Annotated in this window: 310 protein-coding genes, 3 tRNA genes, 1 other RNA gene and 1 riboswitch (1 of these 315 only partly in view); of the genes, 172 read left to right on the forward strand and 142 right to left on the reverse strand. The window is 49.2% G+C overall.

What is annotated here, in order from left to right; genetic code table 11:
- Positions 1-1,813, forward strand: partial view of a S9 family peptidase gene (locus tag LZP69_RS02635; RefSeq protein WP_234198626.1) — the 3' portion only. 995 nt of this gene lie to the left of the window's left edge; only the last 1,813 of its 2,808 coding nucleotides appear in the window; its start codon lies beyond the left edge, outside the window; the stop codon is at positions 1,811-1,813.
- A 242-nt stretch (positions 1,814-2,055) separates the two neighbouring features.
- Complete coding sequence (locus LZP69_RS02640) at positions 2,056-2,532, forward strand: methyltransferase family protein (RefSeq protein WP_234198627.1); 477 nt, start codon at positions 2,056-2,058, stop codon at positions 2,530-2,532.
- A 22-nt stretch (positions 2,533-2,554) separates the two neighbouring features.
- Here the strand turns inward: LZP69_RS02640 and LZP69_RS02645 are convergent, their stop codons facing one another.
- The 6 genes from LZP69_RS02645 to LZP69_RS02670 form a co-directional block, all read right to left on the reverse strand.
- On the reverse strand, positions 2,555-3,034 hold the full coding sequence (locus LZP69_RS02645; protein WP_234198628.1) for a GNAT family N-acetyltransferase: 480 nt from the start codon (positions 3,032-3,034) through the stop codon (positions 2,555-2,557).
- A 125-nt stretch (positions 3,035-3,159) separates the two neighbouring features.
- Complete coding sequence (locus tag LZP69_RS02650) at positions 3,160-3,546, reverse strand: DUF3192 domain-containing protein (protein ID WP_234198629.1); 387 nt, start codon at positions 3,544-3,546, stop codon at positions 3,160-3,162.
- A 316-nt stretch (positions 3,547-3,862) separates the two neighbouring features.
- Positions 3,863-4,630 carry a flap endonuclease Xni gene (gene xni, locus LZP69_RS02655; RefSeq protein ID WP_234198630.1) on the reverse strand — a complete coding sequence of 256 codons (768 nt, stop codon included), beginning with the start codon at positions 4,628-4,630 and terminating at the stop codon, positions 3,863-3,865.
- Between the two features lie 33 nt (positions 4,631-4,663).
- On the reverse strand, positions 4,664-6,016 hold the full coding sequence (ppnN, locus tag LZP69_RS02660; RefSeq protein WP_234198631.1) for a nucleotide 5'-monophosphate nucleosidase PpnN: 1,353 nt from the start codon (positions 6,014-6,016) through the stop codon (positions 4,664-4,666).
- A 79-nt stretch (positions 6,017-6,095) separates the two neighbouring features.
- On the reverse strand, positions 6,096-7,652 hold the full coding sequence (locus LZP69_RS02665) for a GGDEF domain-containing protein (protein WP_234198632.1): 1,557 nt from the start codon (positions 7,650-7,652) through the stop codon (positions 6,096-6,098).
- 156 nt (positions 7,653-7,808) lie between these two features.
- Entirely contained in the window at positions 7,809-10,019 is a 2,211-nt protein-coding gene (locus LZP69_RS02670; protein WP_234198633.1) for a tetratricopeptide repeat protein, read from the reverse strand.
- Positions 10,020-10,144: 125 nt separating this feature from the next.
- On the opposite strand from LZP69_RS02670, the gene LZP69_RS02675 reads away from it, so the two are divergent.
- Positions 10,145-11,950, forward strand: a complete 1,806-nt coding sequence (locus LZP69_RS02675) for a M61 family metallopeptidase (RefSeq protein ID WP_234198634.1) — start codon at positions 10,145-10,147, stop codon at positions 11,948-11,950.
- Positions 11,951-12,067: 117 nt separating this feature from the next.
- Here the strand turns inward: LZP69_RS02675 and rdgC are convergent, their stop codons facing one another.
- The gene (rdgC, locus tag LZP69_RS02680; RefSeq protein WP_234198635.1) at positions 12,068-12,979 is read right to left on the reverse strand and encodes a recombination-associated protein RdgC; all 912 of its coding nucleotides are present in this window, start codon (positions 12,977-12,979) and stop codon (positions 12,068-12,070) included.
- Between the two features lie 301 nt (positions 12,980-13,280).
- Between rdgC and LZP69_RS02685 the strand changes: the two genes are divergently transcribed.
- The 4 genes from LZP69_RS02685 to LZP69_RS02700 all read left to right on the forward strand — a co-directional run bounded on the left by LZP69_RS02685 (position 13,281) and on the right by LZP69_RS02700 (position 17,781).
- Positions 13,281-14,243 (forward strand): porin, encoded by a 963-nt coding sequence (locus LZP69_RS02685; protein WP_234198636.1) that lies wholly within the window; start codon positions 13,281-13,283, stop codon positions 14,241-14,243.
- A 201-nt stretch (positions 14,244-14,444) separates the two neighbouring features.
- The gene (gene phoB / locus LZP69_RS02690) at positions 14,445-15,134 is read left to right on the forward strand and encodes a phosphate regulon transcriptional regulator PhoB (RefSeq protein WP_234198637.1); all 690 of its coding nucleotides are present in this window, start codon (positions 14,445-14,447) and stop codon (positions 15,132-15,134) included.
- A 101-nt stretch (positions 15,135-15,235) separates the two neighbouring features.
- A complete protein-coding gene (gene phoR / locus LZP69_RS02695) occupies positions 15,236-16,531 on the forward strand; it encodes a phosphate regulon sensor histidine kinase PhoR (RefSeq protein WP_234198638.1) in 1,296 nt (431 codons plus the stop codon).
- 278 nt (positions 16,532-16,809) lie between these two features.
- Positions 16,810-17,781 carry a PstS family phosphate ABC transporter substrate-binding protein gene (locus LZP69_RS02700; protein WP_234198639.1) on the forward strand — a complete coding sequence of 324 codons (972 nt, stop codon included), beginning with the start codon at positions 16,810-16,812 and terminating at the stop codon, positions 17,779-17,781.
- Between the two features lie 94 nt (positions 17,782-17,875).
- On the opposite strand, the gene sugE is transcribed toward LZP69_RS02700, so the two are convergent.
- On the reverse strand, positions 17,876-18,193 hold the full coding sequence (gene sugE / locus LZP69_RS02705; RefSeq protein WP_234198640.1) for a quaternary ammonium compound efflux SMR transporter SugE: 318 nt from the start codon (positions 18,191-18,193) through the stop codon (positions 17,876-17,878).
- Between the two features lie 637 nt (positions 18,194-18,830).
- On the opposite strand from sugE, the gene LZP69_RS02710 reads away from it, so the two are divergent.
- Positions 18,831-20,615 (forward strand): M1 family metallopeptidase, encoded by a 1,785-nt coding sequence (locus tag LZP69_RS02710; RefSeq protein WP_234198641.1) that lies wholly within the window; start codon positions 18,831-18,833, stop codon positions 20,613-20,615.
- Between the two features lie 484 nt (positions 20,616-21,099).
- Here LZP69_RS02710 and LZP69_RS02715 read toward each other — a convergent pair whose 3' ends face one another.
- Positions 21,100-21,579, reverse strand: coding sequence for a glutathione peroxidase (locus LZP69_RS02715; protein ID WP_234198642.1), 480 nt, complete (start codon positions 21,577-21,579; stop codon positions 21,100-21,102).
- A 183-nt stretch (positions 21,580-21,762) separates the two neighbouring features.
- Positions 21,763-23,187: an RsmB/NOP family class I SAM-dependent RNA methyltransferase gene (locus LZP69_RS02720; protein ID WP_234198643.1), complete on the reverse strand. Its 1,425-nt coding sequence runs from the start codon at positions 23,185-23,187 to the stop codon at positions 21,763-21,765.
- 279 nt (positions 23,188-23,466) lie between these two features.
- On the opposite strand from LZP69_RS02720, the gene LZP69_RS02725 reads away from it, so the two are divergent.
- Both LZP69_RS02725 and LZP69_RS02730 read left to right on the forward strand, forming a co-directional pair.
- Positions 23,467-23,943 (forward strand): MarR family winged helix-turn-helix transcriptional regulator, encoded by a 477-nt coding sequence (locus LZP69_RS02725; protein WP_234198644.1) that lies wholly within the window; start codon positions 23,467-23,469, stop codon positions 23,941-23,943.
- A gap of 127 nt (positions 23,944-24,070) precedes the next feature.
- Positions 24,071-24,934 (forward strand): patatin-like phospholipase family protein, encoded by an 864-nt coding sequence (locus tag LZP69_RS02730; protein ID WP_234198939.1) that lies wholly within the window; start codon positions 24,071-24,073, stop codon positions 24,932-24,934.
- A 19-nt stretch (positions 24,935-24,953) separates the two neighbouring features.
- Here the strand turns inward: LZP69_RS02730 and LZP69_RS02735 are convergent, their stop codons facing one another.
- Together LZP69_RS02735 and LZP69_RS02740 are read right to left on the reverse strand one after the other, a co-directional pair.
- A complete protein-coding gene (locus LZP69_RS02735; RefSeq protein WP_234198645.1) occupies positions 24,954-25,577 on the reverse strand; it encodes a glutathione S-transferase family protein in 624 nt (207 codons plus the stop codon).
- Between the two features lie 21 nt (positions 25,578-25,598).
- Positions 25,599-26,357, reverse strand: coding sequence for a DUF2461 domain-containing protein (locus LZP69_RS02740; RefSeq protein WP_234198646.1), 759 nt, complete (start codon positions 26,355-26,357; stop codon positions 25,599-25,601).
- A gap of 153 nt (positions 26,358-26,510) precedes the next feature.
- Here LZP69_RS02740 and LZP69_RS02745 point away from each other — a divergent pair, with 153 nt between their 5' ends.
- Entirely contained in the window at positions 26,511-26,969 is a 459-nt protein-coding gene (locus tag LZP69_RS02745; protein ID WP_234198647.1) for a YaiI/YqxD family protein, read from the forward strand.
- A 165-nt stretch (positions 26,970-27,134) separates the two neighbouring features.
- Here the strand turns inward: LZP69_RS02745 and LZP69_RS02750 are convergent, their stop codons facing one another.
- Entirely contained in the window at positions 27,135-27,407 is a 273-nt protein-coding gene (locus LZP69_RS02750; RefSeq protein ID WP_234198648.1) for a hypothetical protein, read from the reverse strand.
- 344 nt (positions 27,408-27,751) lie between these two features.
- Between LZP69_RS02750 and LZP69_RS02755 the strand changes: the two genes are divergently transcribed.
- Both LZP69_RS02755 and rsmS read left to right on the forward strand, forming a co-directional pair.
- Positions 27,752-29,578, forward strand: a complete 1,827-nt coding sequence (locus LZP69_RS02755) for a S8 family serine peptidase (protein WP_234198649.1) — start codon at positions 27,752-27,754, stop codon at positions 29,576-29,578.
- A 252-nt stretch (positions 29,579-29,830) separates the two neighbouring features.
- Positions 29,831-30,010, forward strand: a complete 180-nt coding sequence (gene rsmS / locus LZP69_RS02760; protein WP_234198650.1) for a pleiotropic regulatory protein RsmS — start codon at positions 29,831-29,833, stop codon at positions 30,008-30,010.
- A gap of 179 nt (positions 30,011-30,189) precedes the next feature.
- Here rsmS and LZP69_RS02765 read toward each other — a convergent pair whose 3' ends face one another.
- Both LZP69_RS02765 and LZP69_RS02770 read right to left on the reverse strand, forming a co-directional pair.
- The gene (locus LZP69_RS02765) at positions 30,190-30,585 is read right to left on the reverse strand and encodes a hypothetical protein (RefSeq protein WP_234198651.1); all 396 of its coding nucleotides are present in this window, start codon (positions 30,583-30,585) and stop codon (positions 30,190-30,192) included.
- 2 nt (positions 30,586-30,587) lie between these two features.
- Entirely contained in the window at positions 30,588-32,153 is a 1,566-nt protein-coding gene (locus LZP69_RS02770; protein WP_234198652.1) for a S41 family peptidase, read from the reverse strand.
- Positions 32,154-32,423: 270 nt separating this feature from the next.
- Between LZP69_RS02770 and LZP69_RS02775 the strand changes: the two genes are divergently transcribed.
- From LZP69_RS02775 to LZP69_RS02815, 9 genes are all read left to right on the forward strand, one after another.
- Positions 32,424-33,158 (forward strand): DUF599 domain-containing protein, encoded by a 735-nt coding sequence (locus tag LZP69_RS02775; protein ID WP_234198653.1) that lies wholly within the window; start codon positions 32,424-32,426, stop codon positions 33,156-33,158.
- 676 nt (positions 33,159-33,834) lie between these two features.
- Positions 33,835-35,193: a Na(+)-translocating NADH-quinone reductase subunit A gene (locus LZP69_RS02780; protein WP_234198654.1), complete on the forward strand. Its 1,359-nt coding sequence runs from the start codon at positions 33,835-33,837 to the stop codon at positions 35,191-35,193.
- Complete coding sequence (locus LZP69_RS02785; RefSeq protein ID WP_234198655.1) at positions 35,193-36,404, forward strand: NADH:ubiquinone reductase (Na(+)-transporting) subunit B; 1,212 nt, start codon at positions 35,193-35,195, stop codon at positions 36,402-36,404. Before LZP69_RS02780 ends, LZP69_RS02785 begins: the two co-directional genes overlap by 1 nt.
- A gap of 110 nt (positions 36,405-36,514) precedes the next feature.
- On the forward strand, positions 36,515-37,282 hold the full coding sequence (locus LZP69_RS02790; RefSeq protein WP_234198656.1) for a Na(+)-translocating NADH-quinone reductase subunit C: 768 nt from the start codon (positions 36,515-36,517) through the stop codon (positions 37,280-37,282).
- A gap of 1 nt (position 37,283) precedes the next feature.
- Positions 37,284-37,907 (forward strand): NADH:ubiquinone reductase (Na(+)-transporting) subunit D, encoded by a 624-nt coding sequence (locus LZP69_RS02795; protein ID WP_234198657.1) that lies wholly within the window; start codon positions 37,284-37,286, stop codon positions 37,905-37,907.
- A 9-nt stretch (positions 37,908-37,916) separates the two neighbouring features.
- The gene (gene nqrE / locus LZP69_RS02800) at positions 37,917-38,525 is read left to right on the forward strand and encodes an NADH:ubiquinone reductase (Na(+)-transporting) subunit E (RefSeq protein WP_234198658.1); all 609 of its coding nucleotides are present in this window, start codon (positions 37,917-37,919) and stop codon (positions 38,523-38,525) included.
- Positions 38,526-38,576: 51 nt separating this feature from the next.
- Positions 38,577-39,794 (forward strand): NADH:ubiquinone reductase (Na(+)-transporting) subunit F, encoded by a 1,218-nt coding sequence (gene nqrF / locus LZP69_RS02805; protein ID WP_234198659.1) that lies wholly within the window; start codon positions 38,577-38,579, stop codon positions 39,792-39,794.
- Between the two features lie 194 nt (positions 39,795-39,988).
- On the forward strand, positions 39,989-40,561 hold the full coding sequence (locus LZP69_RS02810; protein WP_234198660.1) for a Crp/Fnr family transcriptional regulator: 573 nt from the start codon (positions 39,989-39,991) through the stop codon (positions 40,559-40,561).
- A gap of 102 nt (positions 40,562-40,663) precedes the next feature.
- A complete protein-coding gene (locus LZP69_RS02815; RefSeq protein ID WP_234198661.1) occupies positions 40,664-41,179 on the forward strand; it encodes a YgjV family protein in 516 nt (171 codons plus the stop codon).
- A gap of 112 nt (positions 41,180-41,291) precedes the next feature.
- Here the strand turns inward: LZP69_RS02815 and LZP69_RS02820 are convergent, their stop codons facing one another.
- The 4 genes from LZP69_RS02820 to LZP69_RS02835 form a co-directional block, all read right to left on the reverse strand.
- On the reverse strand, positions 41,292-42,647 hold the full coding sequence (locus tag LZP69_RS02820) for a DUF3300 domain-containing protein (RefSeq protein WP_234198662.1): 1,356 nt from the start codon (positions 42,645-42,647) through the stop codon (positions 41,292-41,294).
- Positions 42,648-42,736: 89 nt separating this feature from the next.
- Complete coding sequence (locus tag LZP69_RS02825; protein ID WP_234198663.1) at positions 42,737-44,134, reverse strand: ATP-binding protein; 1,398 nt, start codon at positions 44,132-44,134, stop codon at positions 42,737-42,739.
- Positions 44,135-44,142: 8 nt separating this feature from the next.
- A complete protein-coding gene (locus LZP69_RS02830) occupies positions 44,143-44,820 on the reverse strand; it encodes a response regulator transcription factor (protein ID WP_234198664.1) in 678 nt (225 codons plus the stop codon).
- A 32-nt stretch (positions 44,821-44,852) separates the two neighbouring features.
- Positions 44,853-45,170, reverse strand: coding sequence for a PepSY domain-containing protein (locus LZP69_RS02835; protein ID WP_234198665.1), 318 nt, complete (start codon positions 45,168-45,170; stop codon positions 44,853-44,855).
- 352 nt (positions 45,171-45,522) lie between these two features.
- On the opposite strand from LZP69_RS02835, the gene LZP69_RS02840 reads away from it, so the two are divergent.
- Both LZP69_RS02840 and LZP69_RS02845 read left to right on the forward strand, forming a co-directional pair.
- Positions 45,523-46,470 (forward strand): choice-of-anchor H family protein, encoded by a 948-nt coding sequence (locus tag LZP69_RS02840; RefSeq protein WP_234198666.1) that lies wholly within the window; start codon positions 45,523-45,525, stop codon positions 46,468-46,470.
- 122 nt (positions 46,471-46,592) lie between these two features.
- The gene (locus LZP69_RS02845; protein WP_234198667.1) at positions 46,593-47,117 is read left to right on the forward strand and encodes an outer membrane beta-barrel protein; all 525 of its coding nucleotides are present in this window, start codon (positions 46,593-46,595) and stop codon (positions 47,115-47,117) included.
- A 175-nt stretch (positions 47,118-47,292) separates the two neighbouring features.
- On the opposite strand, the gene LZP69_RS02850 is transcribed toward LZP69_RS02845, so the two are convergent.
- From LZP69_RS02850 to LZP69_RS02875, 6 genes are all read right to left on the reverse strand, one after another.
- Positions 47,293-47,484 carry a hypothetical protein gene (locus LZP69_RS02850; protein ID WP_234198668.1) on the reverse strand — a complete coding sequence of 64 codons (192 nt, stop codon included), beginning with the start codon at positions 47,482-47,484 and terminating at the stop codon, positions 47,293-47,295.
- 140 nt (positions 47,485-47,624) lie between these two features.
- Positions 47,625-49,247, reverse strand: a complete 1,623-nt coding sequence (pfaD, locus tag LZP69_RS02855; RefSeq protein ID WP_234198669.1) for an eicosapentaenoate synthase subunit PfaD — start codon at positions 49,245-49,247, stop codon at positions 47,625-47,627.
- Between the two features lie 36 nt (positions 49,248-49,283).
- Positions 49,284-55,106: a hotdog fold thioesterase gene (locus LZP69_RS02860; protein WP_234198670.1), complete on the reverse strand. Its 5,823-nt coding sequence runs from the start codon at positions 55,104-55,106 to the stop codon at positions 49,284-49,286.
- Positions 55,106-57,319 carry a PfaB family protein gene (locus tag LZP69_RS02865; protein ID WP_234198671.1) on the reverse strand — a complete coding sequence of 738 codons (2,214 nt, stop codon included), beginning with the start codon at positions 57,317-57,319 and terminating at the stop codon, positions 55,106-55,108. Before LZP69_RS02865 ends, LZP69_RS02860 begins: the two co-directional genes overlap by 1 nt.
- Positions 57,319-64,833 (reverse strand): type I polyketide synthase, encoded by a 7,515-nt coding sequence (locus tag LZP69_RS02870; protein ID WP_234198672.1) that lies wholly within the window; start codon positions 64,831-64,833, stop codon positions 57,319-57,321. Before LZP69_RS02870 ends, LZP69_RS02865 begins: the two co-directional genes overlap by 1 nt.
- A complete protein-coding gene (locus LZP69_RS02875; protein ID WP_234198940.1) occupies positions 64,830-65,663 on the reverse strand; it encodes a phage terminase small subunit-related protein in 834 nt (277 codons plus the stop codon). The genes LZP69_RS02870 and LZP69_RS02875 overlap by 4 nt, the downstream gene beginning before the upstream one ends.
- Before the next feature lie 380 nt (positions 65,664-66,043).
- Between LZP69_RS02875 and LZP69_RS02880 the strand changes: the two genes are divergently transcribed.
- Both LZP69_RS02880 and LZP69_RS02885 read left to right on the forward strand, forming a co-directional pair.
- Positions 66,044-66,397, forward strand: a complete 354-nt coding sequence (locus LZP69_RS02880; RefSeq protein ID WP_234198673.1) for a RidA family protein — start codon at positions 66,044-66,046, stop codon at positions 66,395-66,397.
- Positions 66,398-66,424: 27 nt separating this feature from the next.
- Positions 66,425-67,297, forward strand: a complete 873-nt coding sequence (locus LZP69_RS02885) for a 4'-phosphopantetheinyl transferase family protein (RefSeq protein WP_442800659.1) — start codon at positions 66,425-66,427, stop codon at positions 67,295-67,297.
- Positions 67,298-67,460: 163 nt separating this feature from the next.
- Here the strand turns inward: LZP69_RS02885 and queF are convergent, their stop codons facing one another.
- The gene (queF, locus tag LZP69_RS02890; protein WP_234198675.1) at positions 67,461-68,318 is read right to left on the reverse strand and encodes an NADPH-dependent 7-cyano-7-deazaguanine reductase QueF; all 858 of its coding nucleotides are present in this window, start codon (positions 68,316-68,318) and stop codon (positions 67,461-67,463) included.
- Between the two features lie 61 nt (positions 68,319-68,379).
- Between queF and syd the strand changes: the two genes are divergently transcribed.
- Complete coding sequence (gene syd, locus LZP69_RS02895; protein ID WP_234198676.1) at positions 68,380-69,039, forward strand: SecY-interacting protein; 660 nt, start codon at positions 68,380-68,382, stop codon at positions 69,037-69,039.
- 28 nt (positions 69,040-69,067) lie between these two features.
- On the opposite strand, the gene LZP69_RS02900 is transcribed toward syd, so the two are convergent.
- Both LZP69_RS02900 and LZP69_RS02905 read right to left on the reverse strand, forming a co-directional pair.
- A complete protein-coding gene (locus tag LZP69_RS02900; protein WP_234198677.1) occupies positions 69,068-69,841 on the reverse strand; it encodes a Zn-ribbon-containing protein in 774 nt (257 codons plus the stop codon).
- Between the two features lie 4 nt (positions 69,842-69,845).
- Positions 69,846-70,181, reverse strand: coding sequence for a hypothetical protein (locus tag LZP69_RS02905; protein ID WP_234198678.1), 336 nt, complete (start codon positions 70,179-70,181; stop codon positions 69,846-69,848).
- 147 nt (positions 70,182-70,328) lie between these two features.
- Between LZP69_RS02905 and LZP69_RS02910 the strand changes: the two genes are divergently transcribed.
- Positions 70,329-70,700, forward strand: a complete 372-nt coding sequence (locus LZP69_RS02910; protein WP_234198679.1) for a DUF3192 domain-containing protein — start codon at positions 70,329-70,331, stop codon at positions 70,698-70,700.
- 124 nt (positions 70,701-70,824) lie between these two features.
- On the opposite strand, the gene LZP69_RS02915 is transcribed toward LZP69_RS02910, so the two are convergent.
- A complete protein-coding gene (locus tag LZP69_RS02915; RefSeq protein WP_234198680.1) occupies positions 70,825-71,055 on the reverse strand; it encodes a DUF2789 domain-containing protein in 231 nt (76 codons plus the stop codon).
- A gap of 135 nt (positions 71,056-71,190) precedes the next feature.
- Between LZP69_RS02915 and LZP69_RS02920 the strand changes: the two genes are divergently transcribed.
- Together LZP69_RS02920 and LZP69_RS02925 are read left to right on the forward strand one after the other, a co-directional pair.
- The gene (locus tag LZP69_RS02920) at positions 71,191-71,850 is read left to right on the forward strand and encodes a GNAT family N-acetyltransferase (RefSeq protein WP_234198681.1); all 660 of its coding nucleotides are present in this window, start codon (positions 71,191-71,193) and stop codon (positions 71,848-71,850) included.
- Positions 71,847-72,185: a DUF962 domain-containing protein gene (locus LZP69_RS02925; RefSeq protein WP_234198682.1), complete on the forward strand. Its 339-nt coding sequence runs from the start codon at positions 71,847-71,849 to the stop codon at positions 72,183-72,185. The genes LZP69_RS02920 and LZP69_RS02925 overlap by 4 nt, the downstream gene beginning before the upstream one ends.
- 1,380 nt (positions 72,186-73,565) lie before the next feature.
- Here the strand turns inward: LZP69_RS02925 and LZP69_RS02930 are convergent.
- Together LZP69_RS02930 and LZP69_RS02935 are read right to left on the reverse strand one after the other, a co-directional pair.
- A complete protein-coding gene (locus LZP69_RS02930; protein WP_234198683.1) occupies positions 73,566-73,961 on the reverse strand; it encodes a DUF3301 domain-containing protein in 396 nt (131 codons plus the stop codon).
- Complete coding sequence (locus tag LZP69_RS02935; RefSeq protein ID WP_234198684.1) at positions 73,958-74,971, reverse strand: DUF3549 family protein; 1,014 nt, start codon at positions 74,969-74,971, stop codon at positions 73,958-73,960. Before LZP69_RS02935 ends, LZP69_RS02930 begins: the two co-directional genes overlap by 4 nt.
- 138 nt (positions 74,972-75,109) lie before the next feature.
- On the opposite strand from LZP69_RS02935, the gene LZP69_RS02940 reads away from it, so the two are divergent.
- Positions 75,110-75,427: a YqcC family protein gene (locus LZP69_RS02940; RefSeq protein WP_234198685.1), complete on the forward strand. Its 318-nt coding sequence runs from the start codon at positions 75,110-75,112 to the stop codon at positions 75,425-75,427.
- Complete coding sequence (gene truC, locus LZP69_RS02945) at positions 75,414-76,262, forward strand: tRNA pseudouridine(65) synthase TruC (RefSeq protein WP_442800655.1); 849 nt, start codon at positions 75,414-75,416, stop codon at positions 76,260-76,262. Before LZP69_RS02940 ends, truC begins: the two co-directional genes overlap by 14 nt.
- Positions 76,263-76,371: 109 nt before the next feature.
- On the opposite strand, the gene LZP69_RS02950 is transcribed toward truC, so the two are convergent.
- On the reverse strand, positions 76,372-76,590 hold the full coding sequence (locus LZP69_RS02950; protein WP_234198686.1) for a hypothetical protein: 219 nt from the start codon (positions 76,588-76,590) through the stop codon (positions 76,372-76,374).
- Positions 76,591-76,683: 93 nt separating this feature from the next.
- Between LZP69_RS02950 and LZP69_RS02955 the strand changes: the two genes are divergently transcribed.
- From LZP69_RS02955 to purU, 3 genes are read left to right on the forward strand one after another with little or no spacing between them, the layout of a single operon-like run.
- Positions 76,684-77,130, forward strand: coding sequence for a flavodoxin (locus LZP69_RS02955; protein ID WP_234198687.1), 447 nt, complete (start codon positions 76,684-76,686; stop codon positions 77,128-77,130).
- An 11-nt stretch (positions 77,131-77,141) separates the two neighbouring features.
- Positions 77,142-78,560: a PTS transporter subunit EIIC gene (locus LZP69_RS02960; RefSeq protein ID WP_234198688.1), complete on the forward strand. Its 1,419-nt coding sequence runs from the start codon at positions 77,142-77,144 to the stop codon at positions 78,558-78,560.
- Between the two features lie 19 nt (positions 78,561-78,579).
- A complete protein-coding gene (purU, locus tag LZP69_RS02965) occupies positions 78,580-79,413 on the forward strand; it encodes a formyltetrahydrofolate deformylase (protein ID WP_234198689.1) in 834 nt (277 codons plus the stop codon).
- A gap of 124 nt (positions 79,414-79,537) precedes the next feature.
- Here the strand turns inward: purU and LZP69_RS02970 are convergent, their stop codons facing one another.
- The 4 genes from LZP69_RS02970 to map all read right to left on the reverse strand — a co-directional run bounded on the left by LZP69_RS02970 (position 79,538) and on the right by map (position 84,511).
- Positions 79,538-79,876 carry a DUF3718 domain-containing protein gene (locus LZP69_RS02970; protein ID WP_234198690.1) on the reverse strand — a complete coding sequence of 113 codons (339 nt, stop codon included), beginning with the start codon at positions 79,874-79,876 and terminating at the stop codon, positions 79,538-79,540.
- A 280-nt stretch (positions 79,877-80,156) separates the two neighbouring features.
- On the reverse strand, positions 80,157-80,981 hold the full coding sequence (gene dapD / locus LZP69_RS02975; protein ID WP_234198691.1) for a 2,3,4,5-tetrahydropyridine-2,6-dicarboxylate N-succinyltransferase: 825 nt from the start codon (positions 80,979-80,981) through the stop codon (positions 80,157-80,159).
- Between the two features lie 34 nt (positions 80,982-81,015).
- On the reverse strand, positions 81,016-83,592 hold the full coding sequence (gene glnD, locus LZP69_RS02980; RefSeq protein ID WP_234198692.1) for a bifunctional uridylyltransferase/uridylyl-removing protein GlnD: 2,577 nt from the start codon (positions 83,590-83,592) through the stop codon (positions 81,016-81,018).
- Positions 83,593-83,713: 121 nt separating this feature from the next.
- A complete protein-coding gene (map, locus tag LZP69_RS02985) occupies positions 83,714-84,511 on the reverse strand; it encodes a type I methionyl aminopeptidase (RefSeq protein WP_234198693.1) in 798 nt (265 codons plus the stop codon).
- Between the two features lie 291 nt (positions 84,512-84,802).
- Here map and rpsB point away from each other — a divergent pair, with 291 nt between their 5' ends.
- The 17 genes from rpsB (at position 84,803) to tilS (ending at position 104,706) form a co-directional block, all read left to right on the forward strand.
- Positions 84,803-85,531 carry a 30S ribosomal protein S2 gene (gene rpsB / locus LZP69_RS02990; RefSeq protein ID WP_234198694.1) on the forward strand — a complete coding sequence of 243 codons (729 nt, stop codon included), beginning with the start codon at positions 84,803-84,805 and terminating at the stop codon, positions 85,529-85,531.
- A gap of 111 nt (positions 85,532-85,642) precedes the next feature.
- On the forward strand, positions 85,643-86,491 hold the full coding sequence (tsf, locus tag LZP69_RS02995; RefSeq protein ID WP_234198695.1) for a translation elongation factor Ts: 849 nt from the start codon (positions 85,643-85,645) through the stop codon (positions 86,489-86,491).
- Positions 86,492-86,624: 133 nt separating this feature from the next.
- Positions 86,625-87,371 carry a UMP kinase gene (gene pyrH, locus LZP69_RS03000; RefSeq protein ID WP_234198696.1) on the forward strand — a complete coding sequence of 249 codons (747 nt, stop codon included), beginning with the start codon at positions 86,625-86,627 and terminating at the stop codon, positions 87,369-87,371.
- Between the two features lie 89 nt (positions 87,372-87,460).
- Positions 87,461-88,018, forward strand: a complete 558-nt coding sequence (frr, locus tag LZP69_RS03005) for a ribosome recycling factor (RefSeq protein ID WP_234198697.1) — start codon at positions 87,461-87,463, stop codon at positions 88,016-88,018.
- An 81-nt stretch (positions 88,019-88,099) separates the two neighbouring features.
- On the forward strand, positions 88,100-88,894 hold the full coding sequence (locus LZP69_RS03010) for an isoprenyl transferase (RefSeq protein WP_234198698.1): 795 nt from the start codon (positions 88,100-88,102) through the stop codon (positions 88,892-88,894).
- Between the two features lie 18 nt (positions 88,895-88,912).
- Positions 88,913-89,770, forward strand: a complete 858-nt coding sequence (locus LZP69_RS03015; RefSeq protein ID WP_234198699.1) for a phosphatidate cytidylyltransferase — start codon at positions 88,913-88,915, stop codon at positions 89,768-89,770.
- 3 nt (positions 89,771-89,773) lie between these two features.
- Positions 89,774-90,961, forward strand: a complete 1,188-nt coding sequence (gene ispC / locus LZP69_RS03020) for a 1-deoxy-D-xylulose-5-phosphate reductoisomerase (RefSeq protein WP_234198700.1) — start codon at positions 89,774-89,776, stop codon at positions 90,959-90,961.
- Positions 90,962-91,009: 48 nt separating this feature from the next.
- A complete protein-coding gene (rseP, locus tag LZP69_RS03025; protein WP_234198701.1) occupies positions 91,010-92,371 on the forward strand; it encodes a sigma E protease regulator RseP in 1,362 nt (453 codons plus the stop codon).
- A 31-nt stretch (positions 92,372-92,402) separates the two neighbouring features.
- Complete coding sequence (bamA, locus tag LZP69_RS03030) at positions 92,403-94,886, forward strand: outer membrane protein assembly factor BamA (protein WP_234198702.1); 2,484 nt, start codon at positions 92,403-92,405, stop codon at positions 94,884-94,886.
- 67 nt (positions 94,887-94,953) lie between these two features.
- Entirely contained in the window at positions 94,954-95,445 is a 492-nt protein-coding gene (locus LZP69_RS03035) for an OmpH family outer membrane protein (RefSeq protein WP_234198942.1), read from the forward strand.
- 12 nt (positions 95,446-95,457) lie between these two features.
- Entirely contained in the window at positions 95,458-96,483 is a 1,026-nt protein-coding gene (gene lpxD, locus LZP69_RS03040; protein ID WP_234198703.1) for a UDP-3-O-(3-hydroxymyristoyl)glucosamine N-acyltransferase, read from the forward strand.
- Between the two features lie 28 nt (positions 96,484-96,511).
- Positions 96,512-96,973: a 3-hydroxyacyl-ACP dehydratase FabZ gene (gene fabZ, locus LZP69_RS03045; RefSeq protein ID WP_234198704.1), complete on the forward strand. Its 462-nt coding sequence runs from the start codon at positions 96,512-96,514 to the stop codon at positions 96,971-96,973.
- A complete protein-coding gene (gene lpxA, locus LZP69_RS03050) occupies positions 96,970-97,737 on the forward strand; it encodes an acyl-ACP--UDP-N-acetylglucosamine O-acyltransferase (protein ID WP_234198705.1) in 768 nt (255 codons plus the stop codon). The genes fabZ and lpxA overlap by 4 nt, the downstream gene beginning before the upstream one ends.
- 92 nt (positions 97,738-97,829) lie before the next feature.
- Complete coding sequence (gene lpxB / locus LZP69_RS03055; protein WP_234198706.1) at positions 97,830-98,978, forward strand: lipid-A-disaccharide synthase; 1,149 nt, start codon at positions 97,830-97,832, stop codon at positions 98,976-98,978.
- A complete protein-coding gene (gene rnhB, locus LZP69_RS03060) occupies positions 98,979-99,596 on the forward strand; it encodes a ribonuclease HII (protein ID WP_234198707.1) in 618 nt (205 codons plus the stop codon).
- A 163-nt stretch (positions 99,597-99,759) separates the two neighbouring features.
- Positions 99,760-103,239: a DNA polymerase III subunit alpha gene (gene dnaE, locus LZP69_RS03065; RefSeq protein WP_234198708.1), complete on the forward strand. Its 3,480-nt coding sequence runs from the start codon at positions 99,760-99,762 to the stop codon at positions 103,237-103,239.
- A gap of 60 nt (positions 103,240-103,299) precedes the next feature.
- On the forward strand, positions 103,300-104,706 hold the full coding sequence (tilS, locus tag LZP69_RS03070) for a tRNA lysidine(34) synthetase TilS (protein ID WP_234198709.1): 1,407 nt from the start codon (positions 103,300-103,302) through the stop codon (positions 104,704-104,706).
- Between the two features lie 134 nt (positions 104,707-104,840).
- Here tilS and dgcS read toward each other — a convergent pair whose 3' ends face one another.
- The gene (dgcS, locus tag LZP69_RS03075) at positions 104,841-105,722 is read right to left on the reverse strand and encodes a diguanylate cyclase DgcS (protein WP_234198710.1); all 882 of its coding nucleotides are present in this window, start codon (positions 105,720-105,722) and stop codon (positions 104,841-104,843) included.
- Positions 105,723-105,962: 240 nt separating this feature from the next.
- Here dgcS and LZP69_RS03080 point away from each other — a divergent pair, with 240 nt between their 5' ends.
- The gene (locus LZP69_RS03080; RefSeq protein WP_234198711.1) at positions 105,963-107,912 is read left to right on the forward strand and encodes a monovalent cation:proton antiporter-2 (CPA2) family protein; all 1,950 of its coding nucleotides are present in this window, start codon (positions 105,963-105,965) and stop codon (positions 107,910-107,912) included.
- A gap of 40 nt (positions 107,913-107,952) precedes the next feature.
- Here LZP69_RS03080 and LZP69_RS03085 read toward each other — a convergent pair whose 3' ends face one another.
- From LZP69_RS03085 to LZP69_RS03095, 3 genes are all read right to left on the reverse strand, one after another.
- Positions 107,953-109,077: a patatin-like phospholipase family protein gene (locus LZP69_RS03085; protein ID WP_234198712.1), complete on the reverse strand. Its 1,125-nt coding sequence runs from the start codon at positions 109,075-109,077 to the stop codon at positions 107,953-107,955.
- A 180-nt stretch (positions 109,078-109,257) separates the two neighbouring features.
- The gene (locus LZP69_RS03090) at positions 109,258-110,967 is read right to left on the reverse strand and encodes a proline--tRNA ligase (protein WP_234198713.1); all 1,710 of its coding nucleotides are present in this window, start codon (positions 110,965-110,967) and stop codon (positions 109,258-109,260) included.
- Between the two features lie 269 nt (positions 110,968-111,236).
- The gene (locus LZP69_RS03095) at positions 111,237-112,961 is read right to left on the reverse strand and encodes an AMP-binding protein (protein ID WP_234198714.1); all 1,725 of its coding nucleotides are present in this window, start codon (positions 112,959-112,961) and stop codon (positions 111,237-111,239) included.
- Positions 112,962-113,123: 162 nt separating this feature from the next.
- Between LZP69_RS03095 and LZP69_RS03100 the strand changes: the two genes are divergently transcribed.
- Positions 113,124-113,345 carry a hypothetical protein gene (locus tag LZP69_RS03100; protein ID WP_234198715.1) on the forward strand — a complete coding sequence of 74 codons (222 nt, stop codon included), beginning with the start codon at positions 113,124-113,126 and terminating at the stop codon, positions 113,343-113,345.
- 53 nt (positions 113,346-113,398) lie between these two features.
- Here the strand turns inward: LZP69_RS03100 and LZP69_RS03105 are convergent, their stop codons facing one another.
- The 6 genes from LZP69_RS03105 to LZP69_RS03130 form a co-directional block, all read right to left on the reverse strand.
- Positions 113,399-114,040 (reverse strand): acyltransferase, encoded by a 642-nt coding sequence (locus tag LZP69_RS03105; protein WP_234198716.1) that lies wholly within the window; start codon positions 114,038-114,040, stop codon positions 113,399-113,401.
- A 2-nt stretch (positions 114,041-114,042) separates the two neighbouring features.
- Positions 114,043-114,780: a tRNA (N6-threonylcarbamoyladenosine(37)-N6)-methyltransferase TrmO gene (tsaA, locus tag LZP69_RS03110; RefSeq protein WP_234198717.1), complete on the reverse strand. Its 738-nt coding sequence runs from the start codon at positions 114,778-114,780 to the stop codon at positions 114,043-114,045.
- 46 nt (positions 114,781-114,826) lie between these two features.
- Complete coding sequence (gene rcsF / locus LZP69_RS03115; protein WP_234198718.1) at positions 114,827-115,213, reverse strand: Rcs stress response system protein RcsF; 387 nt, start codon at positions 115,211-115,213, stop codon at positions 114,827-114,829.
- Positions 115,214-115,310: 97 nt separating this feature from the next.
- Entirely contained in the window at positions 115,311-116,597 is a 1,287-nt protein-coding gene (locus LZP69_RS03120; RefSeq protein ID WP_442800656.1) for an amidohydrolase family protein, read from the reverse strand.
- The gene (locus LZP69_RS03125) at positions 116,597-119,659 is read right to left on the reverse strand and encodes an amidohydrolase family protein (RefSeq protein ID WP_234198719.1); all 3,063 of its coding nucleotides are present in this window, start codon (positions 119,657-119,659) and stop codon (positions 116,597-116,599) included. The genes LZP69_RS03120 and LZP69_RS03125 overlap by 1 nt, the downstream gene beginning before the upstream one ends.
- A gap of 339 nt (positions 119,660-119,998) precedes the next feature.
- Entirely contained in the window at positions 119,999-120,391 is a 393-nt protein-coding gene (locus tag LZP69_RS03130; RefSeq protein ID WP_234198720.1) for an H-NS histone family protein, read from the reverse strand.
- 543 nt (positions 120,392-120,934) lie between these two features.
- Between LZP69_RS03130 and LZP69_RS03135 the strand changes: the two genes are divergently transcribed.
- From LZP69_RS03135 to LZP69_RS03145, 3 genes are all read left to right on the forward strand, one after another.
- Entirely contained in the window at positions 120,935-121,684 is a 750-nt protein-coding gene (locus LZP69_RS03135; protein WP_234198721.1) for an electron transfer flavoprotein subunit beta/FixA family protein, read from the forward strand.
- Positions 121,684-122,607 (forward strand): electron transfer flavoprotein subunit alpha/FixB family protein, encoded by a 924-nt coding sequence (locus LZP69_RS03140; RefSeq protein ID WP_234198722.1) that lies wholly within the window; start codon positions 121,684-121,686, stop codon positions 122,605-122,607. The genes LZP69_RS03135 and LZP69_RS03140 overlap by 1 nt, the downstream gene beginning before the upstream one ends.
- A 130-nt stretch (positions 122,608-122,737) precedes the next feature.
- Positions 122,738-122,992, forward strand: a riboswitch (Lysine riboswitch).
- 84 nt (positions 122,993-123,076) lie between these two features.
- Positions 123,077-124,642, forward strand: a complete 1,566-nt coding sequence (locus LZP69_RS03145; RefSeq protein WP_234198723.1) for a Na+/H+ antiporter NhaC family protein — start codon at positions 123,077-123,079, stop codon at positions 124,640-124,642.
- A 108-nt stretch (positions 124,643-124,750) separates the two neighbouring features.
- Here the strand turns inward: LZP69_RS03145 and LZP69_RS03150 are convergent, their stop codons facing one another.
- Positions 124,751-126,904 carry a M3 family metallopeptidase gene (locus LZP69_RS03150; RefSeq protein ID WP_234198944.1) on the reverse strand — a complete coding sequence of 718 codons (2,154 nt, stop codon included), beginning with the start codon at positions 126,902-126,904 and terminating at the stop codon, positions 124,751-124,753.
- Between the two features lie 279 nt (positions 126,905-127,183).
- Positions 127,184-129,331: a multiheme c-type cytochrome gene (locus LZP69_RS03155; RefSeq protein ID WP_234198724.1), complete on the reverse strand. Its 2,148-nt coding sequence runs from the start codon at positions 129,329-129,331 to the stop codon at positions 127,184-127,186.
- A 582-nt stretch (positions 129,332-129,913) separates the two neighbouring features.
- Here LZP69_RS03155 and LZP69_RS03160 point away from each other — a divergent pair.
- Positions 129,914-130,492: a thymidine kinase gene (locus LZP69_RS03160; protein WP_234198725.1), complete on the forward strand. Its 579-nt coding sequence runs from the start codon at positions 129,914-129,916 to the stop codon at positions 130,490-130,492.
- A gap of 17 nt (positions 130,493-130,509) precedes the next feature.
- Here the strand turns inward: LZP69_RS03160 and LZP69_RS03165 are convergent, their stop codons facing one another.
- The 9 genes from LZP69_RS03165 to LZP69_RS03205 all read right to left on the reverse strand — a co-directional run bounded on the left by LZP69_RS03165 (position 130,510) and on the right by LZP69_RS03205 (position 140,406).
- Positions 130,510-131,301, reverse strand: coding sequence for a transporter substrate-binding domain-containing protein (locus LZP69_RS03165; protein WP_234198726.1), 792 nt, complete (start codon positions 131,299-131,301; stop codon positions 130,510-130,512).
- A 257-nt stretch (positions 131,302-131,558) separates the two neighbouring features.
- Positions 131,559-132,215, reverse strand: coding sequence for a 3-oxoacid CoA-transferase subunit B (locus LZP69_RS03170; RefSeq protein ID WP_234198727.1), 657 nt, complete (start codon positions 132,213-132,215; stop codon positions 131,559-131,561).
- A gap of 11 nt (positions 132,216-132,226) precedes the next feature.
- On the reverse strand, positions 132,227-132,931 hold the full coding sequence (locus LZP69_RS03175; protein ID WP_234198728.1) for a CoA transferase subunit A: 705 nt from the start codon (positions 132,929-132,931) through the stop codon (positions 132,227-132,229).
- Between the two features lie 197 nt (positions 132,932-133,128).
- Positions 133,129-134,019, reverse strand: coding sequence for a hydroxymethylglutaryl-CoA lyase (locus LZP69_RS03180; RefSeq protein ID WP_234198729.1), 891 nt, complete (start codon positions 134,017-134,019; stop codon positions 133,129-133,131).
- Positions 134,019-136,052: an acetyl/propionyl/methylcrotonyl-CoA carboxylase subunit alpha gene (locus LZP69_RS03185; RefSeq protein ID WP_234198730.1), complete on the reverse strand. Its 2,034-nt coding sequence runs from the start codon at positions 136,050-136,052 to the stop codon at positions 134,019-134,021. Before LZP69_RS03185 ends, LZP69_RS03180 begins: the two co-directional genes overlap by 1 nt.
- Positions 136,053-136,097: 45 nt before the next feature.
- Positions 136,098-136,898, reverse strand: coding sequence for an enoyl-CoA hydratase-related protein (locus LZP69_RS03190; protein WP_234198731.1), 801 nt, complete (start codon positions 136,896-136,898; stop codon positions 136,098-136,100).
- Positions 136,899-136,912: 14 nt separating this feature from the next.
- Entirely contained in the window at positions 136,913-138,520 is a 1,608-nt protein-coding gene (locus tag LZP69_RS03195; protein ID WP_234198732.1) for a carboxyl transferase domain-containing protein, read from the reverse strand.
- 166 nt (positions 138,521-138,686) lie between these two features.
- Positions 138,687-139,856: an isovaleryl-CoA dehydrogenase gene (locus LZP69_RS03200; RefSeq protein WP_234198733.1), complete on the reverse strand. Its 1,170-nt coding sequence runs from the start codon at positions 139,854-139,856 to the stop codon at positions 138,687-138,689.
- Between the two features lie 136 nt (positions 139,857-139,992).
- Positions 139,993-140,406 carry a MerR family transcriptional regulator gene (locus LZP69_RS03205; protein ID WP_234198734.1) on the reverse strand — a complete coding sequence of 138 codons (414 nt, stop codon included), beginning with the start codon at positions 140,404-140,406 and terminating at the stop codon, positions 139,993-139,995.
- Positions 140,407-140,769: 363 nt separating this feature from the next.
- On the opposite strand from LZP69_RS03205, the gene LZP69_RS03210 reads away from it, so the two are divergent.
- Entirely contained in the window at positions 140,770-142,674 is a 1,905-nt protein-coding gene (locus LZP69_RS03210) for a propionyl-CoA synthetase (protein ID WP_234198735.1), read from the forward strand.
- Between the two features lie 379 nt (positions 142,675-143,053).
- Positions 143,054-144,640: an NADP-dependent phosphogluconate dehydrogenase gene (gene gndA / locus LZP69_RS03215; protein ID WP_234198736.1), complete on the forward strand. Its 1,587-nt coding sequence runs from the start codon at positions 143,054-143,056 to the stop codon at positions 144,638-144,640.
- Here the strand turns inward: gndA and LZP69_RS03220 are convergent.
- A complete protein-coding gene (locus LZP69_RS03220; RefSeq protein ID WP_234198737.1) occupies positions 144,637-146,169 on the reverse strand; it encodes a DUF3612 domain-containing protein in 1,533 nt (510 codons plus the stop codon). The two genes, gndA and LZP69_RS03220, sit on opposite strands and share 4 nt — an antisense overlap.
- Positions 146,170-146,373: 204 nt before the next feature.
- Here LZP69_RS03220 and LZP69_RS03225 point away from each other — a divergent pair, with 204 nt between their 5' ends.
- Positions 146,374-146,934 carry a malate synthase gene (locus tag LZP69_RS03225; protein ID WP_234198738.1) on the forward strand — a complete coding sequence of 187 codons (561 nt, stop codon included), beginning with the start codon at positions 146,374-146,376 and terminating at the stop codon, positions 146,932-146,934.
- Positions 146,935-147,043: 109 nt separating this feature from the next.
- Here the strand turns inward: LZP69_RS03225 and LZP69_RS03230 are convergent, their stop codons facing one another.
- On the reverse strand, positions 147,044-147,919 hold the full coding sequence (locus LZP69_RS03230; RefSeq protein WP_234198739.1) for a 1,4-dihydroxy-2-naphthoate polyprenyltransferase: 876 nt from the start codon (positions 147,917-147,919) through the stop codon (positions 147,044-147,046).
- A 559-nt stretch (positions 147,920-148,478) separates the two neighbouring features.
- Here LZP69_RS03230 and LZP69_RS03235 point away from each other — a divergent pair.
- The 3 genes from LZP69_RS03235 (at position 148,479) to LZP69_RS03245 (ending at position 150,798) form a co-directional block, all read left to right on the forward strand.
- The gene (locus LZP69_RS03235) at positions 148,479-149,399 is read left to right on the forward strand and encodes an SDR family NAD(P)-dependent oxidoreductase (protein WP_234198740.1); all 921 of its coding nucleotides are present in this window, start codon (positions 148,479-148,481) and stop codon (positions 149,397-149,399) included.
- Positions 149,400-149,500: 101 nt separating this feature from the next.
- Positions 149,501-150,376, forward strand: coding sequence for an acyl-CoA thioesterase II (gene tesB, locus LZP69_RS03240; protein ID WP_234198741.1), 876 nt, complete (start codon positions 149,501-149,503; stop codon positions 150,374-150,376).
- Positions 150,377-150,399: 23 nt separating this feature from the next.
- Positions 150,400-150,798: a YbaY family lipoprotein gene (locus tag LZP69_RS03245; RefSeq protein WP_234198742.1), complete on the forward strand. Its 399-nt coding sequence runs from the start codon at positions 150,400-150,402 to the stop codon at positions 150,796-150,798.
- 93 nt (positions 150,799-150,891) lie between these two features.
- On the opposite strand, the gene LZP69_RS03250 is transcribed toward LZP69_RS03245, so the two are convergent.
- A complete protein-coding gene (locus tag LZP69_RS03250) occupies positions 150,892-151,668 on the reverse strand; it encodes an SDR family NAD(P)-dependent oxidoreductase (protein ID WP_234198743.1) in 777 nt (258 codons plus the stop codon).
- Between the two features lie 244 nt (positions 151,669-151,912).
- On the opposite strand from LZP69_RS03250, the gene metA reads away from it, so the two are divergent.
- Positions 151,913-152,866 (forward strand): homoserine O-acetyltransferase MetA, encoded by a 954-nt coding sequence (metA, locus tag LZP69_RS03255; protein WP_234198744.1) that lies wholly within the window; start codon positions 151,913-151,915, stop codon positions 152,864-152,866.
- Between the two features lie 68 nt (positions 152,867-152,934).
- On the opposite strand, the gene LZP69_RS03260 is transcribed toward metA, so the two are convergent.
- Positions 152,935-153,783 (reverse strand): RluA family pseudouridine synthase, encoded by an 849-nt coding sequence (locus LZP69_RS03260; RefSeq protein WP_234198745.1) that lies wholly within the window; start codon positions 153,781-153,783, stop codon positions 152,935-152,937.
- Positions 153,784-154,113: 330 nt separating this feature from the next.
- Between LZP69_RS03260 and LZP69_RS03265 the strand changes: the two genes are divergently transcribed.
- Together LZP69_RS03265 and LZP69_RS03270 are read left to right on the forward strand one after the other, a co-directional pair.
- On the forward strand, positions 154,114-155,037 hold the full coding sequence (locus LZP69_RS03265; protein WP_234198746.1) for a GGDEF domain-containing protein: 924 nt from the start codon (positions 154,114-154,116) through the stop codon (positions 155,035-155,037).
- A gap of 128 nt (positions 155,038-155,165) precedes the next feature.
- Positions 155,166-156,917 carry a phospho-sugar mutase gene (locus LZP69_RS03270; RefSeq protein ID WP_234198747.1) on the forward strand — a complete coding sequence of 584 codons (1,752 nt, stop codon included), beginning with the start codon at positions 155,166-155,168 and terminating at the stop codon, positions 156,915-156,917.
- Between the two features lie 59 nt (positions 156,918-156,976).
- Here the strand turns inward: LZP69_RS03270 and panP are convergent, their stop codons facing one another.
- The 3 genes from panP to LZP69_RS03285 form a co-directional block, all read right to left on the reverse strand.
- Positions 156,977-158,620: a pyridoxal-dependent aspartate 1-decarboxylase PanP gene (gene panP / locus LZP69_RS03275; protein ID WP_234198748.1), complete on the reverse strand. Its 1,644-nt coding sequence runs from the start codon at positions 158,618-158,620 to the stop codon at positions 156,977-156,979.
- Between the two features lie 187 nt (positions 158,621-158,807).
- A complete protein-coding gene (locus tag LZP69_RS03280; RefSeq protein ID WP_234198749.1) occupies positions 158,808-159,968 on the reverse strand; it encodes a glycerate kinase in 1,161 nt (386 codons plus the stop codon).
- Positions 159,969-160,113: 145 nt separating this feature from the next.
- A complete protein-coding gene (locus LZP69_RS03285) occupies positions 160,114-161,472 on the reverse strand; it encodes a GntP family permease (protein ID WP_234198750.1) in 1,359 nt (452 codons plus the stop codon).
- A 481-nt stretch (positions 161,473-161,953) separates the two neighbouring features.
- Here LZP69_RS03285 and LZP69_RS03290 point away from each other — a divergent pair, with 481 nt between their 5' ends.
- A complete protein-coding gene (locus LZP69_RS03290; RefSeq protein ID WP_234198751.1) occupies positions 161,954-163,741 on the forward strand; it encodes an RluA family pseudouridine synthase in 1,788 nt (595 codons plus the stop codon).
- 31 nt (positions 163,742-163,772) lie between these two features.
- On the opposite strand, the gene LZP69_RS03295 is transcribed toward LZP69_RS03290, so the two are convergent.
- The 10 genes from LZP69_RS03295 to LZP69_RS03340 all read right to left on the reverse strand — a co-directional run bounded on the left by LZP69_RS03295 (position 163,773) and on the right by LZP69_RS03340 (position 183,983).
- The gene (locus LZP69_RS03295; RefSeq protein ID WP_234198752.1) at positions 163,773-164,933 is read right to left on the reverse strand and encodes a sugar diacid recognition domain-containing protein; all 1,161 of its coding nucleotides are present in this window, start codon (positions 164,931-164,933) and stop codon (positions 163,773-163,775) included.
- Between the two features lie 120 nt (positions 164,934-165,053).
- Positions 165,054-167,144, reverse strand: a complete 2,091-nt coding sequence (locus LZP69_RS03300; RefSeq protein ID WP_234198753.1) for an MtrB/PioB family decaheme-associated outer membrane protein — start codon at positions 167,142-167,144, stop codon at positions 165,054-165,056.
- Between the two features lie 12 nt (positions 167,145-167,156).
- Positions 167,157-168,146 (reverse strand): DmsE family decaheme c-type cytochrome, encoded by a 990-nt coding sequence (locus LZP69_RS03305; RefSeq protein WP_234198754.1) that lies wholly within the window; start codon positions 168,144-168,146, stop codon positions 167,157-167,159.
- Positions 168,147-168,218: 72 nt separating this feature from the next.
- Complete coding sequence (locus tag LZP69_RS03310) at positions 168,219-170,183, reverse strand: OmcA/MtrC family decaheme c-type cytochrome (RefSeq protein WP_326490246.1); 1,965 nt, start codon at positions 170,181-170,183, stop codon at positions 168,219-168,221.
- A 339-nt stretch (positions 170,184-170,522) separates the two neighbouring features.
- Positions 170,523-172,991: an OmcA/MtrC family decaheme c-type cytochrome gene (locus LZP69_RS03315; protein WP_234198756.1), complete on the reverse strand. Its 2,469-nt coding sequence runs from the start codon at positions 172,989-172,991 to the stop codon at positions 170,523-170,525.
- 350 nt (positions 172,992-173,341) lie between these two features.
- On the reverse strand, positions 173,342-175,705 hold the full coding sequence (locus LZP69_RS03320) for a multiheme c-type cytochrome (RefSeq protein ID WP_234198757.1): 2,364 nt from the start codon (positions 175,703-175,705) through the stop codon (positions 173,342-173,344).
- 655 nt (positions 175,706-176,360) lie between these two features.
- Entirely contained in the window at positions 176,361-178,856 is a 2,496-nt protein-coding gene (locus LZP69_RS03325) for an OmcA/MtrC family decaheme c-type cytochrome (protein WP_234198758.1), read from the reverse strand.
- Between the two features lie 65 nt (positions 178,857-178,921).
- Entirely contained in the window at positions 178,922-180,868 is a 1,947-nt protein-coding gene (locus tag LZP69_RS03330) for an OmcA/MtrC family decaheme c-type cytochrome (protein ID WP_442800657.1), read from the reverse strand.
- Between the two features lie 32 nt (positions 180,869-180,900).
- A complete protein-coding gene (locus tag LZP69_RS03335) occupies positions 180,901-183,012 on the reverse strand; it encodes an MtrB/PioB family decaheme-associated outer membrane protein (protein ID WP_234198759.1) in 2,112 nt (703 codons plus the stop codon).
- A gap of 14 nt (positions 183,013-183,026) precedes the next feature.
- A complete protein-coding gene (locus LZP69_RS03340) occupies positions 183,027-183,983 on the reverse strand; it encodes a DmsE family decaheme c-type cytochrome (protein ID WP_234198946.1) in 957 nt (318 codons plus the stop codon).
- 509 nt (positions 183,984-184,492) lie between these two features.
- Here LZP69_RS03340 and LZP69_RS03345 point away from each other — a divergent pair.
- The 3 genes from LZP69_RS03345 (at position 184,493) to glnS (ending at position 188,875) form a co-directional block, all read left to right on the forward strand.
- Positions 184,493-184,732, forward strand: coding sequence for a FeoA family protein (locus tag LZP69_RS03345; protein ID WP_234198760.1), 240 nt, complete (start codon positions 184,493-184,495; stop codon positions 184,730-184,732).
- A complete protein-coding gene (gene feoB / locus LZP69_RS03350; RefSeq protein ID WP_234198761.1) occupies positions 184,725-187,019 on the forward strand; it encodes a Fe(2+) transporter permease subunit FeoB in 2,295 nt (764 codons plus the stop codon). Before LZP69_RS03345 ends, feoB begins: the two co-directional genes overlap by 8 nt.
- 188 nt (positions 187,020-187,207) lie before the next feature.
- Positions 187,208-188,875: a glutamine--tRNA ligase gene (gene glnS / locus LZP69_RS03355; protein ID WP_234198762.1), complete on the forward strand. Its 1,668-nt coding sequence runs from the start codon at positions 187,208-187,210 to the stop codon at positions 188,873-188,875.
- A gap of 85 nt (positions 188,876-188,960) precedes the next feature.
- On the opposite strand, the gene LZP69_RS03360 is transcribed toward glnS, so the two are convergent.
- Positions 188,961-189,557: a Yip1 family protein gene (locus LZP69_RS03360; protein ID WP_234198763.1), complete on the reverse strand. Its 597-nt coding sequence runs from the start codon at positions 189,555-189,557 to the stop codon at positions 188,961-188,963.
- Positions 189,558-189,815: 258 nt separating this feature from the next.
- Here LZP69_RS03360 and miaE point away from each other — a divergent pair, with 258 nt between their 5' ends.
- Positions 189,816-190,580 carry a tRNA isopentenyl-2-thiomethyl-A-37 hydroxylase MiaE gene (miaE, locus tag LZP69_RS03365; protein WP_234198764.1) on the forward strand — a complete coding sequence of 255 codons (765 nt, stop codon included), beginning with the start codon at positions 189,816-189,818 and terminating at the stop codon, positions 190,578-190,580.
- Between the two features lie 70 nt (positions 190,581-190,650).
- Here miaE and LZP69_RS03370 read toward each other — a convergent pair whose 3' ends face one another.
- Entirely contained in the window at positions 190,651-191,373 is a 723-nt protein-coding gene (locus tag LZP69_RS03370) for a UDP-2,3-diacylglucosamine diphosphatase (protein WP_234198765.1), read from the reverse strand.
- An 18-nt stretch (positions 191,374-191,391) separates the two neighbouring features.
- Positions 191,392-191,883, reverse strand: coding sequence for a peptidylprolyl isomerase (locus LZP69_RS03375; RefSeq protein ID WP_234198947.1), 492 nt, complete (start codon positions 191,881-191,883; stop codon positions 191,392-191,394).
- Between the two features lie 251 nt (positions 191,884-192,134).
- Here LZP69_RS03375 and cysS point away from each other — a divergent pair, with 251 nt between their 5' ends.
- Positions 192,135-193,514 (forward strand): cysteine--tRNA ligase, encoded by a 1,380-nt coding sequence (cysS, locus tag LZP69_RS03380; RefSeq protein WP_234198766.1) that lies wholly within the window; start codon positions 192,135-192,137, stop codon positions 193,512-193,514.
- Between the two features lie 97 nt (positions 193,515-193,611).
- On the opposite strand, the gene folD is transcribed toward cysS, so the two are convergent.
- Positions 193,612-194,466: a bifunctional methylenetetrahydrofolate dehydrogenase/methenyltetrahydrofolate cyclohydrolase FolD gene (gene folD / locus LZP69_RS03385; protein WP_234198767.1), complete on the reverse strand. Its 855-nt coding sequence runs from the start codon at positions 194,464-194,466 to the stop codon at positions 193,612-193,614.
- A 453-nt stretch (positions 194,467-194,919) separates the two neighbouring features.
- Here folD and LZP69_RS03390 point away from each other — a divergent pair.
- The 9 genes from LZP69_RS03390 (at position 194,920) to LZP69_RS03430 (ending at position 204,014) form a co-directional block, all read left to right on the forward strand.
- Positions 194,920-194,996 (forward strand) — tRNA-Pro (locus LZP69_RS03390).
- Positions 194,997-195,132: 136 nt separating this feature from the next.
- A tRNA-Arg gene (locus LZP69_RS03395) sits at positions 195,133-195,209 on the forward strand.
- Between the two features lie 7 nt (positions 195,210-195,216).
- A tRNA-His gene (locus tag LZP69_RS03400) sits at positions 195,217-195,292 on the forward strand.
- Positions 195,293-195,545: 253 nt separating this feature from the next.
- A complete protein-coding gene (tig, locus tag LZP69_RS03405) occupies positions 195,546-196,850 on the forward strand; it encodes a trigger factor (protein WP_234198768.1) in 1,305 nt (434 codons plus the stop codon).
- A gap of 89 nt (positions 196,851-196,939) precedes the next feature.
- Positions 196,940-197,551, forward strand: a complete 612-nt coding sequence (clpP, locus tag LZP69_RS03410) for an ATP-dependent Clp endopeptidase proteolytic subunit ClpP (RefSeq protein ID WP_234198769.1) — start codon at positions 196,940-196,942, stop codon at positions 197,549-197,551.
- 84 nt (positions 197,552-197,635) lie between these two features.
- Complete coding sequence (clpX, locus tag LZP69_RS03415; RefSeq protein ID WP_234198770.1) at positions 197,636-198,916, forward strand: ATP-dependent protease ATP-binding subunit ClpX; 1,281 nt, start codon at positions 197,636-197,638, stop codon at positions 198,914-198,916.
- Positions 198,917-199,042: 126 nt separating this feature from the next.
- Positions 199,043-201,400, forward strand: a complete 2,358-nt coding sequence (gene lon / locus LZP69_RS03420; RefSeq protein WP_234198771.1) for an endopeptidase La — start codon at positions 199,043-199,045, stop codon at positions 201,398-201,400.
- A gap of 255 nt (positions 201,401-201,655) precedes the next feature.
- Entirely contained in the window at positions 201,656-201,928 is a 273-nt protein-coding gene (locus LZP69_RS03425) for an HU family DNA-binding protein (protein ID WP_011866302.1), read from the forward strand.
- Between the two features lie 220 nt (positions 201,929-202,148).
- On the forward strand, positions 202,149-204,014 hold the full coding sequence (locus LZP69_RS03430; protein ID WP_234198772.1) for a SurA N-terminal domain-containing protein: 1,866 nt from the start codon (positions 202,149-202,151) through the stop codon (positions 204,012-204,014).
- Between the two features lie 284 nt (positions 204,015-204,298).
- Here LZP69_RS03430 and fabV read toward each other — a convergent pair whose 3' ends face one another.
- The 7 genes from fabV to pspF form a co-directional block, all read right to left on the reverse strand.
- A complete protein-coding gene (gene fabV, locus LZP69_RS03435) occupies positions 204,299-205,501 on the reverse strand; it encodes an enoyl-ACP reductase FabV (protein ID WP_234198773.1) in 1,203 nt (400 codons plus the stop codon).
- Between the two features lie 104 nt (positions 205,502-205,605).
- Positions 205,606-206,391 carry a peptide ABC transporter ATP-binding protein gene (locus tag LZP69_RS03440; RefSeq protein WP_234198774.1) on the reverse strand — a complete coding sequence of 262 codons (786 nt, stop codon included), beginning with the start codon at positions 206,389-206,391 and terminating at the stop codon, positions 205,606-205,608.
- The gene (locus LZP69_RS03445) at positions 206,366-207,379 is read right to left on the reverse strand and encodes a peptide ABC transporter ATP-binding protein (RefSeq protein ID WP_234198775.1); all 1,014 of its coding nucleotides are present in this window, start codon (positions 207,377-207,379) and stop codon (positions 206,366-206,368) included. Before LZP69_RS03445 ends, LZP69_RS03440 begins: the two co-directional genes overlap by 26 nt.
- A gap of 12 nt (positions 207,380-207,391) precedes the next feature.
- On the reverse strand, positions 207,392-208,282 hold the full coding sequence (locus LZP69_RS03450; protein WP_234198776.1) for an ABC transporter permease subunit: 891 nt from the start codon (positions 208,280-208,282) through the stop codon (positions 207,392-207,394).
- The gene (locus LZP69_RS03455) at positions 208,269-209,300 is read right to left on the reverse strand and encodes an ABC transporter permease (protein ID WP_234198777.1); all 1,032 of its coding nucleotides are present in this window, start codon (positions 209,298-209,300) and stop codon (positions 208,269-208,271) included. The genes LZP69_RS03450 and LZP69_RS03455 overlap by 14 nt, the downstream gene beginning before the upstream one ends.
- A complete protein-coding gene (locus LZP69_RS03460) occupies positions 209,300-210,940 on the reverse strand; it encodes an ABC transporter substrate-binding protein (RefSeq protein WP_234198778.1) in 1,641 nt (546 codons plus the stop codon). The genes LZP69_RS03455 and LZP69_RS03460 overlap by 1 nt, the downstream gene beginning before the upstream one ends.
- An 86-nt stretch (positions 210,941-211,026) precedes the next feature.
- Complete coding sequence (gene pspF, locus LZP69_RS03465) at positions 211,027-212,109, reverse strand: phage shock protein operon transcriptional activator (protein WP_234198779.1); 1,083 nt, start codon at positions 212,107-212,109, stop codon at positions 211,027-211,029.
- A gap of 180 nt (positions 212,110-212,289) precedes the next feature.
- Between pspF and pspA the strand changes: the two genes are divergently transcribed.
- The 5 genes from pspA to LZP69_RS03490 all read left to right on the forward strand — a co-directional run bounded on the left by pspA (position 212,290) and on the right by LZP69_RS03490 (position 216,184).
- On the forward strand, positions 212,290-212,973 hold the full coding sequence (pspA, locus tag LZP69_RS03470; protein WP_234198780.1) for a phage shock protein PspA: 684 nt from the start codon (positions 212,290-212,292) through the stop codon (positions 212,971-212,973).
- A gap of 20 nt (positions 212,974-212,993) precedes the next feature.
- Complete coding sequence (pspB, locus tag LZP69_RS03475; RefSeq protein ID WP_234198781.1) at positions 212,994-213,233, forward strand: envelope stress response membrane protein PspB; 240 nt, start codon at positions 212,994-212,996, stop codon at positions 213,231-213,233.
- Positions 213,220-213,615, forward strand: a complete 396-nt coding sequence (gene pspC, locus LZP69_RS03480; RefSeq protein WP_234198782.1) for an envelope stress response membrane protein PspC — start codon at positions 213,220-213,222, stop codon at positions 213,613-213,615. The genes pspB and pspC overlap by 14 nt, the downstream gene beginning before the upstream one ends.
- A 65-nt stretch (positions 213,616-213,680) precedes the next feature.
- Positions 213,681-215,114: a YcjX family protein gene (locus tag LZP69_RS03485; protein ID WP_234198783.1), complete on the forward strand. Its 1,434-nt coding sequence runs from the start codon at positions 213,681-213,683 to the stop codon at positions 215,112-215,114.
- Positions 215,115-215,143: 29 nt separating this feature from the next.
- Complete coding sequence (locus LZP69_RS03490) at positions 215,144-216,184, forward strand: YcjF family protein (RefSeq protein ID WP_234198784.1); 1,041 nt, start codon at positions 215,144-215,146, stop codon at positions 216,182-216,184.
- Positions 216,185-216,565: 381 nt separating this feature from the next.
- Here LZP69_RS03490 and LZP69_RS03495 read toward each other — a convergent pair whose 3' ends face one another.
- Positions 216,566-217,969 carry an SLC13 family permease gene (locus LZP69_RS03495; protein ID WP_234198785.1) on the reverse strand — a complete coding sequence of 468 codons (1,404 nt, stop codon included), beginning with the start codon at positions 217,967-217,969 and terminating at the stop codon, positions 216,566-216,568.
- 381 nt (positions 217,970-218,350) lie between these two features.
- Between LZP69_RS03495 and LZP69_RS03500 the strand changes: the two genes are divergently transcribed.
- Both LZP69_RS03500 and ffs read left to right on the forward strand, forming a co-directional pair.
- Complete coding sequence (locus LZP69_RS03500) at positions 218,351-218,641, forward strand: ComEA family DNA-binding protein (protein ID WP_234198786.1); 291 nt, start codon at positions 218,351-218,353, stop codon at positions 218,639-218,641.
- Positions 218,642-218,823: 182 nt separating this feature from the next.
- Positions 218,824-218,921, forward strand: an RNA gene (ffs, locus tag LZP69_RS03505) — signal recognition particle sRNA small type.
- Positions 218,922-219,145: 224 nt separating this feature from the next.
- Here the strand turns inward: ffs and LZP69_RS03510 are convergent.
- Genes LZP69_RS03510 through dinG form a run of 6 tightly spaced genes read right to left on the reverse strand, consistent with a single transcriptional unit; the run spans position 219,146 to position 224,588 of the window.
- Positions 219,146-219,406 carry a late competence development ComFB family protein gene (locus LZP69_RS03510; RefSeq protein ID WP_234198787.1) on the reverse strand — a complete coding sequence of 87 codons (261 nt, stop codon included), beginning with the start codon at positions 219,404-219,406 and terminating at the stop codon, positions 219,146-219,148.
- Between the two features lie 45 nt (positions 219,407-219,451).
- A complete protein-coding gene (locus tag LZP69_RS03515) occupies positions 219,452-220,357 on the reverse strand; it encodes a histone deacetylase family protein (RefSeq protein ID WP_234198788.1) in 906 nt (301 codons plus the stop codon).
- Positions 220,358-220,372: 15 nt separating this feature from the next.
- On the reverse strand, positions 220,373-221,065 hold the full coding sequence (locus LZP69_RS03520; protein ID WP_234198789.1) for a DUF2057 domain-containing protein: 693 nt from the start codon (positions 221,063-221,065) through the stop codon (positions 220,373-220,375).
- Positions 221,066-221,074: 9 nt separating this feature from the next.
- A complete protein-coding gene (locus LZP69_RS03525) occupies positions 221,075-221,737 on the reverse strand; it encodes a primosomal replication protein (RefSeq protein WP_234198790.1) in 663 nt (220 codons plus the stop codon).
- Positions 221,734-222,507, reverse strand: a complete 774-nt coding sequence (locus tag LZP69_RS03530) for a sulfite exporter TauE/SafE family protein (RefSeq protein WP_234198791.1) — start codon at positions 222,505-222,507, stop codon at positions 221,734-221,736. The genes LZP69_RS03525 and LZP69_RS03530 overlap by 4 nt, the downstream gene beginning before the upstream one ends.
- An 8-nt stretch (positions 222,508-222,515) precedes the next feature.
- Entirely contained in the window at positions 222,516-224,588 is a 2,073-nt protein-coding gene (gene dinG, locus LZP69_RS03535) for an ATP-dependent DNA helicase DinG (RefSeq protein WP_234198792.1), read from the reverse strand.
- 138 nt (positions 224,589-224,726) lie between these two features.
- Here dinG and LZP69_RS03540 point away from each other — a divergent pair, with 138 nt between their 5' ends.
- The 10 genes from LZP69_RS03540 to LZP69_RS03585 all read left to right on the forward strand — a co-directional run bounded on the left by LZP69_RS03540 (position 224,727) and on the right by LZP69_RS03585 (position 239,117).
- Positions 224,727-227,117, forward strand: coding sequence for a DNA polymerase II (locus LZP69_RS03540; RefSeq protein WP_234198793.1), 2,391 nt, complete (start codon positions 224,727-224,729; stop codon positions 227,115-227,117).
- Positions 227,118-227,348: 231 nt separating this feature from the next.
- The gene (locus LZP69_RS03545) at positions 227,349-228,575 is read left to right on the forward strand and encodes a porin (RefSeq protein WP_234198794.1); all 1,227 of its coding nucleotides are present in this window, start codon (positions 227,349-227,351) and stop codon (positions 228,573-228,575) included.
- A gap of 716 nt (positions 228,576-229,291) precedes the next feature.
- A complete protein-coding gene (locus LZP69_RS03550) occupies positions 229,292-231,937 on the forward strand; it encodes a TonB-dependent receptor plug domain-containing protein (protein WP_234198795.1) in 2,646 nt (881 codons plus the stop codon).
- A 63-nt stretch (positions 231,938-232,000) separates the two neighbouring features.
- A complete protein-coding gene (locus LZP69_RS03555; RefSeq protein WP_234198796.1) occupies positions 232,001-232,960 on the forward strand; it encodes a class I SAM-dependent methyltransferase in 960 nt (319 codons plus the stop codon).
- 1,204 nt (positions 232,961-234,164) lie between these two features.
- The gene (locus tag LZP69_RS03560) at positions 234,165-234,947 is read left to right on the forward strand and encodes a DUF3450 domain-containing protein (RefSeq protein ID WP_234198797.1); all 783 of its coding nucleotides are present in this window, start codon (positions 234,165-234,167) and stop codon (positions 234,945-234,947) included.
- The gene (locus tag LZP69_RS03565) at positions 234,947-236,302 is read left to right on the forward strand and encodes a MotA/TolQ/ExbB proton channel family protein (protein ID WP_234198798.1); all 1,356 of its coding nucleotides are present in this window, start codon (positions 234,947-234,949) and stop codon (positions 236,300-236,302) included. The genes LZP69_RS03560 and LZP69_RS03565 overlap by 1 nt, the downstream gene beginning before the upstream one ends.
- Positions 236,302-236,829 carry a MotA/TolQ/ExbB proton channel family protein gene (locus LZP69_RS03570; RefSeq protein ID WP_234198799.1) on the forward strand — a complete coding sequence of 176 codons (528 nt, stop codon included), beginning with the start codon at positions 236,302-236,304 and terminating at the stop codon, positions 236,827-236,829. The genes LZP69_RS03565 and LZP69_RS03570 overlap by 1 nt, the downstream gene beginning before the upstream one ends.
- Positions 236,830-236,843: 14 nt before the next feature.
- On the forward strand, positions 236,844-237,248 hold the full coding sequence (locus LZP69_RS03575; protein ID WP_234198800.1) for an ExbD/TolR family protein: 405 nt from the start codon (positions 236,844-236,846) through the stop codon (positions 237,246-237,248).
- 1 nt (position 237,249) lies between these two features.
- The gene (locus LZP69_RS03580; protein WP_234198801.1) at positions 237,250-237,867 is read left to right on the forward strand and encodes an energy transducer TonB; all 618 of its coding nucleotides are present in this window, start codon (positions 237,250-237,252) and stop codon (positions 237,865-237,867) included.
- Between the two features lie 2 nt (positions 237,868-237,869).
- Positions 237,870-239,117 carry a tetratricopeptide repeat protein gene (locus LZP69_RS03585; RefSeq protein WP_234198802.1) on the forward strand — a complete coding sequence of 416 codons (1,248 nt, stop codon included), beginning with the start codon at positions 237,870-237,872 and terminating at the stop codon, positions 239,115-239,117.
- Positions 239,118-239,203: 86 nt separating this feature from the next.
- Here the strand turns inward: LZP69_RS03585 and LZP69_RS03590 are convergent, their stop codons facing one another.
- Positions 239,204-239,719: a diguanylate cyclase domain-containing protein gene (locus tag LZP69_RS03590; protein ID WP_234198803.1), complete on the reverse strand. Its 516-nt coding sequence runs from the start codon at positions 239,717-239,719 to the stop codon at positions 239,204-239,206.
- Positions 239,720-239,797: 78 nt separating this feature from the next.
- Between LZP69_RS03590 and LZP69_RS03595 the strand changes: the two genes are divergently transcribed.
- From LZP69_RS03595 to LZP69_RS03640, 10 genes are all read left to right on the forward strand, one after another.
- Positions 239,798-241,618: a DUF885 domain-containing protein gene (locus tag LZP69_RS03595; RefSeq protein WP_234198804.1), complete on the forward strand. Its 1,821-nt coding sequence runs from the start codon at positions 239,798-239,800 to the stop codon at positions 241,616-241,618.
- 86 nt (positions 241,619-241,704) lie between these two features.
- Positions 241,705-241,983: a peptidylprolyl isomerase gene (locus tag LZP69_RS03600; protein ID WP_234198805.1), complete on the forward strand. Its 279-nt coding sequence runs from the start codon at positions 241,705-241,707 to the stop codon at positions 241,981-241,983.
- Positions 241,984-241,993: 10 nt separating this feature from the next.
- A complete protein-coding gene (locus LZP69_RS03605) occupies positions 241,994-242,545 on the forward strand; it encodes a GNAT family N-acetyltransferase (RefSeq protein ID WP_234198806.1) in 552 nt (183 codons plus the stop codon).
- A 37-nt stretch (positions 242,546-242,582) separates the two neighbouring features.
- Positions 242,583-242,816, forward strand: coding sequence for an RNA-binding S4 domain-containing protein (locus tag LZP69_RS03610; RefSeq protein ID WP_234198807.1), 234 nt, complete (start codon positions 242,583-242,585; stop codon positions 242,814-242,816).
- A gap of 18 nt (positions 242,817-242,834) precedes the next feature.
- Complete coding sequence (locus tag LZP69_RS03615) at positions 242,835-243,221, forward strand: ribonuclease E inhibitor RraB (RefSeq protein ID WP_234198808.1); 387 nt, start codon at positions 242,835-242,837, stop codon at positions 243,219-243,221.
- 143 nt (positions 243,222-243,364) lie between these two features.
- Positions 243,365-244,153 carry a YqhA family protein gene (locus LZP69_RS03620; protein WP_234198809.1) on the forward strand — a complete coding sequence of 263 codons (789 nt, stop codon included), beginning with the start codon at positions 243,365-243,367 and terminating at the stop codon, positions 244,151-244,153.
- Between the two features lie 28 nt (positions 244,154-244,181).
- Entirely contained in the window at positions 244,182-244,529 is a 348-nt protein-coding gene (locus tag LZP69_RS03625) for a hypothetical protein (protein WP_234198810.1), read from the forward strand.
- Positions 244,530-244,754: 225 nt separating this feature from the next.
- Entirely contained in the window at positions 244,755-245,885 is a 1,131-nt protein-coding gene (locus LZP69_RS03630; protein ID WP_234198811.1) for an exonuclease SbcCD subunit D, read from the forward strand.
- A complete protein-coding gene (locus LZP69_RS03635; RefSeq protein WP_234198812.1) occupies positions 245,882-248,938 on the forward strand; it encodes an AAA family ATPase in 3,057 nt (1,018 codons plus the stop codon). Before LZP69_RS03630 ends, LZP69_RS03635 begins: the two co-directional genes overlap by 4 nt.
- Before the next feature lie 250 nt (positions 248,939-249,188).
- Complete coding sequence (locus LZP69_RS03640) at positions 249,189-250,445, forward strand: peptidoglycan DD-metalloendopeptidase family protein (RefSeq protein ID WP_234198813.1); 1,257 nt, start codon at positions 249,189-249,191, stop codon at positions 250,443-250,445.
- Between the two features lie 118 nt (positions 250,446-250,563).
- On the opposite strand, the gene LZP69_RS03645 is transcribed toward LZP69_RS03640, so the two are convergent.
- The 3 genes from LZP69_RS03645 to LZP69_RS03655 all read right to left on the reverse strand — a co-directional run bounded on the left by LZP69_RS03645 (position 250,564) and on the right by LZP69_RS03655 (position 252,956).
- Complete coding sequence (locus LZP69_RS03645; RefSeq protein WP_234198814.1) at positions 250,564-251,067, reverse strand: M48 metallopeptidase family protein; 504 nt, start codon at positions 251,065-251,067, stop codon at positions 250,564-250,566.
- 43 nt (positions 251,068-251,110) lie between these two features.
- Entirely contained in the window at positions 251,111-251,551 is a 441-nt protein-coding gene (locus tag LZP69_RS03650; RefSeq protein WP_234198815.1) for a DUF3010 family protein, read from the reverse strand.
- A gap of 61 nt (positions 251,552-251,612) precedes the next feature.
- The gene (locus LZP69_RS03655) at positions 251,613-252,956 is read right to left on the reverse strand and encodes a DEAD/DEAH box helicase (RefSeq protein WP_234198816.1); all 1,344 of its coding nucleotides are present in this window, start codon (positions 252,954-252,956) and stop codon (positions 251,613-251,615) included.
- Positions 252,957-253,213: 257 nt separating this feature from the next.
- Between LZP69_RS03655 and rssA the strand changes: the two genes are divergently transcribed.
- The 5 genes from rssA (at position 253,214) to ribA (ending at position 258,459) form a co-directional block, all read left to right on the forward strand.
- Positions 253,214-254,161, forward strand: a complete 948-nt coding sequence (rssA, locus tag LZP69_RS03660; RefSeq protein ID WP_234198817.1) for a patatin-like phospholipase RssA — start codon at positions 253,214-253,216, stop codon at positions 254,159-254,161.
- A 322-nt stretch (positions 254,162-254,483) separates the two neighbouring features.
- Positions 254,484-256,601 carry an anaerobic ribonucleoside-triphosphate reductase gene (nrdD, locus tag LZP69_RS03665; RefSeq protein ID WP_234198818.1) on the forward strand — a complete coding sequence of 706 codons (2,118 nt, stop codon included), beginning with the start codon at positions 254,484-254,486 and terminating at the stop codon, positions 256,599-256,601.
- Between the two features lie 91 nt (positions 256,602-256,692).
- A complete protein-coding gene (gene nrdG / locus LZP69_RS03670; RefSeq protein WP_234198819.1) occupies positions 256,693-257,160 on the forward strand; it encodes an anaerobic ribonucleoside-triphosphate reductase-activating protein in 468 nt (155 codons plus the stop codon).
- A gap of 83 nt (positions 257,161-257,243) precedes the next feature.
- Positions 257,244-257,600 (forward strand): YibL family ribosome-associated protein, encoded by a 357-nt coding sequence (locus tag LZP69_RS03675; protein WP_234198820.1) that lies wholly within the window; start codon positions 257,244-257,246, stop codon positions 257,598-257,600.
- A 232-nt stretch (positions 257,601-257,832) separates the two neighbouring features.
- Entirely contained in the window at positions 257,833-258,459 is a 627-nt protein-coding gene (ribA, locus tag LZP69_RS03680) for a GTP cyclohydrolase II (RefSeq protein ID WP_234198821.1), read from the forward strand.
- Positions 258,460-258,590: 131 nt separating this feature from the next.
- Here the strand turns inward: ribA and LZP69_RS03685 are convergent, their stop codons facing one another.
- The 7 genes from LZP69_RS03685 to acs form a co-directional block, all read right to left on the reverse strand.
- Positions 258,591-258,872, reverse strand: coding sequence for a hypothetical protein (locus LZP69_RS03685; protein WP_234198822.1), 282 nt, complete (start codon positions 258,870-258,872; stop codon positions 258,591-258,593).
- Between the two features lie 55 nt (positions 258,873-258,927).
- Positions 258,928-259,251, reverse strand: coding sequence for a VF530 family DNA-binding protein (locus LZP69_RS03690; protein ID WP_234198823.1), 324 nt, complete (start codon positions 259,249-259,251; stop codon positions 258,928-258,930).
- A 172-nt stretch (positions 259,252-259,423) separates the two neighbouring features.
- Positions 259,424-259,798 (reverse strand): rhodanese-like domain-containing protein, encoded by a 375-nt coding sequence (locus LZP69_RS03695; RefSeq protein WP_234198824.1) that lies wholly within the window; start codon positions 259,796-259,798, stop codon positions 259,424-259,426.
- Between the two features lie 22 nt (positions 259,799-259,820).
- Positions 259,821-260,033, reverse strand: coding sequence for a YgaP family membrane protein (locus LZP69_RS03700; RefSeq protein ID WP_234198825.1), 213 nt, complete (start codon positions 260,031-260,033; stop codon positions 259,821-259,823).
- A 46-nt stretch (positions 260,034-260,079) separates the two neighbouring features.
- Positions 260,080-263,346, reverse strand: coding sequence for an efflux RND transporter permease subunit (locus LZP69_RS03705; protein ID WP_234198826.1), 3,267 nt, complete (start codon positions 263,344-263,346; stop codon positions 260,080-260,082).
- A 33-nt stretch (positions 263,347-263,379) separates the two neighbouring features.
- The gene (locus LZP69_RS03710) at positions 263,380-264,405 is read right to left on the reverse strand and encodes an efflux RND transporter periplasmic adaptor subunit (RefSeq protein WP_234198827.1); all 1,026 of its coding nucleotides are present in this window, start codon (positions 264,403-264,405) and stop codon (positions 263,380-263,382) included.
- 325 nt (positions 264,406-264,730) lie between these two features.
- The gene (gene acs / locus LZP69_RS03715; protein WP_234198828.1) at positions 264,731-266,683 is read right to left on the reverse strand and encodes an acetate--CoA ligase; all 1,953 of its coding nucleotides are present in this window, start codon (positions 266,681-266,683) and stop codon (positions 264,731-264,733) included.
- A 178-nt stretch (positions 266,684-266,861) separates the two neighbouring features.
- On the opposite strand from acs, the gene LZP69_RS03720 reads away from it, so the two are divergent.
- The 3 genes from LZP69_RS03720 to LZP69_RS03730 all read left to right on the forward strand — a co-directional run bounded on the left by LZP69_RS03720 (position 266,862) and on the right by LZP69_RS03730 (position 273,985).
- Positions 266,862-270,287 (forward strand): hybrid sensor histidine kinase/response regulator, encoded by a 3,426-nt coding sequence (locus tag LZP69_RS03720; RefSeq protein WP_234198829.1) that lies wholly within the window; start codon positions 266,862-266,864, stop codon positions 270,285-270,287.
- A gap of 50 nt (positions 270,288-270,337) precedes the next feature.
- Positions 270,338-270,994: a fumarylacetoacetate hydrolase family protein gene (locus LZP69_RS03725; RefSeq protein ID WP_234198830.1), complete on the forward strand. Its 657-nt coding sequence runs from the start codon at positions 270,338-270,340 to the stop codon at positions 270,992-270,994.
- A gap of 1,701 nt (positions 270,995-272,695) precedes the next feature.
- Positions 272,696-273,985: an NAD(P)/FAD-dependent oxidoreductase gene (locus LZP69_RS03730; RefSeq protein WP_234198831.1), complete on the forward strand. Its 1,290-nt coding sequence runs from the start codon at positions 272,696-272,698 to the stop codon at positions 273,983-273,985.
- Between the two features lie 131 nt (positions 273,986-274,116).
- Here the strand turns inward: LZP69_RS03730 and LZP69_RS03735 are convergent, their stop codons facing one another.
- Both LZP69_RS03735 and LZP69_RS03740 read right to left on the reverse strand, forming a co-directional pair.
- The gene (locus LZP69_RS03735) at positions 274,117-274,305 is read right to left on the reverse strand and encodes a DUF3185 family protein (protein ID WP_234198832.1); all 189 of its coding nucleotides are present in this window, start codon (positions 274,303-274,305) and stop codon (positions 274,117-274,119) included.
- Between the two features lie 120 nt (positions 274,306-274,425).
- Positions 274,426-275,295, reverse strand: coding sequence for a LysR substrate-binding domain-containing protein (locus LZP69_RS03740; RefSeq protein ID WP_234198833.1), 870 nt, complete (start codon positions 275,293-275,295; stop codon positions 274,426-274,428).
- 183 nt (positions 275,296-275,478) lie between these two features.
- Here LZP69_RS03740 and LZP69_RS03745 point away from each other — a divergent pair, with 183 nt between their 5' ends.
- On the forward strand, positions 275,479-276,609 hold the full coding sequence (locus tag LZP69_RS03745; protein WP_234198834.1) for an S-(hydroxymethyl)glutathione dehydrogenase/class III alcohol dehydrogenase: 1,131 nt from the start codon (positions 275,479-275,481) through the stop codon (positions 276,607-276,609).
- 64 nt (positions 276,610-276,673) lie between these two features.
- On the forward strand, positions 276,674-277,516 hold the full coding sequence (fghA, locus tag LZP69_RS03750; RefSeq protein WP_234198835.1) for an S-formylglutathione hydrolase: 843 nt from the start codon (positions 276,674-276,676) through the stop codon (positions 277,514-277,516).
- A 75-nt stretch (positions 277,517-277,591) separates the two neighbouring features.
- On the opposite strand, the gene LZP69_RS03755 is transcribed toward fghA, so the two are convergent.
- The 4 genes from LZP69_RS03755 to ppsR form a co-directional block, all read right to left on the reverse strand.
- Positions 277,592-278,251: a response regulator transcription factor gene (locus LZP69_RS03755; protein ID WP_234198836.1), complete on the reverse strand. Its 660-nt coding sequence runs from the start codon at positions 278,249-278,251 to the stop codon at positions 277,592-277,594.
- Positions 278,252-278,566: 315 nt separating this feature from the next.
- Entirely contained in the window at positions 278,567-279,031 is a 465-nt protein-coding gene (locus LZP69_RS03760; protein ID WP_234198837.1) for an acyl-CoA thioesterase, read from the reverse strand.
- Between the two features lie 121 nt (positions 279,032-279,152).
- The gene (locus LZP69_RS03765; protein ID WP_234198838.1) at positions 279,153-280,214 is read right to left on the reverse strand and encodes a 3-deoxy-7-phosphoheptulonate synthase; all 1,062 of its coding nucleotides are present in this window, start codon (positions 280,212-280,214) and stop codon (positions 279,153-279,155) included.
- A gap of 196 nt (positions 280,215-280,410) precedes the next feature.
- Positions 280,411-281,223 (reverse strand): posphoenolpyruvate synthetase regulatory kinase/phosphorylase PpsR, encoded by an 813-nt coding sequence (gene ppsR / locus LZP69_RS03770; protein WP_234198839.1) that lies wholly within the window; start codon positions 281,221-281,223, stop codon positions 280,411-280,413.
- Between the two features lie 126 nt (positions 281,224-281,349).
- Here ppsR and ppsA point away from each other — a divergent pair, with 126 nt between their 5' ends.
- From ppsA to LZP69_RS03790, 4 genes are all read left to right on the forward strand, one after another.
- Positions 281,350-283,719 carry a phosphoenolpyruvate synthase gene (gene ppsA, locus LZP69_RS03775; protein WP_234198840.1) on the forward strand — a complete coding sequence of 790 codons (2,370 nt, stop codon included), beginning with the start codon at positions 281,350-281,352 and terminating at the stop codon, positions 283,717-283,719.
- A 103-nt stretch (positions 283,720-283,822) separates the two neighbouring features.
- Positions 283,823-286,939 (forward strand): D-2-hydroxyglutarate dehydrogenase YdiJ, encoded by a 3,117-nt coding sequence (gene ydiJ, locus LZP69_RS03780; protein WP_234198841.1) that lies wholly within the window; start codon positions 283,823-283,825, stop codon positions 286,937-286,939.
- Positions 286,940-286,941: 2 nt separating this feature from the next.
- Complete coding sequence (locus tag LZP69_RS16670) at positions 286,942-287,298, forward strand: DUF1285 domain-containing protein (protein ID WP_234198842.1); 357 nt, start codon at positions 286,942-286,944, stop codon at positions 287,296-287,298.
- Positions 287,299-287,537: 239 nt separating this feature from the next.
- Positions 287,538-287,954 (forward strand): MarR family winged helix-turn-helix transcriptional regulator, encoded by a 417-nt coding sequence (locus LZP69_RS03790; RefSeq protein WP_234198843.1) that lies wholly within the window; start codon positions 287,538-287,540, stop codon positions 287,952-287,954.
- Positions 287,955-288,021: 67 nt separating this feature from the next.
- On the opposite strand, the gene LZP69_RS03795 is transcribed toward LZP69_RS03790, so the two are convergent.
- Together LZP69_RS03795 and LZP69_RS03800 are read right to left on the reverse strand one after the other, a co-directional pair.
- The gene (locus LZP69_RS03795; RefSeq protein WP_234198844.1) at positions 288,022-288,363 is read right to left on the reverse strand and encodes a hypothetical protein; all 342 of its coding nucleotides are present in this window, start codon (positions 288,361-288,363) and stop codon (positions 288,022-288,024) included.
- 305 nt (positions 288,364-288,668) lie between these two features.
- Entirely contained in the window at positions 288,669-289,706 is a 1,038-nt protein-coding gene (locus tag LZP69_RS03800; protein ID WP_234198845.1) for a Glu/Leu/Phe/Val dehydrogenase dimerization domain-containing protein, read from the reverse strand.
- Positions 289,707-289,968: 262 nt separating this feature from the next.
- On the opposite strand from LZP69_RS03800, the gene LZP69_RS03805 reads away from it, so the two are divergent.
- A complete protein-coding gene (locus LZP69_RS03805) occupies positions 289,969-290,415 on the forward strand; it encodes a DUF4826 family protein (protein WP_234198846.1) in 447 nt (148 codons plus the stop codon).
- A 114-nt stretch (positions 290,416-290,529) separates the two neighbouring features.
- On the opposite strand, the gene LZP69_RS03810 is transcribed toward LZP69_RS03805, so the two are convergent.
- The 6 genes from LZP69_RS03810 to LZP69_RS03835 form a co-directional block, all read right to left on the reverse strand.
- Entirely contained in the window at positions 290,530-291,660 is a 1,131-nt protein-coding gene (locus tag LZP69_RS03810; RefSeq protein ID WP_234198847.1) for a ribosomal protein uL16 3-hydroxylase, read from the reverse strand.
- Positions 291,661-291,788: 128 nt separating this feature from the next.
- Positions 291,789-293,159 (reverse strand): adenylosuccinate lyase, encoded by a 1,371-nt coding sequence (purB, locus tag LZP69_RS03815; protein WP_234198848.1) that lies wholly within the window; start codon positions 293,157-293,159, stop codon positions 291,789-291,791.
- A gap of 33 nt (positions 293,160-293,192) precedes the next feature.
- Complete coding sequence (hflD, locus tag LZP69_RS03820; protein ID WP_234198849.1) at positions 293,193-293,810, reverse strand: high frequency lysogenization protein HflD; 618 nt, start codon at positions 293,808-293,810, stop codon at positions 293,193-293,195.
- A gap of 46 nt (positions 293,811-293,856) precedes the next feature.
- The gene (gene mnmA, locus LZP69_RS03825; RefSeq protein ID WP_234198850.1) at positions 293,857-294,969 is read right to left on the reverse strand and encodes a tRNA 2-thiouridine(34) synthase MnmA; all 1,113 of its coding nucleotides are present in this window, start codon (positions 294,967-294,969) and stop codon (positions 293,857-293,859) included.
- A 288-nt stretch (positions 294,970-295,257) separates the two neighbouring features.
- Positions 295,258-295,752: an NUDIX hydrolase gene (locus LZP69_RS03830; protein ID WP_234198851.1), complete on the reverse strand. Its 495-nt coding sequence runs from the start codon at positions 295,750-295,752 to the stop codon at positions 295,258-295,260.
- Between the two features lie 6 nt (positions 295,753-295,758).
- The gene (locus tag LZP69_RS03835) at positions 295,759-296,463 is read right to left on the reverse strand and encodes a pseudouridine synthase (RefSeq protein WP_234198852.1); all 705 of its coding nucleotides are present in this window, start codon (positions 296,461-296,463) and stop codon (positions 295,759-295,761) included.
- Between the two features lie 349 nt (positions 296,464-296,812).
- On the opposite strand from LZP69_RS03835, the gene LZP69_RS03840 reads away from it, so the two are divergent.
- The gene (locus LZP69_RS03840) at positions 296,813-299,032 is read left to right on the forward strand and encodes an NADP-dependent isocitrate dehydrogenase (RefSeq protein ID WP_234198853.1); all 2,220 of its coding nucleotides are present in this window, start codon (positions 296,813-296,815) and stop codon (positions 299,030-299,032) included.
- A gap of 214 nt (positions 299,033-299,246) precedes the next feature.
- Here the strand turns inward: LZP69_RS03840 and cspD are convergent, their stop codons facing one another.
- On the reverse strand, positions 299,247-299,453 hold the full coding sequence (gene cspD / locus LZP69_RS03845; protein WP_011865363.1) for a cold shock domain-containing protein CspD: 207 nt from the start codon (positions 299,451-299,453) through the stop codon (positions 299,247-299,249).
- A gap of 248 nt (positions 299,454-299,701) precedes the next feature.
- Between cspD and clpS the strand changes: the two genes are divergently transcribed.
- Positions 299,702-300,010, forward strand: coding sequence for an ATP-dependent Clp protease adapter ClpS (gene clpS, locus LZP69_RS03850; protein WP_234198854.1), 309 nt, complete (start codon positions 299,702-299,704; stop codon positions 300,008-300,010).
- 31 nt (positions 300,011-300,041) lie between these two features.
- On the forward strand, positions 300,042-302,297 hold the full coding sequence (gene clpA, locus LZP69_RS03855) for an ATP-dependent Clp protease ATP-binding subunit ClpA (RefSeq protein WP_234198855.1): 2,256 nt from the start codon (positions 300,042-300,044) through the stop codon (positions 302,295-302,297).
- A gap of 139 nt (positions 302,298-302,436) precedes the next feature.
- Here clpA and infA read toward each other — a convergent pair whose 3' ends face one another.
- From infA to aat, 3 genes are all read right to left on the reverse strand, one after another.
- Positions 302,437-302,655: a translation initiation factor IF-1 gene (gene infA, locus LZP69_RS03860; RefSeq protein WP_011865366.1), complete on the reverse strand. Its 219-nt coding sequence runs from the start codon at positions 302,653-302,655 to the stop codon at positions 302,437-302,439.
- Positions 302,656-302,770: 115 nt separating this feature from the next.
- Entirely contained in the window at positions 302,771-303,481 is a 711-nt protein-coding gene (locus LZP69_RS03865; RefSeq protein WP_442800660.1) for an arginyltransferase, read from the reverse strand.
- The gene (gene aat / locus LZP69_RS03870) at positions 303,468-304,178 is read right to left on the reverse strand and encodes a leucyl/phenylalanyl-tRNA--protein transferase (protein ID WP_234198857.1); all 711 of its coding nucleotides are present in this window, start codon (positions 304,176-304,178) and stop codon (positions 303,468-303,470) included. The genes LZP69_RS03865 and aat overlap by 14 nt, the downstream gene beginning before the upstream one ends.
- A 52-nt stretch (positions 304,179-304,230) precedes the next feature.
- Here aat and LZP69_RS03875 point away from each other — a divergent pair, with 52 nt between their 5' ends.
- Positions 304,231-304,722 carry a glycine zipper 2TM domain-containing protein gene (locus LZP69_RS03875; RefSeq protein WP_234198858.1) on the forward strand — a complete coding sequence of 164 codons (492 nt, stop codon included), beginning with the start codon at positions 304,231-304,233 and terminating at the stop codon, positions 304,720-304,722.
- Between the two features lie 244 nt (positions 304,723-304,966).
- The gene (locus LZP69_RS03880) at positions 304,967-305,455 is read left to right on the forward strand and encodes a hypothetical protein (RefSeq protein WP_234198859.1); all 489 of its coding nucleotides are present in this window, start codon (positions 304,967-304,969) and stop codon (positions 305,453-305,455) included.
- Positions 305,456-305,546: 91 nt separating this feature from the next.
- On the opposite strand, the gene LZP69_RS03885 is transcribed toward LZP69_RS03880, so the two are convergent.
- The gene (locus LZP69_RS03885) at positions 305,547-305,930 is read right to left on the reverse strand and encodes a hypothetical protein (RefSeq protein WP_234198860.1); all 384 of its coding nucleotides are present in this window, start codon (positions 305,928-305,930) and stop codon (positions 305,547-305,549) included.
- Between the two features lie 196 nt (positions 305,931-306,126).
- Between LZP69_RS03885 and LZP69_RS03890 the strand changes: the two genes are divergently transcribed.
- The gene (locus LZP69_RS03890; RefSeq protein ID WP_234198861.1) at positions 306,127-306,879 is read left to right on the forward strand and encodes a Nif3-like dinuclear metal center hexameric protein; all 753 of its coding nucleotides are present in this window, start codon (positions 306,127-306,129) and stop codon (positions 306,877-306,879) included.
- A 105-nt stretch (positions 306,880-306,984) separates the two neighbouring features.
- Here the strand turns inward: LZP69_RS03890 and metG are convergent, their stop codons facing one another.
- Complete coding sequence (metG, locus tag LZP69_RS03895) at positions 306,985-309,015, reverse strand: methionine--tRNA ligase (RefSeq protein WP_234198862.1); 2,031 nt, start codon at positions 309,013-309,015, stop codon at positions 306,985-306,987.
- 160 nt (positions 309,016-309,175) lie between these two features.
- Between metG and apbC the strand changes: the two genes are divergently transcribed.
- Genes apbC through LZP69_RS03940 form a run of 9 tightly spaced genes read left to right on the forward strand, consistent with a single transcriptional unit; the run spans position 309,176 to position 316,150 of the window.
- Entirely contained in the window at positions 309,176-310,288 is a 1,113-nt protein-coding gene (gene apbC, locus LZP69_RS03900; protein ID WP_234198863.1) for an iron-sulfur cluster carrier protein ApbC, read from the forward strand.
- Positions 310,289-310,297: 9 nt separating this feature from the next.
- A complete protein-coding gene (gene udk / locus LZP69_RS03905; protein ID WP_234198864.1) occupies positions 310,298-310,930 on the forward strand; it encodes a uridine kinase in 633 nt (210 codons plus the stop codon).
- Between the two features lie 54 nt (positions 310,931-310,984).
- Positions 310,985-311,569: a dCTP deaminase gene (gene dcd / locus LZP69_RS03910; protein ID WP_234198865.1), complete on the forward strand. Its 585-nt coding sequence runs from the start codon at positions 310,985-310,987 to the stop codon at positions 311,567-311,569.
- Positions 311,569-312,411, forward strand: coding sequence for an aminodeoxychorismate lyase (gene pabC, locus LZP69_RS03915; protein ID WP_234198866.1), 843 nt, complete (start codon positions 311,569-311,571; stop codon positions 312,409-312,411). Before dcd ends, pabC begins: the two co-directional genes overlap by 1 nt.
- Positions 312,408-313,415 carry an endolytic transglycosylase MltG gene (gene mltG, locus LZP69_RS03920; protein WP_234198867.1) on the forward strand — a complete coding sequence of 336 codons (1,008 nt, stop codon included), beginning with the start codon at positions 312,408-312,410 and terminating at the stop codon, positions 313,413-313,415. Before pabC ends, mltG begins: the two co-directional genes overlap by 4 nt.
- A complete protein-coding gene (gene tmk / locus LZP69_RS03925) occupies positions 313,412-314,041 on the forward strand; it encodes a dTMP kinase (protein ID WP_234198868.1) in 630 nt (209 codons plus the stop codon). The genes mltG and tmk overlap by 4 nt, the downstream gene beginning before the upstream one ends.
- A gap of 2 nt (positions 314,042-314,043) precedes the next feature.
- Positions 314,044-314,973, forward strand: a complete 930-nt coding sequence (gene holB / locus LZP69_RS03930; RefSeq protein ID WP_234198869.1) for a DNA polymerase III subunit delta' — start codon at positions 314,044-314,046, stop codon at positions 314,971-314,973.
- 18 nt (positions 314,974-314,991) lie between these two features.
- Positions 314,992-315,318 (forward strand): PilZ domain-containing protein, encoded by a 327-nt coding sequence (locus LZP69_RS03935; protein ID WP_234198870.1) that lies wholly within the window; start codon positions 314,992-314,994, stop codon positions 315,316-315,318.
- 43 nt (positions 315,319-315,361) lie between these two features.
- Positions 315,362-316,150: a TatD family hydrolase gene (locus LZP69_RS03940; RefSeq protein ID WP_234198871.1), complete on the forward strand. Its 789-nt coding sequence runs from the start codon at positions 315,362-315,364 to the stop codon at positions 316,148-316,150.
- A gap of 246 nt (positions 316,151-316,396) precedes the next feature.
- Here LZP69_RS03940 and rsmF read toward each other — a convergent pair whose 3' ends face one another.
- A complete protein-coding gene (gene rsmF, locus LZP69_RS03945) occupies positions 316,397-317,836 on the reverse strand; it encodes a 16S rRNA (cytosine(1407)-C(5))-methyltransferase RsmF (protein WP_234198872.1) in 1,440 nt (479 codons plus the stop codon).
- Positions 317,837-317,926: 90 nt separating this feature from the next.
- On the opposite strand from rsmF, the gene LZP69_RS03950 reads away from it, so the two are divergent.
- Entirely contained in the window at positions 317,927-319,153 is a 1,227-nt protein-coding gene (locus tag LZP69_RS03950) for a nucleoside recognition domain-containing protein (RefSeq protein ID WP_234198873.1), read from the forward strand.
- Between the two features lie 92 nt (positions 319,154-319,245).
- Here the strand turns inward: LZP69_RS03950 and LZP69_RS03955 are convergent, their stop codons facing one another.
- A complete protein-coding gene (locus LZP69_RS03955; protein WP_234198874.1) occupies positions 319,246-319,617 on the reverse strand; it encodes a diacylglycerol kinase in 372 nt (123 codons plus the stop codon).
- 155 nt (positions 319,618-319,772) lie between these two features.
- Here LZP69_RS03955 and LZP69_RS03960 point away from each other — a divergent pair, with 155 nt between their 5' ends.
- The 3 genes from LZP69_RS03960 to LZP69_RS03965 all read left to right on the forward strand — a co-directional run bounded on the left by LZP69_RS03960 (position 319,773) and on the right by LZP69_RS03965 (position 321,757).
- Positions 319,773-320,627 carry a DNA ligase gene (locus LZP69_RS03960; RefSeq protein WP_234198875.1) on the forward strand — a complete coding sequence of 285 codons (855 nt, stop codon included), beginning with the start codon at positions 319,773-319,775 and terminating at the stop codon, positions 320,625-320,627.
- Positions 320,628-320,725: 98 nt separating this feature from the next.
- The gene (locus LZP69_RS16605; RefSeq protein WP_267961960.1) at positions 320,726-320,851 is read left to right on the forward strand and encodes a hypothetical protein; all 126 of its coding nucleotides are present in this window, start codon (positions 320,726-320,728) and stop codon (positions 320,849-320,851) included.
- Between the two features lie 426 nt (positions 320,852-321,277).
- Entirely contained in the window at positions 321,278-321,757 is a 480-nt protein-coding gene (locus LZP69_RS03965) for a low molecular weight protein-tyrosine-phosphatase (protein ID WP_234198876.1), read from the forward strand.
- Positions 321,758-321,905: 148 nt separating this feature from the next.
- On the opposite strand, the gene ylqF is transcribed toward LZP69_RS03965, so the two are convergent.
- Both ylqF and LZP69_RS03975 read right to left on the reverse strand, forming a co-directional pair.
- Positions 321,906-322,847: a ribosome biogenesis GTPase YlqF gene (ylqF, locus tag LZP69_RS03970; RefSeq protein WP_234198877.1), complete on the reverse strand. Its 942-nt coding sequence runs from the start codon at positions 322,845-322,847 to the stop codon at positions 321,906-321,908.
- A gap of 104 nt (positions 322,848-322,951) precedes the next feature.
- Positions 322,952-323,821, reverse strand: coding sequence for an isopenicillin N synthase family dioxygenase (locus LZP69_RS03975; protein ID WP_234198878.1), 870 nt, complete (start codon positions 323,819-323,821; stop codon positions 322,952-322,954).
- 293 nt (positions 323,822-324,114) lie between these two features.
- On the opposite strand from LZP69_RS03975, the gene LZP69_RS03980 reads away from it, so the two are divergent.
- On the forward strand, positions 324,115-325,044 hold the full coding sequence (locus LZP69_RS03980; RefSeq protein WP_234198879.1) for a bifunctional methionine sulfoxide reductase B/A protein: 930 nt from the start codon (positions 324,115-324,117) through the stop codon (positions 325,042-325,044).
- A 97-nt stretch (positions 325,045-325,141) separates the two neighbouring features.
- Here LZP69_RS03980 and LZP69_RS03985 read toward each other — a convergent pair whose 3' ends face one another.
- On the reverse strand, positions 325,142-326,698 hold the full coding sequence (locus LZP69_RS03985; protein ID WP_234198880.1) for a SulP family inorganic anion transporter: 1,557 nt from the start codon (positions 326,696-326,698) through the stop codon (positions 325,142-325,144).
- A 143-nt stretch (positions 326,699-326,841) separates the two neighbouring features.
- A complete protein-coding gene (gene rne, locus LZP69_RS03990) occupies positions 326,842-330,303 on the reverse strand; it encodes a ribonuclease E (protein ID WP_234198881.1) in 3,462 nt (1,153 codons plus the stop codon).
- Positions 330,304-330,900: 597 nt separating this feature from the next.
- Between rne and rluC the strand changes: the two genes are divergently transcribed.
- Positions 330,901-331,860 carry a 23S rRNA pseudouridine(955/2504/2580) synthase RluC gene (gene rluC / locus LZP69_RS03995; RefSeq protein ID WP_234198882.1) on the forward strand — a complete coding sequence of 320 codons (960 nt, stop codon included), beginning with the start codon at positions 330,901-330,903 and terminating at the stop codon, positions 331,858-331,860.
- Positions 331,857-332,513 carry an HAD-IA family hydrolase gene (locus LZP69_RS04000; RefSeq protein ID WP_234198883.1) on the forward strand — a complete coding sequence of 219 codons (657 nt, stop codon included), beginning with the start codon at positions 331,857-331,859 and terminating at the stop codon, positions 332,511-332,513. The genes rluC and LZP69_RS04000 overlap by 4 nt, the downstream gene beginning before the upstream one ends.
- 116 nt (positions 332,514-332,629) lie before the next feature.
- Here LZP69_RS04000 and LZP69_RS04005 read toward each other — a convergent pair whose 3' ends face one another.
- Complete coding sequence (locus LZP69_RS04005; RefSeq protein ID WP_234198884.1) at positions 332,630-333,217, reverse strand: Maf family protein; 588 nt, start codon at positions 333,215-333,217, stop codon at positions 332,630-332,632.
- Positions 333,218-333,481: 264 nt separating this feature from the next.
- Here LZP69_RS04005 and yceD point away from each other — a divergent pair, with 264 nt between their 5' ends.
- The 10 genes from yceD (at position 333,482) to LZP69_RS04055 (ending at position 341,348) form a co-directional block, all read left to right on the forward strand.
- Complete coding sequence (gene yceD, locus LZP69_RS04010) at positions 333,482-334,006, forward strand: 23S rRNA accumulation protein YceD (protein WP_234198885.1); 525 nt, start codon at positions 333,482-333,484, stop codon at positions 334,004-334,006.
- A 17-nt stretch (positions 334,007-334,023) separates the two neighbouring features.
- Entirely contained in the window at positions 334,024-334,194 is a 171-nt protein-coding gene (gene rpmF / locus LZP69_RS04015) for a 50S ribosomal protein L32 (RefSeq protein WP_234198886.1), read from the forward strand.
- A 15-nt stretch (positions 334,195-334,209) separates the two neighbouring features.
- Positions 334,210-335,238, forward strand: coding sequence for a phosphate acyltransferase PlsX (plsX, locus tag LZP69_RS04020; protein WP_234198887.1), 1,029 nt, complete (start codon positions 334,210-334,212; stop codon positions 335,236-335,238).
- Positions 335,239-335,247: 9 nt separating this feature from the next.
- On the forward strand, positions 335,248-336,207 hold the full coding sequence (locus LZP69_RS04025; protein ID WP_234198888.1) for a beta-ketoacyl-ACP synthase III: 960 nt from the start codon (positions 335,248-335,250) through the stop codon (positions 336,205-336,207).
- Between the two features lie 35 nt (positions 336,208-336,242).
- Positions 336,243-337,169 carry an ACP S-malonyltransferase gene (gene fabD / locus LZP69_RS04030; RefSeq protein WP_234198889.1) on the forward strand — a complete coding sequence of 309 codons (927 nt, stop codon included), beginning with the start codon at positions 336,243-336,245 and terminating at the stop codon, positions 337,167-337,169.
- A gap of 10 nt (positions 337,170-337,179) precedes the next feature.
- Positions 337,180-337,926 (forward strand): 3-oxoacyl-ACP reductase FabG, encoded by a 747-nt coding sequence (gene fabG, locus LZP69_RS04035; RefSeq protein WP_234198890.1) that lies wholly within the window; start codon positions 337,180-337,182, stop codon positions 337,924-337,926.
- A gap of 161 nt (positions 337,927-338,087) precedes the next feature.
- Complete coding sequence (gene acpP / locus LZP69_RS04040; RefSeq protein WP_011865403.1) at positions 338,088-338,321, forward strand: acyl carrier protein; 234 nt, start codon at positions 338,088-338,090, stop codon at positions 338,319-338,321.
- Between the two features lie 187 nt (positions 338,322-338,508).
- Entirely contained in the window at positions 338,509-339,750 is a 1,242-nt protein-coding gene (gene fabF / locus LZP69_RS04045; RefSeq protein WP_234198891.1) for a beta-ketoacyl-ACP synthase II, read from the forward strand.
- Positions 339,751-339,925: 175 nt separating this feature from the next.
- Positions 339,926-340,414, forward strand: coding sequence for an acyl-CoA thioesterase (locus tag LZP69_RS04050; protein WP_234198892.1), 489 nt, complete (start codon positions 339,926-339,928; stop codon positions 340,412-340,414).
- A gap of 58 nt (positions 340,415-340,472) precedes the next feature.
- A complete protein-coding gene (locus LZP69_RS04055; protein WP_234198893.1) occupies positions 340,473-341,348 on the forward strand; it encodes an NAD(P)-dependent oxidoreductase in 876 nt (291 codons plus the stop codon).
- 91 nt (positions 341,349-341,439) lie between these two features.
- Here the strand turns inward: LZP69_RS04055 and cdd are convergent, their stop codons facing one another.
- Entirely contained in the window at positions 341,440-342,330 is an 891-nt protein-coding gene (gene cdd, locus LZP69_RS04060; RefSeq protein ID WP_234198894.1) for a cytidine deaminase, read from the reverse strand.
- Between the two features lie 86 nt (positions 342,331-342,416).
- Positions 342,417-343,829, reverse strand: a complete 1,413-nt coding sequence (gene sbcB / locus LZP69_RS04065) for an exodeoxyribonuclease I (protein ID WP_234198895.1) — start codon at positions 343,827-343,829, stop codon at positions 342,417-342,419.
- Between the two features lie 274 nt (positions 343,830-344,103).
- On the opposite strand from sbcB, the gene rlmA reads away from it, so the two are divergent.
- Together rlmA and LZP69_RS04075 are read left to right on the forward strand one after the other, a co-directional pair.
- Positions 344,104-344,916, forward strand: a complete 813-nt coding sequence (gene rlmA / locus LZP69_RS04070) for a 23S rRNA (guanine(745)-N(1))-methyltransferase (RefSeq protein ID WP_234198896.1) — start codon at positions 344,104-344,106, stop codon at positions 344,914-344,916.
- Positions 344,917-345,219: 303 nt separating this feature from the next.
- Positions 345,220-345,426, forward strand: a complete 207-nt coding sequence (locus LZP69_RS04075; RefSeq protein ID WP_011865413.1) for a cold-shock protein — start codon at positions 345,220-345,222, stop codon at positions 345,424-345,426.
- Between the two features lie 265 nt (positions 345,427-345,691).
- On the opposite strand, the gene LZP69_RS04080 is transcribed toward LZP69_RS04075, so the two are convergent.
- The 3 genes from LZP69_RS04080 to LZP69_RS04090 form a co-directional block, all read right to left on the reverse strand.
- Positions 345,692-346,597: an ABC transporter ATP-binding protein gene (locus LZP69_RS04080; RefSeq protein ID WP_234198897.1), complete on the reverse strand. Its 906-nt coding sequence runs from the start codon at positions 346,595-346,597 to the stop codon at positions 345,692-345,694.
- Complete coding sequence (locus LZP69_RS04085) at positions 346,594-347,391, reverse strand: ABC transporter permease subunit (RefSeq protein WP_234198948.1); 798 nt, start codon at positions 347,389-347,391, stop codon at positions 346,594-346,596. The genes LZP69_RS04080 and LZP69_RS04085 overlap by 4 nt, the downstream gene beginning before the upstream one ends.
- Positions 347,392-347,638: 247 nt before the next feature.
- Positions 347,639-348,472, reverse strand: coding sequence for a CvfB family protein (locus LZP69_RS04090; protein ID WP_234198898.1), 834 nt, complete (start codon positions 348,470-348,472; stop codon positions 347,639-347,641).
- 418 nt (positions 348,473-348,890) lie between these two features.
- Here LZP69_RS04090 and speA point away from each other — a divergent pair, with 418 nt between their 5' ends.
- The 3 genes from speA to pdxH all read left to right on the forward strand — a co-directional run bounded on the left by speA (position 348,891) and on the right by pdxH (position 352,839).
- Positions 348,891-350,804 (forward strand): biosynthetic arginine decarboxylase, encoded by a 1,914-nt coding sequence (gene speA / locus LZP69_RS04095; RefSeq protein ID WP_234198899.1) that lies wholly within the window; start codon positions 348,891-348,893, stop codon positions 350,802-350,804.
- A 135-nt stretch (positions 350,805-350,939) separates the two neighbouring features.
- Positions 350,940-351,950 carry an S-adenosylmethionine decarboxylase proenzyme gene (locus LZP69_RS04100; protein ID WP_234198900.1) on the forward strand — a complete coding sequence of 337 codons (1,011 nt, stop codon included), beginning with the start codon at positions 350,940-350,942 and terminating at the stop codon, positions 351,948-351,950.
- 235 nt (positions 351,951-352,185) lie between these two features.
- Complete coding sequence (gene pdxH / locus LZP69_RS04105; RefSeq protein ID WP_234198901.1) at positions 352,186-352,839, forward strand: pyridoxamine 5'-phosphate oxidase; 654 nt, start codon at positions 352,186-352,188, stop codon at positions 352,837-352,839.
- Positions 352,840-352,958: 119 nt separating this feature from the next.
- Here the strand turns inward: pdxH and LZP69_RS04110 are convergent, their stop codons facing one another.
- On the reverse strand, positions 352,959-353,735 hold the full coding sequence (locus LZP69_RS04110; protein ID WP_234198902.1) for a hypothetical protein: 777 nt from the start codon (positions 353,733-353,735) through the stop codon (positions 352,959-352,961).
- Positions 353,736-353,960: 225 nt separating this feature from the next.
- Between LZP69_RS04110 and cysB the strand changes: the two genes are divergently transcribed.
- Positions 353,961-354,935, forward strand: coding sequence for an HTH-type transcriptional regulator CysB (cysB, locus tag LZP69_RS04115; RefSeq protein WP_234198903.1), 975 nt, complete (start codon positions 353,961-353,963; stop codon positions 354,933-354,935).
- Positions 354,936-355,052: 117 nt separating this feature from the next.
- On the opposite strand, the gene LZP69_RS04120 is transcribed toward cysB, so the two are convergent.
- Entirely contained in the window at positions 355,053-356,429 is a 1,377-nt protein-coding gene (locus tag LZP69_RS04120; protein WP_234198904.1) for an L-serine ammonia-lyase, read from the reverse strand.
- A gap of 353 nt (positions 356,430-356,782) precedes the next feature.
- Between LZP69_RS04120 and nagZ the strand changes: the two genes are divergently transcribed.
- From nagZ to LZP69_RS04135, 3 genes are all read left to right on the forward strand, one after another.
- Positions 356,783-357,793: a beta-N-acetylhexosaminidase gene (gene nagZ, locus LZP69_RS04125; protein WP_234198905.1), complete on the forward strand. Its 1,011-nt coding sequence runs from the start codon at positions 356,783-356,785 to the stop codon at positions 357,791-357,793.
- A 78-nt stretch (positions 357,794-357,871) separates the two neighbouring features.
- On the forward strand, positions 357,872-358,411 hold the full coding sequence (gene ycfP / locus LZP69_RS04130; RefSeq protein WP_234198906.1) for an alpha/beta hydrolase YcfP: 540 nt from the start codon (positions 357,872-357,874) through the stop codon (positions 358,409-358,411).
- Between the two features lie 222 nt (positions 358,412-358,633).
- Positions 358,634-358,903, forward strand: a complete 270-nt coding sequence (locus tag LZP69_RS04135) for an acylphosphatase (protein ID WP_234198907.1) — start codon at positions 358,634-358,636, stop codon at positions 358,901-358,903.
- 65 nt (positions 358,904-358,968) lie between these two features.
- Here the strand turns inward: LZP69_RS04135 and LZP69_RS04140 are convergent, their stop codons facing one another.
- The 3 genes from LZP69_RS04140 to LZP69_RS04150 form a co-directional block, all read right to left on the reverse strand.
- Positions 358,969-359,988 (reverse strand): peptidoglycan binding protein CsiV, encoded by a 1,020-nt coding sequence (locus tag LZP69_RS04140; RefSeq protein ID WP_234198908.1) that lies wholly within the window; start codon positions 359,986-359,988, stop codon positions 358,969-358,971.
- Positions 359,981-363,478: a transcription-repair coupling factor gene (mfd, locus tag LZP69_RS04145; RefSeq protein WP_234198909.1), complete on the reverse strand. Its 3,498-nt coding sequence runs from the start codon at positions 363,476-363,478 to the stop codon at positions 359,981-359,983. Before mfd ends, LZP69_RS04140 begins: the two co-directional genes overlap by 8 nt.
- A 96-nt stretch (positions 363,479-363,574) precedes the next feature.
- The gene (locus LZP69_RS04150) at positions 363,575-364,159 is read right to left on the reverse strand and encodes a hypothetical protein (RefSeq protein WP_234198910.1); all 585 of its coding nucleotides are present in this window, start codon (positions 364,157-364,159) and stop codon (positions 363,575-363,577) included.
- 95 nt (positions 364,160-364,254) lie between these two features.
- Here LZP69_RS04150 and LZP69_RS04155 point away from each other — a divergent pair, with 95 nt between their 5' ends.
- Genes LZP69_RS04155 through lolE form a run of 3 tightly spaced genes read left to right on the forward strand, consistent with a single transcriptional unit; the run spans position 364,255 to position 367,462 of the window.
- On the forward strand, positions 364,255-365,487 hold the full coding sequence (locus tag LZP69_RS04155) for a lipoprotein-releasing ABC transporter permease subunit (protein ID WP_234198911.1): 1,233 nt from the start codon (positions 364,255-364,257) through the stop codon (positions 365,485-365,487).
- Between the two features lie 2 nt (positions 365,488-365,489).
- Positions 365,490-366,209, forward strand: coding sequence for a lipoprotein-releasing ABC transporter ATP-binding protein LolD (gene lolD, locus LZP69_RS04160; RefSeq protein WP_234198912.1), 720 nt, complete (start codon positions 365,490-365,492; stop codon positions 366,207-366,209).
- Complete coding sequence (lolE, locus tag LZP69_RS04165) at positions 366,206-367,462, forward strand: lipoprotein-releasing ABC transporter permease subunit LolE (RefSeq protein WP_234198913.1); 1,257 nt, start codon at positions 366,206-366,208, stop codon at positions 367,460-367,462. The genes lolD and lolE overlap by 4 nt, the downstream gene beginning before the upstream one ends.
- Here lolE and LZP69_RS04170 read toward each other — a convergent pair.
- A complete protein-coding gene (locus LZP69_RS04170; protein WP_234198914.1) occupies positions 367,451-368,836 on the reverse strand; it encodes a diguanylate cyclase domain-containing protein in 1,386 nt (461 codons plus the stop codon). The genes lolE and LZP69_RS04170 overlap by 12 nt on opposite strands.
- A gap of 258 nt (positions 368,837-369,094) precedes the next feature.
- The gene (locus LZP69_RS04175) at positions 369,095-369,604 is read right to left on the reverse strand and encodes a DUF2062 domain-containing protein (RefSeq protein WP_234198915.1); all 510 of its coding nucleotides are present in this window, start codon (positions 369,602-369,604) and stop codon (positions 369,095-369,097) included.
- Positions 369,605-369,635: 31 nt separating this feature from the next.
- On the opposite strand from LZP69_RS04175, the gene LZP69_RS04180 reads away from it, so the two are divergent.
- From LZP69_RS04180 to LZP69_RS04195, 4 genes are read left to right on the forward strand one after another with little or no spacing between them, the layout of a single operon-like run.
- Positions 369,636-372,023 carry a DNA internalization-related competence protein ComEC/Rec2 gene (locus LZP69_RS04180; RefSeq protein ID WP_234198916.1) on the forward strand — a complete coding sequence of 796 codons (2,388 nt, stop codon included), beginning with the start codon at positions 369,636-369,638 and terminating at the stop codon, positions 372,021-372,023.
- A 34-nt stretch (positions 372,024-372,057) separates the two neighbouring features.
- Positions 372,058-373,872, forward strand: coding sequence for a lipid A export permease/ATP-binding protein MsbA (gene msbA, locus LZP69_RS04185; RefSeq protein ID WP_234198917.1), 1,815 nt, complete (start codon positions 372,058-372,060; stop codon positions 373,870-373,872).
- A 3-nt stretch (positions 373,873-373,875) separates the two neighbouring features.
- Entirely contained in the window at positions 373,876-374,871 is a 996-nt protein-coding gene (gene lpxK, locus LZP69_RS04190) for a tetraacyldisaccharide 4'-kinase (protein WP_234198918.1), read from the forward strand.
- 13 nt (positions 374,872-374,884) lie between these two features.
- Positions 374,885-375,064 carry a Trm112 family protein gene (locus tag LZP69_RS04195; protein ID WP_234198919.1) on the forward strand — a complete coding sequence of 60 codons (180 nt, stop codon included), beginning with the start codon at positions 374,885-374,887 and terminating at the stop codon, positions 375,062-375,064.
- The last annotated feature ends 549 nt before the right edge of the window (positions 375,065-375,613 follow it).

Raw genomic sequence — 375,613 nt, forward strand, 5'->3', positions numbered from 1 at the left:
GGTGAGCAGCGATGCAGACCTGTTCGATGCCGATATTATTACCGGTCAGCGTGGCCTGCGGGTATGGCACGGTGACGATCCACGCATTAAACCCAATGAGATAAAAGGCTATGATAAGGCGTTAAAGCGCACTTATCTGGCCGTGTTGCATCTTGGCAGTAACCATCTGGTGCAGCTGGGTGATAAAGCGGTGCCGGATGTTGAAGTTCAGCAGCAGAAGCGTTTCGTGCTGGCCAGCAGTGATGTGCCTTATCTGAAGATGATCACCTGGGCCGGTTTCTATCGTGATTACTATATTATCGATCTCAATACGGGTCGCCGGGCACAGTTTTTAACCCAGCAACCTTCTGGGGAAACGCCTAGCCTGTCGCCTAACGAGCGCTTTGTGGCTTACTATCAGCGCGGCGATTTCTACCTGTATCAAATTGGTCAGGACAATCGGGTCAAGCTGACGAAAGACTTCAAGACGCCTTTTGCCGATGAGGATCATGATTATCCCTCTATCGCTCCCAGTTATGGTTTAGGCCCCTGGCTTGAGGATAGCTCGGCATTTTTAGCCTACGACAAATATGATATCTGGCAGTTTGATGCTCAGTCCCATGCTGCCTTTAGGATCACAGCATCGCAGGGGCGTAAGCAGCAGATCCAGTACCGTATCGCAGCTTTAGTTAATAAAGAGAATGAGCCAGATACGCTAAAACGGGATCAGACATTGCTGCTCCATGGTTATAACGAACGCACTAAAGCCGACGGTTTCTATCAGGCAAGGGTCGGGGTGTCAGGTGTGACACAGCTTATGCAGGGCGAGTACAAACTGACCCCGCTTGATCGAGCAGAAAACAGCGATACTTTCCTATTTAGCAAGCAGCGTTACGATCTCTTCCCCGATCTCTACAGCGCTAAAGTGAATGCGCCTCAGGATGCGCAGCGACAAACTGATCTCGACAGTCAGAGAAGGGCGCTGGACTGGGGGCAAGCCGAATTAGTGCACTGGACCAGTGGCGATGGTCAGCCGCTTGATGGGGTGTTGATTAAACCCAGTAATTATCAGGAAGGGCAGCGTTATCCTGTGCTGGTCTATTTCTATCGCTTTATGAGTGATCGCCTGCATGCCTTCCCGCAGATGCAGCTTAACCACAGACCTAACTTTGCTTGGTACGCCGATAATGGCTATGCCATCTTCCTGCCCGATATTCGTTTCGAGGTGGGGTATCCTGGCGCAACGTCAGTGCAGGCCCTCAATTCAGGCGTGCAGCACCTTATCGATATGGGGATTGCCGATAGGGATAGAGTGGGGATTCAGGGGCACTCCTGGGGGGGCTACCAGACAGCGTTTGCCGTGACTCAGACCCATATCTTTAAGGCGGCAGTGACAGGCGCGCCTGTGTCTAACATGACCAGTGCCTATAGCGGCATTCGTCATGGCACCGGTCTTGCGCGTCAGTTCCAGTATGAAACCGGTCAGAGCCGTATCGGTGAAAGTCTGTTTAAGGCGCCGCAAAAATATATCGAAAACTCTCCTGTGTTCTATGTGGAGCGTATTAAGACGCCCATGATGATCATGTTTGGTGATAAAGATGATGCCGTGCCCTGGGAGCAGGGGGTTGAGCTCTATCTAGCGATGCGTCGTGCGGGCAAGGATGTGGTGTTCCTGCAGTATGAAGATGAGCCTCATCACCTGAAAAAATATCCCAATAAGGTGGATTACAGCCTGCGTATGATGCAGTACTTCGATCACTATCTGAAAGGCAAGCCGGCCCCTGAGTGGTTAACTCAGGGGGAGGCTTATACTGAATACAAGAAGGCGGAATAACTGTCTATTCAGATTGGTAAGTTTTTGAGATGTAATTATCAGTCTTGATTTAAAGCTTAAGAGTCGGGCCATTTGCTGTGCAATGGCCCGACTTTTTTATGCCTGTAAGCCTGTGCTATGTTACTCATAAAAATGGGTTACTCATAAAAATAGGTTACTTAGCAAAATGAGTTATTCAGATAAATGGCTTATTTTGAACCATGATGGCAAAGGGCGTTTAGGCCAGCTTATGGAGCGAAAAGATGGAGCGAAAAAGTGAAGTTAGCAGAGGGGCCAATGTGCGCGTGCCGCCTCCCGTTCTGTTTCTCTTGTGTATGCTGCTGGGCTACGGTTTAGAAAACTGGCTGCCATCGCCATTCATTATACCCGATGGGATAAGGTATATTGCGCTGGCCTTGATGCTGCTTGGCACGGCTATGTTGGTGCATCTCTTGCTGCTTTTTCGTCGTTACAACACCTCGGTGGAACCCTGGAAGCCAAGCTCGCATCTGATCAAGGTGAGTTATTACCGTTATTCGCGCAATCCTATCTATTTGCTTTTCTGCCTCTATCCTATAGGCCTTGGTTGTATGTTTTCATCCTCATGGCTGATCTTGAGCGTGATCCCTGCCATTACCCTGGTTTATCTATTTGCGGTTAAGCGGGAGGAGCGTTATTTGAGCCAGCAGTTTCCCCTTGAATATTCACAATATTGCCGCCAGGTGAGGCGCTGGTTCTGAATCTGACTTTTATCTCAGGCTTCTATTTCAATTGCTTATGCATTGGAATGCAGTCCAGGCTTATGCCTGTTGGAGAGTGGTAGGTAGAGAGTGAGTTGCCGATAAAACCACAGCGGCGATAGAAGGGCGCGGCATTGAGGGTGGAGTCGAGACTCAGCTGATTTATGCCGTTATCAAGCGCTAGCCGCTCCAAATGCTGGAGCATAGATCTTGCTACGCCCTGGCCGAAAAAATCCGGGTCAACAAAAATAGCATCGATTACACCTGTCTCCAGGCTGAGTTTACCACTGGCGATCACTTTGCTGTTCAGTCGGTCTGTCAGCTGGGCGACATAGAAGTTATCGGCCACATCTTTGGCAAATTCAGGCGAATAGTCACCCTGAGTCCATAAGGCTAACTGCTTGTCACTGTAGAAGCCTGAACACTTATCAAGAATGGCGCGACGTCTAATGGTAAAAACTGCCGTTACGTCGGCCCGCACTGCCTTTCTGATTGAAACCATAAACCCCTCGGTAGCTAGACGATATTGCTATTTCATCTCATCTGTGAGGCTGAGTAATTTATCAGGAGTGGCGTTACTAGGCTACGGGGTTATGCTGCTGACAATGAAGATTCTTAAGCCATCTGTTAGCCATCGATACCGCTATCAAGGTATTGCTGGTAAGTGTCTTCTCCCCAGGCGATCAGTTTATTCTCTTTAAACAGCAGTGGCGTGCATTCATCGCGGGTGGTTTCGCCATCGGCTTTGCTGTGGCGAGTGCGATAGAAGAGGACTAACAAACTCTGATTTTGGGTGTTTTTGGCTTCGGAAAAGTCAGGTTTCCCCATCAGGCTTCTCACCTGTTGAAGGGGCATACCTAAGGTGATTTCGGTCAGTTTTTCATTGTTATAAGCCTGCCTGTCTTCCCAGTCCATCTCATCGGGTGTCGGTTCATAGGTAAGTACCACGACAGCGACAAAGGCCACATAGGCCGCAAAGAGGGAGCCAATAATGACGGGAACTTTAGATTTCATCTGTTCAATAATCCTTTAATCTTTTTTGAGTCCAGTTGTGCTGATTAATCTATGGGGCAAGGCTAGCCCGACTAAGCTGGCGATAAGTTTACTCCTATCGGCGGGCATTTGTAACCGTTTGGTTACAGATAAGGCAAGCAGTCAAGGTCCTTTAAGCTACTGGCGGTTCTTTACCCTATAGCTGGCGAGGTGGGTGTCCAGCGGCACAGGTTTATCTGCAGCTAGCTTATCAGTTATGGCTGCTGGCGGTTCTTTACCCTATAGCTGGCGAGGTGGGTGTCCAGCGGCACAGGTTTATCTGCAGCTAGCTTATCAGTTATGGCTGCTGGCGGTTCTTTACCCTATAGCTGGCGAGGTGAGTGTCCAGCGGCATGTCTGTCTGCAGCTGCACCAGTTTATAACTCAGCCTGGCCATCTGGCGCCCCTCTTCGAGTTTTTTCGCCTGACGTGCGCCGATCTTATCTAATGAGTTATAGATATTGGCCAGGGTGCGGAAGGTTTTAAGTAGCTCGACGGCAGATTTGGGGCCTATCCCTGGCACGCCAGGCACCTTATTGCCAGTATCGCCAGCCAGAGCCAAATAATCGATAAATTGGCTGCGATCCACGCCCAGTTTTCGCTCCTGTTCGGCCAGAGTCAGAGCCTGTTGATTAAAATAGTCCCAGAGGTGGATATTGGGGTGTTGTAACTGAGTAAACCCCTTGTCGGTAGAGACGATTATAGCTTTGTGATTTTGCGCCATCTTAGTGGCTAGGGTCGCTATCACATCATCGGCTTCCGAGTCTGCGTTAATGGAGTTAATGCCTAAGCTCATCAAGTGGTTTTTCAGCTCGCTTAGGTGTTTGGCAAGCGCTTCTGGCATAGGTTTACGCCCCTTTTTATACTCCTCATAGAGGCGTTTACGCCAGGAGATTGCATCACCATCCCAGACCAGAGTCACGTGGGTAGGCTGATGCAAATTGATTAGCTTTAAACAGGCATTGCCTACCCGCTGCGCTAACCCAGTGACGTCATCTTCATTGGGCTGAGCGGCGTGTAGACGGCGAACCAGATTGAGTCCATCAATGATTAGCAGGGTGTTCATCTGATAAATGCCTTTCCTCGTTAAATGACAATCTTATGTGGCTATTTTATAGCAGGGTGAATATTCATGGCCCGGCAGCTTCATGCGCTGATCTTTTATGAAGGCTTTAAGCAGAGTATCCATCAGGCTCATCAGCCTTTTCTCACCATTTAGCTCAAAAGGCCCCTTAAGCTCTATGGCTCTGACGGTATCCATTTTGACATTGCCTGCGACTATACCAGAAAAAGCGCGTCTGAGGTTGGCCGCTAATTCCGCCTTATTAATTTGAGAAAAGAGGTTGAGGCTACTCATCATCTCGTGGCTTGGCATAAAGGGCAACTGAAACTCTGGCTCAATTTTCAGTGACCAGTTGTATTGGTAGGAGTCGCCCATCTCCTTACGCTGCGCCTTAATCGCATCCATATTGCTGCTCATGATGCGGGCGGCTTTTACGGGGTCGTCTATCACTATCTCATACTTGCCCTGAGCCTCTTTGCCCAAGGTCGCGCCGATAAACTCATCTATCTGCCTGAAATAGTTTTCGCTCGATTTTGGCCCTGTTAGCACTAGGGGGAAGATAAGGGATTCATTTTCCTGATTGAGTAAGATGCCGAGCAGATAGAGTAGCTCTTCGGCTGTGCCGACTCCGCCGGGGAAGATGATCACCCCATGCCCGAGCCGCACAAAGGCTTCGAGTCGTTTCTCTATGTCGGGAAGGATTATTAACTCATTGACTATCTGATTAGGCGGCTCGGCGGCGATAATACTTGGCTCTGTTAGGCCAATATATCGGGCATCACGCACCCTCTGTTTGGCATGTCCAATGGCGGCACCTTTCATAGGGCCTTCCATGGCGCCGGGGCCGCAACCTGTGCAGATATCCAAACTGCGAAGCCCAAGCTCATAGCCCACTTCTCTGGTGTATTGGTACTCTTCATGTTTGATACTGTGTCCGCCCCAGCAAACCACTATCTTAGGTTCGTTACGGGGAATGGCGTTGGCGTTGCGCAGGATGTCGAAGACCACATTGGTGATATGGTTGGAGTTGGTCAGGTTGATATGTTTCAGGTTTTCATACCTGTCGCTAAGGTAGACTATATCCCTTAAGACGGAAAACAGGTGTTCCTGGATACCGGCGATGATCTGGCCATCGACGAATGCCGCCTCTGGCGGGTTGACCAGTTCTATTTTTACGCCCCGTTCACGGCGAAGCACATTGATATTAAAATTTTGATACTGCTCGAATAGTTCTTTGGCATTATCTGTCTTTGCGCCCGAGGCTAGGACAGCGAGTGAGCAATTGCGGTATAACTGATAAAGTTCGCTGCTGGCATTCTGTTTGAGGCGATCCACTTCTAGTTGTGAAAGTTGATCCAGACTGCCCCTGGGACTGATGTTCACTATCATGGCAACTCCTTAAGTGAGTGACGCATGATGTTGGCTTAGGTGTGCTAACTTCCAATTCCCTAAGCCTTATAGTCAAATCTTATGCGTCAATGATCACTTTATCGCGGTTTTCATTTTTTGCCCTGTAGAGTGCGGCATCGGCACGCTCGAACGTCTCATGTATCCGCTCATTATCAAGAATTTGTGCCGCACCTATAGATAATGTAACTGTAATTCTCTGATCTTTAAATTTAAATGGAATATTTTTTATTTTTTCTCTGACCCGGTTCAGCAGTAGGCTGATATCATCGCTATTCACATCCGGAATGATGAGCACAAACTCCTCGCCGCCATATCGTGCGACAAATTCACTGTCTCTCAGGGCGTTTTTAATCGCCATAGCGATCACCTGAAGCGTCTTATCCCCTGTGGTGTGGCCAAAATTATCATTAATCGATTTGAAGTGGTCGATATCGGCCACGGCTATCCATACCTTATGTTTATCACGCAAGTAATTACGGTATTCCAGCTCCATGCGATCTTCTAATGCCGCGCGATTGGGAAGCTGGGTCAGGGTATCGAGCAGATTCAGCTTCTGTTGTTCGAATAGACGATCTTTATAGATTTTTGCTTGGTTATCTAAGGTCTTAAGCTCATCTCGCATGGTTTCCATTGCTTTGCGTAAGATAGATTGCTCACGCTGCTCCAACGCTTCTTTGCGGCCTAAGGCGGTGCGCAGGGAGGCAAGCTGCTCGGTAACTAGGGTCTTGAGCTGATCGATATCATGGATGTCGGTAATGACATTACTGACATTATCGACACTGGCGTGGATATCTTTGTTGAGTTGCTGTTTTAGCTGATGGCTGCGTTGGTTAGTATTGTAGGATTCGCCCACGACTTCCCTTACGGCCGAGATGGCATCGTTGAGAGCATAGAGAAACTCCTGCGAAGCGTTTTTTTCCTGAGCAATATTTTCCAGCAGAAGTGATAGAATCGTCTGATAGGCATCGATTAAGCTATCTAGGTCTATTTCATTGGCTAAGCTATTTTTTATTTCTGCAATCTTATCATTTTGAGTCTTGCTAAATTCGATCTCAGAGAGCATTTGTAGCAGCTCGCTGGCCAGCAATTTGTATTTAGGCAAGATCTCCAGTTTTTCGCCATGCACTATATGTTGCAGCAGTATCTCTTTATAAAAAGCGATCAACTTCTCTACCTTAGGAAAATAATCGCTAAAGGTATGGAAAGGTTTAGTCAGATCTTGTGTAAAGTAAGCCAGTTCTTTCTTCAGTTTGTCCGGGAGAATCTCGATCCGCTTTAGTGGCTCTATTCCTTTAGATAAACTTGAGCGACCTGTTTCCAACTGGGACATGATGTGACGATATTGATGCTTGAGGGAGTGCTCTACATCATGCAGTTCGGGCAGAAATTGTTCTATATTTTCCAAATTAGCCAGGTTATGACGCAGCTTTGCCAGCTTGTTGTCCAGTTCGAGATTCTGTCCTTTACAGGCAAGACTGAGATGGCCAATAAATTGAATTAAAGCGTGTTGGTTATGGGCATTTTGCTCACGCATTTCAGTTATTGCAGTCTTGGCTTGAGTCAGCTTTTGTTGGAGTAGGGAGACCTGGGAAACATTTTCTAAAGTGTCTGTCATTCTAGACCTTGCTATCTAGTTTTTTGAAAACTGCTTGACTACGAAATTGACCCCCGTCCTCTTCATAGAAGAAGTCCTTGAGTCTAACTTGTATGACTATATTAATTAGCCGCATCTTAGCCTATTTGTATTGGCAAGGAAATACAGGTGTATAGCCTATGTTATGCAATTGGGATCTTGGTCGATCATCAGCTTTACCTGCTGCTTGTCGATGGGTTCGAGTTGCCATTTGGGCCAACGGATCAGCGCTTTATTCTCGTTGCTCGACACTTTGACTAACCCCCGATTTATCGCTTTCCCTAAATGCAGGTAAAGTGGCGTTGAAAAAATGCTTCTCGGGGCAAAGTTCAACGGGGTGATAGAAACAAAATAATCTTTATCATGGCCTAAGCTCATGGCAGCTGCGGTGAGCATCTGCAGTGTGTTAAAACAGACTTTAGGTGTCAAATTTATCACCTCTCTCCCCATCAGAGGCAAGTCTACTATTCCCAGGTGTAGTGACGTTGGCTTGAGTAACCCATGTTTATTTACAGCCAGTCTCAGTTGATCTAATAGTCGCTCATGATCTTGCTCTGCTGGCAGGCATAAGGCGAATACGCCGGGACGAATCAAAAAGACCTCTGTGGTTATTGCATGGTGCTCTTCATTAATATGAGCAAGTGCGCTCAGCAGGTTCTGACTCGCCTTGATGTAGGTTTCCTGGTCTAAGGTCATATCGACATTGTGTTTATCAAAGAGTGACAGCAGGGCGATTGAACCTTGTTTATGGGTGTGAAGTCGCTCGATAAAGCCCATATAACCAGGGAGTTCGCTGACGGGTTCCTGATGTAATTTTTGACCTAAATGAGTCAGCAACTTGGCTGAACTTCTTTGGCGGCGCCAATGATAGAAGCAGAATAAACTCGCGACAAAGGCGCAAAACAGGGAGGCCGTGAGGGCAAATTGCAGTCGGTGACTCTTAGCTTGTGACTGCGTCTCCTGGCTCTGGAGTTGATTGAGCTCTAGCTTTAATTTTTGCTCAGCTAAAGAACTGGGCTGCGCATTTTGCTTCTCGATTTTGGCCTTAATTGTCTCTTCACTGTATTCCAGTAACTGGGTGATACTGGCGAGGGATTCATCCACTTTTCCCATCTCTTTTAATGCTCTGGCTTTAAATTGCAGCGCATCGATAAAGGCTTCATCCAGCTTTTGTGCCTGAGCTAAGGTGACGGCAGCGCTGGCAAATTTGTCCATCATCTGCCATTCCTTTAAGCTGCCTGCGACCTCGGCAATAAGCAACTCATTATAAACTAGGTAGTTTTTTCTCTTTCTTTGGGTAAAGGTTTTATTGGCTTTAAGTAAGGAATTTAATGCTTCCCGCCCTTGACCTTTCTTGAAATAGGCTTCACCAAGATTATGGTAGGTGAGTGCCTGGCCGGTAACATTGCCTCGCTCTGTATCTATCTTCAGGGCATTGAGATAATAGTCGATAGCCTGGTTCCATAAGTTTTGTTGACCATACACCATGGCGATCACTGTCATAGAGTGAGAGAGTTGTCCCCATCTTTCGAGTGACTCGAATCCATCGGCCGCTTTATGGGCGTATTGTAACGCGAGATCCCAGGATTCGAGATCGCGATAGACGCGAGCCAAACGCAGGGATAGCACTGAGCTTAAGTTGGGCATATTGATATCATCGGACAAGCGAATCGCTTCAATATAGTGCTCAAGGGCTTTAGTGTATTGCTGATTTTTATTATAGAAGTTACCTAAGGTCGCTTCCGCGACTGCGATAAGGTAACTGTCCCTTAATTGATAGGCCAGATCCCGATATTGGTCTAGGTGTTTTAGTGACTGGCGGGGTTGTAGCGTGGTGCGATAGATATCTCCCAGCAGATAGTGAATATTATGCAGTAACAGTGTGTTGCGGGTGCTGTTATCGTCTAATGGGTATATCAGCGCTTGTTTGGCAAACTCAATCGCCTTGGCGAAGTCCTGAAATTCTCTGCCTGCATGCCTTGCTTTTAGCATGGCAAGAAAGGCCTTGTCGTAGGGAGAATCGGCAATCGGCTGAAGTTTCTCTATGAGCGCCTTTGCTTCCCCAATAGTGCTGGTATCACTGACGTTAGGCTCCAGGGCAACTCTGGCAAACCACCGTAGTTTGTTTTCCAAATCAGCAGGTGAAATTCCCTGACGTTTAGCCAGTTTTTCGAAGGTGTCTTGGTCATCAAAGTCCAGTGAAAAAGCTAATTCTTTTTTCAGAGATTGATAAAAAGGCGCGGCTGATTCTAGGAGCTTTACCTCATTAGAAATCATCTCTTCGGTCGATGCGGCCGCATGTGGCGGAATATAGAAAAAAAACAACAGGAAAATGGGTAGAAATCGCATGGTAACTATCGCCAACCCTTATTATGGGCTTGTTATGTTTATTTAGTTTTTGTCCGTAAATTGTAATTTTTTAGGGTATAATCGCAGACTTTACATTAAAACCATGATAACAGAAGGAAGCAGGTGTGAAACTAGCTCTCCCCTTGATTTTTATTATAAATCTTCTTTTTATTGCACCAAGTCATGCACAGGTTAATTACCGGATAGATCTCACATCACCCGAGCACCATTTAGCTCAAGTTGAGGTTGTCTTCCCTAAAAGTGAGGGAGGGGAACTGGTCGTGAACCTGCCCGTCTGGCGTACTGGACGGTACCAAGTTTTACCCCTGGCCGATAGTATACGAAAGTTTAATGCCCGTGATCCCCAAGGCAATATTTTACCCTGGCACCTGAGCGCCAGTGGCGAATGGGTGATAGCAACGGGTAAACCCACAGAGGTGACTGTCAGCTATCAGCTTTATGCCAACCGCCTTGGGGATAGGGTCAGCCATATCGACCGCTCACATGCCTTTCTCGATGCCAGCGGGGTATTTGTTTACAGCCCAGAGTTTCGCGATCAAGCTGTGAGCGTCTCTTTAAAAGTGCCGCGAGACTGGCGCAGCTATTCGGGCATGGATTCGGGTAATCAAGCCCATCAGTTTGTGGCGGCTAATTATGATGTATTAGTGGACTCGCCTATCGAAACTGGCATCAGTACCCATAGACAATTCAGCGCCGATGGCCGTGATTACGAGTTAGTGATCTGGGGCGAGGGGAACTATGATGTGGAGCAGATGGTGAGTGATCTTACCAAGCTGAGCGGGCAGGCCAAGGCTATCTGGCAGGGTTATCCTTTCAAGCGTTATGTTTATATGGTGCATGCCACCAGTGGTGCTCGCGGCGCAACGGAACATCTAAACTCCACGGTTATTCAGTATCCCCGATTCAACTATCGCAGTCGTAAAGATTACCTTAGCTTTATCAAGACAGCTTCCCATGAGTTCATTCATACCTGGAACGTCAAGGCATATCGCCCTCAGGGATTAGTGCCTTATGACTATCAGGATGAAGGGATCACTCAGCTGCTCTGGATTGCTGAAGGCTCTACCAGCTATTTTCAGAGTCAGCTTCTGCTGCGAGCCAGCGTGATGACACCAAAAGAGTTTTTGGAGGATCTGGCGAAGCGGGTCGAGGCGAATCAGCAGACCCCAGGACGGGAAGTGCAGTCTGTCTCCCAGGCCAGTGCCAGCAAGTGGGTCAGCACAGGTGGTGACTATGCTAAAAACCACAGCGCCAATATCTATTCCGAAGGGTATCTGGCCTCACTGGCGCTGGATTTCTCCCTGCTGCAGACGACAGGGCTAAAACACTCTTACCGTGATGTACATCAGCGTTTGTATCGGGATTATAAGGTGCCCGCCGGTTATCGGGTCGAAGATGTACAAGCTATCTTACAGCAGCTGACGGGTCAGGATTATCGTCCCTGGTGGCAACAGCATGTGGACATGCCGCTGGTGCTGGATTTTGACTCCTTGCTTGCCAAAGCTGGATTGAAAATGGGTTATGGCAGCGACAGCAAGGCGATTGCTTTCTCAGGTATAGTGCTGGCGGGTGACTCTCTAACGCTTGCTCATGTGCAGCGCAATGGCCCAGCTTGGCTGGCAGGGCTTACGGCGGGGGATGAGCTGGTGGCCATCAATCAGCTGAAAGTAACGGCAAAGGGCTTTAGTGAGCGGATTAAAGACTTCAAGCCTGGTGAAACCATTAAGGTGACAGTGTTTAAGGATCAGCGTCTGCAAGAGGTGGCACTCACCCTGAGCGAAACCCAGAGTGGCAAGTTGCAACTTAAGAGCGTTGTTAACCCATCGGATGAGCAAAAAGCCTTCTTTAAGGCCTGGCTGGGTATCGACTGGCCTTTCGATGATGAAGGCAAGTTGGTCAAGGCGGCGTAAAAGCTTGCCTAGAGCCTCGCTGAAACTTGTTTAGCTTGATGTGAGAAAATGTGAGAAAAGAAAAAACCACCCAGCTATTCGTTGGGTGGTTTTTTATTGATTTAACACTATGGGTCTTTACAGGCTATCGTCCAGTCCACCAAGGGCTTCGACTAGGGCGTTCATCAGGGCGACCAGCTCGCTGCCCATTAGAGCAAAGTCGGCGTCGATTCTGGCGAGAGGATCTTCCGTGCCTACTTCATCGTTGCTGGCGCGGAACTCTTCTGAGAACTTAAGGCGCTTAATGCCCGCATCTGACTGTAGAAGTAAGGCGATGGACTGGGCAAAATGCAGCGCCAGCTTGTGCACCTGCTTACCCACTTCGATATGGGCCAGTACCTCGGTTTCACTGAGATCCTGCTGCTTAAAGCGCACTATGCCGCCTTCGTCAGATTCAGATTTGAGCTCGGCTTCATCCTGCATCTCAAACGGGGCGGGGGCTGCATTGACTTTTAGCCATTCGGTCAACTGAGCCTCGATTGGGGTTTTAAAGCTCAGAGGAATCACCGGCAGTGTGCCTAAGGCTTTACGCAGCAAGGCTAATAACTCTTCGGCTTTGGTGGCACTGGAGCTGTCCACCAAGATCATTTCGATTTCGGGCAATATCAGGGCGCGAATTTGACTGCGGCGAGAGAAAGCGCGGGGCAGTAGGGTCGTTGTGATCTCATCTTTGAGGGCGTCTTTCTCTTTCTTGGCCAGTTTACGGTTTTCCTGATCTTCAATCAGCAGCACTTTCTCTTCCAGCGCCTCTTTGATCACTTGAGCCGGCAGGATCTTCTCCTCTTTGGTGGCGCAGATAAGGTGACGATTATCGGCACTGTGAACTAAAGATTGGCCGAGTTTACCCAGTGCGTTAGAGAAACCAAATTTGCTGATATCCTGGCTGGAACAGGGAGAGAAGGTGAAGTCGGCCAGTGCTTTTTCCAGCGCGTCGGTTTCTACAGAGAAGGGTTTATTGAAACGATAAACAGTAAGATTTTTAAACCACATGGTAGCTGCTCAATCAAAAATAAAGCCGCAGTGTAAGCCATTGTCGCCGTCGGTGTAAACCGCAATTCCTGAGACCTGCATGCAGGGATATTTCGCCTTTATGTCATAATTCATCAAATTGTAATATTAAATAAATCTGCCTCGCAGGGCGCGTATTCTCTGGCTTTGTTGAATTTACCCCTTCATTTTTCTGTCATATCTATGACATGGAAACCAAGATGAAATAAAAGTGCAACATTAAAGTTGCACACTTTCGGCCGTCCAAACCAATAACCAAGACGACGAACGTCGAAAGGATGAAATGATGAACGTTTTTTCTAAATCTCTACTTGCTTCAGCGCTAGCTTCTACCACCTTAATTTCTGTCACAACAGTTTCTGCACAGGCTGCAGAGCCTTTGACGGTTTACGGTAAATTAAATGTTACTGCACAATCGAATGATGTCGATGATGAGGCGACGACCACAATTCAGAGCAATGCATCACGCTTTGGTGTGAAGGGCGACTTTGAGTTGAGCAGCGACCTGCAAGCTTTCTACACTGTCGAGTACGAGGTGAACACAGGCGATGAAGCCAAGGAGAACTTCTTAGCCCGTAATCAGTTTGTTGGTTTGAAAGGCGGCTTCGGAGCCTTCTCTGTGGGCCGCAACGACACTATGCTGAAAGTGTCTCAAGGCAAGGTGGATCAGTTTAACGATCTTTCTGGTGACCTGAAAAACCTGTTTAAGGGTGAAAACCGTATCGAACAGACGGCCACCTATATCACCCCTTCATTTGGTGACTTCAAAGTGGGTGTCACCTATGCCGCCGAGGGTGCGGCTTCCCAATATGCTCAGGATGGTTTCAGCGTGGCGGCCATGTATGGTGATGCCAAGCTGAAAAATACCCCAATTTATGCTTCTGTAGCCTATGACTCTGATGTTAAAGGTTATGAAGTGCTGCGCGCCACAGTGCAGGGGAAAATCGCTGACTTAGTGATTGGCGGTATGTACCAGCAAGAGGAAGAGACCTTTGATAAAAACGGTGACCCTGTGACGGGCGACAGCAAGTCAGGTTACCTGTTCAGCGCGGCTTATACTATCAGTGCCGTGGTGCTTAAGGCTCAGTTCCAGGATATGGAAGATAAAGGCGACAGCTGGTCAGTGGGCGCTGACTACAAACTGGGTAAGCCAACCAAGCTGCTTGCTTTCTACACTAATACCTCGTTCGAAAGTAAGACCACAGATGACAGCTTCTTCGGCGTAGGCTTGGAACATAAGTTCTAAATTGAGTCACCAAAGGCGTTAACCTTTAAGACGCCAAGCAGAGATAAGGGGATGCACAGGCATCCCCTTATTGTTTCTGTAAAGGGGAACTTTTATGACAAAAAGCACCGCTTTATGACAGAATGAGCGGGTAGATTCATAAATTTGTAATATAAAAGCCTAATAATGGCATTGTGGGAATTCACTAATAGAAGATCGCATATGACTGCTAGGATTTTGATAGTTGAAGATGAACTGGCCATCCGTGAGATGGTAGCTTTTGTTTTAGAACAACATGGATTTACGACAACTACAGCAGAGGATTTTGACTCGGCACTGGACATGTTGTCTGAGCCTTATCCCGATTTAGTGCTGCTCGACTGGATGTTCCCAGGCGGCAGCGGCATTCAGCTGGCAAAGAAATTACGCCAAGATGAATACACTCGCCACATTCCTGTGATCATGCTGACGGCCAGAGGCGAAGAGGAAGATAAAGTCAAAGGGCTGGAAGTGGGCGCCGATGACTATATCACTAAGCCTTTCTCTCCTAAGGAGCTGGTGGCCAGGATCAAGGCTGTGATGCGCCGCAGTGCCCCAACCGCCTTAGAGGAACCCATAGATGTGCAGGGCTTAGTGCTGGATCCTGTCAGCCATAGGGTCACTGTGGGTGAGCAGGTACTGGATATGGGGCCGACCGAGTTTAGGTTGCTGCATTTCTTTATGACCCACCCGGAACGAGTCTATAGCCGTGAGCAGTTGCTGGACAATGTCTGGGGCACCAATGTGTATGTGGAAGATCGCACCGTCGATGTTCACATCCGTCGCCTGCGTAAGGCGATAGAACCCTCCAATCACGATCGCTTAATTCAAACGGTTCGCGGCGCCGGTTACCGCTTCTCTACCCGACTTTAGCTATTGAGATCATTGACCTGCATTTAAGGTTAACCAGTAAAAGATAGGCACAAGTAGCGATATACGTTATCTTGTGCCCAGTTGCTCATTATGGTTGCGCTATGTTTGATTCATATTCAGGGTACCGTCTACTCAGCCGCTTAGTGCTTTTTTTGCTGCTCTGCTATGTTGTCGGCTTGCTTGTCGGTCAGGTACTGTGGGTGATGCTGATTGGGTGTGTGGGCCTGCTTTTCTGGCATTACAAACAGCTCTCGCGGCTTAACTACTGGCTGTGGCGCGATAAGCGTTTGACGCCGCCTAATGGCAGTGGCAGCTGGGAAGGCATTTTTAACGGTATCTACCGTTTGCAGGGTAAAAACCGCCGCCGGGTGAATCAACTGGCCTATCTGCTCACCCGTTTTCGCCAGGGTGCAGAGGCGCTTCCCGATGCAGCCGTGGTGCTCGACTCACAAAACAATATCCTCTGGTGTAACAAGTTGGCTCAGTTGCTACTCGGCCTGGTTTGGCCCCAGGATAATGGTCAGCGGCTCGATAATTTGATCCGCCACCCTGACTTTTCCCGCTACCTGAAACAGGCAAATTTCGACGAGCCTTTCGAATACCACGATACCCAAAATGAGGGACGGGTATTGGAGATCCGCATAATGGGGTATGGGTCGGGTCAGCGACTGCTTATTGCCCGTGATGTGACCCGCATACGCCAGCTTGAAGGGATGCGTAAAGAGTTTGTCGCCAACGTTTCCCATGAACTGAAAACCCCGCTCACTGTGCTGCAAGGTTACCTGGAGATGCTGCAGGAGCTGGCCGAGCCTGGCTCCCCCAGTATTAAGGCGATGGATCAAATGCAGCAGCAGACCAACCGTATGCGCTCCATGGTGGAGCAGCTGCTGGTGCTCTCCCGCATTGAAGATGCCTCTGCGGTGGCGCTGGAAACCAAGGTTAATATGCCTGTGCTGCTCGACCCCCTAAGAGAGGAGGCTCATGCCTTGGCCATGGGCGAATATGAGCTGAGTTTTGATTTCGAACCTAAGCTCAATATCTATGGTAACGAGATGCTGCTGCGTAGTGCCTGCTCTAACCTTATCTCCAACGCCATTCGTTATACCGAACCGGGGGGCAAGATTGAGATCAGTTGGAAACGGGTGGCCCTGGGCGCTCAGTTCAGTGTCACAGACACGGGTGAGGGGATAGCACCTCAGCATCTGACCCGCCTAACCGAGCGCTTTTATCGGGTCGACAGTGCCCGCTCGCGCCAAAGTGGTGGCTCAGGCTTGGGCTTGGCCATCACTAAACATGCCCTTAGTCATCATCAGAGCGATCTGAATATTGTCAGCCGTTTGGGCCGGGGGAGCTGCTTTAGCTTTATCATTCCTAAACACCTTATTGATCAGGGCTAGCCACGAGTAAAAACGGCTGCGCTCGCCCCATATTTCAGCAAATCGCCGTCTAATGACGGCGTTTTTCATCCCCCTTAAGCTTTGGCACTAAACTGTAAAGAGAAGGCTTATCTGCCCGTTTATGACAACCGGGGGGGAAAATTGCAAAAAGTTTGCAGAAAGATGTTTTTGTCATCTAAGTGTCACATCTCGGTCATAGACTTGTCATCGTGGCGTTTGATACTGGCTGCAACTTAAATGGAACGAGTAAGCAAGTTCGCTTAATACTGGAGCATAGAATGAAACTAAAACAGCTTGTTGGTGCGGTCAGTTTAACTGCCGCGAGTGTATTCTCTGTCGCCGCCATGGCTTCAATTGATCCCGCTTTGCCAACGTACGAAAAAAGTAGTGGTGTATCGGGTAACCTCTCTTCTGTCGGCTCTGATACGCTGGCGAACATGATGACACTGTGGGCGGAAGAGTACAAAGAGATGTACCCTAACGTAAACATTCAAATTCAGGCGGCGGGTTCTTCTACTGCGCCACCGGCATTGACCGAAGGCACCTCACAATTCGGCCCAATGAGCCGTAAGATGAAGCCTAACGAAATTGAGGCATTCGAGAAACATTATGGCTATCAGCCAACCGAGATCCGTGTAGCCATAGATGCTTTGGCGGTATTCGTGCACAAAGATAACCCAATTAAAGGGTTAAGTATCGAGCAGATCGATGGGATCTTCTCTGCTACTCATAAGTGCGGCGGTAGTGATGTTCAGCGCTGGAGCGATGTCGGCTTGAGCGGCGACTGGGCGGCTAAAGATGTGCAGCTTTATGGTCGTAACTCAGTTTCCGGTACTTATGGTTACTTCAAGAAGAAAGCTCTGTGTAAAGGTGATTTCAAGGCTAACGTTAACGAGCAGCCAGGTTCAGCCTCTGTGGTACAGTCTGTTTCTCAGTCTCTGAACGCCATCGGTTACTCAGGTATCGGTTATAAGACGGCTGGCGTCAAAGCGGTTGCCATCTCTAAGAAAGGCGACAATTATGTGCCTGCAACCCCAGAGCATGCGGCCGATGGTAGCTACCCACTATCACGTTACTTGTACGTGTATGTGAACAAGCACCCTAACAAAGAGTTAGCGCCGCTTGAACGTGAATTCCTGCGCTTTATCTTGTCTAAGCAGGGGCAGCAAATCGTTGAGAAAGACGGTTACGTACCACTGCCACGCAGCGTAACCGCAAAAGATTTAGAGAAAGCGGGTATCCGCCTCTAAACTAAATCAGTATCAGCATTGTTAAGTAAAGCAAAAGGCCTCATTCGAGGCCTTTTTTGTGTTTTCCTGTTTAGTTTGTGCTTTTCTGCTTAGTTTAGTGGGAGGTCAGTTTAAGACCGACTATGCCGACTAAGATGCAGCAGAGGCTGAGCAGTTTGATAGTCTCTGCAGACTCGTCAAACAGCAGTATGCCTAATATCGCCGTGCCAAGGGCGCCAATCCCAACCCAGATGGCATAGGCTGTGCCAACCGGCAGGGTTTTTAGTGCCAATCCCAGCAATAAAAAACTCGCCGTCAGCGACAGTAAAGTGCCGACAGTGGGCCAGAATCGAGTAAAACCTTCTGTATATTTAAGACCTATAGCCCAACCAATTTCCAGCAGTCCGGCGATAATGAGAATAAACCAGTTCATGAGTACCTCTGTGTGAGGTCGTCCTCAGAAAATGGTTGAGCGGTGAGGTCGTCCTCACTTCAATATGATTTGGTGTTTTTGCTTAGTCTCATACCGAATGGCACGAGGCAAAGGGACTATACACAAGCTTGCATACTAATGCCAGCGTAAGTACAGAGATAGAAAAGCAATAAAAAAAGCGACCTAAATTAGGTCGCCTAAGGTTCCAAATTGGAATCACGTTGATAGCGCGCTAGAAGCTATCGAAAGGGGAAATGATGATGAACAAGGTAACATGACCAGTTAATTGAATCTTTGCAGGGAAATCGACTAACTAATGTAAATTCTGTTCATATTGTCAGAGTCTCAAGGAGATAAATAGTTCCGGCATTTTTGAAATTTTTAGCAACTTTTTGCAAATTGTATCTTAGCTGTAGGTCTGTAATTGGTGTAACATTTTGATTATAAATGTTTATTTTGGTTAGTGGCTGTTTGGTATTCCCTTGTCTCAACAGCTAGCAAGATAAATCTTATTCAGTGTGTGTCATTCGGTGATTTGTCTTGCGTTAGCGTTTTAGTGGCACGTTTTACCGGCAATGACAATCGATCTGCTTAGATCTAAAATGAGCCCTTGCTATCCCAATTATAAGGAAAACCCATGTCAGTAATATGGGACAATCATCAGGATTATCATTCGTTTGCCAATGTAGAGCAGATCCGGACGTCACACCTTAGCCTGAGTTTGGCTGTCGATTTTGAGCATCAAGAGTTATCCGGCTATGCAAAATTACACTTGGACTACCTAGATAAGCAGTGCTTTAGTCTGGTGCTCGACAGTCGCGATCTTGCTATCGATTCTGTGGTGGACGATCGAGGTGCAACACTTGAGTTTACGCTAGATGAGTCAAATGCCATCTTAGGGGAGCGACTGACTATTACCTTGCAATCGGCAACGACTTTTGTGCTTATTCATTATCGTACCAGTCCGCAAGCGCAAGGATTACAGTGGCTGACACCCATGCAAACCAGTGGTAAGACTTTACCGTTTCTGTTCAGCCAGTCCCAGCCTATTAATGCTCGCAGCTGGATCCCACTGCAGGATAGCCCAAAAGCCAGAATCACCTTCGATGCTCAGATAACTGCGCCTGTTGGTATGCGGGTGGTGATGAGCGCCATGAACAGGGCGGATGCGCCTCTCGATGGCCATTTTAGCTTTGAGATGGAAAAGCCTATGCCCACACATCTGCTGGCCATTGCCGTTGGAGAGTTGCAGTTTGGTGAATTAGGGCCACGAACGGGCGTCTATTGTGAGCCTCAGGTATTGGCCTCGGCAGTGAAAGAGTTTGAGGACACAGAGGCTATGGTGGAAATAGCCGAATCTTTGCTCGGACCTTATCAATGGGATCGCTACGACATGCTGGTGCTACCCCCCAGTTTTCCTTTTGGCGGCATGGAAAACCCAAGACTTGCCTTTATGACACCGACCCTGATCGCCGGTGATAAAAGCCTGGTCTCTACCGTGGCTCACGAGCTGGCCCACTCCTGGACGGGGAACCTGGTCAGTAACGCCACCTGGCGAGATCTCTGGCTCAATGAAGGCTTTACCACTTATTTCACCAACCGCATAGTCGAGGCCGTTTATGGTAAAGAGCAGGCTCAATTGGAGGTGGTATTAGAATATGGACGCCTGAAACTTGAGCTAAACAGTTTGCCATTGGCGGCGCAGACCTTGCCGGCCAATGTACAGCAGGAGGATCCTAACGATGCCTTTAACCGCTTTACCTATGATAAGGCATCGCTGTTTGTACACGATCTGGAGAGGCGACTCGGACGCAAGGCATTTGATAAGTTTCTGCTTGATTATGTTAACCATTTCTCCTTTAGAGCGATCACCACAGAAACCTTTGTCGATTACGCTAAGCAGACATTGCTAAAGGATCACAGCGACAAGATCTCTCAATCAGAGCTGCTGGAATGGATTTACGGTACAGGCATGCCATCCTGGTTTGTGCCGCCCTATTCAGACAGTTTAACTCAGGTCGATACCATACTGGCCTCTTGGCTAGCTAGCGTCGAGCTGGATAAGCAGGCGAGCGAATCCTGGCTGGTACATCACTGGCAATACTTTTTGGCGAGTTTACCTGAGGTGCTGACCCATCAGCAGTTGGAGCAGCTCGATGCTCTGTTCGATTTTAGTCACTCCACGAATGCAGAAATTGCCTGTGATTGGTATAAGGTGGCTATCCGAAATCACTATACGCAGGTATTGCCCTTGGTTGAAGACTACATCACTCGCATCGGACGGGCCAAGTTGGTGCGGCCACTCTATGCTGCACTGCAGCAGGCGGGCTTTTTACAGCAACTTAAGGTTATCTACAGCAAGGCGCGCGCAGGATATCATCCTTCTTTGTCTGTGCAACTGGATAAGCTTTTGGGCTGGTAAGTTAAGCCAAGTTTGAGCAAGAGTTTGAGCAAAAAAAATGGCAACCTAAGGTTGCCATAAACAAAATATGTCGAGATATCGTGCCAAGTGCGCTAGCGTTGGGCGAATCTCTTGGGACCGACAGGGTCACCAAAGGGAGATGATGAACAAAAATGATGAAAAATCTGTTACATACTATCAGAGTCACCAAGAGCGAATTAGTTCACTTTTGTTGAAAAAATAATGACATTTTCGGCAATTATTTTCGATTCAAATTTTATTTTGTTGATAAATAAGCATTTTATTTGAAATAAAAAAAGGCAACCAAGTTGGTTGCCGGTTGATCTATGAAGATCAAGGGGACTGCGCTAGAAGTCCCAGGGAGAATGATGAACATGAAAAAAGGAACATTCGCGTTCATAAAATTGGAGTCGATAATTCCATTTTAGTTCAAAAAATAATCATGGTTGTCGAGTTTTTTTCCAATTCTCCCTATCTATTTGGATTAATTGAGTAAAGATTTTATTTTTTCTTCAAGCGACTCGGGTGTTGTCGTGGGCGCAAAACGTTCGACGACTCTGCCTTCGCCATCCACTAAGAATTTGGTGAAATTCCACTTAATAGACTCGCTGCCTAGCACTCCTTTGGCTTGCTGTTTCAGATAGCGAAACAGAGGGTGAGCGTTATCGCCGTTAACCTCAATTTTGGCAAACATGGGAAAGTTCACACCGAAATTGAGTTCGCAAAACTCACTGATCTCGGTTTCGTCGCCTTGCTCCTGTTTACCAAACTGGTTACAGGGGAATCCTAATACGGCAAATTTGTCACTGCCATAGGTGTCGTACAGGGCTTGCAGCGCTTTGTACTGTGGGGTAAAGCCACACTTACTGGCGGTATTGACAATTAACAGCACCTTGCCCTTGAAGTCGGTCATCGAGCCTTGGCTGCCATCTATGCGGGTGATCTCAAAATTGTAAATAGACATAAAACTCTCCGTAAGCTGTGATCATCGGGTCTAGTAAGTATGCAGTGTAGTGTGAAATTAAATTGTGTGCAATTTAAATTGTTGCGATGCTCAATATGAAAACGCCCCATAAACAGGGGCGTATATTTGACGTTGTGCTAACTCTTTCTCATAGCAAAGTCTTTCGCAGCTAAGCCTTCTTAGCTATGGTTTTCTCACTAATTTGGCGACAAACATGCCGTCGCTGTCAGCTTGATAGGGCTGCACCGTTAGCATAGTGCAAGGCTTAGCCGTAAAGGGATGGGTAATGGTTTCTAGTGTGAACTCGGGAGCGGCCGCTAAGAAGGCATTAACCACCTCTTCGTTTTCTGCCGGGCAGATGGAGCAGGTGGCATAGACCAGTTTGCCACCGGGTTTAACTGCTTTGGCGGCGCGGCTTAAGATATCCAGCTGTAGCTGAGGCTTGTCAGTGACAGCCGTTTCCTCATCGAGCCAGCGCATATCGGGATTGCGTCGCCAGGTGCCGGTGCAGCTGCAGGGAGCATCGACCAGCACACCATCGAACCCATCAGCTTGAACCGGCAAGGCTTCGGACTGCCAAGGAGCCAGGCTTATCTGAGTAAAGCCAGCACGCTGGGCGCGTTTATTCAACTCTTCCAGTGGCTTGCGGCGAATATCCGATGCTGTGATAGCGCCTTTGGCCTTGGGATCTTGCTGTAGCATCAAGGAGCGCAGCTGCAGGCTCTTGCCGCCTGCACCACTGCAGCAATCCCACCACAGCTCGTCAGGCTTGGGGGCGCAGATATGACCTATTACCTGTGAGCCAAGATCCTGGATCTCCAGCTTACCTTGGCTATAGAGCTTGATGGCATTTAAGTTGATACTCTTGTGACCCAGGTGGATGGCGTCGTTAAAATAACGGCTGGCAGTGGCGCTAACATCGTCAGTTTTTAGCTGTGCTATGGCCTGTTCGACAGAGATCCCTTGTACTCGCCCCCAAATAGGGGGGCGTGAGCACAAGGAGCTGACCAGAGTGAGCTGCGCTTGTTCAGTCATTGCCTCTTGCTGCTGCCAAAACCAGGCGGGTAGCAGATCCCTAATGGCAAAATTCAAGGAGGGGAAATGTCGTTGCAGCAGCCTCTGTCTGGCTAGAAGCGTGGACTCGAGGTCGGCAGTGTCATCTGATATTGCTTGCGCTTGTTCTATCTCTATCCCGGCCAGTTCTGGCAGATTGGCAAACGCCTGCCAGGCTTGGATGAACTCTTGCCAGCCATGTTGTTCCAGAGTGGCTGTGAGCGTTAATGAGGCAAACCAGGCTTGGGTTTCACTATACTCCTGTGACAGTGTTTTTAACCAACCGTGCCAGCGAAACAGCCCAAACAGGGTTTCGCGGATCACCCGTCTGTCTTTCGAGCCATGCTTCTTATGGCTGCGAAAATAGTCGGCCAGAATACGATCGGCGGGCAGTTTGCTTTGCATCACCTGATTAAAGAGTTGGCAGATGGTGACGCTGTAACTTAAGGCGCGCTTCTGGGCTGGCGTTTGCGCATCTATCTCTTGGTGGAGTCTGGCACTGATAGATGCAAGTTGAGATAACGCGTCGTTGTTGTTTGGAACTGTATCGCCCATGGAGAAGTTGCCTGGCTGCTTGTACTGATAATGGCGGCAAGTTTAACAGAAGCACGCCCTGGGTGTTTATTTTTAAGATGCAATTTATCTATTCATTGATAGATTAGCATCTTGAATTGGCTATTGAGCACATGTTTCTTCAGCTTACAGGGGGAGGGCAGAGTGCCCAAGCCCAGCGCAGAAGTTACGCATCTGGTGGTGCATTTTGGGTATTTTGCTATTTGATACATGAGTCTAGTGATGATTTCTGTTATGGTGCAGCTCAAATGAGAGGAGTTTATGGAAAAGTACGAACAACTATTAATTTCACTTAGACGTGTGATCCGAGCCATCGACATTCATTCGCGGCAGCTCAACAAGCAATCAGGCTTAACAGGGCCTCAGTTGATGGTAATGCAAACCATCTCACAGCTGGATCAGCCGCTGGCGAAAGATATCGCCAAAGAGGTGGCCTTGAGCCCTGCGACTGTTGCGACCATTATCGATCGTCTTGAAGCGCGGCAGTTAATTGTGCGAACCCGCAGTCAGTCGGATAAGCGTAAGTGGCACCTGTCTTTAAGCGATTCTGGCGTTGCTATTCTCAGCGCCGCACCTCGTCCGTTGCAGGAACACTTTATTAAGCGTTATCAGAATCTTGAAGAGTGGGAACAGAGCCAGCTCTTGTCTGCGGTCGAGCGGATTGCCTCCATGATGGATGCTCAAGAGCTGGATGCGGCGCCTGTTCTTTTGGTTGGACATATTCAACCGGAAGAGTAAGGGTCTCTACTCATCTAAAGTGTGCAAAGACGCAGCTGAAACAGGTAAAAGGATCAGATTGCAACACCTATGTCAGTAGAACATCTATGTCAGTAGAACAGATATGCCATTAGATCAGAGTCAACTCATTAGCCATACCGCTCTGGTGCTTGAAGGTGGCGGGCTACGTGCCATCTACACGGCCGGAGTATTGGATGCCCTGCTTGAGGCCGATATTCATTTTCGCTATCTGGTGGGGGTGTCTGCAGGGGCGATTTATCCTGCTTCTTATCTTTCCCGCCAGCATGGCCGTAATCTGCAGATCCAAAAGGGATTTTTAAACGATAAACGCTATATGGGTCTCAAGCATCTGCTGCGTGATGGCAATTATGTGAATACTGAGTTCAGTTTCCGCCGTATGGCCTATGAGCTGCTGCCCTATGATTTTGAGACCTTCACCACTAGTGGTTGTGAGTTTAAAGTCGGCGCCTTTAACTGCGAAACCGGCCAGACTGATTTCTTTGGGATGGCAGATTTTGGGGATCAGGATAAATTTTTAGAGGTGCTTATCGCCTCTAGCAGCCTACCCTTTATCTCTACCCCGACTCAACTCAAGGGGACAGCCTATCTCGATGGCGGCATCGCTGCGCCCATTCCGCTGGCACAAGCAAGAAAAGATGGCTTTAAGCGTCAGGTGGTTATCCTCACCCAAGAGAGTGAATACCGAAAGTCCGCCTTTAAATTTAAATGGTTAGCTAAGCGTGTCTATCGCCGCTACCCTAAGGTGGCCCAGGCCTTGCTACAGCGACATGCGGTGTACAATCAAGCTTTGAATGAGCTGGCCGCGGCGAAGGCGGCGGGGACAACCTTGGTATTGCAGCCACAAACCCCGCTCGGCTTATCGCGTTTAGAGCGGGATGTGGTCAAGGTCGAGGCGGTTTATCATCGCGGCCTAGCCGAGGGCAGGGCCTTTATTCCTCAGTTGCAGGGGTTTCTAGCCCAAGCCAGTTAAGACAATTTTTTTACTGCCTTTAGACCGGGTTTATCGCTTGGATAGAGGGTCGCTGCTCCATCTTTTTCAGCCAGGCGTACAGATTTGGCAACTTGTCATCCTCAGCTATCTCTAATCTTGGCAACATGGTCATAAAGGCATAGCCGGTAATGTCGGCGATGGAGAATTTATTGCCCGCCATAAAGGGGTGTTGACTCAGCTGTTTTTCCAATGTGGGCAGAAACTCAATTACCCGCAGGCGTGACTCCACGCCCCAGGCCTCGACGCAGCGCTCCCTGTCTTGATAGAGCTGAGTGATGTTACGAAACGCCTGGGTGGCGACGTTGAGTCCTTGCAGTTCACAGATACGTTGCCACATCTCAATTTGCGCTTTTTCCAGCGGCGTGCGGCCAAACAGTGAGTTTTCGCCGGGATGCAGTTCATCGAGGTAGCGACAGATGGCGACTGACTCACACAGGGTCTGGCCATCGTCGAGTTCCAGCAGGGGAATACGACCATTAACACTCTTGGCTTTAAATTCGGCGGTGAGGTTTTCACCGGCGCGCACATTGACTGTGACTTTTTCTATCTCTATGCCCATTTCGTTTAGGAAAATATCGACACGCTTGGCATTGGGGGTGATCGCAAGTTCGTAGAGTTTCATCGGTTTACCTTAATCCTTTGATTAATAATCGAGATCCAGCGCGAAGCAGAGATACCCCATCAGCTTGCTGACCTGCTCAAACTGCTGGGCGCACCAGTTCTCGGCGCCGGGTTTAAACAGGCTTTGTGGATCGATTGCTTTTATGGCGATAAAGTCTTTTCGTTTGAGCTCATCAATTAAGGGGTGATCTTTATCAAAGCCTTTGGGTGGCCGTATCAGGCTGTCGCCCTCTAGGGCAAATCCCGCCTGCTCAAGTTGTTTGAGCGCGGCTTGATAGGCATTGGGGTTGTTGTCTATGCAGCTGCGGATCCGATTGAGTGCGACATTGTCTGGATGCCAGATCCCGGCACCCAAAAAACAGCCATCGTTAGCGATATGCAGATAGAAGCCGGGAGCGTGAACATCTTTGCCCTGAAAATGGCGAAACTGGATCCCGACATTGACCTTGTAAGGCGTCTTGTCTTTACTAAAGCGCGAATCCCGCTGGGGGCGCATCAGGCTGCCGCCCACTTTCTTGGCCACGGCGGTAAAACGCGGCGAGAGATTATGAATATGGGGCGCCATGGCCTCGATAAATTTAAGTGCCGGTGTTCGCACACAGGCCTCATATTCATGCTGATGCTCCTTGAACCAGTCTCTGTGGTTATTCTCCTTCAGCTTGGCTAAGAAGGTCAGGCAGTCCTCAGAAAAAAACGCGGGGGATAAGGTTTTATCTGATTGGGCATGAGTCTGAGAGTGAACCTGAGAGCTAACCTGAGAGCTAACCTGAGAGCTAACCATAGTATCGACACTAAATTGATGATGGTAGGGTTAAAATTACCATACCGGCGAATAAAGTGTTAATGCAAAATTGCTGCGCTAGGCTGGGGGAATTGGGTTAGAATCCCTGCTGTTGTCGGGTGAGTATCTTTAGAAGCGTGAAGGAAGTGAGTTATGAAAATTTGGGTCGATGCCGATGCGTGTCCCGCTGTGATCAAAGAGATTTTATTTCGCGCCGCCGATCGTGCGCAGATAGAGACGACACTGGTAGCCAATCATACCATGCGTATTCCTCCGTCACCGTTTATCAAGTTAGTAACTGTCTCTTCTGGATTCGATGTGGCCGACGATGAGATAGTCAAGCGCCTCGAAGCGGGGGATTTAGTGATAACTGCAGATATTCCGCTGGCCTCGGAGGTGATTGATAAGCAAGGATTAGCGCTGAATCCAAGGGGAGAGCTTTATACTCAGCACAATATTAAATCGATTCTGAATATGCGGGACTTCATGGATACCCTGCGCGCCAGCGGCGTACAAACCGGTGGGCCGGCCGCGTTGGGGCAGAGTGAGAAGCAAGCCTTTGCTAATCAGCTGGATAGACTGATCACTAAGCATCATCGCTCTCTTAAATAGCCACTCAGCGATTTACATCATGATTATCTAAGCCTGTATTACCTAAAGCTCTTATTAACTAAAGCTCAGATTAACTAACGCTGCGCACTCGCTTAATCAATCGAAGGGTAGCCGTATTTTAGCCTATGGCCAGACTCATGAGGACTGGCCGATTTACGCCAGTCTCTAGAGTACAGCTTCCATCTCCAGCTCTATGTCTGTACAGCCTTTCTTGCAAAAGACGCCATATTTCCCTTCAGTGTCACTCTCAACCGGCACCACAAGCTGAAGCGGCTGCCTACAGACGTCACACAGCACGGTATTGCCTTTAAACAGGCGCTTTATCAGGTTTTTCTGTTCGTTAAAAGATTTTGCTGTGGTCTTGTTGATGCCCGAAAAGTCCAGTTTTTGTGTCAGCTTTTCTGTTTTAGCTTGCTTATCTGTTGCATTTTCACTCATAGGGGTCTCATTGATTAGCCTTTCATTTAGCCCAGTATATCAATCTTATCGGGAGGCAACAGGGCTTGTGTACAGATAGAGAGACAAGTTTTTGTTTATCTCTTTATGGCGAATACAGCGTTTAATCCAATTTAGGCTATATCTTAAATCGCACCGTTACACTTGTTAGTGATTTGTCATCACCTTGTTGTCATCTTGTTGTTGTAAGTTTGTTGTGATAGCTTGAGTTTTCTATGTGGTCGTAATCACTAAAAATTGGCAGTTTTTCAGGTGTTAATCTTGTTTTGCTCCGATTTAAGCCGTGTTTGCATAGATGCATTAATAATTATAATGGAGAGACCTAAATGAAATTTTCGAAGTTAACTTCTACGTTAATGGCCATAGGATTTGGCATCTCAGCCCAGGCGTTTGCCGACGATAGCCGTTACCTTATCCAGGTGGATAATGGGGGTAAAGGCGTAGTCAAAGCTCTGGTAAAACAATTAGGTGCCCAGATCCAAGTGGATGGTGACGGGTTTATTGCAGCGACTTTTACAGGTAAAAATTTATCCGAGGTCAAAGGCTTATTAAATAACCCTCATGTGAAGTTAGTGGAAGTCGATCATCGCCGCTACTTGATGGGGTTTAGCGATGACGCCGGCGATCCTATGACGCAGCAGGTGACGCCCTATGCTGTGTATCAGTCTCAAGCTAATCAGGTGACATTCAATGCCTCTGCCGGCATGAAAGTCTGTGTCATCGACTCTGGTTTGGATGCCTCTAACCCAGACTTTGTCTGGAATAATATTACCGGTGACAATGATAGTGGCACAGGTAGCTGGAACGTGAACGGTGGACCTCACGGTACCCATGTGGCCGGCACAATCGGCGCTGATGATAACAATATCGGTGTCGTTGGTATGGCACCTGGCGTCGATATGCACATCATCAAAGTGTTTAACGCAGATGGTTGGGGTTACTCTTCGGATCTGGCCCATGCGGCCAATTTATGTAGCGCAGCCGGCTCCAATATCATTAGCATGAGTCTGGGTGGCGGTGGTGCCAGCTCGATTGAGTCTAATGCATTCCAATCTTTTGTTGATGCCGGTGGTTTAGTGGTTGCGGCCGCGGGTAACGATGGTAATAGCGTTCGCTCTTACCCTGCCGGTTATCCATCAGTGATGATGGTGGGGGCCAACGATGCCAACAACAATATTGCTAATTTTTCTCAGTTCCCCTCTTGTACTTCGGGGCGCGGTAAAAATGCCACTACAGATGAGACCATCTGTGTCGAAGTGACTGCGGGCGGCGTCGATACTTTGTCGACCTATCCTGCAGGAATGTCCACGGCTGCTTCCTTAGCGGTTGATGGCGCACCGGTTGCCAGCAGTGCCATGGAAAATTCAGGTTACGCCTCGGGTAATACCTACTTTATGGGGATTGGCGATTCCACTGATTCAGGTGCCAATGGCAATATCTGTGTTATCGACCGAGGATCTATCTCTTTCCACGATAAGGTGGCGAACTGTGAAGCCTCAGGTGGTATTGGTGCCATTGTGATTAACAATGAACCTGGCATGTTATACGGAACCTTGGGTGAAACCAACAGCACCTCGATCCCAGCCGTTGGAACGGCTCTAGAAGACAGAAGCAGCATTCTGGCAGCCGCGAGCGCGACAGTGAATGTCGGCAGCTCCGATTATGGCTTTATGAGTGGCACCTCAATGGCAACGCCTGCGGTATCGGGTGTTGCGGCACTGGTTTGGTCAAATCACAACGAGTGTACTGGTAGCGAGATCCGTCAGGCCCTTAAGGCTACGGCGCTTGATGGCGGTGCAGCGGGTCATGATGTCTATTTCGGTTACGGGATAGTACAAGCCGCAGCGGCCGATGCCTACCTGACAGCCAATGGTTGTGCCGGCGGTGATAATGGCGGTAATAACGGCGGTGGTGACTTTACCCTTTCGGCGAATGGCTATAAGGATAAAGGGGTGAATAAAGTCGATCTGACCTTTAATGGTGCCGCTGGGGCGAGTGTCGATGTTTATCGTAATGGCAGTTTAATTGCGACCACATCGGCCAGCACCACCTACACGGATACAATCAATACTAAAGGTGGCGGAAGCTATACCTATAAGGCGTGTGATGCAGGAACATCCACCTGCACCGCAGATGTGACAGTGGTTTTTTAATTTTGTCCTGATCTTATAGCCAAAACGCAGCCAGTCTGGCTGCGTTTTTTTATGTTGAGGCTTGCTTGTTGGCTAATGGGTTCTGTGGTCAAATGTCTTGATACTAATGCCGAGAGCAGTAGGGCGAGCCTAGAGCAGTAGGGCTGGCCGAGCGCAGTAGAGCGCAGTAGAGCGCTGCTCAATTATCGAGAACCGCTCAATATAGCGAGTGAGTCTGATCTGGGTTTGATTATCTAATCGCTAAGGTGTGTGATGTCATCTAATAAACATGAGACGGGGCTTAACCCTGGGCTGGAGCAGGCCAGTGATGAAGTTAAGTTGGCGGTGGATCTTATTTATCTGCTGGAGACCCATGAGATTGCGCCAGAGGTGGCCTTGGCGGCGCTGGAGATAGTGTCTAAAGATCTTCAGGCTAAAATTGCCAAGGGTTAATTCACTCCGCTTTGTTAAAGTCCATTGTTAAAGTCCATTGTAAAAGTCCATTGGCGAGCGGCCATAAGTCAGGGCCTATAACTGAAGCCATAAAAGAAAACCCGCCTATTAAGCTTGGCTTGAAAGGCGGGTTTTATCATTTAGTTACTTAAATAAACTGTTATCGCTACAGCTATTGTTTATGGCATTTGTTTATGGCATTGAGTCAGGGTCAGTGGCTCACTGACTTGGCCATTTTGATCTCGAATAACGCAACTATCTTTTATCAGCACCAACTCTAGCTGTATGGGGGACTCAGTGGTTCGTCCCATGATCATATTACCGCTGGCGTCCAGGTGTTGTGCTCGCTCAAGGGTTAACACACTCTCTTGAGTAAACGCCGAGCTTGCCAGGGTGATTTTTTTCATACCCAGAAGCTTGGCGATGACCTGTTGTAGTTCATTCAGAGCGGCTTGAGTCGGCTGATGGATCAGCGCAGGAACGGCTTTTTCCTCCTCATTGGCCTGCAGGGAGCAGCCGCAAAGGAGTAGCGTGATGGCCGTTAAACTCAGTGTAAATAAACGTGAATAAGTCATTATCACTTGGCTCCTGGCTCAGTCAGAATACGGTTGTTAAACAGCTGGCTTTGCATCCGAAGATCTTCAAGCATAAAGCCCTTGTCGATAAATTGTGGCTTACTCGGCATTTTGGCAACCGATGTGGTTACTGCCGGGCAGGCATTATTGTCACGATAGTAGAGGGCCGCTGATAATAAGCGCTCATTAGGGTCGCCTAAAGCGTGGCTATAATCGTCTGCAAGCTGGCAGCCTTGAAGTTCGCTCTCTAGTGTTGGGCTGAGACTTGGGACAAAACCATCTGAGTAATCACCAAAGCCTTTGTCATTCTCGCCTCTAAACTGCACGCTAAAGTAGGTTTCGCCGCAGTTTGGGGTTGGATAGAAGCCATAGGGTTTACCACAGGTTGTTGAGCCAAGCTGGATCACCTCGATATCGATCCCTTTTAAGCCGTTGATCAATGCCTCACTGGCTGAGCAGGTTGCGTCTGTAGTCAGCACGAAGAGGCGGCTTAACGCTAATGTCGGCAGGGTCTGTCCTGCGTCCAAAAGAGAGCTGTTAAAACCTAAGGTTTCATCATAGAAAGGCGTAGGACGCAGGGTTTCGCCGGTGACAGGATTGGTATTGGGGTATTTATCATTAAAACTGCTGCGCTCAAAGGTGCGGTTATCGGTCGCTAGCGGTCCGGCAATCATGTAACCCAGTTGACCTGCCATGGCCAGAAGCCCACCGCCGTTGTAGCGCAGATCTAACACCAAATCGTTTATATTTTGATTTTTCAGTGCAGTGATCGCATCGAACAGGCCGCGTTCGGCCGTGGCGATATGGGAGTTAAACAGCAGATAACCGACATTGCCCGAGGCGGTGTTCAGAACTTGACTGTTTGCTACCGGTGTGGAGACAATCGATTGGGCAGTGAGTGTGACATCCCTTGGGGTGCTTGCCCCAAAATCCAGCAGGGTGAATTGGGTCTGCTGCCCCAGGGTTGACGGAAACAGGCCGTTATTTAGGATAGCAATAGAGGCGCTGTCGTTGGCATCTTTAACACTGACGCCGTCAATGGTGGTGATAACCGCACCGCGACCAATATTGGCGGTGTCGGCCGGTGAGTTGGGTTCAGTGAAAGTGATAGTGACTTTACGCTCGACATTGGCGCCTTGCTGAATATGGATCTTAAATCCATAACCGACTGAGACACCCGATTGATTGAGTGCCTCCCACTCGCTGGTGGGCATAGAGAAATGGAATCTGTCTTTGGGGTTACCCGATGGCGACAGCTCCTCTGTTTTGAGCTGAGCAAAATATTCCAGCACACTGAAAGGGGCGGGATCGACATCGTCAATTTCGTCATACCATAAATAAGTATCGTTACTCCAGGAACGTAACCAGAGCTTCTCATTGAGTGCGTAGCTGGGGTTGCTCGCCATACACTGATTAGCAAGTTGCTTATAAGGTGTAAATTCACCCTGTACCCAGGCCACTTGATCGGCCCCTGAACCATTGTCTGAGTCTCCGCCGCCACTACAGGCGGTTAAGCTCGACAGGGCCAAAAGCATACCGGATAACAAAGAGGTGCGAAGTAACGTCATAAAAAATCCTTATTTTGGAAAGCCGTTCACGCTTTCTTATTTGTAATAGTTTGATAAGAACAAATAGCGCACAATGAAGCTTGTTAAATCACAAAAACAATTCTATAACAAAAGTTTACATCATGTCATCGCCTCGATTGACTCAGTTTGATTTTACTCTGTTTCTGCTATGGCTTATCACTGACAGATTGTGTCATTATGTGGGGCAAATAGCTCTTTTTTCACAATTACTTACCTATTACTTAATTACTTAAGGATGTGCGAGTATTTATGGCCTATTCATTTTTGGATCTGATTTCGGTCAGCTGTTTTTTCGTCTGCTGGATCGGTTATGCAAAATTTGCCCGCAATAAGGCAAAAACCACTAACTGTATCGCTAAGTGTTTACATCAGCACAGAATCCATTGGATGTACCAGTTGCTCAGTCGGGATGTGAGGGTATCGGAAGCGGCGCTGCTGGCGAATCTGGAGCGAAACATTAACTTCTTTGCCTCCACAACCATGCTGGTACTCGCCGGTGTGTTAACCCTGTTTGCGCAAGTTGAGCGCCTCGAAGAGGTGATAGCCTCGATTCCATTAACCGCGCCGCCAGTGCATCTGCTGATCCAATTAAAACTGGGTCTGCTGACTTTTATTTTTGTGATGGCCTTTTTCCACTTTACCTGGTCGATGCGCCAATATGGTTTTTTGAATGTGATGATAGGCGCAACGCCCATAGATAAAAGCAACCAGAACAAGGCACTGCAAGAATATGCTGCTCAAATGGCGATAGTGCAGGATCAGGCCGCCCACTCCTATAACTATGGCCTGCGTTCTTACTATTTCTCTATGGCGGTACTCTGCTGGTTTTTTCATCCTCTGCTGTTTATTGTTGCCAGCATTGTGGTGGTCTATACGCTTTATCGTCGGGAGTTTAAGTCCAAAGCTGTGATGGCCATTACTGCTGGAATGCAGATCCTAGATGAACAGAGACAGTTGCTTGAGCAAGGACAAGTGCATGAGTAAAAATAGTTACATGAGCAATAGCGAACAAGAATAGGTGCATGAAAAAAGTCAGGCGCAATCTCACGCTTAATTTCAACTGAATTCTAAGCAGAGTCGTAGTCGTGACAAGGGCATCACGCAACATTTGAGCTATCTCCTTGAAATCAGTGGAAGGTGTCGAGTCAAGGGAAGTTGTCTGGTAAAGGGAAGCTTGGCAAATTCATTGATTAAGTCAAGCAGGGGCTCGAAGTAAAAAGCTGATGTTTGCTTCCTACAAAAAACATTGAAAACAATGTTTTTTTGTTGTCAGTGAATGCCAGGATTAGCCTAGGACTACTCATTTGTATTTTTTTTAACCACAGCTTCTAGGGAAAGCGGTATAGCAAATAGATGAAAATCACAAAATAACTTTTTATGCGCGATGATTAACTTTTTCGGCAATTATTTTCAGCTTCATTTCATAATTCGCTTTAGTTCAGCTTTTGCTGAATTATTTGTACCATTTTCAAGCTATTATCGTTATAAAACTACAATGTTAGCAAAATATTACATTTTCAGGTGACATCCATCACGTGGAAAGCGACTAAAACGTCATTTAGTTACACTTTTGTGTCAGAATGTGATTTCAATACAAGTATTTTTATCGATCCTCAACTAAAATTGAACCTCCCTCACTTACGAATGGTTGATGTTTGCGATGGCAGGTTTTTCAGACAAGATTAAAATAATCAAGAAGGGCTTAGATGTGCCTATTGCCGGTAAACCAAAGCAGGAGATAGGGGATGCCCCTCAGCCTGCGAGAGTGGCCTTACTCGGCGAAGAGTATGTGGGTTTAAAGCCGACACTGTTAGTTGAAGTAGGTGACCGAGTTAAGAAAGGTCAACCTTTGTTTGAAGATAAGAAAACCCCTGGCGTACTCTTTACCGCCCCAGCAAGTGGTGTGGTGGTAGAGATAAATCGCGGTGAACGCCGGGTATTGCAATCTGTGGTGATTGAAATCGACGGTGAGGAGCAACTCAGCTTCGCGCGTTTCGATGATCTATCCCAGTTGAGCCGAGAGCTGGTTCAGCAAAATTTGGTGGACAGTGGTTTGTGGACCGCACTTCGAACGCGTCCTTTCTCTCGAGTTCCCGCCCTCGATAGCCAAGCATCGGCCATCTTCGTGAATGCCATGGACACTAACCCGCTGGCAGCCGACCCCCGTATTATTATTGCCGAGCAGCCTGAAGCCTTCGCTGCCGGTTTGCAAATTCTTAGTTACCTAACATCGCAAGTGCATCTGTGTCACGACGACGGTGAGGCCTTGCCCGGTAGTGAGCTTGCTCATGTGAAGAGTCACCGTTTTGCCGGTGTGCATCCTGCAGGGCTTGTCGGTACCCATATTCACTTTATTCACTGCGCCAGTGTTGAGCGCCCCGTTTGGCATCTTGGCTATCAGGATGTGATCGCCTTTGGCAAGCTGTTTCAAAGCGGTGAACTCTATACAGGCAGAGTGGTTTCCCTTGCGGGCCCGACCGTATTGAATCCTCGCCTGCTGCGTACCCAACTCGGTGCTCAGTTAAGCGACCTGGTTAAAGGTGAGCTGCAAGCTGTGGATAATCGTGTGGTTTCCGGCTCTATTTTGTCCGGTCACACAGCCGAAGGGGCCCATGATTTCTTAGGCCGCTTCCATCAGCAGATCTCTGTGCTTCAAGAAGATTCCCATCATGAGCTTCTGCCTTGGGTTCGCGGTGGCGGCGATAAGTTCTCTATCACCCGCGCGGTAACGTCAGCTTTTGGTTCGACTAAACGTCTATTTAACTTCACCACCCATACGGGTGGGGCTCATCGCGCCATGATGGCCTTTGGTCAATTAGATAGAGTCATGCCACTGGATATCCTACCGACCCTGTTGGTGCGTGATTTAGTGGTGCGCGACACAGACGAAGCGCAGCTGCTTGGTGCCTTGGAGTTAGATGAAGAAGATTTGGCTTTGTGCACCTTCGTTTGTCCCGGCAAATATGACTTCGGACAAGAGCTGCGGATCTGCCTAGATATTATTGAGAGGGAAGGTTAATGAGTAAGCCAAGCAAAAAGCCTGATGTTCAACATGACTACTATGCCCATGGTGAGTCGATGCGCGGCTATTTCCGCTCTCTCCTTTATGCCTTTGGCCGCAGCACTAAGGGTAAAGTGCATGTACGTGATGCCATCGATGTAAAACGTACTATGACCCTCGTGGGTTTATGTTTGCTGCCCGCCATTCTATTTGGCGTGTACAACATAGGCCTGCAGGCACAGATTGCGGTTGCAGCGGGTTTAACCACCCCAGATACCTGGCAGCTGGCACTGTTTAATGCCTTAGCGGGTGGCCTCAATGAGCAGAGCGGCTTTATCGGTCTGTTCGGTTATGGCCTGAGCTTCTTCCTGCCCGTCTACCTGACAGCACTGCTGGTATGTCTGTTCTGGGAAGTGGTCTTTGCCCGCGTTCGAGGACAGGAGCTACATGAAGGTTTCTTCGTAACCGCGCTTCTATTCAGTCTTATCTTGCCGATATCGACGCCCCTGTGGGTGGTTGCCTTAGGTATTACCTTCGGCGTGATCATGGCAAAAGAGGTGTTTGGCGGCATGGGTTATAACTTCCTTAACCCCGCGCTGGCTGGTTACGCCTTTATCTATTTCGCCTATCCAACCAAGGTGGCTGAGATCTCACAGTTTGTCGCTGTCGATGGTTTCTCTGGTGCGACGACCTTGATGCAAACGGCGGCCGGTAAGCTGAGCTTCGCCGACCAGAGCTGGTATCAGGTCTTTGGCGATCCAAACTGGTGGAACAGCTTTTACGGCTTTACGGTTGGCTCGATTGCCGAGACCAGCACATTAGCGATTCTTATCGGTGGTCTGCTTCTGCTGGTGACTCGTCTGGCGGACTGGCGCATCGTTGCCGGTGTGATGCTGGGGATGGTGTTGACTGCTGTACTCTTTAACTACCTGGGCGGGTCGAAAAACAACATGGCAGGCATGCCTTGGACCTGGCATCTGGTTACCGGTGGTTTTGCCCTAGGTATGATGTTTATGGCCACAGATCCTGTGACCACTTCCTACACACGTCAGGGTAAGTTTATCTATGGTCTGCTAATTGGTTTCATGACTGTTCTCATCCGGGTACTGAACCTGAAGATGCCAGAGGGGATCATGCTGGCCATCTTGTTCGCTAACTTATGGGCGCCACTATTTGACTATATTGTTGCCCGAACCAACATCAAGCGGAGGTTAAAGCGCAATGCGTAATATCACTAAGCCGATGTTGCAGTTTCATACTGTGAAGGTGTCGATGATGCAGCCTTGTTATTTCGACGTTCCAGCCGTATTGAGTGCGTTGACAGGGGAGAGAAAAGCGAATGGCATTTAAGAAAGACAGCATAGTGGGAACCATGATTTTCACTATTATTCTCTGCTTATCCTGCTCCTTTATGATCACGGGTACCGCCGAGATCTTAAAAGAGCGTAAGTTGGCGAAAAAGCGCGATGAATTAAAGCGTAATGTATTAATAGCGGCCGATGTTGAGCTTGCTGGCCAAGATTTCCGCCAGGTGTTCGACGCCTCTGTGACTCCCATCTTAGTGGAGCTGGACACAGGTAAAGTCGATACCAGTACCAATGCCTTGGATTTTGACGACCGCATGGCGGCAATTAATCCAGAAACTTCGATGAAACCGAAAAAAGATACTGCGAAAATCAAAACTCGCGCCAATGTGGCTCGTGTCTTTAAGGTGTTCGATGAGCAAGGCCAGTTGCATGCCGTTGTGATGCCTATCTATGGTAAGGGCCTATGGTCGATGATCTACGGTTTTGTGGCACTTAAACCCGATTACAACACAATAGAAAATGTCGTCTTCTACGAGCATGGCGAAACCCCGGGTATCGGTGATTTTATCGAAGATCCTGAGTGGACCAATAAGCTCAAGGGTAAGCAGCTGTTCGATGAAAACGGTCATGTGAAGTTTAAGATTGTGAAAGGTGGCGCTAAGCCCGGCGATCTACATGGTGTGGACGCGGTGAGCGGCGCAACCATGACAGGCCGAGGTGTACAGCGTGCCATTGAATTCTGGTTCGGCAACGAAGGCTTCGAAACCTTCCTGCAAAAGCTAAAAGCATCGGAGGTGTAAGATGAGTAAAAGTATGACTTCAACTCGGGATATTTTAACTACACCTATCTTTGCCAATAACCCAGTGGCGATGCAGGTATTGGGTGTCTGTTCTGCCCTGGCAGTAAGTAATTCGATGCAAACGGCCCTGGTGATGACCCTAGCCGTGACCTTTGTGTTGCTGTTCTCGAACCTGTTTATCTCGCTGATCCGTAACTTTATCCCTAACAGCGTGCGAATTATTGCCCAGATGACGGTTATCGCATCCTTGGTAATAGTGGTGGACATGATACTGCAGGATGTGGCCTATGAACTGTCGCGTCAGCTGTCGGTATTCGTTGGGCTTATCATCACCAACTGTATCATCATGGGCCGCGCCGAAGCTTATGCGATGAAGATGCCGCCGCATCTGGCCGTGGTCGATGCCCTGGGTAATGCCATGGGATACGGTTTTGTGCTGTTGAGTGTGGCCTTTGTGCGTGAACTGTTTGGCAGTGGCTCACTGTTCGGACACAGCCTTCTCACAACAGTGGAAAATGGCGGTTGGTACCTTGGCAATGAGATGTTCAAACTGGCTCCCAGTGCCTTTTTCTTGATTGGTTTGTTGATCTGGGCCATGAACGTGATCCAGCGTAAGCGGGGGTAAGCAGGGAATATGGAACACTATCTTAATCTTTTAATTCAGGCTGTCTTCATCGACAACATGGCGCTCTCTTTCTTCCTTGGCATGTGTACTTTCCTTGCCGTCTCGAAGAAGGTGTCGACCTCCTTTGGTTTAGGTATCGCCGTTATCGTGGTGATGACACTTGCGGTGCCTGTGAACCAGTTAATCTACTCCAATGTATTGGCGCCTGGCGCGTTGGCCTGGGCGGGTTATCCTGAACTGGATCTTAGCTACCTGCAGCTGATCACCTTTATCGGTGTGATTGCAGCTTTGGTGCAGATCTTAGAGATGTTTTTGGATAAATATATCCCCAGTCTCTACCAGACCTTAGGGATCTTCCTGCCGCTCTTGACGGTAAACTGCGCCATCTTCGCCGGGGTGATCTTCATGGCTAACCGTGATTACAACCTGACTGAGTCTGTGGTATTTGCTGCCGGTTCCGGTCTGGGTTGGGCTATGGCTATCGTTCTGCTGGCGGGTCTGCGTGAGCGGATGAAGTTCCATGCCATCCCAGAAGGGTTACAGGGGATAGGCATCACCTTTATCACTACGGGCCTGATGGCATTAGGCTTTATGTCTTTCTCTGGAATTTCGTTTTAAGTGGTGAGTTTGCCCACTTAAATCAAATGCATTAACGAAAAGGGTTATTAGATGGAAATGGCAATAGGCATAGGCATGTTCACTCTGGTAGTGTGCTTGCTGGTAATGGTGATTCTGTTTGCGAAAAGCAAGCTGGTCATCAATGGCGACGTCAGTATTCGCATCAATGATGATGACGAAAAGAGTATTACCACAGCGGCAGGGGATAAGCTGTTAGGCGCGCTTGCGGGTAAAAACATCTTTGTACCATCGGCCTGTGGCGGCGGCGGTACCTGCGGTCAGTGCCGGGTGAAAGTGCTCTCCGGCGGCGGCGATATTCTGCCCACAGAGCGTGACCATATCAATAAGAAAGAGGCCAAAGAAGGTTGTCGTCTGGCCTGTCAGGTGGCGGTGAAAACCGACATGGAACTTGAGCTTGAAGAGGAGATCTTCGGGGTTAAGAAGTGGCAGTGTGAGGTGATCTCAAACAATAACCAGGCCACCTTTATCAAAGAGTTTTTGTTGAAACTGCCAGAGGGCGAGGACGTTAAGTTTAAGGCCGGCGGTTATATTCAGATTGAAGCACCGGCCCATGAGGTCAAATACAGTGATTTCGATATTCCAACAGAATACCGAGATGACTGGGAAAAATTTGGCTTGTTCGACTTAGTTTCGACCGTGAAGGAAGATGTGCTGCGCGCCTATTCGATGGCGAACTATCCCGATGAGAAGGGGCGCATCATGCTGAACGTGCGTATCGCGACGCCGCCAGCCGCTGGGCTGCCACCGGGTAAGATGTCCTCTTATATCTTCAGCCTGAAAGCCGGCGATAAGGTTACCATCTCGGGTCCCTTTGGTGAGTTCTTCGTTAAAGATACCGATGCTGAGATGGTATTCATCGGTGGTGGTGCGGGCATGGCGCCGATGCGCTCGCACATCTTTAACCAGCTTAAATCGGAAAAAACCAAGCGTAAAATGACCTTCTGGTATGGTGCCCGTTCACGCCGTGAGATCTTCTATCAGGATGATTTCGACACCTTGGCCCAAGAGAATGAGAACTTCGAGTGGCATGTGGCGCTGTCGGATCCACTGCCTGATGATAACTGGGATGGTTATACCGGCTTTATCCATAACGTGCTTTATGAGAACTACTTGAAAAACCATAAAGCGCCAGAGGATTGCGAGTTCTACATGTGTGGCCCACCAGTGATGAACTCATCTGTGATCGATATGCTCAAGAGCCTAGGGGTCGAAGATGAGAATATCCTGCTCGATGACTTTGGCGGTTAATGTCAGCCTTTGTTAAAGGCGATAGACAACAGTGAGTCCTGAGGATAAAACGCAGCCAATTGGCTGCGTTTTTTATGGAGCAAGAGATATTATTTTTCCGGCTTTAGCTGAGATTACTATTCTTGCGGCAAACTGTTACAGTTTATCCTTTCTGCTTATCCCTGCTAATCGGGTGTTTTCTGTTGAGTATTCGAGTGAATCAATCAAGACCATTTCACCAATTTCTTACCGAACTTGGCTTAAGCGACCAGGCTATCTTGGATACGCAGGCATTGGCGAAAGCGATTTTTGGCAGTGAAGGGGAGATCTTGCTGCATCAGGGCGACAGGCAAAACTATGCTTATTTTATCGAATCGGGTGTACTCAAGGCATGCCATTACAATGATAAGGGTGGCAGCTTAGTTAAAGAGTATTACTTTGAGCAGGAGCTGTGTTTTCTCTATCAAAGCTGGCTGACTGAGTCGCCGAGCCGATATCAGCTGGAGGTGGTACAAAAGGCGAAATTGATCCGCGTGCCCCTGAGTTTACTTGAGACCCCCTCCTGGGAGCAGGCGAAATGGGCTTTGATCCGCCAGCAATTAATCTATAAGGAAGAGAAAGAGGCGTTTTTCCTGCTTAATTCTCCCGAGCAGCGTTATCGCTATCTGCTGCAACATAGACCCCTGTGGGTCGCTATGCTCACGAGTCAGCAGCTGGCCAGTTATATCGGCATCAATCCTGTCAGCCTTTCCCGTTTAAAAGCGCGCATTCATCGTCAGTCTGAATAAGAGTGATTTTGTGGTGCAATTATCAATCAAGGCTTAACTTAAGTTAATGCGCTTAAAGAGGAGAGGCGACATCATAGCCAAACTTTCATTTTGAGGTGTGCTATGTCCGCATTTTTACTGTCTCAACTGCTGATCGCCATTGCGATTGTACTGGATCTTATCTCGTTTCAATTCAAGCAGAAGCGTTTTATCGTCACCTGTTTAGCCCTCTCGTGCATGTTAAGCGGCGCCCATTTTGCCCTGCTTGAGCAGTGGACTGCGGCGGCCTTGATGTGGTTGGCCTGTGTGCGCTATTTTGTGACGATTTTCAGCCATGCCAGATCTCTGCTGGCGCTGTTTCTCACCCTAAATTGTGTGATGACCTACTTTACCTTTGCCGGCATCTTGAGTCTGGTTAGCTTCGCCGGTAGCAGTATGCAGACCATAGCCACTTTCTCTAAGTCAGATAGGCACCTTAGACTCCTGATGATAGTGGGCACTAGCATCTGGTTGCTCAATAATCTGCTGGTGGGCTCGCCTATGGCTGCCTTGATGGAGTTTGCTTTCCTGTGTAGTAACATCATTGGTTACTACCGCTATTACGGTATTCGCCTAAGGTTAGCCAAAGAGGAGGCGTAAGTGCAGGTGTAACTGCGGCAAGTCACGGCAAATTGCAGGGTGATTGTCTGTTAGTTAATGATATAAAAAACCTCCCATGGGGAGGTTTTATCTAGATAAAGCTAATCACAACTTAATGTTCCCGCTGCTTGATGCGGTAGTTCGATGCCTGTCTTGCTCTTTGATGGGACTTTGGCGCCGAGGCTCTGGTAGCACTTCGAGTCTGAGCCTGCAGGTTTGGATGACGCTGATTGCTCTGAGGTTTATTGGCCTGTCTTTTTGCATTAGAAAGATCTGTGGCGCGATGTTTGCCCTGGCTATTATTTTGGACATATTGACGGTCATCATTGCGCTTAAGTGTGGCGCTCTTGGCGTTCTGGGCATGCTGAGTCCGCTGTTGCGCCTTGGGTTCCTTTCTCTGTTTGGCCGTGGCATTCAGGCGGCTGGTCAGCGCCTTGCTCTGGGCCCCGTTGTGACTGTATTTAGGCTTGATATATTGCCCCTTTAACACCTTATCTTGATGGGAACTTCCTCGGTTTTGACCTTGCTGCAGTTGAGTCCGACTCAGCTGCCTTTGCTGCTTTAATTGGCTCTGTGTGGGGCGATAGCTGTTATAACGCTGTTTTACCTTGTGAGTTGAGTAGGCCACACCGTGCCTGTGTTGTGGCTTGTGCGCCCAACGTTTGGCGCCATGGCTGGCGACGATTTTCCGGTAGGGACGATAGTGGCTCGTGTGCCTGTGGTGAGTCACTATGATGTGACGCTCATGCCAGCGAAATGCACTGAAGTAATAGTTAAAGCCGATATGGATCCCGGCGTGCCAGAAGAAGAGGCGGGCTCCTGGGCCGTAGTAGCTGACACTCATGCCGACAGGATAGGTCCAGTAAACGGGCGGATACTGGTGCCAACGCCAGGAGCCGTAGACCAGACGTGAGTCATAGACGGGGACATAGACTATCTGCTGTTGTATGGGTTCGATGATGATGCTGTTGTTGACCCGACTGACCCTCATATTATCCATCTTAGACAGGCTGTCGGCGGCATCGGCCTCAGCCCTTAGTGTCTGTATACTGGCGAGCACAGATGCCTCATCCTGCAGGAAGGCATCGCCCAGTTTTTGTGTCCAGGTAAGATCCTCGCTGAGTTTTGCCAGCACAGTCTCAAAGCCCACCAGGGCGATGACGCTGGGGTCCCAGTCCTGATCTGCTGCAAGGTTCACCGCTTGAGCTGCCGATAAGCTGGCGTGCTGCTTGCGCCATCTGTCGGCCTGTACCACCTCGAGGGGATAAGTAGAGGCGATCAGGATATGGCTTAGCAGGCTATCCGGGTAGAGGGCGATAGGTGCCAGTAGCTGAGCAAGCTCGGCCTGGCTTAACTGTACTTCCTGAGCCGTGCTAGCCTGATCCTCAGTGGCTGAGCTTGGCAGGCTGTAGAGCGATGGCGACAGGGCCAGTGTTAGTATGGCGATCCACGATTTGAGCTGTTTCATATCGTCTCCCAATCTCTGTTTCCTTAGGTTCACTGTTAATTTAGCTGACCCAAGATGAACATAAGCTGAAAGGGATAAAAGGGTTAGGCCTAGCCTTGCAGTTTACCCCCTTGCTGTTTAAACCTTAGTGTAAAACAGGCGCCCTTGAGACGGGGAGAGGGGGTGATGCAGAGTTCGCCCTGATAACTGTCAACGAGATCGCGCACTATCGCCAGTCCCACGCCATGACCTTTTTCATAGGTATCGGCGCGTTTGCCGCGCTCGAGTATGGTTTGATGCAGTTCGCTCGAGATCCCCTGACCATCGTCTTCAACCTGAAGGATAAGGGCATCGTTTTGAAGACCTATGCTGAGCAATACTTGAGCATTGGCGGCCTTACAGGCGTTGTCCAGCAGGTTGCCTAATAACTCGGTGAGATCCTGCTGATCGCCAAAAAATAGCGCGTTTTCATCTAATGATTCACTGTAGTCCAGTGACATATTGGGGTGAATTTTATGTAGTGTACGCAGCAGCTTATCGGCGACACTCTTTACTTTGATGCCAAGATGCCAGGCATTACTGGCGGCGCTCTGCGCCCGTTTAAGCTGATGACTGATGGTGCGATTGATCTGCTCTACTTGCTCGAGCGAGCAGGGATTTAGATCTTTCTGACTCTGGATCACCGCCAGCGGAGTTTTGAGGCTATGGGCAAGATCTGACAGGGCGTTGCGGTAGCGTCTACGCTGACTTTGCTCTGTGCTCAGCAGGGTGTTGAGCTGGGTGGCGACGGTTTGTAGTTCGGTGGGATAATCTTTGCTCAGCTGTTGAGACTGACCACTTTGAATCGATTTTAGCTCTTGCTCGAACTTAGCCAGCGGCTTGAGCGTCCACCTTAGCCAAGTAAATTGAATCACCAGCAGTACCAGCATTAAGATCATTAGCCAGAGCCACAGGTGCTGACCAAAAGCCTGCTGTTGCTGCGCTAGAGTGTCGAGATCTTTGATGATATGCAGGCTGATGGGCGCCGCGGCCTTAGCTGTGTCATTGTCTGCTCGGCCACTGTCGAAACGTACGCTGAAGCTGTATATCAGGTGAGGGCGCTTGTCTAACAACAGCTCACCGAACTGGCCTTGGCCGACTTTAGGCTTGGCGAGATTGGTCGGCGTTTTTTGCCCTAAAAAGGAGTTGGATGCCCAGAGCAGCTGCTGTTTACCCTGTTGATCTTGCTGCGTGATCAGGGCATAGAGGCCTGAATTGATCACGTTAAACTGATTATCCAGCAAGCGCTCTGGCATCAAGAGCTCACCCTCTTCCATCTCGGTGACTGCCAGTACACCATAGAGGTAGGCGCTGAGCTGATCTTGGGTGTTGAGCAGCACTTGCTGCTTGAATGCCTTGTTCAGGGCTATGCCTATGGTAGGCAGCAAGATCACGATCAGCAGCAGGGCGCTTAAGATTAAGCGGCTAGTGAGGGAGTTGAGTAGCGGACGCTTGCCTGAAAGACTCATAAGCGCACTTAATCCTGCAGCCGGCGCATGCGATAGCCCTGGCCTCGCAGTGTCTCGATCAGGCCAAGCTGGTTATCGGGATCGAGTTTTTTGCGCAGGCGGCGGATAAAAACCTCGATGACGTTAGAGTCCAGATCGAAGTCCTGATCATAGATATGCTCGATAAGCACAGTCTTGGATTTCACTTCCCCAAGGTGCAACATCAGGTATTCAAACAGTTTGTATTCAGAGCCGCTCAGATTGATCTGCATCTCATTGACGCTGATCTCATGGCTGCTGGTGTTGAGCCTGATAGGACCGTTTTGGATCACCGGGCTGGATTTACCTGCACTGCGACGGATTAAGGCATTGAGTCTGGCGGTTAGCTCCTCGGGGTGAAAAGGTTTTGTCAGATAATCGTCTGCACCGGCATCGAGTCCCTCAACCTTATCCTGCCAGTTGTCGCGGGCGGTTAAGATCAGGATAGGGTAATCCCGTCCCTGGGCGCGCAGCCGGGTGATCAGCGTGATGCCATCGAGCTTGGGTAATCCCAGGTCGATAATGGCGGCATCATAGTTGTATTCTTCCCCTTGAAACAGCCCCTCTTCGCCATCGCTTGCTACATCTAAAGTGTAATTGGCATCGAGCAGATGCTGTTTCAGATTTTGCTGCAGAGGAATGTCATCTTCAACCAGTAGTAATCGCATCTTTGGCTCCTTTGCTTGCAGCTTAGGCCTGTTTAATCCCGTTGCACCCGCCCTGATGCGGCGTCTATGGTGACATAAAAAATCACGCCATCATCGCTGAGTATTTTTGCCCGGTAGCCGGGATTGCCATTTATCCTGGTCGATTGCACGCTCAGAACTTTGCCCGGATAGCGGTCTTTGACGGTTTGCGTTGCCTGCTGGCGGTTCTTTATCTTAAGTCTGGATTTTTGGGGGGCCGAATCCGTCATCGATACGCTCGCCATCATCATAGTCGTGCTGCCGCTTGTTGCATTGCCATAAGCGGAAAAAAATAAGCAGCTTGATGCTATCAATAGGAGTGCCAGTCTCATCGAATCTACCTGTGTTGTGATTATCTGCCCAGTGTAAAAGATCCGCTCACAATAAGAAACATCGAGCCACGGCTCAGTTACCCATATCGATAGTACAAGCCATTGCTTTCGCTGCTATTGGTTCAACCTTTGAGCCAGTATTGTCCACCTCAGATGAACGATAACTGAATAGTTTGAACATGGACCCTTTGTCGCTCTGATAATTATCTGACTGAATAGATAGATTTTTGTTATTCAGCTTATATTCATTTTCACTCCTTTCTAATGAGCCTATGTTTCTCATTGAACGTTTTAAGTGAACCTTTCCAAGCACAGTGTTTCAGAGAGCGTTCCTAAGTAGCAGGTGAACAGAATGATGATGACTAAGTTGAAAAGCCTTGAGGTCAGTACAGCTGTTTGTGCCATTAAGGCGCGAATGGCAAGGGTGAGAGTAACAGCTTTAATATTAAGCTCACTGTCATTGGTGGGCGGTATTCAGGTAAGCAATGCCCAAAGCATAAATATAGATGCCCAGAGCATGATTACAGATGCCGAGTCTAGGGTAAGTTCTGTGTCTATCAAGGTGAAACAGGATGAGCAGACTCGCTCACAGGTGTTTAGTCGCGCTGCGCAGCAGATGACAGCGAACCAGCAGGCGGGCGCCGAGCAGTTAACACAGCTTGCTCCTAGTCAGACTGTGCGCAAGACCCGTGAGCAGGTGATAGCCGAGCGGCAGAGCACAGGCTATAGCAGCGAAAGTGTTGAAGGTGAAAAGAATGCGCCATTAAAGTCCGCTGCCCAGCGTCTTAACAGCGGCATCTATCGTCAGTTTGCCATCTATGAGGCCAGCAGCCGCCTGTTTACCGACTATGACTACGATGGTTTTTATCAAACCTTCAGCGTGACCTTTGATGCCGATGTCTACGGCTATTACAGTGGTGAGTATGCTCAGGTATTTGCCGATCTCTATTTGAGTCGTAACGGCGGTCCATGGGAGCTTTATCACACCACGGATGTTTTCACTATTGTGGACAATGCCAGTGATGATGATTTTGAGGTGTTGACTACCCTATACAGCGGCTATCCCAGTGATCATTATGATCTGCTTATCGATCTGTATGAGGTGGGATACTGGGATATTGTGGCGACCATCAGCAGTGATGATGTAGAGGATCTCTATGCTCTGCCTCTGGAGAGCAGCGACAGAGATGAATACTATATCGATGGGGTGACGACTGAGGTGGTGATCCGCGGTGGTAGCGTCTCATTCTTTGGCCTTGGTTTACTCTTAGCTGTTATCGGGTTTCGTCGTATAAGTTAGCTGTTTAGTAGAATCTCTATAATCAGCCAGCGGATTTGCAGCTAAATCTGCTGGCTGGTTAGTTTTTTTCTTCATATAGTCTAATATGTTACCTAATTGTTACAATCCCGCGCGGGGGAATAATGAAAACATCACTCTTATTGGTATTGAGTCTAGTCAGCCTGTTTTTTTCCACTTCGGCTGCGGCCATTGCCGATATTAAAGGGTATTACCTCGGGGGATTAGGAGGGTACAGCCAATATACAGAGGCATCTTCCGACGAGTCCAGTTTCAGCTATGGCGCCTATGGGGGTTATTACACCAGCAAAGATTTCGCCTTAGAGACTACCTATTTTCGGACGGGAAATTTGGCCGACAATCTAGATGCAAATTACGTCTCCCTGTCCGCCAAGTTCCACCACTATTTCAGCAACACTTACTCCATGTTCATTAAAGTCGGCGTAGCTTCTGTCGATGTGAATGGTATCTACAGCTATGACGGTATTGGGTGGTTATGGGGGGCAGGATTTAATATGGCCTTGAGTAAAAACATCAACATAAGGCTGGGCTATGAGCGGGTGATGACAGAGCTGGAAGCGCCGGGTCTTGTTGATACTGTCGATACCGATCTCGGCTCTGCCTATCTTGGGGTTCATTATCAGTTTTAACAGGCTTGCGCTGTTTTAGCTATTTACTGAAACTGGGAAACTTATCTTCACCCACAAGAACGCAGCCAGAGTGCTGCGTTTTTTGCTTTGGCATAGGGGCAATCGGTTATGGCTAAGGGGCAATCGGTTATGGCTAAGGGCGATCTGTTATGGCTAAGGGCTTAGGAGGCTTGTATCAGCTTAAGTAGATTAAACTGCCGATGGCCCTTGCCACGCCAAAGGCCATTAGACCGAGCAGAAACAGCAGGGTTAAGATCAATAGTGGTTTGATTATCTCTGGCACATGGCTCCAGATCTTGATCAGGGTATTCATAGGCTGAGTGAAATGATAAAAGCAGTGGGACTCGCGAGCCTTCAGGTTATCCAATATTATCCAACTATAGCAGTATTGGCCTGCTGCTGATGGTAAAAAACCACCGCTGCCGACGGTGGTTTTTCTAGGATATTGATATTCCACAGTATTGAAATTTACGGGCGTTGAAATTCAATTTGGCTCAAAGCAAACCATTAGATCATAGACTGCACGGGTCGCCAGCGCAGCAGTTCGGTGGGCAGTTTTATCCCCTGGGCGCTGATGCTGTTGATGCGGTTGAGGTAGGCGGCGCCGTAGAGCAGGTGCTTGGCCAGATCCACTGCGTGACGCTTGCTGTAGTCATCCAGATAACTGCCTTTGGCCCACTGGTTAAAGGCGCCGAGGGCTGGGCCGGCCCAGATCTGATAATCCATCTCCCGGCCCTTTTCTCCCGAGTTTGACCAGCGGCTGGACAAGCCCAGATACCAGCGGAAGATCAGCGCCATTTTACGCTTTGGATTATCCAGTGCGCGTTCTATCTGCTTAGGATCCCGTTCGTTGAAGTGGGCTACAGTGCCGGCCCAGATCTCATCGAAACTGGCGCGAAACACCTGCTGCTCCAGTTTTTCCCTTTCATCTTGGGGGATAGCCTCGATACTGTCGTAGCGGCTGTAGATCTCATAGAGCTTATTGGCGCGCATCGGGAACAGGGTGCCGCGTTTGACCACCTGCAGTTTGACCCCCATCTCGAACATGTCGGCCGCCGGAGCCATAGTCACATCGGCCATCTCTGTGGTGGCCAGCAGCTTGCGTGTGTGCTCGCTCGCGCCGGCTTCGACACAGGCCTGATTGATAGAGCCTGTGACTATATAGGCCGCGCCCATATTGAAGGCGGCTAGGGCCGCATCCGGCGTGCCTATGCCGCCGCCACAGCCGACACGCAGCGGCGTCTGATACTGGTACTTAGCCTGTATCTCATCCCTTAAGGCCAGGATAGTCGGCAGCAGTGTGACTAAGGGGCGGTTGTCTGTGTGCCCACCCGAGTCGGCTTCGGCGGTAATATCATCGGCCATGGGAACTTGCTGGGCCATCTGCAGCTGATCCTGGCTGATAAGCCCCTCATCTAACAGTTTCTGCAGCAGTTTTAGCGGCGCAGGCATCATAAACTTCTCGGCCACTTCGGTGCGACTGACCTTGGCGATCACCTTGTTACCTATGACAATATTGCCCTTGTTGTCGCGGCTTAGCCCGGCGGCGCGGTAATAGACGATTTGCGGGGTTAAGCCTAAGAAGGCCGAGGCCTCGACCGTGCGCACCTTATGTTTTAAAAACAGCTCGACACTGCCACGCTCCAGCGCAGGCTCGCTGGGGCTGTGGATCAGGTTAAACATATAGGGGCCGTTTGGCAGCGCCGCTTGAATACGTTCGATAGCTGCTTCGACCCGGCTGGGAATTAACCCAGCGGCGCCGAAGGAGCAGAGTATGCCCGCCTTTCCAAGGGCAATGACCAACTCTTCCGAGGAGATGCCATTGGCCATGGCACCGGCGTAATAGGCGTATTTAACCCCATGAACTCGGCGAAAGTTACTGTCCCCCAGGCTCTGGGTGCCTAAGGCCGGCGCGAAGGCACTGACGGGGTGACCTGAGGGCTGATTATCTTGCAGAAGGCTCGCATCTGAGGCGATACCCACCCCTTTTTCACTATCGTTGATCACATAACAGCTGCGGCTAAAATCCTGCAGCAGGCTCGCCATCTCAGGTATGTCGAAGCTCACTTTATTGTCGGCCACTTGCCAGGGCCAGGGGGTTAACTGCTCGTTGGTTGTCGTGGAACTCATCTAAATCTTACCTTCATTATTCTGTGCTAAATGCGCTTATTGATTTGCTTCTTCGATGCAGATTGCGATATCTGTGACCTCATAGATGCGCAGCCCATCCTTACTCAGGCTGGCATTGCCCGTGATAATCCTCTTTCCTGCCTCATCCCTGACTGAGGTAATGGAGACATCCAGCGACATCTGTCTGTTGAGCGGGTTGATCTGGCCACGGTATTTCCATTTGATATTCGACAGGATCTGGCCAAATTTAGGATTGCTGAAACCGGCGCCGAGATCTTTGCTGATGGCATAAGTCTGCAGGGTTTCGATAATGGCTTCAACGCCTAAAGAGCCTGGCATCACAGGATCCTGATGGAAGTGGAACTGGAAGAACCAGTCGCTGGCATCGATAGTGCGCTCGGCGTACAAGTAGCCCAGGCCATGGCTGCCGCCATTATCGACTATTTCCACCGAATCGATAAAGTTAAGTTGGCCGCCGGCCAGGCGGTAATGGGGTTTACCCTCGGGGGCGTTGAAATGACGCGAGTCCTTATCCAGCAGGTTGACCCGAGTATCGGCGCCTATCCCCTTGGCTCTGTGCCAGGGCTGAGTCACCCTGCCGTTATCCAGTCCCAGTTGATCTTTAAGTGCCTCGGCCTTGAAATAACCAAATACCGCTGTGCCGCGATAGAAGGGCTCGCCCTCGGTACTGAGCTCGAAACTGAAACTCTGAATGATATTGCTGCCGGCGATCACTGTGGAGAGCAGGCGTGAATCGTTGACTATGGTTTTACCGCGCAGATCCACCTGGCGCAGCAGTTCGCCGCTGCCATCTAAGTTACGGAAGAAGAGCTCCAGCCCGGGGAAACCCAGCGTGGTGCCCATGTAACCAGAAATAAACCCATTGGGCTGCAGCGCTATCTCCATCAGGATAGAGTAGGGCATCTGCGCGCCATGGCTGTTGCCTTGGAAATACCAGGCATCTTTGGGCACCTCATATTCGGCGATACAGCTGGCTGGTTGCTTAAATTCGCCCCGCTTGCCCTTCACCTCAATCACCCTAGTAGTCAGCTGCAGATCGCCGCAGGGGGTGCGCGGCGGAATAAGGCCGCGGTAGATAGCGAACTCAGGCCCGAAGCAGTTTTCGATATTGCCTGTGGCAAACTCAAACAGGTGATAGGGGGTAAAAGGCACAGTGTCCGGGGTGCGATTGGGATAATCTGGGATCGACGGCGCCTCGACATGAGTGAGCGGGATCACCCCTTTATTGGGCGCTGCGCTAAGGTCGGGCACTTTTGCCATCAAAGGCGCGTTAACAGACGCTGCCTGATTTGAAAGCATTTTTGTTGGCTTAATTGCTGGCTTAACTTCTGACTGGGCGGGCTGTGCGGTTGCGCCGTATCTGTCACACTCGGCTTCCTCTTTGATCATCACCCCAAGGTTTTGGAAATCCACCACCACTTTGCCATCGAGCAGGATATCGATATTGGCCTTGGCATAGGGGCGGGGCGAGAAACCTATCTCGGTCACCTCCATGCGATAGGTGAGACGCGCCGATTGCGGCAATACCTGGCCGCGACAGCGCACCTTCTGCGAGGCGTTCTCCAAGGGTTGGAAACGGCCGTTTTGTGTCTGTGTGTGCATACCAAGGTGCAACATATAGAACTGCAGCAGCTGGCCACAACCTTCGGCCATCAGGGAGCCCGCCATCACCTGATCGTCCTTGAAGTGACAGGGGAAATACCAGTGATTGGCCTCAAGTTGTTTATGGCCTTCGATAAGGCCTAAGCCCCAGGCGCCGCCGTGTCTGTCGAGATGACTCACCTCCTCGATCATGAGGAATTTTTCCGAGGCAAAACACAGTGACGACTGATGATGTCCTGCGTGTGATGGCCCGAAACAGCCTTGAATATCGGCCGATAAGAGTTTGTGAATCGCGCCGTAATCGAACCGGGTGCGCGGGCAATCTAGCAAGGGCGTCAGTATCTGTTTGCTGGCCGCTTGACGCGCCTTTATCTCCTCTTCTGTGCGGATCACTCCCTTGCCATCGGCCAGCTCCCTGTCGGTAAAGAAACCGGCGCAGCCGTTATCCATCTTGAGGATCAACTTATCGCCAACGAAGCACTCGTAGGAGAAGAAGAACAGCAGGGTATCGCCATTGCGGGCAAAGTTGTTGATCTTAATGTCGTAACGCAGAGTATCACCGCCTCTTGGCAGATCCCCAAGGAAGGTGAGGGTGCAGTCGAGCAGGCGATAGACCCGCTCGCCCTTGTTCTCAAAGTCTATGCCTAAGTAGCTGATCAGCATGAGATCGCACTGACCCGATTCGACAGCGACCGCCCAAGGGATCTGGCCATCTACCAGATAGGGGGCATCGACGGGGATATCGTACTCGGTTGTCATGCTGCTGGGTTTAAATTCGTGCAGTTTGGCATCCAGTTTTGTGACCCGAGAGACCAGCAGATAGTCAGTGGTCGGCAGGCGTACCCGGCGCGAATAGCCATCAATAGGGGCATACTCAGGACCAAAGACTCTGGCGATATCGCCCTCGGCATATTCCACCAAGTCGTGATAATCCCAGATACAGGGCTTATGTTCGGGCACGGGCGCACGATAGGGCTCTATTTTGTCATGCTGAGGCTCTAGCTTGTCATGCTGGGGCTTAAGCGGCTCTGGCATAAGATCAGCGTTTGGCTGAGTCGATTCAATGCCTGTCTGTGCCTGTGCTGGTCTGAGGGCGGTCAGTTGCTGTCTCAGCAGCGTATCGGCCAATTTCAGACCGCTCTGGCGTGCCTGCAGGAAACGCAGGTGAGTCTGTTTGAGCCGTGCCTGGTTGCGCGCAAAGGTGGTGTCATGAGCCGAAATAGTTACATCATCGACCTTAGTTGTCGATGGGGTATGAGTTGTCGATGGGGTATGAGTCGTCGATGGAGTATGAGTTGTCATTGTCTCTGGGATCCCTAAAACGACAGAGTCAGTCGGGTAATTGGTTGCTAATGCTTGTGTGTCTGGCGTGTGTTTGACCTGAGTTTCCACAGGAGACTTGGCTTGAGCCGCCAGCTTGGCGCGAATGGCATCGAGCTGTGGCAGCTGGGTTTGCATGATATGCTCGAAAATATCCCGGCCACCTAAGCTGACCCGTTTGATCAGCTTGGGCCCATCCAAGGCGGCCAGCCCCTGTTGCAGCCTCGCCGTCAGGGCTTGGCGCTGGGCAGATGTCTGACTCAGGAGCGTGAGGGCGCAGCGATTTTCGCTTAAGTTTGCGATGATGGCCTGCTGGCGCTTTGTGGATACGGCTTGATCCCAGCCTAGCTGCTGCAGGCGCAGCAAGGTGTAGATAAGGCTGGTCATGCCGGCGCTGGCGACACTGTGTCCCATCGACTGCTGACTGAGCTCGATTTTTCCTGTAAGGCCGCTTGCTATCAGCCTCTGCTGCGCCTGGACTGAACTTATCTCACTATTGGGCGCGGTATTGAGCTCGATTAAATCCAGCTCTGCTGGTACGAGTTGACCTGCGCTTTGCAGCTTATCGAGCGCCTGGTTAAGCTTTGATGCCGCGGCAAAACTCAGGCTGTCGAGTTGACCATAACTCGCCTTATCAGTATTTGGTGTGAGCACTAGGGCGCCGGCGGCCTCGGCCAGTCGCCAGTCACTGTTTTGCGCGCTGGCGTTTTGCAGCAGCAACTGCTCCAGGCTGCCGGCAAGATCCACTGAGGCGATGACCACAGCATCGACTGAGCCCTGGGCCAGCAAATTCTCCGCCACATCCAGGGCGCGGCTGACCGAGAGTTCACCGGCCGAGACGGTAAAGGCGGGGCCGTTAAAGTCCCACAGGGCGGCGATGCGCGAGGCCATGATATTGCCAATAAAGCTGGTGTACTGATTGAGCTTGGCGGCATCGAGCACGCTGTCCATGGCCAGGGCCTCGAGCGCCTGATATTCATCCTCGCTCAGGTTAAGGCCCATATTGTCCAGGCTCTGTTGCAGCTGGGTATGCAAATTGACCCGGCCGCGGAACTGATGCAGTTCAAGCTCTGTCTCCATGGCCACTAAGACGGCGACATTCTGCCCCGGCTGCAGCCTGGCATCGCGTATCGCCTCGTCTGTCACTTTCATCAGCAGCAGCTGCTGAGGGATCAGGCGATCATCCTCGTTAGGCGGCAGTTTAAAGCGCAGAAAGTCCAGCTCGAAGCTGTCGATATAAGCCCCCTCTGGAACCTGTTCGACTCCCGCCTTTGCCAGCAGTTCGCTATGTTTATCCAGCCCCTTCCAGCGCTGTTTCGGCAGTGGAATAAAGGCATTTTTTCCTTGCTCTAGGCAGCTGTCTATCGCCTCGATACTGGTAAGGGGGCCTAGATGAGCGGCGATCCCTGTGATAGCCAGAGAAGGCCTGTCACCTTTAATGTCACCGCTAGTCTCAAGCTTACGCCTTGTTGATGTAGCAGATTGGGTTGATGGAGCCGATTTTGCCGAATAGGACTCCAGCAATAGATGGGCGTTACAGCCACCAAAACCAAAGACAGACACGCCCGCCAGTCTATTGGCGTTGGCGGCTTTCACTGGCCAGGGTGTCACCTCAGTCGGCATGGTATGGGCGCCAAACACCCCATTGGGCGAGCAGATGGCGTCACTGATATTGATGCTAGGTGGCAGCACGCCTTCACGCATGGCCAGCAGCATCTTAACGATTCCAGGCATTCCTGCTGCTGTGAGCAGGTGACCCAAGTTGGATTTGGCCGAGCCAATTAGGGGCGCGGTCGTGCCCTGAAGATGAGGGGCGAAAAATTGCTCCATGGAGCTAAGCTCGACCTTATCACCCAGAGGCGTGCCTGTGGCGTGGCACTCGATCACTTCAATATTTTCGGGTTTGATACCGCTCTGCTGATAGGCGCACTCGAAGGCTTTTACCTGTCCCTTGCTGTTGGGGCTGAGGACAAACTGCCCCTTGCCGTCGTTAGACAGGCCGATGCCGCTCACCACGCCATAGATCTTATCGCCATCACGCTCGGCATCTTCTAAGCGTTTGAGCGCCAGCACGCCGGCGCCTTCACCGGCGAACAGGCCCTTACTGTTTTTGTCGAAGGGCGCCGAGAAGCCATGATCTGGATAGGCGTGAAAAATCGAGAAGCCCATATTGATAAAGAAGGGATCGGCACCGGAAACTGCGCCGGCGAGCATCATGTCTGCCTTGCCTGTCGTTAAATAGTCGCAGGCGAGTTTCAGGGCATAGACAGAGCTGGCACAGGCCGCATCCAGACTCAGCTGTACCTGGCCTAAGCCCAGGGCATCGGCGACAATTTTCGAGGCCTGATGGGCGATGGCGCCATTGGCATAGTTAGGCTCTGTCTCCCGGTCCTGATTAAAGGGGCTGAGCCTGAACCCTTCAGTGCCCAGTTTCTGCTGCAGCGCTTTCTCCACAAGAGTATGGTAGAGAGGCAGAAACAGGGCATTGGATTTCGCCGTGGGAAAGGAGAGGGTGCCCATGACTATCCCAGTGCGCGCCAGCAGGGGGGAGCCTAAGTGAATCCCGGCATCGAGCAGCGCCTTGCGACTGGTATCCAGCGCCCAGAGCAGACTCTCATCCAGCCCGGCAAGCTGTGCCTGTGGCAGGCGAAAACCTGCGGCATCAAACTCAAAGCCCTTTATATAGCCGCCCTTGTCACAGTAGAAACGGTCGGCCTCGCCCTGTTTGCCCTTAAATGCTGCGCATGGGGCGCCGAGTTTCTCATCGCTCAGCGCAGAGCGGGAATCGCGTTTATCCAGCAGGTTTTGCCAAAACTCATCTGGGGTCTTGGCGTCGGGATACAGGGTCGCCAGACCCACTATGGCTATTTTACCTGAGGCTGTCTTTGCTGGAGAAGGCACTTCATTTGAAGGCATTAGGCTTCCTCTTTAAATCGGTTGTCTGTCTCGCTAGGGGCGAGAGGCTGACGAAAATGGGGTTGCGCGATATGCCGCTCGAGTCCTTGTTGCAGCACCTTGAGATTGACCGGCACCCCATGACTTAACAGCTGGGCTAAGGCTTTGAGTAACATGCTGCTGTCGCTGGCGCCCTTAGCGTTGAGGGGCACGGCACTGTGGCAAACGGCACTATGGCACACGGAACTGGGGACGTTATCTTGTAAGATTTTGTCTATTAGCGTGCAGTTTTGTCTGTCGGCGCCCACTTCCACAAACAGCCTAGCGCCTTGCTTCACGGCGCTCTTTATCAGGGCGGTAAAATCGAGTGGATAACAGAAGGTATCGGCAAGGGCGCAAGCTATCAGCGCTGAACTGAGCGGCCGCTCTTGATTTAGCGCATTATCTTGATTAAGCGCAGCATCTATCCCCTTGCGGCTGTTGGCCGCGCTGATAAAGCGAATCTTATGGGCCATGCTCTGACCGTGAATGGCCTGACTGTTAATAGCCTGACTGTGAATAGCCTGGCGGTAAAATGCCTCGACCTCAGAGTGCTGACTCAGGGCAGGCAAGGTGTGCATGGCGGTGACCCGATTGGCGGCAATGCCGCGTTTGCCCAGTTGCTGCAACAGCTTTTGACAGCTGGCCTCGCAGCCTGCAATTACGCAGCTGTCCCCCTGAATGATGGCTAAATAGACTCTGGGATACTCGCTCAGCAGAGCCTCAATCTCATTAGGGGCGGCGCGCACCACGAAGCTGTTCCATGTTAACTCTTGCTCATCATCTAGCCCCCAGGCGCGGCGCACTGCGGTCAACTTGCCTGAGATGGCTGAGGTAAACAGCTCATGGGTTTGGGTCTGCTCTATCAGCTGATGGGGCCGCTGCCACACATCCAGACTGGCCCACATCGCCGCCTCGCCCATGGAGTAACCCAGGGCAAATTGCGGCTGCACCTCAAATACCTGAGTCATGAGTTTGCTCAGCAGGTAGCTGGCGCCCACACCGGCGATGGCGAGGGCGCTCAGGGGCATATTGGCAGTTATTGCTTTGTCGCCCTGGTAGATACTGTCGGCCTGCAACATGGCGCGCAGATCGCCCTGTTTCTCGAGCCAATCAAACAGGGCGGGAAAATAGCGGTGCAGCTCGCATAGCATATCCGGGTAGACAGTGCCGACACCGGGATAGAGGAAGGCAAGCGACTCCTTGCCTAACGGGGCTGCGCTAAAATAGCTGCCCGCCGGGGTCTTATAGGGATTTAGTGTGGTAAACACCTTCTCCAGCGCCGAAGAGATGGCCGCGAGTTCAGATTTAAGCTGCGTCAAGTTAGCCGCCTGCAAGGCGAGCCTGTATCTGGTTTGCCCAGCCTGGGTTTGTGTCTGGACCCGGTCGAACTCGGTGAGATTAACCAACATCAGCTCAAGCAGGGTTACATCGAGTCGAGCTTTTGAGTGAATCTTGTCGAGGCCATCTAACTGCTTATCGAGTTCGTCTAGTGCCTGCCGGATTTCATCCTGGCTATTTGCTGTGAGCAGAAACAGCAGGCGATTTTCATTAAGCAGCGATTCGCCCTCTAGGCGCCCAGTGCCCTGACTGAGCTGCAGGGCTAGGTGCTGCTTCTCTGAGGGGGCTTGGGGAAAATGCAGCAACAAATTGCTGATGCGCGCCTGATGGGGCGCACTGAACCAGTAATGCTGTCTGTTATTGCCGTGGCAGACACTGCGTTTTGCCAGCAGCTCAACGGCTCGGTAGAGCGCATCGAAGGCGGCTTCTTCTTTCTCTATTGTGAGCGAGGTATTGCGTTGTGAGAGCGATCCGCGTTTAGCCTGTTGCTGCACTAAGTGCGCGGCTCTCTCGGCGTTTTCTGCCAACTGCATCGCCCCAAGATGCCCATGGGGATGCAGCTTAAGCCTAGCCGCCATCAAGGCTGGCATCAGCAGTAGCTCCCGGCTTGAACTTGTGATGATGACCGCCTGATCTTGAGCTATATGGGATAAGGCCAGGTTTAACGTAGTGGCAAAGGCTTGAAAATTAAGGCGCACAGGCGCGAGCTGTTTGAGCGTCAGCGAACTAAAACCCGCAGCGTCAGGCAGCAAAATGGCGACCCGTAAAGGCGCCAAATTGTCTGCTGTTTTCAGTCCGGACTGCAGCTCTTTTTGCAGCTCTGGTTGCACTTTAGTGCCAGGTGTTTGCATCATTAAACTCGGCTCACCTCGAACTTAGATGCAGGCATAAAGGCGTCGTTGAGATTTTTGCTTATGGTCACCTTGGCCTCGCGCATAATGGCGCTTGGCTCACCGTTTTCACGGTAGAGGGTGATATCGGCGACAAGGGCGCGATGGCTACTCTTGATCACCTTAAGCTCAATCATGCCCCTCTCTCCCGCTTGCAGGGGATGGAGACTGACAAACTCGCCTATGCTGGATGGCAGGCTGGCGGCGCCATATTTGAGCCTCGCCCAGACCAGCATGGCCTGCAGCAGCAGATCCTCGGCGAAGGGCTGAGTGCCGCCATATTGCACACTCGGGGTAAACTCACCGCAATCGCTTTGCAGCTGGTTTTGCTGCTGATTATGTGGCTGATTTTGCGGCATAGTGGGCAGCTCACAACTGACCATCAGACCAAGATCGTCGAAACTGTGCACCTTATCCAGTCCCTGTAGACGCGGGCCGTGGAACAGGGTGCCGTCACGATAGAGGGCATTTTTGTCTGTGATCGGCGTCTGCTTAACCACAGCTTGAATGTCAGCCAGCTCGGCGGCACCTGACACACAGGTTTGCGGGACTAGCTTAGCTTGATATTGCGGCCTGCCATCACAGCTAATTAACGCCTCAATGACGACAAAGCCGCTCTCCTGATATGCAGGCGTCAGTGTCAGCACTAAGGTTTGTTCAGCCTCGCTATCGAAGATGATCCCCTTCAATAGCTTGTAATTCTGCACGGCGAACAGGTCACCATACTGCTCGCTCGCCGCCTGTCGCATCCACTGCAGGGCGCACACTGTGGGCAGCACAGGATTGCCACCGATGCAGTGATCCTCGACAAAAGGCAGCTTGCTCAGGCTGACAGTTCGCTCAAAGGTCACAGGCGTGAATTGGCCAGCACTTCGCGGACGAGCAGCTGTCTGCTCCCCATCCGCATCAGGCTTTTTTACGCTGTCACGTTTGTCAGTCTGTTTGCTATTGCCTTGCATATCGCTGCCGATCAATAGCTGTACGCCGCTGTCAGTTAACAGCTGGGTGGCAAACAGCTCGGCGCCCGCCTCAAGGGGGATCACATAGACGCCGCGTTCGGTAAACATCTTCTTCAGCGCAGGATTCACCATGCCGCCATCCCAGGGACCCCAGTTAAAGCTCATCACCTTAGCGTGGGGATTGAGACCGGCCAGTTGCAGCGCCGTCTTGTTGAGGATCTCATTGGACATGGCGTAGTCACTCTGACCACTGTTGCCATAGAAACCCGCCGCCGAAGAGAAGAGGGCGACTAATTTGAGCTTATCGATTTCAAGTTGAGACAGCAGGGCTTTGAGTCCGCCCACTTTAGTGCCATAGACTCGGTTAAGTTCACTTAAGCTTTTGTCCTGAATGTGTTTATCTGCAAGTACGCCTGCGCCGTGGATCAGGCCGCTTATCTGCCCAAGTTTGCCTAAGCTGAGTTTTACCTCATCACTCGATGAGACATCTAGGCTGACATATTCGGCGCTGGCGCCGACAGCTTTAAAGGCCTGCAGGGCTGCATCTATCTCCAGACTGCTGGCAATGGGCCAGATCAGTGCATCGAGCTGCTTAGGTGTCGGCTTCTCGCCGTTAGCCATCAGATGCTTGATAGCGGCGGCTTTAAGCTCGCTTGGTGCTAAACTTTGCGCCCACAGGGGCAACTGCTCGGCGCTCAAATGTGCGCTGCGTCCCGCCAGAATAAAGTGGGACTGGCAGCGTTTCGCCAGGGCGAGGGCACACTGGAAGGTCACCCCTTTTGCCCCCCCGGTCACCAGTATTTTATCCGTGCGATTGAGCCTGGTTTTTGCTGTTTTTAGCGCCGCATCGGCGCTTATTAAGGCAGTTCGCTCAATCTCTCCCTCTGGCGTTAGGCTCAATCCGACCTCAGTCGGCTGGCCATTTTCGGCGAAAAGTTCGGCAATAATGGCCTGGCTCAGTTGGGTAGCACTCATCTGCGGTGCGATATCCAGGGCGCGGCACACCACATTTGGCCACTCATGGCTGAGGGTCTTGGTCAGTCCGGCCAGGGCCGCCTGATTCAGTTCGCTGCCACTGTGCGGCTTAAGGTAGCCTAGGCCACCATCGATACGGCTAACAGTGATAAAACTGCGGCGAGTATCGGCACTTTGAGTCAGTGAAGGATAGAGGTGTTTGGCCCATAAAAATGCCGCTGACACTTGGTCAAAAGCACTTTCACCAAAATGCAGGCTATCGCCGGCATCCTGGGCCATAGTCTGTGGCTGCAGATGGATAAAGCCATGGATGGCACCATGCTCGCTACTGATTTGCGCGATAACCGCCTGAATATCGGCGTCTTGTCTGCCATTTAGCTGCACCCAGACGATATCGCTGCTCAGGGGCGATTGGGGCGCGCCTGCTAATTGGCGCACCACGATAACCTTGAGTCCTCGCTTTTGCAGTTTCTCGGCCAGTACCCCAGCGTTGTGGCCATCATCATTGATAACCAGGGTGGCATCGGCGGCGAAACAGCGTTCAGCTTGCTTCGCCGCTTCAAGCTTTTTTAGCGCCACCTCACTGTGGGGCGGCAGCTCAACGAGAGGAGCTGGGGTCGCTGCCAGGGTTTGTACCTCGCTCTTGGTACAGCTAACCTCCTCTGTGCCTGTCGCTAGCTTGCTGTTCATATAGCCGATTATCTCACCTAGGGTGCGACACTCGGCTAAGTCTTCCGGATTAAGTTCAGGCAAGCTTGGCAGTTCATCTTGCACTGTACCTAAAATCTCTACGCGCTTGATGGAGTCGATTCCGAGATCGGCCTCCATATCCATGGCCAAATCCAGCATCTCGGTAGGATAACCTGTCTTGTCGGCCACCACGCTGAGCATGGTCTGCTGCACTTGTGTTTGTGAAATTTGCGCTTGTGAAACTTGCTCTTGAGTAACAATTGGGCTTGAAACCGCACTGGCTTGCGCCTCGCTGCCGAGCTTGCTGTTCATATAGTTGACGATTTCGCCTAAGGTGCGACACTCTGCTAAATCTTCGGGATTAAGCTCAGGCAAGTTTGGCAGTTCATCCTGAACTGTACCTAAGATCTCTACGCGCTTGATGGAATCGATACCGAGATCCGCTTCCATATCCATGGCCAAATCCAGCATCTCGATTGGATAACCTGTCTTATCGGCCACCACAGCGAGCATGGTTTGTTGTACCTGGTCGTGAGATAAAGAATCTTGAGATAAACAGGTCTGAGACACAGTCATAGCAGGCTCTGCCTCAGGGCTTTGTGTCTCAGTGCTTTGTATATTAGCGCCTAGCTTGCTGTTCATATAGTTGACGATTTCGCCTAAGGTGCGACACTCGGCTAAATCTTCGGGATTAAGCTCAGGCAAGTTTGGCAGTTCATCTTGCACTGTACCTAAGATCTCTACGCGCTTGATGGAGTCGATACCAAGGTCGGCTTCCATATCCATGGCCAAATCCAGCATCTCTATAGGATAACCTGTCTTGTCGGCCACCACGCTGAGCATAGTCTGCTGCACTTTTTGCTGCATTTGGTCGCTTCCGAGCGCCGATGGGGCAGGCGCCGCCGTTACTTGTGTTACAACAGGCGATGCTGCAACAGGCGCAGGTGCAACTTGTGCGACAGCCTGGTTATCTGCACCCAGTTTGCTGTTCATATAGCTGACGATTTCGCCTAAGGTGCGGCACTCGGCTAAATCTTCCGGGCTAAGCTCAGGCAAGCTTGGTAGCTCATCCTGCACTGTCCCTAAAATTTCCACGCGCTTGATGGAATCGATACCGAGATCTGCTTCCATATCCATGGCCAAATCCAGCATCTCGATTGGATAACCTGTCTTGTCGGCCACCACGGCGAGCATGGTTTGATGCACTTTATCACTTCCGAGAGCCGATGGGGCTGGTACGGCTACTTGCACGGGAACAGGCGCAGACGCTTGAACTGTCTGCACCAATGGCTGAGTCGGTTCGACTGCAGGCCTGGTCATCTGTCCTGGCAATGTTTGCACTGGTGCTGCCTGTGTTGCTACAGGCGCTGGTTGGATTGGCGCAGTCTGTGATGCACTCTGCGAGCTAGCTACCGGCTGCTGAGCACTTTGGTCTTGCTGCTGAACACTTTGGCCCTGCAGCAGGGCGATGGCGCTGGCATTACTCTGCGCCTGCAGTTCCAGGAACTGGCTGTGGCTCTGCAACGTCTGCGCCTGATGCTGGTGGAACTGTGCCATGGAGCGCAGCAGACTCTCGGGGATAGCCAGGCCTGCGGCGGCCATCTGAGTCTGGGCCGTGATCAGGGCGTTAAAGGTTTCACCATACTGCTGGGGAATGGTCAAAAATTGTTGGTGCAGCTCAGCGGTTTGCTGCTGAGCGGCGAAGAACTGACTGATGGCATCGCTGCTTGCCTGTGTGGCAGGAGTGGCGGCATCATGCATTGCTGTCTGCTGAGTTTGATTTTTTTCCACGATCTTCTCGACTTCTGTTATCTGGGGGATGTCGCTGGTCGCGACTGGCATGGCAGCGGCGGGCACCGGCTTGTCAACTTGGACGATTCTCTCCTCTATCTGGATTTGAGGCGTGATCTGGCCCGAAGCCAATGCGGACTCCATCTTGTTTAAGGTGGCTGGGCTGATGTAGTTAGTGGCGCTCAGTTTGATATTCATTGGCGATGGCGCGGCTATCTCGGGCGCAGCGGCGCAGTAGGGATCCAGGTTTTCCAGGGCAACACCCACCACGGCAAGCTGCACAGCCGCCTGTCTGAGCTGAAGGTCACAGTCCCCTTTGGGATTAGGATTCAGGCTGATACAGCAGATTTCATCGCTTTTATCCTTAAGGGTCGTTTCTGCCAGTTTTTGCAGGATATTTTTCGGACCAAACTCCACGAAGATGCGCGCGCCATCATCATACATGGCCTGCAGCTGCTCACTAAAGCGCACTGATTGCAGCATATGTTGCTTAAACTCACGCTTGATTGTCGCTGCGCTGGCATCCAGACGCTGACCCGTGGCGTTGGCATAGAGGGGGCGTTTTGCCTTGGTAAATTTCACCTTGTCGATGGCATCGCTAAAGGGCTGCTGGGCATGAGCCACGAGCGGGGTATGAAAGGCGCCGGAAACTGGCAGTTTGATCGCCTTTAGGCCTGCCTCGCTCAGAGCCTGTGCGGCTTGGTTACAGGCCTCTGTGGGGCCGGCGATCACCAGCTGGGTTGGCGAGTTATAGTTGGCAACCTTTACGCCATCAAACTCGCTCAGTTTGGCCTCAAGCTGAGTCAACGCATCGGCCTTGTCGATAATAATGGCGTGCATCACGCCAGAGTCGATTTCATCATCCAGTTTGGCAGCCATGGCATCGCCGCGCTCGAAGGTCAGTCGATAGTAATCTTCCAGGCCGATGACATTGGCCGCGCACAGGGCACTTAGCTCACCGAAGCTGTGGCCCGCCACCATGTCGGCACTGAAACCGGCGGCGCAAAACAGCTGATACTGACCCATGGAGATGGCGCCGATGGCGCTCTGGGCAAAGGCGGTATTGGTCAGCTGCGCTTCCTGTGCTTTTAGGTCATCTGGGTTAAATACCGGCTTAGGATAAACCACCTGCGAAAGCGCAGGCTTGTTATTGGCGGCAAACACTTGGTCGGCGAGCATAAACTGCTGACGCATCTCGGGGAAATGGCAGCTGAGCTCGCGCCCCATATTGAGATACTGGGCGCCTTGTCCGGCAAACAGCGCAGCGATTTTGGCATCGGCTAAGGCGTGCCGGCGGTAGTGTACGCCACCGGGCAGCGACCAGCTTGCTGCTGCATCCGATTCGAGCCTAGCTTCTGATCCGAACTTAGCCAGGGCCTGGCTCAGCAGGGTTATCAGCTCATCACAGTCTTTAGCCACTAGGCCGAGGCGCGGCGCTGCGGCAGCAAGGGGCCGAATGGCATGCTCTTTGGCCAGTACATTGAGTGATGCGCCAGAGTGAGCAGCATCAATCACCTGCTTGATGCTGGCAATTAATTCGCCCTTATCGGCACCGCTAAATAACAGGCTCTGGGGCACAGCGCGCTGACGGTACTGGGTCAGCTTGCCTTGCTCTCTTTGATGATCTTGGTTGTACTCCTCGAGCACAAAGTGGAAGTTAGTGCCGCCAAAACCAAAGGAGCTTATTCCCGCGCGGCGTGGCGTGCCGTCGGGGCGTGGAAGCCAGGGACGGGTCTGAGTGTTGAGATAAAAGGGCGAATTCTCGATTGCCAATTTAGGGTTTGGTTTGTCCACATTGATGGTCGGCGGCAGCACTTTATGGTGCAGCGCCAACGCGGCTTTTATCAGGCCAGCCGTGCCTGCGGTGGACTTAGTATGGCCAATCTGGGATTTTACCGAGCCAAGGGCGATATGCTGCTTGTTGTCACACCCGTCGCTGAAAACTGAGCTCAGGCCGTTGAATTCGGCAACATCGCCGGCCGCCGTGCCTGTGCCGTGGGCTTCGATAAGCCCGACACTGTGCGGGGCAAACCCTGCGTCATCATAGGCGCGTTTCAGGGCTTTGGCCTGACCTTCTGGACGAGGCGCGTAGATGGATTTGAACTTGCCGTCCGATGAGGCGCCGACGCCTTTGATCACCGAATAGATGCGATCGCCATCGCGCTCGGCATCTTCCAGGCGCTTAAGCGCCACCATGCCAATCCCTTCTCCTATCATCATCCCCTTGGAGTCGATGTCGAAGGGCTGGATAGTCTCATTGGTGGTAAAGGCCGGGGTTTTCGAGAAACTCATGTACATGTATGGCGAGTTGTCTGTGCAGACGCCGCCTGTGATCATCATCTCGGAGCGGCCTTCGACCAGTTCGCTCAGTGCCATACGCATGGCGGCTAGGGAACCGGCGCAGGCGGCATCGACCACGCAGTTCATGCCACCAAAATCGAAGCGGTTGGCGATACGGCCGGCGATCACATTGCCTAAGGAGCCGGGGAAGGAGTTCTCCTCCCAGTGAATATATTGATCTTGGAATTTCTTGATCAGCATCTCGCTGTCATCATCGCTGATGCCACTGCTTTTAAACACTTTTTTAAGCACAGGATATTGCAGGCGAGCATTCAGGCTCTGGCTGATCTTCTGGCCGCCGCCTATGCCTAAGGTGATGCCTATCTTGTCTCTGTCGTAATCGGCAGGCAGATTCGCGTCCTGTAAAACCTCTTTGGCTACCACAAGGGAGAGCAATTGGGCGCTGTCGGTCAGCTCCAGAATATTAGGCGGCAGACCAAATTCCATGGGGTTGAAGTCCACCTCTGGGATAAAGCCGCCGCGTTTGCAGTAGCTTTTGTCCGCCTTGCTCTTGTCGGCATCAAAATAGTCGTCGATATTCCAGCGGCTCTTGGGCACCTGGGTGATGGCATCTATCTTGTCGCAGATCAGATCCCAGAACTGATTTAAGTAACGGGCATTGGCAAACAGGCTGGCCATACCGACTATGGCGATAGGGGTATCTTTTAATCGCTTATTGAGGCGCGCATCTTGCGATGACTGTGAGGTGTTACTCTGGCTCATAGTGAGTCTCCAGTGGCTGCCTGAGCGACAGCCGGCTTGATGTCGAGTTCAGCGTCACTGTTCCCTTGGGGCATCTCGGCTCCGGGAAAACGCTGCAGAAAAATATGGTAGTTACTGACCATTAATTTACGAAGATGAAAGGGGCCGTGACGCAGCACATGGGCAAAGTAGCGCCTTGTGGCTTGGGTATTGGCATCCTGATAAATATCTAAATAGATCCAGTCGCTGTGGGGATCGATCCCTAAGAGCACGCTGCTGGGTGTTGAATCGGTTAACTGCGCCGGAATACTTAATGACGCCACTTGCACCACAGTATCGCCGTCTGTCTCTGGCAGAGCCAGAGTCTTGGCCAGGGTGTGTGAGTTGAGTGTGTAGGTGGCTATCTGAGACCCCTGCACTATGGGCAGCTGATTAAAGTAGTCATCCGGGACGGTTTGGTTTTCGATATCACTGATCCGTGAAACGCCGTAACGCTTGAGGCAGCGCGCTAATCCTGAGCGGGACACATTGGGGTTGATGAACTCCTGCGTCACCTTAAGCAGTTTGTCCAGCGGCATCTTAAGTTGTGAGCGCAGTCCGACCACCACATACTCCTGCAGCGGCGTGAGCGTGGTATTGAGATGATGCGGCGTATTGGGGGTGTTATCCACCGAATCGCGCTTGCGCCATTTACGTACCGTGGCTTCACTGATGTTTAGCACCTTAGCGAGCTGGCTGACAGGCAACTCAGACTCCTGGATAAACAGGCGCATCTCGGGCGTGGTTGTCGAGTTTTTATGCCTGAATTTGCTCGGTTTTTGGGCGCAGTTATCCGAACTTTCGTTATCCATCAGGTCATTTTTCTTATTGAGCTGCTCAACCATAGGCGAGGTTTTATTCCATTATAATCAGCTGGGACAAGCAGGAGGGTGACTGCCATGCTCCGGTTTTATGCCCAGCAAAAGAAGCGCCTTAGCGCATTTTATCGCAATTGGTTTTGCAGACTACATGAGCTTTAGGGGCAATACAATCACCTGGGACTTAAATTGGGTATTTCGGATGAAATTTAGCGTACAAGTGTGCACTTATTTGTCGATAGTCGGTTGGTTTAGGGCTTAGGTGACCGCTGAGCAAGGGGAAAGTAATGATGCCAGGCAGGCAGAAAGGCAGAAAGGCAGACAAAAAGAAAGAGAGTGCGATAAGATACCGTCAGGCTTTATGAGGAAAGATAATGACAATTACAAGAATAAACCCGACCCCGCGCTGGTCCGATGCCACAGTGTTTAACGGTATTGGCCATTTTGTTGAGATAGCCGACAATACCTGTGCCGACTTGGAAGGACAGATAAAGCAGGTGCTGCAGCAGGCCGAGAAGACACTGGCGAAGATAAATAGCTCCCACTCCAGGTTGTTATCGGCCACCATCTATCTGACCGATTTCTCCCATCTGTCGCTCTTTAATGAGTATTGGGATGCCTGGTTACCCCAAGGCTGTGCACCGAGCCGCGCCTGTGTAAAGGCCGAATTGGCCGATCCCGATTATCTGGTGGAGATCGCCTTCGTCGCCGCGGTGAAGCAGGATTGAGCTTTGAGCCAGTTAAATCTCCTCCATGTGCACTTTTTTTTCTGTCCGCTCACAGAGGCGAATTTAACGTCTGATGAAATAAAGAGGCTGCGAGGCTGTTTGCCTGAAGATGAACAGGCAAAAGTGGATCGCTATTTACAGCCTGATGCCCGGCGAAAAGGTTTACTGGTGCGGGGGTATCTTCGCGGTGTGTTATCTTTTTTTGCCCGGCTGTGGGGCTCGAATATTGCGCCGAATGAATGGCAGTTTCGTTATCTTGAGAAAGGTAAACCTGTGTTATCCGCGGTCAGTTTTGCCGCCTCGCCCTTGGTGTTTAACCTAAGTCACAGCGGTGATTATCTGTTAATTGCCCTGACGCGTGTTGACCCGGCTTTAACAGGCAATGGCTTAAAACTTGGAGTGGATATCGAGCGTTTAAGGCCATCGACCAATATCTATAGCATCTTAGATAACTATTTTACGGCTCAGGAGCGCGAGGCGCTGCTGGCGCTGCCTGAAGATGAGCAGCGCCAGCGTTTCTTCGATCTTTGGGCGCTGAAAGAATCATTTATTAAAGCGACCGGCCTTGGCTTAGCCCAGCCGCTGAAATCCTTTCATTTTGTGTTTGATAATAGCGAGGCGAATGTAGAGGGCAAGGAGCGACTGGCGCTGCAGCATAATGAGCGATTAGCACTGCACAAGAGCAGAGCAGAGGATGAACCTGCAAGTGAGCCATTGGTTATCCAGCGCGATATCACCCTAAGAAAGCATCAGGGCGATGAGGATAACTGGCAGGTGTTGCTTGGGAAGCTGAACAGTCAATACCGTTTTGCCCTGAGCCTGAATGCCTCTGTCAGGCCAGCGTTGAGCGCCAGTGTGGTCAGAATAGATGAGGTTTTACAGCTATTGAAAGGCGAGTAAGGACAGGGCGCAAATCAAGCGCATCTAACCAAAACCAGATGAGTAAAAAGTCCGCACAGGCGGACTTTTTTCGTTAATCAAGGTAACTCTTTCTTACTTATGTGAGAGTTACCTACGTGCAAGTTACATACGTGCAAGTTACATACGTGAGAGTTACATACAGTTACTGACGCGCGAGGCGGTGATTTTCCGGTGGTTGCTCAAAGTCGCTGCGATAAGGATTGATATCCAGGCCGCCACGACGGGTATAGCGGGCAAACACGGTAAGCTTGGCGCAGTGACAGTAGTGTTTCAAATCGACGAAGATCCGCTCGATACACTGCTCATGAAACTCGTTGTGTTGCCTAAAGGAGATCAGGTAACGCAGCAGTTTCTCGCGGTCAATCTTCGGTCCCTGATAGCGGATCATCACGCTGCCCCAGTCGGGCTGGGAAGTAATTAAACAGTTAGATTTTAACAGGTTAGAGGTTAGTGTCTCCGCGACCATTGTCTGACTGTCAGTGCTATCGAGTAGATAGTCGCTGTTGAACTGGTAATCATTAATCTCGATATCCAGATCATCGATGCAGCTGCCGGGCAACTCGCTGATGCGCTGATGGCTAAAGTGCTTGGGCTCAATGACGTTAACTTTGACTTCGCCCTGGGCACAGGCACTGAGATCTTCACTCAGGGTCTGTTGTACCTTGTTCAGCGAGGCAAATCGAGTCTGGTTAAAGCTGTTGAGATAGAGCTTAAAAGATTTAGACTCGATAAGGTTAACGCTGTTAATGTCCAGTTCGACTTCGAGGATCGCCACCATAGGCTTGCCCTTGGCATTGAGCCAGGAGAGTTCATAACCTGTCCAGATATCGACACCGTGAAAGGGCAGCGTCTCGCCAAGGGCGATGGCATCGCGGTTCAGCTTGCGAGGCACACCCTGCAACAGCGTCGCATCGTACTCTTCCTGATAGCCGGTCGATTTGCCTAGAGTAAGGTCTGAAAGGGCCGGAGCATCACGGTATGGGTCATGAACTGGTGTCATTACTGGGGGTTCCATGTCAAAATAGGCCGCACATTATACTTACATTTTAGGTCGCTGCTAAGTGTCTTCTCTACCTGCATTGGAACATTTTTTTGAACAATACCATGAAGCCTATCTGGATAAACTGGGGGAGCACCCTAAGTATTATCCCCATGGCGAAGACTCCTTGTGTCTGTTTGAAACGGATAAAGCCAAGTTAAAACAGGACGATATTGCCTTGCAGTGGCAGGTGGTGAAGCGCGAGTCTCCCGGCAGTTTTGCTAACATTGAAACCGCCTTGTCGATTCAGCTGCATCCGAGTATTCAGGCCTTTTACGGTCACTATTTTGCTGCCAGTTTGATGTTTAACGCTAAGTGGGGTGAGGGGGAGCTGCTGCAGGTGTGGAATCAGAACGATTTTGAGTATCTGCAGCAGAACCTGATTGGCCACCTGATGATGAAGCAGAAACTCAAGCAGGAGGCGACCTGGTTTATTGGCGTGCTCGGTGAGGGCGATCAGATGCTGGTGGTGGATAATCGCGATGGCAGCGTCTGGGTTGAAGTGCCCGGTGAGGTGCCACAGCAGCGACTGGCCGACTCTTTAGATGAGTTTATCTCCCAGCTGACCCCCAGAGTCTGCCCGCCAACACCTATGGTTGAAGAGAGTTTGCCGGCACTGGATCATCCCGGGATCTGGCAGCGCATTAAGATAATGTGGCGCCATCTCACCAACAAGGTGTAAGGCGCCTGTTTGTAGTGGTTGATATCTGCTATTGGTGATCCCAGGAGATGTTAGAGACGATTCTGCAGTCATCACACCTGAAGTGAAACAGATCCAACAGTGGCTCATCGAGCAACCACTCTTTATTGCCACATCGTGGGCAGGGGCGTTGTTTCTCCGCCGATAAACTCTCTCCGCCTACTCGATAAAGATAGTAATAGGTCGGGATCTGAGTCAGGTATTCGATACGACCGCGCAGATCCCAGCCTCGGCGAAACAGATCGCTGTCGCAGCGGGTTATCTCTTCCAGGGCGGCAAACTCAGCCTTAGTTGCTGCGGCCATCTGTAATTCATCACAGGCTTGCCACTCTGTTTGCCATTTTATGACACGTTTATGATCGCCATTAAAGGTTGCCGGGATCTGGTACAGGGGGATGGGTTGCAGGGTATCGCCACTGCGCAGGGGAGAGCACATATGCACATAGCTGGTATAGAGCAGCTGCCAGCTGGGTTTATCAGTCGCGCTCACTTCTGAGTTGATATCCTGGCCGATATATTTTTCCCTGGGCTGCAGCAGTTTAGCTTGGGTTAATTGGCTCAGTGCCTGCTCTACCCAGGGGCTGTTGTAGCGTTTGGCCAGACTGCTCTTTTCTGGTGTCAGTAGTCGCACTTTGAATTCGGCATTGTTAAATGCCACAGCAAACTCCCGTCCCAATATCTGGCCATTGGCCCGGTAGGCCTCAAGCAGTCCATTGATGGCCTGTTCGGCGGCGCTGATTGTGGTGTTATCGAAGCATTCGAATCTGAGTTCTACCACGTGCATGGGTTTATTTCTCTTTTGTTAAAGCGTTTTCTAACGCCTTTTCCAGCTGTGCGACGCGATTGAGTAGCACCTCATGCTGCGACTGCAGGGTGCGGATATTTTGCTGCAAGGTTTCCAGACTCATGGGGGTATCGCTTTGCGACTCCTTGCTCACAGCCGGTTTAAAGTGTAGCGCTGCCACTTCCTCTTTCGATAATGCTTTAAAGCGCTGTAATCCCTGGATTAAAACAGGCATAGGCAGGCTGTTGCCTAACTTGGCTTTCAGTAGCGCCATACTCGGTGTTTTACCTGAGAGGGTGATCTCTTTGGCACAATTTAATACTTGCTCGATAGGACTCATAGTTAGTGAAATTCCTTAAAAATTAGTGGCATTAACCCAGAGTGACGAACTTAAAAATAGCTAATTCATTATAAATCATAACGTTACTTTTTTGGCATAAGCTTTGCTGTCTCAGGTCTGGCTATAATAGATAAACGGGAAGTTAAAGTGAAAACAAAAATATTCAGTCTGCTACTTTTAGGCGCAAGCAGCGCGCTGCTTTCGGGTTGTGTGATTAATGTGGGTGACGGTGAAGGCAATTGGGATAATGGCAATCACTGGGAAAAAGTTCAGGATAAGAACCGAGCCAATTTAGCTAAGCTGACGCTTGGCATGAGTCGGGATCAGGTGATGACACTGATGGGCACAGCCGATTTTAATGAAGCCTATAAGCAAGAAGATAAAACCGTTGTGGTGCTTTACTATCGCACCCAGAGAGTCAAAGGCGATGGTACAACCACAAAAGATGAGTGTACTCCTGTGGTGCTAGTCGATGATGCGCTTAGCGGTTGGGGCGAAAAAGCCTACAAGAGTATCTAGGTTAACTTGAAAAGTCTGGTTGTTAACCTAATTAGGCTGCTGCGAGTCGCGCTTTAAATATCCAGAAAAAGACCATTGCTTGATGTCAGGCAATGGTCTTTTGTATTTAATGCTTTATCGGTAATTAATGTCTTAAACGTGCATCTAACTGGTCTATGACCTCAGTCCAGGAGGCGTCTTCCTCTAATGCCTCTTTAAGAAAATGTTTCTGGGATGAGCTCCAAAAGTCGGCATTGACTAAGTGGGTTTTGGCCGTGAGTTTATGCTGGCTGATAAAGTCTTCGATGGCCTCACTGTGACTTGGCAAGCCTAGTTGCTCAAACAGGGAATGCATATCCGGCTGATTTATATCCATTGCAATCACCTTTTTACTCAATTGTTGTCCGTTCAGTATGGGACTTTTTTAGTTAAGTTTCGAGTCGATTATCATTTGCACTTATTTACAAGCTTGTTACATTAGGTGAAATAGCTCCCATCTGAGGATAAGCGTATGGACACGATAAGCCCTGAATTGGCTAACGAAAAATATAAAGCTGTCTACTTAACCGCCGAGGATTTGCGCCTTGCGGTGTCTATCTTATATAACGCTTATCATGATGATGCTTTTTTCCTCTCAGCAATAGAGCATAGCGACAAGACTCAGTATGAACAGAAGCTCAGAGGAGCGCTGCGGGAAGAGCTCTACTCCCTCTGGCAGGAAGAGCAGGCTTTAATCGGTTTGTTCGATGGTGAGAGATTGATTGGGCTAGCCTGTATCGTCACTCAAGCAGTGCCCTTGGGAGAGGCGCGTTACTGGCACTGGCGCCTGAAAATGCTGATGAGCACTGGATGGCAATCGACTCAGACATTAATGAAAAAAGAAGCCTCGATCCTGGAACATCTTCCCAGTACCCAATGCGGCATCTTACAGTTTATCGCGCTGACACCAATGGAGCAGAATAAAGGGCTGGGTAGTCGCTTAGTACAGGCCGTTATGAGTTGGTGCGATGAACAGCCTGAACTCGACGGCATAGGTGTCTATGTGACGCAGACAAACCATGGCCAACTTTTTTCGCGCGCCGGTTTTGCCTTGCTGGAAAAGTTAACCATTGCCGATGTCGAAGGTGAACTGCTGTTTTATCGCAGTTCGAAAAGTGAGATAACCAAATGAACAGGGAGCGGGTTCAGGATAATAAGGCAGTAAATCAATATCGCAGTTTTAAGGCATTTTATCCTTTTTATCTTTCGCAGCATCAGCAGCCCGCCTGTCGCGCCATGCACTATTTAGGTAGCACACTCGTGCTTGGGCTGTTGCTGCTGAGTCTATGGTTACAAAATGGATATTGGTTGTTATTGATGCCCGTTGCTGGTTATGGCTGTGCCTGGATAGGGCACTTTATGTTTGAACATAATCGCCCCGCGACTTTTACCCATCCTCTCTATAGCTTGTATGGCGATTGGGTGATGTATGCCCAGTGGCTTGGCTCGCTCTTTAAGTCTAAATAAGCGCAATTGTTAATTTAGGGTGAATTATTTTAGCGCCCTGTTTTGTACTAAGCAGCTGTTTTGATAAATTTTAATTAGATCTACTTTTATTTCCCCTGATTGTGTGAGAGATCGCTTACAAGATTGTGAGTGATTTGCTTTTATTTTTGGTGTTTCGAGAACGAAATAATTTATTTTCATTATATTTCAGTTGTTTATCTTGAAAATACTCAGTGATTATTATTTGTGCTGCACTGAATTGTTCTTTGAGGTGCATATTTAATTTTTAGCTTGTTTATACTGAGCCTCATTAAGGAACAGGCTTAAATGAAACGAAATAGGCGCAAGGGAAAAGGATGAAGCGTCAATGGAGTGGGTAGGAAAACCCCTATGGTATGGGATGTACCAAGGAGCTGATTTGAGCTAGTAGATAGATATCTATGCACTCGCTAATCATAGGTTCATTTAAGCATCGGGAGTGTATTTCAAGGAGGGAATACAAGCCAAAAGGATTGGGATTTCAGTTAAATGGAATGGCTGAACTAGGGATAGTGAACTAAGGATAAACCGACAGGATGTTTTGATTGGCAGGAGCCAGAGTGTAGTAACATAGCAATCTTAGCCAAATATCGGCTTTGAGTTGCACGAAGAAGGCGTACTTTTTAGTACGCCTTTTTTTATTGTCGGTAGAAAGCAGTTTTTGGGAGTCTTTGTTAGAGGTGACGATTTATATGCTTGCTTTGAGCAAGCTTGAGTCTGCGATATCAACACCATTGTTTGCTGTTATTTACCTGTTTTCTTTTAAGTTTGGGGAAATGTAGCAGACATAATGCCTGTTACTTTGTAAGAGATCTCTCACAAGCGCGTGAGACTTATAACAGCTTTATTGTGTCGATCTCCATTAACACTAAATTAACATTATATTAATCAATTAGTTATCTGTTTTTGCCATTGGTATGATTTTTAATATAAAAAAGTTTATTTATGAATTGGATAAAAAAGTGTTGTCGCTCCAATAGAATTAGCTTTGTTCAAGGATGAATGGTGTAAGCCGAGTGATTGGCGAGTGCGATGGAGTCGCTATCTCTTCAGGGAAGATGTTTTACTGCCTAGGATGGTGGTATACACGGAGTGTATAGAAGGGATGCTCAAGGAAGATTAAAGGACACGTATTAAGGATGATACACACTTGGTAGGATGCCAGGTTATGGACAGTACCGATTTTAAGGATATTTAGGTACAAGGAAACAGTGCAGGGATGATGCAGGAAGCAAATAGTCGCATGGATGGTGCAGGGAGCACAGTTATAGCGGGATAGCTTAGCAAAAAGATAGAAGGCGCGGCCCTTAAATGAGCCGCGCCTTTTCCTTTTCGATTATTTTATTCTGTATCTGAAAGAGGCTATTTACAGCCACCGGATTTACATCCGCCGCGGCTGCCACCACCACAACTTCCGCCTATGGTTCCCGTGGCTTCTGGGGCTTCTAACCATTCGGGCTCAGGGAAGATAGGCCATTGAATCTTCTGAACCTTCTTTCCGTGCATCCAGATAGATGCCTTATATTGGTTGATGCCGTCTGTACTAAATTCCATCATGAACTTGGCTTTCCAGGTGAGGCCACTCGTGCCTCCTATGCTTGGACGGGCCGATTCCATTGCTATGGCTAACAGTTGCACACGTTGTTTGCGACATTCGCTGTGGGCAAAACGTCTACTCAATTCTGCCATCTGTCTCAGTTGCCAGAAAAAAGCGATGATCACCACTAGGGCAGCAATCATTAAAAAGTCGGTCATCATGCTTTGGTCACCTTAAAAAGTCCGCCAATGGCGGCCGATAAACTTGGACTGCGATCCGGCGAGCGAAGTGCCATTAACAGTTCGGTGCGGATAGCTGGAATAGCAACGATATCAGCAAAGATCTGGTTAAAGAAGTCTTGTTCCTGTTTCGCCAAGGCTTCGAGGTAAAGAGTGCGAGTTTGATCGTCTTTCAGTGCGTTCCAGTTACGGGCAGCAATGGTGATTAAAGCCTCGCTGCTTAATTCATTTAATTCGGCTAAATAGGCGATGGCTTGTCTGGCGTAGCTTGGTTGGGAGGCTAAGGCGCGCAGGAAGAAAAGTCTGTGTTCTGGCTCGGCGTGCTTTAGTTTGGCTGACAGATGCTCGGCAACCTTATCGCTGAGAGTGAGGTGTTCCAGCTGCTGACACAAAGCGATTTGCACTTCGATGGCGCAGTGGTCAAAGGCGCGCATGATCTGCTGCTGGTGATCCAGCTCATTAGCCCGCACACAGAGGTCGGCAATACCCTGCAGACCCACATCTTGCCAGCGAGTCGAATCGATTTGTCCGGACAGATATTGATAGGCAAATTCATACTGAGGCGAGGCGGCTTTCCCTAGCTGTTTTTTGACTAAGGCGTTAAAGCAGGCCAGTTTCTCCGCCGGTGGTTTAAAAGCAAAGGGGTGATTGGCTAACTTATCTTGCTGCTCTTGAGTCATATTCTGAGTCGGTGAACTACCAAGGGCTTCAATCACCATACGAATGAATTGGGTGCGCGGAGCAGGTGATAACAGGCCGCGCTCATCCAGAGGTAACTTTAAAAACCAGACATAATATTGCTCACTCTCGTCCCAAAAGACGATAGCAAATTGAGCATGACCTTGAATGGGCGACGGATAAGGGGCACTAAGCTCTTCTATCTGGGCGAAGGCGACCCTGTCGATATGTTGCACTCGGCGGCCTAGATCATAGACTTCAAACTGGGTATTGGCAGCGGTTAAAAATTGGGTGAGGGTGGTGATTTCAGTCATGGCGCTTGTTAACTCTGAGTGACAGCTTTTAATGGCGGCTATTATAGGGACAAGCGCACTGAGATGGTATAATTTGGCGAAAATTAGCGATCCAGGCCAGGATGGTGACTCGCTTATCAGTGTTAAACCGGAGGACGTTTGTACTCTTTTACCCAAAAGCAGTTAACTTTGATTGAGCTGGAACTCAAGTCTTTGGCTATGTGGGCGAGCTCGCCGCCCTCTGAAGAGGCGCTGGTGGATCCGACTCCTTTTGCCTGTGAGTCACTGGCCTTTGAGCAGTGGCTGCAATTTATCTTTATCCCTAAGATGAGCCAGCTGGTGGCGCTGAAAGCCCCCTTGCCGCAGCGAATAGCGTTAGCCCCTATGGCCGAGCATGTGTGGCAGAATCAACCCAAGATGAAGCGTTTAACAACACTTTTAAATCAATTAGATGAGCGTTTGAGTGAACCAAGATAATCCGTTAGAGCCTGAAAAATTATTAGAACAAGAGCAGAGCGCAGACAATGACGCTTTAGCCGATGATGTGGCGCCAGAGATCAGCATCCTTTACGAAGATGAGGATATTGTTGCTATCCATAAACCCGCAGGTTTATTGGTTCACCGCAGTTATCTTGCTAGGCGAGAGCGCTTTTTTGCGATGCAACTGACACGGGATAAAGTGGGTTGCCATGTTTTTCCTGTGCACCGCTTAGATAGGCCTACCTCAGGGGTTTTGCTGTTCGCGAAAAGTGCCGAGATGGCCAATCTGCTGTGTGAACAGTTTGCTACTAAGGAGATTGAAAAACAGTATCTTGCGCTGGTGCGCGGAAATATATTAGAGGGAGATTGTCTCGATTACCCCTTAAAGCAGGAGTTTGATGAACTGGGAGATAAATATGCCGATCCCGATAAGGCGGCCCAGGAGGCGCAGACCAGTTATCAACCGCTGCTGAATTGTGAGATCCCTTATCCTTCAGGCCGCTATGCCACCAGTCGTTTCGCCTTAGTGCAATTAACCCCACATACAGGGCGAAAACATCAACTGCGTAGGCACATGGCGCATCTGCGTCACCCGATTATTGGTGATACGACTCATGGTGACGGTAAGCAGAATCGCTTTTTCCGTGAACATTTTGGGATTAACCGTTTATGGTTAATCGCCAAAATGCTGCGTTTTACTCATCCAAGGACCGGTGAACCGATCAGCATAGAAACAGAGCTGGAGTCAGAATGGTTAACGATTTTTGAGGCCCTGGGCTGGCAAGAGGCGATCGAGAGTGATTCAGGTATGCTTATCTGTGAGCAGCTTTAAATGGCACTCTCTTAGTCGAAATAGACTTAAAAGCTGACTCGATCAGTATTCAATCAGCATGAATTAAGAGTAAAAGGTCAGCTTCTTTTAAAGCTGGCCTTTTTAATGGCTACTTTTCTTCTTCGTATTCAACATTTTCGTATTTATCATTTTCGTATTCGATGAGCTGCGAGTCGAATTCGAAGGGAGACTGGGGAGGGTGAGGCGTAAGATGATCGGGAATATGCTCAAGAGTCAGTGCATGGAGGGAGCGAAAGTAACACATGCGGCGGATATGGGCGCTACGCTGTACATGCTTTAAGTGTTTCTTTCGGCTTAAGTGTCGCATCCGGTTTATCCTTGAAACTCAATCTAGCCATCAAGCTTTCAATAAAGTATTGTTTAATTATATGAAAATTATTCGCTTAGGGCTAAATAAAACATGAGAAAAGTGAATCTGGTATTTGGGACTGTTTATGGCAGTGCTCAATTTGTGGCCCAGACCATGGAGGAGGAACTGAGTGCTGCGGGCGTGGAGGCTCAGTTGCACCAGCCTGAGACGCTCGAAGGGTTTGTGCCGCCTGAGGATGAAGTCTTACTGATTGTGACCTCAACCACAGGCCAAGGGGATCTGCCAGATAATATCAGCCCCTGGTTTGAGATGATGCGCAGCGATGCCCCTTACCTGCCAAAACTGGAATATGGGGTGATCACCCTGGGGGATTCCAGCTATGAGACTTTTTGCAATGCCGGTATTCGTTTCGATGAACTCTTTACAGAACTGGGTGCAAGGCGCATTGGTGAGCTGCTTAAAATCGATGCCTGTGAAACCATGGAGCCGGAAGAAGAGGCTAAGCGGTGGCTACAAGAGTGGATAAAACTCATCTAAGGTAGGTTGGCGTGCAAAAATTCAGTCGACAATGGTTTAAGTTTGCTCAAAAACTGAGCCAGTCATTACTGCTGCCCATTGCCATCTTACCGGCAGCGGGGGTGATGATAGGCCTGGCAAACAACGAACTGCCTTTTATCTCAAATACTGTCTCGATACTCATGCTCACAGTGGGTAACCTCATCTTTGATATGATGCCCATGTTGTTCGCCGTCACTATCGCCATAGGCTTCTGTCGCGATCAAGGCTTGGCCGCTTTTAGTGCGGTTTTTGGTTACGGCGTTTTCTTTGCCAGTCTGTCGGCATTAGTCAAGATAAACCAGATCCAAGCGATGAGTATCTTAGGTATTCAGACCATAGATACAGGTATTGCAGGGGGCATGCTGCTTGGTGTGATCACTTGTTTTGCGGTCAAGTGGAGTGAAAAGCTGCGCTTACCCGCAATGTTTGCTTTTTTTGAGGGACACCGCAGTGCGCCTCTTTTAATGCTGCCGCTGGCAATATTGCAGGCCTATCTCTTCCTGATGATCTGGCCTCTCTTCTCTGTCTGGATCGAGCAGATCTCTAACTGGGCCGTTTACCAAAAGCCAGAGTTTGCCTTTGCCCTCTATGGCATGGTGGAGAGACTGCTTATTCCATTGGGGCTACATCATATCTGGAATGCGCCCTTCTTCCTTGAGATGGGGCAATACCTTAATGGCAGTGAGACAGTTCGCGGTGAGGTAGGGCGTTATCTGGCAGGGGACCCTCAGGCAGGAAATTTAGCCGGTGGCTATTTGATTAAAATGTGGGGGTTGCCTGCGGCCGCGCTGGCGATATGGCGTTGTGCGGATGTGGGCGAACGTAACCGAGTCGCGGGGATCATGTTTTCCGCCGCTTCGGCCTGCTGGCTAACTGGGGTGACAGAGCCGATAGAATTTGCTTTTATGTTTGTAGCACCGCTGCTGTTTGTCATACATGCGTTACTAACAGGCCTTGCCTTTGCTGTAGCCATCTATTTAGATATACACCACAGCATAGTCTTTTCCCATGGCCTAGTGGATTTCACCTTGCTCTATAAGCAGTCGGAAAATGCCGAGTGGTTGTTTATTTTGGGGCCGTTCACTGCGCTTATCTATTACCTGGTATTTCGCGCGGCTATTTTGGCATTCGACCTTAAAACCCCAGGACGGGTATTGGGTGATGGCGCTAAGGTGGGAATGTTTTCTATCATTAAGGCCTTGGGTGGCAAGGATAATATTATCGACTTAGGTGCTTGTTTAACTCGCCTGCGGATCAGCGTGAAGCAAGTGGATTTGGTGGATAAAGCGCTGCTTGAACGCTTAGATGCCAAAGGCGTTGTATTTGTCGGTAATGGGGTACAGATAGTTTATGGCACTAAGGCCGAGCGGATCCGGCGCTTATTGCAGCATTATTTAGAGCGGCATTAGGAGTTCTAGGAGAAGGTAAATGCAGCAAAAAGTCTTGATCACAGATTGTGTCGATGCACCTGGGTTAATCACCAAGATCACGGGTGTCTGTTATGCCCATGGCCTCAATATCACCAAGAACAGTGAGTTTGTCGATCATGCTCAGGGGCGATTTTTTATGCGCACTCAGCTGGAAGGTAAGATAGATGATGGGCAGCTGCTAGCGGATCTTGATGGTGTGCTGCCAGCTCAGCGCCATATTAAATTAGTCGCGGCCGGCACAAAGCGAATTGTGGTGATGGTGACGAAAGAGGCGCACTGTCTTGGTGACCTTTTAATGAAAGCCTATTACGGCGCATTAGATGTGGAAATTGCAGCAATTATAGGTAACTACGATACCTTAAAACCCCTGGCCGATAAATTTGATATCCCGTTTTATACTGTCTCCCATGAGGGATTGAGCCGGCACGAGCATGAGCAGCAGATGCTGGAGATTATCGCAAAATACCAGGTGGATTATCTGGTGTTGGCGAAATATATGCGGGTGTTGACCCCTGAATTTGTCGCGCAATATCCCAATACCATTATCAATATTCACCACTCATTTCTGCCTGCTTTTATCGGTGCTTCGCCCTATCGCCAAGCCTGGGAGCGTGGGGTGAAAATTATCGGTGCAACCGCGCATTTTGTGAATAATTGTTTGGATGAGGGACCTATTATCAAACAGGATGTTATCCATGTGGATCATAGCTACAGTGCAGAGGAGCTGGCTAAATGTGGCCGTGATGTGGAAAAGAGTGTGCTCAGTAAGGCGCTGCAGCTGGTATTGCAGGAGGCTGTGATTGTTTATGGTAATAAGACGGTCGTGTTTTAATTGGGTCTGTTGAAACTAGCTAACTGTCGCTGAGAACTGTTGCTAAGAATGTCGATAAAGAAATGCCGCTCTAAGGAGCGGCATTTTTATTCTTGCTGATTGATTCCTGCTAGTGGATCAATACTTAGTAGTTGACTGCTAATATCTCATCGCTTGTATTCATCGCCAAGTCTTTAATTGTAACTGTGGCTGTGTAGGGGGCGATTTTCTTGGCTGTGCGCTGCGCACCATTACTCAGTGCAAATTGGTGAAAGTTCTCGCCATTACAAACCAGACGAGGGAAAACACGCTGCTTATTAATGCGGTATTCTCTCATGGTTCCGTTGAACTCAATTAGGTTGTTGCTGGCACCAGCTTTACATACTGCAATCAGGGTATTTTCCATATGCAACGACATGGCTGCCTGGGTTGAGAAGGCAAAGGGGGCTAATGCAATCACGGCAATTGAAAGTAACTTTTTCATTTGGTGCTCCTAGCTGTTTATCGGGGGGATCGAATATCAGTAAAGTCGTTATTAACCCTAAAAGCTGTTAGCCATTTGTCGCTAAATGTATCTATTTGTGAGGGGTGGATCGATATGTGTCTGCAGGTAACAAAGTGTTTCTAACTGAGATAGCTTTTCATTCTCAATGCGATTATCGCTTGTTTAGGGGCAACTGAAAAGCAAACAGCCAAACCACTAGGGTTTGGCTGTTAGATGTTTACCAAAGCTACTCTAGTAAATAGCGTGATAAATCCTGTGACTAATCGACGATGCGTAAAAGCTCGTTGATACCCACTTTACCGCGGGTCTTGGCATCGACTTTTTTGACGATAATCGCAGCGTACAGGCTGTAGGTGCCGCACTTCGATGGCAGGTTACCCGATACCACAACTGAGCCAGCAGGTACGCGGCCATAGTGAATTTCGCTGGTTTCACGATCATAGATGCGGGTGCTCTGGCCGATATACACGCCCATGGAGATCACTGAACCTTCTTCAACGACCACGCCTTCAACGATTTCAGATCGCGCGCCGATAAAGCAGTTGTCTTCGATAATGGTAGGACCTGCCTGCAATGGCTCCAGCACGCCGCCAATCCCGACGCCACCGGAAAGGTGCACGTTCTTACCAATTTGTGCACAGGAACCGACAGTCGCCCAGGTGTCGACCATAGTGCCTTCATCGACATAGGCACCTAAGTTGACGTAAGAGGGCATCAGCACAGTATTTTTGGCGATAAAAGAGCCTTTACGCACAGCCGCAGGGGGAACGACACGAATAGCTTCTTTCTTAAAGCGCGCCTCGTCATAGTCGGCAAATTTCATTGGGACTTTATCGAAATACTTGGTTTCCGCGCCATCAACGACCTGGTTATCGAAAATACGGAAAGAGAGCAGTACCGCTTTTTTCAGCCATTGATGCACATGCCATTGGCCGTCAATTTTCTCGGCAACACGAGCCTCGCCGCTGTCTAACATGCTGATAGCTTGTTCAACATCGGCGCGCACAGCGGCATCGACTGTGCTTGGTGTGATCTCTGCGCGAGCTTCAAAAGCCGCTTCTATACGTTGGCGTAAAGCCTCCATAACATCTCCCAATTATGTTTGAAAATAAATCCTACTAGAATTCGTTGATTGGCTCAGACAGGGCCTGGATTAGCGCCTGACTCAGCTCATCTTGTTCTGTTTCATTCAGTTGCAGCCCCTCGGCGGTCTGCAAAATAAAAAAGTCTTCCGCCCGCTCACCTATGGTAGTGATCTTTGCGGCAAGCAGCGTCACCTTACAACGATAGAAAATATCACCCACTTTGGCGAGTAATCCTGGGCTATCGAGCGCAATTAATTCCATCATGCTGGTGCCTTGCTTGCGTGACGGTAAGAAACTCACCTGAGTTGGCACATTAAATGGCTTCATCTGCCTTGGCAGTTTCTTAAACTTGGGCAGTTTTGTCATATCTGTGCTCAAGGCTTTTATCAGGGCCTTTTTCAGCCCCTGAATCCGCGAGATTTGCGAAACAGGGCTGCCATCTTGCTCTAAAATGACAAAAGAATCCAGTGCGTAACCATCTTTTGAATTCATGATGCTGGCGTCATGCACATTAATATTCTTGTTATCTAACACTGCCATAACAGTTGCGAACAATTTGGGTTTATCTGGGCTATAAACGAATAACTCAGTGCCGCCTCGGGTGGTGTGTTTCGAAATCAGCACAAAGGCCTCATCCTGTTTGTGCTTGAGAATCGCCTCTGCATGCCAGGCGATTTGATTGGGCTGATGACGTAAAAAATAATCCGCCTTAAAACGTTGCCACAGCAGATCTAAGCTCTTCTCTTTAATGCCTCTTCTGAGCAATTCTCGTTTCGCTTTTGCCTGATGCTCCCTAACCCGGCCGCGGATATCGACCGGTTTTTCCTTGCCGCGGGCCAGTACGCGCTGGGTGGAGAAGTAGAGGTCGCGCAGTAGAGAGCCTTTCCAGCTATTCCAGGTTTTTTCGTTAGTGGCGCAGATATCGGCCACGGTAAGGCAATAGAGGTAGCTTAGATGGATAGCATCACGCACCTTGTCGGCAAACTCTGCCACAACATCAGGGTCTGAAATATCCCGTCGCTGGGCGGTGACCGACATGACTAAGTGATTTTCGACCAGCCAGCTTACCAGGCGGCCATCGTGTTTGTTAAGCCCATGCAGATCGCAAAACGCCTGAGCATCGGCTGAGCCTAGCTTGCTGTGATCGCCGCCGCGACCCTTGGCAATATCATGAAAAATCGCCGCTAACACCAGCAGGCCTTTCTTGGGGAGCTGATTGATCAGCACAGAGCCTAAGGGAAACTCCTCTTTCTGTTCGGCCTGAGAGAAGCGCTCGATATTCATCAGCAGCCTGTGGGTGTGTTCATCGACCGTATAAGCGTGAAATAGGTCGAACTGCATCTGCCCCTCAATATTGCGCCAGGCGGGCAAGTAAGAGGACATAATGCCGTGGCTGTGCATCAGCGACAGGGAGGTGATCCCGCGGGGATGACGCAGTATTTCTAAGAAGACGGCGCGGCAGCGTGGGTCGTCCATCAGGGGCGCTTTGAGGGCGCGTCTTGCCCGGCGAAGGCTGCGCAGGGTGGGGGCGTAAATGCCTTTGATATTGGAGTTACGCGCCACCAGTAGAAACAGCTTCATTATCTCGGCTGGATCGTCAAACACATCAGGGGCTAAGGATTCGATAAAGCTGCCTCTGCGCTGGTATTCCTCATCTATTGGCTGAATTTCCAGCGCTTTGGTGTGGCCCAAGGTGGCGCGCTTAAACAGTTGCAGCAGCATCTGATTGAGTTCCATTACCCGCCTTACTGTACGGTAATAGCGTTTCATCATCTGCTCCACAGCTAGTTGAGTCGCATCCTTGTAACCCAGCAGCTCGGCGACTTGCCGCTGCATATCGAACAGCAGGCGGTTTTCATCGCGCCCCGAGATCAGGTGCAGGGCGAAGCGTAATCGCCACAGATAGTCTTGACATTCGAGCAGCTCATCGAGCTCACTCTGCTCTAAAAAACCGTGGGCCAGTAGCTCTTCGACACAACTTGCATTAAAGTAGCGCATCGCCACCCAGGTAATGGTTTGAATATCTCTGAGGCCGCCCGGGCAGGATTTGATATTGGGTTCTAAATCGAAGGCGCTGGCCCTGGCGTGCCTTGCCAGCTGCTCATCACGTTTGGCGACAAAAAAGGCACTGGCTGGCCAGAACTTGGCTTCACGCACGCCGTCATACAGGCCGCTAAACAGCGATTGGGGACCGCAAAGCAGGCGCGCCTCCAGCAGGTTAGTGGCTATGGTGATATCGCCAAGCCCCTGTTTTAGGGTGTCTTTGAGGCTGCGAACGCTGTGACCGACCTCAAGCCCTGCGTCCCATAGAAAGGCGATATATTGGCCTAGCAGGGTTTCGCCCTCTTTGGACAGTTTGCCTTCGATAAGAAACAGGAGATCCACATCTGAGTGGGGCAGGAGTTCGCCGCGGCCATAACCGCCCACGGCAATAAGGGCGATGGGCTGCTCATTCAGCTCGTGGGCTTGCCACTGCTGCGTAAGCAGCTTATCGACAAACTGGCAGCGCTGCCTGACTAGAGCCGTGACCGGTTCTCCGGCACTAAATTGCGCTAATAACTCTTGATTGTGTTGCTTGGATGCGGATTTAGCGGTTAGCGCTGTATTCATTGTTATCCCTACAATTTGTAAAAGATAGCAAGGTGATGCTTGCTATCTCGATTTGCCCGGTACAATTCTCGATACACTAGTGTGGCGGGTATTGAATAACGCTATCTCACTGCTGCCTAGTTTAATGGTTGATGATACGCGGGAAGTTTTCCTCTTCACGCAGCGTCAGTACTTCGACCCCCGTCGGTGTGACTAACAAAGTGTGTTCCCACTGAGCCGAGTTTTTACCATCAGAGGTGGTCACAGTCCAGTTGTCTTCTCTGTCTAATATTGTGGTATGGCGTCCGGCGTTGATCATAGGTTCGATGGTGAAACACATGCCAGGGCGAAGTAGGGTCTTGTCATTGTTTTTGTAGTGCATCACCTGTGGTTCTTCGTGGAAACCCGAGCCTATGCCGTGACCACAATAATCTGCAACAATACTGTACTTTTCAAGACCGCTTTTCTTGCCCTTCACATATTTCTCGATAATGGTGCCAATTTCACCCAGTTTCATGCCGGGACGCACTTTTTTGATCGCTTCGTAGAGGCTTTCCTGGGCGATGCGGCACAGGCGTTTGTCTTTGGCGCTGACATCGCCAATGAGGAACATTTTAGAGGTGTCGCCATGGTAACCGTCTTTGATCACTGTGATATCGATATTGATGATGTCGCCATCTTTTAAGGCTCTGTCGCTCGGGATGCCGTGACAGATGACTTCATTGATTGAGGTACAGATGGACTTTGGGAAACCGTGATAGTCCAGTGGTGCAGAAATCGCACCTTGCTCCTCGGTAAATTTAGCGCAGATCTCATTAAGTTCATTGGTGGTGACCCCAGCTTTGACATGGGGCTCAATCATCTCTAACACTTGGGCGGCCAGTTTGCCTGCGGCACGCATTTTTTCGATCTCTTCGGCTGTTTTTATCACTATACTCATGAAGCTTTCTCTTGTGTTTCTGTAGCCGCATTTTTGGGTCTGCAGCTAAGCTAAAAATTTGTGTTTGCGCTGGTATTATGGTATAAAGCGCGCCGTTATGTTTGTCTCTGCTCCGATAGTCTTTGGCCTTAGGGCTTTTGCTATCATTGAGAGCGAATATGGCAGCCATTATACATGGCAATCACTAAATACTAAATCACACACGTATCGACACGTTCTCCGGGGTGCCTTTTAAAGGTCGGAGATATGGGATGCGTGGAGGTCTAACCCCTAATTTTTTAAGGTAAAAAAATGACTACAGTTTCAATGCGTGACATGCTTCAGGCCGGTGTTCACTTCGGTCACCAAACCCGTTACTGGAACCCAAAGATGAAGCCATTCATCTTCGGTGCGCGTAATGGCGTTCATATCATCAACCTAGAGCACACTGTGCCTATGTTCAATGAAGCATTAGCCTTCATCAGCAACGTTGCATCAAAGAAAGGTAAAATCCTTTTCGTTGGTACTAAGCGTGCTGCAAGCGAAGCGATCAAAGAAGCCGCAATTTCTTGTGATCAATACTACGTTGATAACCGCTGGTTAGGCGGTATGTTGACTAACTGGAAAACAGTTCGTCAATCAATCAAGCGTCTAAAAGATCTTGAAAGCCAGTCTGTAGACGGTACTTTCGACAAGCTGACTAAGAAAGAAGCGCTGATGCGTACTCGTGAGCTTGAGAAATTAGAAAAATCGCTTGGCGGTATCAAAAACATGGGTGGTTTACCAGATGCGATCTTCGTTATCGGTGCTGACCATGAGCATATCGCGATTAAAGAAGCTAACAACCTAGGTATTCCAGTTGTTGCTGTTGTTGATACTAACTCTTCTCCAGACGGCATCAACTACATAGTTCCAGGTAACGATGACGCTATGCGTTCTATCCGTCTGTACACTGAGTCAGTTGCTGCAGCGGCTAAAGAAGGTCGTGGCCAAGATCTAGCTGTTCAAGCAGAGCAAGACGGTTTCGTAGAAGCTGAATAATAAGGCGAGATTTGCCCTTATTAACCAAGAAACGTGATTGGTGAACAGGGGCCCTAGTGCCCCTGTTTTTTCACATTTGATTTGTAGAGTTTTCTATAAGAGGATTTAACAATGGCAATTACTGCTGCCCAAGTTAAAGAACTACGCGAGCGTACTGGCGCTGGCATGATGGATTGTAAAAAAGCATTGATCGAAACCGACGGTGACATGGAACTGGCGATCGATAACATGCGTAAGAGCGGTGCTGCAAAAGCGGCTAAAAAAGCAGGTAACATTGCTGCCGAAGGTACAATCCTAATCAAGCAAGGTGCTGGTTTCACTGCACTTCTTGAAGTTAACTGTCAAACTGACTTCGTAGCTAAAGATAAGAACTTCCTGGCTTTCGCTAACGAAGTACTGGATGCTGCTACTGCTGCTAAAATTGCTATCGCAGATCTACAGGCTCAATTCGAAGAGACGCGTGTTGCTCTGGTTGCTAAGATCGGTGAAAACATCAACGTTCGTCGCGTTGAGTACATCGATGGTGAAAACGTGGCAACTTACCGTCACGGCGACCGTATCGGTGTGGTTGTTACTGGTGAAGCTGACGAAGAGACTTTGAAGCACGTTGCTATGCACGTTGCTGCATCTAAGCCTGAGTACGTTAACCCAGAAGACGTTCCAGCTGAAGTTGTTGCTAAAGAACAAGCGCTTCAAATCGAAATCGCGATGAACGAAGGCAAGCCTGCTGAAATCGCTGAGAAGATGGTTGTTGGTCGTATGAAGAAGTTTACCGGTGAGGTTTCACTGACTGGTCAAGCATTCATCATGGAACCAAAGAAAACTGTTGGCGAAATTCTAAAAGAGAAAGGCGCGACTGTTTCTAACTTCATTCGTTTAGAAGTTGGTGAAGGTATCCAGAAGAAAGAAGAAGATTTTGCTGCTGAAGTTGCAGCGCAAATCGCCGCTTCTAAGGCTTAATCGCCACTTGTAAGATACCCTAAAAAACCGCAGCAATCGCTGCGGTTTTATTATGCCAATTAGTTGCCGCATCTGGGCTTTTTTTCGATATAATTGGTAACGTACCCATCGACATAGATTCAGGATAAATATAATGAGCACAAACCCCAAACCTGCTTTTCGACGTATTCTTCTTAAATTAAGTGGCGAAGCCCTCATGGGCGAAGAAGGCTTTGGTATCGATCCCAAAGTGCTGGATCGTATGGCCCAGGAGATTAAAGAGCTGGTAGAGCTGGGTATTCAGGTCGGGGTTGTGATTGGTGGTGGGAACCTTTTCCGTGGCGAAGGTTTGGCTAAGGCGGGCATGAACCGTGTTGTTGGTGACCACATGGGGATGCTGGCCACAGTGATGAATGGTTTGGCCATGCGTGATGCGCTGCACCGTGCCTATGTTAATGCACGCTTGATGTCAGCTATTCCACTCAAAGGTGTTTGTGACGATTACAACTGGGCTGAAGCGATCAGCCTGCTCAAGTCTGGTCGCGTGGTGATTTTCGCTGCCGGTACAGGCAACCCATTCTGCACCACAGATTCAGCCGCCTGCTTGCGCGGTATTGAGATTGAGGCCGAAGTAGTGCTTAAAGGCACTAAAGTGGATGGTGTCTATTCGGACGACCCAGTGAAAAACCCTGAAGCGGTCAAATTTGACGAGCTTGGTTATAGTGAAGTGCTGGATAAAGAGCTAAAAGTGATGGATTTGGCCGCCTTTACCATGGCCAGGGATCATAATATGCCCATCTTAGTGTTCAACATGAACAAACCAGGCGCGCTGCGTCGTGTTATCATGGGCGAACAAGAAGGCACACTGATCCGCAGTGGTCGCGCAGCTCCCGCCGAATAAGTTTTGTTTTAAATAATGATAATGAGTGACTGTTGAGCTGTTATTGTTTAGATAAGTACAGTGACTAGTAACCCAAAAGGATATGTAACGTGATTAATGAGATCAAAGAAGATGCGAAACTTCGCATGAGCAAATGTGTTGAAGCGACTAAGACTCAAATGGCGAAAGTGCGTACAGGCCGTGCTCACCCAAGCTTACTTGATTCGATTAAAGTTTCTTACTACGGCACGCTGACACCGTTAAAGCAAGTGGGTAACGTGTCTATCGAAGACTCTAGAACCTTAGCGGTTACTGTGTTCGATCAAACCATGATCCCTGTGGTAGAAAAAGCGATCATGAGCTCTGATCTGGGTCTAAACCCTATGTCTGCTGGCACCACTATCCGTATTCCTCTGCCAGCATTGACCGAAGAGCGTCGTAAAGACTTAATCAAAGTAGTACGCGCCGAGGCTGAGAACGGTCGTATTGCAGTACGTAACGTACGCCGCGATGCCAACTCTGATGTGAAAGCGTTAGAGAAAGAGAAAGAGTGCACCGAAGATGATGTGCGCCGCAGTGAAGATGAAATTCAGAAGTTTACCGATGCGCATGTTAAAATGATCGATGAGATTTTGGCTGCAAAAGAAGCGGAATTGATGGAAGTCTAATCTCCTCGCTTACTGACTAGAGTTAACACGCCGTGTGGGGGTATACTACACGGCGTTTGCTATTTTTAAGGGTTGTATTGGATGTCAATCGGATCTCAATCTAGCGCTGAACTTGCTAATCATGCACTGACAGAGCTAGTGAAACAGTCTATTCCGCAGCATGTTGCTATCATAATGGATGGTAATGGCCGCTGGGCTCAGGCTCAGGGTAAGCCCAGAGTCATGGGGCACAAGGCTGGGGTCAAGGCCGTTAGGCGCGCCGTCAGTAGTGCCAGAGAGATGGGGGTCGGCTCACTTACCTTGTTTGCTTTCTCCAGTGAGAATTGGCGCCGACCCGATAAAGAAGTTAGCTTATTGATGGAGCTTTTTTTTACCGTATTGCAGCGGGAATTAAAGTTGCTGCATAAGAATGGTGTGCGTCTCAATATCATTGGAGACATCAGCCGGTTTTCTGCCCGCCTGCAGAAACAGATCGCGAGTGCGATGGAGAAAACCGCAGACAATGATGGTTTGATTCTCAATGTGGCGGCAAATTATGGCGGCCGTTGGGATATCATTCAAGCCGCGCAAACCTTAGTTAAACAGGTGGAAGCTGGCGAAATCGACAGCAGTCAAATCACCGAAGAGCGACTAAGCCAGCATTTGAGCATGCAAAATCAGCCGGAAGTTGATTTAATGATCCGCACAGGTGGAGATTACCGCATCAGTAATTTCATTTTATGGCAGGCCGCCTATGCGGAGTTGGTCTTCACTGATGTATTATGGCCTGATTTTGATGAGTCGACGTTCAAAGACGCGGTAGACGTTTTTGCCACTCGTCAGCGCCGTTTTGGTTTAACAGGGTCGCAAATAGAGACCTTGCAGGCCGAAGAATAAAAATAAGAGGGAAGATTTTTGCTAAAACACAGAATAATAACAGCAGTATGGTTAATCCCTGTGGTCTTGGGGGCCATATTCTTCTTACCTGTGGAGTTTTTTTCATGGGCATTGGTGGCCGTATTTTTAGTTGCCGCTAAAGAGTGGGGACGCATCATTGATAAAAATTGCAATATCACTCAGTGGAGTTTCACCATTACCATAGGGATATTGCTGGCGGCGTTGAACTTGTTTGTCCCAGCCCATGACATCTGGTTTAGGGGGCATCTGCATCCTATCTATTTAGCGATTCTTATCATAGGTGCATTCTGGTGGGCTATCTCTTCACTCTTAGTGATCACTTACCCTAAGAGTGCTTCTCTGTGGCAACGCAGCCACATGCTTAAGTCCATGTTTGGCCAATTGACCCTTATTCCTTGTTTTACAGCGCTTGTGGCACTAAAAGGCTTAAGCTCGTCAATGTCTCCCTATTACGGTGGCGCCCTGGTTTTCTTGGTTATGCTAACCGTGTGGGCCATGGATTCAGGGGCTTATTTTGCCGGTAAAGCCTTGGGCAAACATAAGTTGATGCCCAATGTCAGCCCAGCAAAAACCATTGAAGGATTAGTTGGCGGATTGGTAACCACTATGGTTGTGGTGGCCTTAGTGATGTTGTTATCGCCCGCACAGGAGCTAGGACTCATTGTCTGCGTGACCCTATTTGTTGCTATGATTTCTGCAATAGGGGATCTGTCTGAAAGTATGTTTAAGCGGGTTGCCGATATTAAAGACTCAGGCACGATTTTACCCGGTCACGGCGGCGTGCTCGATCGCATTGATAGCCTGACAGCTGCCTTGCCTATCTTTACGCTAATCTATATCGCATTCTGGATGTAATTGATGCAAAACATGGTGATTCTTGGGGCAACAGGTTCCATCGGTGCCAGTACCCTCAGCGTTATTGAGCAGAATCCTAACGACTATCGCGTCTATGCGCTAGTCGCTCACACCAATGTGGACAAGATGTTGGCCTTGTGTCTGGCTCACAGACCTAAGATCGCCCTTATGGTCGATGAGGCTGCGGCGCAAAGACTCAAGCAAAGCTTACCTTCGCAGCTCAATATCCAGGTCTTGACAGGTGAAGCCGAGTTGCTGGCCTTAGTCAGCGGTAGTGAGGTGGATACTGTGATGGCGGCCATAGTGGGCGCCGCCGGTCTGCCAGCCACTTTGGCTGCCGTAAAGGCAGGAAAACGGGTGCTGCTGGCGAACAAAGAAGCCCTGGTGATGTCGGGTCGCCTGTTTATCGATGAGATGCAGCGCTCAAACGCTCAGGTTTTGCCTGTCGATAGCGAGCATAATGCTATATTTCAATGTCTGCCCCATCAGGTACAAGAGGAGATAGGTGCCTGTCGTCTCGACGATGCGGGGATCGCCTCTATTTTGCTTACCGGTTCTGGTGGCCCTTTCCTCAATTCCGATCTCGATTTGCTTGCGGATATGACACCAGAGCAAGCCTGTAAGCATCCTAACTGGTCCATGGGACGGAAAATCTCTGTCGACTCGGCCAGTATGATGAACAAAGGGCTTGAGTATATTGAGGCGCGCTGGCTGTTTAATGCCAGCAAGGATCAGCTTAAGGTGATCATTCACCCTCAGAGTGTGATCCACTCTATGGTGCAATATAAGGATGGCTCTGTGTTGGCGCAGATGGGTAACCCAGATATGCGAACACCAATTGCGCATTGTATGGCCTATCCAGAAAGAATTTATGCCGGCGTTGAACCTTTGGATTTTTTCAAAGTCGGACAATTAAGCTTTCTTGAACCCGACTTTAACCGCTTCCCCTGTCTGGCATTAGCGATTGACGCCTGTGAGCAGGGACAAGAGGCAACGACTGTTTTAAATGCCGCCAATGAGCTGGCGGTCGATGCCTTCTTAAATGGACAGATCCGCTTTACCGATATTGCCAAAATTAATGAGCAGTGTCTGACAAAAGTTGCGCAGCAGAGTTTGCACAGCCTAGAGGCGATTTTGGCCCTAGATGGGGAAGCTCGACATTTGGCTGCAGAGTTGATTAAACGACTTTAATTAATCGGATTTAGTTGTATTTGGCTTGAGTCTTAATAAAGGATTGTAATGCTGGATTTTTTGTGGAACTTAGGTTCCTTTGCTATTGCACTGGGTTTGCTCATTACCGCACATGAATATGGTCACTTTTGGGTAGCCAGACGCTGTGGTGTGAAAGTCGAACGATTCTCTATCGGCTTTGGTAAGGCAATCTGGCGCAAAGTAGGGCAGGACGGCACAGAATATGTGCTGGCGATGATCCCGCTAGGCGGCTATGTGAAAATGCTTGATGAGCGTGTCGATGACGTGCCAGATGAGCTCAAACCCCAAGCGTTTAACCGTAAGTCTGTGTGGCAGCGTATCGCCATTGTCGGCGCAGGTCCCATGGCGAATTTTGTGTTTGCCATTTTTGCTCTCTATATCATGTATCTGATTGGCGTCCCTTCACTCAAACCTGTGATTGAGAGTACCCAAAGCGACTCGCCCGCAGCTGTGATTCAGGTAACTAGACCCATGCAGGTTCTCGCCGTTGGCGATCAAAAGGTGCGTAACTGGGAAGAGGTGACCTACGCATTGGTGAGCCATATCGGCGACTCACAGATTGATTTAACCCTGGCACCTATGTCGGGTTTGATGGGGGAGGAGCGCACTTACCGCCTCGATACCTCAAACTGGCAGTTTGACCCAGAAAAACAGTCGCCTATGAGTTCGCTGGGACTGAATATTTTTCGCCCTGAGATAAGCCCAGTACTGAGTTTTGTCAGTGAAGAGGGCGCCGCCCATGCCGGTGGAATACAGGTCGGGGACGAACTGGTGGCTATTGATGGGGAGACTTACCAGGATTGGGACAGTTTTGTCGATAAGATTAAAGCATCACCAGGACAGCTATTGCAGATCACAGTCAGACGCAATGGCGAGCAGCTTCACTTAAACGTGACGCCAGGAAGCCGTAGTGGCAGCCGCGGCGTTAGCGAAGGGGTGCTTGGCGTTGCACCGACTCAGGCACCATGGCCTGAAGCGATGCAACTGCAGTTAGAGTATGGATTTGGTGAATCTTTACTGGTGGCCGCCGATAAAACATGGCAACTTGTGGCGGTCAGCATTAAGTTGATTGGCAAATTATTCACTGGCGACGTGTCGGTGAAAAACCTGAGTGGACCGATTTCCATTGCCCAAGGAGCGGGAAGTAGCGCTAACTATGGATTGGTTTACTTTTTAGGATTCTTAGCATTAATTAGCGTCAATTTAGGCATTATTAATTTATTGCCATTGCCGGTACTTGATGGTGGGCATCTTTTGTATTACTTCATCGAAGTGATAACTGGCAGGCCTGTACCGGAAAAGGTACAGGAAATTGGATTCAGATTTGGGGCGGCTATGCTGCTAATGTTGATGAGTATCGCCCTCTTCAACGATTTTTCCCGACTCTGAGCAAGGACACACATATAATTAGAAGTGCTCTATGAGATTGAATAAAATTTTTGCCTCGATGTTATTAGTCGGTGCGTCTTTTTCAGGGAAGGGTTGGGCAGCGTCATTCCAGCCTTTTGAAGTAACAGATATTCAGGTTCAAGGTTTACAACGGGTTGCGCTCGGTGCTGCATTACTCAATATTCCTATTAAAGTCGGCGATACCGTCGATGAAACCCGTCTTAGACAAGCGATAAAAAGCTTATATGCCTCGACTAACTTCGAACATGTTGAAGTGACACGTGATGGCAGCGTACTTGTCATCAGTGTTAAGGAGCGTCCTACCATCAGTGTGGTCTCCTTTGAAGGCAACAAAGATATCAAAGATGAGCAGCTACAAGAGAGTCTTGATGGCAGCGGCGTAAAAGTCGGCGAGTCATTGGACAGAACCATGCTCAGCGGCATCGAAAAGAGTCTGCAGGACTTCTACTATGGCGTAGGTAAATATGGCGCCAAAGTTGAGGCACAGGTCATTAACCTGCCCCGTAACCGTGTCGAGCTGAAGTTCAAATTTACTGAAGGCTTAGCGGCGGAAATTCGTCAGATCAATGTGGTGGGTAATACGGTTTTCAGCGACTCAGAGCTGATCGGTATGCTTGAGCTGAAAGATTATGTGGCCTGGTGGGATCTCTTCGGTGAGCGTCGTTACCAGAAGCAGAAGCTGCAGGCGGATTTGGAGACCATTAAGACTTTCTACCATAACCGCGGTTATATCCGTTTCGAGGTGACTTCGACTCAGGTGGCGATGACGCCCGATCGTAAGGGCCTCTATATCACAATTAACGTCAATGAAGGCGAACCCTATAAGGTTAAGGATATTAACCTGACCGGCGAGCTGATGGGCCGCGAAGAGGTGATGGAAGCGATTTTGCCTATGAAGGTAGGCGATACCTATAATGGCGCGGATGTGACCTTTACCGAAGAGATGTACAGCAAGTATTTAGGCCGTTTCGGTTATGCTTATCCTGAAGTGAAAACCTATCCAGAGATCGATGACGAGAACAAAGAAGTTACCCTGAACATCAATGTAAAACCAGGGAAACGCGTCTATGTTCGCAGCATCAACTTTACCGGTAACCAGGTTACCAAAGATGAAGTGCTGCGTCGTGAGCTACGTCAGATGGAAGGGGCCTGGTTAAACTCGGCTCAGGTTGAGCAATCAAAAGCGCGTCTGGATCGTTTAGGCTATTTTGAAACCGTCGATACCGAAACCGTTCAAGTGCCTGGCACAGACGATCTGGTGGATGTGGCTTTTAAAGTGAAAGAGCAGCCATCTGGCTCATTCAATGCCGGTGTCGGTTATGGTACAGAGTCGGGTTTGAGTCTGCAGCTTGGTGTGCAGCAAAATAACTTCCTCGGTACAGGTAATCAGGCGGGAGTGAGCTTAAATACCAACCGTTATTCTAAGAGCGTCAATCTCTCCTATACCGATCCCTACTTTACTAAGGATGGGGTCAGCTTAGGGGGAAATATCTTCTGGAACGAGTTCGACGCCGAGCAGGCCAACCTTGAGCGTTATAAAAACAGTTCATACGGTATTACCGTTAACTCTGGTTTCCCGATCAACGAATACAACCGTATCAACGGTGGCTTAGGCTATCGTCATAACAGTATTTCAGAGATCTCAGCTTATGAGCAGGCGCTGCGATTTTACAATATTTATCGCGACCCGAACGATCCTGAGGCAGATCTCTCATTCGATAACTTCGAGGCGTCCTTAGGTTGGTACCGTAGCACCTTGAACCGAGGCACTTTCCCAACCGCAGGTTCATCCCAGCGTTTGTCGGGCAAAGTAACGATTCCAGGTTCAGATCTGCAGTATTTTAAGACGGACTTCAATACCAGCTTCTATTTCCCAATTAACCGCAGTCATAGCTTTGTGTTGATGACTAAGGCGCGCTTAGGCTATGCCAACGGTTATGGCAAATTTAATGATAACGATCAGATCCTACCTTTCTGGGAGAACTATTACTCAGGCGGTAGTAGCTCGCTGCGTGGCTTTAAGTCTAACTCGGTTGGTCCGCGTTCCTTCTACCTCTATCGCGGCAGCGAATCCTGTGCGCCAGATATTTCTGGTGATCCTTGTAGCTTGCCAGGCGATATAAATAAAGTTACCGTTAGCGGTGGCCGTTCGATTGGTGGTAATGCGATTGCCACGGCGAGTCTGGAACTGATTGTGCCGACACCATTCCTGGATGAAGCCTATACTAACTCGGTACGTACCAGTTTCTTTGTGGACGCGGGTAACGTGTGGGATACGGAATTTGATATCGATTCCTACTCCTATCTGCCGGCAACCGAGTTCGAGCAGCTTGATGACTACTCAGATCCTAGCCGTATCCGTGCATCGGCAGGTATGAGCGTGCAATGGCTATCGCCTATGGGACCTATGGTATTTAGCCTTGCATGGCCGATTAAAGAATATGAAGATGATGATACAGAGATCTTCTCGTTCAATATTGGTAAAACTTTCTAATCTACAAGTAAGTTAATAAAATTCGGCAAGTTTTGCTGATAATTTAAAGGAGTTTATTTTGAAAAAGATGTTTAATCGCGCAATGATGGTTTTAGTTTTACTGGGCGCGCCAATCGCCGCTCAAGCGGAAAAAATTGCCGTAGTGGATATGCAAGCCGTTTTTGAACAATTGCCACAGCGTGAAGAAGTCAGCAAAAACCTTAAAGCCGAATTTGGCGATCGTGTTGCTGCCGTACAGAAGATGCAGGATGAACTGCGAGGCATGTTAGAGAAGCAGCAGCGTGATGCCGCCCTGATGAGCGAGACTCAGAAAACTGAGATGCTGCGTAAGATGGAATCACTGAAGTCAGAGCTGCAACTCAAAGGCAAGGCGCTGGATGAAGATATGCGTCGTCGTAACGGCGAAGAACAGAACAAGTTGTTGGTTAAAGTTCAGCAAGCGATCACAAGCATTGCTGAGAAAGAAAAATATGACATGGTGCTGCAACGTGGCGCGGTTATCTTTGTTAACCCAACATCAGATATCAGCAACAAGGTCGTTGAAGCGCTTAGCAAATAAGGCCAAAGATTGATGACAAGTTATACTCTTCGAGCGATAGCTGACCATCTCAATGCCGAGGTAAAAGGGGACGACACGGTTGAGATATACCGTGTTGCCACTTTAGAGAAGGCTCAGGAAGGTGAAATCGCTTTCTTAGCTAACTCCAAATATCAGAGTCAGTTACAGGGCACACAGGCATCGGCCGTACTGCTCTCACCTTCGATGGCTGAAACCTACACAGGTAATGCCATCATTTTAAACGATCCCTATGTGGGCTTTGCCCGCGTTGCCCAGTTGTTAGACACTACGCCTAAGGCGGCTGAGCTTATCCATCCCACTGCTGTTATCGACCCTTCTGCCCAGTTGGGTGAAGGCGCTGCGATAGGGGCAAATGCTGTGATTGGTGCCAATGTGGTTTTAGGCGAAAATGTGCAGATAGGCGCAGGCTGCGTAGTAGGTCAGGATTCAATTATTGGCTCAGGTACTATGCTCTGGGCCAATGTCAGCGTCTATCATAATGTTCATATAGGTAAGGATTGCTTAATCCATTCCAGTAGTGTGATTGGTTCTGATGGCTTTGGCTATGCCAATGAGCGCGGCCAATGGATTAAGATCCCCCAAACCGGCGGTGTGCGTATTGGTGATCGGGTCGAAATTGGTGCATGCACGAGTATTGACCGAGGTGCGATAGACCATACCGAGATCCACCATGGTGTGATTATCGATAATCAGGTGCAGATAGCCCATAATGTCATCATAGGCGAAAACAGTGCGCTGGCAGGCAGTTCTACTATTGCAGGCAGTGTAACTATCGGTAAATATTGTATTATTGGTGGCGGCTGTGCCATCGCTGGTCACTTGTCCATTGCCGATGGTACCCATATTACCGGCGCGACCAATGTAACAAGTGTTATTCGTGAGCCTGGTGTATACTCTTCTGCAACGGTCGCGATGGAAAATAAACTCTGGCGAAGAAATACAGTCAGGTTTAGACAGCTCGATGAGTTGTTCCTGCGAGTGAAACAGTTAGAGAAAAATGTTAAATCAGATGATTAACTGCCCTTGGCAGCTAAGGAAATATTGAGTGTCAAATCAATTAAATACAATGGATATTAAAGAGATTTTGAAGTTTCTTCCCCACAGGTATCCATTTTTATTGATCGATAGAGTCTTAGATTATACTCCCGGCGAAACGCTGCACGCGATCAAGAATGTCACCATTAACGAGCCATTTTTCCAAGGGCATTTTCCCGTTCAGCCGGTGATGCCTGGCGTGCTATTGCTTGAAGCTATGGCACAGGCTACAGGTCTGTTGGCCTTTAAGACCATGAGCGAAATCCCTTCAACCGACTACCTCTACTACTTTGCTGGTATCGATAATGCTCGATTTAAGCGAGTCGTTGAGCCGGGCGATCAGATCCATTTTGAAGTGAAAATGATCAAAGAGCGCCGCGGCATTGGGGTGTTTACCGGTGAAGCCAAGGTCGACGGTGAAGTGGTTTGTTCTGCTGAAATCATGTGTGCCAGAAGAGAGATTAGCAAGTGATCGATAAGTTAGCCTTCGTACATCCAGATGCCAAGATAGGTAACAATGTCACCATAGGGCCTTGGACCTATATAGGGGCGGATGTTGAGATAGGTGATGATTGTCATCTTAGCTCACATGTGGTGGTTAAAGGTCCAACGGTTATGGGTAAAGGCAACCGTATCTTTCAGTTTGCCTCAGTGGGGGAAGATTGCCAGGATAAGAAATATGCCGGTGAACCAACCCGCTTGATCATAGGTGATAACAATGTGATCCGTGAATCGGTCACCATTCACCGGGGCACCACCCAAGATAAAGGCGAAACCGTTATCGGCTCGAACAACCTGTTTATGGCCTATGTGCACATTGCCCATGACTGTGTTGTCGGTAGTAACGTGATCATGGCAAATAATGCCTCGATCGCAGGTCATGTTCATGTGGGTGACTGGGCGATTCTAGGTGGTATGACAGGTGTGCATCAGTTTGTGCATATTGGTGCCCATGCCTTTACTGCGGGCTCATCTTTGATCCTACAAGACGTGCCACCCTATGTGATGGCATCGGGTCAGCCCGCGATCCCTCGGGGATTAAACAGCGAAGGCTTGAAGCGCCGTGGTTTCTCAAAAGAGAGCCAGTTAGCGGTGCGTCGTGCCTATAAGGCCCTTTATCGTAAAGGCCTAACGGTCGAAGAAGCCCTTGCCGAGCTTAAAGAGGAAGCCGGGGATGCTAACGTAAAATTGTTGATGGATTTTGTACAAAACTCCAAACGCGGCATTATTCGTTAGTCAGCTGTATTTATCGCTTAAAAGCTCGTTTCCACGGGCTTTTTTTATTTGCCTAAGCCAGAATGGTTAAACCCTAAGTTTGCAGAGAGAAGATGAGCGAAACAAAACCCAAAATATTTGCCATGGTGGCCGGTGAGCTTTCTGGTGACATTCTCGGCGCGGGATTGATCCGTGCACTGAAACAGCGCTACCCGGATGCCAGATTTGTCGGCATAGGTGGCCCGCAGATGGATGAGCTGGGATTCGAGTCTCTGTTTTCATTTGAAGAGCTGGCGGTGATGGGCATAGTCGAAGTCCTCTCTCGTCTGCCGCGCTTGCTAAAAGTGCGTCACACCCTGATTAACGAGCTAGCCGCCCTTAATCCTGATTGTTTTATCGGTATCGATGCGCCGGATTTTAATATTGGGCTGGAGCTGAAACTTAAACAGCGCGGCATCAAGACAGTGCATTATGTCAGTCCCTCCGTGTGGGCCTGGCGTCCTAAGCGGATCTTCAAGATCGCCAAAGCCACCAATATGGTGCTCTCTTTGCTGCCTTTCGAGAAGGCGTTTTACGACAAACACAAGGTGCCTTGTACCTTTGTCGGTCATACCCTTGCCGATGACATTCCCATGGTGAGCGATAAAGCCGCGGCACGGGCTCAGTTGGGGCTCGACAGTGACGCGGAATATTTAGCCGTCTTGCCTGGCTCTCGTGGTGGTGAGCTTAAGCAGTTGGCCGAACCCTTTGTCAAATCGCTGCTTCTGCTGCGCCAGCAATACCCGGATCTTAAATTTGTGACTCCACTGGTTAATGCCAAGCGCCGCGTCCAGTTTGAGCAGGCTCTGACGCAATTTGCGCCGGATCTCGATATTCATCTCGTGGAAGGACAATCGCGCACTGTGATGGCGGCGGCCGATGCCATCTTACTGGCATCGGGTACCGCCACCCTGGAAGCCATGCTGGTGAAACGCCCTATGGTGGTGGCCTACCGGGTGAGCCCTATTACCTACAAGATAGCCAAAGGCATGATGCAGATAGACAAGTACTCTTTGCCAAATCTGCTGGCGGGTGAGGACTTAATTCCTGAGCTTATTCAAGCCGATTGTGTGCCGCACAAGATAGCCGCCGAAGTAGCCAAACAGCTCGACACTGATCCCAAGGCCTTGATTGACAAGTTTACCGAGCTGCACCAGCAGCTTAAATGCAATGCCAGTGAGCGCGCCGCCGATGCGGTGGCTGCATTAGTCGAGGAGGCCTAGATGGCGGTATTTAAAAATATCACTCCTGAGCAGGTCAGCCTTTTAACCACAGGTTTTTACGCCGGCGTCGATGAAGTAGGGCGTGGCCCGCTGGTCGGCGATGTGGTCACCGCCGCCGTGGTGCTGGATCCCAATAATCCCATCAGGGGTCTCAATGACTCGAAGAAATTATCGGAGAAGAAGCGCCTTGCGCTGTTTGAGGAGATCCAGCAAAAGGCCCTAGATGTGTCCGTGGGCAGAGCCAGTCCGGCTGAGATAGACGAGCTTAATATTCTCCATGCGACCATGCTGGCCATGCAACGTGCGGTGGCTGGGTTAAGAGCCAGGCCGGATCGTATTCTTATCGACGGTAACCGGGTGCCAGAATTTGAGCTTGAGGCCCATGCCGTGGTGAAGGGCGATGGCCTGATCGCCGCCATCAGCGCCGCGTCCATTATCGCCAAGGTGGTGCGCGACAATGAGATGGCCGAGCTGGATGCCAAATATCCTCAGTTCGGTTTTGCCAAGCACAAAGGTTATCCCACTAAGGCGCATTTTGAGGCCTTGGCGCAGCACGGGGTATTACCCGTGCACAGACGCAGTTTTCGCCCAGTGCAGGAAAGGCTAACCGCGGGCTAATTTGGCGATATAGCACGATAGCTGCGTGCGGCTCGCTGGCTTGCCTCGGCCGAGTCTGTTACTCTCAATCAATTACGCAAGTTGGCAAGCATAGGGGTAACTTCTAAGCTGCCAAACCAAACGGTAAAACCAGACTGGTGTAAAGAAGAAAGATCCTATCAATATGACAGAACCTCGTTTCGTGCATCTGCGCGTTCACAGTGACTTTTCCATGTCCGATGGCCTAGCCAAGGTCAAGCCTATTCTTGCCAAGGCGCAGGAACATCAGATGGCCGCGCTGGCCCTGACAGATAAGACTAACCTGTGTGGCCTAGTGAAGTTTTACGGCGGCTGCCATGGCGCCGGGATCAAACCTATCATAGGCTGTGATTTTTCTATGCAGGTGCCCGGTTTTGAGGATGAATTTTGCTCCTTAACTGTGCTGGCGATGAACAACGAGGGCTACAAAAACCTCACCCTGCTGATCAGTGACGCCTATCTGCGCGGTCATGTGCGTGACAGGGCGGCGATCGATCAGGCCTGGCTGGAGAAATACAGCGAGGGGCTGATCATTCTCTCGGGTGCCAAAGATGGCGATGTGGGCAAGGCGCTACTCAAGGGCAACCGTGCTCAGGTCGATTCCCTGCTCGCCTTTTACCAGACCCATTTCCCCGATCGTTACTATCTAGAGTTGATCCGCACCGGCCGACCCGATGAGGAGCGCTACCTGCATATGGCGGTGGAGCTGGCAGGAGAGCAAGATCTGCCCGTGGTCGCCACCAATCAGGTGGTATTTATGCAGCCGGAGCAGTTCGATGCCCATGAGATTCGGGTCGCGATCTCCGACGGTTTCACTTTGGCGGATCCCAGACGGCCGCGCCTCTACAGCGAGCAGCAATATTTTCGCACCGAAGATGAGATGTGCGAGCTGTTTGCCGATATTCCCGAGGCGCTGCAAAACACGGTGGAGATAGCCAAACGCTGTAACGTCACAGTGCGCCTCGGCGAGTATTTTCTGCCCAACTTTCCGACAGGCGATCTTTCCATCGAAGATTTCCTGATTGAGCAGTCGAAAATCGGCCTAGAAGAGCGGCTCGAATTTTTGTTTCCCGACGAAGCGGTGCGCGCCGAGCGCCGCGGCGAATACGATGACAGACTCGATGTCGAGCTTACCGTTATCAACAACATGGGCTTCCCCGGCTACTTCCTTATCGTGATGGAGTTTATCCAGTGGGGTAAGGATAACGGCATTCCTATCGGGCCAGGCCGTGGCTCGGGCGCCGGTTCTCTGGTGGCCTATGCGTTAAAAATTACCGATCTCGATCCGCTGGAATTTGACCTGCTGTTCGAGCGATTCCTCAACCCTGAACGTGTTTCCATGCCCGACTTTGATGTCGACTTTTGCATGGACAGGCGCGATGAGGTGATTGATCACGTGGCCGAGCTTTATGGCCGCGATGCGGTGTCGCAGATCATCACCTTCGGTACCATGGCCGCCAAGGCCGTGGTGCGCGATGTGGGACGTGTGCTGGGCCATCCCTATGGTTTTGTGGATCGCATCTCTAAGATGATCCCCGCCGAGCCCGGCATGACCCTGGCCAAGGCCTTCGAGGCCGAGCCCGCGCTGCCTGAGCTTTACGAAGGCGATGAGGATGTCAAAGACCTTATCGATATGTGCCGTGTCCTCGAAGGGGTGACACGTAACGCGGGTAAACACGCCGGCGGCGTGGTGATCGCCCCAACCGTGATCACCGACTTCGCGCCGCTTTATTGCGACGCCGAGGGGCACAACCCTGTGACTCAGTTCGATAAGAACGATGTGGAGACAGCTGGCCTAGTCAAGTTCGACTTCCTCGGCCTGCGTACCCTGACCATCATCGACTGGGCGCTGCAGATGATTAACCCGCATTTACAGAAAAAGGGTAAAGCGCCGGTGCGGATCGAGGCGATCCCCTTAGATGATCCTGCCTCCTTCCGTCTGCTGCAGCGCTATGAGACCACGGCGGTATTCCAGCTGGAATCCCGCGGCATGAAAGACCTGATTAAGCGTCTGCAGCCAGACTGTTTCGAGGATATGATCGCCCTGGTGGCCCTGTTCCGTCCGGGGCCGCTGCAGTCGGGCATGGTAGATAACTTCATCGAGCGTAAACATGGCCGTGAAGAGGTCTCTTATCCTGACTCACAATACCAGCATGAGTCGTTAAAAGAGCTGCTTTCGCCTACCTATGGCATCATTTTGTATCAAGAGCAGGTGATGCAGATCGCCCAGGTACTGTCCGGTTATACCCTAGGCGGCGCGGACATGTTGCGACGCGCCATGGGTAAGAAGAAACCCGAGGAGATGGCCAAGCAGCGCGGCACCTTTAAAGAGGGGGCGATCAAGAACGGCGTCGATGGCGAGCTGTCGATGAAGATCTTCGACCTGGTAGAGAAGTTTGCCGGCTACGGTTTCAACAAGTCGCACTCGGCGGCCTATGCGCTGGTCTCTTATCAGACTCTGTGGCTCAAGACCCATTATCCTTCGCAGTTTATGGCGGCCGTGATGTCGGCGGATATGGATAACACAGATAAGATTGTGACCCTGGTGGATGAGTGTGACCGCATGGGATTGCCGCTCTTGCCGCCGGATGTGAATAAGGGCCTGTTCCGCTTTACCGTGGATGAGGATCTTAATATCGTCTACGGCATCGGTGCTATCAAGGGCGTGGGCGAGGGGCCGGTGGAGTCTATTCTAAAGGCGCGTGAAGATGGTCCCTTTACCGATCTGTTCGATTTCTGCGCCCGAGTGGATCTGAAAAAGCTCAACAAGCGAGTGATTGAAAAACTCATCTATGCCGGTGCGCTGGATAATCTCGGGCCACACCGCGCTGCAATGATGGCGACTCTGCCCGAGGCTATTCGCGCCGCCGATCAACATGCCAAAGCCGAAGCCATCGGCCAGCACGATATGTTTGGCCTGCTCAACAGCGAGCCACAAGACAGTAAGCAGCAGTTTGTGCAGTGTACGCCTTGGCCCGATAAGATCTGGCTAGAAGGTGAGCGTGAGTCCCTCGGACTTTATCTGACCGGGCACCCGATCAATCAGTATCTCAAAGAGCTGAAACACTACACTTCGGGCCGATTAAAGGATGTGCATCCCACAGAGCGGGGCAAGACCATTAAGGCGGCGGGACTTGTGGTCGCCACCCGGGTGATGATGACCAAACGCGGCTCGAAAATGGGGCTGGTGACCTTAGATGATAAGAGTGCCCGCCTTGAGGTGATGCTGTTCACCGAGGCCTTCGAGAAGTTTAGTGAGCTGCTGGAGAAAGATCGTATCCTCATCGTCGAAGGTGAGGTGAGTTATGATGATTTCTCCGGCGGTAACCGCATGACGGCGCGTAACATCATAGATATGGGCGAGGCGCGCAGCCATTTCGCGCATGCCCTCGAGGTGGATCTGGATGCCAATGCTATCGACAGTCAATGGCTAGAGAAGTTTCAGCAGGCATTAACGCCTTGGAAGGCCGGCAGTGTGCCTGTGGTGATCAACTATGCTCAGCCCCAGGCTAAGGCGCAGTTTAAGCTGGGAGATGAGTGGCGGGTCAATCCCACCGATGAGCTGATGCTCGCGCTGGAAAGCCTGTCTGGCTCGGATAAGGTCAGGATAGTCTTTCCATCATGACAGCTTCCATCATGACAGTCTTGCGATTATGACAGCCTCAAATTATGACAGCTTCCCATCATGAAAAGTGAGTCATTCTCTCCTTTTGCTGAGTTAGCACTCGCCATTGCGCCATTGCAGCTCAAACCGGGTACTCGCCTGGTGCTGGCCTACAGCGGCGGCGTTGATTCCCAGGTGCTGGCCGCAGGTCTGGCAGAGTTTGCCAAGGCGCACAGCGAGTTTAACTATCTGTTGGTGCATGTGCATCACGGCCTGAGCGACAATGCCGATCAGTGGCAAGGCCACTGTGAAACTATGGCGGCCCAATATGGACTGCCTATTAGAGTTAAGCGGGTCGAGGTGAAAACCGGCGCCCGTATGAGCCTGGAGGCCAATGCACGTGAGGCGCGCTACCAGGCGTTATCCCAAGAGCTAACCCCTGGGGATCTGCTGCTGACCGCGCACCACCAGGACGATCAGTTAGAGACTTTGCTCTTGGCGCTAAAACGCGGTTTAGGCCCCAAAGGGTTAGCCGCCATGGGCAAAGTTCAGCCTTTCGCCGAGCAGGCCTATCTGGTGCGCCCGCTGCTGGAGGTGCCGCGCCCTGAGATAGAGGCTTACGCCAAGGCTCAGGGCATTACTCATATCGAAGATGAGAGCAATCAGGATGACCGCTTCGACCGTAACTTCCTTCGCCTTGAGATTATTCCAGCCCTGAAGGCGCGTTGGCCGGCGATAGCTCAGACGGCGTCGCGCAGTGCGCAGTTATGCGCCGAGCAGCAGGCACTGATCGATGAAGAGGTGAATGCTCGCTTACCTCTGATGCTTGTTAAGGTTCGTCACAGCGTAAAACCTGTGCTGGATCTGAACTTGCTCTCCAAGCAACCCCCATTGTGGCAGACGCAGCTATTGCGGGGCTTTATCAGCGATAGTGGTTTTGCCCTGCCAAGCTATGCTCAGCTCAAACAGTTGCTGGAACAGCTGCTGCTGGCCAGGGAGGATGCCCAGGTCGAAGTGAGGCTCGATGGAATGCTGGTGCGCCGATACCGGCAGCATCTTTATCTCAGCCAGGCTAAGGCGGTGGCAACGGCAAGAGTGGGGTTTTCGCTTGCATTAGATGGGATTGCGTCTGGCGCACTCTGCTGGTCAATCGATGCCGGTGAGCCGCTCTATGGTGAGCATCTTTATGGTGAGTATGTTGCGCCAGGGGATCGCGGCGATAGAATCTGTCTGCGCCTGCCCAAGACAGGAGAGCAGGTGCGCCTTGGCTTTAATGCGCCGGGTGCGACTCGGTGTCATCCTCATTACCGCAGCAAGGGACGTGAGCTAAAGAAGCTTTGGCAGGAGCTAGCCCTGCCGCCCTGGGAGCGTGAGCGAGTGGTGCTTGTTTATTTCGATGATAAACTGGTGGCGGCTGTAGGTTACTGGGTCGAAAAAACCTTTGTGGCCGACTCAGATCAACCCGGCTTGCACTTTTACCTCAAGTAGAATTTGGCAGGTTAGCGCTTTGAAATAAAAACGATGCGCTGGTATTAAAATACTGGCATCGTTTTTTGTTTTATAGAGATAGATTGCTCATCTAGTTCTCATCTGCTTCTATCTACTTTTCATCTATTTTTTACCTACTTTTCATAGATGCGGTAACAGCAACGACCGGCTGCTTTGGCCTGATAGAGGGCCTTGTCGGCGCGGCAAAAGAGCTCTATTGGACTGTCGTTTTCCACAGACTGAGCGACTCCCAGGCTGGTCTGGATCTGAAATTTATTCAGCCGCAGATTACCCTTCACCATAGAGAGGATGCGCTGACACAGAACACTCGCCGCCTCGTCATCGCCCTCGATCAGTATGGCAAACTCATCGCCGCCTATGCGATAGGCTTGCTCGCTTTCGCGAATGGCGCGGCTCAGGGTTTTTGCAAACAAGCGCAAGATATCATCGCCCAGCAGATGCCCATGTTGATCATTGAGACTCTTGAAGTTGTCCAGATCTAATAGGATAAGGCTGAATCGCTCACCGTGGCGCTGCTGCCGGGCAAGTGCCTGTTTAAGGTTGATATCGTAATAACGGCGATTACCTAGCTCTGTCAGGGCATCATACATGGCCTGCTTAGAGACAAGATCATACTCGATAGCATTGAGAAGCGGCCTTAGCAGTAGCGTCTGTATCTGTGTAAACAGTTCGCTTTGACTCGCCAAAAGCGGCGATGTTAAGCGATAATCGAGCTGGGCTTCTATGGTCTCTAAACTAACCCTCTGTTTGATTTGAATCCCCAGTTCGCTGCCCCAACTGAGCTGATATTGCCGGGTCTGCAATTTTATGCCGCACACAGGCAAGTATTGCCCCATGATCTTGCCGAAGCAGGCAAAAACCGTACGCGGGTCTAAACTTTCATGTAACTGCTGTACTATGGCTACCAAATTAGGCGCACTCTTATCTGAGTGATGTAATTCGGGATGATAACGGTAAGCACTCGGCGAAAACTCTGTCGCTAAGGCAAAGTCCATATTGCTAACTCCAAAATAATTGGACTTGAATTATAAGAAATTAAGCAATTATCATGCCTTTTGTCTTTTAATTAATTTCTTTATTTGTCATTTAGTTAGTCTCTTTGTTACATTGATATTCTCGAGTCACATTTTTGACAGACGAATATTGCGTCGTGACTTAACTGTGCTGATGCCTAATTTGCCTGTGCGCCTGATGTCCTAGGCAGCCTATGGAGCAGATTCTTAGTTGGAGCCTAAATGGAACATAGCTTTCTTATTAAGATCTTATTGATGCTGATGATAGCCACCTTCGCCATCGCGCTGTTTAGGCGAGCTGGGCTGCCTGCCATTCTGGCCTATCTGATCACAGGCGTGATCTGCGGGCCCTCGGTATTCAACTGGTTTACTCAACAACAGATCCACTCAGTCGCTGAATTGGGAGTGGTGCTGCTGATGTTCTCCCTAGGTCTGGAGTTCTCCTTGCCCAGGCTTTGGGCTATGCGTCGTACCGTGTTCGGTTTAGGCTGCGCTCAGGTGACAGTCACCGCCCTTTTGACCATGTGTGTCGCACTCTTTTTGGGCTTAAGTGCCAGTGAATCTTTGGTGATAGGGTCGGTTGTTGCGCTGTCATCGACCGCTATCGTGCTTAAACTGCTTAACGAGCGTGGCTGGTTAAAGCAGCGTCACGGTGAGTTGTCTGTCAGTGTGCTGCTATTTCAGGACTTAGCCGTGGTGCCTTTGCTGATCTTAATGCCCCTGCTAACAGCCAATGGTGAGACACTGTCTTGGCAGGAGATAGGGATCGCTATGGGCGAAGGGGTACTGGCCTTTATCGCACTGATGGCCGTGGGTAAATGGGCGCTGCCTAAGGTGTTTGATGAGGTGGCACGTTCACGTTCTAATGAGCTGTTTGTGCTCTCGACTTTAGTGGTGGCGCTGGCGACTGGCGCCTTTACCCAGTGGGTCGGAATGTCTATGGCATTGGGCGCGTTTATGGCGGGTATGCTGTTGGGGGAGAGTCAGTATAAACGCCAGCTTGAGGCAGATATCCGTCCCTTTCGCGATCTGCTGATGGGGCTGTTTTTTATCTCTATAGGTATGCTGTTGAACTTTTCTCTGGTGCTGCAATACTGGTGGCAGGTGCTGCTTTTGGTGATCGCTGTGATCGTGGCCAAAGGTTTGATTGTTTATGGCCTTCTGCGATTGGCCAAGGAGAGCTTTCGAACCTCAGTAGCGACGGCTATCAGTCTGTCTCAGGTGGGGGAGTTTAGTTTTGTGGTGCTGGCACTAGCGGTCAATTATCAACTGCTGGAGGTTGGCGTCAGCACTAAGCTGGTGATGGTGGCAGTGATCTCTATGGCGTTGGCGCCTTGGCTGGTCAGGCACAGTGTGACCATTGCTGGGCGGCTGCATGGTGTCACCGCCAAGGCCTCGGCAGAAGCTATGTCAATTCCCCCCATAGAGCATGCCAATGAGTTAGTACTTATCTTAGGATATGGCCGGGTGGGGCAGACCATAGCCCGTTTTATGAAGGCCGAAGCGATTCCCTATTTGGTGCTGGATCTTGACCCCACTCGGGTAGCCGAGGCGCGTCGCGCCGGAGAACCTGTCTATTTTGGTGATGTCACCAAGCGGGCGATTTTAAAACAGGCGCAGATCCGTGAAGCCAAACTTATCGTGTTCACCTTCGATGACTTTCAGGTACTGGAAAACGTGCTTCCCCTTTGCAGGCAACTGGCGCCGGATGCCAAAATTTTAGTGCGTACCAGGGACGATCAAGGGCTGGAAGAGCTGGAAAAAGCGGGTGCAAGCCAGGTGATCCCTGAGATGCTGGAGGGCAGTTTGATGCTGGTGTCTCAAGTGATGTTTCAGTGCGGCGTGCCGCTCAATCGTATTCTCAAGCGGCTTGAGTATGAGCGGCGCAATCATTATCAATACTTGCATGGTTTCTTCTCCGGCGAGGAGAGTGATTTCTCCCTCGAACTGTTACACGCCGTAGCTTTACCTAAGGGGGCGCAGGTGGTGGGGAAAGCCTTAGCCGAGATCCCCTGGGAGAAGCTTAAGGTGGAGTTAAGGGCGGTAAGGCGCGCCGGTGCTGAGGTGGAAAAACCAGAGCTGAGCTGGAAAATTCGACAGGGCGATATCTTAATCCTGCTGGGGAAACCCAGGCGGGTGGAGAAGGCTGAAGATTATCTATTGCAGGGATAGTGATAAGCAGAGGTGATGCTATATGGTCAGTTGTATTAGTTTAGCCTAGATTAAAAAACGCTTTAATTTCATCCTGCTGCACCATAGCATCCTGATAGCCGAGATTGATCAAGGCGCTGCAATAGCCCTGCTCGAACAGCAGATAGGAGATAATACTGGTATCCGATTGTTGATTGATGCCGATCAGTCGCAGCAGGGTGCGCACCGCCATCGGCATCTCATGATAGTGCTGCGCGGCGATCAGGCTCAAGTCCTGACTGGGTTTAATCACTAAGGTCTCAATGGTTTTCAGCGGCGCCTTGTTTCGTACTTCATCGGGAATAAGCGTCAGGGTACTGTTGATCCGCTGCAGCCGCTCCAGATCGCTGTTTAAAGTATCGGAAAAGATGGTATCGAGCAGGTGGCCAGCGATAGTCGCGGTCTTTGGGTGATGCTCAAACTCCTTGTGCTGCTGTTTATGAGGGCTCTCCAGGTTGATCACCATGATCTTCTCCGCCCCTAGATGGATAGGGCTGCTCAGTGGCGCGAGCTGATGCACCGAGCCATCGCCATAATAGCCGCGATTGAGTTTTATCGAGGGAAACACCAAGGGAATGGCGGCACTGGCCAGCAGGTGTTCGGTATTAAGGTGGGTGCGCTGGCCGCCACGTCTGGCTCTCTGCCACTCGTCTATCTCATGGTGGGCCTGAAAGAAACTCACAGATCGCGAAGTGTTGTAACAGGAGGTATCGACGCTGAGAGCATGCAGGGCGCCGCTGGCGATATTACGATCGATACGCTCAAAATTGATCAGCTCATTCAGAAGCCCCCGCAGAGGCTCGTTATTAAACAGGCTGCCCGCATCGGGATTGATCTTCTCATCCTGCAGTCCCATCAGCGCCATCTGCAACAGGTGGGAGAAGACACCGCTAAAGGAAGCCTTATAGACCTTGTGGGTGTTAAAGTGGCGCCATACCCATTCGAGTTTGCGAACCCCAAGATGAAAACAGGAGGCGTGGGTGGCAATCGAGGTGCCATTGATGGCGCCGGCCGAGGTGCCGCAGATGATCTTAAAGGGCACGCCATGGTTGCGGGGATAGTGTTGCACTATCGCCTTCAGCACCCCTACCTGATAGGCGGCGCGCGCACCACCACCGCCCAAGACTAACGCCGTTTTATCTGGCAAATTAACCTCTTACATCCCTAAAAGAGCCGATTAACTTTGATGTTTTGGGCTCTTGATTCTTCCTGAACTGCTTAAATTTAGAATATGTGAGGCCGATGGGATGTTCAAGCATAAGTCGACATAAAAAATGCCCAGCAGGTGCCGGGCATTGTTAGTTTCTATCAGTTGCGGCTTGCCACGTTATTTTGCCGACTTGATAAAGTCGACTATCTGCTCGAATGGAATGTCCTGCTTCTCGCCGGTGCGACGATTTTTGTATTCAAAGACGCCGTTGTCGATATTGCGATCGCCAATCACGATAACGTGGGGCAGACCGATCAGCTCCATGTCGGCGAACATTACACCGGGGCGCTCTTTACGATCGTCAAACAGCACTTCGATACCGGCATCGTTGAGGTCCTGATAGAGTTTTTCGGCCATATCCTGCACCCGGTGAGACTTGTGCATATTCATCGGCAGAATACCTACCTTGAAGGGTGCGATGGCATCGGGCCAGATGATACCGCGATCGTCATGGTTCTGCTCGATGGCGGCGGCCACGATGCGGCTGACACCGACACCATAACAGCCCATCAACAGGGTCTGTGCCTTGCCGTTTTCATCCAGAACATTGGCGCCCATGGCGGCAGAGTAGTTCGTCCCCAGCTGGAAGATATGACCCACTTCGATACCGCGCAGCAGGCCGATTGTGCCCTTGCCACAGGGGCTAGGCTCGCCTTCGATGACATTACGCAGATCGGCAACCTGGGCCTGTGGTAGATCCCGTTCCCAGTTGATGCCCAGATAGTGTTTGCCATCCTGGTTCGCACCGGCGGCAAAATCGCTCATGATGTTGACGCTGTGATCCACAAATACTGGAATAGTCAGGCCAACTGGGCCGAGTGAACCCGGGCCGGCACCGATCACGCTGCGAATATCGGCTTCATCGGCTAATTCGAATGGGGATAAAACCGCATCGAGTTTTTCTACTTTGACTTCGTTAAGCTCATGATCGCCGCGGACGATAACCGCCACCAGTGGCACCTCATCCAAGGCGCCTTTAACGATAAGGGTCTTAACCGTCTTCTCGATCGCGATGCCGTGCTGCTCGACCAACTCTTCTATGGTCTTGGCATTGGGCGTGTCGATAAGCGTCAGCTCCTGGGTGGCTGCACCGCGAGGCTCGGTCGGGATCGGGGCTTCCGCTTTTTCGATGTTGGCGGCGTAATCGCTCTCGGTCGAGTAGGCAATTAAGTCTTCGCCACTGTTGGCCAGCACATGGAATTCGTGTGACAGGCTGCCACCGATCGAGCCGGTATCGGCCAGCACAGGACGGAAGGCCAGACCCATGCGGCTTAAGATGTTGCTATAGGCGGTAAACATCGCCTGATAGGTGGCATCCATGGTGGCCTGATCGATATGGAAAGAGTAAGCATCTTTCATCAGGAACTCACGTGAGCGCATCACGCCGAAACGGGGACGCACTTCATCGCGGAACTTGGTCTGGATCTGATACAGGTTCAGCGGCAGCTGCTTGTAAGAGCTGACCTCTTTACGGATAAGGTCGGTGATCACCTCTTCGTGGGTCGGACCCAGTACGAAGTCGCGATTGTGCCTGTCCTGAAAACGCAGCAGCTCGGGGCCAAACTTGTCCCAGCGGCCGGTTTCGACCCAAAGATCGGCGGGTTGCACCATGGGCATTAAGATCTCGACGGCACCTGCATTGTTCATCTCTTCACGGACAATGGCCTCGACCTTACGCAGTACGCGCAGACCTGAGGGCAACCAGCTGTAAAGACCTGATGCGTTGCGGCGGATCATACCGGCACGCAGCATTAATTGATGACTGACCACTTCAGCGTTGGCTGGGGTCTCTTTTTGTGTTGAAAGCAGGTACTTGCTAACTCGCATTCCCAATATCCAGTTGTGTAATGAAATAGGCCGATATTTTAGCACCCTCAACTTCGATGTCACCTAGTTTGTTGGCCTGCTGGCAGCGAATTTTAAGGCTCATGCCCCTTGGGTAAAATCGGGGGGTAAGTTCATGCAGTTTTGTTAATCATGTTATGACTTTGGGCGGCTGGCGGTGACGATTTATCGCCCAATAAAAGGGGCCATGACTCGGATGCCATGGCCCGACTAGATTGGGACTATCTTTAACTGAATAGTACTAACTGGATTCAGACGCAGTTTATCGCCTCATACAACTCCTGATACATGAGTTCACGCATCTTGAACTTCTGGATCTTGCCCGTGACCGTCATAGGATATTGGTCGACGAACTTGATGTACCTGGGCACTTTGAAGTAGGCCACCTTTTCGGTGAGAAAATGGCGGATCTCCTCTTCATCGACCAGGGCGCCGGGCTGGGTCTTGATCCAGACACACACCTCTTCGCCATATTTTTCGCTCTTGACGCCAAAGACGGCCGCGTCCTGCACCTGGGGATGAGTGTAAAGCTTCTCCTCGATCTCGCGGGGATAGATGTTCTCGCCGCCGCGAATGATCATATCCTTGATGCGGCCGACGATTTTGACATAGCCTTCGCCGTCCATCTCGCCTATATCCCCCGAATGCAACCAGCCTTGTTTATCGATAGTGGCCGCAGTCTTGGCAACGTCCTGCCAGTAGCCCTGCATGATGCAGTAGCCGCGGCTGCACACCTCACCGGGTTGGTTGACCGGCACTGTCTCACCAAATTCATCGACTATCTTGACCTGAGTATGGGCCAGGGCGCGTCCGACGGTGGCGACCCGCTTCTCCAGTGGCGAGTCAATCTCTGTCATGTTGTTGATCGGGCTGCACTCGGTCTGACCATAACCTATCAGCACCTCTCGCATATACATGAGATTTTGCACCCGGCGCATCACCTCTTCGGGGCAGGTGGCCCCCGCCATCACGCCTGTGCGCAGTGAGCTTAAGTCGAAATCGCTAAATTGCGGATGTTCCAACTGGGCGATAAACATGGTCGGTACGCCGTGCAGGGCGGTGCAGCGCTCCATCTCCACCACTTGCAGGGTGGTGAGGGGGGCGAAGGCATCGCCGGGGAAGATAGCCGCCGCGCCTTTGCTGATGCAGCACAGATTGCCCAGCACCATGCCAAAACAGTGATACAGGGGCACAGGAATACAGAGTCTATCCTCCTTGGTCAGTGCCATGGCATTGGCCACTAACAGGCCATTGTTGAGAATATTGTGGTGGCTCAATGTCGCCCCTTTGGGGTTGCCTGTGGTGCCCGAGGTAAACTGGATATTGATGGCATCGAAGGGGGAGAGCTGTTTGGTGATTGCTGCCAGTGCATCCCGGCTCTGCTGTGTGAGCGGCTGCATCAGCTCGCTGAAGTTCAGCATGCCCTGGGTCTTCTCGGCTCCCATGCGGATCACCCATCTGAGTGCCGGCAGGGCGGCACAGTGCAGCTCACCCGGTTGACTATGGGCCAGCTCGGGTGCCAGTTGCTTGAGCATCTCTAGATAGTGGCTCGACTTGAACTTCTCGGCGCAGATAATGGCCTTACAGCCGACATTATTGAGGGCGTATTGTAACTCTTCCGGGCGGTAGGCCGGGTTGATGCACACCATGATGGCGCCGATTTTAGCCGTGGCAAACTGGGTCAGACACCACTCGATATTGTTCGGTGACCAGATCCCGACGCGATCGCCAGGTCGAATGCCTATGGCCAACAGGCCGGCGGCCAGCGTGTCTATCTGTTGCTGGTATTCGCGGTAGCTCCAGCGTAGCTGTTGATGATGCATCACCACCGCAAGCTGATCCGGATAGCTGTTGGCTATCTCATCGAAATAGGCGCCTATGGTTTGCTCGATAAGCGGCGCGTCTGTGTGACCATTGAATTGACTGAGGGTAAGAGGAATAGGGTTTACCGCTTGCGATGTCTTTACTACCGACATAACGCCTCCGTGATGCTGTTTTTACTTTTGTTATTTTTATCTGACCCGTCAAACCTACCCAAAGCGGATAGCAACAAACAAGCAAATATTGGCCGTTTTAGACTAAAGGTGTAGGGGGCAGGGATGCAATGATGAAGTTATCTGTCATGGTGGGAGACGACAATGGATCTGAGAGTAACCTCATTAATTGCGTTATTGATTTTGATGAGCCTGGGCGGCTGTGCAAATTATAAAACCTCAGATCAGGCATTTTACGATGGGGTGAAAGCCTGTGCCGAGTCACGACCTGATAACCCGGATAACAGGGTGGAAGATAAAGATCTTGCTGGTGGTATATTTAATTTTATCGCCAATGGCTTAGCTAAACTGTTTGGCGCTCAATAAGCTAACTCAATAAGATAAAGAGGTGGCGCGTCAGCCAAGCCTTAGGGCGTGGTTTATTTCTTATCGCGCCTGTCACCTATGATTCGGGCCGGATTGCCAGCGACTATGGCGTAGTCGGGCACATCCTTAGTGACTAGGGCGCCCATGCCAATCACGGCGCAGTCACCTATTTTTACCCCGTCGACAATACCTGCCTGAGCGCCAATCCACACATCTTTACCTATCACTATGCCTTTTGAACTTGCGCTCTGCTGATAGATGGGCGTATCGGGTCGCATGCCATGGTTAAAGGCGTAGATGGTGACATTGTTGGCGATGCGGGTCTGATCCCCTATGATGATTTTACCGCGGCCACCGTCCAATGAGCAGCCGTGGTTAATCGCCACCTCATTGCCCATCGCTATCGGTCCATGCAGAAAGCTGTCGGCGGCGATCATGCACTTAGCGCCGATAATGATATCCCGCCCCGGCTCGGCAAACAGCCTGGCCTGCGGCGCAATAAAACTGTTATCGCCAATCGAGATTGTCTCCAGCGCTATCAGTTTGGCTTGTATCTCATCCTGCCAGGGTTTAGCCCAGCTTAAATGCTTAGGCTTTAAGGAAAAATAGAGCCAGGGCATATAGGCCAGACGCTGCTTATGCTGGGCCTGATAATCTATGGATGTTCCGACACTCTCTTTGGAATTAGGGCTCATGGCTATGATTCTGTCTTAGACTGATTGACTAGAGAAGGGCGGATAAACTCCACCAGAATCTCATCGTCTATTACCCGCCATAGTATATCCAGATCGAAGAGGGCGACCTGATACTGCTTGGGATCGACCTTGGCTTTTTTATAGGCCGGGCGGGGATCTTGCGCCAGCACCTGAGTGATAAGCTCGGCAAGGTGAGGGTAGCGATTGCTGTCAAAGGCGGCTATTTGCGCTGTGGCCGCCTCGCTAAAATTCACTTTGATCAGCACGGGCGCCTCGTGGGCTATGCCGCCCTCGGCATCTTCTATGGCATCAGAGAAGGGGATATAGGGCTTAATGTCGATTATGGGGGTGCCATCGAGCAGATCCATGGCGGAGATCTCCAGCATCACCTTGCCCTTGTGTTGCCGTATGCCATGGAGTTTTACCACAGACTGGCCTATGCCGTTGGGGCGAAAGGTGGAGCGGGTGGCAAAGACACCCAGTTTCTCGTTGCCACCCAGACGGGGTGGCCGCACCGTGGTTTTCCAGCCCTGGGACAGGTTTTCATGGAAACAAAACAGCAGCCAGATATGGGAATATTGCTCTAACCCCCTGACGGCATCGATATGGTTAAAGGGGGCTTGCAGCTCGACAAAGCCACGGGCACTACTGACCAATCCTGGCTGCCTTGGAATACCAAATTTCTGTTTATAGGGGGTGCGACAGATGGCGACTGCCTGTATTTCGCTGGAAAAGGTCATGCAATTGACTCAGGAAAATGGGATTAACAGATCAGGTTTCGACGGCTCAGTTTTTCGGCGGCTCAGTAGTAAGGATAGCCTGACCTAGACACAGTGCTTGAGTGATACAGGCATTGCTGGACTCTTCAAATAACACGCAGCGTTTGACGATAAGACCATTGGCGCCTAACTCGGCTGCGGCTTTGCGCGCCTTAGTTCTGGCATCACTGATGGAGGCGGGCATGTCGTTATCGCGCTCCTGACAGGACTGCCCTTCCACTAAGCCTTTGAGTTCATAGCTTGTGTTAGGCTGATGATCTCCCTGATAGAGCTCCACATCGCCGACCTTAAAATATTCGTTTATGGCCTCGCTATCTAAATTACTGGTAAAGCGGTATTCGCTGGCACAACCACCAAGGAGCAGGGCAAGAAGAATAAGGCTGGGGTTTTTCATGTTAGTGCCTTGTAGAGTGTGAAAAGCGCCAATATCAGCCACGTTAAACTACAGATAGGATAAGTGGCTAATATTGAACGCATTAGATAAGCGTATTCTAGCGTTTTAGGTACTTTTGATAAAGCTGCTGCTGACGATTATTGAGATCTATCTGACGACCATCAATAAATACCGCCTCGACCTTGCTTGTCAGTGGATCGAGCAGTTCTCCCTTAGAGAGCACCAGATTAGCTTTAAAGCCCACCTTGATTGCGCCCATATCCTCTACGCCGAGCAGTTTAGCCGCATCTAAGGTGATGCTCTTAAGCGCTTCTTCTTTACTCAGCCCATAGGCGCTGGCCTGACCGGCGGCAAAGGCAAGATTACGTACGTCCCAATCGCCACTAAAACCCAGGGCGAAGGGGAGGTTAGCCTGTTTCAGTAAACTCGGCACTCTAAAGTTCATATCCACAGCTTCATCTTTACGCATCGGCAGATTGAAGGTGTTGGTGTAGATAACGCCGGCGCCAATCTCGTTAAGCTGCTCGGCCACGCGCCAGGCATCATAGCCACCGACTATCACCAGCTTAAAGCCGTAAGGGCGGGTCATATTGATGGCCTGCTCAATTTGCTCACTGTTATTGGCGTGCACAAACAGCGTGGCCTTGCCTTGATAAAGCGGCAGCATGGCCTGCCAGCGGATATCTATCTTCTCGACGCTCTTGGCATCGCTGGCCAGTTTGTAGCGATATCCCTGCTCTAAACTGGTCTGGATTGCGCTTAACTCCTGCTGATAACCTTTAAGCTGTTCATCCCGTTTCTCCTTATCCTGGGCGAGACGCCAGATATTGGGCCAGTAGAGATGAAACTGCTTGGGCGCCGGCACTAAGGCATCTTCGATTGTCCAGCTGTCTAAGGACACCAGGGAGGATTGCCCCGCAAAGGCTTTGCCTTTAGGTACGACCTGGGCGTGCGTAATGCCGTTGACGCGCACAGTGGGGATGATCTCTGAGTCTGGGTTATAGGCGCTGACAGCAAGAAGCTGAGGATTGCTTTCGCCCACCTCGAAACTGTCGTTACTGGCGCGCATCATAGAGACTTCCACTAGACCGATACTGGTATCCAGTGCAATCAATCCAGGGTAGAGATGTTTATTACTGGCATCGATAACCTCGGCGTCTTGGGTGGGCAAAGCTTTGCCTATGGCGGTGATTTTTCCCTGCTCAAAGCGCACATCACTATTTTTAAGCACGCCATCGCTGACTGTATGCACTGTGGCATTTTGGATCACAATAACCTGGCTCTGCGTCATAGTCGGCACCATGTCGTGGGCAGTGACAGGCTGACTAACTAGGGTATAGGTCATTAAGAGGGCAAGGCCCATTTGAGCAACTGATGACTTCATTAGTGAGCCTCCTTAAATACTGCATCGCTGTTTTGTCCCCAGGCATTGTAATGGGTATCACAATGCCACTGCGGCTCCAGGTTTTCACGGGGAAGCTCGCCGGGAACGGCCGGCGCATCGCTGCTAAGTACGGCTTGAATTAGGGCGGCGCGCTCGGCGGCAACCTTATCGCGCATCGCATTATCTTGCTGACGATCGAAATAACGGCGGCCATTGACCCAGGTGCTGTCCACCTTGGCGTAAACCGAAAGGGGAGAGCTATCCCAGAGCACGATATCGGCCTGTTTGCCGCTCTCGATTGAGCCTGTGACTGTCTCTATGCCAAGCTGTTTGGCCGGATTGATGGTGACCATGTTCCAGGCATCGATTTCACTCATATCACAGTACATCACAGATTTAGCCGCTTCCTGGTTGAGACGGCGCTGCATCTCATAATCGTCTGAGTTAATGCTGGTGACCACACCATGCTTGTTCAGTAAGCAGGTGTTTTGCGGAATGGCATCATAGACCTCAAACTTATAGGCCCACCAGTCGGAGAAGGTTGAGGCGTAGACGCCTTGCTCTGCCATCTCGGGTGCGACCTTATAGCCCTCTAAAATGTGGGTAAAGGTGCCGGCATTGAAACCATAGGCCTTGGCTAAACGCAGATACATTAAGATCTCTGACTGCACATAGGAGTGAACATGCACATGACGCTCACCTGTAAGCACTTGATTGATTGCATCTAATCGCAGGTTGGGTCTGGGAGCGACCTGACGGCGTTTTTGGCTGTTGCTTAGATCGTCATAGGCTTTTTGGGCCTTGTCATAGGCAATCGCTTCATTGAAGGCGTTTTCAAATACCGATTGCACTCCCATGCGACTCTGGGGGAAGCGACGGGTGAAATTATCGCCCCAGTGGGTCTGTTTGACGTTTTCCCCTAAGGCAAATTTGATGCTGGGCGGGGCGCCGTCGAATTTAAGCGCCTGAGCACTGTCACCCCAGCGCATCTGGATCACCTGAGCCTGGCCACCAATGGGGTTTGCGCTGCCGTGTAGGATCTGCGCCGTGGTTACGCCACCAGCCAGGGCGCGGTAGATAGCAATATCGTCGGGGTTAAGTACATCGCCAATACGCACCTCAGAGGTGACGGCATCAGTGCCTTCGTTGGTGCCGCCATTTAGGGCGATATGGGAATGCTCATCTATTATCCCGGCAGTCAGGTGTTTCCCTGTGGCATCGATAACGGTATAGCCTGATGGCGTCGAGAGATTTTGACCTATTTTTTCGATACGACCACGGCTGATAAGCAGGTCGCTATTGTTTAATATTCCCTGCTCGCTTGAGGTCCAGATAGTTGCATTCTTGATATGCAGTTTCTCGATTGCTGCTTGTTGACTCAGGCCATAGGCGACGTTGGGACGGGTCAATTGGGAGACAAGGGTTTTAGGCTGCTTCTCATCACTCTCAGCGGCGCGGGTTTCGCTCTCGATTGGGACACCGGCAAGCAGGTGCTGCACATTGTCCTTATCTAACATGCGGCCATGTATGCCTTGCTCATCAAACCAAAGGGTAAAGCGGTTGATACCAGGATAACCTGCGTCAGTGAGATCGGCGGTGAAGAGTAAACGGCGCTGCTGATAGTCTAGGCCACTGAGTTTGATCTCTTGCTCACCGCTGCTGAGTGTCCCTGTTAGCTTATCGCCTGAGTTAATGGTCAAGTCCAGATTCAGCTCGCCTAAGCTTATTTGGTAGGTGTTGGTGAGCCACTGTTTATCTCTGGGTTCGAGCTGCATCTCTTCTCCCTGTAGATAGAGACTCACTATCTTACCCTGTTCAAACAGGTCGCCATTGGCGATAACCAAGTCGGCCATGAAGCCTGGCTTGAGCTGTCCGGTAAATTCGCTGATGCCGGCAATTTCTGCCGCCTGAGTGGTTAATGCCGCCAGCGCGTCTTGCTTACTAAGACCGGCATTAACGGCTTGTTTTAGCCTGGGCCAGAAAACCTTATTGTCGATACCGTGTTGGGTAAAGGCGAAGGGGATTTTTGCCTGCGCTAATGCCATCGGATTTGTCGGTGCCCGCTCCCAATGCCTTAATTGCGCCAGTGAAGTTTGCCTTTCCATATTGTCATTTTTGACATCTGGGGCGGCGGGGAAATTCAAGGGTAATACCAGACTAAAGCCACTCGCCTTGATTTCATCAACGCGGGCATACTCCTGGCCATTGCCCAGTAAGCTGCCTTTTAATTTAAATTCATTTAATAAATTGGCCGCCCTTAATTCGCTATTTAAGTCTCTCGTTGCAAAGAGAAAGTTTTCTTTATCGCTGTTTTTTAGGCGTTCGAAGGCAATATTAAACTCAAGGGCTTTATCGATTCCCTTGTCTTTGTTTTTGTCTACGTTCTCTTTGTACCATTTTGCATCAGACAGGGTTTGGCGTATTAAGGCGATACTACCCATTAATGAGCTAGGGTAATCCTGAATTGAACTGCCTTTATCGAAGGCTAATAGATGGCTTGAGCGTGAGTTATATATTATGTCATTGGTTTTTAATTGAGCCAAAGAAACAGAGGTGGCTCGTCCTCTGAATATGCCATCGAGTAATCCAGTCTGTACACTGGTAAAGCCATTATTCAGCCAAGTATCCGCTGATTTTTTGTCAGGATAGATATAGTTGAACCACTCTTTTTCCGCGTGAACAGCACCATTTTCGGCATTCCCGCCGATACGTTTTATTTCATATACGGGTGGCTCGACTTTCTCTGCTTCATATTTAAACTCAATGGCGTAATCAGTATAAGGGTCGATAAAGCCGGGATAGATCACCTTGCCAGTCATATCGATAACATAGGCGTCATTTGGCACTTTATTATCGGTAATAATGGATTTGATTTTATTATTTTCGATTAACAGCGTGGCATTGTTAACGATTTCCCCTGGCTCAACCATCAGGGTTGCGTTAGAAAGTGCAGTGATTTTTGGTGTGTTATCAGCAAGTTGAGAATTTGCCGCTGCTGAATTACTTATCAGTGCCAGGGCACTGAAAAAGAGTGTACTGGATAATGTATGGATAGGGTGCATAGAAAGTTTAATGGCTCTGCCTTATGGTGGTGACAGAGTATCTTTATTTGTTAACAATTATCAAGAGATTTGGATTTGTGTTTGATAAAGAAGGGATAAAAATTTGTTGTCAGATGTAAATCCTAATTAAGATAAAGTGGGGCAGTAATGGAGCAATACTTGAGCAATTCTAGAACAATAGTGGTTAATAGTAGGCAAAAAAACCAACTCGCCTAAAGAGAGCTGGTTTTCGTCTCGGATCTGATTATTGAGTTTGGCGCAAGGCCAAAGCGAAATATTCAGTGCCTGGATTTAGTTCCTAGATTCAGTGCCAGGATTTAGAACAGTATGAATTTCGAGCTAGATTAGAAACTCTTCTAGGCTGCGGCCTTTATCCAATTCTGCTTTAAATACTGTTGGCGTACGACCCTGACCCGTCCAAGTAATGGTTTCACCATCGACGACGATTTTATATTTAGGTGGACGAGGAGCACGTTTTTTCTGTACCGATTTAGTTGCCACAGCGCCTAAATCATCGATAGATAATCCAACCGCTTCCATCTGCTGGCGGATCTCTTCAATTTTAGCGTTGCGCTCAGCCATTGCAGCTTGCTCTTCTTCTGCTTGTGCCGCTTTTTCTTCGATGATTTTTTCAAGTTTGCCTGCGACATCTTTCAATTCATCGACGGAAAGTTCCTTTACCGCAGCTTTAAAACGTCTTCCATGGGTCAAAATATCTAAAAATTCGTTCATTTATAAACTTCCCGCTAGTAGAAAATAAAATTAATCTTATCCGGTGACTAATAATAGGAACTAATAAATTAATTATCAAATAAATTGAATAATATTTATTAATATTGTGTGCTGAGCAAAATTATCTATCTATTCCAATAAAACCTTTTGCTGTAAGTCGAATGTATGTTGCGAGACGTATGTATTAAGCGGATAAGTTATCTTCGTTTTGTTAAATTGCTATCTGTTCTATTGAGCAGGAAATGTTGAGATAAGCTTGATCTGTTTTATCAGCGTCGATTTATTGGGTGGGTCGATTTATTGAGTGGCGCACTTTCTGAGATGAATTCGCGTGGAGTTGAGTTCGCTGTGTATAAGAGTCGATAGCTTATTGTCGGCAACATTATCTGTCAGTTGCCAGCTAATCTGCGGGTTTGTTGGCACGCTCTTGTTGACGTTAACGTTAACAAGAAGTAAAGTGGCACAAGTTTATGGTAGTGCTGAGTACTATCTTTATTTTCCAGATAACTTTATTCCCAGAAAAAGACGTAAGAAGGAAGCCTTATGAAAGTATTGGTGCCAGTAAAACGCGTCGTCGATGCCAATGTGAAGGTCAGGGTGAATGCTGACAATACCAATGTCGATACCGCAAACCTGAAAATGGCCATCAACCCATTTTGTGAGATTGCTGTAGAAGAAGCGGTTCGCTTACAAGAAGCCGGTATTGCCACAGAAGTTGTTGTCGTCACTATAGGTCCTAAGGCTGCGCAGGAGCAGCTGCGTACGGCCATGGCGCTGGGTGCAGATCGTGGTATTCATATTGAAACCGATGAGGTGCTTGCGCCACTTTCTATCGCTAAGTTGCTTAATGCCGTTCAGGCACAGGAGCAGGCTCAGCTTATCTTATTAGGTAAACAATCTATTGATGGTGATAATAACCAGACGGGTCAGATGTTAGCTGCATTGTCGGGTCTGCCTCAGGCTACCTTCGCGTCAGAAGTGAAAGTTGAAGGCGATTGCGTCATGGTCACCCGTGAAATCGATGGTGGCCTGCAAGGTCTGAAACTGCCTTTGCCTGCGATTATCACTACAGATTTGCGTCTTAATGAACCTCGTTACGCTAAATTACCCAACATCATGAAGGCCAAGCGTAAACCGCTGGATACTGTGACGGTTGAGAGTTTGGGCGTCACGCTTAAGCAGCACCAGGAAGTGGTGAGTGTGGCTGCGCCAGCTGCGCGTGCGGCAGGTGTGATGGTGGCTTCTGTTGAGGAGCTGGTTGAAAAGCTGAAAAATGAAGCGAAGGTGATCTAATGGCTACGCTAGTAATTGCAGAACATGATAATAGTAGTATCAAACTCGATACCGCCAAGACGCTAGCTTGTGCTCAGGCGATCGGTGCTGAGGTGGATCTGTTAGTCATTGGCCATCAGTGTGCCAGTGTGGTCGATTCGGCGAAAAGCCTGTCGGGTGTTAGAAAGGTACTAGTGGCCGATAATGCCGTTTACTCACAGCATCTGGCTGACAACATCGCAGAGTTAGTGGTATCGCTGGCAGGTGAATATCAGCATATTCTGGCGGCAGCGTCGAGCCAGGGCAAAGATTTTCTGCCACGTGTCGCGGCGCTGCTTGATGTCGCGCAGGTCTCTGAAGTGGTTGAAGTGGTGAGTGATGACACTTTCGTGCGTCCTATCTATGCGGGCAGCGCGTTAGCGACGGTTAAGAGCTTAGATGCCATCAAGGTGATGACGGTACGAGTCAGTGCGTTTGATGCGGTTGCTAACGATGGCAGTGCAGATGTGCAGACTGTGGATGGCGTGTTTGGCTCAAAGGTTGAGTTTATCTCTCAGACACTGACCGAATCTGAGCGTCCAGATCTTGGCGCCGCTTCAGTTGTTGTGTCTGGTGGCCGTGCCCTAGGCAGCAGCGAAAACTTCGTCATACTTGAGCAATTAGCCGATAAACTGGGCGGCGCCGTGGGTGCATCCCGTGCCGCCGTGGATGCGGGTTATGTGGCAAACGATCTCCAGGTCGGTCAGACGGGTAAGATAGTTGCGCCGGATCTTTACATTGCCGTGGGTATATCCGGTGCTATCCAGCATCTAGCCGGTATGAAAGATGCCAAGGTGATTGTGGCTATCAACAAAGATCCTGAAGCGCCAATCTTCCAGGTGGCTGATTATGGCTTGGAAGCGGATCTGTTTGAGGCTGTGCCTAAGCTGATTGAGCTTTTATAAGCATATTTCTGTTTTGATCTAAAATAATACGTGATATAACTCACATCCAGCGGCTTTAAAGTAGCATACTTAAAGCCGCTTGTGTTTTTATGTGCCGCTACGCCAAATGATAGTGACATTGTTTGGCGTCCTGAAATGTAGAGGTGCATTGAATATCAGTAATGTTCATTAGGGTGATGCCGTACTAATGGATTGTTTTAACTAAACAATCTCAGTGAACATGAAAGGATTCAATGCCGAAGTCGTCAGTTTATCAAACCTGACTGCTGGGACTGTTATCGAATAGATACAGTACTGCCATAGTACTTTTTATTAGGATGATAGAAAGAAGCGATACCCCTGGGAGCTATTACCTAAGGTATTACTGTGGAGCGCTACTGATAGGACAGGTGTTATCTCTATTGCTTTATTGCAGTATCCCACCCGTTCAGTACCCTCCATTCGTCATTAAACGAAGATAAGATTAATCATGACAACTTTGAGCTATGCCGATTCGGCACTGTCCTTGCTGCCTCCGCTGGTGGCTATCTTATTGGCGATATTTACTCGTCGTGTACTGCTCTCCCTCGGTGTAGGGATCCTTTTAGGGGCGATTTTCATCAGCGACTACTCAGTCGTCAATGCTGGCCAATACCTGAGCCAACAAGTCCTGGGCCTGTTTTGGGATGATGGCGCGATAAACAGCTGGAACGTCTATCTGCTCGGTTTCCTTATCCTGCTTGGGATGATCACCGCCTTAATCACAGTCAGTGGCGCAGCTAAGGCTTTTGCCGATTGGGCACGTCAGCATATCCGCAATAAGCGCGATGCTAAGCTGCTGACCATGTTCCTCGGTTGTGTGGTGTTTATCGATGATTACTTCAACAGCTTAGTGGTGGGCAGTGTGGCTCGCCCCTTGACCGACAGATATTATGTGTCGCGCAGCAAGCTGGCTTATTTGCTGGATTCTACTGCGGCGCCTATCTGTGTTATCTCACCTGTATCAAGCTGGGGCGCTTACATTATCGCCCTGATTGGCGGCATTCTAACTGCCCACGGTTTTACCGACAGCGGCCATCTGAGCGTGTTCATCCAGATGATCCCGATGAACTTCTATGCCATCTTCTCGCTCTTGCTACTGCTTTGCGTGGCCATTATGGGCTTAGATGTTGGCCCAATGCGCCAGCATGAGTTTAATGCACAAAAGGGTAACCTCTATGATGAATCAAAAGGTCTGCCGCCTGGGGCGAGTCATGATCTGCCAGAGGCGGATTCAGGTAAGGTGCTGGGGCTGTTTTTACCTATAGGTGTGCTGGTATTTGCCACTATCTATTTCATGGTCAGCAGTGGCGCCGATGCTTTAACTGCAGAAAACCTGCCTTTTAGTGTGCTTGGCGCGTTTGAGAACACAGATGTGGCATCGTCACTCTTCTTTGGCGCCTTAGTTGGCCTGGGTGTAACCCTAGTGCTGGTACTCAGCCAAGGTTTAGAGAAGTCTTATCTCTTTAAAGGCCTGTTTGTCGGGGCCAAGTCTATGCTGCCTGCCATCTATATTCTGCTCTTCGCCTGGACGATTGCCGGCGTGATTGGGCAGATGGAGACGGGCAAGTATATGGCGAACCTGGCAACGGGCAGCATTCCTTTTGCGCTTCTACCGGCGGCGCTGTTTGTGCTGGCCGGGGTCACAGCATTCTCTACGGGAACCAGCTGGGGGACATTCGGCATTATGCTGCCTATCGCGGCGGATATGGCGATGGGCACCCACACTAACATGATGCTACCTATGCTGGCCGCTGTGCTGGCTGGTGCCGTGTTTGGCGATCATTGCTCACCCATTTCAGATACCACGATTCTCTCGTCAACGGGAGCGAACTGCCACCATATCGACCATGTGGTAACTCAGCTGCCTTACGCGCTCATAGTGGCGCTGATAAGCCTGGTCGGTTACGGTATTTTAGGCTTTACCGAATCTGTTGCTGCAGGTTTGTTGACTTGTGCAGGCTTGTTTGTGGTTGCTGTGCTTATACTGCGTCATAAGGCGAGTCAGCCGGTCTGATCTTATGAATACGCTTTTCGCTTCGCGCTAAAAAGTGACAGATAAAAAAATGCCGCTCACTAAGGTGAGCGGCATTTTTATTGCCAGCATGTTAATCCGGTAAAGGGATTATTTTAATCCGCGGCGTTTAAGCAGCGCATCTGTGGTTGGCGCTTGACCACGGAAGTTTTGATAGGCTTCCATTGGTGGCACGCTGTTACCCACTTCACGGATCGTCTTACGGAACTTCATGCCGATCTCGCGGTTCAGGCCGCCTTGGGTCTGCACATAAGCAAAGGCATCGGCCGCTAAGATCTCGCTCCACATGTAAGCGTAGTAACTTGCTGAATATCCGCCAGGGAAGGCGTGAGCGAAGTAAGTCGAGCGGTAACGTGGCGGCACGGCAGGAATGTTAATGCCGTGCTTCTCAAGCGCCTTGGCTTCAAAGCTCGTCACATCCTGCAGCGGTGTGCCAGCAGGCAGAGAGTGCCACTCTAAATCCACTAAGGCGGCAGCCATATATTCTAGGGTATCGAAACCTTGGTTAAAGCTACGTGAGTCCAGTAGTTTTTTCAGCAGATCCGCTGGCAGCACTTCGCCTGTCTGATAATGCTTGGCATAGTTGGCCAGCACTTCAGGGTGCGCGGCCCAATCTTCCTCAAACGTCGATGGGAACTCGACAAAATCACGAGATACCGCTGTGCCTGCAAGGCTTGGGTATTTTACTTTAGAGAACATGCCGTGGGTGCCGTGGCCAAGTTCGTGGAACATAGTGGTCACCTGATCGTAGCTTACAAAGGTCGGCTCGCCATCAGGTGCTTTCTTGATGTTCATCACGTTAACCACAACTGGCTTCTTGTTTAGCAGTTCTGACTGACCCACAAACGAGCTCATCCAGGCGCCACCACGTTTGCCTTCACGGGCAAAATAGTCGGCGTAGAAGATGGCCATAGAGGTGCCGTCGGCATCGAACATCTCGTAGGCTTCAACATCTTCATGATACACAGGCAGGTCGGTACGTGGCTTGAATGTCACACCATAGAGTCTTTCCAAGGTGAAGAACACACCATCTTTAAGCACTCTGTCAAACTCGAAGTAAGGCTTGATTGAGGCCTCATCTAAGTCATATTTCTCTTTGCGAACCTTCTCGGCATAGAATGCCCAGTCCCATGGCGCCAATTCAAAATCACCGCCGGTTTTGTTGATCATCGCCTGAATGTCGGCCGCTTCTTTATTGGTGTTCGCCACAACGGCGGGCACCATAGAGCCGAACATCTTATAAACCGCAGCAGGCTCTTTGGCCATTTGTGGTGTCAGGCGGTAATCCGCCCAGCTGTTGTAACCTAATAGGGCGGCGCGCTCTGAGCGAAGCTGCGCCAGACGAGCCACCAGTGATGCGGTTTCATTTTCCCCAGACAGGCCACGGTTGGCAGAAGCAGACCAGATGCGCTCACGCAGTTCACGGTTTTCCAGTTTGGCTAGGATAGGCTGACGCGTGGTGTTGGTGATGCTAATAAGGTATTTACCTTTGTAGCCTTGTTCCTCGGCATCCGCTTTGGCGGCGCGGATCTCACTCTCTGTTAGACCAGACAGCTCGGCTTCATTGTCAACCACTACGGCGATCTCTTTGGTGAGGCGCAGCAGACGCTGAGAAAACTCATTAGTCAGGGTGGATTGCTCTTCGTTCAGTACACGAATTTTGGCTTTTTGATCTTCGGTTAGCTTGGCGCCAGCCATCACGAAACGCTGATGATACACCTCGATTAAACGCACCTCTTCCTTGGTTAATCCAAGCTGCTCGCGAGTTTGGTACAGGCTGTCGATACGGTTAAATAGGGCCGCATTGAGGTGGATGTTGTCATTGTGGGCGGCCATCTTAGGCGCCATTTCACCCTGGATTTTACGCAGGGTTGGGTTGCTGTTCGAGCCGGTCAGATTGTAGAACACGCTCGAAGTACGGCTTAATAGCTCGCCAGCGGTTTCCATCGCCACTATGGTATTAGCAAAAGTGGGGGCATCGCCGTTGTTGGCTATGGCTAAAATTTCTTGGTAGTGCTGGGCCATGCCCAGTTCTAGCGCAGGCTTAAAATGCTCATCCTTGATGATGGCAAAGTTAGGTGCCTGATATTGAAGTGTGCTTTTTTTCATCAGTGGGTTCTGGGCGATTTCGGCAGCGGATAAGCTGGCTTGAGCCTGCTGTGAAGTGTTACTTTGGCAACCCGCTAACAGGAAAGAGGTTGAAAAAGCACCCGCAATGGCAAGTGCAATAAAACTTTTTTTCATTGTTTTATTTTTCATTGTTAATTGTGTCCTTCAAATGGTTATGCTTTTTATTAATTTTTTATATATTTTGGGTGGGCGCCCGACCGTAGCATTTAAGGCTTAAATGAGTCTTAAAATCAGCGGTGACAAGCGGGGCGATAGTGCGAATAAAAAGAGCCTGACATGTGTCAGGCTCTTTTGCTTTGCAGGGATATCTCAATTGAGATGATTTACTTTATATCAATTGCTTCATACTCGGTTGAGTGAGCTTAACTGATTCTTCGTCAGTGTTAGCCAGTCTTAGCGAGTGAAGTTATGGTATTTCTCGATACCGAAGCTGCTGCCAGTGTTGTGACAAGTTGCACAAGACTCTTCTGGCATTTGTGAGTACCAAGCTTCTGTCGACAGATCGTTGATACCAATGCTGATGTAGCCGCCGTTTTGATCCATGTGTGCTTTAGCTGAGGCATCATTATGACATGCAACACAGTTTGCAGTTACTGGGCTAGTCATCTTGCTGCCTGGCTCAAGAATATATTGAGTAGGCACTTTAGCTAGATCAACTGAGCTATCGTGACAAGCCGCACAGCTGGTTTGTGGAGCGATTGCACCAGCACCGTTAGCCTTGCCAGTTTGCTTGTAGCTACCGTCAGCTTGTTTCTCAACTTCACCAACCAGTGAGCCGTTACCCCAGTGCCAGCCGTGAACCATAGGACCGAAACCGGCACCTACATCGGCAGAAGTACGAGCCATACCGTTGTCATGACATGCGATACATGCTCTGCCACCTTCATCGAAGGCACCATTCTTGTGGAATGCAGTCGCATCGTTATGACATGTAGTACAGCTGTTGTCATTGATCACTTTACGACGTTCAAATTTGCTTTCTGTGGTTGTTACAGGATCCACAGCACCAGAATAAGCGGTAAACGATACGCCCATTGAGCCATCATAGCCATTAGCTCTGATACGGTCGCCAGTTTGGCCGCGAACATTACCGTCATAGTTCATCCAACCTTCAGTGCTGAAGCTTACACGTGCAGAAGCAACTAGGTTTGCATCAGGGAAGCCAGCAAAGTCGATGTTAGCATCATCATGACATAGCGTCTTAGTGCCGTCGGCATTGTAACCATAGCTGTAGTTACTACGGTTACCTGGACGGCCCACTAAAGCCTCTTCTGTTTCAGCATGTAAGTAGTAGCTCGCGTAAACAATAGGTTTAGAGGCATCATAACCTGTTGTGCTAGCTGCATCGTTGTAGTTATCTTCGATATTAACGATATTTCCGGCAGCATCTTTAACAGTTAGGGTTGAACACCAGCCTGGAGCAGGAGATACAGGTGCAGCATTGCTACCAGCATAGTGATCGGCAACTGCAACCACATCGGCCACTCTTTCAGGGGTAGAAATTTCTACTGTGTATTCAGCACGAACTGCTTTTAGCTCGGCAATACCAGATTTAGTCTGGTGTAAATTGCGTACATCAGCACCATTGCTTGGCTGAATATTACCTGGAACTCCGCCTGTGTCATGGCAGTCGATACAGCCAGGACCTGCGATGTTGATGTTCACAGTGGCGTCAACGTGACAAGAGCTACAGTTCATTACACTGAAGTCTTTAGTGAACTTATCTCTGTGGTTGATGTGGCCAATCTTAGAAAGGGTATTGGTTGCGTAACCGCCCTCAGAGAAGCCTTCAGCGTTTTTCACACCGCGGCTAACTGAGCCGTGACAGGCCATACAGCCAGCAACGAATTCAACTTCACCGTCCATACCTTGAGCTACATATGCTGAGTGTTGATTAGGACTGGTTGAGTAGTCAACGTGACAAGAGTAACAGGCTTCAGTTGCAGTTGAGAAAGCGCCTTCTGGCTTGTTTACAACGAATCTGGCAGAAGCGGCGATGCCACTTTCTTTATGGCCACCGACAGTCAACCAAACGAGACCTTCAGTGCCAGCATTTACACCCGCCATAGGGGCTGTAAACTCATAGTGGCCATCGCCAAGTGCAGTCAGGGTTGCACCTTCAGTATCGGAAGGATTACCTTGTCTATCAAATGTACCAAATCCTACTGTGCCACCGATGTGCACGTTATCGGCTACACCATTGATATCAGCTTCGTCACGGTTGTTGATAAAGCCTTTTTCAGTCAATGCTGAAACTTTACCTTGGGCAGTTCTTAAGCCGTTGATCAGTTCACCATTTTCGTTAGTGACTTCAAACTCATAAGTGATTTGACCTTCACCTAAGGTGTAGTTGATCACATTAACATTTGTTTCAGCAGAAGTGCTAACAGCTGGTGGAGTCCAAGAATCCCCCGGTGTACCAGCAACGCCGTCTACGCCGTCAACGCCATCTTTTCCGTCTTCACCAGTACAGCCAACCAATGCGCCTGCCAGAGTAGCAGCGATCACAAAGGACAGCTTTTTAGATGTAAAAATTTTCATCATTTTCTCCAATTGATCCAATATGTTGAGCGATAGGTTGCGGCGCTAAGTCTTGCAGGGGATCATCAGCTAAGAACCCATCGTTATTTTTGTATCGGATACACGTTATTTTTTATGTTGAGCACTCATCAATTTGCTCAAGGTTGAGTCTACTGTTAAAAGTGTGTGTATTTTTTGATACAAGTCTCAATAGGAAGTATCCATTTAGAGGTATATCGCATTTTTGTTATCTTTTTGTTCTTAAGAAAAATCTTATAAAACAATAATTAAGGTTGAGTTAAGTTTGCGGTAACACTTGCGTAACAATGAGCTGTGATAAAGGAGAAAGGCCAAGTTTTGGGCCCCTCTTTATGGGAAAGGAACAGGCGAGAAATTGGAGGGAAAAATCTACCTTGTTAACAATGAGTTTATATCTGCTTACTTATAGATGTTTATGTCGAGAGATATGTGTTCAGCGCCAAGCGAAACCACTTAATGATGAAATAAGCGGGGTTGGGCTACGTTTCCCTTAATAGAAAATGATAAACTTTTGCCGCTTATTTAAGGTGACGTTTTCTATTTACAGTGATTAAGGGACAGCTCTTGGCGCAACTCTACTTTTATTATTCGGCAATGAATGCCGGTAAATCGACCTCATTGTTACAATCTTCCTATAACTACCGTGAGCGCGGTATGAATACCTTGGTGATGACAGCCTCCATAGACGACAGATACGGCGTCGGTAAGGTGGCCTCGCGCATTGGTATCGAAACCGAGGCGCAGGTGTTCAGTGCCAACGATGACTTAGCCCAGATGGTAGCCGCCGAGTTAGCCAAGGCGCCGCTGCACTGTATTTTGATCGATGAATCGCAGTTTCTCAGTAAAGCTCAGGTGAAGCAGCTTACCTATGTGGTGGATATTTTAGATATCCCTGTGCTTTGCTATGGCCTTAAAACTGACTTCCAGGGCGAGCTGTTTAGCGGCAGTCAATATCTGTTGGCCTGGGCCGATAAGCTGGTGGAGCTGAAAACCATCTGTCATTGTGGTCGTAAGGCGAACATGGTGGTGCGATTAGATGGTGAGGGCAAGCCGATGAAAGAGGGTGAGCAGGTGGCAATAGGCGGTAACGAAAGTTACGAGTCCGTTTGTCGTAAACATTTTCGCGCCCACCTTTGGGACTAGGGCGTTTAGCTTAAGGCTTATTGAGGCTGAATGCTGAACCACTTCTGATACAGACGCTGGATCTCACCTCGACTCTTTAGCCGATTCAGCGCTTGATTCAGACGAGCACTCAGTTGTGTATTGCCTTTTTTTACCGCAATGGCGACCGGCGTGCCTGGATAGTCGGCAAAGGGCAGCATTCTGATTTTCAGTCCCAGCTGCTTGGCTAAGTAAAAGCCAACAGCCTTGGGCATGATGGCAGCGGCCACCTTACCTGAGGCCAGCAGCATCATTGAGTCACTCTTACTGTGAGTGACTATGAGGCGATAATCAAACAAGCTGCCGCTCTCCTTTAACTTATTCTCGATAAAAGAGTGCTTGTCTCCTGCGATCCGCTGATTGGTTAGGTCACTCAGGTCAAGGATTTGTGTCTCGGCCAGAACAAAAATGGCATCTTTTCTGAAGTAATAGGGCAGTGAAAAGTCAAATAGCTGTTTGCGAATGGGGCTGATCTCCATGCCGACGATAAAGTCGCTCTGCTCCGTCCTGAGTTCGTTAAGCACGTTTTCCCATTGATTCTGTCTAAATTCAAATTGCTGATTAAGCTCAGCCATTAAGGCTCTGGCGACATCGGCATCGAAACCTGTCACCTGCTGCTTTTCAGAAAATTGGTAAGGTGGAAAACCTAAAGAGATGCCGCAGATAAGGGGAGTGGCGCTATCTTGCCTCAGGCTTTCATCCGGTAACTGGCCCAGCTCCTTGGCTGTGGTTGTTCCTGAACAAAAAATAAGCAAAAATGCCAGCAGGGCAAAGATGAGTGAGGGTTTCAAATGGATTGTTCTCCTTACTTTTGATGCCTAAGACAAATCGAGTATTCACAGAAGTCTATCATTAGCAGATGATGAATTAACAGGTGCTGAATTAATAGATTAAGTCGGCCTCAAAGCCTCTATCATAGATGATACTCACGCTTTAGTGGGAGGCGCTAACGCTTCGATAAAAAATGCCGCGCCAGAATGACGCGGTATTTTTATTACGAGCTGAAGGGACTATTCAGCATTTACAAGCATTTATATAAGGTGGGGCGTTATAGCTGCATCTCTGGCACGTGCTCAGGCACGATAAGCTTGCCAGCCGTTTTGCTCACTATTTCTTCCACGCTGACGCCGGGAGCGCGCTCTAGCAGATGAAATGCGCCGTCCTTAATTTCGAGGAACGCCAGATCTGTCAGTACCCGCTTGATGCAGCCAAAGCCGGTCAGGGGCAGTTCGCACAGTGGCAGGAGTTTAGAGTTGCCATGCTTATCGGCGTGCATCATAGTCACGATAATATTTTCGGCACCGGCGACCAGATCCATGGCGCCACCCATGCCTTTAATTAGCTTGCCTGGGATCATCCAGGAGGCGATTGAACCTTGCACATCCACCTCGAAAGCGCCCAGCACAGTTAAGTCCACATGGCCGCCACGGATCATGGCAAAGCTCTCTGCCGATGAGAAGAAAGATGCGCCGGGTACTGTGGTCACAGTCTGCTTGCCTGCGTTGATAAGGTCGGCGTCGATCGTCTCTTCGGTGGGAAACTCGCCCATCCCCAGCAAGCCGTTTTCCGATTGCAGCATCACCTGCATTCCTTTTGGAATATAGTTAGCCACTAAGGTTGGAATACCTATGCCTAAGTTAACATAGTAACCATCTTGCAGTTCCTGAGCGACACGTTGCGCCAGTTGATCTCTTGATAATGCCATAGTGTCAGCTCCTATTGACTCGCCTTGACGGTGCGCTGCTCGATGCGCTTCTCGAATGTGCCTTGAATGATGCGATCCACATAGATCCCTGGGGTGTGGATATGATCAGGATCCAGTTCACCCGGCTCAACAATGTGTTCGGCTTCGACAACAGTGATCTTACCTGCGGTAGCCATCATTGGGTTGAAGTTGGCGGCTGTTTTACGGAACACCAGGTTGCCCATGGTATCGGCCTTCCAGGCGCGTACTAAGGCGAAATCGGCTTTCAGTGCCTGTTCCAGCACATAGTGGCGACCATCGATCTCGCGGGTCTCCTTGCCTTCGGCAACCGGCGTGCCGTAGCCTGTGGCGGTGAAGAAAGCGGGGATACCGGCGCCGCCGGCGCGGATTTTTTCCGCCAGCGTGCCCTGAGGAGTCAAGATCACATTGAGTTCGCCCGAGAGCATCTGCTGCTCAAAGGTGGCGTTCTCGCCTACATAAGAGGCGATCATAGTGCTGATTTGGCGGCTCTTTAACAGTAAGCCCAGACCAAAATCATCCACACCTGCGTTATTTGAGATGGCGGTGAGGCCCTTGGCGCCGGTTTTCACCATCTGGGCGATTAAGCCTTCCGGGATACCGCATAAGCCAAAGCCACCGACCATGACGGTCATATTATCTTCCAGGCCAGCCAAGGCTTCATCATAGCTGGCGACCAGTTTGTTGAGTCCTGCCATTGTTATTCTCTCCTTTTATTGGGCATGGCTTGGGTCGCCATTTCCCCTTATATCTGTTTACGCTTTGCACTCTTTTATATACAGAGGTTTTGTTTACAGAAGCTTCGTTTATAGATGCTTCGTTTACTGACGTTCTGCTTAATCTCTTTGAGCTACGAGCTACGAGCTACGAGCTTCGAGCAACGGGTTACGAGCTACTAGCTTAACGCCAGGGCGACTTTAGAGGCGCTGTCTCTGCCCAGTTCGCGGCTGATGGTGTTGCCTGCTTCAATTAGACGGTTAAGGTCGACCCCGGTTTCAATGCCCAAGCCATGAAGCATATAGACCAGATCTTCTGTGGCCAGATTACCCGAAGCGCCTTTAGCGTAGGGGCAGCCGCCCAGACCGGCGACTGAGCTGTCAATCACGCTGACGCCAGTTTCCAGACAGGCGAGAATATTGGCCAGAGCCTGACCGTAAGTGTCGTGAAAGTGCAGCGCCAGTTTATCGACGGGCACTAACTTAGCCACGGCTTCAACCATCTTACGGGCCTTGTCCGGTGTGCCAACGCCTATGGTGTCACCTAATGAGATCTCATAGCAGCCCAGCTTGTAAAGCAGATCTGCCACTCGGGCGACTTCACTGACAGCAATGTCGCCCTCATAGGGACATCCCAGCACGCAGGAGACATAACCGCGCACCTTAACATTTTTCGCCTTGGCCGCCGCCATCACGGGCTCGAAGCGCGCGATCGACTCTTCAATCGAGCAGTTGATATTGCGCTGGCTGAAACTCTCTGATGCCGCACCGAAGATGGCGACTTCATCTGCGCTCGCCTCAAGTGCCAGTTCCAGCCCTTTGAGGTTGGGGGTCAGGGCGCTGTAGGTGACGCCGGGGCGCTTATTGAGGCGGCGAAAGATATCGCCAGAATCGGCCATCTGCGGCACCCACTTGGGTGATACAAAGCTGCCCGCTTCGATGCGAGTCAGCCCCGCATCGCTCAGCTGCTCAATCAAGGTGAGTTTCGCCTCGGTAGAGACGGCCACCTCATTTTGCAGGCCATCGCGTGCACCCACCTCAAACAGACTGACTCGACTTGGATAGGACATTAGGCCACCTCGGCTTGATTCACATCCAGCAGCACCACGCCATCGCTGACCAGCTCACCCGGCTCGAAGAAGAAGGCCGCCACTGTGCCATCGAAAGGTGCGGCAATGGTGTATTCCATCTTCATAGCTTCCATCACCATCAGCCCCTGGCCCTTGGCGACCTTATCGCCCACATTGACCAGATGAGTCACGATAGTGCCGTTCATCGGCGCCTTGAGTTTGTCTTCAGAGCTTTCCTGCTCCTCGACCTGCTCGGTCTGCAGGGCGCGGAAGTGATAGCTGCCTTCTGGCAAAAACAGGGTAAAATCATCGCCCTCGCGGCTGACATAAGATTGGAACTTATGGCCGTTTATCTCGACCTGGAGCAGATCCTGCTGCAGCGCGCCTGTGATGATCAGTTGCTCCCCGACTAGATTCAGCGCGTAGCTGTCGCCCACCTGAGTCAGATCCAGATGCTGGATCTGATGCGCATCATCCAGCAAGGATAACTGATGCACGCCGGCGCGATTAAGTCTGAAGGCGTTGCTCATATTCCAGGGCGAGTAGGGGTCATGACTCATCTGTCCATGCTGCTTTGCCGACTCTTTCTGGGCGCACAGCTGATAGATGGCCGCGATCGCCAGTGGCGGATATTGGGGCTCAGTCTTGCCGCCATTGATCAGCGCATCGCCATAACGTTCGATAAAGTCTGTGCTGAAATCGGCATCGGCAAAGGCCTGATGCGCCGTGATATTGGCAAGGAAGGGGATGTTATGTTTCAGGCCGCTGATATGGTATTCCCCAAGGGCGTGCAGCATGCGTTCGCGCGCCTGCTCACGGGATTCATCCCACACGATAAGTTTGGCTATCATGGGATCATAAAAGTTACTGATCACATCCTGATGACGCACGCCTGAGTCGATACGGACATGCTCGCTCTGCTCAGGCTCGCGCAGATAGTTGAGTCTGCCGCTGGCGGGCAGAAAATCATTCTGGGGATCTTCGGCGTAGATGCGGGCCTCGAAAGAGTGACCGCTGATCTTCACCTCATCCTGGCGCAGGGGCAGTGGCTGGCCGCTGGCAACCAAAAGCTGCCATTTAACCAGATCTTGGCCTGTCACCAATTCAGTGACCGGATGCTCTACCTGCAGACGGGTGTTCATCTCCATAAAGTAGAAGCAGCCGGTCTCATCTTTAGCCTGATTTTGGCTTTGGGTATCCAGCAGGAACTCCACAGTACCCGCACCCACATAGTTAATCGCCTTGGCTGCGGCAACCGCCGCTTCACCCATGGCACGGCGCAGGCTATCGCTTAGGCCAGGCGCTGGGGCTTCTTCAATCACCTTCTGGTGACGACGCTGGATAGAGCAGTCACGATCCGATAGATAGATGCAGTTGCCTTGCTTGTCGGCAAAAATTTGTAATTCGACATGGCGGGGCTGTCTCAGATAACGCTCGATCAGCAGCTTGTCGTTGCCAAATGAAGAGGCCGCTTCACGGCGCGCCGAGTTGATGGCACTGAGCGCCTCGGCTTCCGACTCGACGATTCGCATCCCCTTGCCACCACCGCCATAGGCCGCCTTGATCAGCTGTGGAAAGCCAATCTCTTTCGAGGCAGCCAGCAAGGTGGCATCGCTCTGATCGTCACCATGATAGCCAGGTACTAGCGGTACATTGGCTTTTTCCATGATGAGTTTGGCCGCGCTCTTGCTGCCCATGGCTTCGATAGAGGCGCTGCCAGGGCCGACAAAGGCGATTCCTGCGGCTTCACATTGGCGGGCGAATTCGGCATTTTCTGACAAAAAGCCATAGCCAGGGTGGATTGCCTGGGCGCCCGATTTTTGGGCGATATTGATGATAAGCTCACCTTTAAGGTAAGACTCACTCGGGGCGCTGCCACCTAAATAGAAGGCTTCATCGGCTAGGGCAACATGGCGGGCGTGGGCGTCGGCGTCGGAATAGAGGGCGACGGTTTTTATGCCCATGGCGCTGGCTGTCTTGATAATACGACAGGCGATTTCACCACGGTTGGCGATCAGTAATTTGCTAAACATGATAAAACCCCTGTTGTTGGTCGTTTGAGTTAGTTATTTTTGTTGTCATCTCAGTTTCCAATTTGGGCTGCGTTTATCGAAGAAGGCGTTGAGTCCCTCTTGCCCTTCGTCAGATACCCGAATGCGGGCGATCCGCTCACTGGTGTAGGCCAGGGTGTCCTCGTCGATCACCCCATCCTCCAGGCGTGACAGCAGGATCTTGACCCAGGCCATACCCTGAGGGCTGTTGGCCTTCAGCGCTGCGATAATGGGCTGGGCCGCGGCGTCTAAGTCATCGTTGATCTCATGGATCACATTGAGTTTTAGCGCCGTTTGGGCATCGAACCGCTCGGCGGTTAGCATGTAGCGGCGCGATGCGCGCTGTCCCATGGCGCGTACCACGTAGGGGCTGATCACCGCAGGAATGAGCCCGAGTTTCACTTCGCTCAGGCAGAAGCTGGCGCGGCTGTCGGCGATGGCGATATCGCTGGCGCAGATAAGCCCCAGTGCGCCGCCAAAGGCTGCACCCTGAACCAGTGCCAGGGTCGGCTTGGGAAACTTATCCAGCTTATGCATCAAGTTTGCCAGCTCGTTGGCATCACAGAGATTCTGCTCAAAATCCATCTTGGCCTGCTTGCGCATCCAGTTGAGATCGGCGCCAGCACTGAAGTTTCTGCCCTCGGCCTTGAGAACTAGTAGCTGGCAATCCTCATCTTGTGCAAAGCCGTCCAGCGCTGCGATCATCTCGCTTATCATCACCTCATCGAAGGCGTTGTGTTTGTCGCTGCGACTTAAGCTCATCTCACCCACGCCATCAGATAAGTTGCACTGCAGGTAGGTAAATTTATTTTCTAAAAAAGCGGTCATGTTTACTCCTTACCTTACATGCGGAACACGCCAAAGCGGGTGTCTTCAATCGGGGCATTTAAGGCGGCCGACAGAGCAAGGCCGACCACGTCGCGGGTCTGCGCCGGGTCGATAATACCGTCATCCCAGAGTCTGGCGCTGGCATGGTAGGGGTGACCCTCTTTATCATACTGCTGCACGATTGGGGCGCGGAAGGCGGCTTCCTCCTCTTTAGACCACTCCTGACCCTTACGTGCTAATCCGTCGCGGCGCACGGTTGCCAGTACGCCAGCGGCTTGTTCGCCGCCCATCACAGAGATGCGCGCATTGGGCCACATCCACATCATAGTGGGGTCGAAGGCGCGGCCACACATACCATAGTTACCCGCGCCGTAGCTGCCGCCAATGATCACGGTAAATTTAGGCACCTTGGCACAGGAAACTGCGGTCACCATCTTGGCGCCATGTTTGGCTATGCCTTCATGTTCATATTTCTTGCCTACCATAAAGCCTGTGATGTTTTGCAAAAACAGCAGTGGGATATTGCGCTGGCAGCAGAGCTCGATAAAGTGGGCGCCTTTCTGGGCCGACTCGGAGAAGAGGATGCCGTTGTTGGCAACTATGCCCACAGGGTAGCCATGGATGCGGGCGAAACCGCACACTAAGGTGGCGCCATAGTTGGCCTTGAATTCGTCGAAATCCGAGTCATCCACCAGACGGGCGATCACCTCTTTGACATCGAAGGGTTTCTTAAGATCTGTGCCGACTATGCCGTACAGCTCATTGATGTCGAACTTAGGCGGTTTGACCGGGCTTAACTGGCTAGCGATGGTTTTGTTATGGTTCAGGCGGGCAACCGCATTGCGGGCCAGCTCTAATGCGTGTTCATCGTTCTGCGCCAGATGGTCGGCAACCCCTGAGATCTTGGTGTGCACATCGGCGCCGCCCAGCTCTTCGGCAGACACCTCTTCGCCCGTGGCCGCTTTCACCAGTGGTGGGCCGGCGAGGAAGATGGTGCCTTGCTCTTTAACGATAATCGACTCATCGGCCATGGCGGGCACATAGGCGCCGCCAGCGGTACACAGACCCATGACCACGGCAATTTGCGGAATACCTAAGGCAGACATCTGCGCCTGATTGAAGAAGATGCGGCCGAAATGATCCCTATCGGGAAACACTTCATCTTGACGGGGCAGGTTGGCGCCGCCCGAATCCACCAAATAGATACAGGGCAGGTGACAACGCTTGGCAATCTCTTGGGCGCGCAGGTGTTTTTTCACTGTCAGCGGATAGTAAGTTCCGCCTTTGACCGTGGCATCGTTGGCGATGATCATGCACTCAACGCCATTGACTCGACCGATACCAGCGATAAGGCCTGCCGCAGGCACCACATCTTCATACACCTGATAGGCAGCAAATTGGCTGATCTCCAGGAAGGGCGAACCTGGGTCGAGGAGTTTTTCCACCCGGTTACGGGGAGAGAGTTTGCCACGAGAAAGGTGTCGCTCCATGGCGACCTGGCCACCACCGAGTTCGATCTCGGCCAGCTTTTGCTGCAGATCGGCCACCACTTGGCTCATTTGCTGCTGTTTGGTCTTGAATTCATCGCTACGGGGATTGATTCTACTGCTCAGTTGGGTCACGACAATATTCCTTTAATAGGGGTGATGAGAGGGGAGCTTAGCGCTCCCCTTGGTCGGACTGAGTGCTCCCCAAGGTCGGACAGGGTCCGAGGCTCAGATGCTGTGTTCTAATTCTTGTTAATGACTCAGTCTTATTAATTTTTTTATTAATTACACGTCTTATTAATTACTTGGTCTCGTTAAACAGTTCGCGGCCGATCAACATGCGGCGAATTTCCGAGGTACCCGCACCAATCTCATACAGTTTGGCGTCGCGCAGCAGACGTCCCGTCGCGTACTCATTAACGTAACCATTGCCGCCCAGCAACTGAATCGCATCCAGGGCCATCTTAGTGGCTAATTCGGCAGAATAGAGGATGGCGCCGGCGGCATCTTTACGTGTGGTTTCGCCGCGATCGCAGGCCTTAGCCACATTGTAGATATAGGATTTAGCCGCATTCATGCCGGTATACATGTCGGCCAGTTTGCCCTGAACCAGCTGGAATTGACCGATAGATTGACCAAACTGCTGACGCTCGTGAATGTATGGCACTACGATATCCATACAGGCGGTCATGATCCCAAGTGGGCCACCCGAGAGCACCACGCGTTCATAATCAAGGCCGCTCATTAGCACTTTCACGCCGTTATTCAGGCCGCCGAGAATGTTCTCTTCTGGTACTTCACAATCTTCAAACACCAGTTCACAGGTGTTAGAGCCGCGCATGCCCAGCTTGTCCAGTTTTTGTGCCTGACTGAAGCCCTTAAAACCACGCTCGACGATAAAGGCGGTGATCCCTTTAGGGCCTTTGTCTATGTCGGTTTTGGCGTAGATCACATAGGTGTGGGCATCGGGACCGTTGGTGATCCACATCTTGTTGCCGTTAAGAATGTAACGATCGCCCTCCTTGCGGGCACTGAGTTTCATGGAGACGACATCTGAGCCTGCATTGGGCTCGCTCATCGCCAGTGCGCCGATATGCTCGCCGCTGATCAGCTTAGGCAGGTATTTCTCTTTCTGTGCCTGATTGCCGTTGCGGTTAATCTGATTGACACACAGGTTGGAATGGGCACCGTAGCTCAGACCGATAGAGGCGGATGCACGGGACAACTCCTCCATGGCAACGACGTGAGCCAGATAGCCCATATCGGCGCCACCAAACTCCTCTGCAACTGTGATCCCCAGTAGTCCCATGTCACCCAGCACAGGCCATAACTCGTTAGGAAAGGCGTTTTCTTGATCGACTTTAGCTGCGATAGGGGCGATTTCGTTGGCGGCGAAGCTTTGCACTGCATCACGCAGCATATCAATTTCTTCACCTAGGCCGAAGTTGAGCGATGAGTAGAGTTGAGTCATTTGTTACATCCTACAGGTCAATTTTATAATAATTATTTTTATAAATTTATTAATGCGTTACGTTAACTTTTATGGTGCTGATGCTTTGTTGTATTACCACGAGTTATTGGCTTAGCGCTACGTTATTGGCTTAGAGCTACTCTTTGTGCAAAGCCGGATTTTGCTGTGCTAAGGCATCGCGGCACTGCTGCTCGGCGGAGGTGAGCTCCATCAGCACAACCTTGATATCGTCCATCTGCTGTTGCAGGGCACTTTTCTTCTCTTCAACCAGCTCAAGCATGGTGTGTAGCTGGCTAGAACTGTTTTTATCGGCATCGTAGAGTTCGAACAGGCGACGGGTTTCGGCCAAGGAGAAACCTAAGCGTTTGCCACGCAGGATCAACTTGAGGCGGACTCTGTCTTTCAGGCCATAGATGCGGGTTTGTCCTCTGCGCTTGGGTTTGAGTAGGCGCTGATCTTCATAAAAGCGGATACTACGTGTGGTAATATCGAACTCTTTTGAGAGATCGCTAATGGAATAAGTGGTCTTTGGACTGTGTTTGTCGCTCATAAAAAATACCAAATCGTTAACATAATGAGCACGATATATGAAGTTTACGTAAAGGTAAAGATTTGTGCGATTCAAATTCCTTAATTTCGTTAAAAAATATTTCCACTTTCGATGGCAGCCTGGACAGGTATAGCGTTGTGGTGAGGTAGCCTTTCTCGCCGGCACTGGCTATCCCTACACTGGTCATCCTGACACTGGTTGTCCGGACAAACAGGCCAGCGAAATTGGCTGTTAGGCCAAGGTCTAATGGGAAAAGATTTTGCGCTCTCCATAATGGATTCAGGCGAATAGCCACAGAAATTATAAGGGAAGGTCAATAGACCTAGAGTGCCTCTGGGGGAGGCATAGCATTTGGAGATGGTCATGACGGCATTACACAAGCAACTACATAAGCAATCCATTGAAAATCCTAACGCATTTTGGGCAGAGGCGGCTAAGAGTCTGGTATGGGACAAGCCTTTTGATAGTGTGTTGGATGACCAGCATGCTCCCATGTATCGCTGGTTCAGCGGCGGCGAGCTAAACACCTGCTATAACGCGGTGGACAGACACATCGAGGCTGGGCGCGGGGAGCAGATAGCCCTTCAGTATGTCAGCCCTGTTACTGATACTCAGTATGGGATCACCTATAATGAGTTGCTGGCGCAGGTCAGTCGTCTGGCGGGATATATGGCAAGTCAAGGGGTTGAAAAAGGGGATCGCGTGGTGATCTACATGCCCATGATACCGGAAACTGCCTATGCCATGCTGGCATGTGCCCGACTGGGGGCCATTCACTCTGTGGTTTTCGGTGGCTTTGCGGCCAATGAGCTGGCAACCCGCATTGATGATGCCAAGCCTAAGATGATTCTCTCTGCCTCTTGCGGTATCGAGCCTTCCGGCGTGGTGCCCTATAAGCCACTGCTGGATGAGGCGCTGCGTCAGGCAAAGCATCAGGTTTCTTCGTGCCTGATCCTCAATCGACCGCAACTGGATGCCGAGTTGCAATCAGGGCGTGACGTGGACTGGCAGAGCGCCATGGCTGGTGCGCCCAATATCGCCTGTCAGCAGGTGGCGGCGACCGATCCTCTTTATGTACTTTATACCTCGGGCACCACGGGTCAGCCTAAAGGCGTGGTGCGTGACAATGGTGGCCATGCGGTGGCGCTCAGCTGGTCGATGAAGCATATCTACAATATCGAGGCTGGCGATGTGTTTTGGGCCGCCTCCGATGTGGGCTGGGTTGTGGGGCACTCTTATATTGTCTATGGCCCGCTGCTTGTGGGGGCGACGACTGTGTTGTTTGAGGGCAAGCCTGTGGGAACGCCGGACCCTGGCACCTTCTGGCGTATCATAGCCGAGCACAAGGTTAAGAGCTTCTTTACCGCGCCAACGGCCATTCGTGCCATTAAGCGTGACGATCCCGATGGTGAATATCTTAATGGTGTCGACTTGAGTCATTTGGGCACTGTTTTCCTTGCTGGGGAACGATGTGATCCCGATACCCTGCACTGGGCCGAGCAGAAGCTGAACAAACCCGTTATCGATCACTGGTGGCAGACAGAAACCGGCTGGCCGGTAGCGGCGAATTTGATGGGCGTTGCCCCTGTACCTGTTAAGGCGGGATCGCCTGCGCTTGCGGTGCCTGGTTACAATGTGCAGGTGGTCGATGAGATGGGGAAAAGTGTCGCGGCCAATCAAACCGGCAATGTGGTGATTAAACTGCCGCTGCCGCCGGGCACGCTGACGACCCTTTGGCAGAATGAGGCGCGCTATAAGGACAGCTACCTCTCTATGTATCCCGGCTTCTACCTTACGGGCGATGCGGGCTATATGGATGAAGAGGGCTATCTCTATATCATGAGCCGCATCGACGATGTGATTAACGTGGCGGGGCACAGATTATCCACCGGCCGTTTCGAGGAGGTCTTGTGCCAGCACGAGGCGGTGGCTGAGGCGGCGGTGATCGGCGCGGCCGATAAGCTCAAGGGGCAGGTACCGCTGGGCTTGGTTGTGCTCAAGAAAGGCTGCACTCTGACCGATGAGCAGCTCTATAAGGAGTTGATTGCCCTAGTGCGCGAGCAGATAGGGCCGGTGGCCGCTTTTCGATTAGTCAGCGCCGTCCCTAAACTGCCTAAGACACGTTCGGGTAAGATTCTGCGGGGTACTATGCGTAAAATCGCCGACAATCAGACCTTTAATATGCCGGCAACCATAGAAGACCCCCAAACGCTGGAGCTGGTACGCAATGCGCTAACCCGCATGGGCTACGCTGACGCCCATGTTTAAGCGCCGACGCCCATGTTTAAGTGCCGACAAAGTGATGTCAAAATAGTGCACAATCGCAAAAAGGGAGCCTAGGCTCCCTTTTTGATGCCTGCGTTTACTCGATAGAGATTGACCTATTTGCTTGATTTTACTAACACTCTATCTGTTTTATTGATGAGTATGATAGGCAATCTCATCTGGTCAGCTTCTTGATGCTTTGGGTATAATTGCGCCCAATTCGAGCCTGTTAGCTATGCTTATTACGTCTTGTTTCCGATAAGGCCTTGTTTCCGATAAGACCTTGTTTCCGATAAGACTCAGTTACAACGCCAAGATGATCGCAGAATTATCAGATGTAAGTTTGGCTGGGTATAATCATCATTTCCCATGGGAAAATCTAATGCAAAATCATTCTGACCTATATGATATTGGTGTGATAGGCCTAGGCGTTATGGGCAAAAACCTTGCGCTGAATATCGCCGATAACCGCTATCGTGTTGCGGCATTCGATCTTGATAAAAACAAGGTAGATGCCCTGTTAATGCAGGAAGAAAAGGAGCGTCCCACTGGCACTTCTGCTCGTATTTTGGGTTGCCGCGACCTTGCCCAGATGCAAAGTACCTTAAGTAAACCCCGGATTTTTGTGTTGTCTGTACCTGCCGGGGCCGCCGTGGATGGAGTCTGCAGTGCACTGCTTGAAGCCTGTATCGAAACCCATGATATCGTCATCGACACAGGCAACAGCCTGTGGACGGATACCATATCGCGGGAAACTCAGTATGCCGATAAGTTCACCTTCTTTAGCTGCGCCATCTCGGGAGGTGAGATGGGCGCGCGTTTCGGCCCCTCCCTGATGCCAAGTGGCGACATTAGGGCCTGGGAGCGGATAAAACCCATCTGGCAGGCGATTGCCGCCAAGGTGGACCCCAAAACAGGCTTGCCAATAGAGCGTCAGGAGCCGGGCAATCCAGTAACAGAGGGTGAGCCCTGCACCACATATATCGGTCCGGCCGGTTCGGGTCATTACGTCAAGATGGTACACAATGGCATCGAATACGCCGACATGCAGTTGATCTGTGAGGCCTATCATCTGCTAAGCCAGGTGTGCGGCATGAGCGCCTTTGATATTAGCCAGGTATTTGAGCGCTGGGACAGGGGCGAGCTCAACAGTTATCTGATGGCGATCAGCGCCGAGGTGTTGGCACAGGCCGACCCTTTAAGTGACAAGCCGCTGGTGGAGATGATCTTAGATAAGGCGGGTCAGAAGGGCACAGGATTATGGACTGCGGTCAGCAGCCTGCAGATAGGTTGCCCGGCGCCCACTATCGCCGAGGCTGTTTATGCCAGAGCCATGAGCACTCAGAAAGTTCAGCGTCAGCAGCTCAGTCAATTGCTTGCAGGCCCCAGGCTAACGCCGCTGGATGGCGAAGAGCGCCAAGTGTTTATTGATCAACTGGAGAGTGCCCTCTACTGCGCCAAAGTGGCCTGTTATGCCCAGGGATTTCAGCTGATGGCAATGAGCGCCACTGAGAATGGTTGGCAGTTGGACTTTGCCGAAATCGCTAAGATCTGGCGCGCCGGTTGTATTATCCGCGCCAAATTCCTGCAATCCATCACCCTCGCTTACCAAAAAGGGGCTTACCAACTGGGCGCTTCACAACAAGGCGCTTACCAACTGGACGCCGATAAAGGCGCGGGACTGACCAATCTGCTGATGGCCGAGAGTTTCAGCCTTGCCCTGTCAGCCAAACAGCTGGATTGGCGCAGCGCTGTGGCCAATGCCACCTTGCGCGGCGTGCCTGTCCCCTGTATCGCTTCGGCGCTGGCCTATTACGACAGTTATCGCTGTGAGACTCTGCCTGCCAACTTGTTACAGGGGCAGCGCGACTTTTTCGGCGCTCACTCCTTCGAGCGCATCGACAAGCCTGCCGGTGATAAGTATCACCTTAACTGGAGCCAGACCGAGCGTACTTTGGAAAAGCGTTAACCCGCACACTGGCCATTTGCGTAGCAGCTCGGGCTTCTCGGGCAGCTCGCGCCTCTGGCGCAGATCAGCCGCGCCTGATTTTCTATGCCGCGCTCGACCCAGTTGATATTGAGGATCCGCGCCACTCGCTTAAGATCTTGTTTTATGCCCAAGGGCAGCGGCGCACTGCCGTCGCAGCCCACACAAACCTGCTTAAGTTCCCTGGCAATGGCATCTGCATCGCCGCCTTGGGCCTCGATGGCGGGGTTAAGATCGATACCCGCACACAGCACATGGGGGTTACCCGCCAAGTCCTTGACCCGAATCGACTCACAACAATAGATCTTAGGCTCTTTGGCCACATCCAAAATGGAGATCTGCGCCGACGAGCCCTTGGATTGATCGCCAAGCATGCGAAATACTGCCCAGTGCTGGCAGGGATCTTCCACCTGGCGCATATTGCCCCAGGGCAATGGGATGCCGTTACCCCGGTAGACCGCCTTGAGTTTTCCCGGTGAATAGGCATCGAAATAGTGCCAGTGTTTGTAGGGAGAGACAGCCGTCATGCGGCGCATCGCCACAGAGGGGGAAACCCCTATCTTACTAGCCACATCTATCTCATAGCCATGGCTGTCTAAAAGTTGCCTGAAGGGAACCTTGGGGCAGAGCAGGGCGCCCGCGAAGAAACTGGACTCGAAATCGCGCCAGGCATGAAGGATATCCTGGGGATCGACACTGCCGGAATGGGAAGGCTGTACGCTCTCATCCCCCAGGCTGGTGCCATGGCTGCGACCGGCCACCATTATGCTCTTTAAGCCATCTTTGTTGTGCAGCACGCAGTGGCCTATGTGCACGGCGAGATCGTACTTGAGCCTGTTGTTGTGTTTCTCTAGCAACTTGTTGAGATAGATGTGGTTTGGCAGCTCAAAGTAGGAGGTGATGAGATGCTCGGCGCTCACCCCTGCCTCTTGGTAAATCGCTTTGGGCGCCTTGGTAAACCAGCTGATTTTCAGCCCGAGCCTGTTAATGATCTCAAGCAGCTCTTCGAGACTTAGAGGCAGGCGTTTCTGGCCTATCTCATCGGCGGCGCGTTCAAGGTCGGGAAAATGATTCTGGTGATGCTCCTGATGGGCGCGGATCAGCAGGTGTGCAAACTGACGCCCGCTAATTCCTGTCTGGGACAGCATCTCTGGGATGGCTATCTGCAGTATCTCATTGGAAAACAAGAAGCTGGGCTCTAGCGCCATACCGCTGATCCCGCCGCGACTGCCTTTTAGTGGTGTAATGGCCTGCTCTTCGGGCACATCGTCGAGAAACCAGCTGACCTCCTTTTGAAACACGGCGGCGATCACCTCCAGCATGCCACTGCTGGGCACACGTTTACCTCTTTCTATCATGGAGAGGTAGGAGACAGAAGGTGCGGACTCGGCATCGATGCGAACGCAGCGCGCCGAGAGATCTTCCATGGTGAGATGGTTACGCTTTCTCAGATTACGTATCTTGGTGCCCAGAAAATGGGACTTTCGCATCAGGCTGGTCTGTGGCTTCATTTTGTAAAATTCACACTGTGAAATTTTTATTGTGAAATTGTAGTGAAAAAGTAGCTAGACTACAAATTAGCCAAAGGTGGAACCCTAAATGGCGAGCAGATGGCGGTTTTACAGGCTCACTCAATCTTGAATGAACTTGATAGACCCAGAACGAAGCGTAACAAACACACAGTGATAGACAAAGCGACTTAATAGGTGATGAAGATGAATATACAAGCTAAGCAGACAGATGTAATTGAGCAAGGTATCTATAGCTTCATCAAGCAGGTGATGCCAATGACACAAAGTGATGGCAACTGTGATGGAAATAGTGCCTTGGCCATAGAGACTCGAAATGACCACAGTCATACTTATGCCAAGCAGGTTCTGGATAAGTACTTTCCCTTGAGTGGTGGCTCTCATCTGGATGTCACCAGCTATGTGATCTATTATCAGCAGCTGCTCGCTTTCTTTCGCGATGGTACTCAGAGCGGCCTGGTCGAACCTAAGCAGTTTGTGGCATTTGCTGGCCATAAATGCGAGCCCTGTGCCGTTTTGCTCAAGAACAATGGTTTTCACCTTGAATTATCTCTCAACTGTCAGCAGGGTTCGGCCAGGGAAGATCTTTCCGGTATTAAAGATGTGCAGGTTGAGGCGGCGCTAATGACAATCGTGAGCAGTGAGCAGGCCCCCTTCGCCCGTCGCTGGACCAGTCTGATCACGGGTCTGGAAGATAAGGTGGAGAAGCAGTTTACCGCCAAAGACGGCTTGGTTTATGAGTTATAAATTGAAATATTATTAAGATGCTTAACCGCAAATGTTTAACAGCAAAAAGGCCTGTGAAATCACAGGCTTTTTTGCTATCTGGCCCAGTTGTCTGTGTCAGTAGTCTGTGTCAGTAAGTAAAAGCAAACCCTAAGCTGAACAGCAGACTGAAAATCACGGTTAGCTTTGCCGTTCGGCCAATAAAAGGATTGAGGGCTTGGCCTGTAGTCTGGCTGAACTCATTGGCCAGTTTACGGGCCAGCAATAGAGAGAGCGCCGCCAACAGCACAGGTACGCCGGGCAAAATCCCCAGCAAAAAGCCGCCAATTAACAGGGCGAATGGCAGGTAGATCAGCGCCCGATAGAGTAGCTGCGCCTGCGCTTCTCCCATCTTGACCGCTAGGGTAAATTTTCCCGCCTTGGTGTCAGTCGCTATGTCGCGGGTGTTGTTGACCAGCATCACGGCAGCATTAAATAGGCCGATGGCGCTGCCTAAGATCCAGGCGCTTAGGCTGGTATCCTGTGCCTGAAGGTAATAACTGCCAACCACGGCCACCAGACCGAAAAAGACAAATGCAGCCACTTCGCCCAGCCCGTGGGAAGCCAGCGGATAGGGACCGCCGCTATAGCACAGGGCGCCTAAGATGGACGCGGCTGCCAATACTGCTATGGGCCAGCCACCGTGGTGAATCAGGATGGAACCGACGGCGAGAGCGAGTAACAAGCATAAGATCATGGCATTACGCACCTTATCCGGTGCGAGCAGGCCGCTCTGGGTCACACGCACAGGACCGATGCGCTCATGGGTATCGACACCGCTTTTATAGTCAAAATAGTCATTGGCCAGATTGACGGCTATCTGCAGCAGGATGGCGCATAACATAGAGGTGACGGCGATCAGCCAGCTAAATTGCACGAAATGAAAGGCTAAGGTGTTACCCACTAGCAGGGGGCCGATGGCGGCCGGTAAAGTGCGTGGGCGTGACGCCAGGATCCAAGGGTTCATTATCTCTATTCGTCATTGTTGACCGACCGTTTCATCCCATAGATTATCAATCTTGAAGACTGATAGAGTCGCTACGCTTGGCATTATCGGCTCAAACAGTGGTGAGTCGCGATATTGGCAATATTGGCGAGCTTAGTGTTTCGATGTTTTTGGGACGTTATGTTAACGATATTGATCGGTATTAGCTTATTGGGATTGGGCATCAAGGCCCAGAACAGTGGACTAGATTATCAAAATTGCTGATTCGAATGAAGAGCTTGTATTAGCATTCTATGAAACATTTCAATTTAATTGTGACCCGCCTATGACTTTTTCATCTTGGTGAATCCAAACTGTTAAATCGATGTGAAAAACATGAGCAAACGCACAGTTATCTGGAAAGTCATCAGTATAACTGTTGTAAGGCTCAAAGAATCTGAGCCTAAGATATGCTGTTATATGATTTTAATCTCAATATTAACATGCAGTTAATTCGGTTTAGCTAAAGTGAACTCATTTATGATTTAAGCTGAAATCATCAACTGTGGGTTGATTGTCGAAATGTGTAAGGAATAAGCAGATGATGCGATTTAGTGAACAGGTTGCCGTGATCACAGGTGCAGCATCTGGATTGGGGCGGGCCTATTCGCTTGCCTTAGCTCAGCGTGGCGCTAAGATTGCCCTGATCGATTCTGGCTACGCCGATACCCGTGAGGACAATGAGCGTGCTGAGTTAGAGGCGACTGTTACCAAACTCAAAGCGCTGGGCGCCGATGTTCTGGATTTTTGCCTCGATGTTCGCGATGAAGAGGGTCTGGTACAAGCGGTTAACCGTATTCATCAGCAGTGGGGCCGAATCGATATTTTGATCCATAGCGCCAGCATTCATCAAACCTGCATGTTCGATGCCATAACAAAAGAGCAGTGGCAGGCGCAGTGGGATATCGATGTGCATGGCTGTTTTTATCTCACTAAGCTGATTTGGCCATTGATGAAACAGCAGAATTATGGCCGGATTGTTGTCAGCAGTGCCGCCAGCGGCTTATATGGCAATATGTATGAGACCAGCTTCAGCACAAGTAAGATGGCATTGATAGGCTTTGTTAACAGCCTGTCGATGGAGGGGGCGGAGCACAATATTTGCGTCAACTCAATCACGCCCCATGCCCTAACTAAGATGACGGAAAATCACCTGGCGCCTTCGGTTAAGTCGCTGTTTTCTACCTCCTCGGTCAACGCCGTACTCTTATATCTCTGTACTAAGCTCGCGCCTACGGGCAAACACCTGCTGGTGGCCGCTGGCAGTGTGAGCCATGGCGGCTTTACCGAGTTTCGCCATATTCGGATCGGCGAAGACAACTGTAAGCCTGAGTCGGTTCATGAACATTGGCAGGATGTGGTGCGGGCGCCGCCTTGTTGCCATCATGCCAGCGGCGAAGATCAGGTTACTGCCTGGGCGAAACGTTGCGCAATGGAGCGAGGCCTTGATATTGGAGGATAACTTGCCTCTGCTTATCTAAAATCTGCGCCTATCTTCTGCTGGCAATCCCTATCTCACCTAAGGTAATCTTGTTTGCTATTTTTATCTTATTGGTAGTATGTATGAGCCAAGTATTAAACGACCTTCTCTCTTTGCTTACGCTGGAACAGATTGAGGTTGGACTATACCGCGGTCAGAGTCAGGATTTAGGCTTTGGTCATGTCTTTGGTGGGCAGGTGATGGGACAGGCGTTAAGCGCGGCGGCGCAAACAGTTACAGACGATCGTCAGGTACACTCTTTTCACTCCTATTTTTTGCGCGCCGGCGATGAAAAATTACCCATAGTCTATGATGTGGAGATCATGCGTGATGGTGGCAGTTTCAGCGCCAGGCGAGTAAAGGCTATTCAAAAAGGGCGTCCCATTTTTTATATGACCTGTTCGTTCCAGTCTGAGGAAGCCGGTTTTGTGCATCAGAGTCAGATGCCAGAGGTGCCCGGGCCTGAGGGGCTGCTTAATCAACAGGAACTGGCCATGACGCTGCGAGATAAGGTGCCGCCTAAGGTACTGGAAAAGTTTATGGCCGACTCGCCGTTAGAGATGCGTCTGGTTAATCCATCTAGTCCAGTGGCTCCTGCGGCATCAGATCCTAAGCGCTATGTGTGGAGCCGGGCAAATGGTAAGGTGCCCCAGGAACTTGCGCTTCATGAATATCTGCTGGCCTATGCTTCGGATTTTAATTTTCTGGTGACCGCGGCTCAGCCCCATGGGGTCTCATTTTTAACCCCTGGCGTGCGCATGGCGACCATAGATCATGCCATGTGGTTCCACCGTCCGCTGGACTTGAGCCAATGGTTACTCTATAGCATAGAGAGTCCTAATGCCGGTGGTGGGCGTGGGTTTGTGCGAGGTGAATTTTTTACGCAAAATGGAGAGCTGGTTGCATCGGCAACCCAGGAGGGGCTGATCCGTTATGCTCGTTCAGATGCTCAAAAATAGGCAAAAATAAATAGGCAATTACTATGAAAATGAAACTAAAAAAGATCTTTGCATTCGCATCTTTGTTGTTGCTTAGTGCCTGTGTCACAGTAGAACCTGAGCCGCCTGTGATAGTGAATGGCGCGGCGGGGTATTTAGAAAAAGTGAACCTACCCCAGGGAAGCAGTATCACAATTGCGGTGATTGATTTAGACACGCCGGGTGTGATAGTGGCACAAAAGACCTTCAATATCGCCAAGGCCCCAGTGCCATTTAAGTTCACCTTTGCGGCAGATACCATAGATAAGTCTGTGAACTATGGCGTCGTCGCCATGATTCTTTACCAGAATAAGGTGATTTTTCAGACCTATGATAAGTTCCCCGTGATCAATAACGGTAAATATACGACCGAGGTGCTGATGAAACTGGTGAGTAACCGTTAATCTCATCCCTGTGTTTTTGTGATAAACCGTTTTTATCAAACTGTTTATCAAAGAAAGAGAAGGAGCCGATGGCTCCTTTTTACATTTTCTTGCTCACTCTTTAGTGCTGTTTTTCGCCGCTTTAGCCGCCTGGCGCTGCGCTTTAGTTCGCCAGTGGCGAGTATTGTAGATAAACTCCGGCAGTAACTTGGTCAGCCAGGCCACCAGGCGCCAGCGCTTGGTGATATAGGCCTTGCGTTTGGCCGATTGCATCGCCTTGATCACCTGCTTAGCAACTTCATCCGGTGGCGACAGCCAGAGCCTGCTTTTTTGCATCGCGGCCTTATCCAGTAAACCCAGTTGCAGATCGGTAATAGTGATGGGCAGTTTCAGGCGCTGGGCATGCATGCTCAAGCCTTCGAGATAATTGCTGGCGTAGGCTTTCGAGGCATGGTACGCCACGCTCGGGCCGCCGCGCAGGCCGGCAATAGAGTTGATGGCAGCTAACTGACCATAGCCTTGTTCTTTAAACAGCTTAAATACCGTATTACATACGGCGCTAAAGCCCTGCACATTGACGGTAATGATATCGGCCTCGGGTTGCCAGGGTAGGCTGGGGTCATAGCTGTTAAGTCCGGTATTGACCAGCACTAAGTGCGCGCCGCCTAGCTCTTGCCAAATCGTTTCCAGTGATTGGATCACCGCCTGGGGATTTTCAATTTCCAGCCCATACACCCTTGCTTTAGTGGGCAGAGAGGCTGCAAATTCGCTTAAAGCTGCGGGATCTTGAGAGAGAAGGGCCAGTTCGACCTGCTGCTCGGCGAGTTGTTTGGCTATTTCACGACTGAGGAGTGAGCTGGCGCCCACGATAATGGCTGTAGCTTGGGTCATGGAGGTTTTCGATATCAAATGGTTGGCCTATGATAGAAAGATAATCCCACAAGGACAAGATTTAATAGAGTGGATGTGTAGACATCTAGAAGTCTTTATGTATGATAAGTCCATCATGTATGCAAAAGTCATGTATGTAACAGCCAAATGTGCAACAGCTGAGCATTGAGTCCTTTAATAAGGCGCTTACTGACAAGAATCCTGTATACAGCTGTATGTTTAACGAGTGTGTAAGAGACGTGCTATGCCGGTAAAAATTCCTGACAATCTGCCTGCCGCAGAGATTTTAGAGTCTGAAAATATCTTCGTCATGTCCGAAACCCGGGCGGCGAATCAAGATATCAGACCCATGAAGGTGCTGATCCTCAATTTGATGCCCAACAAGATTGAGACAGAGACTCAGTTGCTCAGGTTGCTCGGAAATACTCCCTTACAGGTGGATATCGATCTGCTGCGTATTCACGATAAAGAATCGAAACACACCCCCGTAGATCACATGAATAATTTCTACCGTGATTTCGAAGATGTACGTCAGAAAAATTATGATGGACTCATCATCACAGGCGCACCTCTGGGGCAGATAGATTTTGAGGAGGTGTTCTATTGGGAGCATATTCGCGAGATCATCGATTGGTCACAGCAGCATGTGACCTCTGTGCTGTTCCTTTGCTGGGCGGCTCATGCGGCACTTTATCATCTCTATGGTTTACACCGTAAAATTCTGCAGAGAAAACGCTCGGGTGTCTATTGTCACCAGAGAACATCGAAACATTTTCCTCTGCTGCGCGGTTTCGATGAGGAGTTTTTTGCGCCTCACTCCCGCTTTGCCGAGATGAACCTTGAGGAGCTCAAGGCGCATCCTGAGCTGCAGGTGTTAACCGAGTCAGATGAGGCCGGTGCCTACATGGTGCTCAGTCGTAACAACCGCAATCTGTTTGTCATGGGGCATCCTGAGTACCAAAAATCGACCCTAAAAGATGAATATCTGCGGGATCTTGCCGCAGGGCTCAATCCGGATCTCCCACTGAACTATTTTAGAAACGATGACCCGGAATCGACTCCCGTTGCCCGCTGGCACGGTCATGGCAGCCTGCTGATTAGTAATTGGCTTAATTATTATGTTTATCAGCTCACGCCCTACGATCTTGGCGACATGAGTGCCATCACGCCTTGGGAATATGAAACTAAGGATGATTAGATAAGGTGTCGAAAATATCAGTATAAATTAGATTGTTATAGCACTTTTACAGAGTCAACTGTCGGTCGTCATTCGTTAAGCCTGGCTAAATGGGGCTGCAGGGATTCAGGCAGCGCAATATGCACAGGCTCCTGAGTCAGCGGGCAGGTGAAATCAAGAAAACAGGCAGTTAACTGCAGATTAGGGTCGTCCTCAACTGCGCCGCCATGCTGCCTGTCACCCACCACAGGAAACCCCAGACTGGCCATGTGAATGCGGATTTGATGTTTGCGTCCTGTGTCTATCTTCACCTGCACTAAGGAGCAATCCAGCTCGGCATCATAGTCGATACGCCAAGCATGGGAGCTGGCGGCTTTGGCGTCCACATCCGTGCTTATGTACTGCACTTCCTTGGGGAACTCGCCTTTGACTATCACCCTGTACTGTTTATCCAGCTTGCGCTGTTCAAATTGCGCCGCCAGGGCGGCCGTGGTGCTTTTGCTGTGGCCTAGTATCACCAGGCCGGTTGCTGCTCTGTCTAAGCGATGCACGATAAAGGCGGGGCGTTGGGGCGTCAGATGGGTCTCAGCATAACGATTGATTGTGGTGTGATCGCTCCATTTCGAGCCCTGACACAACATGCCGTAGGGTTTATACCAGATGCTGTATTCCCCCTTGTCGAGCAGCAATTTGGCATCATCTACCTTTTGGGCAAGCACCTCGGCATTGTAGTAGAGGTGTAGTTCCTCCCCCGGTTTTAACGGCTTCTTGGCCCGTCTGAACCGCTGAGTGTATTTGCCCTTAGTGACCCACACAGCCCCTTTTGCCATGGCCTGTTTTATCTGCTGTTTAGATAACTGACTGCGCTGAGAAAGCAGGCTGCAGGCGTCTAAATCGGACGCAGTCACTTTAATATGGCATTCATACTTTTGGGTCATGGTGACTCGGTTTAGCTGTCGGGGATTGGCGGCCAAGTTTACACTATTTTGTTTTATTCTGCTGCGGCCACTTTGCCCTGCTTGTGGCTTTCTCTTTGATTTTACTCAAGCCGACGGCTGGAGATAATTGGCGCCTTTGACTATGCTTTAGGCCTGTTGCTAAAGCTAACCTTAATATGGTTTCCACTCGCTGTGGTCTGATTTGTGGCTGGCATCTGAATTTTTCATGGTTATTCAAAACCTATGTGTAAAACGATTATTCAAAACGGTTATGTAGAACGGTTAAGACAAAACAGTTGAGTCAAAAAGGATGCAGGGGAGTCGTGATGTATGATTGATATCAAGCAGATGGCATTGGTTTTAGATGCCTTGCCTGATCCGGCATTTCTAATCTCTCGCAGCGGCAGATATATTGCGGTATTTGGTGGAAAAGATGCCCGTTATTACCATGATGGCAGCAATCTGGTTGGCCACTATCTGCATGACGTTTTAGCACAAGACAAAGCCCAGTGGTTCTTAGGCATGATAGCAACGGCGCTGACCAGCAAGACCTTACACATAGAGGAGTATGAGTTAAGCAGCAAGGATGTTAAAGGGCTGCCTGACCTGGGGCCTGAGGAGGCCATCTGGTTTGAGGGACGAATTCAGCCTCTGGATTTTCATGTCGCTGGCGAAGAGGTTGTACTCTGGGTAGCCAGTAATATCTCCAAGCGTCATCAACTCGAGACTAAGCTGCGCTTGCAGGGGGATACGGACGAGCTGACCAACCTGCTCAATCGACGCCGCTTAGAGAAAGATTTAACCCAGCATTTCGATAACTTTACCCAGTATGGCACGCCAACTAGCATACTCATGCTGGATCTCGACCACCTTAAATTGATCAACGACAGATGGGGCCACCATGAGGGGGATAAGACCATACTCGTGGTAGCTAATACCTGTCTGGCGCACCTGAGATGTGGCGATAGTGGTTACCGTTTTGGCGGCGATGAGTTTGTGATAGCCCTTCCTGGCATGGAGTTACAGCAGGCGTTCCAGTTTGCCGAGCAGCTAAGGCTTAATTTTCATCAGGAATTGCTAATTCTGAGTCAGGATAGATTGACTAAAGAGGGGGTCTGTCCCTCGGTCAGTATAGGTGTAGCGACAATAGAGGCGGGAGACACCTCCTATGAAGCCTCACTTAAACGTGCCGACCGGGCACTCTATGGCGCTAAACATGCCGGGCGTAACAGTGTCAATTTAGCCGCATGTTAGTCGAAATTCGCTCTATTCTTTGTTCATTAATGGCTTTGATCAATTAAACTTTAAGTTCACCTGTTCTGTTCGATTTCAAGTTTTTGATTTTATCTGTGCGACACTAAGTCGTAGCGTAGGGGGCGAGTATGGATGCACATCTACAGGCAAAAATTCAGCATTGGTTGAGTCTCGATGGCGATGCACCGAGCCGTAAAGCGATCGAGGCACTGATTGAGAGCGGCAATAGTGCCGAGCTGGCATCGCGTTTTAGCGGGCGGCTTACTTTTGGTACAGCGGGGATCCGTGGCGTGGTTGGCGCAGGCCCCATGGCGATGAACCCGTTAGTGATCCAGCAGACCTCCAAAGGGGTAGCAGATTACCTTAAGGCGCAGATAAAAGACTCGCCAATGCGCGGGGTCGTCATTGGCTATGACGGGCGTCATGACTCAAAACGCTTTGCCCATGATGCCGCCAGCGTATTAACTGCCGCTGGCATCAAAGTCTATCTGACGGCGAGGGTTGCACCCACCCCGCTGGTGGCTTTTGGTGTGTTGCATCTGGGCGCAGCAGCCGGGATAGTGGTGACCGCCAGTCATAACCCGCCCCAGTACAATGGTTATAAGGTCTATTGGAGCAATGGTGCTCAGATCATTCCTCCTCATGATTCTGGGATTGCCGCCTGCATCGAAGCGGCGGCACAGCAGAAAGTGGAGATGCTGACCCATGAAGCCGCCAAGGCGGAAAATCGCTTGGTGATGCTGGGGGATGAGTTTTACTCGGCTTACCGCGACAGCATCAGGCAGGCTGAGCTGTTACAAAATCACACAGCGCCGCAAAAGGTTTCCCTGGCCTATACGGCCATGCACGGGGTTGGCGCCGAGATGGCGGAAACCCTGCTCAAAGATGCGGGCTTTACCCAGGTCTATTCGGTGGCGGCTCAGCGCGAGCCTGACGGCAGTTTCCCCACAGTGAATTTCCCTAATCCGGAAGAGGCCGGTGCTATGGATCTGGTGATGCTGGAGGCCCATAAACACAATGCCATGCTGGCCTGCGCCAACGATCCCGATGCGGACCGCTTCGCCGTTGCGGTGCGAAAGCCCGGCGCCACCGCCGATATGGCCGCAGTCGATGCTTATCAGATGCTGACAGGGGATCAAGTCGGGGTGCTCTTCGGCCATTATCTGCTCAGCCACGCGGGCAAGGATCAGCGCCTGACCTGCTGCACTATCGTCTCTTCTAGCCTGTTATCCAAGATAGCCAGCTCAATGAAAGGCGTGTGTGAAACAACCCTAACCGGATTTAAATGGCTGACCAATGTGGGGATGCAAAAGCAGACGCCGCAAAATCGCTTCCTGTTCGCCTATGAGGAGGCGCTGGGTTACACCTTAGGCAGCATGGTGTGGGATAAAGATGGTTTGTCAGCATTGCTGGGCTTTGCTCAACTTACGGCCGAGCTGACTGAGAAGGGGCAGAGCGTGTGGGATAGGCTCGAAGCCATCTATCGTCAATATGGTTTTTATCTCAATCAGCAGGTGAGCATCGCCCTCAGCGGTCGGGAGAATCGCCCCAGCATAGGCCAGCTGCTGCGTGAGCGGCCACCTAAAGAGATTGGCGGGCGCAATATCGTCTCGGTTGATGATATCAGCACAGGTCTGCGCACTTTTGCCGATGGACGCACTGAGACGCTGGATCTGCCAGCCAGCGACGTGCTTATCTACCGTCTGCAAGGGGATGCTAGGGTGATAGTGCGCCCGTCGGGCACAGAACCTAAGGTGAAATGTTATTACGAGGTGGTGCAGCCCTTTAGTGATGGGATGAGTTGGGAGGAGGCGCAAAACCGCGCCAACGAGGCGATGGCACAACTGATTGAGCAGCATCAGGCTTCTCTGCCTCAATAATCAGGTTCAATACTGGCTTGTAAAGTAAAACGCCTTCATCAAGAAGGCGTTTTTTTATCCTAGCTTAGGGTCTGTAACTGCTTGAGGGTATTTGTCGCCTGGCTGGCTATCTCACGCTGCTCGGTAATCACCTGTTCTAAAATCTCTTTTGTCGTCAGAGGATTGGCCAGTACCACACGAAATACCACGCTGGTTAGGCCCAGGTTGTGCTCCGGAATGATGCGGGTGCGCGAGACGAAAGATTTCCCCTGTTCACGCTGCCGCTTCTGAATGAACTGGGTCAGTTGATCCAGTAAGGCGTTTATCTGGTTGACCTTTTGCGTATCATGTTGCTCGACGGCTTGTTGCAGTGCGGCTTTAACTTCTGCAGGTACATAGCGATAGGTGAGCAGGCACAGCTCAGGTTTGGAGACAAGCTGAAAATCCGTTTGCTGCTCAATGAGCTGGGCAAAATAGTGCGCCTTCTCTATGCCGTTGTTAATTAAAATCTCATAGCCATCACGGCCTATTACCTGCAGGCAGGCATGGACTAACATGGCCATGCCGGGGCGGGAGCCTTCGAGGGTCTGGCTGCCGAGATCTTTTGAGCCCCGGCGCAGAATATATTCGGCGTGGTGCTTGATGATGTTGGCCAGCTCAGGGTCTTTAAACAGCACCATGCCCGCGCCCATAGGCACATACATCTGTTTATGGGCATCGATAGTCACAGAGTCGGCGCGTTCGATGCCTGTCAGTAGATGGCGGTATTTGCTCGACAGTAAGGTTGCACCGCCCCAGGCGGCATCCACATGGAAATGGCAATTGAGTTCATCGGCGAGATTGGCGAGTTGATTAAGGGGATCGATATTGCCCGTCTCAGTGGTGCCGGCTACGCCCACAATTGCCATCACCTTGATATTGCGACTCTGTAGCTCTTGGGCGATGGCGCGCATCTTGGCGAGATCCACCTTGTTATCGAGATCGCAGGGCACCTGAATGATATTTTCACGGCCAATGCCCAGCAGATCGGCGGCTTTGCCTAAGGAGTAATGGCCCCGAGTCGAAACCAGAATGGCTAAGTCATCATAGCCATAGTGGCGCAGCGCCTTTATCAGGCCGCTCTGGCCTATGCCCTTAAAGTCGCCATCTGCCTTGAGCAGACGGTTGCGGGCGATCCACAGGGCTGTAATATTGGCGACTGTGCCACCGGAGCAAAATGCACCTAAAGAGTGGCTGGCGCTGTGCATCCAGTTCGAATAAAAGTTATCGCTCTGCTGATACACCATGTGGTGCATCATGCCCAGTACCTGGCGCTCCAGCGGTGTAAATGCTTTAGATGTCTCGATTTTTACCAGGTTCTGGTTTAGCCCCACCATCATTTTCGACAGTGGCAGCACGAAGTAGGGCAGGGCTGAGGTCATGTGACCGATAAAGCTGGGCGATGAGGTGTGTACGCTATGGGCGATCAGCGTTTGCATCATCTGCTCGGCGTAATCTGAGACAAAGCTTGGCGATGCGGGGATCTGATGGGCCTGAAAATCTTTTTCGATTTCGCTTAAGGGCTTTTCGATGGCAACTATGCTCGCTTTCAGAAAGCCCATCAGGTTCTGGGACAGATTATTTTCTATCTGGCTCAGGGTCGAACCCGGCGCTTCGGGCAGGGTGAAAATACGTAATAACGCCTCTTCAGAGGCTGTCGCTGTCCGTGTGTGTTTAGCTGTCATCGCGCATCGCATTACTGGTGACACGCATTTAACTTGCGTTAAATCAGTGTCAAATATGTATCGAATAAAAGGGAGCTAACTTTACTGTATGCTTTATAGCGCATCAAGGAGAAAAGTAAAATGGCTGTTGTTTGGGTGTAAACTGCCGGGAATCCATCCCGGCAGAGGTGCTTAGCTTAAGCTGTGATTATGTGCGGCTGTTGAGCTTATAGAGCGAGGCGATATTGGTGGCGGTAGCGAGCAGATTGTGCTCGGCGCTGGCCAATACCTGCTTGAGTTCCATCGCCCTCGGGGTGATGGAGAAAATGGCCTCTATACCATGATCGAGCAGCACATTGGCATCATCGCTGACACAGCCTGCGATGGCGATCACCGGCACCCCCTGTTTATTGGCCTCTCGGGTAACCCCCATAGGCGTTTTGCCCATCAAGGTCTGGCTGTCGAGACGGCCTTCCCCCGTGATCACCAGATCGGCACCAAATAACTTGCTGGCAAGGTCAACCGTTTCCATCACTATGTCTATGCCGGGTCTGAGCTCGGCTTTTAAATAGGCCAGCATGCCATAACCCATGCCGCCTGCGGCGCCAGCGCCGGGAAGGTTGCGACACTCGTGCACGCCCGTGCTAAGGGTCATTTCTGCAAAGTGGTTAAGGGCATTATCCAGTTGTGTCACCATCTCTGGGGTTGCGCCTTTCTGCGGGCCGAAGATAGCCGAGGCGCCTTGCTCGCCGCAAAGTGGGTTATTGACATCACAGGCCACTTCTATGCTGCAACTGGCCAGTTTTGGATGCAGGAGAGTGAGATCTATGCTGGTAATATTGACAAGCGCCGCGCCACCTGGCGCGATATCAGCACCTTTGTCGTCAGTAAATTTTGCCCCCAGGGCCTGTAACATACCCACCCCGGCATCATTGGTGGCACTGCCGCCTAAACCGAGAATAATATGCTCGATGCCGTTATCCAGGGCATGTTTGATTAATTCGCCCGTGCCATAGCTGGTGGTGATACGTGGATCGCGCATCTCTACTGGCACATGGTGCAAACCCGAGGCTGAGGCCATCTCGATAACCGCTATCTTGTTATTACTCAGCTGGGAGTCGACTTGGCCTAAAATGCCGTAACAGGCGGTCACTTGTTTGCCTAAGGGGCCGGTGACACTCAGCTCAACCAGTTCCCCTTGGGTGGCATCCACCATAGATTGCACTGTACCTTCGCCACCATCGGCAACCGGCACCTTGATATAATCTGCATCTGGCAGCACCTTGCGAAATCCTTGCTCAATGATACTGGCAACTTCCATGGCGCTCAGGCTTTCTTTGTATGAATCGGGCGCAATGATAATTTTCATCGATATTTCCTGTCAGTGTGGCGTCGGCTAAAGCTGAGTTGGAACTTAAGTTCCAGCCCATTAAGTTTAGGACGATACCGGGTGATAGCAGCCATGGCATGGGTGACAACACCATGGCTGTATAGCGGGTTTTAATGGAGTAATTTTATAAAAGTATCAGGCTGAGTAGATAAACCAGAATAATGGAGGTGATGCCTTGGACTAAGGTCGCCATAGTCTGCGCTTTATAGGCTTGTTTTACGCTCATACGGCTAAATTGGGTGACCACCCAGAAGAAGCTGTCGTTCGCGTGAGATACTGTCATGGCACCGGCACCAATCGCCATTACCGTCAGAACTCGGCCCATGTCACTGGCAAGGCCTATATCCCCAAGCATAGGCGCAACTAAGGCTGAAGTGGCAACCAAGGCCACGGTCGATGATCCTTGCGCCGATTTCAGTGCGGCGGCAACGATGAAGGGCATAAAGATACCAATACCGAATGCCGACAATGTACTGCCCAGCATAGTGCCAATGTCTGTGGCTTTAAGCACGGCACCGAAGGCACCGCCAGCACCCGTTATCAGCAAAATCGGGGCGGCGACCACTAGGCCTTGACTGATGCGTTCGCCAAGCTGCTGAACTTTCTCATCGCCCTTGAGCAGAAAGATAGAGAGGATTAGGCCTATCATCAGGGCGTTCACAGGTTGGCCGAGGAAAACTAAGGTATCGAAAAGTGCGCCATCGCCTAATGGGTTTGATGGGAACTTGGCGATTGAACCTAAACAGATCAGCAAAATCGGCACGAAGATAGGGGCAAAGGCCTTGGCTGGGCTGGGAAGCTTGCCATAGCTGGCTTTAACCTGCTCAAACTCTTCTATGCTGTGTTTTAGCTCATCGGCGCCTTCACCATCAGGCTGGACATTGGCAAAACGGTTGGCCCATAGCATACCTGCAAAAGCGGCCACGGCAGCGACAAAGACACCGACAGCGATAACCAGTCCCAGATTGGATTCTAAGCCTAAGTTACCCGCCGCTGCGATTGGGCCTGGGGTAGGTGGCACAAAGGTGTGGGTGGCATAAAGACCGGTTGCTAAGGCCACACTCATGGAGACGCTTGAAACCTTCATGCGATCGGCCATGGACTGTTTCAGTGAGTTTAAGATCACGAAACCCGAGTCACAAAATACCGGAATAGACACTAAGTAGCCGATGATAGACATAGTTAAGGTGGGGAAGCGTTTTCCTAATACCTTGATCACCACATCGGCCATGGTGATGGCGGCGCCACTTTTTTCCAGGATAACACCTATGATCGTCCCCAAAACGATCACTAGGCCGATATATCCCAGGATGCCACCAAAGCCGGTGGTAATGGTTTTTGCTATCTCATTGCTGGGCAAGCCGTAGGCAAATGCCGCCAGAAATGAGGCTAAGATCAGTGTTAAGAAGGGGTGAAGCTTCAGTTTGGAGGTCGCAATCACGATAAACGCAATCACGGCCAATAGTATGATGACTAGACTCATAGGGTGTCCCTGTCGTGGATTGTGTAGGTCTAAATTCGTTTACCAGCGTGTCGAGCTTACAGGTACGCTGACGCATTATTATTTTTACTGAACCCGAGATAGCTGCTTTTACAAAGAGTCGCTTGTATAGAGAATCGCTTGCACAACAAAAGCGGCCAAGGTATTTCAGGCAGAACTATTATCCGCAGATACTGACAATCTTGCTTCGTCAATAATCATAATATTTGCGTAAATTAAGCGAGGATGTTTGTGTATTTGCACAAATATTGAGAGAAACCCGCCGCAAAGGGGATTGCCGACAATTTTGGCAGGTTATTCTCTGTTCGTTATGGCAGATATTGTGCAGTTGCATGAGTTCTCTTATCCCTTGCCGGTGTGATGACAAAAATCTGTGTTCGGGGTAAAATCGCGCCTCTTTTTACGTCGTCGAAATTTCCTCTGCGGCGCGTTGTACTCTTTGATATAGGCGGGTTTGTGCAACATGATTTTTGACGTTCCTTTTATTAATGCACAGGCTATTAATGCACAGGCTATTAATGCACAGGCAGCTGCACCTCAGGACAATGCATCATTAACGGCATCCTACTCGAGGAGTCACTGTTTTCACCCTTTTTCAAAACAGCATCAAACCGCTAAGTTGCCAGCGCGTTTTACGTTTCCTTTCTATTACGACCCGCATCCGCTGGCTACATTAGCTGTAGCCGAATTACAGCATTATCTCGAGAGCCAGAGCCAGAACCAGTGGCAGCATAACTTTGGCCTGGAAGGCGAGCTTAAGGGCGCCATAGGCAAGATGTTTGGCGTGTTGGTAGTCAAAAGTCCCGAGGGAGAGCTTGGCTATCTGGCGGCCTTTTCTGGCAAATTAGCCGAGCGCAATTTGATTAATGGTTTTGTGCCGCCTGTGTTCGACATGCTGACCCAAGAGAGTTTCTTTCATGGCGAGCAGCGGCAGATAAACCGGCTCACCCAAGACTTAACCAAACTGGAAGCGGCGCCGGAGCTGATCTGCTTGTCTGAGGCATGGGTTGCCATGAGCGCTCAGGCAGAGACTGAACTGGAAACCTTACGCCAGCAGGTGGTCGAGGCGAGAAAGGATCGCAAAGCCAGACGACATGCGGCTGTTGGCCTCTTGTCTGACGCAAAAGTTGCCGAGCTGAACCTTGAGCTAGGGCGCGAGAGTGTCCTGCAGAAAAATCAGCAGAAGGCGTTAAAGGCAGAGTGGGACAGCAAGCTGGCTGAGATTGATGCTGAGCTGAAACGCAGGCGAGATGAGATCAAGGCGCTCAAAAAACGCCGCGCCTCACAGTCCAAGGCACTGCAGACAAAACTCTTTGCCCAGTATCAATTTGTTAACCGCGCCGGAGAGGTGCAGGATCTTAATCAGCTGTTTCGAGATGCGCCGAGCGGCCAGCCACCAGCGGGTGCGGGAGAGTGCGCCGCACCTAAGTTACTCCAGTTTGCCTTTGAAAATGATTTTACCCCCTTGGCCATGGCCGAGTTCTGGTGGGGCGCATCGCCAAAGTCGGAGGTGAAGCAGCATAAGCAGTTTTATGGCGCCTGTCAGGGTAAATGTAAGCCGATACTCGGTCACATGCTCAAAGGGATAGAGATGGATGAAGATCCTTTGCTTCGCAATCCCGCCGAAGGCAAGACGCTTGAGATCCTCTATCAGGATGAGGCCATGCTGGTGGTCAATAAGCCGAGCGAATTTCTCTCTGTGCCGGGGAAAAACATTCAGGATTCGGTTTACAGCCGGATCAGGCAGCAGTTTCCCGAGGCGACCGGGCCGTTAATCGTGCATCGATTGGATATGTCCACTTCGGGCCTGATGGTGTTGGCGCTAACGAGTGAGGCGAATCGGGCCTTAGTGCAGCAGTTTATTGGCCGCAGTGTCGAGAAGCGTTATCTGGCTAAACTGGCAGGACAGGTTCAAGGCGATAGGGGAGAGATAAGATTGCCGCTGAGAGTGGATCTCGACGACAGGCCGAGGCAGTTGGTGTGTGAGACGCACGGTAAGCCGGCGCACACGCTCTGGCAGGTGAAGGCCCGTGACAGAGAGAACACCTGGCTCTACCTCTATCCACAGACAGGGCGTACCCATCAGCTGCGGGTGCACTGTGCCCATCAACGCGGTCTGGGTCTGCCTATCATTGGTGACGATCTCTATGGCACTAAGGATACGCGTTTACATCTGCATGCCGAGCGTCTGGTGCTGAACCATCCCATCACAGGCGAGCGACTCACCTTCGAAGCCGATGCCGGATTTTAGCCAAGATAAGCCTGTCGGCTTGGGTTACTTATCAGTTGTCCTGCTCTTTGCTGAGTAAAATCTGTCCTAGATAGAGCTGTAATAAGCCATCGAGTTTATTAAGCTCGACCCCAGTGATCTGGCTTATCTTATCCAGACGGTATCTTAAGGTATTACGGTGGATATAAAGCAGTTTGGCGCACTCGCCCTGATCGCCAAAATGGGTCAGGTAGGCCGCCAGTGTCTTACGCAATTGCTGATTATTATCCTGCTGCATCAGCTTCTTAAAGGGGCTTAGTAGCTGCTGTCCTCGCCAGTCCTGTTTCAGCCCTGAGAGCATTACCAAGAGGGAAAAATCTTCGAACAGGTATTTGCTCTGCTGCGGCTGCATCTGCCTGCCAAACCTCAGTGTTTCCTTGGCCGTTTGGTAGGAGCGGTGGATATCGCCTGGATGGGGGAAATAGTGCCCCAGGGCGATTTTCAAGTGGCAGCTCATGGAGGCGGGAATACGCTTTAACAGCTGGTCGATCCGCTGGCTCTCCAGGCTGGCGCGCCACTGTTTACCATCGAGAAAGGCGGGTTTTAAAATCACCAGCTCGCTCATGGACGTCATGGCGATCAGGTTGCCGCGGGAGGGGTTTTCCAGCAGGTGTAATATCTCTTTTAACATGGAATTACCCAGCGCATGAGGGCCATCGTCCTGCACCTGGATCACAGCCGCGACTCTGGGCATGTAGAGATCGATATTGAGCCTTTTGGCCCAGTTTTCCAGCTGGCCTATGTCCTGATATTCCCCCTTGATCAGCTGCAGAATAAACTCCTCCTGCTGGCGGTTTTGCCACTGGGCCAGTTCGAGGGAGTTGGCCTGTTCCACTATCATCTCGGCGCTCATCTTGAGCAGTTCGCCATAGGCCATCAGGGTATCGGGATCGCCGGTAATGCCTATCACACCTATCACTTCCCCCTGATAGTGCAGCGGCAGATTGATCCCAGGTTTCACGCCGTGCAGGCTAGAGGCGCTGGCCTGATTGATGCTGACGGTGCGGTTTTGACTAATCGCCAGCAGGGCGCCTTCATGGATAAAGCCTATTCTGTGGGGATCGCCCGAGCCCAAGATCACCCCTCGGTTATTCATCACATTGATGTTGTGGCCTATAATCGCCATGGTGCGATCGACAATCTGTTGTGCTGTGTGTGAGTCTAGAAAGTACATGGTGATCGCGGTGAATCTCCTGATGTTGGATGCTATCAGCCTATCACCATTTGCCTTATTGTGAGCATAAAAAAACCCGCGAATCGCGGGTTTTTAGAGAGACAGCAAACTTCAGTCAGATCACAGCTTGTAGCTCATGCTGAGCATGATCAGCTGGGCATTGTAGTCGTGGTCTATGCTGCCGAAGCTGACAACATTGGGGATGCTGTCAACGGTCAGGCCGCTTGACTGGTCGTTGTCTGTGTATTTTTCCATCTTATAGTCGAGACGGACGGCGAGCTGCTCAGTCACCTGATATTCGCCATAGACATTGACGTTGTGCACTTTAGCCGTGTAATCACCATAGTCACCGCTTATGCCTTGGGTAACTTGGGTGTTACTGTCTGAATTAGAGTAAGTGTAATCTACGCCTAGACGCAGTTTTTTCTCTAACAGATTGTTGTAGCTAAGGCCTGCACCGACTACGTCTACCTGATCTTCGATTTCGCCATACCAGTTAGCGACACCAAAGTTGCTGCTGCCAGCCTGCTCAGAATCGATAGTCTGACGGTTATAGAAGGCGTTTACGAGTATGTCGTCTGTGAGCATATAGTTGACGTTGGCGTCATAGCTCATATCGGTCGACTCGGTCAGACCAATCACAGTCTCGCTGTAATCATCGAGGGCGTAGCGGGCACCGAAATCGACCGTTAATGCATCGATTGGAGTGTGGCTGATACGTGCCTCAACCATGGTACGGTTGCGATCGGCCAGGTTGTATTTGCGCAGCAGATCGTTTGACTGGCTGGTGGTCCACTGTGAGGTTTCATATTCTGAACCATCACGTTGACCATAGCTGCCCTTGATCCACATGTCCCAATTTTCCAGGGCACTTAGGCGCAGCTTGCTCCATAGCGTGTGTTCGTCAGTGGTTTCGCGATCTTGGTTAGTACGCTCGTCACGACGAAAATCATAACCAGTCTCCAACTTCAAGCCACGGGTAAGGCTAAAGTCGGCACCGACTTTGGCTCTGTGTGTGGTGATGTCGTAGGGATTGTTATAAGCCACCTGACCATTGGTCGAGTTGATGCTGATTTGCGTCCACTGTTCGACGTTAGTGTTGTTTTCACGGTCGCTGTAGTCGTAACTGGCGTTAACACGCACGCTGCGGCTCAGGCGTGAAACCACTTTCAACGTAGCACCGCTTAGATCCACTTTCGCGTCTAAGGACTCGGTGGGGAGCTGATAGCCGTAGCCTGAGGTCACGAAGGCTTGATCTTGGGTCATCTGGCCATAGTGAACACGGCCACTCATTATGGTGTTACCGGCTGTGTATTGACCTAACAATGACACTGTATGTGCCTGGTTTTCAGGATCCAGTGCCATAGCGCCCTGGGTCTGAGCGCCGAAAGTGGGGTTAAAGGCGTTGTCGAAGGTCAGCTGGCTGTACTCGTTCTTGAAGCTTGAACCTGTGTAGCTTAGCGCAGTAAACCAGTTGTCGCCACGCAGCTTAATGCCGGCTTCCACAGTGTCTGTGATGTAATCTACAGGCTCGGCCAGCATCATAGACTGGTTGAAGAAACTGCCAGAGGCGGTTTTCAGACCTGTCTTCTCTTCACGCTGATAGTCAACATAGGTGCTCCACAGAGATTCACCTGTGTACTCAAAACCCAGCCCGGCGCGTTTACGCTTAAGAGAAAGCTCGAACGGATTTAAGCTGTTATAAAGCTCAAGCATATCTTGGCTTGAACCGGCAGTCTGCCAGTTGCTTGGTAAGCTAAGATCGTCGCTACCAATCCCTAAGTAAGGGCTCATGGCGCTATCTGTGGTGTAGGTTGCAATCTGGCGATAGTTCAGGCCGATTTTGTACTGGCCAATACGACCGGTATTCACCTCTAAACGGCCATCTTGCATGCCAAGGTTATGGGCTTCAACAGTTGAGCGGTAACCCGACTCACTGATGTAGTTCACATCGGCATCGACTTTACCTGCAAATGAATCTTCTGCGCCAAAGGCGTTAGCCGAGTGGATATCGTCGCTGTCGTTGTAACCAAATCCGCCGCCCACTGTGCCAGATACGCCAGATTCGATCTTGCAGTTTTTACATTCCCACTTGTCGAATTTGACCTTATCTGTGTTGGCGTTTTGAATGCCATAGCCGCCAGCGAATGCTGCACCTGGTACTAAAACCGAAGTTAGGGCGAGTGTGACTAAATTTAAATTGAATTTCATCTTCTCGTCTCCTTAACGCTGTAGCAGCTTGCCAGAAGGATGGTTAGAACCATGAACCTGGCTGTGACAGTTCAGACAGCTGCGAGCGCCGGTAAATGGATTACCCTCTGCTGTTGAACCGTGTCCTGTGTTACCTAGGTAAGCATTGCTGGCATGGCCATCGCTGGCATGGCACTGCTGACAAAGTTGTGGTGCGCGTGTCTTTAACATGCCTTCGTTTACGCTGCCGTGTGGGTTATGGCAAGTCGCGCAGTTTTCGGTCACGGGCGCATGTTCCCACAGCTTTGGGCCACGTTTTTCCGCGTGGCATGAGTAGCAGGTCTCATTAACGCTGGGCTTGACCAGATCGGCATCGCCTAAGGTGCCGTGTGGGTTATGACAATCGCTACATACCATTTGCGCCCATTTCATTGGGTGGGCAGAGCGCTTGTTCATGTCGGCTTTCTGTTTGGTATGACAGCTGGTACAGACTTCCATCTCTGTGCTTTTTGATAGCACAGGGTCTTTGGCGGTATGCACTGAGTGACAAGAAGCACAGGCAACATCGGCGTTGTCATGGTGACCGCCAGTCCAGGACATACGTTTGTCATCCTGGTGACAGCTTAAACAGACGCTGTTTTGCTTTTCTGCCGCTAGGCTAGAGTCTGGACCGAAGGTGATCATGGGTTCATTACCACCACGGTTATGTTTACCCATAGGACCATGGCAGGCTTCGCACTGCAGGCCGGCCATTGGGCTCTTGCTTGAGTTAGCCGAGCCGTGAACACCCTTAAACAGATCCATCACTTTTTCTGATTTACGGTGACACATAAGGCAAGAATCAGCTCCTTTAGGAGAATATTCACCGGCGGCAAACTTCTGATCTAAAGTGGTTTCTACTTCATCCGGTGTCATCTTCTCATCCCATTTGGATGCGACAGCGCCGGAGCTGATGCACAGGGATAGCACCACTGTTGCTAAGGCAACTGGGATAGCGCTTTTAACTTTATTGATGATTTTCATATTCGACTTCCTAATCTGCACAAAGAGAGTGGGAGTGGGGCGTATCCCCACTCCCATATCAAGATGAGCAAATTACATCTTCATTTTTGTGTGATCTTCAATGATCGGTGCGTGGCAGAAGAAACAGGTTTCTAGCTGAGCGGCATCGTCAGCAACAACTTTATCACCGTCGATAACCGCACCTTGGCTAGCAGCGTGGGCTTTAACTGTGTCGCTGTCGTGACATGAAGTACAAGTCGCTGTGATAGGTGTGGTGTAAAAACCAGCAGAAGTTGCTAATGCGCCTTTGTTCTGGAACGAGTCCAAGTTGAAGTCGTTGTGGCACTGAGTACAGTCTTTGATGATGCCTTGCTGGCCGTGAACCACGTGCAGTTTCATCTCCAACGCGCCTTTGTTTGCACCGCCAGCATAAGTACCATCTGGTGTGTGACAAGCCACACAGGCGTCAACACCGATAATGGCATTACCTTCGGCATCGGTTGCGTGAGAAACTTGTTCACTCAGCACGAAACCAGCGTGATGACCTTTGTGAACTTCAAACTCTGGGGTGTGGCAATTTGCACAGGCGCTGAAGGCGACAGAGTCAACGTGACGCATGCTTGGGTCTTGACCTGACAGGGTGGCGTAAGCCAGACCCGCTTTCATGCCTGTGTAATTATCTGTATCACCAGTTGCCATAGCTGGATCGCAGTCAGCAAATGCACCATCTGCAGAGCACATAGCCCAGCCAACGAAGGTGAAGGCAGTTTCATCGTCATCACCGGCGGCGCCCAGATTCAATGGCTTAGTGGTAGTGTAAACCAGCTTACCGCTATCAATCTTGGCTGCGGCATTAACAACCCCATTTTTAATGGCATCAACAGAGTCTTTACCACCATAGCCTAAAGTGACCTTGTTTGGACCTACGTTAGTCACCACTTCGAAACGATGGACTTGAGGCAGAATAGTGTTGATATCAACCGCGTTGCCCGCAGCGTCTACCACAGCAATGCTGATGGTGGCAGCTTGTGTGCTTGCATCGATAACAGATTCAACATTGATACCATATTGATCAATCAGGGCTTTCTTCTGCACGGCCTTGTCTGTGTGGATAGACTCAGTCCAGCTCGCATTGTGACAAGCGATACAGTTAGCATTGTCATTTTGCTGAGAGTGGCCTTTACCCGCTTTGAAGTCGATACCCACGTGACAGCTAGAGCACACTTCCATGGTCGGTACGCGTGACCAGTTACCCCATTCGGTTAACTCATCATTTTGTACGTGACAGGTTTTACAGTCGTTCTGGATCAGATGTTCTGCAGATTGGCCTGTGTAATCATTACCATATCTATCGGTAAAGCTTTTTGCCGTGTTATGGATATTGTGTATCAAATGATTCCACTGCTTTTCTGTATCCATTGAGCCACTGTGGCAAGTTGCACAGGTTTCTTGGGTGTAATAACCGCTGTGACGTCTGGTTAATGGTTCATCTTCCGCGTGACATGCGGTACATGTTTCATGAGAGACGATATCTTTGGTGTAAGTAGGGGCATTGCCTTCACCGTCGAAATCTTCAACGATCTCACGGCGAGGAACCGAAGTAACACCGTCAAGCAGTGTGGAGGTTTTTCCGCCTGCATAAACGTTGAAACGCTGGGTGAGGTTTTGGTCTAAGTCAGCAACATCGAAAGTGAAGCTATAGCTACCATCTTTGTTGTCTGTGTACTCTGAAGTACGCGCAGTACGTGTCCAAGTGGCACTGTTGCCTGGACCCGTTGCTCCCATTGGAGTCAACTGCGCAGCAACAAGTCCTAAATCTTGTAGGCCGATAACAGGCAGATCTTGCTCGTTAGTGGCAAATACAGTGACGGTAGGCACGCCGTCAGTATAAGCAACCTTGGTGATATCGAGATTAAGGGTATTGATCTCTTGAGCGGCTGGTCCGCCTGGGTTTCCGGGTTCGCCATCTTTACCATCGCTGCCACCACAACCGCTCAAAGCTATGGAAACAGCACCTGCTGCGAGAAGCAGCGCAAACTTATTGTTTTGTACTTTCATCATTTTTTCCCTGCATAGGTTTGACATCGACTTAAGTGCATGGACAGTTTTTGTACCGTTTTTCATCAATTTTGCAGCCTAAGTGAATGCTGGAAATAGAATTCCCCGATGAAATGCTAACGTAACAAGCGCCTAAAATCTGCCTGACTGATGCTAATGTGTGACCGAGATCTTTCTATTTCTAAAGGGGTAGTTAGGCGGGGGGGGAGAAATAGGTTAACGGCTTATTTGGTGGTTAAAATTTGTGCTGATTGTCGATGGTTAAGGCTGTAAAATAAAAAAATCCAGTGATAAAAATCACTGGATTTTTTAGGCTGTTTTAACGCGATATTGTACGGGTTAGTACTGAGTCGGGTGAACCTTATCTATACCGACAGACTTACCTTCAGCGTGACAGACTACGCAGGTTTCATCGCCAGCAACATACGTTCCAGGAGCACCTTCATAGACACCACCATTGTTTTGGAAGTGGCTAATCACACTTGCATTATCATCTGTGGTTGGTGCGTGACAAGAGGCACAGGCGGCAACTGTTGGTGAGAACTCACCATTCTTAGCGACAAAAGCGGTTTTTTCACTCAAGCCTTCTAGGCTCAACTGACCTTTGTCGTGACATGCAGCACAGTTTGCCGGATTCTCAGGGAAGGTGGCTTCGTCTGACGTTGTACGGCGTTGACTACGAGTATCTGCATGGATCTGATGGATCATGACTTTGAAATCAAAACCACGTTCGAATGGCTTTTGACTGTGTGCAGGGGCACCATTATGGCAAGTTGCACAACTACCATCAGCTAATGAAACTGCTGTGTTAGGCACCGCAGAGTGACAGGTACCACAACTGTTATCTGGTGTGTCCGAACCCTTGGTCGCTGTATGAGATGCAGAGAAATCAGCTTGCTCCCCATGGCAGTTAGCACATTTAGCTTCTGAAGTAACGGAACGACGTGGTTTTACATCACTGCCATCAGCAGAGAATGATACTTTTGGGCTACCAACAATAACATCGTAAATACTAGCAGTGGTATCACTGCAGTCGATAGCAGCATTTACTGCTGGATCAACTTCGGCTGAGTTAGCGCATAGGATCAGCTTACCATCCATGAAACCTTGGCCAATATTGACGATTTGCATATATGGTTCAGATGTAGCTGTACCGGCGACTGTGATACCGGTTAAGGTGTAAGTGATAGCTGAGCCGTTAGCACTAGCCGTTAAATTTGCATTGGTGTCTACACCAGCTAAATTGACAGATATACGGCTCTCACTGCGTCCTAGCGCTCCATTAGATGGACGAGCTCCCATGATATATTCTGTGCCATCAAAAGCAGTCAGGCTTACCCAGAACTCTTTTACTTTAGGATCTTGATGGGGAGCAACATCATTGTGCCAATCTACAGTGAATGTTAGTTCACCTGTAGCCGCATCAAATTTACCATTTTCCAATGTATAAGCATATTCGCTGCGCAGTGACTGAGCTGCATTGGCTTTGGCTAAGTGATACGTTGCGCTACCTTGTTCGCCTTGGTCTGCGTGACAAGCACCACAACTGTCAGCCACTTTACGGCCAACAAGGTCAGCACCATAGATACCATCGGTATCAGGCGTCGCGTTTTTATGGAAGTAGTCTTTGATATCAACCGGGGCAACATCTGTCATGTGACAAGAGGCACAAGCTAAACCACGCTGATGTTTAAAGGCGTCAGCATCGGCTGGTCCTTTATCATCTGTGCTGTGGCAGGTCTGACACTCGCCAACAGAGACAGGTAAAGTGACCTTCTCCGAGTGATCTTTGTCAGCATCAAACAGTGGGTAACCTGTGCTGCTCGCTGCGGCTTTAGCGATAGTACCGCTGAAGTCGTTGATGCTGCCACCGTGACCCACCATGGTATAAGTGCCTTTGTGGATCTTATGCGCCATCGCGGCGAGATCCAGCGTTGCGCCAGTTTCAGGATCTTTACTGTAGCTGTTGTGACAAACTTGACAGTTTTCGATAGCGACACGTTTGCCACCATGCATTGCCAGCGGTTTAGCTGTCGATGAAGCATCATTGTAATTAGTGTTGTGACACTTGATACAGTTGGCTTCTAGACTCACGACAGTGCGAGTTTCTTCAGGTTCTGCAACTTTGAAGTCTTGCGCTGGAATGAAGTCGATATGGGTGTTAACCAGCTGATCACCATTGCCTCTTTCAGTTTGTAGTTCGAGAGTAATACGGTGAACTAGCGTCTCGTCATAGGTGAGATCTAAGGTATCAATAGGTGCTAGGTTGTTTAAATTGGTTTCGAAGGTATAACGGTAAACGCCTGGTTCAACCACTGTTAGGCACTGAGTCTTACAGCTAGATTCGATACCGGCCTGAATCGCATCGCCGGGAGCGAAGTTTACATCTATGTCTCTTTTGCCGTCATTGTAGGTATAGTTGGTGAGACTGCGGGCAGGATCGGCCGCTTTTACGCTGTTGATATAGCTGATCCACTGAGGCGTTTTATAGCCTTTACCTTGTTGTGGCACCAGCTTGGCAATACCTAGACCTAAGGTACTCAGGTTGGCTTGTTCGAGACCTGTTACTGGTACGCCGTTGGCGTTAGTCACTACTATATCGACGCTGACGGCGCCATTATCGATATTGGCATCTTCAAGGGTGGCATTCAGGCTTGTGACTTCGCTGATATCCAGTCCGACGGGGCCAGATATGCCCGGTTCACCAGTTTTACCGTCACTGCCGCCACAACCGGTCAGCACGAGTGACAATAAGCCAGCACTCAACAGCGCTTTAGTCGCGGCGTTGAATTGAGATTGTTTCATCATGATATTTCCCTGCAATAGTGTAATCATCATCAAACACTTTGGTAATGAAGCATAAACTTCGTTACCCGTATTAGATTTATGGAATTAGTTTTCCAGGGGCAAGGCTAACCAAGTTGTGGTTTTTTATCAGTCAATTTCATTGGGGATTGTGATTGAGATCCGACTATTTCTTAAGAGGTAGATTCTTGTGTTAAGTGTGTTTTAAGTTTGTTTTAAGAAAGTTTATGGCTGGTTTTTGAGCTGTTTTATGCTTGTTTCGTTATTGCACTGCTTTTTATGGCATAAAAAAATGGTTGGAAGATTATCTTCCAACCATTTTTATTTCAGTAACTTAACTTATTAGCATTAAATTACTTCAGATTATGGTACTGCTTAACGCTGTCTGCTTTGTGACAAGTTGAGCAAGATTCACCGTTCAGGCTTGCTTCGCTGTAGCTTTCTGTATCAACAACACCACCCATGCTTTCGATGTGTGCCTTGGCAGCATCTTTACCATTGCCAATATCATAGCTGTCGGACACGTGGCAAGATGCACACACACCGGCCTGTGGGCTAGAGAAAGTCGTTGGTTTGGTAATTACACCATTGCTAGTTACAGCTTTATCCCAACGCATAGCGGTTGAACGGGCATTCTCTAAGGCAAAATCATCGTCATTATGACACGCCGAGCATTGGGCGCTGCTAACCAGAGCCTGCACATCTTCGCGGCCGTGAGCCTTACCGAAAGTGCCGTGAACGCGCACGATCAAGCTGTTGTAGTCACCACCTTCGTGACACTGAGCACAGGTGTGCAGATCCGCATTACGGTAGTGCGTTGCACCATGACGTGCAACCATGTCGTTGTTATGACAGTTACGACAGCTTTCGTAGTTAGCCGCACTCGTACGTTCAGCACCTGCTGTACCATCAATTTTGATGAATTGAGTAGTCGCAAGATTTGAACTTAGAACACCAGAACAAATACCTTCTTCAGTTGTATTGGCTGCATTATCAAGAACTTTCAAGTCTGAACTTTTGTTATTGAAACAGACTTTGATATCCCCAGCGGTAATTGCTAGGTCGGCACCCTTATTCAACGCATCAGCAAGTGCTGGTAATGTGTAGCTTGTTGACGTTGCATCCACAGTAACGCTGAAACTTCCATCAGTATTTTGATTCAACGTGCCTGTTGAACGAGAAGCTAAATAAGCATCTGGATTTTGGCTATCAACTGCGTTTACATAAACATTCGCTGCTAAAACTAGTTGGTTGCTTCTGTTTAGGATTAAAGGGATATGATCAGTGGTGATAGCTTGGCCATCTCTACTCAGGTTCATAGTGAAGCTTAAGACCGAGCTAGTGCTATCCCAGTTAATATTGCTGTAGGCGGTTTCAATCAGCATACCCGCCTGAGAAGCGGCTTCACGACTGTTGATGCCAGTTCCAGCAAAGTGACGGAAGGCGCCACCACGGGTACTGCCTTCGTGTGAGTTGTGACAAGAGACACAGCCGGTTAATACTGTGGTATCTTCAACAACGTCAGTACGGTCACCATAGTGATAGTTACCATGACAGGTCTGACAACTCTTAACATCCATGTCGGCAAACCAAGACAAGGCGTGAGTTGTTACACCTTGTGGCAGGGTGTCTGCCGTTGTCTCATAGCTGACGTGACATTGCTGACAGTCGGCAGTTGAGGCTGGGAAGTTAAGGGCAGACTTAGGCTCGCCATTGCTGTCCAGTGCCGCGCCGTCAAACTGATAGGCGAAGGCGGGGTTTTTACCCGCATCAGCGATCACCTTGTTAAATTTCGCTAATTCACGACGATCGGTTTCTGTGATACCCGTGTGGACGGCATGAACTAAGCCTTTGATAGACCCATCGAAAGTGAACTCGACCGCATCGCCATTGGCATCAACGCCTGAACCGCTGTAAACAGTGTAATCTGTGTGACAGAAACCACAGCCTTCGGCGGTGTTACCATAGTTGCCGTGGCGAATATGGTCTTGACCCACGTGACAGTTGGTACAAGTTTCCATCTCTAAGGAGCGTTTAGGCGAGCTGACAGACTGTTCTGTCAGTGGATCCCAGTAGTAGGCTTCCACATTTTTCAGTTTGTTTTCACCCACACCGTAAGTGATCACATAGATACCGTGAATCTGGTTGGCATCGTAATCGTAATCTAAACCGTTGGTTTCGATGATATTCGGAGCGGTGATCTGGTATTTACCTTGGCCTAAATAGCTCAGACAGGTTTCACCTTCTGGACAGTCTCTAGTTGGACGCCAGTTGTTAGTGCCTGTCATAGGCGCAGTGTCTTTGGTGGTGTTGCGATAGGATAACCAGATCTGCTCTTCGCCATCGGCTCTTGCCGTGACTTCTACCGCGTTTTCACCTTCACCTTGTGTGTAAGGCGTAAAGGTTTCGCTGCGCGTACCCATACGGCCAAAGGCGATGCGTAGTGGGTCTTTTAAGGTTTCAAGACCGGTAACCGCGACGCCGTTAGGGTTGGTCAGTGTAAATTCAAAGGTAAGCGTCTTGCTTGCTTCATCGTAAGCTGCTTGCTCAACTTTGGTCTGCACTGCGCTGGCACTATTGATATCAATAGAGATTTCACCAGGCTGACCGATTTCACCATCTTGACCATCGCTGCCATTACAACCTACTAACGCTAAGGACAAAGCCCCAACGCCGAAAGCAGTTTTGACTGCGGTACTGATTGAATACCGTTTCATCATTTTTCCCCTGCATGAGAATGAGATTTTATTTTCATTGATTTGGCTGAAATTAATTTGTTGTGATTAGGTTAATTTCGGCCTGTTGGTTTTGCCGCTTGCTATTGCCTCAAGCTGCAGACCTTGCTGGTCTTGTTATTTAGTTGAATCACAAGATCTCAGTGAGTGGAGATCTTACCCAAAAGAGGTAGTAAAAGAAGAACTTAAGATAGGTAAACGTGAGATGGATCGCTTCCCGCTATCCGCCAGGTTGAGTTTTTGTTAAATCTCATGTATTTCATGTGTTTACGATTGATTTTTTCCGTTGGAAGCCATGGTTTTTCCCGCTGGCAGAGGGTATCTTAAGTAAAACTTAAAAATGCAAAAAAGCTTTCCACTAAAATTGATCTAAAACAATAAATGGGCATTATTCTTGGCTAGGTAGATAATACTCATTTTCAATAATGGGCTGGGTCATCTCTCTATTTGTTAGTGATTTGTTTGTTTTTGTCCCGTTTGGGTTTGCGCTTTCCTCGCCTTATAGGTGTTTATTTTATGGATCTTTTTAAGGCGAGATCGCTTGAAGACACTCGTGCTGCAGATGAGATCTATCCAATTGCATTGCAAATAAAAAGCGGCGCTGAGGGCGCCGCTTGGGGATAAACCAACCCAAGGGTTATTTTATTGGGTGGACACTGTCAAAACCTGCAGACTTGCCAGTATCGTGGCACAGAGCGCAGGTTTCATCTCCCGCCTGATAGGTGCCGGCAGTACCTGCATAGACGCCACCATTGCCTCTGAAATGACTCACTACAGACGCCGCATCGGCTTCTATCGGGGCATGGCAAGATGCACAGGCGGCAACTATAGGGGAAAACTCGCCATTGCTGGCGGCAAACGCAGGTTTGGCGGCTAATGCAGATAGGCTGATTTGACCACTGTCGTGACAGGCGGCGCAGTTGGCTGGGTTTTCAGGGAAGGTGATCTCATCTGTGGTTGTCCGGCGCAGGCTACGGGTATCGGCGTGAATTTGATGGATCATCACTTTAAAATCAAAACCACGTTCGAAGGGTTTAATCGAGTGTGCCGGTGCGCCGTTATGACAGGTGACGCAGCTGCCATCGCCTAAGGCGACCGCTGTGTTAGGCACGCTCGAATGGCAGGCGCCACAACTCGAATCGGGGGTATCAGTACCATGAGTTGTGGCGTGGGATACTGAAAAGTCAGCCTGCTCACCATGGCAGCTGGCACATTTGGCTTCCGATACCACCAGACTGCGGGCTGTCACATCGGCGGCATTACTGGAGAATGACGCCTTATTGCTGCCGACGATCACATCAAAGATCGGCGCCGTAGTGCTGTTACAGTCTATAGCTGCATTTACGGCGGGATCGATCTCATCTGAATTAGCACAGATTAACAGCTTGCCATCCAAGAAACCCTGAGCCGTGTTGATCAGCGGCGCCTGATTGGTGGGATCTAATCCAGATAGCGTATAGGTAAAGCTACTACCGTTTGCGGCAACGGATAGATTGGCATTGGTATCCACTCCGGCTAAGTTGATGGAGATCCTGCCAGCATTGCGCCCGAAGGGGTTATTTGTGCTCGAAGCACGTTGCCCCATCACATATTCGACACCATCAAATGCGGTCAGACTAACCCAGAACTCTCTTACATTGGGATCTTGATGTGGTGGCACATCATTGCGCCAATTGACGGTGAATGTGAGTGAACCCGCAGCCGCATCAAATGTGCCATTCTCCAGAGTGTAGCTATAGTCGTTTCGCAGCGACTGAGCTGTGTTAGCTTTGGCCAGATGGAACTTGGCACTACCCTCATCCCCCTCAATTGCGTGGCAAGAATCACAACCACCGCTGTTAAAGACACCTGTTACATCCGCGCCAGGGATACCATCGGTTGCGGGATCTGAATAGTAGTGGAAGTAGTTACCCACAAAACCTCTGTCGCGTTCACCGGCAGGTGGCGTTAAGTATTGCGGGTTATCTATGGGGTTAAAGCCTGTCATATGACAGGAGGCACAAGCCAATCCTCTGTGATGTTTAAAGGCTGTGGCATCGACAGGACCCGTGCTGTCCGTGCTGTGACAGCTCTGACAGTTGCCTATGCTCACAGGCAAAGTGACTTTTTCTGAATTATCCTGGCCGTCGCGAAAGAGTGGATAGCCAATGTTAGGATCGTTAGCGGCTTTGGCTATGGCGCCGCTGAAATCATGAATCGTACCACGTCCGACCATGATGTAATCGCCTTTATGGATTGCATGTACCATGGCGGCTAAGTCTAACGGCGAGCCGGTTTCAGGATCTTTGCTGTAGCTGTTATGGCATACCTGACAGTTGGCAATCTCATAACGTCGTCCTCCGTGAAGCAGCAGTGGAATCGCTGTGGCAGATGTGTCTGCATAGTTAGTGCTGTGACATGCCATGCAGTTTGCTTCAATAGATACAACCGTGCGGGTTTCTTCCGCTTCGGCGGTTCTGAAATCTTCGCTAGGAACAAAATCAATGTGAGTATTGATCAGTTTTTCCCGTTCACCATTGGCCTGAAACTCTAAGGTAATACGGTGTACCAAGGAGGGATCGTAGCTTAAATCCAGCTCAGGGATAGGCGTGAGTGCATCGAGTTTAGTTTCAAAGGTATAACGATAGACACCAGGTTCGACAACGGTGACACAGTTAACCCCACAGCTGGATTCTATGCCCGCCTGTATCGCATCGCCCGGGGTGAAATTAACCGCGATATCCTGACCATTTTCGTTATAAACAAAGTTCGTTAAGGTTCTGGCGGCATCGGGTGAACGCATATCGTTGATATAGCTTATCCATTGGGGCGTTTTGTAGTCTTTTCCTCCTTGAGGGACAAGCTTAGCAATACCGAGGCCAAAGATATTGGCATCATTAAAGCTTTCCAGTCCCGTTAGCGGCACGCCGTTAGCATTGGTTACGAGCAGATCGACACTGATGCTATTGCTCTCAATCATAGGATTTTCGAGCTCAATCTTGATACTCGTTGCTTGACCTATCTCTAGGCCAACAAATCCTGATTCTCCCGGCTCACCATCTTTACCATCACCGTCACAGGCAGTGAGTAAAAACAGGGTGGTTGCAGTGATCAGCCCCATTTTTAACTTAGATCGTTTCACTGTTAGTTTCATTATCGCATTCCTTGTAGAGCTAATTCGTTAATAAATATCAATAAACCGCTCGGCTACCTTTGTGCTCATTGGATCGGGTGCACTTTCAGTACATCATAGCTGCTGCCTTGACCATGACAGGTGGCGCAGCTTTCTGTACCTGAAGTCGCATCGGCCTCGGTTCCCATAAATACGCCACCTTGCTGAGTCATATGGTTCTTGGCGCCGTCGCTAGTGTGACAGCCACTACAGATAGCCGAGGTGGGGCTGGTGAAGCTATTGATTGTGGCTGGATTAGTGCTTATGTCGCCGACTGCCATAGGTTTCATCGTGCTTATTAATGGCAAGGCGACAGTGGAGATGCCATTGTTTTCGCTGTGGCATTGGGCGCAGTTACCTATATTGCCTGGGTAGTTTATGTCGGGATAATCGGCACTGTTACCGCTATGAATGCTGTGAATCAGATGTTTATAATCCACAGTGGTGTTGGCCGGATTGGCTGTCGTTTCATCGGCAACACGATTGGGGTTATGGCAGATCTGACACTGACCTTCGAGATCGTTACGCGAGCCATGAATATTGAGCTGTTGATCGCCATGACAGCTGCCGCAGGTGGCGTTAGTGACCACAACTCGACGGCCGCTATCGGTTAACGCCTGAGCGGTGAAGAACTGATGGCTCGACTTGATATTCACAGTGCTGTTATTGGTATCGCTACAATCACCCAGTACACCATTGGCGGCGCATACACGGCCCTGGATAGCCAATACACCGGCATCCATTTCACTGCCTGTGGGTACAGTCAAACCCGTTATTTGATAGTTGTAACTGCCCGCACTGCCTGAAATCGGCGTGACATTTTTCAAGCGAATATTCGGGCCTGATTCAACTGAGTAGTCGAAGCTGGTACCCCAGTTGGCATAGACACGCAGATCGGAAACGAAATTCAGCTTTTCGACACTGTCAGCATAAGGCGTTCCAGTCGTTGGATCTTGCAGCATGATAGTGAAAGAGACGGTATCGCCGCTTAGGGAAGCCGCGGTGATCTTGGCTGCGAATTGCGACAGCGCCATCTGATCATCGTCATCACTATGGACGCTGACAGTCCAATCTGGATTATGGCAAGCCACGCAGTTAGCATTGTTTGCCTGTGCAGGGTGCCCCTGCCCAGCGGGGAAATCGATGCTGGTATGACAGGAGCCACAGGCCTCCATGGTTGGCACTCTTGTCCAGTTTTGGTTCTCGCTTAGCGTATCATCTGCGGCATGACAGGTCTGACAATTAGCCACAGAGCCAGGAAAGCCGGTTAAGTGTATGCCGTGGATCATCTGAGGGAAGATATGTTCCGGGTTGCTGACGCGATCGCTGTTATGACAAGTAACACAGGTTTCAACCTGATTATAGTTGCCGCGGTGGAAGGCAAGATCGTTGTGACAGCTGTTACAGGTGGTAATGCTGATCAAGTTGCGGGTATAGGCAGGCTCGCTGCTTTCGCCATTATCGGATGCCTGCCAGTCGAAATTTTGGTTAACTAGAGGCAGGACGGTACCGTCTGGCAGGCTATCGCCACCAAGTTTTAACACTAAGCGCTGGGTTGATCCTGCTTGGTAACTAATGCCATTCATGCCGTCAAACGCGGCGCTGAAGGTGTAACTATAGTTACCATTTTTATGGTCTGTGTATTCGCCGGCGCAGCTGCTTGAACAGTTTTCTGAGGTGAAAAATTGCCATTGAGAGCTGTTGCCCGGGCCAGTGTAGCCTTGTGGCAATAATTGGGCGGCAATGTATGTGGTGCTGGGAATGCCGACAACAGGTTCATCATCCTGGTTGGTGACCCGATAGTCGACTGTTGCCACCCCTTGATCCATGCTGACCTTATCAACTGTTACTATGAGTTCGTTGATATTGACCGCAGGTTGACCACCAGGCTGGCCTGGTTCACCCGGTTTGCCATCATCGCCGCCACAGGCACTGAGCAATATAGTCAGCCCTATTAGGGCGCCAAAATTTCTAAGATTCGTCATGGTTTTCATCATCTCTTCCTTGGCCATTGGCTAAGTATCTGTTACAGCTGATAGCGTAATGTCAGTCCAAAGTAGTGGGCACTATAGTCATGGCTCACATCGCCAAAACTCAACACATTGGGTATCGCATCCATAGTGAGCCCCTGGTTTGCCCAGTCGGCGTCCTCATATTGCTCGTAGATCCAATCGAACCTGAGGCCGATCGATTCAGAGAACTGGTAATCGGCGAAGGCATTGACATTGTGTTTAGTCGAGAAGTAATCGCCGTAGGGGCTTTTTAACCCCTGAGAAACCTGAGTATCGCTCTGGCCATCGGCGTAGCTGTAATCTAGGCCGAGGTTAAGCTTTTTATCCAGCAGGTTAGCGTAGTGAATGCCAGCGCCGAGTATTGTTGATTCTTCCTCTGTGGTGGCGTACCAGGTGGGGGAACCAAAGTTGCTACTGCCAGCTTGATCGCTGTCGCGCCAATCCTGATTGATAAAGGCATTGAGTATGATCTGCTCATTGATGGCGTAGTGACCCGAGAGGCTATAACCCTGAGATTCCACCTCGGTCAGGCCTATGAGCGTGTCGTGATAGTCATCGAGGTTCCAGTGCAGGTTGCTGCTTATCCCGAAGCTGTCGGCATTGTAGCTGGCATAGAGGCCATAATGCTGGCGTTTCCTATCGGCAAGATAGCTTTTTCTCAGTAAAGGATTGCTGAGACTGTTGGTGCTGGTGACCGCTTGATAATCACTGCCGCTGCGAGCGCCGTTACTCGCCTTTAGCCACAAGAGCCATTGCGAGGAAATACGGTAATTGACTTTGCCGTATACGGTCGCTTCTTTTAGATTTTGCCGGTCAAGATCGCTGTAGGTGTTGTGATCATACTCATAACCCAGATCAGCATAGATGCTGCGGCTAAAACGATACTTGGCGGCAATATTGGCGAGCTGACGGGTGCGATCATATTCAGCTGGAGTCGCATCGCCACTGTAGTAGCTGTCAGTGATCACCTGGGGATAGCTGGAAAAGTCGGTTTTGTTATCCCGCTCCCGGTAATCATAACTGGCCCTGAGTGACAGCGAGCGTCCTATGCGGCTTGAGTAGTTGAGCTTCATCTCCATCATATCGACCTGACCGTCAAGATTATCCTGGGGCAGAGCAGGTGAAGGCCCATTGATGGTGGCTGGCAGAAATGGCTCATCTTGGGTCATACGCACAAAACCTATGTGCATCAATATCTGCTGGCTGCCACTGGAAAACTGTGAATTGCCAGAGAGTCGATAGGCTTTGTTATCGGGCGCGACTGCGCTTTGACCAAAATAGGCGGAGCCGAAAGTGGGCAAAAACGCCGACTGCCAATAGAGGGATTGTTCATCATTTTTATACTGACTGAGCTCGGCATTGATGCCAGCTAACCAGTTGTCGCCGGTAAGATAGAACTTCGCCTTGAAGTTATCGGTCGAATCATCAATGCGTTGAGGCAGATGAGTGCTGTTGGTCAGCAGTGCAGCGCTGGCGAGGCGATTTCCCTCTCGGGTCTCATGTTGGTAATCCAGTGCCGTTTGGTAGGAGCTGCCTGTGTAGTCGGCGCCAAGGCTGTAGCGTTCTCGTTTGGTTTTGAGATCCACTGACACCGCAGAGTTCGTCAAATCCGCCATCTGATTTGTGGTAGCCGCCGCTTGCCATTGAGCGGGTAAACGCCATTGATTATTCTGCAAGCTATAGGGACTCATGGCGCTGTTGCTGTCATACAGGGCTATGCTGCGATAGCCAGCCCTTATTCCATATTGGCCACGATGGCCAGTGGCCACTTGTGCCGAGCCGCTGTCATAACCAAGTTTGTTTGCCATAAAACGGGTTTGGTAGCCCGAGTCGGTTTTATGGTAGATATCGGCTTCGAGGCCGGCAACCACCCCATCTTCATCTGTGCCTGTGACGTTACCAAAGTGGCTGTCTTCGCCATCATTACTGGCAAGGTTGATACCGATAAAGCCAGAGGTCCCCGCCGAGCTGGTACAACGTTTACACTCCCAGTCCGCCTGTTTGAGATTGTCGCGATTGGCCTGGTTGAGGTTGTAGCCATCGCCATAGGCCGTAGCACTGAAGATGGCCAAGGCGACCGCCGTCAGGCGCATAGGGCGTGGATTGATGCCATATTGATGATTCATGTTAACACTCCCTATTAACGCTGCAGCAGTTTGCCTGATGGATGATTCGAGCCGTGAACCTGATTGTGACAGTTCATGCAGCTTTGTCCGGCGTTGAAGGCATTGGGCATGTTGCCAAAGATGGCATTAGAGGTGTGACCGTCTGAGGCGTGACATGACTGACAAAGCTGAGGTGGCTTGCTGATCAACATGGCCTCATTGACGCTGCCGTGAGGATTGTGGCAGGTGGCGCAGTTGTCGGTTACCGGGGCGTGCTCCCACAGTTTCGGGCCGCGTTTTTCTGCATGGCAGGCATAACAGTTTTCATTAACGCTCATCTGTTTCAGGCTGGACTCATTTAGGCTGCCATGAGGATTGTGGCAATCGCTGCAAACCATCTGTTGCCACTGCATAGGGTGTGAACTGCGTTTATGCAGGTCGGCTTTTTGCTGGGTATGACAGGAGGTGCAAACTGTGACTTCCTGGCTTTTGGCTAAGATAGGATCTTGCCCTGTATGTACTTGGTGACAATCGCTGCAGGCGACATCGGCATTGTCGTGATGATTACCTTGCCAGGCCATGCGCTTATCATCGTTATGGCAACTCATACAGACGCTGTTTTGTTTGGCGGCGGGAACCGGCGAGTCGTGACCAAAGGTGATCATGGGTTCTTTACCGCCACGATTGTGTTTTCCCATAGGGCCATGACAGGCTTCACATTGCAGATCGGCCATGGGAGAACCTTGAACCTGGGGATTGCCATGCACACCATCAAAAAGCGCGACCACTTTGTCATTTTTTCGATGACACATCAGGCAGGAATCGGCGCCCTTAGGTGAGTAGTTCCCTTCAGCAAATTTCTGGTCGAGGATCGCTTCTACTTCGTTTGCAGGCATGTTCTCCCAAGGAGTCGATATTGCGGGCAAACTGAATAGTGCAGCGCACAAGCACAGTATGGTGAGGCCTTTAACCAATGTAGAATTCACTTTCATCATTTCCCGTCCCAAGCTCATTTTTATACCAATCTTGCTTGTTAACCCTTCATTTGCCTTACATCTGTAATAGGCGTCATTGAATGGCGCTCAACTAAAGCCTTTTAACGACAGCGATTTAACTACCCGATTGGTGTGAGTCGATTTTAATTGTGATTAACACTTTGCTAAATTTCGCAAGCCTTAAGTATAAGCAGGATATGTGACTTTTGTGTAAATAATATGTGTCTCGTTGGTTTCTAAATTGCGGATTTCAGTATGAATTTATGTCAAATGTGATATAGATCACATTGGCTGTACCTGGCGGGGGATTCCTATAAAAATAAAAATGATTATCATTAAGAAATGGTTTTACTCACCCTGAGTTATGTCACATAATAGACTTCAATTGAAAATTATTATCGTTTCCAACATCAAATATTGATCCAGATAAACTTTTTTGGCGGATGGCTTGGGTAGAATCGGTACTAGTTTAAAAATACAAAAGCCTGAAAGGGTAGCAGCAGAATATGAAATTAAGCGAATTAAAACCCGGTGACAAAGCGGTAATCTCAGAGGTGGGTCAAATCACCTTGCCCTCTGTGGTTAAGCGTAAGTTGCTCTCTATGGGGATCACGCCAAACACCGCCTTTACACTGTTAAGACGGGCTCCAATGGGCTCGGGTGTTGAGTTGGACATTCGCGGAAGTAAATTGTGCATGCGCAAAGATTTAGCAGATGTAATTGAGGTGGAAGTTGCCCATGGCTAAACAATTTCATTGTGTCACTGTCGGTAACCCGAACGCGGGTAAGTCGACACTGTTTAACGCACTGACAGGGGCAAATCAGCAGGTCGGTAACTGGTCTGGTGTTACGGTCGAGAAAAAGACGGGTCAATTTACCCTGAGCGGCACAGAAGTGTTGCTGACCGATCTTCCCGGTATCTACGATCTTCTGCCTGCGGGCAGCAGCTGTGATTGCTCTTTAGATGAGCAGATTGCCCAGCAATACCTTGCCGATGCCAAGATGGACGGCATTATTAACCTTATCGATGCGACCAATATCGAAAGACACCTCTACTTGACAGTGCAACTAAGGGAACTGGGTATCCCTATGGTTGTGGTGATCAATAAGATAGATGCGGCTAAGGCCCATGGTATTGAGATTGATGTCGCCAAGATGAGCCAAGAACTGGGCTGCCCTGTGGTGGCTGTCTGTTCCCGTGAGGCCGCTGACATAGAGAAGATTAAGGCGCAGGTGGTTGATCTGCTTGAGGGCAGAGTCTCTGAAGCACCTTTGGTGCTTAATTATGATGAGCAGATTGAGGCTGGCATTGGTGCACTGTTTGAGCGTGAGCAGAACCTGAGCCGTGGCCGTGCATTAGCCATGTTAGCCAATGGCTTAGGTTGCGGTAAGTGCAAAAATGGTCAGATGCTAACCGAGGTGGCTCAGTGCAGCGAAAAGCTTTCTGCTGAAGGTAAAGATATCGAGATCATGGTCGCCACCACACGTTTCGATTTTGTGCAGCGAGTCTATAACGAGTCGGTGAGTAATGGTGATGTTGAAACCATCAGCGATAAATTAGATAAGCTGGTGCTGCATCCCATCGCAGGTATTCCCGTATTCCTGCTGGTTATGTACCTGATGTTCATGTTCAGTATTAACGTGGGCAGTGCCTTTATCGATTTCTTTGACATTACCGCTGGCGCTCTGTTTGTCGATCATTTAGGTGCGGCGATGACAGACATTGGCCTGCCGGCCTGGTTAGTCACCATTGTGGCTGGTGGTATAGGTCAGGGGATCCAAACCGTTGCAACCTTTATCCCCGTTATTGCAGCCTTGTTCCTTGCGCTGTCGGTCTTAGAAGGGTCTGGCTACATGGCCAGGGCGGCATTTGTTGTCGATGGCCTGATGCGCCGTATCGGTTTGCCCGGTAAAGCCTTCGTGCCTATGATTGTTGGTTTTGGTTGCTCTGTGCCGGCCATCATGGCGACCCGTACCTTAGGCAGTGAGCGTGAACGTATTGTCACAGGCATGATGGCGCCCTTTATGTCATGTGGTGCGCGTTTGCCTGTGTATGCACTGTTTGCGGCGGCCTTCTTCCCTGAGTCGGGGCAAAATCTGGTTTTCTTGCTCTATATCATAGGGATTTTTGCCGCTATCGGCACAGGCTTACTGCTGCGTTCTACCATTCTGCCTGGCAGCAGCAGTGCAGTGGTAATGGAACTGCCAAATTATGAGAAGCCTAAGTTTAAAACGGTAATGGCGCGTACAGGTAAACGCACTAAGAGCTTTATTAAGGGCGCGGGTAAGACCATTGTGATTGTGGTGACCCTGCTTAACTTTATTAATGCCATCGGTGTCGATGGTACATTCGGCCATGAAGACAGCTCTGAGTCCGTATTGAGTGTAGCCAGCCAAAAAGTGACGCCGCTCTTCTCGCCAATGGGAATTGAAAAAGATAACTGGCCTGCGACTGTAGGCATCATCACAGGTATCTTTGCTAAAGAGGCGGTGGTCGGTACCCTAAACAGCCTGTACTCGACGCCTGCTGCCGAGGATGAAGGCTTAACGCCGCTGTCTGAAAGTTTTAGCGAGGCCTTAGCGACCATTCCTGAGAACCTGTTCGGTATTGCACCCGATGATCCGCTGTCTATGTCGGTTGGCGATCTGTCGACTGTTGAAGCGGCTTCTGAAGAGCTGGATGTGGATACCAGCACCTTCACAGCCTTGCATGCTGGATTTAGCGGTGTGGTTGCCGCCTTTGCTTACCTGCTGTTCATCCTGCTCTACACCCCTTGTGTAGCGGCCATGGGGGCACTGGTGGGTGAGTTTGGTACTCGCTGGGCGACATTTGCAGCCACCTGGACCTTAGCCTTGGCCTATGGCAGCGCAACGGTATTTTATCAGGCGGCAACCTTTGCCGAGCATCCACTGCAATCGAGCTTATGGATAGGCTTCTTTATCTTGGCCCTGCTTGGCTTCTATTTTTGGCTCAAGCGTAAAGCAGTAAAATCGCAAACCATTATTCCTGTGATAAATATCGTGACCGAATAGGTTGAGATATTCTGAAAAAGCAGCGATGATTCGCTGCTTTTTTATTTTTATCGTAAATCGTGCTGGTTTTTAAAGGCAAGGCGTTGTAACTGGATCAGATCTGTAGGAATATGCAGGTTTTCCCTAATTGACACCGATCGGCTACAATTGCCGCTTGGTCATAGCAGAGTTGGTAAAAGAGGATCTCCATGAGTCATATGGACACAGAAGTTCGTCCAAGTAACTTCATTCGTAACATCATTGATGAGGATTTAGAGAGCGGTAAGCACGACCATGTGCATACACGTTTTCCGCCAGAGCCTAATGGTTATCTTCATATTGGTCACGCTAAGTCTATCTGCCTGAACTTCGGTTTAGCGCAGGACTATAAGGGCCAGTGTAACTTACGTTTTGATGATACCAACCCTGAGAAAGAGGATATTGATTACGTTAACTCCATCCAGGCCGATGTGCACTGGTTAGGTTTTCAGTGGGATGGTGAGGTGCGTTACTCCTCTAACTACTTCAGTCAGTTACATCAATATGCTGTTGAGTTAATCCGCAAAGGCTTGGCCTATGTTTGCTTCTTAAATGGTGAACAGACACGCGAATACCGCGGCACACTAAAAGAGCCAGGTAAAAACAGCCCCTATCGTGATACATCTGTAGAAGAGAACTTGGCACTATTCGAGAAGATGCGCCTGGGCGAATTTAAAGAAGGCGAGTGTGCATTGCGGGCCAAGATAGATATGGCATCGCCTTTCATGTGCATGCGTGACCCTGTTATCTACCGTATCCGTTTTGCTCACCACCACCAGACGGGTGACAAATGGTGCATCTATCCTATGTACGATTTTACTCACTGTATTTCGGATGCGCTTGAGAATATCACCCACTCTCTATGTACCTTAGAGTTCCAGGATAACCGTCGTTTATATGACTGGGTATTAGATAATCTGGATGATTTCCAGGCACCCAACCGTACCCGTCAGTACGAGTTTTCTCGCTTAAACCTAGAATACACCTTGATGTCTAAGCGTAAGCTTAATGATTTGGTGGTGCGTAAGCTGGTATCTGGCTGGGATGATCCCCGTATGCCGACCATTGCCGGTCTGCGTCGCCGCGGTTATACCCCGGCAGCGATTCGTGAGTTTTGCCGTCGCATCGGTGTGACTAAGCAGGACAACCTGGTTGAAGTTGGTGTACTCGATGCCTGTATCCGTGAAGAGCTGAACGAGCATGCGCCTCGGGCGATGGCGGTGATCAATCCGGTGAAACTTATCATCGAAAACTACCCTGAAGGTCAGCTAGAAACATTGTCTGCGCCTGTGCATCCCAGTATCGATATGGGGCAGCGTGAACTGGCCTTTAGTCGCGAGATCTTTATCGATGCCGATGACTTTAGGGAAGAGGCCAATAAAAAATATAAGCGTCTGGTACAAGGCAAAGAGGTGCGCCTGCGCAATGCTTATGTGATTAAGGCCGAACGTTGTGACAAAGATAGCGATGGTAATGTCACCACTATCTACTGTACCTATGACGATCAGACTCTAGGTAAGAATCCAGCCGATGGCCGTAAGGTCAAAGGGGTGATCCATTGGGTTGAGGCGACTACGGCGGTTAAAGCCGAGTTTCGTTTGTATGATAAGCTGTTTAATCAGGCTAATCCTGCCGCAGCTGAGACGGTTGATGAGGTGCTTAATCCTAATTCTTTAGTGGTTAAACAGGGTGTCGTTGAAGCCGGTTTGGTTACTGCAGAAGCCGAAAAAGCTTATCAGTTTGAGCGTGAAGGTTATTTCTGCGCCGATAATAAAGACTCCAGCGCCGATAAGCTGGTCTTTAACCTGACAGTGCCGTTAAGAGATTCTTCAGAGTGATTTAATGGATAGCTTTTACTATTAATGGAAAAGGCTTTAGCAGATGCTAAAGCCTTTTTTGATCCGAGCAATTTATGCTTTAGCGTTATTGATAGATAGGGCCTAGGCCAAAGCTCCATAAGATGATGCTCGATGCCATCAAGGCCACTAATAATACCAAGCCGGCGGTGACGACTGAGCTTGCGTAGATAAAGCCTTTCTCTTCTGGAATATTCATAATAATAGGCACACCTGTGTATAGCAGATATACAGAGTAGCTCAGCCCGGCAAGGCCGATAAGCATCATAAACCAGAGTGAGGGATAGAGCGCCGAGAACCCCACCATGAACAGAGGCGTGGCAGTATAGGCGGCGAGCTCTAAAGCTTGGGTATAGCTAGGTTTGGCATCGAAAGTTTTTGCCATCCAGTAGGCGAGATAGGCGAGGGCGAAGACCCCGGTAATTAAACCAAAATACATGCATACTGACATCATAATGGCACTGGTTTCAGTGAGCAAAAGTGGCTCCGCCACGCCAAGCTCCCAGCCAATAGTGGTGGAGGCAAAATAGGTACAGACTGCGGGTATTAGTGCGATTAACAATATGTGACTGAGGCTACTTTTTACCGCCTCGTGGTTTTGCTCAATCGTGTGCCACTCTTCTTTCGGATGAGTGTAGAGTCCCATTAAGTGATTTAATATCATTATAATTATCCTTGTTTAGCTCTTATCTCATGGTCGCCAAACTTCAGACGAACCCATCTGCCTTTGGTCTGTACACCAATAGACCTGAGGCCCCCAAACAGTCACATGCATGTGACTCTTATAGTCTATTTATTGAACATAAACTCATTCTAGTCAAGCTAACATTAAAATGCTTGGGGAAAGGGGATACTTAAGCCTTTCAATCCTTGTTAAAATATTTGCCAATAAATGCCCTATTATCTGGAGTCTAAGTTATCAATGCAGGGATTATTAGCGCCAATTCAACAGTTTTTAGCTTGTGAGACCCCGGATGAATGGGTCGCTAAGGCCTGTGAGCCCGAGTTACTCAACACCCTGCTTATCGATCACTGTAACTGCGAATTAAAGGCGGCGCAGACCGCCATGTTTATGATCCGTAAATATGCCGTCGATAAAAGCAGCGGTGAGCAGTTACTCCAGTGGGCCAGTCCCTACGAAGACTTTGTTTATAATAAACAGCGCAATATCAGTGAGTTTCTCGCTAGAGACGTGAAAAAAAATGAGTTAGTAGGTGAGCTTAGGCCCAAGCCTGGAGTGGTTTATGGCAGTGATTTAATTGCCAAGATGGTGCGGCTTATTAAAGAGGAGTTTCATCACTTTGAGCAGGTGCTTGAGATCATGCACGCCAGAGGGATCCCTTATCAAAACCTGACGGCGGGACGTTACGCCAAAGGCTTGATGAAACAGGTTCGCACCCATGAGCCTGCGACCCTTATCGATAAATTGATTGTCGGTGCCTTTATTGAGGCTCGCTCCTGCGAGCGTTTTGCCAAACTTGCCCCCCATCTCGATGATGAGCTGCAGAAGTTTTATGTCTCTTTATTGCGCTCAGAGGCGCGGCATTACCAAGATTACTTAAGCCTTGCAGAGGCGATAAGCGGCGCAGATATTAGTGAGCGAGTGGCATTTTTCGCCGAGATTGAAGCAGACTTAATCACATCCTTTGACGATGAATTTAAGTTCCACTCAGGTCGTCCACGTTAATCTATCTGCGCAGCTGTTATGTAAGTAGCTGTAATCTGAGGCTGTAATTTTAGTCGCTGTGATGCGCAAATTATTCCTGACTCAGCGGGAAGTGCTCAAGCTTAACAGTGTCTGCACTTATACAAAGCATGCTGCCCTGTTCATACCAGTCACCGACCACAATGCGCTGTTTGTCCTGTTCAAGCTGATGGACAGCCGGCCTGTGGGTATGGCCGTGGATCATCAGTGTTGCGCCGGTTTTAGTGAGCAGTTCACCGACGGCATCTGGCTCGACATCCATGATGTAATCGCTTTTTCGCTGATTACTTTGCTGGCTCTTACTGCGCAGCTTTTTCGCGATATTCTGTCTCTGGCTTTTGGGCAGATGGTTATAGATAAACTTGGCCCAGGGCTGGTTTCTAAACCAACGGAAGCGTTGATAGGCCTTATCTAAGGTACATAGACTATCGCCATGTAGCAGAACAGTTTTCTGGCCATAAAGCAGCAAACTATGGTGCTCAGGCAGCAAGGTCATGCCAGCTAAGTCGGCATAACGCTTGCCGATAAGAAAGTCGCGGTTGCCGTGGATAAAGTAGATAGGCGTATGGCTTGAGAACTGCTTGAGTTTCAAGGCCAGCTCGATGGCAAAAGGTTCGGCGAGATCATCACCCACCCAGACTTCAAACAGATCGCCTAAGATATAGAGGCCATCGCAGTTGTCTGTATGCTTATCGAGAAAATGATAAAAGCTGCTGAGGATATCGGGGCGATCGGCACTCAAGTGCAGATCGCCCACAAATAGCGTGTAATTCAAAAGAGAGCGACTCAAAGATTAAGCTAGAGTGACTTTTTCGATCACAACCGCCTCTAAGGGCACATCCTGATGCATGCCACGATTACCAGTCGCAACTGCTTTAATCTGATTAACCACATCCATGCCTTCGACCACTTCGCCGAACACACAGTAACCCCAGCCTTGAGTGCTTTCAGACTTAAAGTCCAGGAAGGTGTTGTCATTCACGTTAATGAAAAACTGCGCGGTTGCCGAGTGAGGATCTGAAGTTCTGGCCATGGCTATCGTGCCGACTTTATTAGACAGACCATTGTTGGCTTCGTTTTTGATCGACTCATTAACACGCTTTTGGGCCATATCTTCGGTGAAGCCACCACCCTGGATCATGAAGCCATCGATCACGCGGTGAAAAATCGTGCCGTCAAAAAAACCATCTTCAACATATTTCAGGAAGTTAGCTGCGGTAACAGGCGCTTTTTCCTTGTTGAGTTCAATTTTGATTTGGCCGTGATTGGTTTGCATTATGATCATCTGAATACTTCTCATCGTTAGTCTCATATAGATAGCGCAAGATTCTAGCCTATAAAGGTAATGGCATAAAGCGCTGCGGTAGACTTTTATTTTATCCGACCTGAGGTTGCATGGACGCTAACCTGAAAAGATAACTTATGTGGACAAGGCCAAAAAACGCCGCTGGGATCGGTTTCTCATGCTGGAAGCGGCGGATATGTGGTGATAAACTCAAGCACTTATTTGTTGTCAATTATTTATAGAGAATCTCAATGTTGAAGCTATACAACAGTCTTACCCGCCAGAAAGAGGAATTTAAACCATTACAGCCAGGAAAAGTTGGCATGTATGTCTGCGGGGTGACCATCTATGATCTGTGTCATATTGGTCATGGACGCACGTTTGTGGCATTCGACATGATAGTCAGATACCTCAGATATCGCGGTTATGAAGTAAACTTCCAGCGCAATATCACAGATGTTGACGATAAAATTATCAAGCGCGCCGCTGAAAATAACGAAAGCTGTGAAGCCTTGACCGAGCGCCTCATCCGTGAGATGCACAATGATTTCGATGCACTCAATATGCAGCGCCCAGATTTCGAACCTCGTGCCACACTGCACATTCCCGAAATTATAGAGATGGTTGAGCGTCTGCTTGAGCGCGATCATGCCTATATTGCCGCCGATGGTGATGTGCTATTTAGTGTTTCCTCTTTCCCTGAGTATGGCCGCCTGTCTGGTCAGAATCTGGACCAATTGCAGGCCGGTGCGCGGGTTGAAGTGGATGAAAATAAGCGCGATCCCATGGATTTCGTGCTGTGGAAAATGTCCAAACCCGGAGAACCAACCTGGGATTCGCCTTGGGGACCTGGTCGTCCTGGCTGGCATATCGAATGTTCGGCGATGAACAGTAAGCACTTAGGCGAACATTTCGATATCCATGGCGGCGGATCAGATCTGCAGTTCCCTCACCATGAGAACGAGATAGCTCAGTCCTGCTGCGCCCATGATACCCCTTATGTGAATTACTGGATGCACACGGGCATGGTGATGGTGGATAAGGAGAAGATGTCAAAATCGCTCAATAACTTCTTTACCATCCGCGATGTGCTGGCCCATTACGATGCGGCAACTGTGCGCTACTTCCTGTTGTCGGGCCATTACCGCAGTCAGCTTAACTATTCTGAGGAGAACCTTAAGCAGGCAAAAGCGGCCTTAGAGCGTTTATATACTGCGCTAAAAGGTCTGGATTTAACGGTTGATGCCGCGCCTGCAACCGAGTTCGTGGCCAAGTTTACCGCCGCCATGGATGATGATTTCAATACGCCTGAGGCATACTCTGTGCTGTTTGATATGACGCGTGAGATCAATCGCCTCAAGGCTGATGATATCAGTGCAGCTTCGGCGCTGGGTGTCAGCATGAAGCAGCTTGCCGATGTGCTGGGTATTTTAGAGCAGGATGTAGATGCTTTCTTTAAGGGGCAGGGCAGTGATGATGAGGTGGCTGAGATTGAAGCCCTTATCGCCGAGCGTAACCGTGCCCGCGCGGAGAAAGATTGGCCGGCGGCCGACAAGGCGCGCGATGGCCTCAATGCGTTGGGGGTAATTCTAGAAGATGGCCCTGAAGGAACCACCTGGCGTAAGAAGTAATTGCATCAATAAATTGTGTTAACAAAAAGCCTGCATCAATGCAGGCTTTTTGTTTTGTTCGAGTTTTGAAGCTCGAAGCTTGAATCACGAAAATGAGTTAGTCGTGATAATTCTCGGCAGCATACAGGGTGTTTTCCAGCAGGCTGGCAATGGTCATAGGACCCACACCGCCGGGAACCGGAGTGATGTGGCTGGCAAATTCGCTGGCGACATCATAATCTACATCACCAACCAAACGCCCGTCTTCTAAACGGTTAATGCCCACATCGATGACGATAGCGCCAGGTTTAATCCACTCACCGGGCAGGAAGTGGGGTTTACCCACAGCCACTACGACCAGGTCGGCGCGGCGCACTTTATCTTCAAGATCGTGGGTAAAACGATGGCAAGTGGTGGTGGTGCAGCCAGCGAGTAACAGCTCGAGTGTCATCGGACGACCAACGATATTGGAGGCACCGACAACCACAGCATCCAGCCCTTGAGTGCAGATGCCGGTAGATTTGATAAGCGTCATGATCCCCATAGGGGTGCAAGAGCGCAGTACAGGAATACGTTGTGCCAGACGGCCGACGTTATAGGGATGGAAACCATCTACGTCTTTATCGGGACGGATCCGTTCGATGACTTTAGATTCTTCGATATGATCAGGAAGTGGCAGTTGAACTAAGATGCCATCGATTGTGGGGTCTTGGTTACATTGGTCAATCAGTTGCAGAAGCGTTTCTTCAGAGGTATCAGTGGGGAGGTCGAAAGATTGGGATAAAAATCCAACCTCTTCACAGGCTCGACGCTTACTGCCGACATACACTTGTGAGGCAGGATCGGCACCAACTAAAATTACTGCTAAACCAGGAATACGCAGGCCGGCCTCTTTGCGGGCATTAACCTTTGTTATTAACTGAGTTCGAATAGATTGTGCGATCGCTTTGCCATCAATTATTTTGGCTGTCATAGGGTAGGGTTTCCTTTCTACTGCTTTACTGCACGATGTTGAAAACGGCGCCATTTTAGCAGGGGGCTTTATGAGTGTCATTGATTTCACTCAATAACAGATAGTTTTAAATTATGGATAATGAAATCGGGTTTCATTGCCTGTAATGCCGACTACATGGGGGTGTTGGCTGCATTTTTATTTTTGCCCCCTGTTTTGCCAATCGATTTAATGCAGCTGGGTGAAATAGATGCTAAATTAAGCACCTGATTAGTCATCGCAAAAAAATCGTTGACGGCCTCAGGGGGAGGGGATAAGATGCGCTCCGTTCTCAGGGAGAGACTCCTTAGTGAAACATCTCGGTGATTAGCGCAGTCCAGTCGCGTATCCTTTTCTTTTGGAAAAAAGCTTGGGATAAAAGTGGACCAGAGGGGGAACCTCTTAAAACAGCCAGCTTAATAGATAAGCAACTCTCGGTGATTAGCGCAGCCCGGTAGCGCATCTGGTTTGGGACCAGAGGGTCAAAGGTTCGAATCCTTTATCACCGACCAAATTCAAAATGATTGTTGTCAATTTAAAGTGGTGAGAGACTCGAATCCTCACTTTTATTACGGCAGCGACCACATATTAAAATAACGTCTTGGCGTTATTTAGCCCAGTTAGGATATGAACCCGGTTCATAGCGAAGCGCCCGTAGCTCAGTTGGATAGAGCATCCGCCTTCTAAGCGGATGGCCGCAGGTTCGAATCCTGCCGGGCGTACCAAACAGTGGTGATTGTAGCTCAGTTGGTAGAGCCCCGGATTGTGATTCCGGTTGTCGTGGGTTCAAGTCCCATCAGTCACCCCACTTCTTTAAGAAGAAATAAAAAAAGCGACCTCAGGTCGCTTTTTTTACGTCCGGAATTCGGCCATTGAGGCTCGACTCTGTACAAAACCGTGGCTATAATGTCGCGTCTTGATAAATTTCAACTATGTGCAACGACTGCCAAGCCCAGTTACCAAGCCATTTTAGTCGTTTTTTTAGATCAAGAAACGAATACCTTAATAGTTGAGAGTTCGACTATTACAAAAAGATGTTTGACATATTTCGAGGTAAAACAATGCAAGTTTCTGTAGAAACAACACAAGGTTTAGAGCGCCGCCTAACGATTTCTGTTCCAGCGGAACAGATCGAAAAAGCCGTTTCTGATAGTTTGAAAAATGAAGCTAAGCGTGCACGTATCCCTGGTTTCCGTCCAGGTAAAGTACCTGTGAGCGTGATCAATAAGCGTTATGGTAAGGCTATACGTCAAGATATCACTGGTGAAGTGATGCAGCGTAACTTTATTGAAGCCATCATCGCAGAGAAGTTAAATCCAGCCGGCGCACCCACTTTCGTTCCAGGTGAAACCGATGCTGAGAACTTCCAGTTCGTCGCTACTTTCGAGATCTACCCAGAAGTAGAACTAAAAGGTCTAGAAGCGATTGAAGTTGAAAAGCCAGTGTCTGAAGTGAAGGACGCCGATGTTGACGCCATGATCGAAACATTGCGTAAGCAACACGCCACTTTTGAAGCGGTTGACCGTGAAGCCGCCGAAGGTGACAAAGCTAAGTTCGACTTCGTCGGCAGCGTTGACGGTGAAGAGTTTGAAGGCGGTAAAGCTGAAGATTTCGAACTGCAGTTAGGCAGTGGTCGTATGATCCCAGGTTTTGAAGCCGGTATCCAAGGCCACAAAGCCGGTGAAACTTTCGATATCGACGTGACTTTCCCAGAAGAGTACCACGCTGAGAATCTAAAAGGTAAAGCGGCTAAATTCGCAATTACACTGAAAGAAGTTCAAGAAGCTAAGCTTCCTGAAGTGAACGACGAGTTCGCTAAACTCTTTGGTGTTGTTGAAGGCGGTCTTGAAGCACTTAAGTCTGAGATCAGCAAGAACATGGCCCGTGAACTTGAACAAGCCCTTAAGGCGAATGTGAAAGATCAAGTGCTAAACGGTCTGCTTGAGCAAAACGAACTTGATCTTCCAAAAGCGTTAGTTGATGGCGAAGTGAACGTTCTGCGTCAGCAAGCGATGCAGCGTTTTGGTCAGCAAGCGGCTAACATGCCTGAACTGCCAGCGGATCTATTTACTGAGCAAGCTGAGCGCCGCGTAAAAGTGGGTCTGTTACTGGGCGAAGTGATCAAATCTAACGAGCTGAAAGCTGACGATGAGCGCGTACAAGCTCTGATCGCATCTATGGCTTCTGCTTATGAAGATCCAAGCGAAGTTGTTGAATACTACAACAACAACCAGGAAATGATGCAGAACATGCGCAACGTAGCACTTGAAGAGCAAGCGGTTGAGGCTCTATTAAATTCTGCGAAAGTGACCGAAAAAGAAGTCAATTTCGAAGAATTTATGAACAAGGCTACTGGCCAAGCATAAGCTATGCTTGACTTAAATGGCTATTAGCCATTTATAATGGCTCGTATGAGGCTCTCATGCGAGCCATTTTTATTTTAGGGAAATCAATAATGCAAACTGCGCCAGAATCAGTACTGAATGCCCTCGTACCTATGGTGGTTGAACAAACTGCTAAAGGTGAACGTTCTTATGATATCTATTCACGCCTTTTAAAAGAGCGGGTTATCTTCCTGGTGGGTCAGGTTGAAGAACATATGGCTAACCTCATTGTGGCCCAATTGCTGTTTTTAGAGTCTGAAAGTCCAGATAAAGATATCTACCTTTATATCAACTCTCCGGGCGGCTCAGTCACTGCTGGTATGGCCATCTATGATACCATGCAGTTCATTAAGCCGAATGTGAGCACTGTTTGTATCGGCCAGGCCGCAAGCATGGGCGCATTTTTGCTTGCAGGGGGCGCTAAGGGTAAGCGTCATTGTCTGCCAAACTCGCGGGTGATGATCCATCAGCCATTGGGTGGTTTCCAGGGCCAAGCGTCAGATATCGCTATTCATGCTCAAGAGATCTTAGGCATCAAGAATAAGTTGAATCAGATGTTGGCAGATCATACGGGCCAGCCATTAGAGGTTATCGAACGCGATACCGATCGTGATAACTTCATGAGTGCAACCGAAGCTGAAAAATATGGTCTGGTTGACTCAGTCTTAGACAAACGAAGCTGATAATTGTTGCTTGCTGAGCTATGCTCAAATAGATGACGGTAAAATGAATTGTGCAGTGAGTGAAACTGCAAAAGAGGTAAAGTGATGGGCGATAACAAAAGCAACGGTGATGGCGGAAAGCTGCTGTACTGCTCTTTTTGTGGAAAGAGTCAGCATGAAGTTCGTAAGCTAATTGCTGGTCCTTCTGTTTATGTTTGTGACGAATGTGTCGAGCTGTGTAACGATATTATCCGTGAGGAGATCCGTGAGATCTCACCTAAGCAAGATCAAGAGAAGTTACCTACGCCACATGAGCTCAGAGCGCATCTTGATGATTATGTTATTGGGCAAGATAAGGCGAAGAAAGTCCTGTCGGTTGCCGTTTATAACCATTACAAGCGTCTGAAAAATGCTTCTCCCATCGATGGTGTAGAGTTAGGTAAAAGTAATATCCTGCTGATTGGTCCTACAGGTAGCGGTAAAACCTTATTGGCCGAGACCTTAGCACGTTTCTTGAATGTGCCATTTACTATGGCCGATGCTACCACACTGACCGAAGCGGGTTATGTGGGGGAAGATGTGGAAAACATCATCCAAAAGCTTTTGCAGAAGTGTGACTACGATGTTGAAAAGGCTCAGCGTGGCATTGTCTATATCGATGAGATCGACAAAATCAGCCGTAAGTCGGATAACCCTTCTATTACCCGTGATGTGTCCGGGGAAGGTGTGCAGCAGGCGCTGCTGAAACTCATCGAAGGAACAGTTGCCGCAGTGCCGCCTCAAGGTGGACGTAAACACCCGCAGCAGGAGTTCTTGCAGGTCGATACCTCTAAGATACTCTTCATCTGTGGCGGCGCATTTGCCGGTCTTGAAAAAGTGGTGGAACAGCGTTCACACACAGGTACAGGCATAGGTTTTGGCGCCGAAGTCAAAGGCGAGTCTGATAAGGCGACTATGTCAGATATGTTGTCCCAGGTTGAGCCGGAGGATTTAGTTAAGTACGGTTTAATTCCTGAGTTTATCGGTCGTCTGCCTGTACTGGCTACCTTGTCTGAACTGGATGAGTCAGCCTTGATCCAGATCCTATCCGAGCCGAAAAACGCTTTGACCAAGCAGTACGCTGCACTGTTTGATATGGAAGGCGTCGAGCTGGAGTTCAGGGAAGATGCACTCAAGGCGATTGCCTTGAAAGCGATGACACGTAAGACGGGTGCCCGTGGTCTACGCTCCATTGTGGAAGGTATTTTACTCAATACTATGTATGATCTTCCTTCCTCTGAGGATGTGGCTAAAGTGGTGATCGATGAGTCTGTGGTGAACGGTGAGTCAGATCCTATTCTGATTTACGAAAACACCGAGCCAAAATCAGCCGTTGCCGAACAATAAATCGGCGAGCATCAATCGAAATAATCATTAAGGAGTCCAACGGGCTCCTTTTTTTATTTTAGCCATTGAAACCACTTAAACTACCCCAATATACTGACTAAGTATGTTAGCAAACGGAATCGAGCTATGACCTTAGAGCGTGAAGCGCGAATCGAACTCCCCGTACTACCTCTGCGTGATGTAGTAGTGTATCCCCACATGGTGATCCCTTTATTTGTTGGCCGGGAAAAATCTATTCGTTGCCTAGAGGCAGCGATGGAGCAGGATAAGCAGATTATTTTAGTGGCACAGCGTGATGCCGAATTAGATGAACCGACTACAGATGATATTTTTGATGTCGGTACCGTGGCCTCGATTTTACAGCTACTCAAGTTACCCGATGGCACAGTTAAAGTGCTGGTTGAGGGTGGCCAACGTGCGCGTATCGAAAAATACACCAGCGAAAGCGAATACTTTGTCGCGACGGCTCAATATCTTGAGTCGCAGGAGCTAGCCGACAAAGAAGAGGAAGTCTTAGTTCGCTCAGCCATCGGTCAGTTCGAAGGTTATATCAAGCTCAACAAGAAGATCCCGCCGGAAGTCTTAACCTCACTGTCGGGGATCGATGAGGCGGCGCGTCTGGCCGATACCATGGCGGCGCACATGCCGTTGAAGCTCGAAGACAAGCAGACTGTGCTCGAGATGGTCAATGTCTCTGAGCGTCTCGAATATCTGATGGCCATGATGGAGTCGGAAATCGATCTGCTGCAGGTGGAGAAACGTATCCGCTCGCGGGTGAAAAAGCAGATGGAGAAGAGCCAGCGCGAGTATTACCTCAATGAGCAGATGAAGGCGATTCAGAAAGAGCTCGGCGATATCGACGAGTCTCATGATGAGTTTGAAACGTTGACCCGTAAGATTGAAGAAGCGGGCATGCCCGATGAAGCCAGAGATAAGGCGACTGCAGAGCTCAATAAACTCAAGATGATGTCGCCCATGTCGGCCGAAGCCACTGTGGTGCGCAGCTATGTGGATTGGATGATCTCTGTGCCCTGGAAACAGCGCTCGAAAATCAAGCGCAACCTGGCCAAGGCACAGGAAGTACTGGACACAGACCATTACGGTTTGGAGAAAGTCAAAGAGCGTATTTTAGAGTATCTGGCGGTTCAGAGCCGAGTGAAACAGCTTAAAGGGCCTATCCTCTGTTTAGTCGGCCCACCGGGTGTGGGTAAGACCTCATTAGGCCAGTCGATTGCTAAAGCCACTGGACGTAAGTATGTGCGCGTGGCCTTAGGCGGCGTGCGTGATGAAGCGGAGATCCGTGGTCATCGCCGTACTTATATTGGCTCTATGCCGGGTAAAGTGATCCAGAAGATGTCTAAAGTGGGTGTTAAGAACCCGCTCTTCCTGCTCGATGAAATAGACAAGATGAGCTCAGACATGCGTGGCGATCCGGCTTCAGCACTGCTTGAGGTGCTGGATCCCGAGCAGAATGCGACCTTTAGCGATCACTACCTGGAAGTGGATTATGATCTGTCCGATGTGATGTTTGTGGCCACATCGAACTCGATGAACATTCCTGGTCCACTTTTAGACCGTATGGAAGTGATTCGCCTATCGGGCTACACAGAAGATGAAAAACTCAATATCGCCAAGCAGCACCTGTTGCCGAAACAGATTGAGCGTAACGGCCTTAAGGCCAGCGAAGTTCGAGTCGATGAGAGTGCCATTATCGGTATCATCCGCTATTACACCCGCGAAGCTGGTGTACGTGCCCTAGAGCGCGAACTGTCTAAGATCTGTCGTAAAGTGGTGAAACAGATTTTGCTGGATAAAGAGATCAAGCGCGTGGAAGTGACCCAGGATAACCTTAAGTCTTTCCTTGGCGTACAGCGTTTCGATTATGGCAAGGCTGAATCCAATAACCAGATAGGTCAGGTCACTGGGCTGGCATGGACCGAAGTGGGCGGCGATCTGCTGACCATAGAGGCGACCTCAGTGCCAGGTAAAGGTAAGCTGACTTATACAGGCTCCCTTGGTGATGTGATGCAGGAATCGATTCAGGCGGCCATGACAGTGGTACGAGCCCGTGCTGAGCAGCTTGGCATTAATCCAGATTTCTACGAGAAGCGCGACATCCATGTGCACGTACCCGAAGGTGCAACGCCAAAAGATGGTCCATCGGCTGGTGCGGCAATGTGCACAGCCTTAGTGTCCAGCTTAACTGGCAATCCCGTGCGCGCCGATGTTGCCATGACAGGTGAAATCACGCTGCGTGGTGAGGTATTACCTATAGGCGGCTTGAAAGAGAAACTGCTTGCGGCACACAGAGGCGGCACTAAATTGGTGCTTATTCCGAAAGAGAATGAGCGTGATTTAGAAGAGATCCCAGCCAATGTGGTGGCCGATCTTGAGATTCGTCCGGTACGCTGGGTCGATGAAGTCCTTAAACTGGCGTTAGAAAGGCCAGTAGAAGGCTTCGAAGTTGTTAAAAATTTGGGGTAACGCAAGAAAATGCTTATTTGCATTAAAAAAAATGCAAAAAGGGCTTTTTAAAATTCAAACCTGTGGTAGCCTAGGTTGGTGGATAGCTTTTAGCTACAAGCCTTGGCGCTACTGGTTTTGAGCATATTCCAATTTTATTTCTTAGGTTTTCCTATTTGGCTTGAACTTTTGTTTCAAGCTTGTTATAAAAAGCCTCCGCAGACCGCTCTAAAGAAGGATTTGGTTGCGGCGCAAAATTAATTTCAAGGGGATGACATGAACAAATCTGAACTAATCGAGAAAATCGCTTCTGGTGCTGATATTTCTAAAGCGGCAGCTGGCCGTGCTCTAGATTCTTTTATTTCTGCTGTGACTGATGGCCTAAAAGATGGCGATAAGATTTCTCTAGTTGGTTTTGGTACTTTTGAAGTTCGTCAACGTGCTGAACGTACTGGTCGCAACCCACAGACTGGTAAAGAGATCAAGATTGCTGCGGCAAATATTCCTGCATTCAAAGCAGGTAAAGCACTGAAAGACGCTGTAAACTAAGATAAAACTTAGTTAAGGTGGCCTTTGTAAGCCTTACTTAGTAAAAGCGAAGCACTGCTAAAGCAGTGCTTTTTACGATAAGGTTGTTGATGATGTAGTTTCATTATCACAGCGTTGGCCTAAATTACGTATGAAGTAAACTAGGTCTGACAATTTACAAAAATGGCGCATCCTTCAGGTATGCGCCTTTTTATTTTTAATGCAACGAGCGAGAAGTCTGATGTTAGAAAAGATTCGCGAAGGCTCCCAGGGCGTGATTGCAAAAAGCATTCTAGTTCTTGTCATACTGTCCTTTGCTTTTACTGGTGTAAGTAGCTATTTAGGCTCATCTAGCGAGCCCTCTGCAGCCACAGTAAACGGTGAAGAGATCAGTCAGGCGGCGTTAGAGCAAGCCTATCAAAGCGAGCGTGCCCGATTAGAGCAGCAACTGGGTGATATGTATAATGCGCTGGCCAACAATGAAAATTATTTAGCCAGTGTTAAACAGAGCGTACTAGAGCGTTTGATTGCCGATAAGTTAATCGATCAGAGCGCCGAAGAACTCGGTTTAACCGTTTCTGATGCTCAGATTAAGAACGCCATCATTAATGAGCCTGCCTTTCAAACTGACGGCAAGTTCGATAATGACAGATATTTAGCCCTGATCCGCCAGTTAGGCTATAACGCCAGCAACTTTCGCGACATGATGCGTAGCGATATGACTCGCCGCCAGTTAATTGTCTCGCTCGTTGGTTCAGAATTTGTGTTGCCCGGTGAAGCCGATTATCTTGGCAAACTCCAGGGACAGACCCGTGATATCCGTTATTATGTTGTCGATGCGACACCTTTCCTCGATCAAGTTTCTGTTACCGATGAAGAAGCTAACAGCGACTATCAAGCCAATCAGAATCAATTTGTTCGCCCCGAGACAGTGTCTCTTGAGTATGTTGAACTTAACGTTGCCGATATGTCCAGCGACATCACAGTGACTGATGAGGAAGCACGTACTTATTACGATGAGAACAAGGCGCAGTATCTGCAGCCTGAAAAGCGTTTAGCGGCACATATCCTGATTAACTTTGGCGATGATGAAGCGGCAGCTAAAACTAAGGCCGATGAGATTGAGGCCAAGCTGCAAGCGGGTGGCGATTTCGCCGAATTAGCCAAGAGCAGCTCAGATGATAGCTTCAGCGCCGAGCAGGGGGGCCAACTGGACTGGTTCGAACAAGGGGTCATGGAAAGTGCTTTCGATGACGCACTCTTTAGCCTGAACAAAGGTCAGTTCTCTGGCGTGGTGAAAACCAGTTTCGGTTTCCATATCGTTAAATTACTCGATGTACAGGCAGGTTCAACGGCACCTTTCGATGACGTAAAATCTGACATAGTCGAGAGCCTGAAGAACAAGCATGCCGTCGACAAGTTTTATGGATTGCAGCAGCGTCTTGCCGACGTGAGCTATGAAGTGCCTGATACTTTAGCCGAAGCCGCTAAAGAAGTGGGCGCTGAGGTGAAAACGTCTCCCGTGTTCACCCGTGATAATGCGCCTGAGCCATTTAACGCGCCTGAGCTGATTAAGGCCGCCTTCTCTAACACTGTGCTGCTCGATGGTATGAACAGTGATCTTATTGAGCTGGGTGCTAATCATGTGATGGTTGTCCGTGTGAAGACTCACACAGAGGCAGGTACCTTAAGCTTCGATAAAGTCAAAGACGCTATTGTCTCTCGCCTCAAGCAGGACAAGGCTAATGAGCTGGCTCGTCAAAAAGCACAAGATCTGATGACGACTCTTAAAGCCGGTGAGAGTGCAACCGAACTGACTGCAAAAGCCGAGCTGACGCGTTTCGACCAATCTATCGACACGGCTATCGTGCGTAAAGCCTTTGCCATGGCACAGCCAGGTGAGCAGCTTGTGGTCGATACCGCAGCATTGGCTAACGGTTATGCGGTTGTGGTACTGGATAAGGTAAATGCCATCGACACAGTCGATGCCCAGACCCTCAAAGCGTTGGAGCAACGTTTGACCTCTCAGTACAGTGAAAACGATTACCGTGCGTTGATTGGCTTGCTGAAGGCCAAGAGCGAAGTGTTATACACGACTGCAGAGTAAAAATAGCTAAATGAGTGCCTGAACTCAGTGTCAGGCCAAGTAGAAAGCCAGTTGATTAATGCAACTGGCTTTTTTGTTGCTGCGGCTTTACCCATACGCCGACTAACATTTAAAACTTGTGGTGAGACTCGGTATTTAAAATTTGTGATGGGAACCCAGTATTTGAAGTTTTTGTGCGCAAGCGGTTTGCGCAAGATTCAGGAAAATTACAGCTAGGGGACTGGCACAAAAAAAGCCACGATAAAAATCGTGGCTTTTTATTATGTTTTTAATGTGGCAGTGTTTTAGAACTGCTCAACGTCGAAGTTAACTTCTGGGTTCACATCTGCATCGTAATCGACTGAAACAACACCGAAACCGAATAGCTTGAGGAACTCCTCTTTATATTCGCGATAATCCGTTAGCTCGCTCAGATTCTCAGTGGTCACTTGTGGCCATAGATCGCGGCAGTGCTGCTGGATCTCATCTCTTAGCTCCCAGTCGTCTAGACGAAGACGGTTTGCATCATCAACAGCCGGTGCAGCGCCATCGGCACGGAACAGACGCTCGTTAAACATACGGTTGATCTGCTCCTGACAGCCTTCATGCAGGCCTGCTTCACGCATCTTCTTAAATACCATGGCGATATAAAGTGGCATTACAGGAATGGCTGAACTGGCTTGGGTCACCACACTTTTCAGCACGGCAACGTTGGCGCTACCGCCAGTGGCAGACAGTTTATTGTTAAGCGCATTGGCGGCGCGATCCAGATCCATCTTGGCTTTACCTAAGGCGCCATGCCAGTAGATAGGCCAGGTAAGCTCTGTGCCAATGTAGCTATAGGCAACAGTTTTGCACTCAGGGGCTAAGACGCCAGCATCGGCTAAGGCATTGAGCCATAGTTCCCAATCTTCACCGCCCATCACAGTGACAGTGTCTTTGATCTCTTGCTCTGTGGCAGGCTCAACACTGGTTTCGATGATCATATCTTTGTTGGTATCGACAGCCGTTGAATGATAGGTCTCACCGATAGGTTTAAGTGATGAACGTACCAATTCGCCTGAGTCTGGCATCTTTCTGACAGGTGAGGCCAATGAGTAGACCACCATGTCAACCTGACCTAAGTCCTGTTTGATAAGCTCGATCACTTTTTGCTTGGCTTCATGGCTGAAAGCATCGCCATTGAGGCTTTTCGAGTAGAGTCCGGCTTCTTTGGCAAACTTATCGAAGGCAGCCGAGTTATACCAACCAGCGGTACCTGGCTTAGTTTCAGTACCGGGTTTTTCAAAAAAGACACCTATGGTGGCAGCATTGCTACCAAATGCGGCGGCGATACGTGACGATAGACCATAGCCACTCGATGAACCGATCACTAAGACTTTCTTAGGACCATTGGCGACAGGGCCATTTGCCTTAGTGAGGTTAATTTGTTCAAGCACATTTGCTTCGCAGCCAACCGGATGGGTGGTTGTACAAATAAAGCCGCGTGTTTTTGGTTTGATTATCATGTTTCTGCTTCTCTTGAAAAAGTGCCATAAGGATAATTAAACCAACAAGAAATGGCACATGTTTTTTAGTAATTCAGCTTTTTAGCCAGAGTGGTTGGAGCAGTTTAACGCTTATAGGAGAACATAGCCTGCTCTTGAATAAGCCTCTGTGTGTATTCATGTTGTGGCGAGTTGAACAGTTTTTCTGTTGTCGCCTTTTCCACCATTTTGCCTTTGTGGAGCACCATGATCTTATCGCTAAAGTGGCGGATTATATTCATGTTGTGAGACACCAGAATATAAGATAACCCCATCTCCTGTTGCAATTTTAGCAACAGATTCAGAATTTGCGATCGTACTGAGAGATCCAGTGCGGTCAGGGCCTCATCGGCAATAATAATTTTCGGGTTAAGCATAAGAGCCCTGGCAACGGCGACTCGCTGCTTCATCCCTTCGGAGATCATATGGGGGTAGAATTCGGCATGTTCGGGCAATAAGCCGACTTTTCTTAGCCTATCGAATACCTGCTCCTGGCGCTCCTGCTTATTCAGTTTTGTGTTAAAACGCAGCGGCTCGTCCAATAGTTCGCCCACAGTAATGCTGGGATTGAGTGAGGTGTTGGGGTCTTGAAAAATCATCCTGATCAGACGGCAGCGCTGTTTCAGGTTGCGACTCTCCAACACTTCCCCTTCGAACAGGATCTCGCCACTGGTTCGCTCTTCTGCGCCTACCAAAATACGCGCAAGTGTACTTTTCCCTGAGCCTGTTTCCCCTACAACAGCTAAGGTTTCGCCCCTGCCCAACTCGAATGAGACCGGCTCTAGGGCATGATTATATTGGCGCTTAAACCCTTTATAGCCGGCGTAGTAGGTTTTGCTCAGCTGATCAACTTTTAGTAAGGGTGTCGTCATTAGATAGCTCACTATGGTAGGGGAAATGACACGCGAAATAGCGATCTTTATGGTGACTGAGGTGGGGCTGATTGACACAACGTTTTTGCGCCTGAGGGCATCTCGGGCCAAGGCGGCAACCGATAGGCAGGTGCTGCAGCGCAGGCGCCGACCCCGCCAGGGTATTCATCATGGTCTTATGACTGTCCACGTCTGAGTAATCGGGAATATTATCCACTAATGCCTTGGTATAGGGATGATAGGGCTGGGCGATAAGTTCGCTCGTTGGCCCCGACTCCATGATCTGCCCACTGTACATGACAGACAGACGGTCGCACCACTGAGACATGGTTTCAAGTTCATGACTGATGAGCAAGATAGAGACATTTTGCAGCTGATTTAATTTACTCAGCAGACGGAAGATCTGTGCCTGGGTTCTGATCTCCATTGAGTTGGTGGGCTCATCGGCAATCAGCAATTTGGGCTGATTGGCGACTGCGATGGCGATCATCACTTTTTGACATTCACCGTCAGACAGCTCCCAAGGGTAGCTGGCCATCACCTTTTCTGACTCTTTTATCCCAACTTTATGCAGCCATTGCTGTGCCTTGATCCGTTTATCCTTCTCCCGTTTCCACCAGGCAATGCTCTTGTTTTCCGGCATAGCCTCGATGATCTGCACTCCGACCGAGATGGTGGGATCCAGACTGCTGATAGGATCTTGGAAGATCATGGCCATTTCGCTGCCCATAAGCGCACGGCGCTCTTTTGAGCTCATCTCCATCAGATTCTGCCCTTCCCACATCATGCGATCGGCCTGAATCGTCCAGTTATGACCAGGGATCCCCAGGATGGCGCGTGCCAATAGGGAACGCCCCGAACCTGACTCGCCGACTAAGCCGTGAACCTCACCGGCGTTAACGGTCAAACTGACCCGCTCGACGGCTTTGACACGCCCATGGGGAGTATCCAGAATGATGGTTAAATTTCTCACATCCAATAAGGGCATGAACTTATTCCATTAATGACGTATGGGGGACAGTGCTGAACGCAAACCATCGCCGACTAGGTTAATGGCTAATACACTGCAAAGGATAGCGACCCCAGGAATAGTCACAGTCCAGGGCGCGGTTAATAGATTATCTATCCCCTGGGCAACCATGGCACCCCATTCGGGGCTCGGTGCCTGGGCACCTAAGTTTAAGAAGCCTAAGGCTGCAATATCTAAGATCGCAGCTGAGATCCCAAGTGTAGTCTGAATAATCATGGTATCCATGATATTAGGTAAGATCACATACCAGAAGATTTGTAAGGGATTGGCGCCATCTAAACGTGCTGCGGTGACATAATCTTTCTGTAGCTCTTCATGGACAGCTTGATGGATAGCCCTGACAAACTGGGGCGTGAGCGCTATTCCCACGGCCCAGAATACGTTACTCAGACCTGGCCCCATGACGGCCACTACTAAAATCGCCATCAACAGCGAGGGGATCGAGAGAAGTGCATCGAGTAAATGACTGAGAATACTTGATTTTAGTCCTTTCATCATGCCAGAAATTGAGCCGATAACGAATCCAATCAGCAAGGCTGTGATCACTATACCAATCGCCATGCCAAAAGTGAGATGGGCTCCATGGAGCAGGCGGCTGAAAATATCTCGGCCCAAATCATCTGTTCCTAGAAAGTGTTCCACAGTACCCGCAGGATCCCAGGATGGCGGCAGTAAGAGGGCGTGGGGATCTTGCTGCTCTGGAGCAAAGGGCGCAATAAAGGGGCCAAATAGGGTTAATAACAGCAAAGAGCAGACAGCCCAAAGTCCGGCAAAGGCAAAAGGATTATCGGTAAACGCACTCCAAAGCCGGTATAGAGGGGAGGGAATATGATCCTCTTGGTAAATTTTAATTTGAGGCATAGAGTTCTTTCCTGCTGATGGGATTGAGCGCCGTATGCATCACTTCTATCAAAATACTTAAAAAGATGATGATCAGTGCCACTGCCAGAATACCACCCTGTATAACAGTATAATCACGCTGATAAATTCCCGACACCAACCAGGCGCCGACACCGGGCCAGCTGAAAATCACCTCGACCACTATGGCATAGCTGGCAAATGCGCCGAGCATGAGTCCCAGATTTTTTAACACAGGAATTAACGCGTTGGGGAGTGCGTGGCGCAGCACTATAGTCGATGTGTGCAATCCCCTGGCTTCGGCGGCCTTGATGTAGGTTTTTTCCATAATGGAAATCATGGCGCTACGGGTGATGCGCACCACGACGGTAAAAGGCAAAATGGCCAATGTCATGGCAGGTAAAATGATGTGATGCAGGGCATCGAGAAAGGCCGACATGGCATATTCAGAGTTCGACAGCAGCGTATCGACCAGCAGAAAGCCTGTGATGGAGTTTATCTCATAGAGTAGGTTAATCTGCCCGGAGATAGGCAGCCAGCCTAAGCGCACCCCAAACCAGAGTGACAGACTCAGTCCCAGCCAGAACACAGGAATCGAGTAGCCTGTCAGGGTGACCGCCATAATGGTATTCTGTGTGATCTTATTTTTACTTAAGGAGGCGAGTATCCCCAGTGGAATACCAAACAGCAGGGCGAGAAAACCGGCAAAAAAGCCCAGTTCAAAACTTGCGGGCAACACCTTAGTCAACTCGTCAATAACCGGGGTTTGTGAGGTAATTGAGATGCCAAGATCCCCTGAGAGTCGCTGCTGCAGATAGGCAAAAAACTGACTGATCTTATTTTTATTTAAATGATAATCTTGAGTAATGGTCTCCATTTCACTGGGGTTGGGTGATTGGATACCAGTCAGGACGACACTTGGCTCCGCTGGAAACTGATTCGTGACGACAAACATTACCAAAAATAGCACCATAGAGGTGGCTAGAAACAGATTCAGGCGTCTAAGCAGATAACGAGCCATTAATTAGCCTCCTTAGAGATGGGAGCCTGATGGGGAAGTTTAGTGATCTGGGTAAATGAGATCCCGCCAAAAGGGGTCAATTTAGACTGAGTCAACTGTTTCTGTTTTACCGCCAGGCGCGTGGTATGGGCTAAGGGCAATAGGGGGACTCGCTGTGCAATCAGTTCTTCAGCCTGTTGATATAAGGCTTTGCGCGTCTCCTGATGAGTTGTATCTTTTGCCGCTTCCAGTAATTCCTCTAACTGGCTGTCACACCAACGTGAGCGGTTACTATTCGTGCTGGCCGAGGCGCAGCTTAATATGGGACTGAAAAAGTTGTCGGGATCGCTATTATCCGCATTCCAGCCAATGATCACTGAGTCATAGGTCTGTTGACTGAGCTTTTGATTAAACACGCTCCAGTCGTAGGTGACAATATTGACCTTTACCCCGATATGGGCCAGATCAGCCTGGATAAGCTCAGCGGTTTTGTGGGGATTGGGATTATAAATACGCGCGACAGGCATGGCCCAGATATCGATAGTCAAATCATGAACCCCAGCTTCTTCCAGCAGTTGTAGGGCTTTTTGAGGGTTGTATTCAATCTCTTTTTGATTTTCCGAATAGGCCCAGGAGTGAGGCGGCAATACTCCTATCGCCTCGACAGCGGTTTTTTGGTAAACGGCCCTGAGAATATTTTCTTTATCGATGGCGTAAGCTAAGGCGCGACGCACGCGGACATCATTTAGCGGGATGCGCTCTGTATTGAATGCCCAAAATGCCACATTGAAACCGGGCTGGGAGTCGACTTCTAGATCCTCTTTATCTATCACAACCTGTAGTTCGCCCGCCTTGGGCAATGCTGAAATATTGCAATCGCCCGTGATCAATTTAGCCAGACGAGTGGTACTTTTAGGCGTAATATCAAATACTAACTGCTCTACTTGCGGTGAGGTGCGCCAGTACTGATGGTTGCGATAAAAACGGATAAAATCATTTTTGACATAATCGATTAACTGGAAAGGCCCTGTGCCTATGGCCTGTTTATCCAGTAACTCAGGCTCGCCAAGTTGCAGCAGATGATCGCCGTACTCCTTTGAGAGGATCACGCTATAGCCGGTCGCGAGGTTAGATAAAAAAGAAGCATCTTTACGTGTTAGATGAAAAGCAACCTGGTAGTCATCGATTTTTTCAATTTTATCTATCAGATTGCTAAAGCCGACACTCTCAAAGAAGGGGTAGCCAGTTTTAGCAATGAAATGATAGGGATTGGCACTGTCGATAATGCGGTTAAAGGAAAATAACACATCGTCGGCGTTAAAGTTTCGATGGGGACTATAGCGTTTGGAATGGTGAAAACGCACGCCGGTTCTCAGGGTAAATGTGTAAACCAGTTCATCATCGCTTATCTGCCAGTCGCTGGCCAGAGCGGGCACTAACTTACCCGATAGCGCATCATATTCGACTAGGGTGTCATATAGCTGAGAAGTGGCATCGACAGTTGTCCCTGAGGTGATCAACTGGGGATTGAAAGACTCTGGGTTGCCTTCAGAGCAATAAACCAAGCCAGAAGGAACACGAGTTGGGCCACAGGCTGTTAATAGCGGGACTAAACAGCAGAATGCTGAAGCAAATGTGAGACGCTTAAGCCGCTCTTTCATCAGTAGAGGTAATCGTTTATTGAATGAAGAAGTTCATTTTAAAGTGCTATGGTGTCGGTAGCAAATATTCGCTGTTATTTGTGCCTTTATTTATCCAACAAATTGTATTTTTTTAAAATTCCACGTAATTGATGGTAGCTTAATTCCAGTAAGTCTGCGGTTTTTTTCTGATTATACTGACCCGCTTCGAGGGCTTTTTTCAGTAGCTCTATCTCTTGATTTTCACAGTGCTCTTTAAAGTTGATAGGGAAACTGACACTGGCTGAAACCTGGCCTGTTTTGTTAGTTTCAGCCGCTACGACCTCGTGATTGACAGTTTGACTTTCAGTTTCTATAGCCTGTGGCTGTGCCTGTCTGGAGCGGGTTTTGACTCTGTTAGTTGGGCGATAAGGGGACGCAAAGGGATCGATAACTATAGTATCTATGGGATCGCAGCCGTCACCATTGCGATAGACACAGCGTTCAATAACGTTTTTAAGCTCGCGTATATTGCCTGGCCAGCTGTAGTCTAGTAATTGCTCAATGGCGTTGGGGGTAAAGCCATTGAAGAGTTCGTGCTGCAGTTGCCTTGCCATACCAATCGCAAAATACTCAGCCAGTGGAATAATGTCTTCACTGCGATGACGCAGCGGTGGCAAGGTGATCACATCGAAAGCGAGTCGGTCGAGCAGGTCGGCACGAAACTCTCCAGCTTCGGCCAGTGAAGGCAGATCTTCGTTAGCGGCGCAGATAAGGCGCACATCGGTTTGTACCGTTTTACTGCCACCCACACGTTCAAATTCGCCATATTCGATAACCCGCAGTAGCTTTTCCTGGATTAAACCAGAGGTATTGGCCAACTCATCTAAGAAGAGGGTGCCACCGTCGGCACGTTCGAAACGACCCTCATGCTTCTTATTGGCGCCGGTGAAGGCGCCAGCATCGTGACCAAATAGTTCACTTTCCAGAAGATTTTCACTCAGGGATGAGCAGTTGAGTTTAATAAAACTTTGATCCCAGCGTTTAGACAGGTAGTGTAAGCGTTCGGCGATCAGCTCTTTTCCCGTACCCCGCTCACCTATGATAAGTACAGGTTTGGATAAAGGGGCAATTTTTGAAACATGCTCAAGGACTTCTAATAACGCATTAGATTGTCCGATAAGATTATCTTGCTGGAATTGATTAGCCACGGTGATTTTTAGTCTTTCACACTAATAATTGGTGAAAATTATAATATGTGTCCTGAGGTTTAAAATAAAGAAAAAGTTAAAATATTAGTTAAATAATTGAATAATAACGGTTAAGTAAAGTTGGCACATTAAGTGTATTATTTTTTGCGAAACCAACATTAATTTTTAGAGGACACGACTATGGGTATTTTCTCTCGCTTCGCTGATATCATTAATTCTAATATCAGTGCTCTGCTTGATAAAGCGGAAGATCCAGAAAAAATGGTGCGCCTGATCATCCAAGAGATGGAAGATACCTTGGTAGAGGTGCGTTCAACTTCGGCTAAGGTGCTGGCGGAAAAGAAAGAGATCCTGCGCCGTATTGCTAAAGTAAAAGAGCAGGTTCAAGATTGGCAGGATAAGGCTGAACTGGCGTTATCTAAAGATCGCGAAGATTTGGCCAAAGCTGCCTTGATTGAAAAGCAAAAGGCCACTGAACTTGCGGTGAACCTTGAGCAGGAGCTGGTGGTTATCGAAGAACATATTGCGCGTCTTAAAGAGGAAGTGAATCAGCTCCAGGAGAAGTTATTGGATGCTAAATCACGCCAGAAGACGATTATTATGCGTAAGCAAACTGCTTCTTCACGCTTGGAAGTGAAGCGCCAGCTCGATTCGAGCAAGATTGACAGCGCCATGAGCAAGTTTGAGCAGTATGAGCGCCGCGTCGAAGGCTTAGAATCTCAGGTTGAGGCTTATGATTTAGGCAATAAGCGTACATTAAATGATGAGTTTGCCGCGCTAGAGGCTGAAGATGCTGTCAGTGCCGAACTTGAGGCCTTAAAGGCCAAAGTGAAGGCAAGCAAAGCGAAAAAGCAGACTAAATAACGGTAATTCAGAGGTGAGTTATGGATATGGATGTATTGATTGCCCCCATCATTGTCTTTTTAGTTGTGGTGGCGCCCATCTGGTTAATATTGCATTATCGCAGTAAACGCCAAGTGAGCCAGGGACTCACTGAAGAAGAGTTTACCGAGCTTAATGAGCTGATAAGTAAGGCAGACAAGATGGCCCAGCGTATCGAAACACTTGAGGCCATTCTGGATAGCGAGGCTCCAAATTGGAGGAATCGAGATGAGCGGATTTAACGGACGCACCCTATATCGACTTCCCGAGTCAGGCAAAATCGCCGGGGTTTGTGCAGGAATCGCCGACTATTTCAATTTTGAAACCTGGTTGGTCCGAGTACTCGCAGCGTCTATATTTCTGCTCGGGGGAACAGGCATAGTCATAGTCATCTATATTCTGTTGTGGATGATTTTAGATGTGAAGCCAAGTAGCGCAAAGGATAAACAACATCACAAAGAGATTGAAGTTAAAAAGAAAGTTTGGCAAGCCGGAGAGCCTGCTAAAATGGCATTAAGAGATGTCAGTCAGCAATTCAAGGATTTAGATACTCGGCTGCAAAACCTTGAACGGCATGTGACATCGGATAGTTTTGACCTCAAACGAGAGATCAATAATCTCTAAACTTTGACTTTAAAACCAAAAATAGACGGCTACGGCCGTCTTTTGACATTGCTAAGATATCACTTATGAATTCAATTGGTCGTTCACTGCAACAGCTTGCCAATCGTTCACAGTCATTGATAAAACGTACCACGGATAATCATGTTCGTTTGGCGGTTACCGGCTTGTCCGGCGCGGGCAAAACGGCCTTCATTACTGGACTGGTTAATCAATTACTGTCAGCGGGAAAACATCAGGTACTCCCTTTGTGGCAAGTGTCCCGTGATGGGCGCTTATATGGTGTGAAGCGCACCCTGCAACCCGATATGACCATTGCCAGTTTCGATTATGATGCCGCCATGACAGCGCTATGTGGCAGTAAACCTCATTGGCCAGCCTCCACAAGAAATATCAGTGAGCTGCGTCTGGCCATAAAGTATCAACCCAGTAAAGGCTTAAGGGCGAGGCTGACTGATCATGCGACCCTGTTTTTAGATATTGTCGATTACCCTGGTGAGTGGTTACTGGATCTGCCTATGCTAAGGCTGGACTATGCTAAATGGTCACAGCTTCAGTATGGTCGGGCTGATAATTTATCAAAGAGTGATTACTATCAACCCTTTATCGCATCTTGTTCGGCACTTAATTTAACAGAACCGGCCGATGAGCAAGTGTTGAAAAACATAGCTAAACAGTATCAGATGCTGCTGAACGACACTGTGCATGGCCACGGTTTTTATCACGCTCAGCCAGGAAGAATGTTGTTGCCTGGTGAACTTGCAGATACCCCGATCTTGGCTTTTTTTCCCCTCTTTGGTCTGCAGGGCATTCAACTTGAACAATTGGAAAACAGCAATAAAACGAGCTACTACCAGGTATTGAAAAAACGCTATCTAAGTTATGTCTCGCAGGTAGTGAAACCTTTCTATCGAGATTATTTTGCCAAGTTCGATCGTCAGGTGGTGCTGGTGGATTGCTTTACGCCGCTCAATCGCGGCAAGCCGCAGTTTGACGATATGAAGTCGGCTATCGATGACATTATGGCCAGTTTTCATTTCGGTCAGTCGAATCTACTTAGACGACTGTTTGCTCCCCGTATCGATAAATTACTGTTTGCGGCAAGTAAGGTTGATCATGTTACGCGGGATCAACAGAGTAATGTGCTGTCCCTGTTGTCGCAGATGGTGGATCAGAGCCAGCAGCATGCGCAGTTTGAAGGTTGTGATGTGGAAGTGATGGCCATCAGTGCGATTAAGGCGACGACCCATGGCATGGTGCAGCAGGATGGAAAACAGATAGAGGTGGTCAGGGGCAGGGCGCTGAACGGCCAGAAAATCTTAACCCTGTTTCCGGGAGAAGTCCCCAAGCGTTTGCCACAAGCCGATTTTTGGGACAGACAGGGATTTGAATTCATTAACTTTGCGCCGCCTCAGCTTGATGCTGGCAGCCAGGAGCGGCACTTTGAGCATATTCGCCTCGATCACCTGTTGCAATACCTTTTGGGCGATAAATTAGCTTAGTGGTTTATCAATTGATAATAAGGCTGGAAATGAAACAAGACGTATTACTCAAGAAACAGCAGATATTTGAAGATGAAATGCCGCTAGCATCCACTCAGCTCCAAGAAGCGCAGCATTTTGATGAGCTTGAAGAACTCTTATCTCATCAGGAGGATTTAGCTTCAGGGCTCGATAATAAGCCCAAACGGCGCTGGTCCTGGTTGGCCAAGGCGGCATTGGGCGGCATCATCAGCTTAGTTGCACTGGAGTGGGGATTGTCGCTATTTTCGGCCTGGCAGCAGAGCCCTTGGTTGTTTGGTTTTTATGCCCTAGTCAGTTCATTGGTGAGTCTGTTTGCGGCCAGTATTGTCTTTAAAGAGTGGCGTCAGTTAAAACAGCTTAGAGGTGTAGAAGAGGCACAGCAGGTGAGTGAGCGCTTAGCCCTGAGTATGCAGATGGGGGAGGCGGAGCCTTTTATCGAGGATATTCTCTCTAGAGCACCGCAGGATATCGATCTCAGCCGTTACCGGCAGCACCTGAGTGAAGAGCATAATGATGCCGAGCGGGTGTTGCTGTTTGAATCGACTGTGCTGACACAGATAGATGCTAAGGCGAAAAAGTTGGTGCACCGTTATGCGCTGGAGTCGGCGGTGTTGCTTGCCGCTAGTCCTATTGCGGTTTTGGATATGGCGATCATCTTGTGGCGAAATCAGAAGATGATCCGTGAACTGGCCCGCTGTTATGGCATTGAGCTAGGTTATTGGAGCCGGATTAAGCTTATCCGCTCGGTGATCCTCAATATCATCTATGCCGGAACCAGCGAAGTGGTGACGGATATAGGCACACAATTATTGTCTTTAGAAGTGTCGGGTAAAGTGTCGGCGCGTATGGCGCAGGGCTTGGGCGGCGGCTTGCTAACGGCACGTTTAGGCTATCAGACTATGGCCTTGTGCCGCCCTGTGGGATTCAGTCATGAGACTAAACCCAAACTAACCAAGATCCACCGCGCGCTGTTAAGCGAACTGAAAGATTTTTCACTCGAGGCGCTGAGCAAGAAAAGTAAAAAACCGGCGGAAAAAGTAAAACAATAATAGGGCATGTTTATCTTTCAAGTTTGTTTTTGCAGTAGTTTGTTGGAAATTTATACAAGGCAGTACTTTTGATGTGTGGTTTTCCACATGAGTAAAGTGCTAACGCCGTAGAAATGACAACAAACGCTGCCCAACGGGTTCGGCTAAAAGTATTTTACTCTTTGTTATGAGCTGATTTGCTTAGATGACTAGGCGTTATAGCTCATGTCGCGATTAAAACACTTTTGTCTCGAACAAAAATTAAACAGCAAAGATAAACACGCCCTAGATAAGCTAATGAAAAATCGGCTCCTTCTGGAGCCGATTTTTTTTGGAAGCTTTAGCGTGACTGCTATTTCAAAGATCTAGCGTCAACGCGATTTGCATGATTTAGCGTCACGGCTAAATGGTCCAGAACAGGTGACAGATAATATAGAGCACTAACATACTGATAAAGTTGATGATGGCACCGGCTTTCATCATGTCAGATTGCTTGATATGACCTGAGCCATAAACGATGGCATTTGGCGGCGTCGCTACCGGCAGCATAAAGGCGCAGGATGCGGCGATGCCGATCAACACAGAGAGCATCACAGGGGAGAGTCCCAATGCCTCGGCAATGGCAGCAAACACAGGCACCAGCAGAGCTGCACTGGCTGTGTTACTTGCAAATTCGGTCAGCATCACCACGAAGAAGATCACCGCCAAGGTAAAGAGTGCCATGTGGGTGTCGCCAAAAATATCGGTTACCCAGTGGGCGAGAAATACACTCGTGCCCGTAGTTTTGAGGATGGCGCTGAGGGTCAGGCCACCACCAAAGAGGATGAGCACTCCCCAGTCGGTCGTTTTCTCAATCTTTTTCCATTCCACTAAACCTAACCCTGCCAGCAGTACTACGGCGCTGAGCGCGACTATGGTATCGAACTGAGCTATGCCGCCCAGTGCTGATGAGATGGGCTTGCTGAAGATCCAGCAGCACACTGTGGCAAGAAAGACAACTAAGGTCAGCCTGCCTTGCAGGCTTAACTGTTCAGTGCTTTTAGGTATGTCGCAAACCACGTTCAGGTTAGGTTTGAAAAAGAGGTACAGAGCGATCAACATGCTAGGCAGCATCAGGGCCACTGTGATTAAGCCAAACTCTAACCAATCGGCGAAGGTTAAACCGACTTGGGCTGCGGCAATGGCGTTAGGCGGGCTGCCAACCAGAGTGCCTATACCGCCAATGTTGGCTGAATAGGCTATCCCAAGCAGGATAAACAGGTAGGTGTTCCTGTGCTCTTTACTGTCTAACTGATTTAAGATCCCCAGGGCTAAGGGCAACATCATGGCGGCAGTGGCGGTATTACTGATCCACATAGAGAGCAGGGCTGTGATCCCAAATAACATGATACAAGCGATGCTGAGCTTGCCCTGAGATGCGGTGATCACCTTATGGGCGATACGCCTGTCTATACCTTGATGATTCAAGGCGGCGGCTAAGACAAATCCACCGAAAAACAGGTAGATGATAGGGTTGGCAAAGTTACTCATTGCCGCCTTGGTTTCGAACACACCCATTAGCACGCCCATAATGGGGATCAGTATGGCTGTAATACTGATGTGGATCGCTTCAGTCAACCAGAGTATGGCCGCGAAGATAAGAATGGAGAGGCCGACATTGATCTCTTTCTCAAAGGGAAGCAAGAGATTAAGTAAAACGAATAGCAGCAGATTTCCCAGCACTATATACGCTTTATTCGAGCCGGGGGGCTTCTCTGTCGTTAAGGAAGTCTGTTCCTGGGTCAGTTCCTGGCTTTGTGATTGCATTTAGATGTCCCTATTATTTTTTTAATGGCGTTCACCATATCTGAGCGAAAATCGGCGTCCAAGTTTTTTATTTTGTAATTAAAACACCGCAAAATTAACAGATTGATAACCTTTGATGGGCGACTTACATAATTGTGTGATTTGAATCATGTTTTCATGGTGGTTTAAGATCAAATTTATTCCACCTGCCCCTGCGTCAAACAGCATTTTGAAATAAAGTAAGAATGACAGTCTTGTGATCGCGATCTCATTTGCCTGTTTGTGTGTTGTGCGCCATATCACTTGTTGGCGATCTTTTTAAACCTGTTCTATGTTTGTTAGGTGGCCATGGAGAGGGAAAGTTGGCCCAAATCAGATAAAAGGATCGACAAGGAGATAATCATGAAAAAACTGTTCACTGCCATATTGGTTTGTGTCTTGTCTGTGGTGCCTGCTATTGCGGCAGAGCCTGTCACAGTAGAGAAAGCACAAACCGTTTCTCAACCAATCAACATCAATACTGCTACCGCCGAGCAATTAGCTGAGCTTCAAGGTATTGGCGAGGCGAAAGCTCAGGCGATAGTTGAGTATCGTCACGTCAATGGGAATTTTAAATCCATCGATGACCTAGCTCTGGTTAAAGGTATAGGTGCTAAGTTGGTGGAGAAAAACCGAGCCTTACTGACTTTATAACAAGTTGCTATTGCCTCAAACAAATACCCGCCAATGCGGGTATTTGTTTATAGAGTATGCAATTAGTCATAAAGCCGGCTTATCTGGTGGATATTGACTTGATCGCCTGCCGCCCTTAGTGGATAATGCACGCCGTCTTAAGCAATTTTGTCTATAAAATAGTTTAAGAGACTATGGTGACCCTAGGGTCCCTCCGCAATGATAACTTGTGAACTCGGCCAGGCCCGGAAGGGAGCAACCGCAGCAGGCGACTCATGTGCCGGAGTGCTGGCTCTAGGGGAACCTCCAATTACCATTATATTACAACTATTTACATCGTTTTGACCTGAGGTGGTACACTAGGTGGTACATTTGGTCAGCAAAAGCATCATTGAATGACCTCTTCCGCTTTTTAGTTGTTTAACAATAGTTGTTTAACAATAAGCCTCTTATTTATCTGTACTCATTGCGTGTTGAGTTCACTCAGCATTTAATCACTACACATTGCTTGCTGAATAAACTTTATTACCGTTGCGATTGACTCTTTAAATAGGTACGGGAGCGCTCCATAGCTGCCTGGATCCCCTGTTTCATCTGTTTGAGCTCATGGTAGTTTTCGAAAAAGTGAGTATCGACCCTGTGGCGGATATAGCGGACCGGGAGTTGATTAAGGGTGACGCAGCAGAGATCGGCCAGATAATCTTCGGGTAACTCATCGAGTAACCCTTCGTCAGACAGTAATTCCATTAACAGGATCTCGTAGTAGTTGCGAATTTCCAGTTGCATAGCTCTCTCCCTGATCTGTATTCAAGTCCAATATTTATGAGTCTTTTACGGCCACACTCTGTTTGCGGCAATAAATAGTTGTGTATGCCTTTGTGATAATACTAGTGGTTTTTTGCTATAACCGCCGCCAATAACACAGGCAATGGGAATATTTTTTTGTTTTGCTGTCGAGATAACATAATGATCCCGCAGATAAATTCCCTGGGTAGAAACACCTAAGTGGCCCAAATCATCATCCTGGTGAATGTCGACGCCAGCATCATACAAGATAAGCTCAGGCTGATAGAGGCGAATGGCGAGATCTAAGGTCTGCTTTACAGCCTCTAGATAGCTAGATTCCGACGTGCCTTGTGGCAGTTCGATATCGAGATCTGAGTGCTGTTTTCTGGCGGGAAAGTTCGACTGGCAATGGATAGAGCAGCTGATGATATCCGCATAATGCTGACTCAAGCTGGCCGTGCCATCCCCTTGATGTACGTCACAGTCGAAAATTAACACCCGGTTCAGGCCATTTTGTGTGATGGCATGATGGGCCGCTACCATCAGATCGTTAAACAGACAATAACCACTACCAAAATCATAATGAGCATGGTGATAGCCGCCACTGAGTTGCAGGGCGATCCCTTGCTCTTGTGCCAGCTCACAGGCCAACACTGTACCGCCGACTGAGTAAAGGCTGCGTGTTATCACGGCCTCTGTCAGTGGCAGGCCTAACCGCCTCACCGCTTTTGCATCTAAGGCTCGACTCATGATCTGCTCGACATAAGTCGGGCTGTGAATTTTCGCTAACGCCTCAGGGGTTATCTGGCTGGGCCGATGAAAATCCTGCGGCTTAGCAATATGATGGTCGAGCAGGTATTGGTAGAGGGCTTGATACTTAGATTGTGGGAATCTGTGGTGTGAAGGTAACGCCAGCTGAGAATAGCTGGCGTGATACACAAGGGCTGGCATGAGTCTTACATCGCGTTAGAGCTGCTTAATTGCCCAGCTCATAAATTCTTTACGGGTTTGCTCATCGGCGTGTAGCCACCAATATTGCAGCATCTGCTGTGCATGATTGGCATCGCCGTTTGCAGGTAATTGGGCAGGTATTTGAGCTGGCAAGGTGGTGGGCACAGCCTCTCCTGCTGCAATAGACTGACCTGTTTGAGATAGCTCAGCGCCTGTGCTTGTTGCGGCTGCGGCAGCAGCGTCGATATCAGTCCCGCTCTCGCCAGAGAATATTTTACTCACGAAGCTGGATTCGGTCAGGTTGGTTTGTACTATCTTATAGTTCACCTCGCCGCCATCTTTACGGGTGATCACCACCTGTGGCGCCTTGGCAAAGGCCTTAGGATTTTTAATCACTTTACCTTCGGCGGGTAGTAGCTGGTAATTATGATCGCCATCAACGGCGATAGTGACAATAAAAGGGGAGGACTTTACGAAATCCGGGCTATCGCTAAAGTCATCTTCAATCATATCATGGTAACGAATGGCGATTTTATGGGTGCCATTGCTCAAATCGAGATCCGCTTTATGGTTGAATTTACTGCTTGCCACTTGTTGGCCATCGAGGGCCAAATACTCAAATGCCATGGGAATGGTTAGGTTAGCGGCAACAGCCGACGAGGCACTGAACAGAGCGAGTATTGCTGTGAGTGGTAATACAGATTTCATTATTGCTCCTTAACGATTGTGACTATTATATGGGCGTTCAAACGCCTGAATTTTATCTTCGATATAGCTGATGGCCTGACGGCACTTACCTAAGCGGCGGTGTACTAAAAGTATCTCATTTTGCAGTGCAATTTTGTCAGCTCCATGACAATGTTCCAGCTTTAATTGCAAGGTTTCAATTTTCTGTTCGAACGCCTTTACCCAGTTGAGATGCTTGTTCAGCTCTTCATAGAGCTGATGGCTGTTGTGCATCACGTTGGCCGCGATCCAGTTAAAGCCACTTTGGGCATGGGCCTGCTGACGGCGCTTGTTGGCACTGGCAAAGCGGGCTGCCCTTTGCTGCTCGGCGGATTTGAGATCCAGACCGGTCGTGCTCAGGGCGCGTTTGAGTGCGGTGAACCTGTCCTGGATCCCTTCACAACTCAGCGCAATGGTTTCACTGGATATCTTGCCTTTGAGCAGTTGCTCAAGTTGGGTAATTTTTCTGTCTATCTGTTGAACACAGGGGGCAAGCTGTGCACCTGTCTGCTCAAACAGTTGATGATTAAAGCGCTCAGTGTCACTCAGCAGCTTACGTTGTCCCTTTGCCAGTTGGCTATCGTGTTGCAACACTTCTTGCTCTAACTGCTTGAGTTGGACTCGTAATCGCCTGATTAGTTCAGTGGTGTTCATACCCAGGCACTCCAGGCCAGATTAACGGCGATCAGGATAACGACAGTGATAAACAGGGGGCGAATAAAAGGCGCGCCGAATTTAATGGCGGTGCGAGCGCCAATAAAGGAGCCTAACATCATGCACAGGCCCATAGACAGGCCGATAAGGATGTTAACCTGACCCAGGAACAGAAAAATAGCCAGAGAAGTAAGATTGCTGATAAACGTCATGGCGCGGGCGAGGCCAAGGCTCTCAAGTACAGGTAATTTGTATTGGGACACGCTGCTAATGGTCCAAAATGCGCCGACGGCGGGGCCAGCAAAACCATCGTAAAAGCCTAAGGGTAAGCCCTGGCGCCACTGTTTAATTTTTGCTGGGGCCTGTAGCGGCGCAGTGAAATATTTTGCGCCCATGGCATTGGGTTTTACTAAGGTATAGATAGCGATAATGATGATAATGACGGGCAGCAGTTTTTCCAGCCAGTGATTGTCTATCAGGCAAACAATAAAGGTGCCAAAAATCGCCCCGATAAAGGTGGCGATGGCGGCGTGATACCAGAAGCTTGGCGTAAAAAAGTGCTTGCGATAGTAAGTGAACGCCGCAATCGATGAACCAAAACTGGCCGCCAGTTTATTGGTGCCCAAGGTCGCATGGGGTGGAATGCCTATGGTTAACAGCGCAGGAATGGAGAGCAGCCCGCCACCGCCGGCAATGGCATCGATAAAGCCAGCCAGAAATCCGGCGGCGATTAAAATTGCCCAGCTGCTTGGTTCTAAGAGTAACTCCAAAGGGGGTCCTATTCTATTACCTGACGAAATGGCGGCAAGGAATCGAGCAGAGATTTACCATAGCGTTTTGTGATAAGTCGTCTGTCCAATATGGTTATGCGGCCATAATCCTCTTCTTTACGCAGTAATCTACCACAACTTTGGATCAATTTACGCGATGCATCTGGAATAGTTAATTGCAAAAAGGGATTACCGCCCTTGGCTTTGACATATTCGGCGTGCGCCTGTTCGACCGGGGAGGTCGGCACAGCGAAGGGCAGTTTGGTGATGATAAGGTTGGTTAAATAGTCGCCTGGCAGATCTAACCCCTCAGAGAAACTACCGGTTCCGAAGATGATGCTGACCTTGCCATCGTCACAGCGCTGCTTATGTTTTGTGAGTAGTTGCTGACGCGAGTCTTCCCCCTGGATCAGCAGCTCGGTATTGATTTTGGGGCGCACCAGTTCGGCAACTTTCTCCATCTGCCAATAGGAGGCAAACAGCACTAAGGTGGCACTTTCCCCCTCCAGCAGGGTGACTATCTGCTCGGCAAGCTCCTGAGTATAGTTATCATCCGTAGGCTCGCAGCGCATTTTTGGGATAAACAAGGTAGCATTTTGCTGAAAATCGAACGGGCTATCCATGGCCAGATAACGGCTGCCGTCATTGATGGACAGACCCACCTGATGGGTAAAATGGTTGAAATTATTCAGTGCTCGCAGGGTCGCGCTGCAGAGTACAACCCCGGCGGCCTTCTCCCAGAGTAAAGATTCGAGCATGAAGCCGACTTCGATGGGGGAGACATTAAACAGATAATCGCTTTGCTTCCCCGGCAACTGCTCGACCCACCTTGCCATGGGGGCGCCCTTGGGATTATCTGCCTTGGCGGTCATCTTCCACAATTTGTGCAGGTTTTCTAGGCGTTGCAACATAAAGCCGGTTTCGCTTAAGAGTTGCTCTGATTGATGTTTGGGCAGTTCGCCATCTTTTATCGCCTCATTGAGCAGTACCAGCATCTTGTTAAACTGCTTGAGCGCATCGTTGCTCGCACTCGCTAGGTTTTCAGCTTTTATCACTAAGGACTCAGGCAGTTTTCCGTGCTCGAAGCGGATGCGATTTTCAGGGTTATCGAAGGCGGTGGCCTGAGTGTCACAATAGTGGGCAACGCCGCTGAGCAGACTACAGAGCTCACTGATATGGTCCTGCATCGCCTGAGCTGGGGCGATGATGTGATTACTCTTTAATTGATTTTGCAGTTTTGCGCTGGTCTTGGCTATTTTTTCCAGCCAGTCGATGGCGCCTCGCAGTGTGGCCTGGGCGCTGGAGAAATCCCTGGCGACCACAGGTAGGTGGTGAGCCTCGTCGATAATATAGTAGAGCTCGTCGGGCTCGGGCAGGATCACCCCGCCGCCCAGCTCTAAATCGGCAAACAGTAGGCTGTGGTTGGCTATCAGCACATCCCACTCATCTATATCTTCTCGCGCCTTATGAAAGGGGCAATGTCTGTGATTGGCCAGTTGTCTGTGACAGCTGTGTTTGTCGCAGCAGATCTGATTCCACAGATGATCCGGCAGCGGCGTGCCTAAGGTATCGCGCTCGCCATTCCAACGTTTTTCATGGAAATCTTTTTGCAGCTTCTGTAGCAGGGCTATCTGACTCTGATCCGGTTTGGTCTGCCACATGGCCATCTGAGTGCCGTCATCGCCGCCGATAAGCATCTCCAGCTTGGCCAGGCACACATAACGTTGGCGTCCTTTTACCAGGCCAAAGCTAAAGTCCAGCCCTGAATGCTGTAAAAAGAAGGGCAGATCTTTATGTAGCAGTTGTTCTTGCAGGGCGACTGTGGCGGTGGCGATACAGACCTTTTTCTTGCTGGCGAGCGCCAGTGGAATGGTGCCCAGAATATAGGCGAGGGATTTACCTATGCCCGTACCAGCCTCGACCACTATGATGCGCCTGTGTTTGTCATATTCCCCTGCAAGCGTCTTTGAGATCTCAGCGACTATGTAATTCTGCTCACGTCTGGAACGAAAGTTGGGCAGTGCAGTTGAGATCGCCTTATAGATGGTACGGATCTGGTTTTTTACATTGGCTGATAACATGCAGGCGGCTAGCTGAGAAATAATGCTGTACATAATAACAGTGATTTCATAGCCTAAGAAGAGCCTGGCGGCGGATTTTGTCCCTTTATTGGCAAATCTTGCTATAAGTATATGAATTAACTTGGATAGAGAGTCGATTTGAGCACGTCATTTTGCAGCATTAAAGGACGAATACTGACCCGTCATCAGGTGGGGAGTGATCTGCATTACTATTTGAAAACGCCTGACGGACCTGTGTTGGTGATCTTCCCCCACAGTGAACGTGTCAGTTTTTGCCGAAGCCAGGATGCGGCAAAGCTACTCAGGGCCTGTGGCGATAAAGGGATTCGCGCCGAAGCGCTTACCCTTAAGACGTTTGACCATGAACCAGTGACTGCCCTTTATTGTGTTAACGCTGCATCCTTTCGTTTGTTATCCCGCGCGGCGATGGATCTTGCCATTGCCTTGTATGAAAGCGATATTCGCCCCGAGCAGCGATATCTTATCGAGCGTTTTATTGCTTTGGATGTGGAGTTTGTGGGTCAGCAAACTTGTCAGCAAGGGATTCATCTTCTGACGGCTGAGCGGGCGCGTAAAGCGAATATTGACCTTGAGTTGTCTGTGGTGTCACTCGATTTCGAGTGTGCCATGAGCGGCGAACTCTACAGTGTGGCGCTTTATGGTCGGGATAATGCGGGCGAGCCTATCGAACGGGTTTTGATGATAGGCAAGGGCGAAAGTGAGGAGCAAGGCAAGGAGAATAATCATAGCGTCACTAAAATGCCGCCTATCGAATGGGTGGCCGATGAAGCGGCGCTTATCCATGGGTTGATTGCCTGGTTTGCTCGTGTCGACCCTGACATCATTATCGGCTGGTCAGTGGTGACCTTCGATCTGGCTTTGCTTTATCGGCGCGCAGCACATCACCAGATCCCCTTGCTGCTTGGGCGCAATCAGCAGCCTTTAAGCTGGAAGGTGGCCGATAAGTATCGCCCAGAGACCTTGGCACTGCCGGGGCGAGTGGTGCTCGATGGTATCGATTGGCTCAAGGCGGCTTTTTATCAGTTCGATAGTTACTCCCTTGAGCATGTGTCCCGTCAGTTATTAGGTGAGGGGAAGGCGATTGATAAGGTTGAAAATCGCGGCGCGGAAATTACCACAATGTTCAATCAAGATAAGCTTGCACTGGCACACTACAATCTGACCGACAGTCGTCTGGTATGGGATATTTTTCAGCAGACTCAGCTTATTGATTTTGCCTTGGAGCGTTCTAGGTTAACTGGGCTGGAGTTTGGCAGAGTCGGGGCTTCGGTCGCCGCCTTTAACCACTTATATTTGCCCCATCTGCATCGTGCAGGCTATGTTGCACCAAGTCACCCCGCCAGCGATGGCATAGAGAGTCCCGGCGGCTATGTAATGGACTCAGTTCCTGGCCTGTATCAGCATATTTTGGTCTTAGATTTTAAGAGTCTTTATCCCTCTATTATTCGCACATTTCTTATCGACCCTAAAGGCTTGGTAGAAGGGCAAGAGCTGGATAAATCGCAAACCGTTGATGGCTTTCTAGGGGCGCGTTTCAGTCGCCAATCTCCTATCTTGCCAGGACTAATTGCCGAACTGGCGACAAAACGTGAGTGGGCGAAATCGCAGAAAAATGCCCCCTTATCCCAGGCGATAAAGATAATAATGAACTCCCTTTATGGCGTATTAGGCTCCAAAGGCTGCGTGTTTCATGACGCTAAGCTTGCCAGTTCCATCACGCTGCGAGGACATGAGATCATGAAGCAGACACGCGCTTGGATAGAAGAAAGAGGATTGCAGGTGATCTATGGCGATACCGACTCGACGTTTGTGCATTTAGCCGATGTTAGCGCCATTGATGATATCGATGCCTTTGCCAGGCAATTAGTCAAAAGTATTAATGAAAAATGGCAACAATTACTTAAACGGGAATATGACCTAGACTGTTATCTGGAACTGGAATATGAACGTCATTTTGAGCAGTTTTTTATGCCTACGCTCAGAGGTTCGCTCGAGGGCTCTAAGAAACGCTATGTCGGGGCTTATACTTCAGATGATGGGGAGCTTAAGCTGATTTTTAAAGGGATGGAGCAAGTCAGAAGTGATTGGAGTCCCTTGGCGAGGCAAGTACAGGCGGAGCTTTATCGACGCCTGTTTAGCAAGTTGGATGTAGAGGCTTATTTAAAAGCAATTGTGGCGGATCTTCAGCAGGGTAAGTTAGATGATTTATTGATATTTTCTAAACGGTTACGGCGCAATGTTGAAGATTATACCGCTAAATCATCCCCCCATGTTAAAGCCGCCACATTATGGTGTGAACGCAGTGGTGATCGATCTTTTGGAAAGCGGGGAGTGCAGGTGAGATATTTAATGACGACCAATGGAGCCGAGCCAATAGAATATTGTCTTGGCAAAATCGATTATAATTATTATCTGGATAAACAGATCGCACCTATTTCTGATCCAATACTTTCAATATTACATATTAGTTTCAAAAAGATTGCCTCACATCAGTTATCGTTAATTTAGTTGGTCTGGGGTTGTTGATATCTCAAAAAATTGTTAACAAATAGTTTTTAATATGATTTAAAAAGATTTTGTCAGATTTTTATCTGTGATGTGGCGCGTTTTTTATGATGTTTATCTTTTGGGGGAACTAATCTTCTGCTAATCTAATTTAAAATTAGTACGAAATAAAGCAACGGAATGTGATGTGTGAATGAACGGCAAATTGAACATTACAGAAGGTTAGGCGAACACATGAAAAAGAGTCTATTAGCAACTGCACTAGCAGCAGTCATATTTGTCCCAGCAGCATCGGCTATCGAAGTTTATAAAGATGATCAAAATGCGGTCGAGATCGGCGGATTCATGGATGCGCGTGTTATCGATACCCATGGGGCAACAGAAGTTGTTAACGGCGCGTCACGGATAAACTTTGGTTTCACTCGCGAATTGGGTGAGGGCTGGAAAGCATTCACCAAGATTGAATGGGGTGTGAATCCATTTGGTAACAGCGAAATTGTCTACAGCAGTGAGAGTAACTTCGAATCTCAAGGTGGTGATTTCCTTAACAACCGTTTAGGTTACGTGGGTATTGCCCATGATACCTACGGTAGCCTGACTCTCGGTAAGCAGTGGGGCGCTTGGTATGATGTCGTCTATAACACCAACTACGGCTTCGTTTGGGATGGTAACACAGCGGGTGTATACACCTATAACAAAGCTGATGGTGCGGTTAACGGTGTCGGCCGTGGTGATAAGACGGTGCAATATCGTAATGAGTATGGCGATTTCAGCTTTGCGGTTCAGACACAGCTAAAGAACGATACTTTCTATACGTGTGAAGACGATCCAACGGGCCAGTTAAGTTCAGACTGTCAAGATCGTTGGGATCAAGGTATAGATTCTGAAGAAGTCGATTATGGTCATACCTATGGTTTGGCTGTGACCTATAAAGTAACAGATAAATTAACCTTAACTGCGGGGGCTAACCGTGGTGAATTCGAGGTGACCTTTAGAAACACTGGCAGTGAGATCACTGCGACGGATCTGATTTATGGTGCAGGTATCACTTGGGGTGATTTCGATGCTGACGGTTTCTATGCGGCGGCAAACTTCAACAAAAACGAGAACCATGATACCGACAACTTAGGTCGTTTGATCAAAGACTCTTACGGTGTTGAAACCTTGTTCTCATACAAGTTTGATAATGGTTTCCGTCCTTTTATCTCCTATAACATCCTAGATGCGGGCGATAACTATGTGACTCAGCCTAACAATGTTGACCCAGATGCAACCTTTAAGCGTCAGTTTGTGGTAGCCGGTCTGCATTATGTGTGGAATTCAAATACGGTACTGTATATTGAAGGTCGTAAGGACTTCAGTGAGTTTGATGCCGTGACTGTCGACGGAATCAGCGATGCAGAAGCGATGGCTGCCGATGAAGAAGATGGTTTGGCTGTCGGTATTCGTTATTCATTGTAAAATGAACGCCTGATTTAAATTAAAACGCCTCTTTTTTAAGAGGCGTTTTTTTTATCTTTTTCTGTCTGAGTTGGGTTAGCTGCATATTTCGCTAATTAACAGCAGGAGCGAGAGGTCGACTCAGGTATTAATCCAAATCAATGTCTAAACCAAAGCCATTTACCCTAGCGCTAATGCCTGCTTGTCATATTGACTCGACCTTATCTGATACTCATCGCCCTCATTCAGGCAGATTAAATCCTGTTACAAGTGTAATGAATTTTGTGTGAAGCTAACCGTGAGGGATGATTTTTGCTTCTGTCGTTTAAGTTCCCAAATAAACTGTTGTGTGTTTGTTAGCGCCTAATTTAACCGCCGCTAAATTTCCCTGCGTCAGCTGGTTAGCTGAAATAATCTCCTGCTTTCCTAAAACACAAGAATCAACCTTGGTTAAGTCATTGTGTGTATTTGATTTTTATTGTTGCTGATGACAATTCACCACATTTTTAGCCGCGATTAAATGGCAGGGAGTCAATCAGCTTGTTGTTGGTTTATGCGATATCGGCCTAAAAAATAAGCATTTGGCAAGTATCTCTGTAATGTTAATGATGCAGATGTTGATTAAATGTTTCATATGTGGTTTTATTTGTTGGCGAATATACACACGTGTAACGATTTATGTCGATTCATGCTTATGTTCACAGAAAAAATAAAAATAAAGTTCAGGGAGAAACAATATGTATAAGAACAGCTTACTGGCTAATTCAGTGCGTTTCGCATTGGTTGGCGGCGCAGCTATCTCAGCACTTACTGTTCCAACAGTATTTGCAGCAGATGAAGAAACAGCAGATAAAGTTGAACGTATTGAGGTGACAGGTTCACGCATTAAGCGTACAGACCTGGAAGGCTCAGTACCTGTTACTGTGATCGACCGTGCTGCGATCGATCTATCAGGTCAGACATCAGTAACCGATTTACTGCGTAACACTACTTTCAACTCTACCGGTTCATTCCGCCCACAGTCAGGTAGTAGTGCTCAAGGTACTGCATCTTTGGACTTACGTGGTCTAGGTTCAAGCCGTACACTCGTGTTGGTTGATGGTCGTCGTCTGACTATGTCACCTTCAACTGGTTCTAGCCAAGATTTGAACTCCATCCCATTAGGGGCGGTTGAGCGTATCGAAGTGCTGACCGATGGTGCTTCTGCTATCTATGGTTCCGATGCAATCGGCGGTGTGGTCAACGTGATCACGCGTAAAGATTTCAACGGTATTCAGCTAAGCTATACCGAAGGGACGCCAAGCATTCCTAAAGAAGGCGGTGACAGAAGTGCAGGTAGCGTACTGTTTGGTTCATCAAGTGAGAAGACGACACTGTTAGCCGGTCTTTCTTGGAACAAGCGTGATATCGTTTTTGCGCGTGATTATCCTTGGATTACACCTGGTGGGTCTACCTATGGCAACAACTGGATCGATTCAGGTTTACAAGGTAACTTTGCAGGCATACCAGGTGGTTGTAATGAAGAAAACTTCTATAAAAACGGTGATCTCTGTGTTTATAACTTCAATGCGTCGAATGCTAACGAAGCGTCAACTGATAACCAATCCATCTTCTTGAAAGGTGAATACAATATCAATGACGATTGGAAGATCTTCTCTAATGCCAGTGCCGCTAAGACCGAATCTTTCGGCCGTTATGCACCAGCTCCAGATACGAACAGGTTTCAAGGTTACGCGATTGCGGATGATAGCTACAATAACCCAACTAACCCTAATGCTTGGTTCTACGATGCAAACAACCCTAACGCAGTGGCTTATGACCCAGCGATTGGTGCACAGCAGGACGTTCACATTTATCACCGTTTTGCTGCACTAGGTAACCGTGATAACACAGTAGAAAACCTCAACACTGACTTCCTGATTGGTGTGAACGGCATTATTGCTGACACAGTTGAAGTTGAAGCAGGCTTCCGCCGTGTTCGTAACAAGACCAATGAAGTGGGTAATGGTTATCTAGCGGCGGGTACTGCATGGGGTTATGTAAATGACTTCAACCCAGGCTACTGTTCTAATGGTACTTTCGATGCCGTTAATTGCCGTTATGGTTATGACATTCAGAATCCAAGCTCTAACCCAGATGAAATTCTGAAAGGTTCTGCAGCGACAACTGCTCGCGTCAGTCAATTCAACATCGATGAAATTTATCTGAATGCTTCATTCGATCTGTTTGAGATGCCAGCGGGTATGGTGCAGGCTTTCGTCGGTGTCGAGCACCGTGACGAAGAATATAGCGATGCTTATGATTCTCAATCAGAAGCGGGTCTAGTTGGTGGTTCTTCTGGTAACTCAGCAGGTGGTGGTCGTGATGTGACTGCGGCTTACTTCGAAACACTGTTCCCATTACTGGATAACTTAGAGCTTTCTGTAGCGGGTCGTTACGATAAGTATTCTGACTATGGTTCAGATTTCTCGCCAAAAGTCTCTGTACGTTATGAGCCAATCGATGCACTGGTACTGCGTGCTTCTTATGGTCTAGGTTTCCGTGCACCAACTCTGGATATTCTGACACAGAAAACAGCCTTCTCTGCTGACTCTGTAGATGATTTGGCTACCTGTCAAGCTTTCGGGAATCCAACATGTCCTCAGCAAGGGGTTCAGATTGACGCTTACCGAATTGCTAACCCAGACTTAGGTTCTGAGAGCTCAACTCAAATGGCAGCCGGTATTGCTTACCAGCCGTTCGATTGGTTGAACTTCGCGATCGATTACTACAATATCGAAATTGAAGATCGTATCGCATTCTTCAGTGCCCAAAACCTGATTGACCGTGAGCAAGCTGGTGACCCAATTCCTGCAGGTCTAGGGGTAACTCGTCGTGCAAATGGTAGTATTGACTTCATCAATACTGGTTACGGTAACGAAGGTACGCTGGAAACTTCTGGTTTAGATTTGAACTTGAAAACCAACTTCGACTTTGGTGATGCAGGTTCATTCTCACAAACTTTCCAAATGAGTCATATGCTTGAATACTCAATTGACGGTGGCCGTGATTTAGTAAGAGATCCAGGTGTACCAAGACAGCGTATGAGCTTATCAAACGTCTATGCATTCGGTGACTTTGACTTTGCATGGAACATCAACTTGGTAGGCGACCAGTATGAAGATGTGAATAACAGCATTCAAGAAGGCCATGTTGCCACTTGGATCACTCATGATCTTCAGTTAACTTATACTACGCCTTGGAACAGCAAGCTAAGCGTCGGTGCTGAAAACGCATTCGAGAAATACCCACAGTTGATCGGTTATGATGGCCGTGAATACAACTACAACCTATACAATGGTTGGGGTCGTGTAGTGTACTTCCGTTTCAGCCAGTCTTTCTAATCGAGACTGATTTAACGGTATAAATAAAGGCAGGGAACTCCCTGCCTTTTTCTTTGAGGTTTTATGGAACAGTGGACTAACTATTGGCAGCATACGCGAGCTTTGAACAGCTTTTCGGAAGGAGAGAGTGCGCTTGGCTATCATGGGGAATTAAGAGACTATTGGCACAATAAAATTGCAGGTTTGCCGAAGAATGCCAATGTATTAGATGTGGGAACCGGAAATGGTGCACTTGCTGTACTCTGTTTTCAATATAGTGCAATACATCAGTATAGCTGGGAGATCAGCGCTATTGATGCGGCTGATATAAGACCTCAGCAGAATCAATATTCAGATGAGAGCATTAATAGCGCGTTAAAAAGCATCAGTTTTTTTGGTAATACACAGATCGAAAAAACGCATTTTGATCCGCAATCATTTGATCTTATTTGTAGTCAATTCGCCCTGGAATATTCTGATTTATCACAATCCCTTATTGAGTGTATACGTTTGCTAAAACCTAAAGGCAGACTTGTGGCTATGTTGCATTATGAACATTCTAATATTGCTGCACACTCAAGATCAGAAAAGAGGGCCTTAGATCTATTTTTCAACGAGGCTGATTTTTTAGCACGGGTGCAAGAGATTTTAGATTTAGTTTCTCAATGTATGTCGCAGAGGGAAAATATACAGACTAACGATGATTTTAAGAGCTTGAATTCACTGTTATTACAAAAAGTAAGAGATTTAGGTGAATTGGCAAAAGATGGGCATTGTGAAGCGGCTTTCAATGAGATTCTGTCACAGATAGCCCCGTTACTGTATGAGCTAAGAATTGAAAATCGGGCTATTTTTAAGAAATATGTTAAGCAGCTAAATTTTCATCGTATGCGTTTAGAGGATCAACTTAACGCTGTTGTCGACTCTGCTCGAAAACAATCCATAGAAGCGATATTGGGCACATTAGGGGTAGAGTGTTCTTTTTCTGAGATTGTGATAGATAAGGAATGTTTTGGGATTGTTTTGGAAGTCAATAATAGATAGATATTATGCTTGTCTGGCTCTTTGATTTGTGAGCCAAAGAGTGAAGTGCAGCAGCTTGGAGAGGGAGAACAAGGGGAACAAGGAGAATAAGGAAAAGGCATTACTTAATAATTAGCTATTGTTCTAAGGGCCAATCAGGTATCTAACAATCTTAGCAATTAGCCTCACCTATATATAACACCTGACTCATTGATGCTGAATAGCTAAACTGACACAACACACCTTTGCTCTTCAGGGCTGAAAAGTCGTTTCTGTTTTTAAAGAAGTGTTCCTTCCGATCGCGAACTAGTCTAATTATCTTTCTAATCTTCAAAATAATCATAAGAGTGGCGATTCTGATTAACTGTAGATACTCATGGCAATGCCAAATGTTAACAGCCTAGCCCCCATGCTTGGTAAGTTTGTTTGTGCAATTACCTTTGAAATTTGCCGGTGCAGCTTACGATTTTGGCAAGTTAACAAGAGTTTTGCGTTTACTGATTAGATCACTAGCCGTTTTCTTTAAAAATATTCTCTCACGACTCGTCTGAGACCATTTACGAACTAGGTTTTAGCAAAATTATTCATTTGAGAGTTTCTGAGTTGTGTATTGGTATTTTATCAAAACATGAAAACCAGATGGGCATTAATCTAATTTATGACAAAAATGTGACTTTGAAGCATCAAATATGAGGATCTTAAGTTTCTGCAATGGAATCTGCAGCTCAATTATCGAACAGCTTTTATCAAGGTTGCATTTATGTATATAGGGCGTGCTTGTATAACGGTTTCATAATAGAAAGGTGTTTTATCAAATTTTAACCAAGGTAAAGGTTATTACTTTGTTAATGTTTAGTTAATCTTGTGGCTTTAATTAAATCCATGCTATTCATAATCTTATGTGTTGTAAGTAACATATGTTGTTAACTATTTAACAATGATGGTCAGGATAAGTTGTTTCAAAAAGCAGCTTTTGAGGTGTTTTTGTTGCGTAATCGGTTTTTCCGCTAGTTTTAGCCGTTTTGAAATGTTGACACAGGTCAACATTTTGTGAAATGATGCCTGCGGGTCTGCACCCCATGTGGTGTAGAAAAGGGAAGATAATACTAACAATCACAAGAGAAATGCATACCCAGTTAGCGACAAAATTCTTGCAAGATAAGCAGAAATCCATGTTGCTATTTGGTTAAACTTTTTATTTTTCACTTCAAATTGGTTGGGAACTATGTCCAAGGTAAGCAATAGAACTAAAATCGCTACAGCGCTCGTAGGCGCGCTGGCCTTAGCAGGCAGTAACTTAGTGGTTGCCGATTCACTTTCGAATCTTCAGAAGGCGGATACGCAAATTCACGCCGATGCAGCTGCATCACAGAAAAAAGTTGATAAATTCTACGATCAAGCGCAAGACATGGCATTTGAGTATGGCCAAGTTGCAGATACTCGTGAATCAACTAAATCATACAACGATTATGTTGCTGGTCTGGTCGCTGACCAAGAAGCAACAATGAAACTCATCCAAGAAGATATCAACGGCGTTGATAAACTACGTCAGGGGGTTGTGCCTCTGATGTTTAAGATGGTTGACGCACTTGAGCAATTCATTGCACTGGATCTGCCATTCAACATGGAAGCCCGTCATGAGCGTATCAAGCGCCTGCGTGAGACACTAAACACAGCCAACGTAACACTTGCTGAAAAATACCGTCTTATCCTGGATGCTTACAGCATCGAACGTGAATACGGTAACAAGCTGAACGTTGAAACCGGTCAGCTAGACATTGATGGTAAAGAGATCTTAGTTGATTTCCTTAACTTTGGTCGTGTCGGTTACTACGCACAGAGCTTAGATCAGAAGTCTGCATGGATATACAATCCAGAGACTAAAGCATGGGATAAGCTGGCTGACAGCTACCTACGTAACATAACTAAAGCGATTCGCCAGGCTCGTGGCCAAGGTGCTCCAGATATGTTTGCGTTACCAATCCCAGCTGCGGAGGCTGCACAATAATGAAAAAGTTAATCTCTACAGCAATCGTTGCTGCTACTCTCTCATTGACTGCTGGTATGGTTAGCGCTGCTGACGCACCAAAAAATATCGACCAGCTACTGAAACAAGTTCAAACCGATCGTGCTAACGCCGCAAAAGTGAACAAGCAACGTGAAGCTGAGTTCCAAGCTGAGCGTGGCGATAAAGCTGCACTGCTTAAGCGCGAAAAAGCGGCTTTGGCTGCTGAAGAACAGCGTGGTAAAGATCTGACTCAGGCATTTGCCGATAACGAGCGTAAAATTGCTCAGTTAGAAGAAGATCGCAAAATCGCTCAAGGTGACTTGGGTGAAATGTTCGGTGTTGTTAAAGGTGAAGCCGGCGATTTCGCAGGTCAACTCGTATCATCTAACATCAGTGCGCAATACCCTGGTCGTTCAGCGTTCATCGCTGAATTAGGTGCGCGTAAAGAGCTGCCAAAAATTGAAGAACTGGAAAAGTTCTGGGAAGCCCAGCTATTCGAAATGGCTGAGTCTGGCAAAGTGGTTAAGTTCGAAGGCGATATCACAGCTCTGGACGGTACAGTTCATAAAGCTCAAATCACTCGTGTAGGTTCATACAACCTATTAGCTGATGACCAATATGTTGTTTACAACGCTGACCTTGGTCTAATCCAGCAGCTGTCTCAGCAGCCAGGTAGTGAAGAAGTTGCCAGTGCAAAGGATTTTGCAGGTCAAACGTCAGGCGTTCACAAGCTGTTCGTTGACCCAGCTCGCGGTGTGCTACTGAACGTATTCACTCAAAAAGCAACGATCGAAGAGCGTATCGAAGCGGGTGGTACTATCGGTTACATCATTATCGGTCTGCTAGCGCTTGGTGCCCTGATCTCTATCGAACGTCTGGTTACCCTGTATCTTGTTGGTGCGAAAGTTAAAGCACAACGTAAGAATATCGATAAACCAGGTAACAACCCACTTGGTCGTGTACTGAAAGCCTACCATGACAACAAAGATGTGGATGTTGAAACGCTTGAGTTGAAACTTGACGAAGCGATTCTGAAAGAAACTCCTGCACTTGAAACACGTATCTCTATCATCAAAGTTCTAGCGGCAATCGCGCCTATGATGGGTCTACTAGGTACAGTAACAGGTATGATCGCGACCTTCCAAAGCATCCAGTTGTTCGGTACTGGTGATCCTAAGCTGATGGCAGGTGGTATCTCTATGGCACTGATGACGACTGTACAAGGTCTGGTTGCTGCGCTACCGCTAATGCTGATGCACGCAATTGTAATCGCACGTAGCAAGTCAGTAGTTCAAATACTTGAAGAGCAAAGTGCTGGTATTATTGCTGAGCACGCTGAGAAGAGGGAAGCCTAATGATGCTATACCTGATGGACATCTGGGATTCCGTCAGGGGCTTCATGGCCTCCGGAGGCGACGTCCTCTGGTTGGTTGCGGCAGTGCTATTCCTTATGTGGGTGTTAATGCTTGAGCGTTTTTGGTATCTCAATTTAATTGCGCCAAAACAGCATAAAAACATTATCGCCGCATGGGATAAGAGAGAGGATTCTACCTCTTGGCATGCACACCGTATCCGTGAAGCTTGGGTATCCCAAGCGAAACAAGATATGAATGCTCGTATGCTGATTATCAAAACCTTAGTAGCCATCTGTCCAATGATAGGTCTACTGGGTACCGTAACCGGTATGATACAGGTATTCGATGTGATGGCAGTCCATGGCACGAGTAACGCTCGTATGATGGCGGCTGGTATTTCAATGGCCACAATGCCGACAATGGCAGGCATGGTCGCAGCGTTATCGGGCGTGTTCTTTAGCACCCGTTTAGACGCCAAAATGAAAATCAGTTTAGAAAAGCTCAAAGATAGCTTGCCACACCACTAGAGAGAGTATTGAACATGGCACGTAAAAAGCATTCAAATGTAGAAGAAGAAGCACAAATTGATATGACGCCGATGCTCGACATCGTGTTTATTATGCTGATCTTCTTCATCGTAACCACGTCGTTCATTAAGCCGTCTGGTCTTGACTACAATAAGCCTGAGGCGTCTACGGCGACAACACAAAAGTCTGCAAACATCTTTATCGGTGTCAGCAAGACCGGCATCATCAAGATGGAAAACCGTCAGGTTGACATCGAGCGTGTTACAGCCAACGTAGAACGTATGTTAGCTGAATCACCAGAAGCTGCGGTTTTGATTGAAGCAGATAAAGAAGCCCAACATGGCTTAGTGATTAAAGTCATGGATAACGTGAAGAAAGCGGGTATCGATAAGATTTCGGTTTCGGCGGGGAAAGAGTAATATGCTGAGAGGAATAGTATCATTATTAGTTGGTGGTGCTGTTACTTTTGCCCTGTTTGTTTTCATGGCCTTCTTGGTCGGTGGCGGCGCTAAACGCGCCGACACCTCAACTGATTCTCCTGTGATTGAGATCAGTATGGAAAAGCAGGATACAAAAGTGCAGGATAAGCCTAGGGTTAAGCCTAAGCCACCTACACCGCCTGAGCAGCCACCATTACCAGATACGCCACCACCAGATAGCTCGTCTGATATCGACACCAACATGGCATTCAACATGTCAGGTGTCACAGCAGGCGCAGCAACTACCGGATTTAAACTCGGTAACATGATGACGCGTGACGGTGATGCAACACCTATCGTTCGTATCGAGCCACAGTATCCAATTGCTGCTGCTCGTGATGGCAAAGAGGGCTGGGTACAGCTGAGCTTTACCATTAATGAATTGGGTGGGGTTGACGATGTTGAAGTGATCGATGCCGATCCTAAACGTGTTTTCGACAGAGAAGCCAAACGCGCTCTGAAGAAGTGGAAATACAAGCCAAAAATCGTTGACGGTAAGGCGCTTAAGCAGCCTGGTATGACTGTTCAACTTGACTTTAAACTCGATGGAGGTAAATAGAGATGCAAAAAGTTAACACACTTGCTGCTGCCCTATTGCTTGCCATTGGGGGAAGTTTAGCTGTAGCTCCAGCAGCATACGCAAACGAGAAATGTCCTGTTGATGCTCGTCAGGCTAAGGCCATAGGTCAAAGCTCGGCGAAGAAAGTTCAAAAGTCTTTCGAAGCTTATCAAGAGGGCAACATCGATGAAGCGATCGCTTCACTGCTTGAAGCCGATCCTCGCGATGCCTTTGATAAGGCGTATATTGCCCGTATGCTGGGTAACTTCTACGCTGAAAAAGGCCAGATGCAGACTGCACTCAAGCACCTGAAACAGGCGGTTGATGCCGATATTCTCGGTGGTACAGATCACGCATCTACTATGCGTCTGTATGCGGATTTGCTGATTCAGGAGAAGCAATTTAAAGAATCGATTCCACAATATTATGCCTGGATGAAGTTTACCTGTAAGGAAGATGCCCAAGTGTATCGCCGTATTGGTATCGCTTACTCTGAGCTAAAAGAGTGGGATAAGGTGCTTCAGGTTGTTGATAAAGGTCTTGCCATCAGTACTAAGCCAGATAAAGGCTTGTACCAGATGAAACTGACGGCTTATTTCAACAAGAAAGATTATAAAAATGCCATTAAAGTACTCGAGACTATGGTGCCACTGTTCCAGGATGATGGTCGCCTTTGGGTACAATTAGCGCAGTTTTATTTGATGACTGAAAATTATGAGAAGTCATTAGCTACCTATGATCTGGCTTATAAGAATGGATTTTTGGAGACTGCGGCAAACATTACGCGTTTGTCTCAGCTGTTAGCACAGAGTGGTTCGCCATACCGTGCGGCAAAAATCTATGAAAAGCATATGAAGAGCGGCCTGATTAAAGAAGAGGAACGTAGTTTCTCTATCCTTGCGGGTTTCTATCACAATGCTAAAGAGCTAAAAGAAGCGGCTACCTATTACGGTAAAGCGGCTGATGTGAATAAAGACGGTAAGCTTTATCTTAAACAAGCGCGTTTGCTGACATTACAAGAGAATTTTAAGGAAGCGATTCCAGTTCTTAAAGAGGCCTTAGCTGCCGGTGATGTGAGTGAAGGTGAAGTAGAATTTGAGTTGGCCTTAGCCTATCTTGGCACTAAGCAATTGAAAGCAGCATACAATGCTTGCTTGAAGGCTGCTAAAGATGAGAAGACTAAGCGTTCTGCTACAAGCTACTTGGCTTATATCAAAGAGAAAGCGCGTATTTATAACGTCGCGCTCTAAGCCTCGCTTGATAGAGATAGTAAAAAAGCCCCGTAAGGGGCTTTTTTGTGCTTGTTCTCTTTTTTGTGCATTTGGTTAAGAGGAAATCAGTGCAGATCGAACTGTCCGATAGCACTGTGGCTGGATTTTTGCTGCTCAAGCTGATGGCAAAGTAGGTTAGTCTCTTCAAACAGGGACTCTATGTCGATTTCGCTTGTAGGTTGGCACACATTCGCCGCAATTTCATAGTCTATTTGAGCCGAGTGATTCTTCTGATAGTGCAGATTAAAGTTATTTATCTTGGACTCAATACGCTTTATCACTGTCTGTGTGCCGCGTCTGTCGATATTGAACAGGCCGAGGGCGAAATTGTCCAGGTTGAATCGGGCGACTAAGTCGGTCGTACGCATCATGGCTTCCTGGACCTCTTTTATCAATAATTCCAATAGGTGAGGCTGTTTAACTGTTTCATCGAGGTGAGGGCACAGATACAATAATGCGAGGGATTGCTTTTCTCGGATATGGCGATGCCACTCGCGATGGAAGATCTCCATAAAGTAGGTCTGATTATAAACGCCTGTCTCTGGGTCACGAAATCCTGAGTTACTAAATGAGTAGATCATGGGCCACTCCTTACACATCAATAAAGTTAAGTATAGAAAACAACGATCAATTGCACTGCAAATAAGGGATATAACAAAATGAAGAGAAGCATTCTCGCGATTGTCATCACAGCAAGTTTCGCGCTAACAGGGTGTAACCAATCGAATACGACTCAGACGACAACAGACACGCAGCCACCGGCCAGCCAAATGTCTCAGAGTGCAGAGCAGGCCTATCTAGACTTAGTGGATCGTTATTTTAAAGACTCACTCAAACTTGACCCTATCTATGCCACCTTTGTCGGGGTGAATGATTATAACGATCAGTTTGGCGGCGCATTGACCGAAGCCTATCTCAAACAGCGCCACGAACTGAACAGCCAATATTTAAAAGCGGTGAAGGCAATCGATCGCAGTGCCTTGCCTGAATCACTGCAACTTAGCTATGACATGTTCAGCTACGATAGAAACATTGCCTTAGTGGGTGAAACCTTCCCCGAACATTTCATGCCGATGAACCAGTTTTACAGCACCTTGTTTACCATGGTGCAGCTTGGCAGCGGCGAGAGTGCTCAGCCTTTTAAGACGGTCGAAGACTATGAGAACTGGCTATCGCGTCTCAGCGGTTTTGTCCAGTGGACCAAGTTAGCCCAGAGCCGCATGGATGAGGGGATCGCCAGCAAAGTGGTACTGCCGAGGGTATTAGTTGAGCGCATCATTCCTCAGTTGCAGGCTCAGTTGGTTTCCGATGCGAAAGACAGCTTGTTCTATGCGCCCATTAACCAGTTTCCAGACAGTTTCAGCGCAGAAGAAAAACAAGTATTGATTGAGAAATACAGTGCCTTTATCGAAGGAGATTTACTGCCCGCCTTGGCACAACTCAAAGACTATTTCCAGGACACCTACTTACCCAAAGCACGTTCCAGCGATGGTTGGTGGGGGCTGCCTAATGGGAGACTCTGGTATCAGCATCTTGCCAATGCTCATACCACAACCACAATGTCGGTCGATGAGATCCATCAGGTGGGGCTGTCTGAGGTGGCGCGGATCCTGTCTGAGATGGACAAGGTTCGCCAGCAGGTGGGTTTCGAGGGCGACTTAAAGGCCTTCTTCGCCTCGCTTTCATCTGAGCCACAATATTTCTTCACCGAGCGCCAAGACTTAATTGACGCTTACATGGTGCTCAAAGAGAAGATCAACGCAGTGCTGCCTGACTATTTCGACGTGATGCCTAAGGCTGATTATGTGGTCAAGCCGGTTGAGAGCTTCCGCGAACAATCGGCGGCGGGCGCATCCTATGAGGCGCCTGCGGTAGATGGCTCTCGTCCTGGGGTATTTTATATCAACACCTATAACCTAAAGGCGCAGCCTAAATGGGGCTTAACCACCTTGTCGTTACATGAAGCCGCACCTGGTCATCATTTTCAGATCGCCATCAAGCAGGAACTGACCGGCGTGCCTGATTTTCAACGTTTTGGCGGCTATACCGCATTCGAAGAGGGCTGGGCGCTGTATGCCGAGTATCTTGGGATAGAGATGGGGCTGTTTGAAGACCCTTATCAGTACTTTGGTAAACTCTCCGACGAGATGCTGCGCGCCATGCGTCTGGTGGTCGATACCGGCCTGCACGCCAAAGGTTGGAGCCGCGAGCAGGCGATTCAGTACATGAAAGATAATTCGCCGCTGGCCGAGACAGATATTATCGCCGAAGTGGAGCGTTATATGGCGCTGCCGGGTCAGGCACTCTCCTATAAAGTAGGGCAACTTAAGATCTTAGCGCTGCGCGCCGAAGCTGAGAAGGTGCTGGGTGATAAGTTCAATCTCAAGCAGTTCCACGATCAAATTTTGACTTCAGGTTCGCTGCCAATGGCGGTGATGGAGCAGAAAATTCATCACTGGATCGCATCAACGCAAGGCTAATTTTGCACTGGCATCGTTTTTTAAACCCAGCAAATGTTATACTTGCTGGGTTTTATTTTTCTCTCTGATAATTTTAGGAGCACAAGATGGTACAAGCCACAGCACGTCACCTTTTAGTAAGCAGCGAAGAGCAGTGTCAGCAGCTTAAACAACAGATTTTAGAAGGCGCTGATTTTGCTGAATTAGCCAAAGCTCACTCTTCTTGTCCATCGGGTGCACAAGGTGGTGAGTTAGGTTCTTTCGGCCCTGGCATGATGGTGCGTGAGTTTGATGAAGTGGTTTTCAGTGCGCCACTCAATGAGGTGCAGGGGCCGGTTAAGACACAGTTTGGTTACCACCTGCTGGAAGTTACCAGCCGCGGCTAATTCAGTTCAAATGTTGGCCCTCTATAGCGATAGGCTGAAGATCAGGACGCTGCAGGATCAGGATTGGTCGCTGTTTGCAGCGATACATCAAGATCCTCTGCTGAATCAATATGTCAGAACACCGGACCCCATAGAAACCATACAGGCCAAGTTCGATGCGAGATTGCAGCCCTGGCATTATGAATCCGGTGACTGGTTAACACTCACTATCGAAGAGAACGCCACAGGTCAGGCCCTTGGCTTTACCGGCTTTTATGCCAGCAATGCTGAGCTTAAACAGGCTGAAGTCGGCTATATGTTAAGTCATCAGGGACAGGGTCAAGGTTATGCGACCGAGGCCTTAGCGGCTGTGATCGACTGGGCCTGTTTGTCGTTACAGGTACATAAGTTTATCGGCCTTTGCGCCGAGCAGAATCAGGGCTCAAGACGGGTACTCGAAAGGTGTGGTTTTCAGCTTGAGGGATTGCTGCGTCACAACTATAAGTTAGGCGAGCAGTGGGTCGATGATTGCTACTATGGTTTACTCGCTGATGATCGTTATTCGGCGGGAATCACCGGCTAAGCAACAAGAGTTTTAAGACACAAGTAAGGTAGAAACAGTGACAACAAGTTCACAGACGCTGGCGCTTTTGCCGGGTGAAGAGTTTATTGAGCTCTATAAAGTGTTAAAAGTACTATCCATGACAGCCGGCGGCGGTGAAGCCAAGTTTGTTATCAGCGAAGGGCTGGTGACAGTGGATGGTGAAGTGGAAACTCGCAAGCGTAAAAAAATCACGGCGGGGCAGGTGGTTAGTTTTAACGGTGACAGTGTCACTATAGTCGCAGCAGAATAGGGTTTTAAGGGGGTTAGTATGCAATATCCTGATGATGACAATGGCAAGATGTTGGCGGCTATGGCCGATGCGGGTATCGATCTGACCAAAGCACTGGATGTGGATTTTTTCCTGGTATTTGACGATCAGCGTGATGCCGAATCGGCAACCGAGGAGCTGGCACAATCTGATTTAGAGGGTGAGTTTGAGCTGCAGCTTAACGATGAGATAGGCAAGTGGGAATTGATCGTCTGTATTAATATGGTGCCTGAGTATCAGGCTATCGTTGAACAGGAGCTGGAACTCAATGAGTTTGCCGCCGAGTTTGGTGGCGCCACCGATGGTTGGGGCGTGATGCAGCATCAGGAAGGCGATGATGAATTTGCCGATGATGAGCATGAATGCAGTGACGATTGCCAGCATTAAGCATTAATCCTCTGGGCGATAATACTGAATCTTGAGTGTTATTGTTTAAAGCTGTTTCATTCGGTCCTTACCTAAGTGATAATCCTTAAGCCACTATTTTCGTTAGTGGCTTTTATTTATCTTGCGCAGGAATCCAAGCTATCATGTCCTTTGAATTAACCTATGAGTTAGTTGCCATCTTGTTCGCGGTTGCCATGATCGCCGGATTTATCGATTCAATCGCCGGTGGCGGCGGGCTCATTACCATTCCCGCCCTGATGTGGGCTGGTTTACCCCCTACGGCGGCGCTGGCCACTAACAAGCTGCAGGCCTGTGGCGGCAGTTTCTTTGCCAGCCTCTATTTCGTGCGCAAAGGCTTTGTCAACCTGAGTAAGATGAAGTGGTCGATTTTCTGTGCCTTTGTCGGCTCAGCACTGGGCACTGTTGCAGTGCAGGCCATAGACACCTCTGTGCTCGCCCTGTTGCTGCCATTTCTCATTTTAGCCATAGGCGGCTATTTCTTGTTTTCCAAGAAGATAGACGAAGAGGATAAGCAGCAGCTGCTTACTCCGACCGCCTTTGGTTTTACGGCCGGATTCGGGGTGGGCTTCTATGATGGCTTCTTTGGTCCAGGGACTGGCAGTTTCTTTGCCCTGGCTTTTGTGACTTTGGCCGGTTATGGTTTAGCTAAGGCAACCGCCCATGCTAAGATTCTGAACTTTTCAACCAACATAGCCTCGCTGATTTTTTTCGCTCTGGGAGGCAAGGTGATCTGGCTTCTGGGCCTTGCCATGCTTGTGGGTCAGGCGCTCGGTGCAACTCTGGGATCTCGCATGGTGATGACTAAGGGCAGTAAAATCATTAAACCTCTGGTGGTGGTCATGTCTATCGCCATGAGTATTAAACTTCTGACGGATCAGTATGATGTCGGCGCCTGGCTGTCATCCCTCTAACTGGTAATAGTATGAGTACAGTAACGACATGAATAGAGTGAAGCTGACATCCAGGTCCTCATTAGCCTCGGCATCAATTAAGCCAGACAGACGCACCGCCATGTTGCGGTTGATGGCGCAGGTGCGTGAGGCTTTGCCATTAACCGAGCCAGAGACCTTTATCTGCGGCCCCAAAGGGGACTGCATAGGTTGCTCGAAAAAACTACTCGAGCTGATCGATAGCGAACTCAGCTACTGGCAGGCAGCACTGGATAACGGCGAGGTGCCGCAATTGGGCGAGATAAGCCGTTTTGCCAAGTTGGCCAAGAATGTTCATCGAGCCCTAGTTCGCAGCGGTGTTATCGCTAGATATCAGGCTAAGTATCAGGAGTCCTAGCAACAGATTAAGCTGGACGTTGCGCTGAAAAAATAGCTTCACCGATAACCACTTAAGCCGAACCGCTAACCACTTAAGCCGATTGCCTAATGGTCGGCTATTTCTTACTATAGTCGTTACTTACTCGCTGATTGAGTGTCTTCTGGCTAGTGTTCGCTATCCGGGCACTGATATTTTCTTAAAAACAGATTTTCTTCTAGATACTTTTAAATAAATAGAGCGCCGATGAAATTTATCCATACCTCAGACTGGCATATTGGCCGTCAGTTACATAATCAGAGCCTGCTTGACGATCAGCGTCATGTGTTGGCACAGATTGTCGAGCTGGCTAAAACCCACAAGGTAGATGCGATAGTCGTCGCCGGCGATATTTACGATCGCTCTGTGCCGCCAGCCAATGCCGTCACTTTGCTCGATGAAGTGCTCAATCAGCTGCTGCATGAGGTGGGTATTCCTGTCATCTTGATCGCCGGCAATCATGATGGCCATGAACGTTTGGGCTTTGCCGCCGCGCAGATGCAATCAAGCGGCCTCTATATTATCGGGCCGTTAACCCAAAAGATTTCCCCGATAAAAATCGCCGATGTGCTGTTTTATCCGCTTCCCTATGCCGAGCCTGCAACTGTCCGTAGTGTGTTTGAGTGTGAGGCCAGCAGCCATGAAGAGGCGATGGCTAAGCTGCTTGAGGCCATTACTGAGCACGACAGTCAAGGTCTGCCTAAGGTGGTGATTGGCCACTGTTTCTTAGATGGTGGCAGCGAGTCAGAATCTGAGCGCCCCTTGAGTATCGGCGGCGCCGATAAGATCTCCCCCAGTCTGTTTGAACCTTTTACCTATACGGCGCTCGGGCATCTTCACGGGCCGCAATATAAGGGCAGTGAACATATTCGCTACAGTGGCTCAATCTTAAAATACTCCTTCAGTGAGCAGCACCAGAAAAAATCTGTCACCCTGGTAGAGCTCGAGGGCGCCGAGCCTGCCATTGAGCTCTTGCCGCTCACGCCCATCAGGGATGTGCGCATTATCGAAGGATTTTTAGAGCAGCTGCTAATTGATGGGGTGAAAGACCCTGGGCGCGAGGATTATCTTATGGTGCGCCTGCTCGATAAGAGCGCCATCTTAGATCCCATGGGGAAACTGCGCAGCGTCTATCCCAATGTGCTTCACCTTGAGCGCACAGGTTTGATGGCCAGAAGCGATCAATTAGCCCTGCGCGGCGATCAGATAAAGAAAGGCGAGTTTGAGATGTTCAGCGATTTTTTCACTCAGGTGGCGGGTGAGCCGATGAGCAAGTCGCAACAAGCCTTGATGACAGAGCTGCTCGATAACTTGCACAAGGCGGAGGATAACCAATGAGGCCCATTACACTCTCCATGTCGGCCTTTGGCCCCTTCGCCACAGAGCAGACAATCGACTTTAATGCCCTTGGGCGCAATCCGCTGTTTCTGATCAACGGTCCGACCGGTTCGGGCAAGACCACCATACTCGATGCCATCTGTTTCGCCCTTTATGGCAAGACCACGGGAGATGAGCGGGAAGGGACGCAGATGCGTTGTGATCTGGCCAGCGATGACAGGCTGACCGAGGTGAGTTTTACCTTCGAACTTGGCGAGCGTCGCTACCAGATCCGCCGGGTGCCCGAACAGCTTCGCGCCAAGAAGAGCGGCGATGGTTTTACGACGCAAAAGAGCGAGGCGCAGCTGAGCCGAATCGAGCCCGATGGCAGTGAGGTGCTGCTGGTCGCGGCAAAAGTTTCCGAGGCAACGGCGCAGATAGAGGCCCTAACCGGACTGGATGTGGATCAGTTTCGTCAGGTGATGGTGCTGCCACAGGGCAAGTTTCGTGAGCTGTTGATGGCCGACTCCAAGGCGAGGGAGAAAATTTTCAGCCAGCTATTCCAGACCCATATTTACCGCCGGATAGAGGAGAGGCTCAAGTTCCAGGCCGCGGGCATAAAAAAAGAGGTGGAAGCGAACCGCAACCGCCGCGATGGGATTTTGCAGGGCAGTGAGCTGGTAAGCGATCAGGCGCTCAGTGACGAGTTAGCCGAGCTTGCGCCTGCCTTAACCTTAGCCACAGAGCAAAAAAATAAGGTAGATCAAGAGGTCTTGGCGATAAGCGCAAGGCTTGAGCAAGCCTATCAGCTGCAACAGGAGTTTGATGCCTTAGCTCAGCTTAAAGCAAGGGCCGATGAGCTAACACAGCAGCAGCCCGAGATAACCGCCCAGCAGACTAAGTTAAAGGGCGCCCAGGAGGCTAAGGGATTACAGGCTAGCTATCAGGCGCTGCAATCGCGGGAGCGCGAACAGCTTGAGGCGCAGCAGCATCAGCAAAAGGCATCATCTGCACAGGCGCAGTCACAGCAGGGGCTAAAAACCGTGCAGGCTGAGATGGCAAATTTGCCGGAATTGGAGACTCAAAGACAGCAGGCGCTCAGCTCGGTTCAGCAATATCAGGCCATCTTGCCTCAGTTAACTCAGCTAGAAGCAATGCGCGCCGAGTTAAGCACAAAACAGCAGCAGCTTGAGGAGGCGCAGCATCAGGGGCTCGCCTTAAAAGCCAAATTGGGTGAACTCGAACAGCAGAAAACCCAGGCTAAGGCTAACTTGCCCGAGCTTGAGCAGCAAAGTCAGCAGTTACTCACGCTGCAGCAGGCAATCCACACCCAGACGCAGCAGCGGGAGTGGTTTATTGAGTGGCAGGCGGCGCAGGATGAGGGCGTTAAGTTAACGGCGCAGCTAGATGAGGCGAAAGCGCGCGGTAGTCAGCTCAGTGAAAAGCATCAGGCGCTGGAACAGCAAAATAAGCGCCTAACCCTGCGCTGGCATCAGGGGCAGGCTGTGCTCTTGGCCGCCGAGCTTAAGCAGGGTGAGGCCTGCCCTGTATGCGGCAGTCTGGAGCATCCGCATCTAGCCCAAAGCCCTGAGGCTATCCCAACAGAGCAGGAGCGCGAGGCGCTTCAGGCCGAGGAGGCGCAGGCGTTGGCTCTGCTGCATCAGGCGCGCAGCGATTATCGTCTGTTACAGCAGAGTCTGAGTGGGATTGAGCAACGCCAGATGGCACTGGTGCAGAAGCTGGGGGCGGTAGAAGCCTTGTCCCTGCAAGCCTTGGATGATGCGCTCGCTCAAGCACGGCAGGCGTTCGATAAGGCCACGCTAGCGCAGCAGCAAGTTATTAAACTTGAGAAGCAGCTCGATAAGTGGCAACAAGAGGAGCAGCAACTTAACCAAAGGCTGGAAGCGGACAGAGAAAGCTACCGGGAGCGGGAAAAACAGATCTCTGTGCTTTCGGGTCAGATAGCTCAGTTAGCAGAGTCGATCCCAGCTGAGCTGAATACGCTCGAGGCGCTTGAGTCGCTGCTCACTCAAACGCAGCAAAAGGCGGGGCAGTTACAGGCGCAGATTGACAGCCTGCGTGAGAAGCTGGCCAAGGCAGAGCAGGAAAGCGCTGCGGCCAAGGCGCAGTTGCAATCGGCTCTTGAACACCTAGAGCGCACGCAAAAGCAGCTGCAGGGTGCAATTCATGAATTTGAGCAGCAGCTCAGGCAATCCAATTTTGCATCTGTGCAGCTATTTATTCAGGCCAGTCTGGCAGAGCCACAGATGGCGGAGTTAGAGCGGGCGATTAAAGCGTATGAGCAGGCCGCTATCAGTGTACAGGCCAATATCAGGCAGATTGAAGAGAGGATCAAGGACGCTAAGATGCCAGAGATAGCATCTTTGACCGAACAGAAGAGTCAGCTGCAGGCGGAGCAAGCCAAGCGGCTGGAAAGCTGGCAACAGCTTAATGGGCGTTTGCGTCAGCTGCAGCAGACACAGCAGCAGCTCAAAGATCTCGATAGCAAGGCTGGCGAGCTGGAGTCGCAATATGCGGTTGTGGGAACCCTGGCCGATGTTGCCAATGGCAACACAGGCAATAAGATAAGCCTGCAGCGTTTCGTGCTCAGTGTGCTGCTTGATGATGTGTTACTCGAAGCCAGCCACAGGTTGCAGCTGATGAGCAAGGGGCGTTATCGCTTGCTGCGAAAAGAGGACAGGGCCAAGGGCAATAAAGCCTCAGGATTAGAGCTCGAGGTAGAAGATGCCTACACGGCTAAGGTTCGCTCAGTCGCTACCTTAAGTGGCGGTGAAAGTTTTATGGCCGCATTGGCTATGGCGCTGGGCTTATCCGATGTCGTGCAGGCCTATGCCGGTGGCATTAAGCTAGATACCCTGTTTATCGACGAGGGCTTTGGCAGTTTAGATCAGGACTCTTTGGAGCTGGCGATCCGCACTTTGGTGGATCTGCAATCATCCGGACGTATGGTCGGGGTGATCTCCCATGTGAGCGAGATGAAAGAGCAGATCCCCAGTCGCATCGATATCATAAAAATGGCGGCGGGCAGTAAAATCGAGCTTATCTTAGGTTAATTGTAAAAATGTCGGAATAAAACCGCTGTAAATGCTCAAATTTTTGTGCATTAGTTCTGTTTTTGGCTTGTTTGTGGTGATTTTGTATTATTTTCCTACATTTTTGTGCAGTCGATCTGTTTGTAAATCGCCCGCTTTTTGATATAAAAGAGCATCGATTTTCCAGCTCACAAGCGCTGGTGAAATAAGATAATTTTTATGGTCAAAGTTGAGGCTTAGGTTGCGCCAGGGTAAAAGTTCTTTTCTAAATATGTATCTGACTCGTTTCGCTCAGTTACCACCTTTACATAAAAAGGTGCTGCTAGGGGCGAGTTTATTGGTATGTATTACCTTATTACTGCCGGGCCAACAGCAGACTTTGCCTCAGCGTATTCCTGTGGCTCTGGATATGGATGCCCTGGTGTCCAGTATTGGGACGAGTGAGACTGAAGGACTGGATGTTGACCAGCCCGATTTTGAGAAAACCATCGTCAGTGGCGATACCCTAAGTCGATTGTTTACTGAGGCGAATGTCGATCAGCAGACCATGTACAGGGTGCTGGAGGCAGACTTAAATATCCTGGCATTAGATACTCTGATACCGGGGAATACCATACGTTTCTGGCTCGATGATAGCGGCCAACTGGATAGGCTTGAACTCTATTTTAGCGCTGCCCGTCAGGTGGTGTTCAGCCGTTATGAAGAGGGCGGTTTTAAGGTCGAAGAGATCAATATCGACGGGATCTGGCAAAATCGTGCCTTAAGCGGTGAAATTCAGGGGTCTTTCTATTTGTCTGCTCAGCGTATCGGTCTCAATGCCGGTGAGATCCAGCGCATCGAGTCTATGCTGAAAGAAAAACTCAACTTTTCTCGGGATCTACGTGCCGGCGATCATTTTTCTGTGTTGATGAGCGAGCAATATATCGACGGAGAAATGACGGGCAACACAGATATTCTTGGCGTGATGATCCAGCGAGGCAGCAGCAGTATCAATGCCTATCAAAACAGCGATGGCAACTTTTATGATGAGCAGGGCCGTAGCCTGGCTAGAGCATTTCAGCGGATTCCGCTGCAGCGCAACTATCGTATCAGTTCCAGTTTCAACCGTCATCGTCATCACCCGGTAACTGGGCGCACTTCCCCCCATAATGGTACCGATTTCGCTACGCCAAATGGCACTAAGGTGATAGCACCCGGTGACGGTATCGTATCTATGGTGACAGAGCACCGTTTTGCCGGCAAATATGTGGTGATCGATCATGGTAATAAATACCGAACCCGCTATCTGCACCTTTCCAAGGCGTTAGTGCATAAAGGACAAAGGGTTTCCCGTGGGGATGTGATTGCCTTAAGCGGCAGTACAGGCCGAATTACCGGGCCGCATCTGCATTATGAGTTTCACGTCAATGGTCGCCCCGTGGACCCCATGAAGGCGAACATTCCTATGGCCAGCACCCTGAGTCATAAACAGATGCAGGCCTTTAGCCAGCTGGTACAGAAGCGTAAGCTGCAGATGGGATTGGTGTAAGGCGTGCTCAAGTGGTTGCCAGTCCTGTGGGAGTGATTGGCAGCCGTTAGGGGGCCATAAACCTCTAGCGCCCTCGCTCCCCGAACCTGATCCTAGTCGGCTTCAATATCCGGCCGTTTCAAGATCCAACCGTTGCAAGATCCAACATGGTCAGCCAGAGCCGCAGGTCAAATTCCAGTTGGTGGTAGTCTCTCTCCATATGGCAGCAGAGCTGGTAAAACGCCTTGTTATGATCTTTCTCTTTCAGATGCGCCAACTCATGCACCACCACCATGCGCAGCAGAGGCTCAGGTACCTGCTTGAGTCTGGCGGCGATGCGGATCTCATTCTTCGATTTAGTCTTGCCGCCATGGTTCTTGGCGATATAGCTGTGCAGCCCGAGCGCCTGTTTTTTCAAGGTGATCTTGTCGTCAAACAAGACTTTGCTCAGAGGCTGGGATTTCTTCAGGTAACGGTTTTTCAGCGCAATCGTATAGTCGTATAACGTTTTGTCGCTGCGAATGCTGTGCTGGTCACTGTAGCGACGTTTGAGTACCTCTTCGAGACGGCTCTGCGCGATAAGAGATTCGACCTGCTCAAGAATGGCTGGGCTATAGCCTTGAAGATAGGGGAGTAATGCCATGGTAAAGAGGTATAAGCCGGGCTAAACCCGGCTATCGATTACATTATTCGCTTTTGACGAAGATATGTTTGTTTTGCAGTGTGTAGGCGACCTCGAAGGCATTTTTCTGGAAGCGTTTAAGATCCAGCCCCTCAAAATCCACCATAGGCGGGTTACGCTTAAGTTGAGCCTTGATGTTTACCGCCGAGATCAACTGCACGGGTAGACCACAGAGCTGAATGGCGGTTTCCATCTTAAAGCTGGTGGCGCTGCCAGCCAGTTTACCTTTCTGCTCACGCTCAATAATGGCGACTTCGTCGACCTTGTAATCTTGCATCAGCTTGGAAAAGGCAAAGTGAAACTCCTTGATGGAGTCGGTCTTGGCCGAGTCGGAGACAGTCAGTGCCCGGGTTCGGCAGCTTGGCACGTTAAAGGTATCGCCTTCATAGCTCAATAAACAGATGATGGCTTCGCCACCTTTTAACTCAACGCCACAAACTCTCATGATAAACCTTAAAAAAATACAGATGTCGCTTATTGTAACCTTAAATAACCCAATGGGCTATTTACTCTTCTGGGGTATCTTGCAGTTTTGCCTTGGGTTTGCGCAGCATAGGCGCGTCACCCACATCAACGCCGGTAATAAAGCGTTTATCTCGGTTGCTCTTTGGCTTGGCCTCTGCCTTGGCTTTACCCTGTCGCTTGCTGGTTTTCGCCGCCGCTTTAGGATTTGCTTTCTTGGCGGCGGGTTTGGCTTTCAGGCCACTGAACTTAGGTTTTAAGCCGTCGATTTCGCTCAGTTCAAACTGCTTGCGTAAAAACAGCTGTACCTGCTTGAAGTTGTGCCAGTCTTTCGGGCCAACAAGGGAGATGGCATCCCCCTTGGCCCCGGCGCGGCCGGTACGGCCTATGCGGTGAATATACTCTTCAGCCAGCTTAGGCATATCGAAGTTGATCACCAGTGAGACGTTAAGCAGATCCAGTCCGCGGGATGCCACATCCGTGGTCACCAGAATTTGCTGCTGACCGCGGCTGAATTGATCCATGATCTGATTGCGGGCGGCTTGTTTCAGTTCGCCGCTCAAGGAGGCTGTGCTAAAACCCGCTTTAGCCAGCTCGCCGGCGAGTCTGTCGGTATCGCTGCGGGTGGCGGTAAAGATGATCACCTGCTTATGCTGCTCCTGTTTGAGCAGGGCTTGGAGCAGTTGCTCCTTGTGGGTTAAGTGATCGCACAGGTACACCTTCTGAGTGATATCCTGGTTCTCCACATGGGAGGCACCTATGGCGACGTGTTCTGGCTCTTTAAGAAGTTCTGCGGCGATCTCGTTGATGTCGCCGTGATCTAAAGTGGCCGAGAACATCAGGGTCTGGCGGCGCTTATGATCGGCGGCCTTGTTAATCTCTCTTAACTGCTCGGCAAAGCCTAAATCCAGCATGCGATCGGCTTCATCAAGGATTAAAAGCTCAAGCCCATTAAGGTGCAGATGATGCTGTTTTAGATGATCCGCAAGACGCCCCGGAGTTGCCACCAGGAAGTGTGGGTCTTTTGTCAGCGCCTTGGCCTGATCGTTAAAGTTTTCCCCGCCGAGAATTTTAACCGCCTTATATTGGGTATTGGCGATCAGCAGGCGCAACTGACTATAAACCTGGGTCGCCAGCTCGCGGGTCGGCAACAGGATTAAGACTCTGGGGTCGCGCTTACTCAAGGCTTTAGTGGAGATCACTCTTTGCATGGCGGGCAGCAAGAAGGCCAGGGTCTTACCCGAACCGGTTTTTGAAGATGCCATCAGATCCCGTCCCGATAGGCCGACTGGGATCCCTTGTGCCTGGATCTCTGTTGGCGTGTCGATGCCCATGTGTTTCAGGCTGGTGAGTAGACGTTTATCGAGTGAAAAATCTGAAAATAGCAAAGGTGTGCTCCAACTTAATAGTAAGGGCGCATTATACATCGACTTATGGATTTCAGCCATTGGCTTTGGCTGGCCTCAGCTCTGTTTGGCGTTAGTTTTTTAGCATTAGATTTTGAGCGGGCTCAGATTTAACTGTTAGCCCTTGATTGCCTGCACTCTCACTTAAAATATTTTTTGGTTAACAGGCTGTGCCCGATCTCAGTTTATCTTATGATTAAACAAGCCATTTGAGTCAGTTGTGAACCCAGGGAGGAGACATGGCAAATATTGGCATCGCATTAGGCAGCGGCGCAGCAAAAGGCTGGGCCCACATAGGGGTACTCAACGAGCTTGGCCGCATGGGCATCAAGCCCAATAAGGTGGCGGGCTGCTCTATCGGCGCCGTGGTGGGCGCCGCCTATGCTCAGGATAATCTGCAGGATCTGCAGCAATGGGTCAGCAGTTTTTCCAGTTGGGATGTGCTGGGACTGATGGATTTGAGCTGGCGCAAGGGCGGACTTATCGGCGGCGAGCGGGTGTTTGATGTGATGCAGCAGCATATTGGCGATCTCGATATCGAGGATATGAAGCTCCCCTTTGCTGCGGTGGCGACCGATCTCTATCGCGGACAGGAGGTGTGGTTCCGCGAGGGCAGTTTGCGCCATGCGGTACGGGCGTCCTGTTCTATGCCGGGCATCTTGCCGCCGGTCAAAATTGGCGATCGCTGGTTGGTAGACGGCGCAGTAGTTAACCCTGTGCCTATCTCAGTCGGTCGCGCTATGGGGGTCGATATTCTGATAGCGGTGGACCTTTTTGGTCACCGTAAGACACGCATGGAGCAGCTGCCTGTGTCTATGTCATCCAGTCAGAAAGAGACTAAGAGTGAGGTAAGTGCAGAGCAGGGGCAGGCGAACGATGTGGGCTTTGTGGATCTGCTGGCCAGAGGCCGGGATTATGTGGCCGGACTCTCAGACAAGTTTTCTCTCGCCAGCAAGGGGCAGCCGAGTATGCTGGCAGTGATGTCACAATCGATGGAGATACTCGAGCAGCGCCATAAGCGAATTCGCCTGATGGGGGACCCGCCGGATCTCTTGATCACCCCCAATGTGGCCGATATCGGCACCATGGAGTTTCATCATGCCAATGAGGCGATTTTAGCCGGCGAGCAGGCGGTAAAACAGGTGGCTCATATTATCGAATCTGTGTTTGCTGAACATAACATCTAGGCTGGAGGCGATAAAATAAACACCTTCTCATCTAACTGACTGAGCCAAATCATCTCTTGATTTGGCTCAGTTATTTTGTCCACAGTTTGTCCCGTTTTTTCCCTTCACTAGCTCTGTTTTTGGCTTTGGTCAAGGTAACTTTTTAAGATCAGTGGCTGAGTTTACATTTATAACATCTGTGAAATCACCATAGGTAAAAACATGATCTGGATCAAGGTAGTTCCATTTAGTTTGTAGCTTAATACGCTATATATTGTGCTTGTGTGCTTAAATGACACTATATGTGGTGTTATTTTAAACGTTCGTAGGGGAGAGATTGACAATGCCAGTAGTTATTAAGCGGGATGGTTACCGCACGCCATTTGACGAAACAAGGATCAGGGATGCCGTTATCGCAGCGGCGAACTCAGCAGGTATTGATGATGTTACCTACGCAACCCAAGTCGCCAGCCAGGTAAGACAATTGATGGCAGACGTAGAGGAAGTGGATATCCATGATCTGCAAGATGCGGTTGAAAATCAGCTGATGGAAGGGCCATACAAGGCTCTTGCCCGTGTGTATATCGAATATCGCCATGACAGAGATGTACACCGTGAACTCAGTAGTCGCCTTAACCGTGACATTCGCGGTCTGGTGGAGCAGAGCAATGCCGCGCTATTAAACGAAAATGCCAATAAAGACTCGAAAGTGATCCCAACCCAAAGGGATCTACTGGCGGGTATCGTGGCCAAACATTATGCCACGCGCCATATTCTGCCAAAGGATGTGGTCGCCGCCCACGAGTCGGGGGAGATCCATTATCACGATCTGGATTACGCGCCGTTTTTCCCCATGTTCAACTGCATGTTGATAGACTTAGGCGGCATGTTGACCCAGGGCTTTAAGATGGGTAATGCCGAGATTGAAACCCCTAAATCTATCTCGACAGCCACGGCAGTCACGGCGCAGATCATCGCCCAGGTCGCCAGCCACATCTATGGTGGTACCACGATCAATCGTATCGATGAAGTGTTGGCACCTTATGTCGCTAAGAGTTATGACAAGCATTATCAGATCGCCCTGAAGTGGGGGATCACAGATGCCAAAGCCTTCGCCATTTCGCAAACTGAGAAAGAGTGTCACGATGCCTTCCAGTCTCTGGAGTATGAGGTCAATACCTTGCATACTGCCAATGGACAAACACCTTTTGTGACCTTTGGTTTTGGTTTAGGTACCTCGTGGGAATCGCGCCTGATCCAAGAGTCCATCCTTAAGGTGCGCATGACGGGGCTGGGTAAGAACCGCAAGACGGCCGTGTTCCCTAAATTGGTGTTTGCTATCCGTGATGGGATTAACCATAAGAGTGGCGACTGCAATTATGATATTAAGCAGACGGCACTGAAATGCGCCAGCATGCGCATGTATCCCGATATCCTTAACTATGAACAGGTTGAGAAGGTCACAGGCTCCTTTAAGACCCCAATGGGTTGTCGCAGCTTTCTAGGGACTTATGAGAAAGAAGGCGAGCTGGTGCATGAAGGGCGCAACAACTTGGGGGTTGTCAGCCTTAACCTGCCAAGGGTTGCCATCGAAGCTAAGGGCGATGAAGCCAAATTCTTTGCCATCTTAGATAAGCGCCTCGAGGTTGCCCGCCGCGCCTTAGATACTCGTATCGAACGCTTGCAAGGGGTTAAAGCCCGTGTGGCCCCCATCCTTTATATGGAAGGTGCCTGTGGTGTGCGCCTGCGCGCCGATGAAGAGATCAGCGAGATTTTTAAAAATGGCCGTGCCTCCATTTCACTGGGCTATATCGGCCTGCATGAAACGGTTAATGCCCTCTATGGCACAAAGACGCATCTGTTCGATAGCGAGCAGATGCGGGGCAAAGCCATCAAGATCATCGAGCACCTTAAAGAGGCGACATTGCGCTGGCGTGAAGAGACTGGTTATGCCTTTAGTCTCTACAGCACCCCGAGCGAGAACCTCTGCAGCCGTTTCTGTAAGCTGGATACCAAAGCCTTTGGCGTGCTAGAGGGCGTGACGGATCGCGGTTACTACACCAATAGTTTCCACTTGGATGTGGAGAAGAAGGTCAATCCTTACGATAAGTTAGACTTTGAGATGCCATACCCCAGCCTCACCAGCGGCGGTTTTATCTGCTACGGTGAATACCCCAATATGCAGCAGAATATTGAAGCGCTCGAAGATGTATGGGATTACAGTTACAGCCGCGTGCCTTACTACGGCACGAACACCCCAATCGATGAATGTTACGATTGCGGCTTTACCGGCGAGTTTAGCTGTACCAGTAAAGGCTTTACCTGTCCTAAGTGTGGCAACCATGAGCCGAGCCGAGTGTCGGTCACCCGCCGAGTCTGTGGTTATCTTGGCAGCCCGGATGCCAGACCCTTTAACTATGGTAAGCAGGAAGAGGTGAAGCGCAGGGTTAAGCACCTTTAAGGTGTTTACCTGAACTGGGCTCGACGTTTCTCATTCAAGGCGCCTCTGGGCGCCTTTTGAGTCACAGCCTGATTAGATTGAGGTTGAATAAATGAATTATCAGCAATATTTTCCTATTGATGTGGTCAATGGGCCCGGAACCCGTGCCACCTTATTTGTCTCCGGCTGCGAGCATCAGTGCCGTGGCTGTTATAATCAGTCGACTTGGAGCCCAGACTCGGGTCATCGATTTGATGAGGCGCTGAGTGAGCAGATAATCAGAGATCTACAGGATACTCGGGTCAAACGCCGTGGTCTGTCCCTGACTGGGGGCGATCCCCTCTATCCGCAAAATGTGGCGGCTGTACTGGCGCTGGTGAAACGGGTCAAAGCTGCATGCCCAGGCAAGGATATCTGGCTCTGGACTGGTTATAGATTGGCCGAGCTTAACGAGCAGCAGAAGCAAGTGCTTGAGTATATTGATGTCCTAGTCGATGGAAAATTCGAACAGGCCCTTGCCGATCCCAGTCTGCAATTTCGTGGCAGCAGCAATCAAGAGATCCATCATTTACATCAATAGTGCTATAATCCCAAGCGAATCAAGATTATTGGTGAAATAGTGGCCTGATAATTGGGTCGTAGTGGTTATTTAAAGGCAAATTAATGAATTTAAAGCAAGAGTTACAGCAACTTAATGATCGTCTCGACAAGTACCGTCGTAAACTGAGTGCTGCCGAGAAACGTGGCGATCAGGCGGTGGTGTTGCAGTTTAAACAAGAGATTAATGCTGTAACTAAGCAGATCGCCAGTGTCAAGAATCAACAGACTCGCTTGCTCAATAAGAAGGGCAGCGATGTCAAATCGCTTCCTTTCAGCCGTGAACTTACTAAGGCTGAGCAGGCCGATATGGGTAAGCTGAAAAAATCGGTTCGGGGTCTGGTGGTGGTACATCCCATGACGGCGCTAGGACGTGAAATGGGCTTGACCAAAGTGACAGGCTATGCGCCTAAGGTGTTCTAAGATCGATTTTCATGTCCTTGGTACACTCGCCTGGCCCTATCAAAAATAGGGGCGAGTGCCCACGGATCTTCAGTTTATTTTTCCTGTGAGCCACAGATAGGATCACATGGCAGTTTCACTGACGGATAAAAAGGCATAGAATGCTCACCCAAATGGTGGGACACAGATGCATTATCCGTCTTAACTGATCCCAGCTAACGTCTCTGACCGAGCAAGTAGTAAAGGTTATTTCATGTCGATTAAGTATGTCGCGACTTCAAAGTTACCAACCCCCTGGGGCGTATTTGCCATGCATGGGTTTGAAGATACTGACACAGGCAAAGAGCATGTGGCATTAACTTTGGGTGAGCTGGACGCCAATAAGCCTATGCTGGGACGGATCCATTCTGAATGTTTGACTGGCGATGCGCTTTTTAGCCTGCGTTGTGATTGCGGCTTCCAGCTACAGACCGCAATGCAGAACATAGCCGAAGCGGGCCAGGGGTTTATTCTGTATCTGCGACAGGAAGGGCGTGGCATAGGCCTGCTCAACAAGATCCGCGCCTATGAGCTGCAAGATGGCGGTGCCAATACGGTGGAAGCCAATGTGCAGCTGGGTTTCGATGCCGATATGCGCAAATACGACATGATCAAGCCCATGTTGGAACAGATTGGTGTGCATCAGGTGAAGCTGATGACCAATAATCCCCGTAAAGTCAAAGCGATGAAAGAGCTAGGTATCGAAGTTCTTGAGCGTGTGCCCCTGCAAGTGGGTAAGAACCGTTACAACGAAGCCTATCTGAAAACCAAGTCGACTGAGCTTGGGCATATGATGTCTGAGCATCATTTTGTCCAAGAGGACGATGATCAGCCGTTATGAATCACTGTTGGGTGAAGCTGAAATGACAAAAGCCAATTCGTAAGAATTGGCTTTTTTAGTGAGTGTTCGGCAACCATTTATTTGAGAAGCATTATAAATGGCATTGATATTCACTACTCATCTTTCTCAATCTATGGGGCGTTACCCGCTAAATAACTTGTGTTGCGCAGATCGGGTTCGCGGCACCTAGCGGCACCTTCTAGCATCGCAGCTTGTTGAAATTCTGCCGTAAGGAACAGGGTTATTTGGCAATGAAGTTCTTGCGATTCATAACTATATACAGCGAGCATATTGCTAGGTTTATCGTATGCTTCATACACTTGGGTTAAGTGATTCTGGTGCGCGGTTAATTTGGAGTGGGATATGATGGCATCGCCTAAATTGACGCAGAACCACTCCTTTATCAAATTCATATTTCCCCTACCTTCAGCAAAAATCCCTGGTTTATTATTTTAACCCGGCTGTTTGTTACTCTTTTCCCCAGATATGGGCATTGACGCCGTTTTCGCTTGGTTCTGACTTGTTGTTGGCGGGGGGCGTCGAGCGCTCAGCGATTGCCGTTTTAGGCTTGGGCAGTGGCAGATGATTCATCTTTAGGTAAAGATGCTCCACTTTTTCCCTGGCCCAAGGGGTCTTGCGTAAAAATTTCAGACTGGATTTGATACTGGGGTCATGATTAAAACAGCGAATATTGATCCGGACTCCCAGTTCATCCCAACCATAGTGATCCACAAGATCGTTGAGCAGCTGTTCCAGTTTGATGCCGTGGAGGGGATTATTCGCTTGAGTCATATCAGTTAAGGTGTCGATTGAAATTGGTTTGATTATATCAGGTTATTGTCGGTTTATGCTGCCTGATAACAGGCTAACCTTATTTTTGCGTCGCGTCAGCGGCAGATAAAAAATCAGGCCCACACTGAGGTGGGCCTAAGACGCTTAATTACTTAACCAGTTATTTAGCCAGTTATTTCTCTGCCATTAACTGCTGATAACCCCCGCCGTTGTGCACATGTTGATAGCCCAGCTTGATTAGACTCTCCTGGGCGATACCGCTGCGGCGGCCACTGCGGCAATAGACCACCACATTTCTGTCTTTGGCGATATTTTGTTTAGTGAAGGCGTCAGCAATGCTCTCGTAGGGGATATTGATGGCGTTATCTAAATGACCCTGATTGAACTCCTCAGGAGTACGGACATCGACGACTAAGGCGCCATTCTGGATCAATTGCCAAGTCACATCTGTGGTTTTGTCGTGGGCAAGCGCACTCTGATTCAGGCTTATCACGGCGATAAACAGCAGGGTACTCAGGGATATGATTCGATTCAGTAGGCTAGTCATCTTGTCTCCTTATTCTATAAGTTTATGCCTTCTTGGCGATTTCGGCCTCAGTTTTAACGCCAAATTTCTTCATTACCATAGCGGCAGGGCAGAAACCGGTAAAGGCACTTTGAAACAGGTTAGCGCCAACGAAGGCGGTAAGCCAGATAAAGTGGTGGCTCACTAAGGCTGTGAGAACTAATGACAATAACACCATAAAACCGGCAAAAGCCATAATACTACGTTCGACTGACATGTTAAGCTCCTTGATTTAACTATTAATATTGGCAATGGCTGGGCGATTACTCAGCCATTTTGGCTAACTTTTTTCGCATCACACTGTAATAGAGCACAGGGATCACGACTAAAGTCAGCAAGGTTGATACTAATATCCCGAAGATTAGACTGATGGCCAGGCCATTGAAGATAGGATCGTCGAGAATAAACAGGGCGCCAATCATGGCCGCAAGCCCTGTCAGCATAATGGGCTTAGCACGCACGGCGCCCGAGTGGATCACCGCCTGTTCCAGCGGCACACCGGACGCCGTCTCATGATTGATAAAATCAACTAATAAGATGGAGTTACGCACTATGATCCCCGCAAGGGCGATCATGCCTATCATGGAGGTGGCTGTGAACTGTGCACCAAGCAGGGCATGGCCGGGCATCACACCTATTATGGTCAGCGGAATAGGCGCCATGATGATCAGCGGCACTGTGTATGAGCGGAACTGACCCACCACTAGCAGGTAGATGGCTATCATGCCCACGCCATAGGCTATGCCCATGTCTCTGAAGGTTTCATAGGTGATTTTCCACTCGCCATCCCAGAGCACAGCGACTTTATCCAGCCCGGTAGGTTGATGGATAAAGTGTTGATCAAAGCCCAGACCATTCTCTGCATCGATATCGGCGGCCATCTCGAACATGCCATAAAGGGGGCTGTCCAGTGGGCCTGCCATATCGGCGACCACCATGATCATGGGGATCATATTCTTGTGAATAATGGGCGCATCTATCTGAGTCTTGTTGATATGCACCAGCTCAGACACTGGCACGGCGCCGCCTTTTGAGGTGGTCAGTTTCAGATTGAGCACCTGCTCAAGATCCACCTTGGCATCTTCATCCAGCTGGAGTTTAATCGGCACTGGCTTTTGCTGGTGGGGCTTATGCAGATAGCTAACGGCCTTACCGCCAACGGAGGTGGCAACCAGATCCACGATATTCTTGTAGGGCACGCCCATCATGCTGGCCTTAGTGCGGTCGATATACACCTGCCATTTTTGCTGCGTTGCAGGCAGATAGATGTCGATATCGACCACGTCTGGCGTCTGATGAAATAGCTGCTCAATCTCCCTGGCCGCTTTTTCACGCAGCGCGGCAGTGGGGGCATAGACTTCGGCTAAAATCGGTGACCAAACTGGCGGACCAGGTGGCACTTCGACCACTTTGATCGCCGCATTATATTGTTTGGCTACCGCCTGCAGTGCCTGCCTGACATCTAAGGCGATAGTATGGCTGTCGCGATCTCGATGCGACTTGTCTACTAAGTTGACCTGAATATCCCCCAGCTCCTGACTCAGCCTTAAGAAATAGTGTCTCACCAGACCGTTAAAATTCATCGGTGCACTGGTACCGGCATAGAGCTGATAGTTATCGACCTCTTCCACTTGATTGAGCGTCTGTCCCAGCGCCTTGAGCACTCGCTGAGTCTGCTCGACTGGCGTGCCTTCTGGCATATCCACCATCACCTGAAACTCAGATTTATTGTCAAAAGGCAGCATCTTTAACACCACCAACTGCGCTACTGGCAGGCTGATGGCCATGAATATCAGCAGTGCGATAGCACCAGCGAGTCCTATTCTGGCCTTGCCTGAGTGAGCCCCTTTCACAAAGGGGGCGATCAGGCGGGTAAACAGCTTCATCATGGCCGTTGATTTTTCATCGGCTTTCTCTGGCGTGTGTTCATCCCCTTTAGGGTGCTCCTTTTTATGCTTGAGCAGTTTAGTCGCCAGCCAAGGGGTGACGATAAAGGCGATAGCAAGGGAGATCAGCATTCCCATGCTGGCATTGATGGGAATAGGGCTCATATAGGGGCCCATCAGACCCGAAACAAAGGCCATGGGCATCAAGGCGGCGATCACAGTAAAGGTGGCCAGAATCGTCGGGCCGCCCACCTCGTCGACCGCGACTGGGATCAAGGTCTTAAATGAGTGTTTACCCAGCGCCATATGGCGGTGAATATTCTCCACCACCACTATGGCATCATCCACCAGAATCCCGATAGAGAAGATCAGCGCGAACAAGGAGATACGGTTGAGGGTAAAGCCCCAGGCCCAGGAAGCGAACAGGGTAATAGCCAAGGTAATAAGAATCGCTATGCCCACCACCGCAGCTTCTCTGAGTCCCATGGTGAGAAACACCAGTATGATGACGGCCGTAGTGGCAAAGATCAGTTTTAAAATCAGGGTATTGGCCTTATCGCCGGCGGTTTGGCCATAGTTGCGCGACAGGCTGATGTTGACATCTTTGGGCAGCAGTATGTTATCAACCCTGTCCAGATGGGCCAGAATATTGTTGGCAATATCGACGGCGTTTTCCCCCGGCTGCTTGCCAATGGCCAGGGTGACGGCAGGGTAGACGCCCTGTTTATCGCTGTGCCAGGCGTACTGTGTAGGAATATCGCTGCCAAGGCTGATGCTGGCAATATCGCCAAGGTAGACGGGCACACTCTTGCCATTTTCATCTTGATGCACGGCGACGACAAGTTGCTCAACTTCCTGCTGGGATTGCAGGAACTGACCGGTTTGCACCTTGATCTGCTGATTATCCTGGATCAGGGAAACCGGCATAGAGACACTATTATTGCTGCCAAGACTTTGATTGATGGCATCATAGGTGAGGCCATAGAAGTTCATCTTGGCGGCATCGATACGCACATTGAGGGTTAACTCATGGCTGCCCACTATCTCTATCTCACGGGTACCGGGCAGGCGCTTGATCTCAGTGGCCAGACCGTTGGCAATCTGGGTGAGCTGCTCGGCCGACTGTGCCTTGGATTTTGACCAGAGCGTCAGGCTGACGATAGGCACATCATCTATGCCTCTGGGTTTTATCTGTGGCTCGCCGACACCGGCCTGCGTCGCGACCTTATCCTTGTTGGAGTAGATCTGGTTATAGAGTTTGACTATCGCCTCGTTGCGGGGGATCCCCACCTCGAAAACGACAATAATCATGGCGCCATCGGGCTGAGAGAAAGAATAGAGGGTATCGACCCCTTTTATCTGCGACAGCACCTGCTCCATCGGCTGGGTAACGACCTGCTCCACTTCGCTCGGTGTCGCGCCAGGGAAAGGCACATAGACATCGGCAAAGGTGACATCTATCTGAGGCTCTTCCTCTTTTGGGGTGACCAGAATAGCAAACAGCCCGAGTAAGATCCCCAGCAGCGCCAGCAGAGGGGTGATGGCACTGAGCTGAAACAGTTGCGCTAGGCGGCCGGAGAAGCCGAGCCCTTTGCTCTGCTCGAATTGCGATTGATTGTCACTGGGTAACTGCGGTGAACTCATCTTATTTTCCACTCCTCGAAATGCGCTGTGCCATTATTGGTTGAGATTAAGCAAGATCTGAGCGGCATCGGTGGCGATCACATCGCCATCGGCCAGTCCAGACAGCACATCCACATAGCCTTCATGTTCTGCGCCCAGGCGCACTTGGGTCAGCTGGAATTTGTCTCCCTGCTGCAGATAGACACCACTGAGTTCATTTTGGTAACTCACCGCAGACTTGGGCACAGAGAGCCGACTGCGCTCACCCGTGGCAAACTTGGCTTTGACCCACATGCCAGGCATCAGATCCGGCAGGGATTTAGGCAGGGTGATCCTGGCTTGATAGCTGTAACTGCTCGGGTCAACAAAGTTAAAGATAGTCAGCTCATCGGCCTGAATCGTGCGCTTATCCTCAAGCAAGATCTCCACCGAGGTCTGCTTTCGCAGGGCGCCGATATAGCGCTGGGGAATGTAAGTAACGGCGCGCATCTGCTCGGTGGAGAAACCGCTCAGCAGTGCCTGACCGGGAGACACTGTTTCCCCTTGCTCTACATACCTTTGGGTGACTATGCCGGAAAATGGCGCGCTGACCACAGTGTATTGCAGCGACTCGTTGGCCTGCACTATGCGCGCCTTGGCGGCAGTGACAGCTTGCTTGGCTGCGCGGGCATTGGCGATGGCCTGATCCATGTCGCCCTGAGAGATAGCGCCTTGTGGAAATAAGGCTTCGAAGCGACGTCGCTGTTTTTGCGTCTCCTCATTCTGAGCCACGGCTCTGGCGTAATCAGCTTCGGCGGCGGCCAGCTCAGCCCCTTGGGTCTTGCTGGTGATCTCAAGTAAAGGTGCCCCCAGGGGAACCACATCGTTAATGTCGTAATAGATCTTGATGATGCGACCCGATGTCTGCGCCGAAACCGTTGCCGCCTTAGTGGCTTCAAGCTGGGCATCTAAGGTTAACCATTGCTGCTGCGGTTCTGACTTTAACGTCAGGGTGTTAACAGGCGCGGCAAGACTGGCAGCGCTTGCACAAATGGCGGTGCAGGTTAGCAGGAAAGAGACAAATCGCTTGGAAATATTCATAGGGTTTAATCGCATTCGCTAATATTCATAAGAAAATTCTAATGGACTTTAATGATGAGTGCAATCATTTATTAGAAAAATACGATGAATATTGTCTTTGATTGAGTTAGGTCAAATATAGTCTAATTATTAACCGCTTAACGGATTTTTCCTGTCGAACTTGCCGTCTATTATCCCAAGTCAGGTTTTGGCAAATTTTTCATCGTAAGCTGCGAGATTGTTTGGGCTGTGAATAGCGACTGAGCATAAAAAAATCCAGTGAGTCTATCACTGGATTTTTGTTTAAAGTTTAAGGCTTTAGCTTTCAAGCCTTTCTAAGAGCGGATTACTCGCTGCGGTTAAGACGGGTCTCGATCAGCGTATCGATAACCGCAGGATCCGCCAGGGTAGAGGCATCACCTAAGTTGGTCACTTCGTTAGCCGCGATCTTACGCAGGAAGCGGCGCATGATCTTGCCCGAGCGGGTCTTAGGCAGACCGCCGGCCCACTGGATCAGATCCGGTGTCGCCAGGGCGCCAATCTCTTTGCGAACCCATTGGCGCAGTTCTTGGCGCAGCTCCTCGCTCTCCTCTGTGCCCTTGGTAAGGGTCACATAGGCGTAGATCCCCTGTCCCTTGATGTCGTGTGGGTAACCCACAACCGCAGCCTCGGCCACATGCTCGTGGGAAACCAGAGCACTTTCGACTTCGGCTGTGCCTAAGCGGTGGCCAGAGACGTTAATCACGTCATCGACCCGGCCGGTGATCCAGTAGTAACCATCTTCGTCACGGCGGGCACCGTCGCCGGTGAAATACATGCCGCGGAAGGTCTTGAAGTAGGTGAGGGCGAAGCGTTCGTGATCGCCGTAAACGGTACGCATCTGACCCGGCCAGGAATCTAGGATCACCAGATTACCTTCGGTCGCGCCATCCAAGATGTTACCCATGTTGTCTACCAGCGCAGGCTGTACGCCGAAGAAGGGGCGAGTGGCCGAGCCGGGTTTAGTGTCTGTGGCGCCGGGCAGCGGGGTGATCAAAATCCCGCCAGTTTCCGTTTGCCACCAGGTATCGACGATAGGGCAATGCTCATGGCCTATCACCTCATGATACCAACGCCAGGCTTCTGGGTTGATGGGTTCGCCCACAGAACCCATGATGCGCAAGGATCTGCCATCGAAACCGTCAAACTGCTCCTTGCCTTCGGCCATCAGGGCGCGAATAAGGGTCGGTGCCGTATAGAGAATATTGACCTTATGACGGTCGACCATCTCTCCTAAACGGGCAGGGGTTGGATAGTTGGGCACCCCTTCGTGGATTAAAATGGTTGCACCGTTGGCCAGCGGGCCATAGACCATATAGGAGTGGCCAGTGATCCAACCTACGTCAGCAGTGCACCAGTAGATCTCACCCTCTTTATAATCGAACACATATTCGTGGGTCATAGAGGCGTACACCATGTAACCACCTGTGGTGTGCAGTACCCCCTTAGGGTTACCGGTTGAGCCTGAGGTATAGAGTAAAAATAGGGGGTCTTCTGCGCCCATCTCTTCGGGTACACAATGCTCAGAGGCTGTGTCCATCAAGGAGCCCCACTTGATGTCGCGACCTTCAACCCAGTTGACCTTATTGCCGGTGCGCTCAAGTACAATCACTTTCTCGACTGTCGTCACATCGGGATGAGACAGAGCGGCATCTATATTGGCTTTGAGTGGAATAGTACGGCCGCCACGCACCCCTTCATCGGCGGTGACTATGACTTTTGACTTGCCATCGATCACCCGCGAGGCGATAGAGTCCGGCGAGAAGCCACCAAAGACCACAGAGTGAATGGCACCAATGCGGGCACAGGCCAGCATCACCACGGCGGCTTCCGGCACCATAGGCATATAAACAGTAACTACATCGCCGCGGCGCACGCCCTGGCTGCGAAGGGCATTGGCAAATTTACACACTTCTTTGTGAAGTTCGCCATAGGTGAGGGTGCGCTGCTGCGCTGCGTCATCCCCTTCCCAGATAATCGCTACTTTGTCGGCATTTTTCTCCAAATGCCTGTCGAGACAGTTAACCGATGCGTTAAGGGTGCCGTCATAGAACCAGTTAATTGAGAGATTATGGTCATCAAAGGAGGTTTGCTTTACCTGAGTGTAAGGCTTAATCCAATCGATGCGCTGACCATGTTCTCTCCAAAAACCGTCAGGATTGACTACTGACTCCTGATACATTTTTTTGTATTTTTCTTCGTTAATGTGTGCTTTATTGGCGATGCCGCTTGGCACTTTATAGAGAGACTGCGTGCTCATCTGACTTCCTTTTATTACTTATGATGCATAGTAGAAGTATGAATTGCTTGGATGACTTTGCTCTATTAGACCTTGGTCTATCAATAAAAATATCTTTAATTTTTAGTGTTTTGCGATGATTTTTGCGATAGATTTAGCCTAGAGTTTAGCGTGAGATAATAAAAAAAACGGAAAACCTATGAACTTGACCCTAGTTGTGGGCGTGATAGCTATTTTATATGTGTCATTACTTTTCTTACTGGCCTGGGGGGCTGAGCGCTGGTTTAGTGGGATCACCAAAAAAATACAGAGCTGGATCTACGGCTTAAGTCTGGCGGTTTACTGCTCCTCCTGGAGTTTTCTCGGCACTGTGGGGCAATCGGCGCAGGATCTCTGGTCGTTTCTGCCTATCTTTGTCGGCCCCATGCTGATTTTCCTGTTTGGTTTTGGCCTACTGCGCAAGATGGTGATAGTGACCAAAGCGCAGAACATTACCTCGGTGGCCGACTTTATCGCTGCCCGTTATGGTAAGTCCCAGACCATAGCGGCGCTGGTGACCTTAATTGCTTTATTCGGCATCATGCCTTACATCGCCTTGCAGCTAAAGGCCATGGTGTTCAGTTTAAATCTGTTTCAGCCAGAATCCTCCCCCTATAACGGTGCCAAAGTCTCCTTAATCGTCACAGTATTATTAGCTGTATTTGCCATCTTATTTGGTACCCGCAAGCTCGATGCCACCGAGCATAATCCAGGCATGATGCTGGCCATCGCTTTTGAGTCTCTGGTGAAACTCGGTGCTTTCCTGCTAGTGGGGATAGTGGTTTGTTTTGGTTTCTTCGATGGCTTTAATGATATTTGGCAGAGGGCTGAAACAAGAGGCCTTATCAATAATCCTCATCTGCGGCTTGAATACCTGATGCCGCAGTTACTGGTGGGGATGGCGGCATTTCTCTGTATGCCGCGCCAGTTCCACGTGACTATGGTCGAATGTGTCGACGAGAAAACCTTGCTCAAGGGCAGGTGGCTGTTTCTGCTCTATCTGCTGCTGTTTGGTCTGTTTGTGGCGCCGCTCGCCTTGGCGGGTAAAATACTCTTAGGTGACAGTGTCGCCGCCGATACTTATGTGATTAATTTGCCGCTGGCGCTTGAGCATCCTGCGATTGCCTTAATTGCACTCTTAGGAACCCTATCTGCCGCCACTGGTATGCTAATAGTGGCTGTGGTGACCATTAGCGTGATGGTGAGTAATGAATGGCTGGTGCCCCTGCTATTGCATTCGGGCAAGATCCGCCAGAAAAATTTCAGTCAGTTTTCTCATTTTCTCCTCAATGCGCGCCGAGTCGCAATTATTTGCATCCTTGCATTAGGCTATTTCAGCTACCTCACCTTCATGGATAGTGACTCGCTCTCAACCTTGGGAATGCTTTCATTTGGTGCCTTCGCCCAGCTGGCGCCAGCCTTGGTGGGCGGCATGTATTGGAAACATGGCAATCGGCGCGGTGTCTATTTGGGCTTGCTGGTGGGCTTTGGTCTCTGGTGCTATATCCTGGTGCAGGGCATGGGCGAGATAAGTGGAATTCTCGAAAATCACCAGAGCCTGCTTGGTTCGATAAATACCAATGTGCGCGACATATTAACGGCATTAGTGGCCAACCTGTGTTGCTATATTTTGGGCTCTATCTGGTTTAGGGCAGGGGTAGCCGAACGTATTCAGGCCAGTGCCTTTGTGACACCCGGCCAGCTAAAAAACAGTACCAGTCGGCGCTCGACACCTATATCCCAGCAAGATCTCTTGATCCTCGCCAGTCGCTTCGTTAGTCCGACCCGAGCCTATGAGAGCTTTTCCCGTTTTTCTGATGATGCGGTGCGCAGCGACAGTTGGCATAAGGTGGCTTCTCCTGAGCTTATCGCCCATACCGAGCATATGTTAGCCGGGGTATTAGGGGGCTCGAGCGCCGCCCTGGTGATGGACTCTGTATTGCAGGGCCGCGATCTGGCCCTCGATGAGGTGTTTAATCTGGTGGATGAGGCCTCATCGAAAATTATTCTCAGTCAGGATATGCTGCGCGGCGCAATCGAACATGCTTACGAGGGGATGAGTGTGGTCGATAAAGAGTTTAATCTGGTGGCCTGGAACTACAAATACGCTGAGCTGTATGGGTATCCGGATGATTTTTTACAGCAGGGGATGCCGATCGCCGAGGTGATCCGCTTTAATGCCAAACGGGGTTATTGCGGCGAAGGGGATGTTGAAGAGCATGTGGCTAAGCGGATGCAGCACATGAAAAACGGCACAGCCCATGTGTCTGAGCGTGAGCGGCAAGATGGCAAGGTGATTAAAATTCAGGGCAATCCTATGCCCAGTGGCGGCTTTGTGATGACCTTTACCGACATTACTCAGTACCGTGCACAAGCCAAGGCGCTGCAGGAGTATAACGAGACCCTGGAGGCGCGAGTTAAAGAGCGTACCTATGAGCTGGCCATGCTTAACAGTCAGTTACTTGAGGCCAAGGCGCAGGAGGAGAATGCTAACGCCTCTAAGAGCCGCTTCCTCGCAGCCGTGGGTCATGACTTGATGCAGCCCCTGAACGCCGCGCGCCTGTTTACCGCGTCTCTGGCGCAATATCCCCACTTAGATAACGAGGGGCGCACCACACTTTCTCATGTCAATAGTTCATTGAAAATTGCCGGAGAGCTACTCACAGATTTGCTCGATATCTCCAAGCTGGACTCGGGCTTGGTGGAGGTTAATCGGCGTGATTTTTCTGTCTCCGAACTGCTCGAAGGCCTGTCGGTCGAGTTCGATGCCATGGCCAAAGATTATGGCATCAGTTTCTCTATGGTACCGAGTAACGTGACCATCAATTCCGACTTAAGCCTGCTGCGCCGTATAGTGCAAAACTTCCTGACCAATGCTTACCGTTATGCCAAGGGGAATCGGGTGTTGCTGGGGTGTCGCCATCGTCAGGGCGCGCTGGAGATCCAGGTGCTAGACACCGGCTGCGGTATCGCCAAGAAGGAACTTAAAGAGATCTTCAAAGAGTTTAAGCGTCTGGAAAACCCAGAGAGTAAGAGCGTTAGCGGCCTAGGGTTGGGACTGGCCATCGCCGATCGCATCTCCCGGGTGCTGGATCATGATATCAAGGTGGCATCCAAACTCGGGCAAGGCTCGATGTTCTCCATTACCGTGCCCCTAGGCGACAAGTCCCATGTGGTGGCGGTGAAGAAACCGAATCTGATTATGCACTCCCTTGCGGGGGTGAAGGTGCTCTGTATCGATAACGAAGAGGCGATTCTGGCTGGACTTGAGAGCCTGCTCAGCCGCTGGCAGTGTGAGGTGATCTGCGCCAGCGATCTGGCCGATGCGCGCATTAAGCTTGGTCTTAAAGGGGTCGCGCCCGAAATCGTGCTGGCAGACTACCATCTGGATCATGGCCAGAATGGCGTCGATGCCATGGATGGGATCCGCGCCCTCTATGGCGTCCATCTGCCGGGGGTGTTGATCACAGCTAATACTAATAAAGAACTAATTGAAGATATTGAACGCCGTGGCTATCACTATATGGCCAAGATGATTAAACCGGCGGCGCTGCGAGCCTTGATCTCTAGCCTGATCAAGAAGTAACAGATTAAATCACCATCTCAGTTAAGGACGTCTTTAAAAGGAAAAGCATAGTGCAATTACAACAGGTTCATTATCGAAGTAAAACAGAGGAAACATGTCAAATTACCCCCAGTAAAGTGGTGTGTGTGGGGCGAAATTATGTGGATCATATCCATGAGCTCGCCAATGAGATCCCAGAGCAGATGGTGCTGTTTGTTAAACCTAACTCGGCTATTTCAAGCCAGCTGAAGAGTGTTCATCAAGAGCCACTGCACTATGAAGCCGAGCTCTGCTTTATGGTGAAAAATGGCGCCCTGCATGCTGTAGGAGTGGGGTTAGACTTGACCAAGAGACAGTTGCAAAGCGAGCTTAAAGCCAAGTCACTTCCCTGGGAGCGCGCCAAAAGCTTCGATGGTTCGGCGCTGTTTAGCCAGTTTGTTGATCTAAGTATTGAGCTTGATGGCGGTCTAAATGAAGGGCTGGATTCACTCTCCTTTACGCTGCAAATTAATGGTGAGTTACGTCAGCAGGGGGATGTCAGTCTGATGATGAACAAACCTCAAGCCATTTTGGCAGAAATCAGCGAATTTATGACGCTAATCGACGGCGATATTATCATGACAGGCACACCCAAAGGGGTGGGGGTAATACAAGCCAAAGATGAGTTGACCCTGTCGCTGTTTAGCCAAAACACCTTACTCACTCAGGTGAGTTGGGTTGCTAGCTAACGAACTAACTAAGCCTGACCTCTGGGGTAATGATGCTCTTTTTATAGTAATGGAGCTCATATCCCCATTGTTCAAAAGTGAAGGGGTGACCTTAGTGCAGACGCTGCTTCGGGGCGCTTTCCGCATCTGACCGACATGGATGTTGGGAATGCCGAAAAATGTCGGGAACATTTTCAGCTGACCTCCAAGGATGGAGAGAATGCTTTCAAATTGATCTATCTGTGAGCTCAGTGCAGACGCTGCTTCGGGACGCTTTTCGCCATCCATGGCCGCTTAACGAAAACATCTGACCTCCAAGGAGGGAGGAAATGCTGAGAAATGTCGGGAACATTTTCAGCCTTGTTTTCGACACCCTCAGCCGCATCTACACTTGGCCATTCAATAGCTTCAATTATGCGGTATTCACATTGAGTAGCGAGTAAATGCTAAGTTGGTTGTACTTATTTCAAACTCAATTTGCCGTGGTCAAATACCCGATGGCACGCTATGTATTGAAAGAGAATGGCTCGGTTATGCAGAAATATCGCCTAGGTGTTTGATAGTTCAATAATCGAAAAATGGCATAACGAGCCCGCCAAGGCTCGAATAAGTAATGGCACGTTTTATCTGAGACATTGATCCATTGCCAGAGGCAAATACAGCTGATAAGTTACTGCTATTGTTTAATAAAATACTTAATGGTGTGAAGAGAACTGAGCTGTGGATAACTTCCATAACCGGAAATTCGCGCAATAAGCTGTTATAAGCCATAAGGAACATCGGTGAACAAATCAACATTAGGAAAATTAGATGTTATAAGCGTATTTATTTCATGGGCGCTATTATTTACATTTGTTTGTTCGTTGATCTACTTTAAGGTTTTTTCTGGATCTAATTCCAGTGTTTCAGTCATGTTGTATATCTTTGGGGCATTCTTTATAGCAGTATTGGTTCACATAGTTTTAGCTTATTTCAATCGATGCCCACATTGTAATAAGTGCTTAACAATTCAAGGTTTCAAGGCGTCTCATCCAGCTTCAAGCGGTAGTTGGGACAAAGTAGTATGGCACTGGTTTTCAGGTTCAATAGTTTGTATTCATTGCGGGCAAAGAGTAGCAACAAATGGCTTATAACAAGTTGCTCAAGTTCGTTCATAAACTCACTGGGACAATTAACAGTTGGCTTGGCGCTTCGCGCAAGTTTAGCCAACTGTAAATTGCCACTTAGCAAAGCGTTACACATTAATTTTTTGAATGAGTTAGGTTCAGCGAAAAATCTCATTTCTCGCCAAAAACTTTCAATAAAACACATAAATCGACTCATGACCGCCGAAGTTCGAGTGAGCTGCTTAGGTAGAATGGAGCAAACATACGAGGTCATGGATGGCCTCGTGTAAGCGAACAGGGAGGTCTTGAGCGGTTTGCGTAAGTCTAGCTAAGCTGTGCATTTCCCCAAAGTGTGTTAGTCAAAGCCCTAAGCCCCAAAGCCTAAGCCCTTATCCCAAGCGAATTTCCCTCAAGTCGTTACCTAAACTTGTCCACCTGAACTTAACCACTGTATCGCCTTCTATGCAGGAGATAATACAGAAGCTTATGCAGGGGAGCATTTCTGTTATTGACCCTTCACATCATTTCGATATACTCGAATATCAAACGATTTGTAAAAAATATAAAACAAAATTTCAAAGTCAAACTTCACATGAATCATCATTAAGGATGCCTGATGTCACAGCCCCGTTGCCCCTCCTATTACAATGCCACTATTGACCATGAAACCGACTATCCCGAGCTTGAAGGCGAGTTTGAGGTGGATGTGGTGATTATCGGCGGTGGTTTTACCGGCGTTGCAACCGCACTGGAGTTAAGTGAACAAGGGATAAAGGTGGCCTTGCTTGAGGCGAACAAAATCGGCTGGGGCGCGACGGGCAGAAACGGGGGGCAGGTGACGGGCAGTTTGTCGGGCGATAATGCCATGGTTAAACAGCTGCGTAATCGTATCGGCTTGGAAGCGGAAGAGTTTGTCTGGAACCTGCGCTGGCGCGGCCATGAGATCATCAAGCGTAGAGTAGAGAAATACCAAATCGAGTGCGATTTAAAATTCGGTCATCTGCATACTGCCTATAAACCTGGGCATATGGCGCAGATGCGCTCGACCTTCGATGAGGGTGTCAGGCGCGGCATGGGCGATGAGCTGACCCTGCTCACTAAAAGTGAGATAGGTGATTATCTGGATACGCCGCTTTATTTTGGTGGCTTACTCAATAAACGCAATATGCATCTGCACTCGGTCAACCTGTGTATCGGCGAGGCGAGGGCGGCTGACTCTTTGGGCGCAAAGATTTTCGAGCATTCTCAGGTACTCGATATTCAGGATGGTGATCATCTTTTGGTCAAAACGACCAAGGGGCAAATTCGTGCGCATAGTGCCCTGCTCGCCGGTAACGCTTATCATAAACTGGCGCGCAATAAATTGGGGGGCTTGCTGTTTCCCGCGTCCCTTGGAAACTGCGCTACGGTTCAATTAGATCCTGAGCTGGCTAAACAGCTAAACCCCCATGATGTAGCGGTTTATGATAGCCGTTTCGTGCTCGACTATTACCGCATGACGGCGGATCACCGCCTGATGTTTGGCGGCGGGACTAACTATTCGGGGAGGGACTCGAAGGATGTGGCCGCCGAGCTTAGACCTGCAATTGAACGGACATTTCCAAAGCTCAAAGGCGTAGAGATAGAGTTTCAGTGGACAGGCATGGCGGGCATAGTGGTGAATCGCATTCCTCAGCTGGGGAAGATCTCGCCAAATGTGTTTTATTGTCAGGGCTATTCCGGGCACGGGGTGGCGACGTCCCACATTATGGGGGAGATCATGAGCCATGCCATCAGAGGGCAGCTGCATGAGTTTGATCTATTCGCCAATATGAAACAGATCCGTCTGCCCGTCGGTGAATGGCTAGGAAATCAAGGGATGGCGCTGGGAATGCTCTATTACCGTATGATGGAGCATTTTCGTTGAGTCCTAGACAAGATTCGTTGAGCCAAAGACAAGAGAAAATACCGTTTTAGGCCGTGTTGCAAATTCAGCTCTGCAGCAAGCGTTAACTTACAACAAAGCTGAATGTGTGTGGAAAGCTGTGGTAAACAAGCTTATTTAACTTTCATTATGCCCACTAAGATACAGACGGCGCCGCCTATCATGCCGGCCCAGGCTTCGATAGGTGCATCACCGCTGAAGGCGCGGCTGAATTGAGAGCTGGCCGAATCGAAGATGTTATAGCCCCAGATGGCCAATGCCACGCCCGCAATGATAAGCACAATACCTAAAATTTTATTCATATTTTGATTCCAAAAGGTCAATTTAGTGAAAGTAAATGTAGATGGTTTTGGCTGTCATCGCCTAGGTAAGCATCACATTTTTTGATACTTTTTTGCAAACTTAATTTCTAAGGGGCGCTTTCAGGGGAGACGTGCTTCTAAATACTCCACCATGAGCCTGACTTTAGGCGACAGGTGACGGTTTTGCGGATAGAGCGCCCAGACCCCCTCGTGTGGCTCCTGATAAGCCTTTAACAGTGGGATAAGCCGACCTGCATGGATATCCTGGTTGATATAGTAGTTGGGCAGTTGGGCGATGCCTAAGCCTTTTAAGGCGGCGTCTCTTAATCCATGGCCGGTATTACACCTTAAACTGCCGCGCACCTTCACCTGGCGTTCACGCCCCTGATCGATAAAGCGCCAATAGTCATAGTTGCCGATTAAACAGTTATGCTGGCTCAGCTCCGACAGTGTATGGGGTTCGCCATAGGTTTTGAGGTAGTCGGGGGAGGCGCAGACAAAGTTGGTGCGCTGGCTGATACGCTTAGCCATCAGGCTCGAATCGGCCAGTTTGCCGATGCGAATGGCTAAATCTATCCCGCCGTCGATAAGGTTTATCTGTTTGTTGGTCAGCTGCACCTCCATCTCGACGCTGGGGTAGCGAAGCATAAAGTCGTTTACCAGAGGCAGAATATATTTCTCGCCGTAGGCCACGGGCGCGGTCAGTTTCAGCAATCCCTGGGGAGTATTCTTCAGGCTGCTTATGGCGCGCTCGGCTTCCTCTAGCGCGTCGAGTACCTGACGGCAATGGCGATAATAGAGATTTCCCTCTTCGGTCAGTGACACCTTACGTGTGGTGCGGTACAGCAGTTTGGTATCCAGCCTGCGCTCAAGGGCGCCGACCTGGCGACTTATCTGTGCAGTGGAGATCCCAAGGCGTTTCGCCCCAGCGGTAAAGCTGCCGGTTTCGCTGACCGCCACAAATTCGCTGACCCCTTCCCAGTGTTGCATTATTACTATCTCGTAAAAATCATTTGCGATTTAGCTAGATTATCATCGTGAGAGAAATAAATACAATGGGAGTAGAGTAGGGAGATGAGGCGCTTTGCCTTATTTCGTCCTAGCGTGACGGCAATTTTAAGCAGACGGTCTACAGTGAATGTGGACACTCAACCAATAAATGGAGCGGTTAACATGGCAGATAAATTTATTAAATCCAAAGCGGCAATCGCCTGGGCGGCGGGTCAACCTCTATCGATAGAAGAGGTGGATGTGATGCTGCCTAAGGCCGGTGAAGTCCTGGTGAAAATAGTTGCAACAGGTGTGTGTCATACCGATGCTTTTACCCTGTCGGGCGACGATCCTGAAGGGGTGTTCCCTGCCATTCTAGGCCACGAAGGCGGCGGTATTGTCGAGATGGTGGGCGAAGGGGTGACCAGCGTAAAAGTGGGCGACCATGTGATCCCACTGTACACACCCGAGTGCGGCGAGTGTAAGTTCTGTAAATCTGGCAAGACCAACCTGTGTCAGAAGATCCGTGAAACCCAAGGCAAAGGCTTAATGCCAGATGGCACGACCCGTTTTTACAAAGATGGTGAGCCGATTTTCCACTATATGGGCTGCTCTACCTTCTCTGAGTACACAGTACTGCCTGAAATTTCATTGGCGAAGGTGAATCCAGAAGCGCCGCTGGAAGAGGTATGTCTGCTAGGCTGCGGCGTGACAACAGGTATGGGCGCCGTACTCAATACGGCCAAGGTTGAGCCAGGTTCCAGCGTAGCGATTTTCGGTATCGGTGGCATTGGCTTGTCAGCCATTATTGGCGCGACTATGGCAGGCGCGACACGCATTATCGCCATCGACATCAACGAGAGTAAGTTTGAACTGGCCCGTCAGCTGGGCGCGACCGATTGCATCAACCCTAAAGATCATGACAAGCCAATTCAGCAGGTGATTGTTGAGCTGACCGATGGCGGCGTGGATTATTCGTTCGAGTGTATCGGCAATGTGGATGTGATGCGCTCGGCGCTTGAGTGTTGTCATAAGGGCTGGGGTGAGTCGGTGATTATTGGTGTCGCCGGTGCCGGACAAGAGATCTCGACCCGTCCATTCCAGTTGGTTACAGGCCGTGTGTGGCGCGGCAGTGCCTTCGGTGGCGTGAAGGGACGCTCAGAGCTGCCTGAAATCGTTGAAAAGTACCTGCGCGGTGAGTTTAAGCTCAGTGACTTTATTACCCATACTATGCCGCTTGAGGAGATCAATAGCGCGTTCGATCTCATGCATGAGGGTAAGAGTATTCGTTCAGTCGTTCACTTCGATAAGTAATGAATCAATAGCTAAAACTTATGGCCCTGGCCTGTGTAAACTGGCCGCTTTATGAAGGTGAATTATGACCTTAGAAAACATCAGCAGTACCAAGAGTTTTGGTGGTTGGCACAAGCAGTACCAGCATCAATCGACAAGTTTAGATTGCCTGATGCGCTTTGCTATCTATCTGCCACCTCAGGCCAGTGAAGGGCCAGTGCCAGTGCTCTACTGGCTGTCTGGGCTGACCTGCACAGATGAAAACTTTATGCAAAAGGCCGGGGCGCAGCGTATGGCTGCCGAACTTGGCATCGCCATAGTGGCGCCCGATACCAGCCCAAGAGGCGAAGGGGTGCCCGATGATGCCGACGGCAGTTATGATTTTGGCCTAGGTGCAGGCTTTTATCTTAATGCCACTCAGGAGCCCTGGCGCGCACACTACCAGATGTATGATTACGTAGTGCACGAGCTGCCAGCCTTGATTGAGCAGCACTTCCCCGTGAGCGAGCTTCGCAGTATTGCCGGTCACTCTATGGGCGGCCATGGCGCCTTGACCATAGGCTTGAAGAACCCGGAGCGGTATCAATCGATTTCGGCTTTTAGCCCCATAGCTAACCCCATTAATTGCCCTTGGGGCCAGAAGGCGTTCAGCCATTATCTGGGTAAGAATCGTGATACCTGGGCTGAGTATGATGCCAGCGAACTGCTGCGCCATGCCGAGCATAAGCTACCTATTTTGGTGGATCAGGGTAGTAGTGATAATTTCCTCGAGGAGCAGTTACAGCCTCAGGCCTTAGTGGAGGCGGCCAAGCTCAATGGGCATCCGCTGGAGCTGAGGATTCAGGAGGGTTATGATCACAGCTATTACTTTATTGCCAGCTTTATCGATGAGCACCTCTCTTTTCATGCCCAATATCTCAAGGGGTAATGGGGATATTTAAATTAAGACAGTAAAAAGCCGAACAGGAGTTCGGCTTTTTTATTTACTTAAAATATCAATAAGTTAAATTTCGACCTTGTCCATCTCAAGCTGCTGCAAGGAGATCACTGCCTGGGTGCGGTTGCGAACCCCTAACTTGCGGAAGATGGCGGTGGCGTGAGCCTTGATGGTGGCTTCAGACACGCCGAGATCGTAGGCTATCTGTTTATTGAGTAAACCTTCGGCAAACATCTGCAGCACCTTGTATTGCTGTGGCGTGAGATCCGCCAGTTTGCTTGCCATCTGATCTGTGGCATCTTCATTAATTTCGACCAGCTCAATATTGGCCGGTAACCAGATATCGCCATAAAGTACGGCGCTTAAGGCGTCGGTTAAGGTGTCCATCGAGGCAGATTTTGGGATAAAACCACAGCTGCCATAGTGGACTGCACGGCTGATGGTTAGGGCATCTTCGTGGGCTGAGATCACCACCACAGGCAGCTCGGGATAGTGAGTGCGCAGGTGAATAAGGGTGGAGTAACCGTGGGAGCCGGGCATCTGCAGGTCGAGCAGCACCAGATCATAGGGGGTATCGTTCTGTTCTAACAGGGATTGCAGGGCATCGGCACTGTCGGCCTCAAACCACTGGGTGTCGGCAAAGGATGTGCTTAATGCCTGACGCAGTGCGTTTCTGAACAGGGGGTGATCATCGGCGATGATAATATTTAGATTTTCGAGCTTCATTGCTTTGTGATTATCTTTTTGGCATTTGAAGATATCCCAATGTAACAGATAATTCACTTTTTGTTCATTTGTTTTTATCTTGCCGATAGGGCTGGGGGAGTGGTTAATCTGGTTTGCTGAGCTTTTCTATTGAAATCAGGGGCGGGTTTGGCCTGAAAGTAAGTGAAATAGACGTCATTTACTCTATTTCACTTACGGTATTCGCTTTTTTATGAATTTGTTACGTTCGTGCTTGTTGTTATCGCTGCAGGCTGGATTTTATCTTTTAGACCAGAGTCTAGCCCATCGGCCAGACTCTAACCTAGTGGCCTGGCTTTAGCTCAGCGGCCAAACTTTGGTGGGTTTACGATTGTCATCCACCGCCACAAAGGTGAAAACCCCGCGAATGGCATGCTCGCGCTGATCTTGATACATATCCTCGACATAGATATTCACCTCGACCTTAAGGGAGGTGTTGCCCACATGGATCACCTTAGCGATGATCTCAGCTAAGGTACCGGCAGGAATGGCCTTATTGAAGTCAATCCTGTCTGAGCTAACAGTCACCAGGGCTTTACGGCAAAAACGGGTCGCGGCGATAAAGGCGGTTTCATCCATCCATGCCAGGGCTTCACCACCAAATAGGGTGTTGTGGTGATTGGTTATTGAGGGAAAGATGGCTTTAATGACCCGCGCCTCAGATTGAGCGATGCGCACTCTGATGGCGTCGGTATCGTTCGGGTGTGAGTGGCTCAGGCAAACGGCTTGCCCTTGGGACGCAGGGGTGGTTTCTTGTAACATGTGTGACCTTAAATCGATTCGCGTAGGAAGTGCCAGTAGGGTTGCGACTTCCTTTTGGGTACAGAGATAACATTAGGCTCCATGACTGGAGCCTAACAGTGTCATTTTACTTGCTTATGTATTAGGCGAGTTTATTGATGCGTGCTCTTGCAGCCTTGGCCAGATCCCGCAGTAACTTTTCAGAGTCCTGCCAGTTCAGGCAGGCATCTGTGATGCTTTTACCATAGGTAAGAGGCTTATTTTGTATGACTTTCTGGTTGCCTTCTTCGATAAAGCTTTCTGCCATGATCCCGGCTATGGCGGTGGAACCTTGTTCCATCTGGCCGATAATATCCTTGGCTACCTCAAGCTGGCGCAGATGCTGTTTCTGGCTGTTGCCATGGCTAAAATCGATCACCATACGGTGTGATAAACCCACATCTTTCAGTTGTGCCGCTGCCGCCTGAACATCCTTTTCACAGTAGTTCGGCTGCTTGCCGCCACGCAGTATGATGTGACCAAATGGATTACCACTGGTGCGGTAAACGGCCATGGCGCCATCTTTATCGGGTGAGTAGAAGATGTGCGGCTCTTTGGCGGCGCGCACCGCATCAATGGCGATATTGATATTGCCGTCTGTGCCATTTTTAAAGCCGACGGGGCAGGAGAGGGCTGATGCCATCTCACGGTGGATCTGACTCTCTGTAGTGCGGGCACCGACCGCGCCCCAGGTGATCAAATCGGCAATATATTGACCATTGACCATATCGAGAAACTCGGTGGCAATCGGCAGTTTGAGTTCAGTGATCTGCTGCAATAGGTGACGCGCCAGACGTAGCCCTTTATTGGCATTGAAGCTGCCATCCAGATCGGGATCTGAGATAAGACCCTTCCAGCCCACTGTGGTACGAGGTTTTTCAAAATAGACCCGCATCAGGATACAGAGGTCATCTTTGAGTTCCTGATGCAGTACAGCCAGACGTTTGGCGTAATCGATGGCGGCTTGGGTATCATGAATTGAACAGGGGCCGATAATCACTAACAGGCGTTGATCATCGCCTTGTAAAATCGCTTCCACCTCACGGCGTTGCTGAACTAAGTAATCGGCGGCATCTTGGGTAAGCGGGTATTCAGATGCGAGCTTTGCAGGTGAAATGGCCTTACATAATAGGGTTGTACGGAGTTCGTCTGTTTTAATGGTCATTCAATATACCGAGCGTTTGTCTTGGCATTTAGCCTTAATGCTCAGGATTATAACGAATAGTTGCCGCGATCACAGTGCCTAAATGGTGAAACTTGGTGAAATTTAGGCGCCTGTGTAGCGAAATGAGATCCCGATTTAGCTTAATTTGGCCATCTCACCCAGTAAGCTAAGTGCAAGCTAGCTTTGTTAGCGGCAATTAAAACATGTGGCGTTCCAGTCCGGTTCGCTCCAGAATTTTGGTAGCTATCTCTTCTACCGAATGATTGGTGGTGTTCACATAGGGGATGCGTTCACGCTTATACATCATCTCCACCTCTTTGACTTCGATACGGCACTGTCTTAAGGAGGAGTAACGACTGTTTTCCATGCGGCTCTGGCGAATTTCATGCAGGCGCACCGGATCGATAGTCAGGCCAAACAGTTTCGATTTATTTTTCTTCAGCACCTCTGGCAGTTTGAGGTTATCCATGTCTTCCTCGATGAAGGGATAGTTTGCTGCCTTTATACCAAATTGCATCGACAGATAGAGGCTGCTGGGGGTTTTGCCACAGCGTGATACGCCGAGCAGCACGATATCGGCCTGATCGATATATTTCAGCGTCTGACCATCGTCATTTTCCATGGCATAGTTAATGGCATTGATGCGCGCCTCATAACTGTGGTTGGCTTTACCATGGGTTCTGTGGGTGACGGGCACGGCTTTCATTCCCAGCTGTTCTTCCAGTGGCGCGACGAAAGTATTCAGAAAATCATAGTCAATACACTCGCTGCTGTAGATGATATCCCTAATCTCGGGTTTCACTATGGAATGAAAAACCAGTGGTCGTTCGCCTGTTGTAATAAAACAATCATTTATTTGTTTTTTTACCGACTGAGCTTTTTTAACCGTTTCCACAAAAGGAATGGTAAGTGCCTCAAACTCAACTGGAAATTGAGATAGCACTGCATGGCCGAATACCTCAGCTGTGATCGCCGTCCCATCTGAAATGTAAAAGACTTTTCGTGACATTCTGACCTCTTGTAGTAATAAAATTACAAATAAAATTATACATTTACGCGCCTTGCTGTGGAGTGTAAAATGCCGCTGCTCTCGTGTGAAGAGCCACACTCAAATAAAACTTGCGGAGATAGAACTGTGCAGCAATATGTACTCTGGTATCAAGAACTAGGTATGGGTGACGTAAACAAGGTAGGCGGTAAAAACGCTTCTCTTGGGGAGATGATCAGTAATCTAGCCAATGCAGGTGTTCAGGTACCTGGTGGCTTTGCTACTACCTCCTTTGCGTTTAATGAATTTCTTGAACAAAGTGGACTTAACCAGAAGATATACGAAACTCTAGATTCTCTAGATGTTGATGATGTGAATGCACTCGCTACCGCTGGTGCACAGATCAGACAGTGGGTTATCGATACCCCATTCCATCCAGAATTCGAGCAAGTTGTCCGTGAGTCTTACGACAAGCTTGCCTCAGAAACTCAAGACGCTTCTTTCGCCGTACGCTCCTCTGCAACCGCCGAAGATATGCCAGATGCCTCTTTTGCCGGTCAGCAGGAAACCTTCCTTAACGTGAAAGGCTTCGATGCGGTACTGGTAGCGATTAAACACGTATTTGCGTCACTGTTTAACGACAGAGCTATCTCATACCGTGTGCACCAAGGATACGATCACAAAGGCGTTGCGCTTTCTGCTGGCGTACAGCGTATGGTTCGTTCTGATACCGCCGCTTCAGGTGTGATGTTTACCATGGATACTGAGTCAGGTAACAATGATGTAGTGTTTATCACTTCATCCTTCGGCCTTGGTGAAATGGTGGTACAGGGCGCGGTTAACCCTGATGAATTTTATGTGCACAAGCCAAGCCTGGTGGCTGGTCACAAAGCCGTTGTTCGCCGCAACATTGGCAGCAAGTTGATCCAGATGGTTTACTCTGACGACTTGAGTCATGGTAAGCAGGTGAAGATTGAAGATGTATCAGTCGAGATGCGCCGCACTTTCTCTATCAGCGATGAAGAGGTGATGGAGCTGGCTAAGCAGGCTATGGTCATCGAGAAGCACTATGGTCGTCCGATGGACATCGAGTGGGCTAAAGACGGTAACGATGGCAGACTCTATATCGTTCAGGCGCGTCCAGAAACCGTGCGTTCTCGCGAAGATGTACAGTTAATCGAGCGTTATCATCTGCAAACTAAGGGCGATGTGATTGGTGAAGGTCGCGCCATTGGTCATAAAATTGGTAGTGGTGTGGCAAAAGTGCTGGCCTCTATTGACGATATGGATCAGATCCAAGAAGGCGATGTTCTGGTTACCGATATGACTGACCCGGATTGGGAACCTATCATGAAGCGCGCTAGCGCCATCGTGACCAACCGTGGTGGCCGTACCTGTCACGCGGCGATTATCGCCCGTGAACTGGGTGTGCCTGCCGTCGTGGGTTGTGGTGATATCACAGATAAGATCAAACATGGTCAGGCTGTGACTGTCTCCTGCGCCGAAGGTGACACAGGTTATATCTACGAAGGTATTCAGGAGTTCAATGTGATGTCATCTCGCGTTGATGCCATGCCTGAACTGCCAATGAAGATCATGATGAACGTAGGTAACCCAGACAGAGCATTCGACTTTGCCCGTCTGCCTAATGAAGGTGTGGGTCTGGCCCGTCTTGAGTTCATCATCAACCGCATGATAGGTATTCACCCTAAAGCCCTGCTTGAGTTTGATGATCAAACCCCTGAGCTGCAGGAAGAGATCACAGAGATGATCGCCGGTTACGAGTCACCAGTAGAATACTATGTGGCGCGTCTGGTCGAAGGTATCGCGACTATCGCTTCAGCCTTCCATCCGAAGAAAGTGATCGTCCGTATGTCAGACTTCAAGTCTAACGAGTACGCTAACCTAGTGGGTGGCGATCGCTACGAGCCAGAAGAAGAGAACCCAATGCTTGGCTTCCGTGGTGCCAGTCGTTATATTTCTGAGTCTTTCCGTGACTGTTTCGCTTTAGAGTGTGAAGCGATTAAACGTGTTCGTGGTGAGATGGGGCTGACGAACGTTGAGATTATGATCCCATTCGTTCGTACCCTGGAAGAGGGTCGTCAAGTTATCGAACTGCTTAAAGAGCAAGGTCTTGAGCGTGGTAAAGATGGTCTGCGCGTCATCATGATGTGTGAGCTGCCTTCAAACGCACTGCTGGCCGATCAGTTCCTCGAGATTTTCGATGGTTTCTCAATCGGTTCGAACGATTTGACTCAGTTGACCTTAGGTCTGGACCGTGACTCAGGCATCATCAGCCACCTGTTCGATGAGCGTAACCCTGCGGTTAAAGCTCTGCTGGCGATGGCGATTAAATCGGCGAAAGCCAAGGGCGCCTATGTAGGCATCTGTGGTCAAGGCCCTTCAGATCACGCCGACTTCGCTGCCTGGTTGGTAGAGCAGGGCATAGATACAGTATCACTTAACCCTGATACCGTTATCGATACCTGGTTATACCTAGGTGAGCAACACGCTTAATTTATCTTCTGTTAAGCGAACGCGATAATTGATAAAAGCCGCTTTTTAGCGGCTTTTTTTTGTTTATAATGGCACAACAAATTTTTAACCAATAGACAACGCCATGCTGCCAAAGTTATCCCATCAACACACCCTTGAGCCTGTATACCTTGAATTTCTTGATACTTTGGCCAGTAGTGGCTTTACTGGCGATATAGATAAGCGCTATAGCGCGCGCCTGGCTCAGGCGACCGATAACTCTGTCTATCAGTTCTTACCTCAAGCGGTACTGTATCCGCGAAATCAAACCGATGTGCGAATCGCGCTCAAATTGGCGGCTAAGCCTGAGTTTGAAACAGTCGTGTTCAGCGCCCGTGGCGGCGGCACAGGCACTAACGGCCAGTCGTTAACTCACGGCTTAGTGCTGGACTTGTCGCGCTATATGAACCGGGTACTTGAGGTCAATGCCGAAAAGGGCTGGGTGAGAGTCGAAGCGGGTGTGGTTAAAGATGCGCTTAACGATGCATTAAAACCCCACGGCTACTTTTTTAGCCCGGATTTGTCCACCTCTAACCGCGCCACATTAGGCGGGATGATCAACACAGATGCTTCGGGGGCGGGCTCCTTGGTCTATGGTAAAACCTCAGATCATGTGCTGGAACTGACCAGTATTTTATACGATGGCAGCGTACTGGAAACCGGCCCAATGGGTAAGCAGGCGCTAAGGGAGTTGGAGCAAAGGGAATTGGAGCAAAGGGAACTTGAGCAGGGCAATGCTCTGACGCTAGCCGAGCAGTTGCAGAGGGACGTTGCTAGGCTGACCCTGGAGAATCGCGATGAAGTCGAGGCTCGTTTTCCAAAGCTGAATCGTTTTCTGACCGGATACGATCTGAAAAATGTTTGGAACGACACGCTCGATGAATTCAACCTGTCGCGCATTATTACCGGCTCGGAAGGCACTTTGGCTGTGGTCACCGAGGCCAAGCTGGATATTACCCGCCTGCCAGCCACGCGTACTATGGTCAATATCAAGTATGACTCGTTTCAATCGGCGCTGCGCCATGCGCCGGATCTGGTCAAGGCTAATGCCACTGTGGTGGAGACCATAGATTCAAAAGTCCTTAATTTAGCCAAGCAGGACATCATCTGGCATTCGGTCGACAGCCTGATTGAAGAGGTGCCAGGTAAAGTTATCGATGGCCTGAATATGGTGGAATTTGCCGGCGAGAGTGATGAGGTAGAGCAGAAACTACAGGCCTTGTGTCAGATGCTGGATATGCAGATGGCACAGACACAATCAGCAGAAGGGGCCGGAATAGAGGATAAAGCAGGGCAGAGCGGTGTGCTGGGTTATCAGGTAACCTCAGATGCCGCCTCAATCAATACTATCTACGCCATGCGCAAGAAGGCGGTGGGCCTGCTAGGCGCAACCAAAGGCAGCCGAAAACCCATCGCCTTTGCCGAGGATACTGCGGTGCCGCCGGAGAAACTGGCCGACTATATTATGGAGTTTCGTGCGCTGCTCGACAGCCATAAACTGCAATATGGCATGTTTGGTCATGTGGATGCAGGGGTGTTGCACGTGCGCCCCGCCTTGGATATGTGCGATCTCAATGATGAACGCCTGCTAAAAACCGTGTCGGATCAGGTGGCGGCGCTCACCCTTAAATATGGCGGCCTGATGTGGGGTGAGCATGGCAAAGGGGTGCGCGGTGAATATGGTCCCTCTGTGTTTGGCGACAAGTTATTCGGCCTGTTAGAGGAGGTCAAAGGCCTGTTCGATCCGCTCAATAAGCTCAACCCGGGTAAGCTGGTGGCGCCGAAAAACAGCGGCGACCTGCAATACAATGTCGACAGCATCAAGCGCGGCGCATTCGACCGTCAGATCCCTGTCAATACCCGCGAGGCTTTTCCCGATGTGATGAACTGTAACGGCAATGGTTTGTGTTTTAATTACAGCGTTTATTCGCCCATGTGTCCGTCGTTCAAGGTGACAGGGGACAGGGTGCAATCGCCTAAGGGCCGCGCCGGCTTGATGCGTGAATGGCTGCGTTTGTTGGAAAACGAAGGGGTCGATGTGAACGCGCTGGCCAAGGCGAAACCGCTAGGCCTGCTGCAACGAGCGCAAAACAGCTTTAAGAAACAGAAAGAGTATGATTACTCCCATGAAGTGATGGAGTCACTCAAGGGGTGTCTGGCCTGTAAGGCTTGTAGCTCCCAATGTCCTGTGAAGGTGGATGTGCCTAAGTTTCGTGCCCAGTTCTTTAATATCTACTATCAGCGTTATCTGCGGCCGATGAAAGATTATCTGGTGGCGGGCATCGAAGATTCCTTACCTCTGATGGCCATGATGCCCAAGGTGACCAATGCTGTGTCGCAGAATAGTCTGAGCAAATGGGTGATCAAGCAGTCTTTAGGTTATGTGGATGCGCCGGCTCTGTCTGTGCCGACCCTGAAACAGCGTCTAGAGAATCATGCCTGCCGCGGCTATGACTTGCTCTCATTGCAGCAGATCCCGCAAGGTGAGCGCCATCAATATGTGCTTGTGGTACAAGATCCTTTTAACAGTTACTACGAGGCGGATACTGTGTATCACTTTATTCGTCTTATCGAGCAGCTGGGGTTGAAGCCGGTACTGCTGCCTTTTAAACCTAACGGTAAACCTATTCATATCAAAGGTTTTCTCGATAAGTTTGCTAAGACGGCCAAATCCAGTGCGGATTTTCTCAATCAGGTGTTTGCTTTGGGCATGCCTATGGTGGGGGTGGATCCCGCCATGGTGCTCTGTTATCGCGATGAATATAAAGAGGTGCTCGGAGATGAGCGCGGCGAGTTCCATGTGCAGCTGGCGAACGAATGGCTGCTTAAGGTGATTGGCGAACGTGAGCCTTTATCGCAAACAGATAAAGCTTTTACCTGGTTTAGTCACTGCACTGAATCCACGGCTAAGCCCAATACGTCTAAAGAGTGGCAGGCTATTTTCGCCCACTTTGGTGCGAGCCTAGATACAGTGAATCTGGGCTGCTGTGGTATGGCGGGCACCTATGGCCATGAGAGTGAAAACCATGAGCGCTCTAAGGCATTGTTTGATATGTCTTGGGATCAAGCGATTAAACAGTTGCCTTCGGAGCAGATCTTAATCTCGGGCTATTCCTGTCGCAGTCAGGTGAAACGTTTCGGTGGTTTTAAGCCTAAGCATCCGCTGCAGGCACTCTTGTCTCTGCTTGAGAATAGGAGGTGATTGTGACTGAAAACCCCTCCCAGGATGCACAGACGCAGCTGCATAGTTTGACCCAAGGGGCAGAGCTATGCAGCGACAAACCGTTATTTTTCATCGATGCTAAGGGCGAGTGGCTCTATCGGCAGGGGCGATTGCCTGAAAAGTTTTGCCGACTTTTTTGCTCGATTCTGCACTGCATAGACGGACAATATTATCTGATCACCCCTGTGGAGAAATGCCTGGTTGAGGTGAGCGACTCACCGCTGCTGGTTGTGGACTATGAGTTATTGGAAAGCGGTGAGTTGTCCCTCAGCACATCTATAGGGGCTGACTTTAACGCGGCGGACTTTACCTGTTTTCAGATTGAGGAACAGGCGTAGTGGTGCTACTGGAACGGGGTTTGTGGGCAAAACTTGACCGGGCGGCTTACTACCGTTTTATCGAGCAGTTTCTTGCTTCGGACGATGAATAAATGACTGGCTCATAATAATCATCTAGCCTAAGTTGTTATTTGCTAAGAAGATTGGTTTTTCTCAGCAAATTTAGTTGGCTTTAGCCCTAGTTTCTTTAAGACCAAGTGGTAGTATTAATTTACAGCCTTGGATTTTGGAGGTGCCGATTGAAGCATTATGAGAGTTTGGGGTATCTGGTATCTCATCTTAATATCGATCTGCAAAAGGCGTTGGATGAGCGCCTGAAACGCTATGAGCTAGATATTCGATTATGGCCTGTGCTGTTTGCATTGTGGCAAGAGGAGGGGATCACTCAGACTGAGCTCTCTAAACGCTGTGATGTGGCCAATTATACTATGACGCGGTTACTCGATCTGCTTCAGGTTAGGGGTCTGATCACACGTCATCAAGAAGCCGACAATCGTCGTGCTTTTCAAATCTTTCTTACCGATAACGCTAAAGCACTGGAGCAAGATTTAATTCGGGAAGCTGAGCGGGTAAATGAGCACTTCTTAGTGAGTCTAACCGATGAAGAAGCGCAGGTATTTATTAAACTACTAAATAAAATCAATCGCTTGTCTTAAATTTTTCTGCTGTTTACGTCAATCAGAAAACCGTTTCTGACGACGAACTCGGTTCATTCAGGCTGGCTCAGAGTACCAGCAAACCCAATGACACAGTGACGGCTAGCAGCACAGAGATGCTGAACACTTGCCGACTTTGCATCAGGTTCTGTTTTCCCTGTTTGATACTGGTGATCAGGCGGTTTTGTTTATAGATACGGCAGATCATCTGTTCGCTGCTGGGATCGATAAACAGCTGAAACTTGCAGGGATCACCATCGTGCAGTTTTATCTGATGCTCACTCTTGGGGCCAAAATTCAGTTTGCGCGAAACCCGCTTGCCGTTGACAAACACCTGCTCCAGTCCACACCAATCGCTGGCTCTTAGTTCGACGAGATCCTGATTAAAATCATGTTTAAAGCATATCATTTTTACGTCCATCCACTGCTCAATGGGGTTTTAATTCAAGCAGAGGAATATGACATTTTCCAGTACGCTTTTATGAATAATTGGTGTATTCATTTTATCTTGTTGGCGGGGCAGGAAATTTATTTTTGCTTAGGAAATGGGGCTAGGCTTTATCTTGGTTTGTATGAATAGGCCGTGTTTTGGCAGGTTTAATGTTAATGAATCGTGTTAATAAATAAGTTTTATATATCAGATATTTATTCTGAAATAAAAAAGCCACCAATATGCTGGTGGCTTTTTTGTCTGCTTGCAATTAACGAAATTAATTACAGGCCTGGTTTACCGTTAATGATTGCGCGCGCCATCTCATCGGCAACATCGGCCGTGGTGCGATTCTGCTCGTCAGACAGGCTAAAGATGCGAGTCAGTGTGTTGTAGATCTCTTCGACTTTGGCTCTTGAAGCTGCTTCATCATAGTTGCTTTCAAACGAGACATTGATGATGCCGCCAGCGTTAATCACATAGTCAGGAGCATAAAGGATACCCAGCTCTTTGAGCTTTTCACCGTGACGCGCTTCGGCGAGCTGATTATTGGCACAACCAGCAACGATAGTGGCCTTTAACAGAGGAATCGTGGTGTCATTGATCGTGGCACCCAGTGCACAAGGCGCATAGACATCGACATCTTGGTGATAAATATCCTGAGGCGCGACAACAATAGCGCCAAATTCATTGGCGACTCTGTCCAGTGACTCTTGATGAATATCGGTAACGATAAGCTCGGCGCCTTCAGCGTGCAGATGACGGCACAGGTAGTAACCCACATGGCCAACGCCCTGAACGGCGATTTTTAGCCCTTTAAGGCTATCCAGACCGCGCTGATGTTTTACCGCGGCTTTGATACCCAGGTAGGTACCTAGTGCGGTGAATGGTGATGGATCGCCGCTCTTGCCTTCCAGACCGGCCATATAAGGGGTTTCTTGATGGGCAATCATGATATCTGCAGTCGATACGCCTACATCTTCAGCGGAATAATATTTGCCGCCTAAGCTGTTGATGCAACGGCCAAAAGCTCTGAACAGGGCTTCACGATCTTGGGTTTTTGGATCGGCGATGATCACAGATTTACCGCCGCCCATGGTTAATCCCGCGAGAGCGTTCTTGTAGGTCATACCACGGGAAAGACGCAGCACGTCTGTTAAGGCTGCGTCATCTGATTCATAATTCCACATTCTGCACCCGCCAACGGCAGGGCCAAGGTTAGTGTTGTGGATTGCAATAATTGCACGTAAGCCACTTTCCTGGTCATGACAAAATACGACCTGTTCATGGTCGTCAAATGAGATGTGATTGAATACTGCCACTTCAGAGTTCTCCGCTTGGGATGTGTTGGAATGTAAGCGCATAGGGCAAATTTGCTTGATCTATGCTTGTTATACTTATTGCAGAACGATAACATTTAGCGATACTCTCAACAAAGTGAAGTTGAGTTTTAGTTGTGATCTCTGTGGCAATTTTGCTTTCCACTTTACGTTAACGTAATGTCAATCGGTAAGGTCAAGCTAAGTTGCTGTAAATAAGAATAAAATTGAAATCACAAAAGCATGATAACAAATGGGAACTAGTATGACAGAACAAGTATCTGAACAGGTTCAGCTTTCTGCTGAAGAGATTGAAGCCCGCACCCAGGAATGGGTGAAGGAACATTTTCAAAAGGCGAATCGTTTTCTTGCCGAAAAAGGGGTGATCCCAAGCAAAGTGATCCAGCAAGAGTGCCGTTATCTGGCGCCTCTGTTAGCGATCTGGAAGATTGAATCTAAACAGCCTAAAGCGCAGACCTTCTGGGTGATGTCTGGCGATCTGCCGACAGATTATGTGGATGTGAATGTTGCCGCGACCGCCCGTGAGGCTCTGCGTCATTTCTCTATGATGTGGCAGCTAAAGGCAGAAAATCTGGTGCAATCTGGTGCGACGCAAGATCCAACCCAAGCTAAGTTTGCTCAGCTTCTGGTTTCCCGCGCCGAGAGTCTGTACCAAATTCATGGCGACGATAAGTTGTGGCGCGAGTCATAATCTCACCCGTTACTCAATCAAAAAGCCGCTTTAGTTAACTAAAGCGGCTTTTTTGTTTTTCTGTTTATGAGTCTTGAACCTTTATGAGTCCTGAGCGTTTATGGGTCTTGAAAGTTAAGCAAGGTAGGCGTAGCCGCGATTGATAAGCCAAACAAAATAGTCACACACTTCCTTTTGCTGGCAGAGGTTGAGTGCCGCTTTATCGTCAAACAGGATCTGCTCAGCCAATAGTTCTAAGGTCGACAGTTCAGTGTTCTCGAAGCTGTAAGTCTCGCCATTGATAAATAACCGCTTGTGATTATCTTGCTCAAGGCAGAGCACTTTCAGCCCGCCTATGCGTAACAGCTGCGCTCCCTCTTCAAATGCCTCGATAAGCTCCTGAGGGGTATGAGCTTCCTCGTCACTCTCGCACAAATCCAACTCGAAACGATTCTGGCTGAGCAGTTGGCCTAAGACGGCCTGATAGTGCTCAGGCTCGCTCAGTAAGCTTTGCAATAGCTTGAGCATACCTTGCTGCTGCTCGCTAGATACCAGTCCAGGATTGCTTGGCTCAGAGGTTGACATGAAACGTGTCAGGCCTGTGTTAGTGTCGATAAGGTGATCGGCAATGCTGCTTATCAGCTCCTGCTGGCTCGGCGCACGAAAACCTATGGAATAACTCAGCGCTGTCTCTATGGTTTCGCCTCTGTGAGGGAATCCAGGGGGAATATAGAGCATGTCTCCCTGTTCGAGCACGACATCGATAATGGGCTCGAAATCATCAATCAGGGCTGTGTGTGTATCGCCGCCTCTTGGTGAATAGTGCCCCTGAGGTCCTACCTTCCAGCGGCGCTTGCCACTGCCTTGCAGGAGAAACACATCATAGTTATCTATATGGGGGCCGACGCCACCGCCTGGTGTGGCAAATGACACCATTAGATCATCAAAACGCCAGTCGGGAATAAAGCGAAAGGCGTCAACTAAAGGCTGAGAGTCGGGATACCAATGGTTAACTGCCTGCACCAGCAGCTGCCAGTTCGTTTCACCAAAGGGGGCGTAGTCTTCAATCGGTCCCTGGATGATTTTCCAGTTATCCTTTTGGGTCAGCACTATGCGTGATGCTATCTCCTCTTCACAGGCAAGCCCCGCCAGTTCCTCCGGCGAGATAGGATCTTCAAAGCGCTTAAATGCCCCTTTGAGCACCACAGGCTGTTTTTGCCAGTGCTGCTGTAAAAAAGCCTGTGGGTCGAAATCCGGAGTATACATAGCTAGATATCTCAAAAGTTGCAGTGCGAAAGCGGGAAGATTTTGTATCAGTAAGCAGTATAAGCAGAAATAATAAAGGCGGTAAGTGTGACTTACCGCCTTAACGCATTTTATGCTTTCAAGCTGACTTATTTCAGCTCGTCTACGAAGGCTTCGGCGCGGCCGATATAGTTTGCCGGCGTCATCTTCTTCAGCTCAACTTTGACTTCGCTTGGCAGTTCAAGGCTATCGATGAACAGGGCTAATTGCTCACCGTCGATACGCTTACCGCGAGTCAGCTCTTTGAGCTTCTCATAGGGCTTTTCGATGCCGTAGCGGCGCATTACTGTCTGCACTGGCTCGGCCAACACTTCCCAGTTTTGATCCAGCTCGGCGCGTAGGTGAGTTTCGTTCACCTCTAACTTGCTGATCCCTTTCAGGGTAGCCTGGTAAGCGATCAGGGCGTGTGCCATGCCCACACCTAAGTTACGCAGTACAGTGGAGTCGGTCAGGTCACGCTGCCAGCGAGAGACGGGCAGTTTTGACGCCAGGTGCTGCATCAGGGCGTTGGCTATGCCTAAGTTACCCTCTGAGTTTTCAAAGTCGATTGGGTTAACCTTGTGTGGCATGGTCGATGAGCCAATTTCACCAGCAACGGTTTTCTGCTTGAAGTGACCCAGGGCGATATAACCCCAGATGTCACGGTCAAAGTCGATCAGGACAGTGTTGAAACGGGCAACGGCATCGAACAGCTCGGCGATATAGTCGTGTGGCTCAATCTGAGTGGTGTATGGGTTCCAGTTCAGACCTAGGCTGGTGACAAAACGCTGTGACAGGGTATGCCAGTCCACTTCAGGGTAAGCCGACAGGTGGGCGTTGTAGTTGCCCACGGCGCCGTTGATCTTGCCCATGATCTCGACTGCCTGGATCTGCTTTAGCTGGCGCTCGAGACGCACGGCCACGTTGGCCATCTCTTTACCTAAGGTAGAAGGTGATGCAGGTTGGCCGTGGGTGCGTGACATCAGAGGGACAGACTTGTACTCCACGGCGAGTTTTTTCACCGCATCGAGGATCTGCTGGCAGTAGGGAACCAAGACCTGCTCGCGGGCTTCGATCAACATCAGGCCATGAGACAGGTTGTTGATATCTTCTGAGGTACAAGCAAAGTGCACAAACTCGCCGATAGCGTTGAGTTCTGCGTTGTCTGCGATCTTCTCTTTGATAAAGTATTCAACGGCTTTCACGTCGTGGTTGGTGGTGGCTTCGATGGTTTTTACCCGCAGGGCATCGGCTTCATTGAAGTTATCTTTAATCTGGTCGAGTAGGGCTAAAGCCTCTTCGCTAAAAGGCGGAACTTCTTCAATTTCTGGGCAGCTGGAAAGCAGTTTTAACCAGTTAATTTCGACTTGAACACGGTATTTGGTCAGGCCGTACTCGCTGAAAATCCCTCTTAATGAGGCGGTTTTACTACCATAACGACCGTCTACCGGAGAGATAGCAGTTAGTGCGGAAAGTTCCATTAGAAGCTCCTTTAATGAACTTATCTTATTGGTTTATAGGGTCAGACTGTTATTTGCGACATCGACAATGGATTTACGTGAGAAGACAAGGTGTCTACGCTTGCCCCCTAACTGACGCCAGAGCACTGCGCTGCGCATAGCCGCCAGCAGCAGGGCACGGATCTTTTGTTGTACTAATGTCTGCTTTAAAAATTCGGGATTACCTGAGATCTGAATCTTGGGCCCGAGCTCGCTGATAATATCGCTGTAGATGCCGGCAAAGTTGGCGATCACCTGATCGTCGGTAATGGCAAAATGGTGTAACTGGCGATGCACTTGATTGATGCGCTCGGCTAGCATGCCAAGGGCGCTGGATGAGCGGGACAGCTTACGCTCGAGGGCGAGAATGCCAATCAGGTAGCGAGTGATCTCGACATCTTTTTGTTTATCGTCACCCAGCTGATTCACGATAAGCTGGTAGCCCTGATTCAGGGCGGCCTTGTCGCGATAGACGTCGCTGGTATTGTCGGGATTGGTCACTAAAATGCTATTGAGACTGGCAGCCAGGGCATCAGTGTCACCCTGGCCATGTCTGGCAACGCGTTGCACTTGGGCTATGGCCTGCAAGATCCCGGCAAAGGCCATGGTTCTGTCTATGATAGCTTGGTTCACGTGTTACTCTCTTACTCTGTTATTCAGTTCTATTTTATCGACGAGATTATTTTATCAGTGAATCTATGATGCCGCCGCCGAGGCAGACTTCACCGTCGTAAAACACCGCCGATTGTCCTGGGGTCACGGCCGCAACCGGATGCTCAAACAGCACCTTGATACGATCTTCGCCTTCATAGGTGAGGGTGCAAGGCACATCCTGCTGGCGATACCGGGTCTTGACTGTGATTGAGGCACCATCGGCAGGGCCTTTTCTGTCGACCCAGTGCAGCTGATCGGCATAGAAGCCATCTGACATCAGACGGGGATGATTTCCGCCCTGACCGACGACCAATACGTTACGCTCAAGATCTTTATCGACCACGTACCAGGGGTCGTCATTGCTGTTTTTCATGCCGCCTATGCCAAGGCCTTTACGCTGACCTAAGGTGTGGTACATCAAGCCTTGATGTTCACCTATGACTTCACCCTCGGCAGTCTCGATCTTACCTGGCTGCGCGGGCAGGAAGGTCTGTAGGAAATCGGTAAATTTACGCTCGCCGATAAAACAGATCCCTGTGCTGTCTTTCTTATCGTGGGTGATAAGTCCCATCTCTTTGGCAATTTCTCTGACCTGGCTTTTTTCCAGCTCGCCGACAGGAAACAGTGAGCGGGCTATTTGCTCATGGCTCAGGGTATAGAGGAAATAGCTCTGATCTTTATTACCATCTAGGCCGCGTAACATCTGGCTCTGGCCCGATGCATCGCTGCGACGGACATAGTGTCCCATAGCGATATAGTCTGCATCGAGGATCTCATCGGCAAACTCTAGGAAGGCTTTGAATTTGATCTCTTTATTGCACATGATATCTGGGTTGGGTGTGCGCCCCGCTTTATATTCGGCAAGGAAATATTCGAACACATTGTCCCAATATTCGGCGGCAAAATTGACCGTGTGCAGCTTGATGCCTAATTTGTCACAAACGGCCTGGGCATCCTTTAAGTCTTCTGCGGCGGCGCAATACTCGTCGGTATCGTCCTCTTCCCAGTTTTTCATGAACAGGCCTTCAACTCGATAGCCCTGTTGCATTAACAGATAGGCAGAAACTGATGAATCAACACCACCGGACATGCCGACGATGACTTTTTTACCCTGTGGATTGGAGTCGATTTGTGCCATAAAGCCTTTAAACCATTAAAAATTAAGTGCGACGGCCAAGTCTGGCGGGCTAAGTATAGATGGCCCAGAGTTGTGCTGGCTCGCAAGTTTACTCGTTAAATTACCCGCCACTCGTTAACTTACACGCTTCTTTAGTTCGCGAAGTGAGTCGCTAACCACCGCTTAGCAATAGGAGCTGCGCCAGATGCTTGATATGCCGTATCTGCGGGGGCGTATTCTATCACGCATTATTCATGGTAGCTAACTTGAGTGCAGAACTATTGGCTGTATTAGATGAAAATTGTTTTCCTAAAGAAACTGGCTATCTATGATTTCGGCTGGAAAGCTTTTGCCCGACAGTTGATCGAGAATGCACTGCAGCACTAAGGGGCTTCTGAGCTTTGCGCCTAAGGCTTTTATCTCATCGAGGCTCAACCAGAGGGCGCGCTGAATCGCCTTATCCTGTGGTTTGGGCGGGATTGGCGCGTCCAGTTCACAAAAATAACTGAAGCGCAGGAAGGCGAGTTCAGGATTGGCCTGAAACTGATAGATGCGGATGAGGGAAAGGTCATCGACCCTAAGCCCTGTTTCTTCAAACACCTCGCGTTTACAGGCATCAATTAGGGATTCTTTGGCCTCAAGGTGACCTGCGGGTTGGTTATATCTTAGCTGACCGTCGATAATCTCCTCCACCATTAGGTATTTATCCTGGCTTTTCATCACGCAGGCCACAGTGACATTGGGTTTATATCGTGGCTTTTGGTTTTGTGGCTTTGGGTTTAGAGGTTTTGGGGTCATGGCCATAGACAGCTAATCCTCATGTCTGCTTGTTTGAGGTAACAGCTTATATTTGCCGTTATCGATTCCATCCAGACTCCATTTTCCTATTTTATAACGAATTAATCTGAGGGTAGGGTAACCTATATGTGCCGTCATGCGGCGCACCTGCCTGTTGCGTCCCTCACAGATCTCAATGCTGAGCCAGGTGGTGGGGATCTGTTTGCGCTCTCTGATGGGGGGAGTACGCTCCCAGACGGCTGGGGCAGGCATCACCTGGACTCTGGCCGGCAGGGTTAATCCATCTTTTAATTCAACCCCACGGCGCAGGGCATCGAGTTCATCTTCCCTAGGTGCGCCTTCGACCTGTACCCAATAGGTTTTATAGGTTTTTTTCTTGGGCTCGGTGATCTTGGCCTGCAGCTGACCATCATTGGTCAGTAGCAGCAGGCCCTCACTGTCTCTGTCTAAACGCCCGGCCGCATACACATCTTTAATGGGAATAAAGTCCTTCAGGGTTTGGCGCCCTTGCTCATCGCTGAACTGACATAAGACATCAAAGGGTTTGTTAAACAATACGATGATGGGATTGTCAGTCTTAGGTTTCTTGCGCTGGGTTAATCGTTTTCCCTGCGGCGTTGAGGTTGGCCTTTTAGGGGATCTTGTTGCGCTTGCTGCGCCCTTAGTGAATGGTTTGCTCGAGTGAGATTGTTTTTTAGGGGGATTGGATGTACTCACAGGATGTCTTTTGGCTGCAGGACTTGATTCATATCATTGTACTGTGCATTCGCCCTTAGTGGAATTTGAATATTGTCAGGAATGATTTATGATGTCGGCGATAAAATGTGATCGATAGCAAAACGTGAGTGGTTTTTGAGAAGTGAGATGTGGTGGTGTTGCTTTGATTCGACATTATCAGCGCAGTAGCCTGAGGGCTAACGATTGCGACTCATCTTGGTGTATTTCTCGGTTTCCTCTCCCTTATAAAGTGCGATAGTTTCGCATGCAAAATAATAACAATTAAAACCATTAGTTAGGTCATAGCTAGGTCTATAACGCTTTATTTTACAAACACGTAGGAAATGAAATGAACGACAATCCAACGATTATTTATACCGAAACCGACGAAGCGCCAGCACTCGCGACTCTCTCTCTACTGCCTATTATCAAAAACTTTACCGCTGCAGCCGGTGTGGGTGTTGAAACCCGAGATATCTCACTGTCTGGCCGAGTAATTGCCAACTTCCCTGAGTATTTAACGCCTGAGCAGCAGATTGGCGATGCCTTGGCCGAATTGGGCGAATTAGCCACAAAACCTGAAGCGAATATCATCAAACTGCCAAACATCAGTGCCTCGATTCCTCAATTAAAAGCGTGTATCAAAGAGCTGCAGGCGCAAGGTTATGCGCTGCCAGATTATCCCGATGAGCCTAAGTCTGACAAAGAGATGGATATCAAGTCTCGTTATGACAAGGTGAAGGGCAGTGCGGTAAACCCAGTATTGCGTGAAGGTAACTCAGATCGTCGCGCACCAACGTCGGTTAAAAATTATGCCAAGAAAAACCCACACTCAATGGGCGCCTGGAAAGGGGATTCCAAGTCCCATGTAGCCCATATGGATGGCGGCGATTTTTACGGTTCTGAGCAGTCTGTTACCTTAGATAAAGTCACTTCTGTTGATATCTTGTTTACAGGCAAAGATGGTTCAAGCAAGACCTTAAAGTCAGGCCTAGCTTTAATCGCCGGTGAAGTGATCGACGCATCGACCATGAGCAAGAAGGCTTTGGTTGCTTATCTTGAGCGTGAAATTGCGGCGGCTAAATCGGAAGATGTGCTTTTGTCTCTGCACCTGAAAGCCACCATGATGAAGGTGTCTGATCCTATTCTGTTTGGCCATGCTGTTAAGGTTTTCTATAAGGATCTGTTTGCTAAGCACGGCGAGCTGTTTGAAGAGCTTGGGGTGGATGTGAACAATGGTTTTGGCGATGTGTATGCCAAAATTGCGACCCTGCCAGCAGAGAAGCAAGCCGAGATTGAAGCCGATATCGCGGCCATTTATGCCGCGCGTCCAGCCTTGGCTATGGTGGACTCAGATCGCGGCATCACCAACTTGCACGTACCCAGTGATGTGATCATCGATGCCTCTATGCCTGCGGCTATCCGTTCATCGGGTCAGATGTGGGGCCCAGATGGTCAGCTTAAAGACACTAAGGCGTTGATCCCAGATCGTTGCTATGCCGGTGTTTACCAGGAAACGATTCAGTTCTGTAAAGAGAATGGTGCATTCGATCCTAGCACTATGGGTAGCGTGCCTAACGTTGGTCTGATGGCGCAGAAAGCCGAAGAGTACGGCAGCCATGATAAGACATTTGAGATCCCAGTCGATGGTACAGTTAAAGTCGTCGATGCCGACGGCAATCAGCTGCTGAGTCATGAAGTGGAAGCGGGTGATATCTGGAGAATGTGCCAGGTTAAAGACGCGCCTATTCGTGACTGGGTGAAGCTAGCTGTTAACCGCGCCCGTTTGTCTAATACCCCAGCGGTATTCTGGCTGGATGCGAATCGTGCCCATGATGCGCAGCTGATCAATAAAGTGAAGCAGTATCTGCCAGAGCACGATACCAATGGCCTAGAAATTCATATCATGTCGCCAGTTGAAGCGACGCGCTTCTCACTTAAGCGCATAAAAGCAGGCCAAGATACCATCTCTGTGACAGGTAACGTGCTGCGTGACTATTTGACCGACCTTTTCCCCATTCTTGAGCTGGGTACCAGCGCCAAGATGCTCTCTATCGTGCCTTTGATGAATGGCGGCGGTCTGTTTGAAACTGGTGCTGGTGGCAGTGCGCCTAAGCACGTGCAGCAGGTGCAGAAAGAGGGTCACCTACGCTGGGATTCACTGGGTGAGTTTTTGGCATTGGGTGCATCACTCGAGCACTTAAGTCAGAATTACCACAATCCTAAGGCTCAGGTGCTTGCTGATGCGCTCGATGTAGCGATTGGTCAGTTCCTTGATGAAAACCGTTCTCCTTCACGCCGTGTCGGTGAACTGGATAACCGCGGCAGCCATTTCTATCTGGCCATGTACTGGGCACAAGCGTTAACGGCTCAGGACAGCGATGCTGAGCTTAAAGCGCATTTCGCGCCATTGGCTTCAGCTTTGACTGAGAATGAAGCTAAGATTGTAGCTGAACTGAATGGTGCTCAGGGCACTGCTGTGGACTTAGGTGGATACTATAAGCTTGACCTGGATAAAGCCTCGCAGGCGATGCGTCCAAGTGCGACCCTAAACAGCATCTTGAGCTGATGGGATCTGGCCGTTTGATCCTCTTAAAGTGGAAACGGCCAAATCTAAGCAAATAAAAAGAAGCAACTAAACACAAGTAAATAAATTAAAGAGGAAGCATGATGCTTCCTCTTTTTGTTTGGGGCTTATTAAATTGGTTTTGCTAAACCGAGATATAAAAAAAGCAGAGATATCTCTGCTTTTTTCGCTATCCAATCACCGTTATTGGCATCTGCTATTTGGTGGGTGATATCGCTGACGCGTGCATCCCTTTTGGACCCTGTTCCACTTCAAATTGAACGGATTGGCCTGCTTTTAGAGTTCGATAGCCTTCCATTTCAATGGTAGAATAGTGCGCGAAAACGTCTTCACCACCAGCTTCAGGGCAGATAAACCCGAATCCTTTGGCGTTGTTGAACCACTTTACAGTTCCGTTTGCCATACATCCACTTCCTTCTGTTGTTTACTGACCAGTAAGATAGTAAAACTATTAAGTAAGGCGGGAAAATTCACCGCTTAGGCAACAGAATGAAACCACTAAAAGCGGATGTCAAGGGTAAATTTAACATTAGAGCAACATTTTTTTAAAAAATATGAACAATTGGGTTGTTTTAACGATAACAGAGATGTTTGAGTTGAAGTCATTTGCAACATTTGGTAGAAGCCAACACTAGAGGCTAATATTTAGAGATGGGTAAAACAGGTAATATTGAACGCATCGAAGAGCGGGTCGAATCAGAGATTGCACCCCCTTCAATGTACAAAGTGATCTTAAATAACGATGACTATACTCCGATGGATTTTGTCATTGAGGTATTGCAGCTATTTTTTAAAAAAAGTGAGCAAGAAGCGACAGATATCATGTTAGCTATTCATCATCAAGGAAAGGGGATCTGCGGGATTTTTCCTTTTGGTATCGCGGAAACTAAGGTTGCTCAGGTAAATCAGTTTGCAAGGCAAAACCAACATCCGTTACTGTGTTCATTAGAGAAAGCCTGAATCTGTTTTGGGATTAAATTTAGGGGGGCTTATGCTAAACAAAGATCTTGAGGTCACGTTAAATCTGGCATTTCAGCAGGCCAGAGATGCACGTCATGAATATATGACAGTCGAGCACCTGCTACTAGCGCTAATCGATAACCCTTCGGCTCAGGAAGCCCTTTTGGCCTGTGGTGCCAACCTGGAGAAACTCAGAGAAGAGGTGTCCAGTTTTATTGAACAAACCACACCTATCATCAGCGATCCCAATGACGACAGAGAGACTCAGCCAACTCTGGGTTTTCAGCGCGTATTGCAGCGCGCTGTGTTTCATGTCCAATCCTCGGGGCGCAATGAAGTTACGGGCGCGAACGTTCTGGTCGCTATCTTTAGCGAACAGGAGTCACAGGCGGTTTACTTGCTTAGAAACGGTGAGATCACCCGCCTGGATGTGGTTAACTATATCTCCCACGGCGTTGGCCGTGATGAAATCGAGAGTGCGCCCGATACCGAGCAGATTGAAGACAACTCGGCTAGTGAGGAGCGCAGCAAGCTGGCACAGTTTACCGCTAACTTAAACGAAGAGGCCCGCAGCGGCCGTATCGACCCCTTGATTGGCCGCAGCGATGAAATTGAGCGCTCGATTCAAATTCTCTGCCGTCGCCGTAAAAACAATCCTTTACTCGTGGGTGAGGCTGGTGTGGGTAAAACGGCCATTGCCGAAGGGCTTGCCTATCGCATCGTCAATAACGAAGTGCCAGAGGTGATGGAGAGTGCCACAGTTTATTCCCTTGATCTCGGCGCCTTACTGGCAGGGACTAAATACCGAGGCGATTTTGAAAAACGCTTCAAAGGGCTGCTTAAAGAGCTTAGCCAGGATGAGCATGCGATTCTGTTTATCGATGAGATCCACACTATTATCGGTGCCGGCGCCGCATCTGGCGGGGTAATGGATGCATCTAATCTGTTAAAACCCCTGTTATCCAGCGGCAATCTGCGCTGCATGGGCTCGACGACGTTCCAGGAATACCAGAGTATTTTTGAGAAAGATAGAGCCCTTGCTAGACGTTTCCAGAAGGTGGATATCAACGAGCCTTCGGTGGCCGAAACCACCAAGATTTTGCAGGGGCTTAAGGCCAAATATGAGGCTCACCATGGGGTACGTTATACCTTGGCGGCCTTGAGCGTTGCCGCGCGGCTCTCCGATAAACACATTAATGACAGGCACCTGCCCGATAAGGCCATCGATGTGATCGATGAGGCGGGGGCGAGAATGAAGATGCTGCCTGCCAGCAAGCGTAAGAAGACCATAGGTCAGAGCGAGATTGAGTCAATTATCGCCAAGATGGCGCGCATTCCTGAGAAGTCCGTATCGGCCACAGACAAAGAGATGCTCAAAAATTTAGAGCGTAACCTTAAGATGGTGGTCTTTGGTCAGGACAAAGCGATTGAGGCCTTAAGCTCAGCTATTCGCCTCTCTCGCAGTGGCTTGAGTGGTGAAGCTAAGCCCGTGGGCAGCTTCCTGTTTGCCGGTCCCACTGGGGTGGGTAAAACCGAGGTGACCAGTCAGTTGGCCTCCTGCTTAGGCTTAAAACTGGTGCGCTTTGATATGTCTGAGTATATGGAGAGTCATACGGTATCGCGCCTGATCGGTGCTCCCCCTGGTTATGTGGGGTACGATCAGGGTGGCTTGTTGACAGACGCCGTGATCAAAAATCCTCACTGTGTGGTGCTCCTCGACGAGATAGAAAAGGCCCACCCTGATATCTATAACCTGCTGCTGCAGGTGATGGATCACGGCACACTGACCGACAACAATGGCCGCAAGGCAGACTTTAGGCATGTGACTCTGGTGATGACCACTAATGCGGGTGTTCAGGAGACGGTGCGTAAATCTATCGGCTTTAAACAGCAAGATCACAGTCAGGATGCGCTATCTGAAATTAACCGGGTATTCTCGCCTGAGTTCAGAAACCGCCTCGATGAGATCATCTGGTTCAATCATCTGGATATGACAGTGATCGCCAAAGTGGTCGATAAGTTCCTGGTCGAATTACAGGCACAGCTTGATGATAAAGCCGTAGTACTGGATGTTAGTGATGAAGCCAGACTGCTGCTTGCCGAGAAGGGCTACGATAAGGCGATGGGCGCGCGTCCTATGGCAAGAGTCGTGACCGAGCTGATTAAACGGCCACTGGCCGATGAGATCCTGTTTGGTAAGTTAGAGAAGGGCGGAACCGCTCATGTCGACGCCAAGGATAATGAGATAGTGATTGAAGTCGACACGCGGGAAAAAGTCATGAGTTGAGCGAGTCAAACATGGGGTGATAAGAGGCTGCCTAGCGTAGCCTTTTTCTTAATCCGATTTCGAATAATCAAGGGGTTATTTTAAAGATAAAAAAACCAGCTGATGCTGGTTTTTATTTGAAACGACTTTGGGTAACACTTTAGCGTGAACGGAAGACGATGCGCCCTTTGCTCAAATCATAAGGGGTCAGCTGCACAGTGACCTTGTCACCCGTTAAAATACGGATGTAGTTTTTACGCATTTTGCCTGAGATATGAGCGATCACTACGTGACCATTCTCTAGCTCTACTCGAAACATTGTATTTGGCAAGGTTTCAAGAATAGTGCCTTGCATCTCAATGTTGTCTTCTTTCGCCATTAATCAGTTATCCTGTTAGCCTTCAAATATTAAAAACGGGCGTATCATGCCGCAAATTCGGCTTGCTGTAAAGAGGTGGTTAACGCGAGGATAGTAACCTTAGGGATGGCTCCCATTATTTAAAGTAAGTTTGCCAACCATTTGGAGACAAGAGTTCGTAGGGGCGATAGGCGCGTTTGTAGTTCATTTTTTTAGAGGCATCGATCTGATAGCCTAAATAGACAAACTCTTTTCCTGAAAGTTTAGCCAGCCTGCACTGCAATAAGATCATCAGCGCGCCTAATGAACGTTTTTCCTCCGTCGGTGAGAAAAAGCTGTAAATGGCCGAGAGGCTGTTTGGCAACACATCTGTGACAGCAACGCCCAACAGTTGTTTATCATCCCTTACCTCAATCAACAGAGGTTGATGCCAGCAACATTGCAGAAAATGGTTAAACTGCTCCTTTGTGGGCGGGTACATAGGCCCATCACGATGGCGCTCATTGATATAGGTTTGATAGAGCTGGTAGTGTTCTTCCGATGCCTCTGTGACAATCGCAAAATGCAGGTCACTATTATTTTTCAGGGTACGCTTCTGCCGTTTTGATGGGGTAAATTCCCTAGCTGGAATTCGAATGGGCTGGCAGGCCTGACAGCGGGGGCAGTGGGGCTTATAGAGCATATCGCCGCTACGACGAAACCCCAGTGCCGAAAGTTGTTCAATCAGATCTTCATTGAGCAGGGTTTCCTGCAATACCAGCAGTTGCTCCTGCTGCTCTGGCAGGTAGCTGCAACTGAAGGTGTTGGTCAGACCAACCTGAATAGTCTCTGATTTAGAATCCAAGATAGACCTCTTTAGCATGCCAAGCATCACTGGCCACTTCGATATCACGAAAGCGTTTCAATAGATTAATAAAATCGCTGCGTTTTAATGCCTTAGCCCCCAATGACTCAAGGTGAGGGTTCATCACTTGTGCATCGATTAGCCTAAATTTATGGGCCAACAGGTGTTGGTGTAACATCAGCATGGCGGCCTTGGAGGCGTTGCTTTTCAGATGAAACATAGACTCGCCGCAGAAAACCTGGCCGATGGCGATACCATAAAGCCCGCCAATTAGTTCATCACCTTCCCATACTTCAATAGAATGGGCTTTGTGTTGTCTGTGCAATTTCTTATAGGCAAGCTGTATATCGGGCGTGATCCAGGTGCCTTCCTTGCCGATCCGTGTTTTGGCACAATTTTCAATGACGCGATCGAATGCTTGATCAACACTAAAGCGCCATCCATGCCTTTTGATGTGGCGTTTTAAGCTGCGGCTGACCTGCATGCTTCCGGGTACAAAGACGGCTCTGGGATCCGGCGACCACCAAAGAATGGGGTCGTTTTCATTAAACCAGGGAAAAATGCCATTGTAGTAAGCGCTGAGTAGACGTTTGGGATGCAGATCACCACCAATGGCTAATAGCCCATTGGGATCGGTAAGCGCAAACTCCGGTGAAGGGAATTGTGCTAATTCATGATTCAAAAAGGACAGTGAGTTCACAATTGAGTAAAATTAGTTAAGCGTCTCTTTATAAGTTAGCGGAAAATGTCTTATGTTGAAACCTAGTTACAGCGGCTTTCAGGGTGTTTTTTTAGTTTTAATCGTACTTTGTGGGCTGGGAGCCAGTACGGCTTCTACCGCGGCTTACGATCGAAACAAAGCCCTGCCGGTAGAGAAAGTCATTTATGGTCATGTCAGTTCAGTGCGAGAGCTCACCCAAAGTGAGCTGCAGATAGATCAGAATCGAGGCTGGAAGATATTTGGCGGCGCCCTGTTAGGAGGTGTAGTGGGTCATCAATTTGGTGGTGGCTCAGGCAGGGATGTGGCCACCGTGCTCGGTGCTCTTTTGGGGGCTGGTGCTGGTAGTCATTCTAGTCGTGACCGACTGAGGCAGATGAAATTAATCGAATTATTGATTAACTTAGACGATGGCCAGCAGGTGATGGTATTGCAGGATTTTGATCCCGGCATGAGGTTTAATCCCGATGACAGAGTGAGAGTGATCTATTTCCCTGGCTGGGTTCGGGTCGATCTGGCCATGTAGCTAATACATCTAACTCTCACCGAGAGTCATCTCGTGGGTAACAAGCATATTCACTTTGGTCAGAATATTGTGCAGACCAGAGTTATCTTTTTTATTTAAATCTTCTGTATTAGGTCGAAATGGCAATTTAATTGGCTCTGAATAATCGAATAATTGTAGTTAAAGTAGCTAGATATGCATTAACGTGCTAAACATAACTAGAATAATTACACAGTTCTCTTTTCTAATCATCTTTGGAGGAGCTATGAGAAAAGCAGTGGTTAGTTGTGTATATGCGGCGGCGCTGGCAGGTTTTGTTATGAGTGCAGGCGCTAGTGCTGAAGAAGGAACACGTACCGGCACTAAGGTGGCCTCTTATAACAACAGCTCAGATTATAAGATAGGTTTTGCCTTTGACCGTGGAGCGAGTTTCACAGCGCAGCTGTTTAACAATATTAATCTATCAATAGGTAACAAGGGTTTTGCTGGTGACTATCTGTTTTTAACCGATGAGAAATTTAGCCCTAAATTGCCTTTTAGCTGGTATTTAGGCGTTGGTGGCTTCTACGATTGGGATAAAGACAATAATTGCAATGATAATTGTAATGGTTATGGTGTTCGGGTGCCGTTCGGCCTAGATTGGAATTTCGCCAGCCGCTGGGATACCTATGTACAAGTGGGTCCGGCAGTGGATATTGATGATGATTTCCACATCGAAGTGCAGGGCGCCATTGGTATTCGTTTCGCGCTCTAGCGAAGCATAATACCTAACATATTAAAACTAAAATAAAAAAGGAGCCGCTGGCTCCTTTTTTATGTGCAGTGATGCTAATTTTCTACTGGGATTAGAATCCGCGTGGTAGCTGACCCTTTCCCGCTAGTTTGGCTCGCCACAGCTCTTTAGGTGTCATGCCTTTATTAGCTTTAGCATCAGAGCCTTTTGCATCTGTCTTAGGGCTTGCTTTAGCTGGTTTTGCAGCGGCTTTCGGTTTTGCCGCCTTGGCCTTCTCTGTCTTAAGTTTTGCAGTTTTGACAGTTTCGGTTTTCGCTTTAGGCGCTTCAGTGCCTTGCTCGGCTAACATGGCTTCAAGATCGCTAAAACGCAGTGACTTGCCGCCGTCGATCTTGTACCAGCTACCCTTTTGCTCGATAGATACGGTCTTGCCTTGAGCCTTGCTTAGGGCAGTCTCTAACGCGCTAATTACCTCTTCTTTAGTCAAGTTTGACATAGTTTTAACCTATTTATTGATTATCTGTAATTGAAGGTTTGCAGTAATTTTATAGTTTAACTGGTAAAAAAGTCCAATTTTCACAGAGTTTCAACCTATTTCTATGATCTGGCAGTCAATTATGGCTAAACTAAAGCCAATAAAAAGCGGTAAACATACAGTGGATACCGATGAGGGGTTGAATTTAGGAGTTTGAATGCAAGGTTCAGAATTAACGCAATATCTGGCAGAGTTTTTACAGATCTCAAATTATAAAGATTATGCGCCCAATGGGTTGCAGATTGAAGGTAAGGACAGGGTTAAAACTATAGTAACAGGGGTCACCGCTTGTCAGGCCCTGATAGACAGTGCCATAGCGCTTAACGCCGATGCTCTGTTAGTCCACCATGGCTTTTTCTGGAAAGGGGAGAGTGAGGTGATCACCGGCATGAAATATAGACGGATAAAATCACTCATCAAACACGACATCAACCTCTATGGTTACCATCTGCCCTTAGATGGTCATCCCATGCTGGGGAATAATGCCGAGCTGGGACGTGCCTTGGGGGTGATAGATGCCGAAGCGATAGAGGCATCGCCTCAGGGATTGGTGTGGCAGGGGCGTTTGGATATGCCGATGGCTGTCACTGAGTTTGCTCAGTTACTTAACAATGTGCTTGGCCGTGATCCACTGCACTTAGGTGAGGGCGACAGGCAGATCCAGCATCTGGCCTGGTGCACGGGGGGCGCGCAGGATTATATCGATTTTGCCGTGTCTCAGGGGGCCGATGCCTTTATCAGCGGTGAGGTGTCAGAGCGTACTTTCCACAGTGCCATGGAGCAGAATATTCATTACTTCGCCGCCGGCCACCACGCCACCGAGCGTTTTGGGATCAAAGCCTTGGGCGAGCACCTGGCCGAAAAGTTTGGCTTAGTACACCATTTTGTCGATATTCCTAACCCTGTGTAATAGCATAAGCTGCAGAGAAGATATTTTGTCTTCGATAGTCATTAAAAAGGCCGCTAAGCGGCCTTTTTCTGTTTTTGTATTAGGGTTTATTTTGTCTTTAGGGGGTTATTTCACCCGCATACCTGGCTGAGCACCCTCATGAGGCTCTAAGATCCACAAATCTTTCTTACCTGGGCCTGCGGCTAACACCATGCCTTCTGACATGCCAAATCGCATCTTACGCGGCGCGAGGTTGGCCACCATCACTGTCAGCTTACCTTCGAGATCTTCCGGAGCATAAGCAGATTTAATGCCGGCAAACACCTGTTTGGTGACGCCGCCGAGATCCAGCTGCAGTTTAAGCAGCTTATTGGCCTCGGGTACATGCTCAGCCTTGACGATACGAGCAATGCGCAGATCCAGCTTTACAAAATCATCGAAACTGATCTCATCGCTGATGGGATCGAGATCCAGCTGACTTGGCTCATTGGCTTGTGCATCACTCGCCTGCAGGTTTTCTGTCGATGCTTCGATAATGGCTTCGATACTCTTCATCTCAACACGTTGCATCAGAGCCTTGAACGGGGCGATTTCGTGTCCGGCAAGGTTGCGGTCCAGATCGGCCCAGGTCAGTTCTAACTGTAAGAAACCTTCTACATCTTTCGCAAGCTGAGGCAATACAGGCTTAAGGTAAGTCACTAAGATGCGGAACAGGTTAAGGGCATTGGTGCACACCTGATGGGCCTCTTCCTGCTTGTCTTCCTCTTTTACCAGCTGCCAGGGGGCTGCATCGGCAACATAGGCGTTGGCAATGTCGGCAAGGGCCATGATTTCACGCATCGCCTTACCGAACTCCCGGGTTTCATAAAATTCGGCAATGGTATCTTGTTTGGCTAAGAAGCTCTCAGTTAAGGAGAGATCGTTAATTTGAGCTAATTTGCCATCGAAACGCTTGCTGATAAAGCCCGCTGTCCGTGATGCCAAGTTTACTAGTTTACCAACCAAGTCTGAGTTAACCCGCTGGGCGAAATCTTCAAGGTTAAGATCCAGATCGTCGATTCGGCTGCTGAGTTTGGCCGCGTAGTAGTATCGCAGGTACTCAGGATTTAAGTTGTCTAAATAGGTACGGGCCTTGATGAAGGTGCCTTTCGATTTTGACATCTTGGCGCCATTCACTGTGACATAGCCGTGGGCGTAGACGCTGTTTGGCTTACGGAAACCGGCGCCTTCGAGCATGGCGGGCCAGAATAGGCTGTGGAAGTAGACAATATCTTTGCCGATAAAGTGATAGACCTCGGCAGTGGAATCCTTGGCCCAGTATTCATCGAAGTTAATATCGCCGCGCTTATCACACAGGTTCTTGAATGAGCCCATATAACCTATGGGAGCATCGAGCCAGACATAGAAGAACTTACCTGGCGCATCGGGGATCTCGAAACCAAAATAGGGGGCATCACGTGTGATATCCCACTGTTGCAGACCCTGCTCGAACCACTCGCCTAACTTATTGGCCATCTCCTGCTGCAACGAGCCTGAGCGGGTCCACTCTTTGAGCATCTCTTCAAAGGCGGGCAGATCGAAGAAGAAGTGCTCGGTATCTTTCATCACAGGTGTGGCGCCCGATACCGCCGATTTAGGGTCAATCAGATCCGTTGGGCTGTATGTCGCGCCGCAACTGTCGCAGTTGTCGCCATATTGGTCGGGTGACTTACACTTAGGGCAGGTGCCTTTAACGAAGCGATCCGGCAGGAACATGGATTTTTCTGGGTCAAACAGCTGAGAGATGGTTTTCGACTTGATATAACCGCCATCGCGCAGCTTGAGATAGATTTCGCTCGCCAGAGCGCGGTTCTCTTCGCTATGGGTGCTGTGGAAATTATCGAACTGGATATTGAAATCGGCAAAATCCTGCTGATGCTCTTTTTGCACCTGAGCTATCATCTCCTCAGGGGCCAGGCCTAACTGCTGGGCCTTGAGCATGATAGGAGTACCGTGGGCATCGTCGGCACAGATGTAGTGACATTCATGGCCGCGCAGCTTTTGGAAACGGGCCCAGATATCGGTTTGAATATACTCTAACATGTGACCCAAATGGATAGGTCCATTGGCATAGGGGAGTGCGCTGGTCACGAGAATTTTACGTTGTGAAGTTGCCATCTTGTCTCAAAAGTCAGTAAGTGCCCAAAAAGAATGGCATAGATAGTAACCGATCATCGCTAAAGTTTCATTAAAAGCTGCTTTAACTGAGCTAAATCTAGCCGAATACTGTTAGAATTTCTGATACACTTAGCCAAATTAATTTTAAGGGGTAGTCGTTTTGTCTGCATCTTCTCAGAATTATCACCTTAGTGATGATCTCCTCGGGCCAGTTTTGGCCATTTTAGACGCGTATCAAGATCCATATCTTCATCAGGGTTTAGTCACTGCAGGTTGCGTCACTAAACTGGCTATTGAAGATAAACGTCTGCAACTTGGGCTCTGTTACCCCTATCCATGCCAGAGTCAGTACCGTGATACTGTGATGGCGCTGACCCACAAGTTAGCCGTGCTGGATGCCATCGATGAGGTGGAGTGTGAAATCGATTTTCAGGCAAAGACAATCGTCTCTGGCGCCGTTGCACCATTGCCAAATGTCAAACAGGTGATTGCCGTAGCATCTGGCAAGGGCGGTGTGGGTAAATCGACCACAACCGTTAACCTGGCGCTGGCGCTGGCAGCTGAAGGCGCGAAAGTGGGCATTCTCGATGCTGATATCTACGGTCCTTCGATTCCTATCATGTTAGGTGTGCCCGATTTTAATCCTGTCTCTCCTGACGGCAAGATGATGACCGCCGCTAGCGCCCATGGCATTGCAGCGCAATCAATCGGCTTCATGCTTGGTGGTGATGAAGCCGCCGTTTGGCGCGGGCCTATGGCAGCAGGGGCTTTGACTCAATTATTGAATGAAACCCTGTGGCCTGAACTGGATTATCTGGTTATTGATATGCCTCCAGGCACAGGCGACATTCAGCTGACGCTGTCGCAAAAAGTGCCTGTCAGTGGTGCGGTTATCGTAACCACTCCGCAGGATATCGCGCTTGCCGATGCCAAGAAAGGGATCAGCATGTTTCAGAAGGTAAATATCCCTGTGCTGGGTATTGTCGAAAACATGAGTTTCCACCTGTGCAGCGAGTGTGGTCATAAGGAGTTTCCTTTCGGCCAGGATGGCGGCGTGAAGATGGCCGAGCGTTATCAGGTGCCGCTATTGGGCCAATTACCGCTTAAACTTAATATTCGCGAAGATGTGGATCAAGGTGTACCCACAGTGGTCGCCGATCCAGAAGGGCCAGTTTCGCAGCTTTATCTGGCGATTGCTCGTAAAGTGGGAGCGCAACTTGCGTTAACCCAAACCCAAGATGTTGTTTCTATTTCAATTTCAGATGACGAGTAAGGTTAAAGCATGAAATCGCAATGTGTGATCATCGGTATTGCAGGGGCATCTGCTTCGGGTAAGAGTCTGATAGCAAAGACGATTTATGAAGAATTGTGCCGCGATTTAGGCACAGATCAGATAGCTGTTATCGCCGAAGACTCTTATTATAAAGATCAGAGCCACCTCTCTATGGATCAGCGGGTGTTAACTAACTATGACCATCCTAAGGCACTTGATCATCAACTGCTGTGCGCGCATTTAGACGCACTTAAAAATGGTCAGTCGGTGGATATCCCCCAGTATAGTTACACCGAACATACCCGTATGGCCGAGACAGTGACGCTGACCCCTAAGAAGGTGATTATTCTGGAAGGGATCTTATTGCTCACTAATCCTGAGCTGCGAGAAAAGATGGATGCCAGTGTCTTTATGGATACACCACTGGATATCTGTTTCATGCGCCGTCTGGCACGTGATGTGGCCGAACGGGGACGCACCATGGAGTCTGTGATGAAGCAATATACGCACACCGTCAGACCCATGTTTTTGCAATTCATTGATCCATCGAAGCAATATGCTGATATTATCGTGCCAAGAGGCGGAAAAAACCGCATCGCAACCGATATACTAAAAGCCAGAATTCAACACCTTTTAGTCTAGTTACCCTGCCTGGTTGCTGTGGCTAATCACTATGGATAGTGGGAGTTAATTTGAATGCGTTTAACTGACGTAGAAATTGAAACATGTTTAGATGACGGCACAATTGCGATTGAGCCGCGTCCCGATGCCGATGCGATAAGCGGTGTGAGTGTGGATATTAAGTTAGGCTCCCAGTTTCGCGTATTTCAGGATCATACGGCTCCCTTCATCGATTTAAGTGGCCCAAGCGCAGATGTGCAGGCGGCGCTCGATCGTGTGATGAGCGATAAAATCGAGATCCCAGAAGGGGAAGCCTTCTTCCTGCATCCAGGGGAATTAGCCCTGGCTGTTACCTATGAAACCGTGACTCTGCCGGCTGATATTGTTGGCTGGCTCGATGGCCGCTCATCCTTGGCAAGACTCGGGTTAATGGTGCATGTCACGGCTCATCGTATCGATCCCGGTTGGCAAGGGAAAATTGTGCTGGAGTTTTACAACAGCGGTAAGCTGCCTCTGGCACTGCGCCCCAGGATGACCATAGGCGCGCTGAATTTTGAACGCCTAAGCTCACCTGTTGCCAGACCCTATAATAAGCGCGTTAGCGCCAAATACAGGGATCAGCAGGAAGCGGTGGCCAGCCGGATAAGTCAGGACAGATAATGTCTGCCAATATTTGGGTTAACGGAATTTTCCAGGACAAGGTTTCTGCATTCGACAGAGGGCTTGCCTACGGCGATGGTCTGTTTGCGACTATGCGCAGCAGCAAAAACGGCGTGCTGTTTTTTGATGCCCACCTACGGCGTTTACAGCAAAGTTGTCGCCGTCTGGGAGTAGTCTGGCAGCCTAGCGAAGAGTTGCGGCAACTGATTGAAAAGGTCGGAACCGAAGGTGCGGTGGCATCGCAGCGGGATGTGTGTGTTAAGTTTCTGCTCAGTCGTGGTGTCGGCGGGCGCGGCTATCAGGCGCCAGAGTCGGCACAATTAACCGAGGTGGTGTCCGTGCACGCCATTCCAGCACACTATGCTGACTGGCAATCATCAGGCATAAATCTGCAGACCAGCGAGATGACCCTAGCCTTCCAGCCCCGTTTGGCGGGCATCAAGCACCTTAATCGTTTAGAGCAGGTCTTGATCCGCGCCCAAGCACTCGATGATGACTCAGATGACTGGCTGGTGCTCGATACCCAGGGGAATGTTATCGAGTCTTCGATGGCCAACCTGTTTTTGATTAAGGGCAAACAGGTGGTGACCCCGAGTCTGCAGGGCTCAGGCGTGGCGGGAGTGATGCGTGAGCAGCTTATTTACTGGTTTATTGACGCGGGCTTTCACGTCGATTGTCGCCCTGTGCTGTATGATGAGCTCAAAGATCACGCTCAATTTGATCACGCACTTCTCTCCAATAGTCTGTTTGGTGTGGTTGGAATCAAGCGTATCGATAAGCGGATGCTTAGCGCCAGCGAGCTTCCTCAAGGTATTTTAAACGACCTGGCGTTAGTATTATGAGTCGAACCTTAGTCAATCTTTTCGGTGCTCTTCTCTCCATTTTGACCTTGGCAGGAGTTCTGCTTTTTTGGGGCTACCAGAGCCTGATCTCCTATGGTGAATCATCGCTCAAGCTCAATCAGTCTCAGGAGCTGGAGGTTAAGCGTGGCGGCTCATTGATGCAGATAGCTAAAGGGTTAGAGGCCCAAGGGATCATTCAGGACAGCTGGAAATTAAAAGTGCTGCTCAAGCTGCATCCCGAGCTGGCCCATATCCGTTCTGGCCTCTATGAAATTACCCCGGATGACACAGTCAATAGCCTGCTGGAAAAGCTGAGCAGCGGCAAGGAGCTAGTATTTAGCGTTACCCTGATAGAGGGGCAGACCATCAAAGAGTGGCGTGCCCTGTTGCAGCAGCAACCCAGATTAACCTGGCAGGAGGATATCTTTAATCAGGTATTGATCGCCCATGGTGATAACTCTGGTCTGCCTGAGGGGAAATTTTATCCCGACACTTACCATTATGTGGCCGGGGATGATGTTAAGCTGGTCGTTGAGCAGAGCTATCTAAAGATGCAGGCTGAACTGGACAAAGCCTGGCAGGGGCGGGATAAGACAATTCCCTTGACGTCCCCTTACGAGCTATTGATCATGGCGTCCATCATAGAAAAAGAGACAGGCAAAGCCGAGGAGCGACCGTGGATTTCGGCGGTATTTACTAATCGGCTGCGTAAGAAGATGCGTCTGCAGACTGACCCTACTGTGATCTACGGTATGGGCGAACGCTATCAGGGCAATATCACCCGCAAAGATCTGCGTGAGGCGACCCCTTTTAATACCTATCGCATTAAGGGGCTGACACCAACCCCCATCGCGGCGCCAAGCGGCGCATCGCTGCATGCCGCTGCCCATCCTGCCGAAGTGGATTATCTCTATTTCGTTTCCCGAAATGATGGCAGCCATATATTTTCTAACACATTAACCGAGCACAATCGTGCGGTAGACAAGTATCAGAGAAATCGATGAGTCAACACAGCGCTAAATTTATCGTTATTGAGGGATTAGAGGGAGCCGGTAAATCGAGTGCCATCGCTTTAGTCAGAGATTTTATTGAGAAACATCTGGGCGAAGCGCCTATCTGTACAAGGGAGCCGGGCGGTACTCCTTTGGCCGAGAAAATTCGTGATCTGGTGAAAATCGCCGAGCCAGGTGATCCCCTCTGTGATGAGGCGGAATGCCTGCTGATTTACGCAGCTAGAGCACAGCTGGTGGCCAATGTGATTAAACCAGCCCTTAGTCGTGGTCAGTGGGTGCTGGGCGACAGACACGATTTGTCATCGCTGGCCTATCAGGGCGGTGGTCGACAGCTGATGCCATTAGTCGCGTCTGTGAGTGAGGCGACCCTCAAAGGTTTTAAGCCAGATCTGACGCTTTATCTCGATATCGATCCCGTACTTGGGCTGCAAAGGGCGGCTAATCGTGGTGCGCTGGATAGAATTGAGCAGCAGGGCATCGACTTTTTTGAGCGGGCGCGTGCGACCTATCTTGCATTAGCGGCCGAGGATGAATCGATAGCCGTGATCGATGCCAGTCAGAATATGGCCGATGTGCATAAAGATATTCTTGCACTATTGCAGCAGCAGGCTTGGTGACCATGCAACAACCTTGGCATACACTTCCCTGGCATCAAGGCGTGATAGCCCAGTTTAGCCGACAGCTAAGCGCTGGGCTACAAGGGCACGCCTATTTGGTTGCCATGCATCAAGGGTATGGCGCCCTGGAGTTAACTGAGCAACTAGCTCAAAGCGCGCTCTGCACTGAGCCAACGCAGCAAGGCGGCTGCGGTCAGTGTAAGTCTTGTCACTTATTTTTGGCCGGTAACCATCCTGATTATCATAAAGTCGAGGCCGATGGTCAGCAGATTAAGGTCGATCAGATCCGTCAGCTATGCCAGGAGTTAAGCTCCACAGCGCAGCAGGGGGGCAGGCGGATTGCCGTGATCCAGCATTGCGAACGTCTCAACACTGCCGCGGCCAATGCGCTGTTAAAGACCCTCGAAGAGCCGGGCAGAGAGACACTGTTATTTCTGCAGACAGATACGCCGAGCCGTTTGATGTCGACCATTAGCAGTCGTTGTCAGCGATTACATTTTCAGTTGCCATCGACAGCCGAGATCCTGCAATGGTTGCAGCAGCAATATCCCCTCGAGCATGATGTAACCTGGTGCCTATCTACTGTCGGCGGGCCCGTCGAGCTGCTCAGTGCATTAGAGAGTAAGCGTTATGAGCAATTAGTGCAATTGCGTAAAGACTGGATTCAAAGTTTGTCGTCTGGACACCTCTGTGCTAACTTAACTCATGTGGATCAGAAGCAAGTTTCTGATGCGCTTAAAGTTTTGTTTTTAGTCTTGAAACAGAAGCTGATTAAACAAAAACAATACGATGCAGTTATTAACGCTAAGATAACCGATTTTGCTACCAAAGTGATGGCCACTTATCATGAGCTGAAGATGATGCCAAATGTGAATTACATGGCCATTTTTCAAATGTTTATCTTAGAATATCAATCAATTACTCAAGCTTAAGAGTCGAAAATTAAGAATATGGTCGATATTGTGGTTAATTTTGATACATTACATCAGCTATATCGTGCTTATATGCCTTTTATTCAGCCGGCAGGCTTGTTTGTCGCTTCAACTGAAGCCCATTATTTGGGGCAGGAATTGAACATTGCTTATCAACTGCCCGGTTCTACGACTAAGTATGAGTTTAAAGGTGTGGTGGTTTGGATTAACCCCTTAGGGGCATCGGGCGGGCGACCGGCAGGTGTCGGGGTGAAAATCGTCTCAGATGCGTCTACCCATAAACACCATATTGAAAACCTGCTTTCCCGCCAGCTGGCCTCAAGTGATTTGACCTGTACCATGTAGCTAGGTATCCTTTGCCTCTTTTGTGTTCTACTTGGATATTTGCGTGTTAATCGACTCCCATTGCCATCTGGATCGCCTTAAGGCGGCGCCGGATCATGACTCACTCGACCTCCTTCTTACTCAGGCAAAGGCCAGAGGTGTTGACTATTTTCTCTGCGTTAACGTTCGCCAGAAAGGCTTTCGTGAGATGCAGGCTAAGATGGCTGCATTTGAGCAGGTTTTTCTCTCTGCGGGTGTGCATCCACTGGATGTGAAAGAAGGCTTAGATACCCAGGAGTTACATCAATATATTCAAGATCCTAAAGTGGTTGCTATCGGCGAAACCGGACTGGATTATTTCTATGACGATGAAACCAAGGCACTGCAGCAGCAATGCTTTGAACAGCAAATTGCTCTGGCTGTCGAGGTGAATAAGCCGCTTATCGTCCATACCCGGGATGCCAGAGAAGATACCATTGCTCTACTTAAGGCTGGCCATGCCGACAAGGTGGGCGGTGTGCTGCACTGTTTTACCGAAAATTGGGAGATGGCCAAAGCCGCGCTGGATCTGGGCTTCTATATTTCTGTGTCTGGGATAGTGACCTTTAAGAATGCTGGCGATCTACGCAGTGTTATCCGTAAGGTGCCGCAGGATCGCCTGCTCGTCGAAACCGATGCACCTTATTTGGCTCCAGTGCCCCACAGAGGTCAGGAGAATCAGCCTGCCTATGTTCGCGATGTGGCTGAGTTTGTCGCCGAGTTGCGCGGTGAGTCTTTCGAGGCATTGGCTCAGGCGACCACCCAAAACTTCTTTAATCTATTTAAAGATGCCGCCACATTAGTACAGCGTTAAACCTTTGGATAGATAAGAGATAGATAAGAGAGAGATAAAAAAAGACCCAAAACTATTCCGATTGTTTTGGGTCTAGGGGAATGGCTCTTTTCAGAGCCGTGCGCTACTGTTTGAGAACACCTCAATCTTTGTCTCAGGTTTTAGAGTGTAGCCAAGTTAAAAAAATCTGCCAATTAGTTTAAAAAATAATCAATTCATTTTTGTAATAAATTATAACTTCCTAAACTTAAATAAGGTAAGTCATTGTTAAATAATGATGTTGTTACTATTTGATGGGCAGATTTTATCTTTAACCAATTCCCTGGGCAGGTTGTTTTTCAGTTTACTGCCTAAATGCTTGACCAATCCTAGGCTCGCGCCGTGATAGCTGACGACCTGTTCACCCTGCGCCTTAGTCGGGCTTTCGAGCTGGATATCACGTCCCATCAAATATTGCGTCGCCTGGAGCTCATCGAGGGGGATAGTGCGATCACTTTTTGCCAGGGCAATAATAGCTTCGTGTTTGACTTTAAAGCCTTTTTTGATGGCATTCGCCAGTTTTATTCCTATGCGCTGAAAACGGATTTTACCGATAAGCGGTAAGATATTATCGGGAAATAGCCAAAACTCATCATCACGCTGCATCAAGGTGCCGTGCTGCTCAAGCTTAATATCAAAGGTAGAAAAATAATCGCTCAAGGCCTGCTGCTGTTTTTTACTAACGGCGGTAAATGGGAAGTTTTTCTGTGGCTTAGGCTCAGGTTTAAGCCGTGCTATGTCGGCAACCTTTCTGATTTTTGCTACGAAAAAACCTTCGCTGTCATAAATTTGTGGCCAGACATGTAAAAATCCCTCTGGTGTGCAGGCTTTGTCGGCGCCCACAAACAGATTGTCGAGTGATTCAAACTCTACGGCATCACCATAGCGACTCTTCAGTGCTAAGCAGACTTCCTGATTCTCCAAGCGATTAAGGGTGCAGGTCGAATAGACTAGGCTGCCGCCTGTCTTTAGGGCAGCCAAGGCCGATTCGAGCAGATCGATTTGGGTCGCCGCAATTGACTCAATTTCATCGCTATCCCAATGTTTTAGCGCGTCGGGGTCTTTACGCACTGTGCCTTCTCCGCTGCAGGGGGCGTCAAGTAGAATGGCATCGAAACTGTTATACAGGTATTCGCCAAATACGCGGGCATCGAAGTGGGTCAGGGCGCAGTTTTTGACGCCCATACGCAGCACATTGGCATGCAGAACCTTTACCCGGCTGGAAGAGTATTCGTTGGCGACCAATACCCCCTGATTTTGCATCATCATCGCCAGTTGCGTGGTTTTAGAGCCGGGCGCCGAGGCCATATCCAGCAAGGTGAGGGAAGTAGCATCCTCTATGCCTTGGGGGAACAGAGCCTGCGGTGGCAGCATGGAGCTAGCTTCTTGAATGTAAAACAGCCCCTGAATATGCTCAATTGTGTTGCCGAGCTGAACATCGGGCTCAACCTGGATCCAAAAGCCGCTGCCGCACCAGGGGATAGGCTCAAATTGCCAGCCTTTTTCCTGCATCAGGGTCAAAAATTCATCCACGCCTATCTTGAGGGTATTGACACGAATCGATGCCCTGAGGGGCTTATCACAGTAAGCGATAAAATCATCCATTGTGAGATGACTGGGCATATCTTTAGCTATGCTATTGATAAAATTTTGATTTAGTTGAACCATAAGAGAGAAAAACAAGATATTGTTAGCTGGCAGTATATCACACAGATAGACATGCCTTAGGGAATAAACTTCAGGACGCAAGGAGTTTTTGTGCTAAATCGCATCTGGTTACTCTTTTTTGTGGCAGCCCTTGGTGCCATAGGGATCTCGTTATTTCAGGGGCAGTGGCAGGTTTTGTCAGATGCGGTCGATGCGCTTTTCTCCAGTGCTAAGCTGGCGGCCGAGATCGCGCTGGGCTTGATAGGTGTGTTATCCCTGTGGATGGGCTTGATGCGAGTGGGCGAGAAAGCTGGGGTAGTGGGTGTGATAGCCAAGATCTTTGAGCCACTGCTGCATAAGCTGATGCCAGAGGTGCCAAGAGGGCACCCGGCCTATGGCAGTGTGACCATGAACTTAACCGCTAATGTGCTGGGACTGGATAATGCGGCTACCCCCCTTGGGCTAAAGGCGATGCAAGATCTACAGCGTCTTAATCCAGATAAGTCGATAGCCACTAACGCGCAGATCCTGTTTTTGGTGCTTAATACCTCGTCAGTCACACTTGTGCCTGTGACGGTTTTTCTCTATCGGGCCCAGCAGGGGGCGGCGTCACCAGCCGATATTTTCCTGCCGATTTTATTAGCCACAACTGCCTCAACCTTGGTAGGCGTTTTGGTGGTGGCCTTGTTTCAGCGTTTATCTTTATTAAACAGTGTGGTTCTGGGTTATGGCGCTGTGATTTTGGGCAGTATCACTGCGCTGGTTTTCTATTTAGGTACCTTGAGTGCCAGCGCCATTGGAACCCTCTCTACCGCCATGGGCAATGGCATCTTACTGCTGCTGATCTTCAGTTTTATTCTGGTCGCAGGTTTTCGTAAGGTTGCCGTGTATGACGAATTTATTAGTGGCGCCAAGGAGGGGTTTGAGCAGTCGATAAAGCTTATCCCATACCTGCTCGCGATGTTGCTTGCTATCGCGCTGCTGCGAGCCTCTGGCGCCCTGGATTATCTTCTGTACCTTATCGCCTCCGTGGTGAATATTTTGGGCGGTGATACCCGCTTTGTCGATGCCTTGCCTACTGCGTTGATGAAACCCTTTAGTGGCTCGGGGGCGCGCGCCATGATGTTGGAGACAATGCAGCATTATGGTGTCGATTCTTTTGCCGGGCGGCTAGCTGCGATAGTACAAGGCAGCACGGAAACCACATTCTATGTGCTTGCTGTCTATTTTGGGGCTGTGGGCATTCGAAATGGGCGCCATGCTTTAGCCTGTGGTTTAACGGCGGATCTCGCCGGTATTTGCGCGGCAATAGCTGTGTGTTACTGGTTTTACAGCTAATGTTATCGATATCAGTCAAGCATGAGTTTGTGGAGGGCTTTAACGTCCTGGTTAGGTAACGCTTTTATGCTAAAGCCCTATTGAGAAGAAGATTAAAACATCAGAGGCATCAAGATGAGCAACCAAGTGAGGCCACAAAGCAGTAAGCTTATAAATACAGCCGCCGATGCGATATCTTTTGCCTGACCGCTCAAAGGATGGTATTCATCGCCGATGCGATCAACAACGGCTTCGATAGCCGAGTTTAGTAGCTCAGTGATCAGTACAATAAAGACAGTCATGACAAGCAAGATGCGCTCAATAGTGGTGATATCCACTAAAAAGGCGATAGGTAGCATGAGTAAAGCGAGCACTAACTCTTGTCTAAATGCGGCTTCCGATTGCCAGGCCTGTTTAAGCCCTTGAATTGAGAATCCTGTGGCGCGAAAAACCCGTTTAATACCGTAATTATTTTCCGGTTTCATTATTTTTCCATCTATAAAAAATTAATGATAATAGTAACCTAGCTTTCAATCGATGGAAGTATAACATCTCGAAGGCAATTGTTATATTGCCTGCGCTTACTTTGAACTAGACTCAATAGGGCAAACAAGCATTTTACTGGCTCAAGGAGGAGCTTATGTCTATCTATCTGCGCCGTTTTATCTCTCTTATCTTATTCGGTTTTATCTATTTTTCACTGTCAGCTTTTTCAGATGTACCTGATAGCTCGCCGATGCAACATGCAGGCGCCTTATCACCTTCAAAGTCGATTGTTGATTATTTGGTGAGCGAGAAACTCGATGGCGTACGAGGGCGTTGGGATGGTGGTCGAATGTTGACACGAAGTGGCAATGAGATCACATTGCCTAGCTGGTTTGCTCAGGGTTTTCCTAAGCAGGCATTAGATGGCGAGCTGTGGATTGGTAGAGGCCAGTTTGATGCCATTTCGGCTTTAGTGCGCAGAGGCGAGACTGACGATCATCTTTGGCGGCAGGTGAGATTTATGGTGTTCGATATCCCCAATCTTGCCTTACCTTTTGCAGAGCGTTATCACTATGCACTCGAACATTTTTCTACTTTATCTCCCTACCTTGTGATTATCCCTCAGTGGGAACTGCATGATAGACAGGAGCTAGACAGATTGCTCGATAGTGTTGTGATAGCCGGCGGTGAAGGATTGATGCTTCACAGAAAAGCGGCGCTATATCGTAATGGGCGCAACCAGGATCTGGTAAAATTAAAACTCTTTGAAGATGCCGAAGCCCTTGTTATTGCCCACCATCCGGGGAAGGGCAAATATCAAGGTATGTTAGGCTCGCTCGAAGTGAAAACGCCTGAGGGGATAGTATTTCGTATCGGCACGGGCTTTAGTGATGAGCAGCGCAAAGCGCCGCCCGCCATAGGTACCACAGTGACTTATAAATTCTACGGGGTGACTCAATATGGTATCCCTCGATTTGCCAGCTTTGTACGAATAAGAGAGCCATTATGAACGGGGTTAACAAAACTTAATGAAAAACAACTTGAAAGGGATTTCGCTGAGGCGCAATCTGAAAGTGCCAATTAGCTGATAACAAGAAGGATTACGCTATGAAGTCAACGACTGAAACCAAAGCACTGAGTGATGTGACGACAAAAATCGGTATCGCACTTTTTATTACTTTTTGCGTAGTTGCCCCTTTTACCGATCTTGCCGATATTTTGCTCCATCTCTAACTTGTACCCATAGCAAACCATCATAATTGAGGATTGGATCTTGCGAGGTCACTAGGAGAAAGCATGTCTCCTGTGGCCTGATGGTTTTCTCAAGCAACCTGTTTTTAGGTGTATAAATTTAGATGTATTAGTTTAGATGTATTAGTTTAGATGTATTAGTTTAGATTCTTGCTGTTAAGCTACCTCTTTTAAGCTCATTTCTTTAAGCCCCCTGTTTTAAAATTACTCCTTTAAAATGCCTCTTTAAAAGGTCTTTGCTACCCTTGCTCTCTGTAGACTTATGCTGTTTTGAATTAGCTTATATTTTTAGTTAACTTATTGTTTAATAACTTAAAAATATTATCGTCAGTCGACGAGACTTGTTGCTAAAGGCTTTTTAATTATAAGCTTATTGAATAATATGCCATTGATAGTTTGGGTGATGTTATGAAGCGTATCAATTCTGTTTTGTTTGTCTGTATGGGTAATATCTGTCGTTCGCCAACGGCGGAGGCTATCTTCAAGGCTAAGGCGGCCCGCAGAGGGGTTGCCATCGAAGTGGACTCGGCCGGCACTATCGATTACCACCAGGGCGAGCAAAGCGATCGCCGGGCGAGGGCGGCAGGAGAGCGGCGCGGATATGATTTTTCCAGCATTCGTGCCAGAGGTGTTAGTGATTATGATTTCGCCCATTTCGATCTGATTTTGGCGGCAGATAATCATAATATGCGTGACTTGATGCAGCGTTGTCCTGTAGAGCACAGGCATAAACTGGCCTTGATGTTATCTTTTGCCAAGAGTGATCACACAGAAGTGCCCGATCCCTATTATGGTGGCGATAAAGGGTTTGAGTTAGTGCTGGATTTACTGGAGCAGAGTTGTGACCGCTTATTGGATAATATCCAATATGGCTCGGGCGAACTCTAGGGATTAGTCTGTTAGTCAATGCGGAGGCAGTGAAAAATAGGCGACGCTGTTATTAATCGTCTTTAACTATCATTAACCGCCATTAACAGCTAATAATTGGCATTAATTACAGGCTATTGTCGCCCATGCTTAGAGATGGTTTTTATGATCAGTCGTTGTGCCGCACACCTGAGCGTTTTAGCTTTTCAGCTTCCAGTTTCTGCTGTTTTAAGGCTGCTTTCTCGGCGAGTATTCGGGCAACTTCCGCTTTCTCAGCTTCTGCCATTTCAGGCGTTTCTAAGGATAAGAGACCAATTTTACCGGAGCGAAATTCGTGAAGTAACAGCTCAGATGCCTTGTGAAGATCGATGCGTCCCCCCGGTCTCAGAGCGCCGCGTTTACGACCGATGGCTTCCAGCAAACCTATATCCTCTTTAGGCAACTCTTTGAGTTTATAACGTTCCGCTATGGCATCTGGGTAGGCCTGTAAGAAATATTCAGCGGCGAACATAGCCACATCTTCATATTCCATTGCAGTATCTTTGATAGCGCCCGTGACGGCCAGACGGTAGCTGCTGGCTTCATTGTCTACTTTCGGCCATAAGATACCTGGAGTATCGGATAATACGATACCGTTCTTTAGATTGATCCGCTGCTGACGCTTGGTGACTGCGGGCTCATTACCTGTCTTGGCTATCACTCTGCCTGCTAAGATATTGATGATGGTAGATTTCCCTACATTTGGGATCCCCATAATCATGGTGCGGATATCTTTCTCTGTAGTATCACGGCTGGGGACCAGCTTACGGCAAAGGTCGGGGATCTTCTTCACCTGAGCGGCTTGCAGGGTTGTGATCGCCATGGCTTTCACCCCTTGCTCCTGCTCAAGATAATCTATCCACAGCTGTGTGGTTACAGGATCGGCTAAGTCAGATTTATTGAGCAATTTGATACAGGGTCTATCGCCACGCAGTGTCTTGACCATAGGGTTTTCGCTGCTGAAAGGGATCCTGGCATCGAGTACCTCAATCACGAGATCGATTTGAGGCATTACCTCTTCAATCTCTTTGCGTGCCTTGTGCATGTGACCGGGATACCACTGAATAGCCATTGTTTTACTCTGCTCTGAAACTTAAGTTGCGGGGGATTTTACCTTGAAACGCACTAAAAATCACAAATATAAAGCGCCAATCGGCGCCTTATCTCTATCTGGTTTTATATTAGACCAAGTTCTCGCAGTCTTTCCATCAGATAACTTTCGGCGGTGTAACGCTCCGAGAGAACAACCTCAGGCTTAGGGTGCAGAAACAGAGGTAAAGAGATGCGCGAGCGGCTCTTATCAGCACCTTCTGGGTTGATCACTCTGTGGGTGGTTGATGGGAAGTATCCACCTGAGGCCTCCTGCAGCATATCACCGGTATTGATGATGATATTGCCAAAGTCACTGGGAACATCAAGCCATTTACCTTGTTTACTCTTCACTTGCAGACCGGGTTCATTGGCTGCCGGCAGCAGAGTCAGAAGGTTAATATCTTCATGGGCGGCGGCTCGAATGGCTCCAAGCTCTTCAGCACCAGATAGTGGTGGATAATGTAAGATCCGTAGCAGTGTTCTCTGGCTCTCCTCTATCATCTTAGGTAGGGCCATTGAATAGTTAGCCGCAATATCGGCTGGGGTATATGCTTCAACCCAGCTGAGTAACTCTGCCGCCAGAGCATTGGCCTGATCATAATAGTTGAGGATATTTTCCCTTAGTTCATCAGGAATGCGTCCCCAGGGATAAACATGATAGAACTCTTTAATATCCTTAACGTTATTTCCTTTCGCTGTTTCAGAGACATCAGCGGGGAAGAAACCATCATGGGTTTCTGTGCTAAACAGATAAGCCTGCTTGGCATCGCTATCGAAAAACGTCTGCCACTGGGCGTAAATGGTCTCAACTAAACTTTGCTTAATCGGATGGTTTGTTAATACACCGAAACCTGTGTTGCGTAAGGAATTGACAAATTGTTGTGCACTGTCGGGCGCGCGGTAATCAATTGTTTCTAATTGTTCAGCTTTTAATGGCATAGCTTCTAATGGCATAGTTTTTCTGACCTTATTGACCCCTTTTGCGGCAGTGTAACCCTCATAGGGTGCAACAGCAAAGAAGTGTGACTTTAATCACTTAAATTATTGTTTATTAGCTAAGTTATCTGGTTTTGCTTTGTTGGTTTTTGCCTTGGTTTTTAAATTGTTGAGTCAAAACAGTCGCGCTTAAAATGAGTGTCGCTAATAGTTGAGTTAATCCCTTGGGCTTTATCTGATACGCTTATGAATATGGATAAAAAGATGTGTGTCTGCTTGGGCTTGTTGAGCTAGTTGAGTGAGTACAAATAATGCGTAAATTAACTGAATTTGAGCAGTATGTGATCGAGGATAAGGGCACAGAGCCTCCTTTCAGCGGTGAATATTATCGGCATGAGGCGAGGGGCATCTATCATTGTAAACGTTGTGATGCACCTTTATATCGCTCAGAAGATAAATTTAACGCCCACTGCGGCTGGCCCGCTTTCGATGATGAGATCCAAGGGGCGGTGAAGCGTTTGCCCGATGCCGATGGGCGGCGAGTAGAGATAGTCTGCTCGCAGTGCGATGCCCACCTTGGCCATGTGTTTGAGGGAGAATATTTAACGGAGAAAAACCTCAGGCACTGTGTAAACTCGGTTTCTCTCTTGTTTAAATCGCTGCAGAAGGATGACATGCCCATTAGCGAGCAGGCGCAGACGAAAGCAAAAACCGACAAGGCAACATTCGGCGGCGGCTGTTTCTGGTGTTTAGAAGCTATATTTACTCAGGTTAAAGGCGTGCTTTCGGTACAATCCGGATATGCAGGCGGTGAGGCGCAGGAGGCAAATTACAAGGCTGTGTGCAGCGGAAACACGGGTCATGCAGAGGTGGTACAGCTTGAGTTTGACCCTCAGCAAATCAGCTTCCGTGAGTTGCTGTTGATCTTTTTTCAGAGTCACGATCCGACGACCTTAAACCGTCAGGGCAATGATGTCGGGCCACAGTACCGCTCGGTGATCTTCGCCCATGATGATGCCCAGATCCGCTGCGTCACTGAGATGTTAGCCGAGCTGGAGCAACATAAACTGTATGATAACCCCGTTGTTACTCAACTGACGGCATTTGAAGATTTCTATCCTGCCGAGAGCTATCATAACGACTACTATGCCCATAATTCTCAGCAGCCTTACTGCCAAATTGTCGTAAAGCCAAAGGTCGACAAATTCAGGGCGGTGTTTGTTGATAAACTGAAGCGGTGAATCAGATACGGTGAATCAGAAACAGCAAAGGCGCAGATAGCGCCTTTGTTGTTTTTACTGAAATAGTTACTGGGTTAGCTAACTCGGTTAGTCTTATTTAGTCGAGCTTGTCATCGGCCACCTTATAGTGGGGATCTTCAATCAGATTCACCTCGACAAGATCGCCAGCCTTATGTAATAGCTGTTTACAGTCGTGGCTTAAGTGGCGCAGGTGCAAACGTTTTCCGGCATTGACATAGCGTTCAGCTAAGGTATCTATGGCATCGAGTGCAGAGTGATCGCAAACCCGGGAGTTTTGAAAGTCGACAATGACATCGTCGGGATCATCTTGGGTGTGGAACAGCTCGAGAAACTCGGCGGTTGAGCCAAAAAACAGCGGGCCGTTAAGTTTATAGACTTTCCAGCCATTGGTATCTTCGCTTACCTGAACATTGATATGTTTGGCATGCTCCCAAGCAAACACAAGTGCAGAGACAATCACACCCACGAATACCGCGAAGGCTAAATCGGTAAAGACAGTCACAACAGTAACCAAGATGATGACAAAGGCATCGTGCTTAGGCACTTTACGCATCACCTTAAAGCTGGCCCATTCAAAGGTGCCCAGCACGACCATAAACATCACACCTACTAGGGCAGCGAGTGGGATCATCTCTATCAGGGATGAGCCAAACAGGATAAAGGCCAGCAGGGCAACAGCCGCTGTGATCCCAGATAAACGACCACGACCACCAGAGTTAATATTGATCATCGATTGGCCTATCATGGCACAGCCACCCATGGCGCCGAAGAAACCGCTGGTGATATTGCCTAGACCCTGACCAACACACTCTTTGTTACCGCGTCCACGGGTGTTGGTCATTTCATCAATCACTGTAAGGGTCAGCAGAGACTCAATCAAGCCTACAGCCGCGAGGATAAATGAGTATGGCAGTATGATATACAGGGTCTCTAGACTGAATGGCACAGAGGGGATAGCAAAAATTGGCAGGCTACCTGCGATAGTTGCATTATCATCGCCGCTCATGGATTTTAAGAAATCCAGTACATTGCGGGTGTCGAGATTAAAGAACACCACGATAAAGGTAACAGTTAAAATCGCCGCGAGTGAGGAGGGGAAGGCGGTGGTGATTTTAGGTAAAAAGTGGATGATAGCCATGGTCAGGGCAACCAGCCCCAGCATGAGGATCAGCTGATCTTGTGGCAACCAAGCTAATACCCCATTGCTGTCAGGTACCTTAAATTGGCCAAGTTGAGCAAGGAAGATCACTATGGCCAGACCGTTAACGAAGCCTATCATGACAGGATAGGGCACGATACGGATAAACTTGCCCAGTTTAAATAGGCCGCAGCTGACTTGAATGAGGCCCGCTAATACGACGGCAGCAAAAAGGTATTGAATGCCATGCTCTGCGACAAGTGCCACCATGACGACTGCCATGGCGCCGGTTGCACCAGAGATCATGCCTGGGCGTCCACCGATCAAGGCGGTAACCAGCCCCATGATAAAGGCGGCATAAAGGCCAACCATAGGCTCGACACCTGCAACGAATGCAAAGGCGACAGCTTCGGGGATCAGGGCCAGGGCAACAGTAAGACCGGAGAGTAAATCCGCTTTGTGGCTGCTGGTTTTATGACGGATAAGATCGAACATTTAACCTCTGTTATTATTTTGTAAGTTCAAATTTAACGGGCGGATACTAACAAAGTTGCACTTGTAATGACATAAAAAAAAGCCATGCAGATAGCATGGCTTGGGTAGGCGTCTTTTGTAAAAGACGCCTGATTCGCTGACAGTTATGGACGCGCCATATCTGAGGCTGCGCTGTTGGGTTTAGTCGCAGGTTGCTTCGCTTCTTTCTCGCTTGCTTCATATTGACGTCCCGATGGGATATCAACAGTCGGCTTAGATTCAACCTGTGGTTTGGTCATGGTAGAGGTTACCATAGTCCCAAAACGACTTACCGCTTTCGCCGCCGGTTTCGCTTCAGCAGGTTTTTCGGTTACTTCGACCTTAGCTTTTGCCGGTACCGCAGCGCTTGGAGCTGCAACTGCCGCAGGTTTAGCCATAGGTGCCGAGGCAGTTGTGCTGCTTGCTGCAGCTTTTTCAGCCTTAGGCTCTGATCTAGGAGCACTGTTTTTTGCCTCATCAGCAACTGGCTGCTCTTTAACATCAGCCTGTGTTTTAGCGTCTTCAAGTGTCTCAGTTTCTTGAGCCGCTACAGCGACTTCCTGCACAGCTTGTTCAGAGGCAGCTTGTTCAGAGACAGCTTCTTCAGAGGCAGTAGCTTCTACAGCCGCTTCGTTAGCATTTACTTCTTCAGCTGGGGAAGCCGATTCAGTAGTGGCTGGTTCCACAACCTCTTGGGTCGCAGATTCTTTAGCGGCGAGAGGCTCAGTCACTTCTGCTACTGGTTCACTTTTAACTTCTGCTGGTGAATCAGTCTCTTGCTCAGACTGTGGCTCAGTTTGCTGCTCTGATTGTTGTGCAGAGGCGGCCTTTGCAGACTCTTGTGTTGGAGCCACTTCAGTCTCAGTTGCCGAAAGCGCCTCGACATCCAGGAAAGGTGCAGTCTCAACCTCATTTGGAATAAATGCCGGTTCTTGACCTTCTTGGCTTGAGTCCTCATCACGGCGGCGACGTTGGCCTGCGGCGCGAAGATGACGTGGGCTACGACGACTACGGCGCTGTCCATCACGGCTTTCACGCTTGGTTTCAGCATCGCTGTCTTTGTCAGTATCGGCTACCTGAGCTTCCTCTGAATTGCCAGTAAGTTCATCGGTATTAGCCTTTGAGTCCGCGACTTTGGCTGCTTGCGCTTTCACCTCTGCAGTATTTTCTGGCTCAGCCTGGCTTGAACTGGTCTGGCTTGATTCGGCCTGAGTAGATTCGGAGCGTACCTTGTCATCAGCTTCCGCTTCCTTGCTGGCTTTTGGCTCAGTAGTTTCAGCTTTATCCTGCTCTTTATCCTGTTTAGGCTTGGCCTTACGAGGCTGACGTTTAGCGCGCGGCGCCTTCTCATCAGACTTAGTCTCGGATTTAGTTTCAGGTTTAGTCTCAGACTTAGCCTCAGATTTCGCATCAGACTTGGCTTCACTCTTAGCGGCATCTTTTTTCGCTGTATCTAGTTGCAGATCAGCATCCTGAGTGATCACATCTGGCGCTGCTGTCTGCTCAAGTGCAGTTTCATCAGTTTGTTGCTCAGTCGTGACGCGCACCTTGCGGCGCATGTTACGACGCTGACGACGTTCTCTTGCCGCTTCCTGTTTAGGTTGCTGCTCTTGAGATTCTTCGCTTACTTTTGTCTCAGTCTGTGACTTAGCGTCTTCACGTTTTACACGTTTGTCGTTGCGACCTTTCGCTGGACGAGAGTCAGTGCTGCCAGACTTGCTGTTACGGCTGCGCTTGTTGTTCTCGTTTTCGCTAGTCTCACTCTCATCACGGTTACGGCGATTGTCAGTGCGGCGAGTGTTGTTGCGACGACCCTTACCACGGTTTTGGCTACTGCGGCGAGGTTGTTCTTTGGTTTCTTTCTTCTCGCTTTCTTTGCTGTCAGAGCTAAAGAGTTTAGCGATAGCACCAAGGAGTTTAGAGATAAGGCCTGGCTCAGCTTCTTTCTTCTCGGTAGCTTTGGGTTTTGTCGCCTGAGGTTGAGGTGCGGATTGTACCGGCGCGGCAAAGCCCTTTAATGCCGGCTCGGGCGAGGCTGCACGCTCAAGCTTACGGGGCTCATAAAGCTTGCTCTCTGGTTTCTCAAGCAGCTTGTAGCTGGCTTCTGTGATCTGCTCATCCTTGCGATGACGGGTCACGCGGTAATCCGGTGTCGTCATATTAGGATCGGGGATCACATAGACTTCAACATCATGGCGCTGCTCGGTAATGCGAATCGCTTTACGCTTCTCGTTTAGCAAGAAGGCGGCAACATCCACAGGCACTACGGCCTCAATTTGCGAGGTATTTTCTTTAATCGCTTCCTCTTCCATCAGGCGTAAGATGGATAAGGCTAAAGATTCAGTGCCACGAATGGTGCCTTGGCCATGACAGCGCGGACAGATGTGCGCGGCCGATTCTTCTAGAGAAGGGCGCAGACGTTGACGAGACATCTCCATCAGACCAAAACGCGAGATACGGCCTAACTGGACGCGGGCGCGGTCGTGATGTACGGCATCACGCATTCTGTTTTCCACTTCACGCTGGTGTCTTACTGGTGTCATATCGATAAAGTCGATCACCACTAGGCCACCTAAGTCACGCAGACGCAGTTGACGTGCGATTTCGTCGGCCGCTTCCAAGTTGGTGTTCAGTGCGGTTTCTTCAATATCACCGCCTTTAGTGGCACGGGCAGAGTTGATATCGATTGAGGTCAGTGCCTCGGTCGGATCGATAACGATTGAACCGCCAGAAGGCAGGCGAACTTCACGCTGGAAGGCCGATTCAATCTGAGTTTCAATCTGATAATGGGTAAAGAGTGGTACTTCAGCTTCGTAACGTTTGATACGATCGACAAAGTCAGGGCGCACCAGGGCAACGTGTTGCTTGGCTTGCTCATAAATACGTGGATGGTCGATAAGCACTTCGCCTACATCGCGGCGCAGGTAGTCACGAATTGCACGTACAATAACGTTACTTTCCTGATGGATAAGGAAAGGCGCTGGACGACTTTGTGAGGCTTCTTCAATCGCAGCCCAATGATGTTGCAGAACTTTTAAGTCCCACTTGAGTTCGGCTGCATCTTTGCCAACACCTGCGGTGCGTACGATTAAGCCCATGCCTTGTGGCACTTCAAGCTCAGATAAGGCTTCTTTTAATTCGGTGCGCTCATCCCCTTCGATACGGCGTGAGATCCCGCCTGCACGAGGGTTGTTTGGCATCAAGACCAGATAGGAACCGGCGAGACTGATAAAGGTTGTTAAGGCCGCGCCTTTGTTGCCGCGTTCCTCTTTATCGATTTGTACGATAACTTCTTGACCCTCTTTGATCACCTCTTTAATGCTTGGGCGACCCTGGAAAGAGTAACCTTTAGGGAAGTATTCGCGGGCAATTTCTTTTAGAGGAAGGAAGCCGTGACGTTCGGCGCCATAATCGACGAAGGCAGCTTCGAGAGAGGGTTCTACGCGGGTAATTTTACCCTTGTAAATATTGGCTTTTTTCTGCTCATGACCTGGACTTTCAATGTCGAGATCATATAGCTGTTGCCCATCTACAAGGGCAACGCGCAACTCTTCTGATTGAGTTGCATTAATTAACATCCGTTTCATGATGACGTATTTCTTCTTAAAATAGGGTCATCAAACCACACATATTCGATGCATTACGGGCCTGGTTTGGTGTCCGAAAACCTCACGGCTTGGGTCCAGGCTAAAGGTGCGCAGATCTGTAAGACGCAATCGCTGCGTGTCGCTACCTATTTATGGCTCATTTTTAAATGTTTCGAAAAACAAGGAATTCGTTGTTAAACGTCAACCAACCCCATAAATTCTAATGTACTTTCCGGTAATGCCAAAATCGATATAGTGTTCGTCTGACGACAAGCTAAAATTAAACTTCGAATTTGGGGCGCTATTCTTAGAGAAACCACATGAAAATGTGGCATTAGCACTGTGTTTGGTCGTTTAAACTCGTTTTATCGGTTCTTTGTGGTGCAACGACTTGCAAATCAATGGTTTGCTACTCAGTGGAAATGTTTTTTAGTCTCCGCTCTTCGCGCATGCATAGGGGGGATTATGAACACTTTATCCAATCTTTATCCCCATAAGCGAGGCAAATATAGCAACAATCCAGAAAATCAGCAAATGGAAAGGCATAAAAGATCTGACTTGTGTACAATAAGCGGCTTGAACGATACAAGGCTTAGCATGAATAACTCACAATCTTTAAATAAAGTCGAATTGGTCACTATTGATGAAGACAATGTCGACCAACGCATCGATAATTTTTTGGTCACTAAATTAAAAGGTGTGCCCAAGAGCATGATCTATCGCATTGTGCGTAAAGGCGAGGTGCGGGTGAATAAGAAACGCATTAAACCTGAGTACAAATTGCAAGAGGGTGATCTGGTGCGAATCCCCCCGGTGAGAGTGTCAAACAGCGATGAAAAGCCAGGACCGAGTGCCAAGTTGACTAAGGTGTCGCAACTGGAAGATCGCATCCTTTTTGAAGATAAAGCTATTATCGTCCTCAATAAGCCGGCTGCCATTGCCGTGCATGGTGGCAGTGGGGTCGACTTTGGCGTGATTGAAGCGATGCGGGCGCTGCGTCCACAGCAGAAGTTTCTCGAACTGGTACACAGGCTGGATAAAGATACATCGGGTGTCTTGCTGATCGCCAAGAAACGCAGTGCGCTTAAACATCTTCACGACCAGCTGCGTTATAAGAAGATGCAAAAAGATTATTTGGCTTTAGTACGGGGTGAGTGGCAGAGTCATGACAAGGTGGTCAATGCGCCGCTGTTGAAACTCACCCTTAAATCGGGCGAACGCATCGTTAGGGTCAATAAGGAAGGTAAAGCTTCTGAAACCCGTTTTGCGATTAAGCAGCGTTATAAAGGCGCGACATTGGTGCAGGCCAGTCCGGTTACCGGCAGAACCCATCAGATCAGGGTACATTGCCAATATGCAGGTCATCCTATCGCCTGTGATGAAAAATACAGTGAGCAAAAGTTTGATGACAGCATGCGGGCATTAGGCTTGAACCGTCTGTTTTTGCATGCTGCCCAGCTGAGGTTTATTCATCCGGTGACAGAAGAGGTGATGCAGGTGAAAGCGCCTTTGGATAAAGAACTAGAACAGTTATTAAAGCAGTTGGAAAAAGCATGAAACGATATGAGTTAGTCATTTTCGATTGGGATGGCACCCTGATGGATTCCATAGGCAAAATCGTTGCCTGTATGCAGCAGACGGCGAAAGAGCTGAGTCTGTTAGTACCGAGTGAAGCCGCGGTGCGTGACATTATCGGCTTGTCTATGGATGAAGCCTTGAATGTGTTACATCCCTCAGCTTGCAGCCAGACGCGCTTGAAAATGATCTCTGTGTATCGTGAACAATACTTACAGCTGAACAAGACGCCGAGTCCCCTGTTTGAAGGGGCAGAGGAGTTGCTGCTGACATTAAAAGCATCTGGTCATCAATTGGCGGTTGCCACAGGCAAGGCCCGTGCGGGCTTGAATCGTGTCTTGAATGAGACAGGATTTATCGGCCATTTCCATGCCAGTCGCTGCGCCGATGAAGCCAAGAGTAAACCTGACCCACAGATGCTGCATGAATTACTTGCACAGCTCAATGTATCCCCTGACAAGGCTATGATGGTAGGGGATTCTATTCATGATCTTAATATGGCGAAGAATGCCGGTATCGATGCCATAGGTGTCAGTTATGGTGCCCACAGCGAGGTGGTCTTGCAGCAGGCAAGTCCCATTGCCGTAGTGGCTTCACCGCTGGCTATGTTGCCTGTGATATTAGGTCAAGCCTGAGCCTGAGATAGCAGCTTTACGACTGGAGTTCGAAAAAGCAGGCAGGCGTAATGGCGTGCCTGCTGTTCTTGTTCCATTTTTCTTGCCTTTCTTGCCTTTCTTGCCTTTCTTGCCGCTTATGGATTGAGTACATCCACCCCAAACTCCAGTAGCATTTCGGTTAATAGAATAAGTGGTAAACCTATTAATGCGTTAGGATCCCGCCCCTCCATCTTAGTAAAGAGGGCTATGCCTAAGCCTTCGCACTTAAAACTGCCAGCACAATAGAGCGGCTGCTCCTGATTCACGTAGTAGCGTATCTGCTGCTCACTGAGTGTTTTAAAGTGAACACTAAAAGGCTCGCATTGCACACTTATCTCATCGGTATCCAGATTGTACAGTGCCAGAGCGGTATAGAAGGTGATCTTGCGCCCCGAAAAGCTGCTGAGCTGTTTAATGGCGTTTTCCACCGTCAAGGGTTTACCTAGGATTTGCGTATCGAGCAGCGCCGCTTGATCTGAGCCTATGATGATGCCGGATGATTTGCCCTTGGCACCAGCCTTGGCTTTATTGACTGCAAGGCGCATCACCATCTTCTGGGCGGTTTCAAAGGCAAGCGGCGTCTCATCGGTATCGACAGCGCAGGTGTCAAAAGGCAGAGCAAGTTTTTCCATTAACTGTCTACGATAGGGGGATGTGGATGCAAGAAACAGCGGTGGGGTCATCTTAAAACCTCAAAATCTATGATAAAGGGCGCCAGCATAGGAGCAGATGGTATCAGTTTTCTAAGGAATTAGACTAAAATTAAGCGGTAAATGCGGCTATTTTAATCGGCGGGGGCTTGAGTCTATATCGGCCCTTGGGTAAAATTCCGCTTCCATTAATTTTGGAGTAATTCGTGAGTTTTTTAGGAATTGCTATCTTGATCGCTATCAGGTAACAAATTTTCCTTTGACTCCGAGTAATTCAAACTATAATATGCGCGCCTTATGCAAACAGTAAAGATACCGGTTTCAATTGATCCAAACCGTGCAGCAGCGAGTAAGCTTTCTTTTGATGGCTTCATTCCTGGTGTGCAGTTAAAACGATTAAATGAGTTAAGTGCCGGCGACTGTTCCGATGTGGCAGTGTCGCTTGAATGTGGCGTAGATATACAGGGGATAGTCTACCTGAAAGGGAAGGCTGTGACGGAGCTCACTCTGATTTGTCAACGTTGCATGACGCTTTATACCACTGAGGTTACGGTCGACTTTTGTTTTAGCCCTTGCGGGTCTGAGGCAGAAATCGATGAGCTCCCGGATGCGTATGACCCTATTGAGTGCAATGAGATAGGTGAGGTTCGTCTGCATCAATTGATTGAAGATGAATTGATAATCGCTATGCCTTTGATACCTATGCATGACGACGAAAGTTGTGATGAAGGGGATCAGGATATAGTCGTAGGCGAGATTGAGCCCGCTCAAGAGGAGCGTCCAAATCCGTTTGCAGTGTTAGAAAAACTGAAGAGCAAGTAATCTAGGAGACAGGTCAAATGGCTGTACAACAGAATAAAAAATCTCGTTCAAAGCGTGGTATGCGTCGTTCACACGATTCATTGGGCACAGCTCAATTATCTGTAGACGCTACTAGCGGTGAACTACACCGTCGTCACAATGTGACTGCAGACGGTTACTACCGTGGTCAAAAGGTTATCAACAAGTAATTTGTTGATAAGCTTATGACTGATCTGACGCTTGCGTTAGATGCGATGGGGGGCGATATTGGCCCCCGAGTCACAGTGCCTGCAACTCTGCAGGCACTTCGCTTATATCCCTTCTTAAATGTCATTTTAATTGGTGATAACGCTCAGATAGAGCCGTTATTGTCTCAGTGTGACAGCAAGCTTTTATCTCGGATTGAAGTTCAGCATACGACGCAAGTCGTGAAGATGACCGACAGACCGGTTCACGCCCTGCGTAACAGCAAGCAGAGTTCCATGCATCAGGCCATTGAGCTTGTGAGGGATAATCGTGCACATGCCTGTGTCAGCGCTGGTAATACGGGCGCCTTGATGGCTATCGCCAAAGTTCTGCTTAAAACATTGCCTGGTATAGACAGACCGGCATTAGTCAGCTGCTTACCATCGATAAATGACAAACCTGTTTACCTGCTCGATCTCGGAGCCAATGTTTCCTGCTGTTCAGAAACCTTGTTTCAGTTTGCCGTTATGGGCTCAGTATTGTGTGAGGCGGTTGATAAGAATGCTTCCCCAAAGGTGGCCTTACTCAACGTGGGGATTGAAGAGATAAAAGGTAACGATCAGGTTCAGCAGGCCTCGCAATTATTGCAACTATGTCCACGGCTTAACTACACTGGATTTATAGAAGGCGATAATATTTACTCTGGTGAAGTCGATGTTATCGTCTGTGACGGTTTCGTTGGTAATATCACGTTAAAAACCTCTGAGGGGATCGCAAGACTCCTCGTGCATCAGTTAAAGAAAGGATTAACACAAGGCTTTTTTGTACGGTTAATGGCTAAATTAATCGCGCCGCAAATCAATAACGTGTTAAATCAGATGAACCCCGACCACTATAATGGGGCAAGTCTGATAGGATTGCGCGGAATTGTAGTGAAAAGTCATGGAAGTGCTGACGAAGCCGCCTATTTGCAAGCAATTAGCTTGGCTGTGACCGAAGCACAACGTCGACTCCCTAAGATGATTGAAGAACGTCTTGAGTCGATTCTTTTAGATATAAATAACTGATATTTCCTTATGCATACAAAAATTCTCGGAACGGGCAGTTATGTGCCAGCGCAAGTTCGTAGCAATCAGGATCTGGAAAAGATGGTGGAAACCAGTGACCAGTGGATTGTTGAACGAACCGGTATTTCAGAGCGCAGAATAGCAGCCAGTGATGAATCTGTTACCACCATGGGGCATCAAGCTGCTTTAAAAGCACTTGAAATGGCGGGCATTAAAGCCAGTGAATTGGACATGATTGTCTGCGGCACGACCAGTGCCGATAATGCATTTCCTGCAGCGGCCTGTGAAATCCAAGCATTATTAGGGGTGCATACCATCCCAGCCTTCGACGTGGCAGCGGCTTGCTCAGGATTCGTTTATGCACTGTCAGTTGCGGATCAATTTGTTAAAACCGGGGCGATGAAAAAAGTGCTGGTCATAGGTGCCGATGTGCTCTCACGTCTTTGTCATCCAGAGGATCGTTCAACCATTATCCTGTTCGGTGATGGTGCGGGCGCTGCTGTGATTGGTGCATCCGATACCCCTGGTATTTTATCGACCCATATTTATGCCGATGGCCGCCAGGGCGATCTGCTTAAATGCCTTCTTCCCTCTCGTACTGGAGAATCGTCAGACGCCAATGGCTTTATGACGATGAAAGGTAACGATGTCTTTAAAGTGGCTGTGACACAACTGTCACATGTCGTCACTGAAACACTGCGACTCAACCAGATAGATAAATCGGAAATCGACTGGTTAGTCCCCCATCAAGCTAACTTCCGTATCATTAAGGCCACGGCGAAAAAGCTGGATATGAGCTTAGATAAAGTCGTTCTCACTTTGGCCAAACACGGTAACACGTCGGCCGCTTCTGTGCCGATCGCCTTAGATGAGGCGGTCCGTGATGGGCGCATTCAACGTGGTCAGCTATTATTGTTAGAAGCTTTTGGTGCCGGTTTTGCTTGGGGCAGTGCATTAGTTCGTTTTTAAGCTATAATAGTTTGATTTCAAAAAGGTATATAAGAATGGAAAAAATCGCTTATGTTTTTCCTGGGCAAGGTTCTCAGGCCGTGGGTATGTTGGCCGAACTTGCTGCAGAACATGAGATTGTTGCGCAAACCTTTGCTGAGGCAAGCGAAGTATTAGGCTACGATTTGTGGCAACTGGTTCAGGTAGGTCCTGCTGAAAGCTTAAATGAAACAGATAAAACTCAGCCTGCGCTGTTAACTGCCAGTGTTGCCATCTGGCGCGTGATTGAGTCATTAGGTGTGGCCAAGCCAGAAGTGCTTGCGGGTCATAGCCTTGGTGAATATTCGGCATTAGTGTGCGCCGGAGTGATCAAGTTTGCCGATGCGGTGAAATTGGTTGAGCTACGTGGTCAATTGATGCAGCAAGCTGTGCCTGCAGGTACTGGGGCTATGTACGCCATTATTGGCTTGGAAAATGATGAAATCCAGAAGGCTTGTGAGCAATCAGCCCAAGGTGCAGTAGTCAGTCCAGTTAACTTTAACAGTCCTGGTCAGGTCGTGATTGCCGGTGAGAAAGAGGCGGTTGAGCGCGCCGCATCCGCCTGTAAAGAAGCGGGAGCCAAAATGGCCGTTGCTTTGCCTGTGAGCGTGCCTTCACATTGCCAATTAATGAAGCCTGCAGCCGATAAGCTGGCCGATACATTAGCCACAATCGATTTTTCTGAGCCTGCAATCAAAGTGATCAACAACGTTGATGTGGCTACACCAGTGACTGCTGCTGAGATTAAAGATGCTCTGATCCGTCAGCTCTACTGCCCTGTAAGATGGTCAGAAACGGTTGAAGCGATGGCGGCAGACGGAGTGACACAGTTAGTTGAAGTAGGTCCAGGTAAAGTGTTAACTGGACTTGCAAAAAGAATCAATCGCTCTCTTGGGGCCAAGGTTGCCAACGATCCAGCTACTGTTGCGGTATTGAGTGAGTAAAGGAGTTATTATGGGTTTTAGCATTGATTTAACAGGTAAAGTGGCTTTAGTGACAGGCGCGAGTCGTGGTATTGGCCGCGCGGTTGCAGAGACGCTAGTGCAGGCTGGCGCAATAGTGATCGGTACTGCGACCAGTGAGCGTGGCGCCGAGTCTATCCAGGCATACTTAGGCGACAAGGGTCACGGCATGGTACTCAATGTCACCGATCCTGAATCTATCGCACAATTATTTGACTCAATCAAAGAAAAAGCTGGCGATGTTGATATTCTGGTTAATAATGCGGGTATCACCCGTGATAATTTATTGATGCGCATGAAAGAGGATGAATGGGTTGATATCATAGATACTAACCTTACTTCACTTTATCGCACCTCTAAGCCGGTGCTTCGCGCTATGATGAAGAAACGCGGTGGCCGTATTATTAATATCGGCTCTGTTGTAGGTACAATGGGCAATCCAGGTCAAACAAACTATTGTGCGGCCAAGGCTGGCTTAATTGGATTTACAAAATCTCTTGCAAGAGAGGTTGCATCTCGTCAAATAACAGTGAATGCTATTGCTCCTGGATTTATCCAGACTGATATGACGGATGAGCTGACTGAAGAGCAGCAACAAGGTATCATGTCCCAAGTTCCGATGGAAAGATTAGGTCAACCGCAAGAAATTGCGAATGCAGTACTATTTTTAGCTTCGGATTCAGCTGCTTACATTACAGGGGAAACTCTGCATGTAAACGGCGGCATGTATATGGTTTAATCAATTAGTCTTGACAACTAACTGATTTTGATTGAATTTGGGCGTAAATTTACGTAGGTTTCGTGGTTTGACCACAAAAGTTAAGCTTGCATTGTGTGCCAAATTGAATAAACTACTCGCAATCTTACGCAAGTGCGTAATTTGAATAGGAAAGAAAACTAATGAGCAACATCGAAGAACGTGTAAAGAAAATCATTATCGAGCAACTGGGCGTTAAAGAAGAAGACGTTAAACCAGCAGCATCTTTCGTAGACGACCTAGGTGCAGATTCTCTGGACACCGTTGAGTTGGTAATGGCTCTAGAAGAAGAGTTTGATACTGAGATCCCTGATGAAGAAGCTGAGAAGATCACTACTGTTCAAGCAGCGATCGACTACGTTTCTAAGAATCAGTAATACTGAATTCTAGAAAACAGGCGGCAATTATGCCGCCTGTTTTTGTTTTAGGTTTATGATAATTTCCTTCGTGTTTATCTGCTATGGATAAACCATTGGTTTTTATCGGCTATAAACTACACTTTAATCTTATTCTTTGTCTCCTTAATGGGGCAGATGGTCATTACTTTAGTTAGAAGGTGAAAACGTGTCTAAACGTCGTGTAGTCGTAACAGGTCTTGGTCTCGTCACTCCTGTAGGCAATACCGTTGATACGTCCTGGCAAGCATTGCTCGCGGGACAAAGCGGTATCGCGCCCATAACCAAATTTGATGCAACTGAGTTCGGCACTCGGATCAGTGGATCAGTTAAAGATTTTGATGTGGAGCAATACTTGTCAAAGAAAGATGCCCGCAAGATGGATCTGTTTATTCAGTATGGTTTAGCCGCTGGTATCCAAGCGATAAACGATGCGGGATTGGATATGACACAGGAAGATCCAACTCGAGTCGGTACCGCAATCGGTGCTGGTATGGGGGGGATGCCTTTGATTGAAGCTGCGCATACAAGCCTGCTTAATGGCGGTCCGCGTAAGATCTCGCCATTCTTCGTGCCTAGTACCATCATCAACATGGTGGCCGGTCACTTGTCTATCATGTATGGCATGACAGGGCCTAACTTTGCCGTTACAACTGCTTGTACCACTGGGGTGCATAATATCGGTTTCGCGGCCCGTACTATTGCCTATGGCGATGCCGATGTAATGATTGCCGGCGGCGCAGAAGATGTCACTTGTCCATTAGCCGTTGGCGGATTTGGTTCGGCCAAAGCCTTATCGACTCGCAATGAGGATCCTACCGCAGCCAGCCGTCCATGGGATAAAGACCGTGATGGTTTTGTGATTGGCGACGGTGCCGGTGTGTTAGTGATGGAAGAGTATGAACATGCGAAAGCCCGCGGCGCGACTATTTATGGCGAGCTGGTTGGCTTTGGTATGAGTGGTGATGCCTTCCACATGACTTCGCCTCCAGCAGAAGGCACAGGTGCGGCAGCCGCGATGGAAAACGCGATTAAAGATGCAGGCGTAGATAAGCAGTTAGTGGGTTATATCAACGCCCACGGTACTTCGACCCCTGCTGGTGATAAGGCGGAAGTGGCGGCAGTTAAGTCTGTGTTTGGTCAGCATGCCTATGATCTGCTGGTGAGCTCGACCAAATCGATGACGGGTCATCTTTTAGGTGCCGCAGGCTCTGTTGAGGCGATCATTACCCTATTGGCGCTGCGCGATCAGATGGTGCCGCCTACTATCAACTTAGATAACCCAGACGAAGGCTGTGATCTTGACTTCGTGCCCCACAAAGCCCGTGAACACAGCTTCGATTATGCGCTGTGTAACTCCTTTGGCTTCGGCGGGACTAACGGTTCATTGCTGTTTAAGCGCGGCGAGTAATTACACTTGCTATGTTAAAAAGCACCTTAGGGTGCTTTTTTTGTGATTTTTTCGCCTAAATCGAGTCGAAGACCCACTGGGAGCCTAGGGGAATTCTGTTATCGGATGAATCTTAGATATTCGAGCCGCATATTTTGCAGTAAACTTTAGCAAAAGGACAAAGAGGGTGATGCAAATGGCTGGAAAAGAAAGAGATATTACTTTACGGTTTTTAGCCGAGCCTGCCGATGTAAATTTCGGCGGTAAAGTGCATGGTGGCGCTGTGATGAAATGGATTGATCTCGCGGCTTATGCCTGCGCAGCAGCCTGGAGCGGGAAATATTGCATCACAGCTTATGCGGGCGGGATCCGTTTCGTTAAGCCTATCTTAGTGGGCAACATAGTCGAGATCAGTGCCAAGGTGATCTATACCGGCCGGACTTCAATGCATCTCGGGATAGATGTTAAAGCTGGCGATCCGAAAAACAGTGAGCGACACCTGACCACACACTGCATAGTGATCATGGTGGCCGTGGATGATGCGGGGCAACCGACAGAGGTGCCTGAGTGGGTTCCTGTTACCGAGGCCGATAAGATGATGCGTGATTCGGCAATCAAGTTGATGGAGATGCGCAAAAAAATCGGTGCCGAGATGGAGGCGCATCTCTCCCATATAGTACCCTAGAGACTCAGTGGGCAGGTTTATAAAATTTATTTCTAAGTCAGTAAAATAGGATGTATGCATGGCAAAGGTAGCATTTTTGGGGCTAGGCGTTATGGGGTACCCCATGGCGGGTCATCTGGTGAAACATGGACACGAAGTGACTGTCTATAACCGCACTACGGCTAAGGCGGCGCAGTGGGCGGCCGAGTATGGTGGTCAATATCAAGCTACGCCTTTTGATGCGGCGAAAGATCAGGATTTTGTTTTCGTCTGTGTCGGCAATGATGATGATTTGCGTTCTGTGGTTTTGGGCGAGCAGGGGGCGTTAGCGGCGATGAAGCAAGGCGCTGTGCTGGTCGATCACACCACAGCATCTGCCGATGTTGCTCGCGAGATTGGCGCGGTTGCGGCGGCCAACAACATTGGCTTTATCGATGCCCCCGTTTCTGGTGGTCAGGCTGGGGCTGAAAACGGCGTACTCACCGTGATGGTTGGCGGTGAGCAAGCGACCTTTGATGCAGCCAAAGAGGTGATGCAAGCTTATGCACGCTGCGCCGAGCTATTGGGTGACGTCGGCAGTGGTCAGTTGACTAAGATGGTGAATCAGATCTGTATCGCCGGCGTGGTACAAGGATTGGCGGAAGGGCTGCATTTTGCCCGCAGCGCTGGCCTCGATGGTGAAAAAGTGGTTGAGGTGATCAGTAAAGGCGCCGCACAATCCTGGCAGATGGAAAATCGTTATAAAACCATGTGGCAAGGTGAGTACAATCTGGGTTTTGCCGTTGACTGGATGCGAAAAGATTTAGGGATAGCCCTAGATGAAGCCAGACGCAATGGCTCACAGCTTCCCTTAACGGCATTAGTTGATCAGTTCTACTGTGATGTGCAGGCTTCTGGCGGTAATCGTTGGGATACATCGAGTCTGCTGTCGCGTCTTGAGCGTCACCGTAAGTAATTCTCTGGCGTGATAAGCTTAAATTGAAAAAGGACTGCCTAGCAGTCCTTTTTTGATCTGTTAACTTTTTGACCCTTTACTGGCTGGTTTATCAGATAGGATCGATAACGATATGCTCAAGCTCAACGGACGTCAGGGCATGCAGGGCGTTCATAGCGGCGCCGACTAAGGAGATCTTACCTTGACTCGATTCTAGCAGCAGGGCACGGTTTATTTCGCTAAAATCGCGGTTGTGCCTCGCCATAGCTGATAGCGCCATCTGCATCGGCAGCATGGAAGGGTTAAATGCCGCATTTTCGGCGTAGCGACCACAGAAGGTCTGGCCATCTCTGGTTTCCAGCACCACGGCTGCATAATTCTTGGTATAGGGCGCGTAACTTAAACTGGCGTGATCGAGCGCCTCTATCACCATGGGATCGGAACTCTCCAAACAGAACTCATGTAACTGTTTCGATAACAGCGGTGTGGTGATATTAAGATCGCCCGGACCAAATGCGTAGGGCAGATAATAGGAAAGCGGTTTGGTTTCCTGTGCCGGCAGGTGGATTTTGATCTTTTGGCCGCCAACTAATTCATTCATAAATTGGCGGCAATGGCCACAGGGCGTGGCGTTGACTATGATATCTTCAATTGCCGTTTCGCCGCTTAACCAAGCGTGGCTGATGGCGCTCTGTTCGGCATGCACTGAGTGAAACAGGGCTTCGTTGTTTAATTCGAGGTTGGCGCCCATATAGATATCGCCGCTTTTACCTTTGGCTATGGCGCCAACATGAAAGTCACTGATGGGGGGGCTTGCCAACGCGGCTGCAACGGGAAGTAGGGCGAGTAAGAGTTCATCTTCGGCCAGCCCTGTTGCCGTCATTAAGTCTTCGAGTTGCTGAGCATCGATGTGACCGACAAAGTTGTCGTTGAGCAGAGGAACCAGGTTGTCTGCTAGGGTTTCTGGCATATTCGCTATGCAGTGAATAAATCTATCTTGCATCAGCCTTATCCTTAGAAATGTAAGTCATTGGTCGGTTATTGTAGTGACTATAGTGCTGTAATAACGGGATCTATATCCCGCCGGGTTTACAGATTACTTAAGTAATGACACAAAGCTGTCAGGAGTTTCTGTTTCTCGCTGTCATCTTGGGTATCGTTAACTAAGTTCTCCAGTCGGATAAAATAATCAGGGTCATTACATCTTTGCTGACAGAAATTGCGCCAGCGCTGTTGCTCAGCATAATCGAGGGTTTGCGGATAGTTACGTCCTCGATAGCGGAACAACATCTCTTTTAGTCTAGGATCATCGAAGCTGAGATCCAGTGCCGCCAGATTGTGGGGCTGAGTATTGCGGATCATCTCCATCTTATTTTTGTCCGCCTGACTAAAAAAGCCGCCGCTATAGAGCTGGAGATCGGGATCTGTGATCTCTCGGTCAGACTCAATATCAAATACAGCAACCAGTTTTTCACGAATTTCAGGGTGCTGGCGCAGGCGTTTATATTGGGCTCTGGCAAATTCTTTGTCGATTTGCAGTCGCTCGGCGTTATCATCGGTTAAGGTTTTGGCCGGTGCGATAAAGGGACACTTATTGATATGGATTTGTTTAAGGCCGATAGGCAGTTCATCGGCAGCAAGCTCACTTCTTGGGGTGTACATCCGCTCTCTTATCTGCTGAGCATCAAGTTCGATTAGCGGTGTGATATCCATGGCTAAATTCACGCAGATCACCGCATTCTTATTGGTTCTGTGGTGAGCGACGGGCGCAATAAGGGTGGCGCAGCCATGCAGGGCGTTGATTTTTGAGCTGACATGCACCAGGGGCTGCATGTTGAGCACATCAAGCAGCTTAGTGACTTCAGTTTTTTTCCTGAGATTGAAGTAGTAATCAAACAGCTTAGGCTGGGTTTGCTTGATCAGCTTAGCCATACCTATGGTGGCGTAAACATCTGACATAGCATCATGGGCATTTTCATGGCTCAAGCCGTTGGCCTTAGTCAGGTGTTCCAGTTTAAAGCTGGGACTGCCATCCTCTTTTTGCGGCCACTCAAGACCTTCTGGGCGCAGGGCATAGCAGGCTCTAACTAGGTCGATAATATCCCAGCGGGAATTGCCATTTTGCCACTCTCTGGCATAGGGATCGAAGAAGTTACGATAAAAACCATAGCGACTGACCTCATCATCGAATCGCAGAGAGTTATAGCCGGCAACACAGGTGTTTGGCATAGAAAAGAGATCGTTGATCCTCGCCATAAACTCGGCCTCGGGCATGCCCTTTAAGTTGGCGAGTTGGGGCGTGATCCCCGTGATTAACATCGCTTCGGGAGAGGGCAGGTAATCGCTTGCCACCTTACAGTAGAAGGTGACAGGCTCGTCGATAATATTAAGTTCGAGATCGGTTCTAATCCCGGCAAACTGCGCCGGTCTGTCCTTGGCGGGATTGGCACCAAAGGTTTCATAATCGTGCCAGAAAATGCTCGCTAACTGATTAGATGTCATATAGAAATTGCCCGTTGAATCGTGGCTTTATCATAGCATCGACCAAGGAGGGCGCGCTATGACCACGAAAGATTAATCGCTATTTGGTTGAAAATGGATGTTTTTGCAGTTGGCAGCCTGTTGATATCGCAGTTACAATCACTCTCTCGTCGAGAAGGATGGAAGCACAATGGGAGCGCTTTGGCTCCAGTGTGATGGCACAATAGCCCCATATCGGATCATTATATCATCGGCCTCAGTTAATCACTTGTTTACCGCAATATTTGGAAAGACCATGAACTATCGTTGCCCTATCTGTTTGCTTCCATTGAGTTTAGAAAACAGCACCTGGCATTGTGAGCATAACCATAGATTCGACTGTGCGAAGGAAGGTTACGTCAATCTGCTACCGGTACAGAAGAAGAGATCTAAAGATCCCGGCGACAATAAAGAGATGATGTTTGCCCGGCGGGAATTTTTAAATAAAGGCTTTTATCAAGCACTGAGCGACAGAGTAAATCAGCTGGCATTGCAATATGCACCGGATGCGAAAGATGGGCTGGATATTGGCTGCGGTGAAGGGTATTACTCTCATCGTTTGCATCAGGCGATGTCAGGTCGCGGCGCCTTTATGCTCAAGGGCGTGGATATCTCAAAATCGGCGTTAAAATACGCCGCTAAGCGCTATCCAGACATTGGTTTTTGCGTTGCCAGCAGTTTTGAGATGCCGTTTAATGATGACAGTTTTGATTTCATGTTGAGGATCTACGCGCCATCGGAAGATAAGGAGCTCAGACGAGTCATCAAGCGTGATGGAATACTGATCACTGTCTCGGCTGGACCCCTGCACCATTTTGCATTAAAGGCGCTGATCTATGATCAGCCCCGTCAACATCCCGATATCCAGAGTCAAATAGCGGGGTTTGAACGCCTGCATGGTGAAAGGTTACAGCAGGAGTTACATCTGTCTGCTCCCAATGATATTGCCCATTTCTTGTTAATGACGCCCTATAATTGGAAATTAAATGAAATCCAGAAGCAGCAACTAATGGCCGCAGATTTCAGATGTGAATTGGATTTTAAGCTGGAAGTGTTTCGAGCCTGCTAGTTGTTAGCTATTGTTTAAATTATCTATTTTTTGACCAAAAAATAATAAGTACGCTTTTGTTGCAGTTTTTATGCTTTTTTTAGGCAACAACTGACAGAAATTTAAGTAAAAATTCAGATTTTTCACCTTGATAAGGTTGTTGACATACTGCCAGAATGATTTATAGTAGCTGGAGCTTGAAGGTTGGGCTTAACTTTATGTGTTCAATACGACCAGTTCGTCCTGTTAACATAAGTAATACCGGCATTTTCCAGCTCTACTGCCGTTTATGGCTTTATTTTATTTAGTTACAGGATTTATATCATGTCTCAAGTTACTGGCGTTGTTAAGTGGTTCAACTCTGACAAAGGTTTTGGTTTTATCGAGCAAGAGTCTGGCCCAGACGTTTTCGTACACTTCCGTGCGATCAACTCTGACGGTTTCAAAACTCTTGATGAAGGTCAGAAAGTGCAGTTCACTGTGACTCAAGGTCAAAAAGGTCCACAAGCTGAGAACGTAACCGTTATCTAAGCTGACCTTTAAATAGTGGCGCTAAGCTACTAAAAAGAATTTCAAGAGCCGCGATTCAATCGCGGCTCTTTTTTGTATCTGCCTTTTTATATTAATCCTTCAAAATTCCAGCCTAGATCTTGGTCGATATGCTTAGACCAAAGTCAGTCCTTATGGGCACTGACTTTGCGCAGTATTGGTGTTTGAATCGTCCTTTTTCACGCACTCTATTATGAGTCATTTTGTAAATGGACTGATTAAAACAGCCTAATTTTATAGGACTGGCTTACTGGGCTGCGAAGAGCTTATCTTCCAGACTCCGGCCTCTTTGCATGCTTTTGTAGAGCCATTGTTGCTGGTTAAATAGCTCAAGCAGTTTTTGCTCAAACTGATATTCAGGTAGGCGCTCATAACGGATCACAAATTCACTGTATTGATCGCTCTTGACCGATTGTACTTCTGGCCAAGCTTCAAGGGTTGCCAGCAGTTGCTTCGAGTCACAATGATGCATCGTCAGCGTCAGGTAGTCATCGAGTTGATCATTTTTGATTGAAACCGATTGGCTTAGCTGACCTTGATCGAGATAGAGCACTTTATCGCAGAGTTTCTCCAGCTCATTGAGGTTATGGGAGCTGATCACAAAGGTGATTTGACCGCTTAGGGCCCTAACCAGCTCTCTTATCGCCTTGGCATTGGCCGGATCCAGCCCCGCAGTAGGCTCATCTAAGAGGATAAGCTGCGGCGAGCCGATAAGGGCCTGAGCGATAGAAACTCGTTTGCTCATACCATGGCTTAAGGCCGAAGGTTTTTGAGCTGCGCTTGCCTCTAGATCCACGAGCCTGAGTACCCGCAGAGACTCCATCACAGCCTGCGCCTTATTGAAGCCTTGCAGCTGCGCGAAAAAAGTTAGCTGCTGCTCGACACTTAAGTTGGGATCGAGACGGGCATCTTGAGGTAGTGCAGCAATCTTATTGAGTAGGCTACGGCTTCCTGGGCGCTGACCAAACAGACTTATCTCACCTTCACTGGGGCGAATATAGCCACACAAAAGCGAGAATAGGGTAGTTTTTCCCGCCCCATTTGGGCCCACAAGGGCAACTGGCGCGCCGGGTTCTATGGTAAAACTGACATTATCTAAGGCCAGCTTAGTGCCATAGTGTTTACTGACCTTGTTACATTGGATAAGACTCATAGTGCGATCCTCCCCATATAGCTTCTGCCCAGTAGCAAGAATAGGGCGGTTTGTATGAGAGGCACACCATAGAGTGATAGCTGACTAAAGCCGTGACTGTTGATCATCTGTGATAATTGTGCTCCTGGCAGTATCCATTGCAATATTGAGTTAAGGCTTGGCAGATAATGCCCAAGGATGCCATTGATGATTGAGAACCCAACTAACAATAAGACGGCGTAGATAGTGGCCTGGCGAGAAGAGTTAGCGTACAGAGATAAAATCGCCATCATAGCGGTAAAAGGCAGTAGGGCTATTATGATGTTGATAAAGATAAAGAGTCCCGAGCCTAGGCCTAGCAGGAGTAAACTACTGTCACGGCTACAGGCAAGTGCTAAGGTGGCGATTAAGGTTAAGGCTAATAGCAGAGCTTGTATGTAGAGGTAACCTGCAATGCGTCCCAAAAACAGTGTGTCACGATCGGCTCGTAAACTTAAGAAGCGAAACATGCCTCGTGTCTTGTCTGAGGCAAATTGATCGGCGCAGATAAACAGGCTAAACAGTGGAAACAGATAGAGAGCCGCGACCCTCATCACAGCCATTTCGGCCACTTGCCAGGAGAGCAGTTGGCTTACCGAGGCCTCACCGAACACATTAATCAGCAGTTGCTTAATATCGGGAGTAAACAGGTAAACCGAGGCCTGGCGTACTGGATACCAGAGCAGGACGAACCAGACGAGCGCAAAGGCGAACAGGCCAATTAATCCTCGTCGACTAAATAAGATCTTCTTGAGCTCAAAGGCGGCAATAAGCATAACCGCTGAGATAGCACTTCTTGATGTTGCTGTATTCAATGGCAAATTCCTTTTGGGTTTCGCTAGTCATGTTAACATCAAAAAATGTTAAGCGGGGAGCACAAGTGTGTCTATTTGTTGCTATCTCAATGTGATTGTCGATAAGATGGGAAGAAGTGAGCTGAGGATAAAAGGCCTGAATTAAAAAGCCTGAATTAAAAAGCCAGAGGCGCTATCTCATCTCTGGCTTGGGAAAACGGTGATAAGGTTAATCGAGCAGACGTATGCCATCCGTGTCGATAGAAATCTTCTGCGCCTTATACAGACCGCCTATGCTTTTCTTGAAGGCTTTCTTGCTCATGGCAAGCTGGGCATAAATCAGATCGGCGTCGGTTTTATCGGTTAGGGGCAGGAAGCCGCCAGCCTGTTTCAGCTTAATCATTATACTCATTGCCTGTTTATCAAGTTCTTCCTTAACCCCGCGCTGCAACACCAAGTCAATTTTATCGTCACTTCTGACGCGCTTGATAAAGCCTTTGAGTCTTTGGCCAAATTTAAGATCCCTAAATACCTCATTTTTATAGAGCACGCCCCAGTGAGCATTGTCTATGATCGCCTTATAGCCTAAATCTGTAGTGCCGCCTATGATCAGATTCACCTCTTGACCATTGCGGTACGGGGGCGGCGTCTTGTCGAGGAACTTGTCGATTTTCGATGACGCCACGATACGCTCATCGGCGCTGTTCAGATAGACATATACCAGATAGGAACGGCCGACTTCGATTTCTCTGTGCTGCTCGCCAAAAGGCAGCAAGAGATCTTTTTCCAGTCCCCAATCCAAGAAGGCGCCATAGGGGCCGGTCGCCACAGCTTTAAGGTAGGCAAATTGCCCCACCTGTGCTTTAGGTCGTTTGGTTGTGGCAATAACCAAATCCTGTGAATCAAGGTAGAGAAAAACCTCAAGGCTGTCGCCAATCTCAAACTCTTTCGGGGCGACTTTATTAGGCAGTAGCACTTGGCCGAGCTCATGGGCGTTAAGGTATAAACCAAAATCGACCTGCTTGACTATCTTAAGGCTACAGGATTTTCCTATCTCTATCATGGGATTCTCTATGGTGTGAAATAACAACTGCGAGAGCGGATTATAGTGGAATTTTCATTAAGATGCTGCAACTTAGCCGCCCATATCCGGTATTTTTGAGTGATTTGCCCCTGGGGATTTACCTAATCAAAACAGAGAGGCCTCAAGTGTGAATAATGTGCATTAAAGGTTGTAATAATTTAATGTGTTATTGATACTTGCAATTAACTTATTTCAAGGGTTTAATTGCGCGCCATTTGGGTTTTACCTTAGGGGTAAAACAGGATGAAACCATGAGGCGCCTGACGGAGTTAGCTAAGGCTCCTGTTTTGATGTTGCCCAATATTGAGCCCTATAAGGTGTGATATTGAGTTGCATTAATCTGTTGGTAAGCGGCGGGCTTACTGAATTTGAATGTAAATAGACAGGCTGAGAAAATATGAGTAATTGGTCTATTAATGACGCTTATGCAAGTTATAACGTAAACCACTGGAGTTCTGGACTCTATGGCATAAGCGAGGCTGGTGAAGTGACGGTTTCCCCTGATCCGGATCATCCTGAGTACAGTATAGGTTTAAACGAGTTAGCCAAAGACATGGTGAAGTCTGGCGTGGCTCTGCCTGTACTAGTGCGTTTCCCACAAATTCTGCATCACAGGGTTAACAGCCTGTGTCATGCCTTTAATCAGGCGATTCAACGCTACGATTATCAGTCTGATTATCTGTTGGTTTATCCCATCAAGGTGAATCAACAGCAAACGGTTGTCGAAGAGATCCTGGCCTCTCAGGTGTCTAAAGAGGTGCCTCAGTTGGGGCTTGAGGCGGGTAGTAAGCCAGAGCTGATGGCGGTACTTGCCATGGCGCAAAAAGCCAGCTCTGTGATTATCTGTAACGGTTACAAAGATATTGAATATATTCGCCTTGCGCTCATCGGCGAGAAGTTAGGTCACAGCGTTTATATCGTTCTGGAAAAGTTATCTGAGCTTAAGGTGGTACTCGAAGAGGCCAAGAAGCTTGGGGTAACCCCTAGATTGGGTCTGCGTGTGCGTCTAGCCTTCCAGGGCAAGGGTAAGTGGCAGGCCAGTGGTGGCGAAAAGTCCAAGTTTGGCTTATCGGCGGCTCAGGTGCTGACAGTGATCGACTCACTTAAACAGAATGATATGCTCGACTGCTTGCAGTTGCTGCATTTCCATTTAGGGTCGCAGATTGCCAATATTCGCGATATCCGTAGTGGTGTCAGCGAGGCGGGGCGTTTTTACTGTGAGCTGCAACGCCTTGGTGCCAATGTAAAATGCTTCGATGTTGGCGGTGGCTTGGCCGTGGATTACGATGGTACCCGCAGTCAAAGCAGTAACTCGATGAACTATGGCCTTACCGAGTATGCCAATAATATCGTCAGCGTGCTATGCGACATGTGTCATGAATATGAACAGCCGATGCCAAGACTGATCTCTGAGTCTGGTCGCTATTTAACGGCGCACCATGCCGTACTCATAACAGATGTGATTGGTACCGAGGCCTACAAATGTGAAGATGTTCAGGCTCCGGATGAAGAGGCACCACAGCAGCTATTAAATATGTGGGAGTCTTGGCTAGAGGTCAGTGGCCGCGCGGATCAACGTGCGCTAATTGAAATTTACCACGACATTCAGAGTGATTTAGCCGAGGTGCATTCACTGTTCGCCTTGGGGCAGATGAGCCTCACCGATAGGGCATGGGCCGAGCAGATGAACCTGCGCGTCTGTTATGAGCTAAAAGATGTGATGAGCGGAAAATATCGTTTCCATCGCCCCATTATCGATGAGCTGAATGAGAAGTTGGCCGATAAATTCTTCGTTAATTTCTCTCTTTTCCAATCTTTGCCCGATGCCTGGGGGATTGAGCAGGTGTTCCCGGTAATGCCTCTGAGTGGATTAGATAAAGAGCCTGAACGCCGTGCGGTAATGCTAGATATCACCTGTGACTCTGACGGTATTGTTGATCAATACGTAGATGGTCAGGGGATTGAAACTACGCTGCCGGTTCCGGCATGGAGCGCCGAAAGCCCCTACTTAATCGGTTTCTTCCTTGTGGGTGCCTATCAGGAGATTTTAGGGGATATGCATAACCTGTTCGGCGATACCAACTCTGCTGTCGTGCGTCTGGATGACGATGGCCTAGTTAATATTGAGTCTGTACTTGCCGGTGATACCGTTGCCGATGTGCTGCGTTATGTGAACCTCGATGCCGTCTCTTTTATGCGAACCTACGAGGAGTTGGTTAACCTGCATATCGAAGAGAGCGAGCGAGCCAATATTCTCGAAGAGCTTCAGGTTGGCCTGAAAGGCTACACCTATCTTGAAGATTTCTCTTAAGATAAGCTGCGCGCTTTAGGATATGATAAAAGCCAGTTTTGAGCCTGCTCAAAGCTGGCTTTTCGCTGTACTATGCCACGATTAAATTTGTCATGATTAAATTTTCCCGTTCAGTATGAAAGGATGAGTCTTAAGATGGAGTTTGAAAGCGCTGAGAAACGAGTGGAGATCTGTGTGAAGCAGGAGAGTCTTGCTTTTGTCGATCTACGCCAGTTTGATGCCGCTTTCTGGCGAACTGCATTGGCGAAAGCCGGCGCCTTTATCTTATCTAAAATGAGCCACCAGCTTTGCGATGCTTATGTGCTCAGTGAATCCAGTCTGTTTGTGTGGCAAGACAGAGTGTTGCTCATTACCTGCGGCGATACGAGTTTGGTCGATACTGCCCTTGAGATAGTCACAGCGATAGGTAGTGAACATCTGCAAAGCGTGAGTTATCAAAGGCAACATGAGGTTTTCGCTCACCGCCAAAGCCGCAGTTTTAGCCATGATGTACAGTGTTTAACTCGAGTTTTACCCGGCGAAGCCTATCGTATGGGGCATTTAGATGGCCATCATCAGCATCTGTTTGTTCACGGCAAGTTATCCGAAGCCTGTGCCTATAGTGCGTTGCATTTGTATCAAATAAAAGGGGAACTGAGCCAGTATTTGCGTGGTGATGAGCAAGATAAGCAGGCCATTTTTGCTCAATTACAGCTGGATGAATTATTGCCTGAATTTAGCTTCGATACTCATCTGTTTTCCCCTTGCGGTTACTCTTTAAATGCTGTCTCACAGAAGCATTATTTGACCTTGCACATTACGCCTCAATTGCCCAACAGTTACCTGAGTCTGGAAACCAATTTGGCTGACGGAAACAGGCTTGAAATGATAGCGGCACATTTGTTAACGCTGTTTCGGCCTAGCAGCTGGGACGTGAGCGGCTTTGACATGAGCCGCTGCAATATGGGTAGCTGTGCTGAGCCTGTATCTCAAAGCGCTTCTTTATCTCAAAGTAGCGCACAGACGAGTATGAAGTCGTTGTTAGATGAGTATCGGCGACTTTCCCAAAGCCGCTTAGCCGTCAATAACCATGTTGGCATTTATACTGAACATTATCGACAGACTGAGTGTGAAATTATTCAGCCTGTCACGCTATTAACTGAATAGATAAAGCAAGTGAATAGAAAAGTAAGTGAATAAATAGAGCAAGTGCAATCGGCTTATGGTTCCTTTTAGGCTAATGTTTTGCTTTTTGAATTGATAACAGGCGTTAGAGCTTAAACCACTGGATTTTAAGCCACTGAAATGGCTGCGATTCAGTCTTGTCTCATTAGGCTTTATCGCAGGTTATGTGGAAGGCCGGTGGCAACAAAATCGTTGGATCTGATATTAGGTGAGGGATATGTCCAATTTAGATGATATAAGACGTGAGTACACTCTGGGAGGACTGCATCGCAGTGAGCTTCCTGATGATCCTATGGTGTTATTTGAAAAGTGGATGACAGAGGTGCGAGACAGTAATGTTCTGACAGATCCTACTGCCATGAGTGTGGCTACGGTCGATGCATCCGGGCAACCTTTTCAGCGGATTGTGCTGCTTAAGCGATTTGATCAGAATGGGTTTGTATTCTTCACCAATTTAGAGAGTCGCAAGGCAGAGCAGATCGCCAGTAATAATAAGGTGAGCCTGCTGTTTCCTTGGCATGCGCTGGAAAGACAGGTCGCGATAACGGGTATCGCCAAGCCGCTGTCCAATACCGAGGTGCTTAAGTATTTTATTACGCGTCCGAAGGAGAGTCAGATAGCGGCCTGGGTATCGAAGCAGTCGAGCAAAATCAGTGCGCGTCAGGCGCTTGAAACTAAATTTGCCGAGATGAAAGCGAAATTCAGCAAAGGTGAAGTGCCTTTACCTAAGTTCTGGGGGGGCTATGTTGTCGAGCCAGCTAGCATAGAGTTCTGGCAGGGCGGTGAGTATCGTCTGCATGATCGTTTTCTCTATACTAAACTGGACTCGCAGCAGGCCTCTAAATGGGAGATAGCAAGGTTAGCGCCATAATGCCAGCAAGGATTGCAACGCTGAAGGGCGACTGTAGACAAGCTAAAAGATTAAAAGATTAAAGCTTGAAATAAACCGTCGCTATAATAACCACTTGATATTCAGGTGGTTATTTCTTTCTACCATTTCTTTTTGGGTTGGAACAGCATGTCGATATCATCCTCGGCCACTTTTGAAGAGGCTTGGCGAGGCTCGGACAGTTGCTGCGCCCTCATGATCTCATCCAATAACTGTTTCGCCTCATCGACTCGTTGCGATATGAAAGGCTCGGTAGGTGATAGCGCCTTGAGGGTATGAAGTGTGGCTAAGGCTTTAGTCACCATTAGTTTGGAAGAACCATACTGTTTCATAGAATTGGCCTTCTTAGCTCTGGCCAGCATGGAGTCGACATTGATCCTAAGTTGCAGGTTATCGATTTTAGCTTCTTCCTGAGCAAATACTGTAGGGTCAACTTTGCCCTTATTATGTTCGGCGCGCAGTATCGCCTTCAGTTTTTTTAAGATCTGCACTAAGGTCAGGATCTGTTTATCTGTATCGGGCAGGCGAAAACCTTCTAAGGATGGCATCAGCTTTGGATTGGACTTGATGCTGTCTATCTGGCTATTGAGATCAAGCAAACGTCTTTCGTAATCGGCAGATTGACTCGTTCCGATATTCACGGCTTTTGAAAGTGCCTCTTGGATGCGTCTATAGAGCACTAAGGTAATATCCGTAGAGCAGGGGAACATGCCTGTACAAGAGAGAACCGTTTCGGTTTCGTCGATAATAGCCCGTTGACGAGCTAATTCACTCCTTCTTTCCGCTTCGACGCGCTCTTTGTGTTGTTGAAGCACATTGATACCAATAACTAGCAGCAATAATGCGCCGATAAGGATAAGAACCAGCGTAAATATCATAGACCTACCATTTTTTTATAATTCGGTTAATACTACAATAAATCAACATACCCGCATAGCTCATCTTAAGTGAACCGCTTCAATCAATTTCACATCCATTTTGATTTCGAACGTTATTACCATTTGAATTAAATATTAGGATATACTATAACTAATTCTTATACTAATTCTCACACTCAGACGCTCTTATTTTCTTGAGAGCACACCTTTTTTAAAGGATAAACGATGAAGCTGCAGCAACTTAGATATATCGTCGAGGTGGTTAACTATAATCTGAATGTCTCGGCAACTGCTGAAAATCTGTATACCTCTCAACCAGGGATCAGTAAACAAGTTCGCATGTTGGAAGATGAACTGGGCATTCAAATTTTCGGCCGCAGTGGTAAGCATCTGACACACGTCACTCCGGCGGGTCAACAAGTGATCAACATAGCTAACGATATTCTGGGGAAGGTTGAAAGTATCAAGAAGGTGGCTGAAGAGTATACTAAGCCGGATCAGGGTGAGTTGAATATTGCGACAACAGATACCCAGGCCCGTTATGCGTTACCCAGTATTATCCGCGGTTTTATCGATCGTTACCCCAAGGTCAACCTGCATATGCATCAGGGCACGCCAACGCAGATCAGCGAGCTTGCCGCACGTGGTGATGCCGATTTCGCTATCGCCACCGAAGGAATGCACCTTTATTCTGACTTAATCATGCTTCCTTGTTATCACTGGAATCGCTCAATCGTGGTGCAGCGTGATCATCCGCTCGCAGCGCGAACTCATATCAGTATTGAAGATCTAGGCCGTTTCCCGCTTGTCACTTACGTGTTTGGTTTCGATAGGGAATCTGAGATAGAGAAAGCCTTTAATCGAGCAAATATCGATCCTCGCGTGGTGTTTACGGCCACCAGTGCCGATGTGCTTAAAACCTATGTACGTCTTGGGCTTGGGGTTGGGGTTATCGCCTCTATGGCCATAGATCCTGTCATGGATAAAGATCTTGTGGCTATCGATGCAAGCCATCTCTTTGCCCATAGCACCACTAAGATAGGTTTTAGAAAAGGTAACTTTTTAAGGACCTATATGTATGACTTTATTGAGTATTTCGCCCCTCATCTGACACGCAGCGTCGTTGAGAAGGCCGTGGCGCTACGGGATCCGCAATTGATTGAGGAGCTGTTTGCCGATATCGAGCTTCCCGTTCGCTAATATTTGGCTGCGAGTTCTCACGCGGCATTAGCTAACAGATGAGTTAACTGCGCTCCAGAGAATAAAAAAACGCCCCATGGGCGTTTTTTTATTGGCTAATCTACCTGAGGAGGCTAATTAACACTCAACGATATTCACCGCCAGACCACCCTTGGCTGTCTCTTTATACTTGCTGCGCATATCTTTACCCGTATCCATCATGGTTTTGATGACCTTATCTAAAGATACCTTGTGGTTACCATCACCACGCATAGCAAGACGAGAGGCGTTAATGGCTTTTACTGCGCCCATGGCATTGCGCTCGATACAAGGGACCTGTACCAGACCGCCTACGGGATCGCAGGTTAAGCCCAGGTTATGCTCCATGCCAATTTCGGCGGCATTCTCTACGTGTTCAATCGTGCCACCCATGATGGCAGTTAAGGCTCCGGCCGCCATAGAACAAGCCACGCCCACTTCACCTTGGCAGCCGACTTCGGCACCAGAGATTGAGGCATTTTTCTTGTAGAGAATACCAATCGCCGCCGCTGTCAGCAGGTATTGGCAGCAGATATCGATATCCACTTCTTCCACAAAAGTGTGGTAATAACAGAGGACAGCAGGGATCACACCCGCGGCGCCATTGGTGGGGGCGGTCACTACGCGATCGCCGGCGGCATTTTGTTCATTCACGGCCAACGCAAACAGATCAACCCAGTCCATAGCAGTGAGAGGATCCATGTTGGTTTTGCCTTCAGCCTTCAGGCGGCGGTAGAGGGCAGGAGCGCGGCGACGCAGTTTAAGGCCACCAGGTAAGATTCCCTCTTTTTGATAGCCTCGCTCGATGCAGGTTTTCATGGTTTGCCAGATATGCCAAAGGCGCTGTTTTACCTCTTGCTCACTGGCAATGGATAGCTCGTTAGCCATCATGAGTGCCGAGATACTTAAGCCATTGTCAATGCACATCTCTAATAGTTCAGCGGCACTATTAAAATCGTAAGGTGCCGACTTTATGGGTGTTGCAGGTGAGGCGTTGCGAGCCAAAATCTCATCTTCATCAAGAATGAAGCCGCCACCGACTGAATAGTAGGTACGCTGGTAGATACACTCCCCTTTAGCGAAAGCATAGAGGGTCATGGCGTTGGCATGTGCAGGCAGGGATTTACGTCTGTGGTAGGTGATACCATCCTCACGACTGAATTTAACCACTTTGTTGTTGGGCATTGTTAGGGTTTGGTTTTGGCTCACATCGGCGAGGATCTGCTCTATGCTATCGGTATTCACGGTTTCTGGATCTTCACCCATAAAACCTAAGATCACGGCCTTGCCTGTGCCGTGGCCTTTACCCGTCTGACCCAAAGAGCCAAAGAGTTCAGCCCTGAGTTCATCGGTTGCTGTTAAGTGACCATGTTTTTTAAGATCTTGAATAAAGATGTTGCCGGCTTTCATCGGCCCAACAGTATGGGAGCTCGACGGGCCTATCCCTATTTTAAACATGTCAAATACGCTAATCATGGTCAATCCTGTCTATCGTCATTGTTATCGTTATTTCAATCTCTGTGATTTTAGGTTAACTAACCTATTTTTGCAGGCTGTAAAATATGGGATGCTATAGTTCATATTCAGCCTGTTAAGATTAAGGTGCGAGAGTATCCCATACTTTTATATAAACTTTCGCATTAGATTTTTTTATCTTTTGTTTTCGGATTAGTGATATTAGTGCGTTATGGTGATCAGTAGTGAATATAAAGGATGAATCTTAATTTATATCATTAATATACAGTCTGTTACATCTAATGTTTATTAATTAAAATTTATTTTATTTTGCAGGTTAGTTGCCTGATTAACAGGAATTTTCGGGGAAATTTATGAGCTATTTAATGATGGATTTGTTATCAACGCAGATCTCTGAAAAGGAGAGGGCACAGATACAGCATCCCATGGTGGGCGGTATTATTCTGTTTAGCCGCAATTATCAAAACCGCTCGCAGCTGTGTGAATTAATCGCCTCGGTGCGTGCGGTTCGCCCTGATCTATTGATTGCCGTCGATCATGAAGGTGGGCGGGTTCAGCGTTTTGTCGAGGGTTTTAGTAAGATTCCTGCTATGGGTGACATTTTGCTTCAGGCTGAGCAAGATCTCGCGAAGGCGCAGGTCTGGGCAAAAGAGTTGGGGTTCTTGATGGCGGTGGAGCTGCTGAGCTGTGATATCGACTTGAGCTTTGCACCTGTGCTGGATCTGAATGGGATCAGCCAGGTGATAGGCAAACGCGCCTTTAGTGATAATCCAGATGAGGTTGTCACCTTAGCCACAGCATTTATCGCGGGGATGAATGATGCCGGGATGGCGGCTGTGGGTAAACATTTTCCTGGCCATGGTAGCGTGGCGGCTGACTCTCATATCGCTAAGCCGGTGGATCGGCGCTCAGAGGAGGCAATACGTGGTTTGGATATGGTGCCATTTCACTTGCTGATCTCAGATAAGTTACTTCAAGGTGTCATGCCGGCTCATGTGGTGTACAGCGAGGTTGATCCCAATTCCGCTGGATTTTCTCCCTATTGGCTCAAGAAAGTGCTGCGTAGCGAACTGGGCTTTGATGGCGTGATTTTCTCCGATGATTTAGGCATGAAGGGCGCCAGCGTCGCCGGTGGTTATCAGGAGAAGGCAAAGGCAGCACTCGAAGCTGGCTGCGATATGATTTTAGTGTGTAATGATAATGTGGGGGTGACCGAGCTCCTCAATGAGTTTGAGTGGCCTGAGCAAGTGTCGAGTACGCCGGCATCTCTGCTGCGTGCCAATGCTAAGCAAGTAGCTATCGCACTGGAGGATGAACAGCGTTGGCTGGCGGCGAAATCACTCACTGAACAATTTTTAATCTAAAAATTTGATCTTCTTCATAGGCGATCGTGGCTGAGTTAGCTAGAGTTTAAAGGCAATTTGCTCAAAAGGTGAGAAAGGATGATCCTCTATTTTCATGGCTTTGATGCCACAAGCCCAGGGAATCACGACAAAATGCGTCAATTGCAGTTTGTCGATAATGATGTGCGTTTAGTTAGTTACAGCACGCTACACCCGAAACATGATATGCAATATCTGCTTCATGAAGTCAGCCGGCAGCTAGAGCAAAATGACGATCCTACTCCTTTGGCTATCGGGGTTGGGCTTGGTGCCTATTGGGCTGAGCGTATCGGCTTTCTTAACCGGCTCAAGACAGTGATGATCAATCCCAATCTTTTCCCTGAGCAGACCATGCTGGGCAAAATCGATCGCCCGGAAGAGTATGCCGATATCGCCAGTAAATGCGTCAGTCAGTTCAGGGAGAAAAATCGCGGTCAAGGTTTATGTATTTTGTCTCGCCATGATGAAGTGCATGATAATGAGCAGGTGGCCCAGGTGTTAACTCCCTATTACCCCTTAGTGTGGGATGAAGAGCAGAGCCATAAATTCGCCTCTTTAGCGGTACACCTTAACGCCATCAAGGCATTTAAATTGAATTAAATACCATATTGTCGGCGATAATCATTTTTCAGTAGCAAAATGGAATTCATTGTGATACAAATTGTCACAACTTAGGTTCATGTTTATGATGTTTTCCCTTTTTGCGTATGTCCGCTTAGTGCAGCTAACTTCTTCAATGGGTTAGCTGTTTTTTTATTCAATTTTGCCCAGCGAATCACTTTAGGTTATCTTCAATGTGTCCATTATTAAATGAGGCAGACTATGAAGCGAATATTGGTGACGATTTCGGGTAAGGTTCAGGGCGTTTGTTTTCGGCGTTTTAGCCAGCAAAAAGCCTTAGACTTAGGCATAACTGGCTACGCTAAAAACAGGGATGATGGCAAGGTTTCACTGCTATTGCAGGGGGGGCGGGATAACGTCGACAAGTTTCTCGCTTGGGTTGAGCATGGTGTCCCTCAGGCGAGAGTTGCAGATCTCTTGATTGAAGAAGATGAGGCAGATGAGATCTACCTCGATTTTTCTATCTACTAATCCCTTTATCTAACTTCTATTTCATCTCTTCATCTAACACCAGGTTGAGATGAGCCAGTCTGGGGCTAGGGCTTAACTTTAGCCTCTTCGACTCTGGCCTCTTCTACTCTGGCCTTATCCTTGCTGGCATTTTGATCGTCTGAAATTTGTAGTTCTGCCAGCAATTCTGGCGTCATTTCATTGGGTTGTACCATCTTACGTATCTGCAAAATCATGCCTAAATTGGGATGATCTAAGTAGTGGATCTCATCACTGATCACCCGCTTATTTTGTGCCATCCACACCTTAAACAGGAAAGGAATCGGTTCAGGTGCGCTGTTGGCATCGGAGTCCCTTGCTAAGATGAAGCGTGTCGGCGTTTTGCTGCCTTCTTCACGCAGGGTTAATGCCGTTTCCACATAGAGATAGTGATCCAGATAGATATTGATGGCACCATCCAATTGCCAAAGCGGCTTTTTGATAGTGCTTTGGCCTAATCCCAGGTTAAAGCTAAACTGCGGGATCTCTGACACAGCTTGTTTATCTATGGGGTAACCATTTTGCTGATACTGTTCGGAGAAATCATGACCAGCGACCAGGCGAACCGGCGTGGCCAGATTACGAGGCTGCATCGATTGCTGCCAGGTCATGTGCAGTAGTCCCTTCAGGCCCGGTTCACGATTTAGGGTATTTATCATCTCGCTAAATTGTGCCTGAGAGTCCGCCAATAGAACCGTTGATTCCCCCTCCTTGGCATATTGCGGGTCGGAGGCACCGATAGAGACGGGCAGGGTACTGGGGTAGCTTATTTGCGTCGAGCTTAACTGATGATTACAGCGCTCGGCATCGTCCACCCACTCCTGCTCAGTGCAGCCCTCAAGCCCCAGGCTGGCACCTGTGATATCTGTTTTAAACAGCGGCGTTATCATATCCACGCTTTGGCGCTGATTGATGTTGGCAGGATTGCTATCCATCTGTTCAAAAGCCTGGCCTTGGCGCTCGAAAATGTAGACCTCCACTTCAAACCAACGCTCCTCATCAGCGGCGAGGGCGACATGGGTGATCGACATTAGCATGCTGGCCAGTAATAGGGTCTTTTTAAGCACGTGGTTCTCCAAGACGATGTTGCATCAGTTGTGAGATCAGTTGAGAGAGAAGCGCTAATCTATCCGTATCCGCTTCAGCAGGCATGATAAATTTTAACTTACTTGGCCCATCCATACGATAAATTTGTGGCTGAGATTGCAGCAGACCAATAATAAATCCGGGATCGATACAGTGATTATCGCCAAATTCTATGCTGCCGCCCTTGGCGTGCATCTCAATTTTCACCGCGCCTAACTCAGTGGCCTGCTGTTTAAATAAACTCAAGGTTAACAGATTCTTAGTCGCCTGTGGTAATAAGCCAAAACGGTCGATTAATTCCACTCTAAGATTGTCGATCGCCTGCTCATCGCTGCAGTTGGCGATGCGCTTATACAGAGACAGCCGAACATTGACATCATGAACATAATCTTCGGGCAAGAGTGCTGGAATGCGAAGATCAATTTCACACTGGCCTTTGAGCATCTGCTCTAGGGAGGGCTCTTTCCCCTCTTTAAGAGCTTTCACTGCGCTTTCCAGCATCTCCATATACAAGGTAAAGCCTATCTTGGATATATGGCCGCTCTGTTCATCCCCTAAGAGTTCGCCAGCGCCGCGGATCTCTAAGTCCTGAGTAGCCAGCATAAATCCGGCCCCTAAATCTTCCAGCACTCCAATGGCTTCGAGCCGCTTCTGGGCGTCTTTGGTCATGCGTTTCGGATGGGGCGTCATCAGGTAAGCATAGGCCTGGTGGTGAGAACGGCCGACACGGCCTCTGAGCTGATGCAACTGCGCCAGACCAAAATGATCGGCACGCTCAATCACTATGGTGTTGGCACTGGGCACATCGATACCTGTCTCGATAATAGTGGTGCAGACCAGGACATTGTATTTCTGGTGATAGAAATCGGACATCACCTTTTCCAATTCGCGCTCGCGCATCTGACCGTGGGCGGTGACGACCCGCGCCTCGGGCAGCAGCACCTCAAGCTCCCTTGCACGTTTTTCTATGGTTTCAACATTATTGTGCAGAAAATAGACCTGACCGCCGCGCAATATCTCCCTTAAGAGGGCTTCACGCACTGTGGCGTCGTCATACTCGCGCACGAAGGTTTTTACCGCCAGACGTTTAGCAGGCGGGGTAGCGATAATGGAGAGATCGCGCATGCCAGACATCGCCATATTCAGGGTTCTGGGGATAGGGGTCGCCGTGAGGGTCAGAATATCCACATTGGCTCTGAGACTCTTTATCTTCTCTTTTTGGCGCACGCCGAATCTGTGCTCTTCATCTATGATAAGCAGGCCTAGATTCTCAAATTTGGCCTCAGATTGCAGCAGCTTGTGTGTGCCTATGACGATATCCACCTTGCCCTGGGCGAGCTGATCCAGCACTTGTTGTTGCTCTTTGGCGGTTTTAAAGCGCGACAGCACTTCAATCTTAATCGGCCAGTCGGCAAACCTATCTTTAAAGTTTTCATAGTGTTGCTGCGCCAGCAGGGTAGTCGGCACCAGGATGGCCACCTGACGGTTGTCATTGACCGCCACAAAGGCGGCGCGCATGGCGACTTCGGTTTTACCAAAGCCCACATCGCCGCACACCAGTCTGTCCATGGCGATGGGCGAGCACATATCTGTCAGTACGGCATCGATGGCGGTTTCCTGATCCACAGTTTCTTCGAAGGGGAAACTGCCGGCAAATTGGGCGTACTCTTCCTGATCCAGTTTGGACGCCTCGCCGGGTTTGGCCTGGCGTCTGGCATAGACATCCAACAGCTCGGCGGCCACATCACGAATTTTCTCAATCGCCTTGCGCTTAGCCTTGCTCCAGGTGTCGTTACCCAGCTTGTTCAGCTGAGCCTCTTCATCGGCGCCGACACTGTAACGGCTGATCAGGTTCAGTGAGGCAACAGGCACATAGAGTTTATCGCCGCCGGCATATTCCAGTTTTAAGTATTCGGCGACAAGTCCGCCGGTATCTAAGGTTTCCAGCCCCAGATAGCGCGCCACCCCATGCTCTAAATGCACTATGGGTTGCCCGACTTTGAGTTCGGCCAGATCCTTAATCAGCGCATCTGAACTGATTTGTCGCTGCTTTTCCCGGCGACGCTGCTGGGAGATCCGCTGACCAAAGAGCTCAGTCTCACACACCAGCGCCCAGGGCTTGCCACTTTTCGGGTGGATAATCAGGCCTTGAGATAGCGGCGAGACGACCAGACCAAAATCCACAGGCTTGGCGGCAAATTCATCGATATGCTTGAACAGCTTAGGTTTGATGCCTATTTTGGCCAGCAGTTCGATAAGGGCTTCGCGCCGTCCCTCAGATTCGGCGCTGAATAGGATAGGTCCGCTAGTATCTGCGTATTGCTGAAGTGTGATAAGGGGCTGCTTTAATTTGTGGTTAGCCGTGAGATCCGGCAGTGCATCTACCTTAGCTGTGCTGCCCGTTCCCTGATGAGCTGAGCCCTGATGATCGGCGCCTTTACAGAGATAACGGGGCAAGGCCTTAAAGGCTTCGAACACTTGCTCGGTTAACAGATAAAGATCTTTGGGTGGCAGCAGAGGACGCAGGGGGTCGACGCGGCGGTTTTCATAGCGCTGACTCACCTCATTGAGGTGGGCTTTGGCCGCCTGTTCAATATCGCCTACTGTGACCAGTTGGCTGTCATCGGGCAGGTAATCGAACAGACTCGCGGTTTCATCGAAAAACAGCGGCAGGTAACTCTCAATCCCTGCTGGCATCACCTTGCGGCTCACCATCTGATAGATGGATTCGGGCTCTTTGACTATCACCTCAAACTGGCGGCGATATCGCTGACGGAACCCCTCGATGGCGCTGTCGTCAGTGGGAAACTCTTTAGCCGGTAGCAGACGGATCGCCTCTGTGGTATCGCTTGAGCGTTGGGTCTCGGGATCGAACAGGCGAATCGACTCGACTTCATCGTCAAACAGTTCGATACGGTAGGGGTGATTTGCGCCCATGGGAAAGATATCTATGATGGAGCCGCGCACCGCAAATTCGCCATGCTCGTAGACCTGTTCAACCAAGTGATAGCCAGTATTGACTAACCGCTGACGCACCTGCTCAAGCGGATAGATATCGCCTTTCTTGAGCAGCAGTACATTGCCGGTTAAGAAAGATTGAGGCGGCAGCCTGACCATCAGGGTACTGATAGGCACGATCACTAAGCTCTGTTTGCTGGTAGGGATCTGCGACAGTGTTTCTAAGCGCTGTGACACCAGATCCTGATGGGGCGAGAAGCTGTCATAGGGCAAGGTTTCTCGATCGGGAAACAGCAACACAGGGATAGATTTGGGTGCGAGCAGATACTTAAGCTCCATCTCCAGCTGTAGCGCACTCGGGGTATCGTGGGTGATGACTAAGGTTAGACCGGCATAATTGGCGCTGATATTGGCCAGGGTAATGGCCTTAGCGGCACCGCTCAACTGGCTTAAGGTTTGCGCTGTTTTTACCCCTTTAACTTTTGGGGGCGTGAGGATAGAAAAAGCAGTCATGGAGATGGAATTTATAGCCAAAAATCGACAAAGATGCCGCCATTGTAGAGTCTAAGTGCAGACAGTGCCAGTAAAAGTACCCTAAGCAAAAGTACCTTAAGCGTTTTTGGCTTTCTTGCGCTCTTGTAACTGTTTTTGCTGAATATTGAGACTGGCCTTGACCAGTTGCTCGACATCCTCATCGAGGATCTGCGAAAACTCCAGGGCACACAGATAGCCTGAAGCGCCGGTTTGCGCATCGATAGGGCTGGCAGCTACACATTGGGCGATACACAAGAGTGAGATTAATGCCTCTTTGATGTGCAGTGTCAGCCGGTAGTGACGTCCCACTTGCAGTGGGCTTGGACATATGAGACGAACGCCGCTGCCACCAAAGCTTTCTCCCTCACACTTCTCGCCTTCGTGGGATTGCTGCTCCAGCACATATTGCAGTACTAGATCGATTTTTTTCGACTGTAGCTTAAGGTAATCGACGACTGTGCGCCCTTCATCATCTAAGTTTCTCAGCTGCAACAGGCAAGAGGCTTCCATGGCTTTCACTTCGCTGATTAACTTAAGGCCTGTGGGTAACAGGGCTTTAAGTTCGTTATCCGAGGGTAAAGCTTGACCCTCTTGCCAAGGAACAAGGTAAGCTGAAAAGCTGTGTTTGACGCTAAAATAGGAGTTTGATTCGCCGTTCAACTGATTGTCTCTTGTATTTATAGTATCATTGCTCCTATTATCGTTCGCATCTCAATGATTTATCAAGGCCACTGAGTAAAGAGACCCGGTCATATATGAATTTAGCGTTATCTTGGAACATTGGTTATCGATATTGGCGAGCACGAAAAAATAACGCTTTTGCCTCATTTATTACCCTCTTTGCCGTCTCTGGTATTCTGCTTGGGGTTGCCGCCCTTATCATAGTCAGCTCTGTGATGAATGGCCTTGAAGGGCAGCTAAAGCAGCGCATCTTGGGCGCAGTGCCTCAGCTCACGATAACGAGCGGGCAAGCCATGCCAGACTGGCAACAACTCACAGCGCCCCTCATCAAACAAAAGCAGATAGTGGCCATCAGTCCGAGTATCTCCACCCAGGCCATGTTGCAATCAGCCAGTAATATCAGTGCCGTCCAGGTGTATGGTATCTATCCTGAGTTGGAAAAACGCAACCTCGCCATGATAAATCAGCAGTTTAGCGGATCACTGAGCGTATTAACTCCCGGCAGTTATAACCTGGTATTAGGCGCCGAACTCGCGCGGCGCTTAAGTGTTTCGCTCGGGGATAAGGTGCGAGTGCTGAGCGGCGATGGTGTGGTTTACTCTCCTCTTGGGCCAGTGCCGAGTCAGCGCAGTTTTCATATCGCAGGCATTTTTGAGACGGGATCTCAAGTCGATGCCAGTCTGGCCTATATCTACCATGATGATGCTCAGCGCCTGATGCGCCAGCAAGCCGGTGAGATAAAGCAGCTGCGTTTCTATCTTAAAGATCCCTTCTTAGTCTCTCAGGTGGAACCTAGGGTGCAGGCCACCTTTAACCAGGCGGGGCTTGATGTGACAATCACAGATTGGCGTGAGAGTTATGGGCATCTCTTTTCTGCGGTGAAGATGGAGAAGAACATGATGTCTCTGATGCTAAGCCTTATCATAGCCGTGGCGGCATTCAATATTGTTTCGGCCTTAGTGATGATGGTGGTGGATAAGAGCACAGATGTGGCAGTGCTTAAGACTCAGGGATTAACCACGGCCAATGTGATGGCCATTTTTATGATCCAAGGTTCCCTAAATGCCATCTTAGGTCTGCTATCTGGCCTACTGATAGGCGTATTTATCACATTGAATTTAAATAGTATTTTATCTGCTCTTGGGATCTCCATCCTGGGTGAAGGCCATCACTTACCCGTGCAGTTAGAGTGGACACAACTGAGTGTCATCGTAATAGGCACTGTGGTGATCACCTTTTTGGCAACCATTTATCCGGCGCTGCGGGCGGCCAATGTTCAGCCAGCCAGCGCATTAAGGTATGAATAACAATGACGCAAGAGAATAGAGCCTTGCTACTGCAGGTGAATAACGTAAGTAAGCGCTACCAAGAGGGCAGCATAGATACTCAGGTGTTAAACGGGGTCGATTTAACCATTTATGCCGGTGAGCAGGTGGCGATAGTCGGTTCTTCCGGTTCGGGTAAGAGTACGCTTTTGCATATTATGGGCACGCTGGATCAGCCCACTTGCGGTAAGGTGACCCTGGCGGGTGAAGATCTCTATCGATTATCTCCCGCGCGTCAGGCCAAGATCCGTAATCAGGATCTGGGCTTTATCTATCAGTTCCACCACCTCCTGCCTGAGTTTACCGCACTGGAAAACGTCGCCATGCCCGGGCTTATCCAGGGGCGTAGCCGCAAAGAGGTCGAGCAGGAGGCCAAGGCGCTGCTGACTCGTGTAGGGCTCAATCACAGGTTAGATCATACCCCGGCAGAGATGTCTGGGGGAGAAAGGCAACGAACCGCCATTGCCAGGGCATTGATTAATAAACCAAAATTGGTGCTTGCCGATGAGCCGACCGGCAACTTGGATGCGGCCAGCGGTGAATCTGTCTATGAGTTGATCCGCGAGCTGGGCAGCCAGCTAGGTACAGCATTTGTGGTGGTCACCCATGATCCCAAACTGGCCGAGCGTATGGACAGGCAGCTGCAGATGAAAGATGGTCTGCTGTTTGATAATGCTGGTCCAGATGAGAAGGAAGCCTCATGACACGCTGGCTTTCGTTCTGGGTTGGATGGCGTTTTTACCGCGCTAGGCAATCGAACCGTTTTATCAGCTTTATCTCTTTTGCCTCGACGGCGGGTATCGCCCTTGGGGTTGCTGTGTTGATCACTGTGCTCTCGGCGATGAACGGGTTTGAGAAGGAGCTGGAGCAACGACTGCTTGGGGTTGTGCCCCATGGCGAATTAACTGGGGTGAATGAACCTATCTATAACTGGCAGCGGATCGCGGCGGATGCACAGCAGATCAGTGGTATTCGCGCCACCGCGCCTTTTGTGCGCCTGCAGGGCTTGATTCAAAAACCCGGCGGTTTTCAGGGCCTGACTGTGGTTGGGGTCGATCCGGCTATCGAGCCAAAAGTCTCTAACATAGCTCGATTCATGGATAAGCAGAGCTGGCAGGCGCTGGATCAGCAGAGCAATAATATTATTCTGGGCCGCGGCCTAGCCAAAAGTCTTGGGCTCAAAGTGGGCGACAGCCTGAGCCTGTATACGCCGAACCTGACGGCAAAGCAGGGCAATGGCTCGCGCATTGGTGCAGCTAAGAGTCATAGATTTGTGCTGGCAGGGATCTTCGAGCTTGGCGGTGAACTGGATATGACCACAGCCTATATTTCGCTCAGCTACGGCGCTAAAATCTTAGGTTTGGGCGAGGGTGTGAGTGGGGTGCGCATCAGTGTCGATAATGTGTTCGATGCCCCCAGATTGATTCGGGATCTGGGTTACAGCCAGCAGCAATATATGTATCTGTCAGACTGGACCCGCACCCAGGGGCATCTGTATCAGGATATTCAGCTGGTCAGAACCATAATGTATCTGGTGCTGGCACTGGTGATCGCCGTGGCCTGTTTTAATATCGTCTCGACCTTAGTGATGGCGGTGCGCGATAAGCAGTCGGAAATCGCTATCTTGCTGACCATGGGCATGACTAAGGTGACTGTGATGGGGATCTTTATCGTGCAGGGCGCGTTAAATGGCCTTTTGGGCTGCGCCATCGGCGGCGGTCTAGGTGTGTTTATTGCCGCTAACTTAAGCCAAACCGCCAAGGGGATAGAGAAGCTCTTTGGTGTGCAGTTACTGTCGGCCGATGTCTATTTTATCGATTTTCTGCCGTCACAGCTGCAGTGGAGCGATGTCAGTTTAGTACTGGGCCTGGCCTTTATCATGAGCCTGTTTGCCACTCTGTATCCCGCCTGGAAAGCCAGCAGGACTATGCCTGCCAGCGCGCTATCAGGACGCTAGGCTGGTGTGACTCAATGCCGCTTTGAGCTGCGCCCGACGTTTATGAACATACATGTTCTTATCGGCTTGAGCTAACAGCTGTTTTGTACTTGTGATGCTGTCATCATAGATGGCCGAGCCGATGCTCAAAGAGGGGACAATCTTTTTTGAGCCCCACAAGAGCACACTCGATTGGACTCTTAGCTGCAGCCTGGCGATGATCTTATCGACTTGAGATTGCTCGCTAACATCCCTCAATAAGATCAGAAACTCATCGCCACCAAAACGCACCACTGTATCCTGTTTATCTGTATTGGCTCTGAGCAGGGTAGCTATGTGCTTCAACAGTTCATCGCCCGCCTCATGACCTAATTCATCGTTTATCTGTTTAAAGCCATTTAAGTCGATATTCAGCAGGGCGAAGGGACGCTTTTCTGCGCCTTGATTGGTTAAGGTGCGCAACTTGTTAAGAATGAAACGCCGGTTCGGTAAATGGGTCAGCTCATCATGTAAGGCGATTTTATTGGAATAGCGATAGTTTTTATAAATCAGCAGGATAAAACCATAGAGCAGCAGAAAGATCAGGCTGCCGACTGAAAAAATAATGTTGCGGATAAACTGTGTTTGCTGCTGGTGGTTGAAGTTAAATTTAGCCGCCAGTTGCCAGGTATCACCTGGAAGATGAATAGGATAGAGCATATCCGGGTTCTTGAAGGTCTCGCTACTGCCAAAGAAGATGGGCTTGGTTGTACCGTCTGTTACAGGTTTTTTTAAGGCAACCTCTGCGCCCTGAAAATCGATTATGCCTGTGTTTTTCAGGAGCTGCTCATAGTCGATCACCGCACTGACATTGCCCCAATATTCAAGATTAGCGGGAAAATCACTGAAAACAGGGTAGCGAACAACGAGTCCTTTTCCCCCTTGGATTAAATCAAGTGGGCCTGCGATATAGAGTCCTTGGCGTTCTCTGGCTTTTAATATGGTTTTCATCTGCCCAGGCAGGGTTCGGTAATCCAGTCCAATCGCTTTTTCATTATGGGATAAGGGATACTCATGGCTGATAATGTCGTTGGGTGCGACTCCCACATTCCTGACATACTTGGCCTGGCTTAAGACTTGTTGAGCGATGAGGTTCCAGTTATTCATCGCTAGCTCAGGCCCCATAGTGATGACTGTCACTAGGCTGGTGACAAGATAGGCATCGATATGGATAGCGGTTTCCAGATTAAAGCGGGCTGAGGCAAGGTTTTTACGTATGGTATCCTTTTCCTGGGCAATGCTTTGTTCGGTGAAATACTGATTAACGGCCAGAATGCTGACGCTGGCTATTGCGATATAAAATAAAGATAGAAAAATGAAATACCCAAGTTGTTTTCGGCTTGAACTGATACCCATAACGTCCCGGCGTTGTTTTATTTTCAGAAGAGGTCAATAGCCTCAATGAAATTTATAAATAAAAATATAGGTTTAGGTTATTTTATCTTAACTATTATGGGTAAGTGAAAGGCAGATAACGGGGGAGTTGATTTATATCATGAAATCGGTAAATAAATAGTCTCTTTCACAATAAAGAAAAAGCTGATGGGAGAAACCATCAGCTTTTAGGTAAGTTTGTGGCCTTCGCCAAGTATACAGTAAAAACCAGGTCGAATATTACTTATGAGTCCGGTTTTTCCACTTAAACAAGATGGAATATTTCCAGAGATTGTGCACCACAAAATACCCAACCCCAGCGAAGATGACACCCAAAACAAGGCAGCCTAAGAGAAAAGGTGGGCCTATGGTCGAGATAGAGGATTCGACCCAGTGCCAGCTAAGTTCAAAGGCGAAATCCTGTGGTGGGTGACCGAGTAACTTAGCCCCAAGCAGATAAGCCATATAGAACATAAATGGCATAGTGATAGGATTAGTGATCCAGACCAGCGCCACCGCAAGCGGCAGATTGCAGTTAAAGAAAATAGCTAAGGCCGCTGCTAGGATCATCTGAAACGGCATAGGGATCCAGGCCACGAATAATCCAACGGCAAAGGCGAGCGGCGCCGAGCGACGATTAAGTGCCCATAGATTGGGTTTATGAAGTAATTGACCGAACATCTGCAGGTGCTTGTGGTTCTGCAGTGTCTCGGGTTTGGGCATAAACCTTTCAAGTAATTTTTTTGGCATAGCTGAGTATTGCAGTCTTAAATTATTCGTTATGAATCGATTTATGTTTGGCTACTGTGCCACCTTAATCTCGGCCCTTTGTTGGCCAGGCTTACTCTCACCTGGCCTGGCATTATGCGCTATTGTGGCTGCACTGCTGCTGTTTCACAGGTCACAGCTCCTTGCCGGAGGCGTTTTCGCGGCCGCATGGCTCAGTCTATTTTGTTATCAACTACTCACCTTTTCGGTGGCAGAAGAGAAGACAAATATAGCGATAAGGGCCGAAATCATATCACTAGTTTCCCGAAACGGCGACTGGATAAATGCAGATATCCGTATATTAGATCAGAATCTCCCGCTTGGGGTGCCTCAATATATGCGTGTTGATTGGCCATTACAGACTCAGGCAAGCCCTGGTGAGGTGTGGCAACTTAGCATTAAACCTAAGCCGATAGCCTCGGTACTCAATCAAGGCGGCTTTAATCGACAAAAATATTATCTTGCCAGGCACATAATGGGAAAGGGCAAGGTGGTTGAAGCAAAGCGGATTAGCGAAGCGGCGGGACTTAGATCGACTCTGCTCAATGATTTTATCCAAAGCATCGCTTCTTTTCGCCATAGTGGCTTAATGCTGGCCCTGACCCTGGGAGATAAAAGCTTAGTGACAAATCAGGACTGGCAGGGATTAAGGCAGAGTGGCACTGGGCATCTCATCGCCATCTCAGGGCTGCACCTATCTGTACTGGCCCTGTGGATTGTGTTCGCCAGCCGCGCCTTGTTATACCGCATTACACCGAGCCAATCTATGGCAAATCATCATCTATCGGCGCTGCTTGCCTTAGTGATTTGCTGTTTTTATGCCTATCTGTCGGGGTTTGCGTTGCCGACCCAGCGGGCGCTGATTATGTTGACCATGGTGATCTTGCTTGTATGGCTTAGGCGGCACTCCAGCCCCTTTGAACGCCTGCTTTGGGCCATGTTTGTGGTGCTCTTGATTGACCCTGTGAGCATATTGAGCGCGGGGTTCTGGCTCTCATTCTCAGCTCTTGCCATCATTTTGAGTGCATCTTCGCTCAATAAAAAAGAAGAGGCGCCATCACAAGCAAAAGGACTGAGATTCAGGCTAGGGCAGCTTTGGGCAATACAGTGGCGATTGAGTCTATGTCTGGGGGTGTTGCAGACCCTGTTATTCGGTGGCATCGCTCCCTATTCTTTGCTGTTTAATCTTATTTTTGTGCCCTGGTTTAGCCTAGTGGTGATCCCGCTTGGCTTTATCACCATGCTGCTCTACTTGCTTAGTGTCAGTACAGGGCTATTGGCGGAGTTAGTACAGAGTTTATTGATCCTGTTTGATTATGCTATCTCGCCATTAACCTGGAGTTTTACCCTGCTTGAACACTTGCCCGAAGCCTGGATGAGTGTGTCTGCCAGTTTTTCGGCGGCTGTTATCTTTCTGCTTTTGGGACTAGGGTTATTGCGGGTGATCACTGTGGCTCGCTGGCGTTATTTATCCTTGGTTTTGCTGTTACCCAGCGCAATCTTAGTGGCGAATCCTTGGCTGAATCGGCTCGATAATCGCTGGACTTTACACTTACTGGATGTGGGCCAAGGGCTGAGTATGGTTGTCGAAAAGCAGGGGCGGGCACTCATGTATGATACCGGCGCCGCCTTTGGTGAGGGATTTAGCTACGCTAAAAGCGTCACGATTCCTTTCCTGCAATACAAGGGGATCGATAAATTAGATCACCTGATAGTGAGTCATGGCGATAACGACCATGCCGGCGGTGTCAAGGTGTTAATCGAACATTTTGGGGATGTTAACATCATCAGCGATCTCCCCTTGGCCGGTGCGCGTGAGTGCCGACCGGCTGAGTTTATTTGGCAAGGCTTAACGGTTCAGATTTTGGGGCCTGAGGGAAAAACGGCGGGCAACAATGGCTCCTGTGTGGTGCAGATAAGGGATGACTGGCATAGGGTGCTCTTGCCAGGAGACATAGAGGAGGGCGGCGAGCGAGCACTGCTCTCAAGCTATGCCGCCTTGGATGAGACTGGCGACTTGGATGGGGCTGGCGATTTGGATGAGACAGGAGCTCTGGGCAGCTTGGCTGTCGGTGCGACGCGCTCTGCCCTGAACAGCCAGGTGCTTATCGCGCCGCATCATGGCAGCAATACCTCTTCAACGCGTCATTTTATTCAGGCCGTATCGCCCCAATATGTGCTCTATGGCGCGGGGTTAAACAATCACTATGGTTTTCCCAAAGCGCAGGTGGTGAGCCGTTATCAGGCGGCCAATGCTAGGCAATATGTCGTGGGTGAAAATGGCCAAATCAGCCTGGTTTTTAAGCAGGAAAAACTCGATATTATTGGCTTTCGCTATGATATGGCACCATTTTGGTATAATCGGCGCTTTGAGTTTGGTGTGTTTGCTAATCCAGAGTAGAATAGGTTTTTTTGTATCAAGAATAGAGTGTTGAATGACAAACTCTTCGAAAAGTGAAGTGCGGATCGTTTTCCTGCGTTTGCTGACTTATCTTGCCCCGCTCAAAGGGGTGTTGTTACTTTCAATCTTCGGGCTGGCACTCTATGGCCTGGTAGATGCGACTTTTATCTATTCGATTAAGCCCTTTATCGATCAGGGTTTTGCTAGCAATGTCCCCAGCGCTTCGGGTATGGCCAGCGGGGTTGATTTTGGCATGAGCGGCGGCTTTAACTCAGATAGCGATGTCTTGAAGCTGGCGCCGCTTGTGGTCGTCGGCCTATTTACCCTGCGCGGATTGGCTAACTTTTTATCTACTTATGGTATCTCTTACATCAGTGCGCGCATGATTATGGCGATGCGCCAGCAGGTTTTCGAACATTATCTGAAGCTGCCTGTCAGTTATATCGACTCTGAGAGCAGCGGTAACCTTATCTCCCGTGTGACCTATGATACCGAGCAGATTGCCCGCGCCTCGGGCAGTGCCCTTATCACAATAGTGCGTGACGGCATTACCGTGATTGGCATGATAGGGGTGATGTTTTACAGCTCCTGGAAACTCTCGCTGTGTATCTTAGTGGTGGGGCCCTTAATCGGCACAGTGATCGCCGTTGTGAGTCGCCGTTTTAGACGTATCTCTAAGCAGATCCAGACCACCATGGGCGGCGTCACTACAGTGACAGAGCAGATGATCAAGGGGCATAAGAATGTGCTGGTCTTCGGTGGTCAGCAGAGTGAGTCGGCTCGTTTTGCCAAAGTGAACAACGATAACCGTTCGCGCACTATGAAGCTGGCGCTGGCGCAGGCGATTAGTCAGCCGCTGATCATGATTATCGGCTCCTTCGCGCTGGCCTTTGTTATCTATGCGTCCAGTTTAGAGGCCCTCAGAACTGAGCTGACGGCGGGCACCTTTGCGACCATTTTGGCGGCCATGCTTGCCATGTTAAGGCCCATTAAGAGCCTGACCAAGGTGAACGCCGAGTTCCAGCGCGGGATAGCGGCCTGTAGCACCATCTTTGAGGTGCTCGACACCCCAGCCGAAGTGGATAAGGGCACCTATGAGACGGCGCGAGTCGAAGGAAGACTTAAATTCGATAAGGTCGATTTTCGCTATCAGAATCAGGAAGGCCTAGCCCTTAAGCAGGTGGACTTTGTGGTCAATCCCGGTGAAACCCTGGCCCTGGTGGGGCGCTCCGGCTCGGGTAAGTCCACCATTGCCAGTCTGATCACCCGTTTCTACTCAGATTTAGCCTCCGGCGATATCACCTTAGATGGTGTGAGCCTGCGAGATTATAAGCTCGCCTCACTGCGCAGTCAGGTGGCCTTGGTGTCCCAGCAGGTGACCCTGATTAACGACACTATCGCCGCCAACATTGCCTACGCCTATCCTGGTGAAGTGACAGAGGAGATGATCATCGAGGCGGCCAAACTGGCCAACGCCTATGAATTTATCGAACTCTTGCCCGAGGGGATCCATACTCAGGTGGGTGAAAATGGCGTGATGCTCTCTGGCGGTCAACGTCAGCGTATCGCCATTGCCCGCGCGATCCTGCGTGATGCGCCTCTGCTCATTCTCGATGAAGCGACTTCTGCGCTGGATACTGAGTCGGAGAAGGCAATTCAAAATGGGATGGAAAACCTGAGACAAAACCGCACCTCTATCGTGATCGCCCATCGTTTATCCACCATAGAAAAAGCCGATCAGATCTTGGTTATCGATCAGGGACAGGTGGTTGAGCGCGGTACCCATGATGAGTTATTAGCGCAGCAGGGGATCTATTACAACCTCTACCAGATGCAGTTTGGTAGCTAATCGATGCAATCATTCGTTAACCGTTTATGGTATGGCAAGTCCAAGGGACTAACTGAGCTGTTAAGCCTGCTGCTACTGCCCTTAAGCGGTCTGTTTTATCTGATCTCATCCTGTAGACGCCTGGCATACAGAGTTAATCTGTCCAAGCGTTATCGCCTGCCTGTGCCGGTTATCGTAGTGGGGAATATAACAGTCGGTGGCAGTGGTAAGACGCCTACGGTGATTTACCTGATTGAGTTACTTCGCACTCAGGGTTTTCGCCCTGGAGTGATAAGCCGAGGCTATGGTGTCAGCCTTGAAGGCACCCGTCAGGTATTGGTGGGCATGCCCGCCAGTGAGGTTGGCGATGAGCCAGCCATGATAGTCGCTCGTACCCAAGTGCCTATGGTGATAGGCAGGGATCGCGTCGCAGCAGCCAAGCAGCTGCTGGCCAGCAGTGATGTGGATATCATCATCAGTGATGACGGCCTGCAGCATTATCGCCTCGAGCGGGATATTGAGCTTTTAATCCTCGATGGTGAGCGCCGATTTGGTAATGGCCGTTTATTGCCAGCCGGCCCTTTAAGAGAGGGGCTGTGGCGTCAACATCAAGTGGATTTTACCTTGGTGAATGGCGATGCTTGCCAGCCAGGTGAACTTTTGATGACGCTGCAGGCGGGAGAGTGGCGTGCGGTCAATGGTGACAACAGGCGCACTTTCACCCCTGAGTCTGATTCGCTGGCAATGGCAGGGATAGGTAATCCACAGCGGTTTTTTGCAACCCTTTCCGCCCTTGGGATAAAGACGCAAAAGCAGCTCGCTTTCGATGACCACCAGGCCTTTAGCCTAGATGAAATTCAGCGTCTCGCTGGAGATAAGCAAGTCTTGATGACAGAGAAAGATGCGGTTAAGTGTCGCGAATTTGCAATGCAAAACTGGTGGTATCTGCCGGTTGATGCCAAGATAGAGCACAAATTTGATCAGCAACTTATCGGGTTGCTGCAACAAAAGAAAAGATAACAAGGATATAGAAATGGCGTTTGATAAGAAACTGTTAGAGATAGTTGCCTGCCCTGTATGTAAAGGCAAATTGGAATACAACAAAGAGAAGCAACAACTCATCTGCAAGGCAGACAGACTCGCTTACGCCATCGACGATGGCATTCCTGTGCTGCTGGAAAACAAGGCAACTCCTTGGAACGAAGAAGCATAAGTCGCGTTTCGTAGTCATGGCTGCGCATTATCGCGCAGCAAGTTTGGGGCGTGTCGGATGGCACGTCTCTTGTTACATCTTCATTCTTTTCATCTTAAAGTCAGTCTGGCTTCGCACAGAAATACAGTGATATGCGAAGGCAGGAGATAAGGGAGCTTCCCGTCTACATTCACAGCCTGTATTGATACATAGGCTCTCATCCTGAGATCGCCGAGAAGTCATTGTGTATTGAATTTCATAAGGTTTTAAAATTGATCAAAAAATGATCAATTTCTAGGTTGAGCTTAGCTAAAAATAATTGCTAGAATTCCCGAATTGTCTGGGCTGGAGCAGCCTGGAGGTTAAGTTCGAAAGCACTCTCGAAACGGCAAACATTAAGAGATTAATGTACGCAAAGCCACAGGCCCTAATTGTATTGCAAGTGTAGTGGCATAGTGAATTTGGCCACCTGAATAGACGAAGTGATAGACTCACTTCCGGAAAAAAGGTGGTAGAAATGAAGAACACAAGACCGACATTCAGTGCAGAGTTCAAATTAGAAGCTGCGCA

This window comes from Shewanella sp. AS1 (assembly GCF_021412565.1).
GTDB lineage: Bacteria > Pseudomonadota > Gammaproteobacteria > Enterobacterales > Shewanellaceae > Shewanella.

What these genes read in the sequence shown, in the direction of transcription:
- rne (WP_234198881.1), bottom strand. Translation starts at nt 330,303, where the DNA reads ATGAAACGGATGTTAATTAATGCAACTCAATCAGAAGAGTTGCGCGTT.
- pfaD (WP_234198669.1), bottom strand. Translation starts at nt 49,247, where the DNA reads ATGAGTTCCACGACAACCAACGAGCAGTTAACCCCCTGGCCCTGGCAA.
- LZP69_RS03290 (WP_234198751.1), top strand. Translation starts at nt 161,954, where the DNA reads ATGATTTTTGACGTTCCTTTTATTAATGCACAGGCTATTAATGCACAG.
- LZP69_RS02715 (WP_234198642.1), bottom strand. Translation starts at nt 21,579, where the DNA reads ATGTCTATTTACAATTTTGAGATCACCCGCATAGATGGCAGCCAAGGC.
- LZP69_RS03270 (WP_234198747.1), top strand. Translation starts at nt 155,166, where the DNA reads ATGGATGCACATCTACAGGCAAAAATTCAGCATTGGTTGAGTCTCGAT.
- glnS (WP_234198762.1), top strand. Translation starts at nt 187,208, where the DNA reads ATGAGTCATATGGACACAGAAGTTCGTCCAAGTAACTTCATTCGTAAC.
- rluC (WP_234198882.1), top strand. Translation starts at nt 330,901, where the DNA reads ATGAATAACTCACAATCTTTAAATAAAGTCGAATTGGTCACTATTGAT.
- LZP69_RS02905 (WP_234198678.1), bottom strand. Translation starts at nt 70,181, where the DNA reads ATGAGTCCTATCGAGCAAGTATTAAATTGTGCCAAAGAGATCACCCTC.
- LZP69_RS02645 (WP_234198628.1), bottom strand. Translation starts at nt 3,034, where the DNA reads ATGGTTTCAATCAGAAAGGCAGTGCGGGCCGACGTAACGGCAGTTTTT.
- rnhB (WP_234198707.1), top strand. Translation starts at nt 98,979, where the DNA reads ATGGCGGTATTTAAAAATATCACTCCTGAGCAGGTCAGCCTTTTAACC.
- LZP69_RS03885 (WP_234198860.1), bottom strand. Translation starts at nt 305,930, where the DNA reads ATGTCAAACTTGACTAAAGAAGAGGTAATTAGCGCGTTAGAGACTGCC.
- LZP69_RS03705 (WP_234198826.1), bottom strand. Translation starts at nt 263,346, where the DNA reads ATGAGTTCACCGCAGTTACCCAGTGACAATCAATCGCAATTCGAGCAG.
- LZP69_RS03710 (WP_234198827.1), bottom strand. Translation starts at nt 264,405, where the DNA reads ATGAATATTTCCAAGCGATTTGTCTCTTTCCTGCTAACCTGCACCGCC.
- feoB (WP_234198761.1), top strand. Translation starts at nt 184,725, where the DNA reads ATGGCTAAACAATTTCATTGTGTCACTGTCGGTAACCCGAACGCGGGT.
- LZP69_RS04135 (WP_234198907.1), top strand. Translation starts at nt 358,634, where the DNA reads ATGAAGCGAATATTGGTGACGATTTCGGGTAAGGTTCAGGGCGTTTGT.
- acpP (WP_011865403.1), top strand. Translation starts at nt 338,088, where the DNA reads ATGAGCAACATCGAAGAACGTGTAAAGAAAATCATTATCGAGCAACTG.
- mfd (WP_234198909.1), bottom strand. Translation starts at nt 363,478, where the DNA reads ATGACTGCTTTTTCTATCCTCACGCCCCCAAAAGTTAAAGGGGTAAAA.
- LZP69_RS02830 (WP_234198664.1), bottom strand. Translation starts at nt 44,820, where the DNA reads ATGCGATTACTACTGGTTGAAGATGACATTCCTCTGCAGCAAAATCTG.
- rdgC (WP_234198635.1), bottom strand. Translation starts at nt 12,979, where the DNA reads ATGTGGTTTAAAAATCTTACTGTTTATCGTTTCAATAAACCCTTCTCT.
- LZP69_RS02650 (WP_234198629.1), bottom strand. Translation starts at nt 3,546, where the DNA reads ATGAAATCTAAAGTTCCCGTCATTATTGGCTCCCTCTTTGCGGCCTAT.
- holB (WP_234198869.1), top strand. Translation starts at nt 314,044, where the DNA reads ATGCAACAACCTTGGCATACACTTCCCTGGCATCAAGGCGTGATAGCC.
- LZP69_RS03120 (WP_442800656.1), bottom strand. Translation starts at nt 116,597, where the DNA reads ATGAAGTCATCAGTTGCTCAAATGGGCCTTGCCCTCTTAATGACCTAT.
- LZP69_RS03375 (WP_234198947.1), bottom strand. Translation starts at nt 191,883, where the DNA reads ATGATCATAATGCAAACCAATCACGGCCAAATCAAAATTGAACTCAAC.
- bamA (WP_234198702.1), top strand. Translation starts at nt 92,403, where the DNA reads ATGAGATTGAATAAAATTTTTGCCTCGATGTTATTAGTCGGTGCGTCT.
- LZP69_RS02740 (WP_234198646.1), bottom strand. Translation starts at nt 26,357, where the DNA reads ATGGTTAGCTCTCAGGTTAGCTCTCAGGTTAGCTCTCAGGTTCACTCT.
- ispC (WP_234198700.1), top strand. Translation starts at nt 89,774, where the DNA reads ATGCAAAACATGGTGATTCTTGGGGCAACAGGTTCCATCGGTGCCAGT.
- purB (WP_234198848.1), bottom strand. Translation starts at nt 293,159, where the DNA reads ATGGAACTTTCCGCACTAACTGCTATCTCTCCGGTAGACGGTCGTTAT.
- LZP69_RS03810 (WP_234198847.1), bottom strand. Translation starts at nt 291,660, where the DNA reads ATGTATACTCCGGATTTCGACCCACAGGCTTTTTTACAGCAGCACTGG.
- rsmS (WP_234198650.1), top strand. Translation starts at nt 29,831, where the DNA reads ATGTCATCTAATAAACATGAGACGGGGCTTAACCCTGGGCTGGAGCAG.
- LZP69_RS04005 (WP_234198884.1), bottom strand. Translation starts at nt 333,217, where the DNA reads ATGACCCCACCGCTGTTTCTTGCATCCACATCCCCCTATCGTAGACAG.
- ylqF (WP_234198877.1), bottom strand. Translation starts at nt 322,847, where the DNA reads ATGGCTATTCAGTGGTATCCCGGTCACATGCACAAGGCACGCAAAGAG.
- LZP69_RS03305 (WP_234198754.1), bottom strand. Translation starts at nt 168,146, where the DNA reads ATGAAAATCATCAATAAAGTTAAAAGCGCTATCCCAGTTGCCTTAGCA.
- clpA (WP_234198855.1), top strand. Translation starts at nt 300,042, where the DNA reads ATGCTAAACAAAGATCTTGAGGTCACGTTAAATCTGGCATTTCAGCAG.
- LZP69_RS04155 (WP_234198911.1), top strand. Translation starts at nt 364,255, where the DNA reads ATGAATTTAGCGTTATCTTGGAACATTGGTTATCGATATTGGCGAGCA.
- LZP69_RS04085 (WP_234198948.1), bottom strand. Translation starts at nt 347,391, where the DNA reads ATGCTTATTGCCGCCTTTGAGCTCAAGAAGATCTTATTTAGTCGACGA.
- LZP69_RS03340 (WP_234198946.1), bottom strand. Translation starts at nt 183,983, where the DNA reads ATGAAAGTGAATTCTACATTGGTTAAAGGCCTCACCATACTGTGCTTG.
- LZP69_RS03425 (WP_011866302.1), top strand. Translation starts at nt 201,656, where the DNA reads ATGAACAAATCTGAACTAATCGAGAAAATCGCTTCTGGTGCTGATATT.
- dgcS (WP_234198710.1), bottom strand. Translation starts at nt 105,722, where the DNA reads ATGGACTTTGCCTTAGCGACAGAGTTTTCGCCGAGTGCTTACCGTTAT.
- LZP69_RS03440 (WP_234198774.1), bottom strand. Translation starts at nt 206,391, where the DNA reads ATGACGACACCCTTACTAAAAGTTGATCAGCTGAGCAAAACCTACTAC.
- lon (WP_234198771.1), top strand. Translation starts at nt 199,043, where the DNA reads ATGACCTTAGAGCGTGAAGCGCGAATCGAACTCCCCGTACTACCTCTG.
- LZP69_RS02670 (WP_234198633.1), bottom strand. Translation starts at nt 10,019, where the DNA reads ATGCGATTTCTACCCATTTTCCTGTTGTTTTTTTTCTATATTCCGCCA.
- LZP69_RS03265 (WP_234198746.1), top strand. Translation starts at nt 154,114, where the DNA reads ATGATTGATATCAAGCAGATGGCATTGGTTTTAGATGCCTTGCCTGAT.
- LZP69_RS03200 (WP_234198733.1), bottom strand. Translation starts at nt 139,856, where the DNA reads ATGACTCAACTCTACTCATCGCTCAACTTCGGCCTAGGTGAAGAAATT.
- LZP69_RS03010 (WP_234198698.1), top strand. Translation starts at nt 88,100, where the DNA reads ATGTCAATCGGATCTCAATCTAGCGCTGAACTTGCTAATCATGCACTG.
- dinG (WP_234198792.1), bottom strand. Translation starts at nt 224,588, where the DNA reads ATGTTATCAGCCAATGTAAAAAACCAGATCCGTACCATCTATAAGGCG.
- yceD (WP_234198885.1), top strand. Translation starts at nt 333,482, where the DNA reads ATGCAAACAGTAAAGATACCGGTTTCAATTGATCCAAACCGTGCAGCA.
- LZP69_RS02845 (WP_234198667.1), top strand. Translation starts at nt 46,593, where the DNA reads ATGAAAACATCACTCTTATTGGTATTGAGTCTAGTCAGCCTGTTTTTT.
- LZP69_RS04120 (WP_234198904.1), bottom strand. Translation starts at nt 356,429, where the DNA reads ATGATTAGCGTATTTGACATGTTTAAAATAGGGATAGGCCCGTCGAGC.
- infA (WP_011865366.1), bottom strand. Translation starts at nt 302,655, where the DNA reads ATGGCGAAAGAAGACAACATTGAGATGCAAGGCACTATTCTTGAAACC.
- plsX (WP_234198887.1), top strand. Translation starts at nt 334,210, where the DNA reads ATGACTGATCTGACGCTTGCGTTAGATGCGATGGGGGGCGATATTGGC.
- LZP69_RS03245 (WP_234198742.1), top strand. Translation starts at nt 150,400, where the DNA reads ATGAAAATGAAACTAAAAAAGATCTTTGCATTCGCATCTTTGTTGTTG.
- LZP69_RS04090 (WP_234198898.1), bottom strand. Translation starts at nt 348,472, where the DNA reads ATGATAGAGATAGGAAAATCCTGTAGCCTTAAGATAGTCAAGCAGGTC.
- panP (WP_234198748.1), bottom strand. Translation starts at nt 158,620, where the DNA reads ATGACAGCTAAACACACACGGACAGCGACAGCCTCTGAAGAGGCGTTA.
- LZP69_RS03700 (WP_234198825.1), bottom strand. Translation starts at nt 260,033, where the DNA reads ATGTCAGTCGAACGTAGTATTATGGCTTTTGCCGGTTTTATGGTGTTA.
- clpS (WP_234198854.1), top strand. Translation starts at nt 299,702, where the DNA reads ATGGGTAAAACAGGTAATATTGAACGCATCGAAGAGCGGGTCGAATCA.
- LZP69_RS02745 (WP_234198647.1), top strand. Translation starts at nt 26,511, where the DNA reads ATGAAAATTTGGGTCGATGCCGATGCGTGTCCCGCTGTGATCAAAGAG.
- LZP69_RS02880 (WP_234198673.1), top strand. Translation starts at nt 66,044, where the DNA reads ATGACAATTACAAGAATAAACCCGACCCCGCGCTGGTCCGATGCCACA.
- ppnN (WP_234198631.1), bottom strand. Translation starts at nt 6,016, where the DNA reads ATGATAGTGAACATCAGTCCCAGGGGCAGTCTGGATCAACTTTCACAA.
- LZP69_RS02815 (WP_234198661.1), top strand. Translation starts at nt 40,664, where the DNA reads ATGTCCGCATTTTTACTGTCTCAACTGCTGATCGCCATTGCGATTGTA.
- LZP69_RS02640 (WP_234198627.1), top strand. Translation starts at nt 2,056, where the DNA reads ATGGAGCGAAAAAGTGAAGTTAGCAGAGGGGCCAATGTGCGCGTGCCG.
- LZP69_RS03685 (WP_234198822.1), bottom strand. Translation starts at nt 258,872, where the DNA reads ATGAATTTGATAAAGGAGTGGTTCTGCGTCAATTTAGGCGATGCCATC.
- LZP69_RS03645 (WP_234198814.1), bottom strand. Translation starts at nt 251,067, where the DNA reads ATGGCATTACTCCCCTATCTTCAAGGCTATAGCCCAGCCATTCTTGAG.
- LZP69_RS03260 (WP_234198745.1), bottom strand. Translation starts at nt 153,783, where the DNA reads ATGACCCAAAAGTATGAATGCCATATTAAAGTGACTGCGTCCGATTTA.
- LZP69_RS04175 (WP_234198915.1), bottom strand. Translation starts at nt 369,604, where the DNA reads ATGCCAAAAAAATTACTTGAAAGGTTTATGCCCAAACCCGAGACACTG.
- lpxK (WP_234198918.1), top strand. Translation starts at nt 373,876, where the DNA reads ATGCAATCATTCGTTAACCGTTTATGGTATGGCAAGTCCAAGGGACTA.
- LZP69_RS02785 (WP_234198655.1), top strand. Translation starts at nt 35,193, where the DNA reads ATGAGTAAGCCAAGCAAAAAGCCTGATGTTCAACATGACTACTATGCC.
- LZP69_RS04100 (WP_234198900.1), top strand. Translation starts at nt 350,940, where the DNA reads ATGGAGTTTGAAAGCGCTGAGAAACGAGTGGAGATCTGTGTGAAGCAG.
- mnmA (WP_234198850.1), bottom strand. Translation starts at nt 294,969, where the DNA reads ATGGCACAAATCGACTCCAATCCACAGGGTAAAAAAGTCATCGTCGGC.
- lpxD (WP_234198703.1), top strand. Translation starts at nt 95,458, where the DNA reads ATGACAAGTTATACTCTTCGAGCGATAGCTGACCATCTCAATGCCGAG.
- LZP69_RS03230 (WP_234198739.1), bottom strand. Translation starts at nt 147,919, where the DNA reads ATGAACCCTTGGATCCTGGCGTCACGCCCACGCACTTTACCGGCCGCC.
- LZP69_RS03315 (WP_234198756.1), bottom strand. Translation starts at nt 172,991, where the DNA reads ATGATGAAACAATCTCAATTCAACGCCGCGACTAAAGCGCTGTTGAGT.
- LZP69_RS02950 (WP_234198686.1), bottom strand. Translation starts at nt 76,590, where the DNA reads ATGCGACACTTAAGCCGAAAGAAACACTTAAAGCATGTACAGCGTAGC.
- LZP69_RS03460 (WP_234198778.1), bottom strand. Translation starts at nt 210,940, where the DNA reads ATGAAAGAGCGGCTTAAGCGTCTCACATTTGCTTCAGCATTCTGCTGT.
- LZP69_RS03360 (WP_234198763.1), bottom strand. Translation starts at nt 189,557, where the DNA reads ATGATATTAAATCACTTAATGGGACTCTACACTCATCCGAAAGAAGAG.
- LZP69_RS02825 (WP_234198663.1), bottom strand. Translation starts at nt 44,134, where the DNA reads ATGAGTCTTTCAGGCAAGCGTCCGCTACTCAACTCCCTCACTAGCCGC.
- LZP69_RS03080 (WP_234198711.1), top strand. Translation starts at nt 105,963, where the DNA reads ATGGAACATAGCTTTCTTATTAAGATCTTATTGATGCTGATGATAGCC.
- LZP69_RS03955 (WP_234198874.1), bottom strand. Translation starts at nt 319,617, where the DNA reads ATGAAACCGGAAAATAATTACGGTATTAAACGGGTTTTTCGCGCCACA.
- LZP69_RS03525 (WP_234198790.1), bottom strand. Translation starts at nt 221,737, where the DNA reads ATGAACACCACTGAACTAATCAGGCGATTACGAGTCCAACTCAAGCAG.
- LZP69_RS02750 (WP_234198648.1), bottom strand. Translation starts at nt 27,407, where the DNA reads ATGAGTGAAAATGCAACAGATAAGCAAGCTAAAACAGAAAAGCTGACA.
- LZP69_RS03730 (WP_234198831.1), top strand. Translation starts at nt 272,696, where the DNA reads ATGTCACAGCCCCGTTGCCCCTCCTATTACAATGCCACTATTGACCAT.
- LZP69_RS03880 (WP_234198859.1), top strand. Translation starts at nt 304,967, where the DNA reads ATGAGAAAAGCAGTGGTTAGTTGTGTATATGCGGCGGCGCTGGCAGGT.
- LZP69_RS02770 (WP_234198652.1), bottom strand. Translation starts at nt 32,153, where the DNA reads ATGACGTTACTTCGCACCTCTTTGTTATCCGGTATGCTTTTGGCCCTG.
- LZP69_RS03585 (WP_234198802.1), top strand. Translation starts at nt 237,870, where the DNA reads ATGCAAAAAGTTAACACACTTGCTGCTGCCCTATTGCTTGCCATTGGG.
- LZP69_RS02795 (WP_234198657.1), top strand. Translation starts at nt 37,284, where the DNA reads ATGAGTAAAAGTATGACTTCAACTCGGGATATTTTAACTACACCTATC.
- LZP69_RS03455 (WP_234198777.1), bottom strand. Translation starts at nt 209,300, where the DNA reads ATGGCTCGTTATCTGCTTAGACGCCTGAATCTGTTTCTAGCCACCTCT.
- LZP69_RS04180 (WP_234198916.1), top strand. Translation starts at nt 369,636, where the DNA reads ATGAATCGATTTATGTTTGGCTACTGTGCCACCTTAATCTCGGCCCTT.
- LZP69_RS04110 (WP_234198902.1), bottom strand. Translation starts at nt 353,735, where the DNA reads ATGATATTTACGCTGGTTCTTATCCTTATCGGCGCATTATTGCTGCTA.
- LZP69_RS03890 (WP_234198861.1), top strand. Translation starts at nt 306,127, where the DNA reads ATGCAAGGTTCAGAATTAACGCAATATCTGGCAGAGTTTTTACAGATC.
- LZP69_RS03330 (WP_442800657.1), bottom strand. Translation starts at nt 180,868, where the DNA reads ATGAAAACCATGACGAATCTTAGAAATTTTGGCGCCCTAATAGGGCTG.
- fabV (WP_234198773.1), bottom strand. Translation starts at nt 205,501, where the DNA reads ATGATAATCAAACCAAAAACACGCGGCTTTATTTGTACAACCACCCAT.
- LZP69_RS03745 (WP_234198834.1), top strand. Translation starts at nt 275,479, where the DNA reads ATGGCAGATAAATTTATTAAATCCAAAGCGGCAATCGCCTGGGCGGCG.
- fabG (WP_234198890.1), top strand. Translation starts at nt 337,180, where the DNA reads ATGGGTTTTAGCATTGATTTAACAGGTAAAGTGGCTTTAGTGACAGGC.
- ydiJ (WP_234198841.1), top strand. Translation starts at nt 283,823, where the DNA reads ATGCTGCCAAAGTTATCCCATCAACACACCCTTGAGCCTGTATACCTT.
- LZP69_RS02900 (WP_234198677.1), bottom strand. Translation starts at nt 69,841, where the DNA reads ATGCACGTGGTAGAACTCAGATTCGAATGCTTCGATAACACCACAATC.
- LZP69_RS03545 (WP_234198794.1), top strand. Translation starts at nt 227,349, where the DNA reads ATGAAAAAGAGTCTATTAGCAACTGCACTAGCAGCAGTCATATTTGTC.
- rpsB (WP_234198694.1), top strand. Translation starts at nt 84,803, where the DNA reads ATGACTACAGTTTCAATGCGTGACATGCTTCAGGCCGGTGTTCACTTC.
- xni (WP_234198630.1), bottom strand. Translation starts at nt 4,630, where the DNA reads ATGAACACCCTGCTAATCATTGATGGACTCAATCTGGTTCGCCGTCTA.
- rsmF (WP_234198872.1), bottom strand. Translation starts at nt 317,836, where the DNA reads ATGGTTCAACTAAATCAAAATTTTATCAATAGCATAGCTAAAGATATG.
- gndA (WP_234198736.1), top strand. Translation starts at nt 143,054, where the DNA reads ATGCAAAATCATTCTGACCTATATGATATTGGTGTGATAGGCCTAGGC.
- LZP69_RS03965 (WP_234198876.1), top strand. Translation starts at nt 321,278, where the DNA reads ATGAAGCGTATCAATTCTGTTTTGTTTGTCTGTATGGGTAATATCTGT.
- LZP69_RS03590 (WP_234198803.1), bottom strand. Translation starts at nt 239,719, where the DNA reads ATGATCTACTCATTTAGTAACTCAGGATTTCGTGACCCAGAGACAGGC.
- LZP69_RS03180 (WP_234198729.1), bottom strand. Translation starts at nt 134,019, where the DNA reads ATGTCCTATCCAAGTCGAGTCAGTCTGTTTGAGGTGGGTGCACGCGAT.
- pspB (WP_234198781.1), top strand. Translation starts at nt 212,994, where the DNA reads ATGGATATGGATGTATTGATTGCCCCCATCATTGTCTTTTTAGTTGTG.
- LZP69_RS03335 (WP_234198759.1), bottom strand. Translation starts at nt 183,012, where the DNA reads ATGAATCATCAATATGGCATCAATCCACGCCCTATGCGCCTGACGGCG.
- metA (WP_234198744.1), top strand. Translation starts at nt 151,913, where the DNA reads ATGCCGGTAAAAATTCCTGACAATCTGCCTGCCGCAGAGATTTTAGAG.
- LZP69_RS03510 (WP_234198787.1), bottom strand. Translation starts at nt 219,406, where the DNA reads ATGCAACTGGAAATTCGCAACTACTACGAGATCCTGTTAATGGAATTA.
- cysS (WP_234198766.1), top strand. Translation starts at nt 192,135, where the DNA reads ATGTTGAAGCTATACAACAGTCTTACCCGCCAGAAAGAGGAATTTAAA.
- LZP69_RS02710 (WP_234198641.1), top strand. Translation starts at nt 18,831, where the DNA reads ATGTCAGTAATATGGGACAATCATCAGGATTATCATTCGTTTGCCAAT.
- purU (WP_234198689.1), top strand. Translation starts at nt 78,580, where the DNA reads ATGCAGCAAAAAGTCTTGATCACAGATTGTGTCGATGCACCTGGGTTA.
- nqrE (WP_234198658.1), top strand. Translation starts at nt 37,917, where the DNA reads ATGGAACACTATCTTAATCTTTTAATTCAGGCTGTCTTCATCGACAAC.
- LZP69_RS04050 (WP_234198892.1), top strand. Translation starts at nt 339,926, where the DNA reads ATGGCTGGAAAAGAAAGAGATATTACTTTACGGTTTTTAGCCGAGCCT.
- LZP69_RS04080 (WP_234198897.1), bottom strand. Translation starts at nt 346,597, where the DNA reads ATGAGTCTTATCCAATGTAACAAGGTCAGTAAACACTATGGCACTAAG.
- LZP69_RS02735 (WP_234198645.1), bottom strand. Translation starts at nt 25,577, where the DNA reads ATGAAACTCTACGAACTTGCGATCACCCCCAATGCCAAGCGTGTCGAT.
- LZP69_RS02725 (WP_234198644.1), top strand. Translation starts at nt 23,467, where the DNA reads ATGGAAAAGTACGAACAACTATTAATTTCACTTAGACGTGTGATCCGA.
- LZP69_RS03310 (WP_326490246.1), bottom strand. Translation starts at nt 170,183, where the DNA reads ATGAAAGTACAAAACAATAAGTTTGCGCTGCTTCTCGCAGCAGGTGCT.
- queF (WP_234198675.1), bottom strand. Translation starts at nt 68,318, where the DNA reads ATGACACCAGTTCATGACCCATACCGTGATGCTCCGGCCCTTTCAGAC.
- LZP69_RS03600 (WP_234198805.1), top strand. Translation starts at nt 241,705, where the DNA reads ATGGTACAAGCCACAGCACGTCACCTTTTAGTAAGCAGCGAAGAGCAG.
- clpP (WP_234198769.1), top strand. Translation starts at nt 196,940, where the DNA reads ATGCAAACTGCGCCAGAATCAGTACTGAATGCCCTCGTACCTATGGTG.
- LZP69_RS04075 (WP_011865413.1), top strand. Translation starts at nt 345,220, where the DNA reads ATGTCTCAAGTTACTGGCGTTGTTAAGTGGTTCAACTCTGACAAAGGT.
- LZP69_RS02970 (WP_234198690.1), bottom strand. Translation starts at nt 79,876, where the DNA reads ATGAAAAAGTTACTTTCAATTGCCGTGATTGCATTAGCCCCCTTTGCC.
- clpX (WP_234198770.1), top strand. Translation starts at nt 197,636, where the DNA reads ATGGGCGATAACAAAAGCAACGGTGATGGCGGAAAGCTGCTGTACTGC.
- LZP69_RS02875 (WP_234198940.1), bottom strand. Translation starts at nt 65,663, where the DNA reads ATGGATAACGAAAGTTCGGATAACTGCGCCCAAAAACCGAGCAAATTC.
- nrdD (WP_234198818.1), top strand. Translation starts at nt 254,484, where the DNA reads ATGCCAGTAGTTATTAAGCGGGATGGTTACCGCACGCCATTTGACGAA.
- tmk (WP_234198868.1), top strand. Translation starts at nt 313,412, where the DNA reads ATGAGTCAACACAGCGCTAAATTTATCGTTATTGAGGGATTAGAGGGA.
- LZP69_RS04195 (WP_234198919.1), top strand. Translation starts at nt 374,885, where the DNA reads ATGGCGTTTGATAAGAAACTGTTAGAGATAGTTGCCTGCCCTGTATGT.
- LZP69_RS03635 (WP_234198812.1), top strand. Translation starts at nt 245,882, where the DNA reads ATGAGGCCCATTACACTCTCCATGTCGGCCTTTGGCCCCTTCGCCACA.
- LZP69_RS03325 (WP_234198758.1), bottom strand. Translation starts at nt 178,856, where the DNA reads ATGAAACTAACAGTGAAACGATCTAAGTTAAAAATGGGGCTGATCACT.
- LZP69_RS03760 (WP_234198837.1), bottom strand. Translation starts at nt 279,031, where the DNA reads ATGTTACAAGAAACCACCCCTGCGTCCCAAGGGCAAGCCGTTTGCCTG.
- dcd (WP_234198865.1), top strand. Translation starts at nt 310,985, where the DNA reads ATGCGTTTAACTGACGTAGAAATTGAAACATGTTTAGATGACGGCACA.
- LZP69_RS02840 (WP_234198666.1), top strand. Translation starts at nt 45,523, where the DNA reads ATGATGATGACTAAGTTGAAAAGCCTTGAGGTCAGTACAGCTGTTTGT.
- dnaE (WP_234198708.1), top strand. Translation starts at nt 99,760, where the DNA reads ATGACAGAACCTCGTTTCGTGCATCTGCGCGTTCACAGTGACTTTTCC.
- LZP69_RS02765 (WP_234198651.1), bottom strand. Translation starts at nt 30,585, where the DNA reads ATGACTTATTCACGTTTATTTACACTGAGTTTAACGGCCATCACGCTA.
- ribA (WP_234198821.1), top strand. Translation starts at nt 257,833, where the DNA reads ATGTCGATTAAGTATGTCGCGACTTCAAAGTTACCAACCCCCTGGGGC.
- LZP69_RS03560 (WP_234198797.1), top strand. Translation starts at nt 234,165, where the DNA reads ATGTCCAAGGTAAGCAATAGAACTAAAATCGCTACAGCGCTCGTAGGC.
- LZP69_RS03875 (WP_234198858.1), top strand. Translation starts at nt 304,231, where the DNA reads ATGTTGAAACCTAGTTACAGCGGCTTTCAGGGTGTTTTTTTAGTTTTA.
- tsaA (WP_234198717.1), bottom strand. Translation starts at nt 114,780, where the DNA reads ATGACCTTTTCCAGCGAAATACAGGCAGTCGCCATCTGTCGCACCCCC.
- mltG (WP_234198867.1), top strand. Translation starts at nt 312,408, where the DNA reads ATGAGTCGAACCTTAGTCAATCTTTTCGGTGCTCTTCTCTCCATTTTG.
- LZP69_RS03615 (WP_234198808.1), top strand. Translation starts at nt 242,835, where the DNA reads ATGCAATATCCTGATGATGACAATGGCAAGATGTTGGCGGCTATGGCC.
- LZP69_RS04000 (WP_234198883.1), top strand. Translation starts at nt 331,857, where the DNA reads ATGAAACGATATGAGTTAGTCATTTTCGATTGGGATGGCACCCTGATG.
- cspD (WP_011865363.1), bottom strand. Translation starts at nt 299,453, where the DNA reads ATGGCAAACGGAACTGTAAAGTGGTTCAACAACGCCAAAGGATTCGGG.
- LZP69_RS02935 (WP_234198684.1), bottom strand. Translation starts at nt 74,971, where the DNA reads ATGACTGAAATCACCACCCTCACCCAATTTTTAACCGCTGCCAATACC.
- LZP69_RS16605 (WP_267961960.1), top strand. Translation starts at nt 320,726, where the DNA reads ATGAAGTCAACGACTGAAACCAAAGCACTGAGTGATGTGACGACAAAA.
- LZP69_RS03190 (WP_234198731.1), bottom strand. Translation starts at nt 136,898, where the DNA reads ATGACCGCTTTTTTAGAAAATAAATTTACCTACCTGCAGTGCAACTTA.
- LZP69_RS03140 (WP_234198722.1), top strand. Translation starts at nt 121,684, where the DNA reads ATGGCTACGCTAGTAATTGCAGAACATGATAATAGTAGTATCAAACTC.
- ppsR (WP_234198839.1), bottom strand. Translation starts at nt 281,223, where the DNA reads ATGTCACGAAAAGTCTTTTACATTTCAGATGGGACGGCGATCACAGCT.
- pabC (WP_234198866.1), top strand. Translation starts at nt 311,569, where the DNA reads ATGTCTGCCAATATTTGGGTTAACGGAATTTTCCAGGACAAGGTTTCT.
- LZP69_RS03445 (WP_234198775.1), bottom strand. Translation starts at nt 207,379, where the DNA reads ATGCCCTTATTGGATGTGAGAAATTTAACCATCATTCTGGATACTCCC.
- LZP69_RS03095 (WP_234198714.1), bottom strand. Translation starts at nt 112,961, where the DNA reads ATGTCGGTAGTAAAGACATCGCAAGCGGTAAACCCTATTCCTCTTACC.
- LZP69_RS03570 (WP_234198799.1), top strand. Translation starts at nt 236,302, where the DNA reads ATGATGCTATACCTGATGGACATCTGGGATTCCGTCAGGGGCTTCATG.
- cdd (WP_234198894.1), bottom strand. Translation starts at nt 342,330, where the DNA reads ATGCAAGATAGATTTATTCACTGCATAGCGAATATGCCAGAAACCCTA.
- LZP69_RS03575 (WP_234198800.1), top strand. Translation starts at nt 236,844, where the DNA reads ATGGCACGTAAAAAGCATTCAAATGTAGAAGAAGAAGCACAAATTGAT.
- LZP69_RS02685 (WP_234198636.1), top strand. Translation starts at nt 13,281, where the DNA reads ATGATGAACGTTTTTTCTAAATCTCTACTTGCTTCAGCGCTAGCTTCT.
- LZP69_RS03695 (WP_234198824.1), bottom strand. Translation starts at nt 259,798, where the DNA reads ATGACTAGCCTACTGAATCGAATCATATCCCTGAGTACCCTGCTGTTT.
- glnD (WP_234198692.1), bottom strand. Translation starts at nt 83,592, where the DNA reads ATGAATACAGCGCTAACCGCTAAATCCGCATCCAAGCAACACAATCAA.
- fghA (WP_234198835.1), top strand. Translation starts at nt 276,674, where the DNA reads ATGACCTTAGAAAACATCAGCAGTACCAAGAGTTTTGGTGGTTGGCAC.
- tig (WP_234198768.1), top strand. Translation starts at nt 195,546, where the DNA reads ATGCAAGTTTCTGTAGAAACAACACAAGGTTTAGAGCGCCGCCTAACG.
- LZP69_RS03495 (WP_234198785.1), bottom strand. Translation starts at nt 217,969, where the DNA reads ATGCAATCACAAAGCCAGGAACTGACCCAGGAACAGACTTCCTTAACG.
- LZP69_RS03320 (WP_234198757.1), bottom strand. Translation starts at nt 175,705, where the DNA reads ATGAAACGGTATTCAATCAGTACCGCAGTCAAAACTGCTTTCGGCGTT.
- LZP69_RS02930 (WP_234198683.1), bottom strand. Translation starts at nt 73,961, where the DNA reads ATGATGACCGACTTTTTAATGATTGCTGCCCTAGTGGTGATCATCGCT.
- LZP69_RS03625 (WP_234198810.1), top strand. Translation starts at nt 244,182, where the DNA reads ATGAATAGAGTGAAGCTGACATCCAGGTCCTCATTAGCCTCGGCATCA.
- pspC (WP_234198782.1), top strand. Translation starts at nt 213,220, where the DNA reads ATGAGCGGATTTAACGGACGCACCCTATATCGACTTCCCGAGTCAGGC.
- LZP69_RS02860 (WP_234198670.1), bottom strand. Translation starts at nt 55,106, where the DNA reads ATGCCTTCAAATGAAGTGCCTTCTCCAGCAAAGACAGCCTCAGGTAAA.
- LZP69_RS03130 (WP_234198720.1), bottom strand. Translation starts at nt 120,391, where the DNA reads ATGAACGAATTTTTAGATATTTTGACCCATGGAAGACGTTTTAAAGCT.
- speA (WP_234198899.1), top strand. Translation starts at nt 348,891, where the DNA reads ATGAGTAATTGGTCTATTAATGACGCTTATGCAAGTTATAACGTAAAC.
- LZP69_RS03980 (WP_234198879.1), top strand. Translation starts at nt 324,115, where the DNA reads ATGCGTAAATTAACTGAATTTGAGCAGTATGTGATCGAGGATAAGGGC.
- LZP69_RS03550 (WP_234198795.1), top strand. Translation starts at nt 229,292, where the DNA reads ATGTATAAGAACAGCTTACTGGCTAATTCAGTGCGTTTCGCATTGGTT.
- LZP69_RS03580 (WP_234198801.1), top strand. Translation starts at nt 237,250, where the DNA reads ATGCTGAGAGGAATAGTATCATTATTAGTTGGTGGTGCTGTTACTTTT.
- LZP69_RS03675 (WP_234198820.1), top strand. Translation starts at nt 257,244, where the DNA reads ATGAATTTAAAGCAAGAGTTACAGCAACTTAATGATCGTCTCGACAAG.
- LZP69_RS03345 (WP_234198760.1), top strand. Translation starts at nt 184,493, where the DNA reads ATGAAATTAAGCGAATTAAAACCCGGTGACAAAGCGGTAATCTCAGAG.
- nrdG (WP_234198819.1), top strand. Translation starts at nt 256,693, where the DNA reads ATGAATTATCAGCAATATTTTCCTATTGATGTGGTCAATGGGCCCGGA.
- LZP69_RS02915 (WP_234198680.1), bottom strand. Translation starts at nt 71,055, where the DNA reads ATGGATATAAATCAGCCGGATATGCATTCCCTGTTTGAGCAACTAGGC.
- pspA (WP_234198780.1), top strand. Translation starts at nt 212,290, where the DNA reads ATGGGTATTTTCTCTCGCTTCGCTGATATCATTAATTCTAATATCAGT.
- LZP69_RS03795 (WP_234198844.1), bottom strand. Translation starts at nt 288,363, where the DNA reads ATGATATGCTTTAAACATGATTTTAATCAGGATCTCGTCGAACTAAGA.
- LZP69_RS03170 (WP_234198727.1), bottom strand. Translation starts at nt 132,215, where the DNA reads ATGGCATTATCAAGAGATCAACTGGCGCAACGTGTCGCTCAGGAACTG.
- LZP69_RS02920 (WP_234198681.1), top strand. Translation starts at nt 71,191, where the DNA reads ATGGACACGATAAGCCCTGAATTGGCTAACGAAAAATATAAAGCTGTC.
- LZP69_RS03735 (WP_234198832.1), bottom strand. Translation starts at nt 274,305, where the DNA reads ATGAATAAAATTTTAGGTATTGTGCTTATCATTGCGGGCGTGGCATTG.
- nagZ (WP_234198905.1), top strand. Translation starts at nt 356,783, where the DNA reads ATGAGCTATTTAATGATGGATTTGTTATCAACGCAGATCTCTGAAAAG.
- LZP69_RS03090 (WP_234198713.1), bottom strand. Translation starts at nt 110,967, where the DNA reads ATGCGAGTTAGCAAGTACCTGCTTTCAACACAAAAAGAGACCCCAGCC.
- sugE (WP_234198640.1), bottom strand. Translation starts at nt 18,193, where the DNA reads ATGAACTGGTTTATTCTCATTATCGCCGGACTGCTGGAAATTGGTTGG.
- LZP69_RS03975 (WP_234198878.1), bottom strand. Translation starts at nt 323,821, where the DNA reads ATGCCATTAGAAGCTATGCCATTAAAAGCTGAACAATTAGAAACAATT.
- LZP69_RS03150 (WP_234198944.1), bottom strand. Translation starts at nt 126,904, where the DNA reads ATGAAAAAAAGTTTTATTGCACTTGCCATTGCGGGTGCTTTTTCAACC.
- LZP69_RS03235 (WP_234198740.1), top strand. Translation starts at nt 148,479, where the DNA reads ATGATGCGATTTAGTGAACAGGTTGCCGTGATCACAGGTGCAGCATCT.
- LZP69_RS04170 (WP_234198914.1), bottom strand. Translation starts at nt 368,836, where the DNA reads ATGGGTATCAGTTCAAGCCGAAAACAACTTGGGTATTTCATTTTTCTA.
- LZP69_RS03765 (WP_234198838.1), bottom strand. Translation starts at nt 280,214, where the DNA reads ATGACCATTAAAACAGACGAACTCCGTACAACCCTATTATGTAAGGCC.
- LZP69_RS03720 (WP_234198829.1), top strand. Translation starts at nt 266,862, where the DNA reads ATGAACTTGACCCTAGTTGTGGGCGTGATAGCTATTTTATATGTGTCA.
- LZP69_RS03205 (WP_234198734.1), bottom strand. Translation starts at nt 140,406, where the DNA reads ATGAGCGACAAACACAGTCCAAAGACCACTTATTCCATTAGCGATCTC.
- LZP69_RS03490 (WP_234198784.1), top strand. Translation starts at nt 215,144, where the DNA reads ATGAAACAAGACGTATTACTCAAGAAACAGCAGATATTTGAAGATGAA.
- LZP69_RS03555 (WP_234198796.1), top strand. Translation starts at nt 232,001, where the DNA reads ATGGAACAGTGGACTAACTATTGGCAGCATACGCGAGCTTTGAACAGC.
- LZP69_RS03515 (WP_234198788.1), bottom strand. Translation starts at nt 220,357, where the DNA reads ATGCCAGCCCTTGTGTATCACGCCAGCTATTCTCAGCTGGCGTTACCT.
- LZP69_RS03125 (WP_234198719.1), bottom strand. Translation starts at nt 119,659, where the DNA reads ATGCACCCTATCCATACATTATCCAGTACACTCTTTTTCAGTGCCCTG.
- nqrF (WP_234198659.1), top strand. Translation starts at nt 38,577, where the DNA reads ATGGAAATGGCAATAGGCATAGGCATGTTCACTCTGGTAGTGTGCTTG.
- LZP69_RS03430 (WP_234198772.1), top strand. Translation starts at nt 202,149, where the DNA reads ATGTTAGAAAAGATTCGCGAAGGCTCCCAGGGCGTGATTGCAAAAAGC.
- phoB (WP_234198637.1), top strand. Translation starts at nt 14,445, where the DNA reads ATGACTGCTAGGATTTTGATAGTTGAAGATGAACTGGCCATCCGTGAG.
- LZP69_RS03960 (WP_234198875.1), top strand. Translation starts at nt 319,773, where the DNA reads ATGTCTATCTATCTGCGCCGTTTTATCTCTCTTATCTTATTCGGTTTT.
- LZP69_RS03220 (WP_234198737.1), bottom strand. Translation starts at nt 146,169, where the DNA reads ATGAAGCCACAGACCAGCCTGATGCGAAAGTCCCATTTTCTGGGCACC.
- rcsF (WP_234198718.1), bottom strand. Translation starts at nt 115,213, where the DNA reads ATGAAAAACCCCAGCCTTATTCTTCTTGCCCTGCTCCTTGGTGGTTGT.
- phoR (WP_234198638.1), top strand. Translation starts at nt 15,236, where the DNA reads ATGTTTGATTCATATTCAGGGTACCGTCTACTCAGCCGCTTAGTGCTT.
- map (WP_234198693.1), bottom strand. Translation starts at nt 84,511, where the DNA reads ATGAGTATAGTGATAAAAACAGCCGAAGAGATCGAAAAAATGCGTGCC.
- tilS (WP_234198709.1), top strand. Translation starts at nt 103,300, where the DNA reads ATGAAAAGTGAGTCATTCTCTCCTTTTGCTGAGTTAGCACTCGCCATT.
- pyrH (WP_234198696.1), top strand. Translation starts at nt 86,625, where the DNA reads ATGAGCACAAACCCCAAACCTGCTTTTCGACGTATTCTTCTTAAATTA.
- ycfP (WP_234198906.1), top strand. Translation starts at nt 357,872, where the DNA reads ATGATCCTCTATTTTCATGGCTTTGATGCCACAAGCCCAGGGAATCAC.
- folD (WP_234198767.1), bottom strand. Translation starts at nt 194,466, where the DNA reads ATGACAGCCAAAATAATTGATGGCAAAGCGATCGCACAATCTATTCGA.
- cysB (WP_234198903.1), top strand. Translation starts at nt 353,961, where the DNA reads ATGAAGCTGCAGCAACTTAGATATATCGTCGAGGTGGTTAACTATAAT.
- LZP69_RS03840 (WP_234198853.1), top strand. Translation starts at nt 296,813, where the DNA reads ATGAACGACAATCCAACGATTATTTATACCGAAACCGACGAAGCGCCA.
- sbcB (WP_234198895.1), bottom strand. Translation starts at nt 343,829, where the DNA reads ATGACATCTAATCAGTTAGCGAGCATTTTCTGGCACGATTATGAAACC.
- LZP69_RS02790 (WP_234198656.1), top strand. Translation starts at nt 36,515, where the DNA reads ATGGCATTTAAGAAAGACAGCATAGTGGGAACCATGATTTTCACTATT.
- LZP69_RS03035 (WP_234198942.1), top strand. Translation starts at nt 94,954, where the DNA reads ATGTTTAATCGCGCAATGATGGTTTTAGTTTTACTGGGCGCGCCAATC.
- LZP69_RS02925 (WP_234198682.1), top strand. Translation starts at nt 71,847, where the DNA reads ATGAACAGGGAGCGGGTTCAGGATAATAAGGCAGTAAATCAATATCGC.
- LZP69_RS03565 (WP_234198798.1), top strand. Translation starts at nt 234,947, where the DNA reads ATGAAAAAGTTAATCTCTACAGCAATCGTTGCTGCTACTCTCTCATTG.
- LZP69_RS04025 (WP_234198888.1), top strand. Translation starts at nt 335,248, where the DNA reads ATGCATACAAAAATTCTCGGAACGGGCAGTTATGTGCCAGCGCAAGTT.
- LZP69_RS02820 (WP_234198662.1), bottom strand. Translation starts at nt 42,647, where the DNA reads ATGAAACAGCTCAAATCGTGGATCGCCATACTAACACTGGCCCTGTCG.
- LZP69_RS03985 (WP_234198880.1), bottom strand. Translation starts at nt 326,698, where the DNA reads ATGTTCGATCTTATCCGTCATAAAACCAGCAGCCACAAAGCGGATTTA.
- LZP69_RS04055 (WP_234198893.1), top strand. Translation starts at nt 340,473, where the DNA reads ATGGCAAAGGTAGCATTTTTGGGGCTAGGCGTTATGGGGTACCCCATG.
- LZP69_RS03520 (WP_234198789.1), bottom strand. Translation starts at nt 221,065, where the DNA reads ATGAAATCTGTATTACCACTCACAGCAATACTCGCTCTGTTCAGTGCC.
- LZP69_RS03740 (WP_234198833.1), bottom strand. Translation starts at nt 275,295, where the DNA reads ATGCAACACTGGGAAGGGGTCAGCGAATTTGTGGCGGTCAGCGAAACC.
- LZP69_RS03185 (WP_234198730.1), bottom strand. Translation starts at nt 136,052, where the DNA reads ATGTTTAGCAAATTACTGATCGCCAACCGTGGTGAAATCGCCTGTCGT.
- LZP69_RS03145 (WP_234198723.1), top strand. Translation starts at nt 123,077, where the DNA reads ATGACAACTTTGAGCTATGCCGATTCGGCACTGTCCTTGCTGCCTCCG.
- LZP69_RS03250 (WP_234198743.1), bottom strand. Translation starts at nt 151,668, where the DNA reads ATGACCCAAGCTACAGCCATTATCGTGGGCGCCAGCTCACTCCTCAGT.
- LZP69_RS03620 (WP_234198809.1), top strand. Translation starts at nt 243,365, where the DNA reads ATGTCCTTTGAATTAACCTATGAGTTAGTTGCCATCTTGTTCGCGGTT.
- LZP69_RS02865 (WP_234198671.1), bottom strand. Translation starts at nt 57,319, where the DNA reads ATGATGCAAACACCTGGCACTAAAGTGCAACCAGAGCTGCAAAAAGAG.
- LZP69_RS03595 (WP_234198804.1), top strand. Translation starts at nt 239,798, where the DNA reads ATGAAGAGAAGCATTCTCGCGATTGTCATCACAGCAAGTTTCGCGCTA.
- lolD (WP_234198912.1), top strand. Translation starts at nt 365,490, where the DNA reads ATGACGCAAGAGAATAGAGCCTTGCTACTGCAGGTGAATAACGTAAGT.
- pdxH (WP_234198901.1), top strand. Translation starts at nt 352,186, where the DNA reads ATGTCCAATTTAGATGATATAAGACGTGAGTACACTCTGGGAGGACTG.
- LZP69_RS02755 (WP_234198649.1), top strand. Translation starts at nt 27,752, where the DNA reads ATGAAATTTTCGAAGTTAACTTCTACGTTAATGGCCATAGGATTTGGC.
- LZP69_RS02665 (WP_234198632.1), bottom strand. Translation starts at nt 7,652, where the DNA reads ATGACAGACACTTTAGAAAATGTTTCCCAGGTCTCCCTACTCCAACAA.
- LZP69_RS03805 (WP_234198846.1), top strand. Translation starts at nt 289,969, where the DNA reads ATGACAGAACAAGTATCTGAACAGGTTCAGCTTTCTGCTGAAGAGATT.
- msbA (WP_234198917.1), top strand. Translation starts at nt 372,058, where the DNA reads ATGACAAACTCTTCGAAAAGTGAAGTGCGGATCGTTTTCCTGCGTTTG.
- LZP69_RS02835 (WP_234198665.1), bottom strand. Translation starts at nt 45,170, where the DNA reads ATGAGACTGGCACTCCTATTGATAGCATCAAGCTGCTTATTTTTTTCC.
- tsf (WP_234198695.1), top strand. Translation starts at nt 85,643, where the DNA reads ATGGCAATTACTGCTGCCCAAGTTAAAGAACTACGCGAGCGTACTGGC.
- LZP69_RS03605 (WP_234198806.1), top strand. Translation starts at nt 241,994, where the DNA reads ATGTTGGCCCTCTATAGCGATAGGCTGAAGATCAGGACGCTGCAGGAT.
- LZP69_RS03485 (WP_234198783.1), top strand. Translation starts at nt 213,681, where the DNA reads ATGAATTCAATTGGTCGTTCACTGCAACAGCTTGCCAATCGTTCACAG.
- LZP69_RS03285 (WP_234198750.1), bottom strand. Translation starts at nt 161,472, where the DNA reads ATGAGTCTAGTCATCATACTATTGGCCGTGATTGCGTTTATCGTGATT.
- LZP69_RS03500 (WP_234198786.1), top strand. Translation starts at nt 218,351, where the DNA reads ATGAAAAAACTGTTCACTGCCATATTGGTTTGTGTCTTGTCTGTGGTG.
- LZP69_RS03650 (WP_234198815.1), bottom strand. Translation starts at nt 251,551, where the DNA reads ATGAGAGTTTGTGGCGTTGAGTTAAAAGGTGGCGAAGCCATCATCTGT.
- dapD (WP_234198691.1), bottom strand. Translation starts at nt 80,981, where the DNA reads ATGGAGGCTTTACGCCAACGTATAGAAGCGGCTTTTGAAGCTCGCGCA.
- LZP69_RS03280 (WP_234198749.1), bottom strand. Translation starts at nt 159,968, where the DNA reads ATGAAAATTATCATTGCGCCCGATTCATACAAAGAAAGCCTGAGCGCC.
- rseP (WP_234198701.1), top strand. Translation starts at nt 91,010, where the DNA reads ATGCTGGATTTTTTGTGGAACTTAGGTTCCTTTGCTATTGCACTGGGT.
- rssA (WP_234198817.1), top strand. Translation starts at nt 253,214, where the DNA reads ATGGCAAATATTGGCATCGCATTAGGCAGCGGCGCAGCAAAAGGCTGG.
- LZP69_RS03630 (WP_234198811.1), top strand. Translation starts at nt 244,755, where the DNA reads ATGAAATTTATCCATACCTCAGACTGGCATATTGGCCGTCAGTTACAT.
- udk (WP_234198864.1), top strand. Translation starts at nt 310,298, where the DNA reads ATGAAATCGCAATGTGTGATCATCGGTATTGCAGGGGCATCTGCTTCG.
- LZP69_RS02775 (WP_234198653.1), top strand. Translation starts at nt 32,424, where the DNA reads ATGGCCTATTCATTTTTGGATCTGATTTCGGTCAGCTGTTTTTTCGTC.
- LZP69_RS03175 (WP_234198728.1), bottom strand. Translation starts at nt 132,931, where the DNA reads ATGGCAGGACTCAACAAACTGGTCGCCAGCTATGATGAAGCCTTGGCT.
- acs (WP_234198828.1), bottom strand. Translation starts at nt 266,683, where the DNA reads ATGAGCACGCAGTCTCTCTATAAAGTGCCAAGCGGCATCGCCAATAAA.
- LZP69_RS03300 (WP_234198753.1), bottom strand. Translation starts at nt 167,144, where the DNA reads ATGAAATTCAATTTAAATTTAGTCACACTCGCCCTAACTTCGGTTTTA.
- LZP69_RS02700 (WP_234198639.1), top strand. Translation starts at nt 16,810, where the DNA reads ATGAAACTAAAACAGCTTGTTGGTGCGGTCAGTTTAACTGCCGCGAGT.
- LZP69_RS03755 (WP_234198836.1), bottom strand. Translation starts at nt 278,251, where the DNA reads ATGAAGCTCGAAAATCTAAATATTATCATCGCCGATGATCACCCCCTG.
- LZP69_RS02780 (WP_234198654.1), top strand. Translation starts at nt 33,835, where the DNA reads ATGGCAGGTTTTTCAGACAAGATTAAAATAATCAAGAAGGGCTTAGAT.
- LZP69_RS03135 (WP_234198721.1), top strand. Translation starts at nt 120,935, where the DNA reads ATGAAAGTATTGGTGCCAGTAAAACGCGTCGTCGATGCCAATGTGAAG.
- LZP69_RS03690 (WP_234198823.1), bottom strand. Translation starts at nt 259,251, where the DNA reads ATGACTCAAGCGAATAATCCCCTCCACGGCATCAAACTGGAACAGCTG.
- rpmF (WP_234198886.1), top strand. Translation starts at nt 334,024, where the DNA reads ATGGCTGTACAACAGAATAAAAAATCTCGTTCAAAGCGTGGTATGCGT.
- metG (WP_234198862.1), bottom strand. Translation starts at nt 309,015, where the DNA reads ATGGCAACTTCACAACGTAAAATTCTCGTGACCAGCGCACTCCCCTAT.
- miaE (WP_234198764.1), top strand. Translation starts at nt 189,816, where the DNA reads ATGCAGGGATTATTAGCGCCAATTCAACAGTTTTTAGCTTGTGAGACC.
- LZP69_RS02720 (WP_234198643.1), bottom strand. Translation starts at nt 23,187, where the DNA reads ATGGGCGATACAGTTCCAAACAACAACGACGCGTTATCTCAACTTGCA.
- LZP69_RS03640 (WP_234198813.1), top strand. Translation starts at nt 249,189, where the DNA reads ATGTATCTGACTCGTTTCGCTCAGTTACCACCTTTACATAAAAAGGTG.
- LZP69_RS03935 (WP_234198870.1), top strand. Translation starts at nt 314,992, where the DNA reads ATGGTCGATATTGTGGTTAATTTTGATACATTACATCAGCTATATCGT.
- rlmA (WP_234198896.1), top strand. Translation starts at nt 344,104, where the DNA reads ATGAACTATCGTTGCCCTATCTGTTTGCTTCCATTGAGTTTAGAAAAC.
- LZP69_RS03450 (WP_234198776.1), bottom strand. Translation starts at nt 208,282, where the DNA reads ATGCCTCAAATTAAAATTTACCAAGAGGATCATATTCCCTCCCCTCTA.
- LZP69_RS02870 (WP_234198672.1), bottom strand. Translation starts at nt 64,833, where the DNA reads ATGAGCCAGAGTAACACCTCACAGTCATCGCAAGATGCGCGCCTCAAT.
- LZP69_RS02955 (WP_234198687.1), top strand. Translation starts at nt 76,684, where the DNA reads ATGAGAAAAGTGAATCTGGTATTTGGGACTGTTTATGGCAGTGCTCAA.
- fabD (WP_234198889.1), top strand. Translation starts at nt 336,243, where the DNA reads ATGGAAAAAATCGCTTATGTTTTTCCTGGGCAAGGTTCTCAGGCCGTG.
- LZP69_RS03830 (WP_234198851.1), bottom strand. Translation starts at nt 295,752, where the DNA reads ATGGCCATGACCCCAAAACCTCTAAACCCAAAGCCACAAAACCAAAAG.
- LZP69_RS03155 (WP_234198724.1), bottom strand. Translation starts at nt 129,331, where the DNA reads ATGAAAATTTTTACATCTAAAAAGCTGTCCTTTGTGATCGCTGCTACT.
- lpxB (WP_234198706.1), top strand. Translation starts at nt 97,830, where the DNA reads ATGAGCGAAACAAAACCCAAAATATTTGCCATGGTGGCCGGTGAGCTT.
- LZP69_RS03105 (WP_234198716.1), bottom strand. Translation starts at nt 114,040, where the DNA reads ATGAGCCCTAATTCCAAAGAGAGTGTCGGAACATCCATAGATTATCAG.
- LZP69_RS03225 (WP_234198738.1), top strand. Translation starts at nt 146,374, where the DNA reads ATGAATATACAAGCTAAGCAGACAGATGTAATTGAGCAAGGTATCTAT.
- lolE (WP_234198913.1), top strand. Translation starts at nt 366,206, where the DNA reads ATGACACGCTGGCTTTCGTTCTGGGTTGGATGGCGTTTTTACCGCGCT.
- LZP69_RS03295 (WP_234198752.1), bottom strand. Translation starts at nt 164,933, where the DNA reads ATGTACTTTCTAGACTCACACACAGCACAACAGATTGTCGATCGCACC.
- tesB (WP_234198741.1), top strand. Translation starts at nt 149,501, where the DNA reads ATGAGCCAAGTATTAAACGACCTTCTCTCTTTGCTTACGCTGGAACAG.
- LZP69_RS03100 (WP_234198715.1), top strand. Translation starts at nt 113,124, where the DNA reads ATGGATCTGAGAGTAACCTCATTAATTGCGTTATTGATTTTGATGAGC.
- LZP69_RS03210 (WP_234198735.1), top strand. Translation starts at nt 140,770, where the DNA reads ATGACGGCATTACACAAGCAACTACATAAGCAATCCATTGAAAATCCT.